The sequence below is a fragment of the Streptomyces avidinii genome, from assembly GCF_014650695.1.
GTDB classification, from domain to species: Bacteria; Actinomycetota; Actinomycetes; order Streptomycetales; family Streptomycetaceae; genus Streptomyces; species Streptomyces avidinii.
Window position 1 is genome coordinate 1 of sequence record NZ_BMVL01000003.1, and the last position, 461,373, is coordinate 461,373.

Consider the following 461,373-nt stretch of genomic DNA (forward strand, 5'->3'; position numbering starts at 1 on the left):
GGTCATCGTGAACACCGCGATCGTCGTGGTCGGCACCCTCACCACCGCCCTCTTCCTCCGCACCGAGCAGTCCCGCTGACGAAGTGCGCGTCTCCACTAAGGCAACTCCGCCTTGTGACAGCCGTGTCCCGGCCGCGAACGTTGGCCCCGGGCCCGGCGCGAGCGCCGGCTACCGATGGAAAGGAACCCCGATGGCCACACCCACCGTCGTCAGCTGGGAGCAGGTGTCCGTGCCCACCGCGTCCGGGCCCCTTCCCGCCCGCGCGTACCGGCCGGGCACCGGGTCACCGCAGGGCTGGCTGGTGTGGGCCCACGGCGGCAGCTGGCGCGCCGGATCCGCCCAGGACTGGCACGGCGCCACCGCCGAACTCGCCCAGTGCTCCGGCTTCGGCGTGCTGAGCGTGGACTACCGGCTCGCCCCCGACGTGCGCCACCCGGCCATGGTCGAGGACATCCTGTCCGCCCTGGCCTGGGCCGGGCAGCAGGAGCCGGAGCAGCACCACGACGGGTCCGCGCCCGCCCGGCCCGTCCTGGCCGTCGGCGGGGACAGTGCCGGCGGCACCCTCGCCGCCTGCGCCGCCCTCGTCTGCCGCGACCGCGGGGTGCCGCTGGCCGCGCAGGTCCTGGCCTACCCGCCGCTGGACCCCGAGTGCGCGGCGGGCTCGTACCACCGCTTCCCCGACCTGTTCCCCACTGCCTCCTACCTGGCGGCGGCCTGGCAGGACTACCGCCTTCCCGGCCGGCCGGTCGCCGCGGACGGTACGCGGCTCCACAGCACCCCCTTCGAAGCCGCCGACCTGAGCGGACTCGCACCGGCCGTCCTGGCCACCGGTGACCTCGATCCCGTCAGCGACGACGTGCACCACTACGGGCGTCTGCTGCGGGCGGCCGGCGTGGAGGTCACCCTGCGCGAGTTCCGGCAGACGGGTCACGGGGCGTTCCTCCACCCCGGCCGCGGCGGCCCGGGCGGGCAGCCGACCGTGTCGATGCGCGGCTGGCTGGGCCGGGCCTTACGCCCCTTCCTCCCTCGTTCCCCCTTCAAGGAGCTGACATGACCACCGCCGACGTCCCCCACCTCGACGCCCTGCTGCGCCACTTCGCCGATCTGCGCGACGGCATCCACGGCGGCGCCGTCTCCCGGCCCGACAAGGAGGAGCACTTCCGTACCGCCGCCCGCCTGCTGGACCCGTACGCCCGCCAGGCGCTCGGCGAGCTCAATGACGAACTCCTCCTCGGGCAGGGCGTGATCGACGCCAGCGAGGTACAACGCGCCGACGACGGAAGCCTCTTCCACGCCTGGACCCTGTGGTGGGACGAGCAGTCGGCCGCAGACATCCCGCCCGTCACGCTCTACGCGCACTACGGAGCCTCCTTCCACCACCCGCACCTGCGCGGGGCGACGGTCTCCGAATGGCCCCTGAACGTCTTCGACGACGCACAGGCCGCCGCCGAACTGCCCACCCTGCGCGCGATCGCCGCCGCGGACCTCCACAACCTGGTCTTCGAACGCGACTTCAGGATCGTGCCCGCGACCATGGCGGGCGCCACCGGTCTCCCCGCCCACCAGCACTGAAAGGCGGCCCGTCATGACCAAGCTGCGACTGTCCGTACTGGACCAGACCCCGGTCGGTGAGGACCACACCCCGGACCGGGCGCTGCGCGCTTCCGTGGACCTCGCCCGCGTCGCGGAGGGCCTCGGCTACACCCGCTACTGGGTCGCCGAACACCACGACTCTCCGGGCTTCGCGAGCAGCGCGCCGGAGATCCTCGCGGGCGCGCTGCTCGCCCGCACCTCGCGGATGCGGATCGGGACCGGCGGCGTGCTGCTGCCGCGCTACGACCCGGCGAAGGTGGCCGAGGTGTTCGGTGTACTGGCCTCCCTCCACCCGGGGCGCGTCGACCTCGGGATCGGCCGGGCCGGCGGCCCCGCCCGCGACTTCCCGCAGCGCCTCGCGGAACTGCACGCACTGCTCGCCGAGGGCGGGGTCGTGCCGCAGGCACCGGTCCCGCCGCAGATGTGGCTCCTGGGAGCGGGTCGCGAATCGGCGCGGCTGGCCGGACTGCTGGGCACGGAGTTCGCGTTCGGGCACTTCTTCTCCCCGGTCGGCGGCCGGGAGGCGTTCGAGGACTACCGCGCCCGGTTCCGTACCGCCACCGGCGGGCGGGCGGGCGGCGCGCTCGCCGTCCGCGTGGTGACCGCGGACAGCGCCGGCCGCGCCGAGGAACTGGCCCAGAGCATGCTGCTGTGGCGCGCCCGCAAGGACCTCGGCCAGGACGGCCCGCTGCCGTCGTACGAGACCACGCGCCGCCACCGCTGGACGGGCGCGGAGCTGGAGCGCGCCAAGGTGCACCGCACGGCCCTCGTCTCCGGGGCACCGGAGCAGGTCTCCGCGGTGCTGACGGCCCTGGCCGGGAGCCACGGCGTGGACGAACTGATCATCAACACCCTGACCTGCGACCCGTCCGACCGCCGACGCTCGTACGAACTCCTCGCCGAGGCCTTCGCCCTCCCGGCACGCCACCCGGAGCCCGCAACGGTGGGCAGCGCGTAACCCTCGCCCCTCCGCCCCGACCTCGGCGGTTCGGACTGGAGTTCGGCGGCCGGGGTGGGGCATGGTCGTCGCTGAAGAGTCCGATGACGAGGGGGAGAGCCGATGAAGCGGCATGTCGAGTTCGAGCGGCTGCACAACTTCCGGGACCTGGGCGGCTACCGGTCCGCCGACGGGCGGACCGTTCGGTGGGGGACGGTCTACCGCGCCGACTCGCTCGGCAAGCTGCGGGGCGCCGACTGGGAGCGGTTCCTGGGGCTGGGGATCGGGACGGTCATCGACCTGCGGTATCCGTGGGAGATCGAGGCCAAGGGGCGGGTGCCCGAGGCGGAGCGGTTCCGCTACGTCAACCTGAGCATCGAGCACCGCCCCTACGACCAGGCCGAGATCGACCCGGACCTCGACCCCTGGCGCTACCTCGCGGACCGCTTCGCCGAGGTGACCGAGGACGGGGTCGAGGAGATCCGGCAGGCGCTGGAGGCGATCGCGCACGCGCCCGGGCCCGTCGTCTTCCACTGCACCTCGGGCAAGGACCGGACCGGGCTGATCGGGGCGTTCGTACTGACCCTGATCGGGGTGGAACGGGCCGACGTGCTGGCCGACTTCGCGCTCACCGAGCTGGCCACCGAGCGGCTCGCCGCGGACTGGCGGGCGGCCAACCCGGGCCGGGTCATGAAGTGGCCGAGCTACGGCCGCGCCCCCGCCGTGGTCATGGAGCTGGTGTTCACGGATCTGGAGGCCCGGTACGGATCGGTGGAGGGCTACCTCAAGGACCGGGTCGGGCTCACCGAGTCGACCGTGGAGCGGTTGCGCGCCCGCCTGCTGACCGGCGACGGCAGCCGCGCGACGTGAAGTCGCTCTGGTGGCGCCACCGGCGCATCTCCTACCATCGGAACACGGGTGGGAGGGGGGTGCGTTCATGGCAGCGCACGTTGGACGCCTGGAACGCTTCGTCGCCTGGGTGCTGGGGAGCCGCCGGCCCTGCGCGGGACGCTGATGGGGATGGCGGACGGCTGGGCGGCGCTGACACCGGCCGGCGGGTACAAGTACGAGGGCGATGTGGCCGGTGAGTTCTGGCACGTGGTCGGCATGTCCCGGTTCACGCCGGGGGAGCTCGACGCGTGCCGGGTATCCACCGGCTGCCGCTCGGTGAGGCACTGTGACGGCGCACGAACCCGAAGCCCCGCCCGGGCGACTACGGTTGATCCGCATGACCCACACCGAAACCGGGATGACCGCGGAGCTGGTCCGGGACCTGCTGCGCGACCAGCACCCCGACCTGGCCGACCGCCCCGTGCGGCTCGGCGCGCGCGGCTGGGACAACCAACTGTGGCGGCTCGGCGACGACCTGGCCGTCCGGCTGCCCTGGGCGACGCGGTCCGCGGACGCCCTGCTGCGCAAGGAGTACGCCTGGCTGCCCGCGCTCGCCCCTGGCCCTCCGTTACCGGTTCCCGTACCGCAGCGCCTCGGTGAGCCCTCGGAACGGTTTCCGCGCCCCTGGACCGTCGCCACCTGGGTGCCGGGTGCGCCCGCCGACCGCGCTCCTCCGCACTGCGCCGCCTCGTCGCGACGGCCCGCTGAACGGCGGCACCGAACGGCGGGACCGAACGGCGGGGCGGGTCAGCCGAGGGAGGAGACGGACGGGACGACCACCCCGTAGAGATCGGCGATCGTCGCCAGCGCGCCGTGGTGGAGCTGCTCGGCGGACACGTCGGCCACCTCCGTGCGCAGCGGCCGGGTCGCGCAGGCGTCCGCGACGACCGTGGGCCGGTTGCCCCGCAGGAAGGCGCCCTCCGCGGTGAAGGTGACGCACATGTGGGTCATGAACCCGGCGACGATGACGTCCTTGTGGCCGGCGGCGTCGACGTGTTCCCCCAGGTCGGTGTCGACGAACGCGTTGGGGACCGTCTTGACGACCACCGGCTCGCCCGGGGCGGGAGCCACCCTGGGGTGGATCGCGCCTATCTCGGCCCGGATGTCGTACGGGGTCCCCGCGCCGCCGTCGTTCACCACGTGGACGACCTTCGCGCCCGCCTCGCGGGCCCGGGCCAGCAGCGCGGCGGCGGCGTCGAGCGCGGGCTCCCATCCCGTCAGCTCCATCACGCCCCGGGTGTAGGTGTTCTGGTAGTCGACGAGGATCAGCGTGGCGTCCGCCGGCGAGGCCGGGGTCCCGTCGAGGCCGCTCAGATCGCGCAAGGTCGTCCTGGACATGGAAATGCCCTCCTGGGGGTGTCGTGTCGCGGTGCCGGCCGCGGAGCGGCGGCCGTGTTCAGAACGCTATGACCCACTCCTTCATGTCGGCAATGTCATCCAACCCGCAGAAACCGACATACGGTGGGCCGTGAGACGGCCACTGCCACCGCCACGGCCCCGGCCGCTGCCGCCACCGAACGGAGAGACCCTGTGAGCACCGTCGAACGGTTCGTCGTCGTCGTCCTCTTCGACGGCGTCGACCTGCTGGACGTCACCGGACCGCCCGAGGTGTTCGCCCTGCTCCGGCGCGAGGTGGGCGACGCGACGGGCTACCGCGTGGCCCTGGCCGCCGAGACCATGGATCCCGTCACCACCTCCGCCGGGGTCCGGATCCTGCCCGACCTCACCTTCGGGGAAGTGGCGGGGCGGAGCATCGACACCCTGCTGGTGCCCGGCTCGGTCGAGGTCGACGGGCGGGGTCGCGTCCGCGCCCTCGCCGACCCCGTCGTGGTCGACCGGGTGCGGACCCTCGCCGCAACGACCCGGCGGGTGACGTCCGTCTGCGTGGGCGCGCACATCCTCGCGGACGCAGGGCTGCTGGACGGCAAGCGGGCCACCACCCACTGGTCGACCGCGCAGCAACTCGCAGACGAGCACCCCTCGATCGAGGTCGACGCGGATCCGATCTTCATCCGGGACCAGGAGGTGTGGACCGGCGCCGGCATCAGCGCGTGCCTCGACCTCTCGCTCGCCCTCGTCGCCGACGACTTCGGCGAGGCCGTCGCCCTGCGCGTCGCCCGGCAGCTGGTGATGTACCTGAAACGACCCAGCGGGCAGAGCCAGTTCAGCGTCCCGCTCGAACCCCTCTCGACCACGCGGCGCATCGAGGACCTGCGCCACTACATCACGCGGAACATCGCCGAGCAGCTGACCGTCGCCGACCTGGCCGAGCAGGCCCATGTCGGCGAACGGCAGCTCACCCGGATCTTCAAGACGGAGCTGGGCATGACCCCGGCCGCCTACATCGAATCGGCCCGCGTCGAAGTGGCGCGCAACCGGCTGGAGTCCACGGACGACACACTCGAACGCGTCGCCACCGTATGCGGCTTCAACACGACCGACACCCTCGTCCGCGCCTTCCGGCGCAAGCTCGACACGACGCCGACGGAGTACCGCAGCCGCTTCCGTTCGACCTCCCTCCGAACGGCCTGACGGCCTGACGACCCGACGGCCCGGCGACCTGACGGTTCGCCGGGCTCAGGCCGTGGGGAAGGCCAGCAGCGCCACCGGCGTCGAGGTCGGCCGCGGCGAGCCGCCGGCCGGTTCGACGGTGATGCCCATCCCCGACGCCGCGTCGACCGGCCCGTGCATCAGGGTGGCCGCCGCCGGGGTGCCGCTGTCCATCAGGCCCGCCGAACGCATCCTGCCGCCGCCGTCGTTGTACCAGAGCTGGTACACCTTCCCGCTGGGCGGCGCCGGCATGCCGGAGGCCGCGAAGACGGCCTGGTTGCGGGAGGGCGAGACGACCACCGTGCCCACGGCGCCGCCCCGCAGGGGCGCGGTGGACACCCGGGCGTCGGCCGACGCGAGGACCGCGCCGACCGCATCGTTCGCGATACGGGCCTGCAACGCCTGCTCCCGGGCCTCCCGGGCCTGCTCGTACTGAGACACCGCGACGCCGCCGAGTGCCACGGCCGCCGCGAAACAGGCCGCCAGGGCCCAGTTCGGCGCCCACCGCCAGCGGGGCCGTACGTGCCCGCCGCGGGCGGACCGTACCGTCGTCGGCGCCTCCTGGCGGACCGTGCCGATCCGACGCATCACCTCGTCCCGCAGCGCCGGGCCGGGCTGCGCGGCGACGGCGAGGCCGAGGCGCGTGACGGTCTCGGAGAGCTCCCGGACCTCCTGCGCGCAGGAGGCACAGTCGGCGAGGTGCCGCTCGACGGCGGCCCGTTCGGCCGGCTCCAGGGCGTCGAGCACGTACGCGCCCGTCAACGTGTGCAGATCCACGGAGTTCACACGCCCACCCCCAGGCAGTCACGGAGCCGGATGAGGCCGTCGCGCAGCCGTGTCTTGACGGTACCCAACGGCATGGCCAGCAACTCCGCGACCTCCCGGTAGGTCAGGCCGCGGTAGTACGCCAGAGTGATCGCCTGGCGCTGCAGTTCGGTGAGACCGCCCAGACAGCGCCGCACCTGTTCGCGCTCCAGCCGGCTCTCCACCTGCTCCACCACCTCGTCGTAGGCCGTGGTGTGTTCCAGCAGGGCCGCCCGCTTCTCGCGGTTGGACGCCGCCTGCGCGGAGCGCACCCGGTCGACGGCCCGCCGGTGGGCGAGCGTCAGGACCCAGTTCATCACCGAGCCCCGCGAGGGCTGGTAGCGGGCGGCGGTCCGCCAGAGCTCGACCAGTACTTCCTGGGCGACCTCCTCCGACTGGGCGGGGTCGCGCAGCACGGAGCGTACGAGGCCGAGGACGGGGCCGGACACGGCCTCGAAGACGGCCGTGAACGCCTGCTGATCACCGCGGGCCACCCGGCCCATCAGCTCCGGCAGGTCAGGAGCGGTCGACGGGTGTCGACCGATGCGCACGTTCTCTCTCACCGGGGAGGTCCTCCAGGAGTTCTCGGTTGCACAGCTCATTCGGAGCCGCGGACCGGCCGGATTGGTCGCGGCGGACATTGATTTTCGGCAGCCGCAGGCAGCGGCCCGGAGGCGTGTTCGAGTCGACATCCGTTCGGGTGAGCCGGCCATCCGGACGGCGGCGGGCGCCGAACAGACGGCGTGCTTCACCAAAGGGTGAGCCCCGCAGACTCAGGAGAGACCATGAGCATTCACACCTTCCGTCGTGCCACCCTCGCCGTGACCGCCGCCGTACTGCTTCCACTGGCACTGTCCGCCTGTTCGGAGGAGAGTACGAGCAAGCAGGGGGCCGGCGCTCCCGATGCCGTTTCCTCGCCCCGGCCGGTCGGCGACACCGGGGCTGCCGCGGGCGGCCCGTTCGGCCCGGCGTGCGCCTCGGTCCCCAAGACCGGAGCGGGCTCCTTCGACGGCATGGCCCAGGACCCGGTGGCCACCGCCGCCTCGAACAACCCGGCGCTGTCCACCCTGGTCGCGGCCGTGAAGAAGGCCGGCCTGGTGGACACGTTGAACAACGCCCAGGACATCACCGTGTTCGCGCCGACCAATGACGCCTTCGCGAAGATCCCGAAGGCCGACCTGGACAAGGTCCTGGCCGACAAGGAGACCCTGACCAAGATCCTCACGTACCACGTGGTCGGCGAGCGGCTCACCCCCGACCAGCTGGGGAGCGGTTCCTTCCAGACCCTCCAGAAGGGCATGGTCACCAGCACGGGAGCGGGCACGGACTACAAGGTCAACAACTCCTCCAAGGTGGTCTGCGGCAACGTTCCCACCGCCAATGCCACCGTCTACATCGTCGACGCGGTCCTCATGCCGAAGTAGCCACGGTCCCGCACGATCGACTCGTGGGCGACGGTCCGTGCATCCGGCCGGACCGCGCCCCCGGAAGTGTTCCGGGGGAAACACCCGTGACGGCGGATCGGAGCGACTCCATGACGGACGCACAAGGACCCTCGGCCCCCGGCACGCGCTGCCTGGTGACCGGGGCCACCGGCTACATCGGCGGCCGGCTCGTCCCCGAGCTCATTGCCGCGGGCCACCGGGTGCGCTGCCTCGCGCGCACCCCGGAGAAGCTGCGCGACCACCCCTGGGCCGGTCAGGCGGAGATCGTCCGCGGCGACGTGACCGACGCCGCCTCGCTCGCCCCCGCCCTGCGGGACGTCGACGTCGCCTATTACCTCGTACACGCCCTGGGTACCGGCCGCGACTTCGAGCGCACCGACCGGCAGGCCGCGCGGAACTTCGCCGAGCAGGCCCACGCCGCCGGCGTCCGCCGCATCGTCTACCTGGGCGGGCTCACCCCGCGCGGCGTCCCCGACCAGGACCTCTCACCGCATCTGCGTTCCCGCGCCGAGGTCGGGCGCATCCTCCTGGACTCCGGTGTCCCCACCACCGTGCTCCGCGCCGCCGTGATCATCGGCTCCGGCTCGGCCTCCTTCGAGATGCTCCGCTACCTGACCGAGCGGCTGCCCGTGATGGTCACCCCGAGCTGGGTGCGCACCCGTATCCAGCCCATCGCCGTCCGCGACGTACTGCGCTACCTGGTCGGCAGCGCCCGCATGCCCGCCACCGTCAGCCGAGCCTTCGACATCGGCGGTCCCGACGTCCTCACCTACCTCGACATGATGCGCCGCTACGCCGAAGTCGACGGGCTGCCCCGACGGCTCATCCTCCCCGTGCCGGTCCTCACCCCGAGGCTCTCCAGCCACTGGGTGGGCCTGGTCACCCCGGTGCCCCGCTCCATCGCCCGGCCCCTCGCGGAATCCCTCAAGTACGAGGTCGTCTGCGACGAGCACGACATCGCCACCTGGGTGCCCGACCCGCCCGGCACCCCCCTCCCCTTCGACACGGCCCTCGCCTACGCCCTCCAGAAGGTCCGCGACGCCCAGGTCATCACCCGCTGGTCCTCGGCCTCCGTACCCGGCGCGCCGAGCGACCCGCTGCCCACCGACCCCGACTGGGCCGGCGGCAGCCTGTACTCCGACGTGCGCGAGCGGACCGTCGAAGCCTCGCCGCAGGCCCTGTGGCGGGTGGTGGAGGGGATCGGCGGGGAGAACGGCTGGTACTCCTTCCCGCTCGCCTGGGCCGTCCGCGGCTGGCTCGACCGGCTCGTCGGGGGCGTCGGACTGCGCCGCGGCCGCCGGGACGCCGCACACCTGCGGGTCGGGGACTCCCTCGACTTCTGGCGGGTCGAGGAGATCGAACGCGGCCGGCTGCTCCGGCTCCGCGCCGAGATGCGGCTGCCCGGCCTCGCCTGGCTGGAGATGTACGCGGAGCGCGACGACGAGGGGCGCACCCACTACCGGCAGCGGGCGCTCTTCCACCCGCGCGGCCTGTCCGGCCACCTCTATTGGTGGAGCGTCTCCCCGTTCCACGCACTGGTCTTCGGCGGCATGGCCCGCAAGATCGCCCGCACGGCGGAGGCGGACGGCGAGCGCAGCCCGGCTGCATCCGCCGCGGCCGTCCGCGCCGAATGACGGGCAAGGCCAGCCCAGCGACCACCGCGCGGCGCATCGAGAGCCCGTCCGGTGGCCCGATGCCAGGAGCAGCACCATGAACGTCTCGGTCGTCCTGTTCACCTCGGACCTCCGCGTCCACGACCATCCGCCGCTGCGCGCCGCGCTGGGCCCGGGCAACGAGACCGTTCCGCTCTTCGTCCGGGACCCTGCCGTGGACCGCGCGGGCTTCGCGGCGCCCAACCGTCTCGCCTTCCTCGCGGACTGCCTGGCCGGTCTCGACTCCGGGCTGCGCGAGCGCGGCGGCCGGCTCGTGGTGCGCTCGGGCGACCCCGTCGCCGAGGTGTGCGCCGTCGTACGGGAGGCCGACGCCGACGAGGTGCACATGGCGGCCGGCTGCAGCGCCTTCGCCCTGCACCGCGAGCAGCGGCTGCGCAGCGCGCTGGAGGCCGACGGGCGGCGCCTGTACGTCCACGACGCCGTCGTCACCGCCCTGCCGGCCGGAGCCGTGACACCGAGCGGATCCGACCACTTCGCCGTCTTCACTCCGTACTTCAGACGCTGGTCGGGGGAGCGGCTGCGCGAGCCGCTGGCCCCGCCGCGGGAGGTCCGCGTGCCCGGGGCGATCCGCTCCGATCCCCTCCCCTCGCGGAAAGCCGTGGCCTCCGTCTCCGAGGGCCTGGCCACCGGCGGCGAGCGGGAGGGCCGGCAGCGGCTCGCGGACTGGCTGAAGGAGGACGCCGACGGGTACGAGGAGGGGCACGACGACCTACCGGGCGACGCCACGTCCCGGCTCTCCCCGTACATCCACTTCGGCGCGGTCTCGGCGGCCGAGGCGGTGCACCGGGCGCGGTCGCGGGGCGGAGCCGGCGCCGAGGCCTTCGTACGGCAGCTGTGCTGGCGCGACTTCCAGTACCAGCTCCTCGCCGCCCGCCCCGGCGCCGCGGTCGAGGACTACCGGCCCCGCTCCGACCGGTGGCGGCGCGGCAAGGCGGCCCAGGCGGACCTGCTGGCCTGGAAAGAGGGCCGCACCGGATATCCCGTCGTGGACGCGGCCATGCGGCAACTCGCCCACGAGGGCTGGATGCCGGGCCGGGGCCGGCTGCTCGCCGCGTCCTTCCTGACCAAGACGCTGTACATCGACTGGCGCGCCGGAGCCCGCCACTTCCTCGACCTGCTGGTCGACGGCGACGTGGCCAACAACCAGCTCAACTGGCAGTGGGTGGCCGGGACCGGCACGGACAGCCGGCCCAACCGGGTGCTCAACCCGGTGATCCAGGGCAGACGGTACGACCCCGACGGCGCGTACGTACGGCGCTGGGTGCCCGAACTCGCCGAACTGCCGGGCCCCTCGGTCCACGAGCCGTGGAAACTGCCCGGCCTGGAACGGGCCCGGTACGACTATCCGGACCCCCTGGTCGGCCTCCCGGAGGGATTGGCCCGCTTCCGGCGGGCCCGCGGAAAGGACGCGCCGTGACACCATCCGCCGTCGCCGGTCACCACCGGGTGCCAGACTGGACAAGTGTTCGCAAGAAGCCCGGTCCGGGCCCGTCGCGTGTCCGCCGCGGCCGTCACCCTCGCCGTGTCGCTCGCCCTGCTCGCGGGGGCGGGGCGGGCGGAGGCCTCGGACGGCGGCGACTCCGGCCGCCTGGTGGACGTCGGCGGCGGTCGCCGCGTGCTGCTGGACTGCCGCGGGTCGGGGTCCCCCACGGTCGTGCTCGTGTCCGGGACCGGCGGTGCGTCGGACGAGTGGACGCACGTCGCGGACGCCGCACGTCCCGGGGCCGGCCTGAAGCCGGACCCGTCGGCGGTGCTGACGACGCTCGCCCGGTCCACCCGGGTGTGCGCCTACGACCGCCCCGGCACGACCCGCCTCGACGGCAGGCCGAACCGCTCGACACCGGTCCACCGACCGACCACGGCCACCGCGGGCGCCGAGGACCTGCGGGCGGTGCTCGCCGCCGCCGGTGAGCGCCCGCCGTACGTGCTGGTCGGCGCCTCCTGGGGGGCGATGATCGCCTCGCTGTTCGCGCGGACCGAACCGGCGCTGACCGCCGGGATCGTGACCGTGGACGGCGCCTCACCGTTCCTCAAGGAGACCCTCACCCCCGCCCAGTGGTCGGCGTGGACGGACCGGATCCGGGCCATGGACCAGGGGCAGGGCCTCGAAGCGCCGGACTACCCCGCCGCGGTGCGGGAGGTCCGCGCCGCCCCGGCCCTGCCGGCCGGCCTGCCCGCCGTCGTGCTCACCTCCGACCACCCGTGGGATCTCGGGCTGGGCGGCCGATCGACCTGGCCGGCCTGGCTGGCCGCCCAGCAGCGCCTGGCCGAGGACCTGCACGCCCGGCACGTCACCGACACCGACAGCGGCCACGGCATCGCCGTCGAACAGCCGCGGCGCGTCGTGGACGCCGTGCGCGACGTGGTCGAGCGGTCCCGCGCCGGTCAGGAGCGCTGAGCGGGCGCTCCCGCTGCCGCCGCGGCGCTCTCGCACAGCCCGCGAAGCAGGGCGAGGGCTTCCCGGAGGCCGCCGGGGCGCAGCATGCCCGGGGCGGGTGCGGGTCCCGCCCAGCCGGGTCCCGCCAGCAGGACCGTGGTGCGGGCCCGCGCGCCCTTGACCCCCCAGGCGGTGTCCGCGATGTGCCGGGCCAGTGCGTGGTGCGCGGTGGAGCGGGCCTGGGCCCACAGCACGACCGCCGACGGGCCGGTCCGGCGTACGGCCTGGACGAGCGCCTCGGGCGGCACGGCAGCGCCGAACATCCGGGCGGGCAGGCCCAGTTCGGCGAGCCCCGCGGCGAGTGCCTCCAGCGGGAGCGTGTGCTGCTCGCCGGGAACGCATGCGAGCAGGATCGCGGGGGCGTTCGCCCGGGACGCGGACCCCGCCCCGATGCCCACACGGCGCAGCGCGGTCGAGACGTGCCAGGACAGCAGGTGCTCCACCTCGACGTACTGGTCGCCCGAGGTCTCCCACTTGCGCCCCACGGCGTGCAGGGTCGGCACCATCACCTCCTCCCAGGTGGTGACCAGGCCGTACTCGCTGATCAGGGAGCCCAGCATCTCGTCCATGGTGGGCGAGTCGAGGCGGACGGCCGCCCGGCCCAGCCCCCGGCACTCCTGGCGCACATCTCCGAACGGCAGGCCGTTGCCCGAACCCGGCTGACGGGCCGGCGCGGTGGGGACGACCGGCGCGACCGGCGCCGTGGGCGCCGCGGGCCCTGATCCGGCGCGGGCGGCGCGCGCCGCCTCCGCGGGCGGGACCCCCGATGAGGTCAGCCGGCACATCTCCTGCAGGACGGCGATGTCCCCGGGGGTCCACCGCCGGTGCCTGCCGTCCTCGCGGGCGGCCGGCCCGATCCCGTACCGCCGGTCCCAGGAGCGCAGGGTCGTGGGAGCGACCCCCAGCCTGCGGGCGACGGCCCCGGTGGTGATGCCGTGCACGGCTTCGGCGGGCTGCTCTGCGGACTCGTCCATGGATCCATCATGCGACGCACAACCGACGCGAGTGGAATCGATGCACGGGCGGGCCGGAATCTGGACGCGTACCGGTCCCGCCCCGAGGAGCAGTGGTCATGACCGCACAGAGCGTCACCGTCCGGCCGTCGCCCGCGGCCGGGGAGCAGCTGCCCGACCGCGAGCTGGCCGAGGGTTTCGTCCGCGGCGACGAACGGTGCCTGAGCGCCGCCTACCGCCGGTGGGGCGGGCTCGTCCACACCCTGGCGGCCCGCACCCTCGGCGACTCCCGGGAGGCCGAGGACATCCGCCAGCAGGTCTTCCTGGCCGCCTGGGTGGGTCGCGCCGGATACCGGCCGGAGCGCGGCCCCTTCCCCGGCTGGCTGGTCGGAATCACCCGGCGGAAGATCGCCGACGCGCTCACGGCCCGGACTCGGCGGCTCGACCTGGTTGCCGCGGCCGGCGCCGCCCTGCCTCCCGCCGGCGAGCCGTCGGCCGGCCCCGAAACCGTCTTGGACCGGCTGCTCGTCACCGGCGAGCTGGCGAAACTGCCCCGCGCACAGCGGGAGGTCCTGGCCATGGCCTTCTACGCGGACCTCACCCAGGCCCAGATCGCCGAGCGCACCGGCCTGCCGCTCGGCACGGTCAAGAGCCACGCCCGCCGGGGACTGCACCGGATGCGCCACTGCCTCGGCGGCGGGACGGCCGGCGAACAAGATTCCCATCCGCGGGCCGTCCGGCACCGAAGTACCCGTGAAACGCCCGGCACCGGCCGTGCGGGGCAGCCGAGCGCGAGGGGTTGAGCGACGTGGACCGGCAGAGAATCGCTGTGGTGGGCGGGGGAGTGGCGGGACTGACGGCCGCCCATGTGCTGCAACGCGCTTACGACGTGGTGCTGTACGAGGCGGACGACCGCCTGGGCGGCCACGCCCACACCCATGAACTGCCCACCGGGGACGCGGGCACCGTCCACGTGGACAGCGGGTTCATCGTGCACAACGAGCGCACCTACCCGCACCTGCTGCGGCTCTTCCGCGAACTCGGCGTCACCACCCAGGAATCCGAGATGAGCATGTCCGTCCGGTGCGACGGCTGCGGACTGGAGTACGCGGGCGCCCGCGGCGCGGCCGGCCTGATCGGCGGCGGCAACCTGCTGCGCGGCCGCCACCTGCGCATGCTGGCCGACGTGCCGCGCTTCCACCGCGCCGCCCGGCGCCTGCTCGACTCCGAGGACGACGGGCAGACCCTGGGGGAGTTCCTCGACCGGCACCGCTTCTCCCCGTACTTCGTCGGCCACTTCGCCATCCCGCTCGTCGCGGCCGTGTGGTCCTGCGCCCCGGACACGGCCCTCCAGTACCCCGCCCGCTACCTCTTCCGCTTCCTAGCCCACCACGGGCTGCTGACCGTCAAGGGGTCCCCCACGTGGCGTACCGTCACGGGCGGTTCGGCGAGCTACGTGGCCCGGGTGGCCAAGAACCTCACCTCCGTCCGCACCGGCACCCCGGTCCGTGCCGTCACGCGCGCCGCCGACCACGCGCGCGTGCTCACCCCCGACGGCGACTCGACCCCGTACGCGGCCGTGGTCATCGCCGTCCACCCCGACCAGGCACTGCGACTGCTGGCCGATCCGACCGAGGACGAGGTCCGGATCCTCGGATCGTTCACCTACTCCCGCAACCCCACCGTGCTGCACCGCGACGCCTCGCTGCTGCCGCGCTCACCGCACGCCCGCGCCTCGTGGAACTACTGGCTCCCGTCCTGCTCGTCCCGGCCCGAGAGCGTCCAGGTCAGCTACGACATGAACCGGCTCCAGCGGCTGCCGACCGCCGAGCCGCACATCGTCACCCTCAACGCCCGCGGCCGCGTCGACCCCTTCGACGTGATCGCCCGCATGGTGTACGAACACCCCGTCTACACACCGCGGTCCGTCGCCGCGCAGCAGGAACTGCCCCGGCTCAACACGTCCGTGACCGCCTTCGCCGGCGCCTACCACGGCTGGGGCTTCCACGAGGACGGCTGCCGCTCCGGCGTCGCCGCCGCCGAGGCCCTGGGGGTGCACTGGTGAACGACACCCCCGCGGGGCCGGCCCTGCCCCGTGTACCGGCCCTGTACGAGTGCACGGTGGCCCACGCCCGCACCTCGCCGGTCCGCCACGCCTTCCGCCAGCGCACCTACCTGTGGCTCATCGACATCGACGACCCTCCGCGCATACCCCGGGCGCTGCGCCCGCTGGCCCGGTTCGACCCCCGCGACCACTTCGGAGGCCGGGCACCCACCCTGCGCGCGGGCCTGCAGGCCCAGCTGTCCGCCCACGGCGTGGAGAACGCGGACGGACGGGTCCTGATGCTCGCCCACGCCCGGGTTCTCGGGCACGTCTTCAACCCGCTGACCCTCTACTGGTGCCACGACCGCGCCGGTACCCCGGTCTGTGTCGTCGCCGAGGTCCACAACACCTACGGAGAGCGCCACTGCTACCTGCTGCGCCCCGGCACCGACGGACTGGCGGACGTCCCCAAGGACTTCTACGTCTCGCCCTTCTTCGCGGTCGAGGGCTTCTACCGGATGCGGCTGCCCGTCCCCGGCGACCGCCTCGACCTGACCGTGCAGCTGTGCCTCGACGACGGGACCCGCCCCTTCACCGCGACCGTACGGGGCCGCCACCGTCCGGCCGCCGCCCGCGCCCTGCTCGGCGCCGCCCTGCGTCACCCCTGGTCCACCGCCCGGGTCTCCGCGGGCATCCGGTTCCACGGCGTCCGCCTCTACCTCCGCGGACTCCCGGTCCGCCCCCGTCCCCTCCACCCCCCGCAGGAAGGCACCCTGTGACCGTCTCGTCCCCCCCGGCCCGCGAGGACCTGCTCGCACCCGTCGACCCGGCCCGCTGGCCCGACGTGGCCCGGCCGCCCCGCGCCTCGGCGCTGCGTACCGCCGTCGCCGAGCGGATCATCGGCCGCGCGCTGGCCCGGCTCCCGCTGCGGGTACGGCACGGGAGCGGGGAGCGGCCCGTGCACGGGGTGCCCCGGCAGGCCGGAGCGCTGCCCACCCTGATCCTCCACGACCCCGAGTCCTTCCACCGCCGCATCGGCGCGGACGGCCTGATCGGCTTCGGGGAGTCGTACATGGCCGGGGAATGGGACAGCGACGACCTGGTCGGCGCCCTGACCGTACTCGCCGCCCACGTCGACGACCTGGTACCGGCGCCGCTGCGCCGGCTGCGCGACGCGTGGGTGCACAGGCGACCCGAGCAGCAGCGCAACACCCCCGAGGGCGCCCGCGAGAACATCCACCGCCACTACGATCTGTCCAACGAGCTCTTCACGCTCTTCCTGGACCGGAGCATGAGCTACTCCTCGGCGGTCTTCGCCGCCTTCCCCGCCTCGCCGGCGACCTTCACCGCCGCCCAGCACCGCAAGATCGACCGGCTCCTCGACCTCGCGGACGTCGGACCGGGCACCCGGCTGCTGGAGATCGGCACCGGCTGGGGCGAGCTGGCGATCCGGGCCGCCTCCCGGGGCGCCCGGGTGCTGACCGTCACGCTCTCCGCCGAGCAGCGCGACCTGGCCCGGGAGCGCATCGCGGCGGCCGGCCTCGGCGACCGCGTCACCGTCGAACTGCGCGACTACCGGCAGGTCGAGGGCTCCTTCGACGCCGTCGTCAGCGTGGAGATGATCGAAGCGGTCGGCGCCGAGTACTGGTCCGTCTACTTCGCCGCGCTGCGCCGGCTCCTCGCACCCGGTGGCCGCATCGCCCTCCAGGCCATCACCATGCCGCACGAGCGGATGCTCCTTACCGCCCGCACCCACACCTGGATCAGCAAGTACGTCTTCCCCGGCGGGCTCATCCCCTCCCGCGAGGCGATCGCCCGCGAGAGCGCCGCCGCCGGACTGCGCACCGAGTCGGACACCGGCTTCGGCGACCACTACGCGGAAACGCTGCGGCTGTGGCGCGAGGAGTTCGACCGCCGGTCCGACTCGGTCGAGTCCCTCGGCTTCGACCGCACCTTCCGGCGCATGTGGGAGCTCTACCTCGGCTACTCCGAGGCCGGATTCCGCTCGCACTACCTGGACGTACGCCAACTGCTGCTCACCGCCGACCACGAGCCGCGGGAGCCCCGATGACCCTCGACGGGAGTGCGCTGTCCCTCAACCTGGCCGTCGCGGCCGGCGCCGCGCTCGCCGTCATGCTGGTCACCTTCGCCGTCGCCGCGGTCCGGGGCCTGCACCGGATCGTCGACATCGCCTGGGGCGTCGCCTTCGCCGCGGTGGCGCTCACCAGCTGGCTGCTCTCGGCGGGGTACGGCGACGACGGCCGGCGGCTCGCGGTCGCCGCCGCGACGGTCGTGTGGGGGCTGCGCCTCGCCCTCCACATCGCCGCCCGCGGCCGGGGCCACGGCGAGGACCCGCGCTACGCCCGCATGCTCGCCCGGGCGCCCGGCAGCCCCCGGCTCTACGCCCTGCGCAAGGTCTACCTCCTCCAGGGCGCGTTGGTCTGGCTCGTCTCCCTGCCTGTGCAGGTCGCCTCGTACGTGTCCGTGCCGCTCGGGCCGCTCGCCGCGGCGGGCCTGCTGCTGTGGGCCACCGGACTGCTCTTCGAGGCGGTCGGCGACCTCCAGCTCGCCCGCTTCAGGGAACGCCCCGAGCACCGGGGCACGATCATGGACCGCGGTCTGTGGAGCTGGACGCGGCACCCCAACTACTTCGGTGACTTCCTCGTCTGGTGGGGTCTGTACCTGCTGGCCTGCGCCACCTGGCAGACTGCGGCACTCACGCTGGTCTCACCGCTGGTGATGAGCGCGCTGCTGATCTGGGGCAGCGGCAAGAGACTGTTGGAGGCCCACATGGCGGACCGTCCCGGGTACGCCGCCTACGCGGCCCGCACCAGCGGGTTCTTCCCGCGCCCACCGCGCCGTACGCCCGGGGAGGCGCGGTGACGGCCGGCACGGAGCGCGGCGCGGCGAGAGCCGGCGAGGGCCCGGAGCTGGTGGTCCGTACGGCCCCGGAGATACCCACCGCCGCGGTCCTGCTGCTGCACGGGGGCCGCGAGGACGGGCCGGAGCCGCCTCCCCGGCTGAACCTGCCCGCACTGCGGATGCGTCCCTTCGCGGCCGCCGTCGCCCGCGCCACCCGAGGACGCGGCGTCCTGGTGGCCGAGGTGCGCTACCGCCATCGCGGGTGGAACGGCCCCCGCTGCGACGCGGCGCGCGACGCGGAGGCCGCGCTCGACCGGCTGCGCGGGATCGCCGGGGACGTGCCGGTGGTCCTCGTCGGCCACTCGATGGGCGGCCGGGCCGCGCTGCGTGCCGCTGGCGCACCCCTCGTCCACGGCGTGGTGGCACTGGCCCCCTGGTGTCCGCCGGACGAGCCGGTGGGCCACCTCGCGGGCCGCAGGCTCTACCTGCTGCACGACGAGCAGGACCGGGTCACCTCGGCCGCCGGATCCTGGGAGTTCGTCCGCCGCTCCCGGCTCGCGGGCGCCGACGCCACCGCCATCCCGATGCCCACGGGCGGCCACGCGATGCTCCGGGGCGCGGGCGCCTGGCACCGGCGCACCGCGGCACTCGTCACCGGCCTGGTCACGCGGGACTGACCGCCCGACGGCTGCGTCGCGGTCCGGCGTCGCGGTCGCCTCCCGGGCGGCGACGGCCGCGGCAGGACACCGACACCTTTCCGGCCGACCTGTGGTGCTACGTCGGCCAAGCCGCGACCAGGCCGATACGCGCCTATTTGACGTGCACCTGCTAGGGCAAAATGGCAGATGTCACGGGCAAAACGGTGCGGGAAGGTGTGGTCTTGGCGTTGCTGTCCTTACCGGTACGGCGCATACGGGCACTACGGGGGACGAGCGGGGTCGGATCGGGCCTGCAACGCGCCCAGTCCTTCATGGTCGTGGCCACCCTGCTGTACCGGGCGAGCCATCTGACGGTGGGCGCCCTCGCCGTCGCCCAACGCCGCTCGGAACTCCCCCTCCAATACGCGGGATTCGCGGTGGCCCTGGGGCTGAGCGCACTGACCTACGGCACCGCCCTGCGGCGCGGCTGGTTCGACCGGCGGCACATCTGGGCGGACGCCCTGGTCATCGGCTGCGTGCTTCCCCTGGCCCTCTGCGCCTGGGGCGGCGTGCGCGAACCGCCCGCGATCGCCTGGGCCATGCTGCTCGGAGGGTCGGCGAGCGCCGTCGCCGCCATCTCCCTCGAACGACTCCACGCCCTCACCGTCATCGCCCTGCTCCTGGTCACGCACTTCATCGGCTACCAGGCGGTCGGCGCGAGCCCCGCCGTGATTCTCGGCCATCTCAACTCCATCGTCTCCTCCGCCGTGATGACCTGGCTGTTCCGGTGGTACCTGCTCCGCCAGGGCCGCCTCCTCGACGAGGCCAACGCCCGCGCCGTCGCCGCCGAGGCCCACAAGGCGCGCTACGCCGAGCGGCTGGAACACCACCGCGCGCTGCACGACACCGTCCTCGCCACCCTGACCACCCTGGCGTCGGGGGCCGTCGACGCCAACGCCCCCGAGGTGCGCCGGCGCTGCGCGCGCGAAGCCGCGTACCTGCGCAGACTGATCCAGCAGACCGCCGCAGAGGTCCACCACCGGGAGATCGGCGCGGCCCTGGAGGACGCGGTCGGCTCCGTCGAGAGCCTCCAACTGCGCGTCACCGCCCAGTACCACGACCTGCCGCAGGTGCCGCCCGAGGTCGCCGCCGCGCTCGGCGACGCCGTACGCGAGGCCCTGAACAACGTACGGCGCCACGCGGGCACCGGACACGCCTACCTCACCGCCACCAGGGACCCGGACGCACGCGGCGGCGCCCTCGTCACCGTGGTCGACCGGGGGCCCGGCTTCGACCCCGAGCGGTGCGTGCCCGGCCTCGGCCTGCGCGGCTCGGTCCACGGCCGGATGGCGGAGGTGGGAGGCCGGGCGACCGTGGACACCGCTCCCGGCGAGGGCGTACGGGTGGAGCTGAGATGGCCCGGGTGATCACCGTCTCGGTGGTCGACGACGACCGGATGCTCCTCGACGGACTGCGGACCTGGCTGGCCGGCGTGCCGGAACTGCGGCTGGTGGCGACCGCGGCCACCGTCGGGGAACTCCTCGGCGCACCGGAAGCCCAACTCCCCTACGGCTTCGGCCGGGCCGGGTACGCCCCTCCCGACATCGTCCTCCTCGACCTCGTCCTGCGCGACGGCTCCGCCCCCACCGACAACATCCGCCGCCTGCTGCGCACCGGGAGCCGCGTCCTGATGATCAGCACCGTGCCGGACCGCTCCCGGATCATCGAGGCCGTCCGGGCCGGCGCCGACGGCTACCTGACCAAGGACCACGACCTGCCGACCCTGGTCGCCGCCATCAAGGACCTGGCATCGGGCCGCGGTGCCCTCTCCACGGAGCTCGCCTTCGCCTGCGCCCACGACGACAGCCCCGCCCGCCCCCGGCTCTCGCCCCGGGAACGGCAGATCCTGCTCGACTACGCCTCCGGACTCACCCTGAAGTCCGCCGCCCGGCGCGCCGGCATCACGGTCCACACCGCCAAGGACTACCTGGACCGGGTCAAGGCCAAGTACCAGCAGGCGGGCCGCCCCACCCACACCAAGCTCGATCTGGCCAGGCGAGTACGGGAGGACAGTCTCGACGCGGGCTGACCCCCCGCACAAGCCCCCCAAACGGACGGCTACAAGGGGCACGCGCACCGCGCCTACTGTCACCCCCGGCGGCGCCTCGGACGGCCCGCCGGAAAGGGGACGAGCCGGTGTCCATTTTCTGGCCGGCGCTGCCGGAGGACTGTACTGCCGCGGGTCCGAACGGCAGTCCGCACCCCAGACGGGGCGAACTCATCGGGCGCGGACCGGAGATGGGGCAGATCATGATCGCGCTGGCCGCCGCCCGGTCCGGCCGCGGCGCCGCGCTCTTCGTCACCGGCGAGCCCGGGGTCGGCAAGACCCGGCTCGCCGCCGAGGCCCTCGCCATGGCCGCCGAGACGGGCATGGTCACGGTACGGGGCCGGGCCAGCGCGGTCGGCCCGCCCGTCCCCTACCGGCCACTGGTCGAGGCCCTGCTCCTGCTCTCCCGCGCCGGCCTGCTGCCCGAGCCGGACGAACTCGGCCGCTACGGACCGGTCCTGGCCCGGCTGCTCGGCGGCGCCCGGGCCGCCGACGCCGACGCGGCCTCGCACCTCATGGTCGCCGAGACGATGCTGCGCCTGCTCGACGTCGTCGGGGAACACCGCGGCTGCCTGCTCGTCCTCGACGACCTGCACGACGCCGACCCCGGAACCCTGGCGGTCGTCGAGTACCTCCTCGACAACCTCGCGCAGCAACCGGCCGTCCTGCTCCTCGTCACCGGGCGTGCACCCTGCGAGGCGGCCGAGCTGACCACCCGGGCCCGCTTGCGCGGAGCCGCCGCCGTGCTCGAACTCGGCCCCCTCAGCCGCCCCGACGTGCACCTGCTCATCGCCGCCGAACTGCGCGTCCCCCCGGCCGAGGTCTGCCCCGACCTGGTCCACCGGGCGGTGGACGGCTGTGCCGGAATCCCCTTCGTCGTCAAGGAACTCGTGCACGACCTCGGCGGCCGCCCCGCCCACCACGGGTCGCGGCCCCCCTCCGTACCGCCCACCGTCGCGGACGACGTCCGACGCCGCACCGAGCGGCTCGGCCCGCTCGGTGTGGAACTGCTGGGCATGGCAGCCCTGTTCGGGCCCCGCTTCCCGCTGCCCGTGCTGGAGCGCGCGATCGGCCGTGACCACGCCGAGCTGTCCGCGGTGCTCCGGGCCGCGGTCGCCTCGTACCTGATCACGCCGGAGGGGCCCGGTACGCAGTGGTACGCCTTCCGCCACCGGCTGGCGGCCGAAGCCCTGCTGGACGATCTCGGACCGGGGGAGCGGGCCGGGTACCTGCGGCGGGCGGCGCGCGCGCTCACCGACCTCCACCCCGCACTGCCCGGAGCCTGGTGCGAGCACGCCGCCCTGCTGCACGAGCACGCCGGCGACACCCCGGAGGCCATCCGCCTGTACTGCGAGGCGGCCGGGCGCGCAACCGGCGAGGGCACCGCGGACCGGGCGGTGGAACTGCTCACCCGGGCCCACCTGCTCGTCGAACCCGGCACCGCGCCCGAACTGCACGCCACGGTGCTGGAGCGGCTGCTCGACGCCGTCGCCCGCTCGGCGCGGTTCGACCGGCTGCCCGCGCCCGCCGCCCTCCTGGACACCCTCGGCGGCGACGGCGGCGAACATGACATCCCCGCCCAACGGAGGGCCGCACTGCACGCCCGGCTGAGCGACATCGCCACCCTGACGGGCCGCCCCGCGGAAGCCCTGTGGCACCTCGACATCGCCCGCTCGCTGCTCGGCAGCCACCCCGCCGACCAGTACGCCACCCTCGTGGACCTCTGCGCCGTGCAGGTGGAACTCAGCCGGCTCGCCCCCGACCGGCTGCGCACCGCCACCCGCTACGCCCACCGGGCACTGGAGGCCGCCCAGCGCGTCGACCTGCCCGACGCGGCGTGCCGGGCGCTGCTGCTGCTCGGCCGGCTGGCCGCGGAAGAGGACGAGCCGACGGCCGCGGCCCACTTCCGGCGGGCCCGCGCCATCGCCCTCGCACGCCGGCTCCCCGTACCGCGGATGGCCGCCGACGTCCACCTGGCCATGGTGGCGGCGAGCCACGACGGCCACCCCACCCGGATCGAACAGGCCCGGCAGGAGGCCCTGCGCATGGGCCTGCTGCCGCTGGCCCACGAGACGGGCTTCGTCCTCGCACTGGACCGCATCCAGCACGGCCGGTTCGACGAGGCCCGCGACCGGATCCGCGAGGCCGCGGCCGACGCCTCACGGCTGGGCCTCGGCCGCCCACTGGCCATGCTGAGGCTCGCCGACGCCGTACGGTACGCGCACCAGGGCCGCCGCGCCGAGATGCGCGGGGCGCTGGAGCGACTGGCCCCGCTGCTGGACGCCGCGCCGGGCGTGCGCGCGATGTCGTACGGGCTGGCCCGGGCCATCTGCTCGCTGCTGGAGGAGCGGCACGAGGCGGCCGGGCAGGAGTTCGCGCAGGCACTCGCCTACGACGCGGAGAACCCCGCGATCGGCGGGTTCGGCAAGCACGGCATCATCCTGCTGCTCGGCGTGCTCGACGGACGCATGGGGCGGCGCCACCACACCGAGGTCGCGCGGGCGAGCGCAAGCGGGACCCGCTGGAACCACCAGTTCACCGGCCTCGCGGACGCCGTGCTGCTCGGCCGCGAGGGCCGCCCGGACGAGGCGACGGCCGCCGCGGGCAAGGCACTGGAGGCGGCCGGACTCTTCCCGGTGGCACGCCGGCTGTCCCTGCGCCTGATCGCGCAGTCGGCGTACGAGGACGGCTGGGGCACACCCGTCGAATGGCTGCGCGAGGCGGAGGAGTACTTCCACGACGCAGGCCTCCAGGCGGTCGCCGGAGCCAGCCGGGCCCTGCTGCGCGGCATGGGCGCGTCGGTCCGGCAACGCCGTACGGGCACCGAGCGGGTCCCGCCGGACCTGCGCCGGTGCGGGATCACCGTCCGGGAGTTCGAGGTGGCCCGGCTGGTCGCCGAACGGATCAGCAACAAGGACATCGCCGGCCGGCTGCACATCTCGCTGCGCACCGTCGAGAAGCACGTGGCGAACCTCCTGCAGAAGACCGGCCACCCGAACCGGACGGCCTTCGCCACCGCCGCCCGCGACCTGGTCGCATGACGGCCGGCCCGGCCGGCGGGGCACCCCTACGAGAGACGGGCCAGCGGGTGCCGGGCCGCCAGGGTCACCACCCGGTCGAAGCGGCCGTCGAGGTCCTCGTCCCCGTGGTGCACCACCAGCAGGGCGCGCCCCGCGGTCCGCTCGCGCAGCAGCCCGAACACCAGCTCCCTGCCGCGGTCGTCGAGGTTCGCGAAGGGCTCGTCGGCGAGGTAGGCGTCGGCGTCCTCGCACAGGAGGGCAGCCACTGCGACGCGCTGGCGCTGGCCGGAGGACAGCTCCGAGGGCAGCTGGCCGGACTGCGCCGCCAGGCCCAGCACCGCGCGCAGCCCCTCGTCGGGGACGAGGTCGCGCACCAGCAGCGGAGGCAGGTCCACCGGGGCGGTCAGGCTCGCCACCCGGGGCGGCAGGGTGACCGAGCCGGCGTCGGGGGCGAGCGTCCCGGAGATGATGTGCAGCAGGGTCGTCTTCCCGCAGCCGTTGGGGCCGCGCAGCAACACGTGCTCGCCGGCGCGCAGCTCGAACGCCTCGATCGACACCCCGGCCACATCGCTCCCACCGGACCCGGTCTCCGCCCCGGCCGGCCCGGTCGCCCCGCCGTACACGACGCGGGCCCCGTGGACCCGTACCAGGGCCCCTTCGTCGTGGTAGGGGGTCTCCCGGGACTTCCGCAGGGACTCGATCCGTTCGAGGACGGCGGTGCTCCGGCGGGCCTGCGGAATCATGTTGATGAGGTCGAACATCCCGTTCACCGCCCGCCACAGCGAGTTGACGAAGGCGAGGAAACTGCCGAAGGACATCCGGCCCGAGAAGACGAAGAAGGCCCCGACGATCATCGAAGCGGTGTCCGACAGGTTCATCACCAGGTCGCTGAGGGTCCGCTGGCGCTGTGCCAGCCGGAAGTTGACGAAGGTGAGGCCGAGGAAGGCGCTCAGGGCGTCCCGGTTCGCGGCGCGGGTGCCCGGCAGCAGCGACGGCAGACCGCGCAGGGCGGAGAACGCCTCCAGCGTGCGGGTCAGCGTGTTGACGTACCGGGCCTCCGCCTCGCGTTCGGGGCCGGTGTTCGCCTCGATCCGCCTGCCGAGCCGGTTGCTGACGAACACCAGCGGCGGCACGATCACCAGCAGGATCAGGCTCGCCTGCCAGGACAGGTACAGCAGCACCCCGAGGAAGACGGCCGAGGTGACCGCCTGCCGCGCGATGCGCAGGGCCACGTCGACGGCCGGCAGGACCCCCTGCGCGACGTCGTTGTGGATGCGGCTGACGAAGGAGGCGTTGCCCTCCCGCGACACCTTCCGGCCGTCCAGGCCGAGCGCGCGGCCCAGCAGCTCCGTCTCCAGCACCAGTGTGAACGCGTTCTCGAACCGCTTGCGCCGGCACGCGATCCAGTACCCCGTCGTGTTGAGGGTCAGCCCGAGGGCGAGGTAGGTGAGGCCGAGGACCAGGAAGCGCCGCAGGTCCGCGGTCAGGATCGCCTCGTCGAACAGGGCCTTCAGCAGCAGCGGGTGCAGCAGGGCCTCCAGCCCGCTCGTGGTGACCTCGGCGGCGAGGATCACCACGAACGGGAGCCGGTGCCCCCGCAGCGTGCGCCAGAGCTGCCTCACCGCCCGACCTCGTCCAGCAGGAAGTCGGCCGGACCGCCCCGGTTCACCCGGTGGAGCACCCGCAGCACGCCCGCCGAGCCGGTCAGGTAGTCGGTGGAGCAGCGCAGCAGTCCGTCACCGGGGAGGGCCAGCAGGGGCGGCCGGTCGTCGGTGCGCGGCAGCCCGAAGCGTTCGGCGGGCTCGAAGAGGAAGACCCTCCGGACGAAGTCGAGCTGGCGCAGCGCCGTATCGCGGTACGACCGGTGGCCGGTGAACCGTGCCGCGTCCAGCAGCGCGTCGGCGACCCCGGCCATGCCGAAGGCGTACCCCGGCATCACCGAGTACCGGACGTCCAGCCCGCGCAGGACGGTGCGGGCCGCGTCCAGGTCCCCGTAGCGCAGCAGCACCTTCAGCACGCCCGCGGAACCGACCTCGACGTACGGCTCCATGGTTCCCTCGTGCTCGAACATGACCGGGCCGCCGTCGTCGTCGATCGGCCGGGCGTGGGCCATCTCCCAGGCGAGGGCCTCCCGACCGAGCCGCAGGTACCGGGCCTCTCCCGTCACCTGGTGCATGCGCAGCAGGAACATCGCGACACCGGCCTGCCCGAAGCCCAGCCCGGTCAGCGGCCCCTTCGTGGAGAATTCGTTCAGCCAGTGGGCGCGCCCGCCGTCGCGCTGCACCGTCTCGCACAGGGCCTGCGCGCACTCCTGCGCCGCGGCGAGGTCGCGGGGGTCGTGGCTGCGCAGGAAGAAGCGCAGGTTCGTCATGCCGACCCCGGAGAGGCCGTAGTAGAAGGTGTGGTCGCCCTTCTCCACCGCGCGCCGGTTGGCCTGCGCCAGCAGCTCCCGCGCCTGGATGCCGAGCCCGAGGGTGTCGGCCGCCCAGGCGATGCCGGACAGGCCGTTCATCAGGCCGTCCGGGTACCGGGCCGGATCGATGCCCGCCAGCTTGCGGCTCAGCCAGGCGCGCCATTCGGGCCGGACCGGGATACCGCTCGCATTCAGGGCCCACAGCACCCCGGTGGCCCCGAAGCCCAGGCTCAGCGGGTTGGTGACGTGGGCGAAGGGGTCCACGGGGAAGAGGGTGGCGCGGCCGGTGTCGGCGGTGGCCAGGACGAACGAGCCCACTGCCGCCTCCGCCTCCGCCAGGGCGAGGCGTTCCTCGACGACGGGGCGCTCGGGCGCGGTCTCGACCCGGTCGAGCAGGTCGGCCTCGTCCTCCAGGGCCTTCAGTACGCCGTCGAGGTCGATCCGGTCTCGGGCCAGGTCGGTGATCAGCTCGTGGACCCGCGCCGGCCAGCCGAGTCCCTCGGTGATGAAGATGCGGTACAGGTCGAGGACGTCCTCGCGCAGGTACGACATGGCGGCGATCGGGAAGACGAAGTACGCCATGGTGGAGGCGAGGGCGTACCGGTCGCCCTCCGGCCCGTACGCCTTGAAGCGGTTGCGGGAGAGGCTGAAGCCCGGGGTGTAGAGCTCGACCGGCTTCTCCAGCGCGGCTTCGGCCCCCTCGCCGGGGCTCCTGCCGCCGCTCCGCCCGCTCTCGCCGGCGGACCCGGCCAGCCGGCAGGCCTCCAGGTCGACGATGGTCACCTCGTGGGTGTCCGGGTCGATGAGCAGGTTCGCGGCGGTGAAGTCGGCCAGGATCACGCCGCGTTCGTGGGCCGCCCGGATCGCGTGCGCCAGCCCGCGGAAGACGGCGAGGAAGATCCGCAGGTACTCCCGCGACTGCTCGATGTCGAACCCCGGTCGCGCGAGCGGATTGCGTTCGAGCAGCACGGAGCGCATGTCGGAGCTGTCGACGAACTCCTCGGCGATGTAGTGGTGTTCCCAGTGCCGGAACCGCGCGATCGGCGCCGGGTACGCACCGACGTCGGCCAGCCGGTTCAGGAACATCCACTCGCGGCCCAGGATGTCGACGGCGTCGTGGTCCTGACGGGGGTTGACGTTGGTGTGCGGGCGGGCCTCCTTGAGCACCACCGGGCGGTCGTCGTCCTCGGTGTCCTCGGCCGTGTACACGCCGCCGCTGTTGGAGAACTGGATCGCGCCGGTCACCCGGAAGCGGCCCCCGAGGAGGCCGTCGTCCCCCTCCTCCTCGCCGGCGGGCTGCCAGTCGTCGAACGGCCAGGGCACCCAGGAGGGCTGCGCATGGCCCGGGCGCCGGTCGTCGGGGACGGGTCCGTCCGGACCGAGGATCCGCGGCAGCCTGCGGCCGAGGACGTCGACGGCGTGGGTGTCGAGGAACTGGCCGTAGCGGAAGTAGAGGGCCTTGCTGTCCCGGTACCGCAGGTCCGACAGGACGTAGGCACCCTCGATGCCCTTCAGGAGCCGGGCCAGGTCGGCCAGGCACGTCCGGAACTCGTCGTCGTCGCGCGGGTAGACGGTGACGAGCTTGCCGCCGCTGCCCCGGGAGATGGCCTTGGAGTTGAGCATCTCGAAGACATTGAGGTCGAGAGCGATCTTGAAATCGATCTCGCGTTCCGTCAGGTGGCCGATCACCGAGGTGGCGACCTCGCGTACGTGGCGGTGGCTCGACGAGATGTGGATCTTCCAGCCCTGCGCCGGCAGGTTCTGGTTGTGCCGGTGGCTCCACCAGATGCCGCTGCGGACGAACCGGGCCCGCACCCGCTCGTCGAACGCGGCGAGGAAGTGGTCCGCGTTCGGTTCGTAGGAGACGTCGAGCGGGTCGAAGAACAGTGTGTCGTTCCACGCGAAGAGGAAGCGGTAGACCCAGCGTTCGTTGCGCATGTCAGCCTCTGTGATCGTCCGGGGGCCGCCGGCAGCAGCGGCTGCGGCAGCGGCCGTCGGGAACGGTGGGTCCGTGCGGGGGCGCGCCGAGCCCACGCACGGACCGCCGGGTCAGTTCGGGTCGTGCGGCTGGTGCGGGGACTTGCAGCAGTCGCTGCTGCTGCTCGTCAGGCTGACGGTGGCGGCGGCACTCTGCGTGGTGCGGGCCTCCATGTTCTGGAGCTTGAGGACGCTCATCCGGATCACCTCCTCGAAGGTCGAGTGCGCGGGTCGCGCGCTGTTGTCGATTCCTTGCCGGCCGATCGGCAGTTCCGACTCAACGCCATCCGCTCCACCCGCACATGGGCGGTGGCCCCGCATAATCTCCGCCCGCGCCCCCCACCGGAGGGCCGTCCCGCACCGGGCACAATGGTGGTGGTCCGCACGCTCCGGCCGGCGGCCGCGGTGTGGTAGCGACGGGCGTTGTCAGACCGGGTGGCTAGCCTCGGCGGTATGTCTGAGACCTCCGCGGGTGCGCCCGACGACGTGAACGCCCCGCTGCCCGACCAGCGGTGGACGGTGCAGTGGGCCGACGGGCCCGTGCCGGACCACCGGCGGCTGCGCTCCCTGGGCGGCCACACCGGTCCGGTCCGGTCGGTGGCCACGGCGATCGTCGACGGCAGACCGGTCGTGGTCTCGGGCAGCCGGGACAACACGGTGCGCGTCTGGGACCTGGCGACGGGCGAGCAGCTCCACGATCCGGTGACCGGCCGCACCGACCCGGTGTCCTCGGTGACGGCCGAGGTCCTGTCCGTGGCCACGGCGGAGGCCGACGGGAGGCCGGTGGCGCTCACCCTGCACGGCGACGACTCGGTCCTCGTGTGGGACCTCGCCACGGGCCGTGCGGCAGGGGAATTCGTCAGGCTGGTGGAGAGCACCGTCCTGGACGGGCGCCGGGTACTGCTCACCCTCGGGGCCGACGGGACCCTGGGTGCGTGGGACCTGCTCACGGGCGGCCGCGTCGGCGCCTTCCCGTCGGCGGCCGGCCTCGCGGTGCTGGAGGGCCGCCGTGTCGTCCTCACGGTCGACGACATCGACGTGGACCGGAAGGTACGGGTGTGGGACCTGGGCACCGGCGAGCAGCTGGCCCGGTCGCTGACGGTGGAGCGGACCGTCACCCTCGACGGGCGGGTGCTCGCCGCCACCGCCGGGGAGGCAGGGGAGGAGCGCCGGCTGTGGGACCTGGCCACGGGAGAGCCGGCCCCGACCCCCTCGGCCGCCGCGGCCCTGTCCGACGGGACGGAGGTCCCCGGAGTGACCACCGTGACGGTGGTGCACGGACGCGTCGTCGCCGTCGGGTCGGATGTCGAGGAGCCCGGGTTCATCGGCCCGCTGGCGCTGGCCCGCCAGAACGGCGCTCTGGTACGGCACCGGGCCCGGGAGACCGCGCTGCTGGACGGACGTACGGTCGCCCTCACCACCGACTCGGCCGCGGGCGGGACCCTGCGCATCTGGGACCTGACGGACGACCGGCAGCGCGTGAACGGCATGCGCGTGATGCGGAGCACCGGTGCGGGCGAGGCGGTCCCCGCCTTCCCGCCCGGTCAGGAGCAGGCCGCAGACCTGTGGCACCGCGTCTCCGGCCGAGGGACCGGCAACGGCAACGGCAACGTCAATGTCAGCGTCAACGGTCCCGTCGGCGGCGGCAGCGGCGATCGGATCGCCCTCACCGTGGAGCAGGACGGCACGGTGGCGGTACGGGACCGCGCCACCGGGAAGCCCGTCGGCCCGCCCCTGACCGGCCACACCGGCACGGTCCACGACGTGGCCACCACGGTGCTGGACGGCAGGCCGGTGGCCGTCACCGCGGGCGCCGACCACACGCTCCGGACCTGGGACCTCACCCATGTCCACGGCGACGGCCCGCCCCGCACCGGGCACACCGGAACGGTCTGCGCGATCACCACGGCCGTCCTCGACGGGAGTCCGGTGGCCGTCACAGCAGGCGCCGACCGCGCCGTGCGGGTCTGGGACCTGGCCACCGGGCAGCAGGTCACGGCCCCCGTGACGGGCCTGGAGGGCCAGGTGACCGCCATGGTCACGACGGTGGTCGACGGGCGGCTGCTGGTCGCCACCGCAGGTTCCGGCGACGCGCTGCACCTGCTGGATCCGGTGGGCGGGGGACACCCGCACGAGACAGTCACCACCCATCACGGCCGGGTGCTGGCCCTGGCCACCGCGGTCCTGGCCGGCCGGCCGGTCCTCGTCACCGCGGGTGCCGACCGCACCGTCGGCGTCTGGGACCCCGCCACTCGCCGGGCGGTCGGCGAGCCGCTCACCGGCCACTCCAGCCGGGTGACCGCCGTCGCGACCGCGGAGCTGGCGGGGCGGCCCGTCGCGGTCACCGGCAGCTGGGACAAGACCGTACGGGTGTGGGACCTCGGCACCGGCCGGCAGATCGGTGAACCCCTGACCGGCCACACCGACTGGGTGACCTCGGTGGCCACCGTGCTGGTGGACGGGCGGCCCGCCGCGGTCAGCCGGAGCCGGGACAAGACGGTGTGCCTGTGGGACCTGGCGGCCATGCGGCAGATCGGCGGGGTGCGGACCGGTCACGCGGATCCGAACGGGCCGATGGCCGTCACCGGCGGGGGCGCCGGGGCCGCCGGTGACGCCCGGCGGCCCGTGGTGGCCATCGGTCAGGGACAGACCGTGCGGAGCTGGGACCTGGTCACGGGGAGCGAAGCCGGGAACGAGTACGTGCTGCCGCTCGCCGTGGGTGCGCTGGCGGCCGCCCCGGGCGGCCGGCTCATGGCCGGCTTCGGCCCGGAGGTGGCGCTGCTGCGTCCGGCGGCAGGTTGACTCAATCGGACCGTACCCCTCCGGTCGGTCGGGAGAATCTCAGGAGCAACAGGCGGTGATCCAACGCGCGGCGGGCGGCGAGTGAATTCGCGCCCGTCGTACGGCGGTTCACCGATCCCCCCAGCACGTGAGAGGTTCCACGATGACCACACACCGCGTCAGGCGCCATGCGGCCCGCGCGTTGACCATGACGGTGGCGGCCTGCGCCGTCGCGGCGGCGACCGCCCTTCCGGCGTCCGCCTCCGACCAGCCGACACGACAGCTGCTCATGGCCGACTGCGCCTCGGGCGAAGGCAAGTGCACGTTCAACTCGCCCCGGCTCGGGGAGGCGTACCTGGGTGAGCTCCGCCAGGTGTCGAACTCGCTGTTCAACTGCAGCACGTCCGACTCCACCCAGTCGATGACGTGGGACGACACGGTGGGCTCCACCGACTCCCTGGGAGTCTCCGTCACGGCGGGAGGCAAGATAGCGGGCATCGTCGACCTGAGCGTAACGGCGAGTTACAGCCACAGTTGGTCGAGCAGTCACTCCGAGAGCAGCTCGCTCAATATGACGGTGAAGCCGGGCGAGGTGGGCTGGATCTCGCGCGCCCAGGTGATGCAGCGGGTCTCCGGCACCTGGCAGACCCACTACGACAGCCCCAAGTGGGGTCACTACTACTGGTTCTTCCAGGACACGATCACCAGCCCGGCCAAGAACGGCACGGACGGCAAGAGCAACGCGGTGGTGGTGAAGACCCGCAAGATGACCGCCGCGGAGAAGCGATCCTGCACCGCCGCGGCCCACCAGGGCCGCACCTTCGTCCAACCCCGCTGACCCACCCGCCCCCGCCCCCGCCCCCGCCCGCGCCCCTGCCCGTACCCAGGGCCGGGGCCGGTTCGGGGGCGGACCGGCGGGCCCGGCGGCCGGGGCTTCGCCGCCCTGCTCGCCCAGGTCCCGCTGCTCCGCTGCGAGGCGCTGTCGAAGCCGGCGCTCACCACGACCCGCGAGCCGGTGGCCCTGTACCGCAGGCCCGCCCGCGCGAACCCTCCCACCGCGCGCCGCTCGGCAGCGCCCTCATCCCGCTCGGCGTGGTGCTGTCCCGGCCGGGACCGCGCGCCGAGGCCCTGAAGGTGACCGAGGAGTCCGTCGCGCTGCTGCGCCCGGCGGCACCGGCGCCACCGCCGGCAGCCGTCGGCCTCCTGAATGGTCGCGGCCGAGATCCCCCGGCTGTACGCCCCGGGCCTCGCGCAGGCCCGCGCCCCGGAGGCCCGGTCCCGGAGGCTCGCGCCCTGGAGGGCCGGCTGCGCTGATGACGCCGCCGGGCGCTTTTAGTCGGTGTTTATGAGCGTGTCAAGCCCCGAGATTCCGGAACATGACCCGGATGTGGCCCCCGGGGCTTACTTGTGGTGCGGGCCTCACCGGAAACAAAACGAGGCAGACGGAAGAGACCGAAATCCTCCCCGAGGATCACTTCTCTCCTTCATATCCGCACCGCCCCGGAAATCCGGGACGGTCACATATCCCCCTTCATTCGGTAGGAGAAAGTCATGAACCGCAAGATGCACACCAACAGCACTGTCCGTCCGACCCGTCGCGGCTTCCGCATTGCGACCCTGGCCGCCGCGGCTGCTGTCGTCACCGGTGGTGTCCTGCTCCCGGCGTCCATGGCCTCCGCGGCCCCCGTGGCCTCCCACGTGGCAACGGTCCTCCCGAACGCCGGAGGCGCCGGAGGTGACGGTGGCAAGGGCGGTACCGGCGGGCTCGTCGGTGGCGCCGGTGGCGCAGGTGGCTCCGGTGGCGGCAGCGTCACGGGCACCGGCGGCAAGGGCGGTAACGGCGGTACCGGTGGGGACGGCTTCCTGCTCGGCGGCGCCGGTGGCGGCGGCGGCGGTGGCGGCGAGGGCCGCATCGGTGGAGCCGGTGGTAACGGCGGCAACGGCGGCTTCGGCGTCCTCCAGGGCGGCAACGCCGGTGGCGGCGGCGGGGGCGGCGACGGCTTCCTCAAGGGCGGTAAGGGCGGTAACGGCGGTAACGGCGGCTTCGGCATCTTCAACGGCGGCAACGGTGGCAAGGCCGGAGACGGCGGCCTCGGTGGCCTGATCGGTGGCCTGGGCGGCAACGGTGGCGCCGGTGGCGGAAGCATCTTCTAAACCGCACACACCGCACACACCGCACACACCGCACACACCGCAGTACCCGGCTCAACGGGTGGAGGCCTTCGGGCCTCCACCCTCCCCACCCCCCCCTCTCACCCTGTCTGATCCCCCCACCTCGGTATTTGCGGAAACGGAGAACCACGCCATGTTCACGAAGTCCTGGCAGCGTCCGATCATCCTGGTCACGGCCTCTCTGGCCCTCGTCACCGGTACGGCGTGCGCCGCGCAGGCGTCGCAGCAGTCCCACACCCCCACCGGCCTCAGCGCCTCGGCCCCGGCCGACCAGCCCGAGCACTGCATCGGTTTCGGCGCCGGCGGCAAGGGCGGCAAGGGCGGCGAGGGCGGCAAGGGCGGCCGGGGCGGCGAGCCCGGTCAGCCGGGTGAGCCCGGCCAGCCCGGCGGAGTGGGCTGCCTCAAGTTCGAGGACCTGCCCGACAAGTCGAAGGCGGACCTGACCGTGGTGGACAAGGTGCGCATCGCACTCATCGTGCTGGCGGCCGACGAGCCGGACGAGATGACGAAGAAGATCGCCGACAAGTACAAGATCTCGGACAAGCAGATCGACACCTGGAAGAAGTACTACGTCGAGGGCGACTGGTTCGCGCTCATGGCGGACAGCCGCCCCTGACGAAGAACGCAGGCGCACCGCCGCGGCGCCCCGGCCTGCAGAAGGCCGGGGCGCCGACGAATCTCGGGGAACAGCCGGCCGGACAGGGATCGGGCCACTCGATACGGAAAGCAATTCTTAGGCAAGGGAGAATCTCATGCGTATGCGGTCCACGAAGTTTCGTCTCGGTCTCGTCATTTCGGCCACGCTGATCGGTGCGGGTGCCATGGCACCGGTCGCCACGGCAGCGCCGGCGGCGACAACCGGTCAGGTGGCTCCCGCGTTCGCCGCCGGTGACTCCCATCCCGGCGGGGGCCGGTTCGACGGCAGGGCGGTGCTCGACAGCATCAAGGTGGACAAGGGCAGCGTCCGCGTCGGCGACCGGATCTGTGCGGGCAAGTGCAACGGAACGGTGAACGGCTCCACGAGTGGCAAGGGCGGCATCTGCGCCGGGCTCTGCAACGGGAGCGCCAACGGCGGCACCGGCTCCACCGGCGTGCCGGGCGGCACGGGCGGTACCGGCGGGAAGGGCGGCATCTGCGCCGGCTCCTGCAAGGGGAGCGCCAACGGCGGGACCGGTGGCACCGGCGGGAACGCGCTGCCCGGCGGTGACGGCGGCAAGGGTGGCACCGGCGGCGAGGGCGGCCTCTGCCTCGGCATCGGCTGCGGGGTCACCGGCGGCTTCGGCGGGGCCGGCGGCGCCGGCGGCTTCGACGAGGACTGACCCGAGCGGCCACCACGACGACCACGACCGACCGCATCGCGCACGGTGACCGGCCCCGACGGGGCCGGTCACCGTGCGCGATGCGTATGTGCGGGGGATGCGCCCGGGATGCGTGTGCCGATCCGGTCGGACCGGGCATTCGCGTGGACCCATCGATAGACTTCCAGATAGGAAGAGCGGCCCGCCGCGTCCGGCGGCGTCGTACGGCCAGGTGAGTGGGGCGTCCGATGAGCGAGGTCTCCAACCTCAGCGTGTACGCGGGTCGCGCCTCGGGTCTCATCGGGAAGCGGATCGCGGGCTACCGGGTGGAGCGCATGATCGGCCGCGGCGGCATGGCCGTCGTCTACTGCGCGAAGGACCTGCGCCTGGACCGTACGGTCGCGCTCAAGCTCATCGCCCCGGAACGCGCCCGCGACGAGACCTTCCGACGCCGCTTCACCCACGAATCGCGGGTGGCCGCGTCGATCGACCACCCGCACATCGTGCCCATCTTCGAAGCCGGTGAGACCGACGGCGTGCTCTACATCGCCATGCGCTACGTCTCCGGCCTGGACCTGCGCGCACTGCTGGACCGGGAGGGTCCGCTGCCCGTCGCGACCGCGCTGCGCATCGCCGCCCAGGTGGCGTCCGCGCTCGACGCGGCCCACGACCACGACCTGGTGCACCGGGACGTCAAACCCGGCAACATCCTGGTGGCCGCGGGCACCGACAGCGAGCACCCCGAGCACATCTACCTCACGGACTTCGGGCTGACGAAGAAGTCGCTGGCGCTCACCGGGTTCACCACGGACGGGGAGTTCGTCGGCACGCTCGACTACATGGCGCCGGAACAGATCTCCGGCAGGCCGGTGGACGGCAGGTGCGACCTCTACAGCCTGGCGTGCGTCGTCTACGAGACCCTCGCCGGCGGGCCGCCCTTCCAGCGCGAGGAGGACGCGGCGCTGCTGTGGGCGCACCAGTACGACCCCCCGCCCCCGATCACGGAAAGGCGGCCGGGAATCGCTCCCGCCGCCGCCGACGTGCTGACCAAGGCCCTGTCGAAGATCCCCGAGGACCGCTACGGGTCCTGTCTCGAATTCGTGGCCGCGTTGCGCGTCGCCACGGGAGGCGGCACCGGCCGTACGGCCGATCCGCCTGCGCGGGAGAATTCCCGTACCCCCGGTGCTCCGGGGAACTCCGCGCCCCCGAAGGAGCCCCCGGTCTGGGCCCGGCCCGTCTTCTACGGCCTGCCCGGCGGCCGGTAGGCCGCCCCGCCCGCTACGGGCGCTTCGTTGCCTGCGTGCGTCACAGCCCCATGGAGATGGCCAGACGGGTCATCTCGGCCGTGGTGTTGATGTTCAGCTTGGCGCGGATGCGGCGCAGGTACGCGTCGACCGTGTGCTTCGAGAGCCCCATCTGACGGGCGGCCTGCAGGTAGGTGCAGCCGGCGGCGATGTGTCGCAGGGCCTCCTGCTCGCGCGGGGCGAGCGTGGGGACGGTGGCCTCGGTCTGCGTCTCGGTCTGCGGGGCGGTGAGGGTGAGAGTCATGATTTCCTCCGACAGGTCGGTCTGGTCATCACTGCTCACGTCCTCGGAAGCAGGGGACTCGTACCTGAATGTCGGTGTTTGTCCCTGTTAAAGAGCTTGTGGGCGCGACTTCATGGAGGTGTCCGTCAACTGTCACAGGCGCGTCACAGGGAACATTTCAGTGCATACCGCCCCGCCCTGTACGCGTCCTCAGAACCCGGTGAGGGACTGCTCGGCCCAGATGGTCTTGCCGATGGCCGCGTGCCGGGTGCCCCAGCGCTGGGCGAGCTGGGCCACCAGCAGCAGACCCCGCCCGCCCTCGTCGAAGGTCCGGGCCCGTCGCATGTGCGGGGCGGTACTGCTCGCGTCCGAGACCTCGCAGATCAGGGTGCTGTTCTTCTCGTGGATCAGCCGCAGCTGGATGGGCGGCTGGCCGTACCGGATGGCATTGGTGACCAGCTCACTCACCAGGAGCTCGGTGACGAAGGCGGCCTCGTCCAGTCCCCAGGCCGTCAGCTGGTCGGTGGCCCGGCGCCGGGCCGTGGCGACGACGGAAGGGTCGGAGGGCAGGTCCCAGACGACGACCTGGTCGGCGTGCAGGCCCCGGGTCCGGGCCACGAGCAGGGCCACGTCGTCGTCCGGGCGGTGCGTCAGCATGGTCGTCAGTACCCGGTCGCAGACCGCCTCCAGGGTGTCCGCCGGCCGCACGAGGGCCGCGAACATGCTGTCCAGCGCCTCGTCGATGTCGTGGTCGCGGGGCTGTAGCAGACCGTCCGTGTACAGGGCGAGGATGCTGCCCTCGGGCAGCTCGACCTCGATCGTCTCGAAGGGCAGGCCGCCCAGGCCCAGCGGCGGACCGGCCGGGACGTCGAGCAGGTACACGGAGCCCTCCGGGGAGACCACCGCGGGCGGCGGGTGCCCGGCCCGGGCCACCGTGCACCGGCGGATGACCGGGTCGTAGACCACGTAGAGGCAGGTGGTGCCGATGCCCCCGGCCGTCTCCCCGCCGGTCTCCTGGTCGCCCTCGTCGGCGGACAGGTGGATGACGAGGTCGTCGAGGTGGGTGAGCAACTCGTCGGGGCCCAGGTCCACGTCTGCGAGGGTGCGTACCGCGGTGCGCAGCCGGCCCATGGTGGCGGTGGCCCGGATGCCGTGGCCCACGACATCACCCACGACCAGCGCCACCCGGGCACCGGACAGCGGGATCACGTCGAACCAGTCGCCGCCCACCCCGGCCTCGCCGCCGGCGGGCAGGTAGCGCGAGGCGATCTCCAGCGCTGCCTGATCGGGCAGCGTGTGCGGCAGCAGGCTGCGCTGCAGGGTCATGGTGGTGGTGTGCTCGCGGCCGGACCGGTACGCGTTGCGGATGCCGGCGGCCGCCCGGGCCGTGAGCTCCCCGGCCACCCGCAGGTCCTCCGGCCGGAAGGGCTCCCGCCGCCGGTGGCGGCTGAAGACGGCCACACCGAGCGAGCCCCCTCCGGCCCGCATCGGCACCACCATGAGCGAGTGGGCCCCGTACTCGCCGATCCAGGCGGCCCCGGGGTCCTCGGCGGCCCACCGGGCGAGGGCCGGGTCCGCCGCCCCGTACACGGCGCCGCGGCCCGCGATCAGCGCCTCGACGGGCGGGGACAGCGGCGGATAGCTCGTCGTGTCCCCGACGGCGACCTGGGACTCCGGGGTTCCGTCGAGGACCGACCGTGCCGCGGCGCGGCACACGGTGACCGGCCCGTCCACCGGGACCGAGGACGGCTCGTCGCCGCGCGGAAGGGGTTCCAGCAGGTCGACGACCGCGAAGTCGGCGAACCGGGGGACGGCGGCGTCGGCCAGTTCGTGTGCGGTGCGCACGCTGTCCAGGGTGGTCCCGATGGGCGCGGCCTCGCTGTCGATCTCGTCCGTCAGGAGCATCTGGTGCTGGACGCTCTCCACCCCGCTCCGGTCGTGCGCGGCCAGGCACACGGCGTGCACCCGGCCGTCCGGATCCCGCAACGGCGCCACCGAGGTCGCCCAGCCGTGATCCGCGCCGCCGCCCGTCGGATGGACGAAGGACTCCATGTACTGCGGCTCACCGGATTCCAGGGCCAGGCGCATCCTGCGCTCGGTCTCGTCGCTCACCGGATCCGGCGCGATCTCCGGCAGCCGCAGCCCGCGCATCTCTGCCTCCGTGAGGGAGAGGGTGCGCTCCATGCCGGAATTCGCCCGTACCAGCCGCAGATCGGCATCGAAGATCGCCAGGAAGCAGGGTGACTGGGTGAAGGCCCATTCCTTCAGCGGCTCCTCCCAGGGCGAGGGGCCCGTGCCGCCGACGGCGGACACCACGAACCACTTGGTGATCCCACCGCTGGACATCCAGCGGTGCGCGAGCAACGCCACCTCGATCCGGTGGCCGTCCCGGTGCCGCAACGCCACCGTGCCGCTCCACCGCTCCTGCCCGGACGGAACCCGGCTCGCCGCGTCACTGAGGACATCGGCGAGCCGGTGGGCGGCGGGCAGCCCCACGACCTCGGACGGCACGTAGCCGAGCAGACGGGTGGCTCCCTCGCTCCACTCGGTGACGATGCCCTCCTCGTTGATCGTGGCCGCGGCCGTGTACGCCGACTCGAAGGCGCCCGTCTCCTCGGGCCGCTCACCAGGAGAGGTGGGAACTCGCTCCATCGCCACTCATCTCGCCCTCGCTCGTTCCGCTGCCGCCGTCCCACGGGACCCGCACGGCCAGGCGCTCCTGTGACCAGGATGATCCAGCGGGGCAAGGAGCACCAACGCAGGACACGGCCTGTGCGGACGGCCGGAGGACGGTGTGCACGGCGGTGGTCACGCGGCCGTGGCCGTGTCGAGGAGCAGCAGCTCGCGTGCCAGCGCGGCGACGGCCTCCCTGATCCGGCCGGGCGTGTGGTCGTACGTGACGAAGAAGCGCAGCCGGGCCAGTTCCTCCGGTACCGCCGGATGGAGGATGGGGTTGACGCTGATGCCCTTCTGGAACAGGGCCTCCGCGAGGCGCAGGGTCTTCAGCGAGTCCCCCACGATGCACGGGACGACCGGCGTGCGGTGGCTGTCGCCGGTGTCGATGCCCGCCTCGCGCGCGAGGTGGACGAACAGCGCCGCGTTCTCCGCGAGACGCGCCACGCGCTCCGGCTCGGTACGCAGCATGCGCAGGGCGCTCAGGGACGCCGCGGTGTCGGCCGGGGTCATTCCGGCGCTGTAGACGAAGCCGGGGACGGTGTAGCGAAGGTACTCCACGACCGGGCGGCTCCCCGCGACGTAGCCGCCGCAGCTCGCCAGGGCCTTGGACAGGGTGCCCGACCACAGGTCGACGGCCGTGCGGTCGATGTCGAAGTGCTCGCCGATGCCGCGCCCCGTCCGGCCGATGGTCCCGATGCTGTGCGCCTCGTCGATCATCAGCAGGCAGCCGTGCCGGTGCTTGACCTCGACCAGGGCGGGCAGGTCGGCGATGTCCCCGTCCATGCTGTACACGCCCTCGACGACGACGAGGACCCGTCGGTACTCGCCGCGGACCTGCGTCAGCAGGGCGTCGAGGGCGGCCGCGTCGTTGTGGGGGAAGGGCCGCCGGGTCGCGCCGGAGAGCCTGCACCCCTGCAGGATGCTGTCGTGGGCGAGGGCGTCGTGGACGACGAGGTCCCCGGGTCCGACGAGGTGCCCGATCACGGTGACGTTGGTGGCGTGACCGTTGGCCAGGGTGATCGCCGCCTCGCATCCGAGCAGGTCGGCGAGCTCGTTCTCCAGTTCCAGGTGGAGCGGGCGGCTGCCGGACAGGAGCCGGCTGGCCGACACCGAGGTCCCGAAGCGCTCCGTTGCCTCCCGGGCCGCCGCGCTCACCTGCGGGTGGGTCGCCAGGCCCAGGTAGTTGTAGCTGGAGAAGGAGAGGAGCTCCCGGCCGTCGACGACGGTCGTGTCCGTCATGCCGCCCTGGTGGACGAGGAAGTACGGATTGGGCAGCCCCAGCCCGGACAGGGCGGCGATGCGCTCGCTGTGGGCGACGACCTCGGGGAAGCACTCGATCCGCGTGTGCTCCTCGGGCGGCGCGGTGGCTGCCGGAGCCGGAGCCGGAGCCGGAGCCGGAGCCGGCGCCCGATCCGGATCCGGATCCGGCGCCCGGTCCGGGGCGGGTTCGTGGGCAGGATCGGGCGCCTGGCCCTCGCCGTCTCCGGAGCGCTGCTCGGGGAGGGCAGTCGGTACGGCGTCCGGGCATCCGGCCGCGATCATCGCGGCGATCGCTCCGACGGTCGGCCGGTCGGTGACCGTCTCGTCGTAGGTCCACTGCGGCCACTGCTGTCCGAGGGTGGTGAACAGGTCGGTCAGCATCAGCGAGTCGAAGCCGAGGTCGTCGACCAGCAGCTGGTCGTCGTGCAGATGAGCCACCGGGAAGGCACTGACCCGGGCCACGTGTGCGAGCACGGTCTCCCTGATCCCGGTGAGCTCCCCGGGCGGTGCCGGATCCTCGTCCACGGGAACGTCAAGAGGAACGCCGACGGGAGCGGCGGACGGGGGTGCGGCCGGAGCGGCCGCCGGCGCGGCGGGGCTCCGCTCCGGGAGCGCGCCGGCGAGGCGGGCCAGCAGCGCCGTCTGCTGTTGCACCAGCCGCAGCAGTTCGTCCATCGGGCGGTGCGTCGACTCGTCCGTCTTCCGGGAGCGCCCGCGAGGCACCCAGTAGGACCGGGTGGCGAGCCTCGCCACCGGCAGGTCGAGCAGGCGGCGCTCCTCCCGGGGAACCAGGGCGCGCGGGTCGACGGCCACGCCCAGGACCGCGAGCCGGGCGAGGGCCCGTACGAGGCTGCGGGCGCCGTCCGGAGCCTCCCCGGTGACGGCGACGACGTGTGTGTCGCCGCGGTCGGCGAGGCTGCGCCGCACCGAGGTCAGCAATGAGTTGCCGCCGGTCACCTGGAGGAATATCCGGCCCCCCTGGCGGTAGGCGGTACGCACGGCATCGTCGAACCGGACCGGCGCGGACGCGTGGCGGGCCCACAGCTCGCGCAGCCGCCCGGGATCGGTGCACAGGTCTGCGCTCACGGACGACACGAACGGCAGGACCGGGCTGCTCACGGGGCGGCCGGCGAGGTCCGCGCGCATCCTCTCGTCGGCGGCGGCGAGCCGCGGCGAGTGGAAGGCGTTCGACACGTCGAGCGCCACCGTGACGACGCCCGCCTCGGCGCAGGCCTGCCGCATCGCGGCGAGCCCGTGCGGCGTACCGCTGACGACGACCTGCCGCGGCTGGTTGAAGCAGGCGAGCCACACGTCGTCGATGCCGGTCACCAGCCGGCGGCAGGTCTCCTTGTTGGTCTGCACGGCGAGCATCCCGCCGCGCAGCCCGCTCTCGGTCTCCCGCAGGGTCGCACCCCGGTGGACCAGCAGTCGCACGGTGTCCTCCGCGGTGAGGGCGCCGGCCGCCGCGGCCGCCGCGAACTCCCCGACGCTGTGGCCGAGGACCAGGTCGGGCCGGACTCCGAGGTCGGCGAGGAGCCGGGTGGCGGCGATCTGGACGGTACCGAGCAGCGGCTGGCACACCTCGGTCGAGGCGAGGCGGTGCCCGAGCTCCCCGTCCCCGGCGCCGACCACGGCCGCAGCCCCGCTCCCGCCCCCGCCCCCGCCCCCGGCTCCGGACACGGCCTCGGACCCGGTGTCGCCGTCGGTGCCGGGCGTCCCGCCGTACAACAGGTCGACCAGGTCGAAGCCGCTGTCCCGGCGGGCCGCGGCGCCGAGGGCGTCGACGGTCGCCCGGAAGCCCGGGAACCTCTCGTAGAGGTCCCGCATCATGTTCGGCCGCTGGCTGCCCTGGCCGGGGAAGAGGAGGGCGAGGCGGCGCCGGTCGGCCGGCAGTGGAGCGTCGGCGGCGAAGGCGCCGTCGCCGAGGTCGCCGCGGTCCCCGGCGGCGAGCTGCCGGCGCGCGCGGCGCAGCCGCCGGACGAACGCCTCCGTGTCGTCGGCCACGATCGCGAGCCGGGCCGTCAGCGGCCGGCGGGAGCCGAGGGTGTGGGCCACGGCCGCCAGCGGGGCGGAGTCCGCCGTGTCGAGTGCGTCGAGAACGTCGCCGATGTGCTGGTCCAGCAGCCCGGGGTCGCCGGCCGAGAGCAGGACGAGCTGCGGTCCGGCGGCCCCGCCGGGTTCCGCAGGGCCGTCGGGGGCGGGGGCGGGGGCGGTGGCTCGGGCGGGGGCGGGCCGCTCCTCCAGAACCACGTGGACGTTCGTCCCGCCGAATCCGAACGAACTGACGGCGGCCCGGCGCGGAGCGCCGGAGGTCGGAAAGGGCCGAGGGCCGTCGGCGAGGCGCAGGCCCGAGGTGTCGATGTCCAGGTCCGGACGGGCGACGGTCCTCGGCTGCGGAACGATCGTGCGGTGGTGGACCACCAGGGCCGTCTTGATCAGCCCGGCGATGCCGGCCGCGGACAGGGAGTGCCCGATGAGGGCCTTGCCGGCGCCGAGGTAGCACAGCGAGGGGTCGTCGTCGGGGTACTCGGTGCGCAGCCGGCGCAGCGCCTCCACCTCCACGAGGTCGCCGGTGACGGTACCGGTGCCGTGGGCCTCCAGGAAGCCCACGGTGGACGGGGCGAGGCCGGCGTCTTCGTAGGCCCGGCGCATGGCACGCAGCTGGCCCTCGGGAGCGGGTGCGAGCGGTCCGGGGGACGCGCCGTCATTGGCGGAGCCGATGCCCCTGATCACCGCGTAGACCCGGTCGCCCGCGGCGAGCGCGTCGTCGAGCGGCCGTACGACGACGGCGCCGGCGCCCTCGCCGAGGACGAATCCGTCGGCACCCTCGTCGAAGGGGCGGCAGACCCCGGTGGCGGACAGCGCCCGGAGCGTGGAGAAACCGATCAGGCCGTCGGGCGTGAGGTTGAGGTACACGCCGCCGACGACGGCGATCCGGCAGCCGCCCTGGCGCAGTTGCGCCACGGCCTGGTCCAGGGCGACCAGCGAGCCGGAACAGGCGGCGTCGACGGCGAAGCTGGGCCCGCCGAGGTCGAAGTGCCGGCTGACGGTGCCGGGAGCCATGTTGAGCAGGCTGCCCGGCAGGCTGAACGCCTGGACGCTGCCGAGTGCCTCCGCGTGCTCCCGGACGGCGTCGAGGACACCGCGGTGCTCCGCCGTCGCCTGCCCTGCGTCGTCGGCCAGGGCGATGGCCCGGATGGGGGCCGACATGAGGTCCTTGTAGTCGGACACCGACAGTCCGCAGAAGACCCCGGTGTTCTCCCGGTCGAAGTCGCCCCGGCCCAGCCCCGCGTCGTCCAGGGCCTCGCGGGTGACGTCGAGCAGCAGGCGGTGCTGCGGGTCCATGGCCCGGGCGCGCGCGGGCGGTACGCCGTAGTGCGACGCGTCGAAGCGGTCCACGTCGTCGAGGAAGGCGACCTGGTCGGTGTACGCGGCGTGGGGGGCCGAAGGATCGCCGGGTTCGTGGAAGGCCTCGTGGTTCCAGCGCTCCTTCGGGACGGCGGCGAACTGACGTTCCCCGCTCAGCAGGAGCTTCCAGTAGGCGCTGATGTCGGGTGCGCCGGGGAAGCGGCAGCCGAGTCCGGTGATGGCGATGTCGGTCATGGGAGGTCTTCCTTGTCGTGAGGCGGGGAGCGGGGCGGGGGGCGCGCCGCTGGTCAGTGGCGCGCGCGGGCGGGGTTGCGGAGGGCGGGCCGGGCCGTGGGACACCTCCGGACGGGGGCCGGGGGAGGACGGGGCGCCGGGCTCGGTCCCGCGGGCCGCAGGGGAGGTGGGGCCCACCAGTTCAGGCCGCCCGCCAGGCGCATGAGCGCCGGGACGGGGACGCCCCGGACGAGCGTGGCGTCGAGGAGGACGCCGAGGCCCGCACCGATCCCGAAGAACTGCAGGAGGAAGACCTGCGAGGTGCCGAAGCTCAGGAGGGTGAAGGCGAGCAGGGCGCCCGCGGTGGTCACGATGCCGCCCGTGCGGGCCATGCCCGAGACGATCGAGCGGGCGTTGTCCTGCCCGGCGTCGTGCGCCTCCTTGATGCGGGCGAGGACGAACACCTCGTAGTCCACCGAGAGCCCGAACACGATGCAGAACAGCAGGACCGGCATGGTCGTGCTGAGGGGTCCCGGGGTGAAGCCGAGCAGTTCGTGCAGGTGACCCGACTGGAAGACCCACACCATGGCGCCGAGGACGGCCGCGAGGCTCAGCCCGTTCAGTGCGATGGCCTTCAGCGGCAGGAGCAGGCTGCGCGTGAAGCCGAGCAGCAGCGCGAAGGTGGTGACGGTGATCAGGGCGAGTGCCAGCGGGAACCGGTCGCCCACGGTGGCCTTGGCGTCGACCAGGACCGCGCTCGGTCCGCCGACCAGGGCCTCGGTGCCCGCCGGGGCGGCGATCGCGCGGATCTCGCGGACGAGCTGCTGGGCGGCGTGCGACCGGGGGTCGACCCGCGGCACCACGGAGAGCTGGACCGGGCCGTCACCGGCGGGCGGCCGGGCCTGCGATCCGGCGGGGCCGGGGACCACTGCCCGCGCTCCGCCGCGGAACACGCCGTCGGGGCCCGTGACCTGGGCGACCTGCGGGAGGGCGGACAGCCTGCGGGCGTGGTCCTCGCGCGCCTGCGGGGAGGCGTCGGCGGTGGTGACGACCGTCAGCGCACTGGAGCCCGCCATGTCGAACCGGTCGCGCACCAGGTCACCGGTCTGGCGACTCGACGCGCTCACGGGCAGCGCCCGGTCGTCGGGGGTGGCGAAGTCGGCTGCGCGAAGGGCGCCGCGAGCAGCACCAGCAGGCCCGTCACGGGCAGCGCCGCGATCAGCGGGCGGCGTACGACGATCCGCGCCAGCTCCTCCCAGAAGCCGGACCGGGACCCGGAGCGGACCCGGCGGCGCCACGGCACGGCCCAGGCGTTGACCCGCTTGCCGAGCAGCGCGAGCAGGGCGGGCAGGGCGGGCAGGACGGTCACGGCGCTCACCGCCGCGATCACCACCACGGCGATGCCCGCGTAGGCGAAGGAGCGCAGGAAGTACGGCGGGAACACCAGCAGTGTGGCGAGTGCGACCGCCGCGCGGCTGGATCCGGAGCGCGGATCGTCGTAGCCCTGGGTCTTCAGCCGGCCGGTGGCGTCCGTACCGAACAGGACGGACACGACGAGGAACAGGAGCGCGGCGGCGAGGACGAGTCGGGGGCTACGGGTCACGAAAGCCCCTGCGCGGCGGAACATGGATGCCTCCGATGGCGGACGCGATGCGTTCCTGCTCTCGCGCAGGAAGGTCGCTATCCACCGTGCCCGCGGGCGGGACGGGGCCGTAGCCCCGGCCATACGTGCCTTGACAGGAGCGGGGGCTGCGGTGTCCGGGACCGCCCGCCGACACGCAGGGTGACAAGCCGTGCCGACGGGTCACTCGATGTGGTGGGTCCGCGACGGGAGTGGCGGCGCCGGGGTGCGTCCGGTGCGTCCGCCGCCGACTATGGCGGCGTACCACCCCCACTGCCGTTGTCAGGAGCTCACCATGCTGGAGCGCAAGCTGCGCAAGGACCGCACCGAGGTCACCTTCATCCTGCCCGTGGACACCCCGCCGGGGCCGGTCAGCGTGGTGGGCGACTTCAACGACTGGCAGCCCGGTGTCCACACCCTGGCCCGCCGGAAGGACGGCAAGCGCGCCGTGACCGTCGAACTGCCCAGCAGGAGCACGCACTCGTTCCGGTATCTGGCCGCCGGGGACTACTGGTTCAACGACGAGAGCGCCGGGGACCAGGACGGCCCCAACAGCCGTCTGCACACCTGAGGGCCTTCACTCCCCGAGGGCCGGGCGCGCCCCGGTCGTCGACCCCGCAGCCGGGGCGGCGGCCGGGGCGCGCTGCTGCCGTGCCCCGGGTGACGCATGCGCCGCAACGTCAAGGTAAGGTTAGGCTAAGCTAATCGTTCAGCAGTGCATATTTGGGGGCGAGTTGACGGCCTCCGGCTCCTGACTGCCCGATTTGTCTATCGACAGCCCGCCATGGAATCAGCTTAGCTTTGCCTAAGTTACGGCCCGCTGACACCATGCTTCGCCCCGGCGGCTCGAAGGGATGACGTAGAGCAACATGGGCACGATCGCAGTGGAACGCCCCGTGCCCAGGGGCGTAACGGAGGCCCGTCGGCGGCGGGTTGCCGGTTCGGTCATCCTGGTTCTGGTCCTCCTGGTCGCCATGGTGCTCTCGCTGGCCGTCGGCGCGCGTGCGCTGACCCCCGGCGAGGTGTGGCGCGGGCTGGTGGCACCGCCGGATCCCGATCAGCGGCTGACCGAGATACGGCTCATCGTGCGTACCGTACGGGTGCCCCGCACGGTGCTCGCGGTCGTGGCGGGCACGGCCCTGGGGGTCGGCGGGGCGCTGATCCAGGGGTACACGCGCAACCCGATCGCCGACACCGGCCTGCTGGGGGTCAACTCCGGCGCCTCGTTCGCCGTGGTGCTGGTGATCGCCCTCTTCGGCTTCGCCGACCCCTTCCAGTACGTCTGGTTCGCCTTCCTGGGCGCCGCGGTCGCCGGTGTCATCGTCTTCGGGCTGGCGAGCATCGGCCGGGGCGCCGGCAATCCGTTGACCCTCGCACTGGCCGGGCAGGGGGTCACGGTGTTCCTGGCCGCGATGACGACGGCGGTCGCGCTGTCGGACAAGGCCTCCCTGAACGCCCTGCGCTTCTGGAACGCGGGCTCCGTGGCCGGCGTCGGATTCGGCATCATCCGGCCGGTGGCCGCCTTCGTCGCCGTCGGTCTGGTGCTGGCCCTGATCACGCTGCCGGCCCTGAACCTGCTCAACCTCGGCGACGACGTCGCACGGGGGCTGGGGGTGAACATCGCACTGAGCCGGACCGTCGGCATCGTCGCCATCACCCTGCTGGCGGGGGCGGCGACGGCGGCGTGCGGCCCCATCGCCTTCCTCGGCCTGATGGTGGCCCACCTGGCCCGGTACCTGACCGGGCCGGACTACCGGTGGCTGGTGCCCTGCGCGGGTCTCCTCGGCGCCATCGTCCTGTTGGTGTGCGACATGGCGGGGAGGCTGCTGGTGCGACCGGGGGAACTGGACGCGGGTGTGGTCGTGGCCCTCCTCGGAGCCCCGTTCTTCGCGGTTCTGGTGTGGCGCGGAAAGTTCAAGAGCGCATGACCGGGACCGACGTGAAGGCCTCGGTGACGCCGGGCGTGCGGCTCGGCCGGGTCTCTTTCGTGTGGCGGCCGTGGGTGCTGTGCGTGACGCTGTTGCTCGCGGCGGCCGCCTTCCTCGTGTTCTGCCTGTCCATCGGCGTCGGGGACTTCCCCATCGGCCTGTCCCGGGTGATCGCCACGATCCTCGGCGGGGGTGAACAGGTCGACAAATTCGTGATCATGGACCTGCGGATGCCGCGCGCCCTGGCCGGGCTGGTCGTGGGGGTGGCGCTGGGGGTGTCCGGAGCGATCACCCAGTCCATCGCGCGCAACCCGCTGGCCAGCCCGGACATCCTGGGGGTCACCGGGGGCGCCGGCGCGGTCGCGGTGTTCCTGGTGACGGTGTCGGGCGGAACCGCCGCGGCGGTCGTCAGCTCCGTGGGCCTGTCCGGGGCGGCGCTCGCGGGCGGCCTCGGCACGGGCCTCCTCGTGTACTTCCTGGCGTGGCGGCGCGGGATCGACGGTTTCCGGCTCATCCTCATCGGCATCTCGGTGAGCGCCGTCATGGAGGCCATTACGACCTGGCTGCTGGTCACGGCCGACATCAGGGACGTGGCCCGGGCCCAGGCCTGGCTGATCGGCTCGCTGGACAACCGGTCGTGGGACGACGTGGGCGTCGCGCTGTGGGGCACCCTGGCCCTGCTGGTCGTCGTGACGGGCGTCGCCTTCCAGTTCAAGCCGCTGCACCTCGGCGACGACGTGGCGGCGGGCCTCGGCGTCCGCTGCACGAGGGTGCGGGCGGTGCTGCTGCTGTGCGCTGTCCTGCTGGCCGGCGTGGCGGTGAGCGCGGCCGGCCCGGTCCCGTTCGTCGCGCTGGTGGCGCCGCAGGTGGCGATGCGCCTGGCGAAGTGCCCGACGCCACCGATGGCCGCCTCCGGGTTGGTGGGAGCCCTGCTGCTGATCGGCGCGGACCTGATCGCCCGTACGGCACTGCCGATCACCCTCCCGGTGGGCGTGGTGACGGCCGCGATCGGCGGCCCCTTCCTCATCCATCTGCTGGTGCGGGCCAACCTCCGCTAGCCGATACCTCTCAATGCCTCTCGATACCTCTTCAGACATGCCTACTTCAGGGGGAGTTGTGGCCGTACAGCAGATCGCCGGGATCGAGTCCGGGGGAGCGGGGACCTCGCGGCTGGCGGCCAGAGGGGTCACGGTCGGGTACGGCGGCAGGGCCGTCATCGACGATCTCCACGTGTCGATCCCGCCGCGGGTGATCACGACGATCATCGGCTCCAACGGATGCGGGAAGTCGACGCTCCTGCGGACCCTGTCGCGGCTGCTCAGGCCGACCAGCGGAACGGTCGTACTGGACGGCGAGGACATCGGCAGGCTCAGGACCCGCGAGGTGGCGAAGAAGCTCGGCCTGCTGCCGCAGGCGCCGGTCGCTCCGGAAGGGCTCACGGTGGCCGACCTCGTCGCCAGGGGCCGCCATCCGCACCAGAGTTGGCTGCGCCAGTGGTCCTCGGACGACGCCGACGTCGTGGCACGCGCCCTGGCGATGACCGGGGTCTCCGATCTGGCCGACCGCCCCGTCGACGCGCTGTCCGGCGGGCAGCGCCAGCGCGTCTGGATCTCGATGACGCTGGCTCAGGGCACGGACCTGCTGCTGCTGGACGAGCCGACCACCTATCTGGACCTGGCGCACGCGATCGACGTACTCGACCTGGTGGACGACCTGCACGAGTCGGGCTGCACCGTGGTGCTGGTGCTGCACGACCTCAATCTGGCCACGCGCTACAGCGACAACCTCATCGTGATGAAGGCCGGTTCGATCCTCGCGCAGGGGCATCCCCGTGACGTGATCACCGCCGAGCTGTTGTACGAGGCGTTCGGGCTGCGCGCCAAGGTGATCGACGACCCGGTGGGGGACCGGCCCCTCATCGTTCCCATCGGGCGCACCCATGTGCGGCTCGATGAACAGAGCACCCTCTAGATCAAACAAAGTTACGGCGCAAGTAAGGCTAGGCTAGCCTCACTTGAGCGCGGTAGGGTTTGGCTGCCCTCGGGGGCGGGACCGCAACGGACGGCACGAAAGCAAGGGATTCGGATGCTTCTCAAGCCAACAACACGTACGAGGCCCTGGCGGAGGTGGGCGGCGGTACTGTCCACCGCGACCCTCGGCGTGGGACTCCTTGCCGGATGCGGTTCGGACTCCGCGGACAAGGCGGACAAGAAGAGCGACAACGCGCCCGCCGCCGGCGGCACGTTCCCGGTCACCGTGGAGCACGCGTTCGGATCCACGAAGGTCGAGAAGGCCCAGCGGGTCGTCTCGGTCGGATACACCGACGACCAGGCCATCCTGGCGCTCGGCATCAAGCCGGTCGGCATGGTCGACCAGTACCCGAACCCGCCGGGCACGTCCCCCGACATCAACACCCAGTGGCCCTGGGTGAAGGACAAGTGGGGCGACACCCGCCCCGAGGTCATCATGAACAACGGTGACACCGGGCCGAACTACGAGAAGATCGCGGCCCTGCGGCCGGACCTGATCATCGCGGTGTACTCCGAGATCGACCAGGCGGGTTACGACAAGCTCTCCAAGATCGCACCCACGGTGGGCCGCACCAAGGCCGAGAAGGAGCCGTTCAGCGCTCCCTGGCAGGACAACGCCGTCCACATCGCCAAGGCGCTCGGCCAGGAGACCCGGGGCACCGAGCTGGTGAAGGGCATTCAGGACAAGCTCGACGCGGCCAAGAAGGCCCACCCCGAGTTCGCGAACCAGACGGCCGTCCCGCTGTCCTGGTACAAGGACTCCGTGGCCCCGTTCACCACCACCGACGTGCGCGGACGGCTGGTGACCGGCATCGGCTACAAGGGCCAGACCGAAATCGACAAGATCGCGGACGGCAAGTTCTACACGACGCTCTCCCCCGAGCGCATGGACCTCGTCGACGTCGACCGCCTCTTCGTCATCGCCGACAAGGCGGACCAGGAAGCACTGAAGAAGTTCCAGCTGTTCACCAACCTGAACGCGGTCAAGAACGGCAAGGTCTCCTACCTCCTCGACAGCGAGGGCCCGGCCGTCGGCGCGGCCATGTCCCAGGGCACCCTGCTCTCCCTGCCGTACGCGATCGACGAACTCGTCAAGTCGGTCGGTCAGATGTGAGCACCACCGCCACGCGCGTCGCCCCGTCGACCCTGCGCACGACGACCGGACGCGAGGCCACCCGCTGGGTCGTGACGCACTGTCGCGAGGTGCCGTGGCTGACCTTCGCCACCGTGTTCACCACGGTGGCCGGGGCGGCGCTCCAGGTGCTCCCGCTGCTCCTGCTCGGCCGGGTCGTCGACGGGGTGGTCGCCGGCGGACCGCGCTCGATCCTGGCGACGACCGGGGTGTTGATGGTGGCCGCCGCGCTCCTCGGCGCGGCGGCCACCGCCCTGTCGACGTACCTCATCGGGCGCCTCGGCGCGGACCTGCTCGCCCGGCTGCGCGAAGGCGCCGTCCGGGCGGTGCTCGGCATGCCGAGCGCACGGATCGAGCAGGTGGGCCGGGGAGACGTGCTCTCGCGGGTCGGTGACGACGTGGCCGTCCTGTCCAAGGGCATCAGAACGGCCGTGCCCACCGTGTTCTCGGCGGGCGTGCTGGTCGTCATCGCCACGCTCGGCATGTTCGGCCTCGACTGGCGGCTCGGACTGGCCGGCGCCTGCGCCCTGCCCGCGTACGGGCTGGCCCTGCGCTGGTACCTGCCCCGCTCCGCCCCCCTCTACCGGAAGCAGCGGGCGGCTCAGGCCGACCGTGCACAGGCCCTGATCAGCGGACTGAACGGGATCGACACGGTCCGGGCCTACCGCCTCGAAGGTGCCGTCCGCGAGAAGGTCACCCGGGAGTCGTGGCGGGTGCGCGAGCTCGGCATCGAGGTGTTCCGGCTCTTCGGCCGCTTCGTCGGCCGGGAGAACCGCGCCGAGTTCATCGGGCTGACCCTCATCATCGTGGTGGGCTACGCCCTGCTGGAGGCCGACGCCGCGACCCTCGGCGAGGTGTCCGCGGCCCCGCTGCTGTTCCACCGGCTCTTCACCCCGCTCGGCTCCATCATGTTCACCTTCGACGAGGCCCAGAAGTCCGGCGCGAGCCTGACCCGCCTCGTCGGAGTGCTGGAGGAGGACGCGGAGGACCGGCTGGTGGGCGCACTGGCCGCGGCACGGGCCGCGGACCTGCCGGACCCGGTGCCCGTGACGGTGCGCGGGCTGACGTTCCGCTATCCCGACTCCGAGGAGCCGGTCGTACGGGACGTCGACCTCACGATCCCGGCGGGCGGTTCGCTCGCGCTGGTCGGGGCGACGGGCGCGGGCAAGTCGACCCTGGCGGCCCTGATCGCGGGCATCGGCACTCCGCTGACCGGGTCGGTGCGCATAGGGTCCACCGACCTCGCCGGTCTGGACGAGGCCGGGGCACGGGCCCTGGTGAGCATCCTGACGCAGGAGACGCACGTGTTCTCCGGCCCGCTCGCGGACGACCTGCGGCTGGCCGCTCCGGAGGCGAGCGATGCCGAGCTGCGGCACGCCCTGCGGACGGTCGGGGCCGACGGATGGGTCGACGCGCTGCCCGAAGGGGTGAACACCCTAGTCGGCGAGGGCGGTGAACGCCTCGACGTCACCAAGGTCGCGCACGTCGCGCTGGCCCGGCTGGTGCTGGGCCGGACACCGGTGGTGGTACTCGACGAGTCCACGGCGGAGGCGGGCAGCGAGGGCGCGGCCGAGCTGGAGCGGGCCGTCCTGGCCGCCTGTGCGGGCCGGACCACGCTGTTCGTGGCACACCGGCTCACCCAGGCGATGGCGGCGGACCGGATCGCCGTACTGGACGCGGGGCGCGTCGTGGAGCAGGGCACGCACGAGGAGCTGGTGGCCCTCGGCGGCCGCTACGCACGACTGTGGCGGGCCTGGCGGGAAGGCAGCTAGCCGGCCGGCTCTTTTCGGTTGGATCAACTTATCGATCTGGAAGGGACGTTGAGCCTTCGATGACGGAATCGACCGCTCGCCTCGTGCTGCTTTCTCCCGCCCGCCTGGCCGACGTGCGCCGGCGCTCCGGCGACTACTGCGACACGACCGTCGCCCGGGCGTGCGCGATCGGGCTGGCGTACTGGGCGACGGGCCGCAGCCCCGACGGCCTGGAACTCACCCCGGGCACGCTGTTCGCGGACGTCCTCGGCTGGGCGGACAGCGGCGGCGCCGGGCCGGCCGGCTGGGAGGTCGGCGTGGACCCCACGGGCGGCCGGAGCATCACCGTCCCGGAAGGCGTCCTACTCGCCGACGCCCGGCTCGCACTGGACGACCTGGCCGACTTTCCGGACCGGCCCGTCTCCACCATCGGCCCCTCCAGCATCGAGGCGAGGCTCGCGACCCTCGCCCGGTGGAACGACACCGGGGCGGACCGGGTCCGCCCGACCATCATGGAGATGTTCCGCGAGCAGGCACGCCTGCGGCCGGACGCCGTCGCCGTCGTCGACGAGCACCGCTCGCTGACCTACCGTCAAGCCGCCGAACTCTCCGGCCAGCTGGCACACCACCTGCTCGAACGCGGCGTCACCGCCGAACAGGTCGTCGCCATCTCGCTGGACCGCTCCGCCGCCATGGTCATCGGCCTGCTCGGCGTGCTCCGGGCGGGAGCCGCGTTCGTACCGCTCGACCCCGGCTGGCCGGCCGCGCGCCGGTCCGCCGTCATCGACGACGCCCGCGTCGTCCTGCAGCTGGCCGCCTCGGGCGAGCACGCCCCGGACGAGCCGGAAGCCGTGCCCGTCGACCTCGGGGACTGGCAGTTCGGGGCGTACCCCGGTCAGGACACCGGCGTGACCGTCGCCGGCGACGCCCTCGCCTATGTGATCTTCACGTCCGGCTCGACCGGCCGGCCCAAGGGCGCGATGATCCGGCACGAGGCGATCAGCGAGCGCCTGCTCTGGCAGGTCGACGAGATCCTGGGCTTCGGCCAGGACGACGCCTCGCTCTTCAAGGCTCCGCTGTCGTTCGACATCTCCATCAACGAGATCTTCCTGCCACTGGTGTGCGGAGGCCGGCTGGTCGTCCTGCGGCCCGGCGGCGAACGCGACCCGCACCACCTGCTCAGTGTGATCGCCGAGCAGCGCGTCACCTTCACCTACCTGGTGTCGTCCATGCTGGACGTGCTGCTGGAGATCGCCGGCGACTCCGGACGACTGGACAGCCTGCGCCACGTCTGGTGCGGCGGCGAGGTACTGACCCCGGAGCTGTACGAACGCTTCCGCAACTGGCTCGACATACCCATGTACCACGGCTACGGCCCCGCCGAAACGACGATCGGCGTCTCGCACGTCGTCTACCGCGGCGCCGCCGAACGCCTGTCGACCTCGATCGGCAGGCCCAACCCCAACACCCAGCTGTACGTGCTGGACGACGAACTGCGCCCGGTCCCGGTCGGGGTCGGCGGCGAGCTGTACGTGGGAGGGTTCCTGCTCGGCCGCGGGTACGTGGGCGCACCCGGCCTGACGGCCGCCCGGTTCGTCGCGAACCCCTTCGCCGCGGACGGGTCCCGGCTGTACCGGACCGGTGACCTCGCTCGTTTCGCCCCGGACGGTTCGCTGGACTTCCTCGGGCGCGCCGACAACCAGATCAAGATCCGCGGCATGCGGCTGGAGATCGAGGACGTCGAGGTCGGCCTCGCCGAGCACCCCGCAGTACGGCACACCTGCGTCGTCGCGAAGAAGAACACGGCCGGCGGCACCTACCTCGTGGGGTACGTGATCCCGGCCGCCGGAAGCGAGGACCTGCGCGCGGACGAGGTCAGGCAATGGGCCACCGGGCACATGGTCGAGTACATGGTGCCCGCCCACATCGTCGTGATGAAGGAGTTCCCGCTCACCGCGAACGGCAAGCTCGACCGGGGCGCGCTGCCCGAGCCGGAGACCGGAGCAGGCGTGCTCGCCCCGCCCGTCACCGAGAACGAGCGGACGGTGTGCGCCGCGGTCGCGGCGGTCCTGCGACGCGACGCGGTCGGTGTCGACCAGGACTTCTTCCGGCTCGGCGGGGACAGCATCCTGGCGATCTCGCTGCTGAGCGCCCTGCGCGAAGCGGGCCTCCACGTCACGGCCCGCCAGATCTTCACCCACAGCGTCCTCGGCGCGCTGGCTGCGGTCGCGGACCGCGAGGCCGCGGCCGCGGACCACTGCGACGTCGCCACCGGCACCGTTGTCGGCCCGCCCATCGTGCAGTGGCTCGGCGAGACCACCGACGCCGTCGACGGCTTCGTCCAGTCGGTGGTCCTGAACACCCCGGCGGACCTGACGGCCGAGGGCCTCGACGCGGTCCTCACCGCCGTGGTCGCACGGCACGACATGCTGCGCGCCGAACTGGTGCGCGGCGAGCGCTGGGGCTTCGAGATACCGGAGGCGGACCGGACGGCCGCGGCGCGATGGCAGGAGAACGACCTGCCGCTCGACGAGTGCGTCGCACTCGCCACCGACGCACTGGACCCGGACGGCGGCGTGATGCTGCGCGCCGTCTGGCGCCGCGAGGCGCGCCAGCTGGTCCTGGTCGCGCACCACGTGGTCATCGACGGCGTGTCCTGGCGGATCCTGATGGAGGACCTCTCCACGGCGTGGCGCTGGTTCGTCTCGGGCGCACCGATCGACCTGCCGCCGGTGGGCACATCGTTCCGCCGCTGGACCCAGCTGCTGGCGCGCGCGGGCTTCGACGCCGACCGCGAGTACTTCCGCCGCCCCCTGCCCGGGCCGGACGAGCCGCTCGGCCGGCGCGCGCTGTCCGCGGCCGACACCGTCGCCCGGGAGCGGACGACGACCCTCTCGGTCGGCCCCGACACCACGGCCGCGCTGCTGGGCGAGATCCCCGCCAGGTTCCACGCGGGCGTCAACGACGTGCTGCTGACCGCGCTCGCCGTCACGCTCGCCCGGTGGCGCCGCGACCTCGGCCAGGACCAGACGTTCGCGCACATCGAGCTGGAGGGCCACGGCCGCGAAGGCCGGTACGTGGCGGAGTCCGCCGGCTTCGAGCCGGAACTGTCACGGACCGTGGGCTGGTTCACCACCCTGTACCCGGTGACCGTCGACCCCGGCGCGGCCGCCGATCCCACCGATCCCGGATACCTGGCCGCCGCCCTCAAGGCGGTCAAGGAGGACCTGGCCCGGGTACCGAGCAACGGCGTCTCCTACGGCGCCCTGCGCCACCTGGCCGACACCCGCTTCGAGGCCCCCGCCCCGCAGGTGCTGTTCAACTACCTGGGACGCTTCGACGCGGGCTCGTCCGGCGACTGGGAACTCGCGCACACCACCGGCCAGTTGGGTGAGAAGCGCGACCCGAGGATGCGCCTGCCCCGCGTCCTGGAGTTCAACGCCATCGCCGAACCCGCCCCGGCCGGCGGCGGGTACGAACTGGTCACCACCCTCTCCTGGCCCGACGGGCTGCTCACCGACGGGGACGTCGAGGCCATCGGCCGGTACTTCCGGGAGGCCCTGACCGGGCTGGCCGGGCTGACCGCGCTCGACACCGGCGGCCACTCGCCCAGCGACTTCGCCCTCTCGGCGCTCACCCAGGCCGACGTCGACGAACTGGACGGCCCGGCGCTGCGGGACGTCCTGCCGCTGACCCCGCTCCAGGAAGGCCTGTACTTCCACTCGGTCTTCGACGACGACTCCGCGGGCAGCTACGTCGAACAGCAGCTGCTGACCCTGGAGGGGGAGGTGGACGCCGACCGGCTCGCCGCGGCGGCCACCCGGCTGCTCACCCTGTTCCCCAACCTGGCCGCGCGGTTCGTGGCCCTCGCCGACGGCCGGGTGGTCTCCGTACTGGAGGCCGGGGTGGCGGCCCCGTTCACCGTCCTGGAGCGGCCCGGCATCTCCGACGAGGAGATCGGCGAGCACGCCGAGCGGGACCGCCGCGCCGGGTTCGACCTGGCCACCGGTCCGCTGATGCGGTACACCCTCTTGCGTACGGGCTCCGGCCGCAGCGTCCTGGTGCAGACCGTGCACCACATCATCGCCGACGGCTGGTCCGTACCGCCGATGCTCCGCGCGCTGCTGGCCGAGTACCACGCACCCGGGACCGTGCACCCGCTCGGCGGCTTCACCGACTACGTGCGCCGGCTCGCCGAGCGGGACGAGGACGAGAGCGACCGGGTCTGGCACGAGGAACTGGCCGGACTCCCCGGCCCTTCGCTGGTCGCCGAGGGGCACACCCCGTCCGACCGGTTCGACGACACCTCCGCACCACCGGAGGGCGACATCGACGCGGCCGCCCGGTCCGCCGGCGTACCGCTCAGCGTGGCCGTGCACAGCGCCTGGGCGGTGACCCTGGGCGGCCTCCTGCCCTCCCGGGACGTCGTCTTCGGCTCCACGGTCTCCGGGCGCGACGCGGACGTCCCCGGCATCGGGGACATGGTGGGTCTGTTCATCAACACCATCCCCGTGCGCGCCCGGTGGGCCGCCACCACCACCGCACGCGAACTGCTCGGTTCGGTGCGCGAACACCAGAGCGCGGTGCTGGCGCACCAGCACGTCTCCCTGGCACGCATCAGCCGCCGAAGCGGCGCCGGCCCCCTCTTCGACACCCTGGTGGTGTTCGACGTGGCGACCGACGTGGCAGGTCTGCGCCGGCCCGAGGACACGCTCGCCATCACCGACATCGTGAACGAGGGCGCCCCGCACTACCCGCTGACCCTCGTGGTGGAGCGCGCGCCCGACGGCCGCCCGCGCTTCAACCTGATCCACGACGGCGCGCTGCTGCGCGAGACGACCGCCCGGCGGATCCTGCACACCTTCACCCGCACCCTGGACGGCCTGCTGACCCGGCCCGACGCCCTCGTCGACGACCTCGCGCCGACCGGCACCCGGCCCCCCGCGCAGACCGCCCCGACGACCCTGGGCGCACTCTTCGACGCCGCCGCCCGCCGCGATCCGGCCGCCACCGCCGTTACCCAGTGCGCCCTCGACGGCAGCGCCCGTTCCCTGACCTACGGCGAGTTGGCCGCCGCGAAGGACGAGCTGGCCTCCACCCTGCGCACCGCCGGAGTCCGGCCGGGCGAACGGGTCGCCGTCGCCGTCCCGCGCTCCCTCGAACAGGTCGTCGCCCTCGTCGCGATCGTCACCGCGGGCGGGGCCTACGTACCCCTGGACCCGGCCTACCCGGACGGACGGCTGGAATACGTCCTCGCCGACGCGGCCCCGCAGGTCGTACTCGTGGACCGGGAGCACCGGGACCGCTTCACGCGGCTGCTGGCCCGGGCGGGCGTACCGGCCCGGGTGCTCGTACAGGGCGAGGAGACGGCGCCGCACGAGGCCCGTGACGCCGCCCCGCCCGAGGCGGGCCCGCACGATCCCGCGTACGTGATCTACACGTCGGGCTCGACCGGCCGGCCCAAGGGCGTCGTGGTCCCGCACTCCAGCGTCGTGACCCTGCTCGTGAACACCCGGCCCGACATGGAGTTCGGCCCCCACGACGTGTGGGTCCAGTTCCACTCCTACTCCTTCGACTTCGCCGTGTGGGAACTGTGGGGCGCCCTCGCGCACGGCGGCGAACTGCTCGTCCCCGAGTACGGCCTGACCCGCTCCCCGGTCGACTTCCACCGCCTGGTGCGCGAGCGCGGGGTGACCGTCCTCAACCAGACCCCGTCGGCCTTCTACCGGTTCATCGAGGCCGACCGGCACGCGGGCGAGCCGGTGACCGCCCTGCGCCGCGTCATCTTCGGCGGCGAGCCGCTGGACCTCGGGCGGCTGCGCGCCTGGGTCGAGCGGTACGGCGCCGCCTCGCCCGAGCTGGTCAACATGTACGGGATCACCGAGACCACCGTGCACGTCACCCACCGGATCCTGACCGAGGAGGACTTCCGCCACGGAGCCGACGTCAGCCCGATCGGAGGCCCGATCCCCGGCCTGGTCACCCACCTGCTCGACGACCGGCTCCGCCCCGTCCCGCCCGGCCGGGTCGGCGCCATCTACGTCGCCGGGGACCAGGTCTCCCTCGGCTACCTGGGCCGGCCGGCCCTCACCGCGGGCCGCTTCGTCGCGGACCCGTTCGCGGGCGACGGCTCCCGCATGTACCACACGGGCGACCTGGCCCGCCGGACGCTCGACGGCGAGCTGGAGTTCACCGGCCGCGCCGACGACCAGGTGCAGCTCAAGGGCTTCCGCATCGAGCCCGGCGAGGTGGAGTCCGCGATCAGAGAACTCGACGGCGTGGTCGACGCGGCCGTCACCGTGGCCGCGAGCGGCGACCACCTCGTCGCGCACGTCGTCGGGCGGGTGCCCGCCGACCTCGCCGGCCTGCTCGCCCCGAAGCTGCCCGTGCACATGGTCCCCGGTCTGGTCCTGCCGATCGACGCCCTGCCGCTGACCGTCAACGGCAAACTGGACCGCAAGGCCCTCACCGAGCGCGCCGCATCCCACGACGCACCGCTCGACACGCCCCAGGCTCCACCGGCCGCCCCGGCCGGATCCGCAATCACCGCACTGGTCGGCATCTTCACCCAGACCCTCCCCGGCACCGCCGTGGACGCCGACAGCGACTTCTTCAGGGCCGGCGGCGACAGCATCCTCGCCATCGCCGTCGTCAACCGGGCCCGGGCGCTGGGCCTCGCGATCGCCCCGCGGGACGTGTTCCTGCTCAGGACACCGCGCGCGCTCGCCGCGCACCTGGCGACCGGCACCCCACAGGCCGCGGCGCCCGCCGCACCCGCACTCGAACCCGCCGAGGACGGCCCCCTGACGCCGACCCCGATCATCCTGCGCCAGCGCGAACTCGGCGGCTCGCTGGCCCGGTTCGCCCAGGCCAGGGCCCTGGTCACGGCCGAGGGCACCCGCTTCGCGGACGCCGCGCGCGCCGCGGAGGCCGTCGTCGCCGCGCACCCGGCCCTGCGACTGCGCCTGCTCGTCGAGCACGGGGTATGGGCCCTTCGCACCGAACCCGCCCGCCCCGTCACCGTCGTACGGAGCGAGGCGCCCGACGCGGGGACCGCCGCCGACGAGGCCGCCGGCCGGCTCGACCCCGAGGCCGGCGACGTCATCGCCTTCTCCTGGCTGGAAGCGAGCCGGACCCTCGTGGTCACCGTGCACCACCTCGCCGTCGACGCCGTGTCCTGGCTGGTCCTGCTGGACGACATCACCGCCGCCCTGCGCGGGGCACCGCTCCCGCCGCCCACCACCTCCTACGCCGCATACGCGCAGGCACTGGCCCACCAATCTGCCCACGGGATCGACGGCCTCGGCCACTGGATCACCACCCTCCAGGCACCCCCGCTGCTGCCCGCGGCCCAGGAGCCGAGGGACATCACGGTCGTGCTCCCGCCCGCGGTCAGCGACCAGGTGACGCGCACCGCGCCCGTCGCACTCGGCGTCGGCCTCACCGAGCTGCTGTGCGGCGCCCTGCGCACCGCGCTGACCCACGTCCAGACCTCGCCCACCGACCTCGCGATCGAGCTGGAGCGGCACGGCCGGGTCCCGGCGCTGCCCCACCACGACTACACCCGCACGGTCGGCTGGTTCACCTCCATCGCCCCCGTGCGGCTCACGGCGCACACCGACCCTGTCGCGGCGGCCCGCGAGGTCGCCGAACGCCAGCCCGACGAGCACGCGCACATCGCGTACGGCCGGCTCCGCCACCTCAACCCGCAGACGGCCCCGCTGCTCACCGCCCGGCCCCAGGTGCTGTTCAACTACCTGGGCCGGGGCGGCGAGTCACAGGCGCTGCACGTCTCCGGCGCCGACCGGAGCAGCCCGTACGCCGTCGAGGTCAACGCGTGGACGGACGCCGCCACCGGAAGCCTGCACGCGGTCTTCACCCTCGCCGAGGACATACCCGACGAGATCACCGCGCACTGGCGCGCCGCACTGCAACACATCGCGGACGCCGCCGCCACGGCCGAGCGCACGGCGCCCGTCACCCCGCTCCAGCGCGGCCTGTTCTTCCAGGCGCAACTGGCGGGCCCGGCCGGACACTACGTCGCGCAGAGCTGGTTCACCTTCGACCGGCGCCTGGACACCGACGCGCTCGCCGAGGCGATGGCCTGGGTGATCGCCCGCCACCCGGTCGTCGGCGCCGGCTTCACCACCGACGACGACGGCAGGGCCGTCCAGGTCCTCGGCGCGGGCCGGCGGGTCGGCGTCCGGACGATCGACCTCGCGACGGACGAGGAGGTCGACGACCTGCTCGCCCGGGACCGCGACACCGGATTCGACCCGGGTGAGCCGCCGCTGATCCGCCTGACCGTGGTGCGGCTGCCCGACGGCCGCGACGGCCTGCTGCTGAGCTACCACCTGCTGCTGTGGGACGGCTGGTCCCGCGAAATCGTGCTCCGGGACCTGTTCGACGCCTACGAGGCCGCCGTCGCGGGCACGCTGACACCCCCGGCCCCGGCCACGCCGAGCTTCGAGGACCACGCCCGGGCACTCGACGCCAGGGACCCGGCCGTCTCGGAACGCTTCTGGGCGCAGCACCTGACCGGCCTCCCCGGCCCCACACTGCTCGCCGGGCCGACCCCGGCCCTGGTCGACGGCCTGCCGCGGACGCTCGTGCACCGGCTCTCCGCCGAACACTCCGAGCGCCTGCGGGAGGTGGCCCGGGCCCACGGCGTCACCCTGAACTCGGTACTGACCGGCGCGTTCGGCCTGCTGCTGGGTGCGCACACGGGCCGCTCCGACGCCGTCTTCGGCGTCACCGTCTCCGGCCGCGAGGGCGCGGACCTCGCCGAAGTCGTCGGCGTGCTGCTCAACACGGTGCCGATGTGGACGCGGGCCCGGCCGTACGACACGGTCCGGGACTACCTGACGGCCGTACAGACGGCCCGCGTCGAGGCGATGGAGCACGAGCACCTCGGGCTCGGCGAGATCCAGCGGGCCGGCGGACACGACACCCTCTTCGACAACCTGTTCGTGCTCCAGAACTTCCTGGACATGGACGCGTTCGCCGAGATGAACGCCCGGCACGGCATCACCGCCGTACGGGCCGACGACTCCACGCACTACCCGTTCACCTGGGTCGTCACCCCCGGCGACCGGCTCACCGTCAAGCTGGAGTACCGCGACCACGACACCGCGGCCGCCCGGCGACTGCTCGACGGCTACCTGACCGTGCTCGGGGACCTGACCACGTGGACCGGGCCGGTGGGCGCACTGCCGGGCCCGGGGCCGGAGCCCGAGGCCGGCGCCCGCACGGACATCGGGACGGACACCGTCGTCGACCGGTTCGACCGGGCGGCCGACCGGGACCCGCAGCGGGTCGCGCTCGTCGCCCACGGCCGGACCATGACCTTCGGCCGGCTCCGGGACCGCAGCCGGGCGCTGGCGGGCGTGCTCGCCGCGCGCGGCGTCGGACCCGGGGCGACGGTGGCCCTCGCGATCCCGCGCTCCCTCGACTCGATCGTCGCGCTGTTCGCCGTACTGCGTGCGGGCGCCGCGTACGTACCGCTGGAGCTGGACCACCCCGACGACCGGATCGCCGCCATCGTGGCCGACGCCCGCCCGGACGTGACCCTCACCGTCAGCGCGGTGTCGCCCCGGCTGACCGGCGACCTGATCGAGCTGGACCGGCCCCTGCCCGAGGCCGAACCGTACGTGACCTTCGCCCCCGACGACCCGCACCGCCTGCGCCACCCCGCGTACACGATCTACACCTCCGGATCGACCGGGCGGCCGAAGGGCGTGGTGACCGAATACGCCGGGCTCACCAACATGCTCGTCAACCACCAACGCCGGATCTTCGAGCCGGTGCTGGCCGAGCACGACCACCGGGTCTTCCGCATCGCCCACACCGTGTCCTTCGCCTTCGACATGTCGTGGGAGGAACTGCTCTGGCTCGCCGACGGCCACGAGGTGCACATCTGCGACGAGGAACTGCGCCGCGACGCACCCCGGTTGGTCGAGTACTGCCTGGAGCACGGCATCGACGTCATCAACGTGACGCCGACCTACGCCCAGCAGCTGGTGGCGGAGGGCCTGCTCGACGATCCCGGGCGGCGGCCGGCGCTGGTCCTGCTGGGCGGCGAGGCGGTCACCCCGACCCTGTGGCAGCGGCTCGCCGAGACCGAGGGGACCGTCGGCTACAACCTGTACGGACCCACCGAGTACACCATCAACACCCTGGGCGTCGGCACCTTCGAATGCCAGGACCCGGTGGTCGGCGTGGCCATCGACAACACGGACGTGTACGTCCTGGACCCATGGCTGCGGCCCCTGCCGGACGGGGTCCCCGGCGAGCTCTACGTGGCGGGCATCGGCATCGCGCGCGGCTACCTCGGGCAGCCCGCCCAGACCGCGGACCGGTTCGTGGCCTGCCCGTTCGGCGCACCCGGCGCACGCATGTACCGGACCGGGGACCTGGTGGTCCGGCGGCCCGACGGGAACCTCATGTACCTGGGCCGCACCGACCAGCAGGTCAAGATCCGCGGACACCGCGTCGAACTCGGCGAGGTCGAGGCCTCGTTCGCCGCGCACCCGGCGGTCCGGTTCGCCGCCGCGGTCGCCCAGCCCGACCCGCAGGTCGACGGCGCCCACCGGCTCGCCGCCTACCTCGTCGTGGACGGCTCCGACCTCGCGACGGTCGCCGCCGAGGTGGGCGCCGCCCTGCCGGACTTCCTGCGCCCCACGCACTACGCGCGGGTCGACCGGATTCCGCTGACCGTCAACGGGAAGGCGGACACCAAGGCGTTGCCGGAGGCCCGGCCGCTCGGCACCCTGACCACGGCGGGGGAGCGCGGACCGCGGACCGGGACCGAGAGCGTGGTGTGCGAGTTCTTCGCCGAAGCACTCGACCTGGACGAGGACGAGGTGAGCGCGTTGAGCGATTTCGTGTCCCTCGGAGGGCACTCCATGCTGGCGGTGCGGCTGATCGGCCTGCTCCGCCGCGAGTACGGTCCTGTGATCACGGTCCGTGACCTGTTCACCCTGCGAACCCCGGAAATGATTGCCCGCCACCTCGATGAAAACTCCTGACGCGCAGCGGCCCCGACCGGGGTCCGACATCCTGAAGACCGCCCTGCGCCGCAACATCGGCGCCATGGCCCGGGGCACCGTCCTCATGGGCCTGTACCAGGCCGGTGAGACCGCCTTCCCGATCGCGCTCGGCCTGATCGTCGAGCACACGATGCAGGACCGCAGCCCCGGTGCGCTCGCCCTCTCGATCGGCGTACTGGCCGTGATCATCACGACCGTGTCCCTGTCGTGGCGGTTCGGCATGCGCATCCTGCAGAAGGCCAACACGACCGAGGCGCACCGCTGGCGGGTGCGGGTCGCGGACTGCGGGCTCCAGCCCGTCGCCCGGGACGCCGGCCTCAAGTCCGGCGAGGTGCTGACCATCGCCACCGAGGACGCCGACCAGACGGCCGACATCATCGAGGTGGTGCCCCTGCTGATCAGCTCACTGGTCGCGGTGCTGGTCGCGGCGGTCGCCCTGGGGCTGGCCGACATCCGGCTCGGCCTGCTCGTGATCGTGGGTACCGCCCTGATCCTGTCCGTCCTGAGCGTGATGTCCAAGCGGATCGGATCCAGCACCCGCGAACAGCAGGCCCGGGTGGCCCGGGCGGGTGCCAAGGTCGCCGACCTGATCACCGGCCTGCGCCCGCTGCACGGCTTCGGCGGGAACCACGCCGCCTTCCGGTCCTACCGGAAGGTCAGCACGGAGGCCAAGCACCAGGCGATCACCGTGGCCGGGGTGAACGGCGCGTACGCGGGCACCGCGATGGCCCTGAACGCGGCCCTCGCCGCCGGTGTGACCCTGACCGCCGGCTGGCTGGCCTTCGAGGGCCGGATCACCGTCGGGGAGCTCGTCATGGCCGTGGGGCTCGCGCAGTTCATCATGGAACCGCTGAAGCTGTTCTCGGACATGCCCAAGTACGTGATGATGGCGCGCGCGTCGGCCGAGCGGATGGCACTCGTGCTGACCGCGCCACCGGTGGCGACGCCCGGGGCAGAGCGCCCGGCGGCCGGTGGGGACCTGGAGATCGACTGCGTCCGGTACGGGTCCCTGCGCGACCTGAAGTTCCAGGTGCCCGCGGGCGAGTTCGTGGCGATCGCCGTCTACCAGCCGCGCGCCGCGGCCGACCTCGCCGCGATCCTGTCCGTGCGCGTGCCGCCGCACGCCTACGAGGGAGCGGTGCGGATCAGCGGGGAGGAACTCGCCGCGCTGTCGATCGAGGCGGTCCGCGAGCACATGCTGGTGAACCCGTACGACGGGGAGATCTTCGCGGGCACCCTCCGTACGAACATCGACCCGTCGGGCACCAGCCGGACGGTCGACGCAGCCGTCGAGGCCTCCATGCTGACCGACGTCGTCGCCCTCCACCGCGAGGGCCTCGACCACGGCGTCCGCGACCGCGGTGCGAACCTCTCCGGCGGACAGCGCCAGCGGCTGTCTCTGGCGCGGGCCCTGGCCGCGGACACGGACATCCTCGTCCTGCACGATCCGACCACCGCCGTGGACGCGGTCACCGAGCAGATCGTCGCGCGCAACATCGCCGAGCTGCGGCGGGGCCGCACCACCGTCGTGATCACCAGCAGCCCGGCCCTGCTGGACGCCGCCGACCGGGTGCTGGTCCTGGACGACGGCGTGATCACAGCGGAGGACACCCACCGCAACCTCCTCGCCGGCGACGAGAACTACTGCCTGGCGGTGGCCCGTTGAATGCGCTCGAAGAGACGGCCTAGGCGAGCGCCCAGCCCACGTCCCGGAGCAGGGCATGGCGCCAGCCCGCGCGGTCGTGCCCCGACGGCGACCGGGAGACCCGCACGGTTGCGCCCGCCTGCTCGGCCAGGGTCTCGACCAGTGCGCAGTGCGGCAGCATCCGGGTCTCGTGCTCGCCCACGTCGAAGGCGATCCGCAGGCCGGACAGGTCGGGCCGGTCCCGCAGCCGTGCGGCGATCGCGCCGCCGACCGGGCCGCCGAGCGGGTCCGCCGACTTCGCGGCGCCGGGTGTCCACCACAGCGACCCCGACTGGCAGGCGACCCGGGACACCAGATCGGGGAACTCCAGGGCCGCGTACACCGCGCTCAGCCCGCCGAGGCTCTGCCCGGCGACCACCAGGCGGTCCACGTCCGCGGGCACGCCGGAGTCCGCGACCAGCGGCAGCAGTTCGTCCCGCACCGCCTGCCACAGCTCCGGCCGGCACCCGAACTCGGCCTCCCGGTCCCTGGTCGGCAGGAAGACCAGGGTGACGGGGGGCAGCTCGCCGCCGGCGACGGCGGAGTCGAAGGCGGTCATGGCCGGGTGCAGGTACAGCCAGTCGTCCCCGTCGAGCAGCAGCACCACCGGTCCGCCGCCGCCCGCCGGGTGGACCCGTACGGTCCGGCGCCCGCCGAGCCGATCGCCGGCCCAGCGGACCCTGGTCCGGGGGACGGGCAGCACGTCGTCGGAGCCGAAGAGCGGCCAGTGCGGCTGGGCCGGGGCGTCCGGGGTGGCGGCGACGGACCGGTCGCCGCCCGCGCCGACCGGGTTGAACGGGTCGGCGTACGCCGTGCCGTCCACGAGGAACTGGTACGTCACCCGCAGCCGCGCGGGCATCCGTACTTCGGCGTACCAGCAGTCCGTGTCGTGCCAGCGGCGCAGCGGCACGTCGTCCGACCAGCTCTCGAAGGCGAGGCCGGCCGCGGAGCCGCGCCACAGGAACAGGGTCGTCCAGCCGCCGCCCCCGGCAGGCACCGACCCGGGCCCTGCGGCCGCCGCCCAGAACTCCGCGGACCCCGGCTCGCCGGGCAGTCCGTATGCGGCGAAGTCGGTCTCCAGGGGCATGAAGTCTCCCAGTGGCGGCGGTAGTTAGGTGAGCCTTAGTTTAGAGCGTTCCGGGGGGGTCCGGGGGAGGATGGCCTCGGAAGGGGTTCCCGCCGGTGGATCGTGCTGACGGGGCTCCGTGGCGGGCGGACCGGCCATCTGGCAGGCGCAGTTCACCCCGGAGGAGCTGAGCGGCGGAGGCGCGGAGCTTCGGGTTGCCGGTGGCCGCGCACGCCCACGGGACCGAGGGCATCGCGGCCGCCGTTGCTGCCGGCGTGGACACCATCGAGCACTGCACGTGGATGGGGCGCGCGGGCTCCGACGTACGGGCGGACCTGGTCGACGCCATCGCGGCGCGCGGCGTACGCCTGCTGCCCGGAACCGACGCGGGCGTCCCGCACGCCGTCTTCGACGGGTTCGTCTCCAGCCTGGAGTTCTTCGCGCACATCGGGCTGGCCCCGGCCGAGATCGTGGACCTGGCCACCTCGGGCGCGGCGCGGGCCCTGGGGATCGGCGGGGACACCGGTCGGCTGGTGGCCGGGCTCCGGGCCGACCTGCTCGTCGTGGACGGCGATCCGCTCGCCGATGTCGCCGCGTTGCGTGCGGTCCGGCTGGTCGTGGCGGGTGGCCGACGGGCGGGTGGCTAGACCCGTCTCTTTCGGATCTTGCCGGGTCCGCGACATCTTGCCGCGCCCCGCGACGCCCCGCACCGCACCCGGCCGCGTTGTCAGGTGGTCGGCGCCCTCGTCGGCGCCCTCGTCGGCGGCCTCGTGGGCCGGGCTGCCGGCACCGTCGTCGTCCGGGGCCTGCAGGCGGCCCTCGTCATCGCCCGCGGCACCCGGTGCACCGGGACGCGCACCCTCGAACGCGACTCCTCGCCGCTTCACTGACCGCCGAACTACCGGCCACCGCGAAACGCCGGTGACGGCGATTCTCACTCTGTGCGACGGTTCGTCGCAGTCGTAGTTCCGGCCCGGAAGGGCGGCCTTCGGGTGGCACTCGACGCGCCCGCGTCCCCTTGCCGCTCAGCGCTGCCCGGCCGTACACCCCTCCGTTCCTTATGTCCTTATTTGGGCTGCCTTGGTGAGTGAAGCAGGCCACTCTCCGCAATGCATTGCGCATGGATCCCGGGAGTCGGGGCAGGCGGCCGGATCAAGTCGGTCTGACCGACAGGGGGACCCAAAGGAACGAAAGGCAATACGCAACGTGACGGCAGCACAGCAGACCATCCACGTGGGCGGAGAGTGGCGCGAAGCCCTGTCCGGGGCCACGCGCGAGATCATCGACCCCGTCGACGCGAGCCCGTTCGCGGTCGTGGCGGAGGGCGGCGTGCAGGACACCGACGACGCGGTCGCCGCGGCGCGGGCCGCCTTCGACGCCGGTGCCTGGCCGCGCACGCCTGTCGCCGAGCGGGCCGCCCTGCTGCGGCGGGTCGCCGACCTGCTGGAGCGCGACCGCGAGCGGATCGGCGCCCTGGAGAGCCAGGACGCGGGCAAGACGCTGGAAGAGGGCCGCGTCGACGTCGACTGCGTCCGCGACGCCTTCCTCTACTTCGCCGACCTCGTGGAGAAGGAGGACGGCGGGCGGATCGTCGACGCCGGTTCGGACGAGATCCGCAGCGTCGTCGTGCATGAGCCGGTCGGGGTCTGCGCCCTGATCACGCCGTGGAACTACCCGCTGCTCCAGGCCAGCTGGAAGATCGCGCCCGCCCTCGCCGCCGGCAACACCTTCGTGATCAAACCCAGTGAGCTCACCCCGCTGACCACCGTCGTGCTGATCGAGTTGCTGCTGGAGGCCGGACTCCCGCTCGGTGCGGCCAACATCGTGACCGGTCCCGGCGACACGGTCGGCGCCCGGCTCGCCGAGCACCCGCACGTCGACCTCGTCTCGTTCACGGGCGGCCTCGTCAGCGGTACCAAGGTCGCCAGGGCGGCCGTCGACAGCGTCAAGAAGGTCGCCCTCGAACTGGGCGGCAAGAACCCCAACGTCGTGTTCGACGACGCGTGTTCGACGCCCGAGGGCTTCGACACCGCCGTCGACCAGGCACTCAACGCCGCCTTCATCCACAGCGGTCAGGTCTGCTCCGCCGGCTCCCGCCTCATCATCGAGGAACCGCTGCGCGATCGTTTCGTCGCCGAGCTCGCCCGCCGGGCCGAACTGATCCGGCTGGGACGCGGCACCGACGAGGGCGTCGAGTGCGGCCCGCTCGTCTCCGCGGCACAGCTGGCGCGGACCGAGGCGTACGTGGCCTCCGCCCTCGCCGAGGGCGCACAGCTGCGTGCGGGCGGCGGGAAGCCCGCCGGTCCCGGCTACTTCTTCCGGCCCACGGTCCTGGACCGGTGCCACCGCGGCATGCGGGTCGTCCGCGAGGAGGTCTTCGGTCCCGTCCTCACCGTGGAGACCTTCCGCACCGAGGAGGAGGCCGTCGCCCTCGCCAACGACACCGAGTACGGCCTCGCCGGAGCGGTGTGGACCTCCGACGAACACCGCGCCCGGCGGGTCGCCGCCCTGATGCGCCACGGCACCGTCTGGATCAACGACTTCCACCCCTACCTGCCGCAGGCGGAATGGGGCGGCTTCGGGAAGTCCGGCATCGGCCGCGAACTGGGCCCCGGCGGTCTCGCCGAATACCGCGAGGCCAAGCACATCTACCAGAACCTCGCCCCGCGCCCCGTGCGCTGGTTCGCGGGCGCGACGGCGAAGGGCCAGGCATGAACGACCGGAACGACCGGAACGACCAGAACGCCGGGAACGACCGGCACGTGTACGACTACGTCGTCGTCGGCGGCGGCACCGCGGGTTCCGTGATCGCCTCCCGGCTGACCGAGGACCCCGACGTCAGCGTCGCCGTCATCGAGGGCGGCCCCAGCGACGTCGGCCGCGACGATGTCCTCACCCTGCGCCGCTGGATGGGCCTCCTCGGCGGCGAGCTGGACTACGACTACCCCACCACCGAGCAGCCCCGGGGCAACTCGCACATCCGCCACAGCCGTGCGCGGGTGCTCGGCGGCTGTTCCTCGCACAACACCCTCATCGCGTTCAAGCCGCTCCCCTCCGACTGGGACGAGTGGGCGCAGGCCGGCGCCGAGGGGTGGGACGCGGCAGCGATGGACCCCTACTTCGCCCGGCTGCGCAACAACGTCGTCCCCGTCGGTGAGGCGGACCGGAACGCCATCGCCCGGGACTTCGTCGACGCGGCACAGAGCGCGCTCGGTGTGCCGCACGTCGAGGGCTTCAACAAGGCCCCCTTCCACGAGGGCGCCGGCTTCTTCGACCTCGCCTACCACCCGGAGACCAACAAGCGGTCGTCCGCCTCGGTCGCCTACCTGCACCCGTTCCTGGACCGGCCGAACCTGCACATCGCCCTGGAGACCTGGGCGTTCCGGCTGGAGCTGGAGGGCACCCGCGCCACCGGCGTACACATCCGTACCAAGGAGGGCGCGGAGCACGTCGTACGCGCCCGGCGCGAGGTCCTGGTGTGCGCCGGTGCAGTGGACACCCCGCGCCTGCTGCTGCACTCGGGCATCGGGCCGCGCGCCGACCTGGAGAAGCTCGGCATCCCCGTCGTGCACGACCTGCCGGGCGTCGGGGAGAACCTGCTCGACCACCCCGAGTCGGTCATCGTGTGGGAGACGCACGGTCCGATCCCGGAGAACTCCGCGATGGACTCCGACGCCGGCCTGTTCGTCCGCAGGGACCCGGCGGCCGAGGGCCCGGACCTGATGTTCCACTTCTACCAGATCCCCTTCACCGACAATCCGGAGCGCCTGGGGTACGAACGCCCCGCGCACGGCGTGTCGATGACACCGAACATCCCCAAGCCGCGCAGCCGTGGCCGGCTCTACCTGACGAGCGCCGACCCCGAGGTCAAGCCCGCGCTCGACTTCCGCTACTTCACCGACGAGGACGACTACGACGGCCGGACCCTCGTGGACGGCATCCGCATCGCCCGGCAGATCGCGTCGAGCGAACCGCTGGCCGGATGGCTCAAGCGCGAGGTGTGCCCCGGGCCCGAGCTGACCTCCGACGAGGAACTCAGCGCGTACGCCCGCCAGGTCGCCCACACCGTCTACCACCCGGCCGGCACCTGCCGGATGGGAGCCGTCGACGACGAACTCGCGGTCGTCGCACCCGATCTGACGATCCGGGGCCTGACCGGCATCCGGATCGCCGACGCGTCCGTTTTCCCCACCATGACCGCCGTGAACCCCATGATCGGCGTGCTCATGGTCGGCGAGAAATGCGCCGACCTGCTGGGAGGTACCACCCGATGAACACCCCGCCGCACACCGCGAGCCCGCACACCGCGACCCCGCCGCAGGCATCCGGGGAGTCCGTCTTCTCCGTGCGCGACCTGTGGAAGGTCTTCGGCCCGAAGGCCGACCGCGTGCCCGCCGACCAGGAACTCGCCGCCCTCGACGCCGCCGAGCTGCGCGAGCGCACCGGCTGCACCGCCGCCGTCCGCGACGTCTCCTTCGACGTCCGCAAGGGCGAGGTCTTCGTCGTCATGGGCCTGTCCGGCTCGGGCAAGTCGACGCTCGTGCGCTGCCTCACCCGGCTCATCGAACCGACCTCGGGCACGATCTCCATCGACGGCGAGGACGTGCTGTCCATGGACACCGGCCGGCTCCGCGAGCTGCGCCGGCACCGGGCGGCGATGGTCTTCCAGCACTTCGGCCTGCTGCCGCACCGGACGGTGCTCGACAACATCGCCTACGGGCTGGAGATCCAGGGCGTGGGACGCGGAGAACGCCGGGACCGGGCGGCCGAGTTCGTCACCAAGGTCGGCCTGGACGGCATGGAGCACCGCAGGCCGAGCCAGTTGTCCGGCGGCCAGCAGCAGCGCGTGGGCCTTGCCCGCGCACTCGCCGTGGACCCCGAAGTCCTTCTCTTCGACGAGCCGTTCAGCGCGCTGGACCCGCTCATCCGGCGCGACATGCAGGAGGAGGTCGTACGCCTCCACCGGGAGGAGGGCCGCACGATGGTCTTCATCACGCACGACCTGAACGAGGCGCTGAAGCTCGGCGACCGCATCGCGCTGATGCGCGACGGCCGGATCGTGCAGCTCGGCACGCCGGAGGAGATCGTCGGCGCCCCCGCCGACGACTACGTCAGGGACTTCGTCCGCGACGTGCCGCGCGAGCAGGTGCTGACCGTGCGCTCGGCCATGCGCCCCGCTCTCATCGGCGAGTCCGAGGCCGGCCCCGCGCTCGCCCCGAGCGCCACCGTCCACGAGGCCATCGAGGCCGTCGCCCGGACGGGCGAGAACGCGCGGGTCGTCGAGGACGGCCGGTGCCTCGGTGTGGTCGACCACGCGGGACTGCTCGGTGTCGTCGCCGGGGTCCCGGCCGCGACGGGGAAGGCGGTGGCCTGATGTACGACCATACGACCTGGCCGCCGCCGTGCGGCACGATCGGCGCCGGCGCCGGGCGGTGGGGCCGATGACCGCCACCGTCACCCCTGTTCCCCCGGAGTCCACGGGCTCCGATGCCTCCAAGACGCCCGTGAACTCCAAGACCCCTGCGGACTCCGCGACTTCCGTGACCTCCGCGAGCGCCGGGGCCGCTACGACCACCACGCCCGCCCCGGCCTCCACCGACGCCGGACCCGGTGCGCTGCGCGCGCTCGCGCGTCACCGCGGCCGGCTGATCGGTGTCTGTACGGCCCTCGCCCTCGTCCTCGGCGCCGTACTCCTGGGCGGCGGAGGCTGGCCGACGTCGCTCGCCGTCGACCTGTCGGGACCGCTCGACCGGACCAGCGACTGGATCATCGACAACCGCGACAGCCACCCGCTGTTCCTCTACTTCCTCGGGCACGTCAGCAACATCGTGGTCGTATCCGTCCGCGCCGTGTACCTGGTGCTGCTCGCCCTCGGCTGGGCCGGCGTCACCGCCGCCGCCGGCCTGCTGGCCTGGCGCGTCGCGGGAGTCCGGCTCGCGCTGACCTCCGTCGCCGCCTTCGCCGCGTGCGGACTGCTCGGCATGTGGGTGCCCACCATGCAGACGCTCGCCCTGATGGTGGTCGCCGTCGCCGCGTCCGTACTGCTCGGAGGCCTCCTCGGACTCGCCGCCGGCCTGTCGGACCGGATGCACCGGATCCTGCGTCCGGTGCTGGACACCATGCAGGTGCTGCCGGCCTTCGCGTACCTGCTGCCCGTCGTCCTCGTCTTCGGCATCGGCGTGCCCGCGGCCGTCCTCGCGACCGTCGTCTACGCGGCTCCCCCCATGGCCCGCCTCACCGCGCTCGGCCTGCGCGACGCGGACGCCGGCGTCGTGGAGGCCGCCACCTCCCTCGGCGCCACCGGCCGGCAGCGGCTGCTGACCGCCCGGCTGCCGCTGGCCCGCAAGGAACTGCTGCTCGGCGTCAACCAGTCGATCATGATGGCGCTGGGGATGGCCGTGATCGCCTCCGTCATCGGTGCGGGCGGCCTCGGCGACCGCGTCTACCAGGCACTGGCCTCCGTCGACGTCGGCGCCGCGCTCGCCGCCGGAGTACCGATCGTGCTGCTGGCCGTCGTCCTCGACCGGGTCACCGCTGCGGCAGGTGAGCGCATCGGCGCCCCTGCGGCCCACCGGAGCGCGCTCGTCCGGAACGTCGCCGCCCTGCTGACCGCCGCGGTCGTCGTCGGCGGCCGCCTGGTCGACGGGCTCTCCTGGCCCGCCGGGTGGACCCTGGACATCGCCGAGCCCGTCAACCGTGCGGTCGACTGGATGACCGCGCACCTGTACTCCGGCGTACCGCTCGTCGGCGGCACCGCCGACTGGGCCGGCCACTTCACCACATGGGTCCTCGGCCCCCTGCGCGACGGCCTCCAATGGCTGCCCTGGTGGACGGTCCTGCTGGCCGTCGGCGCCCTCGCCCTGCTCATCGGCACCTGGCGCACCGCCGCCACCGCCGTCCTCGCGATGGCCGCGATCGGAGTCCTCGGAGTCTGGGACCCGGCGCTCGACACGCTGTCCCAGGTCCTGGCCGCCGTCGCCGTGACCCTGCTGATCGGCTTCGCCCTCGGCGTCGCCGCGGCCCGCAGCAGCCGCCTGGGACGCGCCCTGCGCCCGGTCCTCGACGTCTTCCAGACGATGCCGCAGTTCGTGTACCTCATCCCGGTCGTGGCGCTCTTCGGCGTGGGCCGCGCCCCGGCCGCCGCGGCCGCCGTGGTCTACGCGCTGCCCGCGGTCGTACGGATCACGGCCCAGGGCGTGCGCGCCGTGGACCCCGCTGCCCTGGAGTCCGCGCGCTCGCTGGGCGCCACCGGGCGCCAGCAGCTCTTCCAGGTCCAGCTGCCGCTGGCCCGGCCCTCGCTGCTGCTGGCCGTCAACCAGGGCGTGGTGCTGGTCCTCGCCGTGGTCGTCATCGGCGGCCTCGTGGGCGGCGGCGCGCTCGGCTACGACGCGGTCTTCGGACTCGCCCAGGGCGACCTCGCGACCGGTCTGGTGGCCGGCGCCGCGATCGTCTGCCTCGGCCTGATGCTCGACCGCGTCACCCAGCCCACACAGCGCCGCGACCCCGCCGGAAAGGGGGCCTGACATGGCTCGCACCACACGCTCCGCCGCACTCGCGGCGGCCGCGGCCCTCGCCCTGACGGCAATCACGGGCTGCGGCGCCGCCGACATGACCCGCCAGGCCTCCCCGTACGCCGACGCGAAGGGCTCGCGCACGGTGACGCTTTCCGTGCAGTCGTGGGTGGGCGCGCAGGCCAACGTCGCCGTCGCCCAGTACCTGCTGGAGCACGAGCTCGGCTACCGGGTGGACACCGTCCAGATCGACGAGGTCCCCGCCTGGGACGCGCTCAGCCAGGGCCGGGTGGACGCGATCCTGGAGGACTGGGGCCACCGGGAGCAGGAGAAGCGGTACATCGACGGCAAGGGGACCATCGAGAGGGGCGGCGACCTCGGGGTGACCGGCCACATCGGCTGGTTCGTGCCGACGTACTTCGCCGAGGAACACCCGGACGTCACCGACTGGAAGAACCTGAACAAGTACGCCGACCAGTTCCGCACCGCGGAGAGCGGCGGCAAGGGCCAGCTGCTGGACGGCTCCCCGTCCTACGTGACGAACGACAAGGCCCTCGTGAACAACCTGGACCTGGACTACCAGGTCGTGTTCGCGGGCTCCGAGGCGGCGCAGATCACGCAGATCAGGCAGTTCGCCAAGGAGAAGAAGCCGTTCCTGAGCTACTGGTACAAGCCCCAGTGGCTCTTCGAGAAGGTTCCGATGACGGAGGTGAAGCTGCCCGAATACAAGGAGGGCTGCGACGCCGACCCGCAGAAGGTGGCCTGCGCCTACCCGCACACCCCGCTGCAGAAGTTCCTCAACACCCGCTTCGCGGACGGCGGGGGCGACGCCGCCGCCTTCCTCAAGAAGTTCCGGTGGACGACCGAGATGCAGAACGACGTCGCCCTGATGATTGCGGACCAGAAGCTGTCCCCCCAGGAGGCCGCGGGCCGCTGGGTGAAGGAGAACGAGACCACCTGGCGGTCGTGGCTCCCGTCCTGACGCGGGAGCCGCCCGGCCACGCCGGGTGAGGGTGCCCGGAGGGACGACCCCCTCCGGGCACCGGCCTTCGGGCATCGGCCTCCGGCGGGCACGTGCCTCCGGGCACCGGCCTCCGGCGGGCAGGTACCTCCGCTCCGCGTGCGCGCGTACGCTCCGCCGAGTAGCGTCGAGAGCGAGCGTTCCGTCCACACCGTTGCGGCAGGGCCCGGCGGGGCCGCCGCCGATATCGGCGGAGGCACGAGACCCCATGCCACAGCACAGATCCCACGCGGTGACCGCCGCGGCCGCTCTGGTATGCCTGGCAGCCATCGCCACCGCACCGAGCAGCGCCGCCGCTCCACCCACCCGGCCCGCCGGTCAGCCGGGTACGCCGGCGCCGTCCCGGTTCGTGCCCGGTCCCTGCCCGCAAACGCCCGAGCCGATCGAAGCACTGAGCACCGCCCGCTGCGGCGTCCTCGAAGTCCCGGAGAACCGCTCCCGCCCCGGCAGCCGGACCATCGAGCTGGCCGTGGCGGTCATCCCTGCCGCCCATCCGGCGAAGCCGGCACAGGACCCCCTGGTGTTCATGGCGGGCGGCCCCGGTGGCGACACGTTCGACGACATCCCCTTCCTCGTCGAGTCCGGCCTGAACAAGGACCGCGAACTGATCGTCATGGCCCAGCGCGGCAACCTCTACGACCGGCCGAACCTCGCCTGCCCGGAGATCGACCGCTTCAACGAGCAGGCCGTCGGCCTGGGCTACGACGCCGAGCAGGCGGAGCAGCTCATGCTGAAGGCGGTCAAGGAGTGCCGGGACCGGCTGACGGCCGACGGCGTCGACCTCGGCGCCTACAACACCACGGAGAACGCCGCCGACTTCGCCGACCTGCGCAGCGCGCTGAAGATCCCCCGGTGGAACGTCTACGGCTACTCCTACGGCAGCGACCTGGCCCTCACCTACCTGCGCCTGCATCCCGAGGGAATCCGCGCCGTGGCGCTCGACTCGGTCACCCCTCCCCAGAGCGCGACCCTGCCGTGGGGGTGGCGGAGCGCCGCCGAGGGGATCGACAACATCTTCGACGCGTGCGCCGCACAGCCCGCCTGCAAGAGCCGGTACCCGGCCCTCCGCCGCACGCTGACGGAGCAGGTGCGCAAACTGGAGGCACAGCCACTGACGTTGAACGTCCCGCCGCCGGGCGGCGGGAAGCCGGTCAGGACCGTCCTCGACGGGGGTGCGCTGCTCAACCTGATCGTCGCCTTCACCCCCCGGCCCAAGGACCTCCCGGCGGCGCTCGACGAACTCGGCCGGGGAAACCCGCAACGCTTCGCACAGGCCCGCGCGGCCGGTTCGGTCCAGCCCGTGGGCGAGTTCGCGCACGGCCTGACGAACTCGGTGGCGTGCAGCGAGTGGGCGCCGGGATATTCGGAGGCCGACGTGCTGCAGGCGGGACGCAGGGCCTTCCCCGGCTGGCCGGACACGGTCCTGGCCCAGGTGCCGCAACTTCCCTTCCAGTACCCGGTGTGCCGGGTCTGGAACGTCCCCGACCGTGCGGCCGTCCAGCGGTGTCCGGCCACGGTCGGCTCGGTACCGGCGCTGCTCATCTCCGGCACGTTCGACGTGAAGACGGGGGCCAGCTGGGCGAAGGACGTGGCCCGCGACCTGTCCCGTTCGACCGCCGTGCAGATCCCCGGAATCGGTCACTGGGTGGTCCCGCAGTCGCCGTGCGCGCAGCACGTACTGGCCTCGTTCCTCGCCACCCCGACCGCACCCGACACCGCATGCGTGGACGGCCTCGAACCCGGACCGTTCACGATCATCCCGAAATGACCGGGAGGCCAGATGACACGCAGGCAACCGACCCGTCGCCGCCCCCGCCCCGTGCGAAGGCTGCGGGCCACGTCGGCCGGCCTGGCGACCGGCCTCCTCGTCACGGGGCTGCTCGCCGCGCCCGCCGGGGCACAGTCCCGCACCGACACCGGTCCCAGCCCCGAAGCACCGACCGGCACGGTCGCGCGGACGGTGGGCGACGCCCGCTTCGAACCGGGCCCCTGCCCGAGGACGCCGGAACCGATCGAGGCGCTCAAGGACGCCCGCTGCGGAACGCTCACCGTCCCCGAGAACCGCGCCGGACCGAACAACCGGACGATCAGACTCGGTGTCGCGATCGTGCCCGCCGCGACCGACAAGCCGAAGTCCGACCCCATCGTGTGGCTCGCGGGCGGCCCCGGTGACGACGCGGTCGGCGAGGCGCAGATGGCGATCGACGGCGGCCTGAACCGCGACCGGGACGTGATCTTCCTGTCCCAGCGCGGCACGTACTCGGCCGCCCCGAACCTCCTGTGCCCGAACATCGACGAGTTCAATGCACGCTCGGTCGGCCTCGTCTACGACGCCCCGTCCACCGAACGCCTGCACGTCGAGGCCACGAAGGCCTGCCGCGACGGGTTGGCGGCCCGCGGGATCGACCTCGGCGCGTACAACGACATCGAGAGCGCCGCCGACTACGAGGGCCTGCGCGCCGCCCTGGGCATCAAGCAGTGGAACCTGTTCGGGATCTCCTACGGCACCCACCTCGCACTGGCCTACATGCGCCTGCACCCCGAGGGGCTGCGCGCGGTGGGCATCGACGGCATCCTGCCGCCGTCCAGGGCCGGGTCGGCCGCGACCTGGAGCAGCGCCCGGCAGGGCTTCGACGGCCTGTTCAAGGCCTGCGCGCAGCAGCCGGCATGCAACAAGCGCTATCCGAATCTGCCCGCCACCTTCGACAAGCTCGTCCGTGACCTCGAAGCCAAGCCGGTCACCACCACCGTCACCCTCCCCGGCAGCGACAAACCGGTCAAGGTCGTGCTGGACGGCGGGGCCCTGGTGAACTGGATGACCTCGGCCACCCACGTCGCACCGCAGGTACCCCTCGCCCTCGACGAGCTGGCCCACGGCAAGCCGCAGCGGATCGCGCAGCAGTGGGCGGGCGGCAAACTCAGCCCGCAGGCCATCGGAAGGGTCGCGCACGGTCTCGCCTACGGAGTCTTCTGCAGCGAGTGGACCCCGTACGAAACCCAGGCGCAGGCGCTCAAGGGCGGCCAGGAAGCCTTCCCGACCTTCCCCCGCTCGGTCCAGGCCCAGGCACCGCAGCTGACCTTCCTCCGCCCGGACTGCGACGCCTGGAACATCCCCGCGGCCGACCCCTCCATCCGGGACGTCACCCGCGGCGACATCCCCACCCTCGCCCTGTCGGGCGGCTTCGACTCCCAGACCGGCGCGGACAACGGACCGTACGTCGCCAGTACGCTGAGCAGGGCCAAGGCCGTCACGGTCCCGTACGAGCCGCACGTGGTCTTCGCCACCTCGAAGTGCGCCCAGGACATCACGGCTTCGTTCTTCGACACCCCGACCGCCCCGAACACCGAATGCCTGAAGACCCTCGAGGCACCCGAATTTGAGATCGGCCCGTAAGGCCCTCCGGGAACCCGCGCCGTACATGGCTTTGCGAAACGTTGACCTGAAGTCTAGAGGGATGCCGCGCAGCCCTGACAGATCCTCCCGGGCCAATGGTTCGCAACTCCCGCTCGCCGCAGTGCCGTTGGGCCCCGCCGAAGAACATCGCCGGCTCCGCTCGGTCCACCCGGCCTCCGCCGTGGTAACGCGTTGGCACGAAATGACGTTTCGTCAGGCGTGCCTGCTGTTGCTGCTGCCGTCGGTCGCGGACCGCCCCGGCGTCGGTCCGGTGAAGGGCCGCGCGGCCCAAGTGCGGCCGCTGCCCGGCACGATGCGCAGCGCCAGGCGGTCGAGGGTCTGCACCCCGTGACCACCTGGCGCTGCGCGTCACGCGAACGGCCGGGAGCGGCACCCGCTCCCGCCGACGATCAGATCAGTGCGGTGCGCCGGCCGGTTCCTTTTCCTTGTGCTTGTTCGGGGCCGGGTGGAAGTTGCTGTTCGTCACGCAGCCGAGGTTCTGGTAGATCCTTTCGTTCGTCTGCGGGTCGCGGCCGACGAAGTGGTACTGGCAGGCCCCCTCGATGAACCTGCCTTCGATGCCGCCGGGGAAGTCGATCTCCTTGTTCCACAGGTACTGCGACTGGATGCCGGTCTGCCGCGCGGTGGCGTTGACGTCGATCCCGCCGGGGGCCTGGATCGCGTAGACCCAGCCGTCGTTACCGCCCCCCGTGGCGAACTCCTGCGCCACCCACCGCTCGCAACTGGTGCTCACGTGTGCGGCGTTCTGCTGCCCGGCGCCCCCGATGATCCACTGCGCCAGCGGGGTGAGGTCCGTGCCCCGCGGGGCGAAGCCGCTGGCGAAGATCGTTTGGGGGTCCCGCGTGTCGCCCCGCCACAGCGTGTTCACGTCGTGCCGCCAGTACCAGGCCTCCCGTACCGCGGCGAGGTCCACCTCCGGTTGGATCCCGGGGTCGGTGGTGGTCTGCGTCCACTCCGACGCGCGGTAGGCGCCGGTCGGGCCGCAGGGGCCGGTGTCACGGATCTGCTGCGGGGTACCTGGGTACGGATCCGCCGCGGCGCCGGCCGGTGAGCCGAATCCCAGTGAGACGGTGGCCAGGACGGTGGCGGAGGCGATCCGAAGTGCAGTCTTCAACACGGTTGGTACAACCTCTTCACTCGGTGCACAGGACTCGGTGTTATTAGCCGAATTTCGGACGCAATCGACCCTTGTCCGCAACCATCACCCGCTGGCATTGCGAGTCCCACCCACTCGGCGCAGGATGCCGGCCCGACGGGCAACCCGCTTCAAGGCCGGGCGGCCGTCGTGCGACCGCATGAGCCATGGAGGGATCGGGGCACGCGGGGTGGGAGGGTCGGGCCCGCGCCGCCGAGGCCCTGCGGGCCCGGCTGGAGCACGCCCGTGCTCACGGGTGGTCTCGGTGCCGGGCGACACCGACCGGGAGAACACGGCCTCGCAGCACGTCATGACGGCCGCCGGCATGCGCCCGGTCTGCGGGCGAGCCGATCGGACGGCCTGCGCGACCGGCTGACCGTCGATGCGCTTCCCTGACCTAGGTCATCGGGAGCTGCGTGGTGCTGTGCTGTCGCGCGGCTGTGCGCAGCGCTGCGACGACGGCCGCGGTCGTCGGGTTCGCGGTCTCGGTGCGGCGGGTCGCGGCGAACAGGAGGCGCAGGATCGGGTCGCCCTCGAGGGGCGACGTGCGGATTCCGGGTGCGGTGGGATCGATGGCCGTACGGGGGACGAGCGCGGTGGCGAGACCGGCCCGCGCGAGGGTGAGTTGGGCGGCGATGTCGGCGGTGACGTAGCGCGTTGTGGGTGCGAAGCCGGCTTGATGGCAGGCATGCAGGATGGCCTGGCCGCACTCCGTGGTTGCCGGCGGCGCGGCCAGGGTGTGCGTGGCCAGTTCCCGCAGGGCGACGGGCCGTCCGACGGCCCGGTCGGCCGCCGTGACGACGAGCAGTGGATCGTCGAGCAGCGGTGAGACCTCGACGCCGCGGGGCGTTGCTTCGGGCAGGTGGTGATAGCGCTGTCCCAGCACCACATCGACGGTGCCGAGCGTGAGTTCCCGTAGCTGCGCCCGGTCGGTGACCAGACAGGTCATGGTGAGCTGCGGGTGGTGTGCGTCCAGAGCGGTCAGCGCGGGAGCCACGATCCTGGCGACGGTCGACGGCAACGCGGCGAGCGTGGCGTTGGCGCCGACCGTGCCCCTGACCGCTGCGATGGCGCTCTCGGCTTCCTCCATGGCGGCGAGGATCCGGTCGGCGTGTTCGAGGAGGACGCGGCCCTCCTCCGTGAGGGCGACGGTTCGTCCGTCGGGGCGCAGCAGATCGACTCCCACGTCCTGCCGCAGTGCGGACAGCTGCTGGGAAACGGCTCCCGCGGACAGTCCCAGTGACTGGGCGGCCGCGGTGATGGAGCCGCGGGCGGCGACGGTCCGGAGCATGTGCAGACGGCGGATATCCAGCATGACTCGATAGATTACCTAAAGGGTCCCGTCAGGAATCATCTTCTTGACCTATTGAGTCGTGGTGAGCGACCGTCAGTGCATGGAAATCCTCGACTGCATCACCGCGGTTGCCCGGCCCATCCACGATTTCGGCGACGAGTTCATGTCCGACGAAGCGACCGCCGCCATCGGTCTGCGCGCCGGGTTCGCCCCGGGGCGCGGCTTCTACTGTCGCGGACGGTTCGGCGTGCTCGGCGAGGCACCGGCCCCGGTGGTCCAAGCGGCACAGGGCTTCCTCGGCCCCCGTCTGGTCACGACGGGCTGGCTGGCGGGCCGGGCCGTGATGCCGGCGGAAGAAGCTGCCGCCTGCTACGCACAAGCCGTCCGGACATGGGGAGGCGCCCACATTCCCACCGACGTGGACGTGGAGCACTTCAACCACCTGGCGCAGCAGCTGATCGACGCGGCCGACGCGGACGCGCTGCCTCTGTTCGCCGGCTGGCGCGCGCAACCCTGTCCCGAAGACGACCCGGTCGGCGCGGCCATGCAACGCGTACACGTCCTGCGGGAACACCGTGGCGCCTGCCATCTGGCGGCGGTGCGCCTGTGTGGGCTGAGCGCTCGAGAGGCCATGGTCATCAACCTCGGCGTCGAACGGGCAATCCACTACGGGTGGCAAGAGCCGCATCCCGTCGCCGCGACACAGGTCCCCCGGCGGCAGCGTGCCGAGCGGCTCACGGACGAGATGCAGGCGCCGCTCTACGCCGCACTGACCGACCGGCAACGCACCGAGTTCGCCCGCCTCATCAACGCGTTGACGGCCTCCTGCTCCCGTTGACCGAGCGGAAGCGGGGGCATGGCACGGGCCGGCAGCTGCGGCCGGTCTCGTTCGGCTGCTTGGTTCGGTTTCTCCTGCTCAGCGCAGTTGCTCGGCCAGTCCGACGATGATGCCGTCCGGGCCGCGGAGGTAGCAGAGCAGATAGCTGTCCTCGAACCGGGCGATCTCGCCGACGAGTTCGGCGCCGTGAGGGCGCAGGCGGGCAACGGTGTCCTCGATGTCGTCGACGGCGAACATGACGCGGTGCGTGCCCAGAATGTTGTGCGGCCGGTTGCGCGGCCCGTCGCTGATCACCGCGGGACTGCGGTACTTCGCCAGCTCGAGCCGGCTGTGACCGTCCGGGGTCCGGAGCATCGCGATGTCACAGCGGACGCCGTCGAGTCCGGTGCACCGGTCGGCGACGAGGCCCTCGACCCCCGCCCTGCCCTCCAGCTCCATACCGAGTTCCACGAAGAACGCGACGGCGGCATCCAAGTCCTCGACGACGATGCCGACGTTGTCCATCCGCTGAATCGCCATGCTGATTTCTCCTTCTTCCTCGTGCGGCCGGTGCCGACCGCTGATGTCCCCGGGACGGAGCCGGTGGCACGTTCTCGACATCTTCGGACCGCCGAAATCCGAAGAATCCGGATCGCGCTCAGCATGGCAACACCAGACCCCGAGAGCCGGGCGCCACGACCGGGGGGAGTGCGGCGCCGGTCCTGGGCGGCCACGACCGGCACCGGGCACGGCACCCGGTGATGCGATCAAGGCGGTGCGGAGGTGTGATGGAACAGCCCCCGCAGGCCGTCGCGCGGCCTGCGGTCTCCCGGAGAGCGCCGGTGATCCCCGTGAACGTACGCGCCCTGGCCACCGCCGTCGTCAGCGGTGCGGCCTGCGTCGCCTTCACCCTCGCCCCCGCCGCCACTCCCGCGCAGACCGTCGTCCCCGTCCCGGCCGAGCCGTGCACGTCCGGCTGGGTGTGCGGCTGGACGGGTCCCGACTACACGGGCGTGGCGAGTTTCGTCTCGCAGGACATGCCGCGATATCCGGAGACGACCGCGTACGTGGGATTCAACGGCGGTGAGTCGGTGTGGAACAGTGCCAGGACGTGGAGCCGGAACGGCCGGCTCTGGGGCCGGTGCGTCACCGTGTACAACAGCGCCGAGTACCGGGGCCGGAGTCGGACGATCCGCCCGGACCAGGGCATCGCCCGGATCCCCGCGTCGTTCGGGAACATCCATTCCAACCGGTTCCACACATGCCGGCTGACCTGACCGTCCCGAACAGGTGCTGCGACGTTCCCGACTGACGGTGCGAAATGCACGGCGCACGCGCCCACGCCGCAGGATCGCCCACTCCCACTCCCGCTCCCCGCTCGGCCCGGCCCGCTTCCAACCCGGCCACGTCCGCCTTCGCCGGGATCGCAGCGACCGTGATCCACTGCCGCAGGCTGACCTCGGGAGGGGATGCTCACTAGCATCCCATCCCATGATCACAGCAGTCGTCACCATCGCCCTGGCGTTCGTCGGCTATGGAGCCACCTACCTGAACGGCTTGCGCCTGGCGCAGCGCCAAGAACGCCTCGCTCGCTTGAACCGGCAGCTCGGCGATTTCTACGGACCGCTGTTCGCCCTCACGGAAGCCAACGGCCGCATCTTCGGCGCTTTCATGGAGCGCAACGCCCGTCCTGACGGCAGGTCGCCCTTCGTGCACGAGATACCGCCCTCCGACGAGGAGCTCGCCGAGTGGCGGTTGTGGGTCAGGGCCGTCTTCCTCCCGAACATCCAGGCGATGCGCGACCTCGTCATCAAGCACGCCGACCTCTTGAGCGAACCGGAGATGCCGCCGATTCTGCTTCAGCTGTGCGCCCACGTCTCCGGCTACGAGGTCACGGCCGCCCGGTGGGAGCAGGGGAGCTATGACCAGCACCTGTCCGTGGTGCCCTTCCCCAGCGAGGAGATCGCCGCATACGCGCGGCACGGGTTCACGGGCCTGAAGCAGGAGCAGGGCCGTTTGCTCGGGCGCCGCCAGGACGGCTGACCAGGGGAAGCGATGCCGTACGGCCCGTAATGGCGTGGCGGACCGCGGATCCGGTCGGCAGGGTGGGTGCATGAGCCATCCATCCGACCGGATCACCACCCCCCTCACTCCGGACCTCCTGCGCGGCGCCCAGGACCTGGAGCGCACCGAGCACGGGCTGCTGCCGCACCGGCTGCCCGCCCGTGCCCGGGCCCAGTGCTCCGACGGGCAGCTGGCCATGGCCGAGTCCCAGCCCTCCGGCGTGCGGCTGGCGTTCCGTACCAGGGCCACAGTCATCGAGCTGGACGCACTCCGCACGAAGATGGCCTACGACGGCGCCCCGCCCCGCCCCGACGGCCTGTACGACCTGCTGATCGACGGCCTGCCGGCCGGGCAGGCCGCCGTCGGCGGTGGCAACGTCATCCAGGTGGACATGACCACCGGCACCACGACGAACCGGCCCGGTCCGCCCGGCACCGTATGCTTCAGCGGCCTGCCCGGCCGTTCCAAGGACGTCGAGATCTGGCTGCCGCACAACGAGGTGACCCAGCTGGTCGCCCTGCGCACCGACGCCCCCGTCGAACCGCTGCCGGACGCGGGCCGCCGCAGGTGGCTGCACCACGGCAGCTCGATCAGCCAGGGCTCCGACGCCGCGAGCCCCAGCACCACCTGGCCCGCCCTGGCGGCCCGCCTCGGCGGCGTGGAGCTGACCAATATGGGCCTCAGCGGCAGCGCGCTGCTCGACCCGTTCACGGCCCGCGCGCTGCGCGACACCCCCGCCGACCTGATCAGCCTCAAGATCGGCATCAACCTCGTCAACCTCGACCTGATGCGCCTGCGGGCCTTCGGCCCCGCGGTGCACGGCTTCCTCGACACCGTGCGCGAGGGCCACCCCGCCGCCCCGCTGCTCGTCGTCTCGCCCGTCCTGTGCCCCATCCACGAGGACACCCCCGGCCCCAGCGCGCCGGATTTCAGCACGCTCGGCGAGGGGCGGCTGCGGTTCCGGGCGGAGGGCGACCCCGCCGAACGGGCCTTCGGCAAGCTGACCCTGGGCGTCATCCGCGAGGAGCTGGCCCGGATCGTGCGGCAGCGCGCGGCCGACGACCCGAACCTGCACCTCCTCGACGGCCGCGCCCTCTACGGCGAGCGGGACGCGGCGGAGCTGCCGCTGCCCGACGCCCTCCACCCGGACGCGGCCACGCACCGCCGTATGGGCGAACGCTTCGCGGCCCACGCCTTCGCCGCGGACGGCCCGTTCGCCGCGAGCCCGGCCTGATCCGGGAACGTGACCGCCCCGCCCGGCCCCTCGGGGCCGGGCGGGGCCCTTCCTCCTCCTGCGTGGGCAGCGGACGTCTCCCGCACCGCACCGTGCCTCCGCGGCCCGGTGGGGAGCCGCGACGTCCGAGCAGCCCGTGGGACGGGGTGTTCTCAGAGGTTGCCGAGGTCCGAACTCACCCACCGCTGCGGGCGCATGTGGATCACGACCTGCTCCCCGTGCTCCTTCCAGGCGAAGTCGACGTAGCCCTCGACCTTCTCCGCCGGCAGGTATCGGGCGGAGAGCTCCACCAGCTGCTCGCGCGTGGCGGGCACGGTGGAGATGACCGGTCCCTCGACCGACACGTACCGGATCGTGGGCTCCAGACGGTCCACCATCAGGGTGAACCGGCCTGCTGCCCGGATCAGATCGGCCTTGCGGGAGTCCCGTCCGGTCATGATCCAGATGCCGCCGCCGGGTGCGTACTGGTACCAGATGGGGACCGCGAGCGGCGCACGGTCACCTTCCGCTCCCGCGTTCACCGCGAACGCGGCGACGTGGGGCTCGGCGAGGAACTGCTCACGTTCGGTACGGGACAGGGCCACGGCACACTCCTTCGTCAGGCGAATCCCCCTGAAGGGATCCCTTCCCCCAAGAACCCTGTCCCGCTCACGCACTCACTCCCCGCCCGGCCCGGAATCGCTCGGCAAAGCCGGCCGGGTCAGCCCGGGCTCCGGCAGCAGGCGGAGCGACCTCGTTGGTGGGATGGGACACGGGGCGTTCGGCGCAGCCGTGGCCGCCGCCGAACAGCCCATGGAGCGGCGTGGGCACGCCTTCGTGCAGGCCACCCTGAGCCTGTGGGAGGACCCCATTCCGGCCGAGATCCTGCGCTCCATCGTCCTCACCGCCGCCCAGGAACCGGTCGCCCTGCAACGCTTGCGGCAGTTGTTCTCCGAACTCGTACTGTCCGGCGTCTCCCACAGCCTGCCCGACACCGAACGCAACCTGCGGGCCAGCCTCATCGCCACCCAGATCGTCGGCATGGTCATGAACCGCTACATCTGGCAGGTGGGCATCATCACCACGCTCCCCGCCGACGCCGTCGCCGACCTCCTCGCCCCCACCCTCCGGCACTACCTCTCCGACCCCCTGCCCACCAGCCTCGGCGCCGGGCGGCCCCTCAGGCCCGCGGACCAGGAGCGTGCCTTCAAGCACGGGTGACCGGAAGTCGGCCGAGACCGTGGCGACCCGGGACCTCGAACCCCTCCAAGCATCGAGCATCCGTCCGCCGTCCGGGCGAATCTGTCAGGAACGGGCCCCATCCATCGTCGTGGGCGAGACCCTGGTGACCGTCCTCGGCAACCTGGTCGACGACCCCGACCCCCGGGTTCACCCCGAGGCGCCGAAGTCACCGCGTTCCCCGTCGCATCCATCCCGCGCACGACCCATGGGCCCCGCACGACAACTCACAGGTGCCATTCCAGCACCTCACCATGGCCGCATGCGTGAGCAGTACCTCGACCCCGGACAAGGAGTCCTGCCCCTGTGACCCGCACACCCGACGTCGACACCCCCGACGTTGTGACCCTCGCTTCCCTCGACACGCACCGTCTGATCGTCACCCTTCCGAACCAGGGCCCCGCCGACGTCCGCTCGAACCTCCCGCGCGCCACCGCCGCCACCATGCTGCGCCGCCTCGCCGACGAGCTCGACGCCGAGGAGGTCCTCGCCGCCCTGCCCGGGGAAGCGTTCGCCACCCTCGCCCAGCAGCTCACCCGCCGCCACCGCCCCGCCGAGGCCGCCCGGCACGCTGCCGACGCCCTCGCCCACCACACCCGCGAACTCGCCGACATGCTCGCCGCCGCGCTCGACCGAGGCATCCCCGCCGAAGCCCCGTCGGCCGGCCGGTACCTGGTTTCGTTGCTGCGTACACACGCCGTCAACCTCGGCAGCCCGCCCCGGACCGCCCTCCACGACGTGCTCGACCTCGCCGCCGCCCGCCGCGCCCGCCTCACCCGCCGGACGCAGCGATGAGCAGCGACACCACCGCTACCGCTACCGCGACCGCCGTCGCCGCGCCCCCTGCCCGTGCGGGCCGCTCGCCGGCGACTCCTGAGGGTCAGGACCGGTCGGGTCCGAGAAGGCGTTCCGGGGGTCCGGCGAAGGAGAGGAACAGGCTCGACCCCTCCGGCGAGCCGCAGCCCCACCCCGCCGACGACGCGCTCGCGCGTCTCTACCGCCTGGCGGTGCACGGCTGACCGAGTCCGGCTCCTGGCAGCGGCGAAAGCCTCTTTTCGTCCTCTTGACGATATGGGTGCAGCTCGTTATCGTCGCATTGACGAAATGAAGGGGGTTCCGCCATGGCCGACATCACCCGGCGCTTCGGCTGGCGTCATCTGCGCTCCGCGCCCACCGCCCACATCCGCCACCACAACCGCGGCCGACTCGTTCACGACGGTCGGGGGCTCAGTTTCTGGTACCGGTCGCTGTCGGCGGCGCTCTCCGAAGTGCCGGTCGACGACCGGGAGCTGGCCATGGCGTTCCACGCCCGTACGTCCGACTTCCAGGACGTCGCCGTGCAGGCCACCGTCACCTACCGGATCAGCAACCCGGCCGAAGCCGCCGACCGACTCGACTTCTCCGTCGACCCGGACACCGGGAGCTGGCGCGGCGCCCCCCTCGAACAGATCGCCACTCTCCTCACCGAGACCGCACAGCAGCACACCCTGGACGTCCTGGCCCGGACTCCGCTGGCCGTCGCCCTGGTGGACGGCGTCGCCTCCGTGCGGGGGAGCGTCGCCGCCGGTCTCGCCGCCGAACCCAGGCTCCCGGCCACCGGCATCGATGTGGTGACCGTGCGGGTCGTGGCGATCCGCCCCGAGGCCGAGGTGGAGCGCGCCCTGCGCACCCCGGCCCGCGAGCAGATCCAGCAGGAGGCGGACCGTGCCACCTACGAACGGCGGGCCGTCGCCGTCGAGCGTGAGCGTGCCATCGCCGAGAACGAGCTGGCCAGTCAGATCGAACTGGCCAGGCGCGAGGAGCAGCTGATCGACCAGCGCGGTACCAACGCCCGCCGCGAGGCCGAGGAGAAGGCGGCGGCGGACGGCATACGGACCGAGACCGAGGCGGCCCGCAAGGTCCGCCTGGCCCGCGCCGACGCCGAGGCGGCGCGCGAGACGGGCGCGGCGCGCGCCGAGGTCCAGGCCGCCTGGCTGCGCGTGCACGACGAAGCCGCCCCGGGCACACTGCACGCCCTGGCGGCGACCCGGCTGGCGGAGAACCTGCCGCGGATCGAGAGCGTCACTCTCTCTCCCGACGTCCTTACCGGGCTCCTCACCAGGCTCGGACGTCCGGAAGGAGGCGCGGGCGCGTGAGCCTGGCCCCGCGGGCCGTGCTCGTGCACCGCAGGACCGAGTACGAAGAACTGCTCGCCCGGCACGGGACGCACGGGCAGGCCGCGTTCTTCCTCTCCAGCCGGGGCCGGTCGATCGACGAGGTGGTCCGCCGCCACGACCGCACGCGGCAGGCGCTGCGGGAGGTGGCGGCGGCGGTGCCGCTCACCTGGCGCAGCTCCCGGGTGGAGCGGGCGGACCTGGACCGCTTCCTGTTCGCCCCGGAGGACGTGGTGGTCGTGGTCGGCCAGGACGGCCTGGTCGCCAACACCGCGAAGTATCTGAGCGGACAGCCGGTGGTGGGCATCGACACCGATCCGGGGCGCAACCCGGGGGTCCTGGTCCGTCACCGCTGCGCCGACACGGCCGCCCTGCTGCGTGCGGCGACCGCCGCGGGGGGCCGGGCGGAGGAGCTGACCATGGTCGAGGCCGTCGCCGACGACACCCAGCGCCTTCTCGCGCTGAACGAGATCTACTTGGGCTCGCCCGGTCACCAGACCGCCCGCTACCGCCTGGGTTCCGACGGCGAGGAGGGCCCGGGCGAGGCCCAGGCATCCTCCGGGGTGCTGGTGGGCACCGGCACGGGCGCCACCGGCTGGCTGCGTTCCGTGTGGCTGGAGCGCGGCAGCCGCGCGGGGCTCCCCGCACCCTGCGACCGGCGGCTCGTGTGGTTCGTGCGCGAGGCCTGGCCCTCGCCCACGACCGGCACGACGAAGGTCGCCGGTGAGCTGGGAAGGGGGCAGAGGCTGCAGCTGACCGTGGAGTCGGACCGGATCGTGGTCTTCGGCGACGGAATGGAGAGCGACGCCCTGGAGCTGACCTGGGGCCAGAGCGTACGGCTGGGCATCGCGGGAACCTCGCTGCACCTGGTGACGTGAGCGCCGGGCCCCGCGTGCGGGTGCGGTCGGCGCGGGTAGCCGAGTACCCGACCGTCGGGAGCATGCTCGACGACCGGCGGCCGCTGCACGAGGGCGGTGCCGAAGCGGAAGTCAAGCCGCCCGGCCGGGGCCCCCGCGGCGGGTGGGCGCACGCGGGCGGGCGGAGGGCAGACGGCGCCGCCGCCGGAGTTCCCGGCCGCCGACACGCTCCCGCCGTGGGCCTGGACGAGCCTGCGGACGCAGCAGGGTCTCCTGCGGATGGTGCTGAGCGGGGTGCGCAGCTCGCGCGCGACTTCCACGACACCGAGGTCGACGTGGGCCGGGATCCGCCCCAGGAGCTCTGGGCATGGACTGCCCAGGTCACCCCCGCCGACGCAACCGCATCTGCTGCGCCGGACACCGAAGGTGAAAACGGCACGCCAGGGGGTCCGATCGAAGCCTCGCAGGGCAGTACTGTCGCGTAGCACGCCTGGCCGGACCGCAGCGCGGACAGCCTCGATCACCATCCGCGGTGCCTCACCCTCGGGGCCGACCGGCTCAGCCCTCCCCTACGCGCCGGGTCAGGTCGAGAACTCACCAGCCATGGGGGCTTGGTCGCCGAGCGGGGCCGTTAAGCGCGGCCGCCAGCCGTCCTCCGTCAGCACGACGAGCTGGACCGCGGCCGCGCGGGTGCGCAGAGGCAGCAGGCGGCCGACCGCCGTGCGGACGTGGGCAGAGACTGTCGGGTCGTCCGCACCTCGTCCTGACCCGTCAGCGCCGATTCCGGCACGAACGGGTAGAGGAGCGAAACGTGCGCCGGTACCCCATGGCGCACCAGGGCCGGGTCGATACGCCATGCCGCATCGAGGAGCGGGGCAGCATCAGGCAGAAACAATGACGACGGCAGTGGTCCCTGGCTCTGGCACACCGTCATCATCGCAGGCCGGGCACAGGACCCGACACCGTCGGACCGGGGTCGCGGGGCGGATGGGGGGACTGGCTCAGGCTCCGTGGGGTGGAGGTGGCGGGGAAGCCCTGTGCCTGCGTCAGAGCGACTGGAGCCAGGTGAGCAGCCAGGTGATCAGGGTGGCGCCCGCGGCACCGGCGGCGCCCAGCAGCGCATGGAGCAGCAGTCGGTGCAAAAGCCGGTTGAACCGTTGCCGTCGGTGCGGGCGGTTCCGTGAGACGGGTTGTGGTGCCTTTCGCTCCCCGGCGCCGTCGTCGAGCAGTTCCATGTGTCTGTGTCTCCTGCCTGGGTAGTGCTTCGAGCCGCTCGTCTCATCTTGGGTGAGCCAGGACTTCGGACGGCGGGGTCGGCTGTTGCCGCTGCAGATGGCACCGCTTCGCCAGGGGCCGGGTGTTGCCGTCTGCGGCGGCAACACGTGCAGCGGCCGCGCTCGGGTCCCAGCCGGGATACTGGACGTTCGATCAGATCGGCAGCATCTGTGGCGAGGTTGTTGAAACATGGAGCGCACGGCACAAACCGCTCGTCTGTCACCTCTGAAGGAAGGCCTTCCGCCTGAGAAGCGGGTCTTTGCCGAGGACCTCCGCGGCGTGTTCCTCGCGCTGGGTGTCAGCGTCCGCCGCTATGCGGCACGCCGGCACATGGACCCCAGCACGGTTACCCGCTATCTGGGCGGAGAGCGCGTTCCCCCGTGGGACTTCGTTGCCGGGGTGCTTGCCGACCTGCGCGAGGCGGACTCGCCGGTCACGTTCGAAGCCGAGACGGGTCTGCGCTCCCTGCACCGGGAGGCGCTGAAGTGTCACCGGAGCGACAGCGAGAAGCAGACTCTGCAGGATCGGCTGGCCGAGGCGGATGAAGAGACCCGCCGCATACGCACCCGCCAGCGTGCCTTGGAAGAAGCGCTGATGGACCGCACCCAGCGCCTGGCCGAGGCCCACGGGCGCTGTCGACAGCTCCAAGTGGACCTTGAAGGCCAGCGGATCGCCCGCCGGAGTGACCTCCAGCTGTGGCAGGGAGAGTTCGACGAGCTCGAGAACGAGTGTCGCGACCTCGAGCAGCAGGTGGGCTACCTCCGGGAGGCACTGGCCGTCGCCCGCGCGGAATTGATCGCGGCCGAGGAGCAGTGCCATCACCTGGAGGCCCAGCTGGAGCAGGCACAGGATCTGGAGACGGCGCCCGTCGGCCGGATCTCGTTGATGGCCGTACTGGAAGAGACCGACCGCAGCGCCTCGGTAGCAGAGTTGATCACGGTCGTCGCCGATCTCGAGTCACGGACCCAGCGGGCGATGGCGAGCGAACTGGTGGCCTCGGTCAGCCGTTCCCGGGAGGTCCAGGAGGTCGCCGTGCTACTGGCGGGCCTGCAGAACGCAGGCTTGCACGCACATGCCGAGGCTGCCTTGCCCGCGCTGGTCATGACGCGTTCGGTGGAGGAGACCTGCGCGCTGATCGTGAACCTGTACCACGCGGGCCTGGACGAACACCTGGTCCAGTTACTTCGTGCCTCGGTGCAGCTGCACACCCCGCGCGACATAGCCGTACTTGTCCGTAGCCTGCACGCGAGCGGCTTGCGCGAGCAGGCCGTGACGCTCCTCGGCGCCGCCTGTGCGACCCGGCCGCTACCGGACGTGGTGCCCATGCTCACCTGGCTGGCCGGCACAGGGCTGGACGGGACGGTCGCCTCGGCCATAGACGCGGTCGCCGTTGAACGCACGGTGCACGACATCGTGACCCTGAGCTGCTCCCTGACCGAGGCGGGTATGCACCCCGTCAAGAGTGCGCTGCACACTGCGGCGGCGACTCGTCGGTCCGCGTACGACGTCGCCGCACTGGCTGAGGCCCTCTCACGTGCAGGGTTGCACCGCGATGCCGAGAGTGTGTTCAGCGCGACGCAGAACCAGACGATCGAGCATCTGCTGGCTCTCGTCTCGGCCCTGCAGGCCATGGACAAACATCACGTTGCGACCGCCGTCGTCAACCATGCCATCGTCTCCCGCCCAACAGCCGACACCCAGGTGCTGATCACGGACATGCACGCCATGGGCCGTCACCAGCAGGCTTCGGAAGCACTGATCACCGCCTTGCAGAGCGCGCCTCCCGCGGACCTCTCGCAGCTCTTGGACGGCTTGGACCGCGCCCACCCCGGCGCGACGGTCCTCCTGGAAAGGGCAGCCCGGACCGCCGGCTACAAGGAAGCCGCAGCAGTGGTCGCCGGTCTGGAGAGGAACGGGCTGGCGGAGCACGCACGGACTGTCTTCACGTGCACCGTGCGTGGCAGGCCCACCGGCCATGCAGCCTGGTTCCTGATCCACCTGAACCAGGCCGGGTCCGCGTTCACCGGCAGCCCCTTCCTCGTGGCGCAGGCGCAGAGCGGTGCGCCCGCAGGAATGGCGCCGCTTCTGCTCGCCCTCGGAGCTGCAGGGCTGCACGAGGAGCTGACCTGTCTGCTGCAGGCGCTGGCGTACCGGGACGCGGAGGAGATCGTGCTTCTCCTGAAGCAGCTGGAACGGCTCGGTGGCGCCACCGGCGCGGAGCGCGAGGCAGTGGGCAACCACATCATGACCACGACTGCGGCGGCCAGGGAGGTGCCATATCAGGTTGTACTGGTGTTGGCGCTGGAGGCGGCCGGCCTCTCCGGCAATGCGGCCGCGCTGGTTTCGGCAGCCACCGCAAGTAAGGGCCGGAGCTTCACCGATGCCTTGCGCAAGGAACGCTTCAAGCATCACCAGAGAGTGTTCTCCCGAGCGTTCTGGCAGCGTACGGAGCCCCACGTCGAATGAACGAGCGGGTCCGTGCAGCACACCGCGCAGGCGGCGACTGCTTCATGGCCGGGCGCACCCGTTCGGACGCCGTCGGGTGCCGGTGAGGAGGGAGGGCCAAAGAACGCCGATGCTCCGGGAACGCAACCTGCGGCCGTTCCTGGATGTGTCGCATTACGTGGGCCACCGTCATCAAGGGCAGCACCGTTATTCCGGGAGCACGGACCCCCAGCTCGGATATCGTGCCGGTCGAGGATCACCTGGGGGGCAGATGCAGGCATCGCGACACGAGCTGACGGACCGGATCGTGGCAGCCGTATCCGCCAAGGACGCCGACACGGTCAAGGCTCTGCTCGAAGAAGGCGCCGACCCGGACACCCGGGGTCCCGACGGTCTCCCGTTGCTCTGCGCCGCTGTGGCCGGGTTCGACCACGAGACCGCCGAAGTCCTGACGGCCGCCGGCGCCGACCCCGACCGCGAGCTGCAGGACGGCACGACCCCGCTCCTGCGCGCCGTCGACCTCGGCTCGGACGCGCTGGTCGACGCCGTGATCGGCAACGATCCTCAGCAGCGGCTGGCCGAGGGCGCCCGGAAACGGCTGCTCGAACTCGCGCGGTACTGGTTCGAGACGGGCGAGGAGGAGGAACTGCGCCGACGAACGGGCGCAGTGGGCCCGGCCGTCCGCCGCCCCGTCGACGACGACCGGTACACGCGCGTCGAGGAGGTCTCGCTCGGAGGGCTCACCGTCCGGGCAGGCCACGCCGCCATCCTCACCTCGCTCGAAGGGCGGTTCGGCATCCTGCCGCCGGTGGCGGAGCTGGTGGCACGTGCCGTCCCGTACTGGATCCCGGACGAGACCCATGTCAACTGGTCGACGGCCGGATACGTCCTCGCCCAGCGGCTGAGCCCGCAGGACTGGTCGGACCTGAAGGCCCTGCAGCACCATCCCGACACCGTCCACCGCAGGCTCCTGGCCGACGTGGTGTGGAGCCGGAACGCCATGACGTGGACGCATCAACTTCAAGCCACCGCGCAGGAGGCCGAGCTCCTCGCCGCGTGGGCTGTCGACGAACCGGACCCCATGGTGCTCGCCCGGGTCCTGGAGGTCTACGCCGACGTGGAGCACGCCGACCAGGAGCTGATCGGTCTCGGATACGCCGACCATCCTGACCCGCGCGTACGCAGCCAGGTCTCCGGCCTGATTCTGCGAGGAGATCCGCCCACCGAGACTGCCGCCACCACCCTGCTCGCCCTGTCACGCGACCCCGACCCCGGCGTTCGGCGTTCCACCGTCACGGACTTGGCCGCCCACTCCACTCCCGGGTTCCGAGAAGCTCTGCTGACCCTCCTCCGGGATTCCGACTGCGACGTCCGGGCTGAGGCGGCCATCAGGCTGGGCGCCACGGAGGACCGGACGGCTGCCGTCACGGACGCCCTCGTTTCCCTGTTGGACGAGGCCGACCAGCTCCTCTGTCTGGAGATCGTGTACGCCCTTGCCCGCCGCGACGATCCCCGCACCGAGCAGGCCTGGAGACACGTCGGCGAGCTCCCCCCGGCCTTCGGCAGGATCGGCCCGCAGCAAGAGGACCACCGCATTCTCGCCTACTGGAGTTACCAGTGGCGCAACCGCCCGACCGAATCCGACAGTCCAACCGCCTGAGAACCCCGGTACTACACCGGGTCGGCAGTCCACGGCCACGTGGCGTGGCGGCCGGCCTCGATGAGACCGACCATCCGGAACGCGGCGTCCGTGAGCCCGCCGAAGGTGTGCCGGTGGGGGCCTGCGGAAATGTGGGCGGGCTGGTACCCCGCCAAGTTCCAGGTGTACACGGGGATCCCGGACGGTACCGGTTCGGCCGGCCGGCCGGGGCCGTGGTGCGCGGCCTGCTCGTCGGTGACGATCAGTACGCGGTCGTGCTCCCGGTAGTGGGCGAGCAGCGCCGCCGTGGTCCGGGTGCCCCCGAGACTGTGGAACCGTTTCAGCACCTCGAGTACCGGTTCCTCCTTCGCGTACGGCACCGGAGCGCTGGACCAGCCGAACTCGACCAGGTCGGCCTGCTGGGCGCGCATCGCCAAAGCGGTCCCGAACACGGCCGCCGCATCCGCGCGGTTGAGCGTGGACCGCTCGGAGACGGTGTCCCAGAACATGGAATCGGACCGGTCCACCAGGATCAGCGTCCGGCCGGGAAGGGCCGGTACGTTGGCCAGGGAGTGGCTCAGTGCCCGTTCAAGCGGTTCTGCCCAGCGCGGCGACGGCGCGTGCCGGTGTGCGGCCAGGTACCGGAAGGGGAACTGCCGGGACCGGGCGACCTCGGCGGCATCCGAGATGCGTGTCGCGACCCGGGCCGCCGCCTCGTCCGAGACCCCCGCTCCGTCGAAGTTCCGCAGGTTCCGCAGGAGTGCCATCGGGCCCATCGAAGGAATCACGGCCTCCCAGACAGCGGCGTCCAACGGCCCTTGGAGCCAGCCCGCCAGGGCCTCCCAGGTCATGCCCGCCGCAGCCAGCCTCTCGGCGCCGTCCGGCCCGGTCACCACGGCCCGCCGCTCGTCCGGCGGCAGCTCCATCAGGGCCCGGTGCGCGGTCAGCAGCCGATCGGTGGCCGGCACGGATGCCTGATCCGGGTGGTGACGGCGGTCCAGGGCGTGCCGGAAGAGGGCACCCTGCCAGGGCTTGCCCGGGTCGGGGCCCGCGTGCACCAGGTTGAGCACATCCCCGAAGCGGAAGGCCTTGGAGGCGGTGTCGTACTTCAGCAGGGACCGAGAGGAGTACAGCCGACGCACGGCGTCGGCGATGCCCCGCTTCACGGGCTGCGGCACGTTCCGCCCGTACCGCGAAGTCCAGTGAGCGAGCAATTCTCCGGGCTCGTCGGCGCGTTGGAGCACCGAGTCGATCACAGACCTGTTGGACGGCCCGCCGGTCGCCCCGGCCCCGAGGCGAGCCCGCACATACGCGGCGGCGCCCACCAAGGACGCGGTGCGCATGTTGCCCTCGCTGCGCAGCCAGCGCAGCAGACCTGCCGTCCATACGGGGTCCTCGACGGCGAGTCGACCCACGAGGCGGGCGTAGCGGTCGTCGCGCTCCTGGCCGCTCTCGTAGAAGGTCTGCTGGGAGACGAAGTTGCCGACGGCCAGGAGGAAGAGCTCCTCCCGGGGCTCCCGGACGAAGCCCGGCCCGCCTTCGTGGGTGCGCATGGCCTGCCCGGCGCGCCAGTGATGGACTGCGGGTGCGTGCGCGGTGCGGGCGGCGGCCGCCGAGACATGCGGGGCCACGAGCATCTCGGACCAGATCTTGGAAACGCGCTGGGTGTAGCGAGGCAGTGAATCCCCCCGGATCCGAAGAGCGGACGGCCCGGCCGAGAAGGCTGACGGGCGAGGTCGGCCGCGCCACCCGAGATCAAAAGGGGCGGCGGCGTCACTTGGTTGTCAGAAGGAAGTAGCCGCCGCCGGGCGCATCGGGGGCGCGGCCGCGATGACACTCAAGCAGGCCGACTGCCCTCACACCAGCGAATAAACGGCGCGAGGATCCGCCCCGCCCTCCTCCGGACCGGCGCTCTACGGCCGTCCCGCCGGACCGGGTGGGGAGGGGACCGCGCGCATGCCCGTGCGGGCCCGGTGGACGAGGTCTTCGGCGGTCAGCGTGGCGAGGGCTGCGCGTGACTGCGCCAACAGGTGCTCGGCGGCTGCCAGCACGTCGTTGTCACCCAGCGGGCGGGCGGGCAGATCGGTCTCGGCGAGCAGCGCTGCCAGGGCGGCCCGCAGATGGGCGCCGCCCGCCTCGCGGACGGTGAACGACAGGTGCGCGCACACCCCGGAGTCCGCGGCGACCGCGCTGTGTGCCTGCCCGCGCGGGACGTAGAGCACCTGCCCCGGTTCCAGTCGTGTGGTGAACTCCGGACGGCCGGGGAGGTCGACGGCACCGGGACCCCACCGGCCGTCGCCCGGGGCGTCGTAGAGGTGCCACGTCTTGGTACCGGCGGTCTGGACGACGAACACATCGGCGTCGTCGCGGTGTACCGGCCTGCCCGGGGTCCCGGGCGGGAGCTACGCATCGCCCTCACCGACGGGGTGAAGGACACCGGCAGCTGGCGGACCCGCCCCGCGGAGGACTTCGACCTCTCCGCCCGCCAGGAAGGTGGCTTCCTCGTCTACCGGTGGACCCTCAAACCCGGCAGGACCGTCCCGTCCGGCGAGCACGTCTTCGCCGGCCAGTACGACCACGCTGCCGGCGGACGCGATGCCAAGGACGACAGGTACCGGATCGACGCCGCTGCCGGCGCCACGCAGAGCGCAGCCGCGGTGTGGGGCGGGTTCGCGTAGTACCCGTCCACGCCCGGCCGTTCCCGGACGACGCCGAGCGTCGGAGGGGGAGGCGGGGCCAGGGTCACCGGGCCTTGCTCCACCCGGCCGTGCTGGAGAACGAGTCGAGCAGGTCCACCACGAAGACCAGGGTCGAGCCTGCCGGGATCAACGGCGAGGGCGACTGATTTCCGTAGCCGAGGCGTGGGGGAACGATGATCTCGCGCCGACCGCCGACCTTCATCCCTCTCACCCCCCGGTCCCAGCCCTTGATGACCTTCCCGCTGCCCAGGGCGAACTTGAACGGCTCGCCCCGGTCCCAGGAGGCATCGAATTCCTTCCCGGACTCGAAGGTCACCCCGACATAGTGGACCCTGACCACCATGCCCGGCTTCACCTCGGCCCCGTCCCCGACGACCAGGTCCCGGATGGTCAGCTCGGTAGGAGCATCGCCCTCCGGAACGTCCACCTCGGGCTTCGTCAGTTCGCTCATTGCAGCCTCGTCACTCTCCGTCGAACGCCCCTGCACGGACCAGCCGGACACATGGGCACTGCATGCAGTCAGGGGCCAAGTTACCGAGAATGCCGATCCCCGGAGCACACGGAATCCCAGCGCCGGTGTCATGGCTGCTCGCCCGGGACACCCCCGGCTGCCCCGGGAGCCCCTGGAAGGACCATCTAAGATGTCGGCCGCGCGTTGATGTCACATGCGGTTGACGTCACGCCGGGTCGTGCCTCACGTGCAGTCTTGCGTCCGTGAGCCGTCCGACCGGATACGTCCGGGCAGCTGTTCCTACGGGGGAGAACTTCGGTGTTCGGAATCATCAGACCATGCCGTCATCGCCTGGGCGAGGGCTTGCGTACCGAGTGGATGGCGCATCTGTGCGGGCTGTGCCTGGCTTTGCGCAGCGAGTACGGGCAGTTCGCGAGGGTGGCCACCAACTACGACGGCCTGATCGTCTCGGTGCTGACCGAAGCGCAGTCGGAGCGTACCGGGGACTGGCGGCGGGGTGCCGGTCCGTGCCCGCTGCGCGGGATGCGGTCGGCGGACGTGGTGCAGGGTGAGGGTGCGCGGCTGGCGGCGACGGTGTCGCTGGTGCTGGCCGCAGCGAAGATGCGTGACCATGTGGCGGATGGCGACGGCCTGGTGGGGCGCCGCCCGGTGGCGCTGGCCGCACGCCGGATCGCCCACAATTGGGACCGTGCGGGTGTTGCAGGGGGCGAACGGCTCGGCTTCGACACCGCGCTGCTGCTCGCGGCGGTCGAGCGACAGCCGGACGTCGAGCGGTCGACCGGCCCCGGTGGCTCGCTGCTGACGGTCACGGAGCCCGCGGAGACGGCGACCGCAGCCGCCTTCGCGTACACCGCAGTGCTCACAGACCGCCCGGGCAACGCCGAACCGCTGGCGGAAGCCGGCCGTCTGTTCGGTCGGCTGGCGCATCTGCTGGACGCGGTGGAGGACCTGGACGCGGACGAGGCGTCCGGCGCGTGGAATCCGATCGCCGTGACCGGCGCGGACCGTGCCGAGGTGCGCCGGCTCTGCGACGACGCCGTGCATGGAATCCGGCTCGCCCTGTCCGAAGTCGTGTTCGTCGACCGGCGACTGGTGCAGGTGCTTCTGGGCGCCGAGTTGGAGCGTGCCGTCGACCGAGTCTTCGACCCTCGGCATCGTCACCATCAGCCCCGCGGCCACGTGCGGGGCCTGCGCATGCTGCCCTGGCTGGGACGCCGTGCGGAGGCGGAAGCGCCCCCGGTGACCGGCACGGGCCCCGCCTGCGGCGTAGGGGAGCTCGCGGGCGCGGCCCCGGAGGGCGGGGTGATGGCGTCGGGCCGGCCGTCGGAGGGACAGTGCCGGCGATGTCGCGAGTGGCGCCGGTTGTGCGTCGATTGCAGGTTGTGCTCCACATGCTGCCGTTGCAACGACGACGCCGGCCAGGACGACGGAGAGCCCTTTCAGTTCGGCGACGGCAACCGCAACGCGGGCTCGAACCGGGATGGTTCCGGCAGGGACGGTTCCGGGAGTGACGGCTGGTTCGGCGGCCAGGGCGGCGGCAGCTCGGGTGGCTCCTCCGGCGGTTCGGGCGGCGGTCATGAGTCCGGTGGCCCCGGTGGCCCCGGTGGCCCCGGTGGTTCCGGCGGAGGCTCGGGTGACGGCTGCGGCGGCGGTGGCTGCTGCAATCCGTGCAAGTGCTGCTGCGACTGCTGCGACTGAACGACGGATGAGCGTGGTTCCCCGCCCGGCGGGGAACCAGGTGCCGAACTTCTCGTCGCTGTGCGTCGACGACGGCGCACGCCCCCGGCCGTACCGCCTGCAGCCGTGCGCCTCGGTCCCGATGAAGCCTTCAGCGGTTGGTGGTGACCAGTCCGGGCAGGGCAGAAGACGCCGGGAAGGAGGAGCCGCCATTCGTCCTGGAGCTCGGCGCCGGCCTCTGCTGCAGAAGCCATGTCTTGGCCGTTCCGGATCGGACAAATGGTTTGAGTCCGGGCGGCGGCACCGGCAGGATCGGGGAAGACCGATGAGTTCTTCACGCCGCCGCGGTCTGTCAGTGTGACCTGCCACGTACGGAGGACGCTCACATGACGGAAGGCACCATGCCCGCACCACACGCCACGCCCACCCTCTCGCCCGCCCGCGTCACCGCCGTGCTGCGGATTCTCGTGCTGTCCACGTTCGTCGTCCTCCTCAACGAGACGATCATGGTCAACGCGATCCCGCGGCTCATGCGCGATTTCGAGGTCACCGCAGCCGCCGCCGGGTGGCTGTCCACGGCCTTCATGCTCACCATGGCCGTCGTCATCCCGGTGACGGGGTGGTTCCTCCAACGCGTGACGACCCGAACCGCCTTCGGCCTCGCCATGGCACTGTTCCTCGCCGGCACGGCTCTGGCCGCGGCCGCGCCCGCCTTCCCCGTACTGCTGGCAGCCCGCGTCATCCAGGCCAGCGGCACCGCCGTCATGATGCCCCTGCTCATGACGACGCTGATGACCCTCGTGCCCCCGCACGACCGCGGCCGGGTCATGGGCAACATCACCCTCGTCATCTCCGTCGCACCTGCCTTCGGCCCCGCCGTCTCGGGTGTGCTGCTGCAGCTGGGGTCATGGCGCCTGCTGTTCCTGGCCGTGCTTCCCATCGCCGGAGCCATGGCCGTGTTCGGTCGGCGCAAGCTGGTGAACATCGGCGAGCCGCAGGCCGCCCCCCTCGACTGGATGTCCGTCCCCCTGGCGGCAGCGGGCTTCGGCGCCCTGGTCTACGGCCTGAGCGGGCTCGGTGCCGAGAACGCGGCCCAGGCCCCCGTGCCCCCGGAGGCCATCACCCTGACCGGAGCCGTTCTCGTAGGGCTGTTCGTATGGCGGCAATTGGCACTCCAGCGCTCCTCCACGCCGCTGCTGGACCTGCGTACCCTGACGTTTCGTCACTTCTCCGTGGCACTCGGCCTGATGTGCCTGTCGTTCATGGCCCTCATGGGTACGTTCATCCTGCTGCCGATCTACCTGCAGGAGGTGTGCGGCCTGACCTCACTGCAGACCGGGCTGCTCCTCATCCCCGGCGGCCTGACCATGGGCCTGCTCGGACCGCAGGTCGGCAAGCTCTACGACCGGTTCGGCGCCCCACGCCTGGTCGTACCCGGAGCCGTACTCACAGCGCTCTGCCTCGCGCTGTTCGCCCTCACGGGCGAACACACCTCGCCGTGGCTGGTGCTCACCCTTCACGTGGCCCTGAGCACGGGCATGGCGTTCGTCTTCACCCCCGTCTTCACCTGCGGTCTGTCCGTACTGCCGCCGCACCTCTACCCCCACGGCTCCGCCATCCTGGGCTCGCTGCAACAGGTCGCGGCCGCCGCCGGCACCGCCCTGGTCATCAGTGTCATGTCGGGACACGCCGCCACGGCAGCAGCCGAGGGCGCCGACCCCACCGGCGCACTCGCCACGGGCATCCGGTGGGGCTTCGGCATCGGCGCCGTGCTCGGCGCCCTGGCCGTGCTGGTCGCGTTGCTGATCCGCACCCCGCCCGCTCCGCAACAGCGTGCCGCGTCGGAGGCCCAGGACGAAGACGGCACCACGACGAACAAGACCGCCCGCACCTCCATCTGACACCCTGATGATCGGCCCGGTGCTCGCCGCACCGAAGGGGGCTCGGTTCGACTGCGGCCGGTTCCTCCGGCCGACCCGAGCCCGGAGCCCAGACCCTGTCTACGGTGCTGCCGTCTCCCCAGGACCGGCCGGCAGCCGCGCGCCATCAGGAGGAGGGGGCGGCGCAAGTGGGGCGGGACCCGCCGGGCCTGCCGCAGCAGCCAGCCTCACCGTCCGCCGACGAGCCCGCCCGCGCACACCGGGCCGAAGAACTGCCGCGGAACGCGGAACGGACCGGGGCGCCCCATACGTTGAGCAGGGCGGGGCCGCGCCGTGCGCACCCGACGAGCACCGAAGGGATGGGGGGACGCGTGCCGCAACAGAGCCGCTCCGCGCGCCTGGCCGCGTCCGCACTGACCCTCGTCGTCACCGTCCTCGCGCTGTTCGTCCCGGTGGCCGGGGCGCAGGGCATGCCCATGCCCGCCGACAGGCCGCTCGCCCACCACACGGTGGCGGGGCACGCCGGACAAGGTGCAGAACCGGACGACGTCCCGGCGCGGCATGTCGCGGTCACGCACCGACCTGACGCCCACATCCCGGGCCCGCAGCCTGCGGGCCCCGCGCGTACGGCCGTCGACACGGCCCCGCGCCGCGCCCTGGGCGGGCCCGACACGGGCCCCGCCACCGCACTCGCGCCGCCGCGCAGGCCGGCCGAGTCCGCCGCCCCGCGCGGCCCGCCCCACCGATGAGCACGCTGACCGTCATCGACGCCTGACCCTTCTGACCCGGCGCACACCGCGCGGGGCCGGTCACGCGTCCCTCCGTCCTGCCCTCATCGTGGAGTACGCATGTCTCGCGCACCCTTGTCCCGCCCACCCTTGTGGAGGGCGATCGTCGCGCTGGCAGCCGTCGCGCTGTCCCTCTACATCGCCCTCACCCAATCCGCCCGCCTCGGCCTCGATCTGCGCGGCGGTACCCAGATCGTCCTGGAGACCCGGGACTCATCCACCGTCAAGGCCGACGCCGCATCCACCGACCGCGCTCTGGAGGTCCTCAGGCAGCGCGTCGACGCCCTCGGCGTCTCCGAACCCGGCATCGCCCGCTCCGGCGAGAAACGGATCATCGTCGAACTGCCCGGAGTGCAGGACCCACGCAAGGCCGCCGAGGTCATCGGCCGCACCGCACAGCTCACGGTCCACCCGGTGACGGGGGCGACGGCCGACCAGGGCTCGGCGCAGCCCGAGGCCGACGGATCGCGCACCCTGCCCGACCCGGACCGGCCGGGCAACCACCTGAAGCTGGGCCCCACCGCCCTCACCGGCGAGGGGGTCGAGGACGCCGAGGCGGTCCTGGACCAGCAGTCGCTCAGCGGCTGGACGGTCTCCCTCGACTTCCGCAAGGGCGCGGGCGACACCTGGGCGAAGATCACCTCGGACGCGGCCTGCGCGCCTCAGGGCGCTCCGGAACGGCGCGTCGTCATCACCCTCGACAACAAGATCATCTCGGCGCCCGGCGTCACCGCGGACGTGGTGTGCGGGACCGGTATCACCGGCGGCTCCACGCAGATCAGCGGCGGCTTCGGCCGGGCCGAGGCGCGGGAGCTGGCGGCGCTCGTGAAGGGCGGCGCGCTGCCGGTGCCCCTCGACGTCGTGGAGCAGCGCACGGTCGGCCCGACGCTCGGCGCCGACGCAATCGAGGCCAGCACCAGGGCCGCGCTCATCGGCATCGCCCTGACCGCACTGTTCATCACCGTCGTCTACCGGCTCCTTGGCGCGCTCGCCGCCTTGGCCCTCGCGCTGTACGGCCTCATCTCGTACGCCGCTCTGGTGGTGCTCGGCGCGACGCTCACGCTGCCGGGGCTCGCCGGGTTCGTCCTGGCGATCGGCATGGCGGTGGACGCGAACGTCCTGGTCTTCGAACGGGCCAGGGAGGAGTACCAGGGCGTCCGTTCCAAGGACTTGGCGAAGCCGGTGAAGACCGGCTTCGCGAAGGCGTGGAGCGCGGTGATCGACTCGAACGTGACGACGCTGCTCGCCGCGGGATTGCTGTTCTTCTTCGCCACGGGCCCGGTCAAGGGCTTCGGGGTCACCCTGTGCATCGGCGTCCTGGCATCGATGCTCACGGCGCTCGTGATCACCCGCGCGCTCGCGGACTTCGCCGTCGCCCGCAGCTTCGTACGCAAGCGCCCCGGTCTGACGGGCATCGCCTCGACGGGCCGGGTCCGCACATGGCTGTCCCGCCGCAACCCGAACCTGGTCCGCCACCGTCGCCGCTGGCTCGGCGCGAGCGCACTCCTGGTGGCGGTGGCCGTCGCAGGAATCCTCATCCGCGGTCTGGACTTCGGCGTGGAGTTCACCGGCGGCCGCCTCGTCGAGTACAGCACCAGCAGGTCCGTCGACGCGGACACGGCCCGGAACGCCGTGTCCGACGCGGGGTTCCCGCGCGCGGTGGTGCAGGAGTCCGGCGACGGCGACATCACCGTACGCACGGAGAAGCTCACCGACGCCGAACAGCAGCGCGTCAAGGCGGCCTTGGAGGAGCCCGGCGGAACCGTCACGGTGGAGCGTGACGAACAGATCGGCCCGAGCCTCGGCAGCGAACTGCGCCACAAGGCGCTCCTGGCCCTGGGCATCGCGGTGGCCGCCCAGCTGATCTACCTCAGCGTGCGGTTCCGCTGGACCCTGGCGGCAGCGGCAGTCTCTGCGATGGTCCACGACGTCCTCCTCGTGGTGGGCCTGTTCGCCTGGCTGGGCAGGCCGGTGGACAGCGTCTTCCTGGCGGCGCTGCTCACGGTGATCGGCTACTCCGTGAACGACACGGTGGTCGTCTTCGACCGCGTCCGCGAAGCGCGCCGCCGAGACCCCCGAGGCGACCTGGAGGAAACGGCCAACCACGCGGTGGTCCAGACACTCCCGCGCACGGTGAACACGGGTATGGGAGCCCTGTTCATCCTGACCGCACTGGCGGTACTGGGCGGCGACTCGCTGGCGGACTTCTCCGTGGCGCTGATCGCGGGCGTCCTGGTCGGCATCGCCTCGACCATCTTCACCGCGGTCCCGATCGCGATCGCCCTGGAACACCGCAACCCGACACCCCCACCGGCACGGGACCGTCGCGCCGCGAAGGAAGTCCCTGACGGGCACAGCCCGTTGGAGGCGCGGAGCAAGAAGGAGAGGGGGACGGGGGCGGTCGTCTGAGCCCGCGAGGACGGTCCTGAGGCCGAGGGCAGCCTCCATCACACGCCGACCGGGCCTCCATGGAGCTCCACATGGGGTACCACCGTGCCTCGCCTCAGGCGCCTTCTCGTGGGCCTGGAAGAAGCCGAGCTTCTTCGGGGAGCAGCTGACCGGCATGTTCTTGGTCTGCTGATCACCGGCCAGTACGCCGCTGCCGAAGTGACCACAGGCGCACCCGGCACCGTCGACCACACCATCGACACCGGCCTCTACATCAACCGACTCTGACCAGGAGAAGAGCAAGGGGCGGTGGGCACCCGGCCGGGACGGGAGCCGGCACCCTGCCGGGGTGCCGGCCTCCACCGCCCTCTTCTCCCGCCTGAACGCCTCCGAGCTCCATTGCCCTCGCCCCGTGAGTTACGGCCGGGACCTGGTCCGGCGGCGGGTCGAAAACGGCTCTTGGAGGGCAACTGCCCTTCCAGGAGCGCAACGTGAGGATCTAGAAGCTCACCGGAAGGCCTTTCGTCTTTTGGCCGTACAGCAGTTGCGCCCACGCTGAGCAGCAATAACGACAGTTGGCACTGCTCTTTGGCGGGGCCTGGTCCGGAACGGGCGACGCCCGTCGCGCTGGGGCAGACGCCTCTGCGGGCAGCGCGCTGCCGTCGGGAGCCAGGTGCTGGACCGGCATGTCGTGGGAGGCGCGTGCGAGCAGTTGCTCGGCGACGAGGTGGGGTACGAAGCGCGTGCCCACGCCCGCAGAGCGCGTTCCAGAGCCTGGGCCGTCCCGCTGAGCCGTGCCACCACGCGGGTCAGAGGGTTGTCGCCCGCCTCGCCCCCGGGACGGGGGCCTGGTCCGTGACTGGTCCGGGAGGCGCGACTGAGTGGCTCCTTTCCATACTGAGTGTGATGGTCTGTGTCGATGGGCGACGTTTCGGAATTGCCTCCGGGAGGACAATTTCCCTTACAGGAACTCGACTTGGCGCTCTAGAAGAAGCCCAACTTCTTGGGGGAGTAGCTGCAGAGAATGTTCTTCGAGTGCTGGTGGTACACGCGCCGCATCGCTCCTGACCAGGCAAAATGAAGGTATCTGCCTTCGGCGGGCCGGTGCTGGCCCGCAACTGGCCCGGATCTTGGTCGTGGGGGAGTGAGGTCGCCCTGTTGTTCCGGGCCAGGGCCCCAAAGGATGGGCGTCGATGGAGGGCCTCAGAGCTTGGGGTGCGCCGACGACGCGCTTGCGAGCAGCGGCAGGTCGATGCCAGCCCAGCGCTGGCGGTGGTGGCGAACGTACCGGGAGTCGATGAAGTGCCACCGGTGGAGCTCGATCCTTTTCCCGGGCTGGCCCGTCACGGTGTCGACGATCGTGAGGTCGTCGGTCAGGACACGTGCCCCCGCGTCGAAGAGGATGTGGCAGGTCGGGCAGAGGCGCAGCAGGTTCTCGACGATGTCGGGTCCGTTGTCCTCTCTGGCCCGGATGTGGGCCGCTTCGCTGTAGCGATGGCGTGGTGAGGGCAGGACCAGAACCTCGGCGCGCATCTGGCAACGTTCCTGGTGCCAGCGCCTGAGCTTGCGTACAGCACCGCACCAGAGCCTGGCGGCAGTTGCGAGCCCGCGAGGCCATGCACGATGCGGGCCCCGCTCGATAGCAGTCCCCACCCTTGGCCGCGGTTCGAGTGCCGTGAGTGCGGTGGGGCCTGGTACTGCGGTGACACACCTTTCGGCCCGCGCAAGCGGTCGGACAGCCGGTACTGCTCGCCGAGGTGCAGGGTGAGGGCGTGGCGCCGCCGGTCACGTTCAGGGGCCGTCGCAATGTGACGCCTGCCCTGCTGCCGGAAGGCGCGATACGAGATGGGGCCGTATCTGGTGCCGTGCCTGTGCCCGATCGGAAGGGGAAGCACGCGCCCGGCGTGGCCGGCACGTCGCTGCTAGCTCGGCGAGCTGGCCCTCGGGCGAGGTGGGTGAAGGTATGCACGGCCTCGCCGGAGAGTGTCAGGCAGAACGGTTCCTCGAGCGGCCCATGCTTACGAACCCGGTAGTTGGCGGGCCGTCAAGGTTGCTGCGATGAGCGGGTGGTCACTGAGCTCAACCCCTGCTCGGCCCTGCTCGTGGCTGGCACCGCGCAGGTAATCGACGATGGTGTAGTACGCCAGCCCGACATTTCTGTTATGCGCGTTGTCGATGACCGTCTCCGGAATTCCCCATTCACGCATCGCCCGACGGGTGTCTCCCAGGCGCGCGTGCAGGGCGCCCACAGACAGCGGGCTATGGACCAGAGCCGCCGCGAGTTCCTCACTGGGCTGGCTCAGCAGTCGGTCCAAGCGAGATGACTCTGTCAGATCCATCCCACCCGACATGACCACCTCAGCGGCGGGGAGCCCCGTCCAGTTGAATCCGTACGGACTTTCGCCGAAGTCTGCCGCCTTCTCCGTGGCCACCATCAGGCTGCGCGTCAGCGCTTCGAGACCCACTCGCTCCGAGTCGATCCGCTTGCGGAAGCTCTGGTCACGTCGGCCTATAGCGCTCTCATGCTTGCGGATCCGGTCGTCGCCCAGGAGCAAGTCGATGAGGCTGCTGGCCCGATCCCGCGCGGGCAGATGGGTTCGGCCGCGCCGGATCATCAGGGCGTCCTCCAGTGACTGAACTGCCAGCATCGCGATGACCGATGCCACCAGAGCGTAGAACTCCCCGGCGTCGTCCAACCATTGCTCCCGCACGTACCGGTCGGGAGTAATGGATGTCTTTACATCACTGGCATAGGCGAGGGCTCCGGCCTGGAGTGCCAAGAGGTCGGCTTGGGTCTCCTGCTCTGGTGAATGCGCGCATTCGGTCTGGTGGCCGAGGACGTGGTGTGCCATCTCGTGGCCGAGGAAGAAGCGGATTGCCGGCATCAGATGGAGGTCGCTGAAGTCCTGGTGCGAGAGGGAGTCCCGATCACGGACGTCGCGCCGGGTGGCGACCGCGGTAGCCATGCCGTGTGCCCGCCTGTTGATGTGGTGGTGGCGCAGCAGCACCGCCAGGCGTGCGGGATCACCCCCCATGGTGCCCTTCATCTGGGCAATGATCATTCTGAGCCCGAGTTTCACAAACGACGTGGTATTGGAGATGTCGAACGTTGCTTGTCCGAGCTGTCGGCAGTAGATGCTGCAGAGGGTAAACAGCGAGTCGGACAGCACCACGAGGCCGGTGTTGTCGGACTTGGGCTCGTAGTGGGCTGAAACCTCATGGCTCCGTGTAGGAAAGACCACCAACTGAGGGAGGCGGTCTGCTTTTCCCAGTGCCGTGAAGGCGACGGTGAGTTCAGCTGCTGCTTTGCCGACCACCAGCGGTAGAGAGCGGCCGAAGAGCTCGGGGAACGCTTGCCGCCACCTTCGGCCGTTGCTCCCCGCCCCTTCAGCCGCGTTCCTGTTCAGGTCCTCGACATAGTCTTCGTCGCCGACAGGGAGATAGCCACGCGTGGCGGCTTGCGCCATGGATTCACCCGTCATGCTGGGAGGTGTACCCGCTGCACAACGTACCGACGCCGATCCGAGCGGCCAAGACGGCGATCAGTGCGGTGTTGGCTGGGTTGCCTCCGAAGTCGCCCAGGATCTCGAAGAGCAGGTGGGCGTCGATCGCCCGGTCCGAGACGCTGGTGCCAGCCACTCCCTTGAGGCGCTCGTGTCCGCAGATCCTGGTGCGCAGAGCTCCCAGCTGACCGTTAAACCATTCCCGGCCGAACCGACGTGGGCGATCGGGATCGCTGGGCGCGGCGCCAATGGTTTCGCCGAGCAGTGAAGAGCCCAGGAGCGCATACAGTTCACTGTCGGTCTTCTGCAGGAACTCGTCGACCAGCACGTACTCTCCCCCGTCCCAAGGCCCCGAAGCCTTGTGGAGTCAGTCTCCCAGCCGATGCCGGCGGATGGCCAGATGCAGGAAATCGAACAGAATTCGGGTGGCTTCCTGTATCGCGACTGACTGTTGTTCCAGCCGACGGAAACCCGGCCGCGTCGTCGACGATCTGACGTTCGGCGTCGACGCCGAGCCGCCGCACGTGTGGCAAAGCCAGCCCTGCCCGCCTTGGCTAGAGCCTGCTCCAGCGGGCAGTACACCCATCGCAAGCCCGGTCCAGGCGAAGTCGCCCCTGGCAGAGTGGCCTCGCTTGCCCACGGCGCGGGGTGGGAGGCGACCGGGGGAGTGGGCGGGTGCTGGCCCTGGAGCGATGGGCGTGACGGCCGGAACGGTCTGTTGGCCAGGGCATGGATGGATGCTCGTGTAGCGGTGAAGACTTTCCGCATGCCTGAGGATCCGGACGAGCTCGTGGATGCGATCGCCGTCGCCGTGCGGGCGGCCCACCCACCACAAACAACCAGCAGCAGACTTAGCCGTGAGATTTCTGGCGCATCACACTAGTGATCTGGTTTTGAGGTCTGGGCTCGCCCCATGAGGTGTGTTCTGTTTCAGATCTTGGGTTCTGCCTGACGGGGCCCGGATCGGTCCGGTGTCCTGGTGGGATGGGCGATAACAGGCTCCCGCCAGTGGTGCTGTCGGAGGCTGAACGACTGACGCTGGAGAGCTGGGCCAAGCGGCGTTCAACGGCGCAGGGTCTGGCCCAGCGCGCGCGGATCGTGTTGGCGTGCGCGCGTGGGTGGAACAACACGATGGTCGCTGCGCGGCTGGACACGGAGCGCAAGACGGTGGCCAGATGGCGGACCCGGTTCCTGCGGGACCGGCTGGAGGGCCTGGCAGACGAACCGCGGCCCGGGGTGCCGAGGACCATCACCGACGCCCAGGTGGAAGAGGTGGTGGTCCGCACCCTTGAGGAGACACCTGCGGGTGGGACGCACTGGTCGAAGCGGGAGCTGGCCAAGGTCGTGGGGATCTCGCCTGCGAGTGTGCTGAGGATCTGGCATGCGTTCGGTCTGCAGCCATGGCGGACCGAGACGTTCAAGATCTCCCCGGACCCCTTCCTGATCGACAAGGTCCGTGACGTCGTGGGCCTCTACCTGGTGCCGCCGGCGAACGCCGTCGTGTTCGCGGTGGATGAGAAACCGCAGATCGTGTGCCACGAACGCTGAAGGAGGCGTTGATGTAACTGCTTCTGGAAGCGGTGCTGTGCAGGAGATGGAGGTAGGTCCTCCGGAGTCGCCCTGCAGGGGGAGGCTCCAAACCACCGCAGGCTGCGTCGGTTAAGTGCCGGTCGTGGTGAGCGCTGCGGAAAAGGCGCGGCAGTGATCGCGTCAGGTATGGGTCAGGAAGGCGAGCGTGAGCGAACCGCTGATGACGTGTCGTAACTTTCTTCAATGGCGTCGAAACCGGGGCATGATCTGGGCTCCGGGACAAGTCCGGGGGGAGCCTGCCGACTGCCCGGACGGCGTCCGGCATGGAGGCGGCGCGAGCCTGACCCGGGCTCTTGCACGGAACGTGGGAACCTGTCGCCCCGATACTGTCGCCGCCCGATCGGGGCGGCGGCGAGAGGGAGCGCTCCAAGCGGACAAAACCGCGAGGGGCCGAGTACCGAAGCGGGGCACGGGGGCGGACCGTCTCGTAGTAGCGACGAGGCCCGGTAATGCGGGCGGAGCGAAGGGGACGGATCGTCCGGGTCTGCTTGGTGGCCAACCGGAGTGCCCGGGATGAACCAGACGAGCGGATCGAAGTCGTTTCAGATCTCGAAACACCTAGTGTTCGAGGCGTACTTGAGGGTCACGGCCAACAAGGGCGCGGCGGGCGTCGACGGCGAGTCGATCGAGCAGTTCGAGGCGGACCTGAAGGGCAACCTCTACAAGCTGTGGAATCGCATGTCGTCGGGCTGCTACTTCCCGCCGCCGGTCAAGATGGTGGAGATCGACAAGCCGGGAGGACGCGGGGTCAGGATCCTCGGCGTGCCCACGGTCGCGGACAGAATCGCACAGACGGTGGTGGCCATGGTGCTGGAGCCACTGGTGGAGCCTGTGTTCCACCCGGACTCCTACGGCTACCGGCCCCGCCGCAGTGCGCTGGACGCGGTCGCAGCATGCCGGGAGAGGTGCTGGAAGACAGACTGGGTGATCGATATGGACATCCGGGGCTTCTTCGACAACCTCGATCATGATCTCGTCCTCAAGGCGGTCGCGCACCACACCGACCAGCGGTGGGTCTGGCTGTATGTGGAGCGGTGGCTCAAGGCCCCGCTCCAGCGGCCGGACGGCAGCCTGCAAGCCCGGGACCGCGGCAGCCCGCAGGGCTCGGCGGTCTCACCCGTGTTGTCCAACCTGTTCATGCACTACGCGTTCGACGCCTGGATGGCCCGGGAGTACCCCGGCATCCAGTTCGAGCGGTACTGCGACGACGTGGTGGTCCACTGCCGCAACGAGGTTCAGGCACATCAGGTGCGTGGGGCCATCGCCGGGCGGCTGGCCGAGTGCGGGGGTCTGGAGTTGCATCCCCAGAAGACCCGCATTGTGTATTGCCGGGACAGGAACAGGCGTGGCTCGGCCGAGCACACCTCGTTCACGTTCCTGGGGTACGGGTTTCGTGTGCGGAAACTCCGAACGAAGCGCGGAGACTTCTTCTTCGGCTTCAACCCGGCTGTCAGCGACGAGGCCGCTAAGCAGATCCGGGTGCAGGTCCGCCGGTGGCGGCTGCACTTGCGCAGTGACACGACCCTGGAGGAGCTCGCCCGGGAGATCAACCCGGTCGTGCGGGGCTGGATCAACTACTTCGGACGGTTTCACCCGTCGGCGTTGCTCTCCACCCTCAACCGCATCAACGACTATCTGGTGCGGTGGCTCGTCCGCAAGTACAAGCGGTTCAAACGGAAGCGAGCACGGGCGCGAGAGGCCCTGAACCGTCACGCCAGACGGTTCCCAGGGCTCTTCGCTCACTGGAAGTTCGTCAAGCCGTGACCGGGAATGACTGGACGATGGGAGCCGTGTAAGCCGAGAGGTTTACGCACGGTTCTGAGAGCGGCGGCGGGTGAAACTCCCGCCGCCGACTCACCCAGGCCCTGGAGCGGACCACGCCGGTGCTGCCGATGCTGCCCGGGGTGCCCGAGCGGCGGAGTTTCGACTACGTCCGCCACGGCACCGTCGACCTGTTCGCCGCGTTGAACACCGCGACCGGCAAGGTGATCACGAAACTGTCCGCGCAGCACCGGGCCGTGGACTTCCGGGACTTCCTCGACGAGATCGACCGCCAGACCGACAAGGGCCTGGCGGTCCACGTGATCTGCGACAACCTCTCCGCCCACAAAGCACCGGTCGTGCGCAAGTGGCTGCTGGCGCATCCCCGGTTCCAGCTCCACTTCACTCCCACGTATTCGTCGTGGATCAACCAGGTCGAGCGGTGGTTCGCCGAGCTGGAACGACGCTGCCTCGAACGCGGTGTGTTCTGCTCACTCGACGACCTCAAAGCCGCGCTCGAAGACTGGATCAAGGTCTGGAACGATGAGGCCCGGCCCTTCAAATGGACCAAGACCGCCGACCAGATCCTCGACCGCATCTGCCGCTACTGCGACAGGATCTCCAAACCAGGACACTAGGGCCTGTATTGAGTTGTGATCGGTTTGTCGGATCTGCCTTCGCTGTGAGGCGGATCCGGTAGTCCGGTACACATGACGTGTGAGCAACTGACTGACGACGAGTGGGGGTTCGTCGAGCCGTATCTGCCGGTTGGTGAATACGGCCCGTATCCAGAGCGGCTGCGGCAGCAGTTCGAGGGTGTGATCTGGAAGTTCCGTACGGGAGCGCAGTGGCGGGAGATGCCGGACCGGTTCGGCGCCTGGTCCACCGTGCACAACAGGTTCAGGCAGTGGCGGGACGCCGGAGTTTTCGAGGCACTGCTGGAGGGGCTGATGGCCGAGGCGGCCGGGCGGGACAGGGTGGGACATGTCGCTGGTAAGTGTGGACTCCACGACGGTCCGTGCCCATCACGACGCGGCCGGCATGCGCCTGGAGGAGGACGTTTTGGACGCTCTGGAAAAGGCCGCCATCGAGGCGGAGGCGGCCCGGCAAAAGGGGGCGGCGCGGCGGAACAAGACGGACACGGCGACGTCGGTGATCCCGGCCGGGCCGCACGGCGGCGCGTCCGGCGACGGCGCAAGCTCCGCTTGAAAGCAGCTCTGCTCGGGCGCTCACGAGGCGGACAGACCAGCAAGATCTACCTGGCTGCCGACCGTAGGTGCCGGCCCCTGGCCGTGATCCTGACCGCAGGGCAGGTCGCGGACAGCCCGCAGGTCATCCCCGTGCTCAAGAAGGTACGGGTCCGCGGGCCCGTTGGCCGTCCCCGCACCCGGCCCGGCGCAGTCGCCGGGGACAAGGCCTACTCGTCGCGCGGCAACCGCGCCTACCTGCGCAAACGCCACATCAAGGCAGTCATCCCGGAGAAGAAGGACCAGGCCGCCAACCGGGTGGAATCGACGCAGCGCGGAGGTTGCGGACTGATCCCGAATCTGGCCCGTGTATGGCCCGGGACAGCTGGTCAGGGGTGGGATACGGGTGGGAGGAACTGGGAGGAGCAGTACATTTCCAGCGCTGCCGTGGACGGTGCGCTCTAGGGATCGAAGAAGGCGCCTGCCGGGCAAAAGCCCAGGTCAGGCGCCTTCTTTTATGGGCTTAGAAGAAGCCCAGCTTCTTCGGTGAGTAGGACACCAGGAGATTCTTCGTCTGCTGGTAGTGCTCCAGCATCATCTTGTGGGTCTCACGGCCGATGCCCGACTGCTTGTAGCCGCCGAAGGCGGCGTGGGCCGGGTAGGCGTGGTAGCAGTTCGTCCAGACCCGGCCCGCCTGGATCGCGCGGCCCGCGCGGTACGCGGTGTTGATGTCCCGGGTCCAGACGCCCGCCCCCAGGCCGTACGCCGTGTCGTTCGCGATCCGGACGGCGTCCTCGAAGTCCTGGAAGGAGGTCACGGACACCACCGGGCCGAAGATCTCCTCCTGGAAGATCCGCATCCGGTTGTCGCCCTCGAAGATGGTCGGCTGGACGTAGAAGCCGCCCGCGAGGTCGCCCTCCAGTTCCTGGCGCTCGCCGCCCGTGAGCACCTTCGCGCCCTCCCGCCGGCCGATCTCCACGTAAGCCAGGACCTTCTTCAGCTGCTCCTCGGAAGCCTGCGCCCCGATCATGGTGTCCGTGTCCAACGGGTGCCCCGGGACGATCAGTTCGGTGCGGGCCACGGCCGCGTCGAGGAAGTCCCCGTAGCGGCCCCGCTCGATCAGGGCGCGCGACGGGCTCGTGCACACCTCGCCCTGGTTGAGGGCGAACATCGTGAAGCCCTCCAGCGCCTTGTCGCGCAGGTCGTCGTCCGTGGCCCAGATGTCGTCGAAGAAGAGGTTCGGGCTCTTGCCGCCGAGTTCCAGGGTGACCGGCTTCAGGTGCTCGGCCGCGTACTGCATGATCAGTCGGCCGGTTGCGGTCTCCCCGGTGAAGGCGATCTTCGCCACCCGCGGGCTGGACGCGAGCGGCTTGCCCGCCTCCTCCCCGAAGCCGTTGACGATGTTGACCACGCCGGGCGGAAGCAGGTCCGCCACCAGGCTCAGCCAGTAGTGCACCGACACCGGGGTCTGCTCGGCGGGCTTCAGCACCACCGTGTTACCGGCCGCCAGCGCCGGGGCGAGCTTCCACACCGCCATCAGGATCGGGAAGTTCCAGGGGATGATCTGCCCGATCACGCCCAGCGGTTCGTGGAAGTGGTACGCGACGGTGTCGTCGTCGAGCTGGCTCAGTGTGCCCTCCTGCGCGCGCAGCGCCCCCGCGAAGTACCGGAACTGGTCGATGGCCAGAGGCAGATCGGCCGCCAGGGTCTCCCGTACCGGCTTGCCGTTCTCCCAGGTCTCCGCGACGGCGAGGGCCTCCAGGTTCTGCTCCATGCGGTCCGCGATGCGCAGCAGGACCGACGACCGCTCGGTGACCGAGGTACGCCCCCATGCGGGCGCCGCCGCGTGGGCCGCGTCCAGCGCCCGCTCCACGTCCTCGGCGGTGCCCCGCGCGACCTCCGTGAAGACCCGGCCGTCGACGGGCGAGGGGTTCTCGAAGTACCGGCCGCGGGCGGGCGGGGCGTACGCGCCGCCGATGAAGTGGTCGTAGCGGGGCGCGTACGACATGAGCGCCCCCTCGGTACCGGGCGCAGCGTATCGGGCCATGGAGTCCTCCCCTTGCCGGGCGCCGGCCGCCGTCGGACAGCGCTCGGGTGGAGGCTAGGAGCGGGCAGGTTGCGGATACGTTGCACGCCGCCGACTGCGGGGCTCCGGACGCGCGCCGAGTTCACGGTCCAGAGCGCGTACGCGGGCCAGCGCGGCCGGCCTGCGCTCCGGCGGCAGCGCCGCCGCCAGCGCCCGCCACGCCTCCGGGTCGTCCGCGCCCCACGGGCTGCACACCCACTCGGTCAGCAGTCCGGCATCGGCCCGCGCGATCACGGCCGCCCGCGCCTGGTCCTCGATCCGGCGCCGCAACCGGACGATGCCGGGCGCGGTGGAGGCCGGCAGCAGCGGGCCGGGGTAGCGGCGGAGGGCGGCGGACACGGCCCCGGTGGCCAACTGCCGGGTCAGGGCCGTGAAATCGGCGTCCAGCGGAGCGGCCGTGCGGTACGGGCGGGAGAGCGGCGCCGACGGTCCCAGCAGGGTGCGCAGCCGCGAGATCTCGGCGCGCAGCGTCACCGGTGACACCGACTCGTCCTCGTACAGGGCGACCGCCAGCTCCTCGCCCGAGAGCCCCTCGGCGTGGTGCGCGAGCAGCGCCATGATCTCGCTGTGCCGACGCCCCAGCCGGACCGTACGACCGGTGGTGACCAGCAGTGCCTCGTCCCGGCCGAGCGCGGCCAGGGTGTCCCCGGCGGTCGGCGGCTCGGGTGCGAGGAGCGCCAACCGGTCCTCCGCCGCCCGCGCCACCGCCTGCACGAAGGCGAGGGATTGGGGGTGTGCGAGGCCGTCGCCGCCGGTGAGGTCCACCGCACCCAGTACCCTGCCGGTCCGCGGATCCCGCACGGGAGCCGCCGCGCAGGTCCACGGGTGAACCCGGCGGCTGAAGTGCTCGGCCCCGAACACCTGCACCGGTTCGCCCGTCGCGACCGCGGTGCCGGGGGCGTTGGTGCCCATCGCCGTCTCCGCCCAGCGCGCACCCGGGACGAAGCCGAGGCCCTCGGCCCGCCGTAGGGTGCCCGGTTCGCCCTCCACCCACAGCAGGCTGCCCCGCGCGTCGCACACCGCCAGCAGGTGCGCCCCGTGCGCGGCGAACGCCCCGACCAGATCCCGGAACAGCGGCATCACCCGGGACAGCGGATGCTCCTCGCGGTACGAGCGCAGCTCCGCCTCCGCAAGCTCCACCCGGGGCGCGCACTCCGGGCTCAGCCGGGCCCGCGCGCACCGGCGCCAGGACCGCGCGATCACCGCCCGGACCGGGTCCTCGACCCGCCCGTCCCGGGTGAAAGCGGCATGGGCCCGCCGTAGTTCGCGCGTGCGCGCGGCCGGATCGGCCCCGCCCGGCAGCGCCACCGACGGATCGCCCATGTCACCCTCCCGTGGTGCCGCGGTACCGGAGCGTCCCCATCGTCGTCCCGGCACCGGGTCCCGGCAAGCGGTACGTCGGCCAGGACGCGGGCGCTACGTCGGCCAGGCCGCCGGCGGCATGTCGGCCCGCGCGGGCCGAAACCGCACAGGTCGCCTCACCGGGCGGGATCGGCCTCCAGAGCCGATCCCGGGTCCGGGGCGGAGGGGCCCGACGGGATCCACCGCCCGGCTTCGCGGTGGTACGGCCACCAGCGTCCCTCCCGGCCCAGCCGGAGCTGGCGGTCGGTGCCCGCCTCCGTCCAGCGGGCGCGGACCCGGCGGAGCACCGGCGCCTCCCCGTCCGCCCACGCCTCGACCAGGGCCGCACGGGCGCGGGCCAGTGTGCTCCGGTCCGGCGTCCAGTCGTCCTCCAGCGCCGCGAGGCCCGGGCCCGCGCCGAAGCCCCAGGCGCGTACGGCCAGTTCCATATCAGCCCGGCTGCGCCCGGTAGCCGCCGCCAGGCGGGACCTGACCCGGAAGCCACCGGCCTCGGCTGTGAGTCGTACGGCGTCTTCAAAGAGCGTGAGCGGGGCCGCCGGGGCACGATCGGCGTGGCCCGGAGCCAGTGCCTCCGCGAGCCGCCGATGGGCTTCGGTCGCGGCCGCCTGCGCCAGGAACTCCACCGCGTCCACGTCGAGGTCCGGTTCCGGTTCGCCCTCGGTGTCCAGCGTCGGCGGCTGGCCCGGCACCGCCGGCAGCCCCGGGAGCGGCGGCAGCGCGGGCCGGACACCCCCCGCCGCGAAGGCCTCCGCCGCCGGGATCCCTTCGTCGGCGGGTGACTGCGGGGCCTGCGCTTCAGCCGTGCTCCGCTCCTCCAGCTCGTCCACCAGCTCCCGCTCGCCGCGGCCCCGCAGCAGGAGCAGCACGAAGGGGTCCTGGTCCAGCAGGCGGGCCACCTGGTAGCAGAGCGCGGCCGTGTGCGGGCAGTGGTCCCACTCGCCGCAGTCGCAGCGCGGATCGAGGTCCCCGATGCCCGGCAGCAGCTCCACCCCGGCGGCCGCCGCGTCCTCGGCCAGCTCCGGCGGCACCTCCCGGTCCAGGAGCGCCGCGATGTACCCCGCCTCGGCGGCCGCCAGGCCCAGCAGCCGGTCCCACTGCGCCTCCGTGAACTCCTGCACCAGCACGTCCGTCCGGTGCGCCGTCCCGTCCGGGTCGCGCACCACCGCGGTGAGCCCGCCGGGGCGTACCGAGACCGCGCCGACCGCGCCGGAGCGCGCGTACCGGCGACCCTGCTTGACCTGCGTCCCGTCGAGCGCGCTGTCCTCCAGGGCGCGCAGCCAGGCATGGCCCCACCAGGTGCGGGCGAAGCCGCGGCCGCCGGGGGCCGGCGGCAGGGCGGGGAAGGTCTTCTCGTACGGGTCTCGGTCCCGGTCCCGGGTGTTCATCGCTGACTCCCCGCGCGCGTCGGGCGCAATGCCACGAGCTCGGCCAGTTCGGCATCGGTCAGTTCGGTCAATGCGCTCTCGCCGCCTGCGAGGACGGCGTCGGCGAGGGCGCGCTTGCGCTCCAGCATCTGGGCGATGCGGTCCTCGACGGTGCCCTCGGCGATGATCCGGTGGACCTGAACGGGCTGGGTCTGGCCGATGCGGTAGGCGCGGTCGGTGGCCTGTTCCTCGACGGCCGGGTTCCACCAGCGGTCGAAGTGGATGACGTGTCCGGCCCGGGTGAGGTTCAGCCCGGTGCCCGCCGCCTTCAGGGACAGCAGGAACACGGGGACCTCGCCCGCCTGGAAGCGGTCGACCAGCTCCTCCCGGCGCGGCACCGGCGTCCCGCCGTGCAGCAGCTGCGAAGCGATCCCGCGCCCGGCGAGGTGCTTCTCCAGGATCCTGGCCATCGCCACGTACTGGGTGAACACGAGGGCGGAGCCGCCTTCCGCCAGGATCGTGTCCAGGAGTTCGTCGAGAAGCTCCAGCTTTCCGGAGCGGGCGGCGCCGCCGCCACTGCTTCCGGCGTCCTTGGCGCCGCGTTCCGACGGGCCGTGTTCCCGCAGGTAGTGGGCCGGGTGGTTGCAGATCTGTTTGAGGGAGGTCAGCAGCTTGACCACCAGACCGCGCCGCTCCATCCCGTCCGCCTCCGAGATCTCGGCGAGGGTCTCGCGTACGACGGCCTCGTAGAGGGAGGTCTGTTCGGGGCTGAGGGCGACCGCGTGGTCGGTCTCGGTCTTGGGTGGCAGCTCGGGCGCGATCCCCGGGTCGGACTTCTTGCGCCGCAGCAGGAACGGCCGTACGAGTGCGGACAGTCGGGCGGCGGCCTGCGGGTCGCGGCCGCTCTCGACCGGGTCGGCGAAGCGGGAGCGGAAGGTGCCGAGGCGGCCCAGGATCCCGGGTGTGGTCCAGTCGAGAACGGCCCACAGTTCGGAGAGGTCGTTCTCGACGGGTGTGCCGGTCAGGGCCACGCGGGCCGGGGCCGGGATGGTGCGCAGGGCCTTGGCGGTGGAGGAACGCGGGTTCTTGACGTGCTGGGCCTCGTCGGCCACGACCATGCCCCAGCGGACGGCGGCGAGTTCGGGCGCGTCCAGGCGCATGGTGCCGTAGGTGGTGAGGACGAACCCTCCGGTGAGGCCGGCGAGGCTGCGGCCCGGACCGTGGAAGCGGCGTACGGGCGTGCCCGGCGCGAACCTCTCGATCTCCCGCTGCCAGTTGCCCAGCAGCGAGGCCGGGCACACCACCAGGGTGGGCCCGGCGGTGTCGGGATCGGTGCTGGTGTCAGCTTCGGCTTCGGCTTCGGCTTCGGCTTCGGCTTCGGGATCGGTGCCTGTGCCTGTGCCTGTGCCTTCCGGTCGGTTGCGGTGCAGGTGGAGTGCGATGAGGGTGACGGTCTTGCCGAGTCCCATGTCGTCGGCGAGGCAGGCGCCGAGGCCGAGCGAGGTCATCCGGGCCAGCCAGCGCAGGCCGCGCAGCTGGTAGTCGCGCAGGGTGGCGTGCAGTTCCGGCGGCGCGCCGAGGGCGTCGGCCTCGTCCTGCGGGTCGGCGGCCAGGCGGGCACGCAGTCCTTCCAGCGGACCGGTGGCCTCCACGTCGACCCGCTTGCCGTCGATCTCCGCCGACCCGGTGAGTACGGCGGCCAGCGCGTCCGCGGCCGCGATCCTACGGTCCTGGCGGGCCCGGGCCCGGCGGGCCTCGGCCGGATCGACCAGGACCCACCGGTCTCGCAACCGGACCAGGGGGCGCTTGGCCTCGGCGAGGCGGTCGAGCTCGGCGCGGGTCAGATCGCCCTGGTCGCCGAGGGCGTGGCGCCAGCTGAAGGAGAGCAGGGCGCCGGGGGACAGCAGGCCGGAGGGCCGGGCGCTCGCGGCGGTGACGTCGGGGGAGCCGAGGACGGCGCGGGCGCTCAGGTCGCGCAGGAGGCCGCGCGGCCAATGCACCTGGACGCCGTCGGCGGCCAGGGCGGCGGCGGCTTCATCGAGCAGCTCCGTGACCTCCTCGTCGGCGAGCTCGACGGAGTCCGGGACGGCCGCGCCCAGCAGCGGGGCGAGCGGGGACCACAGCCGGGCGGCACGGCGCAGTGCGCGGAGGGCGTCCATCCGGGCGCCGGGCGGGAAAGCGGCCGCGGCGGCTCCGGATCCGGCCCACACATCGGCGGCGTCGGCGACGAGGGCGGCGTCGGCCGGGCTGTGCATCTGGAGGACGGCCCGGAAGGCGGGAGCGGGCTCGGGGTCGGCCCCGGCCCCGCGGTCGCAGTCGGCTCCGGGCTCGTTATCGGGGTCCCGGTCGAGCTCGATCCGCACGGAGATCCGTACGCCGGCGTCATGGCCGGCGGCCACCTCCGCGGCCCATCCGCGCAGCTCGGGGTGGAGGCGCGGGGGGCGGGCGGCGTAGGCCGGCCCGCCGGCGGCCGCGGGAGCGGCGGGGGAGCGCGGGAGGGTGTCGGCGACGGCGTCGAGGAAGGCCCGCAGCAGCGGCTCCGGTGCGGGCAGCCGGGCCGGCCCGTCGGGGGCCAGCGGTACGCAGTGCGCGGCGGGCGGCATCGCGGCGGCCAGTTCCCGGACCTCGGCGAGGTCGGAGCCCTCCAGCGGGCCGATCCGCCAGGCGTCGTGCCCGGCGGGGCTCAGCCCGGGCAGGAGCTGCCCGCGGGCGGCGAAGCGCAGGGCGAGCAGTGCGGCGGCGCCCCAGAACGCCGTGCCGCTGCCACCGCTGGCCTCGTTTCCGGCGCCGGATCCGGCCGCGGCCTCGGCGTCCGCCTCGGCGGAGCGGGCGCGGGTGAGCAGGGGCAGGGCCTCGTCCACGGAGAGCACGAGCGCGACCACGGTGGCCCGGCGCAGGTCGGGGGTGATGATCGTGAGCTCTTCGTAACGGCCTTTTCCGACAGGCGATTTGGGGTCCACGGCGTCGGTGCCGGTACCGGTACCGGCACCGACGCCGGTACCGGTGTCGGTGCGGGCTGCCTTGCCGTCTGACTGCCACAGGGCGATCCGGCCGCTGCGGGCCGGGTCGGCGGGAAGAAAGACGGCGCCGTGGTGGATGAGGCCGGAGATCTCGGAGAGCACGCATTCCTCAAACTTGACTACCGGGTACGGGCGGCCGAGAGTACCCCACCGAGGGCGCCCGACGGCGAGGGCGCGGCCGTGACCCGGGTCACTTTCAAGACCGTTCGGGCGCCGGGGAACGCGCGGTCTCGGCGGCGCGTTGAGGGGATAGTGGTCGACGGCAGGAGGAGGTGTCCGCAGATGTCCACGAGCGGAAAAGTCGCGGTTGCCGGAGTCGTGGCAGCCATCGTGTTGTTCTGGGCGGTGGGGTTCTGGGCGGGGCTGCTGGTCCTGATCGGCGTGCCGGCCGCTGCCTACCTCCTGCTGGACTCCTCCCAGCGGCGTCGCCTGCGGGGTATGTCCAGGAAGCAGATCGGCCGCTGACCGCGGCCCGGGCGTAGATCCTGTCCGGGCTCCGGCTTCGATGCGGAGCCCGGCAGGCATGGCCGCGAGGCAGGTCGGGCGCGGCCGCCGGCTGGCGGTGGCACCGCGGGAGTGCGGGCCCGCCCGGGCGGCCGGGTCAGGCGGCGCCGCTCACGACGGCCGGGGACAGGTCGGGGGCGAGGTCCGGTTCCAGCAGCATCTGGGACGCGTGCTCCACGAGGTGCCGGAGCACCGGCAAGTAGGTCTCGTCGCCCCCCAGTTCGTCCAGGATGCGGTACCCCTCGGCACGGAACGCGTCGATCTCCGCCCGGTACCGGTCGAGGGCGGTGGGCGTCCGCAGCAGGCCCGCGAGTTCCGATCTGGCGTGATGTGATCGCCCTGCGGCGGTGCACAGACTCAGGATGTGCTCCCTGGAAGCGGGCGATGCGTCCTCGATCACCGAGGCCAGAAGGTACGTGACAGTGCCGTTGAGCAGGTCCTCGTCGCGGCCGGACAGAATGTCTTCCTGGTCGTTGAAGATCTGCCACAGGATGCCGAAGACGAAGCCGAATTCACGCCACAGCTCCACCTTCTCGGCCGTCGTGCCCGAGAATATCGCGGCCATTGCGGTGATCATTCCGAAGGGCGCGCCGGATTTGCCGCGATAGGTCTCGATCACCGATTTCCGCGAAGCGCTGCGGACGTCTCCGCGCATGTCGTCGATCTGGCCGTCGACGCCGATGATCCAGCCGTTCAGGATCTCGGTAATGAGCGCGCTGCGTGCCTGCGACGGGAGATCCTGCTCCAGGAGGATCTGAATGGGGAGTGCGTTTCCCGTGATGACGGATGCGAGCAGTGCTTCGTTCTCGGTGAGCTCACCGGAGATGGAGGCGCCGTTGGCGTCCGCCAGGTCGTCGAGGTAGCAGGCCGAGGTCCACCACAGCAGGTGGACGGCGGAAAGCGGAATGGCCGGCCTTGGGTTTCCGGTCTCTATGGCGTGGGCGAGCAGCGGCAGTACTGAGAGGGGATGTCTCAGTTTGCGGTGGTCCAAAAGTTTGGCCACCGAGCTCCGGGTCGTACGCGCCAGGGGGCCGAGCCGCTCCAGCGCGGTTTCGATCTCCGCGTCGATGTCCTGCGCAACTTCCCGGTGCAGGTCCAGGTAGGACATGGAATTCAAGAATGGCCTCCGTCGTGGAATGGGCCGCCGGGGCGAGGTGCGCACCTTTGAGCCGCGTGACTGGCCGATTCGATCATTCCGGAGGAAGGGGATCCAGAGCGATTTCCAGCCTGATGGGCCGGTTCTTTTCGTTCATGAGGGTCGGCACCGCACGGCGCCCGGAGACCGGGCGCCGTCGGACCGATCAGTAGTAGTCGCGCATCAGGGCCGTCGCCCACTCCGGCTGCCGCCGTTCGCCCCGAGGTCCGAACTCGTCCATGTACGGCTTCAGATCGAGCACCGGCGTGCCGTCGACGGCGTCGAGGCCCTCCACGTGCACGTCCAGGCCGTCCACCTTGACCACCCGGCAGCGGGAGACGCCCAGCCGGTTGGGCCGGTTCTTGCCGCGCTGGGCGAAGATGCCGACCAGCGGCCAGTCCGGGTTGCCGCGGGGCCGCCGCGCGCCCGTCTCGACCTTCTCCACCGGCACCCGGTCGAAGTGGTAGACGACCTCGACGTGCGAGAAGTCCTCCAGCCCGAACAGCGCCTCCGGGCCGAACAGGCGGTCGTCGAGCCGGATCACCGCCGTCTCCCGCCCCCAGTCGTCATCGGCCACTTCGGTGCGGCCTCCCACGACCACGCCCACCGGCTCGCACTCCACCACTGCATCCCCCTTCGTCGCGACCGCACTCACGACGGACGGACCGCGATGCGGTCCAGTTCCGCCAGCAGGTGCGGCAGGTCCGGATCCCCCTCATGGGGGACCGTGAGCACCTCGCCCGGTTCCTCGTCCAGCAGTACGAAGGCGGCCTCGCCGGTCCGGGCCACCAGCGACCAGCCTGGACCGTCCACCCGAAGCGTCCGGGCCCCCTCGCCGGCGAACGAGGACCGTACCCGGCCCGGCGGCGGCGGGGTCTTCGTGTACCCCACGGCCTCCTCCAGTGCCCGCGCGAGCCCGGGGTGCGCGGCGGCCGCCGCTCCACCGTCCGTGGCCTCGCGCTCGCGCCAGTCGGCCCACTCCCGTGCGATCTGGTCCGCACCCATCCGCCGCTGCACCGGGCCCCACGCCTCCGCCGAGGGCGGGGCGAGCGGGACGCGCCCCGTCCCGTCGGCGCCCTGCTCGGGATCGTGCGGCTCGGGGATCCCGGACGCGGCGACGGACAGCTCCAGCGGCCAGCCCGCCAGCGAGACCACGATGGTCCGCTCGTCGGGGGACAGGTCGTACTCCATCCCGCAGTCCCAGGAGGCGATGGCAGCGGCGACGAGCGAGACGTCGTCCACGACGACCGTCCAGCGCGCGCCCTCCTCGTCCTGGCCGAGCACCAGCCCGTAGCCCTCCCCGCCCGGAGCCACTCCCAGCAGGGAGCAGGCCTCGGGGAAGTCGTCACCCAGGATGCTGGGGAACTGTGCCGGGGTCAGCAGCACAGCGGTCAGCACATACAGCGAGCCGCCACCCTCGTCGTCGGACACCTGGCCTCCTGGTAGCTCTCTCGTCGGCGCACCTTAACCAGCGGGTAACCCGCACGTCGAGAGCTGGCGGGGGACGATTTCCAAGGCTGCTACCTGCACGTAGAGTTGGGAACCCGCCACAGAAAGGGACACCCGGTGCAGCGTTACGACCGGCTGAGGGAGATCCTCCGTCTCGACCCCGACAAGGATTTCCTCGCCATCTACCGGCTCACCGCCACCTACGAGTTCCCCTGGGACTTCACCCGGGCCCTGGAACTCGCCCTGTTCCGGACCTATGCCGTCCCGAGCATCGGTGGCCTGCTGGCCGAGACGGCCGAGTTCACCGACCGGGCCCAGAAGCGCTACGACGACACGGCGCTGCTCCTGGACGCGGTCGTCGAGCACGGCTTCGAGAACGACACCGCACGCACCGCGATCCGCCGCGTCAACCAGATGCACCGCAGCTACGACATCTCGAACGAGGACATGCGCTACGTGCTGTGCACGTTCGTGGTGATTCCGGCACGCTGGCTGGATGCCTACGGCTGGCGTCCGCTGACCCACCACGAGCGCCGGGCCTGCGCGAACTACTACGCCACCCTCGGCCGCCACCTGGGCATCACGGACATCCCGGGCTCCTACGAGGAGTTCGAAACCGCGATGAACGCCTACGAGGAGGCCCAATTCGGTTGGCACGAGGGTGCGCGCAGGGTCGCCGACTCCACCCTCGACCTCATGGCCTCCTGGTACCCGGCGCCCGTCGCCCCCGCCGTGCGGCGCGCGAGTCTCGCCCTCCTCGACGAATCGCTGCTGAGCACCTTCCGGTACGAGCCCCCGCGGGCGCCGGTCCGCAGGCTGGTCCAGGGCGCCCTGTGGCTGCGCGGTCGCGCGGTACGGCTCCTGCCGCCGCGCCGGGCCCCGCACTACGCCCGGCAGAACCCGGAGATCAAGGGCTACCCCCGTGGCTACGACGTGGGTGAGCTCGGCACGTTCCCGGTGCCCGGCTCGGGCGGCTGCCCCGTTCCGCATCCGCGCCGGCCCGCCGGAGCCGAGGCCCAGCCTCCGACCTGATCCCGGGCGCCTCCGCGGACCCCGGGCGCGGGGCCGACGTACAGGCGTGTGTCACGGATGGCGGGGGCGTTCGGCCAGCGCCAGGAAACGGTCGTCCTGGTCGGCGTACGAGGTCATGTGCCAGCCCGAACCGGACAGCAGCGGGCCGAGGTTGTGCTCGGCCCGCATGTCGTCCGCTGTCAGCTCACGTCCGTGGCGGGCGGCGAGGGCCGCTCGCCCGATCGGGTGGAACAGCGCGAGCCGGCCGCCGGGGCGGACGACCCGGGCGAGTTCGCGCAGGTTCGCTCCGGGGTCGGGCAGGTGGGCGATGAGCCCGGCGGCGAACACCGCGTCGAGCACCTCGTCGCGCAGCGGCAGCCGGGCCACGTCGGTGAGCAGCAGGGCGCCCTCGGCGTCCCGCCCGGCCCGCCGGGCGGCGGTCAGCATCTGAGGGGTGAGGTCCGCGCCGAGTACCGTCCCGGTCGGTCCGACGGCTGCCCGCAGTGCGGTCATGGCACGTCCGGTGCCGCAGCCCGCGTCGAGCACGCGGTCCCCGGGCCGCAGTCCGAACTCGGCCACGGCGGTGGCGAAGGCGGGACCGTCCCCGGGGAACTTGCGGTCCCAGTCCGCCGCGCGCGCCCCGAAGAACTCCTGCACGTGTGTCTGGTCTTCGCTCATGCGCCCATGATCCCCCACGGGCGGCCTGCGGTGTGGCTGCGGACGGTGCGCAACCTGGTGCGTGGTGTGATCGGAGATGAACGTAGCTCTGTCATATTCCAGCAGTTCCAGCTGCTTTCGAAATGCGCCCCCTGTTCGCGCCCTCACCCGGACTAGCGTCCCGTGGCCATGGGACACCTGGGACATCTGGACCACGCCGCCTATGGGTGGCTGACACCCGCGCTGTCATACGTGATGGCATCGATCGGCGCCGCCCTCGGGCTGCGCTGCACCGTCCGCGCCCTCGCCGCGACCGGAGCCTCCCGCCGCAACTGGCTCCTCGCCGCGGCCTCCACCATCGGCACCGGCATCTGGACCATGCACTTCGTCGCGATGCTCGGCTTCGAGGTCACGGGCACCGAGATCCACTACAACGTGCCGCTCACGATCCTCAGCCTGCTCGTCGCCGTGCTGGTCGTCGGCGCCGGAGTCTTCGCCGTCGGCTACGGCAAGGACCGCAGGCGGTCCCTCGTACTGGGCGGCCTCACCACCGGGCTCGGCGTCGCCAGCATGCACTACCTGGGGATGGCGGCCCTGCGGTTGCACGGCGAGATCTCCTACGATCCGCTCGCCGTCGCTCTCTCCGTGGCGATCGCCGTGATCGCGGCGACCGCCGCCCTGTGGGCCGCGCTCAACATCAAGTCGCCGGTGGCGGTCGCCGTGGCCTCGCTCGTCATGGGGGCTGCCGTCAGCAGCATGCACTACACGGGGATGATGGCCGTCGCCGTCAGCGTCAGTCCCGCGGACACGGCCCTCCCCGGCGCCACGGCCATGCAGTTCATCTTCCCGCTCGCCGTCGGGCTGGGCTCCTACCTCTTCATCACCGCCGCCTTCGTCGCGCTCTCCCCGACGGTCGGCGAGCGCGAGGCCTCCGACTCTGCCCGGCACCTGCGGGAGCCCACCGCGACCGCCCACTGAGCGGGCCGGTCCGCGGCGCCGCACCGCCGCGCCCCCGCCTCCGTGCCCCCCGCCTCCGCGCCCCCGCTTCCACGCACCCCCCGCCCAGCCCCCAGCGCCCCCGCACCACCGCCCCCACATCACCGCCGTATACCGCACCCGTAGGCACCGCCCCGGAACGAGGAGCCCATGCGAACACCCCGCAGAAAACCGGAAGCAGCGGCGCCGCGGCAGCCCGCGCCCCCGGCCCGCGGCCGCCGGGCCCACGCCGGGCCGCCGGCCGAGGAACCGGCGGAACTCCGGTCCCACCAGCCCCAGCCGGCCGCCGCGCGCGAGAGCGGGCGCCGGGTACGACTGCGGCTGCGCCCCGCCACCGTCCGCGCCAAGATCGTCTCGCTGCTGATGGTCCCGGTCGTCTCGCTCCTCGCCCTCTGGGCCTTCGCCACCGTCAACACCGCCCAGGACATGGCCCGGCTCAGCCGTGTCCAGCAGGTCGATGCCGAGATACGCACCCCCGTCGCCGCCGCCGTAACCGAGTTGCAGGCCGAACGGCGTACCGCCGTCCGCCTTCTGGCCGACCCCGCGGCAGACCCGGCCGCCCTGGACCAGCAGGCCCGCCGCACCGACGCCGCCGTCCAGCGGCTGCGGCTCGGCGACCGCCACACCGTCGCCGACTCCGGCGACTACCGCTCCGACATCGTGGTCCGGCTGGAGGAGTTCGTCGTCGCCGCCGAAGGACTGGGATCCTCGCGCAAGGACATCACCGACCGCCGCGCCACCCCCGAGGCGGCCTACGCGATCTACACGCGCGTCGTCGACTCCGCCTTCGCCGTCGGCGGCGCCCTGACCGGCGGGGAGGACGCCGAACTCGGCCCCGACGCCCGCGTGCTGCTCGAATTCTCCCGCGCCACGGAACTGCTGTCCCGCGAGGACGCGCTGCTCGCCTCCCCGGGCCCGCGTACGGCCGAAACGCTTCGGCAGCTGACCGGCGCCGTCGAGTCCCGCCGCGCGCTCACCGACGCCGCGGCCCGTGACCTTCCCGCAGCCCAGCAGGCCGCCTGGGAGTCCGCCGCCAAGAGCGCCGCCTACGCCGACCTCACCGGCGCCGAGGACCGGGCGCTGGCCGCCGGCACCTCCAAGGAGAGCCGCGGGGCGCCCGCCGGATGGGAGGGCGCCCACAACGCCATCGCCTCCTCGATGCGCGAGATCGAGGAGACCGCGCACGCCGCGGCCGCCGACCGGGGCGACCCGTTCGCCGAGGGCGCGCTCACCCCGGCGGGGGCCGCGGTACTGCTGGGTCTGGTGGCCGTCGCCGCCTCCCTCGTCATCTCGGTGCGGATCGGCCGGGTCCTGGTCGTCGAACTCGTCTCGCTGCGCAACACCGCCCTGGAGATCGCCCACCGCAAACTGCCGCAGGCGATGGAACGGCTGCGTGCGGGCCAGGAGATCGACGTCGCCGCCGAGACCCCGCCCGGGCCGCCGGCCGAGGACGAGATCACCCAGGTCGGCGAGGCGCTCGGCACCGTCCACCGGGCCGCGCTCAGCGCCGCCGTCGAGCGCGCGGAGCTCGCCAGCGGGATCTCCGGCGTCTTCGTCAACCTCGCCCGCCGCAGCCAGGTCCTCGTGCACAAGCAGCTCACCCTGCTCGACTCGATGGAACGGCGCGCCGACGACCCGAACGAGCTCGGCGACCTCTTCCGCCTCGACCACCTGACCACGCGCATGCGCCGGCACGCGGAAAGCCTGATCATCCTGTCGGGCGCCACTCCCGGTCGGGCCTGGCGGATGCCGGTCCCGCTCACGAACGTCGTGCGGGCCGCGGTCTCCGAGATCGAGGACTACCCGCGGATCGAGGTCCGCCAGCTCGCCGAGGGCGCCGTGGTCGGGGGCGCCGTGGCCGACCTCACCCACCTGCTTGCCGAACTCATCGAAAACGCGGCGCAGTTCTCCCCGCCGCACACCAAGGTCCGGGTCAGCGGCGAACCCGTCGGGACCGGTTACGTCCTGGAGGTCGAGGACCGCGGACTCGGCATGGGCCGCGAATCCCTGAGCGAGGCCAACCGGCGCATCGAGCAGTCCGAGTCCCTCGACCTCTTCGACAGCGACCGGCTCGGGCTCTTCGTGGTCAGCCGGCTCTCTGCCCGCCACGGGGTGAAGGTGCACCTGCGCACCTCGCCCTACGGAGGCACCACCGCGGTGGTGCTCCTGCCGAACTCCGTGCTCCAGGGCGCGATCACGGCCGGCGCCGCCCCCGGGCGGTCCGCCCACGCCGCCCCGGGGTCCGGGTCCGCCCGAGCCGCCGCCTCCGCGACCGCTTGCGAACCCGGGGCGGCACCCGTGCCGGAGACGCCCGTCGCGGCCCCGGCCGCAGCACCGAAGGCGGCCCCGAAGGCAGCACCGAAGGCAGCACCGAAGGTGGTCATCATGGCCGAACAGCCACCGGCCATGACCGTCGTACGGGAGGACGCGCACGCCCCCGTACCGACCGCGACCCAGGCACCGGACCCCGTACGCGAGGAGCCGCGCCCGGCCCCGGTGGCCCCGCTGCGGCCGCGTGCCGCCGGTGGTGCGGCGGGTCGTCCCCAGGCCGCTGCGGCGCCCCCGGCGTCGGTGACGGAACTGCCGCGCCGGGTGCGTCAGGCCAGCCTCGTCCCGCAGCTCCGGGAGGCGCCCGCCGGCAAGGACCCGGCCACTTCCCGCCTCCCCGAGGAGCCGCCGGGCCGCAGCCCGGAGCAGGCCCGGGACCGGATGGCGGCCTACCGCGCCGGCTGGGTCCGCGGCGCGCAGGAGAACTCCCCTCACGCAGGCAGCGAAGGAGAAGTGTGATGATCGAACACCAGAGAATCGACCTCGACGGCGGCCGCAGGTCCGGTGAACTGGACTGGCTGCTCGACGACCTGGTGCACCGGGTCCGCGAGGTCCGGCACGCCGTGGTGCTCTCCAACGACGGCCTGGCGGTGGGCGCCTCCAGCGCGCTCAGCCGGGAGGACGCCGAGCACCTGGCGGCGGTGGCCTCGGGCTTCCACAGCCTGGCCAAGGGCGCGGGCCGGCACTTCCACGCCGGGGGCGTGCGCCAGACGATGGTCGAGATGGACGAGGGCTTCCTCTTCGTCGCGGCCGCCGGCGACGGCTCCTGTCTGGCCGTGCTCAGCGCCGCCAGCGCCGACATCGGCCTGATCGCCTACGAGATGGCCCGGCTGGTGAAGCGGGTCGGCGAGCACCTCTACACCCCGCCCCGGTTCGCGGCGCGGCCGCCGGCTGCTGGCTGAGCGCGGCGGTCCGGCACATGAATGGCCAGTGGTACGACGCCGACGCGGGCCCGCTCGTCCGGCCGTACGCCGTGACCGGCGGCCGTACGAAGCCGGGACCCCACGGGGTCCGCTTCGACCTGATCGCGCTGGTCGCGGTCGACCCGGAGGGCGCGGACGCGGCGGCCGAGTCCCTGATGGGCCCCGAGCACCGGGCCCTGCTCGGGCTCTGCCGGTCCGAGACCCAGTCGGTGGCCGAACTCGCCGCGGACGCCGACCTGCCCGTGGGGGTCGTGCGGGTGCTGCTCGGCGACCTGCTGGAGGGCGGACACGTGATGGTCAGCCGGCCCGTACCGCCCGCACAACTGCCGGACGTGCGGATTCTGCGTGAAGTCATCGAGGGATTGCGAGCGCTTTGATGGGACAGCATGACGACCGAACTGCCGGAGCTGCGCCGGATGTGGATCCCGGTCCCGGGGAGGACCCCGAACTGGCCGCGCTCGCGCTGAAGATCCTGGTGGCGGGCGGGTTCGGGGTGGGCAAGACCACGCTGGTGGGCGCGGTCAGCGAGATCCGGCCGCTGCGGACGGAGGAGGCGCTGAGCGAGGCCGGCGAACTGGTCGACGACACGGGCGGCGTGGACCAGAAGACGACCACCACCGTGGCCATGGACTTCGGCCGGATCACCATCCGGTCCGGTCTGTCGCTGTACCTGTTCGGCACCCCGGGGCAGGACCGGTTCTGGTTCCTGTGGGACGAGCTGTCGCAGGGCGCGCTGGGCGCGGTGGTGCTCGCCGACACACGGCGGCTGGAGGACTGCTTTCCGGCGGTGGACTACTTCGAGCACCGGCGCATCCCGTTCGTCGTGGCCGTCAACTGCTTCACGGACGCGCGGCGGTACGGGGCGCACGACGTGTCGCGGGCACTGGACCTGGAGCAGGGGACACCCGTGGTGCTGTGTGACGCGAGGGACCGGGACTCGGGGAAGGAAGTGCTCATCAGACTGGTCGAGTACGCCGGGCGGGTGCACACCGCCCGGCTCTTGGACTCGGTGGAGCCGCAGGCCGATTCCGTGTGAACCGGCCCGGTGCGGCGGGGGTGGGTGTCAGTCGGCGAGGTCGGCGAGCGCGATCACCTTGTCGATCGGGACCCTGACGAGGAGCTCGGTCGGGACGGCGTTGCGGCGGCCGAAGGCTTCGCCGTGCTCCTCGCCCATGTAGCGGGTGCCGATCCGGGTGGCCCAGGTGAGCATTTCGTCCGCGTCGTCGCTGTACCCGCTGATCTCGGCGCGGCCCTGGAGGACGACGAAGGAGAAGGGCGGCCGGTCGTCGTCCACGCAGAGTGCGACCCGGCCGTCGCGGGCGAGGTTGCGCCCCTTGACGGTGTCCTTTCCGGTGTTGAAAACGAAGGAATCGCCATCGAGCAGGAACCAGACGGGAGCGATGTGCGGGCTCCCGTCCGCGGACACGGTGGAGAGCTTTCCGGTGCGGGTGAAGTGGGAGACGAAAGCCCGCCATTCCTCTTGAGTCATCTTCTTCGCCATGGGGACATCCTCCTTGCCCGAAAGGCGCTGGTGGGGAAGGCTTGCGGCACGAGTACGCGGGGTGGGGCGCGATGGCCGACCGGCCGGCGTCAACGGGGAGGGGCTGGGAATGGCACTGGACAAGCAACTGGACTGGCTGCTGGACGACCTGACGCGCAGGGTCCAGCAGGTGCGGCACGCGGTGGTGCTGTCCAACGACGGCCTGGTCACGGGGGCGAGCGCGGGGCTGGCGCGGGAGGACGCGGAACACCTGGCGGCCGTCGCGGCCGGCCTGCAGAGCCTCGCGAAGGGTTCGGGCCGGCACTTCAGGGCCGGTGAGGTGCGCCAGACGATGGTCGAGTACGACGAGGGAGTGCTGTTCGTCATGGCGGCGGGCGCGGGCAGCAGCCTGTGCGTCCTGAGCGCCGCCGAGGCGGACATCGGTCAGGTTGCGTACGAGATGACGCTGCTGGTCAACCGGGTGGGCGAGCACCTGGGAGTGGCGGAGCGCCGCATCACCGGCGGCTGATCCGGGCGACGTTCCGGCGAGGTTGTCCACAGGCCTCGCGAGGTGTCGTCGCGCACGGTTACGGTCTTCACACAGAGTAATTGCTGCTCGTGGGGGAGGACCGTGATGACGATGCAGACGGGGACCGTGCTGCGGGACGGTGTGGCCGAGGCGGCTGCGGACGTGCTGGTGGGCGGCGTGCAGGCCGCTGGTGAACTGGGTCTGAGTCGAAGCGAGTTCGCCAGGGCCGTCCAACTGGGGATCGTGCGGGCCGGTCCGCGGGCACTCGGCGGGGCCGCGCGCTACGAACGGGCCGAGCTGGACCGCGTCAGGTCGGCGGCGGGTCCGCCGGAGGCGTTGCGCGAGCGGGTCGAGACGGTGGCCGGGGCGCAGGCCGCGGCCGAGGTGGTGGGGGTCGGCCCGAGCCGCTTCACACGGCTCGCGCGCTGCGGCCACGTGACGCCGGTCGGCTACCGGATCAACCGGTACCGGGCGGTGGTGTGGCTCTATCTGACCGCGGAGCTACGGGGCTTCGCCGCGCGGGAGCCGGGGATGCTGCGCGGGGTCGCGCCCCCGGAGGACCGCGAGCTGATGGCGGCCGGGGCGGACCTGCGCCCGCGCAAGTGGCGCGGGCGGCACGTCGGGCTGCTGCTGAGACGAACGGCAGACCCCTGGGAGCGCGCCGCCGTACTGGCCTCCGTGCTTCCCGAGGACGAGCTGCGCGAGGCCGTGCCCGACCCGGCCGAGCGGATCGTGCTGGCCGCCCTCGCCCCGCCCCCGCCGTACGGGCATCCGCAGGTTCCGGCGGCCGCGGCGGTGGCACTGCGGCTGCTGGAGGCCGGGCCCCCGGACGAGATCCACTGGTACCGCACCAGCCTGGACTTCGCCCTCACGGGGGCGCGGGATCAGTCGAAGTCGACGGGGGAGAGGGGGCCGACGTAGACCCAGGCCCCGGCCTCGCGGGAGAAGCTGCTGTGCTCCTGCAGCGAGCCGGTGTGCCGACCCTCGCGGTAGTGGGCGCGGAACTCCACCGAGCCCTCGGTCTCGAACATGCCGCCGCGCTCGGTGGTGAGGATCTCCAGCCGCTCCCAGCGCTGTTCGGGATCCAGATCGAGGCGGGCCGGACGGGTGGAGGAGTGCCAGGAGCGCAGCAGGTAGGCGGTGTCGCCCACGGCGAACGCGCTGAACCGGGAGCGCATCAGCAGCTCGGCGGTGGGGGCCGACCCGGCACCGGAGTGGAAGCGGCCGCAGCAGTCCGGGTAGGCGGCGGGCAGCCCGCAGGGGCAGGGGAGGGCAGGGGTGGGCATGGGTGTGCTCAGTTCTCCGGAGTGGGCTCGGACTGCCGGGCCGGCTGGGCCGACCGGGACGGCTTGGCGGGGTACGGACGGAAGAGCCCCTCCTGGACCACGGACACCAGCAGCCTGCCCTCCACGTCGTAGATACGGCCCCGGGCCAGCCCCCGGCCGCCGTGCGCGATGGGCGACTCCTGGTCGTACAGGAACCACTCGTCCGCCCGGAAGGGCCGGTGGAACCACATGGCGTGGTCCAGCGAGGCCATGTCGAAACCGCGCATGCCCCACAGGGGTTCCACCGGGATGCGCACGGCGTCGAGGAGGGTCATGTCACTGGCGTAGGTGAGGGCGCAGGTGTGGATGAGCGGGTCGTCGCCCAGCGGGCCGACGGCACGCATCCACACCGCGCTGCGGGGATCGGATCCCTTGAGCTCCTCGGGAGTCCAGCGGAGCCGGTTGACGTACCGGATGTCGAAGGGCTGGCGGCGGGCCATCCGCTCCAGTGCCTCCGGCAGCGCCCCGAGGTGCTCGCGGATCTCGTCCGCGAGCTTGGGGAGCGTGTCCGGGTGAGGGACGTGGTGAGGAGGCAGCTGGTGCTCGATGCCGCCCTCCTCCGGATGATGGAAGGAGGCGGTGAGATTGAAGATCGTCTTGCCCTGCTGGACCGCGGTGACCCGGCGCGTGGTGAAGGACCGCCCGTCGCGCACCCGCTCCACCTGGTACACGATCGGCACCCCGGGGATGCCGGGGCGCAGGAAGTACGCGTGCAGCGAGTGGACCGGGCGGTCGCTCTCGACGGTGCGCCCCGCGGCCACCAGCGCCTGGCCGGCGACCTGGCCGCCGAAGACGCGCTGGAGGGACTCCTGCGGGCTGGCACCACGGAAGATGTTGACCTCGATCTGCTCCAGATCGAGCAGATCGACCAGTCTCTCGGCGGGGTTCGTCATCAGAGGATCTCCACTGTCGGGTCCGGCGGGTCGGGCGGGTCCGGCGATTCGGGCAGGGCGGGGGGCGGGTACGGCGGGCGGCGGCAGCTGGTCAGAGCGCCCCGAGCTCGCCGACCGAGGTGACGCGGATGACCGCCCGGCCCTCCTCGTCGGAGGCGGCCAGGTCCACCTCGGCGCTGATGCCCCAGCCATGGTCCCCGTTGGGGTCGGCGAAGGTCTGCCGGACGCGCCACAGGCCGTGCGCCGGGTCCTCCTCGATCTGCAGCAGCTTGGGGCCGCGCGCGTCGGGGCCCGTGCCCAGGTCGTCGTACTCGTCCCAGTACCCGTCCATGGCCTCGCCCCAGGCGTCCGCGTCCCAGCCGGACTCGGAGTCCAGCTCGCCCAGCACGTTGACGTGGTCCAGGGCGGCCAGCTCGACCCGGCGGAACATGGCGTTGCGGACCAGGACCCGGAAGGCGCGGGCGTTCGCGGTGACCGGCTTGACCTGGTCGGCCTTCTCCTGGGCCTGCTCCGCCGTCTCCACCTCCGGGTTCGCCAGCTGCTCCCACTCGTCGAGCAGGCTGGAGTCGACCTGGCGGACCAGTTCGCCGAGCCAGGCGATCAGGTCCTGGAGGTCCTCGGACTTGAGGTCGTCGGGGATGGTGTGGTCCAGCGCCTTGAACGCGCCGGCCAGGTAGCGCAGCACGATGCCCTCGGTACGGGCCAGCTCGTAGAAGGAGGTGAACTCGGTGAAGGTCATCGCGCGTTCGTACATGTCGCGGATGATCGACTTCGGGGAGACCGGGTGGTCGCGCACCCACGGGTGGCTCTTGGCGTACACGTCGTAGGCGTGGAAGAGCAGCTCTTCGAGCGGCTTGGGATAGGTGACGTCCTGGAGCCGCTCCATCCGCTCCTCGTACTCGATCCCGTCGGCCTTCATCTGGCCGACCTGGATACCGCGTTCCTTGTTCTGCTGGGCGGCCAGGATCTGGCGCGGGTCGTCGAGCGTGGACTCCACGACGGACACCATGTCCAGCGCGTAGGAGGGGGACTCCGGGTCCAGCAGGTCGAAGGAGGCCAGGGCGAAGGTGGAGAGCGGCTGGTTGAGCGCGAAGTCCTGCTGGAGGTCGACGGTGAGCCGGATGGTGCGGCCCTCCGCGTCCGGGGTGTCGAGCTTCTCGACCACACCGCCGTCCAGCAGCGAGCGGTAGATCGCGATGGCCCGGCGGATGTGCCGCAGCTGGGCCTTGCGGGGCTCGTGGTTGTCCTCCAGGAGGTGGCGCATCGCCTTGAAGGCGTCGCCCGGCCGGGCGATCACCGACAGCAGCATGATGTTGGTGACCTTGAAGCGCGAGGTCAGCGCCTCCGGGTCGGCGGCGATGAGCTTCTCGAAGGTGGTGTCCGACCAGGCCACGAAGCCCTCGGGGGCCTTCTTGCGCACCACCTTGCGGCGCTTCTTCGGGTCGTCGCCCGCCTTCGCGAGGGCCTTCTCGTTCTCGATGACGTGCTCGGGTGCCTGCGCGACCACGTACCCCGCGGTGTCGAAGCCGGCCCGGCCGGCGCGTCCGGCGATCTGGTGGAACTCGCGGGCGCGCAGCGTGCGCACCCGGTTGCCGTCGTACTTGGTGAGGGCGGTGAACAGCACCGTGCGGATCGGGACGTTGACGCCGACCCCGAGGGTGTCCGTACCGCAGATGACCTTCAGCAGGCCGGCCTGCGCGAGCTTCTCGACCAGGCGGCGGTACTTGGGCAGCATGCCGGCGTGGTGCACACCGATGCCGTGCCGGACGTAGCGGGAGAGGTTCTGGCCGAACTTGGTGGTGAAGCGGAAGTTGCCGATGAGGTCGGCGATCTTGTCCTTCTCCTCGCGCGTGCACATGTTGATGCTCATCAGCGACTGTGCCCGCTCGACCGCCTGGGCCTGCGTGAAGTGCACGATGTAGACGGGGGCCTGCCGGGTCTCAAGCAGCTCGGTGATCGTGTCGGTGATCGGCGTCGTGACGTACTCGTACGAGAGCGGGACGGGCCGGGTCGCGGAACGGACCACCGAGGTGGGCCGCCCGGTGCGCCGGGTCAGGTCCTCCTCGAACCGCTTCATGTCGCCGAGGGTCGCCGACATCAGGATGAACTGTGCCTGCGGCAGCTCCAGCAGCGGGATCTGCCAGGCCCAGCCGCGGTCCGGCTCGGCATAGAAGTGGAACTCGTCCATCACGACCTGGCCGATGTCGGCGTGCCTGCCGTCGCGCAGGGCGATGGAGGCCAGCACCTCGGCGGTGCAGCAGATCACCGGGGCGTCCGCGTTCACGGAGGCGTCACCGGTCAGCATCCCGACGTTCTCGGTGCCGAAGAGCTTGCACAGGTCGAAGAACTTCTCCGACACCAGCGCCTTGATCGGGGCGGTGTAGAAGGTGACCTTGTCCTGGGCCAGGGCGGTGAAGTGCGCGCCGGCCGCGACCAGGCTCTTGCCGGAGCCGGTCGGGGTGGAAAGGATCACGTTCGCCCCGGAGACGACCTCGATCAGCGCCTCCTCCTGAGCCGGGTACAGGGTGATGCCCTGGTCCTCCGCCCACGAGGAGAAAGCCTCGAAGAGGGCGTCGGGGTCGGCGTTCGGCGGGAGCTGATCAATGAGGGTCACACCCCCCATCTTGCCTGGCTTCCCCCCGGATCAGGGAACCGGCGGACGGAATGAAGATCACCGACGGTACGCTGTGCCGTCGATGCGGCCCGAACGAAACAGTCGACCGGGCCCGAACACACACCAGCGGGGCGGGAAACGACCATGATGGGTCCGGCGCACTCACTGTCCGGGGCAACGGCCTGGCTGGGGGTGGGCGCGGCCACCGCGGCCGCCGGACACCCCATGCCCTGGCCCGTCCTCGTCGTCGGCGCGCTGATCTGCGCCGGGGCGGCCCTCGCCCCCGACCTGGACCACAAGTCGGCGACGATCTCCCGCGCCTTCGGCCCCCTCTCCAAGGGGCTGTGCGAGGTGGTCGACAAGATCTCCTACGCCGTATACAAGGGGACCCGCTCCAAGAAGGACGCCCGCCGTACCGGCGGCCACCGCACCCTGACGCACACCTGGCTCTGGGCCGTCCTGATCGGCGGCGGCGCCTCCGTGCTCGCCGTCACCGCCGAGCGCTGGGGCGTGCTCGCGCTGCTCTTCGTGCACCTGGTGCTGGCGGTGGAGGGCCTGCTGTGGCGGGCGGCCCGGATGTCCAGCGACGTCCTGGTCTGGCTGCTCGGCGCGACCAGCGCGTGGATCCTGGCCGGGGTGCTGGACCAGCCCGGCAACGGTGCGAACTGGCTGTTCACCGGAGCGGGCCAGGAATACCTCTGGCTCGGCCTGCCGATCGTGCTCGGGGCCCTGGTCCACGACATCGGCGACGCCCTCACCGTATCCGGCTGCCCGGTCCTGTGGCCGCTGCCGATCGCCGGCAAGCGCTGGTACCCGATCGGCCCGCCGAAGGCGATGCGTTTCCGCGCCGGCAGCTGGGTGGAGCTCAAGGTCCTGATGCCGGTCTTCATCCTGCTGGGAGGCTTCGGGGGCGCCTCGGCCCTCGGCTTCATCTGAGACACAGCCGGGTCGCCCCCTGCCACCGGGGCACCTGGGCACCCGGGCGCCGCGCAGGACGCGGCGGGCGGGACCAGGTCCCACCCGCCGCCCTTCGCTCGGCGCTCTCCGATCACGCGCGCCCGGCTCAGCCGTGCCAGGACCGCCACAGGGCCGCGTACGCCCCGTCGGCCGCGACCAGCTCGTCGTGCGAGCCGAGTTCGCTGATCCGGCCGCCCTCGACCACCGCGATCACATCCGCGTCGTGCGCGGTGTGCAGACGGTGGGCGATGGCGATGACGGTACGGCCGTCCAGCACCCGGGCCAGCGAGCGCTCCAGGTGGCGAGCCGCGCGCGGGTCCAGCAGCGAGGTGGCCTCGTCGAGCACCAGCGTGTGCGGGTCCGCCAGCACCAGCCGGGCCAGCGCGATCTGCTGGGCCTGCGCCGGGGTCAGGGCCGTGCCGCCGGAACCGACCTCCGTGTCCAGCCCGGCACCCATGGCCCGGGCCCAGCCGTCGGCGTCCACCGCGCCCAGCGCCGCCCACAGCTCGGCGTCGCCGGCGCCCGTCCGCGCGAGGCGGAGGTTGTCCCGCAGCGTGCCCACGAAAACGTGGTGCTCCTGGTTGACCAGGGCCACGTGTTCGCGCACCCGCTCCGCGGGCATCCGCGACAGCCGCGCCCCACCGAGGGTGACCTCGCCGGTCCGCGGGGCGTAGATCCCCGCGAGCAGCCGTCCCAGGGTGGACTTGCCCGCCCCCGAAGGCCCGACCAGAGCCATCCGGGTGCCCGGCGGCACGGACATCGACACCTGGTGCAGGACGTCCACGCCCTCCCGGTAGCCGAAGTGGACCTCCTGCGCCCGCACGTCCCGACCCTCGGGCGCCACCTTCGCGTCCCCCGCGTCCGGTTCGATTTCCCGCACGCCCACCAGGCGCCCCAGCGAGACCTGGGCGACCTGCAGTTCGTCGTACCAGCGCAGGATCAGACCGATCGGGTCGACCAGCATCTGAGCCAGCAGCGCACCCGTGGTCAGCTGCCCGACCGACATCCAGTCCTGCAGCACGCAGAAGCCGCCGATGAGCAGCACCGAGCCGAGGATCGTCACGAAGGTGACGTTGATGACGGGGAAGAGCACCGTCCGCAGGAAGAGCGTGTACCGCTCCCACGCGACCCACTGCGAGATGCGCCGCTCCGACAGCGCGATCCGCTCCGGCCCGAGGCGGTGCGCCTCGACCGTGCGTCCCGCGTCCACCGTCTCGGTGAGCACGGCCGCGACCGCCGCATAGCCGGCCGCCTCCGAGCGGTACGCCGACGGCGCCCGCCGGAAGTACCAGCGGCAGCCGATCACCAGTACCGGCAGCGCCACCAGCGCGGCCAGCGCCAGCGGCGGCGCGGTCACCGCGAGCGCCCCGAACAGCAGGCCCGCCCACACCACGCCGATGGCCAGCTGCGGCACGGCCTGGCGCATGGCGTTCGCCAGCCGGTCGATGTCGGTGGTGATCCGCGACAGCAGATCACCGGTACCGGCCCGCTCCAGCACGCCCGGCGGCAGGCCGACCGACCGCACCAGGAAGTCCTCGCGCAGATCGGCCAGCATCTCCTCGCCCAGCATCGCCCCGCGCAGCCGGACCAGCCGGACGAAGAACGTCTGGACGGCCAGCGCCAGCGCGAAGAGCAGTGCCACGCGCCCCAAATGCAGCTCGCGCGCCCCCGCCGAGAGATCGTCCACGATCCGGCCCAGCAGGTAGGGGCCGACCATGGAGGCGATCACCGCGGCCGCGTTCACACTCACCAGCACCACGAAGGCCCGCCGGTGGCGCCGGAACAGGCCGCGCACATAGCCCCGTACGGTCGCCGACGTGCCCACGGGCAGGGTCGCGGCCGACTCGGGGGCCGCCGGATCGTATTTCGGCGGCGCCACGCCGATCATGCGGATTCCTCGATCTCTGTGAGTGCTTCTGCCAGCTCTGTCAGTTCCAGCCCGCCGAGCCGCTGCTCCTCGTCGGTCTCGCGGGTGACCACGGCCCGGTAGCGCGGTTCGCCGTGGAGCAGCTCCCGGTGGGTACCGACCGCCGCCACTGTGTCCCCGTCGATGAGCACGACCCGGTCCGCCCGGTCCAGCAGCAGCGGCGAGGACGCCAGTACCACCGTGGTCCGTCCGGCACGCAGGGCCGCGATGCCGTCCGCGATCCGTGCCTCGGTGTGCGAGTCGACCGCGGAGGTCGGTTCGTCGAGCACCAGCACCTCCGGGTCGGTGACCAGCGACCGGGCCAGCGCCAGACGCTGGCGCTGGCCGCCCGACAGGGACCGGCCGCGTTCGGTGATCCGGGCGTCCATCGGGTCCTCGGTCCCGTCCGGCGCCGACTGCAGCAGCGCGTCCAGAACGTCCGCGCACTGAGCTGCGCCCAACGCGGCGGTCGGGTCGACCGCTGCGGAGGCCGGTACGTCGAACAGCTCCCGCAGGGTCCCGGACAGCAGGACCGGATCCTTGTCCTGTACGAGCACCAGGGTGCGCGCGGTGTCCAGTTCGAGCTCGTCCAGTGCGACCCCGCCGAGGAGCACGGACGGGGCCGGAGCCGGGTCGGACCCCGCTCCCGCCGCAGCTCCCGCCGCCGCTTCCGCCTCGGCTCCGGCTTCGTCCCCCGTCCCGGCGTCCCCCGTCCCGGCGTCCGCCGCCGGGGCCACGTCCATCGGGTGGCCGCCGAGTCGTTCGGCGAGCCGCCCCGCCAGGTCCGGGTCCCCGCACACGACGGCGGTGAACCGGCCCGCGGGGGCCAGCAGTCCGGTCTGCGGGTCGTACAGGTCCCCGCCCGGGGCCGGTGCCTTCACCGGTTCGCACCGCGCAGGATGCTCGGCGGCGTCCGTCCGGGTCAGCGACAGCACCCGGGCGGCGCGCTTGGCGGAGGGCCGAGAGAAGGAGTACGCCATGGCGATCTCCTCGAAGTGCCGTAGGGGATAGAGCAGGGTGGCCACCGCGCTGAACGCGGCGACGAGTTCACCCACCGCGATGCGTCCCTCGGAGACGAGCGTGGCGCCGTACCAGACCACCGTGATCATCAGCGCGCCCGGGAGCACCACCTGGATCGCTGAGATCAGCGCCCACATCCGCGCGCTGCGCACGGCAGCTTTGCGGACCTCCTGCGAAGCCTCGCGGTAGCGCCCGAGGAACAGCTCCTCACCGCCGATGCCGCGCAGCACGCGCAGGCCCGCGACGGTGTCGGAGGCCAGCTCCGTGGCTTTGCCCGCCTTCTCCCGCTGAATGTCGGCGCGCTTGGTCGCACGCGGCAGCAGCGGCAGCGAGGCCAGAGCGATCAGCGGGACGCCGACGGCCACGACCACCCCGAGGTCGGGGGCGAAGAACAGCAGGCCCACGCAGACCAGGACGACGGAGAACACGGCCGCGAGGAAACGCGAAACCGCCTCGACGAACCATCCGATCTTCTCCACGTCTCCCGTGGACACCGCGACCACTTCGCCCGCCGCGACCCGCCGGGTGAGCGCGGAGCCCAGCTCCGCCGTCTTGCGCGCGAGGAGCTGCTGCACGCGCGCCGCGGCGGTGATCCAGTTGGTGACGGCCGTGCGGTGGAGCATGGCGTCGCCGACCGAGATGGCGACGCCGATGACCAGGAGCAGTGCGCCGACGAGCAGCAGCCGGTTCGGCTCGCGGTCGACGACCGCGTCGACCCCGAGGCCCACGGCGTAGGGCAGTCCGGCGATGCCGGAGAAGTGCAGCATCCCCCAGCACAGGCTCTTGAGCTGTCCGCCGAGTTGACCGCGCCCCAGCCACAGCAGGAACCGGGGGCCGGAACGAGCGTCGGGTACCCCTGGATCCGGATACGGAAGATCGCTGATCTGCATGACGCCCCATGACTGGTCGAGTGGTCCAAACCGTGCAAGGTTCGCCTTCCGGACCCGTGCCGGGCAATCGATTTTCCGGGGACCGAGTATTGCGGCCAGCAGGTTTGCGGCGCGGTGCGACAACGTGGTCCCAGGTCGCGGGGGTTGCACGCCCCGGCGCTCACGGACGGGTGGCGTGCTCCAGTTCGAGCAGGGCCGAATAGTAACTGCGGCCCGTCGCCCGGTCCATGCCGACCTCGCACATCCGGTTCGCCGACAGGTGCGCGTCGAAGGGCCGCGCGGTCACCTCCGCAGCCTCGCGCTCCGTCGCCGAGGCCGTCAGCTCCGGGTGCAGCATCCCCCGGTCGCCCGCGAAGGCGCAGCAGCCCGCGTCCTCGGGGACCACCACCTCATCGGCGCACGCCTCGGCGACCGCGCGCAGCCGGTCCTCGTCGCCCAGGTGCCGCATCGAACAGGTGGGGTGGAGCACGGCCGACCCCACCGTTCGCCGGACCTCCAGGTGCGGCAGCAGCTCCTCGGCGGCCCACACGATCGAGTCGAGGACCCGCAGCTCCCCGTGGAGGGCCCGGTTCTCCGCGGTCAGGTACGGGACGACCTCGCGCGCGATGCCCAGCGTGCAGGAGGAGGCGTCGACGACCAGCGGCAGCCGCCCGCCGGCCGTCCAGCCCCAGGCCGCCTCGACGATCCGGTTGGCCATCACCCGGGCGCCGGCCTCGTAGCCCTTGGAGTGCCAGATCGTCGCGCAGCAGGTGCCGCCGAGGTCGCCGGGGATCCAGACGGGCCGCCCGGCCCGCTCCGACACGGCCACCACGGCCTCCGGCAGGGAGGGCCCGGACCGGCCCTCGGGACCGCCGAAGATCCGGTTGACGCAGGCCGGGTAGTAGACGGCCGCGGCGCCCACCCTCCGGGTCGCCGGCAGGTGCCGCGCGGCGGCGCCCGGGAGGCGCGCCGGCCACTGCGGAACCAGGTCGGGACGTACGGCCCTGCGCGCGGCCCCGGTCACCGCCGCCAGCAGCCGGTCGCCGACCCGGAACGGGATCCGGTCGGCGGCGGCCACGGCGAGGCGGGCGGCGGACGCGGCGGCCCCGAACCGCCGCGCGGCCAGCGCGGCGGCGGCCTCCTCGCGCGGGCCGTGCCGACGGTGGCGGAAGTCCTCCATCAGCGCCCCGGTGTCGATGCCGACGGGGCAGGCGAGCCGGCAGGTGGAGTCGGCCGCGCAGGTGTCCACCGCGTCGTAGCCGTAGGCGGCGAGCAGTCCGTCCAGTACGGCGGATCCGGGCTGCTGACGCAGCATCTCGCGGCGCAGCACGATCCGCTGGCGCGGAGTGGTCGTCAGGTCCTCACTGGGGCAGGTCGGTTCGCAGAAGCCGCACTCGATGCAGGGGTCGACCACCGCCTCCACCTGGGGAATCGTCTTCAGCCCGCGCAGATGGGCCCGTGGGTCGCGGTCGAGGAGCACACGCGGGGCGAGTACCCCCTCCGGGTCGACGAGCCGCTTGGTCCGCCACATCAGCCCGGTGGCGACGGGCCCCCATTCCAGTTCCAGGAAGGGGGCCATGTTCCGGCCCGTGGAGTGCTCGGCCTTCAGGGAGCCGTCGAACCGCTCCACGGTGAGCCGGCAGAAGGCCTCCATGAAGGCCCCGTACCGCTCGACGTCGGCCGGGTCTGCGGCGTCGAAGGCGAGCATGAAATGCAGGTTGCCGTGGGCCGCGTGACCGGCGACGGCCGCGTCGAAGCCGTGCTCCGCCTGGAGTGCGAGGAGCGCCTCGCAGGCCTCGGCCAGCCGGGACGGCGGCACTGCGAAGTCCTCGGTGATCAGGGTGGTGCCCCGGGCGCGGGCGCCGCCGACGGCGGTGACGAAGGCCTTGCGGGCCCGCCAGTATCCCCCGACGGTCCTCGGGTCGCTGGTGAAGGCGTTGGTGACCGAAGGCACCGGGGCGACCAGGTCGAGCCCGCCGAGGACCCGGGCGGCCCGTTCCGCGCAGGCGTCCCGGCCGGCCGGGTCCGGCGCCCGGAACTCCACGAGCAGGGCCGTGGTCGGCCGGGGCAGGTCCGCCCAGTCGGCGGGCACCCCCGGGACGCTGACCGAGGCGCGCAGGGTGTTGCCGTCCATCAGCTCGACGGCGACGGCTCCCGCCGCGTTGAACAGGGGCACCGCGGCGGCCGCCGCGGGCAGCGAGGGGAAGAACAGCAGGGCGGTGCAGAGTTCGCGGTCCAGCGCAAGGGTGTCGAAGACGACCTCGGAGATGAAGCCGAGGGTGCCTTCCGAGCCGACCATGAGCCCCCGCAGGATCTCGACGGGGGTGTTGCCGTCCAGGTAGGCGTCGAGGCGGTAGCCGGTGGTGTTCTTGATCTCGTACTTGGCCCGGATCCGGGCGACCAGCGCCGGATCCGCCTCGATCTCCCGCTTGATCTCCATCAGCCCGTGGCACAGGGCCGGTTCGGCGCGCGCCAGCTCCTCGTCGGCGAGCGGGTCGGCGGTGTCCACGACGGTGCCGCCGGGCAGCACGAAGGTGAGGGAGGAGAGCGTGCGGTAGGAGTTCCGGGTGGTGCCGGCCGTCATCCCGGACGCGTTGTTGGCGACGACCCCGCCGAGCGTGCAGGCGAGGGCGCTCGCCGGGTCGGGGCCGAGGATCCGGCCGTGGCGGGCGAGGGCGGCATTGGCCCGGGCCACGGTGGTACCGGGCCTGATCCGGGCCCGCCGGCCCTCCTCCAGCACCTCGATCCCGGCCCAGTGGCGGCGTACGTCGACCAGGATGTCCTCGCCCTGGGCCTGGCCGTTGAGGGAGGTCCCGGCGGCCCGGAAGACGACCTCGCGCTGTCGGCCGTGGGCGTACGAGAGCACCGCGGAGACGTCGTCGAGGTCCTCGGCGATCACCACGACCTGGGGCACGAAGCGGTAGGGGGAGGCGTCGGAGGCGTAGCGGACCAGGTCGGAGACCTTCCACAGCACCTTCTGGGGGCCGAGCAGCTCGGCCAGCTCGGTGCGCAGCGGCTCCGGCGTGCCGGCGGCCCGGTGCCCCGGGACCCGGTCGGGGGCGGGGCCGCCGATGGTGCGGGGGCGCAGGGCGCCCGGCTCCGGTTCCAGCAGCGGCATGTGCGGCCCCTCGCGTCGTCCCGGCCCACGGGCGGACCGTTTCAGCAGGCGTGCTCCGCCGGGGCGTCCGACAGGGCGTTCAGCAGACCGCCGAGCACCTCGCGCTGGTCGGGGGTCAACGGAGCCAGGATCTCCTCCGCGGCGTCGGTCCGCGCGTTGCGCAGACGGCGCAGCGTGGCGCGGCCGGTGTCGGTGAGCTCGATCCGGATCACGCGGCGGTTCGCGGGGTCGGGCGCGCGCCGTACGCACCCGGCCGCCTCCAGGCCGTCCACGAGGGTGGTCACTGCCCGGGGGACGACTTCGAGGCGGGTGGCCAGATCCGCCATCCGGGGTGCCTGCTCGCCCTCGTAGTGCGAGACGAGGCGCAGCAAACGACTCTGGGCGGGAGTGATTCCGAGCGGCACCATGTGGCGCTTCTGGATCCGGTGGAGCCTGCGCGTCAGGCGCAGAAGCTGTTCGGCGAGGAGGCGATCGCTGTCGGAGGCGGAGCTCATGCGGGAACAATATCAGGATGCGGTTCATTGTGAGCATAGGTAACAATGACCTATGCTCCAATGGCCCCGCCTTGCCGAAGGGGACCTCAGTGCAGACACAGGCCGACCAGATGCCCGACCTCCGACGACTGATACCTGACCTCTGACTCCCGACCCCCGAGAGGGTGCCCATGCGCGACGAACCGAAGTGGATCCCATCGAAAGACCCCCTCGACCCCACCCGCCCCGCCCCGGCCGAGCAGCCGCGGGAGCTGCGCCGCATCGTGGGGCTCTTCCGGCCCTACCGCGGCAGGCTCGCCGTCGTCGGACTGCTGGTCGGCGCCTCCTCGCTGGTCGGCGTCGCCTCGCCGTTCATGCTCCGCGAGATACTCGACGTCGCGATCCCGCAGGGTCGCACCGGGCTGCTCAGCCTGCTGGCGCTCGGCATGATCCTGACCGCCGTCGTCACCAGCGTCTTCGGCGTGCTCCAGACCTTCATCTCCACCACCGTCGGCCAGCGCGTCATGCACGACCTGCGCACCGCCGTCTACGCGCAGCTCCAGCGGATGCCGCTGGCCTTCTTCACCCGGACCCGCACCGGAGAGGTGCAGTCCCGCATCGCCAATGACATCGGCGGCATGCAGGCCACCGTCACCTCCACCGCGACCTCGCTCGTCTCGAACCTGACGGCCGTCATCGCCTCCGTGGTCGCCATGCTCGCGCTCGACTGGCGGCTCACCCTGGTCTCGCTGCTGCTGCTCCCCGTCTTCGTGTGGATCAGTCGGCGGGTCGGCCGCGAGCGCAAGAGGATCACCACGAAGCGGCAGAAGCAGATGGCCGCCATGGCCGCGACGGTCACCGAGTCGCTCTCGGTGAGCGGCATCCTGCTCGGCCGAACCATGGGCCGATCCGAGTCCCTGACCTCGGCCTTCTCCGCGGAGTCGGAGAAGCTCGTCGGCCTTGAGGTGCGCTCCAACATGGCCGGGCGCTGGCGGATGTCCACCATCGGCATCGTCATGGCAGCGATGCCCGCCCTCATCTACTGGGCGGCCGGCATAGCCCTCCAGACGGGCAATCCCTCACTCTCCGTCGGCACCCTCGTCGCGTTCGTCACCCTCCAGCAGGGCCTCTTCCGGCCCGCCGTGAGCCTGCTGTCGACCGGGGTGCAGATACAGACCTCGCTCGCCCTGTTCGCCCGCATCTTCGAGTACCTCGACCTGCCGGTGGACATCACCGAGCGCGCGGACCCGGTGCGGCTGGACCGGGCCAAGGGCGAGGTCGCCCTGGAGGACGTGCACTTCACCTACGACGCGAAGAACGGTCCGACTCTCTCCGGGATCGACATCACCGTTCCGGCCGGCGGCTCCCTCGCCGTGGTCGGTCCGACCGGGTCGGGCAAGAGCACGCTCAGCTATCTGGTGCCCCGGCTCTACGACGTCACCGGCGGCCGGGTCGCCCTCGACGGGGTGGACGTGCGCGACCTCGACTTCGACTCGCTGGCCCGCTCGATCGGCGTGGTGTCCCAGGAGACCTACCTCTTCCACGCCTCGGTCGCCGACAACCTGCGCTTCGCCAAGCCGGACGCCACCGACGAAGAGATCGCCGAGGCGGCCCGGGCGGCCCAGATCCACGACCACATCGTCTCCCTGCCCGACGGGTACGACACCCTCGTCGGCGAGCGCGGCTACCGGTTCTCCGGGGGCGAGAAGCAGCGCCTGGCCATCGCCCGCACCATCCTGCGGGACCCGCCGGTGCTGATCCTGGACGAGGCCACCAGTGCCCTGGACACGCGCACCGAGCACGCCGTCCAGCAGGCCATCGACAACCTCTCGGCGGGCCGCACCACCATCACCATCGCGCACCGCCTCTCCACCGTCCGCGACGCCGACCAGATAGTGGTCCTGGACGCCGGGCGCATCGCCGAACGCGGCACCCATGAGGAGCTGCTGAAGGCGGACGGCCGGTATGCGGCCCTGGTCCGCCGGGACCGCGACGCCGCGCTGGCGCCCGAGCCGCCCGAGGGGCTCCAGCTGGCTCCGGTGAATGTGTGACCGTATGACCGGCGCACGGGTGGGATGCCGGAAATGTGGCGTATCGCGGGTTAGCGTTCCCGCATGCGTCATGAGTATCTGCCGCCGCAGCGCCGATCCCGGCTGACCCGCCGGGGCCGGCTGGCGCTCTTCCTCGGCACGCTGCTGGCGATCGGTGCGGCCGTCCTGATCCCCATACTGCGCGGTGGCGAAGTGCCGGAAACGCCACGCCGGCTGCTGATCCCCGAGGGATGGCGGGCCCCGCAGGTGTACGCCGCGGTCGACCGCGAGCTGAAGCTCCCGCCGGGCTCCACGAAGGCGGCGGTGGCCACCGCCGGGCTGGCCCTTCCCGCGGAGGCCAAGGGGAACCCGGAGGGGTACCTCTTCCCGGCGACGTACCCGGTGACCTCGAAGTCCACCCCGGCCGCGCTCCTGACGCACATGGTGCGGACGGCGAACGAGAAGCTGGCCACCAGGGCAGTCGCCGACGGCGGCAAGGCCCACGGGATGACCCCGTACCAGACGGCCACTCTGGCCAGCGTCATCGAGGCGGAGGCGGAGGACCGCGCCGACATGGGCAAGGTCGCCCGGGTCGTGCACAACCGGCTGGCGAAGTCGATGCCCCTCCAGATGGACTCCACGATCAACTACGCGCTGAACCGCAGCACTGTGGACACCAAGCTGAGCGACACGCGGATCGACAGCCCCTTCAACACCTATGAACGCCAGGGTCTGCCGCCCACACCGATCGACAGTCCCGGGCTCGAGGCGATGGCGGCCGCGGTCGCTCCCACCCCCGGGGACTGGCTGTACTTCGTCACCGTGAAGCCGGGAGACACCCGGTTCTCGGCGACCTATGAGGAGCACAAGCGGCACGTCGCCGAGTTCAACCGGCTCCGCGCGAGCGCGGGCGCCCGGACGGGGCAGGCGGGTCCGGCGGCGAAATGAGCGGCGGCGGCCGGCCGTCTCGCGTCGGGGTGCTGCTCCGCACTCCGCAAGGCCCCCGAACAGGACCTCGCGACGGGCCGGGTCCCTTGCGATCAGCAGGGGTTCGGGAATCCGGCCAGCCCCGGTGCCGGCGCAGAACCGCATCTGACCTGCTCATTTCGCGGCGCGCTGGATCCCTGCTCCCGTCCGTGGCGCCAAATGGCTCGCAATGGCGCCATGTATGCGCCATCATGGCGCCATGAGTGACGCGCTCGTCGGCCTCGCAGGCCGTGGGGCGCGTTGCGCGGGGTGGGTCATCAAGGGGGTCGGACCATGGAGACAGCAGTGCGGAGCCGGCGGCAGGCGGCGCCCGGCACGTTCACGGCCTTCGCCCGGTTCGTGTTCTGCGGCGGAGGGGTGGGGCTCGCCGCCGGCTTCGCCGTGGCCGCCCTCGCCTCCTGGGTTCCCTGGGTCCTGGCCAATGCCCTGATCACCGCGGTCTCCACGCTCCTCGCCACCGAGCTGCACGCCCGTTTCACCTTCGGTGCGGGTGGGCGCGCGACCCGGCGCCAGCACGTGCAGTCGGCCGGGTCCGCGGTGGCGGCGTACGGGGTGACCTGCGTGGCGATGCTCGTCCTCCAGCAACTGGTGGCGGCGCCCGGGGCGGCGCTCACTCAGGTCGTCTACCTGTCGGCCTCCGCACTCGCCGGTGTCGCACGGTTCGCGGTGCTCCGCCTCGTCGTCTTCGCCCGCGGCCGTGCACAGGCGGCGGCCGGCGTCCGCACCACCCGGCCCGTCCCCACGACCGCGGTCCGTCCCGCGGAGCTCTGCCGAGCCGCCTGACTGCTCCGGCCGGGAGGTCGGCCCGAGCGGTCAGGGCATTTCGTCCGGGTCGCACGTCGCGCGGCGCAGGCCGATCGTGCGCAGAGCCCGCATCAGCCCCTCCTCGTCGCCCGCGCGGACGAGGTGCACGGCCCCGTCGACGGCGACGACATCGAGGTCGCCGGGGGCCCGTTCGGCCCTCGTGCGGAGCACCACTCCGCTCGGCGGATCGAGCGCGCGTACCCCCTGGAACACGCCCAGCGCGGCCGGATCGTCGCCGAAGCTGCCGGACAGGGTGAGCACCGTGATGTCGGGAAGCAGGATCCGGGCGTGCGCCAGGGCGATGCCGGGCGTGTGGGCGTGGGAGATGACGCGGAAGTGCGGGTTGCGCTGAATCCGCGACCGCAGGAGCTCCAGCTCCGCGCCCTCCGGTACGCCGACCACCAGCACCGTCATCACAGTGCCCCATTCTCCGTGGTGGCCGTGCGCCCGTCGAGCGGGGCACCGGGACGCGCGCCGGGCCGAATCTTCGGGCCGTGTTGCGATGAGTACGGGCCGCGTGGCCGGTCTACCCTGCAGACCCATTGCCCGGGAGGAACGGCAGATGACCGATATGAGAACTTTCGACCTGGGGCCCCAGACCCGGATCGTCGCCCGTTTGGCGGCGGCCGTCCCGGACGCCGCGCTCGCAGACCGGACGCCCTGCCCGGCGTACACGGTCGGCGACCTCCTGGGTCACCTCACGGGACTCGCCGTCGCCTTCCGCGACGCCGCCCGCAAGGACCTGGGCTCCACGACGGACACGGACCCCGGCTCGGCTGCTCCCGCACTGCCCGTGCACTGGCGCGAGGAACTGCCCGCCGTCCTCGGCGAACTGGCCGAGGCATGGACGGATCCGGCCGCCTGGACCGGTATGACCCGCGCCGGCGGCGTGGACCTGCCCGGTGACGTCGCGGGCGCGGTGGCCGCCGACGAACTGGTGGTGCACGGATGGGACCTGGCCCGGGCCACCGGCCAGGAGTACGCCCCCGACCCGGCCGCGCTGACCGCCTCGCACGCGTTCCTGCTGGCTGCCGCCGCGGAGAACGACCGCGGCGGGGGCATCTTCGGCCCCGTCGTGCCCGTCCCGGACGACGCCCCGCTGCTGGATCGGGCCGTCGGGCTGAGCGGACGTGACCCGGGCTGGAAGCCGCCGGCGTCCCCGTGACGTGGGCGGGCCCGCCCGGGCCCCGCGGATCCCGGCTCTCAGGTCTGGCACTGCTTCGTTGCCGCGGGGGACCAGCCGCTCCAGGCGGCGCCGTCGGCCCGGGCGTGGACCCGGATCTCCACCTTCACGGGGCCGCAGACCCGGGTGGTGCTGCCCACCTCGAGCGGGCCGACGGTCTGGCCGGCCCCGACGTAGGTGCGCCCGCTGCCGATCTTCTCCCAGTGACCGCCGTCGACCACGCGGAAGAACGCCTCGTAGGAGACGTTGAGTCCCTTGGTCCCGGTGTTGCGCGCCCTGATGTGCGCGGTGATGTCCCGCGTGGGGAACCTGCCCGCCGATCCCCGCTGGGCACTGATGCAGCCGTTGACGGCCACCCGGCCCGTCGACGTGCCCCCGCCGCACGCGACCGCCGCGGCGTGCGCCGGGGCCGGGATCGCCAGCAGGGTCAGCGCGGCTGCGCCCAGGACCGTTCCGGTACGCCTCAGGTGCACGGTCTCATTCCTTTTCGTCGAGCCGTCAGGCCGTCGAGCACTCTCTCCGGAGAGACCATGGCCCGAGCCGAGGCGCGATGAGCAGGCTTTCAGTGGCTTTTTCCCTCAAATGGGTGCAGGTGACCCACCGGGTCGCCGGGGAACCAGGCCGCAGATCACCGCGCTGCCGGCATCGCCGCCCCCTCGCGGGCCAGGAACCGGCGGATCTCGCGGACCGCCGCGCCGCCCGCGCGGTTGGCGCCGATGGTCGACGCCGACGGACCGTACCCCACCAGGTGGATCCGTTCGTCGCGGACGGCCCGGGTCCCCTCGACCCGGATGCCGCCGCCCGGTTCGCGCAGGTGCAGCGGGGCGAGGTGGTCGACGGCCGCGCGGAATCCGGTGGCCCACAGGATGACGTCCGCGTCGACCCGGGTCCCGTCCGCCCAGGCGACACCGGTGGCGGTGATCCGGTCGAAGACGGGCCGCCGGGCGAGGACGCCCGAGTCCAGGCCGGCCCGGACGGCTTCGTTCAGCGGGAGCCCGGTCACGCTCACCACGCTCTGCGGCGGCAGACCCCGGCGTACCCGTTCGTCCACCAGGGCCACCGCGGCCCGGCCCTCGGCCTCGCCGAAGCTTCCGTCGCGGAAGACCGGCGGCCGCCGGGTCACCCATGTGGTCCCCGCCGCGACCTCGGCGATCTCCAGCAGGTGCTGCACCGCCGAGGTGCCACCGCCCACGACGATCACCCTGGCTCCGGCGAACTCCTGCGGCCCCGGATAGTTCGCGGTGTGCAGCTGGCGGCCGCGGAAGGTCTCCTGACCCGGGTAGCGCGGCCAGAACGGGCGGTCCCAGGTTCCCGTGGCGTTGATCAGGGCGCGCGGCGACCAGACCCCGGCCGAGGTCTCCACCCGGAGCCGCCCCGCGTCCCCCTCGCGTACGGCGGACACGTCCACGGGGCGGCGTACGCGCAGGTCGAAGCGGTCCTCGTAGGCGGCGAAGTACTCCCCGATCACCTCGGACGACGGCCGCAGCGGGTCGGCGTCCGTCAGCTCCATGCCGGGCAGTGCGTGCATGCCGTGGACCTTGCCGTAGGTGAGCGAGGGCCAGCGGAACTGCCAGGCGCCGCCCGGCCGGGGCGCGTGGTCCAGGACCACGTGGTCGATGCCCGCCCGCGCCAGGTGGTGGGCGCCGGACAGCCCGGCCTGCCCGGCGCCGATGACCACCACGTCGACAGCCCCGGATCGGACCGCTTCCGCCGGTTCTCCCGGCTCCGCCGCGTACCGCACCATTTCGTTCACGGTTCTACCAACTTGCGGCGGGCGCCGGATCTTCCCGGGCTACGGCGCGAGCAGCCCGCGGGCCGCCAGCTCCGGGGTCACCCCCTCGCCGAACCAGTAGGCCTCCTCCAGATGCGGATGGCCCGACAGGACGAAGTTCTCGATCCCGAGCGCGTGGTACTCCTCGATCCGGTCCGCCACGTCCCCGTGGCTGCCGACCAGGGCCGTCCCGGCGCCGCCGCGGACCAGGCCGACGCCCGCCCACAGGTTCGGCGAGATCTCCAGCCCGTCCCGGGAGCCGCCGTGCAGGGCCAGCATGCGCTGCTGCCCCACCGACTCGCTCGCGCCCAGCAGGGACTGCGCGCGGGTGATGTCCGCGTCGGACAGGTCCCCGAGCAGTCGGTCCGCCGCGCCCCAGGCCTCCTTCGCCGAGTCGCGGGAGATGGTGTGCAGCCGGATGCCGAACCGGACCGTCCGCCCCCGCTCCTCGGCCAGCGAGCGGATCCAGTTCGCGTCAACCGGTGCCGGTGCCGGTCTCAATGTCGGTACCGCTGCGGCGCAGCGTCGCCAGGACCGGACCGGTCGGCTGCAGGGTGAGCCCCGGGAAGACCCCGACCCGTTCGCTTCCGCTGTCCAGGTGGAACCGCTGCGCCAGCACGGCCAGTACGAGCGCGGCCTCCACCAGCGCGAACCGCGCTCCCAGGCAGGCCCGCGGGCCGCCGCCGAAGGGAAACCAGGCGTGTTCGGGCACCGGATGCGGAGCGTCCGCGTCCCACCGCTCCGGAAGGAAGGCCTCCGGGTCCGGGAACCATCGGGCGTCCCGGTGCACCGACCAGGGGCTGGTCCACACCGAGGTCCCGGCCGGCACCGCGCGCCCGCCGAGGGTGGCCCCCTCCGTGGCCACCGCCGAGATCAGCCAGATCGGCGGATAGATCCGCAGGGCCTCCTTGACCACCTGCTGGGTCCAGGGCAGCCGCGCGTAGTCGTCGTAGGTCGGCAGCCGTCCGCCGAGCACCCGGTGCAGCTCCTCCGTCAGCCGGGCCCGCGCCCGGGGCGCCCCCGACAGGAGCTGCCAGGCCCAGGTCAGGGTGGTCGAGGTGGTTTCGTGGCCGCCGATGTAGAGGGTGATCGACTCGTCCCGCAGCTCCGTGCGGGAGAGCGGTCCGCCGTGTTCGTCGCGGGCCGCGAGCAGTCGGCTCAGCAGGTCGTCCCGCTCCGCGCCGGCGTTCGATGCCGCCTCGTGCTCCCGTATGACGTGCTCGATCTCCCGGTCGAGCACCGCCACGGCCTCCCGCATCCGGCGTCGCCCGGGCGTGCGCACCCACGGCGGCAGGAACAGCGTCAGCCCCCGGAACTCGGCCCCCAGTTCGCGCTGCGCCGTGGCCATGGCCGCGCTGATGGGCGCCTCCCGGCCGGCGGCGTCGCTCCCGAACAGCGTGCGCACCGCGATCCGCTGGGTGAGTCCGGCCATCTCCCGGTGTACGTCTATCCGTTCGCCCGCTCGCCAGCCGCTCGCCAGGGCGTCCGCGCACTCCACCATCGTGGCGGCGTACGAGCGCACCTGGCGGGGCCGGACGGCGGGCTGCACCAGGGCCCGCTTGCGCCGCCAGTCGTCCCCGGTGGCGACGACCACCCCGTTGCCGAGCAACTGGCGAAAGGCCCAGCCCAGTTCGGTCGGGCGGAAGGTGGACTCGACTGCTCCGAGCAGTTCGCCGGCGTGCTCGGGCCGGGAGACGAGGATGTTGCGCTGCGGGCCGAGCGCCCAGGGCACCCAGTCCCCGTAGCCGTCGCGCAGAGACTCGAAGAAGGCCAGCGGATCGCGGGCGAATGCGGGCAGGTTGCCGAGCAGCGGCCATCGGCGCGGTCCGCCGCTGCGGGCGCCCGGGGTCAAGGTCGCGGTCACGCAGGCATGGTGACAGCCGCCCCCCGCAGGGCGCCAGAGAGCGGACCGGGTCTCCTCGGCGGGTCTCTGCATCGTTGACAGATAGTCGGCGCGCAGATAATCTCCGGGCAGATCGTCTACTCAGGGAGACCCGCCATGTGGGAGTACGAGCACAGCATCGAGACCGGCGCCACCCCCGAGGCGATCTGGCGGCTCTGGGCGGACGTGGAGAACTGGGGTGCCTGGAACGCCGAGATCCAGAAGATCGAGATCAGCGGCCCGTTCACGGCCGGAGCGCGGATCACGATGACACCGCCGGGGGACGACCCGATCGTGCTGCGCATCGCCGAGGCGGTCGAAGGGGAACTGTTCGTCGACGAGGCGCGCTTCGACGGCCTGCTGCTGCGGACCATCCACCGGATCGACCGGATCGACCCGGACCGGATCCGGGTGGTGTACCGGATGGAGATCACCGGCAACGGCGCCGACGAGGTCGGCCCGCAGATCGGCCCGGGCATCACCGCCGACTGGCCCGACACGATGGCCGCGCTGGCCGGGCTGGCGCTTCGCTGATGCCCCTGAGCCCCGGCGAAAGCCCCGGATTCCTGCTGTGGCACGCCACCCTGCGCTGGCAGCGCGACATCGCCGCGGCCTTGGCCCCGCTCGATCTCACCCATGTGCAGTTCGTGCTGCTCGCCTGCACCTGGTGGCTCAACGGCCAGGGTGAGCAGCCCAATCAGCAGGCACTCGCCCGCCAGGCCGGCACCGACGTCAAGATGACCTCCCAGGTCCTGCGCACCCTGGAACACAAGGGGCTCGTCGAGCGTGAGGTCGACCCGGCCGACACCCGCGCCAAACGGCTGCGCGTCACCGGCGCCGGCGCCGACCTGGCGCCACGGGCGATCGCCGCCGTCGAGCGCGTCGACGCGGAGTTCTTCCGGCCGGTGCCCGTGGGTGACGCGGTGGCCCTGCTCGGCCGCTTGGCCCGTCCCGAGGCCTGACGCCCCGGTCGCGAACGCGCCCGGGTGTCACCGGGGGGTGGAGAACTCGACCGGGCTCAGCCGCCGTGGCGCGCGGTCAGCCAGCCGTACGCCGCGTCCGCGGTGAACTCCGGCTGCCCGCCCGGGAAGAGGAGCCCGGCGGACGCGAAGGCGGGGTCATCCGCGATGTCCGGCGCGTACGGGACCGCCATGCAGGCCATGCCCGCGGCCCGGGCGGCCCGCACCCCGGGCGCCGCGTCCTCGACGACCACGCAGTCGGCGGGCTCGGCGCCCAGCCTGCGGGCCGCTTCCAGGAACACGTCCGGAGCGGGCTTGCCGTGCGCGACCTCCTCGGCGGAGACCACCGTGGTCAGCAGTGCGTCCAGCCCGGTGCCGGCCAGGACGGCGTCGATCGCCTCGAGGGAGGAGCCGGAGGCCACCGCCATCGGCACGCCCTCCGTGCGCAGCCGCTCGACGAGCCCCCGCATCTGCGGGAAGACCTCGGTCCGGGTGCGGGCCAGCTCCAGGTAGGCGGCGTTCTGCTCGGCGAGCAGCCGGTCGACCGGCGCCGGGATCCCGTACCGCTCCCGCAGGATCTCCAGGGTCTCCCTCGTGCCGATGCCGATGAAGCGGGAGTGCTGCTCCCACGTGAAATCGGGGACCCCGTGCCGCTCCAGGGTGCGGCGGCCGGACTCGTAGTAGTTCGGCTCGCTGTCCACGAGGGTGCCGTCGAGATCGAATATGACGGAAATCATCCGTTGCGCCCGCCCTGACTGTTGCGTCCTGTCGGCCCATCCTGTCAGCTTTTGCCGGCACTCCTGCCGACGGATTCGACCAGCGGCAGCAGCCGGTGCGCCACCCGCTCGCGCAGGGCCACCTCCGTCCGGGTGCGGACCACGCCCGGGAGCTGGATCAGCTGCTGGATCACATCCTCCAGGTGCCCGTTGTCCCGGGCCGCGACGCGGGTCAGCAGGTCCCCGCCGCCGGTGATCGAGAAGGCCTCGATGATCTCCGGCACGGCGGCCAGCGCGTCACCCACGTCGTCCAGATGGCCCTGGGTGACCTCGATGTGCACGAACGCCAGCACCGGGTGGCCCAGCGCCGCGGGGGAGAGCACCGGTCCGGTGCCGGTGATCACGCCCGTGCGCTCCAGCCGGTCCAGCCGCGCCTGCAGGGTGCCGCGCGCGACGCCGAGGATGCGGGCGTACTCGCGGACGCTGGTGCGCGGCTGCTCGATCAGCAGGCGCAGGATTCTGGTGTCGAGCTCGTCCACCGCCACGCCCCGACTGTACCAATGGCCCCGTTCACCCCGGTCGTTCCCGGCCAGGGGCCGACGGCGGCAGCGTGTGCAGGGCGACATGCCCCAGATACGCCGTCAGGCCCACCGCCACCACGATCACGGCAGGTGGCAGCAGCAGCCATCCCACGGTCCAGCCGGCCCCCACCAGCAGGGCCCCGACCAGGCCGCCGAGGAACATCGCCACGATGGAGAGACCGCGCCGCACCCAGGTGGCCGATCCGTACGCGGCGTCGCCCGGCCCCAGGGTGGAGCCGCCGAGGAAGGCCGTCATCGACCGGGTGACGAGGGTGGTCGGCACCCCCGGGACCTTCGATCGCATGATGGTGAGGGTCCGCATCCCCATCGCCAGCGAGAGGACCGCCGTGACGATCAAATGCCGGTGGGTCGGGGACCCGTAGTGCGGTGCGAGACCCCATCCGAGGCCCGCCGCGAGCAGGATCAGCCCGGCTTCCACGGCGAGGCCGTAGACGAACCACCGCCGCCCGCGGACCTCCTCCGTCAGCTCCATCCGGGCCCCGCACGCCACCCCCACGACGAAGGCGACCAGCGAGACCGCGGACGGCAGGGCCGGCAGCTCGCCCGCCCGTGCGGTCCCGAAGGCCAGGAACAGCACATTTCCCGTCTGCATCGCCGTGAACACGGGCCCGAGCGCGAGCAGGCTCACGGCCTCCACCAGCCCGGTCACCACCGTCAGTACGAGCATCAGCGTCGGCAACGCCGGCCCGGCCCGGCGCGCACCCCCCGCGGCCCCGGTTTCACGGCTCTCGTCCATGACGCCCGACAGTGACACGCCCACCCGGGTCCCCCCGCGCCGACATGCCGGAACGCATAGGGTCCGGAGGATGAGTGACCTGTTGCTGGTGAGGCACGGCGAGACCGCCTGGAGCGCGAACGGGCGGCACACGGGACGCACCGACATCCCGCTGACCGCGCGCGGAGTCGAGGAGGCCATCTCACTGGCCCCCTTCTTCCGGGACCGGCAGCCCGCACTGGTGCTGACCAGCCCGCTGCGGCGGGCCGTCGCCACCGCGCAGCTCGCGGGGCTCACCGGCGGCGAGCCCGACCCCGACCTGTACGAGTGGGACTACGGCGGCTACGAGGGGATCACCACCGCGGAGATCCGGCGGACGACCCCGGACTGGTCCCTGTGGACCCACGGCGTTCCGCCCGGTGACGCCGAGCACCCCGGCGAGAGCGCCGCCCAGGTGGGGGCCCGGGCCGACCGCGCCCTGGCCCGCGTCGCCCCCGTGCTCGGCGCGGACGGCGGCGACGTGGTCCTGGTGGCCCACGGCCACTTCCTGCGCGTCCTCACCGCCCGCTACCTGCGCCTGGAGCCCGAGCACGGCCGGCTCTTCCTGCTGCGCACCGGAACCGTCAGCGTGCTCTCCACGGAGCACGCCCTCCCGGTGATCGCGGGCTGGAACACCCGCCCCTGACCCCGTTCGCCTCGCCTCGCGCGGCGGTGCCGTCTGCGTGACCATTCGTACATGGGTCACGACTCGTACATGGACCGGGGCGGTGCGGGTGCCGGGCCGGAGCAGGAGGGCCGGCAGGAACCGGGGCTCAAGGCCAACGCGATCGGATTCCTCGACGCGCTCGTCATCGGCCTGAACTCGACCTCGCCCGCCTACTCCCTGGCGGCCGTCCTCGGCCCGATCGTGGCGCTGGTGGGGATCTACGCACCGGGTGTGATGCTGGCCTCCTTCGTCCCGATGCTGCTCATCGCCGCGGCCTTCTACTACCTCAACAAGGTCGACCAGGACTGCGGGACGACCTTCTCGTGGGTCACCCGGGCCATGGGCCCCTGGGCGGGCTGGCTCGGCGGCTGGGCCATCGCCATGACCGGTGTCCTGGTCATCGGCTCGCTCGCGGACGTCGCGGTGCACTTCGGCCTGCTCGCCGTCGGACTCGACAGCTGGGCCGCGAACGCATGGATCCGGCAGATCCTCACCGTCGTGGTGATCCTGGTCATGACCGGGATCTGCGTCATCGGCACCGAGCTCTCGGCCCACCTCCAGGACATCCTCATCCTCGCCCAGGTCTTCTTCCTGCTGGCCTTCGCCGTGGTCGCCATCTACCGCGTCTACGCCGGCACCAGCACCCTGGAGGAGATCGAGCCCTCCCTCTCCTGGCTCAACCCCTTCGGCGCCGGCGGCGCCGCCCTCACCGGAGGGCTGCTGCTCGGCGTGTTCATCTACTGGGGATGGGAATCCGCGGTCAACCTCACCGAGGAGGTCGAGAACTCCGCCACCGCGCCCGGCAAGGCAGGCATCTGGTCGACGGTGATCCTCCTGGTCACCTACCTGTCCGTGGGCTTCGCGGTCGTCGCCTACGCCGGAACCGCCTACCTCGCCGAGAACGCGGGCGAGGAGGAGGCGATCTTCGCGGTGCTCGCCCACGAGGTCATGGGCGGCTGGGACTGGGTGGTGCTCCTCGCGGTCTCCACGTCCGCGCTCGCCTCCACCCAGACCACGATCATCCCCGCTTCCCGTACCGCCCTGTCCATGGCCCGCCGGCACGCGCTGCCGCACGGGCTGGCGCAGATCCACCCGCGGTTCCGGACCCCGGACGTGAGCACGTGGTGGGTGGCCGGCATCGCCATCGGCTGGTACCTGGTCGTCAACCAGATCAGCGAGAACGCGCTCCTGGACTCGCTCACCGCGCTCTCCCTGCTCATCGCCTTCTACTACGCACTCACCGGCCTGGCCTGCGCCATCTACTACCGCCGCCACCTGCTGGAGAACGTGCACAACTTCCTGCTGATCGGAGTCGGTCCGGTGCTCGGCGCCGGCCTGCTGGCCTGGCTGCTGGTGGAGTCGATCGGCGACATGTCCAACCCGGAGAACTCGGCCAGTGGCGCCTCCTGGTTCGGGCTCGGCCCGCCCCTGGTCATCGGCATCGCCATCGCGCTCGTGGGCGTGGCCGTCATGTGCTTCTGGCGGGTACAGGACGGCAGGTTCTGGCAGGAGCGGCGCTCGGTCGTCGACCCGGCCCTCGTCCACGCCGGGAAGGGCGAGGGGGTTTCCTGATGTCCGTGGTCCTCGGGTACGACGAGTCACCGGGCGCCGAACGGGCCCTGCAGGTGGCCCTGGAGGTGGCCACAGCCTTCGGCGAGCCCCTCGTCCTCGTGTACGGCGCGGCCGCTCCGGGGCCCACGGGCGAGGAGTACCGGGCCCACCGCGAGGCCGTACGCCAGGCCGGCCGCAGCGCTCTGGCGCACGCCGTCGAGGAGGCCGACGCGGCCGGCGTGCCGACGGCGGTCGAAGTGGCCGACGCAAAGCCCGCCCAGGCGCTGCTGGACGCCGCCGAGCGCCACCGCGCCCGGGTCATCATCGTCGGCAGCTGGGGCGACAGCCCGATGCGCGGAGCCCTGCTCGGCTCCACCCCGCACAAGCTCCTGCACCTGTCGCCGATCCCGGTCCTGTGCGTACCGACCGGGCCGGAGGGCGCCTGAACGTCCGAACAGCCGTGGTGCGGCCGCGTCGGACGACGCCCCCGGCCCGGTACCGGTCGTCGGCCGCCCGTCAGGGACCGGAGAGGGCGTTCTCGGGCTCGGCCTTCACCGGGGCCCCGCGGTCCACCTCCTTCCCCGCGCGCAGCCGGGTCAGGGCCGGGCTGGTGATCGCCGTCGTCACCAGGGCCATCAGCACCAGCATGGTGAACAGCTGCGGCCCGATGACACCGAGTTCCAGCCCGACGTTGAGCACCACCAGCTCGGTCAGCCCCCGGCAGTTCATGAGGGCGCCGATCGACAGGGCCTCGCGCCACGGTCTTCCACAGGCGCGCGCCGCACCCGTCGCGCCGCCCCATTTGCCGAGGAAGGCGACGAAGAGGATGGCGGCCGTCCACAGCCACAGTTCCGGCGAGGACGTCAGGCCCCCGATGTCCGTACGCAGCCCCGTGTGCACGAAGAACAGGGGCAGCAGCACGGGCACCGTGAACGCGCGCAGCCGGGCCGCCGAGGCCTCGATGCGCTGCCCGGTACGCGGGGTGATCACCCCGAACAGGAACGCCCCGAACAGCGCGTGCACGCCGATCAGGTCCGTGGCCAGCGCGGACAGGCTCAGCCCGCTGAAGATCGCCACGAGGACCGCCGCGTCCCCGCCGCGGTCCACGCGGCCCGCCCAGCGGGCCAGGAGCGGTCGCACCGCGTACAGCATCACCAGGGTGAAGGCCACGGCGAGCCCGGCCGTGGTGGCCGCCTCCATCGGGGACCCGGCCGTCGAGAGCGCCACCACCAGCGCCAGCAGGCACCACGCGACGACATCGTCCACGGCCGCGCAGGCCATGGCGAGGGCGCCGAGCGGGGTCCCGTACAGGCCCCGGTCGATGAGGATCCGGGCGAGCACCGGGAACGCGGTGATGCTCATGGCCACCGCCATGAACAGGGTGAACGGCATCCGGCCCACCCCCTCGGGGGCGAACCCGTCGTACAGCGCGAGGGCGAGCAGCGCGCCCAGGACCAGCGGCAGCAGCATGCCCGCCTGGCTCACCGCCACCGCGACCCGGGTGTGACCGCGCAGGCTCCCCAGGTCCAGCTCCAGCCCGACCAGGAACATGAAGGCGAGCAGCCCGAGCTGCCCGAGCACCGAGGTGTACGGCAGTACGGACGGCGGGAAGAGCGCGTGCTGGGCCTGCGGCCAGAGCCAGCCCAGCAGCGAGGGGCCCAGCAGGATGCCGGTGGCGATCTCGCCCACCACCGGGGGCTGTCCGAACCGGCGGCAGACGGCGGCCCCCACCTGGCTCGCCAGGATCACCACCGGAACGGCGACCAGCAGGGCGGGCAGCGGGTCAACGGACGACACGGGTACCTCCTTCGGGCGCGGCGGGTCGCAGGGCGGTCGGCAGGTCGCGGTGCGGGGCCGGCTGCGCCGCCGGCTGGGGAGCCGTGGCCGCCGCGGACCAGGGGGCGTAGCGGCGCAGCCCGTAGAGCAGCGGCTGGCGGTCGTCGCGCACGGTCACCCGCCCGACCTCGGCGAAGACGGCCGTGTGGTCCCCGAAGCCGACGGTTCTGACCACGGCGCAGTCCGCGACGGCGTGGGCGGCCGCCGTCAGGTGCGGTCCGCCCGCCCCCAGCGGAAGCCGCCACTCGACGCGGTCGAAGCGGTCCGGCGCCCCGGAGGCGAACAGGTCCGAGGTGCCGCGGGCCCGCTCGTGCAGCAGGTTGAGCGCGAAGTGCCCCTCGGCGAGCAGCACCGCGAGGGTCGGGCTCGCGGCCCGTATGCACACCACGAGCGTCGCCGGTTCGAGGGCGACGCTCGCGAGGGAGGTGCAGGTCAGGCCGTGCGGCACGGAATCGGAATCGAGGGTGGTGACGACGGACACCCCGGTCGGGAAGGCGGCCATGAAGGGACGGAGGTCCGCAGGCCGGCCCCCGGCCGACTCGTCCGGTGCGGCGGGGTGGGGCACGGAGCGATGGGGCATGTCTGACTCCCTGAGGTGGCTGAAGCAACTGCGGCCCGGCAGCCGGCGAAAGTGCCGTGCTGCCGGGCCGCCCGAGCGGTGGGCCTTACGCGCCGTGCAGTTGGCGCAGGTAGTCGTAGGCACTGGGCAGGGTCTCCAGCAGATTCTGCTGCTGGCGCTTGACCGTGTCGAAGAGGGGTTCGGCACCGGCCACCGAGTCCGGGCGGTGCGCCAGGGAGGGCAGCGGGGCGTCCGGCTCCAGGCCGAGGCCCGCGAAGATGCAGTAGTAGCTGCCGTTGGTCCAGAAGTTGCGGAACTCGGCCTCGAAGTTGCCGTAGTACGTCGACTCGTCGGTGATCGGCGAGTTGATGGGCAGGCCGGCCTTGTAGGCGGAGATCTTCTGCTGGATGTTGTCGGGGAGGGTCAGCTTCTTGTTGGCCTGCCAGAACGGCGTGTCGTTGCGCGGCGCGTAGAAGAAGTGCGCCTGGATGAAGTCGCGGGTGTCGTCGAACATCACCTCGATCTCGCGGTTGAAGCTGTTGACCAGGCCCTCGTTGAAGGTCTTGTCCGGGAAGTGCTTGGCCAGCTGGTAGATGGCGGCGGTGATGAAGTAGATGCCAGTCGACTCCAGCGGCTCCAGGAAGCAGGAGGACAGGCCGATGCTCACGACATTCTTCACCCACGCCCGGCGGTTGCGGCCCACGCGGAAGCGAATGTGGTTGAACTTCGTCTCCTCCACGTCCAGGCCCCACATGTCCGCGAACTCGCGGGTGGCGGTGTCCTGGTCGGTGAACTTGCTGGAGTACACGTAGCCGGTGCCGAAGCGCCCCAGCATGGGGATCTTCCACGCCCAGCCGGACGACATGGCGATCGCCGAGGTGTACGGCTCCACACCGTTCGCCTCGTCGTCGTGCGGGACCGCCGTCGCCACCGCGCTGTCGCACAGCAGGTGGTCGCTCATGTCGATGAAGGGCTCCTCCATCGCCTGGTTGATCAGCAGGCCGCGGAAGCCCGAGCAGTCCACGAACAGATCGGCGTCCAGGGCCAGTCCGCCCTTGGTGTGCAGCGTGGTCACGTAGCCGCGGTCGTCCTGCTCGACGCGCACCATCTCGTCCTGAACGTGGTTCACGCCCTGCTTCTCGGTGCTGAACCGGCGCAGGAAGTCGGCGACCAACTGGGCGTCGAAGTGCCAGGCGTACCGGGTGGCCGGACGGCCGTCGAGCCAGCGCGGGGCCTTCATGGCGTCCATCACGGGGGGCTCGCGGAAGCAGGCGTAGTCGAACGGCTCGGTGGTGCGGCCCTCGTACTTGCGCTTGAACCAGTAGTGCGACAGCGGGGTCTGGTCGTAGTCGGGGAGCAGCCCGAAGGGGTGGTAGAAGTGGTCGGGGCCGCCACCCGGCAGCTCGCGCGCCGTCGACTCGCCCTGCCCGTCGGTCCTCCAGTTGACGAAGCGCACGGCCATCTTGAAGCTCGCGTTGCACTCCCGCATCCACTCGTCCTCGGCGATGCCCAGGTAGTCGAAGAAGGAGCGCTGCAGATTGGGCACGGTGGCCTCGCCGACACCGATGCGCGGGATCGACGGCGCTTCGAGCACGGTGATGTCGACCGTTCCCTGCAGCGCCTTTCCGAGGTATGCGGCCGTCATCCAGCCGGCCGTGCCGCCGCCCAGGATGACGACCTTCTGAAGCCGGGTGTCGCTGCTGGTCATGAAACAGCCCTCATTTCGGATTCGGCGGTTCGGGTGGTCGTGCTCATCAGTGTCGAAAGCCGCCCTATCACCGCTCTACACCGATGCGATCCGGCCGTTGTAGGGCCGTCGTAGACCCCCCGGACACACTCCTCGCAGGCAGAGCGGCAGGCTGAAAACCACCGGGAGGACGCGATGACCACCGCAGCGAACGGGACGGCGGGGCCGGCGGTACGGGTCCGCTTCCTGGGCGACTTCGAGCTGACCGTCAACGGCACCCCCGTCCAGCGCTGGCGGGCCGGCAAGGCCCGTGGCCTGTTCCAGTACCTCGTCGTCCACCGCGGCCAGATGCTCACCCGCGACCGGCTCTACGCCTCCCTGTGGCCCGGCGCCGACGCCGCCGCGGGCAGCTCCCTCAAGGTGGCCGCCCACGCACTGCGCCGGGTGCTCGACGCCCACCCCGACCGCCCCGGCGACTCCGGGATCCGGCTGGTCTACCGAGACTTCGGCTACGTCCTGCACATCACCGGGCTCTGGTCCGACCTCGACCGCTTCCAGGAACTGGTGCACACCGGGCTGCGGGCCGCCGCGGCCGGCGACGCCCCGCTCGCCCGCACCCGGCTGCGCGCGGCGCTCGCCCTCTACGGCGGCGAGTTCCTGCGCGGCGAGAGCGCCGACTGGGTCGTCGAACAGCGCGAGTACCTCAGGGCGCTCGCCCTGCGGGCCCTGGGTGCGCTGCGCGCCGACGCCGAGGCCCGCGAGGACTTCGTCGAGCTCATCGAGGTCTGCAGGCGCACGCTGGAGATCGACCGCCACCACGAGGAGACCTACCGCGCACTGATGGCCGCGCACGGCCGACGCGGTGAACTCGCCTGCGTACGCCGTTGGTACGAGCTCTGCGCCCGCCGGATGCGCGACGAGCTCGCCGTAGCCCCCGAACCGGAGACCCAGCGCCTGCTCGCCACCCTGCTCCCGGCCGCCGCCGCCCGCGCCGCCGCTCCCACCGGCTCCGCCGTGACCGGAGCCGCGCCCGCCACCGTCCGTGCGCTGCGGCCCGCGGCCCGCCGGGCCGGGACCCCCGCCTGGATCCCGGACGCCCGTACGACCGTCCTGGCACGCCCCGTACGGCGGGCCAGGCCCGACAACCGGGCCGCGGCCGCCCTGGCCCGCGCGGCCGACCAGGCGACCGCGTGACACCGACCCAGCTGTTCAGCGAGCCCGTGATTCCGTGACCGAGTGAGGACCCCATCGTGACCGTGCTGACCGTGCCGACCGAGCCACAGGACTCCAGACCGACCGGGGTCGAGCCCGATGCGGCGGCCCTGCCGCCCCGTTACACCGACCAGTGGATCGGCGGCGCCTGGGTCGCCTCCGACGCCGACGGCCGCCTGGTCGTCACCGACCCCGCCACCGAGCGCGCCCTGGCCACCGTGCCCGCGGGCACCGCCCGGGACGCCGACCTCGCCGCGCGCGCCGCCGCCGCCGCGTTCCCGCGCTGGGCCGCCACCCCGCTGCGCGAGCGCACCGCACTGCTGCGCCGGGTCGTCGAGGCCATGGAGGTCCGGGCCGACCGTTTCGCCGCGATCATCACCGCCGAGGTCGGGGCACCCGCCGGGATGGCCCGCCAGACCCATGTGGGGCTCTCCCTCGGCATGGCGGCGCACTGCGTCGAGACAGCCGCCTCCCACACCTTCGAGGAGCGCGTCGGCCATTCGCTCGTCGTGCGCGAGGCCGCCGGAGTGGCCGCGTGCATCACCCCGTGGAACACCCCCCTGCTGCTCACCGTGCAGAAGATCCTCCCCGCGCTCGCCGCCGGCTGCACCGTCGTGCACAAGCCGAGCGAGATCACCCCGCTGCACGCCCGGTTGCTCGCCGAGGCCGTCGCCGAGGCCGATCTGCCGCCCGGCGTCTTCAACATGGTGGTCGGCACCGGCGCCGCCGTCGGCACGGCGCTCGTCACCCACCCACTGGTCGACGTGGTCTCCCTGACCGGTTCCACCCGGGCCGGCCGGGAGGTCTCCGCACTCGGCGCGGACGGGGTCAAGCGCGTCCACCTCGAACTCGGCGGGAAGAACGCCAGCCTCGTCCTCGACGACGCCGACCTCGCCGCGTCCGTGGCCGCCACCGTCGACCAGATGCTCTTCAACACCGGCCAGACCTGCCTGCAGTGGAGCCGTCTGCTGGTGCCCCGGGACCGGCAGGACGAGGCCGTGCGGCTCGCCGACGAGGCCATGTCCGGGTACGTGACGGGGGACCCGCGCGACCCCGCCACCGACCTCGGCCCGCTGGTGTCCGCCGCCGCGCACGCCCGCGTCACCGGCCACATCCGGCGCGGCATCGACGAGGGCGCCGGCCGGCTGGTCCGCGGCGGCCCCGACCGGCCGGCCGGCCTGGACACCGGCTACTACGTCCAGCCGACGATCTTCGCCGACGTGGACCCGCTGAGCACGATCGGCCAGGAGGAGATCTTCGGCCCGGTGCTCTCCGTCATCCCCTACGACGACGAGGACCAGGCGGTCCGGATCGTCAACGGCACCCGCTACGGGCTGCACGGCGCGGTCTGGTCCGGCGACGGCGCCCGCGCGGAGCGGGTCGCCCGGCGCTTCCGCTCCGGCCTGGTGGACGTGAACGGCGGCCAGTTCAACCCGGCCGCCCCCTTCGGCGGGTTCAAGCAGTCCGGGATCGGCCGCGAGTGCGGCGCCGCCGGACTGGAGGCCTTCCTGGAGACCAAGTCGATGCAGCTCCCGCAGGGCGCGGGGGGCCAGGTGGTCGGCCCGCGGCTGCGGGCCACCGCGGCCGCCCGCCCCGCGGACACCGAGAGGAACGACGGATGACCGACCGGCACGCCGAGTCCGCCGGGGCCACCGCCCCGCGCGTACCGGCCGACGACGCACCGCCCCGCGCGGCCCGGGCGGAACCCGCCCCCGCCGGCCCGGCGGACGGCGCACTCCCGCCGCTGTTCGCCCGCCTGGAACGGTGGACCCGCGAACAGCCGAACGAGACCGCAGTCAAGGCCCTCGACGGCACCCTCACCTACGCGGCGCTCACCGCCCGCACCGCCCGGTACGCCACCGCACTCGCCGGAGCCGGAGTCGGCCCCGAGACCTCCGTCGGGCTGCTGCTCGGCCGGTCCCGGGAGAGCGTGCCCGCCCTGCTCGCCGTCTGGAGCCTCGGCGCGACCGCCGTCCCCCTGGACCCCGCGCACCCCGTCGAGCGCCTCGGCCGCGTCCTGCGCGACGCCGGGACCGCCGTCCTGGTCGCCCCCGCAGTGCCCACCGGGCTGGAACCCGGCGGGATCACCCTGCTGGCCCCCGCCGACATCCGCCGCAGCGCCCCCGGCGCGCTCGCGGTGTCCGTACCCGCCCCCGACAGCTGTGCGTACCTCATCTACACCTCCGGAACCACCGGCCGCCCCAAGGGGGTCGAGGTCACCTACCGGGGCCTGGACACCTTCGTCGACGCCCTCGGCGGTCTCGGCCTGCCACCCGGCGGGCTCGGCCTCAACGCCGTCTCTCCCGCCTTCGACGGCTGGCTCTGGTGCACCCTGCTCTACCTGACGCACGGCCAGGGCGTGGCCCTCGCCGACCTCTCCCTGGACGGGCTGCGCCAGGCCGCCGCCGAGGGCCGCGAGCTCCTGCCCGCCGGCCTGCGCACCGTGTCCCTCACCCCCTCGCTGCTCGCGGCCCACGGCGGCGGCATCGACACCGCCGAGGTGGTCGTGGTCGCCGGGGAGGCGTGCCCGGCCGCACTCGCCGAACGGTTCTCCCGTGGCCGCCGGCTGCTCAACGTCTACGGGCCGACCGAGGTGACCATCGCCGCGACCTGGGCCGACAGCCGACGAGGGGACGACGTGACCACCATCGGACGACCGCTGCCCGGCTACCGGGCCTATGTGCTGGACGAGGAGCTCCGCCCGGTGCCCGCCGGTGCCGAGGGCGAGCTCTACCTCGGCGGCCCCGCCGTCGCCCGCGGCTACCGGGGCCGTCCCGGACTCACCGCGAGCCGCTTCCTGCCCGATCCGTTCCAGGGCGGCGGCACGCGCATGTACCGCACCGGAGACGTGGTCGTCCGACGCCCGAGCGGCGAACTGGAGTACCGGGGCCGCCGCGATGATCAGGTGAAGATCCGCGGCCACCGCATCGAACTGGGGGAGGTGGAGCGGATCGCCGCCGAACTCCCCGAGGTCGTCGCCGCGGCCTGCTGCCCGCTCGCCTCCGGGCAGACCCTCGGCCTCGCCGTGGTCGCGGCCCCCGGTGCCGACCCGGCGGGCCTTGCCGCCCGGGTCGTGGAACGCTGCCGCAAGCAGCTGCCCGCGGCCGCCGTGCCCGGTACGGTCCGGGTGCTCGACCGGATCCCGACCCTGAGCACCGGAAAGGCCGACCGCGAGGCGCTGGCCAAGGCCCTGGCGGCGCCCGAAACGGCCCCCACCCCGCAGGCGGTGGCCCCGGGCGCCGGGGCGACCACCAGCGAGCGCATCGTGATGGCCGTCTGGGCCGATGTGCTCGCCACCGAGATCCCCGGACCCGACGCGGACTTCTTCGACCTCGGCGGCCACTCCCTGGCCGCGGCCCGCGCGGTGTCGGAGCTGCGCCGCGTCACCGGCCTGCGCGTCGGCCTCGGCGCACTGCTCGCCGAGCCGACGGCCGCGCACGTCGCCGCCGAACTCGACCGGCTCGCCGCCGAGCGGGAGGCGTCCGCCGCCGACCCGGCCGAAGACGCCGCCGAAGGGGCCTGAGCCATGGGCGCCTGGATCTCCACCTGGACGAACGACCCCGCGGAACGGGCCCTGCCCGTCCTGCTCTGCCTGCCGCCCGCCGGGGCCGGCTGCCAGCAGTTCCGCTCCTGGCAGCCCGCGCTGGCGGGCACCGCCCAGGTGTACGGCGTACAGCTGCCGGGCCGCGAGAACCGCTGGCGGGAGCCGATGCCGGAGACCTTCGACGAGGCCGTCGAAGCCATCGCCGCGCAGCTGCGGGAGATCGTCGCCGACGGCCGGCCGCTGATCGTCTTCGGCCACAGCTTCGGCGGCCTCCTCGGCTACGAGGTCTCCCGCCGGGTCCCCCCGCGGGCCCTGGTGGTCAGCGGCTGCCGGGCCCCCGGCCACTGGGACGGCGCCGGCCGCGGCATCGTCGACAACGGCGAGGAACTGGACAAGCTCTTCGACACGGCCGACCTCGACCCCCGGCTCCTCGACGAGGACACCCGCGCCCTGATGGTCGCGATGCTCCGCAAGGACGCCCAACTGTCCCTGAGCTACGTCCACAAGCCGGGCGTCCGCCTCGGCATGCCCGTCCACGCCTGGGGGGCCGACGGCGACGAGACCGTCAGCTCCCGGGAACTGGACGGCTGGGCCGCGGTCACCACCGCCGCCTTCACCCGGCACACCACCACGGGCGGCCACCACGCCGTACTGCGCCGCCCGCAGCCCGTACTGGACCAGCTGACCGCCCTGCTGCGGGTTGCGGGCGCGGATTCCCCCGCAGCTCCCGACCCCACCACGACCGGCGCCTGACCGCCCGACCGCCTGACCGCCCGACCGCCTGACCGCCTGACCGCCCGACGACCCGACCGCCCGTCCCGCCGCCCGTCCGACCGCCCACACCCGCCCGAGTCCGGAGGACACCGTGCCCACCACCCACCAGGTTCTCGTGAACCACGAGGGGCAGTACGCGCTGTACCCCGCCACACGCGAGACCCCCGACGGCTGGACGCCGGCCGGGTTCGACGGCACCGAGGACGAGTGCGCCGGCTTCGTGGACGCCCAATGGCCCGACACCCGCCCGCTCAGCCTGCGAGGAGCCTGAGATGGAGATCGACCTGCTCGACCCGGGCCCCTTCGGTCGCAACGACTTCTGGCCCACCTTCACCTGGCTGCGCGCCAACGCGCCCGTCCACTGGCACCCCGAGCCCGGCAGCGACGACGGCGGCTTCTGGGTGCTGAGCCGGCACCACGACATCAAAGAGGTCTACGCCGACAGCGACACCTTCAGCTCGGCCCGCGGGATGCGCCTCGGCAGCGACCCGGCGGCTGTCGCAGCCGTCGCCCAGCGCATGCTCATCGTCTCCGACGTCCCCCACCACACCCGCCTCAAGCGAGCCCTCCACCAGGCCTTCGGACCGCAGCAGATGCCGCGGCTGGAGGCGATGGTCGAGAAGGTGGTCGGCGAGCTGGTGACCGAGGCCGCCGAAGACGACGAACTGGACTTCATCGACCTCGCCAAGCAGCTCCCCAACCGGGTCGTCTGCGCCATGATGGGCATCCCGCGCGCCGACTGGGCCTGGATCGGGGCCCTGACCACCGACGCCTTCGACTCCCCGGACGACGAGGTACGCACCAACGCGCACTCGGAGATCTTCCTCTACTTCATCGAGCTGCTCGCCGAGCGCCGGGCCCGCCCCGGCGACGACCTGGTCAGCCAGATCGCCCACGACACCCTCGTGGACGAGGGCGACGGCGTCGAACGGCCGCTCAGCGACCACGAGATCGTCTTCAACCTCAACGGGGTGCTCTCCGGGGCCAACGAGACCACCCGCTACTCGGCGGCCGGCGCGGTCCACATGTTCGCCGAACACCCCGACCAGTGGCGGCTGCTGCGCGGCCTCGGCCCGGACGGCATCGCCCCGGCGGTTGAGGAGATCCTGCGCTGGACCACCCCCGGGGTGCACGCCCTGCGCACCGCCGTCCGCGACACCGAGATCAACGGGATCCCGGTGGCCCAGGGCGCCCGGGTGACCCTGTGGAACGTCTCGGCCAACCGCGACGAGGACGTCTTCGCAGACCCGCACTCCTTCCGGGTCGACCGCCGCCCCAACCGGCACGTCGCCTTCGGGCACGGCCGCCACCTGTGCCTCGGCGCGCGTCTGGCCCGGTTCGAACTGGGCGCCCTGCTCACCGAGATGCTCGGCGTGCTCGACGGCTTCGAACTGACCGGACCCGTCACCTTCAACTCCTCCAACTTCACCTGGGGGATCAACAGTCTCCCCGTGCGGCTGCTGCGCAGCCGAGCCTTCGCGAAGTAAGAAAGGGCCCGCACTGTGACCACCGCACTCGTCGACTTCAACCGTTCGGACGCCGCGTTTCCCGCCACGGGGTATCCGGAGCTCCTCGCCGAACAGGCCGCCCGCACCCCCCGGGCCACCGCCCTCGCACAGGGCGACCGCAGCTGGACCTACGCCGAACTGGAGGCCGCCACCAACCGGCTGGCGCACGCGCTGATCGCCCGCGGAGCCGCCGCCGGCACCCGCGTGGGCCTCTGCTACCCGCGCAGCGCCGAATACGTCATCGGCTCCCTCGCCGTCCTCAAGACGGGCGCCGCGATCGTCGCCCTCGACCCGGTCAACCCCGACGACCGGCTCGCGGCGATGATCGCCGACGCCGCCCCGCTGCTCGTCCTCACCCCCGCCGACCTCGGCCGCCGGATACCCGAGGACGTCCCCCGGGCCGAGGTCGCCACGGCCGGGCAGGGGCAGCCGGACACCGCGCCCGCGACCGTCACCGGACCCGACACCGTCAGCCACCTCATCTACACCTCCGGCTCCACCGGTACCCCCAAGGCCGTACTGGAGCGGCACGGCGCGCTCACCAACCTCGTGCACTGGACCACCCGTGCCTACGGGGTCCGGCCCGGCGACCGCGCCTCCTGGATGTCCACCCCCGGCTTCGCCGTCCAGATCATGGAGTGGCTCGCCTATCTGCCCGCCGGGGCCGCGATCCACATCCCCGAGGCCGGACAGGCGCAGACCCCGGAGCAGATCCGCGACTGGCTGGTCGGCGAGGGCATCACCCACACCATGCTGGTGGCGGCCCTGGCCGAGCCCGCGTGGGGCCTGGACTGGCCCGCGGACACCGCGCTGCGGATCCTGGTGACCACGGCCGAGCGCGTCCACAGCTGGCCGCCCGTCGACACCCCGTTCCGCGTCGTGATGACCTACGGCACCACCGAGACCACCAACGTCCTGTCCTGCCTCGACCTCGGCGCCGGCATCGACTTCACCAGCCAGGCCACCTCCGACGAGGTCCGCGCCACCCGCCAGGTCCCGGTCGGTGTGCCCATCGCCAACCTGCGCGTCCACCTCCTGGACGAGGACGGCAGCCCGGTGCCCGAGGGCGAGGTGGGCCGGCTGCACGTCTCCGGCGCCGGTGTCGCGGCCGGCTACCACGGCCGCCCCGAGCTCACTGCCGCGAAGTTCCACCCCAACTTCGTCGCCGACGACCCGCACCCGGTGCTCTACGACACCGGCGACCTCGCCCGCCGCCGCGAGGACGGCGCCGTGGAACTCCTCGGCCGCTCCGACTCCCAGGTGAAGATCCGCGGCTTCCGCGTGGAGCTCGGCGAGGTGGAGACCCACATCGCACGGCTCGACGACATCGCCGAGGCCGTCGTCGTCACCCAGGAGCGCGGCCCGGGCGACAAGCGGCTCATCGCCTACGTGTCGCCGGCCGGCGCGGCCGAACCGGACTCCGCCGCGGTACGCGCCGACGTGGCCCGCACCCTGCCCTACTACATGGTCCCCGCCACCGTCGTCGTGCTGCCCGTGCTCCCGCGGCTGCCCAACGGCAAGGTCGACCGGCGCAGCCTGCCCGAGCCCCCCGAGGGCCGCGACGCGGTCGGCGCCGGCTACGAGGCCCCCCGCAACGAGGTCGAGGACGGCCTGAGCCGGCTGTGGGCCGAGGCGTTCCGCACCGACGGCGTCGGCATCCACGACAACTTCTTCGAGCTGGGCGGGCATTCGCTGCTGGCCTTCCAGCTGATCGACGAGATCCGCCGCCGCTACAGCGTCGAGCTCAGCCTGTCCGACCTCTCCACCTGCCCCACGGTCGCCGAACTCGCCACCCTCGTCACCACCGAACGCACCGGCGGCCGCGGCTCCTTCGGCGGTCTCCCCGCGATCGTGCCCGACCCCGCCGCCCGGTTCGAGCCCTTCCCGCTCACCGAGAGCCAGCAGGCGCTGTGGATCGGCCGCGGCGGGCTCGTCGAACTCGGCAACGTCGGCTGCCACGGCTACTTCGAGTGGGAGAGCGAGCAGCTCGACGTGGCCCGCTTCGAGGGCGCCTGGCGCCGGCTCGTCGAACGCCACGACGCGCTGCGCACCCGCGTGCTGCCCGACGGCACGCAGCAGGTGTTCGAGGAGATCCCGGCCTACGAGATCCCCGTCACCGACTTCGGCGGCCTCGACGAGGAGACCCGGGCGACCGAGCTGGCCGCGCTGCGCGAGCGGCTGTCCCACCAGGTCCTCGACGCCGACAGCTGGCCGCTGTTCGACGTACGGATCAGCCTCCTCGGCGGCGGCCGGGCCAGGATCCACCTCTGCCTGGACTTCCTCGTCGCCGACGCCTGGAGCTACTTCCAGGTCCTCATCCCGGACCTGGTCACCTACTACGTGGAACCCGGCGCGGAACTCGCCCCGCTGGAGCTGACCTTCCGCGACTACGTCCTCGCCGTCGGGAACTCGCTGCGCGACAGCGAGCTCTACCGCCGCTCCGAGTGGTACTGGCGCGACCGCCTGGCCACCCTCCCGCCCGCCCCCGAGCTGCCGGAGCGCCCGGCCGACGCCCCCGAGCTTCCGGTCCGCTTCGAGCGCCGCAGCCACGTCGTCGCCCCGGAGCTGTGGACCCGGATCCAGGAGCGGGCGCACGCCCGCGAGGTCACCCCGTCCGGGGTGCTGGCCGCCGCCTACGCCGAGGTCCTCGGCAGGGCCGCCGGACAGGCCCGGTTCACCATCAACTTCCCGCTGTTCAACCGCCTTCCGCTGCACCCGCAGGTCAACGCCCTGCTCGCGGACACCACGACCACCCTGCTGCTCGCCGTCGAACAGACGGACAGCACCTTCGCGGGCCGGGCCCAGGCCGTCCAGCGCCGGCTCTGGGCCGACCTGGAGCACCGCTACTTCAGCGGTGTGCAGGTGCTGCGCGAGCTGACCAAGCTGCGCGGCTCCCTCGCCCCGGCCATGCCCGTGGTGATGACCAGCCTGGCCGGCCACCCGCCGCAGTACGAGGAGACCGAACTGGGCGCGCCCGTCTACGGCATCTCCCAGACCCCGCAGGTCTCCCTCGACTTCCAGGTCTTCGAGAAGCCCGACGGCCTCACCTTCAACTGGGACTTCCTGCCCGCCGTCTACCCCGACGGGCTCATCGACGCCATGTTCGAGGAGTTCACCGGCCTGCTGGAGGCCCTCGGCGAGGACGAGGTCTGGGAGCGCCACTCCCCGCCGCCCGGCGAAGAGAGCGCCGCCCCCGGAAAGGCGGAGGAGCGCGACACCGGTGACGCCTGGGAGCGGTACTGGGCCGGGATCCGGCGCACGGGCCGTGGCGGCGACGTCATCTGGGACGCCGACAGCGGCGAGGAGTTCCACTGGCTCCTGGGCCAGGCGCAGCGCCACTTCCGCAGCGGCCTGCCGGTCATCGACCTGGGCTGCGGCAACGGCCGCTACAGCCGCGAACTCGCCCCGCACTACCCCTCGGTCGTGGGCGTCGACGTATCGGCCAGCGCCATCGAGCACGCCAGGCGCGAGGCCGAGGGCGTGCCGAACGTGGACTACCTGGCCATCGACATGACCGACGCCGAGCAGGCCGCCGTCCTGGGGGAGGGGCCGTACAACATCTTCGTCCGCGGTGTCTTCCACGTCCTGGACAGCGAGGCCCGGGCCCGACTCGCCGCCGTCGCGGACCGCCTGCTCGGCAGCGAGGGCACGCTGATCGTCCACGAGCCCGACTACTCCAGCAACTCCTTCGGCTACCTCGGCTTCGTCGGCGGCAAGCGCGGCCGCGCCGAGGACCTCGTGGGCCCGCTGGAGGCGGCCGGTGTCCGGCACTCGCACCGCTTCACCCGGCCCGAACTGGCCGAGGCGTTCGGCGCGGACGACTGGGAGGTCGTGGAGGACGAGGCGATAGAACTGCACGCGATCGACCCCCAGTCGGACTCCGACGCCCTGCGGCTGCCCGGCTACTACGCGGTGCTGCGCCGCAGGCGCTGATGGCGGGTACCGCACCGGCCGGTCTCGCGCTGGCCGGGCCGACCGGAGCGGTGCTGGCCGAGGCCGGGGACGTACGGGAGCTGCTGACCCGTACCGAACTGGACCGGGCCGGCGCCCTCCGGTCGGCCGGCGACCGGGACGACTTCCTGGCCGCGCACGCACTGGTCCGGCTCTGCGCCGGGCGGCTCCTGGGCCGCCCGGCGCAGAGCCTCACCGTCGTTCAGAGCTGTGGGAGCTGCGACCGGCCGCACGGCAGGCCGCGGCTCGTCGAGGCGCCCGGTACCGGCGTCAGCCTCGCCCACGCCCGGGGCTGGGTCGCAGCCGCCGCGGCCCACGGCCCCGTCGGCGTGGATGTGGAGACGCTCGACGGCCACCCGCTGGACCAGCGGGTGGCCGAGGCCGTCTGCAGCGAGAAGGAACTGGCCGCCCTACGGGCGGACGACGACCCGCAGCGCGCCTTCCTGCGCCAGTGGGTACGAAAGGAGTCCCTGGTCAAGGTCGGGGCGGCCACGCTCGACGCGGCGGCCGGCCTCGACCTTCCTGTGTACGGGCAGGAGCCGCCCCGCTGGCGCGGCTGGCGACTGCTGGACTGGGGCGGTGAGCGGGCCGTCGGATGCGTGGCGGCCCGCGAGGAGATGCGGCTGCGGCTGCTCGGCTGAAAGACTGGACACGTGGAACGACGTACGACCGACCGACTGCTCAGGGCGCGCGCACAGGCGATCGGGGGCGAGGTCCGGGAGGAATCGGTCGCCGCCGTCCTCGACCGGGTGCTGGCCGTGCAGGCCCAGGACCTGCCCGCGGCGGAGCTCGGACTCCGGGCGCGGGCCCGCGGACTGACCCAGGACGCGGTGCGCCGGGCCACCGACATCGAACGCACCGCCGTGCGCGGCTGGTTCATGCGCGGCACCCTCCAGCTGGTGCCGGCCGCCGACGCCCGGTGGCTGCTCGCCCTCTTCGGCCCGGTCTACCTCGCGCTCGCCGCCCGGCGGCTGCGCGAACTAGGCCTCGATGCATCCCTGTGCACGCGTTCCGAGCGGCTCATCACCGAAGCGATCGACGGTGAGGGGCCGTTGACGCGCGGCCAGCTCACCGACCGGCTCACCACCCTCGGGGTGGAACCCAAGGGGCAGTCCGCCTTCCACCTGATCCGCCGCGCCGCACTGGCCGGCCGCATCTGCCACGGACCGCAGCGGGGCGGCGATGCCACCTTCGTCCTCCTCGACGACTGGCTGCCCGCCACCGGCCCGGTGCCCTTCGCCGGAGCCGCCGCCGAACGCGAACTCGCGCGCCGCTACCGCACCGCGTACGGCCCCTCCGACGCCCTGGACTTCGTCCACTGGTCGGGGCTGAAGGCCACCACGGGCAAGAACGCGTGGGCCGCCGTACGGGACACCGGGCCCGAGCCGGTGCCCAGCCCCGCGGAACCCGACGTACGCCTGCTGCCGGCCTACGACAACTACCTCGTCGGCTACCGCAGCCGGGACCTGTCCGTGCCCGCCGAACACGAACGCCGGGTGTGGCCCGGCGGCGGGCAGATCCGGGCCACCGTGCTGGTCGACGGCCTGGCCGTCGGCACCTGGTCGGGCGGCCGCCGCGGGACGCCGGTGACGGTCGAGCCCTTCCCCGGGACCGAGCCCCACAGCCCCGCCGTGGCCGCCGGAATCGCCCGCGAGAGCGCCGACATCGCACGGTTCTCCAGTGGAACTCATCGCCTGTCTACAAGCGGTCTATAGTCCCGGAATTCATAACCGGCCCCTAACTCCGGGTCCCTAGCTTGAGTGCCGTCCGACAATTCCGTACCCAATCAGAAAAGGGCGTCGACATGGCACTCGGTCGGCATTCCGATTTCAATCGCCTGTGGTTCGGGCAGACCGTCAGCAACTTCGGCGACAAGATCTCCCTTCTCGCACTGCCGACCCTCGCGGTCGTGGTGCTGGACGGCGGAGCCTTGGAGGTCGGCGTGCTCGGCGCGCTGCGCTTCCTCCCGTTCCTGCTGCTCGCCCCGTTCGCGGGGCTCGTGGCCGACCGGGTCTCGCGGCGCACCGTCATGATCGTCGCCGACCTGGGCCGCTTCCTGGCCCTCGGCACGATTCCGCTGGCATTCGCCCTCGATTCCGTCAGCATGACCCACGTCTACATCGTGGCCGCCCTCACCGGTATCCTCACCACCTTCTTCGAGGTCTCCTACCAGTCCTGGCTGCCCCAGCTCATCGGCACCGAGAACCTCATCGAAGGCAATACGAAACTCCAGATCAGCCGCAGTGTTGCGGAGGCAGTCGGGGCCGGCGCCGGTGGCGCACTCATCCAGCTCCTCGGCGCCGCCCGTGCCATCACCGCCGACGCATTCACCTTCCTCATCTCGCTGCTCGCCCTCCTCGTCATCCGTCACCGGGACGTGCGCGAGCGGACCGAGGAGCGGAAGGCCTCCGCCAAGGCGGAGATGAAGGAGGGCATGAAGACCCTCTTCGGCAACCCGGTCCTGCGCGGCCTGTTCACCGCCAACGTCGTGGTCAACCTCGGTGCCGCGATGGGTGACGCCCTCCTGATCGTCTACGCCTACAAGGTGCTGGACCTCAGCCCCGGCCAGGTCGGCATCGCCTTCGCCGTCATGTCGGTCTTCGTCATCGTCGGCGCCGTGCTCTCCGAGGTGGTCTCCAAGAGCCTCTCCGTGGGCCGCCTCCTGGTGATCACCGCGGTCGTCCTCGGCGCCGGCTACATCCTGATCCCGACGGGCGGCGCGGTCGGCGGCTTCGTCGGACTGATCGTGGTCCAGGCCGTCATCGGCTTCGTCTCGCCGATGTTCGACATCCACGTCCTCAGCCTCGTCCAGGGGGTCACCCCGAACGAGCAGATGGGCCGCGTCAGCGGCACCGCGCTCTCCGCGGTCTACGGCGCCCTGTCCCTCGGCTACTTCGCCGGCGGGGCGCTCGGCGAGGGCATCGGTCTGACCGGCGGCCTCGCGGTGGCCGGCGCCGTCACCATCGTCGGCGGCCTGACCCTGCTGGGCGGCCCGGTGTCCAAGATCAAGGAAATGCCCGTCGGCGACAGCGCCGGCGACCAGGCCCCGGCCGCGGACGAGGCCAGGATCACTGCCTGACCGGCACACCAGGGGGAGCGGGAGTGGGTGCCTGCGAACGGCGCCCACTCCGCACCGCGCCCCGCGCCCCCACCCCGTACGTCCGCACCCGCACCCGCACCCGCATCCGGGTGCGCAGCCGTACCCGCACGCGCTCCCGTACCACCCGAACGCCCAGCGCCGCGCACCCCGCGGCGCCACCTCGCCGTATCCCTCTCCCGACTCCCGAAGACGCACGGAGGCTCAAGGTGAGCGAGTCCCTCGCCGAACGCATAGCCGCACTGCCGAAATCCCGCCGGGCACTGTTCCAGGCCCTGACCGGCCGGGGCGGCGGGCGCGCCGCCGTACGGGAGGACCCCGAGCCGGCACCCCGTGACCCCGCCGACCCGCCCGTGCTCTCCTTCGCACAGCGCCGGCTCTGGTTCATCGACCAGCTGCAGCCCGGCAGCCCCGCCTACAACGTGCCCGTGGCCACCCGCATCCGCGGCCCGCTCGACGTCCCCGCCCTGCACGCGGCCCTCCAGGACATCGTGGACCGCCACGAGGTGCTGCGGACCGTCTACACCTACCAGGAGGGCGCCACCGAGGCCGTGCCCCGCGTGGTGGACGGCTACCGGCTGCCCCTGCCGCTGACCGAACTCCCCGACGAGGCGGCGGCCCGGCCGTTCTACGACGCCGACGCGGGCGCCCCCTTCGACCTGGCCGGCGCCGTCCCGCTGCGGGCCCGGCTCGGCCGGATCGGCGCCGAGGACCACGTCCTCGTCCTCAACCTGCACCACATCGTCACCGACGGCTGGTCCATGCGCGTCCTCTACACCGAACTGGAGCGCGCCTACGCCGCCCGCACCGGTGCACCCGACGGGGCGGCGCCCCCGCTCGCCCTCCAGTACGCCGACTTCGCCACCTGGCAGCGCCGCCGCGTCAGCGGGGACCGGCTGGAGAGCCTCACCGCCTTCTGGCAGGAGGAGCTGGGCGGCGCCACCCCCGTGGACCTGCCCACCGACCGGCCCAGACCACCCGTCTTCGGCCACGCGGGCGCCTCCCGCTACATCGACCTCCCGCCCCGGCTCATCGCCCGGCTGCGGGAGTTCGGCAAGTCCGAGGGCGCCACCCTCTACATGACGATGCTGGCCGGCTTCGCCGCCACCCTGCGCCGCTGGACCGGCCAGGAGGACATCGTCGTCGGCACCTCGGTCTCCGGCCGCGACCACCCGGCCTTCAGCGAGCTCATCGGCTTCTTCGTCAACACCCTGCCGCTGCGCATCAGAACCGGCGGCGACCCCGGCTTCGCCGAACTGGTCCGCGCCACGCGCCACACGACGCTCCAGGCGTACGCGCACCAGGAACTGCCCTTCGACCTGATCGTCGACGCCCTCGGACTGCCCCGCGACCCCAGCCGGCCGCCGCTCACCTCCGTGATGTTCCTCCTCGACGAGACCCCGGACACCGCACCGGGCCTCGCGGGCCTCGCCACCGAGCCCATCGACTTCTCCTCGCACGCCACCAAGTACGACCTGATGATCAGCGTCCACGACACCGGCACCGCGGTCCGCGCCCTCGTGGAGTACCCCACCGCCCTGTTCGACGCCGCGACCGTGGACCGGCTCCTCGGCCACTTCCTCACCACCCTGGAAGGGGCCGTCGACCGCCCGGACGCCCCGCTGTCCGCCCTGCCGCTGCTCACCGAGGGCGAGCGCCGGGCCGCCCTGGACCACTGGAACGCCACCCGCGCACCCTTCCCCCAGGACGCCTGCCTGCACGAACTGTTCGAGCAGCACGCCGACCGGCGCCCCGACGCGCCCGCCGTGATCCTGGGCGGACTCGGCGGCTGGAACATCACCTACCGGGAGCTGGAGGAGCGCGCCAACCGGCTCGCGCACCGACTCGCCCTGGCCGGCGCCGGCCCCGACCGGACCGTGGCCCTGTGCCTGCGCCGGGGTCCCGCACTGGTCACCGCGATCCTCGCCGTCCTCAAGGCCGGCGGGGCCTACGTCCCCCTCGACCCGGACTACCCGGCCGAGCGCCTGGCGGTGCTGCTGCGGGACTCCGCGCCGCCCATCGTCGTCTCCGACGCGGAGCTGATCGGCCGGCTGCCCGTCCCCGCCGGCACCGACCGGGTGCTCCTGGACACCGACCGGGCGGCGCTCGCCGAACTGCCCGCGACCCGGCCGGCCGTCCCCGTCACCTCCCGGGACCTGGCCTACGTCATCTTCACCTCGGGCTCCACCGGCACCCCCAAGGGCATCGCCCTGGAACACCGCGGCGTGGTCAACAACATCCTCGACCTCAACCGCTCCTACGGCATCGGGCCCGGCGACTCGGTCCTCGCCCTGTCCTCGCCCAGCTTCGACATGAGCGTCTACGAAACCCTCGGCATCCTGGCCGCGGGCGGCACGCTCGTCCTGCCCGACCCGGCCGCCGCCAAGGACCCGGCCCACTGGGCCGACCTGGTCGACCGGCACGGCGTCACCGTATGGAACTCCGCCCCCGCCCTCCTCGGCCTCCTCGCCGACCAGCTCGAACACGCCGGCGGGCCCCGACTGCCCAAGCTGCGCACCGCGTTCCTCGGCGGCGACTGGATCCCCGTCACCCAGCCCGACCGGATCCGCGCCTTCGCGCCCGGCCTGTCCTTCGTCGCGCTCGGTGGGGCGACCGAGGCCTCCATCCACTCGGTGGAGTTCCCCGTGGGCCGGGTCGATCCGCGGTGGACGAAGCTCCCGTACGGGCGGCCCATGGCCAACCAGTTCACCTACATCCTCGACCCGAACGACCGCCTCGTCCCCGTCGGCGTACCCGGCGAACTCCACCTCGGCGGCGTCGGACTCGCCCGCGGCTACCTGAACCGGCCCGAGCTCACCGAGGAGAGGTTCGTCCACGTCGAACTGGAGCCCGGCCGAACCGAACGCCTCTACCGCACCGGCGACCTGGCCCGCTACGGCGTCGACGGCACCATCGAACTCCTCGGCCGCACCGACTTCCGGATCAAGCTCAACGGCCTCCGCATCGAGCCCGGCGAGGTCGAGAGCGCGCTCCGCGAGCGCCCCGGGGTCCGCGAGGCCGTCGTCGCCGCCCGCCGCACCGCAGGCTCCGACCGGCTCGTCGGCTACGTGGTGCCCGAGGAGGGCGCCGGCCTCGACCCCGCGGCCCTGCGCACCGCCCTCGCCACCGTCCTGCCACCGCACTGCGTCCCCGCCGAACTGGTCCTGCTGGAGCGGCTGCCGCTGAGCCCCAACGGCAAGGTGGACCGGGGCGCCCTGCCCGACCCGCGCCCCACCGCCCCCGCACCCGCGCCCCACCGGACCACCGCCGCGCCCGAAGCCGGGGACCCCGTCGCCCTGCGGATCGCCGCCGTCTGGGCCGAGGTGCTCGGCGCGGCGGACGTCGCGCCCGACGACGACTTCTTCGCCCTCGGCGGGGACTCCTTCGCCGCCGTGCGCGCGGTCCGCGCCGTCGCCACCGCCCTCCCGGACGGCGCAGCCGCCGCCCTGCGCGTCGTCGACCTCTTCAGCAACCCGACCCCGGCCGGGCTGGCCGCCCGGACCGCCGAACTCGCGGGAACGGGAACGGGAGGAACGGGCGAGGGGGCGCAGCCCCACGGGCTGCTGCACCGGCTCACCCCCGAACGCCCCGCCGGCACCACCTCGCTGACCCTCGTCTGCTTCCCGCACGGCGGCGGCGACGCCATCGCCTACCAGCCGCTCGCGGCCCAGCTCCCGCCGCACATCGAGCTCCTCGCCGTCTCCCCGCCCGGACACGACCCGCTGCGCCCCGGCCCGATGCTGCCGGTGCCCGAGTTCGCGGAACTCGCGGCCGAGGAGATCGCCCGCACCGTGCGGGGACCGTACGCGGTCTACGGCCACTGCGCCGGAGTCGTCACCGCGCTGGAGACCACCCACGTACTGGAACGGCTGGGGCAGCGCCCGATCGCCCTGGACCTGGCCGCGGCCCTCCCGGAGGAGGACCCCGAGTACGCCCTGGAGATGGAACGCGTCTCCGGCGACGACGACCTCGTCGCGTACCTGACCACCATGGACGGCTTCGACGGCGTCCTCGACGACAGCGACCTCACCGCGGTCCTGCGGATGGTCCGCCACGACATGACCGAGGCCGCCCGCTTCTTCGCCCGTACCCCGGGCGGCTACGACCGGCCCCTGACCACCCCCCTCACCTGCATCATCGGCGACGCCGACGACGCGACCGAGGGCTACGAGAACGGCTACCGCGCCTGGGGCCGGTACGCGGCCGACGTGCGCCTCGCCGTGATCCCCGGTGGCCGCCACTACTTCGCCAAGCACCTGCCCGACCGGCTCGCCGCTCTCCTCGCCGACCTGCACCGCAACGGAGGAACCCATGTCTGATCTCGCCGAACGGCTCGGCCGTCTGCCCCAGGGACAGCGCTCCCGGCTGCTGGGGCGGATGCGCAACCAGATGACGGCCGGCGTGGGCCGCCGCATCGAGCTCACGCGCGCCGACCACGGACCGCGCTCCCGCTCCTCCTTCCAGCAGGAGCAGATGTGGTTCGTCGACAAGCTCGGCGCCGGCAAGGCCCGCAACAACATAGCCCTGGCCATAGGCCTGGGCGGCCCCCTCGACCGGGCCGCCCTGCACGAGGCGCTCAACGCCGTCGTCGCCCGCCACCAGGTGCTGCACAGCAAACTCGTCGAGATCGACGGAGTCCCCTGGCAGGAGCCCGTCCCCTCCTTCGTGCTCGGCGTCCAGAGCACCGACCTGTCCGGCAGCGAGGACGCGGACCGCGAGCTCGCGGAGCTCACCGCCACCTGCGCCGCCGCCCCCTTCGACCTGGCCGCCGCCCCGCCCGTCCGCGCCCACCTGGTACGGCTCGCCGCCGACCGGCACGTCCTGCTCTGGGTCGTCCACCACATCGCCTGGGACCCCGGCTCGACCCGGATCTTCACCGAGGAGCTGACCTCCAGCTACGCGGCGGCCGCCGCGGGCAAGCGCCCCGAGGCCTCCCGGCTCGCCGTCGAGTACGCCGACTTCGCGGCCTGGCAGCGCGCCAAGCTGGAGAACGACGAGCACGGCCGGGCGCTGGCGACCAAGTGGCGCCAGATCCTGGCCGGCGCCGTGGCCACCGAAGTGCTGCCCGACCACCCGCGCGGCCCGGAGACCCGCGGAGACGGCCGCGGTCTGAAACTGACCCTCGACCAGAAACTCCTCGACCGCCTCACCGAACTCGCCGACGCCAACAACACCACCGTCTTCACCACCCTGCTCGCCGCCTTCAACGCGCTGCTGCGGCACTGGACCCGTACCGAGGACGTCGTCGTCGGCACGGCCAGTGCCTCCCGGCCGCACCCCGACCTGGAGCAGGTCATCGGCTGCTTCGTCCAGATGATCACCCTGCGGACCGAGGTCACCGACCGGCTCACCTTCCGCGAGCTGGTCAGCCGTACCGCTGCCTCCGTCATGGACTCCTTCACCAACAGCGAGCTGCCCTTCGAGCAGGTGGTCGAGGCCGTCCGCCCGGTGCGCGACCCCCTGCGCCACCCGCTCTTCCAGATCGAGTTCACCTCGCTCGGCCGCTGGGGCACCCACCGGGCACAGGCCGCGGACGTCGAGTTCACCATGGACCAGCTGCACGACGGCGCCGCGAAGTTCGACATGAGCTTCCTCGTCGGTGAGAACGACGGCCTGGAACTCTCCCTCGAGTACAACACCTCCCTCTACCGCCACGGCACGGCCAGCGCCCTGCTCGCCGCCTTCCGCCAGGTGCTGGAGCAGGTCGCCGAGAACCCAGACCTCCAGGTCGGCGACATCAGCCTCGTCGAGGAGCCGGCCGCCTCCCGGCACGCCCGCGAGCTGTCCCGCGGCGGCCCGGTCGACGAGGCCGCCTGGACCACCACCCTGGACCGCGCGTTCCGCGAGCGGGCCACGATCCACCCCGACGCCGTTGCCGTCCACCACGGCGCCACCCGCCTGGACTACGCCGCGCTCGACCGCTGGTCCGAGGCGATCGCCCACCGGCTGCGCGACCGCGGGGTGCGGCACGGCGATCCCGTCGCCGTGTGCGTGTCCCGCGGCCCGGCCGCGGTCGCCGGGGTCCTCGGCGTGCTCAAGGCGGGTGCCCACTACATCCCGGTCGACCCGGCCGCCCCGGCCGAGCGGACCCGTACGGTCCTGTCCGACGCCAGGGTCAGGCACGCCCTCGTCGACGAATCCGCGCAGCTGCCCGTCCCGCTGGAGCTGGTGACCACCGGAACCGCGGCCCCCGTCCGGGAGGTCCCCTCCCTCGCGCCGACCTCCCACCCCGGCGACCTGGCCTACGTGCTCTACACCTCGGGCAGCAGCGGAACCCCCAAGGGGGTCATGATCGAGCACCGCTCGGTCACCCACTTCTCCCGCACCATCGCCAAGGCCTACGAGATCACGGCCGGGGACCGGGTCCTGCAGTTCGCCCCGCTCACCTTCGACGTCTCCGTCTTCGAGGTCTTCACCACGCTGCTCGCCGGCGGCTCGCTCGTCATCGCCACCGACGACGAGCGCCGTGACCCGGCCCTGCTCCAGGCCCGGATGCGCGAGGACGCGGTCACCGTCGCGGAACTCCCGCCCGCGCTCCTGCCGTTGCTCGACCAGGCCGCCCTGCCCGACCTGCGGCTGGTCTCGGTGGGCGGCGAGGCCTTCCCCGGCCGGCTCGTCGCGGAATGGACCGCGGGAGAGCGCAGGTTCGTCAACGGGTACGGCCCCACCGAGGCGACGGTCGCCGTCACCCTGATGGACTGCACCGGCAGCTACGACCGCAACCCGCCGATCGGCCGCCCCATGCCCGGCCACCAGGCCTTCGTCCTCGACGAGCGGCTGCGCCCGGTCCCGCCCGGCGTGCCCGGTGAACTGTGCGTCGCCGGACCCGGCGTGGCCCGCGGCTACCTCGGACGCCCCGACCTCACCGCCGAGCGCTTCGCCGACAACCCCTACGCGGACGGCCCCGAGACCGAGCGCCTGTACCGCACCGGCGACCTGGTCCGCTGGCTGCCCGGCGGCAACCTGGACTTCCTCGGCCGCACCGACCGCCAGCTCAAGGTGCGCGGCCACCGCATCGAGCCCGGCGAGGTCGAGTCCGTGCTCACCGGCCACCCGTCGGTGCAGCAGGCCGTGGTGGTGGCCCAGCCCGCCGCGGGCGGCGAGCGCATGCTGGCCGCCTACGTCACCGTCGAGCAGGTGGGCTCGTACGCCTCCGAGGTCGCCGACGCCGAGGGCCTGCGCGCCTACGCGGCCGGCCGGTTGCCCGGCTACATGGTGCCGGTCGTCGTCGTCCTGGACGAGCTGCCCCTCACCCCGCACGGCAAGGTCGACACCGCCGCACTGCCCCGGCCCACCGAGCTGTCGGCCGAGGGCGGCACCGCGCCCCGCGACGCCATCGAGGAGCAGATCTGCCGGGACATCCTCACCCCGCTGCTGGAATGGCAGAACCCGGACGTGGAGGGCGACTTCTTCGCCCTCGGCGGCAGCTCCCTGCAGGCCACCATCGTGGTCTCCCGGGTCCGCGCCCTCTTCGGCATCGACATCGCCCTCGCCGACTTCTTCGGCCGCCCGACCGTCTCCGGACTCGCCGAACTGGTCCGCACCGCCAAGGCCGAGGCCGCCGGCGAACAGGACCGGCTGCTCGCGGTCTTCGAGCAGATCGAGAACATGAGCGACGACGAGGCCGCCGCGCTCCTCGGCTCCCTCCAGCGCCCGGACGGTCCCTGATGGCCGACCCGGCCGGGTTCGAGGGGGCGCTCGCCGCGCTCCCCGAGGCGAAGCGCGAACTCGCCCGCCTGATGCTGGCCGCCCGGCAGCCCGTACCCGCCCACCCGGCCCCGCGCTCCGGCGCGGGGCCGGTCCCGCCCACCGCGCTCCAGTGCCGGCTGTGGCGCCGGGAGCGCACCCACCCGGCCGTCGCCACCGGTTCGCACGCCCTGCGGCTGACCGGCCCGCTCGACCCGCAGCGGCTCGTGGCGGCCCTCACCGGGGTGCTGCGCCGCCACGAGGCGCTGCGCACCCGGCTCACCGTCTCCACCAGTGGCCAGCCGCGTCTGCACGTGGACGAGGAACCGGTTCTGCGGCTCACCCGGGCCGACCTCTCGGGCTTCACCCCGCAGGCCGCGGCCGAACGCGTGGCCGTGCAGAGCACCGAGAGCGCCTCCACCGTCCTCGACCTGGAGAGCGGCCGCACCAGCGCGTTCCGGCTGCTGCGGCTCGCCCCCGACGAGCACGTCCTGATCCTCGCCTCCCACCTCGCGGTCTTCGACGGCTGGTCCTCCGGGGTCTTCCTCACGGACCTGGCCGCCGGCTACCGCGAGGGCCCGACGGGTCCCGGCGGATCGGCCGCGGACCCGCCCGAACTGCAATTCCCCGACTACGCCGACTGGCAGCACCGGTGGCTCGCCGGGCCCGACGGATCCGCCGAACTCGCGCGCCGGCGAGCCGTGTTCGCCGCCGACCCACCCGCGCCCCGGGCGCCCGGCGGGTTCGAACGCGGCCACGTGCCCGTACGGCTGGCCCGCGGGCCGGTCGACGCCGGGCTGGAGCTGGGCGCGGCCGAGGGGGCCACCCCCTTCATGACGCTGCTGACCGCGCTGGCCGTCGTACTGGCCCGCAGGCAGGGCCGTACCTCCCTGGTGATCGGCACCCCGGCGGCCGGCCGCTTCGCCGGCCCCCTCGAAGGCGCCGTCGGACAGTTCACCACGGTGGTGCCGATCCGGCTCGACCTGGCGGGCGGCCCGACCTTCCGGGAGCTGCTGCACCGCACCCGGGCCGCGGTGGCCGACGCGCTGGCCCACCAGCGGCTGCCCGTCGACGTCCTGTTCGGGGAGGGGACGCCCCCGCCGTACAACGTCCTGTTCGCCCTCCACAACTACCCGGCGGTCCCCCTGGACCTCCCGGGCATCGAGGTCGGCCAGCTGCCCGGGCCGCCCGCCCGGCACCTGGAGCTCTACAGCCCCGACCCGGCCGCCGCCCTCGCCTGCATCGGCCTCGTGGAACGGGACGGCGAGATCGGCGGCACCGCCGAGTACAACCGCCACGCGGCCACGCCCGAGGACGTGCGAGGGCTGCTCACCGGAATCGAGGACGTGCTGGACCGGGCCACCGCCGCGCCCGCATCCCCGCTCACCACCTAGGGAGTTGCCCGTGCTCACCACCGAGTTCTACCGTGCGCCCGCGGACTGCGGGCTCGTACGGAGCGGAGCCGACGTGCCCCGCACCCCCATGCGGGCCCTGCGCGAGGACATCCACGACATCCTGGTCTCCGCCCCCGTCGCCGAGGCCCGGCGCACCCGCGATCCCCGCCCCATCCACCGGGCCCTGGGCGAACAGGGCCTGCTGGCGCCCCAGTGGCCCGAGGAGTACGGAGGGCGCGGCATCAGCCAGGTCGCGGCTGCCGTCCTGGTCGAGGAACTGGCCATGCACGACGTGCCCGACCTGCTGCACACCCTCACCGTGCAGATCGTCGGATCCACCCTGCTCAATGTCGCGAGCCCGGCGATGAAGGCCCGGCACCTGCCGGGCTTCGCGGCCGGCACGGCCTTCGGCTGCGTCCTGTTCAGCGAACCCCAGGCCGGCTCCGACCTCAACATCCTCTCCACCCGCGCCGTTTCCGACGGCAAGGGCGGCTACAAGCTGTACGGCACCAAGGTCCACTCCCTCTTCGCCCGGCTCGCCGACTACGGGCTGTGCCTGGCCCGCGGCGAGGACGATGCCTTCAGCCTGTTCCTCGTCCCCCTGGCCCAGCCGGGCGTCACCATCCGGCAGATCCCGGGCATGGGCGACGACGCCTTCCACGAGGTCACCCTCGACGGAGTGGCCGTGACCGCCGAGGACGTGGTCGGCGAGACCGGCCAGGGCTGGGCGATCGTCGTCAAGACCCTCGCCTTCGAGCGCACCGGACTCGACTACTACGTCAAGGCGCTGCGCTGGTACCGGGCGGCCGTGGAACGGCTGGAGGTCCACACCGACCGGCTGGAGGCGGGCCAGCACGACCAGATCGGCCTGGCCAAGCTCAACGCCCGGCTGCTCGCGGCCGGCACGCTGGTCCGCCGCGTCCTCACCCGCCTCGACCGGGGCGAACTCAACGAGGACGAGGCGGCCGCCGCGAAGTGGTACACCACCGAGCTCGCCGCCGAGGTGGCCTGGTGGGCCGCGGAACTCGACGGCGACCGCAGCATGACCCTCGACGACCCCGAGGTCGACGGGGTGGCACACCCACTGGATGCGGCGTTGCGCGAAGCCCCGGGGATGCGGATATCGGGCGGCACCGCCGAAATGATGCTGGAGACGCTGGCCCGGCTGCGTCTCGACTCAGGTGCGGAGGTACGGCCGTGACATCACAGGCGGTCAACGAGAACGGCACGGGTGGCCGGAGCGCCCCGGCGGTGCCCGAGCGGTGGCGGGAGCGGGAGGACGAGGACTCGCTGTTCCGGCAGCTCCGGCTCACCGTCCGCCAGGGCCTGGAGGTCGACGGGGACACCCCCGCCGGCTCCTGGGAGGCGCTGACCCAGGTGGGCGCCTGGGAGTTCGCCCTCCCCATCGGCAAGGACGGCCTCGACCTCGGCCAGGCCGTCATCGCCATGGTCTGCGAGGAGGCGGGCAACGCCATGCAGCCCGTCCCGCTCACCGACACCCTCCTCGCCCTGGACCTGGTCTCCGGCCTCGGTCCCCTCGCCGCCGAGTCCACCGACCACCTCCTGGACCGGGTACGGACCGGGGAGCTGGAGATCGCCGTGCCGGGCCGTCTGCCCGATCCGCGCGGCACCGTACCGCCCGGCATCACCTGGAAACCGGACGGGGACACCGGCGCGGTCGTCCTCACCGGCACCGGCGGCCCCTTCGCCGCCGGCATCGGGCCGGGCGCCCTGCTGGTCCTGGCCGGCGGACCCGACGGCCCGTGCGTGGCACTCGTGGGTCTGCCCACGGAGGGAGTGGAGGTACGCCCGCTGCGCGACCACGGCGGCGGAGCCGTCGCCGGCGCCGTCTTCGACGAGGTGCGGCTGCCGGCCGAGGCGGTGCTGCTGCGCGGCCTCGCCGCCGAACGGGCCCTCGCCCGGGTGGGGCTGCGCGCCGCTGTCCACCAGGCCTCGCTGCTGGCCGGGATCACGGCGGCCGCCCTGACCGCGGTCGTCTCCCGGATCCGCGGCCGTCAGCAGTTCGGCCAGGCCCTGGTCAAACACCAGGGCCCCCGGCTGCGCGTGGCCGGCCTGCTGGCCCGCCTCGACGCCGTGCGCTGGGCGGTGGGCGATGCCGCCCGGGACCTCGACGAGGACCGGCTCACCGTGGGGGAGGCCGCCGGACTGATCGCCCTCACGGCGGAGACCACCCTCGACGTGACACGTGACGCGGTCCATCTGCACGGCGCCTCGGGTCTGGTCCGGGACGCCCTGGTGGCGGGCTGCTACCGGCGCGCGGCCTGGGAGGCCATGCGCTGCGGGCGTCCGGCCCAGCTGTGGGACACCGCGGCGCACACGCCCTGACCGGCGCCGCACGAGGGAAGGGGCTCCCGCACCGCGGGAGCCCCTTCTGTGTTCCGGCCGGGACCGTCAGACCAGGTCGCGGCGCATGACCCAGCGGTGGCGCTTGTCGCTCTTGGCCTCGGTGCGGTGGACCCGGCGGAAGCCGGCCCGCTCGAACATGTCCATCGTCCCGACATAGGCGAGCGTCGGGTTGACCCGGCCGCCCTCCGGGTCCACCGGATACCCCTCGACGGCGGGCGCACCGTGGGACCGCGCGTGCTCGACGGCCCCCTCCAGCAGGCCCGAGGCGACCCCCTTGCCGCGGTACTCCTTGCGCACGACGAAACAGGTCACCGACCACACGGGCAGATCGTCCACCGGTGTGATCGTCTTCGAGGAGGTGAGCCGGTCGAGCTGGCGGCGCGGCGCCACGTTGCACCAGCCCGCCACCTCGCCGTCCAGGAAGCCGAGGACCCCGGGCGGCGGATCGGCCTTCTCCATGAGGCCGCGCAGGTGCTCGCCGCGCTCGTCGGCAGTGAGCCGCCCGTAGTCGCCCGTGGACAGCCGCCACGCCATGCACCAGCACGTGTGCGCACTCTTCCTGGGCTGGAGCACCTGCTGGATGTCGTCCCAAAGATCCGCCGTGGCGGGCCGTACTTCTAAGCTCATGCTGCTACTTCGCTCTCTTCCGCTGCTTACAGGTGTCCCGCGGGCGCGGTGTTCCGCACCCCGGTGACGACATCGGTCATCACGGCGGCCAGCACGTCGAGGGCGCGCCGGCACGCCTTCTGCCCTGCGTCCAGATGAGTGACCAGCCGGACCGTCTCCGGACCCGGCGCGGTCACCAGTACTCCTTCCTGCACGGCCCGTGCGACGACCTCGTCCGCGCGGGCGACCTCGACGATGACGATGTTGGTCTCCGGCGGGCGCACGGTGAAACCCGCGTCCGTGAGGCCCGCCGCCAGCATTTCGGCATGGGCGTGGTCCTCGGCGATCCGCTCCACGTGGTGGTCCAGCGCGTACAGTCCCGCAGCCGCCAGAATGCCCGACTGCCGCATGCCGCCGCCCAGGCCGTGCCGCAACTTCCGGGCCCGCGAGAGCTGTTCGACCGGCAGCAGGAGCACCGACCCGACGGGCGCGCCCAGCCCCTTCGACAGGCACACGGACAGCGAGTCGGCCGTCTCCCCGTACTCCCGCGCCGATGTTCCCGTCGCGGCCATCGCGTTCCAGATCCGGGCGCCGTCCATGTGTACGGCCAGTCCCGCGCCGGCCGTCAGCTCCCGTACGGCGCGCAGCGTCTCGAGGGGGTGGACCGTACCGCCGGCCCTGGTGTGGGTCTGCTCCACCTCCACCGCACGGGTGCCGAGCGTGTACGGGTTCCCCCGCCGGACCACCCCGGCCAGCAGCTCCGCGGTGATCACCCCCCGCTCGGCCGACACCGTGCGCGTCTGGATCCCGCCGTAGCGGGCCGGCGAGGCCTCCTCGTGCGCCAGCACGTGCGCCTCGGCATCGCACACCAGCTCCTCGCCGGGGCCGACGAGGAGCTGGAGGGCGATCTGGTTGGCCATCACCCCGGACGGGGTGAACAGGGCGCCGGAGAAGCCGAAGAGCCCGGCGAGCCGGTCCTCCAGCGCGCGGACGGTCGGATCCTCCCCGAACAGGTCGTCACCGACCTCCGCCGCGGCCATCGCCGCCCGCATCCCGGGACCCGGCCGGGTCACCGTGTCGCTGCGCAGGTCGGCGGTCTCGAAATTCCCGATGGTCATGACGGTAGGTCAACTCCTCGCTCGCGGGGCTGTGGGGTGAGTGCGCGGGCCGCCATCCAGTCCAGCAGGGGGCGTACCGACTGCCAGGTCTCCCGCACCAGTTCCCCGGCGCGCGCCGTGTGCAGGCCCGCGTCCGGCCCGTAGCGGCGACCCGCGTCGATCTTGCGGTGACGCAGCAGCCCCAGCCGCGGGTGGTCCGCCGGGACCCCCCGCGGCCGGGACCGGAGCCGGTCGCCGCCCAGGACGAACCCCTGCTCCTCCAGCCGGCCCGCGATCGCGGCCAGCTCCGCGCCGTCGTCCTCCTGCCCGACGGCGGCGCGGTACCGGGCGACTTCCGCCCCGGCGTACGGGTACCAGCGGCCGGAGGCGTACAGCCCGTGCCGGTCCAGGTGCACCCACAGGCCCAGGCAGGGCAGCAGATCCAGATAGGCGCCCTGATAGGTCTTGTAGGGCGACTTGTCGTGCGACATCCGGGTGTCCCGGACCGGGCCGAGCACCTGCACCTCTCCCGATCCGGTCGACTCCCGGAAGTACGCGCTCAGTTCAGCGGCCAGCTCGTCCATCGGCGCACGTACGTCACGCTCGTACCGCTCGCGGTGGCGCAGTCGCCACGCCTCCTTGCTGTTGTCGGCCGCGAGGTCCTCGTACAGGCGCAGCGCCGAGGGCGGGAAGCCGCTGAAGGTCACGGCAGGTACCCCGGCAGGGGGTGGGCGGCGCACAGTTCGGAGACCCGGGTGCGCACCCGGTCGCGCAGCGCGTCCGGCAGTACGCCGCCCTGCGCGCGCAGCGCCATGAGGACGTCGGCGACCAGGTCGGCGCACTCGGCGGCCACCGCGTGGTCCATCCCGCGCGCGGCCAGCGTGTTGGTGCCGAGCCGCAGCCCGCCCGTCACCCGGACCGGCGTGGTGTCGCCCGGGACCCGGTTGCGGTTGACGACGATCCCGCAGGACTCCAGGGCCTGCTCCGCGACGTCCCCGGTGACACCGGTGCCGCGCAGGTCGAGCAGCACCATGTGGGTGTCCGTACCGCCGGTGACCAGCCGGAAGCCCCGGTCGGAAAGGCGCTCGGCGATCGCCTGCGCGCCGTCGGCGAGCCGCTTGGCGAGCTCGGCGAAGTCGGGGCTGGCCACGAAGTCCAGGGCGCGCGCCTTGGCCGCCACCGATGCCAGATCGGGGGTGCCCTGGGTGAAGGGGAACACGGCGCGGCGCAGGGTCGCGGCCAGGGTGCCGCGCTCCGGTCCGGCCCTGCGGGCCTCGCGGCCGAGCAGGATCAGCCCGCCGCGCGGGCCGTACAGCTGCTTGTAGGTGCTGGTGGTGGTCACGTGGGCGTGGTCGACGGGGCTCTGGTGGAGGCCGGCCGCGACCAGCCCCGCGATGTGCGAGATGTCCGCCAGCAGGTAGGCGTTGGCCTCGTCCGCGATCTCCCGGAAGCGGGCGAAGTCGATGCTGCGGGGGTAGGCGCTCGCCCCGCAGACGATCAGCTTCGGCCGGTGCTCCAGGGCCAGCTCGCGGATCTGGTCGTAGTCGAGCAGCCCCTCCGGAGTCACCCGGTAGCCGTGGGCGCGGTAGTACCGGCCGGTCACCGAGGCGGGGGAGCCGTGGGTGAGGTGGCCGCCGCAGTCCAGGTCCAGCCCGAGCAGGCTGTCGCCCGGGCTCAGCAGTGCCGTGATCACGGCGAGGTTCGCCGAGGACCCGGAGTGCGGCTGCACGATCGCGTCCACGGCCCCGAACGCCGCGCACGCCCGGTCGATCGCAAGGCGTTCGATCTCGTCGGCGACCCCGCAGCCCGCGTGGTAGCGGTTCCCGGGGAAGCCCTCGGCGGTCAGGTTGCCGAGCGTGCTGCCCTCGCAGGCCAGCACGGAGGGGTCCGCGACGCTGGACGCCGCGACCATCATCAGGGTGTCGCGCTGGCGCGCCGACTCCCGGGCGAGCAACGAGTACAGGGCGCCGTCGCGCTCTCTGAGCCGCGTGGCGGCGTGCCCGGCGAAATCGACCAGGTCGGGGTCGGGCGCGGGACCGGTGCCGGGTGCCGCGGGCAGCTCCGGCTCGGTGACGGGCGCGGGCAGGGTGAGACTCATGACTGTCCCCTCTCGGAATCGTCCGTGCTGACCTTGCTGCTGAGCACCGCCTCGGCGTCCGGCGCGCCCGGCTCCTGCGTCCCGTCGGCCTCCAGCTCGCCGAAGGCCTCCGCGGCGGCGACCGCCTCCGCGCCGTGCTGCTCGTCCGCGGCGATCTTGTCGGCCAGCTCGGAGAGCAGCGGGTTCTGGAACACGGTCTTGACGGGTACCGGCACTCCCAGCAGCTCCTTGAGCAGGCCGGCCAGCCGGGTGCCGCTGAGCGAATCGCCGCCCAGGCTGAAGAAGTTGTCGCCGGGCGCCACCGCGTCCAGTCCGAGGATGTCGGCGACCGCCGCGCACAGCACCAGCTCCAGAGCGCTGCCCGGCCCCTCCCCGGCGTCCCGCACGGCCTCCTCGTCGGCGGACTGCTGGCGTCCCGCGGAGGAGGCCAGCAGCAGCCGGTCGACCTTGCCGTTGCGGGTCAACGGGAGCTCCTCCAGCACGGTCAGCGCGGCCGGCACCATGTAGCCGGGGAGCTGCGCGGCGAGCCGCTCCAGGACCGGCCCGGCCGCGTCGGCGGCGGCCACGACGAAGGCGTGCAGCCGGCGCACCCCGTGGGCACTGGCCGGGGCCACCACCACGGCCGCCTCGACCTCGGCGTCCTGGCGCAGCACGGCCTCGATCTCGCCCAGCTCGATCCGGTGGCCCTGGATCTTCACCTGGAAGTCGTCCCGGCCGAGGATCTCGATGCTGCCGTCGGGCAGGTACCGCCCCAGGTCACCGGTCAGATAGGCGCGTTCGCCGTTCTCCGGGAGGTGCACGAAGCGGTTCGCGGTGCGCTCCGGGTCGTTCCAGTACCCCAGGGCGAGCCCGACGTCGCTGGCCACGGCCATCTCGCCGACCACCCCGAGCGGGCGCTCGTAGCCGGCCGGGTCGACGATGTAGTAGCGCTGGTTGGTGATCGGCTTGCCGTACGGGATGCTCGTCCAGGACGGATCGACCTCGCCGATCGGCTGGAACAGCGACCAGCAGATCGTCTCGGTCGGACCGCCCGAACCCACCACCTGGATCCGCGGGCTCTGCGCCCGCAGCCGGTCCGGCAGCGTCAGCGGGATCCAGTCGCCGGAGAGCACGGACAACCGCAGGGACTCCAACGGTCGGCCGCCGCCGCGGCGCTCGCGCACCTCGGCCTCGCCGACGAGCAGTTCCATCAGGACGGGCACGGAGTTCCACAGGGTGACCTGCTCCGCCTGCACCAGATCGGCCCACACATCGGGCTCGGCGTGCGCGAAGGGCGGCGGCAGCACCACGGTCCCGCCCTGCGTCAGCACCCCGAACACGTCGTAGATCGAGGCGTCGAAGTGCAGCCCGGAGATGGCCAGCAGCCGGTCCCGGGCGCCGACCTCGAAACGCTCGGCGACGTCACGGATCAGGTTGACCACACCGATGTGGTCGACCATCACGCCCTTCGGCTCACCCGTCGAACCCGAAGTGAAGATCGTGTACGCGAGGTCCGCGGGGGTCTGCGCGGTGTCGGGCCGCGTGTCGGGGCCGGACTCGAAGTCCTTGTCCACCCGGTAGCGGCGGGCCGTGGGGGGCCAGCTGATCCGCGGGTCCAGCCAGGACTGGGTGAGGATCCGGTCCACCTTGGCCTCGGTGAGCAGCCGGCGCAGCCGCTCCGCCGGCACGGACGGGTCCAGCGGCAGGTACGCGGCGCCGGAGGCGAGGATCCCGTACACCGCGGCGTACTGCTCCCAGCCCTTCTCCATCACGACGGCTACCAGCTCACCCGGAGCCGCCCCGTGGTCCCGCAGCGTGTGGCCGATCCGCCAGGCGTACGAGGCCAGTTCGGCGTAGCTCAGGCGCCGCCCGGCGGCGTCCACCACGGCCTCGGCGTCGGGCGTGGCCTCGGCCTGCCGGGCGAACAGCTCGTGCAGGGTGGTGTAGGGGATCTGCCCGGCGGTGTCGTTGACCTTGCGGCGCAGCGTCCGCTCGGCCGCCGGGACCAGGTCGAAGCGCCGGGTGTGCAGGGACTCCGGGTCCCGCGTGAGCCGCTCCAGCAGGTCCACGTACACGCCGAAGGCGGCGTCGACGAAGCCGGGCGCGAACGCCCCGTCGACGAAGTCCCAGATGACGCGCAGCTCACCGGCCAGCTCGCGCAACTGCACGTCGAGCGAGACCTGCGGGGTCTGCGAGATCGAGTACACCTCCCGGCCCAGGTCGGTGACGGGCCGGCGCACCGGGTAGTCGAGCAGGCTGGTGACGACGACCGGCATGCCGGCCTGAGCGCCCACGCCGTGCAGCCGGGTCAACTCGCGCAGCACCCGCACGCCGTTGAAGGCGCCGTGCTCCGCGTCGCGGGCGAGCTGGTCGCGCAGGGCGTGTGCCCGGTCCAGGAAGGTCGCGCCCGAACCGTCGGCGGCGAGCATCACGGCGTTGGTGAAGTCACCGAGCACACCGGTGATGTCCGGGTGCACCGCCGGACGCTGGAAGATCGGGTAGTTGATGGTGAAGTCCGACTCCTCCGCCCAGCACCTGACCACCTCGGCGAAGGCGGCGGTGAGCAGCACCGACGGCGTCAGCCCCGCTTCGTGCGCCCGGGCCGAGAAGAGCTGCCAGTCCGCGGGGGCCAGGCGGTGCTCCCGCCGGTCGAAGCGCACCTCGCGCCCGCCGTCGCCGGAGCCGCCCGTGGGCAGCGAAGGGGCCGGCGGCAGGGTGGGCACCCGCTCGACCCAGTAGTCGCGGGCGGTGCGGAAGGCCTCGGTGTGCGGCAGGGCGTCGGCGCGCCAGTGGGCGTACTCGGCGAAGCTGATGCCGGGCTCCGGGAGTTCGGCGTCCGGGTTCTCGTAGAGGTCGACCAGCTCGGGGAAGAGCACCTGGAAGGCACTGGAGGCGTCCAGCACCTGGAGGTCGATCCCGAGGTGGACCCGGCCGATGTCCTGCGGACCGCCCAGCCGCAGGATCCGCAGGTCGAACAGCGGCCAGCTGCCCACCGGGAAGACCACGTGGCTCATCTCGTCCCGCAGCGCGGCGAGCCGCTCCCGCGCGGCGTCCTCGGACAGGCCGCGCAGGTCCTCGACCGGTATCGAGAAGGGCAGCGGGTCGGCGGGCACCCACTGGGTGCCGTCCGTACGGCCGATCGCGCGGAGCATGTCGTGACGGGCGACCACCTTGCGCCAGGCGGCGGCGAAACGTTCGGGGTCGAGGCCGGCGCGCTCCCATTCGAAGTATCCGTAGCAGCCGATGCCGCCCAGTTCGACTGCTTCACCTCGCCCGATCATCAGTGCCTGCTGCGTCTCGGTCATCGGGAAGGACGCGGCACTGTCCGCGCGAGCGGGCAGGAGCTCGGTCATGGTCCAACTCCATTCGGTGTTACGGGCCGTTGGCGTGTGCTTGCCCGGGGTCGATACGGGCCGGAGCGCCCTGCTGCGGGGCAGGGCGAGGCTAGGGGCGGTGAGTTAGCCGCCGGTTACGTTCCGTCCGGGCGGGGGGTCCGCAGTCGGGTGCGGCCCCCTCGGCCAGGGAGAGCGCGAAGAGCCGTACGAGCGGGTGGAACAGGTAGCAGGGCTGGCCCCATTCGTCCGCGCCGCTGACCTCCAGCAGGGCCGCGTCGGCCAGCGCCTCCAGCAGTCGCTCCGCCTCGGCCTCCGGCAGGCTCAGCGACATCGCCGCGTCCGCCGCCGGGAACGGCTGCGGGCCGAGCGCGGCCAGCGCCGGGAACACCGCCCGCACTTCGGGGTCGAGCGCCCGCCAGGACGGCAGCAGCGAGGTGTGCACGTCCAGGTCCCCCGAGTGCAGCTCCCGCAGCCGGGTGAGGGGATCGGCCAGTCTTCGGGCGAGCCGGTCCGGGGTGGAGTGCGGCCGGGCGGCGATCCGGGTCCCGACGATCCGCAGGGCCAGCGGCAGACCGGCACAGTGCTCGACGATCGCCGACGCCGCACCGGGCGCCGCGGCCACCCGGGCGGGACCGGCCGCGGCCGAGAGCAGCTCCAGCGAGTCCCGGGGCGCGAGGGGTGCGAGGGCCACGGTGTGCGCCCCCGCCACGGTGGGCAGCGCCGTCCGCCCGGTGACCAGGACCGCCGGCTCCGGGGTGTTGGGCAGCAGCGGACCCAGTTGGGCGGCCCCGGAGGCGTTGTCCAGCACGATCAGCAGCTGCCGGCCCCGGGTCCGCTCCCGGTAGAGCCGCACCAGCTGGTCCTGGTCCTCGGTGGCCGGTACCTCGTCCGCCGGTCCGAGCGCGCGCAGCAGCCGGCGCAGCACGCGGGTGGGGTGCCGGGGAGTTCCGTCGGGAGCGCGCAGGTCGGCGTACAACTGCCCGTCGGGGAAGTGGCGCTGGCAGCGGTGGGCGGCGTGCACGGCGAGGGCCGTCTTGCCGAGCCCGGCCATTCCGGTGACCAGGACCCGGCGGGGCCGCCCGGAGCCCTGCCCGTCGGGAGCCAGCGCACGGCACAGCAGCTCCAGTTCGGGCTCCCGGCCGGTGAAGTCCACCGTGTCGGGCGGCAGCATGGCCGGGGCGCCGGTCGCCCGGTCCGGGGCCTCCCGCCGGGTGCCGGCCACCACGGCGGCGGTGCGCGGCTGCCGGTCGAGCGTGCCCTCCAGCAGTGCCCGGTAGGTGGCCTGGAGCTCCTCGCCGGGGTTCACGCCCAGCTCGTCGGCGAGCACCGCACGGCCGTGGTGGTAGAGGTGGATGGCGTCCGCCTGCCGCCCGGACCGGCACAGGGCGGTCATCAGCTGGCACCGGATCCGCTCGCGCAGCGGGAACTCGGCGACGAGGCCCGTGAGTTCACCGGTGAGCTGCTCGTGCCGGCCCAGAGCGAGGTCCGCGGCGATGCGGTGCTCCAGGGTGACCGCACGGGCCTCGGTCAGCCGTGGTGCCTCGGCGTCGGCGAGGTATTCCGTGGCGTTGGCGAAGGGCAGCCCGTTCCATCGGGCCAGGGCGCCGCGCAGCAGCTCACCGGCCTTTTCGAAGTCCTCCGCGATCAATGCCTCACGGCCGCTGAGCGCCAGCTTCTCGAATTCCGTCAGGTCGAGGGTCGCATTACCGATGCTCATGGCATATCCGGGCGGCCGGCGATCGATCAGAACATCGTCGCCGAGAATCTTGCGCAAGCGGGAAACATAGGTGTAGAGCTGTGCGCTGACGGTGGCCGGCGGAGCCCAGCCCCACAGCAGCCGGCACAGCCGTTCGTCGGAGATCACCTCTTCACGTGCCACGAGGAGCGCCGCGAGCACGGTGTGCAGCTTCGCCCCGGAGAACGCGACCCGGCGGCCGTCCCGCCGTACCTCGACTGGCCCGAGCACTCGGAATTCCATGTACCGCCCCATCCGTGATTCATGGAGAAGAATCTCTGAACGAAGCTAGTGGAGTGCGTTGTCTCCTCGATATCGTGGCGATTTCGAGGGCGGCCGGGGTCACGAAATCGATGGAACACAGAAGAAAAAGGAGGCGTCCCTACTGTTCCATTCATGCCGCAGCGAGCGGCAGTGATGATCCACCGAGAGGGGATTCCCAGATGCGCAGCACGCGGACGGCGAAGACGGCGAACACGAAGACGGCGGCGGCCTGCCTGGTCGTTCTTGCCGGAGTGTTCGTGGGTACGGGGGGAACGTCGGCCGTGATGACGGACACGAGGGTGACCACGCAGGCGGACGACATGCCCTGGGGCATCGTCACGCCGGTGGTCCCCCCGCACCCCGGCACCGCAGGTACGAACGGTGACATGCCCTGGGGCTGACCCTCCCGGCTACCGCCCGACGCGGCGCGCCCCAGGGGTGCCCGGCCCGGCCTAGTCCTCCGGACGCGTCAGCAGCACGGTCAACTCCGCCGCGGTGAAGGAACGATGCGGCGGCTCACCGGAGCCCGCGGCGACCGGCCTGCCCCCGCCACCCGGCTCGCCCGCCGCGTTCTGGACCGCGGCCAGCAGCCTGGCCGCCTGTGCCCGCCAGGGTTGCGCGCCGACCTCCCCGAATGCGGCCCGCGCCCGCCGGAACCTCTCCGCCGCCTGCGTCAGGCCGCCGCCGATCGCCTCCACACATCCGAGATCGGTCTCCACGCGGGCGTACAGGAAACGATCCGCCAGCTCCTCCGTGATCTCCAGGGCCTGCTGCAGCGTTCCCCCCGCCGCTGACAGCAGGCCCTGGCTCCACTGCGTCTGGCCCAGTCCCCGCAGCGCGTGCGCCTCCCCGACCCGGTCGCCCTCGCCCCGGGTCAGCCTGAGCACCGCGTCGAAGGCCTCCGCGGCCTCGCCCAGGTCCCCCGCCCGCAGCCGCACCTCGGCGAGCCGGTACACGCTCTGCGCCTCGGCCCGGACCGATCCGGTACGCCGGCTCAGCGCCACCGCCTCCTCCGCGAGGGGCAGCGCGCCGCCCATGTTGCCCCGGTCCAGCTCGATCTGCGCCTGGAAGCCCAGCAGATGGGCTTCGTTTCCGATGTCCCCCGACGCGTGGAACCCGGCGAGCGCCGCCTCGCAGAACTCCAGGGCCCGCTCCCAGTCGCCCTGGAACCGCGCGCACATGGCCAGGTTCCGCTGCGCGAGCGCCGCCCCGCCCAGGTCACCGGTGTTGCGCAGCAGCCGCAGCGCGGCCATGTTCCAGCCCTCGGCCTGCTCGTACCGCCGCTGGTAGATCGCCAGCGAGCCCAGCAGTCGCAGCATCGTCGCCTCGCCCGGCTGGTCGCCGGTGCGCCGGGCCGAGGCCAGCGCCAGCTCGGCGCAGCGCTGCCAGTCCTCCAGGTAGTTCTTCGTCTCGAAGTGCGGGACCGCGCTCTCGGTCAGCGTCCACGCGTACCGGGCCCGCCCCGTCTCCGCCGCGTGGCTGACCAGGTCCGCCACGGCCGTGCGCTCCGACTCGAACCAGTCCATCGGCACGGCCAGCAGCTCGTCGGCCAGCTCCGGCAGGAAACGGGGAGCGGGTTCGGGCGTCCGGCCCACCGGGAACTCCCGCCCGTCGATCCGCCGGTGCGCCTCCTCGGCCAGCCAGAGCCAGGCCGCGAAGGCCCGGCCCAGCGCCGCGTCCGCCTCCCCCTCCGGCTCGTCCGACTCCGCCCGTTCGCGAGCGAACAGCCGCAGCAGGTCCTGGAACCGGTAGCGGGCGGCTCGCCCCGGCTCCGCGTCGGCGACCTCCAGCAGCTGCGCGTCGACCAGCTGGTCGATCAGCTCCTCCGCGTGCCACACGTCGGTGTCCAGTACGGCCGCCCCCGCCCAGGCGGCGAAGTCCGCCGTGCGCAGCAGCCCGAGCCTGCGGTACATCCGGGCCGCCTCGGGGGCCAGGTCCCGATAGGTGAGGCGGAACCCGGCCCGCACCCCGCCCTCGCCCGGGCTCAGCACATCGAGCCGGGACCGGTGGTCGCGCAGCCGCGCCACCAGGCTCCGTACGCTCAGCCCCGGTTTGGCCGCCAGCCGCGCACCGGCGATCCGCAGCGCGAGCGGCAGGCAGTCGCACAGCGCGCCGAGCTGTTCCACGGCCACCGGGTCGCTGCCGAACCGGTCCGCCCCGGCGAGCTTGATGAGCAGGGCCGTCGCCTCGGTCGGCTCCAGCATCCGCAGCCGGATGGTCAGGGCCGTGTAGTCCCCGGTCAGGTCGCCCAGGCTCTCCCGGCTGGTGGCCAACACCACGCTGCGCCCGCCACCCGGGAGCAGGGGTCTGAGCTGGTGGAAGGAGCGTACGTTGTCCAGGACGATCAGTGTCTTGCGGGTACTGAGCAGGCTCCGGAACAGCGAGGCCCGCTCGTCGGCGTCCGGCGGGATCTGGGGCGCGCCGATGCCGAGCGCGCGCAGGAACCGGTCGAGCACGGCGGCGGGGGACACCGGCGCGTGCTCCTCGTCGTATCCGCGCAGGTCGGCGAAGAGCTGGCCGTCCGGGAACTGGTCGGCGACCTGGCTCGCCCAGTGCACCGCGAGGGCGGTCTTGCCCACGCCGCCCACGCCGACGATGGTGGCCAGCGCCGGGGTGTGGGGGTTGTAGGGCTCCTTCAGGAGCCGGTCCAGGGAGGTCATCTCCCGCTGCCGGCCGGTGAACGCCATGACATCGGCGGGCAGTTGCGCCGGGATGGTGTTCAGGGCCGCGGGCGCGGGGGCCGCCACGGCGGGGGGCCGGGTCAGTTCGGGGGAGTCGCGCAGGATCAGGTCGTGCAGCTGCCGCAGGCCGGGACCCGGTTCGATCCCGAGCTGCTCGGTGAGTAACCGGCGGCCCTGCAGGAAGACTTCGAGGGCCTCGGCCCGCTGCCCCGACCGGTACAGGGCCAGCATGAGGTGTTCGCGGCACTGCTCGCGCAGCGGGTGCCGGGCCACCAGCTCGGCGAGTTCACCGGTGAGCGCGCGGTGCCGGCCCAACTGGAGCATCAGCCCGGCGCGTTCCTCCATCAGGGCCAGCCGCATCTGCTCCAGCCGGGTGGTCTCCGCCTCCAGCCGGGAGCCGGACGGCTCGTCCAGAGCGGAGCCCCGCCAGATGCTCAGCGCCTCCTCGAAGTGCGTGCACGCCTCTTCGGTCCGTCCGTGCCGGGCGGCGTCCCGCCCCTGCTCGGCCCGCTCCATGAATTCCTGGACGTCGATCCGGTGCTCGCCCTTGGCCAGCAGATAGCCCGGGGGAGAGGTGATCAACAGATCGGTCACCCCGGCCTGCTTGAAGGTCTTGCGCAGGGTGGCCACGCAGATGGCGATCTGGTTGCGCGCCGTCGCCGGGGGAGATTCCGGCCAGACGGCGTCCACCAGGGTGTCGACCGAAACGATCCGGTCGGCGTAGAGGACCAGCATCGAGAGGACCGTGGCCTGGCGTCGGCCGTTGATACGCAGCGGACCGTCATCGGTCTGGACGACCAGCGGCCCCAGCACTCTGAAGACAAACCGATTCAAAAGGTCCCCCGGCCTTGAAACCCCGCGTCAGGCGCGAACGGTACCGCAAACAGCATTCCTCGGTGCAGTCAACTCTTGGGAAAAACACGGTCAGTTTCAGGCCAGCTTGTCCGTATAGCGGCGGACACGTGCAAGGGCCTCACACAGAGTTGTCGGATCCGATCGACGACAACGCGCCGGACAGGCCCCGCAGCACCTCGGCCGTGCGGTGCACCTCGTCCTCGCCGCCGAGGCGCTCGCACAGCTGCCGGGCCAGCGCGGCGAGACAGGAGTCGATCTCCCGTTTCGCGGCGATGCCCTGCTCGGTGGCGGTGAGCAGCTTCGCCCGCCGGTGCGCCGGATTGTCCAGGTAGACCGCGAGTCCCTGCCGCACCAGGAGGTCCGCTATGCGCTGCACGCTCTGCCGGGTGGTCCCCACCCGCCGGGCCACCTCCGACACGGAAAGTGACTCCCCGGTCACCGTGCTCAGTATCTGCCATCGAGCGGCGCTGAGGCCGAACGCGAGCGCGAGCCGGTCGAGGGTCGCGGTGAACCGCCCGTTCAGCCGGAAGACCGCCACGGCCGCGCGGCTGAAGGACTCGGCCTCCCCGGACTCCCCCTTGCGCGTCAACGTCGGTCCCCTTCCGTACGCTCCGCGAGTCGCTGCACGATAACAGCGCGTGGTCACGTCGACGAGAGTCGGCCGGGGCGGCGCCACCCGGTCGAACCCGGTCGGTGCGCCGCTCCCGACAACGGTGGTCCGTTGGTCGGCTCGTGGCCGAGATGTCCGCCCCGGCGCTGGGCCAATGGCACAGTGCGAAAGGGTCCGGTTGAGCCACCGGGCCCCCAGGTGGTTATCTGTGGCGTATCCATGTACTTACGGCGCCGCGCAGCGCCGGACGGCAACGAGGCCGGTTCCGGAGCGCGGCGCCTTCGCCGTGCCCGTCCGCCGCCCACCACCCCCGGGCGGAGCCGGGCCGGCGCGCAGCACTGCAAGGGGGGCGGCACACCGCCGTGAAGAGGATGTTCGTGGCTCCGGATCCGGGGCGTATGAGACTCAGGAACTCGGCCCGCGCCGTGGTCGGCGTCGTCGCCGCCGTGGCCCTGGCCGAGGTGTGCGGTCTCTCCCTGACCGCCTCCATCACCGGGGGACTGGCAGCCCTGCTCGCCCTCTTCACCGTGCTCGACGGACACGTCCGCGCCCAGCGTCTGACCACCGCCCTGCTGCCCGTCGCCGGATTCCCCGTCCTGGCCCTCGCCACCACCCTGCACGGGATCCCGCTCGCCCGCGACGCCGCCTTCCTCGCCGTCGTGTTCGCCGGGGTGTACGCCCGCCGCTTCGGCCCGCGCGGACACGCCCTCGGGATCTTCGGCTTCATGATGTTCTTCGTCACCCAGTTCCTGCACGCCGTGCCCGGGCAACTGCCCGAGCTGTACGCCGCGGTCGGGCTCGCGCTCGTCGCCTCCGGAGCCGTGCGCTTCCTGCTGTGGCCGATCGAGCGGCGCACCCCGCCCCCCGCCGCCCCGCCCGGCCTGCCCGGAACCGGGCTCGCCCGGCCCACCACCCGGCAGGCCTTCCAGGCCACCGCCGCCTGCGCCTTCGCGCTCGGCATCGGCCAGGCGCTCTCCGACGACCGCTGGTACTGGGCCGTCGGCACCTCCTGGTGGATCTTCGTGAACACCGCCTCCCGGGGCGAGACCCTCGTACGGGGCTTCCGCCGCGTCCTCGGCACCGTCGTCGGCATCGCCGCCGGCCTGCTGATCGCCGTACCGCTGCACGGAGCGCCGGTGCCCACCGCCGCACTGGTCGCCGTATGCGTCTTCGGGATCTTCTACACGGCCGCACCCTCGTACTCGTGGATGATGTTCTTCGTCACCGTCATGGCCGGTCTGCTCTACGGCCTGCTCGGCGTCCTGCACCCCGGCCTGCTGCTCCTGCGCTTCCAGGAGACCGCGATCGGCGCGCTCGGCGCCGCCCTCGCCGTCGTGCTCATCCTCCCGGTCACCACCCACGCCGCCAACGACGCCTGGATCCAGCGCGCCCTGCACTGCGTACGGGCCTCCACCGCGGCCGCCCTGGACCGCCTCGCCGGCGACCCCGACGCCGACCCCGCCCCGCACGCCGCCGAACTGGAGCTGCTGCTGGGCCGGGTCCGGATGGCCCTCGCACCGCTCGTCCACCCCCTGAGCCCGCTGCGCGCCCGCAAGGCCCGCGCCCGGCAGGTGCTCGCCCTGCTCGACGACTGCGCCCGGGACGTGCGCGGGCTGGTCGTCGTCGCCGCCGACCCGCAGGCCTCCCACGACGCCCGGCTGGCCGCCGCCTGCTGGCGCGTGGAGGCCGCGGTGGAGGCCCTGACCGCCCCGCACGGCACTCCCGGACCCGCCACCGTGGCGCACCCCCGGCCCGCCGCCGCGGAACCGGCCCTCGCCCACCTCCACGGCCTGGAGCACACCCTGGTGGCCCTCGCCACGCCGCTGCGCAGCGACCCCCGGGCGCCGCTCGTCATCAGCGCCTGAGCAGCCCGCCCCGGGCGTCCGCCAGCCCCGCCGGCAGCCGGCCGACGGTGTGCACGACGCCGAGGGTCTGGGTGGCCCTCGTCAGCGCCACGTACAGGTCGCTCGGCCGCAGCTCCTCCGGTTCCACCACGATCACCGTGTCGAACTCCAGCCCCTTGGCCTGGCGCGGGTCCAGCAGGACCACCTCCCGCGTCAGGTCCGGCTCCGCACCCTCCCGGACCCCCGGCAGTACGGCGGCCAGGGCCGCGTGCCGCGCCCGCGGCGCGATGACCGCGAGCCGCCCCTCGGCCGGCAGCTCCCGCTCCACGGCCTCCCGGGTCGCCCCCGTCGGATCGTCGGTCGCCAGGGCCCACGGCCGCACCCCGGTGGACCGTACCGAGCGCGGCGGCTCGAAGCCGGGATCGCGCATCCGCAGCACGGCCGCCGCCACCTCCATGATCTCGGCCGGGGTGCGGTAGTTGACCCCCAGCCGGACCAGCTCCCAGCGCTCGCCCACATACGGCGCGAGGACGCCTTCCCACGAGCCGCAGCCCGCCTCGTCGGCCGTCTGCGCCGGATCGCCGACCAGCGTCATCGACCGGGTCGGGCAGCGCCGCATCAGCAGCCGCCAGGCCATCGCCGACAGCTCCTGCGCCTCGTCCACGATGACGTGGCCGAAGGCCCAGGTGCGGTCGGCCGCGGCCCGCTCGGCGGTGCTGCGGTGGTCGGCCTCCTCGTGGCGCTCGGCCATCCGCTCCGCGTCGATGATGTCGTGGGCCGCGAGGAACTCGTTCTCCTCGTCCTCGAACTCGTACGACTGCGAGCCCTCGGACAGGTCCAGCACGCCCTGCGCGTAGGCGATGCGCCGCTGCCGGTCCCGCTCCTCGGCGGCTCGCCGGGCACTGTCGTCCTCACCCAGCAGCTCGGCCGCCTCGTCGAGCAGCGGCACGTCGGCCGGGGTCCAGTCCGGCCGGGCCGAGGGCGCCCGGCGGATCAGGGCGGCCTCGTGCGCGGGCAGGTGCGTCGGGTCCGCCAGGAAGTCGGCGACCAGCTGCTCGGGGGTGAGGGAGGGCCACAGCGAGTCGATCGCCGCGTGCACGGCGGCGCTCGTCGCGATCTCCTTGCCGAGCTGGGCGATGTCGTCCGAGCCCAGCAGGTTCGGACCCCCGTACGGATCGGCGCCCAGCCGGTCGGCGAGCTGCGCGGTGAGCGCGTCGATGATCGGGAAGGCGAAGGAGGGACGCGCCTGGTTGTGCGGCAGGCCGGTGGCCCGGGCCCGGTCCCGCGCCTCGTGGGCCATCGTGCGGTCCAGCAGCAGGGTCCCGTACTCCTCGTGGTCGATCTCCAGTGCGGGCTCGGGCACCGTGTCGTACTCCTCGCCGGTGTCCGCCGGTACGGACTCCGGCAGGCACTGGCGGTCCGCCACCACCCGGGCGAGGACCTCCGCCATCGAGGCCCGGCCCTTCACCGCGGCGGCCCCGGGGCGGTCGGTGCCGGTGGCCTGCACCCCGGGGAAGAGCTCCCCCGGGGTGGCCAGCAGCACGCCCGTCTCGCCGAGGGCCGGGAGCACCCCGCCGATGTAGCCGAGGAAGGCCGGGCCCGGTCCGACGATCAGCACCCCGCGCTTGGCCAGCAGCTCCCGGTGGGCGTACAGCAGGTAGGCGGCGCGGTGCAGCGCGACGGCGGTCTTGCCGGTACCGGGACCGCCCTCGACGACCAGCACCCCGCGGTGCGTGGAGCGGATGATCCGGTCCTGCTCGGCCTGGATTGTCCGCACGATGTCGTGCATCCGGCCGGTCCGGGCGGCGTCGAGCGCGGCGAGCAGCACGGCGTCCGCGTCCGCGCCCTCGTGTCCGGTGCGCTCCGCGTCGGTCAGGTCGAGGATCTCGTCGTGCAGGGCGGTGACCAGGCGCCCGCGGCTGCTGATGTGCCGACGGCGGCGCAGCCCCATGGGGGTGTGGCCGGTGGCGAGGTAGAAGGGGCGGGCCACCTCGGCGCGCCAGTCCAGGACCAGCGGCGTGCGGTCCGCGTCGTCGGCCCGGATTCCGAGCCGGCCGATGTGGTGGTCGCGGCCGTCGGAGAACTCCAGACGGCCGAAACAGAGACCGTTCTCGCCCGCATTCAGAGCGGAAAGCAGGCCGGATTGCTCGGCGACCAGGACATCCCGCTCCAGCCGGGCCTGAAACCCGGTCCCGACATCGCGCAGCGCACCTTCGACCGCACGTTCGGCCTGGTCACGCAGGTCGTCCAGGCGCGTATAGAGGTCGGTGACGAATTGCTGCTCTTTCCGGAATTCCTCGGTTGACAATTGCACTCCTGCCGCGGTACAGTGTCCTCGTAAGCTTCTTTACGGCTCCGTTTTCGGCGAAGTCGCGAATCATTGAATATACGCTCTCTCGTCCCTCGGTAGCCAATTCGGCCGGGGGATTTTTTGCGTACGGTGGATCTCATGACCACCGCACACGGCCCGGCCCGCGCCGACGGAATCGTCTACCGCCCCGCCCGTCCCCAGGACGCGGCTGCCATCGAGGCCCTGGACAGCTCCTTCACCACTGCCACCGTCTTCGAGGTGAGCGACCCCGGCCCGGACGCCGGCGCCGGCTTCGGCTTCCTGCTGCGCGAGGTCCCGGTGGACCCGCCCATGCACAAGGCGTTCCCGCCGGAGGAGCACGACGAGCAGGTCTTCGGCGGCGGGAAGGACTCCGAGGCCGACGCGCGGACCTTCGTCGCCCTCGACGGCGACCTGCTGTGCGGGTTCGCCGCCGTCGGGTACGCCGCGTGGAACCGGCGACTGACCATCGAGGACATCGAGGTCGCACCCGGTCACCGGGGTCGGGGCATCGGCCGCGCGCTGATGGAGTGTGCGGACCGGTTCGCCCGTGAACGGGGCGCGGAGCACCTGTGGTTGGAGGTCAGCTCGGTCAACGCCCCGGCGGTGCACGCCTATCGGCGCATGGGGTTCACCTTCTGCGGCCTCGACACCGCGCTGTACGGCGGCACGCCCGCGGCGGGCGAACGGGCGCTCTACATGAGCCGCCCCTGCCACTGACCCGGCGCACGGCCAACTCCCGGATCGCGCCGGATCGTACGCCCTCGCGGGGCCTGCCGCAGCCCGAACCGTGAGAGATCACCCGGAGGAGTGCTCCGTCACCGCCGGCCACCCCATCCTGACCTGCGACATGTACAACGGGTAATTGTTTATTGCACATTCATGCGGCATGTACAGGGTGGATCTGCTCGGACAGGGGGTACCGGCCCGGAATGGAAATTCTTCAACAGCGCTCCACCACCGCTCAGGTGTGGGAAGCGGCCGAGGAGTTCATCCGACTCTTCCACAGGGAGAACGCGGACGCCGGAGATCCGCGCGCCCGGCTCGCCGCCGTGCGCGCCGAGCTCGCCGACACCGGCAGCTATGTGCACACCCCCGCGGAGCTGGTCCACGGGGCCCGGGTGGCCTGGCGCAACAGCAACCGCTGCATAGGCCGCCTCTACTGGAACTCGTTGCGGGTCCGCGACCGCCGCGGACTCACCGACGCCGACGACATCGCCGCCGAGTGCTTCGAGCACCTGCGCGAGGCGACGAACGGAGGCAGGGTCAGGCCCACGATCACGGTCTTCGCCCCGGACACCCCGGACCGTCCCGGCCCGCTGATCTGGAGCGAGCAGCTCATCCGGTACGCGGGATACGGCGACCACCCCTCCATAACCGTCGGGGACGCCCGCAACGCCCCGCTCACCGAAGCCCTGCTCCAGCTCGGCTGGTCCGGTGGCGCTGGCACCCCCTTCGACCTCCTGCCGCTTGTGGTGCAGGGCGTCGACGACAAACCCCGCTGGTTCGACACGCCCGCGGACGCCGTACTGGAAGTGCCGATCGACCATCCCGAGGGCGACGGCTGGGCGGACTGGGGACTGCGCTGGCACGCCGTACCCGCCATCTCCAACATGTGCCTGGAGATCGGCGGCATCCACTACCCGGCCGCGCCGTTCAACGGTTGGTACATGGGCACCGAGATCGGCGCGCGCAACCTCGCCGACACCGACCGGTACAACCTCCTGCCCGCCGTCGCCCGCCGCCTCGGTCTGGACACCTCCAGCGACCGCTCGCTCTGGAAGGACCGCGCCCTCGTCGAACTGAACCGGGCCGTTCTGCACTCCTTCGACCGCGCCGGGGTCACCATCGCCGACCACCACACCGAGTCCCGGCGCTTCCTGTCCCACATGGAACGGGAGGAGCGCAAAGGGCGCGAGGTGGGCGCGGACTGGTCCTGGATCGTGCCGCCGATCTCCGGCTCCGCGACCCCGGTCTTCCACCGCACCTACGAGGACCGCAGCAGCAGTACCGCCTACGTCCACCACCTCGGCGCGCAGGAGCGGGCCCAGGGGCGGGATTTGGTCTAGACCTTCTGTTACCGTCGGCTCCGGACGGATCCGACGGCAGCGAGAGGGGCTTCCAGTGAGCGGCGCGGACAGCACGGACCGGAGCGGCGAACGCCGGGCCTACATCGGCTCGTTCACCGCGGCGGGAGGCCGCGGTGTCACCACCGCGGCCGTCGATCCGAAGACCGGAGCGCTCACCCCGCTCTCGGTCACCGCCACCGAGGACCCCTCCTACCTCGCCCTCGCCCCGTCGACCGGCGTGCTCTACGCGGTGAACGAGACGGAGCGGGGCACGGTCGCCGCCTTCCGGACCACCACCGGGGGCCTCGCCCCCCTCGGCCCGCCCGTCCGCGTCGGGGGCTCCGGCCCCACCCACCTCAGCCTGGCCGGGCGAAGGCTGCTCACCGCCAACTACACCTCCGGCAGTGTGAGCAGCCTCCCGCTCGCCGCCGACGGCACCCCGGACGGGTCCTCCCGCGTCCTGTCGCACCGGGGCTCCGGCCCCGACACCGCCCGGCAGGAGGGCCCGCACGCCCACCAGGTGCTGCCCGACCCGACCGGCCGCTGGGTGCTCAGCGTGGACCTCGGCACCGACTCGGTACGGGTCTGCGCGCACGACCCGGCCACCGGGGCGCTGTCGGTGCACACCGAGATGGAGCTGCGCGCCGGGACCGGTCCCCGCCACCTCGCCTTCCATCCGGAGGGCGCGGTGGCGTACGTACTGCATGAGCTGGAGCCGCAGGTGACCGTCTGCCGCTGGAACGGGGCGTCCGGGCAACTGGAACCGGTCGGGGAGGTTCCGGTGGCCTCCGCGGGTGCCTCAGGGCCCGTACGGGCCTACCCCTCGGCGATCGTCGCCTCGCCCGACGGGCGGTTCGTCTGGGCGGCCGTCCGCGGGGCCGACGCGATCGTCACGCTCTCCCTCGCCGACGGGCCCGGCGCTCCGCGGCTCACAGGAACGGTGGCCTGCGGCGGCGCCTGGCCGCGCGACCTCGCCTTCGACCCCTCGGGGAGCCGGCTGTACGCGGCCAACGAACGCTCGGGGGACGTCACATGGTTCGACGTGGACCCGCTGACCGGGCAGCCGCACCGGGCCGGCTCGTTGGCCGTGCCCGCGGCCACCTGCGTCGTGCTCGGCTGACGCGCCTGCGCACCGGGCACGGAAAGGGCCCCCGCCGGTCACGGGAGCCCGTGACCGGCGGGGGCCCTTTCCGTCGTACGGGCGGGTCAGTGTGCGGCGGCGTCCTGGCTGATCCCCAGCGCGGCGGCGTACTGCGCGACGGCCAGCTTGCCGAGCGCGCCGTAGGCACCGAGCACCTCGGCGGTGGCGCAGTCGGCCTCCTTGCAGGCGGTGTCGAGCAGTCCGTCGGCGGCCTCCGGGCCGATCAGGTACGGGGCGAGCGCGAGGAGCGTGGAGCCCTCGCGGCGCAGCTGCTCGGCGACCGCGGCCACCGAGCCCTCCTGGTCGAGGGCGGCGGCCTTGACGGGCACGGCGAGCCGGGCGGCCAGCAGCATGCCGGTGATCCCGGCGGCCTGCACGGCCTCCTCGCCACCGGTGGTGGCCAGCACGATGCCGTCGGCGGCAGTGGTCACGGTGAAGAGCCGGGCGCGGTCGGCGCGGGCCAGGCCCGCCTCGGACAGGCGCACGTGCAGGCCCTCGGCGAGCAGCGGGTGCGGGCCGAGTACGTCGGCCAGCTCGGCGGCGGCGGAGGAGTCCATCAGGGCCTGGCGGATCCGGCGGAGCAGATCGGCGTCCGGGCCCGCCAGCAGCGGTACCACCACGGCGTCCGGGCCGGTCGGCGCGGGCACCTCGTGGCCGGCCGCGCGGGCGAACTCCGCGCGCGCGACACGCTCGCCCGCGACGGCGCTCAGCACGCCGGACAGGGACGGGAACGCGGAGGCGTCGTCACCCTCGAGGAAGCCGATCCGGGCGTCGAGGCCCGGCAGCTCGGAGCGGCCGATGCTGATGATCTCTTCCGCGAGCCCACGCGAGGCGGCCGAGGGGGCACCGGGCACGGCGAGCACCAGCGCGGGCGCGCCCTCGGGCGCCACCGCGGGCTCGGGCCGGCGGTGCCGTCCGGTCTGGCGGGGTCGCGGCATTCGTACGGGCAGGCCATTTGCGGGCCCAGTGGGGGAGCTCATGGCGCCGCATGCTACTGGCTTATCGGAACAAGGTGTTCGGGCAGGGCCTTCTCGCGAGGCATCTGTCCGTATTTATCCGGTGAATATCAGATACGTTCAACTGACGGACGGCAAGCGCCAGTCCACAGGCTGTGAACCCTGGCCCACCAGCAGCTCGTTCGTCCGGCTGAACGGCCGGGAGCCGAAGAAGCCGTAGTCGGCGGACTTGGGGGAGGGGTGCGAGGACTCCACGACGGGCAGTTCACCGAGCAGCGGCCGCAGGTTGCGGGCGGCCCGCCCCCAGAGGATGGACACCAGCGGTTTGCCGCGCGCGGCCAGGGCCCGGATGGCCTGGTCGGTGACGGCCTCCCAGCCCTTGCCCTGGTGCGCGTTGGAGCGCCGGGGCGCGGTCGTGAGCGACCTGTTGAGCAGCAGGACGCCCTGCCGGGTCCACGGGGTGAGGTCGCCGCTCGCCGGGCGGCCGGTGCCGATGTCCCGGTGCATCTCCAGGAAGATGTTGTCGAGGCTCGGCGGTACCGGCCGTACGTCGGGGGCGACCGAGAAGGACAGGCCGACCGCGTGCCCCGGCGTGGGGTAGGGGTCCTGTCCGACGATCAGTACCTTGACCTCGTCGAAGGGCTGTTGGAAGGCGCGCAGCACATTGGCCCCGGCCGGTACGTACGTCCTCCCCGCCGCGATCTCGGCGCGCAGGAAGTCGCCCATCGCGGCGATCTGCCCCGCCACCGGCTCAAGAGCCCGGGCCCAGCCCGGCTCGACGATCTCGTTCAACGGTCGTGCTGCCACGGTGGATCACTCTACTGGCCGAACGTGGCCGCCCGTACACACATCACGTCCGGCAGGTGCTCGGCGAGCAGTTGCCAGCTCTCGCCGTCGTCGTGGCTCGCGTACACCTCGCCGTTGCGGTTGCCGAAGTAGATGCCCGCAGGGTCCGCGTCGTCCGTGCACAGGGCGTCCCGGAGCACCGTGCCGTAGTGGTCCCCGGCCGGCAGGCCGCGGGTCAGCGGCTCCCAGGTGGCGCCCGCGTCCCGGGTGCGGAAGACCCGGCACCGGTGCTCGGCCGGGACCCGGTCGGAGTCGGCGTTGAGCGGGAAGACGTAGGCGGTGTCCGGCCGGTGCGGATGGGCCGCGACCGCGAAGCCGAAGTCGGAGGGCAGCCCGCCGCCGATGTCGGTCCACCGGCCGCCCGCGTCGTCGCTCCGGTAGACGCCCCAGTGGTTCTGCAGGTAGAGCCGGTCCGTGTCCCCGGCATCCTGGGCGATCTTGTGCACGCACTGGCCGAACTCGGGGTTCGGGTCCGGCAGGAACACCGCCGAGACCCCCTGGTTGGAGGGGGTCCAGCTGGCCCCGCCGTCCCTGGTCCGGAAGACCCCCGCGGTGGACACGGCGACGGTCACCGCGTCCGCGTCGCGAGGATCGGTGATCACCGTGTGCAGCCCCTCGCCGCCACCGCCCGGCACCCACTTGCCGCGGCTCGGGTGCTCCCACAGCGGGCGGACCAGCTCGAAGGACTCGCCGCGGTCGGTGGAGCGGAAGAGCGCCGCCGGCTCCGTCCCGGCGTACACCACGCCGGGCGCCTCGGGGCCGGCCGGATGCAGCTGCCAGACCCGCTCCAGGGAGGCGCCGGTGTCCTTGGGGAACTTCACCGCGGGCGCGGTGGGCTCCCGCCAGGTCGCCCCGAGGTCGTCGGAGGTGAAGACGGACGGCCCCCAGTGCGAGCTGTCCCCGCCGACCAGCAGCCGGGGCACCGGCCCGCGCCGGTCGACGGCGACCGCGTAGACCGCCTGGGCGTTGAAATGGGGCCCGTCGAACTCCCACGGCCCGTCGCCCCGGCGACGTCCGATGAAGAGTCCCTTGCGGGTTCCCACGAGCAGTACCGCGTCGGCCATGGCCGGCACCTCCGGACCTCGTCGTCCTGGGCGGGCGTTCCTTGTGGAGCGTCTTCGCGGACCAGTCTGCACCCGCCCGGTGACAGTGGCCCGGCGGGCGACACGGAGCCCCTGAGTACCAGATCAATACCGATCATTTACCGCGCGGAAATGATTGCTGCTTGCATGTGGGTGTCCGTAATGGATTGACTTCAGGTCACTGCCGCCGCACGCGAGAGGACGTATGTGGCCACCGAGCACCTGTCTCCGCTCGACCTCGCCTTCTGGCGGATCGAATCCGCCGACCACCCCATGCACCTGGGCGCGCTCGCCGTCTTCCGCGCCGCCGGCCCCGGCGCCGCCGAGCGGGCCGCCGAGCTGCTGACCGTCCGCTGCACCGCCGTCCCGCGCCTGCGCCGCCGGATCCGCGACGTGCTCCTTCCGGTCGGTGCGGCCGCCTGGTCGCCGGACCCCGGCTTCGACCCGGCGCGGCACGTCTTCCTCGTCCGTACCGACGAGGAAGTGCCGCACGCCGCCGCCGGGCCCCTGATGGCCCGGCCGCTGGACCGGGCACTGCCGCCCTGGGAGGCGCACGTCCTGGCCGGGCCCGACCCGGACTCCTTCGCGGTGCTCTTCAAATTCCACCACGCCCTCGCCGACGGGCTGGGCGCCCTCGCCCTCGCGGCCACCCTGTTCGACGAGGGGACGGCCCCGCGGCCGCCCGTGCGGCCGGTCCCCGAGCAGCGGGCCGGCTCCCTCCTGCGCCGGCTCCCCGGTGCGCTGGCGGCACGGGTCCAGGACGTCGGCCAGGCCCTGGAGATCGGCGCCGCCGTGGCCCGAGCCGGGCTGCCGCTCGGCGTACCGACGGCGCTCACCGCGGACTCCACCGGAGCCGGTGCCCGTGAGGTCGCCTGCCTCGCGCTCGACCTGGACGAGGTCAACCTGGTCCGCAAGGGTGCCGGCGGCACCGTCAACGACGTGCTGATCGCCCTGGTCGCCGGCGCGCTGCGGCGCTGGCTGGCGGAGCGGGGCGACCCGGAACCCTGGGGCGCCGGACCGCGCGCCCTGATCCCCGTGTCCCGTCGCCGCGGGCCCGGCGGGGCCGGGGGCGCCGGAAACCGGCTCTCCGGCTACCTGCTCCGGTTGCCGCTCGCCGAGGCCGACCCGCTGTGCCGGCTGAACCGGGTGCGCGCGGCCATGGACCGCAACAAGGACGCCGGACCCGCCCGCGGCGCGGGGGCCGTCGCCCTGCTCGCCGACCACGTCCACCCGCTCGGCCACCGACTCGGCGGGCCGCTGGTGGCCCAGGCGGCCCGGCTGCTCTTCGACATCCTGGTCACCAGCGTCCCGCTGCCGGGCTTCAGCTTCACCCTCGGCGGCAGCCCGGTCCGCGAGGTCTATCCGCTCGCCCCGCTGGCCCGCGGCCAGTCACTGGCCGTCGCGGTCTCCACGTACCGGGGGACCGTCCACTACGGACTGGTGGCCGACGCGGCGGCCGTCCCGGACCTGGCGGCTCTCGCCGGGGCGCTGCGCGCGGAACTCGACACGCTTGTACGAGAGGTCTCGTAGTACGAGGAAATTCGTAGTACGGTGACTCTCGTACTTGGTCGATCCCCGGCATGTCCGGTCGTATCTGGAGAGCCTGATGAGTGCTGCACCCGCCGCTTTCGCCGCCCTGTTCGCGCCCTGGACGCTTCGCTCCGTCACCATCCCCAATCGCGTGTGGATGGCCCCGATGTGCCAGTACAGCGCCGAGGCGTTCGGGCCGAACGCGGGCGTGGCCGACGACTGGCACTTCGCCCACTACGCCGCACGTGCCACCGGCGGTACCGGCCTGATCATCCAGGAGGCCACCGCAGTCTCCCCGGAAGGCCGGATCTCCCCCTACGACCTCGGCATCTGGAACGACACCCAGGTCGAGGCGCTGCGCCGGATCACCTCCTTCCTCAAGGCCCGGGGCACCGTTCCCGGCATCCAGATCGCGCACGCCGGCCGCAAGGCCTCCACCGACCGCACCTGGAAGGGCGGGGGGCCGGTCGGGCCCGAGGCGCACGGCTGGCAGCCGCTCGCCCCGAGCTCCCTGGCCTTCTCCGAGGGCCACCCGGTGCCGCACGAGCTGACGGTCGACGGGATCCACGAGATCGCCGGGCAGTTCGCGGCCGCCGCCGAGCGCGCGCTGGCCGCGGGCTACGAGGTCGTCGAGATCCACGGCGCCCACGGCTACCTCATCGGCGAGTTCCTCTCCCCGCACAGCAACCGGCGCACCGACGCGTACGGCGGCTCCTTCGCGAATCGCACCCGCTTCGCCCTCGAAGTCGTGGACGCCGTAAGGGCGGTGTGGCCCGAGGAGCTCCCGCTGTTCTTCCGGATCTCCGCCACCGACTGGCTGGAGGAGGACGGCTGGACCGCCGACGAAACGGTCCGGTTCGCGCAGTTGCTGTCGGCGCACGGGGTGGACCTGCTCGACGTCTCGACCGGCGGGCTCGCCCCCCACGTGACGATCCCCGTCGGCCCCGGCTACCAGGTCCCCTTCGCGGCCCGGGTCAAGGCCGAGACCGCGCTGCCGGTGGCCGCCGTCGGTCTGATCACCGAACCGGAGCAGGCCGAGAAGATCCTCGCCAACGGGGAGGCCGACGCCGTCCTGCTGGGCCGGGAGCTGCTGCGCGACCCGTACTGGGCCCGCCGTGCGGCGGCCGAGCTGGGCGCGGAGATCCCTGCACCCGCCCCGTACCACCGGTCCTGGTGACGTGGACGGCTCCGGTGCCCCCGGGGTGGCGCCGGAGCCGTTCCACTGCTTTCCGCCGATTTCCGTGAGATGCCCGCCTTCTTCGACGGCTCTCGTACGATGGGGGCCCGCAGGAACCGGAATGCAGCGAACCGAGTGAGTGGAGCAGGGACATGACGGAACGGGACACCTCCCGCATCCTTGCCCACCCCGAGGCGGGCGAGATCCGACTCGAAGGCGTGCTGCACGCGCTCTCCGACCCGGTCCGGCTGTCCATCGTCCTGGACCTGGCCGCCTCGGCCGAGGACCTGGCCTGCTCGTACTTCGTCCTGCCCGTCACCAAATCCACGACCACCCACCACTTCCGCGTCCTGCGCGAGAGCGGTGTCGTACGCCAGACCTACCGCGGCACCACCAAGCTCAACGCCCTGCGCCGGGACGAACTGGAGGAGCTGTTCCCCGGCCTCCTCGACAGCGTCCTCAAGGCTGCCGCGGCCGAGGAAGCGCGCCTGGGTTCCTGAGGACCGCGCTCAGAGCGGTCCGGCCGCGCCCAACAGGCCCTGCCAGTCGGGGATCTTCACCGAGCGGCGGCCCAGGGAACGCCCCAGATCGGCCTCGGCGGCCTCGATGGCCAGCCAGCCGGGCCACCGGACCGGCCGCAGGCCCGCCGCCCGCAGGGCGTCCAGCGGGTCCCCGGGGAGGTCCCGGCGGGCCAGTGCCCCCGCGTCCTGGAGCAGTGAGGACACGGTCTCCTTGGCGCAGGGCCGGTTCGTGCCGATCACCCCGGTCGGGCCGCGCTTGATCCAGCCCGCCACGTACTCGCCGACCGAGGCCCGGCCGGCGCGCAGCACCCGGCCCGCCGCGTGCGGAACCGTGCCCCTCCCGGAGTCGAAGGGCAGCCCGGCGAGCGGAACACCCCGGTACCCCACGGAGCGCAGCACCAACTGCGCGTCGATGTCCTCGTGAACGCCGGTCCCGGTCACCCCGCCGCTGCCGTCCGGGGCGGTGCGCTCGAAACGCATCCCGGTGACCCGGCCGTCCGGCCCGCCCAGGATCTCCATCGGGCGCAGGTAGAACCGCAGCGCGATCCGGCGTGGTGCGTCGCCCGGGCCCGGCCCGGCCCAGCCGCGCAGCACCTCCAGGTTCCGCCGGGCCACCGCCGGCAGGGCGGCGGCCGCCACCGGGTCGGCGTACACGGGGTCGAGGGCCAGCTCGGCCGGGTCCGTACCGACGTCCACACCCGGCAGCGTGCCCAGTTCCCGCAGCTCCTTGGTGGTGAACCTGCCCTGCGAGGGTCCGCGCCGGGCCACCATCGCCACCCGTCGCACCCCGCTGTCGGCGAGCGCGCCGAGCGCCGGCTGCGGCATGTCCGTCGGCGCCAGTTCGGCCGTGCCCCGGGCCAGGATCCGCGTCACGTCCACCGCGACGTTGCCTGCTCCGACCACGACGGCGCTGTCCACCCCGGGCAGGTCGAACACCTCGGCGGCGGCATCCGGATGCCCGCTGTACCAGGACACGAAGGCCGTGGCGGAGTGCACCCCGATCAGTTCTTCGCCGGGGATCCCCAGCATCCGGTCACGGGCCGCGCCCACGCAGTACACCACCGCGTGGTAGAGCTCCAGCAGCCGGCCCGTGGACAGCCGCTCCCCGCCGACCTCGACGTTCCCGAGGAAGCGGATCCGCTCGTCCTCCAGTACGGTGCGCAGGCTGCCCTGGAGCGATTTGATCTTCTCGTGGTCCGGGGCCACCCCGTACCGGACGAGCCCGTAGGGGGCGGGGAGCCGGTCCAGCACGTCCACCCGGACCCCGGGCACCTCGCGCTGCTGCACCAGCGTCTGGGCCGCGTACACCCCGCTGGGGCCCGATCCGACGACGGCGACACGAAGCACGGCGGAGCTCCTCCCGCAGGTGGTCCCAGCATGACACCGGCCCCCCGCGGAGTCAGCCCATCGCGCGCATCCGGTGGATCTCGGCGCTCTGCGTAGCCACCACCTCGGTGGCCATCTCCTCCACCGCCACGTTGTTCCCGCCGGCCAGCGCCTCGCCGGCCATCTTCACGGCGCCCTCGTGGTGGGCGGTCATCAGGGTGAGGAAGAGCCGGTCGAAGTCGGCTCCGCCGGCCTCGGTCAGTTCCTTGATCTGCGGCTCCGTGGCCATGCCGGGCATCGCGCCGTGGTCGTGCCCCTGCGCGTGTCCGCCGGAGCCCGTCGACGGGGCCGGCGCCGGGGCCGGGTGGCGCGCCAACCACTTCTCCATCGCGCCGATTTCGGGTTTCTGGGCCGCCGTGATCCGCTCCGCCAGCCGCTTGACCCCGTCCGTCGCGGCCCGCTCCGGGGCCAGCGCGCTCATCGTCAGCGCCTGCCGGTGGTGTTCGATCATGCGGGACACATAGGCGTGGTCCGCGGCGTTCGGGGTGTCGTCGGGCTTCGCCTTCGCGGCCTGCTCGGGGGTCAGGTGACGGGCCTTCTCGCCGGGCTTCCCCGGGGCGACGATCGTGGCCCGGTCGTCGTCGGCCCGGTCCGATCCGTCGTCCCCCTGGCAGCCGGAGAGCGTGAGCAGGAGGCCGGCGGCCACCGCCGCCAGCGAGAATCGGCCGAAGCGCGCTTGTAAGACGGTCCGGCCCCTGAGGGCTTTTGCCATGTCCATGAAAGGGAAGATACTGCCGGGGTCCTGGTTCCGTTCCCGTGTGGGCGGAACCTCTCGGGCTTCCATGGGAGGCACAGTGACCTCGCTACACACCAGGCGGGTGCGAAACAGGAGGGTGGGGGTGGCCGTCGCCGCGGCCGGGCTCCTCACCACGCTCCTGGCAGCCGGACCGGCGGCCGCCACCCCCGACCCGGGTGACTTAACACCCGGCAGCGCGAACCGGCAGAGCACGGGCCTCGCCGAGGGCAGGGAGCTCGCCCCGGGCGACATCCCCGGCCAGGACGAGATCGTGCACAGCCGGAACATCAAGCCCCTGGCCAACATCCCCAGCACCGATCCCACGGTGATCAACTCCGACCTGGCCTTCCAGGGCAGGTACGCCTACGCGGGCAACTACAACGGCTTCACCATTTACGACATCGCCAACCCGAAGGCCCCGAAAACCGTCAGCCAGGTGCTCTGCCCCGGCGGCCAGAACGACATCTCGGTCCACGGCGACCTGCTCTTCCTCTCCACCGACTCCTCGCGCAGCGACGACTCCTGCAACAGCGTCTCGCAGCCGGCCACCGAGAAGTCCTCGTGGGAGGGCATCAAGATCTTCGACATCAAGGACAAGAAGAACCCCAGGTACATCAAGTCCGTCGAGACCGCCTGCGGTTCACACACCCACACCCTGGTGCCGGGCGACCGCGACCTCTACCTCTACGTCGCCTCGTACTCCCCGAACGAGGCCTTCCCCGACTGCAAGCCGCCGCACGACGGCATCTCGATCGTGAAGGTCCCGAAGAAGGCGCCGACCGAGGCCGCCGTCGTCGGCTTCCCGGTCCTCTTCCCGGACGGCGGCAACCCGGGCGCGCCCACCAACCCCGGCGTCTCCAAGACCACCGGCTGCCACGACATCACCGTGCTCCCGTCGAAGAACCTGGCCGCCGGCGCCTGCATGGGCGACGGCATCCTCTTCGACATCAGCAGGCCCGAGCAGCCGCGGGTCATCGACCGGGTCCAGGACAACGTGAACTTCGCGTTCTGGCACTCGGCCACCTTCAACGAGCGGGCGAACAAGGTGGTGTTCACCGACGAGCTGGGCGGCGGTGGCGGCGCCACCTGCAACGAGGCCACCGGTCCGAACCGGGGCGCCGACGGGATCTACGAGATCACCGGTCGCGGGGACCAGCGCAAGCTCGCCTTCCGCAGCTACTTCAAGATCCCGCGCCACCAGGCGGACACCGAGAACTGCGTGGCCCACAACGGCTCGCTGGTCCCGGTCGGCGGCGGCCGCGACATCATGGTCCAGGCCTGGTACCAGGGCGGCGTCTCCGTATGGGACTTCACCGACTCGGCCCGGCCCAAGGAGATCGCCTACTTCGAGCGCGGACCGCTGACGACGGATCAGCTCGGGCTCGGCGGATCCTGGTCGGCGTACTACTACAACGGGCACATCTACTCGAACGACATCACCAAGGGCCTCGACGTGCTGCGGCTCGACGACTGGCGCACCGAGAGCGCCAAGTGGGTGTGGACGGACCGGCTCAACGTGCAGACCCAGCCCGAGTACCACTGACCTCAGGGGTGCGACGGAGATGAAGGAATCGTTCCGCCGGGCGGCCCGCCGTCCGGCGGAACGCCGAGCTCCCAGTCCAGCCCGTAGCGCTGGAAGAGCTCGGCCCGCAGTCGGCTTGCCGGCATCGGGGCGCCGGGCAGCAGGATCGCCACCGCCGCGCCCATCAAATGGGCCCGCAGCAGCGGGTAGTCCGCGTTCGGGTCCGCCGAGCCGTACCGGACCAGCGCGTCCCGCAGCAGTTCCGCCAGCCGCTGCTGCTCGGGGCACTGCACGAAGCCCTCGGCGGTGAGTATGCCCGCCATGTGGGTGCGCATCAGCAGCGGTTCGTCCCGGAGGAGCCCCAGGATCGCGTCGATCGCGCGCGCCAGCCTCTCGCGTCCGCAGTCGCTGCGGGGCTCCCGCTCCAGCGCGGCGTACAGGGTGAGGTACATCAGCCGGTGCACCGCCGACTGCAGCAACTGCCGTTTGCCCGGGAAGTAGTACGAGACCAGGCCGCGTGCCGCGCCCGCCCGGTCGGCGATGTCGCCGAGGGTCGTGGCCTCGTAGCCGCGCTCGGCGACGAGTTCGACCGCGGACTGCAGCAGCCGCTCCCGGGAACGTCTGCGCAATTCTTCATTGACCGATGCGCTGCGCGGGGACATGCTTACTCCTGCGTTGACTGGCTGTGAGCCAATATACTCAGCGCACGGGGTCGCCTGCTCTGGGTGACACGGGGGATCATCCAGGGCAGGCACGCCGTACCCTCACCGCTCCACCGGGTCGCAGCCGCGTGCGCGCACCGGCACGGACGTCGCGAGAGCCACCAGGGCCACTCCCAGGAGCCAGCCCGCCAGCACGTCCGACGGCCAGTGCACCCCGAGGTACATGCGGGTGAAACCGACCCCGAGCACCGAGACCGCGGCCACCGCCCAGGCGGTCACCGCCCATGCGACCGGCGTCCCCACGACCGGCGCCCCCACGACCGGCGCCCGCGTGGCCGCCGACCGCGCCGGGCCCGGGCGGGGGAGCAGCCACAGGAGCAGTCCGCACACCACCGTCGCCGTCATGGCGTGTCCGGACGGGTAGGCCGCGTACTGCGCCGAGTCCACCGGATCCGACCAGACCGGCCGCTCCCGCCCCACCAAAAACTTCAGTCCCTGCTGCACCACCGAGGCCGCCAGCGTCACCAGGGCCACCAGCAGCGCACGACCCCGGTCGCCCCGCCACCACAACAGGACGCAGGCGACGGCCGCCAGCGCCCGCATCGTCCAGGGGTCCCACACCCAGTCGCTGAGCACCCGCATGAACTGCGTGACCGCGGGATGGGTCACGGCGTGGGCGTGCAGATCCCGCGCTACCCGTTCGTCGTACGCGAGCAGCGGTTGCCACCCCGCCACCACCAGTGCCGTCAGGACCGCCGCGAGCAGCGCACAGCCGATGCCCGTCCACCACAAGGGATCTTTGCGCATGCGGAGATCCTCGCACCGCGGACCGCCGGGCGGCGGTGCGACAGCGCCGGGCGCGCCCGTACTACGCGAGGGCGCTCAGCCCCGGTACGAAGGCCACGACCAGGGGGATCGCCGGGACCAGCGTGGCCAGCGCGGTCAGCCGCAGCCGCCGCCCGGGGGACAACCGGGGCGTCGCCGACAGCAGCCTGCGCACCCGCTGAGGGACGTGCGCGTGCTCGGTCGAGGAGGCTCCGAACACCCCCCGGTCCTCGTTGAGTCCGACCAGCGCCAGCGCGATCGTCAGCCGTCCGAACCGTCGCGAGGCCACGTCGTCGGCGGCCATCTCCACCAGCCGGTGCATCTCCGCCTCGAACGCAGCGAAGACCGGCACCTGCGGGAACCCCCGGGCCAGGGCCCGCGAACAGTGCAGCAGCCAGTCGTGCCTGGCTGCCGCGTGCCCCTGCTCGTGCGCCAGTACGGCATCCAGCTGGCTGCCCTTCAGCCGGCCCAGCGCCGCCGTCGTGACCACCAGCTGCGGGGCCGCGCCCGGCAGCCACCAGGCATCCGGCCGGGTCCCCTCCAGTACGACGAGCCGCGCGCCGGCCGGGTCCTCCCCGGGCAGCAGCGGGGCCCGTTCCAGCAACTCGCTGCCCTGGGCGCGCCGCCGGGCCCGCGCCCGCAGCACCTCACCGATCAGCATCGCCCCGGTCCACAGCCCGCCGCCCGCCAGAGCGAGGGCGGTGACGGCCGCCCAGGGCCCGCCGGAAGCGCCCAGCGCGTAGGCGTCGACCACCCCGTGCGGGGCGGCGGCGAAGAGCCGGCCCCGGACCGCCTGCCAGGCCGCTGCCGCGCTCAGCAGCATCGACAGCCCGAAGCACAGGAGCACCGCGCCGACCACGCACTGCCACACCCACAGGGCGACGACCGGCTCACGCTCGGGCCATCGGGCCCGGGCCAGCAGGCGGGGAGCGAGCACCGCGGTCAGGGCGCCGAGCAGCAGGAGGGCGGCGGGGACCATCATGGTCGCCAGCCTATGAGCGCGGGACTACCTGCGGGTACGTCCCCGGGGCTTTGGTGACGCAGGACACGTCCGCCGAAGCCGTCACATCGCGAGCAGCATGGCCAACATCCCCATTCCCATGGCGAGTCGGCACGCTCGGATCAGTTCGGTGGGTCCGCCCCGCCCTGCGTCCGACGGTGCGGCCGCCCCGCCGCCCGCGGTGATCAGCCTGGTTCCGCCGAGCACCACGTACCCGGCGAAATAGAGGAGCAGCGCCCCGGTCAGCAGCGGCGGCCCGGCCCCGGCCGCGTGTCCCGGCCCGTGTCCCTGACCACCCCCGGCTCCGGTCGCCGCCGTCAGGGTCATGTAGACCATCGTCAGCGATCCCACCAGATGGTGGGCGTGGTGCGCCCCGCCCCGCAGCAGCCACAGGGCGTGCAGGGAGGCGCCGCAGAAGACCACGGCCAGGACGGGGATCCGCCACCCGTCACCGTCTCCGAGGGGCAGCGCCATCAGGGCCATCCCGAAGCCCATCACGGCCTCCCCGGCGGCCCCGCCCGAACCGCGCACCTGCCGCAGGCAGTACGCACCGCTCACCGCGCACAGCAGCACCAGCAGCCAGGAGGAGACGGAGGTGGCGAGGGAAGAGGTGGAACCGTGCACGGCGGAACCTCCCGGTTCGTCGGCGTCACGGGGAGAGATGCCCCTCTCACATCGCCCTCACGCGGCTCCGGGATACGCTCTCCCTGCCTTCCCGGCATGTCATATGCCGCCGCACTGAACGGAGCGCCCGATGACTACCGCCCAGCCCGCCGCCCTCAGTTTCCGCAGCGCCGTCGAGACGGACGTACCGGAACTGGTGGAACTCGTCGAGTCCGCCTACCGCGGGGACGCGAGCCGGGCCGGCTGGACCACCGAGGCCGACTACCTGGACGGGCAGCGCACGGACCCGGACGGGGTCCGCGCCGTCATCGCAGCCCCGGACGGGGTCCTGCTCGTCGTCGAGCGCGCGGGCGAGCTCGTCGCCTGCTGCCAGCTCGAACACCGGGACGACCACGTCTACTTCGGGATGTTCGCCGTCCGCCCCGGGCTCCAGGGCGGCGGCCTCGGCAAGGAGATCCTCGCCGAGGCCGAGCGCCGCGCCCGCGAGGCCTGGGGTGCCAAGGAGATGCGGATGACGGTGGTGAACGTACGGGAGGAGCTCATCGAGTACTACGTGCGCCGCGGCTACCGGCGCACCGGCGAGCTGAGCCCCTTCCCCTACGGTGACGAGCGCTTCGGCGTCCCGCTCCGCGACGACCTCGCCTTCGAGCTGCTGGTCAAGTCGCTCTGAGCGCAGGCCGCCCCGGGTCGGAGCCCGGACGCCGTCAGGCGGTGAAGCGGCCGGTGCTGCGGATCTCCGGGAAGTCCGTGGCGGCGCCGTCCAGTCCCAGTGCCCGCGCGAGCCGCAGCAGGTCCAGGGTGTTGACCGCCCGCCCCGTCACGCGCAGGCCCGCCGCGTGCGCGGACTCGACCGCCTCCAGACTGAGCCGGTGGATGTCCACGGCGATCGTCGCGGCACCCGCGGCCAGCGCCCGGTCCACCAGGGACCCGGCCTCCGCGGCGGGGGAGTCCGAGCACAGGACGGTCCGCACGCCCGGCACCAGCCGGGCCGTCTCGACGAGCACCGCCTCCCGGTCGGAGGCCACCTCCACCCGGGAGGTCAGGTCGCGGCGCAGGAACAGCTCCGCGAGCACCGGGGCGGCGGCGAGGTCGCCGACGAAGGCCTGGAGCGGTACCCGGACCGCATCCAGGACCTCTTCGAGGACCGGAACGTGCTCGCCCCGGCCGGCGTCCAGCTCGCGCAGTTCGGCCAGGGTCAGATCGGCGACGGCCCCCGAGCCGTCGGTGGTCCGGTCCACCTCGGGGTCGTGCACGGCGACGAGCGCTCCGTCCTTGCTGAGGCGCAGATCCAGAGCGATGACGTCCATGCCGCAACGTTCCGCTCGGAGGTACGACCGCAGGGTGTTCTCCGGTTCGACACCCATGACCCCGCGGTGACCGATGGTGAGGAAAGTCAAGGTTCTCTCGCTTCCGTCGACGGCGGCTCCCCGCGCGGCTGCGGTGTCCCGACCGGCCGCGCGCGATGAGGACGCATGCTAGTGCGCCGCGGGTCCGAAGGGACCGGGCGTGCACGGCCCCGCAGGAGCGTGCGGGCCGCTTCCCGCCAGGGTCGTGCGCCCCGCCGGCGCCGGCGGCGGGCCTGCCGCGTCACCCGGGCGTGGGCGCGTCCCCATCGGCTTGACGACCGGGGCTCTGCCGGTTCTGCGCGAGCCCGTCCAGGTCGGTGAGCAGGGCTTCGGCGAGCTCCAGTTCGGCCAGGTGCTGCCGCTCGCTCCAGCGCAGCGCGAGGGTGGGGAAGCTCCATTGAGGTACGCCGTCCGCGTGCTCCACGGCCTCCCGTACGGCGGCCAGTTCGCCCCGGGTGCGTTCCAGGTGCTCGCCGACCATCGCGCGCAGTCGCTCCGGCTCGGCCAGGTGGCCGAGCCAGATCCGCAGCAGCAGTCCGTGCTTGAGTACGGGCGGCCCGGCCTCGGCGGTGTCGGCGGCCCAGCCGGCCAGCGCCTCGCGCCCGGCGTCGGTGATCGCGTAGCGCCGCTTGGCCCGCGTCTCCTCGGGTCCCGAGCGCGCGGAGGCCGCGTAGCCGAGTTCCTCCAGACGGCGCAGCTCCGCGTAGATCTGGCTGATGGCCGGCGACCAGTAGAAGAAGCGCAGGGAGGAGTCCGCCCACTTCTTCAGCTCGTAGCCGGTCCGCTCGCCGGGGAAGGAGAGCAGACCCAGCACGGCCCACGCGGTCGGCGGAAGTTCTTGCTTCTTCGAGTTCTGACTACTAGTCATATTCCGAATTGAAGTGAGACCGGGTACGCGACGCAACCCTGGAGGCACAGTGAAATTCTCCGTGATCTTCGAAGCCCAACTTGCCGACCCGACGGTGGAGCGGGAGCACCAGGTCATCCGCGACTGCGTCGAGCAGGCCGTACTGGCCGAACGCATGGGATTCGACCGGATCTGGGCGGTCGAGCACCACTCCCTGAAGTGGTACGCGCACATGTCCGCCCCGGAGGTCTTCCTGACCTGGGTCGCCGCCAGGACCAGCACCATACGCATCGGGCACGGCGTCGTGTGCATGCCCTTGAACTTCAACCACCCGGTGCGGGTCGCCGAGCGGGCCGCCATGCTCGACCTGCTCTCGGGCGGGCGCCTCGACCTCGGGGCCGGGCGCGGGGGCACGGAGCAGGAGACCTCGCTGTGCGGGGTGGACCGGGACCGCACCACCGCCGAGGTGGAGGAGGCCCTGCGGATCATCGGCCGGGCCTGGCAGGAGGAGGAGCTGGAGTACCACGGCGCGCTGATGGACATCGATCCGCACCCGATCCTGCCGCGGCCGCGGCAGACCCCGCACCCGCCGCTGTTCCTGGCGTGCAGCCGGGGCGAGACGCTGGTCCAGGCGGCCGAGCTGGGGATCGGGGCGCTGGTGATGGGCTTCGCCGGCCCGGAGTCCATCGCGCAGATGCGGTCCGTCTACGACGCCGCCATCGCCGGGCGCGACGGGAGCCGCTTCGTGTCCACCGTGGTCAACGACCACTTCTCCGTGCTCTGCCCGACCATCGTGCTCGACGACCGGGCCCGGGCGCGCCGCATCGGCACCCGCGGCCAGCGGTTCTTCGCCCAGTCCATCGGCCACTGGTACGGCGGGGCGGGCATCCCGGACGAGGCCGTGGTCGCGGGCGCCGACGAGGCCGCGGAGATGCGCCGGGCCGCCGAGCAGGTGGTGGCCCGGCTGCACGAGCTGGACATCCCGGTCCGGCCGACCTCGACGGCCACCTTCAACGCCGACCACGCCTACGGGACCGCCGACGACGCCATCGCGTACGTGGAGCGGCTGCGGGAGGCCGGCGCCGACGAGGTCATGTGCCTGATCCAGATGGGCACGGTGGAGCAGGAGGCATGCCTGGAGACCCTGCACCAATGGGGCGAGAAGGTTATTCCGTACTTCCGGAGCGTGTGATGTGCGCCTCTGTCGCCCCCGGCGCCCCGCCCGCCCCGATCCGGCCGCGGTGGCGGCCGCCGGCCGGGGAGGCCATGGCGCGATTGGGCGGAGTGGTCGATTCCGCGCCGACGAACGGGAAGACTTCCGGTGAAGGAGGGGGTGACGCAGGATAATTTCCCGACTCTCCTCTTGAGCGGAAGAGCCTCGCGCGCATACGCTGCCCATACGTGAGGTTCTCCTGTGGAGGAAGTGACATGACGGAAACTCTTGTGCCCGGAACCGGCGGCGCCGTGATAACCGCCGGAGCGCGGGTGGTCGACCACCCCGCATGGCCCGAGCTCAAGGCCGCCGTGGAGGAGATCCGGCCCTGGCAGGCCAAGGACGGCTCCATCGACTTCGAGGTCGAGGGCGCTCACGGGCGTGCCACCGTCCTCGCCGCCGTGGACCGCGTGATCGAGGCCGTCCAGACGCTGTCCCCGCTGCTCCCGCACGGAGCCGCGTACCACCGCGCGCTCATCGCCGACCTGCGCAAGTGGGCCGCGGACGACTTCAAGGTCCCGGACTTCCTCGACTCCCTGCTGGCCTTCCACCCGGCCGCCGAGCGCGCCGACGGGCTCCAGCACCTCGTCGTCTTCCCCATGTACACCCAGAACGGCAACCTGGACCGCAACCTGGAAGCCGTCGTGCTCAAGATGGTGTGGCCCGAGTGGCTCGCCGAGCTGGAGCGCACCCGGTACGACAACCCGCTCTTCCTCGGCATCACCTTCGAGGACTTCACGCCGGGCTACGACACCCACTCCGCCGTGCTCTTCCCGGAGACCATCGCCGTGCGCGAGGCCCCCGAGCGCTTCACCTGGGGCGGCATCTTCTGCGACCGCGAGGCCGCCCGCTACCGCAAGGTGACCGAGGCCGCCGTCGACATCCTGGGCATCGACCTGCCCGAGGACATCGCCCGCATGGTCGAGGACCAGGAGCGCTGCGAGAAGGCCTTCGTCCTGTGGGACATGGTCCACGACCGCACCCACAGCCACGGCGACCTGCCGTTCGACCCCTTCATGATCAAGCAGCGCCAGCCCTTCTGGATGTACGGACTGGAGGAGCTGCGCTGTGACCTCACCGCCTTCAAGGAGGCCGTGAAGCTGGAGTCCGAGGGCAACGAGCACGGCCGCGACGTGCAGTACGCCGTCCTCTTCGACCGGATGTTCCGCTTCCCGGTCTCCGGCGACCGCAACCGCAACTACGACGGCCTCGGCGGCCAGCTGCTCTTCGCCTACCTCCACAAGCACGACGTCGTGCGCTGGACGGACAACAAGCTGAAGATCGACTGGATGCGCGCCCCGCAGGTCACCAACCAGCTGTGCGCCGAGATCGAGGACCTCTACCGGGCCGGCATCGACCGCCCGAAGCTCGTCCACTGGTTCAAGGCGTACGAGCTGGTCTCCACCTACCTCGCCCCGCACCCGGGCTCCAAGTGGGCCAAGGGTCCCGACGCCCTGGACATGACGCAGCCCCCGCGCAAGCTCGTCGACGACGTGCTTCCGGACGAGTTTCCGCTCAGCATGTTCTTTGAGGCGCTCGCCAAGAAGCTCAAGGGAGTGATCGCCTCCACGAAGGGCATCACCGCCCTGAATGCCGAGCAGGCCGAGCGAGTCGCCGCGTGAGCGCTCGCCCACAGGAGGCTGGACAGATGAACGGCTCCGGGAACGGCAACGGAAAGCTGCACGGAGCGGTGGTGGCGGTGGCCGGGGCCGGCGGCCCCGCCGGCCGTGCCACCCTGCTCCGCCTCGCCGAGGCGGGAGCGGTGGTCGTCGCGTCCGACGCCGATCCGGCGCGGCTCGCGGAGGCCGTGGACTCGGCCCGCTACGCCCACGGTGGCGCCACCATCACCGGTGACACCGTGGACCTGCTCGACCTGGGTGCCACCAAGGCCTGGGCGGAGCAGACCGAGAAGGAGTTCGGCCGGATCGACGGCCTGGTTCACCTCGTCGGCGGCTGGCGCGGCAGCAAAACCTTCACCGACGCCGACCTCGCGGACTGGACCTTCCTGGAGAAGCTCCTGATCCGCACCGTCCAGCACACCTCGCTCGCCTTCCACGACGGGCTGCTGCGCAGCGACCGCGGCCGCTACGTGCTGATCAGTCAGTCCGGAGCGCACAAGCCGGTCGCCAACAACGCCGCGTACAACGCGGGCAAGGCGGCCGCCGAGGCCTGGACCCTGGCGATGGCGGACTCCTTCCGCAAGGCGGGGGGTGACGAGGGCCCCGGCGCGGCAGCTGCGATCCTGGTCATCAAGGCACTGGTGCACGACGCGATGCGCGCCGAGCGTCCCAATGCGAAGTTCGCGGGCTTCACCGACGTGCAGGAGCTGGCCGAGGCCATCGCCGGCGTCTGGGAGCGGCCCGCCATCGATGTGAACGGACAGCGTCTGTGGCTCACTCCGCAACCGTGAGAACCGAGGCAGGCAAGACCGACGCCCGGCGCCACCACGACCCGGCGGTGCGAGGTTTCGCGAGCGACAACTACGCGGGGGTGCACCCGGAGGTCCTGGCTGCCATCGCGCTCGCCAACGGCGGCCACCAGGTCGCCTACGGCGAGGACGACTACACCGAGCACCTGCAGAAGGTGATACGCAGCCACTTCGGGCCGTACGCGGAGGCCTTCCCGGTCTTCAACGGCACCGGCGCGAACGTCACCGCCCTCCAGGCGATGACGGACCGCTGGGGTGCGGTGATCTGCGCCAAGAGCGCCCACATCAACGTGGACGAGGGCGGCGCGCCGGAGCGGATGGCGGGCCTCAAGCTGCTCGCCGTCCCGACCCCGGACGGCAAGCTCACCCCCGAGCTCATCGACCAGGAGGCCTGGGGCTTCGAGGACGAGCACCGGGCGATGCCGCAGGTCGTGTCGATCACCCAGAACACCGAGCTGGGCACGGTCTACATGCCGGACGAGATCCGGGCGATCTGCGAGCACGCCCACCGGCTCGGCATGAAGGTCCACCTGGACGGTGCCCGGATAGCCAACGCCGCGGCCTCGCTCGACGTGCCGATGCGCGCCTTCACGAACGCGGTCGGCGTGGACGTGCTGTCCTACGGCGGCACCAAGAACGGCATGATGTTCGGCGAGGCGGTGGTGGTGCTCAACCCGGACGCGGTCCGGCAGATGAAGCACATCCGCAAGATGTCGATGCAGCTCGCGTCCAAGATGCGGTTCGTGTCGGTGCAGCTGGAGGCCCTGCTGGCCAAGGACCTGTGGCTGCGCAACGCCCGGCACGCCAACGCGATGGCGCAGCGGCTCGCCGCCGGCGTGCGCGAGACGGACGGCGTGGAGATCCTCTACCCGGTGCAGGCGAACGCGGTGTTCGCACGGCTGCCCCATGAGGTCTCCCGGCGGCTGCAGAAGCGTTTCCGCTTCTACTTCTGGGACGAGGCTGCGGGCGACGTCCGCTGGATGTGCGGCTTCGACACCCAGGAGGAGGACGTGGACGGCTTCCTCCAGGCGCTGAAGGAGGAGCTGGCCCGCTAGCGGGTGGAGCAGCACCGCATAGATCTGCATAGTTATACCTCCGACCGGAAATCTATGGATTTTCGGTCGGAGGTATAACTATGCTCCGGTCATGCAGCTGACCCAGCAGAACCCCGATATTCACGCGTACTTGGTGTCCGACGAGGCGATCGACCATTGGCATCCGCTCGTGCAGGAGACCGCCGACGCCCTCTGGTCCACCACCGGCGACGCATACTCATACGCCGAGGCTGCCTTCGAGTTCGTCCGCGATACCATCCCGCACTCGGCCGATTCCGGCGACCTCCGCGTCGCCTGGCGTGCGTCCGACGTGCTCGCGACGCGCAACGGCATCTGTCACGCCAAGTCCCACGCCCTCATCGCCCTGCTGCGCGCCCAGGGCATCCCGGCCGCCCTGTGCTACCAGCGCCTCACCGAGGACGACGGGACGGTCCCCCTCGTGCACGGGCTGATCGCCCTGCGCCTGCCCGGCGGTGCGCGCTGGTCCCGCCTCGACCCGCGGGGCAACAAACCCGGCGTGGACGCCCGCTTCGACCTCGACCGCGAGCGGCTGGCCTTCCCCGTGCGCCCGGAACTCGGCGAGATCGACTACCCGGAGCTCCACGCCCACCCGCACCCGGCCGTGCTCAAGGCCCTTCGGGAGTCCGCCGACCGGCCGCAGTTGTGGCAGAACCTTCCGACGGCCCTGTAGGTCCTGCAGGTCCTGCGGGCGCGGTGGATCCGGTGCGGGCGGCGGGACGTCCGGGCCCGCGTGGCACCGCCAGGGCGTGCAGCAGTGCCGCCGCGAGCAGCAGTGCGGCGATCCCGGTGAGCAGCGCCGCCGCCGGAGCCTCGGCCGCGATGCCCACCAGGGCGGCCCCGGCCGACGCGGCCGTCAGCTTCAGACCCGCCCCCAGGGTGAACACCTGCGTCCGCACCCCGTCCGGTGCGTACTCCGAGCGGATCCGCAGCGTGGCCGTGAGCAGCGGCCCGTCGCACACCCCGGCCACCGCGAAGAGCGCCGCCGTCGCGGCCAGGGAGGGGGCGAGGACGGCCGCCGCGAGGGCCGCCCCGGTCCCGGCGAGCGCCCACCGCACCAGCCGGCCGGGATCGACGGACGTGATCCGCCCCAGCGTCAGCGAGCCGCCGAGCGCGCCCACAGCGAAGGCCGTCATCAGCACGCCCCCGCCTCCCGGGCTGCCGAGCTCGGCCGCCAGCAGCACCGAGACGGTGGTGAGCGAGCCGATACCGACGAAGGCCAGCGTCGTGGCCGAGGTGACGGCCCGCAGTTCGCGGACCCGCCACAGGGCCGCGAGCCCCGCCCCCAGACCGGCCCGGGGAGCGTCCGGGGCCGGGCCCGCGCCCTGGTCCCCGTACGGGAGGGTGGCCGCCAGCACCGCGGCGAGCGCTCCGGACGCCGCTAGGACGGCCATCGCGGGCCCGGCCGAGCCCAGAGCCGCCACCAGACCGACGGCCGCTGGAGCGGTGACCGCGGCGGCGTTGTAGGTCGCGGCGTCCCAGCCGTACGCCCGGTCGCGCCCGGGTCCGGCCGGGACGAGGCCGGTGACCAGGCTGGACAGCCCGCCCGTCACCATCGGCCCGCAGGAGCCACCGAGCACCGCCACCGCCAGCACCAGCGGTACGGGGGCCCGCCCGAGCAGGGCGGTCAGCCCCGCCACCGCCGCCGCGAAGCCCGCCAGGGTGCAGACGTGGAACAGTCGCGGCCGGCGGCTGCGGGCCGCCGCGGCGCCCGCGAGCGGAGCCGCCAGGACATGCGGGGCCAGCCAGGCCGTCAGCACGAACGCCCCGTACGCCGCGCTCCCGGTGCGCTCCAGCGCGAGCAGCACCACGGCCATGCCCATGCCCTCCGAGGCGATCCGTGCGGCCAGCGCCGCGGCCAGGTACCGCCCGAAACCGCCCATGCGACCCCTCCCCTGATTCCCCGTTAGGATGTAACGCGATAGTCGCCCAAGACGTTACGTCATCCGGGTGTACGGCGAAAGGACATGAGGATGGGGGATCTCCGAGGCGGCTTCTCGGCGGCCCGGCGGCTGGTCGACGTTGCCGAGGCGGTCCGCGCGACCCCGGACCTGCCGCGCGCGGAGCTGGCGGAACTGCTCGCCGGGCACGGGGAGCGCCCCGGCGACCTCACCGAGGAGGCGTTTCCCGAGGCGGGCGCCGCCGAACTGCGCACCGCGGCACGGCGGATGGCGGCCGTACTGGGGGAGGTCGACGAGGACCGTGCCGCCGAGGCCCTCAACGCGCTGTTCGAGGAGTGCGGCACCCGGCCCCGGCTGACCCGGCACGACGGCCACCCCTGGCACCTGCACGTGGACCGGGGCGAGGGGGCCGGCTGGGGCGACTGGTTCCTGGCCTCGGGCGCCCTCGCGCTCGCCCAGCTGCTCACCGCATACGGGCGGATCGCCTGGGGGGCCTGCGCCGCCGCGGGCTGCGGGCGGTTCTTCCTCGCCACCGGGCCGGGGAGCGTGCGTCGTTACTGCTCCGGCGGTTGTGCCACGCGGGCCCGGGTCGCCGCCCACCGCCGCCGGAAACGGGAGGGGGAGCAGTAGGGAGGGGGGAGGGGCGAGGAGGAGGGCGGGTCGCAGCCCGCATACCCGCCGTGCTCGTCCATCGACACCCGCGCCGAGCTGGTCGACTACTGGCACGGCCAGAGCACCTTCGTGGACGGACTCGCGCAGGAGACCTGCCGCGACTTCGGCCACACCGGCATGGGGATCGCCGCGGCCATGCACCTCGCCGAGACCTCACGGATCCAGGGCCGGGACCTCTGCCCGCAGTTCACGGACCGGTTCCGGCACGCACTGGGCTTCCACGCCCGGTACGAACTCGGCGAGACCGTGCCCTCCTGGCTGTGCGGCGGGAAGCTGACCAAGGGCCTCGGCCCGGCCACCGAGGTCGGCTACAACGCCCTGCACACACGGCTGGGCGTCACCCTGGAGAACACCCGCCGGCTCACCGAGGGCCGCCGCCCGGCGGGCACCGAGAACCACTTCGAGGCCTGGGAGACCCTCATCCACGCCGACAACCCGAACTGAGGTCAGCGGCCCCGCGATCCGTCAAGCCCCGAGATGCAGGGGCGTGACGCGTCGCGCGGGGCGGGGCGTACTGGAGGGACCGTTCCGTCCTTCCACCACGAGGAGAAGCGCCATGACCCGCCCCTTCCGGACCCGACGCATCACTCTGTTCGCCGTCTCGACCGCGATAGCCGCGGGAGGCGTGCTCATCCCCACGACCGCCTTCGCCGCCACCCCGGCGACGCCCCACACGGTCGTGGCGGACGTCACCGACGATGGGGTGCGCGTCCCGGACGGTGGGCAGCAGTGGCAGTGTTTCGCCGCCCCGTGCGACCCGCCCGGCGGCGCCGCCGACAAGGGGGACCACGACAGGTGGGGCCACGACAAGCGGGACCATGACAAGTGGGACCGTCCCGGCAAGTGGGGCGAGCACCCGCCCGGCAGGATCCGGGACGGGAAGCCGCAGTGGGTGTGCGTCGTCGCTCCGTGCGAGCCCCCCGGCGGTGCCCGGCACTGAGCGCCGAGTACCCGGAGGCTGCGACCTCGGCCTACCGGACCCCGACAGGGTCCGGGAGGCCTACGTCATGAGCGGAGGGATCAGCCGGCCTCGCGGACCTCGGCCGCCGTCGGCGCGGTGCCGCCCAGGTGGGCCGGCAGCCACCACGAGTCGTCGGCGCCCTTCGGCTTGTCCGGGTAGGCGCGCTGCGCGGCGTCCAGCAGCTCCTGCACGCGCTCGCGCAGCCGGCGGGTGATCGCGCCGGCGTACTGGTCGGCCGGGGCCTCCACGGGCTCGCCCACGCGCATCGTCACCGGGACGTGGCTGCGCTTGAGGTTCTTCGGGCGGCCCTTGGTCCACAGCCGCTGGGTGCCCCACAGCGCCACCGGGATCAGCGGGACCCCGGCCTCCTGCGCCATGCGCGCCGCACCCGACTTGAAGCTCTTGAGCGTGAAGGACTGGGAGATCGTCGCCTCCGGGAAGACGCCGATGATCTCGCCGGCCCGCAGCGAGTCCAGGGCGTGCTGGTAGGCGGACTCACCCTGTGTGCGGTCGACGGGGATGTGCTTCATCGCGCGCATCAGCGGACCGGACACCTTGTGCCGGAACACCGACTCCTTCGCCATGAAACGGACCAGGCGCTTCTGCGGCCGCGCCGTCAGGCCGGCGAAGATGAAGTCGAGGTATCCGATGTGGTTCGACACCAGGACCGCACCGCCCTTGCGGGGGATGTTCTCGGTGCCCTTCATGTCGATACGGATGTCCAGCGCGCGGAAGAGTCCGTGCGCGGCGCCGATCACGGGAGGGTAGACGAGCTCAGCCATGGTGGGGAGACCCCGCTTTCTGCCTGGGGAGGTGCTCCCGGCCGGAAGTTACGGAAGCGTAGGTACGCGACCATGGGGATCGTGCCCCATACGCGGGCCGCTGGCCAGTCCAGAAGACCCTACCCGGCGAGATTCTCGTCACGCCGGGAATGTCGCGGGCCTTCGGGGTGCTGCGATCCACGGACGAGCGTACGAGGACGACGTACGCACACGAATACGGCGACGGGAGCGCGGGTGCTCGGGCAGGAAGAGGCGCGGACCCGGCTGGGCGCGGCCGAACTGGGCGCGGAACCGGGCGCGCGGGCCAGCCTGGTGCAGTTCTCCAGCGCGTTCTGCCAGCCCTGCCGGGCCACGCGGCGGATCCTCGCCGAGGTCGCGGCGATGGTCGACGGGGTGGCGCACATCGAGATCGACGCCGAGGAGCGGCTCGACCTGGTGCGGACCCTCGGGATCGAGAAGACCCCGACGGTGCTGGTCCTGGACGCGGCGGGCCGGATCGTGCGGAGGGCGGCCGGGATGCCGCGCAAGGTGGACGTGATCGCCGCCCTCGGGGCCGCCGTATGACGGGCGGCCCGGCCGGGAGGCGGACCCGGGGAGCGGGGCCGGGAGCGCCGGTGCGCACGCCCGCACGCAGCGTGACGCGCCTGACATCTGCCCGATCCCGCTTGACTGTGTCCACGGGAGATCGCCAGGCTGGCGGCATGCGGTATGAACTCCTGCTCTATGGACGGGTCCATGTGGACCTCGTCCGCCACGCGAGCGCGCGCTGTTGGGATCACTGAAAGCCCAGGCCCCCGATCCCCGACAGTGCCCGCGTGTTCCGCGGCAGAAGGCAGAACCCTGATGACTGCTCCCACAGTCCCTACCGTCCCGACGTTCTCCAAGGCTCCGTCCCCCCGCGCCCACCTCTCCGGCGCGGGCGCAGGCGCGGGTGCGGGCACCGAAACAGCCCGTCCCGGCTCGCCCGACCTACTGCGGTCGGTCTTCCGGCAGCACGCGGCCGGGGTCGCCGTGATCACCGCCCAGGACGGCGGCCGCCCGGTGGGTTTCACCGCCACCTCGCTCAACTCCGTGTCCGCCGACCCGCCGCTGCTGTCCTTCACGATCGGCACCGGGGCCTCCACCTGGCCCGCGGTGCGCGACAGCGAGTACCTCGGTGTCCACATACTCGGCGAGCACCAACGGGAGCTCGCAGGGCTGTTCGCCCGGAGCGGGGCCGACCGCTTCGGCTCGTCGACCGGCTGGGCCGCCGGCCCGCACGGGGTGCCGGTACTGGACGGCGTACTGGCGTGGCTCGTCTGCCGGGTGGTCGCGCGCGTGCCCGCCGGCGAGCATCGTGTGATCATCGCTGAGGCGGTCGTGGGGGATCCCGCCGGGGAAGGCCGCCCCCTGCTCTACCACCAGGGGCGCTTCAACGCGTTGCGCGACTGAATCGTCCCTGCTCGGCCGGGTCGGACGGCGTTGGGCAGATCACAGCTCGGCAGCCTTGCGACTTGGTGGGACCCACGATGTACTGACGAGTAACATTCCCATCGGAGCGCGGGCCGCCCCGACCGGGATCCGCCCGACAAGGCGCCTATGCTGCCTGCATAAGGCGGTACCAGAAAAGACGATGCGGTAGGAGAGCCGGCGTGAGCCTGAGGATCGTTGTCTGTGTGAAGTACGTGCCCGACGCCACGGGCGACCGGCAGTTCACCGAGGACTTGACCGTCAACCGTGACGACGTCGACGGCCTGCTGTCGGAACTCGACGAGTACGCCGTCGAGCAGGCGCTGCAGATCGCCGACGAGGCCGACGATGCCGAGATCACCGTCCTGACGGTGGGCCCCGAGGACGCCAAGGACGCGCTGCGCAAGGCGCTGTCGATGGGTGCCGACAAGGCCATCCACGTCGAGGACGACGACCTGCACGGCAGCGATGTCATGGGCACGTCGCTGGTGCTCGCCAAGGCGATCGAGAAGGCCGGCTACGACCTGGTCATCACGGGTATGGCGTCGACCGACGGCACCATGGGTGTGCTGCCGGCGATCCTGGCCGAGCGCCTGGGCGTCCCGCAGGTCACCCTGCTTTCCGAGGTCAAGGTCGAGGACGGCACCGTGACCGGCCGCCGTGACGGCGACACCGCGAGCGAGCAGCTGGAGGCCTCCCTCCCCGCGCTCGTCTCGGTGACGGACCAGTCGGGCGAGGCCCGCTACCCGTCCTTCAAGGGCATCATGGCCGCCAAGAAGAAGCCGGTGGAGTCCTGGGACCTGTCCGACCTGGACCTGGAGTCCGACGAGGTCGGCCTCGAGGGCTCCTGGACCGCGGTCGACTCCGCGGCGCAGCGCCCGGCCCGTACCGCCGGCACGATCGTCAAGGACGAGGGCGAGGGCGGCAAGCAGCTGGCCGAGTTCCTGGCCGGCCAGAAGTTCATCTAAGAACCTCGGCCACCCCTCTCAGACCCCAGACACTTCGCAATCGCAGGAGAGCAGTCCCATGGCTGAAGTTCTCGTCTACGTCGACCACGTGGACGGCGCCGTCCGCAAGCCCACCCTCGAGCTGCTGACGCTGGCCCGCCGCATCGGCGAGCCCGTCGCCGTCGCCCTGGGCGCCGGTGCCGACGCCACCGCCGCCGTGCTCGCCGAGCACGGTGCGGTCAAGGTGCTCACCGCCGACGCCCCCGAGTTCACCGAGTACCTCGTCGTACCGAAGGTGGACGCGCTCCAGGCCGCCTACGAGGCCGTCTCCCCGGCCGCCGTGCTCGTCCCGTCCTCCGCCGAGGGCAAGGAGATCGCCGCGCGCCTGGCCGTCCGCATCGGCTCGGGCATCATCACCGACGCCATCGACCTGGAGGCGGGTGACGAGGGTCCGGTCGCGACGCAGTCCGCCTTCGCCGCGTCGTTCACCACCAAGTCCCGCGTCTCCAAGGGCACTCCGGTCATCACCGTGAAGCCGAACTCGGCCCCGGTCGAGGCCGCTCCGGCCGCCGGCGCCGTCGAGGCGCTCGCCGTCACCTTCGGCGCCCTGGCCACCGGCACCAAGGTCACCGCTCGCACCCCGCGCGAGTCGACCGGCCGCCCCGAGCTGACCGAGGCCGCGATCGTGGTCTCCGGCGGCCGCGGCGTCAACGGTGCCGAGAACTTCCACATCATCGAGGAGCTCGCGGACTCCCTCGGTGCGGCCGTCGGCGCCTCGCGCGCCGCCGTCGACGCCGGCTGGTACCCGCACTCCAACCAGGTCGGCCAGACCGGCAAGTCGGTCTCCCCGCAGCTGTACATCGCCTCCGGCATCTCGGGCGCGATCCAGCACCGGGCCGGCATGCAGACCTCGAAGACCATCGTGGCCATCAACAAGGACGCCGAGGCCCCGATCTTCGACCTGGTCGACTACGGCGTGGTCGGCGACCTCTTCGCGGTCGTCCCGCAGCTGACCGGCGAGATCAAGGCGCGCAAGGGCTAGTCGCCCCGACCCCGGGACGGCGACCAGACGCGTACCGGGTGCACGAACGAGTGAGGGCCTTCCGGGGCCGGTGCGGACGGCGACGTCCTCACCGGACCCGGGAGGCCCTCGTCGTGTGCGGCCCCCGTCCGGTGCGGCGCGTCGTCCCCGGGGCCGGCCGCTCCTCGAACCCCTCTCGTGCTGTTGCGGGAGGGGCGTAGGCTGCGCTCAGCCCGGGGAGGGCACGAGAACGGGGAAGGAGTTCTTCCGATGCGGGGCGCGTTACTGGAGGGGCGATACCGGCTGGAGCGCAGGCTCGGGGCGGGTGGCATGGGCGAGGTGTGGCAGGCCCGGGACCTGCGACTCGACCGGGAGGTCGCGGTCAAGGTGATCTCCAGGGGCGTGGCCGGTGACCACCTCCTCGAGGAGCGGTTCCGTAAGGAGGCCCGCATGGCCGCAGGCCTGACCCACCCTCGGATCGTGACCGTTCACGACCACGGCGAGGTCGAGGTCAACGGCAGCCCGGTGCTCTTCCTCGTGATGGAGCTGGTGCGGGGGCGGCCCCTGACCGCCGTGCTGCACGACCACCGCTCGGGCGCGGACCCGGGCACCGTGGTCCGGTGGGCGGTTCAGATCTGCGAGGGCCTGGCCGCCGCACATCGGGCCGGTGTGGTGCACCGGGACATCAAGCCGGCCAACATCATGGTCCACGGGCCCGCCGAGGCCGACGTCACCATCTGCGACTTCGGTATCGCCCGCCTCGCCGAGGAGACCGGGACCGGTCTGACGGCCACCGGTGCGGCCATCGGTACGCCGACCTACATGTCCCCGGAACAGGCGCGCGGCGACCGTCGCATCGACGGCCGCAGCGATCTGTACTCCCTCGGCTGCATGCTGTACGAGCTGCTGTCCGGCAGGCCGCCGTTCACCGGCTCCGGGCTGTCGGTGCTCTCGCAGCACCTCACCAGTGAACCCGCTCCGATCAGGGACCTGCGGCCCGCGGTACCCGAGGAGCTGGAACGGCTGGTGCTGGAGCTGCTGGCCAAGGAGCCCGCGGCGCGACCGGCCGACGCGCAACAGGTGATCGACCGACTGCGCAAGGGCGCGGCGCGTGCCGGACTCCGTTCCGCGGCCGCGGCCGATCCGACGGCGGGACGCGAGAGCGCGACCGTCCTGGAGGCCGACGCGCTCGCGCCGGCACCCGACGTCCGCACCGGGTCCCGCCACCCGGTGCCGGCCTCGTCGGTACCCGGCACCCGGCCCCGTCTCCTGTGGGGCTCCCTGCTCGGTGCCGCCGGGGTGTACACCCAGCTCGTCGTACTGGGCGGATGGGGTTCGCTGGCCCTCGGAACGCTCGGTGCCGCACTGCTCGCCTGCGTCGTGGCGTTCCTCGTCTCCAGGAATTCCGCCGACGTGACCGAAGAGTCCGGCCGGGGGGCCGCCGCGACGCTCACGGCCGGTGTCCTCATCGGCGTCCTGCTGCTGTTCTGGCCGCCCGCCCCGTGGTGGGTGGGGTCGCTGGTCCTGATCCCGTCGGGGTTCGCGCTGCTGTTCCTGTCCCACTTCGTCCAGGGGCTGGTGGGCGCGGTGGCCCGGAGGGACCCCTGGGTGGCCTGGCTCGGCACCGAGGCCGGGCTGTTCAACGGGGTGGTGTTCGCCGGCATCCTGGCGGCCGACGGCCGGGCCGTCTTCGCGGCGGTGGGCTGGGGGCTGGCGATGTGGCCGGCCGCTGCCGTCGTCACGGCCCTCTGTGTTCCCCGCATGCGGGAGGCGAACGCCCCGGCCTGATCCGGTCCCGGCGCTGCTGACCTGCGTACTCTCGAATCCGGGGCCGTGTGGTGATTGTCACCGCGCGGCCCCGAGTCGTTTGTCCAGGAGGGCCGGGGGACCATTGACGGAGCGGAACCCCGTGACTAAATTCTGCCATGCGGATCTAAGCTTCCGTGAAGCGGAAAAGAGGAGAGTGCACGATGGGTCAGCAGGAGAAGGTGGCGACGAGCCTCGCAGGCGCGGTCAGCGAGGGCATCAGCGCTTCCCTCGCGCCGGTGGACGCGGAGCTCGCGCGCCACTACCCGGGCGACCCCGGCACCCGGCAGCCCATCCACACCGTCTACGTCCCCGGTGACGTCTTCGCCGCGGACACCGTCCGCTCCTGGGGCGACCAGGCCCTCGCGGCCCTCGACGAGCACGCCCCGGACGCCGCCACCTTCGCCAAGGTGCTCGGCATCTCCGACGAGCTGGCCGTACCCGTCTACGACCGGGTGCGCGCCAAGCTGGCGAGCGAGCCGATCGAGGACCTCCGCGTCGACTTCGAGGACGGCTTCGGCGTCCGCTCCGACGAGGAGGAGGACCAGGCCGCGGCCCGCGCCGCCCGGCTGATCTCCGAGGCGTACTCCAACGGCACCAATGCCCCCTACATGGGCATCCGCATGAAGTGCATGGAGTCCAACGTCCGCGACCGCGGCATCCGCACCACGGACATCTTCCTCTCCGGCCTGCTCGCGCACGGAGGCCTGCCGGAGAACCTGGTCCTGACCCTCCCCAAGGTCACCTACGCCGAGCAGGTCACCGCCTTCGTCAAGCTGCTGGAAGCCTTCGAGACCGCCCGCGGCCTGCGACCGGGCCGCATCGGCTTCGAGATCCAGATCGAGACGAGCCAGTCGATCCTGGCCTCCGACGGCACCGCGACCGTCGCCCGGATGATCGAGGCCTCCCAGGGCCGCGCCACCGGCCTGCACTACGGCACCTTCGACTACAGCGCCTGCGTCGGCGTGTCCGCCGCGTACCAGTCGAGCGACCACCCCGCCGCGGACCACGCGAAGGCGATCATGCAGGTCGCGGCCGCCGGCACCGGCGTACGCGTCTCCGACGGCTCGACCAACGTGCTGCCGATCGGCACCACCGAGCACGTCCACGAGGCCTGGAAGCTCCACTACGGCCTGACCCGCCGCGCCCTGGCCCGTGCCTACTACCAGGGCTGGGACATGCACCCGGCACACCTGCCGACCCGCTACGCGGCCGTCTTCACCTTCTACCGCGAGGGCCTGGAGACCGCCGCCGCGCGCCTGAAGGCGTACGTGGCCAAGATCGAGGGCGACGTGATGGACGAGCCGGCCACCGCCAAGGCCCTGGCCGGCTACCTGGTCCGCGGCCTCGACTGCGGCGCGGTCGGCGCCGACGAGGTCACCGCCCTCACCGGCCTGACCCGCGCGGAACTGGACGCCTTCGCGATCCCCCGCCGCTCGGCCACCCTGACGGCCACCAACTGACCACGGCCGACGGCCCACCGAGGCCCGTCCGGGGTTGCCCCGGACGGGCCTCGCGGTCTCTCGTCCTCAGTCGAGGACGAACCTGGTTTCGTCCGCCACTTCGGTCAGGATGTCCGCCACGGCCTTCAGGAAGCTGTTCTTGTCGGGGGAGGGTGCGACGGTCGGGACGGGGGCGCCGCGGCCGAACACATCGGCGTCGATGATGCGGGCCCGGGCGAAGGTCGACTTCGCTCCGCGCTGCCGGTAGGCGTCGAGCCACGCGTTCTGGACGTCGTCCTTGAGACACCGCTCGGTCAGCGTGTACAGCCTCCCGGTCACGGCGCTGGAAATCTCGTTGATCACCGCCCGTTGTTCCTCCTCGGTCGGCTCGCCCCCCTCCCAGCGGACCGGGCGCTGGAGCATGAGGAAGATCTGCACCTGGAGTTCCGTGCGCAGGTCGGCGACCGGCTTCAGGGAGTCGTACTCGTCGCTCCAGCCCTCGCCCAGCCTGCGCGCGAGCGCCTTCACCCGCGTCCAGTGCTGCTTGGGTGCGTCCGGGTTGTACTCCAGGCCCAGCAGACCGCGCCACCGGGCGTGGAAGCTGCGGGCGGCCTCGCTGACCGCGAGGGGGAGGGCCATGCGATCGAAGACCGGCCGGGCCGGGCCGGTGTCCGGTGCCGCCTCGTCGGTGGAGAGGTCAGCACTGAGGCGGCGCATGTGATCGGCTGTCCGCTTCCCCTCCTTCCCGCCGGCACTCAGCGACTTGTGCATTCCGCCGACGAAGTAGCAGTGCCGTTCGAGCCGGGTGCGGACAGCGCGCTCGCCGACGGGGCCGAGTTCCTTCCCCATGGCGTTCAGGACGTTCTCGACCGAGGCCAGGACGTGGCGCTCGCGGTCCGAGAAGCGCGGAAGGTTGTCGGCCTTCATATGGTCGAAGTGCGTGAAGAGGAAGTGCAGTTTCCCGGAGTTGCCCGACACCGCAACGGCCTTGAGCGCGGCGACCGGCGCCGCCTGCATGGGCGCGGTCGCGTTGTCGACGACGAGGATCGCGTCCACCTCGTCGATCCGCTTCGCCAGGTCCGTGGAGACGGAGGCCGCCGACTTCGGGGTGTGACCGAGGCCTTCGACGTCGATCAGGACGAGGCGGTCGCTCGCTTCGGCCCAGGTCGGCACGAACGGGCCGGCGACCCGGATCCCGTTCACCAGCGGTGTCAGCAACCGGCCGAAGAGGGGCGCGTAGTTGCTGGAGAACCGCATCACGGTCTTGAGGAACACGGCACGGTCCTCGGTCTCCAGCGTCCAGCTGAGCGGCCAGCCCTGCCGGGTACGACGCAGCTCGCCCTCCCCCAGCAGGGAGAACCTGAGCTCGATCTCGTGCAGCAGGCCGTCGACGACGGCGTGGAACTCCTCCAGCGAGCGAAGGTCGGTGTCGAGGGTCTCCTCCACGATCTCCTCGACGACGCGGGCGTCATCGTCCGTGGCCCGCAGCTCCTCGCGCGCCTCGACGGCGTACTTCTCGACCATGGAGCGCAGCCGGGGCACGGTCTGGACGAGCATGGCCACCGTGGCGGACGGGTCGATGACGTCCAGGTCGGCGAGGCCGAGCACGTCCTCGGCGGCGCCTTCCTTCTCCTCGTCGTCGTCCTCGTCCTCGTCGTCGAGGTCGTCGTCCGCCGGGAGCTCAGGCCGCCCCAGGACGTAGCTGAAGCGGAAACGCTGGTTCACGTGATCCACGAGACGCCGTAGGGCGTCCTCTTCGGACTTGCCCTGGAACAGGGCGAGTGCGGCGGCCGAGACGTTCTCCGCGAGGTGGTCCATGACTTCGTCGCGGCCGGCGAAGGTCACGGCAGCCCGGTACGGCCCGGCCTCGGTCAGAACGATCTCGGTGTCGGCCACGGTGGTCTTGGCGGTCGACGTGGACGGGAACCGTTCGGTCTCCGGGTCCGTGCCGAGCAGCTGCCGTACCACCGTCGTCTTGCCGGCGCCGGTCGTGCCGACCAGGAGGACGTGCTTGTAGCCCTCGGCGGCGCCGGGCAGCGCGAGGAGGTCGTCCCGGATCTTCCGGAAGTCGGTCCTGGCGGCCTCGAGGTCCTCGTAGAACACGTCCACGATGCGACCGTCGAAGAGCCCCGCGGCCTGTTGACGGGAGTGCGGATCCCAGAGGGACTGCGTGCGCAGGATTTCATTGAGCTGCTCGACCAGTACGTCCGCCTCGGCGTCCACCGACGTGCCCAGTCCGCGCCGCACCCGTCTGCCCGGCCGGCCCGTGGAGGGGTCCAGCCGCACCGGGTGGCGGAAGATGACGGACCACCCCTCACGCCCTTGGTTCCGGCTCTTCTGGGCGGTGTACTGCGGGCTCATCGGTGCCTCCGGTTGTTCCCCGTTGTTCCCGGGGTCGCGAGGCTGGCAGAGCCCTGGCGGAGCGTCAAATCCCTTGCCGGGCAAGGCGAACGGGTGATCGATCCGCGTACTCCGTCCCGGCCGGTCCGGCGCGGGTTGCCATGGTGCGAACGTGCTGCGTGCGTGTGGTGCGCGGCCGGTCCGTGCCCCGGAGGCGCCTCTCGCCGTGGCCGAATATCAGTTCGCAGGGGGGATCTCGCCCGAGCCGCGGGGGATCAGGCGGGTCGGGAGTTCGATGCGCGACGGGGTCAGGTCGGCTCCCGCGAGGCGCTGGAAGAGGCGGTCCGTGGCCACCCTGCCCAGGGCCGCCGGGTCCTGGGCGACCACCGTCACGCCGGGGCGGAGCAGATCGGCCAGCTCGAAGTCGTCGAAGCCGACCAGCGCCACCGGCCGCTCGTGCGCCGCGAGGATCCGCACGACGGTGACCGTCACCCGGTTGTTCCCGGCGAAGACGGCGGTCACCGGCTCCGGGCCCGTGAGCATCGCCCGGGCCGCCGCGGCGACCCGTTCGGGGGTCGTGGATCCGAGGGAGACCCAGGATTCGGCCACCGGCAGACCCGCGTCCGCCATCGCCTCGCGGTAGCCGCGCAGCCGCTCCGCCACCGTGTGGATGTGTGGCTGGTCGCCGATGAAACCGATCCGGCGGTGCCCGCCCGCGATCAGGTGGGCCACCCCGCCCCGGGCACCGCCGAAGCTGTCCGAGAGGACGACGTCGGCCTCGATCCGGCCCGCCGGGCGGTCCACGAACACCGTGGACACGCCGGCCCGCATCTCCGGCTCCAGATAGCGGTGGTCGTCCCCGGCCGGGATCACGATCAGCCCGTCCACCCGGCGGGCGCACAGCGCGAGCGCCAACTCCCGCTCCCGGTCCGGGTCCTCGGCGCTGGAGCCGTTGATGAGCAGCGCCCCGTGCGCGCGGGCCACCTCCTCCACCGCCCGGTTCAGCGGGCCGTAGAAGGGGTCGGCGAGATCCTCCAGGACCAGGCCAACGGTGGCGGTGCGGCCCTTGCGCAGCACGCGGGCGCTGTCGTTGCGGCGGAAACCGAGGGCCTCGATGGCCTCCTGCACCCGTCTCTCGGTCTCGGGGGTGACCCCGGGCTCGCCGTTGACCACGCGCGACACCGTTTTCAGGCCGACGCCCGCCTGGGACGCCACGTCCTTCATGGTCGGCCGGTTGCCGTAGCGGGGCTCGGACGGGTGGCGGTTGTGGGGCACGGTGGCAAATCCTCCGGGGCTCACGAGCAGGGCTGTGACCTTGAGGATAAGCACTCGGCCGATAGTGAGGTTTCCGTGGCAGGGTGGTGCGGGCAAGCCACTGGGGGCTCCGGACGAGCCATGGGGAGAGGGGTAGACGTGATTGTCTGGATCAACGGCACATTCAGCGCCGGAAAGACCAGCACGGCCCGCGAACTGACCGGAATCCTGCCGGACAGCACCCTGTTCGACCCGGAGTTCGTCGCAGACGCGCTGCGCGTGCTGCTGCCGCCCAAACGACTGGCCGAGGTGAGCGACTACCAGGACCTGCCGAGCTGGCGGCGGTTGGTCGTGGACACGGCCGCGGCGATGCTCGCCGAGCTGGGCGGGGTGCTCGTCGTACCGATGACCCTGCTGCGCCAGGAGTACCGGGACGAGATCTTCGGCGGGCTCGCAGCGCGGCGGATCGCGGTGCGCCATGTGCTGCTCGCTCCTGCGGAAACGATCCTGCGGGAGCGCATCGCCACCCGGAAGGAGCCCGGCGAGCCCGCGGAGGTGGACCTGCGGGTCCGGCAGTGGGCGTACGACCACATCCCCGTCTACCAGCAGGCCCTCGACTGGCTGACGGGCGACGCGCACGTCATCGACAACGGGGTGCTGACCCCGCGCGAGACCGCCGAGCGCATCGCCGAGGCCGTCCGCTCGGAGACGGCCCCGGTCTGCGACATCGTGCAGACCCCGGAGCCCACCCGCGAGACGGTGGCGGCCGGGGTGCTGCTCTTCGACGAGCAGGACCGGGTGCTGCTGGTGGATCCCACGTACAAGGCGGGCTGGGAGTTCCCGGGCGGCGTCGTCGAAGCGGGCGAGGCGCCCGCGTGCGCCGGCGTACGGGAGGTCGCGGAGGAACTGGGCGTCGTACTCGACCGGGTGCCCGGCCTGCTGGTGGTCGACTGGGAGCCGCCCCAGCCGCCCGGGTACGGCGGTCTGCGCCTGCTCTTCGACGGCGGCCGCCTCTCGGCGGAGGCGACGGCCCGGCTCCGGCTCCCCGGCCCGGAACTGCGGGCCTGGCGCTTCGTGACGGAGGCCGAGGCCGCCGGCCTGCTCCCGCAGCACCGCTACGAACGCCTGCGCTGGGCCCTGCGCGCCCGGGAACGCGGTCGCCCCCTCTACCTGGAGGCGGGCGTCCCGACCGGCTGATCGCCCCGCCCCACCGGGAGCCGGCCCTCAGCCGGAAGCGGCCGCCTCGTGCGCCGCCTTCGCGAGGGCCTCCGCCGTGTTCTCCGTCAGGGAGGCACCGTGGCCGAAGCACGCGATCGACGGGGCGAGGGCGGCCAGGCGCCGGAAGGCGGTGATCGCCCGGACGCGGTCGACGTTGAAGACGCCCAGCATCACCGGGCCGACGGCCGCCACGCAGTCGCCGGCGAACAGCACGCCGTGGCGCGGGAGGTGGATACCGATGCTGCCGTCCGTGTGGCCCGGGGCGTGCACGACGTACGCCCCGTCCCCGAAGCCCAGCGCGTCCCCGTCCTCCAGCTCGCGGTCGACCCGGGTGGGCGGTGCCTCCGGCACGGTCAGGCCCTGCTCGTACAGCGGAACCTCCCAGTCCAGCAGCACCGGCTCGGACACGGGCAGCTCGCCCCGGATCACCGGCGCGTCCAGGCGGTGCGCCAGGACCTGCGCGCCCCAGCGGGCGGCGAGTTCGGCGGCCGCGCCGACGTGGTCGCGGTGGCAGTGGGTGAGGACGATCCGCTCCAGCCGCTCGGGCGCCGCCCCGAGGGAACGTATCGCCCGTTCGATCTCGGCGGCGGACCCGGCATGGCCCGCGTCGATCAGTGTGAGGGCTGGCCCGTCCTGCCAGAGGTAGGCCTGGCCGATGGGGAAGCGGAGCATGTGGAGCCGGTTCGGGAGTACTTCGACGAGATCCATACGGTCAACGTACGGACGGCCGGGCCGCGCGCGCCGCCGGGTTCACCGGGAGCGCAGTACGCCCAGGGCGCACTGCGCCCTGGGCGTACACGATGCGGGCCGCCACCCTCGCGGGGGTCAGGCGCGCTTGGACTCCGCGTAGTTGACGAGGAAGAGGGCCTCCGCCACCGACAGGCGCTCCAGCTCCTGCGGCGACACGCTCTCGTTGACCGCGTGGATCTGCGCCTCCGGCTCGCTCAGACCGATCAGCAGCATCTCCGCCTCCGGGTAGAGGGACGTCAGCGTGTTGCACAGCGGGATCGACCCGCCCATGCCGCTGATCTGCATCTCCTGGCCGGGGTAGGCGGCCTCCAGGGCCGTGCGCATCGACGCGTACGCCGGGCTGTCGGTGTCCGCCTGGAACGGCTGGCCCTGGCCCACGACCTCGAGTTCGAGGCGCGCCTGCCACGGGGTATGTGCCTCCAGGTGGGCCTGCAGCAGCTTGATCGCCTCGGCGGTGTCCACACCCGGCGGCACCCGCAGGCTGATCAGCGCGCCGGCGCTCGCGTGCACCGACGGCGTCGCTCCGACCACCGGCGGGCAGTCGATGCCGAGCACCGTGACCGCCGGACGGGCCCACAGCCGGTCGGCGATCGTGCCCTCACCGATGAGCCCGACACCGTCCAGGACCTTCGCGTCGGCGCGGAAGTCCGCCTCCGGGTACTGGAGCCCCTCCCACACCGCGTCCGAGGCCAGCCCGTCCACGGTCGTCGAACCGTCCGCCGCGCGCAGTGAGTCGAGTACGCGGATCAGCGCGGCCAGCGCATCGGGCGCGGCGCCGCCGAACATGCCCGAGTGCAGGTTGCCGCCCAGCGTGTCGATCTTCACCTTGAGCAGGCACATGCCGCGCAGGGTGGCCGTCACCGTCGGCAGGCCGAGCCGGAAGTTCCCCGCGTCACCGATGACGATGGTGTCGGCGGTCAGCAGCTGCGGGTGCGCCTCGGCGTACTGCTGGAGGCCGCCGGTGCCCTGCTCCTCCGAGCCCTCGACGATCACCTTGACGCTCACCGGGACGCCGCCGTTGGCCTTCAGCGCGCGCAGCGCCAGCAGGTGCATGATGAACCCGCCCTTGCAGTCGGCCGAGCCGCGCCCGTACCAGCGGCCGTCGCGCTCGGTCAGCTCGAAGGCGGGGGAGATCCAGGCGGCGTCGTCGAGCGGCGGCTGGACGTCGTAGTGCGCGTAGAGCAGTACGGTCGGCGCGCCCTCGGGGCCGGGCAGGAAGCCGTAGACCGACTGCGTGCCGTCGGGGGTGTCGAGCAGCGCCACGTCCTGGAAACCCTCGACGCGCAGGGCGTCGGCCACCCAGTTGGCGGCGGCCTCGCTCTCGCTCTTGGGGAACTGCGCCCAGTCCGCCACCGACTGGAAGGCCACCAGCTCGGTCAGCTCCTGCTTGGCGCGGGGCATCAGCGAGGCGATGGTCTCGGCGATCGGATTCTGGGACATGGGCACGCTCCTTTTGGGTGCGACGTTGTTCTCCGTGTACGCCGCCCGCATCCGCGGGGTGTGCGTATGCCGGGCGTGGCGAAAGACAGCCTTGATCCTCGCACAGCGGGTCGGGGCGGTGTATCGCCGTAGGATTTCCCCGGCATCGGAGCAACCGGGTGATCAGGAGCAGCAACACATCGTGAGCAGCGACGACGACGTACGCGACGCAGGTGCAGACGCGGGTGCAGACGCAGGCGTGGAGGCAGGCGTGGACGCAGAGGCGGACGCAGACGCGGACGCAGGTGTGGGCACGGGCACGGGGCAGGACGCGCAGGGGGCGGGCGACGAGGTGGCCGGGGAGACCGGCGAAGTGTGGGACGTGGTCGTGGTCGGAGCCGGACCGGCCGGGTCCTCGGCCGCATACGCGGCGGCGACGGCAGGGCGGCGCGTCCTGCTGCTGGAGAAGGCCGAACTGCCCCGCTACAAGACCTGCGGCGGCGGCATCATCGGCCCCTCGCGCGACGCCCTGCCCCCGGGCTTCGTGCTGCCCCTCAAGGACCGCATTCACGCGGTCACCTTTTCGATGGACGGGAAGCTGACCCGCACCCGGCGCTCGAAGCACATGCTCTTCGGGCTCATCAACCGCCCGGAGTTCGACGCCGGCCTGGTCGCCGAGGCGGAGAAGGCCGGCGCGACCGTCCGCACGGGTACGGCCGTGACCCGCGTCGAACAGCACGGGGCGGCCGTGCCCGACCGGCGCACCGTCGCCGTGGTGCTCGCCGACGGGGAGACCGTGCTGGCCCGCGCGGTGGTCGGCGCCGACGGCAGCGCGAGCCGGATCGGCGCACACGTCGGGGTGGAGATGGACCAGGTGGACCTCGGCCTGGAGGCGGAGATCCCCGTTCCCGAGACGGTCGCGGAGGACTGGAAGGGACGGGTCCTGATCGACTGGGGTCCGCTGCCCGGCAGTTACGGCTGGGTCTTCCCCAAGGGGGACACGCTCACCGTCGGGGTCATCTCGGCCAAGGGCGAGGGCGCGGCGACCAAGCGCTACCTGGACGACTTCATTGCCCGGCTGGGGCTCGCCGGCTTCGAGCCGGCCGTCTCCTCCGGGCACCTGACCCGCTGCCGCAAGCCCGATTCGCCGCTCTCGCGCGGCCGGGTGCTGGTGGCGGGCGACGCGGCCGGACTGCTGGAGCCGTGGACCCGGGAGGGCATCTCCTTCGCGCTGCGCTCGGGGCGGCTGGCGGGGGAGTGGGCGGTGAAGGTGTCCGAGGCGCAGGACGCCGTGGACGCGCGCCGCCAGGCGCTCAACTACGCCTTCGCGGTGAAGGCCGGGGTGGGCGTGGAGATGGGGGTCGGCAAGCGGATGCTGACCCTCTTCGAGGCCCGGCCGCGGATGCTGCACGCGGTGATCACCGGCTTCGGTCCGGCGTGGCGGGCGTTCGCCCGGATCACGCGGGGCTCGACGACGCTGGCGGACCTGGTACGGACGAACCCGCTGGCCCGCAGGGCGCTGCACATCCTGGACGCCAGGCAGGCGGCGGCCCGCGACGGCGGGCGGAGCTAGGCGGTCTCCTTCGGATCGTCCCGGGCCCGCGGCGAACGGCCGCGGGCCCGGCTGCCATGGCCGCTCGGTCGGCCAGGTCGGCCCGGTCGCCCGGTCGCCCCGGTCGGCCCGGTCGACCGGTGGTCGCCGGAAGACCCGGGGTCAGCGGGAGACCGCGATCCGGAAGACCGGGTGGTCGCCGGCGGCCGCCCGGAGCTCGGCGTCGGAGGACCTGGCCGTGACCCCCTGGAAGAACCGGTTGACCTCCCAGCCCCACTTCTCCAGGTAGGCGCGCAGGATCCGGGCCTTCTGCTCGGGGTCGGTGATCTCGGTGACCGTGAACGCGCGCACCTTGCGCCCCACGCGCAGCTCGCCGCCGCCCGCCACGCGCATGTTGCGCACCCACTGGGAGTGGCCGCGGGCCGAGACCAGGTACTGGGCGCCCTCGAAGGTGTGCGGGTTGACCGGGATCCGCTGCATCTCACCGGACTTGCGGCCGCGGACCGACAGCTCGGCGGTGCCCGCCAGGCTGATGCCGAAGCGGGCCAGCTTGCCGAAGAGCGCGTTGAAGCGGGTCGCGAAGGGGCTGGCCTGGACGTAGTACGGGGTGGGCGCGTTCATGGTGACCTCCAGGCCGCCTTCTGCACTGAGAGAGCGCTGCTCTCGTTTGAGATGAGTGTGCACGGATCGGTGCGCCAAAGCAAGAGCACTGCTCTCGAAACAGAGCGGTAGTCCACTTCCCGGGCAGTGCTCCGATCGCGTGGCAGACTGGCCCGCATGAACACCGTGCGAGGGGCCAGGGAGCGGGCCCGCATCGAGGTCACCGCCGCCATCAAGGACGAAGCGCGCCGCATGCTCGCCGCCGAGGGCGCCGCCAAGCTCTCCCTGCGTGCCGTCGCCCGCGAGCTGGGCATGGTGTCCTCCGCCCTCTACCGGTACTTCCCCAGTCGGGACGACCTGCTGACCGCCCTCATCATCGACGCGTACGACAGCGTCGGCGCGGCGGCCGAGGAGGCCGACGCCCACGCCCGCGCCGCCGGGGCCTCGCCCCGCGCCCGTTGGACCGCGGTCTGCGAGGCCGTCCGTGCCTGGGCGCTGGAGCACCCGCACGAGTACGCCCTCATCTACGGGTCCCCGGTTCCCGGCTACATCGCCCCCATCGACACCGTGGGTCCCGCCTCCCGCGTCGGCAACGCCTTCATCGGCATCCTCCGCGCCGCCTACGAGGGCCCCGGTCTCGCCCTCCCGCCGCTGCCGCCCGCCCTGCGCGCCGAGGCCGACCGGATGACCGCCGACTTCGCCGAGGGTCTGCCCCCGGCGGTCACGGCGGCCCTGGTCGCCGCCTGGGCCCAGTTGGTCGGACTGGTCTCCGCCGAGTTGTTCGGCCAGTTCAACCGGGTCGTCGAGGACCGCGCCGCCTTCTTCGCGCACGCCGCCGACCAACTGGCGCACGGGGTCGGACTGCCCGCGGTATGACGGCAGTGCGCCGGCCATCTGCGGACCGGACGGGGGTGCCGATCCTCCGGGGGATCCGGAAGATTCACATGATGAGGCGACGGCTCGCTCTTCTGTTCCTCATACGAATGCGGGCCGTTCAGCCTTGAACGACGGGCCGCCCGTCTAGTGTTCCTCGGGTCGCCCCCTCGCCGCCGCCGGAGGAACGTTCATGCCCCGCGCCGTGAAGGCCTTGTACGCCGCCCTGGTCACCGCCTTACTGGTCGCGTCGGCGCCGGCCATCATCGCCGCGGCGCGTGACGCGCCCCCGGCGGCCGCCCCGGAGCCCACCCCGCCGCCGACCCCCCGGCTGCCGGGCGTACGGGGCCTGGAGATCGGCGTCCCCGCGTACGTCTGGGCGAACGACCCCATGCTGACCGACCTCACCGCCACGGCCCCGGCGCCCTCGGTGGTCGTGCTGAACCCGGGGAACGGCGACTCCCCGTTCGACGGCCCCTGGCGGTCCCGCGCCGACGCGCTGCGCGCCCGCACCACCTCCACCGGTGAGAAGACCCGGGTGCTGGGCTACGTCCACACCGACCACGGCAACCGCGACATCGCCGCGGCCAAGGCCTCCGTCGACAACTACCTCAAGACCCCCGACGGCCGCCTCCACGTCGACGGCATCTTCTTCGACGTCGTCAGCCGCGACTGCGGCCCCGCCAACACCACCCGCGACTACTACGCGGAGCTGCGCCGCTATGTCCAGGAGCTCATGGACGACATCGACCCGGCCGCCCCCGACCTCGTCGTGAACAACCCCGGCACCGCCATAGCCGACTGCTACCTGGAGCCGGGCCACCGCACCGCGGACATCTTCGTCACGTTCGAGGACACCTACGCCGCGTACACCGGCAGCGGCTGGCTCGGAGGCAACGTCTTCGACCACCTCTCCGGCTACCGCGCCGGCACCGAACTCGACCCGAGCGGTACCGCGTTCTGGCACCTGGTGCACGACGTCCCCGATGCCGGAGCGATGCGCGCCACCCTGCGCACGGCCTTCGGCCGCGGCGCGGGTTACGCGTACGCGACCAGCACGGTCATGCCCAACCCCTGGAACGCGGGCCCGACATGGAAGTACCGCACCCAGACCACGTACGCGGCCACCCTCGGCTGAGGCGCAGGCGCAGGCGCAGGCGCAGGCGCAGGTGCAGGCGCAGGCCGAGGCCCGAGCCCGAGCCCGAGCTGAGGTCGGGTCCGGTCAACCGAACTGCCCCGGCCGGTAGTTCCCCGCGGGCTGCCGGACGATCACGTTCATCCGGTTGAAGGTGTTGATGAGGGCGATCAGGGACACCAGCGCGCCGAGCTGCTCCTCGTCGTAGTGCACGGCGGCGTTCGCCCAGGCCTCGTCCGTGACCCCGCCCGCCGCGTCCGCGATGCGGGTGCCCTGCTCCGTCAGTTCCAGCGCGGCACGCTCGGCATCGGTGAAGACCGTGGCCTCCCGCCACCCGGCGACCAGGTGGAGGCGCACCGAGGACTCCCCGGCGGCCTCGGCGTCCTTGGTGTGCATGTCGATGCAGAAGCCGCACCCGTTGATCTGGCTCGCGCGGATCTTGACCAGTTCCTGGGTCGTGGGCGGCAGCGTCGAGCCGGCGAGCCCGTGGTTCGCCGAGACGAGGTGCTTCAGGAACCTGCCTGCGGTCGCGTTGCCGAAGGTGTCCAGTCGTGCGGTCATGGTCCGCTCCTCCGTCGTTGTCGGTGGTTACACAGACAGGACAGAACGGCGCGGCCGGATGTGACAGGAGCGGGTGTGACCCGCATCCGCACTGTGGGCCCCCGGTCCCGGGGGTCCGGGTCCGGGTCAGCGGTAGTCGTCGGGGTGACCCTGCATCCACGTGTTGATCCCGTCGCGGGTGTCGATCAGCAGGGCCTTGTGCTTCTCCAGGTTCGGGGTGCTGCGGTCGCCGCCCAGTTCCTTGTCGAGCTTCGCGATCAGGGCGATCGGCTCGGGGAAGTGGCCCGGACCCTTCGGGTCGGCCTTCATCGCGCGGTCCATGCGGTGGAGCTCTGTGTCGAGCCGGCCGAGGACGTAGGCGCAGTTGCCCGGCGTGCAGGAGTCGTCGAGCGTCGCCTGGAGCCCCGCGAAGGCGTCCCGGACCAGTTCGGGCCGGGCGTCGGGGAGCGTCGGCGCACCGGTCGGCGAGGGCCCCGACGGGCTCGGATCCGACGGGCCCAGCGCGCCGCGGTCCGCCGGGGCGGACGCGGCGGGCGGCGCAGCCGGCTCCGCGTCGCAGGAAACCGCGAACCCCGCAAGCGCCAGCGCGAGGGCCGTCGCGCCGCGCACCGTGGAACCGAACAACATCATCCACCCCTGTGATCGCCAAGGATCGACCCTACGCCGTGGCGGCCGTTCCTCGCCATGCTCATGGTCACCTGCCGTCGTTCTCCGGGCGCCGGGCGAACCCGAGCAGCACGTGGACGACCCGGAGCAGGAACACCACCGCTGCCAGGACACCGCCCGCCACGGCCAGGATCCGCCCCGTCGACGGGGACAGGGAGAACGCGAGCACGGGCCCGTACACCGCGCCGAAGGCGAGGGCGGCCGCGAAACAGGCGCTGACGAAGGCGTAGCCGATCTCGATGGTGATCGCGTCCCGGTCCGCCTGCGTACGTCGCTCCATGCGTGCAGTGTCACAGCGCGCACTGTCCGTCACAAGAGCCCTGCCGCACCCGCCCGCACCCGGACCTGCCTGCCTCCGGAGCTGCCCGCCCGCACCCGCACCTGCCCGCCCGCCCCCGCACCTGCCCGCCCCCGCCCCCGCACCTGCCCGCACCCGGACCCGCCCGCACCGGCACCCGGACCCGCCCAGGCCGGTCCCCGCCCCGATCAGATTCCGGCCGTCTCCGTCCACAGCCGCGCCAGCGCCTGGTCGCCGGTCACCCCCGGACCGGCCAGCGGAACCCGGTTCCACAGGGCCTCGTACAGCCAGGCCGCCTCGCCGGTCAGCTCGCAGTCCGCCGGCTCGCCCGTGTCGCCCTGCACCGTACGGGCCGGCGCCGCCGACAGGTGGACGGTCCACACCGCGCCCGTGTCGGCGGCCCGCACCCGCACCACCTTCGGCTCGGGGGTCCGCACCCGGCTCCGCGGCCGGGCGTGGAAGCCGGTCAGCAGCTCGTCCACCCCGTCCTCCGCGAACTCCGGCTCCACCGGAGAGAACACCACGCCGAGCGCGGACTCCGCGTCCATCCGGTGCACCGCGGTCTCATGGGCCTGTCGCCGGGCCCAGAACGCCACCGGCGAGGGCGGGGCCGTCGGAAGGAAGGTCCAGCACTGCACGTCGGCCGGGGCCTCGGTCAGGGTGCGCACCAGGTCGGCGTGGCCCTCCCGGAACCATTCCAGCAGTTCGCCGTCGACCAGTTCGGGCGCGTCCGGGAAGCCCACCGGCTCCAGCCGCCGCTCCGCGACGTACGCGGTCGCCCAGCGGTGCACCGAGCCGGTGTGCCGCAACAGATCGGTGACGCGCCAGCCCGGACAGGTGGGAACAGCGGCGTCCGTACCGGCGCGTTCGGCGACCTCGGCGAGCAGTTCGCCTTCGCGCGCGAGTGCCTTCACAAGTTCGGTGATCTCCATACCGTGAGTCTTATCAGCCGGCCCGCGACAATGGAGAGCATGGACGGGGAACTCTTCCCGCGCGAGCGGGCCGTGATCGCCCCCGGCGCCGTGCACGTGCCCGACTGGCTCGGGGCCGCCCGGCAGCGCGAGTTGCTGGCGGCCTGCCGCGCGTGGGCTCGCCCGCCCGCCGGCCTGCGCACCGTACGCACCCCGGGCGGTGGGGTGATGACCGCCCGCCAGGTGTGCCTCGGACTGCACTGGTACGCGTACGGGTACGCGCGCACCGCAGTCGACGGCGACGGGGAGCCGGTCAAGCCGATGCCGCCGTGGCTCGCCGAACTCGGGCGGGAGGCGGTGGCCGCCGCTTACGGCGCCCCGCCGGAGCCCGGACCGGATACGGCCTACGACATCGCGCTGATCAACTTCTACGACGGCGACTCCCGCATGGGCATGCACCGCGATGCCGAGGAGCGGTCCACCGCGCCGGTGGTCTCGCTCAGTCTCGGCGACACCTGCGTGTTCCGCTTCGGGAACACGGCCTCGCGCGGACGTCCGTACCAAGACGTAGAGCTGTGCAGCGGCGACCTCTTCGTCTTCGGGGGGCCGAGCCGGCCGGCCTACCACGGCGTACCGAAGGTCCTGCCGGGCACGGGCCCGCGCGAGCTCGGGCTGACCGGCCGGTTGAACATCACACTCCGGGTGGGCGGGCTGGGCTGAAGGGCGGCGTCCGGCGTGCCCCGATCATGCGAGGATCGATGCCATGAACGGCAACGGGGCCCCGCCGCGGGTGGGGGATGTGACCACGACATCCGCGTCCGGTGCGGCTGCGCGGACCAGGCTGGAGCGGGGGCGCGGAGCGCTCGGGCCGGCGCTGGAGCTCGTGCACACCGGCCGGGCCCCGACCCGCGCGGTCCTGACGGCCGAGCTCGGGGTCACCCGCGCCACCGCCGGAGCGGTCGCCGCGGAGCTGGAGGCGCTCGGTCTGATCCGCGTCGATTCCCGCCCCGGCGGTGCCGGAGGGACCGGAGGTGCCCAGGGCCGGCCCTCGCACCGGCTCTCGGTGGCCGAGGACGGCCCGGTGGCGCTGGCCGCCCAGGTGCACTCGGACGGCTTCCGCGCCGCCCTGGTCGGCCTCGGCGGCCGGATCGTGGCCACCGCTCCCGGCAAGGTCACCGTCTCCGCCGACCCGGCACAGGTGCTCGGCGCGGTGGTGGAGGCGGGCGCGGCGCTGCTCGAACAGAGCGGCCGCCTCTGCGTCGGCGCGGGGCTCGCGGTCCCCTCGGCGGTCGCCGAACCGGACGGTACGGCGCTGAACCCGCTGCACCTGGCATGGCCGGCCGGCTCCCCGGTACGGGCGATCTTCGCCGAGTGCGTGAAGGCGGCCGGGATCGACGGTCCTGCCCTCACCGGCAACGACGTCAACCTCGCGGCCCTGGCCGAGCACCGGCACGGCGCGGGGCGCAGCGCCCAGCACCTGCTGTGCGTGGCCACCGGACACCGCGGGGTCGGCGGCGCGCTGGTGCTGGACGGCCGCCTGCACAGCGGGAGTTCGGGCCTGGCGCTGGAGGTCGGCCACCTCACCGTGAACCCCGAGGGGCGGGCCTGCCATTGCGGCAGCCGGGGCTGCCTGGACGTGGAGGCCGACCCGCTGGCCTTCCTCACCGCGGCGGGCCGCAGCCCCGGCCCCGAGGTGTCGCTGCTCCAGCAGGCCCGTGACCTGCTGCGCGACGAACCCGCGGAACCGGCGGTACGGGCGGCCACTCAGGAGCTGATCGACCGGCTCGGCCTCGGCCTCGCGGGCCTCGTGAACATCCTCAACCCGGACCGGATCATCCTGGGCGGGCTGCACCGGGAGCTGCTGCACGCCGATCCGGAGCGGCTGCGCGCGGTGGTCGCGGACCGCAGCCTGTGGGGGCGCAGCGGCGGGGTGCCCATCCTGCCGTGCACCCTCGACCACAACAGCCTGGTCGGTGCGGCGGAGCTGGCGTGGCAGCCGGTGCTCGACGACCCGCTGGGAGCCCTGGCCTAGACCGCCTCGTCCGGAACCGGCCGGACCGGACGGGTCGGACCAGACCGCACCACCGGACCGCACCGCACCGCACCGCACCGGAGCGGATCGCACCGGAGCGGATCGCACCGGATCGCACCGGAGCGGATCGCACCGGATCGCACCGGAGCGGATCGCACCGGACCGCACCGGATCGCACCGGAGCGGCCCGGACCGGTCAGGCCGGGCCCGGTGGGCAGGCGGTCGGTCATCCGGGCCGGGCACCGACCGGCGATGCCACCGGGAGACCTGCTGCCGCGGGCCCCGGGTCGACGGCCAGGAGCACCGCACGCGCGGGTTCTCGTACGGGGGTGGTCCTGATCGGGACCGGCCGGGCCGGTTCCGCCGGGGCCGCGGTCGTCGTGAGCGAGAACCACACCGCCTTGCCGGGCCCGTCGGGCCGCTCGCGTGCCCCCCAGGCCTCGCTGAGCGCCTCCACGAGGGCGAGCCCGCGCCCGCAGGTCTCCAGCGCCTCCGCCCGCGTCTCGTGGACGACCGGCAGCCGTGGATCGCTGTCGATGACCGAGACCGTCAGTCGCCCGAGCCGGAGTTCGATCTCCACGGTGCAGGTCTTGTCCGGCTGCGCGTGGCGGTGGACGTTGCTGAGCAGTTCCGTCACGCCGAGCGCGGCCCGGTCTATGAGCGGGTCGAGCTCCCAGTGGCGCAGTTGTGCAGAAACGATTCTGCGGATTTGGCCGATCCGCGACGGCAAGGCCTGCAGTTCGACGACGCAGTGCCTGCGGGAATGAGTTATCACGGCTGCGACTCCCCGACATGAGTGTTACGGGTGCTGCACCCTCGGTAATGCTCCACCAGGGTCACCCACGGTGCCGCACAGTGCAACCGAACGCGATCGAAAGGGATTCGCATGGATCCCCAAAGCGAACGTTTGTGCAGGTGGGAGAGGTACATTGCGAAGAAGGGGGGCGAAGTTCACCCACGAAGGAGCGCGGCACATGAGCACCACCGGCACTACCAGAACCACCGGTACCACCGGTACGACTGCCACGACCGTCGACGTCGATCGCAGCGACGGGGACTACCGCGCCTGGCTGAAGGAGGCCGTCCGCAAGGTCCAGGCCGATGCCAACCGCTCCGCCGACACCCACCTGCTGCGCTTCCCGCTCCCCGAGGAGTGGGGGATCGACCTGTACCTCAAGGACGAGTCCACGCACCCGACGGGCTCCCTCAAGCACCGCCTCGCGCGCTCGCTCTTCCTGTACGCGCTCTGCAACGGCTGGATCCGTCCCGGCCGCCCGGTCATCGAGGCCTCCTCCGGCTCCACCGCCGTCTCGGAGGCGTACTTCGCCAAGCTGATCGGCGTCCCCTTCATCGCCGTCATGCCGCGCACGACCAGCCCGGAGAAGTGCCGCCTCATCGAATTCCACGGCGGGGAATGCCACTTCGTGGACGACTCGATGAAGATGTACGAGGAGTCCGCCGAGCTCGCCGCCCGGACGGGCGGGCACTACATGGACCAGTTCACGTACGCGGAGCGCGCCACCGACTGGCGCGGCAACAACAACATCGCCGAATCGATGTACCAGCAGCTGCGCCTGGAGCGGTACCCCGAGCCCGCCTGGATCGTGGCGACCGCCGGCACCGGCGGCACCTCGGCGACCATCGCGCGTTACGTGCACTACATGCAGCACGACACCCGCATCTGCGTCCCGGACCCGGAGAACTCCTGTTTCTTCGACGGCTGGACCAACAACGACCCCGGGGCGAGCAGCGATTGCGGCTCCCGCATCGAGGGCATCGGCCGGCCGCGGATGGAGCCGAGCTTCGTGCCCGGGGCCATCGACCGGATGATGAAGGTTCCGGACGCGGCGAGCGTCGCCGCCTGCCGCGCCCTGGAGACGGCGATAGGGCGCAAGGCGGGCGGCTCGACCGGCACCGGCGTGTGGAGCGCCCTGAAGATCATCTCGGAGATGGTGGCGCAGGGCCGCACGGGCAGCGTCGTCACCCTGCTGTGCGACCCGGGCGACCGCTACCTGGACAAGTACTACTCCGACGAGTGGCTGGCGGCGCAGCGGCTCGACATCGCCCCCTACACGAAGACCCTCGACACGCTGCTGACGACGGGTGTCTGGCGCGAGCCCACCGCCTGACACCCCGTCGCGGCGGCAGGCCCGCCCGGGGCGGGGTCCGCATGTCGCGCCGCCGTGCCGGGCCCGTGACGAAAGCGCCCTGGTGGCACGGGGGTTGCCTGGCTACGCTCGGCGAAATCGGATCACGGGCGGCCGGGGGGAAGCATGGCGGGCATCGAGTACAGCAGACCTGAGCGGGACGCGCGTGCACGGGCCCGGACGACCGGCCCGGACGACCGGCCCGCGGGCGAGAGCAGGGCCGAGATCAGGATCGAAAGCCCGGCCGACAGCAGGGCCGAGGGCCGGGCCGACAGCGGGGGATCCCGTCTGGAGTGCCCGAGCTGCCGCCGCTCCGACGAGGTCCGCGCCGTCCCGGCCGTCCGTCTCGGCGGGCAGCGCCGGTTCCACGAGGAGACCGGCGACGGAGAACGGCGCACCGACGTCCGCGAGATCGTCCCGCGGCTGGCCGACGCGCTGGCTCCGGCCCCGCCGCCGCCGGAGACTTCGGGGCGCACCGCGCTGGGCGTGCTGCTCGTCCTGGTGTCGATCGGTACGTTCATCGGCGGTTCGCTGGGCGGGAAGTGGTTCGCCGACGCGCCCGGGGGCGAGCAGGCCGAGTGGTCGGCCGGGACCTGGGGAGCCGGCACCGCGCCCGGCCCGTCGGCCCCCGGGGCCGAACTCCTGTTCCTGGGCTGGATCTCGGCGTTCGCCCTGCTGGGGGCGGTCCTGCTGATCGTGACGGCCGCCCGGACGCAGCGGGCGTTCCGGGCCCGGGTGGCGGCCGGCCGGATCGCTGCCGAGGACGTTTGGTCCCGTGGCTGGTGCTGCGCGCGCTGCGCGGTGGTCCACTTCGCCGCCGGGCCGGGGATGACGCTGCAGGAATTCCGCAGGGCCGTCTGGAGTGCGGGCGGCTACGGAGAACTGGCCGAGGTGTACCGGGTGTCCGGGGCGACGGTGGACCCGGCTACTGACCGGCCCCGCGCCGGGCGGTGAGCTGCCGGTCCAGCGCTCGGACCGCCGTGCGGAAGGAGTGGCCCAGGCCCGGGCGGGCGGCGGCGAGGCCGAGGCGGAACGCGGTCGGCCCGTCCGCGGCGAAGGTCCAGCGCACGTGCGTCCCGGAACCGGCCGGCGTCAGCCGCCACTCCTCCAACAGGGCCCGCACGCCAGGGGCGTTGGTGGTGTCGACCCGGTACGCGTACCGCTGATCGGGATCGGCCGCCATGACGGTCTCCTCGAAGCGCACCCCGCCCCGCAGCCTGATCTCGCGGCCCGCGCCCCCCTGCGTGGGGCGGGCCAGGGTCACCGCACCGAACCAGGCGGGCCAGCCCGTCACCTCCTCGGCGAGCGCGTGGTACACGGCCTCGGGAGGCGCCGCGGTCCCGGTGTCGAAGACCAGCCGTACCGGCGCGTCCTCGATGAAGTCCAGTCCCACCGGACGGAGTCGGCGAGCCATGGCAGTACCCCCTGGGACGGTGATCTGAACGCGTGTGCGCGCCACCATAGCCCCGCGTCGGCCAGAAGTCCGTAGCGATCTCCTTCCGAATCGCCGCCGGTCCTGACCGATTCCGGGGTGCCCCCGGCCGTTCGGTGTCGATCTCTGATGATCTCTGTCGATCCCCGCGCGGGGCCTGGGCAGCGGCCCCGTCCCGCGGGATGCTGGAGCCGCGCCCGTCCCGCCCCGCGAGCGGAGGCAGCCGTGCCCGACCGCGCCCAGCCCGACGCTTCTCGGCCCGACACCCCCCGGCCCGAGACCCCACTCGCCCTCGAACTCCTGGTCCACGGAGTCGCCGGCGCCGCCCCCGCCGAGCTGCTCGGCGATCCGCGGACCGTCCGCGTCACCGGCGACTCCACCGCCGCCGTCTTCCGCCGCACCGAGGACGCCGACGCCGAGGCCCACCCCGAGCGGTACGCCGGGCGGCCCGTCCCCGAGGCCTACTGCTGGTCCCGGCTCACCTCCGGCAACGGCGCCCGCGCCCTGTGGCTGCTGCTCCTGCCCTTCATGGTGGCCAACCTCGCCCACTGGGCCCGGCCCGCCACGTCCACCGCCGACCCCGACCCGCGCGCCGTGCGCACGTACGGGGTCCTCGTACGGGTCCTCGCCCTCAGCCTGACCGTGCTGCTCATCGCCGCCTCCTGCGAGGTCGCCCTCGACCTCCTCGCCTGGCAGTGCGCGGGCTCCGGGACCTGCGCCGGCTCCCGCTCCTGGCTCGGATTCCTCGGGCCCGGCGGCGGCTGGTGGGCCCAGCCCGGCCGGCGCCTCGCCCTCGGTGCGCTGGTCCCCACCGCATTGACCGGGCTGCTCTGGTACCTGTCGAACCGCACCTGGAGCGCCTACGAGTCCCAGCCGCCCCCCGCGGGCGCCGCCGACCCGGACACCGCCTCGGACACCGCGCCCGCGCTCGGGCGCCCCGGATTCTGGTACGGCCGCCGGCTCGTGGCCCGGCTGCGCGCCGCGCACACCGCCGCCGGGCTGCTCACCGTGGCGGTGGCCGTCTCCGTACCGACCGCCCGCCACGACCGCCGGGCCGGGGCTCCCGTCCTCGCGGCCCTCGGCACGGTGACGCAGGTCCTGCTCGCCGCCGGGGCCGTCACCGTGGCCTGGGTCGTGTGCCGGCGCGGCCGCACCGAGGCCCGGCCCGACCACCGGCTCGACCGGGCGGCCGTCACCCTGCTGCCCGGGGCCGCCCTCGCCCTGCTCGCCGCCGTTGTGCTGCACGCCTGTTGGCCGCGCCCCGGCTGGACCGCCACCGGACGGCTCCCCGGTGACCTGACCTTCGGTGTGCTCATGCTGGGCCAGGGGCTCTGCGTGCTGGCCCTCGCCGCCGTCGCCCGCTACCTGTACCGCAGGGCCCCCGACCCGGCCACCGCCCTGCACGGCCTCGGCGGGCCCGCCGTCGCCATGCTCGGCTGCGCGCTCGGCGGGGTGATGTCCGGTGGCGTCGCGCAGCGCGTCGCCGACTGGCTGGACGGGGGAGCCACCCCCGGGATGCCGGGCGCCGCGCTGCCCGGGCCGCCCGTACTGCTGTCCTGGCAGGCCGCGGTACTGCCCCCGCTGCTCCTCGTACTGGCGCTGCTCGCGGGCTGGTTCGCGGTGCGCGGAGCGCGCGAACGGAGCCGCCTCGCCGCCACCGTGGCCGCCGAGTACCCGGGCGAGACACCGGACCGCGCCCGCAGCCGCCGGATCGCCGGGGCAAGGACCGCGGCGGCGCTCACCGACTCCGCGCCCTGGTTCGTGGCGGCCGTCTCCGGGATCACCCTGGTGCTCGGCGCGGGCGCGCTGGCCGGGGCCTGGCTCAGCGGAGAGGTTCCGGGCGAGGCCGCCCGCGGGACCGCGCCGCTGCTCGAAGCCGCCGCCCGCGCCGCCCAGGACGCCGGGTCCTGGCTCATCGGCATCGGCATCGCCGCCTTCGTCGCCTGGGGCCGGCGCGCCTACCGGGATCCCGCCGCCCGCCGGACCATAGGGATTCTGTGGGACGTCGGTACCTTCTGGCCGCGCGCCGCGCACCCCTTCGCACCGCCCTGCTACGCCGAGCGGGCCGTCCCCGACCTGACCTGGCGGATGGCCGGCTGGACCGGCCGCACGGGCGGCCGCCTCGTCATCTCCGGCCACTCCCAGGGGAGCGTGCTCGCCGCCGCGGCCGTGTGGCAACTGCCGCCGGCCGCCCGCCGCCGGGTCGCCCTGCTCACCTACGGATCCCCGCTCGCCCGCCTCTACGGACGCTGGTTCCCCGCCTACTTCGGCCCCGGACCGCTCACCGCCCTGCACCGCGAGGTCGACTGCTGGCGCAACCTCTGGCGGGCCACCGACCCCATCGGCGGGCCGGCACTGCCCGGCGCGGGCCAGGACGTCGACCGTGGCCCGCTCGCCGACCCGATCGCCTACGGCCGCAGCGCCCGCCACCCGCTGCCCGCCCCGCTGCTGGGCCACTCCGACTACCAGGCCGACCCGACCTTCGCCACCGAACGCGACGCCCTGCTCACCCGGTTGGACACCGCCGCACGCGCCGACGTCCCGGGACAGCGGGTTGTCGTGGTCAGCAAGGAGCGGGCAGCGCCGGCAGCGTCGGCAGATCCGCCGGGAACAGCAGGGTGAGCTCGTCCGTACTGGGCTCCGAGAGCTGGGCCACCCGTCCCGCGTGCCGCTCCACCATCGACTCGAAGGTCTGGCGGGCCGTACGGCCGTTACCGAAGGCCGGGCCCTTGGGCAGCTTGGTGAAGTACGTCAGCAACGCCTGCGAGGTACCCTCCCCGAGCCGGTACTCGTGCTCCTCGGCCTGCTGCTCCACGATCCGCAGCAGCTCCTCGGGCCCGTAGTCGCCGAAGGTGATGGTCCGGGAGAACCGCGAGGCCACCCCAGGATTCACGGTCAGGAAGCGCTCCATCTCCGCCGTGTACCCGGCGACGATCACCACCACCGCGTCCCGGTGGTCCTCCATCAGCTTCACCAGTGTGTCGATCGCCTCGCGCCCGAAGTCCCGGCCCGAGTCCTCCGGGGCCAGCGCGTACGCCTCGTCGATGAACAGAACCCCGCCGCGCGCCCGGTCGAAGGCCTCCTGCGTACGGATCGCCGTGGAGCCGATGTGCTCACCGACCAGATCCACCCGGGACACCTCGACCAGGTGCCCGCGCTCCAGCACCCCGAGCGAGGCCAGGATCTCCCCGTACAGCCGGGCCACCGTGGTCTTGCCGGTGCCGGGGGAGCCGGTGAAGACCAGGTGCCGGCGCACCGAGGCGGCCTTGAGGCCCGCCAGCTGCCGGCGGCGGCCCACCTCGATCATGTCGGTGAGTGCCCGAACCTCACGCTTGACGCTGTCCAGACCCACCAGCGCGTCGAGCTGGCCCAGCATCTCGCCGGACTCCCGCGGGGCGGTGCCCGGGGCGGCCTGCGACCCGTCCGCGGGCCGCGGCACGGACGGTGGCGGCGGCTGCTGCGCCGCAGGCACCGCGGGGCTCTGCACTCCGGTGACCGTACGGATGCCCGACCGTTCGCCCCCGGCGGGAACCCCGCCCGCGCCGGACCGGGCCGCCGCCCGCGTGCCGGACGCGTCGCCGGTGCAGTCCTGCGCGGTCGGCCCGTCCTCCGCGAACTCGTAGCCCCCGCGGGCGCAGCGCTCGGTGTGGCAGCGCGTCAGCGTGGTGCGGCAGCCGTCCATGACGTGGAAGCCGAAGCCGGAACTGTCCGACACCCGGCAGGCCGTGAAAGTGCCCCGGCCGCCTGCCGACACATAGAAACCGGCCTCGGCCGCGGAGGTGACGGTGCACCGCTCCAGGGCAGGGTCGGCCCCCTTGGTGACGATGACACCGGTCTGTACGGCGTCGATGGTGCAACCGGCGAGCGTGCCGCCACTGCCGTGGTCGCGGAACCAGGCCCCGGTCGCCGCCTCACGGATCCGGCAGTCGTCGAGCTGGGCGGTGGCCCCGTCGCTCACCGAGACGGCGGTGTTGCGCACCTGGGACAGATCGCTGTCGACCACGTCGACGCGCGACCCGCGGTCCAGGACGAACAGGGCGTCCGGCACGTCGTGCACCCGGCAGGAGTCGAGGGAGACGGTGGCCCCGTCACTGATCCACACCGCCGGATAGTCGCCCGTACTGTCGTGGATCTCGCAGGACTCGGCGTCCACCCGGGTGCCCGGGTCCCACACGGACAGCCCGTTGCGGCCGAACCGGCGCACCGTGGTGCGACTGAGGGTGAGCACCGAACGGGACCGCAGATCGACCGCGTTCTCCGGGATGTCGTGGATGTCGCAGCCGGCCAGGGTGAGCACCGCGTCGGTGTCGAGCGTGACCCCGTCGGCCGAGGTGCGGTGCACCGAGCAGTCGGTGAGCCGTGCCGTGGCGCGCGCGGCGATCTGCACCCCGGCGCCCTTGACCTCGTACACCTCGCAGCCCAGTGCCTCCAGCCCGGACCCTTCCCCGGTGACCCCGATGCCCGCGCCCGTGGCGTGGTGGATCCGGCAGCGCTCCAGCCGGGGGCGGCCCCCGCCGCGCACCGAGACGCCGTTCTGCCCGGCGGCCACGACCTCGCACTCCTCGAACACCCCGCCGCCGCCGTCCAGTACGGCGATGCCGACGCCGGCCGGATTCTCCACCGTGCAGCGCCGCACCAGGGGCCGGGCCCCGGCGCCGCGCACCTCGATGCCCGCGGCGGAGTGGGTGCTCACGCGCAGGTCGGTCAGTTCGGGGCAGCCGTCCTCCACCAGCAGGGCGGGCGCCGCCCGGTCCTGGCCCTCCAGGTACAGGTCCTGGATCACGGCCGAGGCCCGCACGGTCAGCGCGACCCCGTCGAGCGGGGCGATCCGTACCGATCCGGCCCCGCCCTCGGGTCCGCGGAGGGTGACGGCATGGTGCAGCACCAGGTTCTCGCGGTAGGTGCCGGGGGCGATGGACAGTACGTCCCCGTCGCCCGCCACGGCGAGCGCGGCGGTCAGTGTCGGATACTCACCGGAGCGGCGCCGCCACCGCGAAGACCCGCCGTGCGTCACCTGGACCGTGCCCTGAACCATGGTGCTGTCGTGCCCCCACCCTCGTGCTCGCGCTGCCGATACGACCGAAGCCACTGAAGTCTGAAGTCACCGAAGTAACTGGAGAGACCGATCCGGCGGCTCCACCGTAGCGCGCGCGGAGCCGATGAGCCGCCAGGTCAACTGCCCGCACCCGCTCGACCCCAGTCCGGTCCGGTGGCGGCCCAGGCCCGGTCCAGACGTATGTACCGCCGATGCATGAGCCGTCGTACGACCAGCCGCCTGACCGTCTCGCCCAGCGCGGCCACGCAGATCGCGGCGGCCAGGCCCGCCATCCCCGCGTGGAACACGGCCGAGGACGGGTCGAGCGGCTGCCCCACGAGCCGGCCGCGCGCATCGGTCCAGATCCGGAACCGGTCGCCGGGGTGCGACGGTTCCTCCGCGGCCGGCACCGTGCCCTGGTGGCTGCTGCCGTCCGGTGCGGTCCACACGGCCACGATCTGCGTACGGTGCGGGGCCGTCCGCTGCGCCGACGGGTCGGCGGCCGAACCCGAGGCCTGCTCCGACTCCGCGGCCGGCCGGACCACCACCGCCGGTACGAGGTGACGCTCCTGCTGCTGCTCGTGCGCGGCCTGCTGCAGCGTGCCGTCCACCTGCCGGCCGGCGACCCAGCCGACGGCCGGAGCCACCAGCAGGACACACACCAGCGCGGCGAACGCCACCCACGCCTCGAAGAGATCGGTCGGCCGGCGCAGCGGATTGCGCCGCCAACGCCACACGCCCATTGCTGTCCGCACGGTCCGGCTCCCCCAACCTGTGCCAGTGTCCGCCTGTCTGCGCCCCTGTCCTGACTGATCCAACGGCCTGGTCATGCCGGTTGGTTCCAGCCCGGGCGCCGAGCCCCTCGAAGGTGTCAATCCGGTCGGCCGGTCGCCGGTCCGCGACCGCCCGCCCCGTACACCCGTTCCGCCCGGACCGGGGCGATCCCGGTCGCGTCATACGAGGACGCGGACCTCGTCGCCGACCCGCACCGTACCCAGCCGCACCGGCACCAGGAGCCGCCCGAAGGCGAGCGACCGGCCGATCCGCCGGTGCCGGGCCAGGGTCTTCAGCGGTTCCTTGCCGCGCTCCGCCGTCGCCTGGTCGGTGGTGGTGACGACACACCGCCCGCATTCCCGTACCCCGCGGAAGACGGCGTCGCCGATCGCGATGCGCTGCCAGCCGTCCTCCGCCCAGGCCTCGGCCCCGGAAACCACCACATTGGGGCGGAAACGGTTCATCGGCAGCGGGCCCTCCTCGGGGTGGTCCCCCTGCGAGATCAGCGAGTTGAGGGCGTCCAGCGAGGCGAGCGTGGTGATCAGCAGGGGATAGCCGTCCGCCAGACTCACCGTCTCGCCCGGCAGTGCGTAGTCCGGATCCACAGGACGGCGTACGGCGGGATCATCCATGTGCACCAGGCGTACCGGCTCCCCGAGGTACGCGCTGAACCAGTCGGCCGCTGCGCTCGCCGCGACCACGGTCTCGACCTTCTTCCCGAACAGCACGGCCGGCTCCAGCGGACCCGGCTCGGGCACCTCCACGAACAGCTCCGCCATACCGGGCGCGGTCACGGCGATCGGGCCGCCGCCCGTGGGACGGGCCGCGGCCAGGGCGAGGCGCGGATGCCGGCGCTGGGTGATGACCGTGCCCTCGGGATCGATCAGTGCCCAACGCCGGTCCTCGGACAGACCCCAGGGCTCCACGGCCACCTCGTCGGGAGCGGTCCCCGCTACCGATTTGACGGGATGGACATGGAGCGCCTGCACGTGCAAGTTCGACATGGGGGCATCCTGCCAGCCCCTCCGCTGCCCCGCGTCTCAGAGGCCCGTCAGTAGCCGCGTCCCTGGTAGGGGCGGCCGTACGGATCCTCGTACGAGGCGGCCGGCACCGGTGCGGGCACCTGCATCGGACGCGGTGCGGCCGGGCGCATGGCCTCGTACCCGGTGGCCATGGCGGCCGGGCGGGGCTGCTGCGGCTGGGGCTGCGGCATGTACCCGCCGCGGGCCGCCATCGGCTGCTGCTGCGGGATGTACGGGGCCGGCGCCTGCTGCAGCGGCATCGGCTGGGGGGCCGACTGCTGCTGGTACGGGTATCCGTACCCCGAAGTCTGCTGCTGGGGCTGGGCCGGGGGCAGCGCGGGCAACGACGAGGCGAGGGCCGGCAGGTAACCGCCGCTCGAGTATCCGGCACTCGGGGACTCGTAGGCGGCCGGGACGCGGATCGGGGCGATCTGCGGGGTGCCGCGTTCGGCGACGAGGGAGTCGTAGATGGGGGTGTCCGGGAAGGAGGGCGCGGAGTAGTAACCGCCGCCATAAGTGGAGCGGGGGGAGGTCATGGGACCTAAGTTAAGCCCACGACTTCACCGGGTCCATAGCGAGGTGTCGTCAACACCGCCCTGACCTGCATATTCGCAGGTCAGGGCCTCACCTTTCACTTGACGTTCACGTGCACGATTCGCCACTTCCATCCCACCTTGTTCCTACTCGTACTCACCGGTTGGGTGTTGCACCGACTTCGCGCTGACGCGGTGTCACAACGCGGTGACCTCGGATGATGTTGTGCGTGGCAGTGGTTTGCCGTTTCAGGCGTCGCTGGGACGGGCATAGGTGCGGCCCTTCCAGGATGCCCCGCGGCCCCGGTAGTGCTGCACGGCCGAGTCGACGGTCATCAGGAGGTACAGCAGCGCGGTGAACGGAAGCAGCGGCGCGAGCGCGGCGGGCTGGCGGTAGTACCGGAGCATCGGCAGGTAGGTGCCCGCCATCAGCAGCCACGCCAGGCCGCCCGGCCAGGCCAGGGCCGGATGCCCGGTCGCGAGACCGGTCAGCAGGGCGGCCGGGGGCACGAGGTAGACGAGCGCCAGCCCGGCGACCGTGCCGGCCAGCAGAAGGGGCTGGTGGCGCAGTTGGGCGTAGGCGCTGCGCGCGACCATCCGCCACAGGTCCGCGAGTGCGGGGTACGGACGCACGCTGTCGACCCGCTCCGCCAGCCCCAGCCAGATCCGCCCGCCGGAGCGCTGCACCGCGCGGGCGAGCGATACGTCGTCGATGACCGCCTGGCGGATGGAGTCGGGGACGCCGGCCCGCACGGCGGTGTCGGTGCGCAGCAGGACGCAGCCGCCGGCGGCCGCCGCGGTCCGTGCGGAGGGCCGGTTGATCCGGCGGAAGGGGTAGAGCTGGGCGAAGAAGTACACGAAGGCCGGTACGACGAGCCGCTCCCAGAGACCGGCCACCCGCAGGCGGGCCATCTGGGAGACGAGGTCGAGGTCGGCGGAGGTCGCGGCGGCGACCAATTCGCGCAGACTGTCGGGTTCGTGTGCGATGTCGGCATCGGTGAGGAGGAGGAACTCGGGCTCGGCGGCGTGCGCGGTACGGGCGATCGCGATGCCGTGCCGGAGCGCCCACAGCTTGCCGGTCCAGCCGGGGGCGGGGTCGCCGGGGGAGGCGACGGTGAGGGGGAGTCCGGGGTGCTCCGCGGCGAGCCGGCGTGCGAGCTCGCCGGTGCCGTCCGTGCTCCCGTCGTCGACGAGGACTACCTCGGCCTCGCCGGGATAGTCCTGGGCGATCAGCGAGGGCAGGCTCCGCGGCAGCACCTCGGCCTCGTCCCTGGCGGGGACGATGATCGCGACGGACGGCCAGCGGGTGGGTGCGGTGCGGTGCGGGAGGCGGACGTCGGTCCGCCAGAACATGCCCTGGGCGAGGGTGAGCCAGAGCCAGGCGGCGAGGGAGGCGTATGCCGCGCAGGCGGCGGTGAGGAGGCCCATGGCGGCAGTGTCCCGCGCCCGACCGGGCCTGTCCCGCACCCGCCCACCCCGGGCGCGGTGGGCCTCCCGGCCGGGGCCGCGACGACCTCCCGGCCCCGCGTGGTGTCCTCGCCGGCCGGTGCCGTGACCTCGCGGCCGGGCGGGCTGGGCTGCGCGGCCGATCCGTGGTGCGGCCACAGGAGCGGTCCCGGCCCGGGCGTGGTGGCGTCCTGATCCCTGGTGCGGCCGCGCCCGGTCCGGTGTGGGCGGCCCCCCTCGGCTCCGGGCGTGGTTTGCATCGCGGCGGGGGATCGTCGGGTGGGGGTCCGGGTTGCGGGGTTGGGGCCGCGGCGGGGTGGGTGTCGACTAAGGTGGCCGGGTGAAGATCGCGCTCATGGACTCCGGAATCGGCCTCCTCGCGGCGGCCGCGGCGGTGCGGCGGCTGCGGCCGGACGCCGACCTGGTCGTGTCCTCCGACCCGGACGGAATGCCCTGGGGTCCGCGGACCCCCGCCGACCTCACCGAGCGGGCGCTCGCCGTCGCCCGGGCCGCCGCCGCGCACCGCCCGGACGCGCTGATCGTCGCCTGCAACACCGCGAGCGTGCACGCCCTGGACACCTTGCGGGCGGAGTTGGAGCCGGCGATCCCGGTCATCGGGACCGTGCCGGCGATCAAGCCCGCCGCGGCTGCCGGCGGCCGGGTGGCCATCTGGGCCACCCCCGCCACCACCGGCAGTACCTATCAGCGCGGGCTCATCCGCGACTTCGCCGCCGGGGCCCGGGTCACCGAGGTGCCCTGCCCCGGGCTCGCCGACGCGGTGGAAGCGGCCGACGACGCCGCCGTGACGGCCGCCGTGGCCGCGGCCGCCGCGCTGACTCCGGCCGACGTCACCGACGTGGTGCTCGGCTGCACGCACTACGAGCTCGTCGACGGCGCCATCCGGGCCGCCCTCGCCGCGCGGACCCGCGGAACGGAGCTCGTCTACCACGGTTCCGCCGAGCCCGTCGCGGTCCAGGCGCTGCGCCGTCTGGGCCTGCGGCCCGAGCCCGAACTGCCGCGCACGGGCAGCCTGACCGTGCTGCGCAGCGGGCGCGTGGGGACCTTGCCCGCAGCCGCGCTCGCGTACGCCGAGGGTCGACTGCTCGCGGGCCAGGGCGCGCCCGTCGGCTGACCGCGCCCGACGCGCGGCGCCCGACCACTCCTCCCGCGAGACGAATCGTCTTGCCCCCGATCCGGACCTGCACTACGGTTGACAACAAAACGAGACGGTACGGTTCGTCTCGGCGTGTCGCTCACCCCTGGAAGGAACCGCCCTTGCGCGCTCCACTCGCCACCACCCGGATCGTCCTGTCCGAGGTCACCAAGAGCTACGACACCCGCGTCGTCCTGGAGCGCGTCAGCTGTACGGTCCGGCCCGGCGAGCGGGTCGGCGTCGTCGGCGACAACGGCTCCGGCAAGTCCACTCTCCTCGGGCTCCTCGCCGGACGGGAGCGACCCGACCACGGCGAGGTCACCGTCACCGCCCCCGGCGGACTCGGACACCTCGCGCAGACCCTCGACCTCCCACCCACCGCGCGCGTCGGCGAGGCGATCGACCTCGCCCTCGCGGACCTGCGCGCCCTGGAGTGCCGGATCCGCGCCGCCGAAACCCGGCTCCACCGGGCCGGCCCCGAGGAACTCGTCGCCTACGGAGACCTCCTGGCCGCCTACGATGCCCGTGGCGGCGGCGATGCCGAACGGCGCGTCAGGACCACCCTGTACCGCCTCGGCGAACGCGGCGCTCCCGACCCGGACCGCCGACTCGGAACGCTGTCCGGTGGCCAGCGCTCCCGGCTCGCGCTCGCCGTGGTCCTGGCCGCCGAGCCGGAGCTGCTGCTGCTCGACGAACCCACCAACGACCTCGACGACGAGGCGGTCGCCTGGCTGGAGGAGCACCTGCTCGCCCACCGCGGCACCGTCGTCGCCGTCACCCACGACCGGCTGTTCCTCGACCGCGTCACCACCGCCATCCTCGAGGTCGACCAGGACCGCCGGACGGTGCACCGGTACGGCAACGGCTACGCGGGCCACCGCACGGCCCGCGCCGCCGAACGGGCCCGCCGGGAGCGGGAGTACGAGCAGTGGCGGGAGGAGGTCCACAGCGCCGAGCGGCTCGCCGACACCAACATCGGGCGGTTCGCCGCGATCCCGCGCAAGCTGCCGCGCGGCTTCAGCGGGGCCGGCGCCTTCCGCGCCCGGTCGCGCACCCACGGCGCCGCGAGCCGCATCCGCACCGCCCGCGAACGACTGCACCGGCTGACCGAGCACCCGGTCCCGCCGCCCCCGCGCCCGCTCGTCTTCACCGGCCGGTTCACCGAGGGCGCGGCGGGGGCCGTGGAGATCGCGGGGGCGGCCCTGCCGGGCCGGCTCCCGCCCGTCTCGCTCACCCTGGCGCCGGGGGAGCGGCTCCTGGTGACCGGAGCCAACGGCGCCGGGAAGTCCACCCTGTTGCACCTGCTCGCGGGTGAACTGAAGCCCGCGCAGGGCAGCGTACGCACCCCTGCGCGGGTGGGGCTGCTCCGGCAGGACGACCCGTGGCAACGCGAACTCCGCTCCGTCGTCGAGGTGTTCGGACCGGAGTACGCCGACCGGGTGGCCGGGTACGGCCTGCTCGCACCGGCGGACCTCGCCCGGCCGGTGCGCGAGCTCTCGGCCGGTCAGCGCCGCAAGCTGGAGCTGGCCCGGCTGGTGGAGCGGCCGCTCGACCTGCTCCTGCTGGACGAGCCCACGAACCACCTGGCCCCGGCCGTGGTGGAGGAACTGGAGGCGGCCCTCGCGCATTTCGGCGGCACCCTGATCCTGGTCACGCACGACCGGCGGCTGCGCGCGGCCTTCCCGGGGCGGCGTCTGGAGCTTCAGCGCGAGCCGGCCGCCGCGAGCCGCTGAGCCAGCGCGGCGAGGTCGTCCGCGTCCAGGACCCGGCCACCGAAGCCCGGCAGCGGCACGTGGAGCGTCGCCGTCCAGTGCTCCGGGACCGCCTGCCGGCCGTACCGGGCCCCGGCCAGGGCTCCGGTCACCGCGGCCACCGTGTCGGTGTCCCCGCCCAGGTCCACGGCGGCCCGTACCGCCCCCGCGAAGGTGGTGGTGGTCCGCAGCGCCCACACCGCCGAGCCCAGGCAGGGCCACACCGCCCCGTTGAACTCGGTGGCCCGATCCGGATGCCAGTCCGGGGCGAGTACGCGTCCGTACCGCTCGCGGTGGTCCGGGTGCACCGCGGCGAGCGCTGCGGGGAGGGCGGCCAGTGGATCGGCCCCCTGCAGGGCGACGCGGACGAGCTCGTGCAGGATCGCGGTCCCCTCCCAGGCGGCCCGGTCGCCGTGCGTCAGCGCCGCGATCTGCCGGGCGGCGTCCATGGTCGCCCGCTGTCCGGCGGGAGCGAAGTAGACCGCCGAGGTGGCGGCCCGCATCAGGGAACCGTTGCCCGCGGCCCGCGCGTTGACCTGGAAGTGCAGGGCCGCGGCGAGCTCCCAGGGCTCGCCGTTGGTCAGCACGTCCTCGGTCTGCAGCCCGATGTCCTTGGGCTGCCCCGCCGCCCAGCGGCGGAACCGGCCGAAGATGTCGGGGAGTTCGAGACCGCCGCACTCCAGCAGGGATTCGGCGACCAGGACGGCCATCTGCGTGTCGTCCGTCGCCTCGCCCGGGTCCCAACCGCCGCCCCCGGCCATCTCCGCGCCACGCGCGGTCAGTTCCCCCGCGGGGCCGAACTCGTAGGGCGCGCCCAGCGCGTCGCCCGCCGCCGAGCCGACGACGGCTCCCACGGCCCGGTCCAGTGAGGTGATCACCGGTTCGCCTCCGCGCACACGTTCGCCAGCAGGTCGCGCGCGAAACGGTCCAGGTCGTCCAGGCCCGCCGCCGCCAGGGTGGCCGGCGCGCCGGTCAGCAGGTGGGGGATCGCGCCGTGCAGGGCGAGGGTCAGGGTGCTGGCCCGTCCGGGCCCGGCGGGCAGTCCGGCCGCGCCCAGCAGATGCGCGTATGCCGCGAAGTCGGACTCCGCGACCGGGTCCAGCAGTGCGGCCAGCCAGGGCCGCCGCGCCGCCTCGGCCCGGAGCTCCAGATAGGCCAGCACGCGGGGGCGTCCGGGCCCGGCCACATCGCGCAGCAGCCCTGCGAGCAGGGCCGCGAGCTGCGCCGCGTCGGCGGGACCCGGTGCCGCCCCGGCGAGGGCCGCGGCCAGCGCCCGGTACTGCTCCGCGCAGCGTTCGGCGGCACCCCTGAGCAGGGCGTCGCGGGTCGGGAAGTAGTTCTTGGCGGTGCCCGTCGGCACCGCGGCGGCCGCGTCGACGGCCCGGTGCGTCAGCCCGCGCCCGCCCGTTTCCGCCAGTACGGCGACGGCCGCGTCCCGCAGCCGGTCCCTCCGGTCCTGGTTCACCTTGTCAGCATAACCACAGCCGTGGTACTACGGATGGAGTACCACGGCTGTGGTGGTCATGGTCGGGTGTCGCGGTACGTCGGGTGTCGCGGTACGAGGAAGGGGACGGCCATGAGCGAAACCGGAACCGAATCCGAAGGCCAAACCGGAACCGAATCCGAAGGCGGAAACGGAGCACGGACCGGGCAGGGGCGCGGGGCCGGCACGGCCGTGGTCGTCGGCGCGGGAGTCGGCGGACTCGCCACCGCCGTCGGCCTGCGCCGCGCCGGCTGGGAGGTGACCGTCCTCGAACGGCGGACCGCGCCCGAACGGTACGGAACCGCCTTCGGCATCCACCCCTCCGCCCAGGGCGCGCTCGACCGGCTCGGCCTCGGCGACGCGCTGCGGGCACGGGCGGTCCCGTACCGGGGGGCCCGGATCCGCCGCCCCGACGGCAGGGTGCTGGCCGCCCTTCCCCTCGAACGGATCGAGCGCCGGGCCGGCCGCCCGGAACTGCTCGTCTCCCGGCCCCACCTGATCGACGCGCTGCTCGCCGGGCTCGACCGGCTCGGCGGCGTGCGGATCGCCTACGGGCAGCAGCTCGCCGACCCGGCCGCACTCGACGCCGACCTGGTCGTCGGCGCCGACGGCATCAACAGCGTGGTGCGCGGCGCACGCTTCGGCGGCGAGAGCGGTCCGCGCCCGATCGGTACGGTCGCCTGGATCGGCATCGCCGGATTCGAGACCGGCCTGTACGGCGAGACCTGGGGCGCGGGCCGCTTCTTCGGCATGACCCCGGTCGAGGCCGGCCGCACCAACTGGTACGCCACCGTCCCCGAGGCCACCACCGCCCAAGAGGTACGGGAGGCCTTCGCGAACTGGCACGACCCCATCCCGCGCGTGCTGGCCGAGACCGACCCCGCGACCTGGATCCGGTACGAGATGCGCCACCTGTACCCCGCGCTCCCCACCTTCGTCGCCGACGGCCGGATCGCCCTCGTCGGGGACGCCGCCCACGCCATGACGCCCAACCTCGGCCAGGGCGCCTGCACCGCCCTCCTGGACGCCGAAGCCCTGACCCGGGCCGTTTCCGCGGCCGGCTCGGCCGGCTCGGCCGGGCTGCCGGGCGCCCTGCGCGCGTACGACACCGAGCGCCGCCGCAGCGCCCAGCGCGTCGCCTTCGGCTCCCGGAACCTGCACCGCTTCATGACCGGCCGCCGCCCCGCCCTGCGGGACGCGCTCGTCCGCCTGCTGCCGAAGAACTAGGCCGGGCCGGAGGCAGGGCTCCACGGCGGGCGGAACGGCGGGCGGGACGGCGAGCCGCAGGGGGGCGCCGAACCGGTTGGGCGCGAGACAGTGGCGGGCAAGCGGAACGTGAGTACGCTGCTACACATGACGGGTCACCCTCCGGGTCCGCTCTGGGCGGGCCGCGCCTCCAACCGTGCGCAGTGGCTGCTCGCAGCCGTCGGTGCGGCCTGTCTGGCGCTCGGCATCGAACTGGCCGTCGACTACGCCTGGACCGCCGGCATCGTCCCCCTCCTCATGTCCGTCATCGGCTGCCTCGCCGTCGGGCTGCTCATCCTCTACGGCACCCTGGCCTTCGTGCACGTCGCCGTCACCGTCGACGCCGAGGCCATGGAGGTGCGCTGCGGCCACATAGGGGTGCCGCGCCGCAGGATCCGGCTCACCGAGGTCACCTCCGCCGAGTTCGTCCCCAGCATCACGCCGCAGCAGTGGGGAGGCTGGGGCCACCGCTGGCGCCCCGAGAAGGGCACCGCGATCATCGTGCGGCGCGGCGAGGGCGTGGCCCTCACCCTGGGCGACGGCAAGCGCTTCACCGTCACCGTCGACGACGCCGAGAACGCCGTCCGCGTCATCCGTACCCACCTGCGCGCCCTCGCGCGCTAGACGGCCCGCCGGCCGTCCATCCGCCATCCGTCCGGCCGTCCGGCCGTGCGCTCCGTGGGTCGGGCCGGGGCCTTACCGGCCCGCGAGGCTCGGGGACGTACACTCCGCCAGATGAGCAGCAGTGTCACCCGCGCCACCGGGAACGAGCCCCCGCAGTCCGCCGACGGGCCCCGGGCCGAGGCGGCCGATTCCCCCGCCACCACCGCGCCCGCCGCGCAGCGGAGGGGATATGGGCTGCTGCGCGCGGGGCTCGCCGCCCTCTCCGGCGTGCTGCTCTACCTCAGCTTCCCACCCCGCCCCCTGTGGTGGCTGGCGCCCTTCGCCCTGGCCCTGCTCGCCGGCTGCCTGCACGGCCGCCGCGCCCGGGCGGGCTTCGGCCTCGGGCTCCTCTCCGGTCTCGGCTTCCTTCTGCCGCTCCTCTCCTGGACCGGCGAGGAGGTCGGCCCGGTGCCCTGGCTGGCGCTGAGCACCCTCGAAGCGGTCCTCATCGGCCTCACCGGCCTCGGTATCGCCCTCGTCAGCCGGCTCCCGGCCTGGCCGCTGTTCGCGGCCGCCGTCTGGGTGGCCGGGGAGGCACTGCGGGCCCGGGCGCCCTTCGGCGGCTTCCCCTGGGGCAAGCTCGCCTTCGGACAGGCCGACGGCGTCTTCACCCCGCTCGTCGCCCTCGGCGGCACGCCGCTGCTCTCCTTCGGCGTCGCCCTCTGCGGATTCGGCCTCTACGAAGCCCTGCGCATCGCCCGCAACCACCCCGGCCGCACCACCGCCGCGCTGACCGCCCTCACCATCGCCGCCCCGATCGGCGCGGGCCTCGCCGCCCGCCCGCTGGTCTCCGACGCGGCCGAGGACGGCACCGTAGTGGCCGCCGTCATCCAGGGCAACGTGCCCCGCCTCGGCCTCGACTTCAACTCCCAGCGCCGGGCCGTCCTCGACAACCACGCCAAGCGCACCGTGCAGCTCGCCGAGGACGTCAGGGCCGGGCGCGCCCCGAAGCCCGACTTCGTCGTCTGGCCGGAGAACTCCTCCGACCTCGACCCCTACGCCGAGCCCGACGCCCACGACGTCATCGACCGGGCGGTCAAGGCCATCGGCGTGCCGGTCGCCATCGGCGCGGTGGTGGCCCCGGAGACGGGCCCGCTGCGCAACACGATGATCCTGTGGGACCCGGTCAAGGGCCCCACCGTCACCTACGACAAGCGCAAGATCCAGCCCTTCGGCGAGCGCATCCCGATGCGCTCCGTCGTGCGGCTCTTCAGCTCCGACGTGGACCGGGTGCGCCGCGACTTCGGTCCCGGCAAGGACCCCGGCGTCTTCGACATGGCCGGCAGCGGCGTCGGCATGGTCACCTGCTTCGAGGCCGCCTTCGACGACGCCGTCCGCTCCACCGTCCAGGACGGCGCGCAGGTGATCGCCGTACCGAGCAACAACGCCACCTTCGGCCGGACCCAGATGACCTACCAGCAGCTGGCCATGGACCGGATCCGTGCCGTCGAGCACAGCCGGACCGTGCTCGTCCCCGTGACCAGCGGGGTCAGCGCCGTCATCCGCCCCGACGGCAGGGTGGTCTCGCAGACGAAGATGTTCACCGCGGACGCGCTGGTCGCCGAGATCCCGCTGCGCTCCGGCCACACCCCGGCCACGGTCCTCGGACCGCTGCCGGAGTACGCGCTGCTGCTGCTCGCGGCCGGTGGCTTCGGCCGGCTCCTGGCCCGCCGGATCGGTTCGCGCCGCGCCGCCTGAAGCGGGACCGGGGGGCGCGGCCTCGTAGGGTCGGGTCATGACCACACCCGAATTCATCCGCAAGATCCGCGCCTCCGCCGGACACCAGCTGCTCCTGCTGCCCGGGGTGACGGCCATCGTCTTCGACGACCTCGGCCGGGTGCTGCTCGGCCGGCGCTCGGACACGGGGCATTGGGCAGTGGTCGGTGGAATCGCCGAGCCGGGGGAGCAGCCCGCCGAGACCGCGGTGCGCGAGGTGTACGAGGAGACGGCGGTGCGCTGCGTCGTCGAGCGCGTGGTGCTCGTCCAGATGACGGAGCGGATGACCTACCCCAACGGTGACATCTGCCAGTTCCAGGACATCACCTTCCGCTGCCGTGCGACGGGCGGCGAGGCGCGGGCCAACGATCACGAGTCCCTCGAGGTGGCGTGGTTCGAGGTGGACGCACTGCCGCCGCTGGATCCCTTCGGCCTGGACCGGATCCAGCGGGCCCTGCGCGAGGAGCCGACCTGGTTCGAGGCCCCTGCCGATCAGCGGCTGTGAGCTGCTCGTACGTGCGCTGTAGGGTGCCGCTGACCCAGGGCGGTCATCGGACAGTCGGACATTCAGGGAGGGCGGTCGGAGCATGATCTCGCGCGGTTCGGCCGGAGAGTCCCAGGCATGCAGCCCTGGCCGCCCGCTTGCCGGGGCGGCCCCCGGCGGGCGCCTGGCGGTCCTCGACGGGGTACGCGTCCTTGCCGCACTCGGCGTGCTCTTCTACCACTACTTCGCCCTCCCGAGCGCCTGGGACGAGCCCCCGGAGAGCATCTTTCCGACCGCCCACCGGTTCGCCGTCTACGGCTGGCTCGGCGTCGAGATCTTCTTCATGGTCAGTGGGTTCGTCATATGCATGAGCGCCTGGGGACGCACCGTGGGCGATTTCGCGGTGTCCCGGGTCTCCCGGCTCTTCCCCGCCTACTGGGCCGCCGTGGTCTTCACCTCCCTCGTGCTGTTCGCCTCGCCCGAGATCAGGCAGCTCAAGGCGTTCAGCGACGTCGTGGTGAACCTGTCCATGCTCCAGGGCGGCATCGGGGTCCCGAACGTCGACGACGCCTACTGGACCCTGTTCGTCGAGCTCAAGTTCTACGTGCTGTTCGCGCTCGTGGTCATGCGCGGCGTGACCTACCGCAACTGCGTCCTGTTCTGTGCCGCCTGGACCCTCGCCGGCGTCGTCGCCCCCACCTCCGACAGCGGCGTACTGTCCTTCTTCGCGGCCCCGGCCTCCTCCCCGTACTTCATCGCCGGGATCGGCTTCTACCTGATGCGCCGCTTCCGGCCGAACGCCGTCCTGTGGGCCGTCGTCGGCGTCCAGTTCCTCCTCGCGCAGCACCACGTGCACGCCCGCATGATCTCCAGCCTGGGCCGGGAGGCCACCCGGCAGACGCCCGCCTGGCCCGCCCACGTGATCATCGTGCTGGGTTTCGCCCTGATGGCGGCCCTGGCCCTCGGAGCCCTGGACGGCGTCCAGTGGCGCTGGCTCCCGCACGCCGGAGCGATCACGTACCCGCTCTACCTGATCCACATGATGGCCGGGCTGACCCTCATCCACCGCTTCCGCCGGGACGTGGCGCCCGTGCCCCTGGTCCTCGGGGTGACCGCCACGATGCTGCTGCTCGCCTGGCTCATCCACCGGCTCGTGGAGCGTCCCCTCGGCCGGCTGCTGCGGGACCGCCTGCGCCGCGGGGTGCAGGACATCCGCTCGGCCACCCCGCGGGGAGCCGGGGCGGACCGGCCTCCCGCACCGGCCCCGGCGCCCGACGCGCAACACGTCCCGGCCGGCAGGCAGGGCGCGTCCCTACACTGACGGGCATGGCATGCCGAATCAGTGAGCTGGTCATCGACTGCGCCGACCCCGAGCGGCTCGCCGCGTTCTGGAGCGAGGTGCTCGGCTACGCGGAACTGGGCAGGGACGACGACGGAAGCATCGAGATCGGGCCGCCCGACGCCGGGTTCGGCGGGCCGCAGCCCACCCTCGTCCTCAGTCCCAGCAGCGTCCCCCGGTCCGGGAAGCTCCGGCTCCACATCGACGTCAACGCCACCGACCGTGACCAGGACGCCGAGCTGGAGCGGCTGCTCGCGCTCGGCGCCAGGCCCGCCGACGTCGGGCAGACCGGCGCCGAGGGCTGGCACGTCCTGGCCGATCCGGAGGGCAACGAGTTCTGCCTCCTGCGCAGGCGGCTCCCGCCCCTGTGACCCGCTCGGGCGGACCTCAGGACCGGGCCTGCCGGTACAGCTCGACCGCCTCGTCGCCCAGCACCGCGCTGTAGGAGACCTCCGGCACGCTCCCGCCGCCCTCGTACCCGCCGAGCACCCCCGCCAGCGCGCCGCCCACCAGCCAGGGGCTGCCGCTGGTGCCGCCGGTGAGGTCCGGGCAGTCGATGCGGCGCTGCGTCCCGGTGAGCAGAGTGGTGGTGTTCGCGCAGCGCAGCGGGGTCTCCTGGGTGCGCGGGTAGCCGATGACCGTCACCCTGGCGTCGTCCGGCTGCTCGACGGCGACCGGGAAGCCGCCGACCAGGTCCTCCACGGCCCCGCCCGGCGCGCCGTCCGCCGGGGCGACCGTCGCGAAGGCGATGTCGTCGTCCGGGTCCCGGCCGTCCGTCCAGCCCGCCGCGATGTACACGCCGGTGAGCTTCCAGACCCCGTACGGGGCTTCGCCGTCGCGGTAGCCCGGTGCGAAGACGGTGGTGTCCGGGTCCTCCAGACAGTGCGCGGCGGTGGCGATCACATCGCGGCCCTCGCTGTGCACCACGGCGGCGGTGCAGAAGTGCCCGCCGTCGAGTCCGCCCGCGAAGAGCGCGCCCACCCGGTCCGCCGTGGCGCCGGGCCGTGCCTGCGCGGTGACGCCGAGCGGCGATGCGGCCGCCGCGTCGGGCAGGTCGACGCCGAGCAGCGCGGGCATCGCGGCCAGCGCGAGCAGGATCCGGGACGCCCGCCGCGCACGGGTGCGCCGGGCCGTTCGGGGGAGCGTGGACTGGATCATGTTTCCACCCTGCCCGCCGAACCTATGTCCGGAGGCTGGTGTTCCGTATGAATCCGCTGTGAATCTCGTGAACCCGCTGTGAAAGCCGGGGCATGCCCGGACAGGCCCCTCTTTGTCGGCTTTCGGCAGCCCCCCGTCCGCCGGACATTGCTGCACGCCTCGGGGGCTCCCACCACCGACCGACGCAGCCAACCGGGGGGTGGCGGCGCGCGCCGCAGACCGGTGTGCCGCTCGGGCTGCTACTGCTGGGACCGGCCGGGCGCCGCCCGCCCCCGCCGTCCCAGCGCACACCAGGAGCCACGCACATGCCGACCCGTGTCCGCGCCCGCCGAGGCCGCCTCCGCACCGGACTGTTCGCCACCGTTCTGACCGCCGCCGCGCTCGGAGGGCTGCTGCAGCCCGCGCAGGCGGCCGGCGACCCGGGCCCGGGCGACGGCCGCCCGCACCACGACAAGGTTCTCCAGCGGCAGCTCGACGGGCTCGTCGCCCAGGACGACGGCCCGCCCGGGGTCATCGCCGTGCTCACCCGGGGCGACCGTACGCAGGTGTACACGGCCGGTGTCGGCGACATCGCGACCGGCCGCCCACCGCACCCCGACGACCACATGCGCATCGCCAGCATCGCCAAGGCGTTCAGCGGGGCCGTGGCCCTCCGGCTCGTCGACCAGGGCCTGCTCTCCCTCGACGACACCATCGGCGAGCGCCTGCCCGACCAGCCCGAGGCCTGGCACGCGGTGACGCTGCGCCAGCTCCTCCAGCACACGAGCGGCCTGCCGGACTACACGACCGCCCCCGGGTTCGTGGAGATTCTCCGGGCGGACCCGCGCCACGTGTTCGACCCGCGCACCCTCCTCGACTTCGTGGCCGACGAGCCGCTGCTCTTCGCCCCCGGCTCCCTGTACGAGTACTCCAACTCGGACAACATCGCCGTCGCGCTCATGGCCGAGGCCGTCACCGACCGCCGCTACGAGGACCTCCTCAAGGAGCTCGTGTACCGCCCGCTGGGGCTGCGCCGCACCAGCCTGCCCCTGGGCTACCGGCTCCCGCAGCCGTACCTGCACGGCTACGACGTCGAGCCGCCGGCCGAACCGGAGGACATCAGCGAGGCACTGGGCGCTTCCGGCGTCTGGGCCTCCGGCGGCATCGTCTCCACCCCCAGGGAACTGGGCACCTTCATCCGCGCCTACGGCGGCCCCGCCCTGCTGTCGGCGCAGACCCGCAAGGAGCAGCTGACCTTCCGCCCCGGCGACTCCTCCGAGCCGGCCGGACCCGGCACCAACGCCGCCGGGCTGGCGATCTTCCAGTACACCACCCGCTGCGGAGTGCTCTACGGCCACACCGGCAACTTCCCCGGCTACACCCAGCTCGCCGCCACCACACCCGACGGCACCCGGTCGCTGACCTTCTCGATCAACACCCAGACCAGCAAGAGCAACAAGCCCGCGCTGCTGGCCCGACTGCGCACCGTGCAGGAGGACTTCGTCTGCGCCCTGCTCAAGGAGCACTGAGCCACCGCCGCGGCTCATCCGGCGGCGTGACGGCGTGACGGCGTGACGGCGTGGCCGGTGTGGCGGTGTGGCGGTGTGGCGCGAAAACGATCATGCTCGCCCGCGCCGCCACCCGCGCTCCCTATGCTGACGCCATGCTCGACATACCTCTTTCAGCGCTGGAAGTCGCGATGGTGCAAACGGGCACCCGAGCCGCGGACACCCTGCGGGACACCGCGGCCTTCGCCCAAGGACTGGAACACCTCGGCTACCACCGCATCTGGTACGCGGAGCACCACCATTCCCCGGCGATCGGCGCGTTCCCACCGGTCGTACTGACGGCGCACGCGGCCGCCTCGACCTCGGCCATCCGCCTCGGTTCGGGTGGGGTACTGGCCCCCAACCACGCCCCCATCACGCTCGCGGAGCAGTTCGGCACGCTGGCCGCCCTGCACGAGGACCGCATCGACCTGGGCATCGGCCGCGGTCCCGGCACGTTCGACGAGGCCACCGCGCGGGCGCTGCGCCGCGGCGCCGGCCCGGCGACGGACGCCGAGTACCGGGAGGACGTGGCCGCGATCCTGTCGTTCCTGGTGGACGAGGTCGCCCTGGGTCCGCTGCCGGAGCCGTGGCTGCTGGCCTCCAGCCCCGCGGGGGGCGCGCTCGCCGCGAAACTCGGCCTGCCGGTCGCCGTCGCGCACCACATCCGGCCGGACAGCACCCGTGCGGTGCTGGAGCGATACCGGTCGGCCTTCACTCCGTCCCGCTGGTGCGAGCGGCCCCGCGTACTGCTGTGCGTGGAGGCGGTGTGCGCGCAGACGGAGGAGGAAGCCGTCCGGCGTGCGGGGCCGATGAACGTCGTCAAGGCCGGTCTGCTGAAGGGAGAGAGCCGGATTCCCTTTCCCACCCCTGCGCAGGCGGCCGCCCACCCCTTCACGGAGCAGGAACGCCGGGCGCTGGCGGGCTTCCGCGCCCAGCAGGCCGTCGGCACGCCCGGGACGGTCGTGCAGCGGCTCGCGCAACTGGTCGCCGAGACCGGCGCGGACGAGCTGATGCTGACCACGCCCGTCCACGACCTCGGCGACCGCATCGCCTCGTACGCGCTCATCAGGAAGCACTGGGGGCGGTGACGGCGCCTTGGGCCGGGGCCCCATCGGAGCCGCTCGCGTGCCGTGCGGCCGTGACACTGCTCACACGCGTCGGGGCAGCCCGGATCCACCACAGCCGTTGGCATTTCGGCGTTGTGGGCACCGGGCCGGAGCCTCGCGTGTACCGAACCACACAAAACGGGCCATTCGGCCGAGGAGGGGCTCCGGACGGATGACCTAGCCTGGACCGATCACGCGAGATCCGGGGGCCGAGGGCAAGGGAAGAGCACGTCCATGCGCATCACCACCACTTCCGCACGTCGTCGACGGGCGGGATCCGCCCTTGCGGCCGCCGCCCTCGGCCTCCTGGCGGCAGTCGGCACTCCTGCGTACGCGGCCACGGACGGCTCGGTGGACCGCGCCCAGGACGCGCCCCCCGCCGGCCGTTCCGTGCCGGGCGGAACCGTAGGCTCCGCCCAGGGCGCCGCCTCCAAGGTCCCGCTGGAGATCTCCCGGCTGGCGCAGGGTGCGGGCCGCCACGTCGCGATCACCATCGACGACGGCCCGGACCCCCGCTGGACGCCCCAGGTCCTTCAGACGCTGCGGGAGAACCACGTCAAGGCCACCTTCTGCATGATCGGCACCAAGGCGCAGAAGTACCCGGAGCTGGTGCGCGCGGTCGCCGCCGACGGACACCAGCTGTGCGACCACTCCGTCGACCACGACGTCACGATGGACCACAAGCCCGTCGCCTACCAGCGGCAGCAGATACTCGACGGCAAGGCCATGATCGAGAAGGCCGTGCCCGGGGTTGCCGTCACCTACTACCGCGCGCCGGGCGGGGCCTTCACTCCCGACAGCCGCGCCATCGCCGCCGAGAGCGGCATGCGGCCGCTGGGCTGGAGCGTCGACCCCAAGGACTGGAGCCGCCCGGGCCTGGAGGCCATCCTCTCGACCGTGCAGGGCAAGCTCCCCCAGCAGCCGACGGTCCTCTTCCATGACGGTGGCGGCGACCGCAGCGAGACGGTCGCGGCGCTGAAGAAGTACCTGCCGTGGCTCGCCCAGCAGGGCTACCGCTTCGCCTTCCCGGCCCGCACCACCCCGTAGCGCGGGGTCCCGCTCCCCGGGCCCTGACGCGAGGGGAGGCGGAAGCCGTTGAAGAGGTCGTCCATGCCGCGCAGGGCCAGACGGGCCGGGGCGGCGCGGACCGCGAGGTCGCGGACGGCCGCGACGACCGGATTGCGCAGGGCGCCGATCCGACCGACGCGGCGGGCACGCAGGCGCACGGCGTCCGTGCGGTCCCGCCGGGCGGCGGTGTAGGCGGCGAGGGCGTCCGCGACGGCCGGGTCGGCCGGGTCGGCCGGGTCGGCCGCGTTCCTGCCGTACCCGCCCTCCCCGGCGGGAAGCAGATGAGCGAGGACCACGGCGTCCTCGACGGCCTGGCAGCCGCCCTGGCCGAGGTTGGGGGCCATGGCATGGGCCGCGTCGCCCAGCCAGGCGATCCGGCCGTGGTGCAGGCGCGGCAGCGGGGCGGCGAGGTCGTAGAGGTCGTTGCGCAGGACATCGGCCGGGTCGAGGCGCGCGACGCGGTCCAGCAGGGCGGGAATGGGTTCGTGCCAGGTGCCGAAGCGCTGCCGCAGTTCGGTGCGCGGGTCGGCGAAGCGGGTGCCCGGCGGGACGACCGCGGTGGCGTAGAGGTAGTAGCGGCCGTCCGCGAGCGGGGTCACCCCGAACCGTTCCCCCCGCCCCCACGTCTCGCTCATGGCCGGTATCCGGAGGTCCGGGGCGTCCACCAGGGCCCGCCAGGCCGTCTCGCCGATGTAGTGCAGTCCGGGGTGGGCGGGGAAGTACGCACGGCGCAGCGGACTGTGGATCCCGTCGGCGGCGACGACCAGATCGCAAAGAAGGTCCGGACCCGCCGCCGTACGGACGGTCGCACGGCCCTCGGCATCGTCCACGCCGGCCACCTCCGTGCCGTAGCGAAGGGCCGCCGGCGGCAGAGCGGCAGCCAGCGTGGCCGTCAGAGCCGGGCGCGGGACGGCGAGGGGCGCCACGCCGTAGCGGGTCGCCATGTGCGCGGTACCGACCCGGGTGAGCCACCGGCCGTCGGGGCGGCGCACGCCCATCGTCGCGGGTACGGCGCTGCCGACCGCGCGGGCGACATCGATGCCGATGGCGTCGAGCGCGTGCAGGGCATTGGGGGCGAGGCCGATGCCGGCGCCGGTGGCAGGAGGTTCCGGAGCGCGTTCGCAGACGGTGACGTGCCAGCCCCGGCGGTGCAGTGCGACGGCCGCCGTGAGACCGCCGATCCCGGCTCCGACCACCACGGCGTGACGGTTCGTCATGGCCCACCCCTCCGTTCGGTGCCCTCACTCTAGAACGGCGGGGTGCGGCCCCACGCGCGCGCCCGAGTGCGCCCGGGACACGGGCGCCCCTGTGCCTCGCCGGGCACGGCACCGGACGCCGCGGGCCCGACCGACAAGATCCGAAGGAGACGACCTAGGCGCGGCGCTCGTACACCGTCACCCGGCGCCCCCGCACCTGCCGGTCCTCCACCACCTCGAAGTGCTCGCGCAGGACCGCCGCCTTGGCCTTGTCCCGTTCCGCCGACGGAGCCTTCGCCACCTTCGCCGCGTCCGTCACCAGCAGTACCCGCTGCTGCCCGAGGAGCGCCTCCCGGATCCGCGCCGGCTCCGCCTCCTCGCCCTTCAGGGTGGCCGAGGCGACCGGGGACGCGGCCAGCGCCACGTCGGCCAGGCCGCCGAAGGCGCTCGGCGACACCAGTGCCGTGTCCCGCCGCGCGGCCGGGACGAACAGCACCGCGTCCCCGTCCCGCTTCAGCACGGCCACCTCACCGGCCACCGCCAGGACGTCGTCGACCCGGCTCGCCGGGGCCCGCTTGCCCAGCTCCACCGGCAGCAGGGCCAGCACCGAGACCCCGACCACGCCCGGCACCACCAGACGCGCCGCCCTCGGGTGCCGGGGCGCGCAGGACCGTACCGCGGTGGCCAGGGCGGCGCCGATCAGCAGCGCCAGCCCCACCATGCTGAACAGCACGTACCGGTCCTGGAACAGCGGCTGCACCAGGGACAGTCCGATCAGCCCGAGCTGCGGCAGAGCCAGCAGCGGGAGGCCGACCGCGGCCACCGAGAGCGCCCTGCGGTCCGCCCGGTCCGCCCACGCCCCCAGGCCGCCGATCGCCAGCAGGATCCCCGGCCCGATCAGCATGTGCCAGGTCAGCGGCGGTATCCACGACACCTGGTCGGACTGGCCCCGGCTGAACAGGATCAACGGCAGCGCCCCCGCCACCGCCACCGAGCCGAACGCCGCCCAGCGCAGCCACACCGCCCGCCCGGCCCGGACCCACCCCAGGGTCGCCGCGTGCGCCGGGAGGGCCAGCAGGGACAGCCAGTTCAGCAGGGCGCACACCAGCACGGCGGTCCCGTACGCCGCCCAGCGCGGCCAGGTCCGCCGCCCGGGACCGCTCTCCAGGAGCGAGACCAGCAGCAGGGTGGAGAGCCCGGCTCCCGCCGCCACCAGCGCGTAGGGCCGGCCCTCCTGGAGGTAGAACTGGACCGACGGCAGCAGTCCGAGGGCCAGCCCGCCCCCGAGCCCCGCCCAGAAGCCGGCCAGGCGCCGCCCGATCAGTGCCACGCACGCCGCGGCGGCCGAGACGGCCAGCACGGACGGCAGTCGCAGGGTCGCCGTGCTCGCCCCGAAGACCTCGAAGAGGCCGTGCATCAGCAGGTAGTAGAGGCCGTGCACGGCGTCGACGTTCGCGAGCATCGCCCATATCTCACCCGCCGACCGCCCGGCCACCTGCCAGGTCGCCGCCTCGTCCCGCCACACGCTGTCCTGCCGCGAGAGCCCCCACAGCCCCAGCCCCAGCGTCCACAGGAAGGGGACCAGCCACACGAGTACGCGTCGGCGCCGGGAATCGGACGGGGCGGAGGCATCGGACGCGGCCGGTATGCCGGCGGGTATGTCGGAAGGCATGAAGGTGCGCGGATCCTCGGTGCGGGGCGTCGGCGGAAAGCACCAGTCTATGGACGCCACGGACGGTTTCCGGACCGGCTGTTGTGCACCACGGAGCGTGAGCGTCCGGCCCACCGGCCCCTAGCCTCGCCGCAGGAGCACGAACGAGGGGCGGTACCCGGTGAACTGGCTCATCCACGACTACCGCGAGAGCGATCTCGCAGCGGTGGTCCATCTGATCGACACCACGGCCGAACTCGGTCAGGAGTCCGTCTTCTCGCTCGCCGAGTGCATCGGCGCGCTGACCGACCGCCAGCCCTGTGTGGTCGCCGTCCACCAGGGCGTCCCGATCGGCGCGGCGCTCGCGTGCGTCACCGGGGAACGGGCCTGGGTCATGCGCATCGCGATCGCCGCCGGCTGGCGCGGCCGCGGCCTGGCCAGCGCGCTGCTCGTCGAGCTGGAGCGCCGGCTGATCGCGGCACGCGTCGGCCGTATCGCGTACGTCCTGCCCGAGGAGGACCTGCTCGGCGAGGGTCTCCTCAACGCCGGGTACACCCGGCAGCCGGCCGTCGCCTACTTCGAGAAGACCGAGCCGCTGCACGGACCGGCCGCGGGGCTCCTCGACGACCTCGGCGGCCGCTTCCTGCCCAATGACCTGTGGACCAAGGTCGCCGGCATGGAGAAGGAGAAGGACCTCATCGAGCGGCGCGTGGTGCTGCCGCTCGCCGAGCCGGAGCGGGCCGCCTCGCACGGAGTGCGGCCGCCGCGCGCCATCACCCTCTTCGGCCCGCCCGGCACCGGAAAGACCACCTTCGCGCGGGCCATCGCCTCCCGGCTCGGCTGGCCCTTCGTGGAACTGCTGCCCTCCCGCCTCGCCGACGAGGGCAACCTTGCGGCCGCACTGCGCGACGCCTTCGCCCGGATCGCGGAGCTGGAGCGCGTCCTCGTCTTCATCGACGAGGTCGAGGAGATCGCGCCGGTGCGCACCGAGCCCGCGCAGCCCGGCGGGATCCACGGCGTGACGAACGAGCTGCTGAAGCTGATACCCGGATTCCGGGAGGGCGACGAGCGGCTGCTGGTCTGCGCCACCAACTCCATCCGGTCTCTCGACCCGGCCTTCCTGCGGCCCGGCCGCTTCGACTACCTCATCCCGATCGGCACCCCGGACGCCGGCGCCCGCGCCGCGATCTGGTCCCGCTACACGGCGGGACGCGTGGACGTGGACGTGAGCGCCCTGGTGGCGGCCACCGAGCTGTTCACGCCGGCCGACATCGAGCACGCGGCGCGGATCGCGGCGCAGGTGTCCTTCGAGCGTGACCTGGAGGCGGTGGGCGCGCGCGGCGCGGCGGCCGCGCAGCTGGGCGCGACCACGGAGGACTACCTGGCGGCGGTCCGGCAGTGCCGGCCGACGGTGACCCCTGCGATGACGGGAGAGTTCGAGGCGGACATCACCGCGCACGCCCGCTTCTGACCCTGGCGGGGCCCCTGACGCCCGGCTTCGGCCGGACGGCCGGATTCCGTCGGATCCACCTCGGCCGAACGGCCGAGGGCCTCAGTCGGCTACCGTCGGCCCATGGGCTTCGTCATCTTCATGACCCTCCCCGGTCTGGCTCTGGTGCTCACCGCCGTGGCCTTCCTCGACCTGGCACTGGTCCGCGCCGGACGGGCCGGGCTGCTGCCCTGGCGATGGAACGGCCGGCAGGGGCAGATATCGGCCACCGGATTCGAGCAGCTGCACGCCAGTTTCTCGCCGGGCAAGCAGAACGAGCTCAAGGAGCGGCAGAGCGCCCTCGTCATGCGCGACGACGAGGAGGACGGCGCGCCGCCGCGCACCCGGGTCGATCTCGACGGCGGGCTCGCCGTCGTCCGGCTGCCCGGCGCCGCGTCCGCTAGGCGGAACAGCGGTACGTGAAGTCCACCGAGGCCGTGCGCTGTCCGGGCGACACCAACCGGAGCTCCGCCCTCGCCGGGTAGTTCCCCGTGCCCCGGAAGGTCCACAGCAGGTGCAGCCGCGCCTCCCGCTGCCCGCGCGGCACCCGCTCGGTCAGCTGCTCGGACTGCGTGCCGTCGCTACGCACCCACCGGTAGGTGAGGGTGCCCGGGCGCCCGTTGGTCGCCACGACGGCCACCACATCGGCCGCCGCATCACAGGCCGGGCCCTTGGGATCGGTGCTCACGGCCACGTCCCGGACCTCGATGCCGGGCCCGAGCCGCTGCCACCCGAGGTACACGAGGACCGCGGCCAGCACGACCGCCGCGAGGGTGTACCGCCGCAGCCCGGCCCACCGGCGCCGCCGGGGCGGCTGCGCGCCGACCACCGCCGCCTCGACGGGGAACGGCGCGGGCATGGCCGCGGTGACCCCGGGCCCGAACCGGAGCACGGAGCCCTCGACCCGGTCGGGAGCCACCGGCTCGGGAGGCATCCTCTTGGTCGTGGCCGGGGGGCCGCTGAACCAGTGGCTGCCGAGGACGGTGGCGCTGTAGTCGTCGCCCTCGGGGGCGCCGGAACCGCTCATCGGGGAACCTCCTGGCAGCGCAGCAGGTACTGCGAGGCCGACGCGGACTTGTTTCCGGCCGTGGGCTTGGTGGTGACCCGGACACCGCCGTAGCAGCCGCGGTCGCGGGTGTAGGTGTGCGACCTGACCACCGGGGCGGTCGAGCCGGCCTGCACCACGAACGAGTCGGTGCCGTCGGGGACGGAGTAGGAGCCCTGCGCACCGCCCAGGAACCACTCCACCACCACGGTCACCGATCCGGTGCCCTGGCTGGTGACCGAGATCGTCGCGTCGCCGCGGTAGACCCCCGTCCTGAGCGACACGGCGACGTTCGAGACCTTCGGTGTCGGCGTCGGTGTGGGCGTCGGTGTCGGAGTCGGGGTGGGAGGCCGGCTCCCCGTCGGCGTCGGTGTGGGGCTCGTCGACCACGACGGTGACGCGGACGGTGACGTCGATCCGGACGGGGAGGGGCTCGGGGACGCCGAAGGGCTCGGACTCGGCGAAGGGGAGGCGGAGTCCGTCGGGTTCGGGTTCGGGCTCGGGGAGGCCGAGCCGGGAGGCGCCGCGCTCGTCGTGGCCAAGGCGCTCAGCGCCGAGGCCCCGCCCGGGGACGCGCCGATCGCGTCCGTCGTCAGGACCAGTACGGCCCCGGTCACCAGCGCCACGCCCGCCGCGAGCCAGCCCCGGCGGCCCGGAGCCCACCCCGAACCGCTCGGCACCGTGGTCGTGGCCACCGCCGTGGTACCCGCCGCCGCGCCGCCCGCCGAGGGGAACAGCAGCGGCAGCAGGGCGGCCAGCGCCGCCAGCTTGCGCTGCCCGCGCTCCTCCCATTCGGGCCCGTACGCCGCCAGCGCCACGCCCTCCAGCTCCGCGACGAACGCCTCGGCGTTCTCCGGCCGCTGCTCCGGTGCCTTCGCGAGGCCGCGCCGGATCAGCGGACGTACGGGCTCCGGTGCCTCGGTCTCCGGCACCGGCGCCTCGATGTGCTGGACGGCGAGCTCCGCGAAGTTCTCCCCGTCGTACGGCTTGCGCCCGGTGAGGCACTCGAAGAAGGTCGCCGTCGCCGCGTACACGTCGGCCGCGGGCGAGGCCGGCCGGCCCTGCCACTGCTCGGGAGCCATGTAGGCGGGGGTCCCGGCCACGCCGGGCGTGCTGCCCCGGTTCGCCGCGATCCCGAAGTCCACCAGCTTCGACGAGCCGTCCGGTGCGACCAGCACGTTCTCCGGCTTGTAGTCCCGGTGGACCACGCCCGCCCGGTGCGCCGCCGCCAGCCCGAGCAGGGACCCCTTGAGGACCACCAGCGCGGCCTCGGCGTCGGCCCGCCCGGACTGCTTCAGCAGCGCGCGCAGGGAGATGCCGTCCACCAGCTCCATGACGATGGCCGCGCCGCCGGACGCCTCGACGTACTCGTACAGCCTGACCACGTACGGGGTCTCCAGCCCGCCCAGGAGGCGGGCCTCGGCCCGGAACTCGCCGACGAACGCCGGGTCCTGGCGCAGCCGGTCGCTGAGGTACTTCACCGCGACCGGCGTGCCCGTCCCGTCGTGGACGGCGAGCACCACGCGGCCGCTGCCGCCCGAACCGAGCTCCCGGACCTCGGTGTAGCCGGGGACCGACCATGCCGCCCGCGTGTCGTTCATCGTTCCTGCCCCCTGCCTGCCGTGTGGCGCCGCCGCTCCGCTCGGACGACCGGTCCGGGACCGGCCGTCCACCGGCCCTCCCCGGACCGGACGCCACATGGGACGTGGTTTCCGCCGTGGCCGGTTCCCGACCACGGAGGCTGTCTCAGGCCGCGGCCGACATCGCGCCGATCATGGTGTGCAGCCGGTCGGCCGCCGCCCGCCCGAATGCCGGATCGTTGATGTGCGTGTCGTAGTCGTAGAGCCGGGCGGCGCTGCCCCGCAACCCTTCGCGCAGTGCCGCGAACAGGGCCCGGTCCGCGCCGGGGTCATGGTACGGGCCACCCGGCGCGCCCAGCGTGGACAGTCCACGGAGCGGGACGCAGACGGCCGTGGGGCCGTTCGCGGCGCGCAGTTTCGCGGCGACCCGGCGGCCGAGCTCCGCGCACTCGGCCACGGTCGTCCGGGTCACGGTGATGGACGGGTTGTGGACGTGGACCCCCCGGTCGCGGATCTGCCGGGGAAGGCTCTCCAGCGGGCCGAATTTCACCATGTCCAGCGCCCCCAGGCTCACCACCTGCGGGATTCCCGCCCGCCCGGCCGCGCTGAGCCGGTCGGGGCCGGCGGTGAGGATGCCCCCGCACAGCTCGTCGGCGAGCTCGCTCAGGGTGAGGTCGAGGACGCCCGCGAAGACCCCCTGCCCGGCCAGCGTCTCCAGGGTGCGGCCGCCGGTGCCGCTGACGTGGAAGACCAACACCTCGTAGCCGAGTTCGGTGAGCCGTTCGCGGGCCGCGTCCACACCGGCCGTGGTCACGCCCGCCATGCTCGCCGCGACCAGCGGGCGGCCGCCGGCGCCCAGCCGGGGCGGGCGGCCCCGGGGGGAGGTGCGTCCGTAGGCCCGGGCCATCCCGGCGATCGCCTCCACGGCGTTCGCCAGGACCGGTGCGGAGATGCTGTTGATCCCCGCGATGTCCACCACGCTGTACATCATCGTGATGTCCGAGGAGCCCACGTAGGGGCGGACGTCTCCGGACGCCATGGACGAGACCATCAGTTTCGGTACGCCCAGCGGCAGGGCGCGCATCGCCCGGGTGGCGATGGAGGTGCCGCCGCTGCCGCCGATGGCCAGCACCCCGTGCAGCCGGCCCTCGGCGTGCAGGCGCAACAGGGTCGCCTCCGCGCCCCGTGCCATGGTGGTCACGGCCGCACCCCGGTCGGCGGCCGTGCGCAGCCGGGACAGTTCCGTTCCCGCGGCCCGGGCCACCTCGTCCCGCGGGACATCGGCGGGCACCCGGGGCTCGCCCATGATTCCTGTGTCGACCAGTACCACTTCGACGCCGGCGCGCAGCAGCCTCTCGCGCAGCCAGCCGTACTCCACACCCTTGGTGTCCAAGGTCCCCACCAGCACGACGTTCGTCATGTGTGCAATGTCCATGCAGGTAAGGGTGTTGGCAAGTGCAAGTGTGGGTCAAACCTTCAGGAGCACCAACAGCCTCTCCAGGAATGGGAGTTGGGAAGGAATCAGCATGTTTTCCGCCAGCGGTGGAGCAAACCAGGCCACCCGGTCCAGCTCCGGGAACTCCTGGACGTTCCCGGAATGCGGCGGCCACTCCATCGTGAAGGTCCCGGGAACCATCAGCGCGGGGTCGAGATCCGCCTCCACCGCCCAGATGGTCACCAGCTTTCCGCTGGTCAGCCGTACCTCGCCCAGCGGCAGGTACTCGCCCTCCGGCGGCGGCAGGCCGATCTCCTCGGTGAACTCCCGGCGGGCCGCGTCCCGCGGAGTCTCCTCCGGCCCGTATTCACCCTTGGGGATGGCCCATCCCCCCGCTTCCTTGCCGGACCAGATCGGGCCACCCATGTGGCCGAGCAGGACCTCGACACCGGGCGCCGGGTCCGGGCCGGTCCGCCGGAACAGGAGCAGTCCGGCACTGCGTTTGTGCGTCATGGGTACATCCATGCCCCGTACGGACCCGGGCCAGTGATCCGCGGTGCACGTGCGGCGCGTCAGTGGTCGTGCGGGCCCTGCCGGTGGACCGGACCGTGCGCGTCCGCGCAGTGCGCGTCGGGCGGGCTCCCGCCCGCGCGGCCGACCGTGAGGAGGGATTCCTGCGCATGGTCCACCTGGAGGGTGGTGTGGGTGATCCCGTACTCCTTCTCGAGCAGCCGCTCCAGGTCCCGGCGTACGGCGTGGCAGTCGCCCGCCGGCTCCACCAGGACGTGTGCGGAGAGCGCGGCCTGGCCCGAGGTGATCGTCCAGATGTGCAGGTCGTGCACCTCGGTGACGGGCGGGTGCCCGACGAGGCGGTCGCCGACCGCGTCCGGGTCCACATGGGCGGGCGCGGCCTCCAGGAGTATCCGGCCGGACTCGCGGATCAGGCCGTAGCCCGCCTTGAGCATCAGCACCACCACGACCAGCGTGGCGATCGCGTCCGCCTGCCGGAAACCGGTGGTCAGTACGATCACGCCGGCGACGGCGGTCCCGATGAAGGCGAAGAGGTCGTTCAGGATGTGCTGGTAGGCGCCCTCGACGACGAGCGCGGAACGGTTGGCCCGGGAGATGCACCAGGCCGCGGCCACGTTGACGGCGATGCCGGCGAGCGCCGTCACCACCACCAGACCGCCCTCCACCGGCGGCGGGTCCATCAGCCGCCGCACCGCCTCGTACGCCAGCCACAGCCCCAGCAGGATCAGCGTCAGGCCGTTGGCCTGGGCGGAGAGTATCTCCGCCCGCTTGAGGCCGTACGTGAAGCCGCCGCGGGCGGGCCGCGCTGCCAGCCGCATGGCGATCAGCGCCAGGACGATCGAGACGGCGTCGGTCAGCATGTGGGCCGCGTCCGAGATCAGGGCCAGTGAGTTGGCCATGACGCCGACGACGACCTCGACGGCCATGAACCCGCCGATCAGGGCGAGCGCGATCGCCAGCCAGCGGCGGTCGGCGTCGGCGGACACGCCGTGGCTGTGCCCTCCGGGTCCGTGCCCGTGCCCGTCGCCCCCGTGCCCGTCGTGCGCGTGGTCGTGCCCACTCATGGCGTCCCCCGTCTCGTCGCGGCAGTCGTGCGTTCGGTGCCGTCGCGTGAAGTGAAGCGCACCCCGGCGAGATCGGCAAAGGCTGCAACGGGGACCGTTGTCATTACCCATAAGAGGCCTCTGACCTGCGGTGATGTCCGACCGGTGCCGGACCTTCCCGATCGTGGGAAAATCTGGTCATGGTCCAGCGCCCCGGAGTGCCGACCGCGCCCCAGCTCGTCCTGGTGACCGACTGGGGCGCCACTGAGATGGCCCCCGACCGGATCTACCACGTCGGTCGGGACCCCCTCTGCGAAATCTGTTTCGAAGATGCCCGCGTGTCCTGGCACCACGCGATCCTGCGGCCCGACGGCGACCACTGGACGCTGGAGGACGAGGGCAGCACCAACGGCACCTGGGCCGACGGCCACCGCGTCCACGAGTGGAGCGTCGGCGTCGGCACCGAACTGCGGTTCGGCAGCGTCGACGACGGACCGCGCGCCGCGGTCGTCGGCCCCACGCCGCCCGCACCGCCCCCCGAACCGGACGGCGGCCGCCCGTCGCGGATCTCGAACGCGGCGATGACCGGCACCTTCCGGCAGCCCACGACCGTACGCCCGCTGCCCGTCCGCACCGCCGTCCGCATCGGCCGGTCCCCCGACAGCGACCTCGTCGTCGACGACCTCACCGTCTCCCGCCGGCACGCGGAACTGCATGCTCTCGCCGACGGCAGCTACCGGATCGTCGACCTCGGCAGCCACAACGGCACCTACCTCAACGGCACCGCCGTGCGCGGGGCCGCACCCGTCACCGAGGGCGACATCGTCGGCATCGGCCACTCGGTCTTCTGCCTCGTCGGGGACCAGCTCCAGGAGTTCGTCGACACGGGAGAGGTCTCCCTCGACGTCCAGGACCTCACCGTCACCGTCGACAAGGGGCGCAAGACCCTCCTCGACGGGATCTCCTTCCCGGTCGGCGTGAAATGCCTGCTCGCCGTCGTGGGCCCCAGCGGAGCCGGCAAATCGACCCTGCTCGGCGCACTGACCGGCCTGCGCCCCGCCGACCGGGGCACCGTCCTGTACGACGGGCGCGACCTCTACCGCGACTACGCCGAACTGCGCAGCCGCATCGGGCTCGTCCCCCAGGACGACATCCTGCACACCCAGCTCACCGTCCGGCGGGCCCTCACCTACGCCGCCGAACTGCGCTTCCCGCAGGACACCGCCGATGCCGAACGCCAGGCCCGGGTCGACGAGGTGATCGGTGAACTGGGCCTCGAACAACGCGCCGACCAGCCCATCCACAGCCTCTCCGGCGGACAGCGCAAACGCGTTTCCGTCGCCCTGGAGCTGCTCACCAAGCCCTCCCTGCTCTTCCTGGACGAGCCCACCTCCGGCCTCGACCCCGGCATGGACCGCTCGGTGATGAACATGCTGCGCGACCTCGCCGACGACGGCCGGACGGTCATCGTCGTCACCCACAGCGTGCTCAACCTCGAAGGATGCGACCGCCTCCTGGTCCTCGCGCCCGGCGGGCGCATCGCCTACTACGGCGCTCCCGGGGAGGCCCTCGCGTTCTTCGGCTTCGAGCAGTGGCCCGAAGCCTTCGAAGCCTTCGAGAACGACCGCGCACGCGACTGGGCCGGGGAGTACCGGGACTCACCCCTGTACCGCCGCAACGTCGAGGTCACCGCAGGCCGGCCGCCTCTCACGGCGCAGGCCGAGCGGGCCGCCGACGTGCCGCCGCAGCCGGCCCACAAGGCCCAGAGCTGGGGCTCCCAGCTCTCCACGCTGATCCGCCGCTACGCCGCCGTGCTCAGATCCGACCGGACCTTCCTGGTCATCATGATCGGGCTGCCCTTCGTGATGGGAGTCATGACCCGGGCGCTGTCCGGCAGCGCCCTCACCCTCGACACCGCGCTGAACGCCCTGTTCATCCTGTGCGTGGGCGGAGTCCTGATGGGCGCCGCGAACGCGGTGCGCGAACTCGTCAAGGAACGCGTCATCTACCAGCGCGAGAGATCCGTGGGCCTGTCCCGCTCGGCCTACCTGATGTCCAAGGTGGTGGTCCTCGGCGTGGTCACCGTCGTGCAGGCCGTGGTCCTCACCGTGGTCGGCCTCGCCGGCGTCAAGACCAACGCCCCCAACGGCCGGGGCCTCTTCATGCCGCCCCTGATCGAGATCACCCTCGCCGTCGCCCTGCTGTCCCTCACCGCGATGCTGCTCGGCCTGCTGATCTCCGCCCTGGTGACCAAGGAGGAGGTCACCATGCCGCTGCTGGTCCTCCTCACCATCGTCCAGGTGGTCTTCTGCGGCTCCCTGCTGAAACTCACCGGCGTTCCCGTCATCGAGCAGCTGGCCTGGTTCGTGCCGGCCCGGTGGGCCATGGCCGCGATGGCGGCCACCATCGACCTCGGCGCGATCATGCCCGGCACCATCACGGAGGACCCGCTGTTCAATCACGAGGCCCACCTGTGGCTGATCGAGATGGGCCTGCTCGTCGCCCTGGCCGTGCTGTTCGGTCTGCTGGTCTCCCGGCTGCTGCGCCGCCACGAGCCGACCATCATGCGGAAGTAGACTTCATGAGCAGCTCGATGGGACGCCCAGGAGGCGAGGTGCAGGACTTCACACCCACCCACGTGGTGCCGCAGGAGGGCCTGTCCGCCTGGGAGGGGCCCGACGTCAGCCGGCCGACGGTGCCCCTCGACGCCTTCCTGCCCGTGCAGCTGCTGTCCCGCCGCGGGGAGTGGGGGGAGGTCCTGTGCGCCAACGGCTGGTCCGCGTGGGTGGACGGGCGGCTGCTGGTCGCCGTGCCACGCCCACCACCGACGGCCGGGGGAAAGCCCCCGGTCCGCGCCGAGGACCCGAGGCCGCTGCTCACGCGCGGTGCCGAGACCCTGGAACGCTACCGGCAGGCCGTGGACGAGCTCGCCTCGGGACGGATCGACATCGATGCCTTCCGCCGTTCGGTACGCGGCCTGCGGGCCGGCGTGGTCATCGACGGCGAGTCGGTGTGGCTCTACGACGAGAAGTCGGGCCGGTGGCTCTACGACGACGGGGACCGGATGTCGACCTTCGCGGTCGTCGCCGGGCCGGGCAGCCCCGCGGCACCCGCAGCCGCACCGGCACCACCGCCGCCCGCGGACACGGATCCGGCCGGCCGGGCCCCCGTACGCAGGGAGCCGACACCGACCGACGCGGTCGGGATCCCGCGCGAGGGGGCGCGGGACAGGTCCGACCGGGCGGCGGCCCATGACCCGACGCGGATCGTCGACACCCGCGACCCCGGAGGCGGCTGACGGTGGCCGGGGAGCGGGCGGAGCCCGCCGACGGGTCCCCCACCGACCTGCGCGGGAAGCAGATCGCCGGGTACCTGGTGGAGAGCGAGATCGGGCGCGGCGGGATGGCCGTCGTCTACGAGGCGCGGGACCTGCGGCTGGACCGCAGGGTGGCGCTGAAGCTGCTGGCCCCCGAACTGGCCCGGAACGACACCTTCAGGCAGCGGTTCGCCCATGAGTCGAAGGTGGCCGCGACCATCGAGCACCCGCACATCGTGCCCGTGTTCGAGGCGGGGGAGGCGGACGGGCTCCTCTACATCGCCATGCGCCTCGTCGAGGGGCCGGACCTGCGGGTGATGCTGGACCGGACGGGCCCGCTGCCCGTGGAGACCGTCGCACGGATCGCCGGCCAGGTGGCGTCCGCGCTGGACGCGGCGCACGCCCACGACCTGGTCCACCGGGACGTGAAACCGGGCAACATCCTGATCGCCGCGGGCACGGACCGGGACCACCCGGAACACGCCTACCTCACGGACTTCGGCCTGACGAAGAAGTCGCTGTCACTGACCGGGTTCACGACCGACGGGCAGTTCGTCGGGACCGTGACCTACGTGGCGCCGGAACAGATCTCGGGCAAGCCCGTGGACGGCCGGTGCGACGTCTACAGCCTCGGGTGCGTGGTCTACGAGGCCCTCGTGGGGGAACCGCCGTTCCAGCGGGACGACGACATCGCACTGCTCTGGGCCCACCAGTACGACCCGCCGCCGGCTCCGAGCGCGCGGCGGCCCGAGCTGCCGCAGGCCGTGGACGAGGTCCTCGCGAAGGCGCTGGCCAAGTCGCCGGACGACCGGTGGAACAGCTGTCTGGAGTTCACCGGCGCCCTGCGGCGGGCGGGCGCGGGAGCCGGGCCGGGGGCGGGCGCCGAACCACCGGTGAAGGGGTCGGCCGAAGAGGATGCACGGGCGGCCGGGGACGCACGGGACGCGTTGCCCGCCCCGCCGCCGGTGCCGCGATGGGCGCTTCCGGTGTTCAGGTTGCCGGGCACCGGGCTCCCGGGGTGGGGCGGGGCGGCGGGCTGAGCAGCCTGCCCGTGCTGAGCAGCCTGCCCGTGCCGAGGAGCCCGCTCGTACCCCTACTGCTCGGGGTCGGTGCGGGTCGCCGCGGCCGGCTCGGGCTCGTCGACGCGGCCGCGCCGGTGCAGCGGACGGGCCAGGAGGGCGCCCAGGAAGCCCGCCGCCGCGCCCCACAGCAGGCCGAGCCCGACGTTGCGCCACATTACGGGCTCCAGTCGGACCTGGCCGCCGAGTCCGTCGACCTCGCCGATGCCGAGCAGGGAGAGCCCGAACTGAGCCTGGATCCGGCCCAGCAGGCAAACCGTCAGCGTCGCCAGGGCCAGGGCCACGCCCAGGTGGAGCGCGTGCTGCCAGGCGCGGACATGGGCGGGGGAGCGTACGGCGGCCAGCACGCCCGTGCCGAGCAGCAGCACGGCGGCCACCACCACCAGCCACCACGCCCGGGAGTCCTGTTCGGCGAGCGAGGCCACATCGAACCGGGACGGGTCGGAGCCGCGCAGGACCCCGTCCAGAAGCTGTGGCATCGGCAGTCCGAAGGGCCCCTCGACGTTGCCCTCCCAGGCGCCGCCGAAGCCGAGGGTGAGCGCGAGCCAGACCAGGTTCGGCAGCCCGAGCAGGATCACGGCGAAGGTCCGGCCGGCGTGGCCCTGGGTGGCGGCCACGACCACGCCGACCCCGATGCCGAGGACGACGTAGGCGAGCAGCAGCAGCATCGTGGCGAAGGCGGCCGGGCGCAGAGCAGAGTGGAAGCGGACCAGCCGGGCCGGGAGCGGGGCGCGGCGCGAGACCAGCAGGGCGATGAGCAACAGGCCCAGGATCCACGGCAGCCCGTACAGGAGGGTGCCGGGCAGATCGGCCCGGAAGCCCACCGTCGGCGCGGAGTCCAGGAGTTCGGTGATCGTCCCGATGGGGGAGTCCTCGGTGGAGAGGCCGAAGGTCGCGCGGGCCAGGAAGGTGACACCCGTGAGCGCGAGGAGCCACAACAGGACCAACGGGACCGCCCGGCCGATGAGTTCGCGGGGCCGGGCCACCGCCCGGTTGTGCAGGGGCCGCAGGAAGAGGTAGCCGGTCGTCAGGGCGCCGGCCAGGCTCACCGAGAGGGGGACCACCGACAGGCTCGCTTCGGCCCCCGCCAGCGAACCGGCGCCGCCCGACACCTCCAGCACGCCGCCGGACGCCATCACCACGACCGCCGCGACCACGTGCGGGAACGCGCCTCCCGGTAGATCGCCCGCGCCGGCGCACAGCAGCCCGGCGGCGGCGACCACTGCCATGACCACGAAGCCCGCGACGACGGCGACGAGGGCGTCCCGCCATGCCCTCGCGGAGCCCCCCGACGATGACGTAACCGGCGTCTGACTCACCCTGCCACCGTGACACCCTCGGCTTGCGGCCACCACCCGGACGGCGCACACAATGGTCCCCAGGGAACTCCGTCCTCCTGGGAAGAAGAGCCCGTGACCACACAACCATCCGGCCGCCCGCCGTCTTCGGAACGCCCCACCGGACCGCCTTCCGGCCCGCTCTCGGGCGGGCAGCAGGGCCCCCCGCCTCCTCCGCCGCCCGCGCCTCCGGGTGGGCCCGGAGGCCAGGGCCAGGGCCAGGGCCCGGCCAAGGGGCCCTGGTGGCGATCGGTGCCACGGCTCGTCACCGCGCTCGTCGCGGTGGTGGCGGTCGTGGCCCTGGCCGTGGTCCTCACCCGCCCCACCGGGACGTCCAACAACGCCGGCGGCGAGGTGTTCCTCCAGCCGGTGGCCGCTTCCGGCCCCGACCCCTTCACCGATTCCGTGGCAGTGAAGGAGACGCCGCCGCCCCAGAGCCCGACGCCGGAGAGCCGGCCGCCCTCTCCCCAGGGCACCGGGACCGCGCAGGTCAGCCCGAGCGTCAGCCCGACCGCGCAGGTGGGCACCAAGAGCGTCAGCGGCTCCGCGCCGGGCGTGTACACGGGCACCAGGGACACGGTCAGCTGCGACGTCGAGAAGCTGATCGGATCGCTGAACGCGGACCCCGCCAAGAACGCGGCCTTCGGCTCGGCCTTCGGCCTCCAGCCGGCCGCGGTTCCCGGCTACCTCCGCTCGCTCACGTCCGTGCAGCTGCGGATGGACACCCGGGTGACCAACCACAGCTACCGTGACGGCAAGCTCGTGCCCTATCAGGCCGTGCTCCAGGCCGGGACGGCCGTGCTGGTGGACGACCGGGGCGTACCGCGCGTGCGCTGTGCGTGCGGCAACCCGCTGGGTCCGCCGGTGCCGCTGAAGGCCAACCCGAAGCGGTTCGGCCAGACGTGGCCCTCCTACCAGCCGGCGAAGGTGGTGGCCGTCGCTCCGTCGGTGACCGTCATCAACAAGATCGTGATCTACGACCCCCACAACGACAGCTGGTACGAGCGCCCGAAGGGCGGCCACCAGGGCAAGCCGCGGCCCGACAAGCCGATACCGCCGCCGCCGCTCCCGACGCCGCCGTTCACGCCGACCCCGTCCGTGACGACCCCGAGGCCGTCCGGCACCTCGCCGAAGCCTTCCGGCACGTCCCCGACCCCGAGGCCGTCCGGCACCTCGCCGAAGCCTTCGGGTACCTCTCCCACCCCGACGCCGTCCGGCACCTCGCCGAAGCCTTCCGGCACCTCTCCGACCCCCACGCCGTCCGGCACGTCCCCGAAGCCCTCGGGCACGTCCCCGACTCCGTCGGTCACGACGCCGACCCCCTCGCCGACGACCCCGAAGCCGTCCGAGACGCCGTCGAAGTCGCCTTCCGAGACGCCCTCGGAGTCACCGAAGAAGTCACCCTCCGCGTCACCGACCCCGTCGGCGTCGGCGTCACCGAACCCGTCACCGTCGGCGCCGAAGTCCGCGTCACCGTCGAAGGCGCCCTCCGCGTCACCCTCCGACAACAAGTCGCCCGCGCAGACTCCTTCGAAGGCTCCGGCCGAGACGCCGGCACAGTCACCGGCGCCGAAGAGCGTGTCTCCGCCGCCCGCGTCTGCGGTGCCTCCGCCGCCGGTCCGGACGACCCCGGCCGCTCCCCAGCCGCCGTCGCCTCCGCCGCCGGTCGCGCCGGAACCGGCCCAGACGGCCCCGGCTCCTGAGGAGCCCGAGGCCCCCGACGCGAGCTGACCGCTCCCGTCCATGACCGAGCTCCCTCCCCCTGCCGGGGAGGGAGCTCGGCCGGCGTGGGTCAGACCCGGCCGTGGCGGGAGAGCGCGTCGCCCGCCACGGCCACCACGAGGCCGAGGGCGGTCATCACGACGTAGCTGTAGACCTCGTAGCCGTCAGGGGCGAGGAAGCGGACGAAGCCCATGAAGTGGATCCAGCCGAGCCACTCGTGCAGCAGGCCGCTCGCGCCGCCGACGACGAGCACGAAGGAGAGCACACCCGCGAGGGTGGCCACCGGGGGTTTTTGATTGCTGGAGGTCATGCTCCGACGCTAGGCGGCGGGCCGAGGGCCCGGGATCGGCCGTAGGGCGTCCGGCTGTCGTACTTAAGTATGCGGAGCGAGGCGCGGATCCCCGGGCCCCGGCGGGCCCGCGTAGATTCCCGGGACATGCGCCGTATCCACCGCACCCGCCGGGACTGGGCCGCAGACCTGGGCCTGTTCCTCTTCGCCGCGTGCTTCGCCGCCGTCAGTTCGCAGTCCATCCCGGTGCCGGAGAGCCTGGGTGCGGGGTGGCGGGCCGCCGACCGGCTGGTCGGCGGGCTGGGGTGCGCGGCGGTGCTGCTGCGACGGCGCTGGCCGGTCCAGCTGGCCGTGGTGCTGCTCCTGGCCGGCAGCGTGGCCCACTATCTGACCGGACCCGCGATGGTGGCGGTGTTCACCGTGGCCGCGACCCGGCCGTGGAAGGCGACGGCATGGGTCGCGGCGCTGGCCTTCGCCCCGCTGCCCGTCTTCCTGTGGCAGTTGCCGGAGATGTCCGAGGAGCGGGCCGGTCCGGCGGTGACGTACTTCGCCCTGATCGCCGGGTCCATCGGCTGGGGGCTGTTCCGACGGTCCCGGCAGCAGCTGATCGCCTCGTTGCGCGAGCGTGCCGAGCTGGCCGAGGCGGACGCCGAGTCGCGGGCCGAGCGCGCCCGGATGGAGGCCCGGGAGGAGATCGCCCGAGAGATGCACGACGTGCTCGGCCACCGGCTGTCCCTGCTCAGCGTGCACGCGGGCGCCCTGGAGTTCAATCCGGGTGCCCCGCGGGCGGAGATCGAGCGGGCCGCCGGTGTCATGCGGGAGAGCGCCCACCTGGCACTGCACGACCTGCGCGCGGTGATCGGCGTACTGCGGACGGGGTCGGGCGACGGGCCCGCGGACGGCGAGCGCCCGCAGCCGGAACTGGCGGACCTGCCCCGGCTGGTGGCCGAGGCGAGGGCGGCCGGCGGCCGGATCGAGCTGGCCGGACCACCCGCGGGGGCCGCGCCGCCGCCTCTGGTGGGACGTACGGCGTACCGGATCGTGCAGGAGGCGCTGACCAACGTACGCAAGCACGCGCCCGGCGCGGATGTCGACGTACGGGTGACCGGGGGCCCGGGGGACGGGCTGACGGTCGAAGTGCGCAACACCGGGCCGGCCCAACCGGATCCGGCCCGCCCGACGGTCCCGGAACCGGCCGGGGGCGGCGGCGGGCAGGGGCTGATCGGGCTCGCCGAACGTGCCCGGCTGGCGGGCGGGGAGCTGACGGCCCTCCCCGCCGGCGGCGGCTTCCGGGTGCACGCCTGGCTACCCTGGCAGAGCTGAGCCGGCCGAGGGGGCAAGGGAAGCGGGATGAGGGGAGAGGCGCAGGTGATCCGGGTACTGCTGGTCGACGACGACGCGATCGTCCGGGCCGGGCTGCGCCTGATGCTGGGCGGCGCCCCGGACATCGAGCTGGTCGCGGAGGCCGCGGACGGGGCCGAGGTCCCCGAGCTGGTCGCCGCGCACGGGCCCGACCTGGTGCTGATGGACATCCGGATGCCCGGAGTCGACGGGCTGGCCGCCACCGAGCGGCTGCGGGAGCGGCCGGACGCCCCGGAGGTGCTGGTCCTGACCACCTTCCACACCGACGCCCATGTCCTGCGGGCGCTGCGCGCCGGAGCGGCCGGTTTCCTCCTCAAGGACACCCCGCCGCAGGAGATCGTGGCGGCCATCCGGACGGTGACCGCGGGGGACCCGGTGCTGTCCCCGGCCGTCACCCGCCGGCTCATCGACCGGGTGGCGGGCGACACGGGACAGGAGGCCCGCCGGGCCGCGGCCCGTGCGCGCCTCGCGCTGCTGGCCGGACGCGAGCGGGACGTGGCCCTGGCGGTCGGGCGGGGCCTGTCCAATGCGGAGATCGGACGGGAGCTCCACCTGGCCCTGCCCACGGTGAAGACCCACGTGTCCCGGATCCTGACCCGGCTCGACCTCAACAACCGGGTCCAGATCGCCCTGTTGGTCCACGACGCGAGCCTCCCGGAGAACGGAACGGCATAGTCCCCCTATGCGCGCAGGTCCGGCGCCCGCGCGTGCGGGGACGAGCGAAGAGCAGGCCGGCCGGGCGTGGCCGCGGCGGGCGCAGGCGTCCGGCCCGACGGCCGGCCGGGTGACGGGGCGCGTCGTGGGCGGGCCGCCGGGGGCGCTCCGCAGGGACACCGGCGGGGGAGAGTGAGACCCTGTCTGCATGGGCCGTAGGGCGGAGGACCCCGCCGTCGACTGGCCGGCGCGGCCGGACACCAGCCTCGCGCTCAACCGCATGGGCACATTCGACTGGGACCTCGACAACGGGCGGATGTATCTCGATCCCACCGCCCTGGAGGTCCTGGACCTGCCCCCGGACGAGTTCGACGGCACGCCCTCCGGGCTCCGGCGATGCTTCGTGCCCGGTGAGGAGGCACGGCTCGACACCCGGGTCGCGCAGGCGATCAAGGACGGCCGGAGCCACTACGGGGCCTACGTCCGCAGCCGCCGGCGCGACGGCTCGGCAGCCTGGACCCACATCCAGGGGCACATCCTGCGGGACCCGGGCGGTCGCCCGTACCGCGTGATCGGGATCCTCCGCGACGCCGCCCACGACCCCGGCGAGCCCGGCGCCGCCGGGGAGCAGATCGAGGGGCGCCGCCGGATGACCAACGTCGTCGAGCGGACCACCGCCATCCTCGCCCACGCCCGCACCGTGAACGACGTGACCGACATCCTCAAGGACCCGCAGGCCCTCGGGCACCTCGGCGCGGTCAGCGTGATGCTGGGCGTCGTCGACGGCGGGCGCATCCACCTGGTCGCGGAGGGGCAGCTGGGCTCGTACGTGCCGGAGATCGAGTACACCCGGATCGATGCGCGACTGCCCATGAGCGAGGCCGTACGCACCATGCAGCCGGTCTTCCTCGTGTCGCGCGGGGAGTTCCAGCGGCGCTACCCGGAGCTGTGGCCGTACATCGAGCCCCTGTCCGTCCGCAGCGGCGTCTACCTGCCGCTGATCGCCCAGGGGCGGCCCGTCGGGGCGCTCGGGCTCCTCTACACGCGGGACGGCGATTTCACCGCCGAGGAGCGGAACCTGCTGATGGCACTCGGCAGCGGTGTCGCGCAGAGCCTCCAGCGCGCCATGCTCTTCGAACAGGAGCACGACCTTGCCGAGGGACTCCAGCGGGCCATGCTGCCCCGCAGGATCCCGGAGGTGCCGGGGGCCCTGATCGCCGTGCGGTACCGCTCCGCCCGGATGGGGCGGGACATCGGCGGCGACTGGTACGACGTGGTCCCGCTCGGCGACGGCCGGGTCGGGGTGATGATCGGCGACGTCGAGGGCCACGACACGGACGCGGCGGCCGTCATGGGGCAGCTGCGCATCGTGATGCGTGCCTACATCGTGGAGGGCCACACCCCCGGGGCGGCGATGGCACGGGCCTCCGCCTTCCTGCGCGAACTGGAGACGGAACGGTTCGCCACCTGCACCTACGCCGAGGTGGACCTGACCACCGGGATGGCCCGGATGGTCCGCGCCGGGCATCTCGACCCGGTCGTGCGGCGCGGTGACGGCAGCGTCCACCGGGTCCAGGTGGCCGGCGGGCTGCCGCTCGGCCTGCCGCCCCGTGAACAGGCCGGCACCGGCTCCGGCTATCCCGTCACCAGCCTCGAACTGCACCCCGGGGACACCCTGCTGCTGTGCACCGACGGCCTGATCGAACGCCCCGGTGCGGAACGGGACTCCGGCATGCGGGAACTCATGGCGGCGGTCCACAGCGGCCCGATCGACGTGGAGGAACTCGCCGACGTGCTGTGCGACCTGGTCGGGGACTCGGGCGGCGGGGACGACATGGCCCTGCTCGTACTGCGCCGCCGCGGCACACCCGTCGCGCGCGGTGGCGGCCCGCTGAACCATCGCCTGGAACCGGGCGACGCCACGGCCCCGGCGCTGGCCCGGCACCTGATCCGGGCGGCCGTCTCCGCCTGGGGGGCGCGGCACCGGGCCGACGAGATCGAACTGGCGGCGGACGAGCTGATGACCAACGCCCTGGTCCACACGGAAGGCGGTGGACACGTCCGCATGAGGCTCACGGCGCAGGGGCGGATCCGGGTCGAGGTCGAGGACACCAGCAGTGCCCTGCCGAGGCGGCGCGAGGCCGGTGACTGGGCGGTGTCGGGGCGCGGGCTGATGCTGGTGGAGCGGCTCTCGGACGAGTGGGGCGTGGAGCCCCGGGGCGGCGGGAAGTGCGTGTGGTGCGAGTTCGTCCTGGCCGCTCCGGAGGGCGACGGCTGAGGACCGGCCGGCCGGAGCGGCCCGGGGGCCCGGGACCCGGTCTCCCGGCCCCCGGCCCCCGGGCCGCTCAGAGGCGTACGAGGGTGACCTCGGTGGCCTTCACGCTCGTCCACACCCGGGCGCCGTCCACGATGCCCAGCTCGGCCGCGGCCTCGGGGGTGATCTCGGCGACCAGGTCGGGGGCCTCGTCCGAGGCGATCAGTACGCGCAGCCGGCTGCCGACCGCGGTGATCTCCCGCACGGTGCCGGGCCAGACGTTGCGGGGGCTGCCCCCCGGGCGGTCCCGGTGCACCGACACCGCCTCCGGAGCGATGATCGCCAGTGCCGGCGCCCCCTCGGGCAGGGCCTCGGCGGCCACCAGCCGGCCTCCGGTCGAGAGGGCGAGCCCGTCGGCGGACGCGATGCCCGGCCAGGCGTTGCGTCCCAGCATGCGGGCCACCCACGGGGAACGCGGATGCCGGGTCACCTCGGCGGGCGGCGCGTCCTGCAGGGCGCGCCCGTCGGCCAGTACGAGGACCCGGTCGGCCAGTGACACGGCCTCGACGGGGTCGTGGGTGACGATCAGGCACACTCCGCCGAAGCCGGCCAGGTGCGTGCGCAGGGTGTGGCGGACCCGGGCCCGGGTGGTCTGGTCGAGCGCGGCCAGCGGCTCGTCCAGCAGCAGCAGGCGGGGGCGGGCGGCCAGCGCCCGGGCGAGGGCCACCCGCTGGGCCTGGCCACCGGAGAGCTGGGCGGGTCGGCGGCCGGCGAGGTGCAGCACGCCGAGCCGGTTCAGCCAGGCCCGGGCCTCGCGGCGGGCCTCGCCGCGCGGCACCCCGCGGGCGCGCAGCCCGTACGCGGTGTTGGCGACGGCGGTCAGGTGCGGGAACAGCGCCCCGTCCTGCGGGACCCAGGCCACCTGCCGCTTGTGCGGGGGCAGGGCGGTGACGTCGATATCGCCGAGCCGCAGTTCGGCGTGGGCGCGCGGGGTGAGGCCGAGGAGGGCGCGCAGCAGGGTGGTCTTGCCGGCGCCGTTCTCGCCGACGACGGCGATGGTGGTGCCGGGTGCGGCGTCGAGGGTGAGCTCGTTGAAGCCGGTGACGACGGCGTGCAGGGGCCAGTGGCCGCCGCCCTCCGGCCGGGCGGTGCCGTCGGCGCCGGCGGCAGGGCCGGGATCCGGGGCGGTCGGCTCCTCCGGGACCGGCGGCGCCACCGAGGCCTCCCGGACCACCGGCGTGCCCGTCCAGCGTCCGCGCAGGGCGATCAGTACGCCCATGGCGATCGCCAGGAGCAGCAGCGAGACGGAGGTGGCGGCCTCGGGCTTGTCCTGGAGCAGCAGGTACACCTGGAGCGGCAGGGTCTGGGTGGTGCCGGGCAGGTTCCCGGCGAAGGTGATGGTCGCGCCGAACTCGCCCAGCGCGCGGGCCCAGGTCAGCGCCGCACCGGCGACCAGGCCGGGGGCCACCATGGGCAGGGTCACGGTGAAGAACACCCGGACGGGCGAGGCGCCGAGCGAGGCGGCGGTCTCCTCGTAGCTCTGCCTGAGCCCGCCGAGGGCGCCTTCGAGGCTGATCACCAGGAACGGCATGGCGACGAACGTGGCTGCGACGACCGCGCCCGAGGTGTGGAACGGCAGGGTGATCCCGAAGGTGGCCTCCAGCCAGGGCCCGAGCAGTCCGCGCCGGCCGAAGCCGAGCAGCAGGGCGACACCGCCGACGGTCGGCGGCAGCACCATCGGGAGCAGGACGAGCGAGCGGACCAGGGCCTTGCCCTTGAACTCGACGCGGGCCAGCAGCCAGGCGAGCGGTACGCCGAGGAGCAGGGAGAGCACGAGGGCCCACAGGGAGACGAACAGCGAGAGCTTCAGGGCCTCGACCACGCCGGGGCTGCTGAGGTGGGCGCCGAGTTCGCCCCACTGGGTGCGGACGAGGATGCCGATGAGGGGCAGCAGCAGGAACGCGACGGCGAGCAGCGCGGGGAGCGCCAGGGCCAGCGGGGGTTGGGTGCTGGTGCCGGTGCCGGGGCGCGTGCGCGTGCGCTTGCCGGGCCGGGTGCGGAGTGTGCTCATGAGGTTCCTGGCTGGGGGTGTCGGCTGCGGGGAAGCGTATGCGGCGGTCGCAGGATCCGGGTGCGCGTGCGCGAAAACGCGCGGAGGGGCTGCCTGTCCCCCCGGTTCAGGCAGCCCCGAGCGCGTCCGGCCGCGGCCGGTGGTGGCGGTTACGCCTTCTGGAAGCCCGCGTACTGGAGGATCTTCTGCGCCTCGGGGGTGCTCAGCCAGGTGACGAACGCGGCCGCGGCCTCGGCGTTCTTGGACGCCTTCAGGGTGGCCGCCGGGTAGGAGGCCACGGCGTTCTGGTCGTCCGGGATGTCCACCGTGACGACCTTGTCGCCGGACTTGGCGGAGTCGGTCTTGTAGACGAGGCCGGCGTCGGCCTCGCCCAGCTCGACCTTGCTCAGCACGGCACGGACGTTGGGCTCCTGGGAGACCGGCTTCACCTCGATCTTCTGGGCGTCGAGGATCTGCTTGCTGTAGCGGCCGACCGGGACCTCGGGCGCGGCGAGCACGACCTTGATCTCGGTGTCGGCGAGGTCCTTGAGCTCGTCGATCTTGAACGGGTTGGCCTTGCCGGCCGCGATGACCAGGCGGTTCTTGGCGATGACCGTGGCGTCGCCGGTCTCGGCCTTCAGTCCGTCCATCGTCTTGGTGTCCGCGGTGACCAGCGCGTCGGCCGGGGCGCCCTGCTTGACCTGGGCCGCCAGCTCCTGCGACCCGGCGAAGGAGAAGGTGATCTTCGTGCCGGGGTGCGTCTTCTCGTACTCCGCACCCGCGGTCTTGAAGACGTCGGTGAGGGAGGAGGCCGCGAGGACCGTGAGGTTCACGGCCTTCGGGGTGGGAGCGGCGTCGGCGGCGGGCTTGTCGTCGCCCTTGCCGCAGGCGGCCAGCGGCACGAGCAGGGCGGTCAGCGCGACGGTGGCGGTACGGCGACGGATCCTGGTCGCAGACATGAGCAGGTGCTCCTCGGTCGGGTCGGCGGCCGGGCTGGTGCCGGACGCGTGGTGGTGACCCGCGCCGGTGACGGGCGGAGCGGGTGGGGACGTTCGGTGACGCTGAGCGGGGTGGTGCGGGGACCGCGGGGACGGCGGGCCGCGCCGTCCGGATCAGGTGCGGTCGATGTGCACGCCGGTGGACTTCACGTGGGCGGTGGCCTGCATGCCGACCTCCAGCCCGAGCTCCTCGACGGCCTCACGGGTGAGGAGGGAGACCAGGCGGTGGGGACCTGCCTGGATCTCGACCTGGGCGGCCACGTCGCCCAGCTTGACGGCGGTGACGATGCCGGGGAAGGCATTGCGTGCCGAGGTGCAGGGCTCCCCGTCCTCGAGGTGGGCGCCCTGGCCCACTTCGACGGAGAAGACGGCCAGGTCGCGTCCGTTGATCAGGCGTCGGCCGCCTTCGTCGCGATGGGTCACGACCCGGCCGGCGTCGGCCCAGCGGCGCGCCGTGTCCGGGCTGACGCCCAGCAGACGCGCTGCCTGTCCGATGGTGTAGGACTGCATGGGCGACAACGTAGGGCCAGAAGTGGCGCATTTGCAATTCTCTTGGGCTGATCTCCATGGCAGATGCCGCATCCCTTGGTGCATCTGCCAAAACTCGTTCCGCTCCCGGGTGACCGCCTCGATAGAGTCGGGGCATGGCTGAAGAGGTAACGGAAACGGGCACCGTGCGGGTGGACGCATGGATGTGGTCCGTGCGCCTGACCAAGACCCGCTCGATCGCGGCGACCGCCTGCCGGGCGGGTCACGTGAAGGTCAACGGGGAGCGCGCCAAGCCCGCGCAGGCGGTGCGCGCGGGCGACGAGGTACGGCTCTTCCACGCGGGGCGCGAGCGGATCGTCGTCGTCAAGCGGCCCGTGTCCAAGCGGGTGGGCGCCCCCGTGGCCGCCGAATGCCTGATCGACAACAGCCCGCCGCCGCCGACCCCCGTGGAGGCTGCCGTCGTCGGCATCCGCGACCGGGGCGCGGGCCGCCCGACGAAGCGCGAACGCCGCGAGATCGAATCCCTCCGCGGCCGCCCGTAGGCGGCGCTGCGGCCCCGCAGGGCTGCGGCCCCGCAGGGCTGCGGCCCCGCAGGGCTGCGGCCCCGCAGGGCTGCGGCCCCGCGGGGTCAGGCCTTGCGGTAGGCGTACGCCTCGGCGGCGGCCGCCGCGACCGCCGCCAGGGGGGCTCCCGCGGAGGCGGTCACCACCGCCGCCACCGCGCCCTCGACGAACGGTGCGTCCAGCAGCGCGGATCCCGGCGGGAGTTCGTCCTCCATCAGCAGGGCCTTCACCGTCAGCACCGAGCTCCCCAGGTCGGCCAGCAGGGCCACTCCGGCGCCCCGGTCCACCTCCCTGGCGGCCGCGACGATCCGCTCCGAGCTGGTGCCGAGCCCGCCGAGGGCCGTACCGCCCGCCGCGGCCACCGGGGCCACGGGTCCGCCGGCCGCCAGCTCGCGGGCCAGCTCGGCCACCGACTCCGCGACCGGCGCGCTGTGCGACACCAGCACGATGCCCACCAGGGCGTTGCCGGAGTCGGGGCCCTCCTGTCCGGCCGTCATCGCGCGCCCTCCGGCTCCGCCACGTCCGCCAGCGCGCCCAGCAACAGCGCCGACGAGGTCGCCCCCGGATCCTGGTGGCCGATGCTCCGTTCGCCCAGATAGCTGGCCCGTCCCTTGCGGGCCCGCATCGGCACCGTCGCGAGCGCCCCGTTCTCCGCCGCGACACGGGCCGCCCGGTACGAGGTACCCAGGGCGGCCACCCCCGGCTCCAGCGCGTCCAGCATCGTCTTGTCCCCCGGCGCCGCGCCGCCCAGTTGCGCCACCGCGTCGACCCCCGCGGCCAGCGCCGCGCGCAACTCCGCGTCGGATACCTCATCGGACTCGCCGAGCGCCTTGCCCGTGCGCCGCAGCAGTGTCCCGTACAGCGGACCCGACGCCCCGCCGACCGTGGAGATCAGCGTCCTCCCGGCCAGCTGGAGCACCTCGCCCGGGGCCGCCGTCGGGGGCTGAGCCCCCAGGGCGGCGACCACGGCCGTGAAGCCGCGCAGCAGATTGCTCCCGTGGTCGGCGTCCCCGATGGGCGAGTCGAGCTCGGTCAGCCGGTCCGCCTCGCGCTCCACCGAGGCCGCGACGGCCGCCATCCAGTGTCGGAAGAAGTCTGCGTCACGCACTGGTTCTCCTCGCCTCGCACCTGTCCGGACGGTCCCACCGACACCATACGTTCAGCGGCCCCAGCGCAGCGCCGCAGTCTGCACGGGCGCGTCCCACAGCCGCAGCAATTCCTCGTCCGCCCGACACAGCGTCACCGAACAACCGGCCATGTCCAGCGATGTGACGTAGTTTCCGACGAGCGTCCGCGCCACCGGCACACCGCGTTCGGCCAGGATCCGCGCCACCTCCGCGTGGAACCCGTACAGCTCCAGCAGCGGCGTCGCCCCCATCCCGTTGACCAGCGCCAGCACCGGCCCGTCGGCCGGACCGATCTGCGCCAGCTCCTCCAGTACGGCCCCCACCGCGACCTCGGCGATCTCCCGCGCCGACATCATCGGCCGCCTCTCCCGGCCCGGTTCGCCGTGGATGCCGATGCCCAACTCCAGTTCCCCGTCGGGCAGGTCGAAGGTCGGACTGCCCTTCGCAGGCGTGGTGCACGCGCTCAGCGCGACCCCGAAGCTCCGCGAGGACTCGTTGACCTGCCGGGCGAGCGAGGCGACCCGATCCAGCGGAGCCCCTTCCTCGGCGGCCGCCCCGGCGATCTTCTCGACGAAGAGGGTGGCCCCCGTGCCGCGCCGCCCTGCGGTGTACAGGCTGTCGGTCACCGCGACGTCGTCGTCCACGAGGACGCACTCGATGCGCAGGCCGTCCTCCTCGGCGAGCTCGGCCGCCATCTCGAAGTTCAGCACGTCCCCGGTGTAGTTCTTGACGACGAACAGCACCCCCTGGCCGGCGTCCACGGCTCCGGCCGCCCGCACCATCTGGTCGGGCACCGGCGAAGTGAACACCTCACCCGGGCAGGCGGCCGACAGCATCCCGTACCCGACGAACCCGGCGTGCAGCGGCTCGTGCCCGGACCCGCCCCCGGACACCACCCCGACCCGCCCGCCGTCCCGCGCGTCCCGCCGTACGACGACGCGCCGCTCCACGTCGACGTCCAGGTCGGGATGGGCGGCCGCCATCCCCCGCAGGGCGTCGGCAACCACGCTCTGCGCACTGTTGATCAGCATCCTCATGCCACTCCATCCGGTCGTTCGACGGGCGTTCGGCTCGGGCTGGACCACAGACGCACCCTCGCGGCGGTCCGGTCGCCACGATACGAGCCCGGGCGACCCGTGCGGAGGAGGCGGAGCAAGCCGTGGCCGTGGCCGCAGCCGCGCCTGCACGCCGGTCACCCGGGCTCGTCGGTGAGCAGCAGCGTCCAGGACGCTCCGCACCCGACCCGTCCCTCCGGGCGCCCCGGATGCGCGTCCTCGCAGGTGCAGTGCATCGGTTCGGCGCGCTCACCGGCCGGGGGAGCCGCCGGCATGAGCCGGACGGCATCCGGGAAGGAGCGCAGGCGCAGGCCCCGCAGCGCGTCCCCGGCCGTGCGGACCACCAGGACCGCCCCGCATCTCGGGCAGCTGCCGCGCAGCACCGTCCCGTCCGGTCCGCCCTCCTCCAGGGTGAAGAGCGCGGCCGCGAGCGCCGTGTACTCGGGGGCGGTGATCTCCTCGTAGGGCAACTCGACGGGTTTCTCACCCGGTTGCTGACCGGGTCGGGGCACGTCGACCATGGGGCTCCTCGGTTTCCGATGATCCAGCCCCCACCGCATCGCTCCCTCGCTGCCCGCGGGACCTGTCAGCGTAGCGGCGACGCGGCTCGCTCAGCCCTCGCCGCCCAGGGGCCAGGCCTGGATGTCGCGGTAGTGGATGGGCCCGGGGCCGCGGCCGGTGTTGCTCCCGACCAGGTGGAGACGCCGGGTCTGCCACGGGCGGCCGGTGAAGGCCGCGAGTCCGGCGGCCGCCTCCACCGCGCTGGTGGTGTCGTGGCGGCGGGAGCGCGCCAGCGTCAGATGGGGGCGCAGCGGCCGGCCGTGGAAGGGGATGCCGCAGTCGGTGACGGCGGCGCGCACGTCGGCGGCGAGGAGGTGCAGTCCTTCGAGGTCTCCGTCGATCCCCGTCCACAGGACCCGCTCGTCGAAGTGCCCGCCGCCGCGCAGTGCGAGCCGCAGCGGCCGCCGGGTCACGGCCAGCTCCGCGAGCGGCGGTCGCAGGAGGTCGACGGCGGTGACCGGGAGCTCGCCGAGGAAGGCCAGGGTGATGTGCCAGTCCTCGATGCGGTTCCAGCGCATGCGCGGGTACGCGGCGTAGGCAGGCTGCAGCCGCTCCTCCAGCTCTTCCTTCGCGTCGTCGGGTGGGGCCAGCGCTATGAACACGCGGACGGTCGCCGCCTGGGTCTTTTCACTCACGAGGGTCTTCGTATCCTGTCGGGGCACCTTCCGTCACCTTCCGCTCCGCGGGCCCCGCGCCTACGGGTCACCGGGCGCCGGAGCCGATGGTCACCACGCGGGCCCACGCCGGAGGCGAGTCCGGCACGTAGTCGGGATCGTTCTCGCTCCACCGCCCCGACCCCCGGCGGGGGAAGAGGCCCACCACCGTCCGGCACGGCGGTCGCACGGCCGGCCATGCCGTCTGGCCGTCGGTCAGGACCACGATCACGTCCGGCCGGGGCCCCGTGCCCAGGGCCTTCGCGAACCCCGTGCGCAGGTCCGTCCCCCCGCCGCCCAGCAGCGGGATGCCCTCGCCGCTGCACAGCGGGTGCACGATCCGGGCCGCCGCGTCGCACGGCACCACGCTGACCATGTCGCTGCGTCCGCCCACGGCGCGGGCGATCGCGGCGACCTCCAGCAGCGCAGCGCCCAGTTCGGCGTCGCTGACCGAACCGGAGGTGTCGATGACCACACAGACCCGCGGCGGCCTGCGCCGAAGGCTCGGCAGGACGGCGCCGGGCACCGCGGCCGAGCGCCGCGAGGGCCGGGCGTAGCTGTAGTCCTCGCCCGCACCCGCGCCGGACGCCGCCGACCGGACCGCCGCTCCCAGCAACTCCCGCCAGGGCTGCGGTGGGTGGAAGGCCTCCTCCGCCCAGCGCCGCCACCCGGCCGGTGCGCTGCCGGGACGGCCGTTGATCCCCCGGGCGACCCGGAACCGCACCGCGTCCTGTTCCTGCGCGCTCAGGCCGTGCGCGCCGTCCGGCCCGAGGTCCCACTCGCGTTCCAGTCCGTCGGAGCCGCTGCCGCAGTCCAGCCAGACCAGTTCCTGAGTGAGCGGTCCGAGCCGGAACTGCCGCAGGTAGTCCTCCATGAGTTCGCCGGGGTCCAGTCCCAGCGACTGCGGCGTCAGTACCCCTTCGGGCGCCACCAGTCCCTCGCCGTACACGTCGTCGTTGATCTCGCAGTCCGCCGCGATGTTCATCCGCAGCCGTTCCCCCGGACCGGTCAGCCCGCGCGCACGGGCCACCCGGTCACCGCGTCCGTGGTGGTCGCGCAGCAGGTGGGACACCTCGTGGACCCAGACCCCGGCGAGCTCCTCCACCGGTGTGCGGTCCACGAACCCGGGCGAGACGTAGCACCGCCAGTGCCGGTCGACGGCCATGGTCGGAACGCGCCGCGATTCCACGGTGTGCAGGGCGAACAGCGCGGTCGCCAGATAGGGCCGGACCCGGGCGGCGTGCAGCCGGGCCGCGAAGAGCTTGTCGAGGTCGAGTTCCGACGTCCCGGGCGTCCCGGCCGCCCCCGCGTTCATCGGCCGGCTCCGACGGGGTCCCCGGTCCGGGCCGCCGCCCGCGCCACCGACCGGTCCGCCCGCCGGGACAGGGTCACCACTCCGGCGAGCCGCTCGATCGACTCCGGAACGTCCCAGTCCTCCTGGCGCAGCGCGGCGAGCGTGGTCGCGGGAACGACGACCAGGTCCGGGGCTCCGGTCTCCAGCGCCCGGACCAGGAGTGCCCACGCCGCGTCCCAGCGGGCCCTGTCCGGGCGCTTGCGGACCGCCGCCACGACACCGTCGAGCGCGGCCTGGCGCCGGTCTCCCCGCTCGGGCAGGTCGGCGTTGGTCGGGTCGGCGAGCAGGTCTTCGGGGTCCGGGAGGTCCATCCGGTCCAGGACGGCCAGCAGTTCCAGCCCCGGACCGTCCCCGACCGTGCCCCTGACCAGCATGGAGAGCACCTCCCGGGAGGAGCCGGCCGCGTGTGCGAAGGCGAGCAGACGCACCGCCATGTCCCAGCTGCGGGGCGACGGCCACGCGCCTCCCCGGCGGGCCTCGCTGCTGGGCAGGCGGTGGACGAGCGCCGGGCGGGTGGTGAGGAGTCCGCACACGGCGCGGCGGGCGTGCTCCACCGCCGTCGGCAGCTTCGCGGCGTCCAGGTGCGGCAGTGTGGCCCGGGGCCAGGTCCCGCCGAGCCCGCGGACCACGACGTCGTGGTCGTGGGTCCACTGGAGGTGGACGAACCGGTTGGCCAGGGGCGGGCTCAGCTCCCACCCGTCGGCCGCCGATCCCCGCGGGTTGGCGGCGGCCACGATCCGCACCCCGGGCGGCAGTTGCAGGGAACCGATCCGCCGTTCCAGTACGAGCCTGAGCAGGGCGGCCTGGACGGCCGGCGGCGCGGTGGAGAGCTCGTCCAGGAACAGCAGTCCCCGCCCGGCGCGTACGAGTCGCACCGCCCAGTCCGGCGGGGCCATCGGGACGCCCTGTTCGGCGGGGTCGTCCCCGACGACGGGCAGACCGGAGAAGTCGGACGGCTCGTGCACGCTGGCGATCACCGTGGTCAGGGGCAGGTCCAGGGCTTCGGCGAGCTGGGTCAGGGCCGCGGTCTTGCCGATGCCGGGCTCACCCCACAGGAGCACGGGCAGGTCGGCGGCCACGGACAGGGTGAGGGCCTCCAACTGGTCGTCGGGGCGCAGTTCGGTGGTGGTGTCGCGCAGCAGCGTCAGCAGGGCGTCGGCGACGGCGAGCCGGGAGGGACGGCCGTGCACCTGCTCGGTCCGGGTGCCGGTACGGGTGTCGGTGGTGGTGGCGGGCGGGGTGTACGAGGGCATGTGGCATCACCTGTGGGTTCGTGAGGAAGTCGGCCGGCGGGCCGGGGGCAGGGAACGGGCGGGGCAGGGGCGGGGCGGGCCCGGGGGACAGGGGTCCCCCGGGTCAGCGGGCGTGTGCCTGGCGCGGGTGGGGGCGGTGGCCCCGGGGGCGGAGTTCTCCCGGCCGGATCCGGCCGGGTCCGGGCCCGGCCAGGCCCGACCGGAAGAGCCCGTAGGTGATCCGCCGCTGTGCGGCGGCTTCCAGTTCGTCCCGCAGCGCCCCGGCGCGGAGCAGGGCGCCGGGGCCGAGCAGTCCTTCGACCACGGCCAGCGCACCGGCGATGTCGCCGTGGTCCAGGCGTTCGCGGACCCCCGTGAGGCAGTCCGGCCGGCGGTGCGCCGTGTCGATGGCCTGCAGGCAGGGCAGCGGCGTACCGGTCAGCGCGGCGAGCAGTTCCTCCCGGCGGATCTCGGCCGGATCGTGGTCCAGTGCGGCCAGCACCCCGTCCACGAGGCCGATGCGGTGCCGCGCGCCCCGGCACTCGACGAGGCGGGGTTCTCCCGCGCGGTCCGCGGTCCCTGGCGGGCCTCCCGGCGCCCGGTCGGGCGCCCGGCCCGTCGCCAACGCCGAGGCGACCAGCGGGTGGAGGCGCTCGACCTCGATCGATCCGGTGCGGACCAGTTCCAGGTCGGGCAGGGTCCACACCGCTGCGTCGGGCAGGACCGGCAGTGCGGCGGCGCGGCCGGCGGGCGCGGCTGCGGCCCGCAGGACGGGCGGCCCCGGTCCGTCCGCCACCAGGTCCAGCAGCAGCCGCCGCCCGGCTCCCGGCCGTACGGTGACGGTGCCGCTGGCCCGGCCCTCGGCGCGGAGCAGGATCGCGGTCTCGGCGGCCCACCGGTCGACGGCGCACCGGTGCCCCTGCGGGAGCGCCGCGAGGGGCTCGGGGTCCGGCGCGGGAGAGCAGTCGGCGGGCCGTCGGCCGGCCCCGGAACGGACCCCGAGTTCGCCGGCCCGGCGGGCGTCCCACAGGTGGCGGTGCAGGTCGAGGCGGAACTGCCGGTCGGGACGGGCCCCGCGACGCGGATCACCCCAGGAGCCGTCCGCGGGGCGGGAGCCGTCCCACAGGGCGAGGCTGATCCGCTGACCGCCGTCCGCCCATGCGGGTGGGGTCCGGGCCACGAGGTACACGGGGCGGGTGCGCGGGTCGTCCCGCACGGCAGTGCCGTCCCGCACGTCCGCGTCGTAGGGCTCGCCCGTGTCGTACCGGGCCAGGGGGACGGTCAGTCCGGGGCGCAGCAGTCCGTCGGGAGCGATGCGCGGCATGTGCCAGCGCAACAGGTCGGGCGCGAGATGGCGGAGGTCGGCCCGGATCCGGGCCGTGAGGTCATGGCCGCGCGAGCGCGCCAGGAATCGCAGATCGAAATCGACGTCGACGCCCGCTGCGGCGCAGGCCCCGGCCCAGTCCCCGGCGGAGCGGCGGACGGTGGCGGTCTCGATCATGGACGGAGGCACGGCGTACCGGCGTACGCGGAGCCAGAGGGAAAGGCGGGAATCCTCGTGCACGGTTCGAGTGAGCATCAGCACTCACCTTGCGTGGACGGGACCCCCGATCTGTGAGCAGGAGAAGTCGTCATCGTGGTGATCGTATCGACCCTCACGCCGACCGGCCAGGGGTTTTTCGGGGCCACCGGTGGTGGTGCCGGTCGATGACGTAGTGGTGCCCGTGCTGCCGGCCGCCGGTGGCCGGGTGGGCGTCGGCGAGGTGCGGGTGACCGGGCGGCAGGTCCGGATGCAGGTGCTCCAGCCGGTACGGGTCACGGGCCGGCCAGATCATCGCAGCGGCCGTGGCGGCCCCCAGGGCGACGGCCCCCAGGACCATGACGGTCGGAGTCGTCCCCATCCCCGCCGCGAGCCATCCGGCCAGTGGGTAGGTGAGCAGCCAGCAGCCGTGGGAGAGGGAGAACCGGGCGGCGAACGCCGCGGGCAGGTCCGCCTCGGCGGTGGAGCGCCGGATCACCCGGCCTCCCGGGGTCAGGGCCGCGGAGCAGGCGGCCCCGATGGCGGCCCAGAGCGCCAGGAGCGCGGGCCAGGACCATGCGCGCGGGCCGGTCGCGGTGAGCGCCGCCCCGGCCGCCAGGGCCACGGGCAGCGCGAAGCCGGCGCGGAGCATCACCGCCCGGTCGGTGGAGCGTTGCAGGAGGCGGGGCAGGAGGAGCGCGGTCAGCATGGATCCGGCGCCGTACGCACCGAGGGCGAGCGGGACGGCGCCGCCCGGGCGGTCGAGGTGGTCGCGTACCAGGGAGACGGTGTTGACGAAGACGACGGCTCCGGCCGCGGCGACCGCGAGGTCGAGCGCGAGCAGGGCGCGCAGCCGGGGCGTGGCCCACAGGAGGCGGGTGCCGAAGGCGGCCCTGGTGCGGAGCCCGCCTGTCCGCTCGACCGGGGCGGGCGCGGGCAGCGCCGTGGCGACGACGAGCGCTGCGGAGGCGAGGAAGCCGGCGGTGGTGCCGGCGAACAGCCAGTCGTGGGAGACCAGGCTGAGCAGCGCGGCGGCCAGGACCGGGCTGAACAGGCTCTCCAGGTCGTAGGCGAGCCGGGTCATCGACAGGGCCCGGGTGTAGTCGCGTTCGGCGGGCAGGATCGCGGGGACGGTGGCCTGGAAGGTCGGGGTGAAGGCCGCCGACGCTGCTTGGAGCAGGAAGACCATGACGTGGATCTGCCAGATCTCGGTGACGAAGGGCAGGACCGCGGCCGCACCGGCGCGGGTGAGGTCCATGGCCGTCATGAGGCTGCGGCGGGGAATCCGGTCGGCCAGCGCACCGATCACCGGGGCGATGGTGACATAGGCGATCATCTTGATCGCGAGGGCGGTGCCCAGTACCGCGGAGGCGTCGTCGCCCGCGAGGTCGTAGGCGAGCAGGCTCAGCGCGACGGTGGCGAGGCCGGTCCCGACGAGGGCGACGACCTGGGCGGTGAACAGACGGCGATAGGTGCCGTTGCGCAGTACGGACAGCACGGTCCCCGTCCCGGTCGGCGGATCGATGACAGCATGTCGGATTCAGCGTAGTCAACATGTGCGTACCTGTGCACCTTTTAGGGGTGAGGCGGGGTCAGGAGTCGTGCCCGTCCCATGCATCGAGGTCGAGCCCGGCCGGGAAGACGGTCGCCGCGGCCGTGCGACCGGTGCGGCCGGACGGCGTACGCGACGCGGGCCGGGGCGTCGGTCACCCCGACGGTCACGACGCCGGCGAGCCGGGGCGCGGAGGCGGACGGCAGCATGGCGACGCCGGGCCCGGACCCACGAGCCGGGCGATGGCGGCCGGCCCGGCCGCACGCCCGGCTCGGCCCGTCGGCGTCAGTCGTGCGGCGGGAGGGAACGGAGCTCGTGGTCGGCGACGTTGAGGGCCTCGTCCACCAGCCGCCGCAAATGCCCGTGCCCCAGGGCGTAGACGACCCGGCGGCCGTCCTTGCGGGTGGTGACCAGCCCGGCCAGGCGGAGCTTGGCGAGGTGCTGGCTGACCGAGGGGCGGGCGGCTCCGCAGGCCTCGGTGAGGGTGGTGACATCGGCCTCGCCCCGGCCGAGGCGTTCCACGAGCGACAGGCGGGTGCGGTCGGCGAGCAGGGCGAGTACGGACGCAGCGACCTCCAGCCGGTCGCCCCGGCCGCTCCGGTCCCCCCGGTGCTGCTCCGCCCGCGCACCCTGTGCACCTGCCGGGTGCGTGCCTGCACTCATGCCCACATCGTAAGGCGGGTCGCAGTCCGCGCCGGACGCCCTCCGCACGCCCGTGCTCGCACATGCGAGGGCCCCGCCGTCCCACAGGGGGTCGGCGGGGCCCTCGCACCGGCGTGGCGGTCGGCGTCAGCCGAGCGCGGGTGCCTCCTGCTGAGCCGGAGCCGTAGCCTCCGCGCCCTCGGTGCGCGCGGCCAGGAGCCGCTGGGCGAGGACACCGAAGACGATGGCGAACACCGTCCACAGCACCAGCTGGACGGCCAGCGAGGCGACCCGGAACTCCCACAGCAGGGCGGCGGGGAAACCGGGCTGGACCGCGTCGCTGTTGTCCGGCAGGAACACGAATGCCAGGGCAGCGGCGACGACGAAGCCGCCGCCCGCGGCCAGCGTCGCGTTCCAGTTGCCCAGGCGCGGTGCCAGCCGTCGCCCGAGGATGATCGCGCCCACGCCGAGCAGCACGCTGAGCAGGATCATCAGGAAGAACAGCGTGGTGCGCTGCCCGATCGTGTCCGGGTTGCCGACCGCCGGCGGGGTGGCCGGGTACTTCAGGAACGGCACCAGGTAGACCGTGGCGAAGGCGCCCGCCGCGGTGAGCGCCGCAGTGGCCCGCGGGCTGAACCCGCCCACCCGTCCGAGGGCGAAGGAGAACGCCAGCGAGGCGATGCCGCCCAGCGCGACCCCGTAGACGAGGACGCCGGTGGCCAACCCGGCCGTCGACTGAACCGGTCGGCTGACCAGCTCTTCCTCCTCCTCGGCTGCACCCGACGCGGCGTCACCGCCGTGCCCGGCGTGAGCGCTCGGGGCGCTCGCGGCGTCCTTGGCGGCCTGCGCCTCCTCCACGGCGATGGAACCCCGTACCGGCGGCTCACCCACCACATAGGCGACGGCGAAGGCGAACAGCCCGGCTATCAGGCCCGCGAGCATGCCGCGGACCAGCAGTCCTCTGACAGTAGAGGCGTACATGTGCGTGGCCTCTCAGTGGCAGGGGAAGCCGAGCAGGTGACGACCGTCGTGCACCCACTCGTGCACGCCCTCACCGGCGAACACGGCCGTGGCGCCCTGCTCGGCGCCGACGAAGTACAGGGCGACGAGCATCAGAAGGCCGACGAAGAGCGCCCAGGGCAGCACCGCGCGCACGGGCAGCGGAGCCGACAGGGAGCCGGCGGGGGTGGATACGGCAGCGGAAGCGAGAGCCTCGGCCATGATGGAACCTCCTCGGGGAACAACGCGTCCCATACGGTGGTGCAGGACGACGGTCCTCGGGTCTGACTCGCCGCGCCGCCACCCCAGGGGTGTCGCCGCAGCACACAGTGGCGCGACCATGCCGGATTCACACCGGGCTTCCGTCTCGCCGTCGTCGCTATGTGGAAATGTCGCCGTGACGCTACCGTGCGCCGGGCCTGCGGCCAAGACCGTGAGTCTCTGATCACACGCCTACGCTGCGGTAATACGCATTCCGTGGGATCCGGTGGACCCGAAGTGTCCACCAACTGGACGGCAGCGCTGCTAGAATGACCGCGTTGGCCTTCGGCGTGCGTGCCCCGTGCATGTGTCCGGAGGCTTTTTTCATGCCTTCACACCGGTTCGCCACCCCCGCCACACCTCCCGTCATGCCCCCCGCTCCGGCCACCACCGGCTACCGAGACCTGCTCCGCAACAGGGAGTTCAGCGGTCTGTACATCAGCTTCACCCTCACCACCGCGGCGGGCACTTCGTCCGGCTTCGCACTCGGCACACTGGTCAACGAGCAGACCCGTTCCCCGTTCCTGACGGCCGTGAGCATGTACGGCGCCACCTTCGCGACGGTGCTCGGCGCGCTGACGCTGATGTCGGTCGCCGACGGGAAGCGGCCCCGCCGGACCCTGGTTCTGCTCCAACTCGCCTCGCTGGCCGGTGTCGCCGCCCAGGCGATCCCCACGCTGCCGCTCGCGGTCCGGTTCGCCCTGCTGCTGACGCTCGGCTTCTTCCAGTCCCTCGGCACCGGCACCCGGCTCGAGCTGCTCGCCGAGGTCGTACCCACCTCCGCCTACGCGCCCGCCCGTTCGCTGATGAACATCACCTCGGGCGGCACGGCGATCGTCGGCTACGCCCTCGGCGCCGTACTGCTGCGCCACCTGAGTCCACAGGGGGTCTTCGTCACGGCGGCGGCGCTGACCGGCCTCGGGGTGGCCGTGGTGGCGGCCACCGTGCGCGAGCACTCGATCCGGCTCACCCGCCGCCCCGGACTGCGCCGGACCTGGGCCACGAACGCCGAACTGTTCTCCCACCCGGGCCGCCGGACGCTGCTGCTGAACCTGTGGGTGCCCAACGGTCTGATCGTCGGCTGCGAGGCCCTCTTCCTCTCCTACGACCCCGGCCACGCGGGCACCTTCCTGGCCGCCGGATCGGCGGGCATGCTCCTGGGGGACCTGATCGTCGGCCGGCTGCTCACCGCCGACCGGCGCCGCCGTTACGCCTTCGCCCTGCGGCTGCTGTTGGCTGCCCCCTTCCTGCTGTTCGCCCTCCATCCGCCCGTCCCGGTCCTGGCGGTCGCGGTGTTCCTCGCCGGCGCCGGCTTCGCGGCCACGCTGCCCCTGCAGGAGCAGCTCCTCGAACAGACCCCCGCCCCGATCCGCGGCCAGGTCCAGGGAGTCGAGTCGGCCGGCCGGATGACCTGGCAGGGCCTCGGTGCCGCGCTCGTCGGCGGTCTGGCCCAGTACCTCGCCCCGGGCGCCGCGATCGCCGTCGCCGCCGGGGTGTCCGTGGCCGTCACCCTGCTCTGCGGGCCCTCCCGCCGTACGGAGCCGGGCGCGGCGGGCCCCCGAACGGGTCCGCGCGCCTCCCTGTAATTCGTGCACATGTTCGGTTATTGGGGTTAGGCTGGGGGTATGCACGCAGTCCAGGGCCTTCAGGGTTCCCTCTTCGATCAGGGCGACGAGATCCGGCTGGGCCCCCTCGGTGGCCTGCGGCGCACCCGGCTCGGCGCCGGGGCCTGGGTCGACCACCTGCCCGGCTGGCTGAGCGGCGCCGACGCGCTGTTCGAGCGGCTGGCCGCCGACGTGCCCTGGCGCGCCGAGCGGCGTCAGATGTACGAGCGCGAGGTGGAGGTGCCCCGGTTGCTCGCCTTCTACGGCGAGGGCGAGCCCCTGCCCCACGACTCGCTCACGGCCGCCCGCGAGGCGCTGAGCGGTCACTACGCCGCCGAGCTCGGTGAGTCGTTCACCACCGCCGGCCTGTGCCTGTACCGCGACGGCCGGGACAGCGTCGCCTGGCACGGGGACCGGACCGGCCGCTCGTCGACCGAGGACACCATGGTGGCCATCGTCTCGGTCGGCGATCCTCGGGATCTCGCCCTCCGCCCCCGCGACGGCGGGGCCACCCTGCTGCGGCTGCCCCTGGGGCACGGCGACCTCGTCGTCATGGGCGGCTCCTGCCAGCGGACCATGGAGCACGCCGTGCCCAAGTCGACCAGGGCGGTCGGCCCCCGCATCAGCATCCAGTTCCGGCCCCGCGGCGTCCGCTGACCTCGGCCTCCCGCGGTCGCGGTTGCGGCGCCGCCCGGAGGCGCCCAGGCTGGTGCGCATGGATCTCGGCGCCTTCTCCGTGAGCCTCACCGTGCGCGACCTCGCCGCCTCCCGGGCGTTCTACGAGAAGCTCGGGTTCGCCGCCTTCGGAGGGAACCCCGAGCAGGGCTGGCTGATCCTCAAGAACGCCGACGTCGTCATCGGGCTGTTCGTCGGCATGTTCGACAGGAACATGCTGACCTTCAATCCGGGGTGGGACAGCAGTGCGGCCGCCCTCGACACGTTCACCGACATCCGTGACGTGCAGCGGCAGCTGAAAGCGCGGGGCGTGGAGTTCCTGACGGAGGTCGACGAATCGGGAGCGGGCCCGGGCAGCTTCCTCGTCGTCGACCCGGACGGCAACCCGGTCCTTTTCGACCAGCACCTCTGACCCGGCCGGTCGCTCAGACGGTGGCGCCGGGTCCCTTCGTGGGGCGGACGGCCCCGGCCGCCGAGTGCAGCGCGCGCAGCGCCACCAGCAGGACGCCGATGTCGTCCAGGTACACCGGGTCCGGAATCAGGTCCACCGGCGAGACGGTGTAGGCGACTGCGACCCAGAACAGCGCCTTGTCCTGCAGCGGGATTCCCGCGTCGAGCAGCAGTCGCCGGGCCGCGAAGACCCGTGCGAGCAGCACGGCCGCGGTGATCGCGAGCCCTACCGCGATGATCACGCCCAGGGTGAGCCAGACCTTTCCGTCCATGGCGGCCCTATACCCCGATTTCGGGCCGCGTTACCCGGTTCGCGCCCGGATCCCTTCAGGCGCCCTCTCCGCGCAGCCGGCGGCCGACCTCGCCCAGCCCGTCGGCGAGCGCGTCGAGCTGCCCGGGGGTCAGGACGTCGACGAGGATCTCCCGCACCGTCGCCACGTGCCCGGGCGCGGCCTCCTCCAGCTTGGCGCTGCCGGCGTCGGTGAGGACGGCGAACACGCCGCGGACGTCGGAGGGGCAGCTGCGGCGACGGACCAGCCCGGCCTTCTCCATCTGTGTGACCTGGTAGGTCAGCCCGCTCTTGGAGTTGATCAGGCCATTGGCCAGCTCGGTCATGCGCAGCTCGCGCCCGGGCGCCGCGGCGAGCCGTACGAGGATCTCGTACTGGGGGTGGGAGAGCCCGGCATCGTCCTTGAGCTGCTGGTCGAGGCGGCGGTTCACCAGGGCCGAAGCGGCGAGGAATCCGTTCCAGGCCCGCATCTCGCGGTCGTCCAGCCATCTCGGTTCAGCCATGGCGTCAGACTACATGAGTTGTTCCAATTTGAATCAATGGTTAGGGTCGGGGTCGGCGGTTCGAATTTGAACAACTCCCTGCCCCCCACGGGCCGCCCGACCGGAAGGACCACCGATGACCAGCCCCTCCGTCACCGCGACGAAGCCGCAGGCCGCCGCCCCGGCCGCACGCCCCCGGCCCGCCACCCTCTCCACCCCGGGCCACGACACCGGCCTGCTGCTCCTGCGTCTCGTCCTCGGTCCGACCATGGCCGCGCACGGCTCGCAGAAGCTCTTCGGCTGGTTCGGGGGCGGCGGCATCAGCGGCACCGGCCAGTTCTTCACCGCCAGCGGCTACCCCGCGGGGGACGCCATGGCCGTCCTCGCCGGCCTCACCGAGACCCTCGGCGGGCTCGGCCTCGTCCTCGGGCTGCTCACCCCGCTCGCCGGCGCCGCCATCGTCGGCACCCTGATCAACGCGATCGCCGTCCACGGAGCCGGAGCCTTCTTCGCCCCGAAGGGCATCGAGTACGAGCTGCTGCTGACCGCGGGCGCCGCCGCCCTCGCCCTCACCGGCCCCGGACGGTACGCCGTCGACCGCTTCCTGCCCGTGGTGCGCAGCCACCGCCTCGCGCACGGCGCCCTCGCCGTCGCCCTCGGCGTGATCCTCGCCGCGGTGCTGCTCCTCGTCCGCGACTAGCCGGAGTCTTCTCATGGAGGAGGGGGAGCGGCGGGGGCGCCGGTGGGCGGAACGCCGGGCGGGGCCGGCGGCTCAGGCGACGACGCGCAGGCGCGTCACGCCCAGGTCGAGTGCGCCGCGGACATGGCCGTTCGGCGCGGCCGCGGTCCGCCGAAGGAACCGGACGGCCTCGGCGGTGATGACTTCACCCGGCAGAACGTTGGGGATACCCGGTGGGTACGCCGCCAGGGTGTCCGCGGAGATCCGCCCGACGGCCTCCCGCGCGGACACGACCAGGGCCGGGCTCAGGAACGCCTCGCGGGCGGTGAGCTACGCGGCGCCGGGAGCGGGCAGCCGCAGCATGACGCCGCCACCGCCTGCGGCCGAGCCGGTGGTGAGTGGGGAAGGCAGGGCGTGCAGGGCCTCGACGAACCGGTCGGTGTCGGGGACGGACCCCGCGCCGATCGCGGCGACGACCGCCGCGTCGGTCGCCACTTCGACCATGACCCGGTGGTCCAGGAAGAGCCGACGTCGTGCCTCGTGGCCCGGGATGCCGCCGGCGCGGGTGTCGATCGCGATGCGCAGCGGATCGGCCCGGACGATGTCGGGGAAGGCCCGGAACCCGTCGCTCACCACCGTGAAGCGGCCCAGGGCGCGGACGGCGCCGCGTACCGGGTCCGCGGCCTCGACCGAACGGCCCGTCGCATCGGCGTCGGTGACCAGACCCCTACGGGCGAGATCGAGCGACGCGGTCAGCAGCGCACTCGCGCTGGTGGACTGCACGAGCCGGAACGCCCGGTCCACGAGGGGCTCGAGCCGGTCCGCGAAGGGGCCCTCCGCCAGGTGGAGCATCGCCGACTGCGTCAGGCTGCCCGCCAGCTTGTGCGTGCTGGAGGTCACCAGGTCCGCGCCCTCGGAGAGGGCATTCGCGGGAAGGCCGGGGTGGAAGCCGAAGTGCGACCCCCACGCCTCGTCGACGATCAGCGGCACTCCCGCGGCGTGAGCGGTGTCCGCGATGGCGCGTACGTCGGCCACCGCGCCGAAGTAGCTCGGGGACACGATGTACACCGCGGCCGCGTCCGGTGTCCGGTCGAGCGCCGCCGCCACGTCCGCGGCGGTCACACCGTGGGCGATGCCCTGCCCCGGGTCGACGGACGGCTGGACGAAGACGGCGTCCAGGCCCGACAGCACCAGCCCGTCGATCACGCTGGAGTGCACGCTTCGCTGCACGACGAGTGTGCGTCCCAGCGCGGGAGCGACCATCGAGGCGATCTGATTGCCCTGCGAAGCGCCGTTCGTCAGGAACCACGTGCGCCGTGCGCCCCAGGCCTCGGCCGCCAGCGCCAGCGCCGTGTCCAACGGGGTGTCCGGTCCGAGGTCGATGCCGTCGAGCAGCGGCGGGAAGTCGAGGGCGTGATCCGCGAGCCGAAGAAGCGGGCGAGATCCGATCCGGGGGCCGCGGCATGGCCGGGGACGTTGAGCCGAAGCCAGTCGCGTCCCGCATGGCTCAGCACCGCCTCGGCGTACGGGGCACGCAGCTGGCCGATCCCGGGACGCGAGGGCGAGGGCGTGGGCGAGGGCGTGGGCGAGGGGGCGCGGTGACCGGTCGTTCTGATGTTCACCCCCGGAGCGTGACAGCCATCGGGTCATCGAGGAATGGCGACTCGTCCAGCGCGGACCGCGCGGCGCCGCGCTGACCGAGCTCGGCGAAGCCCTGCTGCCGCACGCCGAGGCCATACTGGAGCGCCTGCGCCACGCCGAGCTGGAGGTGCGCGAGCTCGCCGAGCGCGGCACCCGCACCCTCCACATCGGTACGTTTCCCACCGCGGGGCGCCCTACTGCTGGCACCCGCGGTCAAGCGGCTCCACCAGCAAGGGGTGCACATCTCGCTCACCGAGGGCGAACTGCCGCTGCCGCTGCGCGGGTTGCGGGCCAGGGAGCTCGACGCCGCCCTCGTCTTCTCGCAGCCGGGCGACAGCCTCGACCTCGACGAGGACTTCGAGGTCCATCCGCTGCTGTCCGATCCGCTGCTGCTGGTCATGCCGGAGGACCACCCCTGCGCATCGCTGGACCAGGTCTCCCTCGGCGACCTGCGGGACACGGCATGGGTGGGCGCCGCCGACCCGCACGATCCCTGCGACCGCCTGCTGGCACGGGCGTGCGGCCAGGAGGGGTACGAGCTTCTGCACGTGATGCGCACGGACGACTACGCGGTCGTCCAGGGCCTGGTGGCCGCGGGGACGGGCGTGGCCCTCGTCCCGCGGCTCGCCCTCGGCCCGCACCGCTCCGACCTGGCGGTACGCCCCCCGACCAGAACCGACCTCGCCCGGGAGATCAGCGTCGCCGTACTCCGGTCCACCTCGGCCGGCGCGGCCCAGGAACTGATCGAGGCACTCAGGGAGCAGGCCGCGCTGATCGCGGACCGCTGGGCGGCGGCGTCGGCATAGCCGGACCGGCCATGCGGATTTGCGCCAACTCTTTTTGATTTCAGGTGAGTTGTTATGGCGCTGACCTATGTTCTACGGGGCACATCAGCCCGCCCCGGGAGGTCAGATTGCAGTCCAGGCGCTTCCTCGCCCTGCACCGCGCGTTACGCCGTTCCCACCTGCTCATAGCCTTCGGCCTCGGTTCGCTGCTGATCGGCCTGATCCCGTGGCTCGGGGTCACGAGCACGGCGGCGGCCGGCCGCGCGCCGGCGCCCCGACCCGCACCCGCACCCGTACCCGTCGACCAGCAGACGGCGACCCAGTCGCCGCACCACGGCATCGCCCCGGCGAACGCGATGGAGCCGACGGCTCCGGTCCTCGACCGGACCGGGTGGACGGCCAGTGCGAGCGACGAGGAGACCTCCGGCGAGAACGGCCGCGCGGCCAACGTGCTCGACGGCAACGTCAACACCCTCTGGCACAGCAAGTGGACCGGCACTCCCGCCCCGCTGCCGCACGTGATCACCGTCGACATGCACCGCACGGCGGTCGTCTCGGCGCTCGTCTACCGGCCCCGTACCAACAGCCCCAACGGGCGCGTGGGTGAGTACGGCATCAGCCTCAGCACCGACGGGCAGAACTGGGCGAGCCCGGTGGCCACCGGCACGCTCGCCGACGACGCGGGCGCCAAGACCCTCGGCTTCGCCCCGCAGGGGGCCCGGTTCGTCCGGCTGACCGCACTCACCGAGGCCGGCGGCCGCGGACCCTGGTCCTCCGCCGCCGAGATCGACCTGCTGGGCGACCCCGGCACCCCGGCGGCCACCGTCGACCTGTCCCGGACCGGATGGACGGCCACGGCGAGCGACGAGGAGACCGGCAGCGAGAACGGCCGCGCGGCCAACGTGCTCGACGGCAACGACAACACCCTCTGGCACAGCAAGTGGGCCCCGGCCCCCACCCCGCTGCCGCACAGCATCACCATCGACATGCACCGCACCGCGGCCGTCTCCGCCCTCGTCTACCACCCCCGCCCCGACGGGCCCAACGGGCGCGCGGGCGCCTACTCCATCGCCACCAGCACCGACGGCTCCACCTTCGGGGCGCCGGTGGCCGCAGGCACCTGGCGGGACGACGACTCCGTCAAGACCGCCACCTTCCTGCGCACCGAGAACGCCCGCTACATACGGCTGACCGTGACGAGCGAGGCCGGCGGCCGCGGCCCCTGGACCTCGGCCGGCGAAATACGCCTGAGCGGGCCGGCCAGCCCGGCCGTGCACGGTTCCTGGGGCCGGGTCACCGGCTTCCCGCTGGTGCCGGTGGCCACCGCCGCCCTGCCCGGTGACAAGCTGCTGGCCTGGTCCGCGTACGCCGTCGACCGCTTCGGCGGCAGCAACGGCTACACCCAGACCGCGATCCTGGACCTGAAGACGGGCAAGGTCACCCAGCGCCGCATCGACAACACCGGGCACGACATGTTCTGCCCGGGCATCGCCATGCTCGCCGACGGCCGGGTGCTGGTCACCGGCGGCAGCAACGCGGAGAAGGCGAGCATCTACGACCCCGCCACCGACGTCTGGTCCGCCACCACGAGCATGAACATCGCCCGCGGCTACCAGGCCATGACCCTGCTCTCCACCGGCGAGGCCTTCGTCCTGGGCGGATCCTGGAGCGGAACCGCGGGCACCGACAAGGCCGGCGAGGTCTGGTCGCCGGACACGCGCACCTGGCGCAGCCTGCCCGGCGTCCTTGCCGCCCCGGCGCTGACGGCCGACCCGGCCGGACCCTACCGCGCCGACAACCACATGTGGCTGCACGCCACTTCGGGCGGCAAGGTGCTGCAGCTGGGCCCGAGCAAGCAGATGAACTGGATCACCACCAGCGGCCGCGGAAGCATCACCTCCGCCGGCGCCCGGGCCGACAGTCAGGACGCGATGACCGGCAACGCCGTCGCCTACGACATCGGCAAGCTGCTCACCCTGGGCGGCTCTCCCGCCTACGAGAAGACCCCCGCCACCCAGCGCGCCTACACGGTGGGTATCGAGGGCAGCCAGGTCCGGGCCGCCCGGACGGGCGACATGGAGCACGCCCGCGCCTTCAGCAACAGCGTGGTCCTGCCCGACGGCAAGGTGGCCGTCTTCGGTGGCCAGGCCTATCCGGTGCCGTTCAGCGACGCCACCTCCGTCCTGACCCCCGAGCTCTGGGACCCCGCGACCGGCAGCTTCACCCCGCTCGCCAGCATGGCCGTTCCGCGCAACTACCACAGCGTGGCCAACCTGCTGCCCGACGGGCGGATCTTCTCCGGCGGCGGCGGACTGTGCGGCGACTGCGCGACCAACCACGCCGACGGGGCGATCTTCACCCCGCCGTACCTGCTCAACGCGGACGGATCGCCGAAGCCGCGTCCCGCCATCACCGCGGGCGTGCCCCCCAGGGCCGCCCCCGGCACCTCGCTCACGGTCAGCACCGACCGTCCGGTGGCTTCCTTCGTCCTGATGCGGTCCGCCGCAGCGACCCACTCCACCGACAACGACCAGCGCCGCGTACCCCTGGTCTCCACGGCGGCGGGAAGCGGCTCGTACACGGTGTCCGTACCGGCCGACACCGGCGTGGTCCTGCCGGGGACCTACCTGCTCTTCGCCCTCGACGCCCAGGAGGTGCCGAGCATCGGCCGGTTCGTCACCATCTCCTGACCCCTTGAGCGATGTCCGGGGCCTGAGCTGATTGGCCCCGGACAATCAGGGGAATAGCGCACAAATGACACAACCCATCGAAGACTACGCACTCATCGGCGACCTGATGACCAGCGCGCTGGTCGGCCGCGACGGGTCCATCGACTGGCTGTGCCTGCCGCGATTCGACTCGGCGGCCTGCTTCGCCAAGCTCCTCGGCGACGAGGAGAACGGCCACTGGCGCATCGCACCCCTCGACGCAGCCCCCGGCGAACCCTGCACCCGCCGCGCCTACGTCGACGGCTCACTGATCCTGGAATCGTACTGGGAGACCGAAACCGGCACCGTCAGGGTCACCGACTTCATGCCCCAGCGCGAGGGCGCCGCCCCCGACGTCATCCGCATCCTCGAGGGCATCAGCGGCACGGTCAGGATGCGCAGCACCCTGCGCCTGCGCTTCGACTACGGCCACGTCGTCCCCTGGGTGCGCCGCAGCAACGGCGACCGGGTGGCCATCGCCGGACCCGACTCCGCCTGGTTCCGCAGCGAACCCCCCGTCCGCACCTGGGGCGAGGAGAACAGCACCCTCTCCCAGTTCCCGGTCACCGCCGGCCGACGCGTCGCCTTCGTCCTGACCTGGCACCCCTCGCACCGGCCGCGCCCCGAACCCTGCGACCCCTTCTCCGCGCTGGAGCAGAGCCTCGCCGACTGGCGGGAGTGGACCTCCCAATGCCGCTACGAAGGCCCGTACGAGGAAGCGGTCACCCGCTCCCTGATCACCCTCAAGGCGCTCACCTACGCCCCGACCGGCGGCATCGTCGCCGCGGCGACCACCTCCCTGCCCGAGGAACTCGGCGGAATCCGCAACTGGGACTACCGATACTGCTGGCTGCGGGACGCCACCCTCACCCTCGGCTCGCTCCTGTCCACCGGCTTCCTCGACGAGGCCCGGGCCTGGCGCGAATGGCTGCTGCGCGCGGTCGCGGGCGACCCCGCCGACCTCCAGATCATGTACGGGATCGCCGGCGAGCGGCGGATCCCCGAGGTCGAACTGCCGTGGCTGCACGGCTATGCCGCCTCCGCCCCCGTCCGCGTCGGGAACGCCGCCGTCGACCAGCTCCAGTTGGACGTCTACGGGGAGGTCATCGACTCCCTCCACCTGGCCAGGTCCGCCGGGCTGCCCGCCGAGCGCCACGCCTGGCGGATCCAGCTCGCGCTCCTCGACTTCCTGGAACGCAACTGGCGCCGACCCGACGAGGGGCTGTGGGAGGTCCGCGGCCCCCGCCGCCACTTCGTCCACTCCAAGGTGATGGCCTGGGTCGCGGCCGACCGCGCCGTACGGACCCTGGAGAGCGACCCCTCCATCCCCGGTGAGCTCGACCGCTGGCGCGCCATGCGCGACGAGGTCCACCGCGAGGTGTGCGCCAAGGGCTACGACCCCGAGCGGGGCACCTTCACCCAGTACTACGGCTCCGAGGAGCTCGACGCGGCGACGCTGCTCATCCCGCGGGTCGGCTTCCTGCCGCCCGACGACCCGCGGGTCATCGGCACGGTCGACGCGGTGCGCGCCGAGCTCGGCAGCAGCGGCCTGGTCCGCCGCTACAGCACCGCGGTCTCCACCGTCGACGGCCTGCCCGGCGACGAAGGCGCCTTCCTGGCCTGCTCGTTCTGGCTGACCGACGCCCTGCACATGACGGGCCGGCGGGAGGAGGCCCGCGCCCTGTTCGAGCGACTGCTGGCGGTACGCAACGACGTGGGCCTGCTCGCCGAGGAGTACGACCCCCTCGCCGGACGCCAACTCGGCAACTTCCCGCAGGCGTTCAGCCACGTCGGCCTGGTGAACACCGCGCTCACCCTGGCCGGCTCCGACGCCGACGCCGACGCCGACGCCGACGCCGACACCGGCGCCGACGCCGGCCGGGCCTAGTCCGTACGGGAGGCCAGCAGCAGGGCGATGTCGTCCGGCCGGTCCGCGGCGTTGCCCGCCTCGCTGATCAGCCGGTCGGCGGTCTCGGCCAGCGGGGCGGGCCGGGCCGCGGCCAGGGCCGCCCGCAACCGCTCCACCCCGACGTCGATGTCGGTGCCCGGCTTCTCCACCAGCCCGTCCGTGTAGAGGGCGAGCACCGAGTCCGTCGTCAGCCGCAGCTCCGTGACCGGGTACGAGGCCTCCGGGTCGATGCCGAGCACCACCCCGCCGGCCAGGTCCAGCACCTCGGTCCGGCCGTCGGGGTGGCGCAGCAGCGGCTGCGGGTGCCCGGCCCGGGCGGCCATGACGGAGCCCGACTCCGGGTCGAGCAACATGTAGCAGCAGCTGGCGAACTGGCCCGGATCCAGGTCGATGAGCAGCTGGTTGGTGCCGCTGACCACCTGCTCCGGCGTGCTGCCGCTGAGTGCGAAGGCCCGTACCGCGCTGCGCAGTTGACCCATGGTCGCCGCGGCCGCCACTCCGTGGCCCTGGACGTCCCCGATGACCAGGGCCAGCAGGCCGGTGCCCGTCTCGACGACGTCGTACCAGTCGCCGCCGACTTCCATGCCCTGGGTGCCGGGGAGGTAGCGGCCGACCGTGGCCACGTGCTCGCGCACCGGCAGCCGGTGCGGCAGCAGGGCCGACTGCAGACCGCGGGCGAGCGCCGCCTCGCTGTCGTACCGCCGGGCCCGCGCCAGGGCCTGTGCGATCAGCCCGGCGAGCGCGGTGAGCGCCGTACGCTCCTCGGCGCTGAAGCCGCGGGGCGCGTCGAAGCCGAGGATGCACGAGCCGACCGGCCGGCCGGAGGCGATCAGCGGAAGGAAGGCACGGGCGCCAACATCGGCGTCCAGCGGAATGCCCGGATAGGCGGCGGCCAGGTGCTGCATCGACTCGAAGAACATCGGGCGGCCGGTGGTCAGCGTCTCGACCCCCGGCAGCCGGACGTCGAGCGAGACCCCGTCGAACCGGTTGAGGAAGCCCATCGGGAAACCGGTCTCCCAGGCCAGATACAGGTGCCGCTCGTCCAGCAGGTAGATCGCCAGTTGGCGGCCGCCGAAGGCCGGCAGCAGCTCCTCGGTGACCACCGCCGACACCTGCCGGGCCGTGACGGCCTCCGTCAGTGCGATGGCGAGGGCCACCGGCCGGTACAGCGCCGAGGCCTCGTCCGCGGACGCGTCGAGGTCCACGTCCGCATCCACGTCCACGTCCGCATCCGCGGCCACGGCCGGGTCGGCGTCCGGGTCCCGGCCGGCCCGGGACGTCGGCGCGTAGGCGGGTTTCGCGGAGGTGCCCAGGGTCAGGGTCACCCCGTCGACCGACGGGTACAGGTCCACCGACAGCCACTGCCCGGGGGGGTGCCGACCGCGCCGGGCGGCGAAGTGCACCGGCTCCCCGGACATGAAGCCGGCCCGGAAGTGGTCCTCGTAGGCCGGATGCCCGAGCCACGGCAGCGCCTGCCACAGCAGCTTCCCCTGCAGCTGCGGCCCGCCGATGCCGAGCAGGTGCTCGGCCGCCGTGTTCACGTAGCCGATCCGGCCCTGCCGGTCCAGGGAGAGGACCGCCTGCGCGAGGCGGTCGGCGGCCCTGCGCGCCCCCTCGGCCCCGGCCTCGGGCGGCGGCGCAGGCCCGCCCACCGGGTCGCCCTCCCACACCACACGCGCCCCCGCCGCCGTGAGTGCGGCGAGTTCGGCGGCCAGCCGCTCCGCGGCCAGTCGGAGCCGCTCACGGTCCGCGGTTCCCACCGGGATGCCCGGGGTCGCCTCGCGCAGCACCACCAGCACGCCGAACCGTTCGGTCCCGTCGGTCACCGGCTCGTACAGCGACGCGAAGGGGAACGGCAGCCCGGCCATCAGCTGCGGGAAGCGGCTCATGGTGGACTCGGCGTCGGGCAGCAGCACCGCCTGCCCGGAGCGGTAGGCCTCGGCGACCGGGAACGGACGGTTGACCTGCATCCGCCACCAGGGCCGGAACAGCTGGAGCGGCAGCCCGGTGAACACGGCCATCAGGAGCAGCCCGGTGGTGGGGGAGCGCAGGTAGACGCCGGCCGCGTACCCACCGACGGCCTCCATCGCGTTCACGGCGGCCCGTGCGAGCACCCGGGCCGTCGCATCAGGGGCATCCGTGGTGTCGGGCGCGGCGCCGGCGCTGTCCGCTCTCGCCATCACACAGCCAGGATGCGCCCTCGGCGGCGACCCCTGCATCCCGGCCGGTCCCGCGGTATCCGGCCCCGGTCCCGGCCGATCGGCCGACCGTTTCCCTCATCCGGGGGACGCACGGGTGTGCGGACCGCCCCCCGGACGCGCCCCGGGGCACGATACGCAGGCGTCCCACCCCCGGCAGGCCCCCGGAAGGCAGAACATGCGGTTCCAGTACGACACCATCGGCGAGCGCTACGCGGAGTCGACCAGCACGGCGGCCTTCTCCGCGGCCGACACCTACACCCTGCACGGAGCCCTCGACGCCCTCGGCGGCGTGCGCGGACTCGACGCCCTCGACCTGGCCTGCGGATACGGATACAACACCCGGCTACTGGCCCGCGGCGGGGCCCGGCGGACCGTCGGCGTCGACGTCTCGGAAGAGATGATCCGCCTGGCCCGCGAGCACGAGGCGACGAAGGACCGGCCGGACGTCGAGTACCACGTCGCCGACGCCACCGGCCTGCCCCACCTCGGCCCCTTCGACCTCGCGACCGCCGCGTACGTCTTCAGTTACGCGCCCGACCGCAGGTCCCTGCACGCGATGTTCCGGTCCGTCCGCGCCAACCTGCGCGCGGGCGGGCGGCTGCTCGCCATCGTGCCCAACGCGGGGGCGTTCCCGCGCGTGGACTGGTCCCCCTACGGGGTGCGGATCCTCGACCGGGTCCCGGACGGCGACGCGCCGCTGCTCAAGGCGCACTTCCTGACCGAGCCGCCGGTGCCCTTCGAGATCCGCGAATGGGCTCACGCAGACCTCGCCGAGGCCGCCGTCGACGCGGGCTTCGTCACCGTCGGCTGGCAGCCCAACCGGACACCGCCCGCCGACGCCGTACGGGACGAGGCGTACTGGACGGCGTACCGTGCCTGGCCGATCAGCTCCCTGATGACCTGCACGGCATAGCCGCCCCCGCGGTCACCGCCGTGCCCTCACAGCGCCGCCGTCGACCTGATCAGCTCGACGATCCGCTCGCGCGCCGCCCGCCCCTCCGGCAGGGGCAGCAGCGGGTACCCGTGCGGCAACCCCGCCTCCTCGTGGAACTCCACCTCGGCCCCGTCCGCGCGGGCCCGGAGCAGCAGCTCCCGGCTGTCCGTGGACAGCACGTCCCGGGTCCCGGTGAACACCGTCATCGGAGCCAGCCCGGCGAATCCCCCGTGCAGCGGGCTCACCCGGGGGTCGTCGGCGGCCAGGGTCCCGGCGTACAGCCGTCCGGCCTCCAGCAGCCCCGGGCGCGCCAGCAGCGGATCGTCCGCCTCGATGGCCGCCTGGTCCGGATGGCTCATGGTCACGTCCAGCCAGGGCGAGATCAGCACGATCCGGGACGGCTGGTCCCCCGTGCGGTCGCGCAGCCGCTGGGCGGCCGCCAACGCCAGCCCGGCCCCCGCCGAGTCCCCGATGAGCACCGTTCCGGCGGAGCCGCCGCTCGCGATCAGACCGCTCAGCAGGTCGGCGGCGACCGGGACGGTCCGGTCGGCGGTACCGCGCGGAGCGAGGATGTACGCGGGTACGACGACCCGCGCCCGGGCGCGGGTGACCAGGGTCCGGATCAGCGCCCAGTGCGGGCGCACCAGCTCGTGGATGTAGCCGCCGCCGTGCACGTACAGCACGTGGGCCGCGGGCTCCGCCCCGAGCGGGGAGACGTCGTACACGGGCCAGGCCCCGACGAAGGTCCGCGAGATGTCGGCCACCCGCCCCAGCGACCTCGGCGGCAGATGGGAGGCCGGCCGGCGGGCGGATTCCGCCACCCGGGCCCGGACCGCCTCCGCGCTCGCGAACCGTCTTCGCCGTCCCGCCGCGATCAGCGCCGCCGACAGCGCCCTGCTGCGCAGACTCGGCACGCCCCTCACCTCCCCTTTTGCCCCGCGCCGTCGCCGGCGCGAGCCCCTTCCGCATTACGGGAGGAGCATAGGCGTGAAGCTGCGCTGTCGACCCGCTTAAGAAAGTCTCGATGGACTGATCACCGCGCCGATCGGCAGATTGGTGCACGTCACCGCCGCCGTTCGGGTCCATCCGCCCACGGCGTCCCCTTCCGCATGCCTGGAGCCACCCCATGAAGGCACTCGTCAAGCACAAGGCAGAACCCGGCCTGTGGCTCATGGACGTCCCCGAGCCCGAGTACGGCCCCGGCGACGTGCTGATCAAGGTGCTGCGCACCGGCATCTGCGGGACCGATCTGCACATCCGGGCCTGGGACGGCTGGGCGCAGGGCGCGGTCAGGACCCCCCTCGTCCTCGGCCACGAGTTCGTCGGCGAGGTCGCGGCGCTGGGCGCGGACGTCCAGGACATCGAGATCGGCGCGCTGGTCAGCGGCGAGGGCCACCTGGTGTGCGGCAAGTGCCGCAACTGCCTGGCCGGCCGCCGCCACCTGTGCCGCAGCACGATCGGCCTCGGGGTCGGCCGCGACGGCGCCTTCGCCGAGTACGTGGTCCTGCCGGCCCAGAACGTGTGGGTGCACCGGACCGCCGTCGACCTGGACGTCGCCGCGATCTTCGACCCCTTCGGCAACGCCGTGCACACGGCCCTGTCCTTCCCGATGGTCGGCGAGGACGTGCTGATCACCGGCGCCGGCCCGATCGGGATCATGGCGGCGGCCGTGGCCAAGCACGCCGGCGCGCGCAACGTGGTCATCACCGACGTCAGCCCCGAGCGGCTGGAGATCGCCCGCAAGGCGGGCGCCACCCTCGCCGTCAACGTCGCCGAGTCCTCGATCGCCGAGGCGCAGACCAAGCTCGGCCTGCGCGAGGGCTTCGACGTCGGCCTGGAGATGTCCGGCCGCGCCGAGGCCATGCGCGACATGATCGACAACATGACGCACGGCGGCCGCATCGCCATGCTGGGCCTGCCCGCCCAGGAGTTCCCGGTGGACTGGGCGAAGGTCGTCACCTCGATGATCACGATCAAGGGCATCTACGGCCGCGAGATGTTCGAGACCTGGTACGCGATGACCGTGCTGCTGGAGGGCGGGCTCGACCTCAGCCCGGTCATCACCGGCCGCTACTCGCACCGCGACTTCGAGGCCGCCTTCGACGAGGCGTCGACCGCCCGCAGCGGCAAGATCATCCTGGACTGGACGGCGTAACCGCCGCTCCCGCCACCCACCGAACCATCTCCCTCCGGGCCGGGCCCCGCACACCCTCCCCCCTCCGCGGGGCCCGGCCCCCTCCCTCGTCGCCCTCCGCCGCCGCACAAGGAGAACCGCACATGTTCGACACCGTCCGCGAGGACCTGCGCTCCACCCTCGACGAGATCCGCGCCGCCGGCCTGCACAAGCCCGAGCGCGTCATCGGCACCCCGCAGAACGCGGCCGTCGCCGTCACCTCGGGCGGCGCGGCCGGTGAGGTGCTCAACTTCTGCGCGAACAACTACCTGGGCCTGGCCGACCACCCCGAGGTCGTCGCCGCCGCGAAGGAAGCCCTGGACCGCTGGGGCTACGGAATGGCCTCCGTCCGCTTCATCTGCGGTACCCAGGAGGTGCACAAGGAGCTGGAGGCACGCCTCTCCGCCTTCCTCGGCCAGGAGGACACGATCCTCTACTCCTCCTGCTTCGACGCCAACGGCGGTGTCTTCGAGACCCTGCTCGGCGCCGAGGACGCGGTCATCTCCGACGCCCTCAACCACGCCTCGATCATCGACGGCATCCGCCTCTCCAAGGCCCGCCGCTTCCGCTACGCCAACCGCGACCTGGCCGAGCTCGAAGCCCGCCTGAAGGAAGCCACCGAGGGCGGCGCCCGCCGCAAGCTGATCGTCACCGACGGTGTCTTCTCCATGGACGGCTACGTCGCCCCGCTCGCGGAGATCTGCGACCTCGCCGACCGCTACGACGCCATGGTCATGGTCGACGACTCCCACGCGGTCGGCTTCGTCGGCCCCGGCGGCCGCGGCACCCCCGAGCTGCACGGCGTCATGGACCGCGTCGACATCATCACCGGTACCCTCGGCAAGGCCCTCGGCGGCGCCTCCGGCGGCTACGTCGCCGCCCGCGCCGAGATCGTGGAACTGCTGCGCCAGCGCTCGCGCCCGTACCTCTTCTCCAACTCCCTCGCCCCGGTCATCGCGGCGGCCTCCCTCAAGGTCCTCGACCTGCTGGAGTCGGCCGGTGACCTGCGTGAACACCTCGCCGACAACACCGCGCTCTTCCGCACGAAGATGACCGAGGCCGGCTTCGAGGTCCTGCCCGGCGACCACGCCATCGCCCCGGTCATGATCGGTGACGCTGCGGAGGCGGCCAGGATGGCGGAGCTGCTCCTGGAGCGCGGCGTGTACGTCATCGGCTTCTCCTACCCGGTCGTCCCGATGGGCGCGGCGCGCATTCGCGTCCAGCTCTCCGCGGCCCACTCGACGGCCGACGTCGAGCGCGCGGTGGCCGCCTTCATCGACGCCCGTGCCGCCCTTGAGGCCTCCGGGGTCTGAGGGGGCCGAGAGGTCTGAGGGACCTGTGCGCCCTGAGACAATGGTGGGGTGATCGACCCCCGCCGGCTGCGCATCCTGCGGGCCGTGGCGGACCACCGTACGGTGACCGCCGCGGCCGCAGCCCTGTACCTCACCCCGTCCGCCGTCTCCCAGCAGCTCGCGGCGCTGGAACAGGAGACGGGCCACGTGCTGCTCACCCGCAGCGGGCGCGGCGTACGACTCACCGCGGCCGGTGAGATCCTGCTCGGCCACGCCCACGAGGTGCTCGCGCAGCTGGAGCGGGCGGAGGCGGAACTCGCCGCGTACGCGGGCGGTTCGGCGGGCGAGGTCACCGTCGCCGCCTTCGCCACGGGCATCGCGGAGGTACTGGCCCCGGCCATCGCCCGGCTCGCGCTCGAACAGCCGGGGATCCGGCTGCGGGTACGGGACGCGGAGGGCGACCAGAGCCTGCCGCTGCTGCTCGACGGCGAGGCGGACCTCGCGCTGGCGGTCGAGTACCGGGGCGGCCCGGGCGCCGACGATGCACGGCTCTCCGTGCTCCCCCTGTACGCGGAACCCTTCGACGCGGTCCTGCCCTCGGGGCATCCGCTGGCCGACCTGCCCGCCGTGGCGCTGGCGAACCTCTCCGACGCGGACTGGGTGGGCCAGTACCCGGGCAACCCGTGCCACGACGTGACCCTGCTCGCCTGCGAACTGGCGGGCTTCGCACCCCGGTTCGTGCACTCCTCGGACGACTTCCGTGCGGTGACGGCCCTGGTGGGCGCGGGGGCCGGAGTGGCCCTCGTACCGCGCTCGGCCCTGCGGGGCATGGACCTCAAGGAGGTCCAGGTCCGCCCGGTCACGGGCCCGGCGGCAACCCGGCGCGTCTTCGCGGCCACCCGCCGAGGCGCCGAGACCCACCCGCTCATCGCCCCGGTCCTGGCCGCCCTGGTCCGAGAGTCGGAGCGCCTGCCCGCGCACTGAGGCGGCGGACCCCGTACTGCTCACCCGCGCCGACCCGCGCCGCGCGGCCATCGTCCGACCGCGGGGCCGATCGAGGCTCCCGCCACGGCCCGCGGGCCCCGAGGGCCCTCACACCCGTAGCACCTCCACCCCCCGGGCCCCGAACGCCCCGGCCACCGCCGGGGTCAGGCCCGTGTCCGTCACCAGGACGTCCACCTGTGAGGTCGCGCAGATACGGGCGAAGGCGCGGACGCCCAGTTTGCTGGAGTCGGCCGCGATGACGACCCGGCGGGCGCGTTCGCACAGCAGGCGGTTGACCGAGGCCTCGTCCTCGTGGCGGGTGGCCGCGCCGTCCGCGGGGTCGAAGCCGTCCACGCCCAGGACCGCCGTGTCCACCGCGAGCTGCCCGAGGACCTGTTCGGCGAGCGGTCCCGTCAGCTCGTAGGACTGGGGGCGGGCCACGCCGCCGGTCAGGACGATCTTGAACTGCGGGCGGATCACCAGCTCGCCCGCGATGTTGAGGGCATTGGTCACCACGGTGAGCGCCGGGGAGCCCTGGGCCAGGTCGGGGCGTCCCGCCAGGGCCCGCGCCACCTCGGTGGTCGTCGTCCCGCCCGTCAGGCCGATCACCTCGCCCGGCGCGATCAGGGCCGCCACCGCCTCGCTGATCCGGCGCTTCTCGGCGGCGCGGCGCGACGTGCGGTAACGCAGCGGGAGTTCGTACGAGACCCCGTGCAGCACCGCTCCGCCGCGCGTGCGGACCAGCAGCTGCTGTTCGGCGAGCTGGTCGAGGTCGCGGCGGATGGTCGCGGCGGACACGCCGAGGGCCTCGGCAGCCGGTTCCACCTCCAGCTCGCCCCGCTCCACGAGCAGGTCCAGCAGTGCCTGCCAGCGCTCCTTGCGGGTCATCGGCCGCCCCCTTCGGTGTTCTGCGACATTCGTTCCACGGCGTTTTCGACGGCCGCCATCGGCCCACCCGGCGACACTAACTCAGCCGATCGACCCGTTGATGCTTGAAGTTGCGTGAAACAGCCCGATATCTTGCAGGAAAACGCATTCTTACGGTCACGCAGTCACGCAGTCACGCAGTCACGTATTCACCATCCAGACCCGTCTGTCGCACGAGGGAGCCTGTATGAGTCACGTCGCGTACGAGTTGGGCACGCAGCCCGCATGCTGGGAGCGGGCCGCCGAACTGGCCCCGGCCCGGCGGGCGGTGCTCCCGCAGCCGGGGGAGCGTACCGCGATCGTCGGGTGCGGGACCTCGTACTACATGGCCCGCGCGGCCGCCGTGCTGCGCGAGGAGGCCGGGCAGGGCGAGACCGACGCCTTCCCCGCCTCGGAGTTCCCGCGCCACCGGCGCTACGACCGGGTCGTGGCCCTGACCCGGTCCGGTACCACCACCGAGGTACTGGACCTGCTGGCCGGGCTCCGGGACGCGGGCGTGCCCACGACCGCCGTCGTCGGCGATCCGGCGACCCCGGTGATGACGGCCGCGGACGAGCTCGTCGTCCTCGACTTCGCCGACGAACAGTCCGTCGTGCAGACCCGGTTCGCGACCACCGCCCTCACCCTGCTGCGCGCCCACGTCGGGCTGCACACCGCCACCGTCGTCGCCGACGCCCGCAGCGCCCTCGTCGAGCCGCTCCCCGACGGGATCGCCGGCCGCGGGCAGTTCACCTTCCTCGGCCGCGGCTGGAGCGTCGGGCTCGCCGACGAGGCCGCGCTGAAGATGCGCGAGGCCGCGCTGTCCTGGGCCGAGTCCTACCCGGCGATGGAGTACCGGCACGGGCCGATCAGCGTCTCCGGACCCGGCACCGTCACCTGGTCGCTCGACGAGGATCCCGACGGGCTCGCCGAACAGGTGCGCGCCACCGGCGCCCAGTGGGTGCCCGGGCGGCTCGACCCGCTCGCCGAGCTGGTCCGCGTCCACCGCCTCGCCCTCGCCGTCGCCGCCCACCGGCAGCTGGATCCGGACGCGCCGCGCCACCTCACCCGGTCGGTGATCCTCACCACCGGCGAGGAGGCGGTCCGATGAGCCTCGTCGCCGCGGGCGACCTCGTCCTGGAGGCGGCCACGGCCGGCCGGGCCGTCGCCGCCTTCAACATCATCACCCTGGAGCACGCCGAAGCCGTGGTCGCCGGGGCCGAAGCGGCCGGCCTGCCGGTCATCCTCCAACTCAGCGAGAACGCCGTGAAGTTCCGCGGCGGTCAGCTGCTGCCCATCTCCCGGGCCGCCGCCGCCTGCGCGGAGGCCGCCGCGGTCCCCGTCGGCCTGCACCTCGACCACGTCAAGAGCCCCGAACTGCTCCGGCGGGCGTGCGACGCGGGGTACAGCTCGGTGATGTACGACGCCGCGCAGCTCCCGTACGCCGAGAACCTGGAGGCCACCCGGTCCGCCGCCGACTGGGCGCACGCCAACGGGCTGTGGATCGAGGCCGAGCTGGGAGAGGTCGGCGGCAAGAACGGCGCCGCACCGCTGGACCCGCACGCGCCCGGTGCCCGTACCGACCCCGACGAGGCCCGGCGGTTCGTCGCCGACTCCGGGGTCGACGCCCTCGCCGTCGCCATCGGCAGCAGCCACGCGATGACCAGCCGGACCGCGGCCCTGGACCACGTGCTGCTGGCCCGGCTGGCCAAGACCGTGGACGTGCCGCTCGTCCTGCACGGCTCCTCCGGACTGCCGGACGCCGAACTCGCGGCGGCCGTCGCGGGCGGCATCCGCAAGGTCAACATCGGCACCGCGCTCAATGTGGCCATGACCGAAGCCATCCGCACCCACCTGACCCCGGCGGACCCCCGGCCGTACCTGACGGCCGCCCGTACGGCGATGACGGTGACGGCCACGGCTATGATCGGCGCGCTGAACTGACGGACCACGGAAGGCGGCGATCATGAGCGTGCAGCCGGAACACCAGCGGGGCCACACGGACCGCCGCCGGTTCCTGCTGATCGCCGGCCTCCCGCTGCTGACGGCGGGCGCGGGCCTGACGTACCTCCTGTGGCCGGGGCCGACCCGGCCGTCCGGGCCCGAGGTCCGTACCGACACGGAGCCGCTGAACCGGCGGCTCCTGCTGTTCCTCGGCGAGTTGACCGACGCGCACTGGATGGGCTACGACATCGACGAGTCAGGCGGCGGTGACCGGAGCATCCCGGGCCCCGACTCCCGGGTCCGCCTGGTCGGCGTCGCCCACCTGTCGGCCGGCGGTGCGGCCGCGATCACCGGCAGGCCCGAGCACGCCTTCGCCCCCGCCACGCCGTCCGAGCTGCCCGACCCGTTGAAGCAGTACGTTCCCGCCGCGGCCTGGCAGCACAGCCCGGGCTTCGACGCCTACGCGAACGAAACGGGAGCGGAGGGCAATCCCTCGGGCCGGTACCTCTTCGACACGGCCGGCGACCTCGTCCAGTTCGACATCATGTACCTCTACACCTGACGGCGGGCGTCGCCGGGGGATCAGCGCGGTGTGAGGCGGGCCCGGTGGCACTGGATCCCGTGCCACTCGGCCCGGCCCGGGCGGGCGCCCCGGTCCAGGGTCCGGGTGCCCTCGGCGAGCGCCAGGGCGCCGTCGGTGGACAGCACGAGGACGACGAACCAGGTGGTCCGCTCGGGTTCGACGGTCTCGTCGTAGTACCAGTCGGCGGTGACGCGGGCGTCCCCACCGAGGAAGGGGCGCTGCAGGAAGTCCTGTACGGCCGGCGGGAAATGGCCGAGGACGCCCTGCGCCTCCGGGACGAGGTCCAGCCGCAGCACCGGAGCTCCCGGCAACCCCGGGGCGGTGGCCCGGCCGTCCGGCGCGGGCCGCCCGTCGAAGGTCCGGCTGTGCAGCGAACCGGGCTCGACGCGGGCCCGCTGCCCGCGGAACTCGGCCACCTCGCCCTGCTGCACCTGGCCGACCCGGCACAGCCCGCGGTCCCCGACGACCACTGCGGAGGGGCGCCCGTCGGAATTCGGCCCGGCCCACCAGGTCAGGCACCGGCCGGCCTTCTCCAGCAGCCGTGCCCGTACGTCCCCCGGAAGCAGCTCCCAGTACGCGTGCCGGGCCGGGACCCCGGAGTCGACGGGAAGCCCGCCCGGCTCGTGGATCTGCGTCACCGCCCGCGTGAACTCGGGGTCCTCGCGGCGCCATGCGTCGATGTCCATGTCCGCCCATTGTGCGGCAGGAAGTCCAACCGCACCGACGTTTGCGGGAGTTGAGGGGCGGGGCGGTCTCAGATGCCGATGGCCCCGTCGATGCGTTCGCGCAACAGGTCGGCGTGCCCGTTGTGCCGCGCGTACTCCTCGACCATGTGGATCAAAACCCAGCGCAGCGACACCGTCCCGCGCCAGGCGTCGACGGCCTCGACCTCCAGGTCGGGCGCCTCGGCGACGAAACGTTCGGCGAAGGCCACCTCGGTGCGCCACGCCTCCCAGGCCGCCCCGACCGCTGCGGGATCGGTGGACAGCGCTCCGTCGAAGTCCCCGTCGGGATCGTCCGCCGAGGAGAACAGCGGCGGCGCGTCCTCGCCCGCCAGGACCTGCCGGAACCAGCGGCGCTCGACGTCGGCCAGCATCCGCCGTTCGTCCCCGGTCGCGGGGCCGCTGAAGCGGCCGTCCCGCTCGGGTTCGACGAAGAATTCCGCTCTGCTGCGTGGGCTCGTCATGGTCGAGAGTATGAACGGCGTGCCCGAACAGCCGACTCGCGGGTCCTTCCGAATTCTTGTAACAGGTTCTAGTCTGACCGCCGCCACCACAGCGACCGGCTGGACCGCGAGACTCCCGGAGGGGCCGTGCACCTCGAATACACGCCTGAGCAGCAGCAGTTGCGCACCGAGCTGCGCGCCTACTTCGCCGAGCTCGTGCCGCAGGACGTCTACGCCCGCTACGAGGACCCGGCCGCCCAGAAGCGCTTCTACCGCGACACCATCCGCCGGCTCGGCGCGGACGGTTGGCTCGGGGTGGGCTGGCCCAAGGAGTACGGCGGTCGCGGGATGACGCCGATGGACCAGTTCATCTTCTTCGACGAAGCCGCACAGGCCGTCGTACCGCTGCCCCTGATGGCGCTCAACACGGTCGGGCCGACCATCATGCAGTTCGGCACCGACGAGCAGAAGGCCTACTTCCTGCCGAAGATCCTCGCCGGGGAGATCGACTTCGCCATCGGGTACAGCGAGCCCGACGCCGGTACCGACCTCGCCGCGCTCCGCTGCAAGGCCGTCCGCGAGGGCGACGAGGAGACCGGCACCTACGTCGTCAACGGGCAGAAGATCTGGACCACCAACGGGGACACCGCCGACTGGGTCTGGCTCGCCGTGCGCACCGACCCGGACGCCCCCGCCCACAAGGGCATCACCATGCTCCTCGTCCCGACCTCGGACCCCGGCTACTCCTGCACCCTCATCAACACCCTCGCCTCGCACGACACCACGGCCAGCTACTACGAGAACATCCGTGTCCCGGCGAACCGCCGCGTCGGCCAGGAGAACAAGGGCTGGCGCCTGATCACCAACCAGCTCAACCATGAACGGGTCACCCTGGCCGCACACGGCACCATGGCCATCCGGGCCCTCCACGACGTCCAGCGCTGGGCGGCGGCGACGAAACTCGCCGACGGGCGCCGGGTCATCGACCTCTCCTGGGTCCGCGGCCGCCTCGCGCGCACCCACGCCCGGCTCGACGCGATGAAACTTCTCAACTGGCAGATGGTGGGCGCCGTCCAGGCCGGCACCCTCACCCCGCAGGATGCCTCGGCGGTCAAGGTGTACGGCTCGGAGGCGCGCCGCGACGCCTACGCCTGGCTGATGGAGATCGTCGGCGCGGCGGGCTCCCTCAAGGACGGCTCCGCGGGCGCGGTCCTCCACGGCGAACTCGAACGCGGCTACCGCAGCGCCGTGATCTTCACCTTCGGCGGGGGCAACAACGAGATCCAGCGCGAGATCATCTCCTGGATCGGCCTGGGCATGCCCCGCGTGCGCCGCTGAGGGTGCCCCCGGGCCCCGAGTTCGTCCAGCACCGCTCGTGTTCGGGGGCGGCCATCAGCTCGTCGTAGATGACTCGGTCGGGGCCGCCTTTGACCATGCCGTTCTCGTACGGCCAGGTGATGACGACAGGCGGCGCGTATCGCATCGTTGGACGTCCAGGGCCGTGTGGTGGAGGCCGGCTCGGCTGTCCGCAGGAGGGGGGCTCCGGGAGACCCGGGTTGATCCGGCCCTGGCCGGCCCGACGACTGGTGGCGAAGCTGTGGTCATGACCGACAGCAACAGTGATGTGACCGGCTTCCACGACCGTGTCGTCCTGATCACCGGCGGAACCAGCGGAATGGGCCTGGCAACCGCGCGTCTGCTCCTTGAAGCCGGCGCCCATATCGTCATCACCGGCCGCGACGATGCCCGCCTCGACCGTGCAGCCGAACAATTGGACAAGGCGTCCGACCAGGGTGCCCGTCTGTTCACGGTCCGGGCAGACTCCGCCAGCCTCACCGATCTCGACCGCCTGGCCGCCCTGATCCGTGAACGACACGGACGTCTGGACGGGGTGTTCGCCAATGCCGGGGTCGGCGTGTTCCAGCGCAGTGGCGAGGTCACCGAGCGGGACTTCGATCTCAGCGTCGACGTCAACTTCAAGGGGGTGTTCTTCACCGTCCAGAAGGTGCTGCCGCTGCTCGAGGCGGCGGGCGGCGGATCGATCGTGCTCAACGCCTCGTGGACCCTGCACCGGGGCCTGGCCGTCGCACCGGTGTATGCGGCCACGAAGGCCGCCGTCCACAATCTGGCCCGCACACTGGGCAGTGATCTCGCCGGGCGCGGCATCCGGGTCAACTCGATCAGCCCGGGCTACATCGTCACCGAGATGTTCGATGCCGCCAACCCGGACCCTGCCTCGCACGATGCCATCCGCGCCCAGGTGCCGCTGAGGCGGCTCGGCCAGGCCCAGGACATCGCCGAGACCGTCGCCTTCCTCCTTTCCCCGCGGTCGTCCTACATCACCGCCCAGGACACTCGCCGGAGTGAGCGTCGACTACTACACCCGGATGGAACAGGGCCGCGTGCCCAACCCCTCGGGCGCGGTACTCGACGCCCTCGCCCGCGCCCTGCGGCTGGACGGGGATGCCACCCGGCACTTGCACCGCCTCGTCCGACCGCAGCCCGCCGCCCGGCACGTTCCCCAGAGCCAGGCGCGGCCGCAAGGCGTACGCCCCATGCTCCAGCGGTTGCTGGACGATCTGGTGGACATGCCAGCGATGGTGATGGGCCGACGCATGGACATACTGGCCTGGAATACGGCAGCGGTCGCCCTCTTCGGCGACTACGCGGATCTGGACCCAGCCGAACGCAACATCGCCCGCATCACCTTCCTCGACGAGACGTCCCGGGAGCTGTATGCGGACTGGGACTCCTGCGCCCGCGAGAACGTGGCCTACCTCCACATGGACGCAGGGCGGCACCCCGAGGACCCCCGTTTGGCGAGCTTGATCGGCGAACTGTCGATGAAGAGCGAGGACTTCCGCCGCTGGTGGGCCGAGCATCCAGTGCAGGACAAGACCTCGGGTACCAAGCGATTCCACCATCCGGTGGTCGGCGATCTGCAACTCGCCTACGAGACCCTGCGCCCGACGGACGACCCGGATCAGGCCTTGATCACGTATGGCGCCGAGCCGGGCAGCCCCTCGCACGACGCCCTGCGGATGCTGCTGGCCTGGGCCACCGAGGCTCCTTCCCCCATGCCGGCCGACGACCGCGCGCGCTGACCTTCCGGGCAGTCCCGGCCTCTCCGTCGGCGACCCCGCACCTGCGTCAGACGCGCCATCGGTCAATGCGCGAGCCGTCTGGATCCTGGGGGGGCATGGCGAAGGGCTCCACCCGGCGCGTACTTACGGGTGGAGCCCTTCACTGTGAGACGTGACTGCGTGGTCGGGCTACTCCTGCGCGGTGCGCCGGCGCCGCATCCACCACGTCAGGGTGACGCCGGCCGTTGCCAGTGCAGCGGCGACACCGGCGATCAGGCCCACCGGTGTGTTGGAGCCGGTGTCGGCGAGGTCGCCGTCGGGGTCCTCCGGTGTGGGTGGCGTGTTGTCACCGCCGCCGGGGTTCGTGGGGTCCGGGGCCGGGGTCGTCGGGGGGTTGGTCGGCTTGCCGGTGCCCGACGGGGTCGGTGTCGGGGTGGGGTCGTCACCGGGATCTTCGCCGCCCGGGTCCTCGCCGCTGCCGTCCGTGGCCGGGCCTGCGCCGAGGTACAGGGTGTCGAGGTCCCGGTAGGAGGCGTCATCGGACTTGCCGGAGTTGACGGTGGTGTTGTCCAGGTCACGGTTCTCGGTGTCGAACTGGGCCTTGGGGATGTTCTGCTTGGGCTGCTTGGAGAAGTCGACGCCGCCGACGCCCTGCTTGTACAGCTTGCCGCCGTACTCCAGCTCGAACCATTCGATGCCCTCCTTGATGGACTGCATGTACGTGTCCCAGACCTTTTCACGGGTCCAGTCCTCATGCGGAGCGCGGATCGGCCAGGCCGAGACGTCGTTGGAGTTGATGATGTCGTGGAAGTCCGTCGGGGACTTGGCATCCTGCTGACGGATGTACTCGGCGGCGACGCGGGCGTTGTAGACGGCGCGCAGCTCGGCGTACTTGGGGTCCTTGTTCACCCGCTCCTGGATGACCGGGACGATGTTGGCGTTGACCGACCGTTCGATGGCCTTCTTCTCGGCGTCCGAGAGGTCGGTGCATTCGGTGGAGCCGGGGACGGTGTAGTCGACGTCCAGCCACTGGGCGGAGACGTCCATCGGCGATTCGAGGATGTAGATCCCGCCGTCCTGCTCGCGGACCTTGGCCTCGTCGGGCTCGATCCAGAAGCGGGTACCGGGGAAGCAGGGGATGCCGTTGCGGCGCGGCGCGGTGTCCCAGTACAGCCTGCCCCCGGGATGCTTGTCGGGGTTCAGGGCCTCGGAGAAGTCGTGCTTCATGACCAGGTCGGCGTCGAGGAGGACGCGGCCGGCGTCGGTCTTGCCGAACTTGGCGTCCATGACCTTGTCCGGCTGGTCCGGGTTCAGGTTGACCCAGAACTTTTCGGGGGTCAGGGCGAGCCAGGTGAACAGGGCGTCGGAGGAGAGCTGCATCCTGGCTTCGCCGCCGAAGCCGGGGTTGTTGTCCGGGTCGGGCATCTGGTCGGCGCGCATGGAGTAGCTCATGCCCTTGCCCTTTTCGAGACCGCCGACGTACCGGAGTTCCATGGTGGTGAAGTCGACGCCGCCCGGGCCGCCCCGGGGGAGGGTGCCCCTCGGGTCGAGGCGGTTGGCGTCCCGCTGGTAGCGCTTCGCCTCTTCCAGGGTCTTCCCGGAGGACAGGGCCCGGTCGTTGGCGGGGCCGCGGGTGCCGCACGTGTTGGCGCCGACCGCCGAGAGCTGCGTTGTTCCGGTCTGGCAGGCGGGCGCGAACCACCGCTGATGGTCCGAATACCCCTTGATCGGGGTGGTCTTGGGCACCGGGTTGTACATGCGCTGGTTTCCGCGCACCTGCCCGGTCTTCCCGTTCCGCATGTTGCGGACGTCGCGCTCCAGGTCGTCGATGAGCTTGGCCTGGCCCTTGGTGAAGGGCTTCGCGCCGGTGAAGCGGAACTTGTGGTCGGGCAGCGACTTGGCGACGACCCGGTCATTCGCAAGCTGCTGCGCCGTCAGCTTCGAGTTCGACTTGAACTCGTTGAACTCTTTGTTCTTCTGGTTGTAGGCGTCGTACCGGCGCTCGCCGACCTTGTCGCCGTTCTTGTCGAACAGCTCGACGGTGACCTCGCACAGCCAGTCCGGGCCGATCAGCTTGTAGTCCTTGACGAGCTGCCGTTCGAAGCCCGAGCCCTTGTGGTTGTTGATCTGGTTGCGGATGTACCGCTTGTCGAACCAGTGCTTGAACCCCAGGTTCTCCTTGTTCGCGAAGTACCGGGCGTAAATCTCCATCGCCCGGTCCGCAGGCTTCCCCGACGCGTTGGCGATCTTCTTCCATGCCTCGACGTTCTTGTCCAGGTCCCCGGGGACCTTCGACAGGGCCTCGGTCTTCTGGGCAGCTGTCGGTGTCTGAAGGCCGTCGTACGCCTGTCCCGGAAGGTCGAAGTCGAAGTTCCTGGGGAGGGCAGTGTCCTTGTACAGGTTCCCGGTCGGGTTGTCGGGGAACCCGGAGTCCGGCGGTGTCGTCGGGGCGGTCGGGAGGCCGTTGCGGGTGTCGCAGCGCTTCCCGGATCCCGCCTTCATCTTCGCCGAGACCGGCGGTAACTTCGGTGGTGCGGCCTCGACGGCCTGGAGTCCGGTTGTGACGATCGCGGCCGTCAGGCCGACAGCGGCCGTGAACCTGGCCGCGAACCGCCACTTGGACGGTATGCGAATGTGTAAGTTCAAGAGCTCGTCTTTCCCTCTCCGGTGGGGCCTTGAGGGGGTGCGGGCGGCGCGTGGGCCCCCGTGACGTGTACGCGCCACCTCGACCACCATAGCCCTCACCAGTCACAAGTAAAGACGAGTTAAGGCGTGTCGACGAAGCGCCAACACCACTGTGGAGGCAGCCAGTTCACACGTCGCCCTCAGCCCCAGGGGCACCCGCCGGCTTGCGCCTAGACGAAGTACAAGCCCTCCATGTCCCTCACCGCGGCTTCGGAGTGCCGCACACGGAACGCCGTCGTCTCCATCTCCTCCCACCCCCACGGATCCGAGTGCCCGAGCGCCAGGCCCCCCAGGCCGGCCCAGTAGACCTCGTTCGCGGGCGCGTCCAGGTCGACGCCCGCGTTGTCCACCATCCACCCTCTGAGATCCAGGGACGCGATCACCGCACCCGGATCGCCCGACATGACGAACGGCTCGTCATCCGGCCATCCCGATGCGTGGAACATCGCTCCGTCCGGCAACCACACGATGTTCTCGGTGTGCTCCATCCCCCCGTGGTAGGAGACCCGTCCCACGATCCGCGCATCCGGGAACCGCTCCCGTAACTCCTTCGCGGCCGACCGGAGCGGCTCGTCGTTGCCGTCGGTCGCGAACGCGGGAGTCGCGATGCTCAACATGCCGCCCCACGCGGCAGCGTGCACGATGTCCAGATCAGACCGTGCTGCCGAGGGGAGCGGGGTCTGTGCGGAGCGCGGCCCGAGGTCCTCCAGGACGGCCTCGATGCCCTCGAAGGACTCGACGAACGCGCGTGCGCGTTCGGGGTCATTGGGGGGCAGGTTGCGGGCGTCGACATTGAATGGCGCCTCGAACGCTGTCAAGTGGCACAGACTCATCGAGCCGCGCACGATCCGGTCCGGCGCAGAGGTCCAGTAGGTGTTCTCGTTCATGCGGGCCACCGTAACGGCCGGCGATGACAGAAGTGCCGTTGCCCAGGCGGTCGGTTGAGCAGGGTGGCGTTGCGTGAGACCGCCCACGCCTTCTCGTCCAGCAGCGGAATTGATGCACCATCAGTACCTTGTCTGCGGGGCGGAGACCTGCCCCGTACGCACGATTCACCACTCGACTCAACCGCTGGTCACAGGGTGTGTCACTTGGGTCCCTGGGTCACCTCGGCACGGCCGCGGGCAGCGGTTCGCGGGCCGTGTGCCAGGCGGGCGGGAGTGCGGCGACGCCCGTGCGGGCGGCGATGACCCCGCCCGCGATGGCGCACGTGGTGTCGATGTCGCCGCGCCCGCCGACGGTGGACCACAGGCCCTCGTGCAGGTCGTCGAGGTGGCCCGCCGCGCACCAGAGGGCGTACGGGACGGTGTCGGGCCCGGACATCCGGTAGCCGGAGCCCAGGACCTCCGCGGCGTGCCGGACGGAGGTGTGCTCCGGCATGCGCGCCGCGATCCGCACCCCGGACCGGACGTCGCCGACGGGGAGCCGTTCGGCGACGGCCCGGAGGAAGGCCGGCCGCGCCGGGGCAGGGCCGCCCCGGCTGCGGGTGGCCAGCGCCGCGGCCAGGGCGACCGCCACCGCCCCGGAGACGGCCTCCGGGTGGTGGTGCGAGACCGCGCTCTGCCCGGCCGCCTGCTCGGCCACGGCATCGAGGTCGGCGGCGTGCCAGGCGCCGAGCGGGGCGACGCGCATGGCCGCGCCGTTGCCCCAGGAGCCCTGGCCGCCGAACTGTCCGGCGACCACCTCTCGCCACGGTTCGCCCGCGCCGATCCGGCGGAGCACGTCGTGCATCGAGGCACCGTAGCCGCGGTGCGCGTCCTCGGCGTAGGCCTCGGCGAGGCGCAGGGCGAGACGGTCCTGGTCCACGGCGCCGCCGCCCTCGGCGAGTTCCCGGACGAGCACGAGCGCCTGAGCGGTGTCGTCGCTCCACCGCCACAGCGGCTCCGGCGGCGGGATCCGCGCCTCCAGGGCTGCCGGGCCCTCGCGGCGCAGGATGCCGAACCAGCGGTCACCGAAGGCATCTCCGAAGGCGAGTCCGGACAGCGAGTCCAGTGCGGCGGCAGGCAGATCGATCATCGGAGCAGTATCACAAGCCGCCCGCGCCCCGGCACTGCGATTTCGGTGCGGAGGCCGGCCGGAGGTCAGCCGGAGGGCGGCAGAGCGACGAGTTCGACCTCGAAGCCGTCCTCGTTCTCCAGGTAGGCGGCGCAGTGCCGGGGGCCGCCCGCGTACGGGTGGCGGTCGGGGAACATCAGGCGCCAGCCGTGCCGGGTCGCCTCCCCGGACAGGCGCTCGACCGCGGCGGGGTCCTCGACGTGGAAGGCCAGGTGGTTCAGGCCCGGCCGGCAGCGGTCGTGCCGGTCGGCGGTGAGGGCCGGGGACTCTTCGACGACCAGGTACGTCGGTCCGAGCCGCCAGCTGCGGCCGTTCTCCCAATGCTGGAAGGGGGAGTGGCCCAGCGCCTCCAGGAGCCAGCCGAGGGAGGCGATCGCGCGGTCGAGATCCGGCACCCAGAGTTCGACGTGGTGCAGCGTGCCGCTGACCGGCCGGCTCATCCGTAGAGCTCCCGGGCGCGGTCGAGGTCCACCGGCCCGTTCTGGGGCAGCTGCAGGAAGTGGTCGAGCTGCCATGCCTGGGCACTGGCCGCCTGGCGGTTGGTGGTGGTCACCCACGGCGGGTAGACGCGGAAGGCGCGCTTTCCGCCGGAACCGTCCGTCGACACCACCCCGTGCCGCTGCAGCGCCTCCCTCGGGAGCACGAACTGCCCGGCGCGGTCTCCGTCGCGGGTGCCGATGACGAAGAGGTCCACGGGGTCCGCGGCGTCGAAGGGCTGGATGGGCCCGCCCGCGGACCGCTTCCAGACGGTGACGAACTGGCCGACCTTGGTGGGCGTCGTCCGCGCCGCGCGGAACCGGACGGAGCGGCCGTCCAGGGTGAAGGTGTGGGCGGCGTACTCCGCGCTCTCGGCCTCGGGGACCGGTTGCGAGCAGGTGAATCCGCAGGGGTCGTAGACGAGCGCCTTCGCCGCTGCGAGGTCCGCGTGGACCGCGACGGTGTCCGTCCACGGTGCGGGATGGGCAGGGGATGTCGGCGCGCGGTGCTTCGTCGTCATGCCCTCACCCTGTCACGGCCGGGACCGGACCATGACCGGGCCCGGGGACGGGGCTGCCGGCCGGCCCGGGCGGGCCTGCCGGCCGTGTGTTCAGTCGAGGTCGACGTGGACGCTGGTGGACTTCACACGGGCGACGGCCCGGACGCCGACCGCGAGCCCGAGTTCCTCGACCGCCTCGCGGGTCAGCAGGGAGACCACCCGGTGCGGGCCGGACTGGATCTCGACCTGGGCGGCGACGTCGCCGAGCCGCACCGCCGTCACGATCCCGGGCAGTGCGTTGCGGACCGAGGTGGTGGACTCGCCGTCGCCCTCGGTCGCCTCCTGGGCGAGCGCCACGCAGAAGGCCGCCAGATGCACGCCCTCGACCATCCGCCTGTTGCCGTCCCGCAGGGTCGGGAAGCGGCCCGCGTCCGCCCAGCGGCGGGCGGTGTCGGTGCTGACGCGGAGGAGTTGAGCGGCTTCGCCGATCGTGTAGAGCTGCACGCCGCAACTCTATGCCCGCCGCAGCGGCCCCGGATCGGTAGGCTGGCACCGCCGGGCGCCCGCGACGTGGAGGCACGCAGTGGAGGTACGGATGGGGAACACCGCGACCGGCCCGGCCGAGCCGACCGGCCCGATCGAGCCGACGGCCCCGCGCCCACGCGGCGGGGCCGACCCCGGACTGTACGGCCCGTCCTCCGTCACCTGGCAGTGCCACGGCGACCCGATGATGTGGATCGCGGGCATCCGGGCGCTCTACCTCCAGGCCCTCCACCCCCGCGCCGTCCGCGGGGTCATGGAGAATTCGGCCGCTTTCGACCGGCACGGCAACGGCGGGGGCGACGCCTGGGGGCGCCTGCTGCGCACCGCCGACTTCGTCGGCACCCTCACCTACGGCACCACCGAGGCCGCCGAACGCGCCGGCCTCCGCGTCCGGACGATCCACCGCAAACTGTCCGCCACCGACCCGGACACCGGCGAACGCTTCCCGGTCGACGACCCCGCGCTGCTGCTGTGGATCCACTGCGCGCAGATCGACAGCTTCCTGCACGTCCTGCGCCGATCCGGCGTCCCCCTCACCCCCGCCCAGGCCGACCGCTACGTCGACGAGAACCGGGTCAATGCCCGCCTGGTCGGACTCGACCCGGCCGACGTACCCGCCGACACCGCCGGACTCGCCGCCTACTTCGACCGGATCCGCCCCGAACTCGCGGCCGGCCCCGACGCCCTCGCCGTCGACGACTTCCTGCGCGGCCCGCCCGTGCACCCCCTCCTCGTGCGTGGCCGAAACCTGCTGTGGCCACACGTCGCGGGTCTGGCATACGGTTCCCTCCCCGGCTGGGCACACCGGCTGTACGGTCGGCCCGCACCGGACCCGCGCAGCGTCACCCGGCGCCTGCGCCTCACCGGCCTCGTGCTGCGCAGCATTCCCGCAGGTCTACGCTGGCAGCTGCCTCCAGGTCACATCTTGAAAGCGATGCGTCGCATGGGCCCCGGGAGTCGCCCCTCGCCGTACACACTGCGTACATCAGCGGCCATACTGGACCGGCCGGGGAGGGCGTAGCACGACAACGGGGGCGGCTTCAAGACATGGCGGAGTCCAGACTGATCCAGGGCCGGTACCGGTCGCTCGATCTGATCGGGCGCGGCGGGATGGGCGAGGTGTGGCGCGCCCGCGACGAATCGCTGGGCCGGCAGGTCGCCGTGAAGTGCCTCAAGCCGATCGGCGCCGAGCAGGACGCCCACTTCACGCAGGTGCTCCGCGAGCGGTTCCGGCGCGAGGCCCGCGTGGCCGCGTCCCTCCAGCACCGCGGGGTCACCGTCGTCCACGACTTCGGTGACGACAGTGCCGCGGGCGGCCCCCTCTACCTCGTCATGGAACTCCTCGAAGGCCGCAACCTCAGCCAGCTCCTGGAGGACAACGACGCCCGGCCGCTCCCCGTGGACGTCGTCGTCGACATCGCCGAGCAGATGGCCGCCGCCCTCGGCTACACCCACGACCAGGGCGTCGTCCACCGCGACCTGAAGCCCGCCAACATCATGCGGCTCACCGACGGCACCGTGAAGATCTGCGACTTCGGCATCGCCCGCCTCGCCCACGACATCGGCTTCACCGCCAAGCTCACCGGCGGCGGCATGGCCATGGGCACCCCGCACTACATGTCGCCCGAGCAGATCGCGGGCGGCGAGGTCGACCACCGCAGCGACCTCTACTCCCTCGGCTGCGTGCTCTACGAGATCGCCACCGGCGCCCCGCCCTTCGACCTCGGCGACTCCTGGTCGGTGCTGGTCGGCCACCGCGACAACACGCCCGTGCCGCTGCGCGAGCACCGCCCCGAGCTCCCCGGCTACTTCGATCAGGTGGTCCTGGACCTGCTCGCCAAGCGCCCCGAGGACCGGCCGGGCGACGCCCGCCACGTGCACCGCCGGCTCGTCGAGGCACGGGTCGGACCGGGCGGGCTGCCCGGCGCCCAGGCCCCGCTGCCGGCCTGGGCCCGCGGGATGACCGCCGGACGCAAGGCCGGGATCGACGCCCGACCCGCCAGCGGCGAATGGGCCGTGCTCACCGGTGCCTGGACGGCCGCGCGCCCCGCGGGCCGTCCCGGCGCCACCATCGTGCGCCCCGCGCCCGCCGAGGACCCCCGGCTCACCGCGGCGTACGGTTTCCCGCGCCCCGCCGGCCCCCGCGACAGCGGTCCCGACGCGCTCGCCGCCGGTCACGCCCGGGCGTACGCCCTCAGCCGCGCCGGCCGCCCCGAAGAGGCGCTCGCCGGGTACACGGCCGTGGCCGAGGGACGTGCCCGGGTACTCGGCGCGGACCACGCCGACACCCTCGCCGCGCGCCAGGAGACGGCGTACGAACTGGGCCGGCTCGGCCGTCACCAGGAGGCGCACGACGTGTACCGCGCGGTCCTCGTCGCCCGTGAGCGCACCATGGGCGCGCTCCACCCCGACACCCTGCGCTGCCGGCACAACCTGGCCTGCTCGCTGGGCGCGCTGGGCCGGTTCGCGGACGCCCATGCCACCGCCGCCGCGGTAGCCGCCGACCGGGCGGCCGTCCTGGGCGCCGAGCACGCGGACACCCTGCTGACCCGGTACGAGGCGGCGTACGCCCTCGGCCGCCTGGAGCGCTGGCAGGAGGCCCTGGCGGCCTTCCGCGAGGTCGCCGCCGTACGGGACCGGGTGCTCGGCCGCGACCACCCCGACACCCTGGCCGCCCGCTACGAGGTCGGCATCGCGCTCGGCCGCACCGGGAACAGCGCCCGGGCCCTCGACCTGTTCCGGGCCCTGGTCCGCGACCGCACCCGCGCCTACGGGGTCACCGACCCGGAGACACTCCGCGCCCGGCACGTCCTCGGCGTCAACCTGGGCCGGCTGGAGCGATGGGAGGAAGCGGTGGCCGAGGCCCGCCAGGTGGGCGCCCTGCGCGCCGAGGTGCTCGGCCCCGAGCATCCGGACACCCTGGTCAGCCGCCGGGAACTGGCCGGAGGGCTGGGCCGGCTGGGCCGCTGGGACGAGGCGCTGCCCCTCTACCGGGACCTCTCCGGCATCCGCGAACGGGCCCTCGGCGACGACCATCCCGACACGGTCCTGGCCCACGCCGACGAGGCTCACTGTCTGGAGCGGCTCGGCCAGGTGTGCTACCAAGAGCCATGACGACCTTCGGGCGGGACGTGTACGACGACGTGATCGTGGGCGGTGGGCACAACGGCCTGGTGGCCGCCGCGTACCTGGCCCGGGCGGGCCGCTCGGTGCTGGTCCTGGAGCGGCTCGCCGCCACGGGCGGGGCGGCGATCTCCAGCCGCCCCTTCGTGGGCGTCGACGCCAGACTCTCGCGCTACTCGTACCTCGTCTCCCTGCTCCCCGCGAAGATCGTGCGCGACCTCGGCCTGAAGTTCGCCGTACGCCGGCGCACGATCTCCTCGTACACGCCCACCGAGCGCGGCGGGCGGCCCGGCGGACTGCTCGTCGGCGGCGGCGAGCAGCGCACCCGGGAGTCCTTCGCGCGGCTGACCGGTTCGGAGCGGGAGTACGAGAGCTGGCGCGACTTCTACGGGACCACGGGGCGGGTCGCCGGGAAGGTCTTCCCGAGCCTGACCGAGCCCCTGCCCACCCGGGCGGAGCTGCGGGCCCGGATCGACGACGAGGCCGCGTGGCGGATGCTCTTCGAGGAACCGCTCGGGCAGGCCGTGGAGCGGTACTTCGCCGACGACCTGGTCCGCGGGGTGGTCCTCACGGACGGGCTCATCGGTACGTTCGCCGACGCGAACGACCCCTCCCTCGCGCAGAACCGATGCTTCCTCTACCACGTCATCGGCGGCGGCACCGGGGACTGGGACGTGCCGGTCGGCGGGATGGGCGCTCTGACGGACGCGCTCGCTGCCGCCGCCCGGGCGGCCGGGGCGCAGATCGCCACCGGCCACGAGGTGCTGCGGATCGACACGGACGGCACCGCCCCGGCCGAGGTGGTGTTCCGCACGGCGACGGGGGAGGGCCGCGTCGTCGGCCGGACCGTGCTGGTGAACGCCTCGCCGCGGGCCCTCGCCGAACTCCTCGGCGAGACCCCGCCCGAGGGCCCGGGTGCGGCTCCCGAGGGCGCCCAGCTCAAGGTCAACATGCTGCTGCGCCGACTGCCCCGGCTCCGGGACACCGGCGTGGACCCCCGCGAGGCCTTCGGCGGCACCTTCCACATCGCCGAGGGCTACGCCGAACTGGCCCGGGCCCACGCGGAGGCAGCCTCCGGCGAACTGCCCTCCGTACCGCCCTCGGAGATCTACTGCCACTCGCTGACCGACCCGACGATCCTCGGGCCGGAGCTGGTGGAACAGGGCTACCAGACGCTCACCCTCTTCGGACTGCACGCCCCGGCCCGGCTGTTCGGACACGACAACCAGCAGGCCCGCGAGGTCCTGCTGACGGCCACCCTCGCGCAGCTCGACGCGCATCTGGACGAACCGCTCACGGACTGCCTCGCCTTCGACGCGGACGGCCGCCCGTGCATCGAGGCGAAGACCCCCCTGGACCTGGAGCGCGAACTGCGGCTGCCGGGCGGCCACATCTTCCACCGCGACCTGTCCTGGCCGTACGCCGACGGGGGCAGTGGCCGCTGGGGCGTGGAAACCGCACACCGCAACGTCCTGCTGTGCGGGGCGGGCGCGGTCCGCGGCGGTGGAGTCAGCGGCGTCCCCGGCCACAACGCGGCGATGGCCGTTCTCGGGCACTAGGGCCGTCCCTTTCGGATCCTGCCGGGCCCGCGGCGTCCGTCGCCGCGGTGCAGCCCGGTGGGGCGGATGGCCGAAATCAGCCGGGGTGGGCCGCCCTCACGCCTAAAGTCCTACTCGGGAGTAACTTGAGTGGTGGCAGCGAAATGAGTGACAGGGTGCGCGCCGTCAACCGGGTCAACTGGCGCTCGGGCGACCCCGATTTCTTCGCGGCGGCGAAGGAGGCGCTGGGCGGCGACCTGCCGGACGCCGAGGCGCGGGCGCTGCTCAACACCCTGGAGCCGGACGAGTCCGCGGCGATCGGGGCCGCCGATGCCCGCGGGCTGCCGGAGAAGTGGGGTCGGCTGCCGCGCACGTTCTTGCGCTTCACCGAGGACCGCGCCATCCGGGCGGGGAAGGGCCCTGCCCGGGTGCGGCGTCGTTCGGCCGGGCCCGGCCGGCAGGGTCTACGCGACCGGCTCGATGACGACGATCGGGATCTCGCGGTCCGTCTTCGCCTGGTACTCGTCGTACGCGGGCCAGTGCTTGACCATCACCGGCCAGTACGCGGCGCGCTCCTCGGGCGTGGCGGTACGGGCCGTGCCCTGCATGACCTTCGGGCCGACCTGGATGCGGACCGTCGGGTGCTCGGACAGGTTCCGGTACCAGAGCGGGTGCGCGGGATCACCGCCCTTGGATGCGACGACCAGGTAACTGCCGTCGGCCTCGCCGTAGATGAGCGGGGTACGGACCGGCTTGCCCGACACCCGGCCGAGGGTGGTGAGCAGGAGGGTCTGGGTTCCGTTCCAGTACTGGCCCTCGGAGCCGCCCGAACCCACGTACAGCTTCACGTGGTCCAACTGCCAGGTGCCCTCCCTGGGGTCGGTCGGGTCGTCCCAATCGATGTCGGTCGTCATGGGGATCTGCCTGCCTTTGCGTTGAAACAGTCAACGAACCTCACCAACGAGTCCCAACGCCCGCGGGCACGGTGTGCATTCCGTCCGGGAGCGCGAATCCGTCGAACAGCGCATCCATTGCCCGGTACGCGGCGCCGGCCGGCGTGGCCCGGACGGCGAGGTCGCGGACGGCCACGGCGAGGGGGTGGGTGAGAGCGGCGATCCGGCCCGCCCGGCGGGCGCGGACGCGGATGGCGTCGGTGCGTGCGCACCGGGCCGCGCTGTAGGCGGCGAGCGCGGCCGGGACGTCCGCCGGGCCGGTGTCGGCCAGCAGATGGCCGAGGACCACGGCGTCCTCGACGGCCTGGCAGCCGCCCTGCCCGAGGTTGGGGGTCATGGCGTGGGCGGCGTCGCCGAGCCAGGCCAGGCGCCCGTGGTGGAAGCGGGGGAGCGGGGCGGCCAGGTCGTACAGGTCGTGCTGGAGGACGGCCCCCGGGTCGATCCGCTCCAGCAGGGCGGGGATGGGGTCGTGCCACGTGCCGTAGCGGCGCAGGAGTTCGCTGCGGAGGTCGGCGGGGCGGTGCCCGGCGGGGGCGACGGCGGTGGCGTAGAGGTAGATCCGGCCGTCGGCGAGCGGGACGACACCGAAGCGCTCGCCGCGCCCCCAGGTCTCGGCGGTCTCCGTGCCGGCGCGGCTCGCGGGGGCGGGCAGGACCGTGCGCCAGGCGGTCTCCCCGCTGTGGCGCAGGCCCGGGTGGTCCGGGAAGTACTGACGGCGCAGCGGGCTGTGGATGCCGTCGGCGGCCACGACGAGGTCGGCGCCCGCGAGGTCGCCGGCGCCGGTGCGGACCACCGGGGAGCCGTCGGCGTCGTCCACCGAGGAGACCGCGGCGCCGTAGCGGACGGTTCCGGCGGGGAGGGCGGCGGTCAGGGCGCCGGTGAGCGCCGAGCGGTGCAGAGCGAGCGGCGGACCGCCGTAACGGGCGGCCAGTGCGGCGCCGTCGGCGCGGCTGAGCCAGCGGCCGTCCGGGCGGCGCAGGCCCATCGCGGCAGGGACGGTACGACCCGCCGCGCGGGTGGGGTCGAAGCCGATGGCGGCGAAGGCGCGCAGGGCGTTGGGGGCCAGCACGATACCGGCGCCGACGGCGGTCGGCCCGGGCGCCCGCTCGCACACGGTGACCCGCCAGCCCCGCCGGTGCAGGGCCAGGGCCGCCGTGAGTCCGCCGATCCCCGCTCCCGCCACGACCGCGTGACGCTGAACTGCCGACATGACGAGTCCTCCTCTGCCGCTTCTTCCACTGCTTCTTCCGCAGTCGAGTCGCCGGATCCTCTACATCTGTAGAGTCCGACGTTCTCACTCTACAGCTGTAGAGTGGACGGATGTCCACCACCGCGGATCGCAGAACGCTGATCGCCGACACAGCGATCGACCTCGTGGCCGCCGCCGGGCTGCGCGGGCTGACCCACCGCGCGGTCGACGGCGCGGCGGGGCTGCCGGCCGGGAGCACCTCCTACTACTTCCGTACGAGGACGGCGCTCATCGGGGCCTGCTACGCGCGCTTGGCGGAGCTGGACCTCGGTGACGTCGGCGACCTCGGAGGCGACCTCGGAGGCGACCTCGGTGGGGATCCCGGTGGGGATCCCAGTGGGGATCCCAGTGGTGCGAGTCCGCCCGTGCCCCCGGTGGCGGGCCGGGAGACCGCAGTGGCCGCGCTGGCCGGGCTCCTGCACCGCTGGCTGACGGTGGGGCGCGAGCGCCAGCTGGCCCGCTTCGAACTCAGCCTCGAAGCGGCCCGCAACCCCGAGCTGGAGGCGGACTTCCACCGCGCGGGCCACGGCGCCCGGGTCCGCGCCTCGGGCGTACTCGCCGCTATCGGGGCGCAGCGCCCCGAGGAGGCCGCCGAACTGCTGGTCGCCTGGACCGACGGACTGCTCTACGACCGGCTGGCCGGCGCCCTCGCCCGCTCCCGCCCGGCCCCGGACCTCGCCGAACTGACTTCCATCACCCGGCGGATGATCGACGCGGCCCTCGCCGAGGCCTGACCCCGCAGCGGTGGTTGTCCGGCCTCCGGCGTCGCACGGGGAACTTCCCCGGGTCGTTCGCTGTTGTTCCATATGTGGGTACGGGCGGCTTTCGCCCGCGCGTGCTCACCCGCAGACGCCCAGGCCGGCCACCCCCCCCGGTCGGCCCGGGCCCGCCCCGATCGGCCTCTCCCCCCCCTGGCCGGTCGGGGCCCGAAAACCTGGGCAGGCATCCCCCGGACGGCGCAAGACCGGCGGCGTCCGGAAGCCCGCACCGCCCCCGTCGGGGCACAGCCCGCCACCTGCCGGTTCGGGCCACGGCCGGCGCGGTGGCCCGTGCCCGGAGCGGACCGCGCGGGACGGGACGGGAGGCCGGCGCGCCGTGCCGGCGCTACGTTCCGGAGGCATGAAGCGCATATCTGGTGATCGGCACCCCGGGCCCACCCGCCGCGCCCTGCTCACCGCCGGGGCCGGCGCAGCCCTCGCGGCGGGTTGCGCGCGCGGCGGCGCCCCCGGCGCTCCGGCGGCAGCGTCCAGCGGCCCCGCCACCCCCACCGCGGCCGCCGGCGGTCTCACCCCGGGCGTGATGACGCTGTTCAAGGACCCGGCATACAACTTCAACGGACTCCTCGCGCTCGGCGCCTCGGGCGCCGGCGCCGCCGAGGTCGGCGAGGTCCTCACGGCCGTGAACGCGATCAACGGCTCCGGCCTGACCGCCCAGACGTACACGCAGACCTTCCGCACGCTCGGCGACCAGCTGCTGAAGGCACCTCCGGGTGCGCCGGCCGACGGCCAGAGCAAGCGGTTCCGGGCGCTGCGCGCCGCCCAGTACTACGGACAGGCGCTCTTCTTCGTCCTCGGCTCGGACGACCCCGGCAGCGAGGAACAGCTCTACAAGGCGGGGCGCGGGGCCTGGGACGCCTTCTGCGACCTGTGCGAGCCCGCCCCGGTGAAGGCGAACGTGCCCTACGGCACCACACCGCTGCCGGTGTGGTTCTTCCGCCCCGACGGCTCCGACACCCCTCGCCCGACGGTGATCCTGACGAACGGGAGCGACGGGCAGAACGTGGACATGTGGACCTACGGGGTTCCTGCCGCGCTGGACCGGGGCTGGAACGCGCTCGTCTACGACGGGCCGGGCCAGGGACAGCTGCTCTTCGTGGACCAGGTGGTGTTCACGCCCACCTGGGAGAAGGTCGTCACGCCCCTCGTCGACTGGCTGTCGGCTCGCCCCGACGTGGACCCCGGCAGGATCGCCCTGACGGGTCTGAGCATGGCGGGGGACCTCGCCCCGAGGGCGGCGGCCTTCGAGACCCGGATCGCCGCGCTGGTGGCCATGCCGGGCTGCCTGGAGCCGTGGCTGGGCTTCCCGCCCGAGATCCGGCAGATCCTCACCCCCGACAAGCAGGAGACGAACGACATCTGGAACAAGGAGGTCGTCCCCGAACTGCCGCCGGACGCGGCCGCCGTGATGAAGAAGCGCTTCGAGCCGTTCTCCGTCCCCGCCATGCTCGAAGCCCGGCAGGGCAAGCTGTTCACCGACTTCTACACCCCCGCCACCCGGATCCGGGCGTTGTCCATCACCGATGTCGTCGGCCGGATCAAGGCCCCCACCCTGGTGCTGGACTACGAGGGCGAGCAGTTCTACCCCGGCCAGCCGCGCCGCATGTACGACGCCCTCACCTCACCCAAGGACTACCTGAGGCTGACGGCCGCCCAGGGCGCGCAGTTGCACTGCTCCCCGATGGCCCCGCAGCTGCACTGCGAGGTCGTCTTCGACTGGCTCCGGACGACGCTCGGGGTCCGCTGACGGAAGAGCCGCCGCTGACGGACGGCCCGGGCCGCGCCGCGGTCCCGGCAGGACGCGAAATCCCTGGCCGGGGCCGCCGCGACTTCGCATGATGGGGGGAGTCGTCGCCGCCCGGCGACGACTCCGATCCTTCCGGGCGGAGCAGCACTGCCATGGCGACCATCGCGGTGACCGGCCACGTGAACCTCACGGGGGCGAGCGTCGCGCCGGTCGCGCAGGCGCTGTTCGCGCTGCTCGCCCGCCACCCGGCCGCGGAGCTCACCGGCATGTCCTGCCTCGCGCCGGGAGCCGACACGGTCTTCGCGGAGGCCTCCATACCGTCCACCGCATCTGAGTCGGCCCCCGCGCACGAGGCGCCGACTTCCGGCGGGGCGGCCGCCGTGGACGATCCGAGGAATCGGCGTACGTCGACGGTGCCGGACCGCGGGGTGGGCGGCGGTCAGTCCGCCGACCGGGTCCAGCCGACCGCCTCCACGCGGTCGGCGTCGACGGGGCGGTCCTCGGCGAAGAGCAGCCGGCCCGGTTCCGCGACGCGTACGACGTCCACGTAGACCCCGCGGCCCACGTAGCGGCCGGTCGCGGCGTGGCGCAGCCGCAGCCGTACCTCGCGGCCCGTCCACGCGGACGTGAGGGGGGCTTCGAGGCGGTGCCAGACACGGCCCGACCAGCCGCTCACGGAGCCCCGCGGCCACTGCTCGGGGGCGCCGCCGGTGGACCGCACCGTGCTGAAGGGCAGCGGCTCCCAGTGCTCCCCGTCGGCCGAGGCCTCCAGGTGCAGGGCGCCCTCGCCGGGCACGGTGTCCCACCACACGGCGCAGCGCAGCCGGGCGGCGGCCGTGGCCGGGCGGAGCGGCGGCAACGTGAGGGTGCCCGAGGCGCCCGGCCGGATGCCGGAGAACCAGGCCGCGCCGCCGTGCCGGGTGCGGACCGGGACGGCGCGGGCGAACAGGTTGCCGACGGCGACCCGTGGCGCGCTGCCGGCCCGCCAGGTGCGCACGGGGTGGACGGAGTTGCCCAGCAGGATCAGGAACGAGTCGGTGGAGGGGTCGAGGACGAGGGAGGTGCCGGTGAAGCCGGTGTGCCCGGCGGAGTGCGGGGTGGCCATGGCCCCCATGTACCAGTGCTGGTAGAGCTCGAAGCCGAGGCCGTGGTCGTCACCGGGGAACGCCGTGTTGTAGTCGGTGAAGAGCAGCTCGACGGAGGCGGGGCGCAGGATGCGGCGGCCCGCGTAGACCCCGCCGTCGAGGAGGGCGCGGGCGAGGACGGCCAGGTCCCAGGCGGTGCCGAAGACCCCTGCATGGCCCGCGACACCGCCGAGCGCGTACGCGTTCTCGTCGTGGACCTCACCCCACACCAGTCCGCGGTCCAGACCGGACCAGGGCGGGCGCTGCACCTCGGTGGCGGCGGTGACGCGGCGCCAGGAGAACGGTGGGTTGTACCGAGTGCGGTGCATCCCGAGCGGAGCGGTGATCTCGTCGCGGAGCAGGGCATCCAGAGTGCGACCGGTGATCCGTTCCAGGAGCAGCTGCAGCGAGATGAGGTTGAGATCGGAATACCGGTAGACGGTCCCGGGGGTCTCCTGCGGCCGTACCGACCACAGCAGCCTCAGCTGCCCCTCGCGCGTGGACTCCTGGTAGAAGGGCGCCCAGGAACGCAAACCCGAGGTGTGCGTGAGCAGCTGACGGACCGTGATGATCTCCTTGCCGCCCCCGGTGAACTCCGGCATGTACCGGCACACCGGGGCCTCCAGTTCCATGCGCCCGCGCTCGATCTGCTGCACGGCGAGGATGGAGGTGAACAGCTTGGTCAGCGAGGCCAGGTCGAAGACGGTGTCCTCGGCCATCGCGATCCGCTCGGCCTCCGGGAACTCCCGGACCCGGTCGGTCCGCCCGTCGTAGTCCGCGTACCGGACCGCGTGGCCCATGGCGCGGTGCAGGGCGATGGTGCGGCCCCGGCCGGCGAGGACCACCGCCCCGGCGTAGTAGGGGTGTTCGGGGGAGGGGCCCAGGAAGCGCCGGGCCTCGTCCGCGACCCCCTCCAGGTGTTTCTCCAGCAGGCCGGCCTGGCGCGCCGACCCGTACCGCAGCCGCAGCCCCTGGAGGGCGCGCCGCTCGGCCGGGCTGCCCGCGGCGCCGGCGGCGCCTGCGGAACCGGGGAGCGCCGCGTGCAGGACGAGGACCCCGCCGAGCGCGAGCAGCCGCGCCCCGAGCCGTCGCCGCGTCAACCCGCCACCGGCTGCCGCGGGCCCGCCGCTGGTCTGCTCGCGCCCGTCGCCGGTCTGCTCGGGCCCGCCCGTTGCGGCCCGTGCGGGCCGCGCTTCTCCGCTCGCCGCGCCGAAAGCCCCCGTGCGTACTGTCATGTCCGCCCTCCTGTCCGCTGTCCACCTGCGGCGTCGTCTCCCGGGGCTCCGCCCCGAACCCCGCGCCTCAACCGCCGGCGGTGCCTTCTCCCGGCGCTCCGCCCCGGGTCCGCGCCTCACGCGCCGCCGGGCTGGACCGCCCCGCCGACCGCCCGTGGGCGTCACCGCCCGGGGCGCGGCCCGGGGGCCGTCAGGGCCCCGGATCCGCCGAGCGCGCCGCAGGCGCCACCGCACGCTAGTGGGTATCTGCCCGCCCGTCGGGTACCGTCCGCACCGACCGGCCCGTAAAGAATCTGACACTGCATCAGAAAATCTCTTCCCTCGACTGCCGGGCTGCGGCATCCTGCCGCCCATGGAGACGGAGCTGAGCAAGAAACTGGGAGTCGAGCACGCCATCTTCGGCTTCACGCCCTTCCCGGCGGTCGCCGCTGCCATCACCCGCGCCGGCGGTTTCGGCGTACTCGGCGCGGTCCGCTACACCGCCCCCGAGGAGCTGGCTCGCGACCTCGACTGGATGCAGGCGCACACCGACGGCAAGCCTTACGGCCTCGACGTCGTCATGCCCGCCAAGAAGGCCGTCGACGGCATCGGCGAAGCCGACATCGAGGCGATGATCCCGGCCGGGCACCGCGACTTCGTCCGCGACACCCTCGCCAAGCACCACGTGCCCGAGCTCGCCGAGGGCGAGGCATCCGGCTGGCGGATCACCGGCTGGATGGAGCAGGTCGCCCGGCGCCAGCTCGACGTCGCCTTCGACTACCCCATCAAACTCCTGGCGAACGCCCTCGGTTCCCCGCCCGCCGACGTCATCGCACGTGCCCACGACCACGACGTCCTCGTCGCCGCCCTCGCCGGTAGTGCCAAACACGCCCGCCGGCACGCCGAAGCCGGCATCGACATCGTCGTCGCCCAGGGCTACGAGGCCGGCGGCCACACCGGCGACATCGCCACCATGGTCCTGGTCCCCGAGATCGTCGAGGCCGTCGCCCCCCTCCCGGTCCTCGCCGCCGGCGGCATCGGCAGCGGCGAGCAGATCGCCGCCGGCCTCGCCCTCGGCGCCGAGGGCGCCTGGCTCGGCTCCCTCTGGCTCACCACCACCGAGGCCGACCTCCACTCGCGCGCCCTCACCGAGAAACTGCTCGCCGCGGGATCCGGCGACACGGTCCGCTCGCGCGCCCTCACCGGCAAGCCCGCCCGCCAGCTGCGCACCGAGTGGACCGACGCCTGGGACGACCCCGAGGGGCCGGGCGCGCTGCCCATGCCGCTCCAGGGCCTGCTCGTCGCCGAGGCCGTCTCCCGGATCCAGAAGTACGAGATCCAGCCCCTGCTCGGCACCCCCGTCGGGCAGATCGTCGGCCGGATGACGGAGGAACGCAGCGTCCAGGCCGTCTTCGACGACCTCACCGGCGGGTTCGAGAGGGCGATCGACCGCATCAACCGCATCGCCGGCCGAGTCCGAGAGGCGTGACCGACATGACCGCCACGACGTCCACGACCCCCGCCACCGATCAGCAGCCGCCCAACGGCTTCTGGGCGCAGGCCGCCGCCGACCCCGGGCGCACCGTGCTGGTGACCCCCGAGGGAGAGGAATGGAGCGCCGGCCGACTGCACACCGACGTCAACCGCCTCGTCCACGGCCTGCGCGCCGCCGGACTGGAGAAGGGCGACGTCTTCGCCGTGGTCCTCCCCAACGGGGTCGAGTTCCTCACCGCGTACCTGGCAGCCTCCCAGGCGGGCTTCTACCTCGTGCCCGTCAACCACCACCTCGTCGGCCCCGAGATCGCCTGGATCGTCTCCGACTGCGGGGCCAAGGTCCTCATCGCCCACGAGCGCTTCGCCGACGCAGCCACCGCCGCGGCCGACGAGGCGGCCCTGCCCGCGAGCCACCGCTACGCCGTCGGACCGGTCGCGGGCTTCCGGCCGTACGCGGAGCTCCTCGACGGACAGCCCGCGACCGCCCCCGAGGACCGCACCCTGGGCTGGGTCATGAACTACACCTCCGGCACCACCGGACGGCCGCGCGGCATCCGCCGCCCCCTGCCCGGCAAGCTCCCGGAGGAGACGTACCTGGGCGGCTTCCTCGGCATCTTCGGCATCCGGCCGTTCGACGGAAACGTCCACCTGGTCTGCTCGCCGCTCTACCACACGGCCGTCCTCCAATTCGCGGGCTCCGCCCTGCACATCGGGCACCCGCTCGTCCTGATGGACAAGTGGACCCCGCAGGAGATGCTGCGCCTGATCGACGGCCACGCCTGCACACACACCCACATGGTGCCGACCCAGTTCCACAGGCTCCTCGCCCTCCCGCAGGAGACGAAGGACGCGTACGACGTCTCCTCGATGCGGCACGCCATCCACGGGGCCGCGCCGTGCCCCGACCACGTCAAACGGGCCATGATCGAGTGGTGGGGCCGCTGTGTGGAGGAGTACTACGCGGCCAGCGAGGGCGGCGGCGCCTTCGCGACGGCCGAGGACTGGCTGAAGAAGCCGGGAACCGTCGGCAGGGCCTGGCCGATCAGCGAACTCGCCATCTTCGACTACGACGGCAACCGGCTGCCCGCCGGGGAACTGGGCACCGTCTACCTGAAGATGAACACCGGCGGCTTCAGCTACCACAAGGACGAGGGCAAGACGAAGAAGAACCGGATCGGCGACTTCTTCACCGTCGGCGACCTGGGGCTGATGGACGAGGAGGGCTATCTCTTCCTCCGCGACCGCAAGATCGACATGATCATCTCGGGCGGGGTGAACATCTACCCGGCCGAGATCGAGTCCGCCCTGCTCACCCACCCGGCCGTCGCGGACGCCGCCGCCTTCGGCATTCCGCACGCCGACTGGGGCGAGGAGGTCAAGGCGGTCGTCGAACCGGCCGAGGGCTTCGCCGCGGGCGACGCCCTGGCCGCGGAGATCCTGCACCACTGCGAGCGGCAGCTCGCCGGGTACAAGCGCCCCAAGACGGTCGACTTCATCGAGACCATGCCGCGCGACCCGAACGGCAAGCTCTACAAGCGCCGGCTGCGCGACCCCTACTGGGAGGGCCGCGACCGGCCGCTCTGACGCCGGCCGCGGACGCGGCGGCGGGTCGTGTTCCGCCGCCGCGTGCACGGGACCGCTGCCCGCCACGCCGGGCGATGCCGTGAGAAGAGCCACGTCAGGGCCCCGGAGGCGCGCCTTCCGCCGCACGGGCGGGATACTTCTGGCAACTTGGCTGATATGAGTACGACTGCGCGCAAGTCTCCCCTGACCGACTGGACCGTGGTGGTCCCCGTGGTGGCGCTGGTCGCGCTCGTCCTCAGCTGGGGGCGCGACCTACCCGGCTTCGCGGTGGCGCTCGTCGCCCTCTGCCTGGCGGGCGCGGTCCTCGCCGCCGTCCACCACGCCGAGGTCGTCGCGCACCGGGTCGGTGAACCCTTCGGCTCCCTCGTCCTCGCCGTGGCGGTCACCGTGATCGAGGTGGCGCTCATCGTCACCCTGATGGCCGACGGCGGTGACAAGACGGCCTCGCTGGCGCGGGACACGGTCTTCGCCGCCGTCATGATCACGTGCAACGGCATCGTCGGCCTGTCCCTGCTAGTCGGCGCCCTGCGCAACCGGGTCGCCGTGTTCAACCCCGAAGGATCCGGTGCGGCCCTCGCCACCGTCGCGACCCTGGCCACCCTCAGCCTGGTGCTGCCGACCTTCACCACCAGCAAGCCGGGCCCGGAGTTCTCCACCGCGCAGCTCACCTTCGCCGCCGTCGCCTCGCTCGCCCTGTACGGGCTCTTCGTCGCCGTCCAGACGGTCCGTCACCGCAGCTACTTCCTGCCCGTGGACACCGAGCAGGGTCCCGGCGGAGGCGAGGACCATGCGGAGCCCCCCACCGCCCGCGCCGCCCTCATCAGCCTCGGCCTGCTGCTGATCGCGCTCGTCGCCGTGGTCGGCGACGCCAAGGCCGTCTCCCCGACCATCGAGCGGGCCGTCGCGGCCGCCGGCCTGCCCCAGGCGGTCGTCGGTGTGATCATCGCGCTGCTCGTCCTGGCGCCCGAGACCCTCGCCGCCGTTCGTGCCGCCCGCCGCGACCGCGTGCAGACCAGCCTCAACCTCGCCTACGGATCCGCCATCGCCAGCATCGGCCTGACCATCCCGGCGATCGCCCTCGCCTCGATCTGGCTCTCCGGCCCGCTCCTGCTCGGCCTCGGCCCGATCCACATGGTGCTGCTCACCCTCACCGTCATGGTCAGCGCCCTCACCATCGTCCCGGGGCGGGCCACGCTGCTCCAGGGCGGCGTGCACATCGTGCTGCTGGCCGCGTACCTCTTCCTGGCCGTCAGCCCGTGAGGGGCCGGGGCCGGGAAGAGGAACGCGGGGAAGTGATCACCGCCGTTCGCGCACCGGCACCACCTTCAACTTCGGCGAGGTGAGGATGTCCCGCTCGCAGAAGCGTGCCGTGACCCAGCGCTCCTCGGAGTACAGCCGGGTCTGGTCGGCGTAGTACGGCGAGAGCGGGTTCGAGGACTGGCTGTACGTCAGCAGGGTGCGCGCCACCGGACAGCGGCCGCCGTCCCAGCCGACCGCCTGGATGTGGCTGGATCCGTGCACGACCTCCGGGTAACCGCCTGCCGCCGCGTTCCAGGGCGCCTCGATCTTGTTCCAGACGCCGAGTGCCTCGGTGCCGCCGCCCACCGGCAGCTTGCGGCCGCCCCTGGCCACGAACTGGTGCTCACCCAGCGGGGCGTCCAGCGCGATGCCGGCCGCCTTCAGCTCCGCCACCGCGTCCGCGAGCGCCCGCCCGATGCCGGGCGCCGCCGGGTTGAGCGTACGGGGGGTGCGTACGGGATCGGCCGCCGAGAACGGCACCAGCCACAGGTCCCTGGCCGGGGTCGACGCCGTCAGCCTGCGCCAGAACCGGTCGAAGAGCAGCGCGCCGCGGCTGGCGCTGTCCGTCGTGCGGTCCCAGCCCGCCAGCACCCCGCAGGCCGCCGAGACGTCCACCGCACCGCCGTCGCTCGCCGTCGCCGTGCCGCCGGGCAGGGCGGCACAGACCTTCGCCGCGTCCGCGGCAGCCAGATCACCGGCCGGAGCCCGGTTCGCGAACTGCTGCTTCTGCAGGTCCGCCACGGTCAGCCGGCCCTTCGCGGCCATCGCGGACACGTCCTCGACCGCGCCACGGGTCCGCAGCGAGCGCGGGGTGGCGACCGTGCCCCAGATCCGCTCGTAGCCGGTCAGCGGCCGGTCGGCATTGGCCAGCCAGGCGCTGTCGTTGGAGTTCTCGGCGTACGGGGCGCCCTGCAGAGCCGGTGCCTTCCCCGGGCCGAAGACCCCCGGCTGCACCGCGTCCGGATCCGAGCCGATCGCGCAGTCGCCGCGCGAACCGTCCAGCACCGCCAGTCCCGAGGCCGGGTAGGTGGCCCGGCCCAGCGGCGTGGAGCAGCGGCCCGCCAGCTCGTCGGTGATGCGGGGGAGCACCTGGGTCTGGGTGAAGAGGGTGCCGCCGGCGGAGTCGGCGGCCACGGTGTTCACCCACGGCAGGCCCTGGGTGCGCTTCAGCGCCTCCTGGATCCCGGCCACCGAACGCGCCCTGCCCATCGCGAGGGCGGTGTCCGAGCCGCGCAGATTCGCCGCGTTCGGGTCGTTCAGCGCGTACGCCGTCTGCGCGGTCCAGGGCAGGGGCAGGCCCGCGCCGAGGTCGGAGACCACCGGCCCGAAGCGGGTCCACCACTGGGTGCGGGTGACCGGGTCGCCGCCCGCCACCGGGACGGTGACGGTCCGCCGGGTCATCCTCTCCGGCTTGCCGTCGACCAGGTAGGCGGTCGGATCGGCCGGGTCCAGGACGAGCTGGTGCAGGTTGAGCGGGGTGCCGGTGGCCACCGTGTGGCTCCAGGCCACCTTCTCGTTGAAGCCGATGTTGACCACGGCGGTGCCGAGGAGGGAGGCGCCCGAGACGTTCAGCTCGCCCGGGATGGTCTGCTGGAACTGCCAGAAACGGCGTCCGCCCTGCCACGGGTAGTGCGGATTGCCGAGCAGCAGGCCGCGGCCGCTCGCCGTGGTGGAGCCGGCGAAGGCCACCGCGTTGGAGCCCATGTCGTACCGGCCGGTGTCGAAGAACTCGCGCGCGGCCTCGGCGGCGGTCGCCGGATCGGCGCCCTCGGGGACGGCGGTAGCGCTCTCCGCGCCGGGCGCACCCGCCGCGCCCGGGGGCCGGGCGGCCGTGATGCCGTCGACGCCGCGGCCCTGGCCGCCGAGGACGGAGACCGCGAACCCGCGGGCGGCCACATCGGCCGTGGTGACCGGGCGGACCCAGCCGGCGCCCTTGCACGCCGGATCGGTGACCGTGTTCTGGGCCAGCCAGGCGTTGTACCCGGCGGCCCAGCCGCGCATCAGTTCCTTGAGGTCCTTGGTCGGCCCGGCCGGGGCGGGGGTCGCCAGCAGCTTCTCCACCGTGCCGGATTCCCGAACCCCCTTGAAGTAGAGGTCGCTGGAGAGGTTCTTCGTGGCAGAGGAGAGCGAGAAGTCGGGCGCCGCGTCGGCGCCGAACCAGCGCGAACGCTCACCGGCGACGGTCAGGAACCCGTCCGCGAGGACACAGACCTGGTCGGCGGCCTGGGCCCAGCCGGTGCCGAAGCCGAGCTGCGCGTAGTCGCGGGCGAGGATGTGCGGGATGCCGTTCTCGGTGTACCGGATGACGGCGGACAGTCCGCCGCCGCCGACCGGTATCCGGTCGTCGGCCGCAGCCGCAGCCGCGGCCTGCGGCATCGCGGCCGTCGCAGCGAGCAGAGCGGCGCCGGCGAGGGCGGCGCGGCGGAGTATCGGACGAGTGCTGAGGTGCAACAGTCCTCCCAAGTGACCTGTGGGTGGGCGTGGTTGCCCGTTGGACAGGCGGTGCGTCCGTGCCCTCACACTCATGCAGGCGGTCCGATGATCTGTCAACATTCCGTTTGGTATCCGGTTATTGACCTTGGGCATGCGGGAGGACGAGGATCGCGCCATGACGGCAGACCGGGCGGTGCGGGCAGTGCGAGCGGTGCGGGACAACACGGTCGACGGACTGGTGCACGACAGCGCGCGGCGGGTGCCCGACCGCCCCGCCGTCCGCTACCGCGAGCGGACCTGGACGTACGCGGAGCTCGACGCGGCCGTCAGCACCGGCGCCGCCGTGCTGGGCGAGAGGTACGGGCTGGCCGTCGGGGACCGGGTCGCCACCTTCGCCCACAACAGCGACGCCTACCTCATCGCCTACCTCGCCTGCGCCCGGGCCGGGCTCACCCACGTCCCGGTCAATCAGAACCTCACCGGCGAGGACCTCGCGTACATCCTGGACAACTCCGCGAGCGCCCTGGTCCTCGCCGACCCGGACCTGGCCGGGCGGATCCCCGACCGGTACCGCGTACGGGCCCTGCGCGACGCCCCGGGCTCCTTCCTGGCGGAGCTGGCCGAGCCACTGCCCTTTGAGGCCGGCCGGGACCCGGGCGCGCTGGCGCAGCTCCTCTACACCTCGGGGACCACCGCCCTGCCCAAGGGCGCGATGATGACCCATCGGGCGCTCGTGCACGAGTACGAGAGCGCGATCGAGGCCCTGGACCTGGACGGGGGCGACCGGCCCGTGCACTCGCTGCCGCTGTACCACTCGGCGCAGATGCACGTCTTCCTGCTGCCGTACCTGGCGGTGGGAGCGCGGAACACCATCGTGGACGCGCCGGTCGCGGAGCGGATCTTCGACCTCGTCGAGGCCGGGGAGGCCAACAGCGTCTTCGCCCCGCCGACGGTGTGGATCGGCCTGGCCAATCACCCGGAGTTCGCGACGCGTGAGCTGGACGGGCTGCGGAAGGCGTACTACGGGGCCTCGATCATGCCGGTGCCGGTCCTGGAAAGGCTGCGCGAACGGCTGCCGGGGCTCGGCTTCTACAACTGCTTCGGCCAGAGCGAGATCGGCCCGCTCGCCACGGTGCTGGGGCCGCTGGAGCACGAGGGGCGGATGGACTCCTGCGGGCGGCCGGTGCGCCACGTCGAGGCGAAGGTCGTCGACGAGGACGGCAAGGACGTGCCGGACGGAACGGCGGGCGAGGTGGTCTACCGCTCGCCGCAGCTCTGCCTGGGGTACTGGGACGACCCGGTGGCCACCGAGAAGGCCTTCCGGGACGGCTGGTTCCGCTCGGGGGACCTGGCGGTGCGCGATGCGCAGGGGTACTTCACGGTCGTGGACCGGGTGAAGGACGTCATCAACTCGGGTGGGGTGCTGGTGGCCTCACGGCAGGTGGAGGACGTGCTGTACACCCACCCGGGCGTGGCCGAGGCAGCAGTGGTGGGGCTGCCCGACGAGCGCTGGATCGAGGCGGTCACGGCGGTGGTGGTACCGCGCGGGGAGGTGACGGAGGCGGAGCTGATGGTCCATGCGCGGGAGAAGCTCGCCCACTTCAAGGCCCCGAAGCGGGTGCTCTTCGTGGACTCCCTCCCGCGCAACGCCAGTGGCAAGATCCTCAAGCGGGAACTCCGCGACCGCTTCGCGCCGCCCGGCCGCTGAGTTCCGGCGCCGCCGTCCGGCCGGGGAGCCGCCGGCCGGTGGCGTGCCTCGCCGGCCGGTCACGGGTGGTGGGCGGCGGGGTCCTCGGGAGGGTAGACCCCACTGAGCCGAAGCCGCCGCAGGGTGAGGTGCTCGTGCACGAGCCGGCCGACGAGCGCGCCGCCGTAGACCACGAAGCCGACGCCGACCAGCCAGGACTGGACGACGAGCAGGGTGCCGAAGGGGCCGTAGATCACCGCGTTGGACGCGATGAGCGGGGAGAACACCAGCTGCGAGAAGATCCGCAGCCCCAGCAGCCCGAGGCTGGTCGCCACGGCTCCCGGTACCAGGGCACGCCAGCGGACCCGGCCGCCGAGCAGCAGGCGCTGCGAGCCGACGAAGAACAGGCAGGTGCCGACGAGGTCGCCCAGCGCGCCGAGGACCGTGCCGATGGCGCTGTGCGAGGGCGTGGGGATCCCCACGAGCAGGCCGAGGTAGCAGACCAGCAGGGCGAGCCAGACGACGTGCCGCCACATGGTGTGCCAGCGCATCGTCGGCAGGTCCCAGACCTTCTCGTACCCGGTCTGGACGGCCGACCCGAAGGTCAGGCCGAACACCGCGAGGGCGGCCAGACCGAAGGCGGTGGTCCGCTCCAGCGCCAGGTCCGCCGCACCGAACAGCATCTCGACCCGGACCCGCGAGGCCTCCGTCACCCCGAGGGCCTGGCCCAGCCACCGGCCGAAGCCCGAGCCGCTCCCGGGCGCTGCTGCCGCGACCACCACCAGCAGCGGCACCAGGGTGAGGAACCCGAGGGCCGCGAAGCCCATCGCCCGGTGCATGAGCTCCATCTCCCGGCCACGGCTCCAGGCCAGCCCCGCCTGGGAGCCCTGGAGCCGGTCGTGGAGCTGCCGAAGGGTGGAGATCACACCCCATGCCCTACCCGCGAGCGCCGATACGCTCCCGGCAGCCACCCCGAAATAGGCCCGAAGGGGTGGTTTCGGCCGCCCGGACAGGGCCTACCCGGTGCCGCGGAGGTCGACCAGTCTCTTGATCTTCCCCACCGAGCGCTCCAGCGTCTCGGGGTCGACCACCTCGACCCGGACGGAGACCCCGATCCCCTCCTTGACGGCGCGGACCACGGCGGCGGCCGCGGCCTGCCGCCGGCCGGCGTCGGCCTCCCGGCGCGCCTCCACCCGTACCGTCAGGGAGTCCATCCGCCCCTCCCGGGTCAGCCGCAGCTGGAAGTGGGGCGCCAGGCCGGGCGTCCGCAGCAGGATCTCCTCGATCTGGGTCGGATACATGTTCACCCCACGCAGGATGATCATGTCGTCGCTGCGGCCCGTGATCTTCTCCATCCGGCGGAAGGCCGGCCGGGCCGTACCGGGCAGCAGCCGCGTCAGATCCCGCGTGCGGTAGCGGATGACGGGCATGGCCTCCTTGGTGAGGGAGGTGAACACCAGCTCGCCGGGCTCGCCGTCCGGGAGCACCGCGCCGGTCAGCGGATCGACCACCTCGGGATAGAAGTGGTCCTCCCAGATGTGCAGGCCGTCCTTGGTCTCGGCGAACTCCTGCGCCACCCCCGGCCCGATGACCTCGGACAGGCCGTAAATGTCCACCGCGTCGATGTCGAGCCGCTCCTCGATCTCCCGGCGCATCTCCTCGGTCCACGGCTCCGCGCCGAAGATCCCCGTCCGCAGCGAGGTGGCGCGCGGGTCGATGCCCTGGCGCTCCATCTCGTCCAGCAGGGTCAGCATGTAGGAGGGGGTCACCATGATGACCTCCGGCCGGAAGTCCTCGATGAGCCGGACCTGGCGGTCCGTCATCCCGCCCGAGGCGGGCACGACCGTACAGCCCAGGCGCTCGGCGCCGTAGTGCGCGCCCAGGCCGCCCGTGAACAGCCCGTACCCGTAGGCGATGTGGATGATCTGGCCGGGACGTCCGCCCGCCGCGCGTATCGACCGGGCGACGACATCCGCCCACGTGGCGAGGTCCCCGTCGGTGTACCCGACGACGGTCGGTCGCCCGGTGGTGCCGCTGGAGGCGTGGATGCGGCGCACCTGCGAGCGCGGCACGGCGAACATCCCGAAGGGGTACTGGTCGCGCAGGTCGGCCTTGGTGGTCAGGGGGAACAGGGAGAGGTCGGCGAGCGACCGGCAGTCGTCGGGATGCACCCCCGCCTTGTCGAAGGCCTGCCGGTAGAAGGGCACCTTCTCGTAGGCGCGGTGCAGGGTGGCGCGCAGCCGGGTGAGCTGGAGGGCCGCCAGCTCGTCACGGCCCAGCCGCTCGCCCTCGTCGTGGAGATCCGTGTACGCCGCCATTGCCGTCACCTCACCATGAGAACCGACCGATCATTCGGTAGATTGCCAGGAATCGGCAGGTGAAAGCAATGACTCGAACGAGTGATCGCCCTTTGTGTCGGCCGGTGGATCGTCAAGATCAGCGGGATGGCAGACTGCCGGCCGTACCGCGAACCGGGAGGACCGACATCATCGTGCGACGGAGACGGGCGCGCACAGCCCTGGCGTCCTTGGCCCTGACCGCATTGACGGCTACGACGGCGACCGCCTGCGCGTTTCCCTTGCAGGACCTCGGCCCGCTGCCCCCGCGGTTCTCGGGTCCCCCGCTGCCTGCCGACACGGTGGTGGCGGAGGTGACATCGGTTCTGGCGGCAGAGGGCATCACCGTGGAGAGGGAGCCCTCCGGGGTTCTGGGCAAGTGCTGGGAACGCCTCTCGGGACGTCATGCGCCGGAGACGGTGGAAGCCGCCCTGAAGGCGGCCGTCGCGCGGGCCCGTTCCGAGCACGGCTGGCAGACCGGCCCCGATACGGGCTTTGAGCGGCTGACCCTGACGAAGGGCAACTGGACGGTCAGTGCGGGCTTCGCAGCTGACGTGCCACCGGGTGGGCAGGCGCCGGTCATCGTGTCGCTGACGTGCGTGGACGGCGGCGACACCACCACCGCCCCCACGGCGCCCTCTGCCCCGACCGCGGTACCCGCGCCGGCGTCGACCTGAGCGAGCGCCGGGGCACGCGAACATCGCCCGGACGGAGCCCGGCTAAGCCGTGTCCGCCTCCGTCGCCACCGCCTTCGCCCAGCGGTAGTCCGCCTTGCCGCTCGGGGAGCGCTGGATCTCGGGCGCGATCACCAGCTGGCGCGGGATCTTGTACCCCGCGAGCCTGGTGCGGCAGTGGCTCTGGATCTGGTCCAGGGACGGCGCCGGGGCGCCCTCCCGGACCTGCACCACCGCGGCCACGTGGCTGCCCCAGGTCGGGTCCGCGACTCCCGCGACCAGGGCGTCGTACACGTCGGGGTGGGACTTCAGCGCCTGCTCCACCTCTTCCGGGTACACCTTCTCGCCGCCCGTGTTGATGCACTGCGAGCCGCGTCCGAGCACCGTGACGATGCCCTGCTCGTCCACGGTCGCCATGTCGCCGAGGAGCACCCAGCGCTCCGTGCCCTTCTGGAAGAAGGTCTCGGCGGTCTTCGCCGCGTCGTTGTAGTAGCCGAGCGGTACGTGCCCGCGCTGGGCGAGGCGTCCCGGTACTCCCACCCCCACCGGCTCGTGCGTCACCGGATCCACCACCTGCGTACGGTCGTTGACCTCCAGCCGGAAGCCCTTCTCCGGGCCGGAGTCGTCCGTGGCGCGCCCGTTGGACCCGGACTCGGACGATCCGAAGTTGTTCAGGAGCAGCACGTTCGGCACCAGCCGCTGGAACTCCGCGCGCACCGTCTCCGACATGATCGCCCCGGATGAGGAGACGCTGAACAGCGAAGACAGGTCCGCGCCCTTGAGCGGCCCGTTCAGGGCGTCGATCAGCGGCCGCAGCATCGCGTCGCCGACCAGCGACACGCTGGAGACCTTCTCCTTCTCGATGGTGCGGAGTACCTCCTCGGGCGCGTACTTGCGGTGGATGACCACCCGCTGGCCGTAGTTGAAGGCGATGAACGAGGTGAGTGTCGACGTGCCGTGCATCAGCGGCGGGGCCGGGAAGAAGGTGAGCCCGGCGCCGCGCGCCCGGACCCGCTCGGCCAGCTCCTCCGGCCGCTTCACCGGCTCGCCCGACGGTTCGCCGCCGAAGAGCCCGGCGAAGAAGAGGTCCTCGGCCCGCCACATCACGCCCTTGGGCATGCCCGTCGTGCCACCGGTGTAGATGATGAACAGGTCGTCGGGGCTGCGCAGCGGGAACCCGCGGTCGGGTGAGCCGGCCGCCTCGGCCTCCGCGTACGGGACCGGCGCGATCGCCGGCTCCGGGGCGCCCTCGGGGGCCCGGCCGACCCGGATCAGGTGCCGGAGCCCCGTCGTCTGCGGCAGCGCGGCCGCGACCCGTTCGGTGAACTCGCCCTCGAAGACCAGGGCGGCGAGATCGGCGTCGTTGTAGAGGTAGACCAGCTCCTCCTCCACATAACGGTAGTTGACGTTCACCGGGACCAGTCGGGCTTTCAGGCAGGCCAATACGGTCTGCAGGTACTCGATCCCGTTGTAGAGGTGGAGGCCCAGGTGCTCTCCGGCCTTCAGCCCGCTGTCCAGCAGGTGGTGCGCAATCCGGTTCGCCGCCGTGTCGAGCTCCGCGTACGTCAGGCGGCGCTCGGCGCCGGTCCCGGGGTGGTCCACGTACACCAGGGCCTCGCGGTCCGGGACCACGTCCACGACCGACTCGAACAGGTCGGCAAGGTTGTACTCCACCGTTCCTCCTGACCCCGTGACTGGTCTGCTCCGGCGGTCATTAGAGCGTCGGAGACGGCAACTGGGAAGGGCACCGCTCAAGAAATCTGACTGGGTGTCAGAAAACTATTGAACTGCACCCTCCCCTACTGCAACCTGTTCTAGGTCTTGAGACGGGAGGACGGCAATGGGTGGGACAGAACACCTGACCGTGGATCGGCACGGCGCCACGCTGGTGCTCACCATGAACAGGCCCGAGGCGAAGAACGCGCTCTCGCTGCCGCTGCTGGTGGGGCTGTACGACGGCTGGCTGGAGGCGGACGCCGACGACGGGATCCGTTCCATCGTCCTGACCGGCGCCGGCGGGGACTTCTGCGCCGGAATGGACCTCAAGGCCCTGGCCGGCAAGGGAATGGGGGGCGACCAGTACCGGGACCGCCTGAAGGCCGACCCCGACCTGCACTGGAAGGCGATGCTGCGCCACCACCGCCCGCGCAAGCCGGTCATCGCGGCGGTGGAGGGGTACTGCGTGGCGGGCGGTACGGAGATCCTCCAGGGCACGGACATCCGGGTCGCCGCCGAGGGCGCCACCTTCGGGCTGTTCGAGGTCAAGCGCGGGCTCTTCCCGATCGGCGGCTCCACGGTGCGGCTGCCGCGGCAGATCCCGCGGACGCACGCCCTGGAGATGCTGCTGACCGGACGTCCCTACTCCGCGGCGGAGGCCGAACGGATCGGGCTGGTCGGGCGGGTGGTGCCGGACGGTACGGCGCTGGCGGCCGCCCTGGAGGTCGCGGAGCGGATCAACGCGTGCGGGCCGCTGGCGGTGGAGGCCGTCAAGGCGTCGGTCTACGAGACCGCGGAGCTGACGGAGCGGGAGGGGCTGGCGTCGGAACTCCTGCGGGGGTGGCCGATCTTCGACACGGCCGATGCGAAGGAGGGGGCGCGGGCCTTCGCGGAGAAGCGGCCCGCGGTGTATCGGCGCGAGTAGTTCGGGCCGCGCGCCTGCCCGTGCCCGTGGCTGCGCCCGTGCCCGGGTGCGGCGCCGTTGCCGGGGGCGCCGCCCCCGGACCCCCGCGCCTCAAACGCCGGCGGGGCTGAGATGGCGCCTCAAACGCCGGTGGGGCTGAGATGGTGCCGGCCCGGCTGAAAGGGCGTCGGCGGGCTGAGCGAGCGTCGGCCGGGCCGGAAGGGCGCCGCCCGGGGCTGAAAACATCGGAATCGATCGCATCGGAGAATCGCCATGACAGCTGCCTCCCCACCGGAGGTGCTCCGCGCGCCCCTCGTCGTCGAGTTCCCCTTCACCCGGTCCCTCGGGCCCGTCCAGAGCGCCTTCCTCACCGGGCTGCGCGAGGGCGTCGTCCTCGGGGTGAAGACCTCCGACGGCAAGGTGATGGTCCCGCCCGTCGAGTACGACCCCGTCACCGCAGAGGAGATCCGCGAGCTCGTCGAGGTCGGCGCCACCGGCACCGTCACCACCTGGGCGTGGAACGACCGGCCCCGCCCCCAGCAGCCCCTGGACACCCCCTTCGCCTGGGTGCTGGTCAAGCTCGACGGAGCGGACACCGCCCTCCTGCACGCCCTCGACGCACCCGGCCCCGACGCCGTCCGCACCGGCATGCGCGTACGCGTCCGCTGGGCCGCCGAACGCACCGGCGCCATCACCGACATCGCCTGCTTCGAACCGTACGGGGGGCCCGGGGGCGGGGGGCCCGTGCCGCACGACGGGGGCTTCGCCGATGCCGTCACCGGCATCGTCGCCGAGGCCCGCCTCGACTACGTCTACAGCCCCGGCCGCGCCCAGACCGCGTACATCAACGCCCTCTCCGAGCGGCGGACCGTCGGCGAGCGCTGCCCCTCCTGCCACAAGGTGTACGTCCCGCCGCGCGGTGCCTGCCCCACCTGCGGGGTCGCCACCACCGACCAGGTCGAGGTCGGCCCGGCCGGCACGGTCACCACCTACTGCATCGTCAACATCAAGGCCAAGAACCTCGACATCGAAGTGCCCTACGTCTACGCCCACATCGCCCTCGACGGCGCCGGCCTCGCCCTCCACGGCCGGATCGGCGGCATCCCCTACGACCAGGTCCGCATGGGCCTGCGCGTCGAGCCCGTCTGGACCGAGGGCGGCCGCCACCCCGACCACTACCGCCCCACCGGCGAACCGGACGCGGACTACGACGCGTACAAGGAGCTCATCTGATGGCCCGATACGCCCGCGAGGTCGCCGTGGTCGCCTTCGCGCAGAGCGACCACCTGCGCCGCACCGACGAGCTCAGCGAGGTGGAGATGGTCATGCCCGTCCTCCACCGCGTGCTGGCCGCGACCGGCCTGAAGGCCGGCGAGATCGGCTTCACCTGTTCCGGCTCCAGCGACTACCTCGCCGGACGCGCCTTCTCCTTCACCATGACCCTCGACGGGGTCGGGGCCTGGCCGCCGATCTCCGAGTCGCACGTCGAGATGGACGGCGCCTGGGCCCTCTACGAGGCCTGGGTCAAGATCCAGACGGGCGAGGCGGACACCGCGCTGGTCTACTCGTACGGGAAGTCCTCGCCCGGTTCCGTGCGCGACGTCCTCACCCGCCAGCTCGACCCGTACTACGTCGCTCCGCTCTGGCCCGACTCGGTGGCCCTGGCCGCCCTCCAGGCCCAGGCCCTGATCGACGCGGGCGAGACCGACGAGAGCGCCCTGGCCGCCGTCGGCGCGCGCAGCCGGGCCGACGCCGAGGCCAACCCGCACGCCCAGCTCCGCGGCCCCGTCCCGCAGGGCGACTACCAGGTCCGGCCGCTGCGCACCGGGGACTGCCCGCCCGTCGGCGACGGCGCCGCCGCCGTCGTCCTGGCCGCGGGCGACCTCGCGCGGCAGCTGTGCGAACGCCCCGCCTGGATCACCGGCATCGACCACCGCATCGAGGCCCACAGCCTGGGTCTGCGCGACCTCACCGACTCCCCGTCCACCCGGCTCGCCGCCGAACGCGCGGGGGTCTTCGAGGCTCCGGTGGACACGGCCGAACTGCACGCGCCCTTCTCCTCCCAGGAGGTCGTGCTCCGCAAGGCGCTCGGGATCACCGACGGCGTGGCCGTCAACCCCTCCGGGGGAGCGCTCGCCGCCAACCCGATGATGGCCGCCGGTCTGATCCGCATCGGCGAGGCGGCCGCCCGGATCCACCGCGGCGCATCACAACGGGCCGTCGCCCACGCCACGTCCGGCCCCTGCCTCCAGCAGAACCTGGTCGCTGTCCTGGAAGGGGACCCGAGGTGAGCAAAGAGCCCGTGGCCGTAGTCGGAATCGGCCAGACCAAGCACGTGGCGGCCCGCCACGACGTGTCCATCGCCGGACTGGTCCGCGAGGCGGCCGCACGCGCCCTCGCGGACGCCGAGCTGACCTGGGCGGACATCGACGCGGTCGTCATCGGCAAGGCCCCCGACTTCTTCGAGGGGGTGATGATGCCCGAGCTGTACCTGGCGGACGCCCTCGGCGCCGTCGGCAAGCCGATGCTGCGCGTGCACACGGCCGGTTCGGTCGGCGGGTCGACCGCCCTGGTCGCCTCCAACCTGGTGGCCGCCCGCGTCCACCGCACCGTCCTCACCCTCGCCTTCGAGAAGCAGTCCGAATCCAATGCCATGTGGGGCCTGTCGCTCCCCGTCCCGTTCCAGCAGCCGCTGCTCGCGGGCGCCGGCGGATTCTTCGCCCCGCACGTGCGCGCCTACATGCGGCGTACCGGTGCACCGGACACGGTGGGCTCGCTGGTGGCGTACAAGGACCGCCGCAACGCGCTGAAGAACCCGTACGCGCACCTGCACGAACACGACCTCACCCTGGAGAAGGTCCAGGCGTCGCCGATGCTGTGGGACCCGATCCGCTACTCGGAGACCTGCCCCTCCTCGGACGGCGCGTGCGCGATGATCCTCACCGACCGGGCGGGCGCCGCCCGTTCGCCGAAGCCGGCGGCCTGGGTGCACGGCGGGGCGATGCGCAGCGAGCCCACCCTCTTCGCGGGCAAGGACTTCGTCTCCCCGCAGGCCGGCAAGGACTGCGCGGCCGACGTGTACCGCCAGGCCGGCATCACCGACCCGCGCCGGGAGATCGACGCGGTGGAGATGTACGTGCCGTTCTCCTGGTACGAGCCGATGTGGCTGGAGAACCTCGGTTTCGCGGCGGAGGGCGAGGGCTGGAAGCTCACCGAGGCCGGGGTCACCGAACTCGACGGGGACCTCCCGGTCAACCCCTCGGGCGGTGTGCTGTCCACCAACCCGATCGGTGCCTCCGGCATGATCCGCTTCGCGGAGGCGGCCCTCCAGGTCCGCGGTCAGGCCGGCGAACATCAAGTTCCGGGCGCCCGCCGGGCGATGGGGCACGCGTACGGCGGCGGCTCGCAGTTCTTCGCGATGTGGCTGGTGGGGGCACAGGAGCCGACCTCCTGAACAAGGGCCCGGCCGACGACGGAGGGGCCGGCCGGGGAGCCGGACCGGCCACGGGTGACGCACCGTGGCCTGTCCGGCACCCGCTGCGGTGGTTAACCTTGCCCCCGGACGACGTACCGGGAGGAGCACGCACGTGGCCGAGAGCATGACTTCACAGCCCCTCGCTGGCTGGGGGAAGCCGGACCTCGATCTCACCGAGGCCGAGTGGCAGTCGAGCAGCCGGGGAGCGGGCGACGTCCAGATCGCCTTCGTCGAGGGTTTCATCGCGATGCGCAACAGCGAGCGCCCCGAGAGCCCTTCGCTGATCTTCTCGCCGGACGAGTGGCACAAGTTCGTACTGAACGCGCGGGGCGGTGAGTTCGACCTGACCTAGGCCGTCTCTTCCGGATCCTGCCGGGCCCGCGGCGCCCGGCACCGCACCTCGCTGCGTTGCCGGGCCCGCGCCAGTACGTCCGGTACAAGGACGACCCTCCGCCTTGCGATGTACGGCACCGGACGCCGCGGGCTCGGCCGACAGGAACCGAAAGAGACGGCCCAGGGATCCACGGGTATCCCGCACCGGGCGCACCACCGGCGCACCACCGGGCGCGGAGCCGCCGCCCCGGTGGGCCGCCGAATCCCGTTGCGCCCCAGGGGGCGCCCCGGCAGGATGGGTCCGTGACGATCAACCGCCGAAAGGGCGATGCCGCGTAGACGGCCCGGCGCGCTGCGCGCCGCACGAGGAACCCACGCCGGTCGGCGGCCACCCGCCTGGGCGCGCGAACTGCCGCCCGTGGACCGGCTGTCGACCTCCGTGAGCGCCGAGGTCCAGTGGACGGCCCCCGGCCGCCACCACCCGCTCGGGGATCTGTTGCGGCGCTACCGCGCCTTCCTGCGGAGCCCCGGCTCCGGCCTGCGGCCGACCCGCGCCGTCTGCCCGGCCCCGCTGTGCGCGCTCGACGACGTCGCCGTGGTCCGGGACGAGCTCGCCGACGCGTACCGGGCCCTGCCGCCCGAGGCCCGGTACGCACTGGGCCGCGTACTGCGGCTCCTCGACGCGGAGTTTCGCAGGCGGACCGTGTTCGACCGGGACGCCGCCACCACGGACCGGTCGGGGAGCCCGCGCCCGTGGTGGCACCGGCGGCTCTACGCGTACGAGTGACACCTGCCGGAGTTCCGGTTCGACGCCGCGCGGTACGAGGCCGAGGTCCGCCGGGCGGATCTGGACCGAGCCTGGGAGTGGCAGGCCCGGACGGTGGCGGGGCTGCTGGCGGAGCGGCTCCGGGCGGACGCGGACCGGTCGCGGCGGTGGGAGTGCGAGCCGGCCGCGGTGTGGACCGGCCGGAACGAACCGGAGCGCCTGCAACTGGTCCTGATCCACCCGGATCTGCGTGCCGACCGGGACGGTCGGCCGTGGCTGCAGCTCGGGGTGACCCTGGACGTCGGCGACGGGGACCCGGCGGCGGTGGCGGACCGCCTCGCGGCGCACCTGGCGTCCGGTGACCGACAGGAGCTCGCCGAGGTAGGGGGCCGCTCCGTGCACTACTCCGAGGACTACCCATGAACCGGAGCCCCGACCCCCACGGCCGCGGACCGGGAACAGCCGGGGCGATCGGTAGGGTGGCCGTATGAGTGGAGAGCATGACCTGCGGAAACTCCTGAGCGGGATGCGGCCCGAGCTGAATGAGGGCCGGTACGTCTTCTGTACCGTCGCCGGCAGCACCGTCCCCGCCGGGACCGCCCCCGTCGCCACCGTCCTGGAGGCCGAGGGCCTCACCCTGGTGCTGCGCCAGGAGGACGCCGACGCGGCCGGGCTCGCCTACGACTGCACCGCCGGCTGGATCACCCTGCGGATCCACTCCGCGCTCGATGCCGTCGGGCTCACCGCCGCCTTCGCCGCCGAGCTCGGCGCACACGGTCTGAGCTGCAACGTCATCGCCGGTTACCACCACGACCACCTCTTCGTGGACGCCGACCGGGCCGCCGAGGCCGTGGCCGTCCTGCAAGGCCTCGCCACCCGCTCCGCACAGGACTGACAACCCCCGGAAAAGAAGATCGGATTCTTTTCCGCAGTGGCATCCCTTGCGCCATGCGCCGGGCGTACGCTGAACCCCCGAACAGGCCTGGGGGGTACCAGCCATGACGGACCGCCGGACCCGCACACGGCGCACAATGGTCGAACGCGATGCCGAACTCGCCATCGTCGACGAGGCCCTGGACGAGCTCACCGGTCCCGCGCCGGACGCGGGCGGCGCGCTGCTCGCCTTCTCCGGCCCCGCGGGCCTCGGCAAGACCACCCTGCTCGCCGAACTGCGCCGCCGCGCCCACGCACGCAACTGCACCGTCCTCGCCGCCCGGGGCGGCGAACAGGAGCAGAGCCAGCCCTTCCACGTCGCCCGCCAGCTCATCCAGCCGCAGCTCGCCGGCACCTCCGAGCAGGAGCTGCGCGCCGCCCTCGGGGGCTGGTACTCCATCGTCGGCCCGGCCCTCGGACTCTGCGCCCCCGAACAAGGGGTCCCGCCCGACCCCCAGGGCCTGCGCGACGGACTCGATTGGGTCCTCACCCACCTCGTCGTCAAGCGCGCCCCCGTCGCCCTCGTCCTCGACGACGCCCACTGGGCCGACCCCGAGTCCCTCGGCTGGCTCGCCGCCTTCGCCCCGCGCGCCGAACACCTCCCGCTGCTCCTCGTCGTCGCCTACCGACCCGACGAACTGCCCGAGCACGCGGACGCCTTCCGCACGCTGCCCGGCCGGGCGGGACAGCGCCCGCTGCCGCTGGCACCGCTCACCCCGGCCGCCGTCGCCACCCTGGTCCGCGAAGCCGTCGGCGCCCACGCCGACGACGCCTTCTGCCAGGAGGCCTGGGCCGTCACCACCGGTAACCCCTTCGAAGCCGTCGAACTCACCGCCAAGGTCCGCGGCAAGGGCCTGACGCCGGTCGAGGCGAACGCCCCCCAACTGCGCGACCTGGCCGCCGCCCAGCGCGGCAGCGGCCTCGTCGCCCGCCTCGAACGGCTCGGTCCCTCCACCGTCCGTTTCGCCTGGGCCTGCGCCGTCCTCGGCACCGCCATCCCGCAGGGACTCGCCGCCCGGGTGGCCGCCCTCGGCGCCGAGGAGGCCGTGGACGCCACCCGCCGGCTGCGCGACGCCCGCATCCTGTCGGCCGCCACCGCCGAGGAACCCGACGCCGAAGCCGGGCTGGAGTTCGTCCACCCGCTCATCGCCACCGCCATCTACCGCGCCATCCCCGACGCGCTCCGCGTCGCCCTGCACGGCAAGGCGGCGGCGGCCGTCGTCGATGCCGGACTCGGCTCCTCCGCGGCCGCCCGGCACCTGCTGGAGACCCACCCCGAGAGCGACCCCTGGGTGGTGCGCACCCTGCGCGAGGCCGCCGGCGAGAACCTCCGGGCCGGCGCCCCCGAGGCCGCCCGCCGCCAGCTCTCCCGCGCCCTGCTGGAACCCCCGGACTTCGACGAACGCGCCGCAGTCCTCTACGAACTGGGCTGCGCCTCCCTGCTCACCGAGCCCGCCAACACCGTCAACCACCTGCGGGCCGCGCTCGCCGAGCCCTCCGACGACCCGGCCCTGCGCCAGGGCATCGTCATCCGGCTCGCCCAGGTCCTCGCGCACAGCGACCGGCTCGCCGAGGCCTCGGAATCGCTCGCGCGGGAGATCCCGTACACCCAGGACGTACGCGCCCGACTGCGCCTGCAGTCCGAGCAGTTCATGTGGGACGCCTTCAACGCCGCCGAGACCGACTCCCCGGCCCGCTCCCGGCGGCTCGCCCGCCTCGCCGACCGGCTGACCGGGCGCGACCTCACCGAGCGGTACATCATCGGGCTGCGCGCCTGGGACGCCTGCCTGCGCGGAGAGCCCGTCGACCTGGTGCTGCACCACGCCGGACGGGTCCTGGAGCAGCCTTTCAGCTGGGCCCACGAGGACCGCGGCTTCGAGGTCCCGGTCCTGGCCGCGATGGTCCACATGTACGCCGACCGGCCCGGACGTGCCGAGGAGCTGTTCGAAGCGGGCACCGCCGAGTTCGAGCGGCACGGCTGGCGCGGGGCGCACCTCTCCTTCGCCTACAGCCTGCGGGCCTACGTCCGCTACCGGCGCGGGCGGCTCGTGGAGGCCGAGGAACTGGCGCGGGCCGGGCTGCGGCTCGCCGAGCGCGTGGGCCGCCGCACCCCCGTGCACTGGTACGCCATAGCCATCCTCCTCACGACCCTGCTCGCACGGGGCCGGCCCGAGGAGGCCTGGGAACTGGCCCGGGAGCACGAGTACGGCGCCCCCTTCCCGGCGGCCGTGGTCTTCCCCGACTCCCAGACCGTGTACGCCGAACTGCTCCTGTCCCGGGGTGAGGCGCAGGCCGCGATCGTCGAACTGGAGGCGGTCGACCGGCGGCTGACCCCGCGCGGCATCCAGAATCCGGCCTGGTGCCCGTGGCAGCTGCACCTGGCCCGGGCGGTGGCCTCGGACGATCCGCAGCGGGCCCGCGCCCTGGCCGACGACGCCGTCCGGCGGGCCCGCGCCTTCGGCGCCGCCTCGGCCATCGGCCAGGCCCTGCGGGTGGCGGCGCAGGTGGCGGAACGCGAGGACCGGGCTCCGCTCCTCAGGGAGGCGGTCACCCTGCTCTCGGCCTCACCGGCGGGCTACGAACTGGCCCGCGCCCTGGCCGCGCTCGGCACCGAGCTGAGGGATCCCGACGTGCTGATGCAGGCCGTCGTGACGGCGCGGGAATGCGGTGCGGACGGGCTGGCCGCGCGGACGGCAGAGACCCTGCTGGGGCTCGGCGGCACGCTGCCGTGCGGGCTGGCCTGGGAGGACGGGCTCACGGAGGAGGAGATCCGGGCCGCCGACCTCGCCGTGCGGGCCGGGAAGGAGCCCGTCACGGAGACGGTGGTGCTGCCCTCGCCGGACTGGGCACTGTCGGCGGCCTGTCGCAAGCTGGGCACCGACCGGCCCGGGCTCAGGGACGCACTGGAGGCGTTCGCCCGTAGCTCAATGTGATCGAACCGGCCGCCCGCCGGGAAGGGTGGACCCCATGGATCACGTCGAGAGACTCGCCGCCTTCCGGACCGAGGCGACGGTGTTCGAGAAGGCGGTGCGCCGGGCGTTCGACCTCGACGAGCCGGTGCCGGCGGTCCCCGCGTGCCCCGGCTGGACGGTCACCGACCTCGTCACGCACCTGGGCGGAGTGCACCGCTACCTCGCGTACGTCCTGCGCGAGCGGCTCGCGGCCCCGCCCGACCCCGCCGGCCTCGCCCTCCCCGAGGTCCCGGACGACCCGGACGCACTGACCGACTGGTTCGCACAGGGCGCCCGCGAGCTGGCGGAGCTCTTCCACGAGCTGGGTCCGGACACTGAGCTCTGGACCTGGTCGGTGGAGCAGACCTCGGGATTCTGGCTGCGGATGCAGCTGATCGAGTTGGCCGTGCACCGCTGGGACGCCGAATCCGCGACCGGCACCCCCGGCCGCCTCGCCCCGGACGTCGCTGCGGACGCCGTGACCCAGACGATCGAGGTGATGGCCCCGGCCCGCCGCGGCTGGCGGCAGGCACCGCCGGGCGCGGGCGAGAGGTACCGCTTCCGGCGTACCGACGGTCCGGAAACGTGGACGGTCGTCCTCTCGGGTGACCGGGTCCTGCTGGAGACCGTTCCCACCGGCCCGGCCGACGTCGAGGCCGCGGGCAGCGCCTGCGACCTCGCCCTGTTCCTCTGGGGCCGCCTCCCGGCCACCGCCCTGCGCGTCACGGGCGACGCCGACCTGCTCCCGCACTGGTTCACCCTGGTCCCCCCCGGTCTGACGACCCGGGCCGGCGGGCCGGGCCCGGGCAGCTCCCCGGATGAGGGCCCCCGGGCCGGAAAACTCGCGCGGCCACGTACCATGGCGGCATGTCCTTCCTCCGCCGCCACCGCGCCGCCACACCCGCCGGCCCGGACTTCGACGTCCTGGCCATGGACCCGGGGGACTGGCCGGGCAATCTCGGGGCCGGGCTGCTGCCCGCGCCCGACGGCAGCTGCCAGGGTGTCTTCCTCCGCTACGACCTGTTCGGCGGACGCGGCCCCGCGATGATCATCGGAAACCTCCCCGAGGGCTCCCCGGCCCGGGACCTCACCGACAGCCAGATCCCCTTCGAGGTGGCCCAGCTCCTCGACGCTCTGGAGAACGACGAGGACGTCGAGGTCACCGGCGTCGAGGACTGCCCCGTCATGCAGGGCGACAACCTCCTCATCGTCCGGAAGATCAAGTTGTCGGAGTCCCGCATCTCCTGCGTCCAGTTCGACCGCAGCGACAACGTGCTGGTCACCATCGCCAGCTGGGACCGCCCGATCACCGATGACCTCTACGCCCTCCTGAAGCCGCTCCCCGCCGAGCTCTTCCAGCAGGGCTGACCGTCCTCCGTAGCTCCGGGCGCGGGCGTCACGCGTCCGCGATGGCGTTCGCCGCCACGTAGCCGAACGTCATCGCGGGGCCGATCGTCGATCCGGCGCCCGCGTAGCTGTGGCCCATCACCGCCGCGCTCGCGTTGCCCGCCGCGTACAGGCCCGGGATCACCGAGCCGTCCGGGCGCAGGGCCCGGGCCCGGGCGTCCGTGACGATGCCGCCCTTCGTACCGAGATCGCCCGGCACGATCCTGAACGCGTAGAACGGCGGGACCCAGACGGGTGCCAGGCACGAGTTCGGGTGCACGTTCGGGTCCGTGTAGTAGTGGTCGTACGCCGTGTCGCCCCGGTGGAAGTCGGCGTCGTCGCCGCTCCACGCCTGCGCGTTGAACCGGCCCAGCGTCGCCCGCAGCGCGCCCGCCGGGACCCCGATCTGGCCGGCCAGCGCGTCCCAGGTCCACGCCTTCTTCGCCGCGCCCGACTGGTACCACGCGTCCGGGAAGGGCAGCGTCGGCAGGATGTCCTTGAACAGGTACTTGTTGCGGTAGTTCTGATCGACGATCAGCCACGCCGGGATGTGCGAGCCGACCGCACCCCGGTCCTTCTCGTACATCACGTGCACCACATCGCTGTACGGCGCCGCCTCGTTGACGAACCGCGCACCGTTCGCGTTCACGATCAGCCCGCCCGGCAGGGTCCGTTCGGCCAGGCAGAAGTACGGCTCCCCGGGCAGCGGGATCGACGGCCCCCACCACGCGTCGTCCATCAGCGCCAGTGCGGCCCCGGCCCGCTGACCGGCCCGGATCCCGTCGCCGGTGTTCTCCTTCGCCCCCACCGACCACTGGGTGCCGATCGGCTGCTGCTGATACTGCGCCCGCATCTGCGCATGGTGCTCGAAACCGCCCGAGCCGATGACCACCCCGCGACGGGCCCGTACGGTGCCCCGTACGCCCTGCTTCTCCACCACCACGCCGGTGACCGCGCCGCCCTCCTGGACCAGGTCCACCAGGGGGCTGTTCAGCCACACCGGAACGCCGGCCCGCTGGAGTCCGGCGCGCAGCCCGGCGGCCAGGGCCTGGCCCATCGTCAGCGGCTTCTCGCCGCGCAGCGCCGCCTTCGTGCCGCGCGCCAGGCACTCGGTCGACACGGCGAGCCCCTTGGCGCTCACCGCCGCCAGGTTCAGCCACTTGTAATCTTGGCTGAAGACCACCATCCCGGCCGGGACCGGCAGGTACGCGGGGTTCAGCCGGGCCAGTTCGGCGCCCAGGATGTTCCCGTCGATCTGGTCCGGCTCGATGGAACGGCCGTTCGGCAGCCCGCCCGGCAGGTTGGGGTAGTAGTCGCTGTACCCCTCCATGAAGCGGAACCGCAGCGGGCTGCTGGCCATCACGAAGTCCAGCATCCGGGGCCCGTTGGCGAGGAACGCGGCCTGCCGGTCGGCCGGTACCTCGGGCCCGACCACGGCCGCGAGGTAGGTCGCCGCCTTCTGCGGGGTGTCCGGCACCCCCGCGCCCAGGATCACCGAGTTGTTGGGCAGCCAGATGCCGGCGCCCGAGCGTGCGGCCGATCCGCCGAAGGTCGGGGCCTTCTCGACCACGAGCACGCTCAGCCCCCGCTGGGCGGCGGTGAGGGCGGCGGTCATCCCGGCGGCCCCGGATCCGACCACGACGACGTCGTACTCGCCGAGCGGGGGACCGTCCTGGGCGCTGTCGGCCCGGGCCGCGGCGGGCGGCAGCACGGTGGCGCCGAGCACCCCGGCCCCGGTGCCGGCGAGGACCGTACGTCTGGACGGAAGGGCGGCGGGGGAGGTGCGTGAAGCGCTTGCGGACATGGGCAGGCTCCAGCGGAGTCGGGGAGGAGGGGAAGTGCCTCCAGCATTTCTGATGCTGAGTCAGAAAAGGTGTTCGGGGGATCATGTGATGTCAAGGCATCCGGCACCGCCGCCTCCGACGCGCCGGGGGCCGCACAGCCCCGCGCCCCGTGCCGCGCGCCCGTGTACGCGTCCCGCCCGGGCCCGGAACGGGCGAAGCCCCGTGGCGGTGGGGGCCACGGGGCTTCGCGTACGGGGGACGGTCAGCGCGTGCCGACCGCCGCGCGCACCGCTCGGCGCGCCATCCCTGCATCGTCGTGCAGGCGGCGGAGCAGCAGTCGCTGCTCCTCACCGGAGGACAGGGCGCCCACCGCCGGCGGCTGCGACGGGGCGGTCGCCAGCATCGAGCGCTGGACCGCCGTCTCGGACATCCGGATCTCCCGGGTCAGCACCAGCATCAGGTTGACCAGGAAGGCGTCCCGGGCGGCCGGACCCGCCGACTGCGCGAGCCGGCTGATCTGGGCACGGGCGGCCGGGGCGTCGCCCAGTACCGTCCACAGCGTGGCGAGGTCGTATCCCGGCAGGTACCAGCCCGCGTGCTCCCAGTCGAGCAGGACGGGACCGGCCGGCGACAGCAGCAGGTTCGACAGCAGGGCGTCCCCGTGGTTGAACTGCAGGGCCGTGCCCGACAGCTTCACACCGTGCAGCAGCTTCTGCAGGTCACCGAGGTCCCGGTCGGTCAGCAGCCCCAACTCGTAGTCGCGGGCGATCCGCCGCGCGTAGTTCATCGGGGTACCGAACAGCTCCGCCGGCGGCCGCCACTGGTTGACCCGGCACACCGCGCCCAGGGCCGCCCGGAGGTCCACCCGCGGCGGCGGCTCCACCGGGTGCCGCTGCAGCGCCGCGACCCGGCCCGCCATCCGCTCCACCACCAGCGTGCAGTTCTCGGGGTCGGCGGCGATCAGCCGCGGCACCCGGACCGGCGGGCGGTGCCGGACGAAGGCCCGGTATGCCGCTATTTCGTGCCGGTAGCGCTCACGCCATTCCGGCGAGTGGTCCAGTAATACCTTTGCGACAGCGGTCATCCGTCCGGTGGTACCCACCAGGAGGACGGAGCGGCCGCTGCGCCGGAGGACCTGCACCGGGGCGAACTCCGGACAGATCCGCTGCACCGACGCGAGCGCGGTGCGCAGCTGCGCCCCCTGCGGCCCCGAGAGATCGATTCTGCCGCTGACGGGCTGTGATCCGGTACCCGGCATCCGCCGCGCCCGGACGACGCCCTGCGCCGCAGCCGACGGGCGGCCGGGTTCCAGGTAGGGGCCGCCGCCCGCCGGAAGCGTGCGGTGCGGCCGGACCGGTGCGGACACGGAGGACGTTGCTGCGTACATGGTGATACGGATCCCTTCGTGCGCCGACGAGTTGCGTACGCCGCCCCGCCGGATCCCGTACTTCACCCTGGGGAGTTCCGCCGGTGAACCGGGTCGGGGAGGCGCATTCCTACCTGACACCCGGCGCAAGGTGGCGAACCATCGGGCGTGCCCTGGCGAAGCCTGGCGAATAGTCGCTGGGCATCTGACGGCGGGCTACTGTCAACTCAGCCGAGAACCTGGGGGCTTGACGTGAGCAAAGGTCCAAACACCCGCTTGAACGACCTGTTCGGCCTGGCCGGCTGGTCGAAGGGCGAACTGGCGAGGATGGTGAACCGGCAGGCGGCGGCCATGGGCCACCCCCAGTTGGCCACCGACACCTCGCGGGTGCGGCGCTGGATCGACATGGGGGAAGCCCCCCGCGAACCGGTGCCCACGGTACTGGCAGCACTGTTCACCGAGCGGCTCGGTCGTGTCGTGACCATCGAGGACCTCGGGTTCGTACGGCAGCGGCGCACCTCCAGACGGCAGCCGGACGGGGCTCGTGAGAACCCCGACGGGATGCCGTGGGCGCCCGAACGCACAGCCGCGGTCCTCACCGAATTCACGGGAATGGACCTCATGCTCAACCGTCGCGGTCTGATGGGCGCGGGAGCGGTGCTCACCGCCGGCTCCGCCCTCAGCAACGCCATGTACGACTGGCTGCACACCGACCCCGCCCGGGCCGAGGAGGCCCGGAACTTCGGGGAATCCTTCCAGGCCGACCCAGCGGGTTACGACCGCTACGAGGCCGCCCCGATCGGCTCCCAGGAGATCGAGGCCCTGGAGCGTTCCGTCGAGGTGTTCCGCGCCTGGGACGCCTCCCGAGGCGGCGGACTCCAACGAAAGGCCGTCGTCGGCCAGCTCAACGAGGTGGGCGGCATGCTCGCCTACCACCACCCCGACCACCTCCAGCGGCGGCTCTGGGGGGTGGCGGCCAACCTGGCGGTCCTCGCGGGCTGGATGTCCCACGACGTGGGCCTGGAACCCACGGCGCAGAAGTACTTCGTCATCGCCGCGCACGCGGCCCGCGAAGGGGGCGACCGGCCGCGCGCCGGCGAGGCGCTGTCCCGTGCGGCCCGGCAGATGGTCCACCTCGGCAAGCCGAACGAGGCCCTGGACCTGATGAAGCTCGCCCAGTCGGGCTCGGGCGAGCAGACCCTGCCGCGCACGCGCGCCATGCTGCACACCATCGAGGCCTGGGCGCAGGCCGCCATGGGCAAGGGCCAGGCCATGCGCCGCACCCTGGGCGAGGCCGAGGAACTGTTCGTCTCCGACAAGGGCGACGTGCCGCCGCCGAGTTGGATGCAGCACTTCGACGAGGCGGACCTGCACGGTATGCAGGCCCTCGCCTACCGCACCCTGGCGGACCACGACGCCGCGGCGGCGCCCGTCGCCGCGCGCCACGCCAGGGAGGCCCTGCGGCTGCGCGGCGAGGGTTACCAGCGCTCGCAGATCTTCGACTACATCTCCATGGCCTCGGCGTGCTTCATCGCCGACGAGCCGGAGCAGGCCGACCGGTACGCGCGCCTCGCCCTGGTGTCGATGAACGAGACCTCCTCGCACCGGACCTGGGACCGGCTGCGCGAGATGTACCGGCTCACCGCCCAGTACTCCGGGTACGCGCGCATCGAGGACCTGCGCCAGGAGATCAAGCTGGCCCTCCCCGACAACCCGGCGCCGCGCGCCACGGGGGTGTAGTCCCACGCCGGCTCCCGCACGGGCCCGTACGGTCCTGGCCCGAAGCCCTGTACGTCTGATACGCCTGGTACGGAGACGAGAAAGGCCGCGCCTTCCGGCGCGGCCCCGAAGCCCGTACGTCCGGCGCCCGTTACCCGCCGACCCGGGCGACGAGCACGCAGGCGTCGTCCTCCCGCTCGCTCTCGCCGAACTCCTCGATCACGATCCGCACGCAGTCCTGCGCCGAGCGCGCCGCCGCGAACCGGGGCGCCAGCGCCAGCAGCCGCTCGGTCCCGTCCGCCCGGCTGAACTCGATGCTGCGCGACGTGAGTCCGTCCGTGTGCAGGATCAGCAGGTCGCCCACTTCGAGTCGTTCCTCGGCCTGCCCGTAGGTGGCTCCGGAGGTCGCGCCCAGCAGGACGCCCTCCGGCGGCAGCAGGGAGCGGCCCGAGCCCCTGCGGAACAGCAGGGGAGCCGGGTGGCCCGCCTGCGCCCAGGACAGCACCTGGCGCGCGGGATCGTAGCGGCAGCAAACGGCCGAGCCGAGGGCGGGCTGCACCGAGGTCTCCAGGAGCTGGTTGAGCCAGCCCATCAGCGGGCCCGGCTCGATGCCCGCCATGGCCATGCCGCGCAGCGCGCCGAGCATCATCGCCATTCCGGAGGTGGCGGTCACTCCGTGTCCGGTCAGATCGCCGACCGTCAGCATGGAGCGGCCGTCGGGGAGTTCGAGGGCGTCGTACCAGTCGCCACCGATCAGCGCGCTGGTCGCGGAGGGCAGGTAGTGCGCGGCCACGTCCAGGGTGCCGGAGCTGCCGTACGGGAACCGCAGGGAGCCGCGCCACGGGGGGAGCACGGCTTCCTGCAGCTCGACCGCCAGCCGGTGCTCGGTCTGCGCGATCTCCCGCTGGCGCTGCAGCGAGTCACGGGACTCGCGCACCGCGCGCTGGCTCCGGCGCAGTTCACTCACGTCCCGCAGGACGGCCCACATCGAGGCCGTACAGCCGTCGGAGTCGAGTACCGGCTCGCCCCTCATGTGCAGGGTCCGGACCCGGCCGTCGGCCCGGACGATGCGGAACTCGCCGTCGATCGGTTTGCCGTCCACGAGGCAGTCGGTGACCCATGCGGTGAGTAACGGCTGGTCCTCGGAGAAGAGGGTCGAGCCCAGTTCGTCGAGGGGGAGCGCGCCGGACTCGGGCGAGCGGCCGAAGATCTGGAACAGCTCGTCGGACCAATTGACCTCGTCGGTCAGCAGGTTCCACTCGGCACTGCCGACGCGGGTCTGTGCCTCGGGCCCGGCCTCGGGCGCCGGCTGCGGGTACTCGACGGTCTCGGGCGCCGGCGGCAGGCCCTCCTTGAGCTGCCCGAGGTGCTCGCGGAGGTCGTCGAGGTGGTGGACGGCGAGGTCGCACAGTGCACGCTGCCAGCGGCCCTGGGCGTCGTCGTCGTCCACGACGGTGTCGCGGCGGACCGCGTCCACTTCTCCCCGCAGCCGCCGGGTCTGCGAGATCAGCGCGTCCACCGACCCTGGCTCGGGCGGTTGCGCGGGACGGTCCGCGAACAGGTGGGACGGCATGAGAACTCCGATACAGGCGCGGCACGGCCAAGTCTGAAGGAAGGACCGGTAACGACTGTTGCACAGGGCGCGACGACGTGTAAGGCGTTTGGCAACATCCGCTACGTTCTTGCTTCTGGTATATGCCGTAGGCCTGGCGGGGCGTCCGCCGCGTACGAACGAATCCGGTCAGGCACTCTCCGCGGTGACGGAGCAGCACCTCCCGGTGGCGGGGCCGGCACGGCGGCAACCGCGGCCGGAATCAGGCCATCCGGCGACCGCCGCTCGATCGTACGGCCGATGTGTACGAGCCCGCCGTTCGAGGAAAACGCGTAAGGAATGGATCAAGGCGACCCGGGGAGATACCCCCGAACGAGTGATGTCGCCCTTGGTGACACGGCGGAATCGGGGCTTCTCAGGACGCGGTCGGGCCGCTACTCTACGTGCCGGTAATAACGGGGGAGGTCTGCGCGGGCGGGCCCGCGCAGCGTTGGGGACACACGACGACATGGCCGGCCGCCACCACGCCACGAACGAGAGCACGGACCGCGCCGCGAACGACGACGCGAACGACGCCGAGGCGAACGGCGACGCCGACCGCGGCACGCCCCGCGGCACGGGACCGAGCCGGCGTTCCTTCCTCACCCACCTCGTGGCCGCGCCGACCCTGGCCCTCGTCACCCGCGCCACCGCCGACGCACTGGCCGCACAGCCCGCCCACGCCGTCGTGCCCTCCCTGCCGGCCATCGCCGACGTGATCGACCTCGGTGACCTGTTCATCCTGGCCGGCGCCCCCACCTCAGCCCTGCTGGCGCTCGCCGTCGAGACGGACGGCACCATCCGCTTCCGGCTGCCGCGCGAGGAGGTCGGCCAGGGCCTCACCACCGCGGTGGCCATGCTCGTCGCGGAGGAACTCGACGCGCCGCTGGCCCACGTACGCGTGGAGTTGGACGACGCCCGGCCCGAGCTGCTCTTCAACCAGCTCACCGGATCCTCCAACTCCGTGCGCTCCCTCTACGGACCGGTGCGCCAGTGCGCCGCCACCGCCCGGGCCCGCCTCGTCGCGGCCGCCGCCCACCGCTGGGGCGTCTCACCGACGTCACTGACCACCGCGAACGGCGCCGTCCGCGCCACGGACGGGCGCACCGCCGACTACGGCGACCTCGCCGCGGCCGCCGCCGACCCCGGCCTGGTCGTCCTCGGTGCCAGCCCCAAGAAGCGGGCCGGGCACACCCTGGTGGGGCAGCCGACCGGCCGCGTCGACGCCCGCGCCATGGTCACGGGGGCCCTGCAGTACACCCTCGACCTGGACGTGCCCGGCGCCAAGCCCTGCGTGGTGCGCCGCCCGCCCACCCTCGGCGGCACGGTCCGCACCGTGACCAACCTGGCCGCCGTCCGGGCCATGCCCGGTGTCCTGCACGTGGTGACCGTTGCGACCGGCGTCGCCGTCGTCGCCGAGACCTTCGGGCAGGCCATCGACGCCAAGTCCGCCCTCCAGGTCACCTGGGGCCCCGGCCCCGCCGACCGGCTGTCCGACACCGAGATCCGCGCCAAGCTGCGCGCCGCCACCCCGCCGCTGCTGGTGCCGCCCCTGCTGACCCCGTACGTGGACGCCGAGTTCGACTTCGCCTTCGTCAGTCACGCCCCGATGGAGACCAACTCCGCCATCGCCGACGTGCGCGAGGACCGGGCCGAGATCTGGTCCGGCCTCAAGTCCCCGATCGTGGCCCGCGAGACGATCGCCGCCGACCTCGGCCTGCCCCTGTCCAAGGTGCAGGTGCACGTGGTCCAGGCCGGCGGATCCTTCGGTCGCCGGCTCTTCTTCGACGCGGCCCTGGAGGCCGCCCGCATCTCCAAGGCCTGCCGCCGCCCCGTCCGGCTGATGTGGACCCGCGTGGACGACACCCGGCACGGCCGGATGCGCCCGGCGACCCACCACCGGATCCGCGCCACCCACCTCCTGGGCGAGGTGCTCAGCTTTGAACACCGGGTCGCCGCCGCGGAGACCGACTTCCGGCACGGCCTCGGCGAGATCATCACCGCCACCGCGGCGCACCTGCCGCTCGGCATCGGCAACGCCACCCTCGCTCAGACCCTCTTCCTGACCACGGTGAAGTCCCCGTACCACTTCGGTCTCACCACCCAGGCGCTCACCGAGGTGCCCACCGGTATCCCCACGGCCTCGTGGCGCTCGGTCTACTCCGCCAACACGCGCGGAGCCGAGGAGATCGTGGTCGACGAGCTCGCCGCCCGGACGGGCCGGGACCCGTACGCCTTCCGGCGCAGCTTCCTGAAGACCGACGCCCAGCGCGCCGTCCTCGACAAGGCCGCGAAGGAAGGGAACTGGGGGCGGCCGATGGAGGCCGGGTGCGCGCAGGGCATCGCCTTCCACGAGGAGTACAAGTCCCGCACCGCGTGCCTCGTCGAGATCGACACCCGCGACCCGGACCACGTCCGCGTCACCAGGGCCGTCATCGCCGTGGACGTGGGCCTGCCCGTCAACCCGCGCGGACTGGAGGCTCAGATGATCGGCGGTCTCACCGACGCGATCTCCACCACCCTGCGCGCCGGGCTGCACCTGGACAAGGGGCTTCCGCTGGAGGGCAGCTACAGCCAGTTCCACTGGGCCAAGCAGCGCGACACCCCGCGCGACGTGCGGGTCTTCGTCCTGCCGGCCACGGGCGACGAGCCGGGCGGTGCGGGCGAACTCGGGGTGCCCGCCGCGGTCGGCGCGATCGCCAACGCCTGGGCCAGGGCCACCGGTTCCGAGCCGCGCAGCTTTCCCCTCGACTTCGACGTCGACTTCACCCCCTACCCCCGATAGCCCGAGCCAGGAGTACCGCCGTGCCCTCGCACACCTTCACCGTCAACGGGCGCAGCGTCACCGTGGACGCGCCCGACGACCTGCCCCTGCTGTGGGTGCTTCGCGACATGCTGGGCATCCGCGGCCCCAAGTACGGCTGCGGGGTGGACGTCTGCAAGGCCTGCACCAGCCACCTGGACGGCACCGACATCCGCCCCTGCGTGGTGCCCGTCTCCGCCTGCGCCGGCAGGTCGGTCACCACCATCGAGGGCCTGGCGGACGGGGACGACCTGCACCCCGTGCAGGAGGCGTGGCTCGAACAGGACGTCGCCCAGTGCGGTTTCTGCCAGCCGGGACAGATCATGGCCGCCGTCGCCCTGCTGAAGCGGACCGCAGATCCCACGGACGAGGACATCGACGCCATCGCCAACATCTGCCGCTGCGGTACCTACTTCCGCATCCGGGAGGCCATCCGCAGCGCGGCGCGCCGGATGTGAGTGGCGGCGGGATCCCGTGGCTTCCCCCGTGTCCGATTCAATCGAAGCCGCCGGGATCCTGCCGCTCGTCTCCCAGCCTAGGTGCGGGCCGGGACATGCGCAGGGTTCGTCCTGCCCAGTGAGCGCGCGAGACGGGTATCACAGCGCACAGTGTGCGGCGGGTGGTTGAATGCGGCCGTGTCCCGGTCCGACGACATTCTCAAGGTTCACCGGCTCGCCCACGCCGGGGGATCGGCCGCACTGCTGGAATGGCTCACCTCCCACCTCGGTGGATGGGTCGGGGTGGTGGAGGCCCGAGCGGAGCACGGCCCGGCTCCCGAGGCCGCCGTGCGCGGCGCCGCCGAGCTGGCCGCCCGCGGCGTTCGGTCGGCGGTCCTGCACGGCGCCCACTCCGCGACCCTGCTGTTCGCACTGGACGGCCGGCGCGCGCTGGCCGCCGTACTGGAGCAGCCGCACCACCCCGACGCGCCCGCACTCCTCGCGGACGCGGCCGTACCGCTGGACCTCGTCCTGCGGGCCGAGGAGGCCGGCCGGCGGGAGGAACGGGTCCGGCGCGCCGAGGCGCAGGTCCGCGAGGCAGTCCTCCACCTGCTGATGAACGGCCGGCTCTCCACCGCCCACCAGATCTCCGTCACGCTGGGCCCCGCCCTGCCCGACCCGATGCGGATGTACGTCGTCGAATGCCCGATCGGACGGCGCGCCGAAGTCATGCGGCTCTGCCGGGAACTGACGGACGGCCGGGCCTGGATCGTGCGCTGCCCGGTCTACGTGCGCCACCTCATCGTGCTCGCCCCGCCGGCCACCGCCACGGGGCCGGCCACCGGCGACCCCCTGGCCGAAGCACTGGTGGAGGGGGCGCCGGACTGCGCGGTCGGTGTCAGCGGGGAGATGGGCCTGAGCGAGGCCCCGACCGCCTACACCCAGGCCTTCCACGCTCTGGCCGTCGCCCGGGGGAGCGACGATCGGCACGCCCGGTTCGGGCCCGGCCCCGAACTGGCGCTCGCCGCGCACGGGGCGGGAGCCGGCTGGGCCGAGGCCCTGCTCGCGCCCCTGCACACGTACGCGCCCCGGCGCCCCCAGGACCCCGGCGGGCAGGAGCTGCGCGCCACCGCCCACGCCTGGCTGAACTTCACCTCGCACGCCACCCGGCTGCTGAAGATCCACCGCAACACCCTGGCGGCCCGGCTGCGCCTGATCGAGGCGCTGCTCGGCCTGAACCTCGCACGCCTCGCGGACCAGTCGGCACTCTCCCTGGCACTGCGGCTGACCTCGGGAGCAGGGGCGCGAGCAGGAGCGGAGAGCGGCGGCGCCCTCGGGGCCGCAGCCCCCGATCTCGACGATGTGCTGCGCGATCCGCGCCTGACCGACTGGGCCCGTACCCATCTGAGCGGACTGAGCGGGCCGGACGCCCCACCAGGAGCCCGTGCCACGGTCCGCGCCTGGCTGGCGCACGACGCCCAACTCGTCCCGGCGGCCGCGGCGCTGGGCGTCTCCGTCCCCGGGGCGCGCAAGCGGCTGGCCCGGATCGAGGCGCTGTTGGAGCGTTCCCTGCTGCAGTCCCCCAGTGCCCGGTACGACCTGTGGCTCGCGCACCGGTCGGAGGAGCTCGCCGGGTGACACAAGCCCCAGAAGGGCTGACAGGCGACACAGATGCACGATCATGCCCGAATGAGGCGTATCAATGCGAAACGCATGCTGGTCGGCGAACCCCTCGACACGGCCCGCCTGGGGGAGACCCTGCTGCCCAAGCGGCTCGCCCTGCCGATCTTCTGCAGCGATCCGCTCTCCTCCGTGGCCTACGCCACCGAGGAGATCCTGCTGGTCCTCGCCCTCGGCGGCGTCGCACTGCTGCACCTCACCTGGTACGCGGCCGCCGCCATCGTCTTCCTGCTCATCGTCGTCGTCGCGTCCTACCGGCAGACCTGCCACGCCTATCCCGGCGGGGGCGGCGCCTACGTCGTGAGCTACGAGAACCTCGGGCAGACCGCCGCGCTCACCGCCGCCAGCGCCCTGCTCGTCGACTACGTGATGACCGTCGCAGTCTCGGTCGTCTCCGGGGTCTCGGCCATCACCTCGGCCATCCCCGCACTGAACGACCACGAAGTGGTCCTGTCCGTGGCCTTCGTGGTGCTGCTGGTCCTGATGAACCTGCGCGGCGTGCGGGAGTCGGGTCGCCTCTTCGCCATCCCCACCTACGGCTTCGTCCTCGTCATCTACCTCATGTTCGCCGTCGCCGCGGTCCGCCTCGGCACCGGCGACACCATCCGCGCCGAGTCGGCAGACCTCCCGATCACCCCGGTCGACACCTACACCGGACTGGCCCTGGTGTTCCTCACGATGCGCGCCTTCGCCTCCGGGTGCACCGCCCTGACGGGCGTCGAGGCGATCAGCAACGGCGTACCCGCCTTCCGCAAGCCCAAGGCCAGGAACGCGGCGACCACGCTCGCCGCGATGGGCGTGCTCTCCGTGACGATGTTCGTCGGCATCACCGCCCTGGCCATGTCCTACCAGGTGCACGTGGCGGCCGACCCCACCGAGCTGGGCCTGCCCCCGGGTACCCCCACCTCCACCGCCCTCGCCCAGATCGGCCGCGCCACCTTCGGCAGCTGGCACTTCCTCTTCTACCTGCTCCAGGCCGTCACCGCGGGCGTGCTGATCCTCGCCGCGAACACCGCCTTCAACGGCTTCCCGATGCTCGCCTCGATCCTGGCCAGGGACCGGTACGCGCCCCGCCAGCTCCGCAACCGCGGCGACCGGCTCGTCTACTCCAACGGCGTCGTCCTGCTCGCCCTCGCCGCCATCACCCTCATTGTGGCCTTCGACGCCGAACTGACCCGCCTCATCCAGCTCTACATCATCGGCGTCTTCGTCTCCTTCACCCTCTCCCAGGCGGGCATGGTCCGGCACTGGCGGAAGGTGCTCGCCTCACCCGCCACCCGGCGCGAGGAGCGCATCCACATCCACCGCAGGCGAGCCATCAACGCGGTCGGCGCCGCCCTGACGGCCCTGGTCCTGGTCATCGTCCTGCTCACCAAGTTCACCCACGGCGCCTGGCTGGTCGTCATCGCCATGCCGCTGCTGTTCCTCGGCATGAAGGGCGTCCGCCGCCACTACGACCAGGTCGCCCGGCAGGTCGCCGTCGCCCCCGACGCCACCGTGCGCAGACCCGCCCGCCACCACGTCCTGGTCCTGGTCGCCGCCGTGCACGCCCCGACGCTCAAGGCCATCGGTTACGCGCAGGGGCTGCGCCCCGACACCCTGACGGCCGTCACCGTCGCGGCGGACGAGGGGGAGGCGGCGCGGCTGCGCGAGGCGTGGGCCGAGCACGACACCGGCCTTCCGCTGAAGATCCTGCACTCGCCCTACCGGGAGGTGGTGGGCCCGATCCTGGCCCACGTCCAGGAACTGGCGGCAGACAGCGCCACGGACGTGCTGTCCGTGGTGATCCCCGAGTACGTGGTGGGCCATTGGTGGGAGCAACCCCTGCACAACCAGAACGCCCTGCGGCTCAAGGCGCGGCTGCTGTTCACCCCGGGCGTCGCGGTGATCGACGTGCCGTACCTCCTGGAGTCGGCGAAACCCGCTGCTCCGGTACGCCGGGACGGGTAGCCGGCTCCGCGGCGACGCGCTGCAGCACCGCCGAGTGCGCGAGCGCCAACTCCACCACGTGCCGCGGGTCGGAGAGCGAACGGCCGGTCAGCTGCTCCAGCCGGCGAAGCCGGTTGGAGACCGTGTTGCGGTGGCAGTACAGCCGCTGCGCGGCGTACGTGGTCGAACCCTGGCAGGCCAGCCAGGTGCCCAGGGTGGTCAGCAGCGTCCGCCGGTCCTCCACGGGCAGCGCGAGCACCGGACCCAGCACCACATGGCGCAGCCGCCCCGCGAGTTCGGCCTGGCCCGCGACCAGTGCGGCCGGCAGCCGTTCGTCCAGCAGTGCCGTGCGCGGGCCCTCGGACTCGGGGGCGGTGCACAGGGCGAGGGCGGCCAGCCGGTGCGCCCGGGCCAGTTCGGCCGGCGCCCCGACGACCGGGCCCACCCCCGCGCGCACCCCGAGGGGCGCGAGGAGGTCCCGTACGGACTCCAGCGGATGGTGGCCGAGTTCCACCAGGCCGATCTCTCCGTCGGCGCGGACCCGCCACAGCACCCGCGGCGCGGACGCGCTCCCGGTGGGGGCGGTGTGGCCCGCTGAGCCCTCGGAGGCCAGGACGACCACGGCGAAGCGGCCCCGCTCGGGCAACCCCAGCTGGGCGGCGGCGGCTTCCGCATCGGCAGCGGCCGAGGGCCCGTCGGCGCCGTCGAGCAGGACGTCCAGCAGGGCGGCCCGGCGCTCCCGGTCCCGGTCGCCCTGCGCGGCCCGGGTGAGGTGGTACGACTCGGTCGCGGCGTCCGTCATCTGGTCCAGTACGTCCCACAGTGCCGCCGCTCCGGGCAGCAGCCGGGGCAGGGCCGCCCGGTCGTGGGCGGCCACCGCCTCGGTCAGGCTCTGCCAGAGCAGCCGGCCGCCGCGGCGATAGGTGTGCAGCAGGGAGGCGAGGGGCAGGCCCTGTTCGGCACGGAGCGCGCCGATGGCCCTGGCCTCGGCGAGCTCCACCGGCAGGCCGCGCGAGCTGCGCATCAGACCCTCCACGGCGGCGCGGAGGTGGTGGTGGATCCGCTCGCGCAGTTCGGCCCGGCCCAGCAGGGCGGCGTAGGCGGGGTCTTCGGTCAGCGTCCGGTCGGCGAGCCGGTCCGCCGCCACGGCGATCCGGCGGGACAGGTCCTCGCGTATCTCCTCGATGATCCGCTCCATGACGCGCAGCCTGACACGGGTCGGGGGGCGGTGGGGAGGGCCCGGACCGGCCGCGTCCGCTACCGTGAGCGAAGCACTGCACTTGCAGTGCTCACCGGAACTGCCCCCTCCACCCCCAGGGACCCGCTCATGCGCCAGAACCCGCAGCGCCGCGCCGCGCTGCTCGACGCCGCCATCGAAGTCCTGGCGCGCGAGGGCTCGCGGGGGCTGACCCTGCGTGCCGTGGACGCGGAGGCGGGCGTGCCCACCGGCACCGCCTCGAACTACTTCGCCAACCGGTCCCAGCTGCTCGTCCAGATCCTGCACCGCACTCGGGAGCGGCTGGTGCCGGATCCGGCGGACCTCGCCGGCGCGCCGGACACCGAAGTCCTGCTGGCCGGGCTCCTGGAGCGGATGCGGCGGGAGCGCAGTGTGCACATCGCGATGCTGGAGCTGCGGCTGGAGGGCACCCGGCGCCCCGAACTCCAGGCGGAGCTCGCCGCCTTCCAGGGCTTGGAGCTGGAGGCCAACATCACCTGGCACCTGGACGCGGGCCTGCCCGGGGACCGGCAGGGCGTGGTCCTGATGTACCTGGCGATGCTCGGACTGATCGTGGACGACCTGACCGCCCCCGCGATGCTGGAGGCGCACTCGGTGCAGGGGCTCATTCGGACGATGGTCGAGCGCCTCCTCCCGGAGAAGCCCGCGGACTGACTATCGTGCCGGTGAACAAGCACCGGCGGGGTGGGGAAACCGTGGAGAGTGCGGATATGGCGGACATTGCGGGCATAAGGGGTATTGCGCCTGTCGTGGAAGGTGCGGCTGCCGGGATCCGGTGGCTGGCCGACTGGGACCAGTGGTTCGCCGGTCTGACCTTCGCCCGGGGCATAGACCCCGACGAACTCGCCGCGCGGCTCGGTGCGCTGCCGGGGGTGCGGCCGGGGCCGCTGGCCGCACCGGCCGCCTGGAGCATGGTCGGCGAGACCGTGGACGGTGACGGCGTGGCCCGGGTCGGCAGGTGGGGCGGCTGGTCCTTCGCCGTCGAACACGGCCTGCCGGCCGGGGCGGAACGCCTGGCCGAGGTCTCCCGGGGCGGTGTCGAGGCCGTCCACCTCGATCCCCAGCCCGACCATCCGCCCAAGCAGTTCGCGTACGCCCGGGACGGCGAACTGGTGTGCTGCTTCGGCCTGGGCGAGGAAGTCTGGCGCGGCGGCCACCGGCCGGACTTCCTGCTCCCGGAGCTGATCGCGGCCGGAATCCTCACCCCGGAGGGCGCGTGCGCCCGGCCGGCCGACGAAGCGGACGGGGACCGGGACCGGTGCACCCTCGCGGTCCTGGAACGCCGCTTCGGGCTGTCCCTGCCGCGGCATCTGATCGCGGACGCCCCGCTCCCGGCGTACGTGACCTGCACGAGCTAGGGGGCGCGCGAGGCCCGTTCACGGCCCGCCCGGGCTCCAGGATGCGGTGATCTTATGCTCAGGTTTACGCGAGTCCCGCTGGTTTTGCGCCCGGTGAGCGACTTTGATGGGTTCGCCAGGCCTCGTACCGGAGCAGGGGGACCAGCCATGGGCGCCGACCACAGTCAGAAGGACAGCACACCCACCCTGATCGGTTCCGTGCAGCGCGCGCTGCGCCTCCTGGAAGCGATGTCCGCGGAGGGCGGTGCGACGGCCAAACGGCTGGCCCGGCTCACCGGGATCCCGCTGCCCACGGTCTACCACCTGCTGCGGACCCTCAGCCACGAGGGCTATGTGCTGCGCGAGGGAGGGTCGTTCCGCCTCGCGGACGATCTTCCGCTCGCTTCGTGATCAGATTCCGACGCGTTCCGGCCAAGCTCTCACACGCTTCCTGGCATGTTCCAGCGGAAAATGCCAGAACGCCCTTTCGTACTGTGGAACTTGAGTAAGTTCCCTCCTGTCGCGCCGCACGACCGTGCACACAGCACGTCCGGCCGGGAGGGGAGCCCGCGTGCCCGGGATCGACGAATGCCTGCTCGAAGCCATGGCCCTGCCTGGTGCGCGGGGGGCCGCGCTGGTCGACTGGAGCAGCGGACTGGCCCTCGGCACCGCCGGGGAATCACCCGTGGGTGACCACGAGACCACCGCCGCCGAGACCGCCGAACTGGCCCGGGCGGCCGCCGAGTACGAGTCCTTCGCCCCCGCGGAGACCGACCCGGCACACGGAGGCGGAGCCGTACCCTCCGCCGGTTCGTCCGCCGGCTTACCGGCCGGCCCGCCCGTCGAGGATCTGATCGTCACCACCCGCACTGGATACCACGTACTGCGCTTCGTCGAGACGAGCTTCGACAGCAGCGTATTCCTGCACCTGTGGCTCGACCGCGCGGACGGCAACCTCGCCCTCGCGCGCCACAGGCTCCGCGCCCTGGCCGAGGGACTGGTGCTCAGATGACCACCCAGGTCGCGGCCGTGAACGCGAACGCGAACGCCTTCGCCGCTGTCTCCCCCCTACTCACCCGACTCGCCGCGGAGCGAGCCACCGGGGCCCTGCTCCGCGATCGCGGCACCCTCTTCCTGGAGGACGGCCGCATCGTGCACGCGGAGAGCCCGGCCACCCCCGGCCTCGACGTACTGCTCACCACCGGCGGCGGCCTCGCCCCCGAGCGGTGGCGGGAGGCGGTGGACCGGGCCGGTGCCCGCCGCCAGGTCGCCCGCTTCCTCGTGGACAGCGGCGGGCTCGCCGGCGGGGAGCTGGAGATATGCCACCTCGCCGCCATATTCGACGCCGCCTTCTTCGCGCTCTCCCCGGGCAGCGGCCCCTCCCGGTTCCGCCGGGGGGCCACCCACTGGATCGGCTCCGTCCGCTCCGTTCCAGCCGCCGCCGTCGAGCGGGAGACCCGCCGCCGCCGGGACCTGCTCGACGCGGTCTGGCCGTACCCCCTGCTCGACACCTCGCCGGTGGTACCCCGGGCGGCCGCGCCCGGTCAGACGATCACCGTCCGGCAGCGGACCCTGCTCGGCCAGGCCGACGGCCTGCGCACCCCGGCCGACCTGGCGTGGGTCCTGGGCCGGCCCGCCTTCCACACCCTGCTCGACGTACGGCGCCTCGCGGCGGCCGGACTGGTCGAGACCCCCCACACCCCGGCCCCGCCGCCGGCCGTGGCGCCCCTGCCCGACTGGATGACCGAGGCCCAATCCCCGGACGTGGCGCTGCTCCGCCGGTTACGCGACGCACTGGAGGCAAGTCTGTGAGGCTCCCGCTGCGACCGGCCCTCCGCGCCGACCGCTCCGAGCGTAGGCAGCCCGAAAGGAGAAAGGCCGACATGAGTACGGTGCCCCCCGAGACGGAGGCCGAGATACTCGCCGAGCTCCGCAGGCTGCGGGCCCGGGTACCCCAGCTCACCGGCGCCCTCGCCGCGAGCGCCGACGGCTTCGTCCTCGCCCAGGACAGTGCCGCCGCGGAGGCCGAGTCCGTCGCCGCGCTCACCGCCGCCGCCCTCGGGGTGGCCCAGCGGCTCAGCGACTGCACCGGCCAGGGTGCCTTCCGCGAACTGCTCGTGCGGGGCGAGGACGGATACGTCGCGACCTACGCGGCGGGCCTGGCGGCCGTCCTCACCCTGACTGCCGAGCCGCGCGTCAACGTCGGGCGCCTCCACCTGGAGGCCCGGCGTTCCAGTCTCCGGATAGCCGAACTGATCGACCGCGACCTCGGGCGACGGGGTCCCGGAGCCCCGCCGGGGTGATGTGCGCGCCGGTGCGCAGCAGGACCCGAGGGTCCCGCGCGTGCCACCCCTGCTACCGCCAGTCACATTCCAGTCACACCTCAATCACATCCCAGTCAAGTGAAACGAGAAAGAGGAACCTCTCATGGTCAATGTGGAGACCGCACTCAAGGAAGCCACCACCACCATCGAAGGCGCGATCGGTGCCGCCCTCGTGGACTACGGCAGCGGCATGGCCCTCGGTACGATCGGCGGCGGCAAGGACCTCGACCTCGCGGTCGCGGCGGCGGGCAACACGGACGTGGTGCGCGCCAAGGTCCGCACGATGGAGATGCTCGGCATCAAGGACGAGATCGAGGACATCCTCATCACCCTCGGCGGCCAGTACCACCTGATCCGGCTGATGAAGGGCCGCGGTTCCACGGGCTTCTTCCTCTACCTGGCCCTCGACAAGGGGCGGGCCAACCTCGCGATGGCCCGCCATCAGCTGAAGAAGATCGAGGCAGAACTGGAGGTCTGACCGGCCCTCCGGGCACGGTCGGGCCGGGTCGAACCGCGTCGTCTGAGTGGCGGACGGCTGAATTCTTTGCCGTCCGCCTCGGCGATCGGCTGCGTATGCCCCATATGGGTGGAGTTTATGACTCTGTTACAGAGTAAGATGCTGTGAGCAGCTGATCATCGATAAAGCATAAAACGCTGGAGAAACCGCCACCCATGCCCCCGCGCCTGAGCATCGTCGTCCCCGTCTACAACGTCGAGCTCTATCTCGACGAGTGCCTGGAATCGATCGCATCCCAGACCTTTGCCGACTTCGAGGTCATCCTCGTGGACGACGGGTCCACGGACACCAGCGCCGTCATTGCCAAGGCGTTCGCCGCCAGGGACAAGCGCTTCCGCGTCGTGATGCAGGACAACGCAGGCCTCGGTGCCGCCCGTAACGTGGGCGCACGCCACGCCGACAAGGACGCCGAGTACCTGGCGTTCGTCGACAGTGACGACACGATGCCCGACTACGCCTACCAGCGTCTCATCGAGGCGCTCGACGAGACGGGCTCGGACTTCGCGGGCGGCAACGTCAAGCGGTTCCGTTCCGTCGGCATGCAGCAGTCCTGGGGCCACCGGGCCGCCTTCGCCCGGACCCAGCTGAAGACCCACATCTCCAAGTTCCCGGCGCTGGTCACCGACCGCACCGCGTGGAACAAGGTCTACCGGCGCAGCTTCTGGGACAAGCACGGCTTCCAGTACCCGGAGGGCATCCTCTACGAGGACGCCCCGGTCAGCATCCCCGCGCACTACTTCGCCTCCAGCGTCGACATCATCAGCGACTGCGTCTACCACTGGCGCGTCCGCGAGACCGGCGAGCGCTCCATCACCCAGCGCTCCACCGACCCGATCTCCCTCATCGACCGCGTGAAGTCCGTGCGCCTGGTCCGTGAGTCCCTCAAGGCCAAGCAGGGCGCCAAGTACGTCCGCTACCTGCGGGACTACGACTACAACGTGCTGAGCGAGGAACTCCCCCTCATCTACAAGTACGTCGGCGAGGGCGGCCCCGACTTCCGCGCCGCGTTCGTCAAGGAGGTCGGCGGGCTCGTCCGCGAGATCGGCACCGGCCCCTGGTCCGACCTGACCGTCGCCGACCGGCTCAAGGCGTACCTGGCCGGCGAAGGCCGTGTCGAGGACTTCATCGCGCTCCAGGACCACCAGCGCGACTACAGCTACAGCGTGCCGGTCAAGGGCCTCGCCCGCCCGCAGGCCGACTACCCCTTCCTGCACGGCCGTCCGCCGGTGCCGGCCAAGATCCTCACCCTCGGTCCGCGCGAGCGCCGAGTCGTCAGCCGTCTGGAGCAGGCGAGCTGGGTCGACGGCAAGCTGCTGCTGCGCGGCTACGCCCTCCCCGGCCACCTCGGGGCGGAGAGCCGCCTCGGCTCCCGCAAGATGCTGGTCTTCCGCGAGGGCGGCAAGCGCCGCCGCTCCGTCGTCAGCGCCCGCACCGTCGCCTCCCCGATGGCCACGGTGAAGGCCCCGCACCTCGCTCTGCGGCACGCCGACTGGGCCGGTTTCACCGCAGTCGTCGACCCCTCGATCTTCCAGTCGGGCGGTAAGTGGAACCAGGGGATATGGACCACGTCCATCGCCGTCACCGGGGCCGGGGGCCTGCACCGCGCCCGCCTGCGGGGCGGGGAGCACGACACCGGTCAGAGCCCGCCGCCGTACTGGGTGGCCCCCGACGTCCGGATCGTCCCGGCCGTCTCCGGCGCGCTCACCATCCAGGTGGAGATCGCCCGCGCCCGCGCCCTGGACGTCCGCCCCGTCGGTGACGACGCCGTCGAGATCACCGGCGAACTCTCCGCCGAGGCCGTCGGAGCCACCACCCTGCGGGCCGTTCACGTCACCACCGGCACCGTTCTCACCTTCCCGCTGGACAGCGCCGCGTCCGGCGCCGGCCGCACCGCCTTCACCGCCCGGGTCCCGCTGGCCGAGCTGGCCGCCGTAGCGGACGCCCCCTGCGAGCCCGGCGAGTGGACCCCCGAGCCCTGGAGCCTCTCCGTCATCGGCCCCGACGGCACCGAGCACCGCCTCGTCCACGACGAGCGCGGCGGGTTCGACGGTCTGGTCCTGCGCCTGCCCGGCGAGGACGCGGGCCGCTCCCTCTTCGCCAAGCGCGGCAACACCGGGCACCTCACCCTCTCCGTGCAGCCTTCCCCGCCGCTGGTCGACGAGGTCTCGGCCGAGGACGGCACCCTCACCCTGCGCGGCCGCTTCGTCGCCCCGACCGACGAGCCGTACGAGTTCGTCGTGCACAACGCGCACGGCGTGGAGTACACCTACCCGGTGACCCGCGCCGGGGACAGCTTCGAGGCCACCTTCCGGCCCGTGCTCCCCGAGGCGTACGCCGGCCGCACCACGCTCCCCGAGGGCCGCTGGTGGCCCACGATGCGTCCCGTTGCCCAGGGCGGAACCACCGCCGGACTGCTCGGCGTCGACCGCGGGGCCCCCGTGCAGATGAGCCCCGGGCTCCTCTTCACCGGGCCGCACCCCTTCACCGTCCAGGGCCGCCGGATGCGGGTGGAGACCCGCTTCCACGACCGCATGGTGCTGGTCGCCGACCCGCTGATCAGCCCGCACGACCGCTCCAACTACGCCCAGCGCGTCGCCCGGTTCGAGACCTACCCGGCGCAGCGCGCCCTGCCGGTCAAGGACATCGTCGTCTACGACACCTTCCAGGGGCAGAGCTCCGGCGACTCGCCGCGCGCCATCCACGAGGAGCTGGTGCGCCGCGGGGAGAAGCTGGAGCACATCTGGCTGGTACGCGACGGCCACACCGAGGTCCCGAAGACCGCCCGCGCCGTCCAGTACAACAGCGTGGAGTCGTGGGAGGTGCTGGCCCGCGCCCGCTACTACGTGACCAACGACAACGTGCCGCGGCGTTTCCAGCGCCGCTCCGGCCAGGTCGTCGTACAGACGTGGCACGGCACGCCGATCAAGCAGATCGGCCACGACTTCGTGCACGACTACTACACGAGCCCGGACATCCTGGAGGGACTGGAGCACGACAGCGCCCAGTGGTCCCTGCTCGCCTCCCCGAGCTCCTACGCCACGCCCCTCCTCAAGCGCGCCCTCGGCTACGACGGCGAGGTCATCGAGGCGGGCAGCCCGCGCACGGACGCGCTGGTGCGACCCGACGCGCAGCGGATCGCAGAGGTCCGGCGCCGGCTCGGCCTGCCCGAGGGCAAGAAGGTCGTCCTCTACATGCCCACGTGGCGCGAGAACAACGAGGGCTGGTCGGGCGGCTACAAGCTCGACCTGCGGATCGACCTGGACCGGGCCCGCCGTGAGCTGGGCGAGGACCACGTCCTGCTGATCCGCGGCCACCACCACGTGACGGAGCAGGTCCGCGACGGCGTCCGCGACGGATTCGTCGTCGACGTGTCCCGCTGGCCCGACGCGGCCGACCTGCTGCTGGTCGCCGACGTGCTGATCTCGGACTACTCCTCCGCGATCTTCGACTTCGCGCACACCGACCGGCCGATCCTGCTCTTCACCTACGACCTGGACCACTACCGCGGCACGCTGCGCGGCTTCAACTTCGACCTGGCCGAGAAGGCCCCGGGGCCGCTGCTGGCGGACTCGGCGAGCCTGATCGAAGCCGTGCGCAACGCGGACGCGGTCGGGGCGGAGTACGCCGAGGCGCGGGCGGCGTTCCGCGCCGAGTTCTGCGACCTGGACGAGGGCAACGCCGCCGAGCGCGTCGTCGAGCGGATGCTCGCGATGGGTGCGGCTCCCGCGAAGTAGGCCGTACGGGCGAATTTCGGGCTGAATGACGGACCGGCCCCGGACCCACCGATGAATTTCGGGTCCGGGGCCGGTCTGTATGTGAGGGACGGTGCCCACCGTCCCTCACCCCGGCCCGGAGGCAGATATGAGCGGCAACGGCAATGGATTCACCACGTGTCTGTGGTTCGACGGCAACGCGGAAGCGGCCGCCGACTACTACCTGTCCGTCTTCAAGGACGGCAGGCTCGGCCGGATCGGCCGCTACACCGAGGCCGGCCCCGGTCAGGCCGACTCGGTGATGGTCGTGGAGTTCGAGATCAACGGCCAGAAGTTCATCGGCCTCAACGGCGGTCCGCAGTTCACCTTCAGCGAGGCGATCTCCTTCCAGATCCACTGCGCCGACGAGGCCGAGGCGGACTACTACTGGTCCGCGCTGACCAGGGACGGTGGCGAGGAGGGCGTCTGCGGCTGGGTCAAGGACAAGTTCGGCGTCTCCTGGCAGGTCATCCCGGCCGGCGCCATCGACCTGATCGCCGACCCGGACCCGGGGCGGGCCTCCCGGGCCACCGCCGCCATGATGCAGATGAAGAAGCTGGACGTGGCGGAGATGCGCAGGGCGGCCGATGCGGGCTAGGGGCGCCCCGGGCGCGGGACCGAGGTGGGTCAGGGCGCGGCGATCCCGGCCAGCAGGGCCGGCAGGGCGGTACCGATCGGCTCGCGGACGATCTTGTCCGCCAGGGCGTCGTACGGGGTCTCCTCCGCGTTCACGATGATCAGGCGGGCCCCGGACTCGGCGGCCATTCCGGCGAGCGACGCGGCGGGCTGCACCTGCAGGGTCGACCCGACGGCGATGAAGACCCGACACCCCTTGGCCACCGCGATCGCCTGTCCCATCACCTCGGGGTCGAGCCGCTGGCCGAACATCACCGTTGCCGACTTGAGGATCCCGCCGCACGCCAGGCAGGCGGGATCCGGCTCCCCGGCGGCCACCCGGGCCAGTGCCTCGTCCATGTCCGACCGGGCATGGCAGGCCGTGCACACCACCGAGCGGGCACTGCCGTGCAGCTCGAACACCTTGCGGTCGGGCATTCCCGCGAGCTGGTGGAGGCCGTCCACGTTCTGGGTGATCACCCGCACCGGGGTGCCGCTGCGCTCCAGTTCCGCCACGGCCAGGTGCGCGGCGTTCGGCCGTGCTCCTAGCGCGCCGATCTCGGCACGCATCAGCCAGGAGCGGCGCCGGATCTCCGGATCGGCCATGTAGTACGAGTACGTCACCAGCTTCTCGGCGTCGGGATCCCGCCGCCACAGGCCCTGCGGCCCCCGGTAGTCCGGAATCCCGGAGTCGGTGGACATTCCGGCTCCGCTGAACACTGCGACAAGTGGCTTCCCCATGCAGCGACCCTACGTACGGGTGCGGGCCGCCCGCGAGCCCATTTCCGCGCACCGGCCGGAGAGTCGTTTCTGCGGTGAATCCCTCCCCCCGCAGGAGTGAGATCCGGGCCACGCCCTCCCGATCCACCGGCCCGGGGGGTACAAGACCGGACATGATGCTCAAGCCGTACCGTCTCGGTGCCCTGCTGCTGACCCTGCTTGCGCTGCCGGTCATGCTGTCCGTCCCCGCCCTCGCCCTCACGCCGGGCGCGCCCGCCGCGCCCACCGGGAGGGGACACACCGCCGCCCAGATCGGCGATTTCCTGATCGGCTTCTACGGTGAGCACGGTCCGTCCGCGCAGGACCGGGAGACCCGCGTATCGCAGATCCTCAAGGAGAGACAGCAGGTCAATGAGGAGGTCGACGTCCTGCTCTGCGCCCACGACGAACCGCGGGACATCAGCATCGGCCCCGTCACCGTCGCGAAGACCGCCTCGGTGGGCTGGGCCACCGTGACCACGCATTGGGGTTCCGGCGACACGGACACCTTCACCGCGTACGTCCGCCTCGACTCCAACCCCATCCGGCTCGACGACGTGATCTGCGCGGGCTGAAATCCGTACGGTGATCCACGGGGCCGTTCATAGGGTGGGCGCATGGCTACGACAACCGCGACCACCACCGTCCTCTACTGCTCCGACCCGTTGCACGAGCGCCGGGCCGACGCCCATTTCGCGGCGGAGGCCCGGCAGTTGCGTGCCGCCGGGGGCACGGCCCTGCTCATCGACCACGACGCGCTGCTCGCCGGGGACGCCGGGCGGGCGGTGGCGCGCGTGCCCGAGGGCGCCGGAGCCCTCTGGTACCGGGGGTGGATGATTCCCGCGGACCGGTACGCCGAACTGGACGCGGCCCTGCGCGGCCGCGGCGGCGAGCTCGCCGTCACCCCGGAGGCCTACCGCCGGGCCCACGAACTCCCCGGCTGGTACGAGACCTTCGCGGGCCTCACCCCGGTCAGCGGCTGGCTGCCGACGGGGCAGGGGGTGGCGCCGGACCGGGAGGGTCTGGCGGCCCTCGCGGCGGGCCTGCCGCCGGGAGCCGCCGTCGTCAAGGACTACGTGAAGTCCCGCAAGCACGAGTGGGACGAGGCCTGCTACGTGCCCGACCTCGCCGACCCGGCCGCGCTGCACCGCGTCGTCGCCCGCTTCGTGGAACTGCAGGGCGAGTTCCTGACGGGCGGGGTGGTGCTGCGGGCCTTCGAGGACTTCGTCGCGGCGCAGGAGGCGGCCGCCGAGGTGCGGGTGTGGTGGCGGGACGGGACGCCCCGGATGCTCACCGCCCACCCCGACAGCCCGGTCGCCGAGGTCCCTGCACCGGACCTCGAACCGGTCCGGGCGGCCGTCGAGGCGTTGGACTGCCCCTTCGTGACCACCGACCTCGCCCTGCGCGCGGACGGGGTCTGGCGCGTCGTCGAAGTGGGGGACGGGCAGGTCAGCGACCTCCACCGGGAGGCGGATCGCGCCGCGTTCGTCGGCTTTCTGACGGCCGATCAGGCCCTGCTGTGCACACCGTCCCCGTCTGGTACAACACCGGCATGACGGGATTCGAGATCACCGGGGCGAGCGCCGCCGACATGTTGCTGATGCGTGACTGGGCGGACGAGGAGGGCTGGAACCCCGGGGACTCGGACCGGTACGCCTTCGCGGTCGCCGATCCGGCGGGGTTCCTGGTCGGACGCCTCGACGGCGAACCGGTGGCCTGCATCTCCGCCGTGCGGTACGGCGCCGGCTTCGGCTTCATCGGCTTCTACATCGCCCGGCCGGCCGTCCGTGGCCGGGGCTACGGAATCCGCCTGTGGCACGCCGGGATGGAGCGGCTCGACGGACGGCTGGTCGGCCTGGACGGGGTCGTCGACCAGCAGGACAACTACCGTAAGTCCGGCTTCCGCTCCGCCTGGAACAACTTCCGCTACGAGGGTGCGCCGCAGGGCGGGGGAGCGGAGGAAGGGGACGCGGGGTTGGAGATCGTCGACGCCGGCACGCTCCCCTTCGGCCTGCTCGCCGCCTACGACCGGCGCTTCTTCCCCGCCGCGCGGGACGCCTTCCTGTCCGCCTGGACCGGGCTGCCCGGCCGGACGGCGCTGGCCGCCGTCCGGGACGGCCGCATCGAGGGCCTCGGCGTGATCCGCCCGTCCAGCGCCGCCCACCGGATCGGTCCCCTGTACGCGGCCACCCCGGCGGTGGCGGCGGCCCTGCTGCGCCGGCTCGCCCGGCACGCAGCCGACGGGACGGTGTCCGTGGACGCACCGGACGCCAACCCGGCGGCCGCCGCACTGTTCGAGGGCCTCGGCCTGGCGCCGGCCTTCGAGACCGCCCGGATGTACACCGGTCCGACCCCGGACCTCGCCCTGACCGAACTGTTCGGCGTGACCAGCCTCGAACTGGGCTGACGGCCGGCGGGCCGGACGGCGGTCGCACGGCGCCGCCCGGCCCGCCGCATCAGGCGGGGTCAGAAGGCGAACAGCGTGCCGGTGGTGTTCCGCAGGCCGCACGGGTTGGCGAAGGTGTACGTGTAGTGGAGCCGACGGCCCTGCCACACGCCGACGGCCGTCACCGTCATCGGGTTCCATTCCCTGGTACACACGGCGTCGGCGGCCGGTGCGGCGAGCGGGTCGAGCTGCGCGCCGTTCGCGCGTAACTCGCCGCACGCGGCGGCGGGGCTCGGGTGCGTCCCGCCGGGCGTCGGCGCGCAGACGAGCGTGACCGCACGCAGCACCGTGCCCGTGTCGGCATCGGGTCCGGCCGTCACACTGAGCACCAGCGCGGACGGCGCGTACAGGCTCGCCGTACCGGCCGGCGCGGCGCCGGCCGTACCCGGCCAGGCCAGTGCGGTGAGCGCGGTGAGCGCCATGGCGGCGGAACCGAGCCCGAGACCCTTTGCGATGGACCGCATTTCGAACACTCCCTTTGAGAGTCGGTGTTTCGGATAGCGGACAGAGTCTTGCCGACCTGAGCGGTGAACGCCCGTTCGCACCCCCATTTTCCGTCACCGATCGTGTACGAATGAGTGCAGACCGCAGCCGTACCGGAGGGCTGACCTGTGGGGGAGCGGGCCGCCGAATCGGCCGAACACCACCCGGGAGACCTCCCCGAAACCTGCCGCGCCCGGCCGTGATCTGCCGGAACGGGCCCCGGACCGGGCTCCGGAACCCCTCCGGGGGTAGGGCTGGCCCTACCCCTGGGACACGGTCTGGGCCCGCTGTGCCGCGCCGCCCGCACCGGTTGGCTGGGGGCATGGAACACGACGCGATCCAACTCAGGGACGTCACCCGGGTCTTCGGCTCGGGCGACCGGGCGGTCACCGCCCTCGACCAGGTCTCCCTCGCCTTCCCGCGGGGCACCTTCACCGCGGTCATGGGCCCCTCGGGCTCCGGCAAGTCCACCTTGCTGCAGTGCGCGGCCGGGCTCGACCGGCCGACGTCCGGCAGCGTGCGCGTGGGCGGCACCGAACTCGCCGGGCTCGGCGAGACGCACCTGACCCTGCTGCGCCGGGATCGCATCGGTTTCGTGTTCCAGGCCTTCAACCTGCTGCCCGCCCTGACCGCCGAGCAGAACGTCGCCCTGCCGCTGCGGCTGGCCGGCCGCCGCCCCGCCGGGGCCGAGGTCCGCGAGGTCCTGGCCCGGATGGGCCTCGGCGACCGCGCCCGGCACCGGCCCGCGCAGCTGTCCGGCGGCCAGCAGCAGCGCGTGGCCCTGGCCCGCGCCCTGATCACCCGGCCCGAGGTGCTCTTCGGCGACGAACCCACCGGGGCGCTGGACTCGCGGACCGGCCGCGAGGTGCTCACCCTGCTCCGGTCCATGGTCGACACCGAAGGCCAGACGGTGGTCATGGTCACCCACGAGACCGGGCAGCGGACCACCGCCGACTACGTGATCACCGGTGGTGCGGGCGGGTTCGACGGGGTCGCCGTCGAACGGGTACGGGCCGTACCCGGGACGGAGGTCTCCGCCACCGCGGCGACCTCCGTCCACCGCCGCGAGGAAGGAGCGGCCCTGATCCGCTCCGAAGCCCGCGCCGCCGACCCCCGCGGGCTGGCCCGGACCACCGAACTGCCCCTCACGGCGGGCCGGGTCACCGATCTCGACGACGACTCCGTCATCGTCACCGAGGAATGGGAGCGGCACACCGTCGGATCGGCCGTCGAGGTGTGGCTGGGCGACGGCACCCGCAGGACCCTGCGGATCGCCGCCGTGATGAGCGTCGGCACGGGCAACAACGGGGCGTACGTCACCCCCGGCCAACGCCCCCGGAGCCACCGTGGACCGGATCGACGTACGCCTGCTCCCGGGCGCGGACGGCGCGGCGGTCCGTGCCGCGCTGGCCGAAGCCACCCGGGGATCGGGGGGCCGGGTCCTCACCATGGGCCGATGGCTGGCCGAGAACCACCCCGGGACCAGGCGCACCACGCGGACGGGCTTCGTGCTGGTGCTCGGCATCGCCCTGCTCTACACCGGTATCGCGCTCGCCAACACCCTCGTCATGGCCACCTCCGACCGGGCCCGCGAACTCGCGATGCTGCGCCTCGCGGGCGCCACCCGGTGGCAGGTCCTGCGGTTGGTGGCGGGAGAGTCCCTGCTCGTCGTGCTCGTCGGTGCGGTCTCCGGAACCCTCGTCGCCGCCCTGAACCTGGCCGGTGTCCGGGCGGCACTGGGGCTCCTGAACGTCAGGAGCGCCCTGGTGGTCCCGTGGGGCGCCCTCGGGGCGACGTCCGCCGCCTGCGCGGCCCTGGCGGTGCTGTCCGCGGTCGCCCCGGCCGCGGTGTGCCTGCGGCGCCGTGCGGTCGAGTCGGCGGGCGTGCGGGACTAGGCCGTCTCTTCCGGATCTTGCGGTGCTCCGAGGGCCCGGCAAGATCCGGAAGAGACGGCCCGGGCCCAGGTGTGCTGTCCCGGGGCGACACCTAGCCCGTGGCGGTCAGGCGGGGTGCGTACAGGTCCAGCAGGCGGGTGCGGGTCTGTTGGAGGCGCATCGCGAGGACGCGGCCGACCCAGTGCCCGACGGCGGAGCCGAAGGTGGGGTCGGCGTCCATCAGCATCCGGACGGTCGCGGCGTCGAACTCGTACGCCCGCACCGGTGTCATCGCCTCCGCACCCAGCTGCCACACGTACGGCGGGAACAGCCAGGACCAGCCCACCAGCTCGCCGGGGCCGAGGCTCTCCACGGGTGCGGGCCGTCGGCCGGCCACGGGGATCTCCAGGGTCACCGTGCCGGAACGCACGATCCAGAAGGAATCCGCCCTCGTGCCCTCGTCGAAGATGCGCGCACCCTCGGGGAAATTCACCTCGCGGGCCTGGGACATCAGCCGTCCACGGTGCTCGGTGGACAGGACGGCGGCGATCCGGATGGGGGAAGGTGTGCTCACGACGGCCTCCGATCACGACCCCCCACGACGCTCCTGCTCTCCCAGTGTCGCCGACACCCGGCGGATCGCGGCCCGATCGGAGGCGGTTTCTTCCGCGCCCGATGCGGGTAGCGGGCTCCGCGCCCTTGCGCCGCCCGGGCGGCCGGCTAGGGAGTGTCCTCGGCGTTCGCCTCCATGCAGGCCAGCTCCATCGCGTCCAGGACCGCTTCGTGGCTGCGCCCGCTCAGCTCGGCGACGTTCTCGATCTGGGCCGTGGCCCAGGCCGCCAGCGTCATCACCAGCACCCGCAGCCCGTCGGTGCCGTGCTCGGCCAGTACGGCGTCGGCGACGATCATGGCTTCCTCGGGGACCTGCTCGGGCGGTTCCAGGCCCGCGAGGCCGCGCAGCAGGGCGAGGGTGCGGCGGGAGATCTCCGGCGTCATTCCCGCCAGCCGCATGTCTTCTTGCTCGTCCATCCGCCCCGCCCTCCGGTGCCGTGCCCGAATCACCTCAGGGCACGGTAGAGGGGCGCAGCCGGTCGCGGGGCGGTTTCCGCAGGGTGACCGTGCGTGACCGACGCCGCCCGGGAGTCGTCCGGGTGCCGCCCGGGCGGACCGGTGCCGGCCGGACGTGCCCGAAAGCGGGCGTGCGTTCGACTTCCCTCGGAGGCGACCCGCCGGTAACCTGCGCGGCGGCAGCCGCCCGCCGGGACGGCCGGATCCTGGCAGGAGCGAGATGAAGAGCCTCTTACGCGCGGTGTTCTGCGCCCTTCTGCTGGTGGCCGGCGCGGTGTCGGCGCCGTTCGCAGGGCCCGCCCTCGCCGCCCAGGTGACCGCGCCCGCGCCCGGTGCGGGCGGCGGCGCCGAGACCTGGACCCCGCCCCTGTCCACCCGCGGCCGGTACATCGTCGACGCGCAGGGCAACCGCTTCCGCCTGAGCTCGGGGAACTGGGACGGAGCCCAGGGTTCCTGGAACGGCTCAGGGGACCGCAATGATCCCGCCACGCACCACAGCGGGCAGAACGCCCACGGCATCCCGATCGGCCTGGACCGCGTCCCCCTGCCCACCCTGGTCGCCGACTTTCGGGCCCTGGGGCTCAACAGCATCCGGCTGCCCTTCTCCAACGAGATGCTGCGCGACAGCGCCGCCGTCCCGGACGCGGCCGTCGCCGCCAATCCGGCCCTGCGCGGCCGCACCCCCCTCCAGGTGTACGACGCCGTGGTCGCCGCCCTCACGGGCGCGGGCTTCGCCGTCATCCTCAACAACCACACCGTCACCACCCGCTGGTGCTGCGGCCTCGACGGCAACGAACGCTGGAACAGCGGCCGTTCCACCGCCCAGTGGGCCGACGACTGGGTCCTCCTCGCCCGCCGCTACCGGGACAACCCGCGCGTGGTCGGCGCCGACCTCTACAACGAGGTCCGCCGCGACGTCTTCGACGACCCCAACTGGGGCCTCGGGGACAACCACGACTGGCACGCCGCCGCCCAGGAGGCCGCCGACCGCATCCTCACCGAGGCCAACCCGAACCTGCTGATCGTCGTCGAGGGCATCAACTGGTTCGGCCTGCCCGTGGACGGCTTCCCGCACGGCCGCCCCACCCTCACCCCCGTGCGCACGCTCTCCCACACGCTGGTCGCCTCGAACAAGCTGGTCTACTCCGCCCACTTCTACGGGTACACCGGCCCCCGGCACAGCGGTGCGACCGGCATCGGCGAGACCAGCGACCTCCGCTACCAGGACATGACCGCGGCGGAGCTCGAACAGACCCTCTACGACCAGGCCTTCTTCGTGTCCGCCGAGACCGGCGCACACTTCACCGCCCCCGTCTGGATCAGCGAGTTCGGCATCGGGGCCGACGAGACCGGGGCCGCCCCGCGCACCTGGTTCGACCGCCTCACCGGGTACCTGACGCGCTCCGACGCCGACTTCGCGTACTGGCCCCTCGCCGGCTGGAGCACCGACGCCCAGGGCAACCCGGGCGGCGACAGCTGGGCGCTGCTGCGCTACGACGCGGCCGGCCGCCGCTCCGGCGTCCTGGACCCGGGGGACTGGCGCACCGCCCGCTGGTCCCCGCTCGCCACCACCCCCGGCCGCACCGGTCCGGTCCCCGCCACCCCCGCCTGGTACCAGCTGACCACCGACCACCGCGATCACAACGCCTCGCTGAGCACCCGGGCCACGGGCGACTGGGACAGCGGGGCACGCAAGGCGGTCTGCCCCGACGGCGCCCGACTCGCCGGGCTCGCCCACACCGGCGGCCGCGGCCTGTGCACCACCTCCGACCTGCGGGCCCCGACGGGCGGCCACACCGTGGTCCGCGACGAGAGGTACGTCCCGGCGGGCGGCGACTGGGCCACCGGGTACACGAAGTTCCAGTGCCCGGGCGGCCAGTTCCTGATCGGCTACAGCCTGCGCGGCGAGCGGGTCTCGGCGGCGCTCTGCGCCCCGGCCCGTACGGCCCTGCCCGGGGGTGGCCGGACGCTCTGGTTCGACCGGGGCGACAACCGCCCGCCGGGCGGCCCGGGCGGCGACTTCGGTTACGGGAACTACAAGGGCCAGTGCCTGCCCACCGAGTACGCGGCGGGCATCGCCTTCACCACCCGCGCCGCCACCCGCCCTTCGCCGGCCGCCCTGCTGTGCCGTCCGCTGCCGGGGCCGGACGCCCTTCAGGACGGCGTACGAGGGTGACGGCGGCGCAGACGGCGAGCGCGGCCAGGATCAGCACCGCCGCCACCAGGAAGGTGAACCGCGCCCCGGTGGCCACGGCCGCGGCCGGCGCCGAGGCGATGTCGGTGGTCGCCGACGCGTGCGCGAACACGGCGCCCATGACGGACGCGCCGGTGACGAGTCCGAGGTTGCGCGACAGGTTGAGCATGCCGGAGACCACGCCCCGCCGGTCCGGGCCGACGTCCGCCATGACCGCGGTGTTGTTGGCCGTCTGGAACACCGCGTAGCCGGCGGTCACGACCGCGAGCGGGAGGACGTACCCGAGGACGCCGAGGGACGGCGGCGTCATGGACAGGGCGAGGGCCCCGGCCGCCATCACGAGGAGCCCGAGGAGGGTCATGCGCTGCGGGCCGAACCGGTCGGCGAGCCGGCCCGCCGGCACCCCGGTCACTGCGGCGACCAGCGGTCCGACCGACAGGACGAGTCCGACCGGGGCCTCGTCGAGACCGAGCGTGCGGGAGAGGTAGAAGGGCCCGACCACCAGCGTCGCCATCATCACCGTCGACACGAGCGCGCCCGAGACGAGGCCGGCGCCGATCACCGGATCGCGCAGCAGCGCCCGTTGGACCAGGGGCGTCGCTGCCCTCGCCTCGGCGCGCACGAAGAGGGCGGCGCCGCAGGCGGCGGCCAGCAGCAGCGCCGTGTTGAGTGCACCGAAACGGCCGCGACCGAGGGTCATGGCGAGTGCGTAGGCCGCGAGCGTCAGTGCGAGCAGCAGCGTACCCACGTGGTCGAAGCGAGCCCGGTCGGCCCCGAACCCCTGCCGGTCGGCGGGCAGGTGGCGGTGGGCGAGCAGGAACGCGATGAGCCCCAGCGGAACGTTGACGAGGAAGAGCGCCCGCCAGCCGAACCCGGCGAGCAGGGCGCCGCCGAGCGACGGACCGAGAGGGGTGCCCACCGCGGACATGGTGCCGAGCAGCCCCATGGCGCTGCCCGTGCGTTCCTTCGGGACGGTCTCACCGACGAACGCCATGGTGAGGGCCATCATGACGGCCGCGCCCAGGCCCTGGGCGGCCCGGGCGCCGATCAGCAGCCAGAGCGCCGGCGCGGCGGCGCAGAGCACCGAGGCCGCGGTGAACAGGGAGATCCCGGCCAGGAGCAGCCGCCGCCGGCCGACGAGGTCACCGAGCCGGCCGACCCCGACGACCAGGGTGGTGATGGCGAGGAGATAGGCGAGGACGACCCATTGCACCTGCTGGAAGGAGGCGGAGAAGACCTGCGTCAGGGTCGGCAGGCCGACGTGGGCGATGCCCGTGCCGAGCGAGGACAGCAGCACGGAGAGGGAGAGGCCGGCGAGCGCCCACGGGACGGTGGGCCGGTGGGCGCCTGCGCTCCCGTCGCCACCGGTGCGGCACCCTGCGTCTGCTGTCGCCTTTACGGAATCGCTGGGTGGCCGCCGTGGGCCGAGTGGGTTCATGCCGCGAGGGTGCGGTCACCCGAGCACGACCGGCAAACCTTGTTGCCGTTTCCGGGACGGCCGAGTGGAATGGCCGTATGAACGACACGCCGGCTCCGCAGCCGTCTCCCCATCGGGCGGTCCTCGACGAGGTGGCCCCCCGGCTCAGACGGCTGCGCGCCCGGCGCGGCCTCACCCTGGCCGCGCTCTCCGAGACGACCGGCATCTCGAAGAGCACCCTGTCCCGACTGGAGTCCGGGCAGCGCCGCCCCAGCCTGGAACTCCTGCTGCCGCTCGCGGCCGCCTACCAGGTTCCCCTGGACGACCTGGTGGGCGCTCCCGAGGTGGGGGACCCCCGGGTACGGCTGACCCCCCGAGCCCTGCCGAACGGCGGTACGGCCGTCCCGCTGACCCGGGGCCCGGGCCCCCTCCAGGCGTACAAGATGCTCATCGCCGACCGGGGCGGCGAGCCGGATCTGCGGACGCACGAGGGCTACGAGTGGCTGTACGTGCTGGAGGGACGGCTGCGCCTCGTCCTCGCCGAGCACGATCTGGTCCTCGGCCCGGGCGAGGTCGCCGAGTTCGACACCCGGGTGCCCCACTGGTTCTCCAGCGCGGACGGGCGGCCGGTGGAGATCCTCAGCCTTTTCGGGCGGCAGGGGGAGCGCATGCACGTCCGGGCGAAGCCCCGCGGGTGACGGCGGGGCGCGTGCGGAGCCCGGCCCGATTTTGCATCCGATGTGTCAAGTGGGATGAATCAGGCCTCGAATCGCTCTAGGGTGCGCCCGTAGGCATGGTTTACGGACTTCTGTTCGGCGATTTTCGGCCATGTCTCGTACGGCCGCACCGTACGGCCGTACCGCATACCGAACTGGGGGATTCATGCGTAGATCCCGAGGGCTGGCGGCCGCTCTCGCCCTGTCCCTGGCCGGCACCGGTGCAGGGGTGGGCCTCGGCCTCGTCCCGCAGGCGGTGGCGCTCACCCCGCCCGTCGCGTTCACCGCCGACGCGCTGGCCACCTGGCAGCCCAACGGCGTGGTCTGGGCGCTCGCCGAGGCGGGCGGCCAGGTCTTCGCCGGCGGCACCTTCTCCACGGTGCGCCCGCCGGCCGGAGGCTCCGGAAGCGAGCAGTCGGCCGTGAACTTCGTGGCGCTCGACGCCGCGACCGGCGCCCCGACCTCCTGCAAACTGTCCTTCACCGTCGGCTCCGGCACCGCCACGGTCCGCGCGCTCGCCCTCTCGCCGGACAAGGCGACCCTGTACGTCGGCGGCTACTTCGGCGCCGTCAACGGAACCGCCGTCTCCAGCCTCGCCGCCGTCGACGTGGCGAGCTGCACGGTGAAGCAGGGCTTCCGCCCCGCCTTCGCGGCCACCGTCCGCGCCCTCGCCGTCACCGGCGACACCGTCTACGCCGGTGGCGACTTCCTCAGCGTCGCCGGCCAGCCGCGCGAGCGCTTCGCCGCCGTCGGCGCGACCGACGGCGCCCTGAAGCCCTTCACCGCCGACGCCGACGAGCCCGGGCGCGCCGTCGAGGTCACTCCGGACGGCCGGAACGTCGTCCTCGGCGGCGACTTCTTCACCGTCAACGGTGCGAACACGCACGCACTGGCCGTCGTCGACGCGACGAGCGGCGCACTGACCAAGTCGTACGCGGGCTTCATCGAGACCAACTCCGTCGTCAAGGACGTCGCGACCGACGCGAGCGGCTTCTACACCGCCAACGAGGGCACCGGCGGCGGCGTCTTCGACGGCCGGATCGCGCTCAACCTGAGCGACTTCGGTCAGCGCTGGCGCGACACCTGCCTCGGCGCCACCCAGGCCGTACTGCCCTACCAGAACGTGCTCTACAGCGCCTCGCACGCCCACGACTGCTCCAGCGTCGGCGAGTTTCCCGACGGCCAGCGCCACCACCTGCTCGCTCAGCCCACCAGCGGCACCGGCAAGCTCGGCTGGGCCCCCGACACCAACGACGGAATCGGCGAGGGCATCGGGCCGCGCGTGATGACCGTCGGGTCCAAGGGCGGCGTCCAGTACCTCTGGGTCGGCGGGGAGTTCACCACCGTCAACGGCGCCGCGCAGCAGAGCCTGACGCGCTTCGCCTCCACCGGGGACACCGGCGCGCCCACCGTGCCCGTCGCGAGCGCGGTCAGTTTCAGGCCCGGCGAGGTCCAGGTCCGCTGGCGCACCGGCGTCGACCTGGACGACAGCGCGCTGACCTACCGGATCTACCGCAACGGCGCGGCCACTCCCCTCGCCACGGTCACCGCCGACTCGCTGTTCTTCAAGCGCCCGCAGGCCTCCTGGACCGACACCACCGCGGCGGCCGGCCAGTCGTACACCTACCGGGTGACGGCCACCGACGCGGCCGGCAACACCAGCGCCCTGTCCGCGACCGCGAGCGTGACCGTACCGACCCAGGTGGACGGCTATCCGAACCAGGTCCGCTCCGACGGAGCCCAGCAGTACTGGCGCTACGACGAAGCGGCCGTGCCCTTCGTCGCCGATTCCTCCGCCGGCGGCAACCAGAGCGGCGTGCACCTGAACGCCCCCGCCCTGCGCCAGAGCCCCGGCGCCGTCTCCGGAGGGAGCACGGCGATCGGCTTCAACGGCACGGACACCCAGGTGTACGGGGACACCCGGCAGACGGTCGGCAGCACCTACACCGTGGAGACGTGGTTCAGGACGAACACCACCCGGGGCGGCAAGCTCGTCGGCTTCGGAAGCAACCAGGCGCGCGGCAGCAATCAGTACGACAAGCACATCTACATGACCAATGACGGACGGCTGGTGTACGGCGTCTACACCGGCGCCACCCGCACCATCACCACCCCGGCCGCCTACAACGACAACCAGTGGCACCACGTCGTCGCGACCCAGGGCCCCGGCGGGATGACCCTCTACGTGGACGGCGCCCAGAAGGGCACCCTGAACGTCACCACCCACGAGAACTTCTCGGGCTACTGGCACGCCGGCGGCGACAGCCTCGGCGGCTGGCCCGACCGCCCGACGAGCGAGTACTGGGCGGGCCAGCTCGACGAAACCGCCGTCTATCCGACGGTCCTGAGCGCCGCGCAGGTCCAGAACCACTACGCCCTCGCCACCGCCCCGGCCGACTCGGTGGTCCTGGTGGCCGCCGCGGAGGACACCTACGCCAACGCGGGTGCGCCCGCCACCAACTACGGCACCTCGGGGTCGCTCGCGGTGCGCGGCACCTCGTTCTACGCGAGCTACCTGCGGTTCGACCTGCCCGCCGCGCCCGCGGGCACGGTGCTGAAGTCGGCCGCGCTCAGCGTGAAGACGAGCACGCAGAGCGGCGCCGGCACCACGGACACCGTCTCGGTCCTCCCGGTCACCGGCTCGTGGAGCGAGGGCGGGACCACGTACAACAGCCGCCCCGCGCTGGGTGCTCCCGCGCTCGGCTCCTTCGCCGGGATCCCGGACGGTTCGGCGGTGCACACCACCGCGCTGACCACCGCGAGCCTCGCGGCGGCGCTCGGCACCGGCTACGACCTGGCGCTGAGCAGCACCGGGACGGACGCCCTGTGGCTGTGGTCCTCGGAGGCGCAGGCGGCCGAAGGGACACCGCAGCTGACGCTCACCTTCGGCGCGCCGTGACCTGAAGGGCCCAGGAACAAGGGGCGCGGGACAGCCATCGGGCCGTCCCGCGCCCCCGTTCGTCTCAGCCGCGCGCGTCCACCACGGCGAGGAGTTTGCCGCTGGTCGGGCTGCGGTCCAGCGCCGCGCCGTCCACCGCCTCGACCGCCAGCTCCAGCAGCTTCTCCGCCACCGCCGAGCGCAGCTCCGGGTAGCCGGCCAGGAAGACGTCCCGCAGCCGCTCCGGATCCGTCGTCCCGGTCCGCTCCACCCGTACCGTCAGCCGCTCGCGCGCCTCGGTGGTGTCGAGCCGGATCTGCAACTCGCCGCGGTGGCCGCCGTTTTCCTCGGCCAGGTCCAGGAAGCGCCGGTGGTTGAAGAAATACGTCGCCACCCGCATCACGTCGCCGGTGCGCCCCCGCAGTTCGAAGCGGGGGGCGTGCCGTCCGCACGGGCAGCGGCCCGGGACCTCCCGGCCGAGGTCCCCTATCACGTACCGGCCCAGCTGCTGGCCGCGTCGCGCGTGCGTGGTGAAGACCAGCCGGCCCGTCTCGCCCGGGACCACCGGGCGGTCCTCGGCCAGGTCCAGGATCTCCATGGTGTGGAGGTCGGCGTGCAGGTGGTGCACGCCGCCGGAGCTCTCGGTGCACTGGTAGCCCAGCGGGCCGAGGTCGGTGCTTCCGTAGGTGATCGAGCGGACGACCTCGATCCCGAAGGTGTCCTTCAGGGTGCGCTGCTGTTCCTCGGTGAAGTGCTCGCCGCCGTAGAACACCTTGCGCAGGCCGCCGTAGGCGCGCAGCGCGTCCGCCTCCGCGTGCAGCAGCTGCCACAGGTAGGAGGGCATGCCGAAGAGGGTGTCGGCCCCGTGGTCCACGATGGCGCGGACCGTTGCCGCGTGGTCGGGGCCCGCGGACAGCGGCAACTGCACCCCGCCGAGCCGTTCCAGCACGGAGAAGAAGCTGATGAAGCTGCCGTACATGGCACCGCAGTAGAACAGGTTGGCGGTGCGGTCCGATGCCGGGTCGTACCCGGCTGCCAGCAGGCCACGGGCGGCGGCGTGCATCTGCGTGTCGTAGTCGTCGTAGCTGAAGACCGACAGCGCCGGTGCGCCGGTACTGCCGCCGCTGCGGAAGTACAGCTCGGCATCGGCCCGCGTCAGCCGGCGGGCCGGCTCCTGCACGTCCTCCTTGCCCTGCAGCGGGCCCGCCGGCCGCGGCAGCACCACGGGCCGGACCAGGTCGTCCAGGCAGGCGGTGGTGGCGAACCGGACCGGATCGGCCTGGACCGCGACGCGGCGGCTGTAGCGCTGCAGCGCGTAGACGCCGTCGTGCGGTTCACCCGCGTAGCTCTCCAGCATGGCGCCGACCGGTGTGACGCGGGTGACGCCCGCCGCCAGGACGGTGCGCGACAGCTCGGCGATGTCCGTCGGGCTGCCCGCCAGACCCGCCGTCTGAAGGTAGCGGCGCATCGGCCGCAGGGTGGCGATCAGCTGCTTGCGGGGCAGCGGCTTGACCCACACGCTGCGGTGCAGCGGTGAGGCGGTCAGCGGGGACCGGGTGTCGGCCATGACCCGCCACGAGCCGTCGGCAGCGGCGAACACCCGGGTCAGGCCCAGGTGTTCCTCCAGCCGGGCCACCAGCTCGGTGGTGGTCAGCTCGGCGGCCTCCGCCGGATCCGGCTCGCCCGCCGGAGCACCGGCCGCGGCCGGCGTCCGGGCCGCGAGGACCGCGGCGAAACGCTCGGCGAAAGCGAAGACCTCGTCCTCGTCCTCGGTGTCGAGGTAGACCACCTGCGGGCTGGAACACGCCTCCTGCTCGTGCAGGCAGACGTCGTCCGCCAGGGCATCGAGCGTGCCGGCGTCCGACCAGGCATCGGCCGTCAGGTACGCGAAGGAGATCCGGTGCCCCCACTCCACCAGCCGGCAGCCGGCCGGCACATGGGCCGCCACCCCCTCGACGGCGGCTTCCCCACCCCATACGGCGACGGCGTCCGCGGGCGCGCACATCAGGCGCAGCCACTCCTGCCGGGAGGAGGGGAAGCGCAGGACGACGATCCGCGCGGCCAGTGCGCCGCTCGGGTCCAGGGCCGCGAGCTCCGCCATCAGGTGCTGGGTCAGGAGCGTGTCGGCGCTGCTGGTCCGCAGGATGTTGACGTTCCCCGCCAGCAGCCCCTCGACGATGCTCAGCGGCGCGACCGTCGCGGCATTGCCCGGCGCGATGTGGGCCACCAGGCCGACGGGCACCCACGCCTCGAAGACCGTCTCGCGCGGGTCCGCCCGGTTCAGCCGGCCGGGAGCCGCGCCGCCGAGTTCCCGGCGCAGTTTGCGGGTCAGCTCCCGTCGGCCGAGGAGGCCGCCCAGCTCGGTCAGGACGGCCGGGTCCTCACCCTCGGGCAGGTGCGCGGCGAGCCGGGCGCGTACGGGGTGGCCGGGGTCGCACAGTGCGGCACCGAGGGCGTCGCACGCGGCCAGGACGGTCTCGGTCTCCAGGGTCTCCGCGAGCGCGGCCTCGACGGCGGCCGGCAGGCCGGTGAGCCGGCGACCGGCCTCCTCGTCGCCGATGAACTCGCCCTGCCAGTAGTGGTGGTGCACGCTCACGGTCACGCCATTCCCTTCATCAGTTCCGCTGCGGCCACCGCGCAGCTGCGGTTGCGGCTCACCCCGGCACGGCCGTGGACGGTGAACCAGGGGGTTTCCAGCTCGCACCCGCAGGCGTCGCCCGGCAGGAGGGAGGCGAGGTCGCCCATGACCACGCTCTGCGCCGGCACCGAGGTGATGTACGGCGACACGAGGTGCAGGTAGCCCCGCTCCCCGTACGGGAGGGGTTCGAGCGTCCGGGTGGAGCGGATCGTCACCCGCGACCAGACGGGGGCGTGCAGCCGGTGGTGGTCGCACTCGATGTACGGGATGCAGTGCTCCACCGACCCGAAGGTGTCCCGGATCCGCTCACCCGGAACGCCGAGCTGCTCGGTGACCCGGGAGTACAGCTCCTCCTTCCCGATGCGCCGGTCGGCGTGCCCCTTCCAGCCGCCGCCGAGGACGACGAGGGAGCCCTCGGGAAGGCGCAGCGGAGGCAGCCCCATGGCCCGCATCCGCTCCAGGGTGAAGAAGAGGAAGGCCGGGAAGCCGAGGATGCGGACCGGGGCGTCCTCCCGCTCGAAACGCCGCAGGGCGGCGATGCAGCCGAAGGGGTCGAACTCGTGCTCGCCGCCGGTGTTGCGCAGTGCGTACGCGACGCTGCGCGCGGGGGCGAAGTCGCACAGGTAGTTGTCCGTGAAGGCGGTCCCCAGGTTCAGGGACGGGGCCGGCTCGTAGCTGTACAGGAGGTAGTTGACCTCCTGGTCGGGGGTGATCCAGCCGTTGCGCTCGAAGATCCGGGCGACCATGCGCTGGGCGGAACGGATGGTCCAGTGGTCGAAGAACATCTGCGACTTCTGGCCGGTGGTGCCGGAGGAGGTCAGGTGCAGCTCGACGTCCTCCGGGGGGACGGAGAGCACCTCGTGCCGCTTGAAGAAGTTCGCGTGGACGAGCGGCGTGCGGTACGGCTCGGCCGGGGGAGTGGCCTCGTACAGGGAGCGGAAGAACGCGGAGCGCTCGGTGTGCCACGCGTTGCTCTCCGCCATGGCCGCGGCGAACAGTTCGTCCTGCGCGGGTCCGAAGGCGTACGGGTCGGTCAGGTCGCACAGCTCTTGTACGTGCGGCAGCAGGGCCGGGTCGGGTACGGCGACCGGCGCGAGATGGGGGTTCATGGGGCTCATGAGGCAACCTCGGATGATGTGGGCAGGTGTGTCGACGCCCAGGCCGACACGTAGCAGTCCAGATACGGCTGGAGGGGCGGTTCGACGGCGACGCCGCGGAAGTCGATCCGCTCGCCGGAACGCGACAGGACGGCGTAGTCGTGGAAGCCGTCGCCGTCCGCGCGCATGGCCGGATAGACGGCCCCGGCGACGAACCCCTGGGCGAGGAAGGCCGAGAGGGCCTCGTGGTGCGCGAGCGGTACCAGTGCCTCGACGTAGCCGGCGCCCGCACGGGCGAGGGCCCGGGTGACGGGTTCGAGGTGGGCCGCCGCGGCGGCCGGGTCGGGGTGGGCCGTCAGCAGGGAGCCGTACCCGCCGGCCCGGTTGAGGTAGGCGTAGACCTCGAACCGGCCGTCTTCGGGAGTGAGCAGCACGTTCGGCGTGTGCAGCGGATAGAACCAGCCCTCGGCGCCCGGGAACTGCTCGCGGAAGCGGCGGCGGACAAAGGCCGGTGCCTCGATGACCTCCAGCCGTTCGACCGCCGCGTGCGGTGCGGGTGCCGGCAGCGGGCGGGCGGCGGCGCCGACCCCCGGGTAGCCGATGCCGAGCGCGGATTCGGCGGTGCGCAGCAACGGCAGGAGTGCGGCCGGTACTTCGGTGACCGGGATCCGGCGGTCGAGCACCCCGGCGGCGTGACGCGCGTAGAGCGCAAGGGTCTCGCGGCTGCTGAGATCCACGGCGTTGGGCAGGATGCCCAGGGGGCGGAAGCCGTTGCGGGCCACGACGCGCTGCGGGCCGGCGCTGACGGTGCGCACGGTCGCGTACACCGAGTCCAGGCGGCCGGTGTCCAGCATCCCGGCGCACAGGGCCTCGGTGAGGGCGGCGGCCAGGCCCGCCGAGCGGTGCTCCGGGTGGACCGCGATGCCCTCCAGGCGGCCGGTCCGGCTGCCCGACTCGCCGCGGATGGCGGCGGACGCGGTCAGCGACCCGGTGTCGGGGCAGCGGGTGACCAGCCACAGGGAGTGCGGGTCCGAGATGAGCCGGGCCATCTCGGCCGGGTCGGTGCCGAGGGCCACGGGGTAGTGCGGACCGTAGACGGCGTAGTAGAGCTGGCGCAGTTCGGCGATGTCCGCGAGGACGGCCGGGGCGATCACGGGGCTCATCGCTCGCCTCCGGCGGGTTCCGCCACGGTGGGCTCGGGCGTACGGGACCCCAGCAGGGCCAGCGTGCAGGCCGCGGGAAGCAGGCCGATGCCTTGCACGAGGCAGAGCGTCTGCGGGGAGAGGAAGTCACCGGCGGAGCCGAACACCAGGGACGCCACCGGCAGGGAGGCACCGAGGACGGCCTGCATCACGGCGAAGAACCCGGGCTTGTCCGCCGTCGGCACCATCCGCTGGAACAGGGCGACGAAGCGGACGCTGACGGCCCCGGCACACCAGCCGGCCACGGCCAGGCAGCCGGCGACGACCGGGCGCTGCGCGAACAGTCCGGGCAGCGCCAGGGCGAGGGCCATCAGACCCAGGCACCAGGCACCGGCGACCGTGGGCCGACCGGGTACGCGGGTGCCGGTGAAGGCGCCGACGAGCGCACCGGTGCCCAGGGCGGCCTCCAGCAGGGCCACGGTTTCGCCTCCGCCGAAGAGGACCGAGCGGGTGTAGAGCGGGATGACGACGAACACGGCGGCGGTGAACAGGTTCGCCGCGGTGAAGCAGATCAGGATCCGCCGTACGGAGGGCATTTCGGCCAGGATGCGCAGGAGCGGGCGCCGCGGGGAGGGACCCGCCGGGCCGTCCGTCCCGTCCGCGTCGGCCGGGTCGGCGGTACGGAAACGGGCGCTCGCGACGAGGGCGGCGGCGCCGAGGTAGGCGGCCGCGCAGCCGACGGCGAGCCCGGACACGCCCGTCCGGTCGACGGTCAGGGCGCCGAGCAGGGCTCCCGCGAGGCCGGCGAGGGACTGGGTGGACAGTTCGAAGCCCGTGGCCGTCTCGATGTCGGCGTCGTCGACGAGTTCGGGAACCGAGGTGGTCAGGCAGGGATCGAAGAACGCCTGGCAGGTCGCCAGGGCGAGGGCCGCCCCGTACACGCCGGCCAGCGGCAGGCCCCCACCGTGGGCCCAGAGCGCGAGGGCGCCGGAGGCGGCCCCCGCCAGGGCGGCGGCGTTCCGCAGCACGGAGCGGTGGGCGAACCGGGCGATGGTCGCGGCCACGGCGGGCGCGAGCGCCACGGCGGGCAGCGTGCAGGCCGCGAGGAACAGCCCGGAGGCCAGCCCGGGAGCCTCGGGCACGGCGTGCGCGACGATCCACCAGGCCACGCCGACCTGGAACATGCGCACGGCGGCCTGGGTGAGGATCTGGCCGAGCCACACCGCGCCGAAGGCCCGGTTGCGCAGGACCAGGGGACGGCGCCGGGCGTCGGCACCGGCGGGGGCTCCGCTAGCCGTACCGGTCCCGGTGCTCGTTCCGGGTGCGGCGACCGGTGAGGCCGGGGGCGAGGCGGCGGATGAAGCCGCGGGGGAGGAGGTCATGCGGTCGGCCTCTCGTCGAGGACGCGGACGAGCTTGCCCGAGCGCGGGTTGACGGCGAGGTCCCGGTGACGTGCCCACTCCACGGACAGCGGGTGCACGAATCCGGCACGCACACTGTCCGGATACAGCGGCCGTACGGTCTCCAGCTGTGTGACGACGGCCTCGGCCAGCGCCTCACGACCGCCCGCGATACGGCCGCCGGTGTCGTCACCGGGGGCCGTCGCCAGCCGCAGGACGAGCCCGTCGCGGCCGTCCCAGCGGCGGACCACGAGCTGCATGCCGACCACGCGGCCTTCTGTGTCCGCCGCGGCCACGGCGTCCTGGGCGTCCTGCGTGTAGAGGGAGACGGGGCCCACGCGCACGCCTTCCTCGGCGCGCCCGAGGATCCTGAAGTGGCCGGGCCCGGTGCCGGTCCATTCGGCCCGGTCGCCGGCGGGGTAGCGGATGATCGGCATGAGGCGGCGGAAGAGGCTGGTGACGACGACCCGGCCGGGGCGCCCCGGTTCCGTGATGGGTTCGTCGCTGGAGTCGTCGAGGATCTCGACGACCGCGTACGGGGTGAAGGCCCGGTGCACCCGGGCGTCGGGGCCGGACACCGGGCGGCCGAGCAGGCCCGCGTCGACGCTGGCGTATCCGACGGAACGGACCTCGGCACGGGGGAACGCGGCGGCCAGCAGCCGCCGTTGGTCGTCGAAGAGGGCCTCGCCGCCGAAGAGGAGCAACTCCACCGCATCGAGCCGGACACCGGACGCGACGACCTGCTCGGCGAGTCGGCACAGGGTGGTGGGCGTGCCGGTCAGTACCTGGGCGGCGAGATCGCGCAGCGTGGGGATCGTCGACTCCGGCGGCGCGGCGCCGCCGACGGGCAGGCGGACGTTGTCCACGGGCGCGTGGGCGAGCGAGTCGAGGACGAAGAGGAAGCTGGCGTACAGCTCCCCGGCGTAGAAGAGGTCGGCGACGCGGTGCCCCGGGCGCAGACCGGTGTCCACGAGCCCCTGGCCGAAGGCGGTGACGAAGGTGCGCCACTCGTCGCGGGTGTAGACGGAGAACTTGGGAGATCCGGTGGTGCCGCCGGTCTTGTAGACCGTGGCCTCGCTGAGCGGGCCGGTCAGTACGCGGCTGTCGTGCAGGGCGTTGGCCGCCCAGAAGTCCTGCTGGTCGACCACCGGCAGGTCGGTGAGGCGGTCGACGTGCGGTGGCAGGGACGCGTAGAGGTCCCGGTAGTAGGGCGAGTTGTGGCGGGCGAAACGTATGAGGTCCGAGAGCTGCTGGGCGGACATGAGCCTTTGCCTGGGTGACGGGAACGGGGACGGGAGTCACGGCGGGGCGCGGCTGGAGCTGGAACTCGCCTGCGGGATCGGGCCGGTGTGAACGGGGGACCCCCCGGAGCCCCCGCCTCCCTCTGACGCACGCCGAGAACTGACGTGCAGTCACGATGATGAAACATCAGTCCACTAATCACCAAATTGGCCAAATATTCCCGGCCAATGCGCTCGTATTCAACAAGTTTTCCGGCCGAGGGGGCGCCCGTTACCCGTCCGAACCCAGGCCCAGGTCGTAGGTGAAGCGGTACTCGACGGAGGTGTCGCCGTGGCGGTAGGTGAAGCCTCCGGAGCCCGTCAGCCCGGCGAGGTCCCCCGTGCCGGAACCGGCGACCACCTCGAAGCGACAGACGGTGCCGCCAGCGTCGAAGGTGCCGCGCTCCTCCAGCACGAAGCTGCCCTTGCGGCCGTCCAGGCCGCCGGTGACCAGCTCCATGCCGCTGTAGGAGCCGAGGTTCTCCCCGATGTAGGCGATCGTGTAGTCGCAGGCGGTCCCGGGAGCCTCGATCCCTCCGGTGAAAGCGTTGGTGACATGGGCGTGGGCGAGCCGCGGGACGGCGTCCGCGGCGCCGACGGGGCTCTCCTCCCAGTCGGCGAAGGTGAAGCGGCCACCGGTCTCTACGGGCGTGGGCATGACGGTCCTCTCGGCCGGCCGGACGGATTTCCGCGTCCGGCGGTTGATCAGGTGGTGCAGCGCGGTGCTGGGCCGCGCCGCTGCGTGCCTTCAGGCTGTCACCCGTACCTGACACCTTCTGTCAGGTACGGGTGACAATGGCGCCATGCGCGCCGACCGGCTTCTCTCCCTGCTCCTGCTGCTGCAGAACCGCGGCCGGATGACCGCCCCCCGGCTCGCCGCCGAGCTGGAGGTGTCCGTGCGCACGATCCATCGCGACATCGAGGCTCTCGGCGCATCCGGCGTGCCCGTCCTCGCCGACCGCGGCCCGGCCGGCGGCTACCGGCTGGCCGAGGGCTACCGCACGCGCCTCACCGGCCTCACCGACACCCAGGCCGACTCCCTCTTCCTCGCCGGCGCCCCCGGAGCCGCGCGGGAACTCGGCCTCGGCGCCGATCTGGCCGCCGCCCAGCTCAAACTGCAGGCCGCGCTCCCGGCCGCACTCGCCGAACGCGCCCGCAGGATCCAGGACCGATTCCACCTCGACGCCCCGGCCTGGTTCCGGGAGGCCGACCCCGTCCCGCACCTCGCGCAGATCGCCCAGGCGGTCTGGGACCAGCACGTCCTGCGCACCCACTACCGCCGCTGGCGCGGCGAGGTCCGGCGCGATCTGCACCCGCTCGGCCTCGTCCTGAAGGGCGGCATCTGGTACCTCGTCGCCGCCGTCGAGGGCGCCGTACGGACCTACCGCGTCTCCCGGTTCCTCGCGGTGGACACGGCGCAGGAGCGCTTCGAACGGCCCGCCGGATTCGAACTCGCCGCCCACTGGCAGGAGTCCACCAGCCGCCTGGACGCCGTACTGCACCAGCAGACCGCCGAACTGCGCCTGTCCCCCGACGGCCAGCGGCTGCTGCCGATGCAGTTCGGGGCGGCGGGCACCCGGGCGCTCGCCGACGCCGGCCCGGCCGACGCCGACGGCTGGGTCCGGCTGCGCCTGAGCGTCGAGTCCCAGGCCGTCGCCGTCGGAGACCTGCTCCGGCTGGGCGCGGAGGCCGAGGTGCTCGGCCCGCCCGAACTGCGCCGCGCCCTCGCCGAGACGGTGACCGCGCTCGCCGCGCGCTACGCCTGAGGGCCGGGCGGGCTCACCCCGATCCGGGCACGCGCCCGCCCGGCCCGCCCGGGGGCTCCACCTCCAGGAAGCGGCGCCCCCGGGGGCCCCGGTACAACAGGCACACCCAGCCCAGCCGTTCCAGTACGGCCGCGCAGGCCGCCAGCCGCTCCTGCTCCTCACCGGCCGCGCCGCCGCCCGGCGGGCCGAGCCAGGTCACCTCGGCCCGCCCGGGCCCCGCGCCGGCCGCCACGCGGTAGCCGTTACGGGTACGCCGCCCCTGCGCGTCCAGTGCCGACGGCACGATCCCGGCCGCCTCCAGTACGAGGGCCACCGCGCGCGGCAGCTGCCGTACCTCCCAGGGCGCGGGAACCCCCGCGCCCGCCGGGCCGCCCACCACGCGGCGGATCTGCAGCAGCCCCTCGTACGCGGTGCGCAGCTCCGCCTCGCGCCGCCCGCCGGGCGCCGCGGGAGGGCCGTCGCCGGTCGCGGGCTCGAAACCCTGCCCGGGTACCGCCATCACCCACCACCGCCCCGTCCGTCTGAGTACCTCACACCCAACGGCCTGAGTATCCACCCCGATTCCCCGACGCCGCTCCGCTGCTGGAATGGGGACATGACTTCACAGGACCGGGGCAGCGCGACGACCGCCCGACCGCGCATGCAGCAGGTGACCACCGCGGGCTCCGCCCTGGCCGTGGCCCTGGTCCCGCTCGTGGTCGGCGTCCTGTTCGCCAAGGCGCTGGCCGCCGACCCGATGACCCCGGTCAACGCCCTGATCGCGGGCGGCGGCCAGCGGGCGGCACTGCCGCGGGGCGAGTGGAAGCGGCGCAGCCACAACACCGTGCGCAGGCTGCGCACCGCCCGGCGGGACACGGCCCGGCGGTGCGCCCGCGCCTGCGGACGCCGCCCCTGAGGGCTCCGGGGTCAGGAGGTGGCGGCCAACGGCTCCTGGAGCTCGGTGACCCACTGCTCCCGGTCCTGCGGGCAGGCCAGGGTCAGCTCGCGCGCGTACCCGGCCGAGCGGTGCCCGTGCGCATCGATCCAGCGCGCCAGGGCCTGCGCCGTCGGCAGGATCCCGTCCATCGACCCGCGGTGCACGACGGTTGCGGCCCGCTCCACCGCGGGCAGCGTGACGATCCGTACCGCACCCCCGAGGTCCTCGGCCCGCACCGAGGCGGCCACCGGCAGCCCGGCGTGGACGAGGACGGCACCCGCGGGCCCGGTCGCGGCCGCGTCCTCGTAGTAGGCGGTGCCGGGGCCGGTCGGGACGACCCCGGCCTCCTCGACGCGGCGGCACAGCTCGTCGTAGAGCGGCCCGATGACCGGCCCGATGTCCTGCGGTTCGTAACTCGCGGCCGTCCCGGTCAGCTCGGCGAGCCGGACGGGCGGAAGGCTCTTCACGACGATGTCGTCGGCAGGCATGGTTCCCTCGTTCTCAATGGTCCGGAGCCTCGCCTCGACCTGGACCAGCCGGGCCGCCGCGGCGGCCATGGCCGCCTCCAGCTCGGCCTGCCGCAGCCGCAGCATGCCGCGCAGTTCCTCCGCGCCCACCCGCTCGCCGAGGATCGTCCCCACCTCGTCGAGGCTGAAGCCGAGTTCCTTGAGCGCGATGACACGGTTGAGGCGGGCGAGCTGCCCGGCCTCGTAGAAGCGGTAGCCGGTGAACGGGTCGACACGCGCCGGGCGCAGCAGTCCGAGAGCGTCGTAGTGACGCAGCATGCGGACCGACACCCGGCCGTGCTTGGCGAAGTCTCCGATGGTGAACATGACGCGCTCCACTACAAGGTCTGACACAGGGAGAGGGTCAAGCGTCGCACCCGGTCCGGACCCGGTGGTCAGCGGCCGTACTGCCGCAGACACAGGTCGACGATGGACGGCGGCACCGTGCCCTCCGCGGCCGCGCACAACTGGTCCATGCGGGGCGGCGGGGCCGGCCGCCGCCGCGGGTGGGCCGGCGCCGGACCCGGCACCCGCCCCCGCCGGGGAGGCGGCGCCGCCTTCGCGGGGGCACGCCCGCGCGCGGGCTCCGGCTCCGGATCCGACCCGGTGGCCGGCTTCGGGCCCGGGGACGCGTCCGGACCGGGCGTGGCGGCCGGGGGCAGGGGCCCCAGCGGCAGGGCGAGCGGCGTCGGGGTCTCGGGCGCCTCGGCGGGCGGTACGGCCCCCCGTGCGGGCGACGAGGCCGTGTCCTGCGGTCCGACGGAGACACAGCCGGTGCTCGCGAGGAGCACGACGAGGGAGAGGGGCACGGCCCGACGTAACTGCATCCGACCACCTTGCCGTACGGCAGGGCCGGCCAGGTCCCGCTCTCATGCCTGCGGGTGACACCGGCCGGGCGGGAATGCCGGGGGCGTACGGGGAATTGGAACGACCGTACGGGTGAAGGGGGAGGCGCGACCCCCGGCTCCCCGTGCCGTGGTGTCCTGCCCGCCGATCGCCCGTACGGAGAACCGATCCATGACCTCAGCCGCCGCGTCCGGCAACAACCCCGCGCCGTCCCCCGAGTCCGGTCCGCCCGGGATGCCCGGAGAAGGGCCCGCCACGCTCACCTGACCGACAGAACGGATGGACGGGAGCGGATCGGACATCCGGCTTGACCTGGACCCTGCCGGAGGGCAAGAGTGCGCCGATCAAGGATCGCTGCTTGAGTCGCACTTCGGAGATGCACCAGATGTCCATATCCACGCCCGGCGCCCTCGCCGCCGGCGCGGCCCCGGCTCCCGCCGCCCGGCGGCGCGGAGCCTGACCGACCGGGTGGGGGCCGGCACCGCACCGCCGCGCCGGCCCCCGTCCCAGCCGGGAGACCACCATGCCCCAGGACCCTGATGAGAGCCGGCTCGTCCCCGACGACCACCTGCTCGTGCGCCCGTACGTCGCGCCCTCCGGCCGACCGCCCCGGCCGGCGGACCCCGCGCCCGCTCCCGCCTGGCCGCAGACCGGCCCCCTCGCCTTCCCCGGCCCGGCGCGCGTCCCGGCCCCCGGAGCCGCGGCCCCGGTTCCCGTTCGCGCCTCCGTTCCCCCTCCCGTGCGTGCTGCCGCCCGGAGCCGTCTCCCGTTCGCCGTGATCACCCTGCTGGCGCTCGCCGCCGCAGGCGCCCTGGTGCTCCTGCTGAGCGGCCCCGACCCGCGTCCGCCCCGGGCCGGGGTGCCCGCCGAGCTGTCCGTTCCGGTGCTCCCGGCGCGCAGCCCGGACTCCGCCGCCGATCCCCGGACACCCGCGCCGACCGCGTCCGTGCGGCCCGCCGCGCCCTCGTCGCCGCCCACGGCCACCGGCCGCACCCCGGAACCGCCGACCGCGCCGAGCACCCCGGCCTCCGGCCCGCCGGGCTCCTCCGGAACGCTGCGCATGGGGGACACCGGCCCCGAGGTGCGTTCCCTGCAGGAGCTGCTCCACGGCCAGGGGTTCACGTACGTCTCCGTCACCGGGGTCTTCGACGCCCAGACCAAGCGCGGCGTCAGCCAGCTCCAGCGCGACCGCTCCATCAAGGGCGACCCGAACGGCGTCTACGGCCCGGCCACCCGGGCGGCCATGCAGTGACCACCGGCCCGGCCCGGACGGCCGTCACGCGGACCGGTGCCGCGGGGCCTTCCGTCAGAACGGCGGGTCCTCGCTGTAGCCGCCGCCGATCGCCCAGTCGTTCTGCCAGGACGCGCGTGCGGCTCTGAGGACGGCGTACCGCTCGCGGGCCGCGATGTCGGCCTCGTTCTCCAGGTCGGTGATGTCGTGACCCCACGCCTTCAGAGCGCCCAGGACACGGTCCCGGTGGCGGCGGTCGGTGCTGGTGGCCAGCAGCCGGTGGGCGTGACCGGTCAGGTCGCTCCGGTGCGTGACGAGAGCGGGGTGTTCGACGAGGGGGACGGCGGCGACGAGCGCTGTGTTCCGTACCGCCGGGTTGTCGTGACCGAGGAAGGCACGGACAGCGGTGAAGAGCGCCGGGCGCAGCTCTCGGAACGCGCGCATCCCCTCGACGGGAGAGCCCTCGCCGCATGAGTCTTCGTCGGCGGCAACGCACGCGTCGTCGGCGTCACGGGCCGTCTCTCCGAGCCAGTCGAGCACGGCCACGAGGGTGGGGCGGCCCATCGACGTTGCATCGTCGTGGCGGGAACCGTCCACGGCGAGGGCCGGATGGTCGAGGATCGCCGCCGCGTACAGCGCCACGGGCATCGTGGCCTCGTAGATGCTGTTCTGATGGGTCACTTGGCCCAGCGCGTCCTTGACCGCGGCTTCCCTGACGAGCGGGTCGGGGTCGATGAGACGTGCCAGAGCCACCGGCAGGGATGCGCCCGTGCCGCACGGGGTGGCGAGCGATGCCCAGTCCGTGCCCTGCAGGAGCGTCTGATGGCGAGGCAGCTCGGCGGAGTACGGATCCATGGCCCGGCTGCTGCGATACGTCACCCACGGAGGCTATCGCCCCGTCGATCCGGCACGGCCGCCGGTGCGCTGTATCCCGGAGGGGAGCCCCGACGGCCGTCCGGGAGCGGCCCCGGCCGCGCTCCCGGGATCAGCGGCCGCCGGAGATGCGGAGGACGGTGCCCGTCGTGTACGAGGCGTCCGGCGAGAGGAGCCAGGCGATCGCCCCGGCGATCTCCTCCGGCCGGCCGGGGCGGCCGAGGGGGACCGAGGGCGCGACCCGGGCCGGTCGGTCGGGGTCGCCCATCGCCGCGTGCATGTCCGTCTCGATGATGCCCGGGGCCACGGCGTTGACCCGGATCCCGTCCGGGCCGAGTTCCTTCGCGAGCCCCACGGTCAGCGCGTCGGTGGCCGCCTTGGTCGCCGCGTAGTGCACGTACTCCCCGGGGCTGCCGAGGGTGGCGGCCGCCGAGGAGACGTTCACGATCGCCCCGCCCCCGCCGTCCGCCATGTCCCGGGCGGCCCGGCGGCAGCACAGCAGGTATCCGAGGAGGTTGACCTCCAGGACCCGCCTCAGATCCTCGGTCCGGGCATCGGCGAGCCGGCCCAGCGGACCGGTCACCCCGGCGTTGTTGACCAGCCCGGTCACCCGGCCGAGTTCGGCGCCGGCGATGTCGAAGAGCCGCTCGACGGCGCACTCCTGCGAGATGTCACCCCGTACGGTCACGCAGCGGGCACCGGTGGCCCGCACCTGCGCGGCCACCGCCTCGGCCGCCGTCGTGTCGCGGGTGTAACCCAGCGCCAGGTCATGTCCGTCGGCGGCCAGCCGCAGACAGGCCGCCGCACCGATACCCCTGCTGCCGCCGGTGACGACGGTGACGGGACGAGGTGACATGGGGCCTCCTGGGTGCGCGGGAGCGGGGTGGGGCGGGCGGCGCGGGGCGGAGCGAGGTGGGGCGGGCAGGCTAACACCGTGATATTCGCTGGACCAGCGGAAATGGCGGGAAGGAGAGTGGTCGTCACCGACGCGCCGCAGCACCGCGCGTCGTCGTCACGTCCCTGAACGATGCCGGAGCCGCCCCATGTCGACCCTGCGAGTCACCGCCGAAGAGCTGACCGTCCACGAGCACCCGAACGCCGACGCGCTGGAACTGGCCCAAGTGGGCCTGTACCGCGCGGTGATCGCCAAGGGCGCCTACCGCACGGGCGAGTTCGCGATCTACATACCCGAACAGGCCGTCCTGCCGGCCGATCTGATCGAGGAGCTCGGCCTCACCGGGCGCCTCGCCGGAAGCTCCGCCGACCGGGTCAAGGCGGTCCGGCTGCGGGGCGAACTCTCGCAGGGACTCGTGTGCAGGCCGCGCGCGCTCGCCGATGTCGACCTGGCCCGAGCCGCCGAGGAGGAAACGGACTTCGCCGAGCTGCTCGGCATCACCAAATGGGCCCCGCCCATCCCCACGACCATGAACGGCGACGTCGAAGCCGCCGCCGACCTGCTGCCGTGGGTCGACATCGAGAACCTCCAGCGCTACCCGCACATCTTCGAGTCCGGCGAGCCCGTCGTCCTCACCGAGAAACTGCACGGCACCGCCTGCCTGTTCACGTACGTCGCCGAGGGCGAGCGGTCCTTCGTCTCCTCCAAGGGGTTCGGCTCGAAGGGGCTGGCGCTCAAGGAGGACGAGCGCAACGTGTACTGGCGGGCCGTACGCGGCCACGACGTACCGGCCGTCGCCGCGGCCCTGGCCGAGCGCCTCGGCGCGACCCGGGTCGGGATCTTCGGCGAGGTGTTCGGCAAGGGCGTCCAGGACCTCTCCTACGGGACCGACGTGCGCACCGCCGACGCGCCACCCGGATACGCCGTCTTCGACGTGTCCGCCGAGATCGACGGGCAGGTGCGCTGGCTGGACCCGGCCGCCGTTCTGACGGACGGTGAGCTCCCGCAGGTACCGCGGCTGTACGAGGGCCCGTACGACCTCGACACGGTGCTGGAGCAGGCGAGCGGCCGCGAGACGGTCTCCGGGAAGGCCGTGCACCTGCGCGAGGGCGTCGTCATCCGGCCGTCGACCGAGCGGTACAGCCCGGTCACGGGCGGCCGGGCCATCGCCAAGGCGGTCAGCCCGGCGTACCTGACCCGCAAGGGCGGCACCGAGTACGAGTGACCACCGCACCGTGCGGTCCTGCGCGCCCTCGCACGGTCCTGCGCGGTGCCGCGCCACGCCGCGCCACGCCCGCCCCGCCTCGTGGGGCGGGCGCTTCGTGCATGGTGGGATGGGCCGGGGGCGGGTTCCACCAGCACACGGAGAGGTCGGGCACATGTCCCAGTCGGGCGGCAGCAGCCAGGTAACCATGCGGGCGATGGCGTACGAGACGTACGGCGGGACGGAGGTGCTCTCCGAGACGCGGCTGCCGATGCCCAAGGTCGGACCCGGCGAGGTCCTCGTCAGGGTCAGGTGCGCCGCAGTCAACCCCGTCGACTGGAAGATCATGGCGGGCGGGCTCGACCCCCTGATGGACGTCCTCTACCCGGTGGTGCCCGGCTGGGACGTGTCCGGCACCGTCGAGCGGGTCGGCATCGACACCCCCGAATACGCCGAGGGCGACGAGGTCATCGCGTACGCCCGCAAGGACTACGTGCACGGCGGCACCTTCGCGGAGTTCGTCACCGTGCCCGTACGCGCCCTCGCGCACAAGCCCGTCTCCCTCGACTGGGCCGAGGCCGCCGGACTCCCGCTCGCCGGACTCACCGCCTACCAGCTGCTCACCCGCCTCGGCACCGGCAAGGACGACACCGTCCTCATCCACGGTGCGGCGGGCGGCGTCGGCTCCTTCGGCGTGCAGATCGCCCGCGCCCTCGGCGCCCGGGTCATCGGCACGGCCTCCGCGCGCAACCACGACCGGGTGCGCGAACTCGGCGCCGAACCCATCGAGTACGGGGACGGGCTGGCCGAGCGCGTCCGCGCCCTCGTCCCCGACGGCCCCACGGTCGTCGCGGACTTCGTCGGTGGCGTCGGCGCCGTCACCCGGGAGGTGCTCCACGACGACGGCCGGCACGCCTCCATCGCCGACCCCAGCGTCCTCGGAGCGGGCGGCGAGTGGATGTGGGTCCGCCCGGTCGGCAGCGACCTGGCCGAACTGGGCCGGCTCGCCGACAGCGGCCGGCTGAAGGTCCCGGTCGCCCGGACCTTCCCGCTGGGCGAGCTGGCGGCCGCCTTCGAACTGAGCCAGGGCGGGCACACCGCAGGAAAGATCATCATCGAGGTCGGACCCGCGTGACGCACGAGCCCTGACGCGTCACACCAGGTCCGGAACCTCACCGCCGGCCGCCCACGCCACCTCGACCCCCGGCAGGCCCGACCGCCAGGGGCCGGTCAGCGCGGCCAGGCGCGACGCGTCCGGCGGGGCGGCGCCGAGCCCGATCGCGTAGCGGGCGAGCGCCGGGCCGGACGCGAACGGGCGGGGCCAGGCGTGCACGTCCGTCACACCGGCCTCGTCCAGCGCACCGAGCAGCGCCCGCAGCCGACCGCGCACCCGGCCCAGCACCTCCTCGAACTCCCCCTCCGCGGCCGTCCGTACGGTCACCACCGCCCAGGCGGCGTGCCGGCGGTGCAGCGGCGGACGCCCCGGGGCCGGGCGGCCCTCCGCCGGACCCGACTCCAGCAGCTCCCAGGCCGCGTACAACTCCTGGACCAGCAGGTCGCGCAGGCCCGGCCCCACCTGGGCGGTGCAACTGCGCACCGGATCCGAGGGGGTGAGGACCGTGACGGGGGCCGGTCCGTCCCCCGTCGTGCCCGGGGCGGGCGCTGCCACGGGCGCCCCCGGTGCCAGGGACACCGGCTCCCGCCAGTCCCAGGCCGCCCACCTGCCGAAGAACTCGCGCAGCAGTGCATCGGGCGGCAGCGCCCCGGCCTCCTGCACCGTACGCGCCGCGAGGACCGCCCAGGCCAGCCCGGGCAGCCCGCCGAACGGCGCCGAGTCCAGGCCCCGGGCCCGCGCCCACGCCTTCACCCCCCGCGCCAGCCCGGCGAACGCGGCCTGCCGCTCCCCGCCCACCCGTGCCCGTACGGCATCGGCGTCGGTGACCGCGCTCAGCGCCGGCGCGGCCACCTCGCCCAGCTCCGCCCGCCGGGCCACCGCCTGTGCCGGATCCAGCCCGCCGGTGGCCACCGCCACCAGATCCACCGACAGCGCACCGACGCGGAACCGCAGCCCCGGCACCCGCGCCCCCCTCACCTCGCGCAACCGCACCGCCTCGGGCAGCGCCGCCGCCACCCGGTCCCGTACGAGGGCGACATCGGCCTGGCCCGGCAGGGCCGCCACCAGGTCCAGATCGGACTCCGGCAGCGCGCAGCCCATGCGGCGGGACCCGGCCAGGTGCACCTGCGCGTCGCCGAGGGCGGCCCTGATGCGAGCGGTGACCGACTCGGCGGTCTCCTCCCGGATCGAAGGCGAAGGCGCAGGCGCAGGCACCGGTGCGAGTGCGTCCAGGTCCGCAGTCTCCGGCTTCCAGCGGATCTCGCCCGTTCCCAGCTCCACCGTCGCCCGGACCCGCATCGGCCCGTCCCCGCGCCGCGAGAGCACGGCCAGCTCCCCGACCGGTGCGGTCACCGGGCCGCCGAGCCGCGCCGCGAAGGCGGCGACCGCGCGCTGCGGGTCCCGGCTGCGCCCCAGCGTCAGATGCGGGGTGTAGCCGTCGTGTTCACCCGTACGGCCCCGGCAGCCCGGGAAGCGTTCCGCCAGCGCGCGCCGGAGCTCCTGCCACGGCGCCTCACCGGCCGCCGCCGGGTCCAGCCAGACGGTGGCGTCCTCGCGGTGCCCGAAGCTGTGCACGCCCTCCAGCCGGGCGTCGAACGGCCCGGTCCCGGCAGCCGCCTGCGCCACGAGCGGCAGGGCCTCGGCGAAGGAGGACTCCGGCACGAAGCCGAAGAGCAGGTTCACGTGCGCGGGCCAGCGCCCGGCCTGCGGGTCGTGTGCGCGGCGCAGATCCTCCACGGCCTCCGGCAGGCGCGGCGGCAGCCATGCCACGGCCGTCCGGGCCGTCGCCGGTACGTCGAGCCGCGCCCGCCCGCCGTCCCGCGCGCCGAACTCCACCGTCGCCTCCACCCCGAAGTGGTCGGAGACGAACAGCCCGTCCGCCCCCGCTGCCGGTGCGTCACCGCGCAGCGCGGCCGCGGTCACCCGCGCCGTCGCGGACCGCAGCAGGATCCGGTCCAGCCGGGCCGCCCGCCCCGACAGCGAGGCCACCGCGGCCAGGGGATTGACCACCGGGTCGAAGGTCGGCGTATCGTCCGCCGGCCCGTGCACGTCGCTCCAGGCGTCCCGCATTCCGAGGGCGGCCGCGGGTCCCTCGGCCCCGTGGCGCCGGTCGTTGAAGTCGCCGAGCAGCGCCACGGCGGCTTCGACCCCGCCGAGACCCTCCGCGAGCCGGGCCAGTTCGGCCTCCCGTCGGCCGCTCCCGTCCTGGCTGTGGTCGCTGCTCAGATGGGTCGCGGCGACGACCAGCGGTCCGGCCGCGGTGTCCACGGTCACCGCGGTCACCGCCTTGTGCGGGCGGAGCAGGTGCAGGCCCGCCTCCCGCACCGGCATCCGGCTCAGCACCAGCAGCCCGCACTCGTCGACGTCCCGGCCGTCCGGGTCCGTACCGAGGGTGTACCCGGCCCGCACCCACGGCTCCGCCAGCAGCATGCGGAGCAGCGCCGGTTCGACCTCCTGCAGTGCGATGACGTCGGCGTCGGCCGCGGCGAGATCGGCCAGCAGCATGGGCCTGCGCCGGGCGGTGGCGATGCGGGGGGCGTCGTACCGGTCCCAGAGGGTGTTCCAGGTCAGCAGCCGCACCGTGGTGGCGGCGGCCGCCGCCGGACCCGCGGGCACCGGCCCGGCAGGCCGCCAGGCACCGCCGTCCGCGGGGTCCCACGCGTACGGGGTCCGCGCGCTGAAGAACGGGGCCCGCAACAGCCGCGGATCACGGACCCGGCCCGCCGTGGAGGCATCGATGCGGTCCACGCCCGTGGCGCGGTCCCACACCAGCTCGCCGTCGGCTTCGACGAACAGCACCCGGTGCCAGGGGATGTCGCCGCCGGGCACGAACGAGGGCAGCGGGACCCGCTTCGGTGCGGCGCCGCGCTGGAGCAGTCCGAGCACGAACCGCGCCGGATCGAACCGGGAGTCCCAGCGGACCTGGTGGTAGAGCTCCTCACTGGTACGCATCAGTACCGCCCCCGTCCCTCGTCCGTGAATCCGTCCGTGAGCCCGCCCGCGGGTCCGGCCGCGAGGCCGCCGGCCGTGTCCTCGACGTGCCCGGCCGCACCGATGTACCAGGTGCGGTGCGCCTGTCCGGCGTGCGGCGGGCTGAACCGGTGCAGCTGCGAGGCCAGCACCGGCGCCGGCACCGGATGCGGGCGCACGCCGTTGCGCCGGACCAGCTCCGCCTCCTCCACCAGCACCACGCCATGGGTGACCAGCGCGTCGCGGCGCCGCGCGACCGAGCCGGCCAGCCCGCGCTGCTGGTCGGTGAGCGAGGTGGCGTCCCACACCACCGTTCCGCCGCGGACGAGCGCCGCGTCGAGGCGGTCCAGTCCCTTGCTCAGCACCTCGGCGTTGGACCGCTGGTCGGCACGGGAACCCCGGGCCTCGCGCAGTTCGTCAAGACTGATGTACGTGTCCACGCCGGGCAGTTCGCGGCCGAAGGTGCTCTTCCCGCTGCCCGAGGGCCCGCACAGCTGCACCAGCCGGGGAAACGTTCCCTCACGCCACTGCCAGGTCGCCGCCACCGCCTCCTCCACCGCGGATCCGGAGATCCTGCCCTGCCCGAACGCGCGCCGGGCCTCCGCCCAGCAGCGGTCGGCCGCGTCCGTCTCCAGCCCGGCGAGGGCCTCGCGCAGCCCGGCCCGCAGAGGCTCCAGCGGATCGGGGCCCAGCAGCCCCGCCTCCTCGGCGCACAGCGCGGACCATTCCACGCACTCCCGAGCCTCCGGGCCGTCCGCGAGCGCCCCGGCGAGCGCGTGCAGCACCCCGAGATCGACCGCCGCGGCCATCCGGACCAGCCCGACCCGCCGGTCGCCATCGGGGAACGGCCGCTGCAGGTACGGATACAGACCCACCAGGTCGGCGACCCGCCGCGCGAGACCCATCCCCACCGGGCCCGCCGCGAGCCGCGCCGCGGTCCGCGGCCGCGGCCGACGGTGCAGCAGGGCGGCCAGGACACCGGCCAGCCGGTCCTCCCCGGTCCGCCCGGACGCATCGATCCGGGCCGCGACCTCGGCGACCTCCTCCGCGGTCGAAAGCGGGGCGGCGGCATCGGGGGCCTCGGTGTCATCGGCACCGACGGCGGCGGCCAGCCCCACCGCATCGGCCTCCGCCCCCGAGCGCACCGCCCACAACGGGGCAGCAGTCCCCAGCCCGTTCGGCACGACCTGCGCGAACATCCAGTGCGTACCCGTCTGCACGTGACCGCCCCGTACCCACTTGGCCACGCACCGCGCGAACTCCTCGCGCGTGAAGCCGTCCGCCGTCCGTACGACGTACCCCTCCTGCCGCGCCGTGTCGAGCTTCAGCCTGCGCAGAGCCCGCTCGTCGAAGGTGCCGCGCCACAGTACGCGCGGGGTGGGTACCCCGAGGCCCCGCAGGAACCGTACGGTCCGGTCCCAGTCGAGGCAGTGCTCCCCGTCCCACACCGAGAACCCGTAGAACCAGCTGTCCAGATCCTCGTACGGGATCGAGTGCCGGGCGTACATGTTCTCGCCGCACACCCGCCGACCGGCCGGGATCCCGGCGCCGATCCGGCCCTGGAGGCCCTTGACCCACGCCCGTGAGGGGTGGTGCGCGGAGTCGAGCGACCGCGCGTGCAGGCCGTCCGCGTACAGGGTGGTGTTCTCCCCGTCGAGCTTCTCGGTCACCACGACCTCGCGGCCGACCAGCCCCGCCAGTCCGACGGCCCGGACGTCGTCCGCCGCCGCCCCGGGTGACCAGGGCAGGTGCGGGGTACGGGGATAGTGGATGCGCATGATCCGCTCCTGCTCGACATCGGGTGCCTCGTCACTGTAGGTAACCCGACCGGACGCATCCACCCAATAACGCCCCGAACCACTTCACGAACGACTTCGCAGGGCTTCCCGGTGACCTTCCCGGAGACCTTCCCGGACGGACGGCTTCCCGCCGCTCAGTGGGCGACGGTGAACCGTCGGCCCGCGTGCGCGTCCCGCTCGATCTCGTCGACCAGGGCGACCGCGAAGTCCTCCGTCGAGATCCGGCTGCGGCCCTCCTCGTCGACGACCAGCCCGTCGAGCCCCAGCCGGTACGTGCCCGTGCGCTCGCCCGGCGCGATCTGCGCGGCCGGGCTCAGGCAGGTCCAGCGGACCTCCTCCACCGGCACGGTCCGCAGGAAGTCCAGGGCGTCCCCGTGGGCGTGCATCAGCGCGCGCCGTCCCCGCCCAGCATGCGGTGTAGTTCCGGGTCCACCGCGTGCTCGGGCGCCCCGGGCAGCAGCCGCAGCTCCGGCAGTCCCGCGATCGCCACCCCGCCGATCTCCCGGAGCACGGCCCGCACCTCCTCCGGGACCGGCACCGCCCAGCCGTCCATGACGGAGTCGGCGCAACCCGCTTCGAGGACGATGAGGCCGGGGAACCCTGCGGCCAGCGAACGCAGTTCGGCCACCGCGCGGCGGGCGGCGTCGGCCGGCACCCGGTGGCGGCGCACCGCCCGTCCGAGGAAGTCCCCGCTGACCACGCTGCGCAGCAGCAGGGCCCGGCCGTCGCCGACGATCTGGAACTGGACCTCGCTGCTTCCGGTGTCGGCGGTGTTGTGGAAGGTGGAGAAGTACGGCTCCCAGTCCACGGCGCACGGATAGCCCGGCAGGTCGTGCAGGTCGACGAGATCGGTCAGCGAGTCGCCGCGGCCGACGAGCGCGGCGAGTGGGTCGTCGCCCCGGGCGAGTGCGGCCCGTTCGGCCAGTTCGACGGTGGCGGTGGCCGGTACGGAGAACCTCCCTCGCGGCCGGTCCGGCACCCCGTCGGCGAACCGCTCGGCGAACCCGGCCAGCCACGCGGTGAAGTCCGGGGCCTCGACGGTGACGTCCGGGTCCGCGCCCCAGGGGTTGACGGCCACGACCGGCCCCCAGCGGGCGCCGCCGACTCCGACGATCAGGGAGCCCTCGCCGAAGTCCGTTTCCCCCAGGGTCCAGCAGCCGTCCATGAACCTCTCCCGGCCGCGCGGCCCGAAGCGGTACTCGTGGTCCTCGGTCTCCAGCCCGCCGATCTCCCGCAGGACGACCCGGACCTCCTCCGGCACCGCGACGGACCAGCCGTCCAACTCCGCGTCCGTGAAGCCCTCGAACAGCTCCAGCTCGTCCGGCCGCTCCTGCGCCAGCTCCCTCAGCGCCCGCACGGCTTCCGCCGCCTGCGGCCCCGCGTCGTACATGTACGTGGCTCCCCGTCTCGTCCGCTCTGCGGCTCCGAGGGTATCCCCGGGTGACCCGTTCAGCGGCAGAGGGCGACGATCTCCGGGGACACGGTGCCCTCGGCCGCCGCGCACAGGGCGGCCATGTCGAACGAACCCTGCGGTGCGGGCCTCGGCGCGACCGCGGCCGGGGGTCGCTTGCGGGGCTTGGCCGGGGCCGCGGGCTTCACCCGTTTCGCGGGCCGGCGGGGTCGCGGCGGCTTCGCCTCGACCCGGCGCGGCCGCTCCGGCCGCTCGGCCGCCGGTACCGACGCGGGCACGGGCACGGACTCCGCCGGCGGCTCCGTCGCCATCGGCTCCGCCGGCCCGGCCGACTCCGGAAGCGTGCCCAACGGGAGCGCCAGGGGAGTCGGTTGCCGTTCCGGCGTACGGTCCGCGACGGACGCCGGCCGCGGTGCGTCCGGCGGAGCGGCCGGACGCACCGTCACACACCCGGTGGCCATCACGAACGCGGCAAGGGTCAGGGGCAGGTCCCGGCGCAGCAGCTGCATCCGCCCACCCTGCCGCACCGGCGCCGCACGGGCCGAACCGGTCACACAGATGGGTGACAGGGCGCTCTCAGGCGCGGATCCGCCCCTGCGCGGCCAGTCTGAGCACGTGTTCCACCGGCCCGCGGCGCAGCGGGCTGTGGGCCCAGATCCGCTGCCAGGCCCAGGTCAGGGCAAGTGCCGTGCAACTGAAGGCGATCCAGGCGGACCAGGACGCGGCGCCGTGCGCCGGACCGGCCAGCACCAGCGCGTGGACGACGTACGCGCTCAGAGCCATCGCCCCGAGCACCGTGAGCGGCCGCAGCAGACGGGCGCCCGTCCCGTACCGCGCGGCGAGCGCGCACAGGCCGATGAGGGCGCAGCCCACACCCGTGTTGCCCAGGGTCTCCAGCGGGGTCTGGCTGTAGGGGTCGGCCACCAGCAGCCAGTCCCAGGAGGTGCTGGGCACGGCGCCGTACTGACCCTGCAGCACCTCGCGGACGGGATCGGCCGCGGCCATGGCCTCCGGGTGGTGGACGGCGATCGCCTCCAGCAGCCGCTGCCGGGCGCCGAACACATGGCTCGCCAGCCAGGCGGAGCCGTACCCGGCGAAGGCGGCTGCCGTGCCCCACACCGCCATCCGCAGGGCCACCGCCCGTCCCCGCACGTCGCACAGCCGGGCGAGGGCCATCCCGGCCAGCACGTACGGGAAGTAGGTGGCCAGCGGGTACGCCCCGGTGAGCAGCAGTTCCAGCACCACCGCGCCCAGGCCCGGCCAGCTCGTCAGATCGCCGGCCTCGGGGACCAGTCCGCGCCCGGAGGCCTCGTACCCGAACACCGGGCCCAGCAGGAACGACAGCAGCGGGCCCGCCACCACCGAGATGCCCGCCACCGCGGTGAGGACCGGGGTGGACAGCCGGGTGAAGGGCTCGGCCGCCAGGAAGTACACGGCGAAGAAGGCCAGGATGACCAGGATCCCGGGCCACAACGAGGCCAGCCACACGCCGAGTACGGCCAGTACCGCGCAGCGGATCAGCAGGGGACGCCAGCGGCCCGCCCAGCCCTCGGGCCGTTGCGACGGGTCCTGCCCCCGCTGGGCCAGGACCAGCGAGAAGCCGGCGAGCAGGGTGAAGAGGGCCGGGGCGCGCCCGTCGGCCGCGACCAGGAGGTAGCCGGCGCCCTCGGGCTCCGGGCCGGGGCCGACGTGCACGGCGAACATGCCGAGAACGGCCAGGCCGCGTACGGCATCGACCCCGGCGAGCCGGCCGGACCCGCCGGCAGGGGCCCCCGCGGCGCCGCCCGTCACGCGCCGCACTTCACGTGGTCGCGCGGCGTGTAACGGGTCTTCATCGTCTCCCGTTTGACTTCTTTGCCGCCCTGCACGAAGACGCGGTCGACCGCCACGTCGAAGCCCTCCAGCGGGGTCTGGGGCTCGCACTTCGGTCCGCTGCCGGTGCGGGTGGCCGGCTGCTTGATGTTGGTCCGCGGACCCTGGTTCGCCCGTATCTCCTCGTACTTCTTCGTGCCGAGGAAGGTGATGGTGATGGAGGTGTCCGTGGCCTCGGCCTGGAGGTAGAGGGCCTTGCCCGAGTCGTTGACGAAGCGCAGGTCCAGGCTGCCCCAGGCCACGGTCGCCTCGCGGCCCTCGGGGTACCGCTCGATGTAGAAGGAGTGCGCGCCGTACTCGACGGGCTTGACGCCCGCGAAGAACATCGCGTTGAAGACGGTGGTCGCGACGGCCGAGACACCGCCGCCGGCGGCCTTCTCGTACTGGCCGTTGTTGATGATCAGGCCGTCGACGAAGCCGTTCTCCTTGGTGCGTTCGCCGACCGTCCGGTTGAAACTCCAGGTCTCGTCGGGGAGCACCAGCGAGCCGTTGATCAGCTCGGCGGCCCGCCCGATGTTGGTCGTGCGGTACGCGGCCGGCTCGAACCGGACCGTGAAGGAGGACACCTTCTCCTTGAGCCCGAGCTGGTCGACGGTGTCCTTGGAGAGCCGGGGAGCGGCGGCCTCGGTGGCGACCTCGCCGGTCCGGGCGGCCGGGTCCGCCCCGGTCAGCAGCGGCAGCACCGCTGCGCCCAGGGCCTGTTCGGTGACCTGCCGACCCGCCCTGCCCTCCTGGGCGACCGTGACCCGGCCCGCGGCATCGAGGCGCAGCCGTGCCTCGGCGGGGCCCGGGGCGGCCTGCCGCAGCGGGCCCGCGAGGGCCGGGTCGGCGAGCAGGGCCTTGGTGTCGAGGCCCGGGGTGAGACGACCCCCGCCGCCGTCCCCCAGCCTCAGGTGCCTGGAGAGGACGGTGGGGGAGAGGGATATGTTCCGCCCGGCGACCGCGAGGGTGACGGGGGCGGACATCGCGGGTTCGGCGAATTCCTTCAGGGCCCGGTCGGTCTCCTGCTGCCCCACCTTCGGCTCGGTCCGCCGAACGGGCAGGGCGAGCGGGTCGGTTCCGGTCCGCGGGTATCCGTCGAGCAGGGTGTCCAGCGAGGCGTCCACGTCGAGGGTGATTCCCGTGACCGGCGCGACCGCCTTGGCCCGGCCCTTCTCGAAGGAGACGGAACCCTCCTTGGCCTCGACCCCGGTCTTCCTCCCCAGGTCTTCCAGCGCGCCCCGGGCGGTCTTCTCGTCGAGGCGGACCACCGGGGCGAGCCCGGGATCGCCGGAGGCGAAGAGCCGGCCGATCACGGTGAGCGGGCCGGAGCCGGTGCGCGCGGCCCGGTCGGCGGTGGCGGCGCTGTCCACGGACAGGCCGAGCGCCCCCGGATCGGCCTGCTCGGTGCGCTCGCCGATCCGCAGCGCGACCGGGGCCGCGGCGGCCGGGCCGAGTTCCCGGTCCAGGGTCCGCCGGGCCTCGTCCCGGCTCATCCCGCCTATGGAGACGCCGCGCACCTTCGTCCCCTCGGGAACGTCCTCGCCGGCCAGGAGCAGCCCGGCGGCGTACAGCCCGCCGAAGCCGACGGCCGCGGCGCCCGCGGCCGCACCGGCGATTCCCTTCGCGGTCCACCTCCTTCCGGGGTCCGCCGGGGTACCGGTGCCCGTGGGGGAGGCGCGTCGCATGTGTGGGTCTCTCCTAGGTGCGGTCGCGTGCGGTCGGCGGTGCGTGCGGTGCGTGCGGTGCGTGGGGCGGGAAAGTGGTCGGACCGGCGGTTTTCATGCCGCCAGTCCGCATCCGGAACGTACCAGGAAGTACATAACCAAGTAATAAGGAGGTATAGGGGTGGCAAAGAAGTGGGGTGTCGGTCCGGGCGGGCGCGGCGCCGTAACCCGGGGGCCGCGCCCGCTGTTGCACAGGCCGGCGGGTCCACCCACGGTGAACGGAGTCCGATGCCGCAGCTGACCGACCAGGGCGCGATCGACGAACACGAGCGGGAGCGGCCGGGAACCTGGATGACCCCGGCGGAGTACGGGGCCTCGCGGGCCGCCGTGTGGACCGCGGCCGTCGTCCTCGTCACCGACGCCCGCGGCCGGATCCTCGTCCAGAGCGTCGACTACCGCGCCGACCGGCTGCTCCCCGGCGGGGCCGTGGACGCCGGCGAGGCGCCGTCCGCGGCGGCCGCGCGCGAGCTGCGCGAGGAACTCGGAGTCGACGGCCGCTACCCGCGCGGCCTCGTCGTGGACTGGATCCCCGCCGACACCCCCGGCTTCCCGCCCGAGATGCGCTTCCCCGGCGAGATCCTGCACGTCTACGACGGTGGCACCTGGACCCCCGACCGGATCGAGGCGGTGCGCCTCCCGCCCCAGGAGATCACCGGCATCCACTTCGCCGAACCGGCCGACCTGCCCGCCCTCATGGACCCGGGCGACGCCCGCCGCGCACTGTCCGCCCTGCGCGCCCGCATCAACGGCTGCGGCACCGCCCTGCTGGAGGACGGTCACCCCACCGCCCCCACCGCCCTCGACCGGCTGGGCGTCCTGCGCACGCGGCGGATCCCGGAGCACGAGGCCTGGCACCCGGGCCCGGTCCCGGAGCGGCTGCCCGTACGGGACCTGAGGTCCTGGCTGTTCGCCCCCGACGGCCGGGTCCTGCTCCTGGTCTCCCGGGCCACCGGAGCCGCCCACCTGCCGCCCCCGACGGCCGCCTCCGCCGACGCCGCCCCGCTCGGCTACCGGCACGCCGAGCGGGGCGCCCACGCCCGCTCAGCCGCCCGGCTCACCGCCCTGGCCCCGGCCGCCGACCCGGAGTACGCCCGCCTGCTGGCCACCCCCGAACAGGTCCGCGAGCTGAGCGACTGGGGCCCGGCGGGCCACGACGAACTCGCGGCGGTCCACACGGCCCGCACCCGCCTCGGCCTCCCCACCCCCACCCGCACCCCGCCCACGGAGCTCCCCGAGGGGGGCGCCCGCTGGTGAGGTGCCGGACGTCGCCGACCACCGCCATGATCGGGAAATCCGGCGTCCGCGGTCCGCGGTCCCGCAGCATGGGCCCATGAGCGACAGTGCGATCACCTACACCCTGTACATCCAGGCCGACCCCGACCGGGTCTGGCAGGCCCTCACCGAGCCCGCCTTCACCCGCCGGTACTGGGGCCTGAGCTTCGAGACCGACTGGGCCGTGGGCTCGCCGATGGACTGGGTCGAGCGGGGGGCCCGTACCAGCGACCCCGAGCAGGTGGTCCTCGACTGCGTCCCCGACCGCCTGCTCTCCTACACCTGGCACACCTTCACCCCGCAGTGGGCGGCCTCGGTCGGTATCGGCGAGGAGCTGCGGGCCGAACTGGCCAAGGAGCGCCGCACGAAGGTCACGTACGAGATCGAGCCCGTCGGCGACACACTGGCCCGGCTGACCATCCTGCACGAGGGCTTCGAGCCCGGCGGCACCCTGATCGGCATGTGCGGGCGGGCCTGGCCGATGCTCGCGTCGAGCCTCAAGACGCTGCTGGAGACAGGGGCTCCGCTGCCCGAGGCCGAGCCCGGGCCGGGCGAGGACTGACCCGCGGCGCGGAGAGCCGGTACGCAACCACCCGCGCCCCCGGACGGCCCGGCTCTCCGCGGTTCCCCGGGCCCACCGCGGCGCCCCAACCGCCGTGCCCCGTACCGCACCTGAGATCATGTGTATAGACCACGAATCAGGAGCGCAGACATGACACTCGAGCACCACCGCGTCGTCATCACCGCCGCCGGCCGCGACTTCGGGCGCACCCTCGCCCTGCGCTTCGCGAGCAGGGGCGCCGAGGTCCACCTCTCCGCCCGCACCCTCGAAGCCGCCGAGCGCGTCCGCGAGGAGATCCTCGCCCAGGGCCACGACGCCGACCGCGTCCACGCCCATGCCTGCGACCTCACCGATCCCGCCTCCGTACGGGAGTTCGCCGCCGCGGTGGCCGCCCGCACCGACCGCATCGACGTACTCGTCAACAACGGCTCCCGCTACCAGCACGGCACCGACCTGCTGTCCGCCTCCGACGAGGACGTGACCGACACCCTCGCCTCGGGCGCCACCGGTACGGTCCTGGTCACCAAGGCCTTCCTCCCCCTGCTCCTGAAGTCGGCCGGCCCGGACATCGTCACCATGGTCTCCGGCTGCGGGGATGCCGGCCACCATCGGTCCGACGCGCACGCGGCCTTCTACGCCGCCAAGAGCGCCCAGGCCGGTTTCACCGAGATCCTCTCCCGCAGGCTGCGCGACCAGGGCGTCCGCGTCATCTCCCTCTACCCGCCGGACTTCGACAACCACGACCCGCTGTCGGAATCCTGGGAGGGCGCCCCGCGCACCGCGAAGGACCCGCTCACCGCCCAGTCGCTGGTCGACTGCATCTTCTTCGCGATCGGCCAGCCCCGCGACTGCTTCATCAAGTCCTTTCACTTCGAGCAGGTCTGACGGTCGTGGGACGGACACTGACGGAGATCCTCGGCGCCGCGGCCGCCGGTCGGTTCCCGCCGCCCGACGGCGGCACCACCGTGGTCCCGCAGGAACACCGACGGGACGCGGGCGTCATCGCCTTCACCGCGCACTCCGTGGTGTTCACCGACGAGGACCCGGAGTGGGTGCACGCCACCCTCGCGGCCCTCGACTGCGACGCGCTCGCCGCCACCATGAACCCCCGGTTCCTGGCCGCACTGCTCGACCGCACGGGACGCGGCACCGACACGATCGACCTGCTCACCGTCGCCGGGCCGCTGCCCGGCGACCCGGCGCTGAAGCTCGTGGAGGCGACCGACGCCGACCACCCCCGGGTACGCCGGGCCCTGCGCCGCCGTGACGGCATACGGGTCTGGTCGGCGGACGGCGGAGTCCTCGTCCTCGGCCGCGGCGTCGCGGGCCGCTGGGAGGCGGCGATCGAGGTGGACGAGGGGGCCCGCCACCACGGGCTGGGCCGGGAACTGGCCCGCGCGGCCCGCCACCTCGTCCCCGGCGGGCAGCCGGTCTGGTCCCAGCAGGCCACCGGCAACGCACGCAGCATCCGCGCCTTCCAGGCCGCGGGCTACCGGCCGGTCGGTGCGGAGGCCCTGATGCTGGCTCCGGCCGGCTGAGCACGCCCGACGGCACCCTGACCACCGACCGCTCACGGCGGTCGTGTGGAATGGGTGCCATGGCGAGAGGAAACAACCAGCAGCGGCCCGCACGGGGCATACCGGCGCGGGGAGCGGTCGGGCCTGCCCGCGAAGGCGCCGTGCGCGACGGAGCGGCCCGATGAACGGCCCCGACGACGACACGCCCCCGGAGCACTGGCGCTACGCCCGCCACTTGGAGGAACTCGCCGTGGCGCCGGACCGCGGCGCCGAGGCCGAGGTGGAGGTGGTCGCCGCCGTGCTGCGCGACCCCGACCGGGTGATGGCCGAGAGCGCGGTGGTCACGCACCTCGACCGGCGCGCCGCACAACTGCTCGACGACGATCGGTTCCCCGCCTGGGCCGGGGACATGGCCGCCGCCCTCGCCGGGCGGCCCTTCCCCGAGCGCCGACTGCGGGAGTGGAGCCTGCTCACGGCCGTCACCCGCGACGAACCCTGGTCCGCCGAGGAGCTCACCGCCGCCTCCGACTGGTGCCAACGCACCGCCGTCCGGCTGCTGGCCTCGTACGAGGCGCTGAGCCTGCTCGCCACGGCCGCCCGTACCCGCCGCGTCCGCAACGCGGCCGCCGACCGCCTGCGCCGCCGCTCCGCGGTCTGACGCCCGTCCCGGCAGGTCGGGCCGTCACTGCGACGGTTCGCAACACCGTGCGGCAGAAGGGTAGTTGTGTCCGAAGATCCCGATCGCACCGGGCCGGGCCGGGGCACCTTCACGAGCGTGCCCTTGAAGACCTGCCCGAAGACGAGGCCCTGTCGGATCGTCGCCCACTCCGCGTCCGTCACCACGACGTCATCGTCCCACCCGCGCCCGGAGCGCTGCGGAGCAGGAGCGGTGTGACGAAAATGGCGTGTCGGCACCGGTGTTCACGGACGTAGCCTCGGGACGTGCTCCAACTCGTCCTTGCCGTATCCGTGGTCGTCGTGGCCGTCGCCGTGTACGGGGGTCTCGGCCTCCGGTGGTGGTGGCGGGCGCGGCTGCGGCGCGGGATCCTCGCGCGGGTCGCCGCGCTGGACCTGGAGCCGTACCACGCCGCAGCGTTGAAGCAGGAGAAGACCGAGGCCGCGGCCGCCGAGCTGATGCTCGGCGGGTACCTCGAGATCGACGGGGAAGGGGCCGCACGGCTGACCGAGGCCGGTCGGGAAGCCGGCCGGATCCCCGTCGAAGCGGCGCCCGCCGCCCTGTTGGAGGCGGTGCGCCGGCACGATCCGGAGCCGGTGTCGATCGGGTGGATCCGCCAGCCGTGGGCCTGCTGCGGCTGTGTGGGGTTCGTCCTGCTCGTGTGTTTCTGGCTCCTGGTGGCCGAGATGCTGGTGATCGTGCCCCCGCACGGCCTCCGGGAATGGTCCGCCGCCGTCGTGGCCGCGGCCGGCCTGGCGGCGCTGTGGTTCGCCCCCGCCGGCGGCCGGGCGGTCCGCGCGCGTACGGAGTGCGGGGACGCGCTGGGGGACCGGCTCCGGACTGCGGTACACGAAGCAGCCGAGACGCATCCGGCGATGGCGGCGCTGGACGAGCGGCAGCGGTTGCACGTCCTCACGAGCGCCGGTGACCGCGACCGGTGGCGCGGCGTCGACGGGTTCGTCCCCGACGAGGACGAGGGCGAGGGCGAGGATGAGAGCGAGGACGACGACGAGGACGAGGACGAGGACGAATGGTGGGGGTGGGTGGACGCCTACCACTACCGGGCCGCCGACCACGAGGACGGCCCGGACGGCTCCTAGGCCGTCCCTTCCCCATCCTGTCGGGCCCGCGGCGCCCGACAACGCAGCGAGGTGCGGTGCCGGGCGCCGCGGGCCCCGGCAAGATCCGGAACAGACGGCCTAGACGCCCCGGCGGACCCGGGCCGCGCGCCGGGCCTCGGCCTGCTGGCGGGCCTCGATCGTCTTGCGGGACTCCTTGCCCCGGCCCGGGCGGGTGCCCATGCCGCGGAACGCGAGGTCGGATCCCGAGGGCTTTCCCTTGGCGTCGGTCGGCGCGGAGCCCGCCAGCGGCACCCCGGAGGGGGCCTTCGCGCCGGTGATGCGGCTGAGCGCCGCCTCGCCGGACCGCACCTGCGTGATCGTCGGCCGGATCCGGGCGTCGGAGAGCAGCCGGACCATGTCCCGGCGCTGGTTCGGGGTGACGAGGGTGACGACCCGGCCGGACTCGCCGGCCCGGGCGGTGCGGCCGCCGCGGTGCAGGTAGTCCTTGTGGTCGGCGGGCGGGTCGACGTTGACCACGAGGTCGAGGTCGTCGATGTGGATGCCGCGCGCCGCGACGTTCGTCGCGACCAGGACGGTCACCGCCCCGCTCTTGAACTGCGCCAGGGTCCGGGTCCGCTGCGGCTGCGACTTTCCGCTGTGCAGCCCCTCCGCCCGTACGCCCATCGCCCGCAGGTGCTTCACGAACTGGTCGACCCCGTGCTTGGTGTCGAGGAACATCAGCACCCGGTTGTCCCGGGCCGCGATCTCGGTCGCCGCCGAGATCTTGTCGGCCGCGTGGATGTGCAGCACGTGGTGGTCCATCGTGGCCACCGCGCCCGCCTGCGGGTCGACGGAGTGCGAGACCGGGTCCTTCAGGTACTTCCGGACGAGCTGGTCCACGTTGCGGTCCAGGGTCGCCGAGAACAGCATCCGCTGCCCCGCGTGGTGGACCTGGTCCAGGATCTCGGTGACCTGCGGCATGAAGCCCATGTCGCACATCTGGTCGGCCTCGTCGAGCACGGTGATCCGTACGCGCTCCAGGTGTACGTCCCGGCGCCCGACCAGGTCGCTGAGCCGCCCGGGGGTGGCCACCACGACCTCGGCGCCGGTGCGCAGGGAGCTGACCTGGCGGCCGATGGACAGCCCGCCCACCACGGTGGCCATCCGCAGCTTCAGCGCCGCGGCGTACGGTTCCAGCGCCTCGGTCACCTGTTGTGCCAGCTCGCGCGTCGGTACGAGGACCAGTGCCAGCGGGCGCTTCGGGTCCGCCTGCTGCCCCGCCGTGCGGGCCAGCAGTGCCAGACCGAAGGCGAGGGTCTTGCCGGAGCCGGTCCGCCCGCGGCCGAGGACGTCCCGACCGGCCAGTGCGTTCGGGAGCGTCGCGGCCTGGATCGGGAACGGCTCGGTGACGCCCAGCGTGGCCATGGTCTGCGCCAGCTCAAGGGGCAGGTCGAGCTCGGCGAAGGACGCCACCGGCGCCAGCGCCGGCTCCTTCGGCGCGTGCATCGTGAACTCACCCTGCGGGCCGAGGGTCCGGGGAGCCTTGGCGGGGGTCCGCGTACCGCCCTTGGCACCGCCCTTCACACCGAAGCGCCCATGAGCTGACGGGTTCCTCATGCAGAACCTTTCGAAACAGGAAGAAAGAAGATGGTCAACCGCCCATGGTACCAGCGGGGGCTAATCCTCCCCGGCGGTCAGTTCCCCGGACCGCACCAGCGCGCAGTGGGCGCGGATCTCGACCGCCGCGCGGCCGAACCAGTCGGCGATCACGGCGATCTCGTCGGGGGTGTAGTCGGCGAAGAGGGTGGCCAGCCGGTCGTACATCGGCTGGTACACGGCGACCACCCGCGCGGCGGCCGTGGGGTCGGCCACCACCCTGACCCGGCGCCGGTCGGCGGGGTCGGGGACGCGGCGCGCGTACCCGGCGCGCTCGAGCCGGTTGAGAACGCCGGTGACGGCTCCGGTGGTGAGGTCCAGCAGTCCGGCGAGGTCGCCGGCGGCGAGCGGGGTCTCCCCGGCGCCCAGGATGTGGCCCAGGCAGGTCAGGTCGGTGACGTTGAGCCCGAGCAGTTGCGCCACCTCCTGCTGGCCGACGATGCCCAGGGCGACGTACTGGTCCATGCGGGAAATGGCCTCACCGGCCGTCGCCGGGGGGCGGGTCTTGCCCTGCACCCAGATACTCCTTAGAGTCTAAGTTACTTAGTCAGTGAGATGCTTACCTCGTGTAATAAGCATCCTGCTTCCGAGCCTACTGCCGTAGGTCCGACCAGGGAGAACCATGAGCGCGCACGGTCACGTAGACCTCGGCCACACGGTGGCCGGCTGGACCGGTACCACCCTGGCCCTGCTGGGCTTCGCGGGGGCGGGTGCCGCCGTGTGCGCGGCCTGGACCCCCGGGATCTGGATCGGCCTCGGGGCCGTCGCCGCGGCCGGGATCGTCACCTGGCTGCTCCACCTCGCCGGGTGGGGCAAGCCGAGCGGACCCCGGCCGGAGGCCGAGTGGGACTGGCGCAAGCGGGACACGGGGGCCCGTGCGGGGCACACGGAGTGCCTGGGCTGTCGTGCCGGCGGACCCCGGCGAGCTGTCGCGGCGGCCCCCCGGCCCCGATCCGCCGCCTCGCTGCCCGCTGCCGACGGCGGCGCGTGACCGTGCCGGTGAGGCCTTCGACGGCCTCACCGGCACGGTGTCGCTCCCTCTCTTCATGGACAAGACGGTCAGAAGTTCGAACGTGCGCCGCGCCCCGGTTGGCCGCGTTCGGCGTGTGCTCCGGGACACCCTTGGGCAGGATCGAGACGGCCGCGTGTGCGGCCCGCAGTGGAACGTTGTGAAGGATCAGCCAGATGGCAACAGGCATCGTGAAGTGGTTCAACTCGGAGAAGGGGTTCGGCTTCATCCAGCAGGACGATGGCGGCCCCGACGTGTTCGTGCACTTCTCCGCGATCGAGACCACCGGGTTCAAGTCGCTGGAGGAGAACGCGCGCGTCGAGTACTCCGTCTCCCAGGGCCCCAAGGGTCCGCAGGCTGAGAAGGTGATTCCCCTCGGCTAGTCCACTTCACGGGCCGAGCCCGTGACGAGAAGCCCCGCCGGTCCGCCCGGCGGGGCTTCGTGCGTTCCGGGATGCGATGGGCCGGGGGCGGTCGCACCCGGAGGCGCCCCGGGCGGGCCGGCCGGCCCGGCTGTCAAGTCACGGGATGCAGCGGCATGACGCGGTGGGCCCGGTCGGGCCCAATGGGGACAGGGGTCCGTGCCCGCGGGGTGGACCTCCCCAGTGTCCGCGACAGCCCCGACGGGGCTCCTGCACGAGGAGTACTCCCATGGCCCGCACCCGGATCCGGCGTCCCGTCCTTCTCGCCACCGCGACCGCCCTGGTGACCGCAGGAGTTGCGCTCTCCACCGGTGCGCTCTCCGTCGACGCGCTCTCCGCCCCGGTGGCGCCGCGCCCCGGCCTCGCTGCCGCCGCTGTCGTGTCCGACGGCGGCAGCGGCGGCGACGCTGATGGCGGCGGTGTCCTCGTCCGCAAGGACCTCCTGAGCATGCCGAGATGGGGCGTGACCCAGGTGTTCGAGGTCCGCTCCTACGTCTGACCGGGTCCGATCGCCGCGTGCAGGGCCATGAGCAGCCGCCACAGGTGGTTCGCCAGAGCCTGCGGATCCGCCGGGACCTCCCCGTGCAGCCAGTCCGCGAGGACCCCCGTGAACGCGGCGGCGACCGCCGATGCCACGAGCTCCGGTTGGGGGGCGCCCACCGCCGCGCGCTCGGCGCGGGCCCGGGCGCGCAGCTCCCGGTGGAGGCGGTCGCCGAGCGGTCCGCCGCCGCCCGCGAGGAGCAGGGTCCGGTAGAGCGGCGCCCGCTCGGCGGTCTCCGCCAGGAACGCGGCCAGTGCCGCGGGGGGCCGGGCCGGGGGCCGGGGCGAGGGGCCGGTCTGCCAGGCGTGCAGGGCATCGACCGCCGCGTGCACCACGCCCGCGCAGGCGTCCACGGCGAGCGAGGTCAGGTCCTCGTAGTGCAGGTAGAAGGTGGCGCGGCCGACGCCGGCCCGGCGGACCACCGCCGAGACGCTGACCTCGGCGAGCGGCCGGTCGGCGCATTCGGCGAGCAGGCTCTCGCGCAGCCGCCCCTTGGTCCGGGCCGTACGCGGGTCTTCCGGGCGCGGGTCCTGCGGGCTCACGCGGCCAGCAGCGCCGCGCCGAGGGCGAGGGCGCCGGGCAGGGCCTGGGCGACGAGGATCCGGCGATTGGCGGTCGCGGCGCCGTACACCCCGGCGACGATCACGCAGACGAGGAAGAAGATCTGCGTGGCGAGCGAGTCGATGACGAGCGACCAGACCAGGCCGGCGGCGAGGAAGCCGTTGTAGAGGCCCTGGTTGGCGGCGAGCGGTGCGGTGAGGCGGGCGGTGTCCGCGTCGAAGCCGGAGAGTGCGCGGCCGGGGGGCCGCTGCCACAGGAACATCTCCAGGACCATGAAGTACGCGTGCAGCGCGGCCACGAGGCCGATCAGGATCGACGCGACCGTGTGCATGGTCGCCTCCATTTCTCAGGGTCGGTGGTCGGCATCCGGGCCGACACTTCCTGGACAACTGTACAGGAAGTTGGTTGTCGGACCCCACGGCTACGCTGGCCCGATGACCGAGCAGTCACCCCGGCCGAAGCCCACCGGACTCCTCTACGAGGACTTCGGCACCGGGCGCCACCGCGAGAGCTCCCTCGTCCGGCCGGCGCCGGCCATCTCGTCCGGAACATCCCCGGGCCGGAAGCAGCAGTGCTGCTGCGCGAATCCGCCGGCCACTGGTCCCGGCTCGCGGAACTGGCGCGCGGCGCCGACCCGGACACGGACGCCCCGCAACGGCGCGCCCGCCTCGACGCGTTCGCCGCTCTGGTGGAGGGCGCCCTCGCCCTGGAGCGCCGGGCGGTCGCCCTGCTCTGAACCTCGGGTCAGAGGTGGGCGTCCAGGAACGCCCGGAACTCCTGGAGCGCCATCGGCCCGGCCTGGCTCGCGACCGCCTCGCCGTCCTTGATGAGCACGGCCGTCGGCGCGGCCGTCACTCCGTACCGCCTGGTGGGCCCGGGGCAGCGGCTCATGTCGGTGCGGACGGCGGTGAAGCGCGTCCCGTACTCCTCGGTCAGTTCGCCGACGACGGCGTCCATCGCACGGCAGGCCTCGACGGCCTTGGGCCAGGAGCCGCAGAAGTACGCGAGGACGGGCCCGGTCGTCATCGAGAGGACGAAGTCGAACTCCTGGTCCTCCAGTGGCTGGTGCACCCGACGTGCCATGCGTGTCGCTCCTCGCTCGTGCGCCTCCCGGGGATCGGGAGGGCGGCCCCCATCATCGCCGCAGCAGCGGTCCGGGGTCGCCACGGCCGTTGTCAGTGGCGGCTGTGAAGCTGATCGGTATGGACGACAGGATGCTCCGGCGCCGGGTCTACGGCGCCGACCACGAGGACCCCGACCCCGGGCCGCGCCCCGGCCGCAGCTACGGCGAGCTGGTCGGCGGGCCGCTCGACGGCCTCCTCCTGGACATCACGGGCTGGAGTGCGCACCGGCTCGCCGAAGAGGCCGGGCTCCCCACGGAGATAGGGCGCTACGGAGCGGGCGGCCGCGCCCATTACCGCCGCCGCGCGGGGGATCCCGGCCACTGGGACTGGACGGGCGACAGCCGCT

388 protein-coding genes and 10 pseudogenes (1 of these 398 only partly in view) are annotated in these 461,373 nt (G+C 73.0%); 226 read left to right on the plus strand and 172 right to left on the minus strand.

Annotated features, from left to right (window positions below):
• Positions 1–191: 191 nt before the first annotated feature.
• The 5 genes and pseudogenes from IE257_RS08190 to IE257_RS08210 form a co-directional block, all read left to right on the plus strand.
• A complete protein-coding gene (locus tag IE257_RS08190) occupies positions 192–1,055 on the plus strand; it encodes an alpha/beta hydrolase fold domain-containing protein (RefSeq protein WP_189966276.1) in 864 nt (287 codons plus the stop codon).
• Positions 1,052–1,573 carry a hypothetical protein gene (locus IE257_RS08195; protein WP_189966278.1) on the plus strand — a complete coding sequence of 174 codons (522 nt, stop codon included), beginning with the start codon at positions 1,052–1,054 and terminating at the stop codon, positions 1,571–1,573. Before IE257_RS08190 ends, IE257_RS08195 begins: the two co-directional genes overlap by 4 nt.
• 13 nt (positions 1,574–1,586) lie before the next feature.
• Positions 1,587–2,552 (plus strand): LLM class flavin-dependent oxidoreductase, encoded by a 966-nt coding sequence (locus IE257_RS08200; protein WP_189966279.1) that lies wholly within the window; start codon positions 1,587–1,589, stop codon positions 2,550–2,552.
• A 102-nt stretch (positions 2,553–2,654) separates the two neighbouring features.
• Positions 2,655–3,401 carry a tyrosine-protein phosphatase gene (locus IE257_RS08205; RefSeq protein ID WP_189966280.1) on the plus strand — a complete coding sequence of 249 codons (747 nt, stop codon included), beginning with the start codon at positions 2,655–2,657 and terminating at the stop codon, positions 3,399–3,401.
• 358 nt (positions 3,402–3,759) lie between these two features.
• Positions 3,760–4,116: pseudogene (locus IE257_RS08210) on the plus strand (phosphotransferase); the annotation flags it as partial.
• 53 nt (positions 4,117–4,169) lie between these two features.
• Here the strand turns inward: IE257_RS08210 and IE257_RS08215 are convergent.
• The gene (locus tag IE257_RS08215; protein WP_189966282.1) at positions 4,170–4,760 is read right to left on the minus strand and encodes an isochorismatase family protein; all 591 of its coding nucleotides are present in this window, start codon (positions 4,758–4,760) and stop codon (positions 4,170–4,172) included.
• A 192-nt stretch (positions 4,761–4,952) separates the two neighbouring features.
• Between IE257_RS08215 and IE257_RS08220 the strand changes: the two genes are divergently transcribed.
• Positions 4,953–5,954, plus strand: coding sequence for a GlxA family transcriptional regulator (locus IE257_RS08220; RefSeq protein ID WP_189966284.1), 1,002 nt, complete (start codon positions 4,953–4,955; stop codon positions 5,952–5,954).
• Between the two features lie 45 nt (positions 5,955–5,999).
• On the opposite strand, the gene IE257_RS08225 is transcribed toward IE257_RS08220, so the two are convergent.
• Positions 6,000–6,758, minus strand: coding sequence for an anti-sigma factor (locus IE257_RS08225; protein ID WP_189966286.1), 759 nt, complete (start codon positions 6,756–6,758; stop codon positions 6,000–6,002).
• Positions 6,755–7,339, minus strand: a complete 585-nt coding sequence (locus IE257_RS08230) for a sigma-70 family RNA polymerase sigma factor (RefSeq protein ID WP_268251387.1) — start codon at positions 7,337–7,339, stop codon at positions 6,755–6,757. Before IE257_RS08230 ends, IE257_RS08225 begins: the two co-directional genes overlap by 4 nt.
• A gap of 222 nt (positions 7,340–7,561) precedes the next feature.
• Between IE257_RS08230 and IE257_RS08235 the strand changes: the two genes are divergently transcribed.
• From IE257_RS08235 to IE257_RS08250, 4 genes are all read left to right on the plus strand, one after another.
• Positions 7,562–8,200, plus strand: a complete 639-nt coding sequence (locus IE257_RS08235; protein ID WP_189966289.1) for a fasciclin domain-containing protein — start codon at positions 7,562–7,564, stop codon at positions 8,198–8,200.
• Positions 8,201–8,310: 110 nt separating this feature from the next.
• Complete coding sequence (locus IE257_RS08240; protein ID WP_189966291.1) at positions 8,311–9,855, plus strand: SDR family oxidoreductase; 1,545 nt, start codon at positions 8,311–8,313, stop codon at positions 9,853–9,855.
• 76 nt (positions 9,856–9,931) lie between these two features.
• Positions 9,932–11,311 (plus strand): cryptochrome/photolyase family protein, encoded by a 1,380-nt coding sequence (locus tag IE257_RS08245; RefSeq protein ID WP_189966293.1) that lies wholly within the window; start codon positions 9,932–9,934, stop codon positions 11,309–11,311.
• A 45-nt stretch (positions 11,312–11,356) separates the two neighbouring features.
• Positions 11,357–12,292 carry an alpha/beta fold hydrolase gene (locus IE257_RS08250; protein WP_189966295.1) on the plus strand — a complete coding sequence of 312 codons (936 nt, stop codon included), beginning with the start codon at positions 11,357–11,359 and terminating at the stop codon, positions 12,290–12,292.
• Here the strand turns inward: IE257_RS08250 and IE257_RS08255 are convergent.
• Positions 12,280–13,305, minus strand: a complete 1,026-nt coding sequence (locus IE257_RS08255; protein WP_189966297.1) for a MerR family transcriptional regulator — start codon at positions 13,303–13,305, stop codon at positions 12,280–12,282. The two genes, IE257_RS08250 and IE257_RS08255, sit on opposite strands and share 13 nt — an antisense overlap.
• A gap of 98 nt (positions 13,306–13,403) precedes the next feature.
• Here IE257_RS08255 and IE257_RS08260 point away from each other — a divergent pair, with 98 nt between their 5' ends.
• The 9 genes from IE257_RS08260 to IE257_RS08300 all read left to right on the plus strand — a co-directional run bounded on the left by IE257_RS08260 (position 13,404) and on the right by IE257_RS08300 (position 23,976).
• Positions 13,404–14,087: a sigma-70 family RNA polymerase sigma factor gene (locus tag IE257_RS08260; protein WP_189966300.1), complete on the plus strand. Its 684-nt coding sequence runs from the start codon at positions 13,404–13,406 to the stop codon at positions 14,085–14,087.
• Positions 14,088–14,092: 5 nt separating this feature from the next.
• The gene (locus IE257_RS08265) at positions 14,093–15,349 is read left to right on the plus strand and encodes an NAD(P)/FAD-dependent oxidoreductase (RefSeq protein ID WP_189966302.1); all 1,257 of its coding nucleotides are present in this window, start codon (positions 14,093–14,095) and stop codon (positions 15,347–15,349) included.
• Positions 15,346–16,107: a DUF1365 domain-containing protein gene (locus IE257_RS08270; RefSeq protein ID WP_229920210.1), complete on the plus strand. Its 762-nt coding sequence runs from the start codon at positions 15,346–15,348 to the stop codon at positions 16,105–16,107. The genes IE257_RS08265 and IE257_RS08270 overlap by 4 nt, the downstream gene beginning before the upstream one ends.
• A complete protein-coding gene (locus IE257_RS08275) occupies positions 16,104–17,399 on the plus strand; it encodes an SAM-dependent methyltransferase (protein WP_229920211.1) in 1,296 nt (431 codons plus the stop codon). The genes IE257_RS08270 and IE257_RS08275 overlap by 4 nt, the downstream gene beginning before the upstream one ends.
• Positions 17,396–18,211, plus strand: coding sequence for a DUF1295 domain-containing protein (locus IE257_RS08280; protein WP_189966303.1), 816 nt, complete (start codon positions 17,396–17,398; stop codon positions 18,209–18,211). The genes IE257_RS08275 and IE257_RS08280 overlap by 4 nt, the downstream gene beginning before the upstream one ends.
• Positions 18,208–18,867, plus strand: a complete 660-nt coding sequence (locus IE257_RS08285) for an alpha/beta fold hydrolase (protein ID WP_189966305.1) — start codon at positions 18,208–18,210, stop codon at positions 18,865–18,867. The genes IE257_RS08280 and IE257_RS08285 overlap by 4 nt, the downstream gene beginning before the upstream one ends.
• 203 nt (positions 18,868–19,070) lie before the next feature.
• A complete protein-coding gene (locus IE257_RS08290; protein ID WP_189966307.1) occupies positions 19,071–20,255 on the plus strand; it encodes a sensor histidine kinase in 1,185 nt (394 codons plus the stop codon).
• Entirely contained in the window at positions 20,243–20,917 is a 675-nt protein-coding gene (locus IE257_RS08295) for a response regulator (RefSeq protein ID WP_189966309.1), read from the plus strand. The genes IE257_RS08290 and IE257_RS08295 overlap by 13 nt, the downstream gene beginning before the upstream one ends.
• 107 nt (positions 20,918–21,024) lie before the next feature.
• Positions 21,025–23,976, plus strand: coding sequence for a helix-turn-helix transcriptional regulator (locus tag IE257_RS08300; protein ID WP_268251388.1), 2,952 nt, complete (start codon positions 21,025–21,027; stop codon positions 23,974–23,976).
• A gap of 26 nt (positions 23,977–24,002) precedes the next feature.
• Here IE257_RS08300 and IE257_RS08305 read toward each other — a convergent pair whose 3' ends face one another.
• From IE257_RS08305 to IE257_RS08315, 3 genes are all read right to left on the minus strand, one after another.
• Positions 24,003–25,577: an ATP-binding cassette domain-containing protein gene (locus IE257_RS08305; protein WP_189966313.1), complete on the minus strand. Its 1,575-nt coding sequence runs from the start codon at positions 25,575–25,577 to the stop codon at positions 24,003–24,005.
• Positions 25,574–28,306 (minus strand): class III lanthionine synthetase LanKC, encoded by a 2,733-nt coding sequence (gene lanKC / locus IE257_RS08310; RefSeq protein WP_189966315.1) that lies wholly within the window; start codon positions 28,304–28,306, stop codon positions 25,574–25,576. Before lanKC ends, IE257_RS08305 begins: the two co-directional genes overlap by 4 nt.
• A 111-nt stretch (positions 28,307–28,417) precedes the next feature.
• Positions 28,418–28,543 carry a class III lanthipeptide gene (locus IE257_RS08315; protein WP_189966317.1) on the minus strand — a complete coding sequence of 42 codons (126 nt, stop codon included), beginning with the start codon at positions 28,541–28,543 and terminating at the stop codon, positions 28,418–28,420.
• 255 nt (positions 28,544–28,798) lie between these two features.
• On the opposite strand from IE257_RS08315, the gene IE257_RS08320 reads away from it, so the two are divergent.
• The 6 genes from IE257_RS08320 (at position 28,799) to IE257_RS08345 (ending at position 35,861) form a co-directional block, all read left to right on the plus strand.
• On the plus strand, positions 28,799–31,147 hold the full coding sequence (locus IE257_RS08320; protein WP_189966319.1) for a WD40 repeat domain-containing protein: 2,349 nt from the start codon (positions 28,799–28,801) through the stop codon (positions 31,145–31,147).
• Between the two features lie 142 nt (positions 31,148–31,289).
• Positions 31,290–31,964 (plus strand): hypothetical protein, encoded by a 675-nt coding sequence (locus IE257_RS08325; RefSeq protein ID WP_189966321.1) that lies wholly within the window; start codon positions 31,290–31,292, stop codon positions 31,962–31,964.
• A 713-nt stretch (positions 31,965–32,677) separates the two neighbouring features.
• Positions 32,678–33,280 carry a hypothetical protein gene (locus IE257_RS08330; RefSeq protein ID WP_189966322.1) on the plus strand — a complete coding sequence of 201 codons (603 nt, stop codon included), beginning with the start codon at positions 32,678–32,680 and terminating at the stop codon, positions 33,278–33,280.
• Positions 33,281–33,431: 151 nt separating this feature from the next.
• Positions 33,432–33,914, plus strand: coding sequence for a hypothetical protein (locus IE257_RS08335; protein ID WP_189966324.1), 483 nt, complete (start codon positions 33,432–33,434; stop codon positions 33,912–33,914).
• 136 nt (positions 33,915–34,050) lie between these two features.
• Positions 34,051–34,617: a hypothetical protein gene (locus IE257_RS38870; protein WP_189966326.1), complete on the plus strand. Its 567-nt coding sequence runs from the start codon at positions 34,051–34,053 to the stop codon at positions 34,615–34,617.
• Positions 34,618–34,844: 227 nt separating this feature from the next.
• Positions 34,845–35,861 (plus strand): serine/threonine-protein kinase, encoded by a 1,017-nt coding sequence (locus IE257_RS08345; RefSeq protein WP_189966328.1) that lies wholly within the window; start codon positions 34,845–34,847, stop codon positions 35,859–35,861.
• 40 nt (positions 35,862–35,901) lie between these two features.
• On the opposite strand, the gene IE257_RS08350 is transcribed toward IE257_RS08345, so the two are convergent.
• The 5 genes from IE257_RS08350 to IE257_RS08370 all read right to left on the minus strand — a co-directional run bounded on the left by IE257_RS08350 (position 35,902) and on the right by IE257_RS08370 (position 45,244).
• A complete protein-coding gene (locus tag IE257_RS08350) occupies positions 35,902–36,144 on the minus strand; it encodes a response regulator transcription factor (RefSeq protein WP_189966330.1) in 243 nt (80 codons plus the stop codon).
• A 189-nt stretch (positions 36,145–36,333) separates the two neighbouring features.
• Complete coding sequence (locus IE257_RS08355; RefSeq protein ID WP_189966332.1) at positions 36,334–38,775, minus strand: SpoIIE family protein phosphatase; 2,442 nt, start codon at positions 38,773–38,775, stop codon at positions 36,334–36,336.
• Between the two features lie 156 nt (positions 38,776–38,931).
• On the minus strand, positions 38,932–43,662 hold the full coding sequence (locus IE257_RS08360) for a type I polyketide synthase (protein ID WP_209468368.1): 4,731 nt from the start codon (positions 43,660–43,662) through the stop codon (positions 38,932–38,934).
• Between the two features lie 53 nt (positions 43,663–43,715).
• Positions 43,716–44,768, minus strand: a complete 1,053-nt coding sequence (locus IE257_RS08365; protein ID WP_189966334.1) for an MMPL family transporter — start codon at positions 44,766–44,768, stop codon at positions 43,716–43,718.
• On the minus strand, positions 44,765–45,244 hold the full coding sequence (locus IE257_RS08370) for an MMPL family transporter (RefSeq protein WP_189966335.1): 480 nt from the start codon (positions 45,242–45,244) through the stop codon (positions 44,765–44,767). The genes IE257_RS08365 and IE257_RS08370 overlap by 4 nt, the downstream gene beginning before the upstream one ends.
• A gap of 313 nt (positions 45,245–45,557) precedes the next feature.
• Here IE257_RS08370 and IE257_RS08375 point away from each other — a divergent pair, with 313 nt between their 5' ends.
• The 8 genes from IE257_RS08375 to IE257_RS08410 all read left to right on the plus strand — a co-directional run bounded on the left by IE257_RS08375 (position 45,558) and on the right by IE257_RS08410 (position 64,817).
• Positions 45,558–45,833, plus strand: a complete 276-nt coding sequence (locus IE257_RS08375) for an isoamylase early set domain-containing protein (protein WP_033225103.1) — start codon at positions 45,558–45,560, stop codon at positions 45,831–45,833.
• Between the two features lie 298 nt (positions 45,834–46,131).
• Entirely contained in the window at positions 46,132–47,190 is a 1,059-nt protein-coding gene (locus IE257_RS08380; protein WP_189966337.1) for a FecCD family ABC transporter permease, read from the plus strand.
• Positions 47,187–48,248: a FecCD family ABC transporter permease gene (locus IE257_RS08385; RefSeq protein ID WP_189966339.1), complete on the plus strand. Its 1,062-nt coding sequence runs from the start codon at positions 47,187–47,189 to the stop codon at positions 48,246–48,248. The genes IE257_RS08380 and IE257_RS08385 overlap by 4 nt, the downstream gene beginning before the upstream one ends.
• Before the next feature lie 58 nt (positions 48,249–48,306).
• Complete coding sequence (locus tag IE257_RS08390) at positions 48,307–49,161, plus strand: ABC transporter ATP-binding protein (RefSeq protein ID WP_189966341.1); 855 nt, start codon at positions 48,307–48,309, stop codon at positions 49,159–49,161.
• A 114-nt stretch (positions 49,162–49,275) separates the two neighbouring features.
• Positions 49,276–50,334: an iron-siderophore ABC transporter substrate-binding protein gene (locus IE257_RS08395; RefSeq protein WP_189966343.1), complete on the plus strand. Its 1,059-nt coding sequence runs from the start codon at positions 49,276–49,278 to the stop codon at positions 50,332–50,334.
• On the plus strand, positions 50,331–52,124 hold the full coding sequence (locus tag IE257_RS08400; RefSeq protein WP_189966345.1) for an ABC transporter ATP-binding protein: 1,794 nt from the start codon (positions 50,331–50,333) through the stop codon (positions 52,122–52,124). Before IE257_RS08395 ends, IE257_RS08400 begins: the two co-directional genes overlap by 4 nt.
• 59 nt (positions 52,125–52,183) lie before the next feature.
• Positions 52,184–63,130, plus strand: coding sequence for a non-ribosomal peptide synthetase (locus IE257_RS08405; RefSeq protein WP_189966347.1), 10,947 nt, complete (start codon positions 52,184–52,186; stop codon positions 63,128–63,130).
• Entirely contained in the window at positions 63,117–64,817 is a 1,701-nt protein-coding gene (locus IE257_RS08410) for an ABC transporter ATP-binding protein (protein ID WP_189966349.1), read from the plus strand. Before IE257_RS08405 ends, IE257_RS08410 begins: the two co-directional genes overlap by 14 nt.
• A gap of 19 nt (positions 64,818–64,836) precedes the next feature.
• Here the strand turns inward: IE257_RS08410 and IE257_RS08415 are convergent, their stop codons facing one another.
• Complete coding sequence (locus IE257_RS08415) at positions 64,837–65,922, minus strand: alpha/beta hydrolase-fold protein (RefSeq protein WP_189966351.1); 1,086 nt, start codon at positions 65,920–65,922, stop codon at positions 64,837–64,839.
• Between the two features lie 200 nt (positions 65,923–66,122).
• Between IE257_RS08415 and IE257_RS08420 the strand changes: the two genes are divergently transcribed.
• From IE257_RS08420 to IE257_RS08460, 9 genes are all read left to right on the plus strand, one after another.
• Positions 66,123–66,548, plus strand: a complete 426-nt coding sequence (locus IE257_RS08420) for an amidohydrolase family protein (protein ID WP_229920212.1) — start codon at positions 66,123–66,125, stop codon at positions 66,546–66,548.
• Between the two features lie 84 nt (positions 66,549–66,632).
• Entirely contained in the window at positions 66,633–66,791 is a 159-nt protein-coding gene (locus IE257_RS08425; protein WP_189966353.1) for a hypothetical protein, read from the plus strand.
• 316 nt (positions 66,792–67,107) lie between these two features.
• Complete coding sequence (locus IE257_RS08430) at positions 67,108–68,616, plus strand: aldehyde dehydrogenase family protein (RefSeq protein WP_189966355.1); 1,509 nt, start codon at positions 67,108–67,110, stop codon at positions 68,614–68,616.
• Complete coding sequence (locus tag IE257_RS08435; RefSeq protein ID WP_189966357.1) at positions 68,613–70,175, plus strand: GMC family oxidoreductase; 1,563 nt, start codon at positions 68,613–68,615, stop codon at positions 70,173–70,175. The genes IE257_RS08430 and IE257_RS08435 overlap by 4 nt, the downstream gene beginning before the upstream one ends.
• On the plus strand, positions 70,172–71,275 hold the full coding sequence (locus IE257_RS08440) for a quaternary amine ABC transporter ATP-binding protein (RefSeq protein ID WP_229920213.1): 1,104 nt from the start codon (positions 70,172–70,174) through the stop codon (positions 71,273–71,275). The genes IE257_RS08435 and IE257_RS08440 overlap by 4 nt, the downstream gene beginning before the upstream one ends.
• Before the next feature lie 67 nt (positions 71,276–71,342).
• The gene (locus tag IE257_RS08445; protein ID WP_229920214.1) at positions 71,343–73,424 is read left to right on the plus strand and encodes an ABC transporter permease; all 2,082 of its coding nucleotides are present in this window, start codon (positions 71,343–71,345) and stop codon (positions 73,422–73,424) included.
• Position 73,425: 1 nt separating this feature from the next.
• Complete coding sequence (locus tag IE257_RS08450; RefSeq protein WP_189966359.1) at positions 73,426–74,394, plus strand: ABC transporter substrate-binding protein; 969 nt, start codon at positions 73,426–73,428, stop codon at positions 74,392–74,394.
• Positions 74,395–74,641: 247 nt separating this feature from the next.
• Positions 74,642–76,201: an alpha/beta fold hydrolase gene (locus tag IE257_RS08455; RefSeq protein ID WP_189966361.1), complete on the plus strand. Its 1,560-nt coding sequence runs from the start codon at positions 74,642–74,644 to the stop codon at positions 76,199–76,201.
• Between the two features lie 12 nt (positions 76,202–76,213).
• Positions 76,214–77,827, plus strand: a complete 1,614-nt coding sequence (locus IE257_RS08460; RefSeq protein ID WP_189966363.1) for an alpha/beta fold hydrolase — start codon at positions 76,214–76,216, stop codon at positions 77,825–77,827.
• Between the two features lie 213 nt (positions 77,828–78,040).
• Here IE257_RS08460 and IE257_RS38875 read toward each other — a convergent pair whose 3' ends face one another.
• From IE257_RS38875 to IE257_RS08470, 3 genes are all read right to left on the minus strand, one after another.
• Positions 78,041–78,172, minus strand: coding sequence for a hypothetical protein (locus IE257_RS38875; protein WP_268251389.1), 132 nt, complete (start codon positions 78,170–78,172; stop codon positions 78,041–78,043).
• 70 nt (positions 78,173–78,242) lie between these two features.
• The gene (locus IE257_RS08465) at positions 78,243–78,965 is read right to left on the minus strand and encodes a scabin-related ADP-ribosyltransferase (protein WP_189966365.1); all 723 of its coding nucleotides are present in this window, start codon (positions 78,963–78,965) and stop codon (positions 78,243–78,245) included.
• A 415-nt stretch (positions 78,966–79,380) separates the two neighbouring features.
• A complete protein-coding gene (locus IE257_RS08470) occupies positions 79,381–80,298 on the minus strand; it encodes a LysR family transcriptional regulator (RefSeq protein WP_189966367.1) in 918 nt (305 codons plus the stop codon).
• A gap of 79 nt (positions 80,299–80,377) precedes the next feature.
• On the opposite strand from IE257_RS08470, the gene IE257_RS08475 reads away from it, so the two are divergent.
• The gene (locus IE257_RS08475; RefSeq protein ID WP_189966369.1) at positions 80,378–81,115 is read left to right on the plus strand and encodes an SCO6745 family protein; all 738 of its coding nucleotides are present in this window, start codon (positions 80,378–80,380) and stop codon (positions 81,113–81,115) included.
• A gap of 78 nt (positions 81,116–81,193) precedes the next feature.
• On the opposite strand, the gene IE257_RS08480 is transcribed toward IE257_RS08475, so the two are convergent.
• Positions 81,194–81,634 carry a VOC family protein gene (locus IE257_RS08480; RefSeq protein WP_189966371.1) on the minus strand — a complete coding sequence of 147 codons (441 nt, stop codon included), beginning with the start codon at positions 81,632–81,634 and terminating at the stop codon, positions 81,194–81,196.
• A 311-nt stretch (positions 81,635–81,945) separates the two neighbouring features.
• Here IE257_RS08480 and IE257_RS08485 point away from each other — a divergent pair, with 311 nt between their 5' ends.
• From IE257_RS08485 to IE257_RS08495, 3 genes are all read left to right on the plus strand, one after another.
• Positions 81,946–82,371, plus strand: coding sequence for a peptidase inhibitor family I36 protein (locus IE257_RS08485; protein ID WP_189966373.1), 426 nt, complete (start codon positions 81,946–81,948; stop codon positions 82,369–82,371).
• A gap of 214 nt (positions 82,372–82,585) precedes the next feature.
• Entirely contained in the window at positions 82,586–83,137 is a 552-nt protein-coding gene (locus tag IE257_RS08490; RefSeq protein WP_189966375.1) for a hypothetical protein, read from the plus strand.
• A 70-nt stretch (positions 83,138–83,207) separates the two neighbouring features.
• On the plus strand, positions 83,208–84,392 hold the full coding sequence (locus tag IE257_RS08495) for a GDSL-type esterase/lipase family protein (protein WP_189966377.1): 1,185 nt from the start codon (positions 83,208–83,210) through the stop codon (positions 84,390–84,392).
• 152 nt (positions 84,393–84,544) lie between these two features.
• On the opposite strand, the gene IE257_RS08500 is transcribed toward IE257_RS08495, so the two are convergent.
• On the minus strand, positions 84,545–84,976 hold the full coding sequence (locus IE257_RS08500; protein ID WP_189966378.1) for a pyridoxamine 5'-phosphate oxidase family protein: 432 nt from the start codon (positions 84,974–84,976) through the stop codon (positions 84,545–84,547).
• 160 nt (positions 84,977–85,136) lie between these two features.
• Here IE257_RS08500 and IE257_RS08505 point away from each other — a divergent pair, with 160 nt between their 5' ends.
• The 4 genes from IE257_RS08505 (at position 85,137) to IE257_RS08520 (ending at position 88,641) form a co-directional block, all read left to right on the plus strand.
• Positions 85,137–85,592, plus strand: coding sequence for a TetR/AcrR family transcriptional regulator (locus IE257_RS08505; protein ID WP_189966380.1), 456 nt, complete (start codon positions 85,137–85,139; stop codon positions 85,590–85,592).
• A gap of 324 nt (positions 85,593–85,916) precedes the next feature.
• On the plus strand, positions 85,917–86,405 hold the full coding sequence (locus tag IE257_RS08510) for a hypothetical protein (protein ID WP_189966381.1): 489 nt from the start codon (positions 85,917–85,919) through the stop codon (positions 86,403–86,405).
• A gap of 326 nt (positions 86,406–86,731) precedes the next feature.
• Positions 86,732–87,745, plus strand: coding sequence for an SPFH domain-containing protein (locus IE257_RS08515; RefSeq protein ID WP_189966383.1), 1,014 nt, complete (start codon positions 86,732–86,734; stop codon positions 87,743–87,745).
• Positions 87,742–88,641 carry a hypothetical protein gene (locus IE257_RS08520; RefSeq protein ID WP_189966385.1) on the plus strand — a complete coding sequence of 300 codons (900 nt, stop codon included), beginning with the start codon at positions 87,742–87,744 and terminating at the stop codon, positions 88,639–88,641. The genes IE257_RS08515 and IE257_RS08520 overlap by 4 nt, the downstream gene beginning before the upstream one ends.
• A gap of 1,025 nt (positions 88,642–89,666) precedes the next feature.
• Here IE257_RS08520 and IE257_RS08525 read toward each other — a convergent pair.
• Positions 89,667–89,855 (minus strand): hypothetical protein, encoded by a 189-nt coding sequence (locus IE257_RS08525; RefSeq protein WP_189966387.1) that lies wholly within the window; start codon positions 89,853–89,855, stop codon positions 89,667–89,669.
• Positions 89,856–90,084: 229 nt separating this feature from the next.
• On the opposite strand from IE257_RS08525, the gene IE257_RS08530 reads away from it, so the two are divergent.
• Both IE257_RS08530 and IE257_RS08535 read left to right on the plus strand, forming a co-directional pair.
• A complete protein-coding gene (locus IE257_RS08530; RefSeq protein ID WP_189966389.1) occupies positions 90,085–92,361 on the plus strand; it encodes a coiled-coil domain-containing protein in 2,277 nt (758 codons plus the stop codon).
• Between the two features lie 250 nt (positions 92,362–92,611).
• Positions 92,612–94,000 (plus strand): ankyrin and HEAT repeat domain-containing protein, encoded by a 1,389-nt coding sequence (locus tag IE257_RS08535; protein ID WP_189966391.1) that lies wholly within the window; start codon positions 92,612–92,614, stop codon positions 93,998–94,000.
• Between the two features lie 11 nt (positions 94,001–94,011).
• Here the strand turns inward: IE257_RS08535 and IE257_RS08540 are convergent, their stop codons facing one another.
• Together IE257_RS08540 and IE257_RS08545 are read right to left on the minus strand one after the other, a co-directional pair.
• Positions 94,012–95,616, minus strand: coding sequence for a TROVE domain-containing protein (locus tag IE257_RS08540; RefSeq protein ID WP_189966393.1), 1,605 nt, complete (start codon positions 95,614–95,616; stop codon positions 94,012–94,014).
• Between the two features lie 276 nt (positions 95,617–95,892).
• Positions 95,893–96,333 (minus strand): JmjC domain-containing protein, encoded by a 441-nt coding sequence (locus IE257_RS08545; RefSeq protein WP_189967286.1) that lies wholly within the window; start codon positions 96,331–96,333, stop codon positions 95,893–95,895.
• Between IE257_RS08545 and IE257_RS08550 the strand changes: the two genes are divergently transcribed.
• Complete coding sequence (locus tag IE257_RS08550) at positions 96,295–96,657, plus strand: hypothetical protein (RefSeq protein WP_372453049.1); 363 nt, start codon at positions 96,295–96,297, stop codon at positions 96,655–96,657. The two genes, IE257_RS08545 and IE257_RS08550, sit on opposite strands and share 39 nt — an antisense overlap.
• 64 nt (positions 96,658–96,721) lie before the next feature.
• Here the strand turns inward: IE257_RS08550 and IE257_RS08555 are convergent, their stop codons facing one another.
• Positions 96,722–97,129: an FKBP-type peptidyl-prolyl cis-trans isomerase gene (locus tag IE257_RS08555; protein ID WP_189966395.1), complete on the minus strand. Its 408-nt coding sequence runs from the start codon at positions 97,127–97,129 to the stop codon at positions 96,722–96,724.
• A 318-nt stretch (positions 97,130–97,447) separates the two neighbouring features.
• On the opposite strand from IE257_RS08555, the gene IE257_RS08560 reads away from it, so the two are divergent.
• The 5 genes from IE257_RS08560 (at position 97,448) to IE257_RS08580 (ending at position 104,171) form a co-directional block, all read left to right on the plus strand.
• The gene (locus IE257_RS08560; RefSeq protein WP_189966397.1) at positions 97,448–98,848 is read left to right on the plus strand and encodes a DUF5685 family protein; all 1,401 of its coding nucleotides are present in this window, start codon (positions 97,448–97,450) and stop codon (positions 98,846–98,848) included.
• A gap of 365 nt (positions 98,849–99,213) precedes the next feature.
• On the plus strand, positions 99,214–100,728 hold the full coding sequence (locus IE257_RS08565; RefSeq protein ID WP_229920215.1) for a DHA2 family efflux MFS transporter permease subunit: 1,515 nt from the start codon (positions 99,214–99,216) through the stop codon (positions 100,726–100,728).
• Positions 100,729–101,078: 350 nt separating this feature from the next.
• Positions 101,079–101,456, plus strand: a complete 378-nt coding sequence (locus tag IE257_RS08570; RefSeq protein WP_189966399.1) for a hypothetical protein — start codon at positions 101,079–101,081, stop codon at positions 101,454–101,456.
• Positions 101,457–101,555: 99 nt separating this feature from the next.
• On the plus strand, positions 101,556–103,904 hold the full coding sequence (secD, locus tag IE257_RS08575; RefSeq protein WP_189966400.1) for a protein translocase subunit SecD: 2,349 nt from the start codon (positions 101,556–101,558) through the stop codon (positions 103,902–103,904).
• A gap of 108 nt (positions 103,905–104,012) precedes the next feature.
• Entirely contained in the window at positions 104,013–104,171 is a 159-nt protein-coding gene (locus tag IE257_RS08580; RefSeq protein WP_189966402.1) for a hypothetical protein, read from the plus strand.
• Between the two features lie 915 nt (positions 104,172–105,086).
• Here the strand turns inward: IE257_RS08580 and IE257_RS08585 are convergent.
• The 3 genes from IE257_RS08585 to IE257_RS08595 form a co-directional block, all read right to left on the minus strand.
• Positions 105,087–105,416 carry an HNH endonuclease gene (locus IE257_RS08585; protein ID WP_189966404.1) on the minus strand — a complete coding sequence of 110 codons (330 nt, stop codon included), beginning with the start codon at positions 105,414–105,416 and terminating at the stop codon, positions 105,087–105,089.
• Between the two features lie 485 nt (positions 105,417–105,901).
• Positions 105,902–107,365 (minus strand): phage exclusion protein Lit family protein, encoded by a 1,464-nt coding sequence (locus IE257_RS08590; RefSeq protein ID WP_189966406.1) that lies wholly within the window; start codon positions 107,363–107,365, stop codon positions 105,902–105,904.
• The gene (locus IE257_RS08595; protein WP_189966408.1) at positions 107,355–107,714 is read right to left on the minus strand and encodes a hypothetical protein; all 360 of its coding nucleotides are present in this window, start codon (positions 107,712–107,714) and stop codon (positions 107,355–107,357) included. Before IE257_RS08595 ends, IE257_RS08590 begins: the two co-directional genes overlap by 11 nt.
• 680 nt (positions 107,715–108,394) lie before the next feature.
• Here IE257_RS08595 and IE257_RS08600 point away from each other — a divergent pair.
• From IE257_RS08600 to IE257_RS08615, 4 genes and pseudogenes are all read left to right on the plus strand, one after another.
• The gene (locus IE257_RS08600) at positions 108,395–108,934 is read left to right on the plus strand and encodes an IS630 family transposase (RefSeq protein WP_229920216.1); all 540 of its coding nucleotides are present in this window, start codon (positions 108,395–108,397) and stop codon (positions 108,932–108,934) included.
• A 555-nt stretch (positions 108,935–109,489) separates the two neighbouring features.
• Positions 109,490–110,740, plus strand: coding sequence for a group II intron reverse transcriptase/maturase (gene ltrA / locus IE257_RS08605; RefSeq protein ID WP_189966410.1), 1,251 nt, complete (start codon positions 109,490–109,492; stop codon positions 110,738–110,740).
• Between the two features lie 101 nt (positions 110,741–110,841).
• The gene (locus tag IE257_RS08610) at positions 110,842–111,375 is read left to right on the plus strand and encodes an IS630 family transposase (protein ID WP_268251393.1); all 534 of its coding nucleotides are present in this window, start codon (positions 110,842–110,844) and stop codon (positions 111,373–111,375) included.
• Between the two features lie 72 nt (positions 111,376–111,447).
• Positions 111,448–112,266 (plus strand): annotated as a pseudogene (locus tag IE257_RS08615) (transposase); the annotation flags it as partial.
• 181 nt (positions 112,267–112,447) lie between these two features.
• On the opposite strand, the gene exaC reads toward IE257_RS08615, so the two are convergent.
• The 4 genes from exaC to IE257_RS08635 form a co-directional block, all read right to left on the minus strand.
• Entirely contained in the window at positions 112,448–113,971 is a 1,524-nt protein-coding gene (gene exaC / locus IE257_RS08620; protein WP_189966412.1) for an acetaldehyde dehydrogenase ExaC, read from the minus strand.
• Between the two features lie 54 nt (positions 113,972–114,025).
• Entirely contained in the window at positions 114,026–115,333 is a 1,308-nt protein-coding gene (locus IE257_RS08625; protein ID WP_189966414.1) for a GAF domain-containing protein, read from the minus strand.
• A gap of 155 nt (positions 115,334–115,488) precedes the next feature.
• Positions 115,489–116,757, minus strand: coding sequence for an SWIM zinc finger family protein (locus IE257_RS08630; RefSeq protein WP_189966416.1), 1,269 nt, complete (start codon positions 116,755–116,757; stop codon positions 115,489–115,491).
• A complete protein-coding gene (locus IE257_RS08635) occupies positions 116,754–119,858 on the minus strand; it encodes a DEAD/DEAH box helicase (protein ID WP_229920217.1) in 3,105 nt (1,034 codons plus the stop codon). Before IE257_RS08635 ends, IE257_RS08630 begins: the two co-directional genes overlap by 4 nt.
• Before the next feature lie 180 nt (positions 119,859–120,038).
• Between IE257_RS08635 and IE257_RS08640 the strand changes: the two genes are divergently transcribed.
• Positions 120,039–120,221: a tail-anchor membrane protein gene (locus tag IE257_RS08640; RefSeq protein WP_189967292.1), complete on the plus strand. Its 183-nt coding sequence runs from the start codon at positions 120,039–120,041 to the stop codon at positions 120,219–120,221.
• Between the two features lie 136 nt (positions 120,222–120,357).
• Here IE257_RS08640 and IE257_RS08645 read toward each other — a convergent pair whose 3' ends face one another.
• The 3 genes from IE257_RS08645 to IE257_RS08655 form a co-directional block, all read right to left on the minus strand.
• A complete protein-coding gene (locus tag IE257_RS08645) occupies positions 120,358–121,368 on the minus strand; it encodes a polyprenyl synthetase family protein (protein ID WP_189966417.1) in 1,011 nt (336 codons plus the stop codon).
• A gap of 193 nt (positions 121,369–121,561) precedes the next feature.
• Positions 121,562–122,017, minus strand: a complete 456-nt coding sequence (locus IE257_RS08650; protein WP_189967294.1) for an SAM-dependent methyltransferase — start codon at positions 122,015–122,017, stop codon at positions 121,562–121,564.
• Between the two features lie 29 nt (positions 122,018–122,046).
• Positions 122,047–122,826 (minus strand): hypothetical protein, encoded by a 780-nt coding sequence (locus tag IE257_RS08655; RefSeq protein ID WP_189966419.1) that lies wholly within the window; start codon positions 122,824–122,826, stop codon positions 122,047–122,049.
• A 135-nt stretch (positions 122,827–122,961) separates the two neighbouring features.
• Between IE257_RS08655 and IE257_RS08660 the strand changes: the two genes are divergently transcribed.
• Positions 122,962–123,876, plus strand: coding sequence for an oxygenase MpaB family protein (locus IE257_RS08660; RefSeq protein ID WP_189966420.1), 915 nt, complete (start codon positions 122,962–122,964; stop codon positions 123,874–123,876).
• A gap of 51 nt (positions 123,877–123,927) precedes the next feature.
• On the opposite strand, the gene IE257_RS08665 is transcribed toward IE257_RS08660, so the two are convergent.
• On the minus strand, positions 123,928–124,533 hold the full coding sequence (locus tag IE257_RS08665) for a class I SAM-dependent methyltransferase (protein WP_189966422.1): 606 nt from the start codon (positions 124,531–124,533) through the stop codon (positions 123,928–123,930).
• Between the two features lie 177 nt (positions 124,534–124,710).
• Here IE257_RS08665 and IE257_RS08670 point away from each other — a divergent pair, with 177 nt between their 5' ends.
• The 5 genes from IE257_RS08670 (at position 124,711) to IE257_RS08690 (ending at position 129,795) form a co-directional block, all read left to right on the plus strand.
• The gene (locus tag IE257_RS08670) at positions 124,711–125,490 is read left to right on the plus strand and encodes an MHYT domain-containing protein (RefSeq protein WP_189967296.1); all 780 of its coding nucleotides are present in this window, start codon (positions 124,711–124,713) and stop codon (positions 125,488–125,490) included.
• Between the two features lie 168 nt (positions 125,491–125,658).
• Positions 125,659–128,295, plus strand: a complete 2,637-nt coding sequence (locus IE257_RS08675) for a sensor histidine kinase (RefSeq protein WP_189966424.1) — start codon at positions 125,659–125,661, stop codon at positions 128,293–128,295.
• Entirely contained in the window at positions 128,295–128,738 is a 444-nt protein-coding gene (locus IE257_RS08680) for a roadblock/LC7 domain-containing protein (protein WP_189966426.1), read from the plus strand. The genes IE257_RS08675 and IE257_RS08680 overlap by 1 nt, the downstream gene beginning before the upstream one ends.
• A 17-nt stretch (positions 128,739–128,755) precedes the next feature.
• Positions 128,756–129,136: a DUF742 domain-containing protein gene (locus IE257_RS08685; RefSeq protein WP_189966428.1), complete on the plus strand. Its 381-nt coding sequence runs from the start codon at positions 128,756–128,758 to the stop codon at positions 129,134–129,136.
• Complete coding sequence (locus IE257_RS08690) at positions 129,133–129,795, plus strand: GTP-binding protein (RefSeq protein ID WP_372453050.1); 663 nt, start codon at positions 129,133–129,135, stop codon at positions 129,793–129,795. The genes IE257_RS08685 and IE257_RS08690 overlap by 4 nt, the downstream gene beginning before the upstream one ends.
• A gap of 27 nt (positions 129,796–129,822) precedes the next feature.
• Here the strand turns inward: IE257_RS08690 and IE257_RS08695 are convergent, their stop codons facing one another.
• A complete protein-coding gene (locus IE257_RS08695; protein ID WP_189966433.1) occupies positions 129,823–130,260 on the minus strand; it encodes a PPOX class F420-dependent oxidoreductase in 438 nt (145 codons plus the stop codon).
• Positions 130,261–130,369: 109 nt separating this feature from the next.
• Between IE257_RS08695 and IE257_RS08700 the strand changes: the two genes are divergently transcribed.
• Together IE257_RS08700 and IE257_RS08705 are read left to right on the plus strand one after the other, a co-directional pair.
• Entirely contained in the window at positions 130,370–130,768 is a 399-nt protein-coding gene (locus IE257_RS08700) for a roadblock/LC7 domain-containing protein (protein ID WP_030384197.1), read from the plus strand.
• 105 nt (positions 130,769–130,873) lie between these two features.
• Complete coding sequence (locus IE257_RS08705) at positions 130,874–131,689, plus strand: DUF6397 family protein (protein WP_189966435.1); 816 nt, start codon at positions 130,874–130,876, stop codon at positions 131,687–131,689.
• On the opposite strand, the gene IE257_RS08710 is transcribed toward IE257_RS08705, so the two are convergent.
• From IE257_RS08710 to IE257_RS08720, 3 genes are all read right to left on the minus strand, one after another.
• The gene (locus IE257_RS08710) at positions 131,653–132,054 is read right to left on the minus strand and encodes a YchJ family protein (protein WP_189966436.1); all 402 of its coding nucleotides are present in this window, start codon (positions 132,052–132,054) and stop codon (positions 131,653–131,655) included. The genes IE257_RS08705 and IE257_RS08710 overlap by 37 nt on opposite strands.
• 8 nt (positions 132,055–132,062) lie before the next feature.
• Complete coding sequence (locus tag IE257_RS08715; protein WP_189966438.1) at positions 132,063–132,986, minus strand: acyl-CoA thioesterase; 924 nt, start codon at positions 132,984–132,986, stop codon at positions 132,063–132,065.
• Between the two features lie 91 nt (positions 132,987–133,077).
• A complete protein-coding gene (locus IE257_RS08720) occupies positions 133,078–135,600 on the minus strand; it encodes a DEAD/DEAH box helicase (RefSeq protein ID WP_189966440.1) in 2,523 nt (840 codons plus the stop codon).
• Positions 135,601–135,744: 144 nt separating this feature from the next.
• Here IE257_RS08720 and IE257_RS08725 point away from each other — a divergent pair, with 144 nt between their 5' ends.
• Complete coding sequence (locus IE257_RS08725; RefSeq protein WP_189966442.1) at positions 135,745–136,536, plus strand: metal-dependent hydrolase; 792 nt, start codon at positions 135,745–135,747, stop codon at positions 136,534–136,536.
• A 127-nt stretch (positions 136,537–136,663) separates the two neighbouring features.
• Here IE257_RS08725 and IE257_RS08730 read toward each other — a convergent pair whose 3' ends face one another.
• The 4 genes from IE257_RS08730 to IE257_RS08745 all read right to left on the minus strand — a co-directional run bounded on the left by IE257_RS08730 (position 136,664) and on the right by IE257_RS08745 (position 143,964).
• Positions 136,664–138,445: an ABC transporter ATP-binding protein gene (locus IE257_RS08730; protein WP_189966444.1), complete on the minus strand. Its 1,782-nt coding sequence runs from the start codon at positions 138,443–138,445 to the stop codon at positions 136,664–136,666.
• The gene (locus IE257_RS08735; protein WP_189966446.1) at positions 138,442–140,373 is read right to left on the minus strand and encodes an ABC transporter ATP-binding protein; all 1,932 of its coding nucleotides are present in this window, start codon (positions 140,371–140,373) and stop codon (positions 138,442–138,444) included. The genes IE257_RS08730 and IE257_RS08735 overlap by 4 nt, the downstream gene beginning before the upstream one ends.
• Before the next feature lie 160 nt (positions 140,374–140,533).
• Positions 140,534–143,470 carry an FAD-binding and (Fe-S)-binding domain-containing protein gene (locus IE257_RS08740; protein ID WP_189966447.1) on the minus strand — a complete coding sequence of 979 codons (2,937 nt, stop codon included), beginning with the start codon at positions 143,468–143,470 and terminating at the stop codon, positions 140,534–140,536.
• A gap of 41 nt (positions 143,471–143,511) precedes the next feature.
• Positions 143,512–143,964 (minus strand): MarR family winged helix-turn-helix transcriptional regulator, encoded by a 453-nt coding sequence (locus IE257_RS08745; protein WP_189966449.1) that lies wholly within the window; start codon positions 143,962–143,964, stop codon positions 143,512–143,514.
• Positions 143,965–144,134: 170 nt separating this feature from the next.
• Here IE257_RS08745 and IE257_RS08750 point away from each other — a divergent pair, with 170 nt between their 5' ends.
• The 3 genes from IE257_RS08750 to IE257_RS08760 all read left to right on the plus strand — a co-directional run bounded on the left by IE257_RS08750 (position 144,135) and on the right by IE257_RS08760 (position 147,743).
• Positions 144,135–145,994 carry an ABC transporter ATP-binding protein gene (locus tag IE257_RS08750; protein ID WP_189966451.1) on the plus strand — a complete coding sequence of 620 codons (1,860 nt, stop codon included), beginning with the start codon at positions 144,135–144,137 and terminating at the stop codon, positions 145,992–145,994.
• 63 nt (positions 145,995–146,057) lie between these two features.
• Entirely contained in the window at positions 146,058–146,921 is an 864-nt protein-coding gene (gene mltG, locus IE257_RS08755) for an endolytic transglycosylase MltG (RefSeq protein WP_189966453.1), read from the plus strand.
• Between the two features lie 312 nt (positions 146,922–147,233).
• Positions 147,234–147,743, plus strand: coding sequence for a GtrA domain-containing protein (locus tag IE257_RS08760; RefSeq protein ID WP_189966454.1), 510 nt, complete (start codon positions 147,234–147,236; stop codon positions 147,741–147,743).
• Positions 147,744–147,773: 30 nt separating this feature from the next.
• Here IE257_RS08760 and IE257_RS08765 read toward each other — a convergent pair whose 3' ends face one another.
• Positions 147,774–148,178, minus strand: a complete 405-nt coding sequence (locus tag IE257_RS08765; protein WP_189966456.1) for a hypothetical protein — start codon at positions 148,176–148,178, stop codon at positions 147,774–147,776.
• Between the two features lie 148 nt (positions 148,179–148,326).
• Here IE257_RS08765 and IE257_RS08770 point away from each other — a divergent pair, with 148 nt between their 5' ends.
• A complete protein-coding gene (locus tag IE257_RS08770; RefSeq protein ID WP_189966458.1) occupies positions 148,327–148,929 on the plus strand; it encodes a TIGR03086 family metal-binding protein in 603 nt (200 codons plus the stop codon).
• Positions 148,930–148,967: 38 nt separating this feature from the next.
• Here the strand turns inward: IE257_RS08770 and IE257_RS08775 are convergent, their stop codons facing one another.
• The 4 genes and pseudogenes from IE257_RS08775 to IE257_RS08790 all read right to left on the minus strand — a co-directional run bounded on the left by IE257_RS08775 (position 148,968) and on the right by IE257_RS08790 (position 152,582).
• The gene (locus IE257_RS08775) at positions 148,968–149,420 is read right to left on the minus strand and encodes a hypothetical protein (protein WP_229920218.1); all 453 of its coding nucleotides are present in this window, start codon (positions 149,418–149,420) and stop codon (positions 148,968–148,970) included.
• A gap of 155 nt (positions 149,421–149,575) precedes the next feature.
• The gene (locus IE257_RS08780; RefSeq protein WP_189967300.1) at positions 149,576–150,691 is read right to left on the minus strand and encodes an NAD(P)-binding domain-containing protein; all 1,116 of its coding nucleotides are present in this window, start codon (positions 150,689–150,691) and stop codon (positions 149,576–149,578) included.
• A 48-nt stretch (positions 150,692–150,739) separates the two neighbouring features.
• Positions 150,740–151,189 (minus strand): annotated as a pseudogene (locus IE257_RS08785) (LLM class flavin-dependent oxidoreductase); the annotation flags it as partial.
• A 4-nt stretch (positions 151,190–151,193) separates the two neighbouring features.
• A complete protein-coding gene (locus tag IE257_RS08790) occupies positions 151,194–152,582 on the minus strand; it encodes a cytochrome P450 (protein ID WP_229920219.1) in 1,389 nt (462 codons plus the stop codon).
• A gap of 135 nt (positions 152,583–152,717) precedes the next feature.
• On the opposite strand from IE257_RS08790, the gene IE257_RS08795 reads away from it, so the two are divergent.
• Together IE257_RS08795 and IE257_RS08800 are read left to right on the plus strand one after the other, a co-directional pair.
• A complete protein-coding gene (locus IE257_RS08795; RefSeq protein ID WP_189966462.1) occupies positions 152,718–153,134 on the plus strand; it encodes an SRPBCC family protein in 417 nt (138 codons plus the stop codon).
• Complete coding sequence (locus IE257_RS08800; protein WP_189966464.1) at positions 153,134–153,562, plus strand: MarR family winged helix-turn-helix transcriptional regulator; 429 nt, start codon at positions 153,134–153,136, stop codon at positions 153,560–153,562. The genes IE257_RS08795 and IE257_RS08800 overlap by 1 nt, the downstream gene beginning before the upstream one ends.
• Positions 153,563–153,618: 56 nt before the next feature.
• Here IE257_RS08800 and IE257_RS08805 read toward each other — a convergent pair whose 3' ends face one another.
• The 3 genes from IE257_RS08805 to IE257_RS08815 are packed head-to-tail and all read right to left on the minus strand — an operon-like array spanning position 153,619 to position 155,613.
• On the minus strand, positions 153,619–154,296 hold the full coding sequence (locus IE257_RS08805; RefSeq protein WP_189966465.1) for an HAD family hydrolase: 678 nt from the start codon (positions 154,294–154,296) through the stop codon (positions 153,619–153,621).
• Positions 154,297–154,340: 44 nt separating this feature from the next.
• Complete coding sequence (locus IE257_RS08810; RefSeq protein ID WP_189966468.1) at positions 154,341–154,820, minus strand: Lrp/AsnC family transcriptional regulator; 480 nt, start codon at positions 154,818–154,820, stop codon at positions 154,341–154,343.
• Positions 154,821–154,845: 25 nt separating this feature from the next.
• Positions 154,846–155,613: a YoaK family protein gene (locus IE257_RS08815; RefSeq protein WP_189966470.1), complete on the minus strand. Its 768-nt coding sequence runs from the start codon at positions 155,611–155,613 to the stop codon at positions 154,846–154,848.
• 70 nt (positions 155,614–155,683) lie between these two features.
• Here IE257_RS08815 and IE257_RS08820 point away from each other — a divergent pair, with 70 nt between their 5' ends.
• The 3 genes from IE257_RS08820 to IE257_RS08830 are packed head-to-tail and all read left to right on the plus strand — an operon-like array spanning position 155,684 to position 158,295.
• Entirely contained in the window at positions 155,684–156,277 is a 594-nt protein-coding gene (locus tag IE257_RS08820) for a histidine phosphatase family protein (RefSeq protein WP_189966472.1), read from the plus strand.
• Positions 156,278–156,328: 51 nt separating this feature from the next.
• Positions 156,329–157,870 carry an APC family permease gene (locus IE257_RS08825; protein WP_372453051.1) on the plus strand — a complete coding sequence of 514 codons (1,542 nt, stop codon included), beginning with the start codon at positions 156,329–156,331 and terminating at the stop codon, positions 157,868–157,870.
• On the plus strand, positions 157,870–158,295 hold the full coding sequence (locus tag IE257_RS08830; RefSeq protein ID WP_189966474.1) for a universal stress protein: 426 nt from the start codon (positions 157,870–157,872) through the stop codon (positions 158,293–158,295). Before IE257_RS08825 ends, IE257_RS08830 begins: the two co-directional genes overlap by 1 nt.
• Positions 158,296–158,365: 70 nt before the next feature.
• Here the strand turns inward: IE257_RS08830 and IE257_RS08835 are convergent, their stop codons facing one another.
• The 3 genes from IE257_RS08835 to IE257_RS08845 form a co-directional block, all read right to left on the minus strand.
• The gene (locus IE257_RS08835) at positions 158,366–159,646 is read right to left on the minus strand and encodes a cation:proton antiporter (RefSeq protein ID WP_189966476.1); all 1,281 of its coding nucleotides are present in this window, start codon (positions 159,644–159,646) and stop codon (positions 158,366–158,368) included.
• Complete coding sequence (locus tag IE257_RS08840) at positions 159,633–160,265, minus strand: flavin reductase family protein (protein ID WP_189966478.1); 633 nt, start codon at positions 160,263–160,265, stop codon at positions 159,633–159,635. The genes IE257_RS08835 and IE257_RS08840 overlap by 14 nt, the downstream gene beginning before the upstream one ends.
• Before the next feature lie 85 nt (positions 160,266–160,350).
• Positions 160,351–161,952 carry a tryptophan halogenase family protein gene (locus IE257_RS08845; RefSeq protein ID WP_189966480.1) on the minus strand — a complete coding sequence of 534 codons (1,602 nt, stop codon included), beginning with the start codon at positions 161,950–161,952 and terminating at the stop codon, positions 160,351–160,353.
• A 174-nt stretch (positions 161,953–162,126) separates the two neighbouring features.
• On the opposite strand from IE257_RS08845, the gene IE257_RS08850 reads away from it, so the two are divergent.
• From IE257_RS08850 to IE257_RS08920, 15 genes and pseudogenes are all read left to right on the plus strand, one after another.
• Complete coding sequence (locus IE257_RS08850) at positions 162,127–163,125, plus strand: AfsR/SARP family transcriptional regulator (protein ID WP_209468369.1); 999 nt, start codon at positions 162,127–162,129, stop codon at positions 163,123–163,125.
• Between the two features lie 128 nt (positions 163,126–163,253).
• Positions 163,254–164,765, plus strand: a complete 1,512-nt coding sequence (locus tag IE257_RS08855) for an aldehyde dehydrogenase family protein (RefSeq protein WP_189967306.1) — start codon at positions 163,254–163,256, stop codon at positions 164,763–164,765.
• A complete protein-coding gene (locus tag IE257_RS08860; protein ID WP_189966483.1) occupies positions 164,762–166,666 on the plus strand; it encodes a non-ribosomal peptide synthetase in 1,905 nt (634 codons plus the stop codon). The genes IE257_RS08855 and IE257_RS08860 overlap by 4 nt, the downstream gene beginning before the upstream one ends.
• 3 nt (positions 166,667–166,669) lie before the next feature.
• The gene (locus IE257_RS08865) at positions 166,670–167,440 is read left to right on the plus strand and encodes a thioesterase II family protein (RefSeq protein ID WP_189966486.1); all 771 of its coding nucleotides are present in this window, start codon (positions 166,670–166,672) and stop codon (positions 167,438–167,440) included.
• Positions 167,441–167,549: 109 nt separating this feature from the next.
• Positions 167,550–167,732 (plus strand): annotated as a pseudogene (locus IE257_RS08870) (MbtH family protein); the annotation flags it as partial.
• Position 167,733: 1 nt separating this feature from the next.
• Positions 167,734–168,948 carry a cytochrome P450 gene (locus tag IE257_RS08875; protein ID WP_189966488.1) on the plus strand — a complete coding sequence of 405 codons (1,215 nt, stop codon included), beginning with the start codon at positions 167,734–167,736 and terminating at the stop codon, positions 168,946–168,948.
• Between the two features lie 15 nt (positions 168,949–168,963).
• Positions 168,964–172,902, plus strand: coding sequence for a non-ribosomal peptide synthetase (locus tag IE257_RS08880; protein ID WP_189966489.1), 3,939 nt, complete (start codon positions 168,964–168,966; stop codon positions 172,900–172,902).
• Positions 172,902–173,561: a 4'-phosphopantetheinyl transferase family protein gene (locus IE257_RS08885; RefSeq protein ID WP_189966491.1), complete on the plus strand. Its 660-nt coding sequence runs from the start codon at positions 172,902–172,904 to the stop codon at positions 173,559–173,561. The genes IE257_RS08880 and IE257_RS08885 overlap by 1 nt, the downstream gene beginning before the upstream one ends.
• Positions 173,562–173,573: 12 nt before the next feature.
• Positions 173,574–174,635 carry a winged helix DNA-binding domain-containing protein gene (locus tag IE257_RS08890; RefSeq protein ID WP_189966493.1) on the plus strand — a complete coding sequence of 354 codons (1,062 nt, stop codon included), beginning with the start codon at positions 173,574–173,576 and terminating at the stop codon, positions 174,633–174,635.
• 89 nt (positions 174,636–174,724) lie between these two features.
• Positions 174,725–175,999, plus strand: a complete 1,275-nt coding sequence (locus IE257_RS08895; protein WP_189966494.1) for an MFS transporter — start codon at positions 174,725–174,727, stop codon at positions 175,997–175,999.
• A gap of 227 nt (positions 176,000–176,226) precedes the next feature.
• Entirely contained in the window at positions 176,227–180,336 is a 4,110-nt protein-coding gene (locus IE257_RS08900; RefSeq protein WP_189966496.1) for a non-ribosomal peptide synthetase, read from the plus strand.
• Positions 180,329–183,685, plus strand: coding sequence for a non-ribosomal peptide synthetase (locus IE257_RS08905; RefSeq protein ID WP_189966498.1), 3,357 nt, complete (start codon positions 180,329–180,331; stop codon positions 183,683–183,685). Before IE257_RS08900 ends, IE257_RS08905 begins: the two co-directional genes overlap by 8 nt.
• On the plus strand, positions 183,685–185,097 hold the full coding sequence (locus IE257_RS08910; protein WP_189966500.1) for a condensation domain-containing protein: 1,413 nt from the start codon (positions 183,685–183,687) through the stop codon (positions 185,095–185,097). Before IE257_RS08905 ends, IE257_RS08910 begins: the two co-directional genes overlap by 1 nt.
• 10 nt (positions 185,098–185,107) lie before the next feature.
• Positions 185,108–186,298 (plus strand): acyl-CoA dehydrogenase family protein, encoded by a 1,191-nt coding sequence (locus IE257_RS08915; protein WP_189966501.1) that lies wholly within the window; start codon positions 185,108–185,110, stop codon positions 186,296–186,298.
• Entirely contained in the window at positions 186,295–187,443 is a 1,149-nt protein-coding gene (locus IE257_RS08920) for an acyl-CoA dehydrogenase family protein (RefSeq protein WP_189966503.1), read from the plus strand. The genes IE257_RS08915 and IE257_RS08920 overlap by 4 nt, the downstream gene beginning before the upstream one ends.
• A 66-nt stretch (positions 187,444–187,509) precedes the next feature.
• Here IE257_RS08920 and IE257_RS08925 read toward each other — a convergent pair whose 3' ends face one another.
• The 6 genes from IE257_RS08925 to IE257_RS08950 all read right to left on the minus strand — a co-directional run bounded on the left by IE257_RS08925 (position 187,510) and on the right by IE257_RS08950 (position 196,545).
• Positions 187,510–188,091 (minus strand): GNAT family N-acetyltransferase, encoded by a 582-nt coding sequence (locus IE257_RS08925; protein ID WP_189966505.1) that lies wholly within the window; start codon positions 188,089–188,091, stop codon positions 187,510–187,512.
• A gap of 26 nt (positions 188,092–188,117) precedes the next feature.
• A complete protein-coding gene (locus IE257_RS08930; RefSeq protein ID WP_189966507.1) occupies positions 188,118–189,188 on the minus strand; it encodes a threonine aldolase family protein in 1,071 nt (356 codons plus the stop codon).
• Positions 189,185–189,874 (minus strand): DUF2461 domain-containing protein, encoded by a 690-nt coding sequence (locus tag IE257_RS08935; protein ID WP_189966509.1) that lies wholly within the window; start codon positions 189,872–189,874, stop codon positions 189,185–189,187. The genes IE257_RS08930 and IE257_RS08935 overlap by 4 nt, the downstream gene beginning before the upstream one ends.
• Positions 189,871–191,265, minus strand: a complete 1,395-nt coding sequence (gene glyA / locus IE257_RS08940; protein ID WP_189966512.1) for a serine hydroxymethyltransferase — start codon at positions 191,263–191,265, stop codon at positions 189,871–189,873. Before glyA ends, IE257_RS08935 begins: the two co-directional genes overlap by 4 nt.
• The gene (locus IE257_RS08945) at positions 191,262–194,597 is read right to left on the minus strand and encodes a non-ribosomal peptide synthetase (protein ID WP_189966514.1); all 3,336 of its coding nucleotides are present in this window, start codon (positions 194,595–194,597) and stop codon (positions 191,262–191,264) included. The genes glyA and IE257_RS08945 overlap by 4 nt, the downstream gene beginning before the upstream one ends.
• 91 nt (positions 194,598–194,688) lie before the next feature.
• A complete protein-coding gene (locus tag IE257_RS08950) occupies positions 194,689–196,545 on the minus strand; it encodes an AfsR/SARP family transcriptional regulator (protein ID WP_229920220.1) in 1,857 nt (618 codons plus the stop codon).
• A gap of 212 nt (positions 196,546–196,757) precedes the next feature.
• Between IE257_RS08950 and IE257_RS08955 the strand changes: the two genes are divergently transcribed.
• Complete coding sequence (locus tag IE257_RS08955) at positions 196,758–196,979, plus strand: hypothetical protein (protein WP_189966518.1); 222 nt, start codon at positions 196,758–196,760, stop codon at positions 196,977–196,979.
• A gap of 51 nt (positions 196,980–197,030) precedes the next feature.
• On the opposite strand, the gene IE257_RS08960 is transcribed toward IE257_RS08955, so the two are convergent.
• The gene (locus tag IE257_RS08960; protein ID WP_229920221.1) at positions 197,031–200,072 is read right to left on the minus strand and encodes an AfsR/SARP family transcriptional regulator; all 3,042 of its coding nucleotides are present in this window, start codon (positions 200,070–200,072) and stop codon (positions 197,031–197,033) included.
• A gap of 160 nt (positions 200,073–200,232) precedes the next feature.
• Positions 200,233–200,703, minus strand: a complete 471-nt coding sequence (locus IE257_RS08965; RefSeq protein WP_189966522.1) for a MarR family winged helix-turn-helix transcriptional regulator — start codon at positions 200,701–200,703, stop codon at positions 200,233–200,235.
• Between the two features lie 392 nt (positions 200,704–201,095).
• On the opposite strand from IE257_RS08965, the gene IE257_RS08970 reads away from it, so the two are divergent.
• Positions 201,096–202,589, plus strand: coding sequence for an FUSC family protein (locus IE257_RS08970; RefSeq protein ID WP_189967308.1), 1,494 nt, complete (start codon positions 201,096–201,098; stop codon positions 202,587–202,589).
• On the opposite strand, the gene IE257_RS08975 is transcribed toward IE257_RS08970, so the two are convergent.
• Entirely contained in the window at positions 202,579–204,876 is a 2,298-nt protein-coding gene (locus tag IE257_RS08975) for a HelD family protein (protein ID WP_189966524.1), read from the minus strand. The genes IE257_RS08970 and IE257_RS08975 overlap by 11 nt on opposite strands.
• A 141-nt stretch (positions 204,877–205,017) precedes the next feature.
• On the opposite strand from IE257_RS08975, the gene IE257_RS08980 reads away from it, so the two are divergent.
• From IE257_RS08980 to IE257_RS08990, 3 genes are all read left to right on the plus strand, one after another.
• Positions 205,018–205,617, plus strand: a complete 600-nt coding sequence (locus IE257_RS08980) for a GNAT family N-acetyltransferase (protein ID WP_189966526.1) — start codon at positions 205,018–205,020, stop codon at positions 205,615–205,617.
• A gap of 212 nt (positions 205,618–205,829) precedes the next feature.
• Positions 205,830–206,966, plus strand: coding sequence for a nitric oxide synthase oxygenase (locus IE257_RS08985; protein WP_189966527.1), 1,137 nt, complete (start codon positions 205,830–205,832; stop codon positions 206,964–206,966).
• A 55-nt stretch (positions 206,967–207,021) separates the two neighbouring features.
• Positions 207,022–208,086, plus strand: a complete 1,065-nt coding sequence (locus IE257_RS08990) for a lactonase family protein (protein WP_189966529.1) — start codon at positions 207,022–207,024, stop codon at positions 208,084–208,086.
• Between the two features lie 86 nt (positions 208,087–208,172).
• Here IE257_RS08990 and IE257_RS08995 read toward each other — a convergent pair whose 3' ends face one another.
• From IE257_RS08995 to IE257_RS09005, 3 genes are all read right to left on the minus strand, one after another.
• Positions 208,173–209,087 (minus strand): sirohydrochlorin chelatase, encoded by a 915-nt coding sequence (locus IE257_RS08995; RefSeq protein ID WP_189966531.1) that lies wholly within the window; start codon positions 209,085–209,087, stop codon positions 208,173–208,175.
• A 96-nt stretch (positions 209,088–209,183) separates the two neighbouring features.
• Positions 209,184–209,870 (minus strand): uracil-DNA glycosylase, encoded by a 687-nt coding sequence (locus IE257_RS09000; RefSeq protein ID WP_189966533.1) that lies wholly within the window; start codon positions 209,868–209,870, stop codon positions 209,184–209,186.
• Between the two features lie 11 nt (positions 209,871–209,881).
• Positions 209,882–210,973: a WD40/YVTN/BNR-like repeat-containing protein gene (locus IE257_RS09005; RefSeq protein ID WP_189966535.1), complete on the minus strand. Its 1,092-nt coding sequence runs from the start codon at positions 210,971–210,973 to the stop codon at positions 209,882–209,884.
• A 225-nt stretch (positions 210,974–211,198) separates the two neighbouring features.
• Between IE257_RS09005 and IE257_RS09010 the strand changes: the two genes are divergently transcribed.
• The 3 genes from IE257_RS09010 to IE257_RS09020 all read left to right on the plus strand — a co-directional run bounded on the left by IE257_RS09010 (position 211,199) and on the right by IE257_RS09020 (position 214,198).
• Positions 211,199–212,521, plus strand: coding sequence for a wax ester/triacylglycerol synthase family O-acyltransferase (locus tag IE257_RS09010; RefSeq protein ID WP_189966537.1), 1,323 nt, complete (start codon positions 211,199–211,201; stop codon positions 212,519–212,521).
• 76 nt (positions 212,522–212,597) lie between these two features.
• Entirely contained in the window at positions 212,598–213,698 is a 1,101-nt protein-coding gene (locus tag IE257_RS09015; RefSeq protein ID WP_189966539.1) for an NADH:flavin oxidoreductase/NADH oxidase, read from the plus strand.
• A 152-nt stretch (positions 213,699–213,850) separates the two neighbouring features.
• Positions 213,851–214,198: an ArsR/SmtB family transcription factor gene (locus IE257_RS09020; protein ID WP_189966541.1), complete on the plus strand. Its 348-nt coding sequence runs from the start codon at positions 213,851–213,853 to the stop codon at positions 214,196–214,198.
• Positions 214,199–214,207: 9 nt separating this feature from the next.
• Here the strand turns inward: IE257_RS09020 and IE257_RS09025 are convergent, their stop codons facing one another.
• Both IE257_RS09025 and IE257_RS09030 read right to left on the minus strand, forming a co-directional pair.
• Positions 214,208–215,566: an FAD-dependent oxidoreductase gene (locus IE257_RS09025; protein ID WP_189966543.1), complete on the minus strand. Its 1,359-nt coding sequence runs from the start codon at positions 215,564–215,566 to the stop codon at positions 214,208–214,210.
• 52 nt (positions 215,567–215,618) lie between these two features.
• Positions 215,619–216,323: a DUF305 domain-containing protein gene (locus tag IE257_RS09030; protein WP_372453052.1), complete on the minus strand. Its 705-nt coding sequence runs from the start codon at positions 216,321–216,323 to the stop codon at positions 215,619–215,621.
• Positions 216,324–216,399: 76 nt separating this feature from the next.
• Here IE257_RS09030 and IE257_RS09035 point away from each other — a divergent pair, with 76 nt between their 5' ends.
• The gene (locus tag IE257_RS09035; protein ID WP_189966545.1) at positions 216,400–217,884 is read left to right on the plus strand and encodes an LVIVD repeat-containing protein; all 1,485 of its coding nucleotides are present in this window, start codon (positions 216,400–216,402) and stop codon (positions 217,882–217,884) included.
• Positions 217,885–217,886: 2 nt separating this feature from the next.
• Here IE257_RS09035 and IE257_RS09040 read toward each other — a convergent pair whose 3' ends face one another.
• The 4 genes from IE257_RS09040 to IE257_RS09055 all read right to left on the minus strand — a co-directional run bounded on the left by IE257_RS09040 (position 217,887) and on the right by IE257_RS09055 (position 220,974).
• Positions 217,887–218,525: a TetR/AcrR family transcriptional regulator gene (locus IE257_RS09040; RefSeq protein ID WP_189966547.1), complete on the minus strand. Its 639-nt coding sequence runs from the start codon at positions 218,523–218,525 to the stop codon at positions 217,887–217,889.
• Positions 218,526–218,627: 102 nt separating this feature from the next.
• Complete coding sequence (locus IE257_RS09045) at positions 218,628–219,332, minus strand: phosphatase PAP2 family protein (RefSeq protein ID WP_189966549.1); 705 nt, start codon at positions 219,330–219,332, stop codon at positions 218,628–218,630.
• Positions 219,333–219,393: 61 nt separating this feature from the next.
• Positions 219,394–220,332, minus strand: a complete 939-nt coding sequence (locus tag IE257_RS09050) for a M56 family metallopeptidase (protein ID WP_189966551.1) — start codon at positions 220,330–220,332, stop codon at positions 219,394–219,396.
• Between the two features lie 81 nt (positions 220,333–220,413).
• Positions 220,414–220,974 (minus strand): DUF5134 domain-containing protein, encoded by a 561-nt coding sequence (locus tag IE257_RS09055; protein ID WP_189966553.1) that lies wholly within the window; start codon positions 220,972–220,974, stop codon positions 220,414–220,416.
• 130 nt (positions 220,975–221,104) lie between these two features.
• Between IE257_RS09055 and IE257_RS09060 the strand changes: the two genes are divergently transcribed.
• A complete protein-coding gene (locus IE257_RS09060) occupies positions 221,105–221,644 on the plus strand; it encodes a GNAT family N-acetyltransferase (protein ID WP_189966555.1) in 540 nt (179 codons plus the stop codon).
• Between the two features lie 34 nt (positions 221,645–221,678).
• Here IE257_RS09060 and IE257_RS09065 read toward each other — a convergent pair whose 3' ends face one another.
• Positions 221,679–222,371 carry a glycerophosphodiester phosphodiesterase gene (locus IE257_RS09065; protein ID WP_189966557.1) on the minus strand — a complete coding sequence of 231 codons (693 nt, stop codon included), beginning with the start codon at positions 222,369–222,371 and terminating at the stop codon, positions 221,679–221,681.
• A 190-nt stretch (positions 222,372–222,561) separates the two neighbouring features.
• Complete coding sequence (locus IE257_RS09070; RefSeq protein WP_189966559.1) at positions 222,562–223,188, minus strand: PadR family transcriptional regulator; 627 nt, start codon at positions 223,186–223,188, stop codon at positions 222,562–222,564.
• Between the two features lie 49 nt (positions 223,189–223,237).
• Here IE257_RS09070 and IE257_RS09075 point away from each other — a divergent pair, with 49 nt between their 5' ends.
• From IE257_RS09075 to IE257_RS09095, 5 genes are all read left to right on the plus strand, one after another.
• Entirely contained in the window at positions 223,238–224,359 is a 1,122-nt protein-coding gene (locus tag IE257_RS09075) for an LLM class flavin-dependent oxidoreductase (RefSeq protein WP_189966560.1), read from the plus strand.
• A gap of 236 nt (positions 224,360–224,595) precedes the next feature.
• A complete protein-coding gene (locus IE257_RS09080) occupies positions 224,596–226,002 on the plus strand; it encodes a DUF6421 family protein (RefSeq protein ID WP_189966563.1) in 1,407 nt (468 codons plus the stop codon).
• A 26-nt stretch (positions 226,003–226,028) separates the two neighbouring features.
• Positions 226,029–226,790, plus strand: coding sequence for an SDR family NAD(P)-dependent oxidoreductase (locus tag IE257_RS09085; RefSeq protein ID WP_189966565.1), 762 nt, complete (start codon positions 226,029–226,031; stop codon positions 226,788–226,790).
• Positions 226,769–227,863, plus strand: a complete 1,095-nt coding sequence (locus IE257_RS09090) for a threonine aldolase family protein (RefSeq protein ID WP_372453053.1) — start codon at positions 226,769–226,771, stop codon at positions 227,861–227,863. Before IE257_RS09085 ends, IE257_RS09090 begins: the two co-directional genes overlap by 22 nt.
• A gap of 91 nt (positions 227,864–227,954) precedes the next feature.
• On the plus strand, positions 227,955–228,554 hold the full coding sequence (locus IE257_RS09095; protein ID WP_189966569.1) for a transglutaminase-like domain-containing protein: 600 nt from the start codon (positions 227,955–227,957) through the stop codon (positions 228,552–228,554).
• Here the strand turns inward: IE257_RS09095 and IE257_RS09100 are convergent.
• Complete coding sequence (locus IE257_RS09100) at positions 228,490–229,764, minus strand: MFS transporter (protein ID WP_189966571.1); 1,275 nt, start codon at positions 229,762–229,764, stop codon at positions 228,490–228,492. The two genes, IE257_RS09095 and IE257_RS09100, sit on opposite strands and share 65 nt — an antisense overlap.
• Positions 229,765–229,854: 90 nt before the next feature.
• Between IE257_RS09100 and IE257_RS09105 the strand changes: the two genes are divergently transcribed.
• The 3 genes and pseudogenes from IE257_RS09105 to IE257_RS09115 all read left to right on the plus strand — a co-directional run bounded on the left by IE257_RS09105 (position 229,855) and on the right by IE257_RS09115 (position 231,394).
• Entirely contained in the window at positions 229,855–230,412 is a 558-nt protein-coding gene (locus IE257_RS09105) for a CGNR zinc finger domain-containing protein (RefSeq protein ID WP_189966573.1), read from the plus strand.
• Between the two features lie 27 nt (positions 230,413–230,439).
• Positions 230,440–230,898 (plus strand): annotated as a pseudogene (locus IE257_RS09110) (alginate lyase family protein); the annotation flags it as partial.
• A 112-nt stretch (positions 230,899–231,010) separates the two neighbouring features.
• Entirely contained in the window at positions 231,011–231,394 is a 384-nt protein-coding gene (locus tag IE257_RS09115; RefSeq protein ID WP_189966577.1) for a hypothetical protein, read from the plus strand.
• Between the two features lie 80 nt (positions 231,395–231,474).
• Here the strand turns inward: IE257_RS09115 and IE257_RS09120 are convergent, their stop codons facing one another.
• Entirely contained in the window at positions 231,475–232,197 is a 723-nt protein-coding gene (locus IE257_RS09120; RefSeq protein ID WP_189966579.1) for a lysophospholipid acyltransferase family protein, read from the minus strand.
• 234 nt (positions 232,198–232,431) lie between these two features.
• Between IE257_RS09120 and IE257_RS09125 the strand changes: the two genes are divergently transcribed.
• The 6 genes from IE257_RS09125 (at position 232,432) to IE257_RS09150 (ending at position 238,883) form a co-directional block, all read left to right on the plus strand.
• On the plus strand, positions 232,432–232,761 hold the full coding sequence (locus tag IE257_RS09125) for a thioredoxin family protein (RefSeq protein ID WP_229920223.1): 330 nt from the start codon (positions 232,432–232,434) through the stop codon (positions 232,759–232,761).
• Between the two features lie 279 nt (positions 232,762–233,040).
• Positions 233,041–233,628, plus strand: coding sequence for a flavin reductase family protein (locus tag IE257_RS09130; RefSeq protein ID WP_189966583.1), 588 nt, complete (start codon positions 233,041–233,043; stop codon positions 233,626–233,628).
• A 200-nt stretch (positions 233,629–233,828) separates the two neighbouring features.
• The gene (locus IE257_RS09135) at positions 233,829–234,614 is read left to right on the plus strand and encodes an electron transfer flavoprotein subunit beta/FixA family protein (RefSeq protein WP_030012969.1); all 786 of its coding nucleotides are present in this window, start codon (positions 233,829–233,831) and stop codon (positions 234,612–234,614) included.
• Positions 234,615–234,672: 58 nt separating this feature from the next.
• Positions 234,673–235,635: an electron transfer flavoprotein subunit alpha/FixB family protein gene (locus tag IE257_RS09140; RefSeq protein WP_189966584.1), complete on the plus strand. Its 963-nt coding sequence runs from the start codon at positions 234,673–234,675 to the stop codon at positions 235,633–235,635.
• Between the two features lie 249 nt (positions 235,636–235,884).
• Positions 235,885–237,402 (plus strand): serine/threonine-protein kinase, encoded by a 1,518-nt coding sequence (locus IE257_RS09145; RefSeq protein ID WP_189966586.1) that lies wholly within the window; start codon positions 235,885–235,887, stop codon positions 237,400–237,402.
• Between the two features lie 182 nt (positions 237,403–237,584).
• Entirely contained in the window at positions 237,585–238,883 is a 1,299-nt protein-coding gene (locus IE257_RS09150; RefSeq protein ID WP_189966589.1) for a DUF6986 family protein, read from the plus strand.
• A gap of 66 nt (positions 238,884–238,949) precedes the next feature.
• On the opposite strand, the gene IE257_RS09155 is transcribed toward IE257_RS09150, so the two are convergent.
• Positions 238,950–241,223: a P-loop NTPase family protein gene (locus IE257_RS09155; RefSeq protein WP_189966591.1), complete on the minus strand. Its 2,274-nt coding sequence runs from the start codon at positions 241,221–241,223 to the stop codon at positions 238,950–238,952.
• Between the two features lie 216 nt (positions 241,224–241,439).
• Positions 241,440–242,426, minus strand: coding sequence for a LacI family DNA-binding transcriptional regulator (locus tag IE257_RS09160; protein ID WP_229920262.1), 987 nt, complete (start codon positions 242,424–242,426; stop codon positions 241,440–241,442).
• 189 nt (positions 242,427–242,615) lie between these two features.
• On the opposite strand from IE257_RS09160, the gene IE257_RS09165 reads away from it, so the two are divergent.
• Positions 242,616–243,653, plus strand: coding sequence for an NUDIX hydrolase (locus IE257_RS09165; RefSeq protein ID WP_189966595.1), 1,038 nt, complete (start codon positions 242,616–242,618; stop codon positions 243,651–243,653).
• A gap of 27 nt (positions 243,654–243,680) precedes the next feature.
• Here the strand turns inward: IE257_RS09165 and IE257_RS09170 are convergent, their stop codons facing one another.
• Together IE257_RS09170 and IE257_RS09175 are read right to left on the minus strand one after the other, a co-directional pair.
• A complete protein-coding gene (locus IE257_RS09170) occupies positions 243,681–244,382 on the minus strand; it encodes an MBL fold metallo-hydrolase (RefSeq protein ID WP_189966597.1) in 702 nt (233 codons plus the stop codon).
• Positions 244,383–244,499: 117 nt separating this feature from the next.
• Positions 244,500–245,864: a dipeptidase gene (locus IE257_RS09175; RefSeq protein ID WP_189966599.1), complete on the minus strand. Its 1,365-nt coding sequence runs from the start codon at positions 245,862–245,864 to the stop codon at positions 244,500–244,502.
• A 352-nt stretch (positions 245,865–246,216) separates the two neighbouring features.
• On the opposite strand from IE257_RS09175, the gene IE257_RS09180 reads away from it, so the two are divergent.
• Positions 246,217–247,416 (plus strand): geranylgeranyl reductase family protein, encoded by a 1,200-nt coding sequence (locus IE257_RS09180; protein ID WP_189967312.1) that lies wholly within the window; start codon positions 246,217–246,219, stop codon positions 247,414–247,416.
• 141 nt (positions 247,417–247,557) lie between these two features.
• Here the strand turns inward: IE257_RS09180 and IE257_RS09185 are convergent, their stop codons facing one another.
• The gene (locus IE257_RS09185; protein WP_189966601.1) at positions 247,558–248,016 is read right to left on the minus strand and encodes a nitroreductase/quinone reductase family protein; all 459 of its coding nucleotides are present in this window, start codon (positions 248,014–248,016) and stop codon (positions 247,558–247,560) included.
• A 156-nt stretch (positions 248,017–248,172) separates the two neighbouring features.
• On the opposite strand from IE257_RS09185, the gene IE257_RS09190 reads away from it, so the two are divergent.
• Together IE257_RS09190 and IE257_RS09195 are read left to right on the plus strand one after the other, a co-directional pair.
• Positions 248,173–248,871: a TetR/AcrR family transcriptional regulator gene (locus tag IE257_RS09190; protein WP_189966603.1), complete on the plus strand. Its 699-nt coding sequence runs from the start codon at positions 248,173–248,175 to the stop codon at positions 248,869–248,871.
• 190 nt (positions 248,872–249,061) lie between these two features.
• Positions 249,062–250,006 (plus strand): spherulation-specific family 4 protein, encoded by a 945-nt coding sequence (locus tag IE257_RS09195; RefSeq protein ID WP_189966605.1) that lies wholly within the window; start codon positions 249,062–249,064, stop codon positions 250,004–250,006.
• An 84-nt stretch (positions 250,007–250,090) separates the two neighbouring features.
• Here the strand turns inward: IE257_RS09195 and IE257_RS09200 are convergent, their stop codons facing one another.
• From IE257_RS09200 to IE257_RS09215, 4 genes are all read right to left on the minus strand, one after another.
• Complete coding sequence (locus IE257_RS09200; protein ID WP_189966607.1) at positions 250,091–250,564, minus strand: carboxymuconolactone decarboxylase family protein; 474 nt, start codon at positions 250,562–250,564, stop codon at positions 250,091–250,093.
• A 126-nt stretch (positions 250,565–250,690) separates the two neighbouring features.
• Positions 250,691–251,191 (minus strand): hypothetical protein, encoded by a 501-nt coding sequence (locus IE257_RS09205; RefSeq protein WP_372453054.1) that lies wholly within the window; start codon positions 251,189–251,191, stop codon positions 250,691–250,693.
• 67 nt (positions 251,192–251,258) lie between these two features.
• Entirely contained in the window at positions 251,259–251,510 is a 252-nt protein-coding gene (locus IE257_RS09210; RefSeq protein WP_189966609.1) for a DUF6332 family protein, read from the minus strand.
• Between the two features lie 206 nt (positions 251,511–251,716).
• Positions 251,717–252,460, minus strand: a complete 744-nt coding sequence (locus tag IE257_RS09215) for a maleylpyruvate isomerase family mycothiol-dependent enzyme (RefSeq protein WP_189966611.1) — start codon at positions 252,458–252,460, stop codon at positions 251,717–251,719.
• 39 nt (positions 252,461–252,499) lie between these two features.
• Here IE257_RS09215 and IE257_RS09220 point away from each other — a divergent pair, with 39 nt between their 5' ends.
• Positions 252,500–253,159, plus strand: coding sequence for an alpha-ketoglutarate-dependent dioxygenase AlkB family protein (locus IE257_RS09220; protein WP_189966613.1), 660 nt, complete (start codon positions 252,500–252,502; stop codon positions 253,157–253,159).
• A gap of 43 nt (positions 253,160–253,202) precedes the next feature.
• Complete coding sequence (locus IE257_RS09225) at positions 253,203–254,471, plus strand: ROK family protein (RefSeq protein ID WP_229920224.1); 1,269 nt, start codon at positions 253,203–253,205, stop codon at positions 254,469–254,471.
• A gap of 226 nt (positions 254,472–254,697) precedes the next feature.
• On the opposite strand, the gene IE257_RS09230 is transcribed toward IE257_RS09225, so the two are convergent.
• Positions 254,698–255,246, minus strand: coding sequence for an ATP-binding protein (locus IE257_RS09230; RefSeq protein ID WP_189966615.1), 549 nt, complete (start codon positions 255,244–255,246; stop codon positions 254,698–254,700).
• A 199-nt stretch (positions 255,247–255,445) separates the two neighbouring features.
• On the opposite strand from IE257_RS09230, the gene cds1 reads away from it, so the two are divergent.
• Entirely contained in the window at positions 255,446–256,600 is a 1,155-nt protein-coding gene (gene cds1 / locus IE257_RS09235; RefSeq protein WP_189966616.1) for an L-cysteine desulfhydrase Cds1, read from the plus strand.
• Between the two features lie 144 nt (positions 256,601–256,744).
• On the plus strand, positions 256,745–257,572 hold the full coding sequence (locus IE257_RS09240; protein WP_189966618.1) for a hypothetical protein: 828 nt from the start codon (positions 256,745–256,747) through the stop codon (positions 257,570–257,572).
• Here the strand turns inward: IE257_RS09240 and IE257_RS09245 are convergent.
• Entirely contained in the window at positions 257,544–258,032 is a 489-nt protein-coding gene (locus tag IE257_RS09245; protein ID WP_189966620.1) for an SRPBCC family protein, read from the minus strand. The two genes, IE257_RS09240 and IE257_RS09245, sit on opposite strands and share 29 nt — an antisense overlap.
• Positions 258,033–258,275: 243 nt before the next feature.
• On the opposite strand from IE257_RS09245, the gene IE257_RS09250 reads away from it, so the two are divergent.
• Positions 258,276–260,672 carry a hypothetical protein gene (locus IE257_RS09250; protein ID WP_189966622.1) on the plus strand — a complete coding sequence of 799 codons (2,397 nt, stop codon included), beginning with the start codon at positions 258,276–258,278 and terminating at the stop codon, positions 260,670–260,672.
• On the opposite strand, the gene IE257_RS09255 is transcribed toward IE257_RS09250, so the two are convergent.
• The 5 genes from IE257_RS09255 to IE257_RS09275 form a co-directional block, all read right to left on the minus strand.
• Positions 260,614–263,085: a right-handed parallel beta-helix repeat-containing protein gene (locus IE257_RS09255; protein WP_189966624.1), complete on the minus strand. Its 2,472-nt coding sequence runs from the start codon at positions 263,083–263,085 to the stop codon at positions 260,614–260,616. The genes IE257_RS09250 and IE257_RS09255 overlap by 59 nt on opposite strands.
• A gap of 137 nt (positions 263,086–263,222) precedes the next feature.
• On the minus strand, positions 263,223–263,840 hold the full coding sequence (locus IE257_RS09260; RefSeq protein ID WP_189966626.1) for an Rv1733c family protein: 618 nt from the start codon (positions 263,838–263,840) through the stop codon (positions 263,223–263,225).
• A 198-nt stretch (positions 263,841–264,038) separates the two neighbouring features.
• On the minus strand, positions 264,039–264,863 hold the full coding sequence (locus tag IE257_RS09265; RefSeq protein WP_189966628.1) for an MOSC domain-containing protein: 825 nt from the start codon (positions 264,861–264,863) through the stop codon (positions 264,039–264,041).
• Between the two features lie 47 nt (positions 264,864–264,910).
• A complete protein-coding gene (locus tag IE257_RS09270; protein WP_189966630.1) occupies positions 264,911–265,417 on the minus strand; it encodes a DUF6643 family protein in 507 nt (168 codons plus the stop codon).
• Between the two features lie 246 nt (positions 265,418–265,663).
• Entirely contained in the window at positions 265,664–266,842 is a 1,179-nt protein-coding gene (locus IE257_RS09275) for a glycosyltransferase (RefSeq protein WP_189966632.1), read from the minus strand.
• Positions 266,843–267,200: 358 nt separating this feature from the next.
• On the opposite strand from IE257_RS09275, the gene IE257_RS09280 reads away from it, so the two are divergent.
• Both IE257_RS09280 and IE257_RS09285 read left to right on the plus strand, forming a co-directional pair.
• Positions 267,201–267,992, plus strand: coding sequence for a glutamate racemase (locus tag IE257_RS09280; RefSeq protein ID WP_189966634.1), 792 nt, complete (start codon positions 267,201–267,203; stop codon positions 267,990–267,992).
• 143 nt (positions 267,993–268,135) lie between these two features.
• Positions 268,136–269,746 carry an ABC-F family ATP-binding cassette domain-containing protein gene (locus tag IE257_RS09285; RefSeq protein WP_189966636.1) on the plus strand — a complete coding sequence of 537 codons (1,611 nt, stop codon included), beginning with the start codon at positions 268,136–268,138 and terminating at the stop codon, positions 269,744–269,746.
• Here the strand turns inward: IE257_RS09285 and IE257_RS09290 are convergent.
• The gene (locus IE257_RS09290) at positions 269,716–270,639 is read right to left on the minus strand and encodes an ADP-ribosylglycohydrolase family protein (protein ID WP_189967319.1); all 924 of its coding nucleotides are present in this window, start codon (positions 270,637–270,639) and stop codon (positions 269,716–269,718) included. The genes IE257_RS09285 and IE257_RS09290 overlap by 31 nt on opposite strands.
• Entirely contained in the window at positions 270,639–271,229 is a 591-nt protein-coding gene (locus IE257_RS09295) for a TetR/AcrR family transcriptional regulator (protein WP_189966638.1), read from the minus strand. Before IE257_RS09295 ends, IE257_RS09290 begins: the two co-directional genes overlap by 1 nt.
• A 111-nt stretch (positions 271,230–271,340) precedes the next feature.
• Here IE257_RS09295 and IE257_RS09300 point away from each other — a divergent pair, with 111 nt between their 5' ends.
• From IE257_RS09300 to IE257_RS09325, 6 genes are all read left to right on the plus strand, one after another.
• Complete coding sequence (locus IE257_RS09300; protein ID WP_189966640.1) at positions 271,341–272,474, plus strand: FAD-dependent oxidoreductase; 1,134 nt, start codon at positions 271,341–271,343, stop codon at positions 272,472–272,474.
• Positions 272,475–272,600: 126 nt separating this feature from the next.
• Positions 272,601–273,116 carry a hypothetical protein gene (locus tag IE257_RS09305; RefSeq protein WP_189966643.1) on the plus strand — a complete coding sequence of 172 codons (516 nt, stop codon included), beginning with the start codon at positions 272,601–272,603 and terminating at the stop codon, positions 273,114–273,116.
• 111 nt (positions 273,117–273,227) lie between these two features.
• Positions 273,228–274,853 carry an apolipoprotein N-acyltransferase gene (lnt, locus tag IE257_RS09310; protein WP_189966645.1) on the plus strand — a complete coding sequence of 542 codons (1,626 nt, stop codon included), beginning with the start codon at positions 273,228–273,230 and terminating at the stop codon, positions 274,851–274,853.
• Between the two features lie 37 nt (positions 274,854–274,890).
• A complete protein-coding gene (locus IE257_RS09315) occupies positions 274,891–275,376 on the plus strand; it encodes an NUDIX hydrolase (RefSeq protein WP_189966647.1) in 486 nt (161 codons plus the stop codon).
• A gap of 82 nt (positions 275,377–275,458) precedes the next feature.
• A complete protein-coding gene (locus IE257_RS09320; protein WP_189966649.1) occupies positions 275,459–276,676 on the plus strand; it encodes an acyltransferase family protein in 1,218 nt (405 codons plus the stop codon).
• Between the two features lie 5 nt (positions 276,677–276,681).
• Positions 276,682–277,065, plus strand: a complete 384-nt coding sequence (locus IE257_RS09325; RefSeq protein ID WP_189966651.1) for a VOC family protein — start codon at positions 276,682–276,684, stop codon at positions 277,063–277,065.
• A 16-nt stretch (positions 277,066–277,081) separates the two neighbouring features.
• Here the strand turns inward: IE257_RS09325 and IE257_RS09330 are convergent, their stop codons facing one another.
• Complete coding sequence (locus tag IE257_RS09330; protein ID WP_189966653.1) at positions 277,082–277,852, minus strand: trypsin-like serine peptidase; 771 nt, start codon at positions 277,850–277,852, stop codon at positions 277,082–277,084.
• Positions 277,853–278,157: 305 nt separating this feature from the next.
• On the opposite strand from IE257_RS09330, the gene IE257_RS09335 reads away from it, so the two are divergent.
• From IE257_RS09335 to IE257_RS09345, 3 genes are all read left to right on the plus strand, one after another.
• A complete protein-coding gene (locus IE257_RS09335; RefSeq protein ID WP_189966655.1) occupies positions 278,158–279,360 on the plus strand; it encodes a serine hydrolase domain-containing protein in 1,203 nt (400 codons plus the stop codon).
• Positions 279,361–279,494: 134 nt separating this feature from the next.
• A complete protein-coding gene (locus IE257_RS09340) occupies positions 279,495–280,469 on the plus strand; it encodes an LLM class flavin-dependent oxidoreductase (protein ID WP_189966657.1) in 975 nt (324 codons plus the stop codon).
• A 252-nt stretch (positions 280,470–280,721) separates the two neighbouring features.
• Complete coding sequence (locus IE257_RS09345; protein ID WP_189966659.1) at positions 280,722–281,534, plus strand: polysaccharide deacetylase family protein; 813 nt, start codon at positions 280,722–280,724, stop codon at positions 281,532–281,534.
• Here the strand turns inward: IE257_RS09345 and IE257_RS09350 are convergent.
• Both IE257_RS09350 and IE257_RS09355 read right to left on the minus strand, forming a co-directional pair.
• Positions 281,498–282,772: an FAD-dependent oxidoreductase gene (locus IE257_RS09350; protein WP_189966660.1), complete on the minus strand. Its 1,275-nt coding sequence runs from the start codon at positions 282,770–282,772 to the stop codon at positions 281,498–281,500. The two genes, IE257_RS09345 and IE257_RS09350, sit on opposite strands and share 37 nt — an antisense overlap.
• A gap of 154 nt (positions 282,773–282,926) precedes the next feature.
• Complete coding sequence (locus tag IE257_RS09355; RefSeq protein ID WP_189966662.1) at positions 282,927–284,423, minus strand: glycosyltransferase family protein; 1,497 nt, start codon at positions 284,421–284,423, stop codon at positions 282,927–282,929.
• Between the two features lie 160 nt (positions 284,424–284,583).
• On the opposite strand from IE257_RS09355, the gene IE257_RS09360 reads away from it, so the two are divergent.
• Together IE257_RS09360 and IE257_RS09365 are read left to right on the plus strand one after the other, a co-directional pair.
• Positions 284,584–285,873 (plus strand): ATP-binding protein, encoded by a 1,290-nt coding sequence (locus tag IE257_RS09360; protein ID WP_189966664.1) that lies wholly within the window; start codon positions 284,584–284,586, stop codon positions 285,871–285,873.
• A gap of 102 nt (positions 285,874–285,975) precedes the next feature.
• The gene (locus tag IE257_RS09365) at positions 285,976–286,314 is read left to right on the plus strand and encodes a DUF6191 domain-containing protein (RefSeq protein ID WP_189966666.1); all 339 of its coding nucleotides are present in this window, start codon (positions 285,976–285,978) and stop codon (positions 286,312–286,314) included.
• Here the strand turns inward: IE257_RS09365 and IE257_RS09370 are convergent.
• From IE257_RS09370 to IE257_RS09390, 5 genes are all read right to left on the minus strand, one after another.
• Positions 286,292–286,918, minus strand: coding sequence for a hypothetical protein (locus IE257_RS09370; RefSeq protein ID WP_189966668.1), 627 nt, complete (start codon positions 286,916–286,918; stop codon positions 286,292–286,294). The genes IE257_RS09365 and IE257_RS09370 overlap by 23 nt on opposite strands.
• Positions 286,915–288,537, minus strand: coding sequence for a serine/threonine-protein kinase (locus IE257_RS09375; RefSeq protein ID WP_189966669.1), 1,623 nt, complete (start codon positions 288,535–288,537; stop codon positions 286,915–286,917). The genes IE257_RS09370 and IE257_RS09375 overlap by 4 nt, the downstream gene beginning before the upstream one ends.
• A 145-nt stretch (positions 288,538–288,682) precedes the next feature.
• On the minus strand, positions 288,683–289,936 hold the full coding sequence (locus tag IE257_RS09380) for a Tm-1-like ATP-binding domain-containing protein (RefSeq protein ID WP_189967321.1): 1,254 nt from the start codon (positions 289,934–289,936) through the stop codon (positions 288,683–288,685).
• 48 nt (positions 289,937–289,984) lie between these two features.
• Entirely contained in the window at positions 289,985–290,464 is a 480-nt protein-coding gene (locus IE257_RS09385) for an NUDIX hydrolase (protein WP_189966671.1), read from the minus strand.
• 59 nt (positions 290,465–290,523) lie between these two features.
• Positions 290,524–291,546, minus strand: a complete 1,023-nt coding sequence (locus tag IE257_RS09390) for a cation diffusion facilitator family transporter (RefSeq protein ID WP_189966673.1) — start codon at positions 291,544–291,546, stop codon at positions 290,524–290,526.
• A 179-nt stretch (positions 291,547–291,725) separates the two neighbouring features.
• Between IE257_RS09390 and IE257_RS09395 the strand changes: the two genes are divergently transcribed.
• From IE257_RS09395 to IE257_RS09405, 3 genes are read left to right on the plus strand one after another with little or no spacing between them, the layout of a single operon-like run.
• Positions 291,726–294,101: an ABC transporter ATP-binding protein/permease gene (locus tag IE257_RS09395; RefSeq protein WP_189966675.1), complete on the plus strand. Its 2,376-nt coding sequence runs from the start codon at positions 291,726–291,728 to the stop codon at positions 294,099–294,101.
• 5 nt (positions 294,102–294,106) lie between these two features.
• Positions 294,107–294,823, plus strand: a complete 717-nt coding sequence (locus IE257_RS09400) for a hypothetical protein (protein WP_229920225.1) — start codon at positions 294,107–294,109, stop codon at positions 294,821–294,823.
• A 2-nt stretch (positions 294,824–294,825) separates the two neighbouring features.
• Positions 294,826–295,881 carry a serine/threonine-protein kinase gene (locus tag IE257_RS09405; protein WP_229920226.1) on the plus strand — a complete coding sequence of 352 codons (1,056 nt, stop codon included), beginning with the start codon at positions 294,826–294,828 and terminating at the stop codon, positions 295,879–295,881.
• Positions 295,882–295,934: 53 nt separating this feature from the next.
• Here the strand turns inward: IE257_RS09405 and IE257_RS09410 are convergent, their stop codons facing one another.
• Entirely contained in the window at positions 295,935–297,239 is a 1,305-nt protein-coding gene (locus tag IE257_RS09410) for a streptophobe family protein (RefSeq protein WP_189966677.1), read from the minus strand.
• A gap of 93 nt (positions 297,240–297,332) precedes the next feature.
• Here IE257_RS09410 and IE257_RS39365 point away from each other — a divergent pair.
• Positions 297,333–298,634, plus strand: a pseudogene (locus IE257_RS39365) (DUF6777 domain-containing protein); the annotation flags it as partial.
• Between the two features lie 415 nt (positions 298,635–299,049).
• Here IE257_RS39365 and IE257_RS09420 read toward each other — a convergent pair.
• Entirely contained in the window at positions 299,050–299,289 is a 240-nt protein-coding gene (locus IE257_RS09420; protein WP_189966681.1) for a hypothetical protein, read from the minus strand.
• 126 nt (positions 299,290–299,415) lie between these two features.
• Here IE257_RS09420 and IE257_RS09425 point away from each other — a divergent pair, with 126 nt between their 5' ends.
• From IE257_RS09425 to IE257_RS09435, 3 genes are all read left to right on the plus strand, one after another.
• On the plus strand, positions 299,416–300,591 hold the full coding sequence (locus tag IE257_RS09425; RefSeq protein ID WP_189966683.1) for a sensor histidine kinase: 1,176 nt from the start codon (positions 299,416–299,418) through the stop codon (positions 300,589–300,591).
• Positions 300,592–300,618: 27 nt separating this feature from the next.
• Entirely contained in the window at positions 300,619–301,305 is a 687-nt protein-coding gene (locus IE257_RS09430) for a response regulator transcription factor (protein WP_189966685.1), read from the plus strand.
• A 187-nt stretch (positions 301,306–301,492) separates the two neighbouring features.
• A complete protein-coding gene (locus tag IE257_RS09435) occupies positions 301,493–303,562 on the plus strand; it encodes a SpoIIE family protein phosphatase (RefSeq protein ID WP_189966687.1) in 2,070 nt (689 codons plus the stop codon).
• Between the two features lie 67 nt (positions 303,563–303,629).
• Here IE257_RS09435 and IE257_RS09440 read toward each other — a convergent pair whose 3' ends face one another.
• The 3 genes from IE257_RS09440 to IE257_RS09450 all read right to left on the minus strand — a co-directional run bounded on the left by IE257_RS09440 (position 303,630) and on the right by IE257_RS09450 (position 307,096).
• Complete coding sequence (locus tag IE257_RS09440; RefSeq protein WP_189966690.1) at positions 303,630–305,609, minus strand: ABC transporter permease; 1,980 nt, start codon at positions 305,607–305,609, stop codon at positions 303,630–303,632.
• Between the two features lie 149 nt (positions 305,610–305,758).
• The gene (gene modA, locus IE257_RS09445) at positions 305,759–306,547 is read right to left on the minus strand and encodes a molybdate ABC transporter substrate-binding protein (RefSeq protein ID WP_189966692.1); all 789 of its coding nucleotides are present in this window, start codon (positions 306,545–306,547) and stop codon (positions 305,759–305,761) included.
• Positions 306,548–306,700: 153 nt separating this feature from the next.
• Positions 306,701–307,096 carry a TOBE domain-containing protein gene (locus IE257_RS09450; RefSeq protein ID WP_189966694.1) on the minus strand — a complete coding sequence of 132 codons (396 nt, stop codon included), beginning with the start codon at positions 307,094–307,096 and terminating at the stop codon, positions 306,701–306,703.
• A 134-nt stretch (positions 307,097–307,230) separates the two neighbouring features.
• Here IE257_RS09450 and IE257_RS09455 point away from each other — a divergent pair, with 134 nt between their 5' ends.
• Positions 307,231–307,617, plus strand: coding sequence for an RNA-binding S4 domain-containing protein (locus tag IE257_RS09455; protein WP_189966695.1), 387 nt, complete (start codon positions 307,231–307,233; stop codon positions 307,615–307,617).
• 86 nt (positions 307,618–307,703) lie between these two features.
• Here the strand turns inward: IE257_RS09455 and IE257_RS09460 are convergent, their stop codons facing one another.
• From IE257_RS09460 to IE257_RS09515, 12 genes are all read right to left on the minus strand, one after another.
• On the minus strand, positions 307,704–308,135 hold the full coding sequence (locus IE257_RS09460) for a PTS-dependent dihydroxyacetone kinase phosphotransferase subunit DhaM (protein WP_189966697.1): 432 nt from the start codon (positions 308,133–308,135) through the stop codon (positions 307,704–307,706).
• A complete protein-coding gene (dhaL, locus tag IE257_RS09465; protein WP_189966699.1) occupies positions 308,132–308,746 on the minus strand; it encodes a dihydroxyacetone kinase subunit DhaL in 615 nt (204 codons plus the stop codon). Before dhaL ends, IE257_RS09460 begins: the two co-directional genes overlap by 4 nt.
• A 51-nt stretch (positions 308,747–308,797) precedes the next feature.
• Positions 308,798–309,802 (minus strand): dihydroxyacetone kinase subunit DhaK, encoded by a 1,005-nt coding sequence (gene dhaK / locus IE257_RS09470; RefSeq protein ID WP_189966719.1) that lies wholly within the window; start codon positions 309,800–309,802, stop codon positions 308,798–308,800.
• A 155-nt stretch (positions 309,803–309,957) separates the two neighbouring features.
• On the minus strand, positions 309,958–310,341 hold the full coding sequence (locus tag IE257_RS09475; RefSeq protein WP_189966721.1) for a hypothetical protein: 384 nt from the start codon (positions 310,339–310,341) through the stop codon (positions 309,958–309,960).
• A gap of 90 nt (positions 310,342–310,431) precedes the next feature.
• Positions 310,432–311,016, minus strand: a complete 585-nt coding sequence (gene thpR, locus IE257_RS09480; RefSeq protein WP_189966723.1) for an RNA 2',3'-cyclic phosphodiesterase — start codon at positions 311,014–311,016, stop codon at positions 310,432–310,434.
• A gap of 67 nt (positions 311,017–311,083) precedes the next feature.
• A complete protein-coding gene (locus IE257_RS09485; RefSeq protein ID WP_189966725.1) occupies positions 311,084–312,349 on the minus strand; it encodes a vWA domain-containing protein in 1,266 nt (421 codons plus the stop codon).
• Complete coding sequence (locus IE257_RS09490; RefSeq protein WP_189966727.1) at positions 312,346–313,641, minus strand: AAA family ATPase; 1,296 nt, start codon at positions 313,639–313,641, stop codon at positions 312,346–312,348. The genes IE257_RS09485 and IE257_RS09490 overlap by 4 nt, the downstream gene beginning before the upstream one ends.
• Before the next feature lie 103 nt (positions 313,642–313,744).
• Positions 313,745–315,199, minus strand: coding sequence for a hypothetical protein (locus IE257_RS09495; RefSeq protein ID WP_189966729.1), 1,455 nt, complete (start codon positions 315,197–315,199; stop codon positions 313,745–313,747).
• A 76-nt stretch (positions 315,200–315,275) separates the two neighbouring features.
• Entirely contained in the window at positions 315,276–316,637 is a 1,362-nt protein-coding gene (locus IE257_RS09500) for an MFS transporter (RefSeq protein WP_189966731.1), read from the minus strand.
• 339 nt (positions 316,638–316,976) lie between these two features.
• Entirely contained in the window at positions 316,977–317,354 is a 378-nt protein-coding gene (locus IE257_RS09505; protein WP_189966732.1) for an ArsR/SmtB family transcription factor, read from the minus strand.
• Positions 317,355–317,480: 126 nt separating this feature from the next.
• Positions 317,481–318,314, minus strand: coding sequence for a CbtA family protein (locus tag IE257_RS09510; protein ID WP_189966734.1), 834 nt, complete (start codon positions 318,312–318,314; stop codon positions 317,481–317,483).
• Between the two features lie 12 nt (positions 318,315–318,326).
• Positions 318,327–318,554, minus strand: coding sequence for a CbtB domain-containing protein (locus tag IE257_RS09515; protein ID WP_189733983.1), 228 nt, complete (start codon positions 318,552–318,554; stop codon positions 318,327–318,329).
• Between the two features lie 365 nt (positions 318,555–318,919).
• Here IE257_RS09515 and IE257_RS09520 point away from each other — a divergent pair, with 365 nt between their 5' ends.
• From IE257_RS09520 to IE257_RS09530, 3 genes are read left to right on the plus strand one after another with little or no spacing between them, the layout of a single operon-like run.
• Positions 318,920–320,179 (plus strand): MFS transporter, encoded by a 1,260-nt coding sequence (locus tag IE257_RS09520; RefSeq protein WP_372453055.1) that lies wholly within the window; start codon positions 318,920–318,922, stop codon positions 320,177–320,179.
• A 39-nt stretch (positions 320,180–320,218) separates the two neighbouring features.
• A complete protein-coding gene (locus tag IE257_RS09525) occupies positions 320,219–320,854 on the plus strand; it encodes an alpha-ketoglutarate-dependent dioxygenase AlkB (protein WP_189966736.1) in 636 nt (211 codons plus the stop codon).
• Between the two features lie 58 nt (positions 320,855–320,912).
• Positions 320,913–321,284 (plus strand): VOC family protein, encoded by a 372-nt coding sequence (locus tag IE257_RS09530; RefSeq protein WP_189966738.1) that lies wholly within the window; start codon positions 320,913–320,915, stop codon positions 321,282–321,284.
• 13 nt (positions 321,285–321,297) lie between these two features.
• Here the strand turns inward: IE257_RS09530 and IE257_RS09535 are convergent, their stop codons facing one another.
• Both IE257_RS09535 and IE257_RS09540 read right to left on the minus strand, forming a co-directional pair.
• The gene (locus IE257_RS09535) at positions 321,298–321,594 is read right to left on the minus strand and encodes a YkvA family protein (RefSeq protein ID WP_189966740.1); all 297 of its coding nucleotides are present in this window, start codon (positions 321,592–321,594) and stop codon (positions 321,298–321,300) included.
• 55 nt (positions 321,595–321,649) lie between these two features.
• A complete protein-coding gene (locus IE257_RS09540) occupies positions 321,650–322,114 on the minus strand; it encodes a MarR family winged helix-turn-helix transcriptional regulator (protein WP_189966742.1) in 465 nt (154 codons plus the stop codon).
• A gap of 115 nt (positions 322,115–322,229) precedes the next feature.
• Between IE257_RS09540 and IE257_RS09545 the strand changes: the two genes are divergently transcribed.
• Complete coding sequence (locus tag IE257_RS09545; RefSeq protein ID WP_189966744.1) at positions 322,230–322,793, plus strand: DoxX family protein; 564 nt, start codon at positions 322,230–322,232, stop codon at positions 322,791–322,793.
• 72 nt (positions 322,794–322,865) lie between these two features.
• Here IE257_RS09545 and IE257_RS38050 read toward each other — a convergent pair whose 3' ends face one another.
• From IE257_RS38050 to IE257_RS38055, 3 genes are all read right to left on the minus strand, one after another.
• Entirely contained in the window at positions 322,866–323,063 is a 198-nt protein-coding gene (locus IE257_RS38050; RefSeq protein ID WP_229920227.1) for an Orn/Lys/Arg family decarboxylase, read from the minus strand.
• Positions 323,064–323,102: 39 nt separating this feature from the next.
• Complete coding sequence (locus tag IE257_RS09550; RefSeq protein ID WP_229920228.1) at positions 323,103–324,131, minus strand: aminotransferase class I/II-fold pyridoxal phosphate-dependent enzyme; 1,029 nt, start codon at positions 324,129–324,131, stop codon at positions 323,103–323,105.
• Between the two features lie 259 nt (positions 324,132–324,390).
• On the minus strand, positions 324,391–324,579 hold the full coding sequence (locus tag IE257_RS38055; protein ID WP_229920229.1) for a hypothetical protein: 189 nt from the start codon (positions 324,577–324,579) through the stop codon (positions 324,391–324,393).
• Positions 324,580–324,649: 70 nt separating this feature from the next.
• On the opposite strand from IE257_RS38055, the gene IE257_RS09555 reads away from it, so the two are divergent.
• From IE257_RS09555 to IE257_RS09565, 3 genes are all read left to right on the plus strand, one after another.
• Entirely contained in the window at positions 324,650–325,219 is a 570-nt protein-coding gene (locus tag IE257_RS09555) for a LysR substrate-binding domain-containing protein (protein ID WP_229920230.1), read from the plus strand.
• A gap of 107 nt (positions 325,220–325,326) precedes the next feature.
• On the plus strand, positions 325,327–327,888 hold the full coding sequence (locus tag IE257_RS09560) for a galactose oxidase family protein (RefSeq protein WP_229920231.1): 2,562 nt from the start codon (positions 325,327–325,329) through the stop codon (positions 327,886–327,888).
• 64 nt (positions 327,889–327,952) lie between these two features.
• A complete protein-coding gene (locus IE257_RS09565; RefSeq protein ID WP_189966746.1) occupies positions 327,953–329,794 on the plus strand; it encodes a glycoside hydrolase family 15 protein in 1,842 nt (613 codons plus the stop codon).
• Here the strand turns inward: IE257_RS09565 and IE257_RS09570 are convergent.
• The gene (locus tag IE257_RS09570) at positions 329,791–331,902 is read right to left on the minus strand and encodes a PP2C family protein-serine/threonine phosphatase (protein WP_229920266.1); all 2,112 of its coding nucleotides are present in this window, start codon (positions 331,900–331,902) and stop codon (positions 329,791–329,793) included. The two genes, IE257_RS09565 and IE257_RS09570, sit on opposite strands and share 4 nt — an antisense overlap.
• A gap of 289 nt (positions 331,903–332,191) precedes the next feature.
• On the opposite strand from IE257_RS09570, the gene IE257_RS09575 reads away from it, so the two are divergent.
• Complete coding sequence (locus IE257_RS09575) at positions 332,192–332,929, plus strand: class I SAM-dependent methyltransferase (RefSeq protein WP_189966748.1); 738 nt, start codon at positions 332,192–332,194, stop codon at positions 332,927–332,929.
• A 26-nt stretch (positions 332,930–332,955) separates the two neighbouring features.
• Here IE257_RS09575 and IE257_RS09580 read toward each other — a convergent pair whose 3' ends face one another.
• Positions 332,956–333,864 (minus strand): alpha/beta hydrolase fold domain-containing protein, encoded by a 909-nt coding sequence (locus IE257_RS09580; protein WP_189966750.1) that lies wholly within the window; start codon positions 333,862–333,864, stop codon positions 332,956–332,958.
• Positions 333,865–334,076: 212 nt separating this feature from the next.
• Here IE257_RS09580 and tdh point away from each other — a divergent pair, with 212 nt between their 5' ends.
• The 3 genes from tdh (at position 334,077) to IE257_RS09595 (ending at position 337,399) form a co-directional block, all read left to right on the plus strand.
• A complete protein-coding gene (tdh, locus tag IE257_RS09585) occupies positions 334,077–335,105 on the plus strand; it encodes an L-threonine 3-dehydrogenase (RefSeq protein WP_189966752.1) in 1,029 nt (342 codons plus the stop codon).
• Between the two features lie 122 nt (positions 335,106–335,227).
• Positions 335,228–336,436 (plus strand): glycine C-acetyltransferase, encoded by a 1,209-nt coding sequence (locus tag IE257_RS09590; protein ID WP_189966753.1) that lies wholly within the window; start codon positions 335,228–335,230, stop codon positions 336,434–336,436.
• Between the two features lie 48 nt (positions 336,437–336,484).
• Positions 336,485–337,399, plus strand: coding sequence for a LysR family transcriptional regulator (locus IE257_RS09595; RefSeq protein WP_030384372.1), 915 nt, complete (start codon positions 336,485–336,487; stop codon positions 337,397–337,399).
• A gap of 108 nt (positions 337,400–337,507) precedes the next feature.
• On the opposite strand, the gene IE257_RS09600 is transcribed toward IE257_RS09595, so the two are convergent.
• Positions 337,508–338,287 (minus strand): DeoR/GlpR family DNA-binding transcription regulator, encoded by a 780-nt coding sequence (locus IE257_RS09600; RefSeq protein ID WP_189966756.1) that lies wholly within the window; start codon positions 338,285–338,287, stop codon positions 337,508–337,510.
• Positions 338,288–338,513: 226 nt separating this feature from the next.
• Between IE257_RS09600 and IE257_RS09605 the strand changes: the two genes are divergently transcribed.
• The 3 genes from IE257_RS09605 to IE257_RS09615 are packed head-to-tail and all read left to right on the plus strand — an operon-like array spanning position 338,514 to position 340,811.
• Complete coding sequence (locus IE257_RS09605) at positions 338,514–339,416, plus strand: SIS domain-containing protein (protein WP_189966758.1); 903 nt, start codon at positions 338,514–338,516, stop codon at positions 339,414–339,416.
• Positions 339,413–340,249, plus strand: coding sequence for a class II fructose-bisphosphate aldolase (locus IE257_RS09610; protein ID WP_189966760.1), 837 nt, complete (start codon positions 339,413–339,415; stop codon positions 340,247–340,249). The genes IE257_RS09605 and IE257_RS09610 overlap by 4 nt, the downstream gene beginning before the upstream one ends.
• A gap of 22 nt (positions 340,250–340,271) precedes the next feature.
• Positions 340,272–340,811 carry a hypothetical protein gene (locus tag IE257_RS09615; protein ID WP_189966762.1) on the plus strand — a complete coding sequence of 180 codons (540 nt, stop codon included), beginning with the start codon at positions 340,272–340,274 and terminating at the stop codon, positions 340,809–340,811.
• Between the two features lie 20 nt (positions 340,812–340,831).
• Here the strand turns inward: IE257_RS09615 and IE257_RS09620 are convergent, their stop codons facing one another.
• Together IE257_RS09620 and IE257_RS09625 are read right to left on the minus strand one after the other, a co-directional pair.
• Positions 340,832–341,518 (minus strand): hypothetical protein, encoded by a 687-nt coding sequence (locus IE257_RS09620; RefSeq protein WP_189966764.1) that lies wholly within the window; start codon positions 341,516–341,518, stop codon positions 340,832–340,834.
• A gap of 68 nt (positions 341,519–341,586) precedes the next feature.
• A complete protein-coding gene (locus IE257_RS09625; RefSeq protein WP_189966766.1) occupies positions 341,587–342,018 on the minus strand; it encodes a mycothiol transferase in 432 nt (143 codons plus the stop codon).
• Between the two features lie 126 nt (positions 342,019–342,144).
• On the opposite strand from IE257_RS09625, the gene IE257_RS09630 reads away from it, so the two are divergent.
• The 3 genes and pseudogenes from IE257_RS09630 (at position 342,145) to IE257_RS09640 (ending at position 345,101) form a co-directional block, all read left to right on the plus strand.
• On the plus strand, positions 342,145–343,335 hold the full coding sequence (locus IE257_RS09630; protein ID WP_052871286.1) for an acyl-CoA dehydrogenase family protein: 1,191 nt from the start codon (positions 342,145–342,147) through the stop codon (positions 343,333–343,335).
• A 337-nt stretch (positions 343,336–343,672) separates the two neighbouring features.
• Positions 343,673–344,290: pseudogene (locus IE257_RS09635) on the plus strand (SDR family NAD(P)-dependent oxidoreductase); the annotation flags it as partial.
• Positions 344,291–344,360: 70 nt separating this feature from the next.
• Positions 344,361–345,101: a helix-turn-helix transcriptional regulator gene (locus IE257_RS09640; protein WP_189966768.1), complete on the plus strand. Its 741-nt coding sequence runs from the start codon at positions 344,361–344,363 to the stop codon at positions 345,099–345,101.
• Between the two features lie 168 nt (positions 345,102–345,269).
• Here IE257_RS09640 and IE257_RS09645 read toward each other — a convergent pair whose 3' ends face one another.
• The 6 genes from IE257_RS09645 to IE257_RS09670 form a co-directional block, all read right to left on the minus strand.
• Positions 345,270–347,726, minus strand: a complete 2,457-nt coding sequence (locus tag IE257_RS09645) for a hypothetical protein (RefSeq protein ID WP_189966770.1) — start codon at positions 347,724–347,726, stop codon at positions 345,270–345,272.
• Between the two features lie 209 nt (positions 347,727–347,935).
• Positions 347,936–348,652, minus strand: a complete 717-nt coding sequence (locus tag IE257_RS09650; RefSeq protein ID WP_229920232.1) for a DUF6333 family protein — start codon at positions 348,650–348,652, stop codon at positions 347,936–347,938.
• 217 nt (positions 348,653–348,869) lie between these two features.
• Complete coding sequence (locus IE257_RS09655; RefSeq protein WP_189966773.1) at positions 348,870–349,781, minus strand: ADP-ribosylglycohydrolase family protein; 912 nt, start codon at positions 349,779–349,781, stop codon at positions 348,870–348,872.
• Positions 349,782–349,846: 65 nt separating this feature from the next.
• Positions 349,847–350,260: a VOC family protein gene (locus tag IE257_RS09660; RefSeq protein WP_189966775.1), complete on the minus strand. Its 414-nt coding sequence runs from the start codon at positions 350,258–350,260 to the stop codon at positions 349,847–349,849.
• On the minus strand, positions 350,257–350,817 hold the full coding sequence (locus IE257_RS09665) for a MepB family protein (protein WP_189966777.1): 561 nt from the start codon (positions 350,815–350,817) through the stop codon (positions 350,257–350,259). The genes IE257_RS09660 and IE257_RS09665 overlap by 4 nt, the downstream gene beginning before the upstream one ends.
• Positions 350,818–350,907: 90 nt before the next feature.
• Positions 350,908–351,300 (minus strand): TOBE domain-containing protein, encoded by a 393-nt coding sequence (locus tag IE257_RS09670; protein WP_189966779.1) that lies wholly within the window; start codon positions 351,298–351,300, stop codon positions 350,908–350,910.
• A gap of 91 nt (positions 351,301–351,391) precedes the next feature.
• On the opposite strand from IE257_RS09670, the gene IE257_RS09675 reads away from it, so the two are divergent.
• The 3 genes from IE257_RS09675 to IE257_RS09685 are packed head-to-tail and all read left to right on the plus strand — an operon-like array spanning position 351,392 to position 356,021.
• A complete protein-coding gene (locus tag IE257_RS09675; RefSeq protein WP_189966781.1) occupies positions 351,392–352,360 on the plus strand; it encodes an oxygenase MpaB family protein in 969 nt (322 codons plus the stop codon).
• Between the two features lie 26 nt (positions 352,361–352,386).
• Entirely contained in the window at positions 352,387–354,453 is a 2,067-nt protein-coding gene (locus tag IE257_RS09680) for a serine/threonine-protein kinase (protein ID WP_189966783.1), read from the plus strand.
• Entirely contained in the window at positions 354,450–356,021 is a 1,572-nt protein-coding gene (locus tag IE257_RS09685) for a phytoene desaturase family protein (protein ID WP_189966785.1), read from the plus strand. The genes IE257_RS09680 and IE257_RS09685 overlap by 4 nt, the downstream gene beginning before the upstream one ends.
• A gap of 443 nt (positions 356,022–356,464) precedes the next feature.
• Here IE257_RS09685 and IE257_RS09690 read toward each other — a convergent pair whose 3' ends face one another.
• Together IE257_RS09690 and IE257_RS09695 are read right to left on the minus strand one after the other, a co-directional pair.
• Positions 356,465–356,914, minus strand: coding sequence for a nitroreductase family deazaflavin-dependent oxidoreductase (locus tag IE257_RS09690; protein WP_189966787.1), 450 nt, complete (start codon positions 356,912–356,914; stop codon positions 356,465–356,467).
• 40 nt (positions 356,915–356,954) lie between these two features.
• A complete protein-coding gene (locus tag IE257_RS09695; protein ID WP_189966789.1) occupies positions 356,955–358,163 on the minus strand; it encodes an FAD-dependent monooxygenase in 1,209 nt (402 codons plus the stop codon).
• Positions 358,164–358,273: 110 nt separating this feature from the next.
• Between IE257_RS09695 and IE257_RS09700 the strand changes: the two genes are divergently transcribed.
• Both IE257_RS09700 and IE257_RS09705 read left to right on the plus strand, forming a co-directional pair.
• Complete coding sequence (locus IE257_RS09700) at positions 358,274–358,936, plus strand: TetR/AcrR family transcriptional regulator (protein WP_189966790.1); 663 nt, start codon at positions 358,274–358,276, stop codon at positions 358,934–358,936.
• A 385-nt stretch (positions 358,937–359,321) separates the two neighbouring features.
• Positions 359,322–360,725: an alpha/beta hydrolase family protein gene (locus IE257_RS09705; RefSeq protein ID WP_189966792.1), complete on the plus strand. Its 1,404-nt coding sequence runs from the start codon at positions 359,322–359,324 to the stop codon at positions 360,723–360,725.
• A 439-nt stretch (positions 360,726–361,164) separates the two neighbouring features.
• On the opposite strand, the gene IE257_RS09710 is transcribed toward IE257_RS09705, so the two are convergent.
• On the minus strand, positions 361,165–363,084 hold the full coding sequence (locus IE257_RS09710) for a serine hydrolase domain-containing protein (RefSeq protein ID WP_189966794.1): 1,920 nt from the start codon (positions 363,082–363,084) through the stop codon (positions 361,165–361,167).
• A 352-nt stretch (positions 363,085–363,436) separates the two neighbouring features.
• On the opposite strand from IE257_RS09710, the gene IE257_RS09715 reads away from it, so the two are divergent.
• The 3 genes from IE257_RS09715 (at position 363,437) to IE257_RS09725 (ending at position 367,401) form a co-directional block, all read left to right on the plus strand.
• Positions 363,437–364,552, plus strand: coding sequence for an NAD(P)H-dependent flavin oxidoreductase (locus IE257_RS09715; protein ID WP_189966796.1), 1,116 nt, complete (start codon positions 363,437–363,439; stop codon positions 364,550–364,552).
• A 5-nt stretch (positions 364,553–364,557) separates the two neighbouring features.
• The gene (locus tag IE257_RS09720) at positions 364,558–366,141 is read left to right on the plus strand and encodes an acyl-CoA synthetase (protein WP_189966798.1); all 1,584 of its coding nucleotides are present in this window, start codon (positions 364,558–364,560) and stop codon (positions 366,139–366,141) included.
• Between the two features lie 156 nt (positions 366,142–366,297).
• The gene (locus tag IE257_RS09725; RefSeq protein WP_189966800.1) at positions 366,298–367,401 is read left to right on the plus strand and encodes a calcium:cation antiporter; all 1,104 of its coding nucleotides are present in this window, start codon (positions 366,298–366,300) and stop codon (positions 367,399–367,401) included.
• 36 nt (positions 367,402–367,437) lie between these two features.
• On the opposite strand, the gene IE257_RS09730 is transcribed toward IE257_RS09725, so the two are convergent.
• Positions 367,438–369,891, minus strand: coding sequence for a penicillin acylase family protein (locus tag IE257_RS09730; protein WP_308278173.1), 2,454 nt, complete (start codon positions 369,889–369,891; stop codon positions 367,438–367,440).
• 157 nt (positions 369,892–370,048) lie between these two features.
• Here IE257_RS09730 and IE257_RS09735 point away from each other — a divergent pair, with 157 nt between their 5' ends.
• Entirely contained in the window at positions 370,049–371,581 is a 1,533-nt protein-coding gene (locus tag IE257_RS09735) for a fatty acyl-CoA synthetase (protein WP_245385035.1), read from the plus strand.
• A 59-nt stretch (positions 371,582–371,640) separates the two neighbouring features.
• On the opposite strand, the gene IE257_RS09740 is transcribed toward IE257_RS09735, so the two are convergent.
• Together IE257_RS09740 and paaK are read right to left on the minus strand one after the other, a co-directional pair.
• Positions 371,641–372,486, minus strand: a complete 846-nt coding sequence (locus tag IE257_RS09740; protein WP_189966804.1) for a YhjD/YihY/BrkB family envelope integrity protein — start codon at positions 372,484–372,486, stop codon at positions 371,641–371,643.
• 90 nt (positions 372,487–372,576) lie between these two features.
• Entirely contained in the window at positions 372,577–373,878 is a 1,302-nt protein-coding gene (gene paaK, locus IE257_RS09745; protein ID WP_189966806.1) for a phenylacetate--CoA ligase PaaK, read from the minus strand.
• A 209-nt stretch (positions 373,879–374,087) separates the two neighbouring features.
• Between paaK and IE257_RS09750 the strand changes: the two genes are divergently transcribed.
• Entirely contained in the window at positions 374,088–374,573 is a 486-nt protein-coding gene (locus IE257_RS09750) for a hypothetical protein (protein ID WP_229920233.1), read from the plus strand.
• A gap of 42 nt (positions 374,574–374,615) precedes the next feature.
• Here IE257_RS09750 and IE257_RS09755 read toward each other — a convergent pair whose 3' ends face one another.
• Entirely contained in the window at positions 374,616–376,244 is a 1,629-nt protein-coding gene (locus tag IE257_RS09755; protein ID WP_189966808.1) for an acyl-CoA synthetase, read from the minus strand.
• A gap of 166 nt (positions 376,245–376,410) precedes the next feature.
• Between IE257_RS09755 and IE257_RS09760 the strand changes: the two genes are divergently transcribed.
• The 11 genes and pseudogenes from IE257_RS09760 to IE257_RS09810 all read left to right on the plus strand — a co-directional run bounded on the left by IE257_RS09760 (position 376,411) and on the right by IE257_RS09810 (position 387,016).
• Complete coding sequence (locus tag IE257_RS09760) at positions 376,411–377,211, plus strand: crotonase/enoyl-CoA hydratase family protein (RefSeq protein WP_189966810.1); 801 nt, start codon at positions 376,411–376,413, stop codon at positions 377,209–377,211.
• A gap of 252 nt (positions 377,212–377,463) precedes the next feature.
• On the plus strand, positions 377,464–378,423 hold the full coding sequence (locus IE257_RS09765) for a Zn-ribbon domain-containing OB-fold protein (protein WP_189966812.1): 960 nt from the start codon (positions 377,464–377,466) through the stop codon (positions 378,421–378,423).
• A complete protein-coding gene (locus tag IE257_RS09770) occupies positions 378,423–379,481 on the plus strand; it encodes a thiolase family protein (protein WP_189966814.1) in 1,059 nt (352 codons plus the stop codon). The genes IE257_RS09765 and IE257_RS09770 overlap by 1 nt, the downstream gene beginning before the upstream one ends.
• Positions 379,478–380,644, plus strand: a complete 1,167-nt coding sequence (locus IE257_RS09775; RefSeq protein ID WP_052873334.1) for a thiolase family protein — start codon at positions 379,478–379,480, stop codon at positions 380,642–380,644. The genes IE257_RS09770 and IE257_RS09775 overlap by 4 nt, the downstream gene beginning before the upstream one ends.
• A gap of 145 nt (positions 380,645–380,789) precedes the next feature.
• Positions 380,790–381,017: a DUF397 domain-containing protein gene (locus tag IE257_RS09780; RefSeq protein ID WP_245385090.1), complete on the plus strand. Its 228-nt coding sequence runs from the start codon at positions 380,790–380,792 to the stop codon at positions 381,015–381,017.
• Positions 381,018–381,326: 309 nt separating this feature from the next.
• Positions 381,327–381,785, plus strand: a complete 459-nt coding sequence (locus IE257_RS09785; RefSeq protein WP_189966818.1) for a hypothetical protein — start codon at positions 381,327–381,329, stop codon at positions 381,783–381,785.
• Positions 381,786–381,878: 93 nt separating this feature from the next.
• The gene (locus IE257_RS09790) at positions 381,879–382,187 is read left to right on the plus strand and encodes a hypothetical protein (protein WP_189966820.1); all 309 of its coding nucleotides are present in this window, start codon (positions 381,879–381,881) and stop codon (positions 382,185–382,187) included.
• Between the two features lie 64 nt (positions 382,188–382,251).
• Complete coding sequence (locus tag IE257_RS09795) at positions 382,252–382,659, plus strand: ACT domain-containing protein (RefSeq protein WP_189966822.1); 408 nt, start codon at positions 382,252–382,254, stop codon at positions 382,657–382,659.
• A 136-nt stretch (positions 382,660–382,795) separates the two neighbouring features.
• Positions 382,796–385,630, plus strand: a complete 2,835-nt coding sequence (locus IE257_RS09800) for an ATP-binding protein (RefSeq protein ID WP_229920234.1) — start codon at positions 382,796–382,798, stop codon at positions 385,628–385,630.
• Positions 385,631–385,664: 34 nt separating this feature from the next.
• Positions 385,665–386,384, plus strand: a pseudogene (locus IE257_RS09805) (maleylpyruvate isomerase family mycothiol-dependent enzyme); the annotation flags it as partial.
• Positions 386,385–386,515: 131 nt separating this feature from the next.
• A complete protein-coding gene (locus IE257_RS09810; protein WP_030384415.1) occupies positions 386,516–387,016 on the plus strand; it encodes a hypothetical protein in 501 nt (166 codons plus the stop codon).
• Positions 387,017–387,044: 28 nt separating this feature from the next.
• Here the strand turns inward: IE257_RS09810 and kstD are convergent, their stop codons facing one another.
• Both kstD and IE257_RS09820 read right to left on the minus strand, forming a co-directional pair.
• Entirely contained in the window at positions 387,045–388,838 is a 1,794-nt protein-coding gene (gene kstD / locus IE257_RS09815) for a 3-oxosteroid 1-dehydrogenase (RefSeq protein ID WP_189966826.1), read from the minus strand.
• Between the two features lie 242 nt (positions 388,839–389,080).
• On the minus strand, positions 389,081–390,205 hold the full coding sequence (locus IE257_RS09820; RefSeq protein WP_189966828.1) for an aminoglycoside phosphotransferase family protein: 1,125 nt from the start codon (positions 390,203–390,205) through the stop codon (positions 389,081–389,083).
• A gap of 231 nt (positions 390,206–390,436) precedes the next feature.
• Between IE257_RS09820 and IE257_RS09825 the strand changes: the two genes are divergently transcribed.
• Positions 390,437–391,924, plus strand: a complete 1,488-nt coding sequence (locus IE257_RS09825) for a DNA-binding protein NsdB (RefSeq protein WP_189966830.1) — start codon at positions 390,437–390,439, stop codon at positions 391,922–391,924.
• A gap of 130 nt (positions 391,925–392,054) precedes the next feature.
• Here IE257_RS09825 and IE257_RS09830 read toward each other — a convergent pair whose 3' ends face one another.
• Positions 392,055–393,476 carry a PP2C family protein-serine/threonine phosphatase gene (locus tag IE257_RS09830; protein ID WP_189966832.1) on the minus strand — a complete coding sequence of 474 codons (1,422 nt, stop codon included), beginning with the start codon at positions 393,474–393,476 and terminating at the stop codon, positions 392,055–392,057.
• Between the two features lie 487 nt (positions 393,477–393,963).
• On the opposite strand from IE257_RS09830, the gene IE257_RS09835 reads away from it, so the two are divergent.
• The 4 genes from IE257_RS09835 (at position 393,964) to IE257_RS09850 (ending at position 400,364) form a co-directional block, all read left to right on the plus strand.
• A complete protein-coding gene (locus IE257_RS09835; protein WP_229920235.1) occupies positions 393,964–396,279 on the plus strand; it encodes a xanthine dehydrogenase family protein molybdopterin-binding subunit in 2,316 nt (771 codons plus the stop codon).
• Positions 396,280–396,299: 20 nt separating this feature from the next.
• The gene (locus IE257_RS09840; protein ID WP_189966835.1) at positions 396,300–396,755 is read left to right on the plus strand and encodes a (2Fe-2S)-binding protein; all 456 of its coding nucleotides are present in this window, start codon (positions 396,300–396,302) and stop codon (positions 396,753–396,755) included.
• A 177-nt stretch (positions 396,756–396,932) separates the two neighbouring features.
• Positions 396,933–398,372, plus strand: coding sequence for a helix-turn-helix domain-containing protein (locus IE257_RS09845; RefSeq protein WP_189966837.1), 1,440 nt, complete (start codon positions 396,933–396,935; stop codon positions 398,370–398,372).
• 51 nt (positions 398,373–398,423) lie between these two features.
• A complete protein-coding gene (locus IE257_RS09850) occupies positions 398,424–400,364 on the plus strand; it encodes an APC family permease (RefSeq protein ID WP_229920236.1) in 1,941 nt (646 codons plus the stop codon).
• Here the strand turns inward: IE257_RS09850 and IE257_RS09855 are convergent.
• Positions 400,282–401,541: a helix-turn-helix domain-containing protein gene (locus IE257_RS09855; RefSeq protein ID WP_189966841.1), complete on the minus strand. Its 1,260-nt coding sequence runs from the start codon at positions 401,539–401,541 to the stop codon at positions 400,282–400,284. The two genes, IE257_RS09850 and IE257_RS09855, sit on opposite strands and share 83 nt — an antisense overlap.
• Positions 401,542–401,670: 129 nt before the next feature.
• On the opposite strand from IE257_RS09855, the gene IE257_RS09860 reads away from it, so the two are divergent.
• The 9 genes and pseudogenes from IE257_RS09860 (at position 401,671) to IE257_RS09900 (ending at position 410,108) form a co-directional block, all read left to right on the plus strand.
• The gene (locus tag IE257_RS09860) at positions 401,671–402,234 is read left to right on the plus strand and encodes a TetR/AcrR family transcriptional regulator (RefSeq protein WP_189966843.1); all 564 of its coding nucleotides are present in this window, start codon (positions 401,671–401,673) and stop codon (positions 402,232–402,234) included.
• A gap of 95 nt (positions 402,235–402,329) precedes the next feature.
• Complete coding sequence (locus IE257_RS09865; protein ID WP_229920237.1) at positions 402,330–402,938, plus strand: DUF6461 domain-containing protein; 609 nt, start codon at positions 402,330–402,332, stop codon at positions 402,936–402,938.
• Positions 402,939–403,085: 147 nt separating this feature from the next.
• A pseudogene (locus IE257_RS09870) lies at positions 403,086–403,301 on the plus strand (helix-turn-helix domain-containing protein); the annotation flags it as partial.
• A gap of 187 nt (positions 403,302–403,488) precedes the next feature.
• The gene (locus tag IE257_RS09875) at positions 403,489–403,929 is read left to right on the plus strand and encodes a hypothetical protein (RefSeq protein WP_189966848.1); all 441 of its coding nucleotides are present in this window, start codon (positions 403,489–403,491) and stop codon (positions 403,927–403,929) included.
• Entirely contained in the window at positions 403,926–404,729 is an 804-nt protein-coding gene (locus tag IE257_RS09880; protein ID WP_189966850.1) for a transcriptional regulator, read from the plus strand. Before IE257_RS09875 ends, IE257_RS09880 begins: the two co-directional genes overlap by 4 nt.
• A 71-nt stretch (positions 404,730–404,800) precedes the next feature.
• Positions 404,801–405,220 carry a roadblock/LC7 domain-containing protein gene (locus IE257_RS09885; RefSeq protein WP_189966852.1) on the plus strand — a complete coding sequence of 140 codons (420 nt, stop codon included), beginning with the start codon at positions 404,801–404,803 and terminating at the stop codon, positions 405,218–405,220.
• Between the two features lie 124 nt (positions 405,221–405,344).
• A complete protein-coding gene (locus IE257_RS09890; RefSeq protein WP_189966854.1) occupies positions 405,345–405,719 on the plus strand; it encodes a hypothetical protein in 375 nt (124 codons plus the stop codon).
• Positions 405,720–405,913: 194 nt separating this feature from the next.
• The gene (locus IE257_RS09895; RefSeq protein ID WP_189966856.1) at positions 405,914–409,492 is read left to right on the plus strand and encodes a bifunctional glycosyltransferase/CDP-glycerol:glycerophosphate glycerophosphotransferase; all 3,579 of its coding nucleotides are present in this window, start codon (positions 405,914–405,916) and stop codon (positions 409,490–409,492) included.
• 127 nt (positions 409,493–409,619) lie between these two features.
• Positions 409,620–410,108, plus strand: a complete 489-nt coding sequence (locus tag IE257_RS09900) for a VOC family protein (RefSeq protein ID WP_189966858.1) — start codon at positions 409,620–409,622, stop codon at positions 410,106–410,108.
• A gap of 29 nt (positions 410,109–410,137) precedes the next feature.
• On the opposite strand, the gene IE257_RS09905 is transcribed toward IE257_RS09900, so the two are convergent.
• Positions 410,138–410,866, minus strand: coding sequence for an SIR2 family NAD-dependent protein deacylase (locus IE257_RS09905; RefSeq protein WP_189966860.1), 729 nt, complete (start codon positions 410,864–410,866; stop codon positions 410,138–410,140).
• 152 nt (positions 410,867–411,018) lie between these two features.
• Between IE257_RS09905 and IE257_RS09910 the strand changes: the two genes are divergently transcribed.
• The 3 genes from IE257_RS09910 to IE257_RS09920 are packed head-to-tail and all read left to right on the plus strand — an operon-like array spanning position 411,019 to position 413,291.
• Positions 411,019–411,459 carry a hypothetical protein gene (locus tag IE257_RS09910; protein WP_229920238.1) on the plus strand — a complete coding sequence of 147 codons (441 nt, stop codon included), beginning with the start codon at positions 411,019–411,021 and terminating at the stop codon, positions 411,457–411,459.
• 42 nt (positions 411,460–411,501) lie between these two features.
• Entirely contained in the window at positions 411,502–412,440 is a 939-nt protein-coding gene (locus IE257_RS09915; RefSeq protein WP_189966862.1) for an ATP-grasp domain-containing protein, read from the plus strand.
• Entirely contained in the window at positions 412,437–413,291 is an 855-nt protein-coding gene (locus IE257_RS09920; protein WP_189966864.1) for a GNAT family N-acetyltransferase, read from the plus strand. The genes IE257_RS09915 and IE257_RS09920 overlap by 4 nt, the downstream gene beginning before the upstream one ends.
• A 59-nt stretch (positions 413,292–413,350) precedes the next feature.
• Here the strand turns inward: IE257_RS09920 and IE257_RS09925 are convergent, their stop codons facing one another.
• The gene (locus tag IE257_RS09925) at positions 413,351–413,794 is read right to left on the minus strand and encodes a subtilase-type protease inhibitor (RefSeq protein WP_189966866.1); all 444 of its coding nucleotides are present in this window, start codon (positions 413,792–413,794) and stop codon (positions 413,351–413,353) included.
• A gap of 341 nt (positions 413,795–414,135) precedes the next feature.
• Here IE257_RS09925 and IE257_RS09930 point away from each other — a divergent pair.
• Positions 414,136–414,745, plus strand: a pseudogene (locus IE257_RS09930) (ABC transporter ATP-binding protein); the annotation flags it as partial.
• A 414-nt stretch (positions 414,746–415,159) separates the two neighbouring features.
• Entirely contained in the window at positions 415,160–415,708 is a 549-nt protein-coding gene (locus tag IE257_RS39115; protein WP_189967395.1) for an FtsX-like permease family protein, read from the plus strand.
• 91 nt (positions 415,709–415,799) lie between these two features.
• On the opposite strand, the gene IE257_RS09940 is transcribed toward IE257_RS39115, so the two are convergent.
• Together IE257_RS09940 and IE257_RS09945 are read right to left on the minus strand one after the other, a co-directional pair.
• Positions 415,800–416,261 carry a Crp/Fnr family transcriptional regulator gene (locus IE257_RS09940; protein ID WP_189966868.1) on the minus strand — a complete coding sequence of 154 codons (462 nt, stop codon included), beginning with the start codon at positions 416,259–416,261 and terminating at the stop codon, positions 415,800–415,802.
• 146 nt (positions 416,262–416,407) lie between these two features.
• Positions 416,408–416,716, minus strand: coding sequence for a hypothetical protein (locus tag IE257_RS09945; RefSeq protein WP_189966870.1), 309 nt, complete (start codon positions 416,714–416,716; stop codon positions 416,408–416,410).
• Between the two features lie 259 nt (positions 416,717–416,975).
• On the opposite strand from IE257_RS09945, the gene IE257_RS09950 reads away from it, so the two are divergent.
• Positions 416,976–418,931, plus strand: a complete 1,956-nt coding sequence (locus IE257_RS09950) for a glycoside hydrolase family 5 protein (RefSeq protein WP_189966872.1) — start codon at positions 416,976–416,978, stop codon at positions 418,929–418,931.
• Here IE257_RS09950 and IE257_RS09955 read toward each other — a convergent pair.
• Complete coding sequence (locus IE257_RS09955) at positions 418,837–420,387, minus strand: MFS transporter (protein WP_189966874.1); 1,551 nt, start codon at positions 420,385–420,387, stop codon at positions 418,837–418,839. The genes IE257_RS09950 and IE257_RS09955 overlap by 95 nt on opposite strands.
• Before the next feature lie 77 nt (positions 420,388–420,464).
• Here IE257_RS09955 and IE257_RS09960 point away from each other — a divergent pair, with 77 nt between their 5' ends.
• Positions 420,465–421,064 (plus strand): helix-turn-helix domain-containing protein, encoded by a 600-nt coding sequence (locus IE257_RS09960; protein ID WP_189966876.1) that lies wholly within the window; start codon positions 420,465–420,467, stop codon positions 421,062–421,064.
• Positions 421,065–421,248: 184 nt separating this feature from the next.
• Entirely contained in the window at positions 421,249–423,981 is a 2,733-nt protein-coding gene (locus IE257_RS09965; RefSeq protein ID WP_189966878.1) for a DNRLRE domain-containing protein, read from the plus strand.
• Between the two features lie 64 nt (positions 423,982–424,045).
• Here the strand turns inward: IE257_RS09965 and IE257_RS09970 are convergent, their stop codons facing one another.
• From IE257_RS09970 to IE257_RS09995, 6 genes are all read right to left on the minus strand, one after another.
• Positions 424,046–426,562 (minus strand): acyl-CoA reductase, encoded by a 2,517-nt coding sequence (locus IE257_RS09970; RefSeq protein ID WP_229920239.1) that lies wholly within the window; start codon positions 426,560–426,562, stop codon positions 424,046–424,048.
• Positions 426,559–427,707, minus strand: a complete 1,149-nt coding sequence (locus IE257_RS09975; RefSeq protein WP_189967343.1) for a LuxE/PaaK family acyltransferase — start codon at positions 427,705–427,707, stop codon at positions 426,559–426,561. The genes IE257_RS09970 and IE257_RS09975 overlap by 4 nt, the downstream gene beginning before the upstream one ends.
• Positions 427,708–427,712: 5 nt before the next feature.
• Positions 427,713–428,858, minus strand: coding sequence for a GNAT family N-acetyltransferase (locus tag IE257_RS09980; protein WP_189966880.1), 1,146 nt, complete (start codon positions 428,856–428,858; stop codon positions 427,713–427,715).
• Positions 428,855–430,219 carry an MFS transporter gene (locus IE257_RS09985; protein WP_189966882.1) on the minus strand — a complete coding sequence of 455 codons (1,365 nt, stop codon included), beginning with the start codon at positions 430,217–430,219 and terminating at the stop codon, positions 428,855–428,857. Before IE257_RS09985 ends, IE257_RS09980 begins: the two co-directional genes overlap by 4 nt.
• Positions 430,216–431,499: a phenylacetate--CoA ligase family protein gene (locus IE257_RS09990; RefSeq protein WP_189966884.1), complete on the minus strand. Its 1,284-nt coding sequence runs from the start codon at positions 431,497–431,499 to the stop codon at positions 430,216–430,218. The genes IE257_RS09985 and IE257_RS09990 overlap by 4 nt, the downstream gene beginning before the upstream one ends.
• Before the next feature lie 250 nt (positions 431,500–431,749).
• Positions 431,750–432,175 (minus strand): DUF3224 domain-containing protein, encoded by a 426-nt coding sequence (locus tag IE257_RS09995; RefSeq protein ID WP_189966886.1) that lies wholly within the window; start codon positions 432,173–432,175, stop codon positions 431,750–431,752.
• 145 nt (positions 432,176–432,320) lie between these two features.
• On the opposite strand from IE257_RS09995, the gene IE257_RS10000 reads away from it, so the two are divergent.
• Entirely contained in the window at positions 432,321–433,283 is a 963-nt protein-coding gene (locus IE257_RS10000; protein ID WP_189966888.1) for a helix-turn-helix transcriptional regulator, read from the plus strand.
• A gap of 13 nt (positions 433,284–433,296) precedes the next feature.
• On the opposite strand, the gene IE257_RS10005 is transcribed toward IE257_RS10000, so the two are convergent.
• Positions 433,297–433,782, minus strand: a complete 486-nt coding sequence (locus tag IE257_RS10005; protein ID WP_189966890.1) for a hypothetical protein — start codon at positions 433,780–433,782, stop codon at positions 433,297–433,299.
• A 96-nt stretch (positions 433,783–433,878) separates the two neighbouring features.
• On the opposite strand from IE257_RS10005, the gene IE257_RS10010 reads away from it, so the two are divergent.
• Complete coding sequence (locus IE257_RS10010; protein ID WP_189966892.1) at positions 433,879–434,178, plus strand: hypothetical protein; 300 nt, start codon at positions 433,879–433,881, stop codon at positions 434,176–434,178.
• A gap of 11 nt (positions 434,179–434,189) precedes the next feature.
• On the opposite strand, the gene IE257_RS10015 is transcribed toward IE257_RS10010, so the two are convergent.
• Both IE257_RS10015 and IE257_RS10020 read right to left on the minus strand, forming a co-directional pair.
• Positions 434,190–435,032 carry a MerR family transcriptional regulator gene (locus tag IE257_RS10015; RefSeq protein ID WP_189966894.1) on the minus strand — a complete coding sequence of 281 codons (843 nt, stop codon included), beginning with the start codon at positions 435,030–435,032 and terminating at the stop codon, positions 434,190–434,192.
• Positions 435,033–435,100: 68 nt separating this feature from the next.
• Positions 435,101–435,532 (minus strand): hypothetical protein, encoded by a 432-nt coding sequence (locus IE257_RS10020; RefSeq protein WP_189966896.1) that lies wholly within the window; start codon positions 435,530–435,532, stop codon positions 435,101–435,103.
• Between the two features lie 542 nt (positions 435,533–436,074).
• On the opposite strand from IE257_RS10020, the gene IE257_RS10025 reads away from it, so the two are divergent.
• The gene (locus IE257_RS10025; protein ID WP_189966898.1) at positions 436,075–436,803 is read left to right on the plus strand and encodes a peptidoglycan-binding domain-containing protein; all 729 of its coding nucleotides are present in this window, start codon (positions 436,075–436,077) and stop codon (positions 436,801–436,803) included.
• 54 nt (positions 436,804–436,857) lie between these two features.
• Here IE257_RS10025 and IE257_RS10030 read toward each other — a convergent pair whose 3' ends face one another.
• On the minus strand, positions 436,858–437,661 hold the full coding sequence (locus IE257_RS10030; RefSeq protein WP_229920240.1) for a hypothetical protein: 804 nt from the start codon (positions 437,659–437,661) through the stop codon (positions 436,858–436,860).
• Positions 437,662–437,767: 106 nt separating this feature from the next.
• Positions 437,768–438,511: an SDR family NAD(P)-dependent oxidoreductase gene (locus IE257_RS10035; RefSeq protein ID WP_189966900.1), complete on the minus strand. Its 744-nt coding sequence runs from the start codon at positions 438,509–438,511 to the stop codon at positions 437,768–437,770.
• Positions 438,512–438,698: 187 nt separating this feature from the next.
• Between IE257_RS10035 and IE257_RS10040 the strand changes: the two genes are divergently transcribed.
• The gene (locus IE257_RS10040; protein ID WP_189966902.1) at positions 438,699–439,775 is read left to right on the plus strand and encodes an RNA ligase (ATP); all 1,077 of its coding nucleotides are present in this window, start codon (positions 438,699–438,701) and stop codon (positions 439,773–439,775) included.
• A gap of 187 nt (positions 439,776–439,962) precedes the next feature.
• Positions 439,963–440,889 carry an NADP-dependent oxidoreductase gene (locus IE257_RS10045; RefSeq protein WP_189967347.1) on the plus strand — a complete coding sequence of 309 codons (927 nt, stop codon included), beginning with the start codon at positions 439,963–439,965 and terminating at the stop codon, positions 440,887–440,889.
• 18 nt (positions 440,890–440,907) lie between these two features.
• On the opposite strand, the gene IE257_RS10050 is transcribed toward IE257_RS10045, so the two are convergent.
• The 7 genes from IE257_RS10050 to IE257_RS10080 form a co-directional block, all read right to left on the minus strand.
• A complete protein-coding gene (locus IE257_RS10050) occupies positions 440,908–443,820 on the minus strand; it encodes a poly(A) polymerase (protein ID WP_189966904.1) in 2,913 nt (970 codons plus the stop codon).
• Entirely contained in the window at positions 443,820–445,616 is a 1,797-nt protein-coding gene (locus IE257_RS10055) for an RNA ligase family protein (RefSeq protein WP_189966906.1), read from the minus strand. The genes IE257_RS10050 and IE257_RS10055 overlap by 1 nt, the downstream gene beginning before the upstream one ends.
• A gap of 155 nt (positions 445,617–445,771) precedes the next feature.
• Positions 445,772–446,023 (minus strand): NAD(P)-dependent oxidoreductase, encoded by a 252-nt coding sequence (locus IE257_RS10060; RefSeq protein WP_229920241.1) that lies wholly within the window; start codon positions 446,021–446,023, stop codon positions 445,772–445,774.
• Positions 446,023–447,027 carry a hypothetical protein gene (locus tag IE257_RS10065; RefSeq protein WP_189966908.1) on the minus strand — a complete coding sequence of 335 codons (1,005 nt, stop codon included), beginning with the start codon at positions 447,025–447,027 and terminating at the stop codon, positions 446,023–446,025. The genes IE257_RS10060 and IE257_RS10065 overlap by 1 nt, the downstream gene beginning before the upstream one ends.
• A gap of 59 nt (positions 447,028–447,086) precedes the next feature.
• Positions 447,087–447,557: a hypothetical protein gene (locus IE257_RS10070; protein WP_189966910.1), complete on the minus strand. Its 471-nt coding sequence runs from the start codon at positions 447,555–447,557 to the stop codon at positions 447,087–447,089.
• 67 nt (positions 447,558–447,624) lie between these two features.
• A complete protein-coding gene (locus IE257_RS10075) occupies positions 447,625–448,839 on the minus strand; it encodes a DUF418 domain-containing protein (protein ID WP_189966912.1) in 1,215 nt (404 codons plus the stop codon).
• Positions 448,836–450,587, minus strand: coding sequence for a VanW family protein (locus IE257_RS10080; RefSeq protein ID WP_189966914.1), 1,752 nt, complete (start codon positions 450,585–450,587; stop codon positions 448,836–448,838). Before IE257_RS10080 ends, IE257_RS10075 begins: the two co-directional genes overlap by 4 nt.
• A 267-nt stretch (positions 450,588–450,854) precedes the next feature.
• On the opposite strand from IE257_RS10080, the gene IE257_RS10085 reads away from it, so the two are divergent.
• The 6 genes from IE257_RS10085 (at position 450,855) to IE257_RS10110 (ending at position 455,753) form a co-directional block, all read left to right on the plus strand.
• On the plus strand, positions 450,855–451,880 hold the full coding sequence (locus tag IE257_RS10085; protein WP_189966916.1) for an NUDIX domain-containing protein: 1,026 nt from the start codon (positions 450,855–450,857) through the stop codon (positions 451,878–451,880).
• A gap of 76 nt (positions 451,881–451,956) precedes the next feature.
• Positions 451,957–452,460, plus strand: a complete 504-nt coding sequence (locus tag IE257_RS10090) for an SRPBCC family protein (protein ID WP_189966918.1) — start codon at positions 451,957–451,959, stop codon at positions 452,458–452,460.
• 150 nt (positions 452,461–452,610) lie between these two features.
• Positions 452,611–453,345, plus strand: a complete 735-nt coding sequence (locus tag IE257_RS10095) for an SDR family oxidoreductase (RefSeq protein ID WP_189966920.1) — start codon at positions 452,611–452,613, stop codon at positions 453,343–453,345.
• Between the two features lie 5 nt (positions 453,346–453,350).
• On the plus strand, positions 453,351–453,998 hold the full coding sequence (locus IE257_RS10100) for a GNAT family N-acetyltransferase (RefSeq protein ID WP_189966922.1): 648 nt from the start codon (positions 453,351–453,353) through the stop codon (positions 453,996–453,998).
• Between the two features lie 160 nt (positions 453,999–454,158).
• Positions 454,159–454,635 carry a hypothetical protein gene (locus tag IE257_RS10105; RefSeq protein ID WP_189966924.1) on the plus strand — a complete coding sequence of 159 codons (477 nt, stop codon included), beginning with the start codon at positions 454,159–454,161 and terminating at the stop codon, positions 454,633–454,635.
• Between the two features lie 284 nt (positions 454,636–454,919).
• Positions 454,920–455,753, plus strand: coding sequence for a hypothetical protein (locus IE257_RS10110; protein ID WP_189966925.1), 834 nt, complete (start codon positions 454,920–454,922; stop codon positions 455,751–455,753).
• A 99-nt stretch (positions 455,754–455,852) separates the two neighbouring features.
• Here the strand turns inward: IE257_RS10110 and IE257_RS10115 are convergent, their stop codons facing one another.
• Entirely contained in the window at positions 455,853–457,331 is a 1,479-nt protein-coding gene (locus IE257_RS10115; RefSeq protein WP_189966927.1) for a DEAD/DEAH box helicase, read from the minus strand.
• A gap of 60 nt (positions 457,332–457,391) precedes the next feature.
• A complete protein-coding gene (locus IE257_RS10120; RefSeq protein ID WP_189966929.1) occupies positions 457,392–457,886 on the minus strand; it encodes a MarR family winged helix-turn-helix transcriptional regulator in 495 nt (164 codons plus the stop codon).
• A gap of 106 nt (positions 457,887–457,992) precedes the next feature.
• On the opposite strand from IE257_RS10120, the gene IE257_RS10125 reads away from it, so the two are divergent.
• The 3 genes from IE257_RS10125 to IE257_RS10135 all read left to right on the plus strand — a co-directional run bounded on the left by IE257_RS10125 (position 457,993) and on the right by IE257_RS10135 (position 459,300).
• The gene (locus IE257_RS10125) at positions 457,993–458,361 is read left to right on the plus strand and encodes an HGxxPAAW family protein (protein ID WP_189966931.1); all 369 of its coding nucleotides are present in this window, start codon (positions 457,993–457,995) and stop codon (positions 458,359–458,361) included.
• Positions 458,362–458,555: 194 nt separating this feature from the next.
• Entirely contained in the window at positions 458,556–458,762 is a 207-nt protein-coding gene (locus IE257_RS10130) for a cold-shock protein (protein WP_189966932.1), read from the plus strand.
• 268 nt (positions 458,763–459,030) lie between these two features.
• Positions 459,031–459,300 carry a hypothetical protein gene (locus tag IE257_RS10135; protein ID WP_189966934.1) on the plus strand — a complete coding sequence of 90 codons (270 nt, stop codon included), beginning with the start codon at positions 459,031–459,033 and terminating at the stop codon, positions 459,298–459,300.
• Here the strand turns inward: IE257_RS10135 and IE257_RS10140 are convergent.
• Both IE257_RS10140 and IE257_RS10145 read right to left on the minus strand, forming a co-directional pair.
• On the minus strand, positions 459,291–459,884 hold the full coding sequence (locus IE257_RS10140) for a TetR/AcrR family transcriptional regulator (RefSeq protein WP_189966936.1): 594 nt from the start codon (positions 459,882–459,884) through the stop codon (positions 459,291–459,293). The two genes, IE257_RS10135 and IE257_RS10140, sit on opposite strands and share 10 nt — an antisense overlap.
• Positions 459,881–460,234, minus strand: coding sequence for a DUF1304 domain-containing protein (locus IE257_RS10145; protein ID WP_189966938.1), 354 nt, complete (start codon positions 460,232–460,234; stop codon positions 459,881–459,883). The genes IE257_RS10140 and IE257_RS10145 overlap by 4 nt, the downstream gene beginning before the upstream one ends.
• A gap of 240 nt (positions 460,235–460,474) precedes the next feature.
• Between IE257_RS10145 and IE257_RS10150 the strand changes: the two genes are divergently transcribed.
• Entirely contained in the window at positions 460,475–460,639 is a 165-nt protein-coding gene (locus tag IE257_RS10150; RefSeq protein WP_189966940.1) for a hypothetical protein, read from the plus strand.
• An 8-nt stretch (positions 460,640–460,647) separates the two neighbouring features.
• Here the strand turns inward: IE257_RS10150 and IE257_RS10155 are convergent, their stop codons facing one another.
• Positions 460,648–460,986 (minus strand): thioredoxin family protein, encoded by a 339-nt coding sequence (locus tag IE257_RS10155; protein WP_189966942.1) that lies wholly within the window; start codon positions 460,984–460,986, stop codon positions 460,648–460,650.
• Positions 460,987–461,105: 119 nt separating this feature from the next.
• Here IE257_RS10155 and IE257_RS10160 point away from each other — a divergent pair, with 119 nt between their 5' ends.
• A protein-coding gene (locus tag IE257_RS10160; RefSeq protein WP_189966944.1) for a hypothetical protein crosses the window boundary here: on the plus strand, positions 461,106–461,373 show its 5' portion. Its footprint extends 2 nt past the window's final position; the window shows 268 of its 270 coding nt (coding positions 1–268); its start codon is at positions 461,106–461,108; its stop codon straddles the right edge of the window (only 1 of its three bases is visible, at position 461,373).

Excerpts from the sequence above, each read along its gene's own strand:
- IE257_RS08190 (WP_189966276.1), top strand. The coding sequence starts at position 192 with ATGGCCACACCCACCGTCGTCAGCTGGGAGCAGGTGTCCGTGCCCACC.
- IE257_RS08195 (WP_189966278.1), top strand. The coding sequence starts at position 1,052 with ATGACCACCGCCGACGTCCCCCACCTCGACGCCCTGCTGCGCCACTTC.
- IE257_RS08200 (WP_189966279.1), top strand. The coding sequence starts at position 1,587 with ATGACCAAGCTGCGACTGTCCGTACTGGACCAGACCCCGGTCGGTGAG.
- IE257_RS08205 (WP_189966280.1), top strand. The coding sequence starts at position 2,655 with ATGAAGCGGCATGTCGAGTTCGAGCGGCTGCACAACTTCCGGGACCTG.
- IE257_RS08215 (WP_189966282.1), bottom strand. The coding sequence starts at position 4,760 with ATGTCCAGGACGACCTTGCGCGATCTGAGCGGCCTCGACGGGACCCCG.
- IE257_RS08235 (WP_189966289.1), top strand. The coding sequence starts at position 7,562 with ATGAGCATTCACACCTTCCGTCGTGCCACCCTCGCCGTGACCGCCGCC.
- IE257_RS08240 (WP_189966291.1), top strand. The coding sequence starts at position 8,311 with ATGACGGACGCACAAGGACCCTCGGCCCCCGGCACGCGCTGCCTGGTG.
- IE257_RS08245 (WP_189966293.1), top strand. The coding sequence starts at position 9,932 with ATGAACGTCTCGGTCGTCCTGTTCACCTCGGACCTCCGCGTCCACGAC.
- IE257_RS08255 (WP_189966297.1), bottom strand. The coding sequence starts at position 13,305 with ATGGACGAGTCCGCAGAGCAGCCCGCCGAAGCCGTGCACGGCATCACC.
- IE257_RS08260 (WP_189966300.1), top strand. The coding sequence starts at position 13,404 with ATGACCGCACAGAGCGTCACCGTCCGGCCGTCGCCCGCGGCCGGGGAG.
- IE257_RS08280 (WP_189966303.1), top strand. The coding sequence starts at position 17,396 with ATGACCCTCGACGGGAGTGCGCTGTCCCTCAACCTGGCCGTCGCGGCC.
- IE257_RS08295 (WP_189966309.1), top strand. The coding sequence starts at position 20,243 with ATGGCCCGGGTGATCACCGTCTCGGTGGTCGACGACGACCGGATGCTC.
- lanKC (WP_189966315.1), bottom strand. The coding sequence starts at position 28,306 with ATGCGCAACGAACGCTGGGTCTACCGCTTCCTCTTCGCGTGGAACGAC.
- IE257_RS08315 (WP_189966317.1), bottom strand. The coding sequence starts at position 28,543 with ATGAGCGTCCTCAAGCTCCAGAACATGGAGGCCCGCACCACGCAGAGT.
- IE257_RS08320 (WP_189966319.1), top strand. The coding sequence starts at position 28,799 with ATGTCTGAGACCTCCGCGGGTGCGCCCGACGACGTGAACGCCCCGCTG.
- IE257_RS08325 (WP_189966321.1), top strand. The coding sequence starts at position 31,290 with ATGACCACACACCGCGTCAGGCGCCATGCGGCCCGCGCGTTGACCATG.
- IE257_RS08330 (WP_189966322.1), top strand. The coding sequence starts at position 32,678 with ATGAACCGCAAGATGCACACCAACAGCACTGTCCGTCCGACCCGTCGC.
- IE257_RS08335 (WP_189966324.1), top strand. The coding sequence starts at position 33,432 with ATGTTCACGAAGTCCTGGCAGCGTCCGATCATCCTGGTCACGGCCTCT.
- IE257_RS38870 (WP_189966326.1), top strand. The coding sequence starts at position 34,051 with ATGCGTATGCGGTCCACGAAGTTTCGTCTCGGTCTCGTCATTTCGGCC.
- IE257_RS08345 (WP_189966328.1), top strand. The coding sequence starts at position 34,845 with ATGAGCGAGGTCTCCAACCTCAGCGTGTACGCGGGTCGCGCCTCGGGT.
- IE257_RS08350 (WP_189966330.1), bottom strand. The coding sequence starts at position 36,144 with ATGACTCTCACCCTCACCGCCCCGCAGACCGAGACGCAGACCGAGGCC.
- IE257_RS08355 (WP_189966332.1), bottom strand. The coding sequence starts at position 38,775 with ATGGAGCGAGTTCCCACCTCTCCTGGTGAGCGGCCCGAGGAGACGGGC.
- IE257_RS08360 (WP_209468368.1), bottom strand. The coding sequence starts at position 43,662 with ATGACCGACATCGCCATCACCGGACTCGGCTGCCGCTTCCCCGGCGCA.
- IE257_RS08375 (WP_033225103.1), top strand. The coding sequence starts at position 45,558 with ATGCTGGAGCGCAAGCTGCGCAAGGACCGCACCGAGGTCACCTTCATC.
- IE257_RS08380 (WP_189966337.1), top strand. The coding sequence starts at position 46,132 with ATGGGCACGATCGCAGTGGAACGCCCCGTGCCCAGGGGCGTAACGGAG.
- IE257_RS08385 (WP_189966339.1), top strand. The coding sequence starts at position 47,187 with ATGACCGGGACCGACGTGAAGGCCTCGGTGACGCCGGGCGTGCGGCTC.
- IE257_RS08395 (WP_189966343.1), top strand. The coding sequence starts at position 49,276 with ATGCTTCTCAAGCCAACAACACGTACGAGGCCCTGGCGGAGGTGGGCG.
- IE257_RS08405 (WP_189966347.1), top strand. The coding sequence starts at position 52,184 with ATGACGGAATCGACCGCTCGCCTCGTGCTGCTTTCTCCCGCCCGCCTG.
- IE257_RS08410 (WP_189966349.1), top strand. The coding sequence starts at position 63,117 with ATGAAAACTCCTGACGCGCAGCGGCCCCGACCGGGGTCCGACATCCTG.
- IE257_RS08415 (WP_189966351.1), bottom strand. The coding sequence starts at position 65,922 with ATGCCCCTGGAGACCGACTTCGCCGCATACGGACTGCCCGGCGAGCCG.
- IE257_RS08435 (WP_189966357.1), top strand. The coding sequence starts at position 68,613 with ATGAACGACCGGAACGACCGGAACGACCAGAACGCCGGGAACGACCGG.
- IE257_RS08440 (WP_229920213.1), top strand. The coding sequence starts at position 70,172 with ATGAACACCCCGCCGCACACCGCGAGCCCGCACACCGCGACCCCGCCG.
- IE257_RS08445 (WP_229920214.1), top strand. The coding sequence starts at position 71,343 with ATGACCGCCACCGTCACCCCTGTTCCCCCGGAGTCCACGGGCTCCGAT.
- IE257_RS08450 (WP_189966359.1), top strand. The coding sequence starts at position 73,426 with ATGGCTCGCACCACACGCTCCGCCGCACTCGCGGCGGCCGCGGCCCTC.
- IE257_RS08455 (WP_189966361.1), top strand. The coding sequence starts at position 74,642 with ATGCCACAGCACAGATCCCACGCGGTGACCGCCGCGGCCGCTCTGGTA.
- IE257_RS08460 (WP_189966363.1), top strand. The coding sequence starts at position 76,214 with ATGACACGCAGGCAACCGACCCGTCGCCGCCCCCGCCCCGTGCGAAGG.
- IE257_RS08470 (WP_189966367.1), bottom strand. The coding sequence starts at position 80,298 with ATGCTGGATATCCGCCGTCTGCACATGCTCCGGACCGTCGCCGCCCGC.
- IE257_RS08475 (WP_189966369.1), top strand. The coding sequence starts at position 80,378 with ATGGAAATCCTCGACTGCATCACCGCGGTTGCCCGGCCCATCCACGAT.
- IE257_RS08480 (WP_189966371.1), bottom strand. The coding sequence starts at position 81,634 with ATGGCGATTCAGCGGATGGACAACGTCGGCATCGTCGTCGAGGACTTG.
- IE257_RS08490 (WP_189966375.1), top strand. The coding sequence starts at position 82,586 with ATGATCACAGCAGTCGTCACCATCGCCCTGGCGTTCGTCGGCTATGGA.
- IE257_RS08495 (WP_189966377.1), top strand. The coding sequence starts at position 83,208 with ATGAGCCATCCATCCGACCGGATCACCACCCCCCTCACTCCGGACCTC.
- IE257_RS08505 (WP_189966380.1), top strand. The coding sequence starts at position 85,137 with ATGGGACACGGGGCGTTCGGCGCAGCCGTGGCCGCCGCCGAACAGCCC.
- IE257_RS08515 (WP_189966383.1), top strand. The coding sequence starts at position 86,732 with ATGGCCGACATCACCCGGCGCTTCGGCTGGCGTCATCTGCGCTCCGCG.
- IE257_RS08525 (WP_189966387.1), bottom strand. The coding sequence starts at position 89,855 with ATGGAACTGCTCGACGACGGCGCCGGGGAGCGAAAGGCACCACAACCC.
- IE257_RS08530 (WP_189966389.1), top strand. The coding sequence starts at position 90,085 with ATGGAGCGCACGGCACAAACCGCTCGTCTGTCACCTCTGAAGGAAGGC.
- IE257_RS08535 (WP_189966391.1), top strand. The coding sequence starts at position 92,612 with ATGCAGGCATCGCGACACGAGCTGACGGACCGGATCGTGGCAGCCGTA.
- IE257_RS08540 (WP_189966393.1), bottom strand. The coding sequence starts at position 95,616 with ATGCTCGTGGCCCCGCATGTCTCGGCGGCCGCCGCCCGCACCGCGCAC.
- IE257_RS08555 (WP_189966395.1), bottom strand. The coding sequence starts at position 97,129 with ATGAGCGAACTGACGAAGCCCGAGGTGGACGTTCCGGAGGGCGATGCT.
- IE257_RS08565 (WP_229920215.1), top strand. The coding sequence starts at position 99,214 with ATGACGGAAGGCACCATGCCCGCACCACACGCCACGCCCACCCTCTCG.
- secD (WP_189966400.1), top strand. The coding sequence starts at position 101,556 with ATGTCTCGCGCACCCTTGTCCCGCCCACCCTTGTGGAGGGCGATCGTC.
- IE257_RS08585 (WP_189966404.1), bottom strand. The coding sequence starts at position 105,416 with ATGCGCGCCGAGGTTCTGGTCCTGCCCTCACCACGCCATCGCTACAGC.
- IE257_RS08590 (WP_189966406.1), bottom strand. The coding sequence starts at position 107,365 with ATGACGGGTGAATCCATGGCGCAAGCCGCCACGCGTGGCTATCTCCCT.
- ltrA (WP_189966410.1), top strand. The coding sequence starts at position 109,490 with ATGAACCAGACGAGCGGATCGAAGTCGTTTCAGATCTCGAAACACCTA.
- exaC (WP_189966412.1), bottom strand. The coding sequence starts at position 113,971 with ATGGCCCGATACGCTGCGCCCGGTACCGAGGGGGCGCTCATGTCGTAC.
- IE257_RS08625 (WP_189966414.1), bottom strand. The coding sequence starts at position 115,333 with ATGGGCGATCCGTCGGTGGCGCTGCCGGGCGGGGCCGATCCGGCCGCG.
- IE257_RS08630 (WP_189966416.1), bottom strand. The coding sequence starts at position 116,757 with ATGAACACCCGGGACCGGGACCGAGACCCGTACGAGAAGACCTTCCCC.
- IE257_RS08640 (WP_189967292.1), top strand. The coding sequence starts at position 120,039 with ATGTCCACGAGCGGAAAAGTCGCGGTTGCCGGAGTCGTGGCAGCCATC.
- IE257_RS08645 (WP_189966417.1), bottom strand. The coding sequence starts at position 121,368 with ATGTCCTACCTGGACCTGCACCGGGAAGTTGCGCAGGACATCGACGCG.
- IE257_RS08665 (WP_189966422.1), bottom strand. The coding sequence starts at position 124,533 with ATGAGCGAAGACCAGACACACGTGCAGGAGTTCTTCGGGGCGCGCGCG.
- IE257_RS08675 (WP_189966424.1), top strand. The coding sequence starts at position 125,659 with ATGCGAACACCCCGCAGAAAACCGGAAGCAGCGGCGCCGCGGCAGCCC.
- IE257_RS08680 (WP_189966426.1), top strand. The coding sequence starts at position 128,295 with ATGATCGAACACCAGAGAATCGACCTCGACGGCGGCCGCAGGTCCGGT.
- IE257_RS08685 (WP_189966428.1), top strand. The coding sequence starts at position 128,756 with ATGAATGGCCAGTGGTACGACGCCGACGCGGGCCCGCTCGTCCGGCCG.
- IE257_RS08695 (WP_189966433.1), bottom strand. The coding sequence starts at position 130,260 with ATGGCGAAGAAGATGACTCAAGAGGAATGGCGGGCTTTCGTCTCCCAC.
- IE257_RS08700 (WP_030384197.1), top strand. The coding sequence starts at position 130,370 with ATGGCACTGGACAAGCAACTGGACTGGCTGCTGGACGACCTGACGCGC.
- IE257_RS08705 (WP_189966435.1), top strand. The coding sequence starts at position 130,874 with ATGACGATGCAGACGGGGACCGTGCTGCGGGACGGTGTGGCCGAGGCG.
- IE257_RS08710 (WP_189966436.1), bottom strand. The coding sequence starts at position 132,054 with ATGCCCACCCCTGCCCTCCCCTGCCCCTGCGGGCTGCCCGCCGCCTAC.
- IE257_RS08715 (WP_189966438.1), bottom strand. The coding sequence starts at position 132,986 with ATGACGAACCCCGCCGAGAGACTGGTCGATCTGCTCGATCTGGAGCAG.
- IE257_RS08725 (WP_189966442.1), top strand. The coding sequence starts at position 135,745 with ATGATGGGTCCGGCGCACTCACTGTCCGGGGCAACGGCCTGGCTGGGG.
- IE257_RS08730 (WP_189966444.1), bottom strand. The coding sequence starts at position 138,445 with ATGATCGGCGTGGCGCCGCCGAAATACGATCCGGCGGCCCCCGAGTCG.
- IE257_RS08735 (WP_189966446.1), bottom strand. The coding sequence starts at position 140,373 with ATGCAGATCAGCGATCTTCCGTATCCGGATCCAGGGGTACCCGACGCT.
- IE257_RS08740 (WP_189966447.1), bottom strand. The coding sequence starts at position 143,470 with ATGCCGCTGCTGGAACCGGAGCCGGGCGCCCTGCGCCCCCGCACCATC.
- IE257_RS08745 (WP_189966449.1), bottom strand. The coding sequence starts at position 143,964 with ATGAGCTCCGCCTCCGACAGCGATCGCCTCCTCGCCGAACAGCTTCTG.
- IE257_RS08750 (WP_189966451.1), top strand. The coding sequence starts at position 144,135 with ATGCGCGACGAACCGAAGTGGATCCCATCGAAAGACCCCCTCGACCCC.
- mltG (WP_189966453.1), top strand. The coding sequence starts at position 146,058 with ATGCGTCATGAGTATCTGCCGCCGCAGCGCCGATCCCGGCTGACCCGC.
- IE257_RS08760 (WP_189966454.1), top strand. The coding sequence starts at position 147,234 with ATGGAGACAGCAGTGCGGAGCCGGCGGCAGGCGGCGCCCGGCACGTTC.
- IE257_RS08765 (WP_189966456.1), bottom strand. The coding sequence starts at position 148,178 with ATGACGGTGCTGGTGGTCGGCGTACCGGAGGGCGCGGAGCTGGAGCTC.
- IE257_RS08770 (WP_189966458.1), top strand. The coding sequence starts at position 148,327 with ATGACCGATATGAGAACTTTCGACCTGGGGCCCCAGACCCGGATCGTC.
- IE257_RS08780 (WP_189967300.1), bottom strand. The coding sequence starts at position 150,691 with ATGGTGCGGTACGCGGCGGAGCCGGGAGAACCGGCGGAAGCGGTCCGA.
- IE257_RS08795 (WP_189966462.1), top strand. The coding sequence starts at position 152,718 with ATGTGGGAGTACGAGCACAGCATCGAGACCGGCGCCACCCCCGAGGCG.
- IE257_RS08800 (WP_189966464.1), top strand. The coding sequence starts at position 153,134 with ATGCCCCTGAGCCCCGGCGAAAGCCCCGGATTCCTGCTGTGGCACGCC.
- IE257_RS08805 (WP_189966465.1), bottom strand. The coding sequence starts at position 154,296 with ATGATTTCCGTCATATTCGATCTCGACGGCACCCTCGTGGACAGCGAG.
- IE257_RS08815 (WP_189966470.1), bottom strand. The coding sequence starts at position 155,613 with ATGGACGAGAGCCGTGAAACCGGGGCCGCGGGGGGTGCGCGCCGGGCC.
- IE257_RS08820 (WP_189966472.1), top strand. The coding sequence starts at position 155,684 with ATGAGTGACCTGTTGCTGGTGAGGCACGGCGAGACCGCCTGGAGCGCG.
- IE257_RS08825 (WP_372453051.1), top strand. The coding sequence starts at position 156,329 with ATGGGTCACGACTCGTACATGGACCGGGGCGGTGCGGGTGCCGGGCCG.
- IE257_RS08830 (WP_189966474.1), top strand. The coding sequence starts at position 157,870 with ATGTCCGTGGTCCTCGGGTACGACGAGTCACCGGGCGCCGAACGGGCC.
- IE257_RS08840 (WP_189966478.1), bottom strand. The coding sequence starts at position 160,265 with ATGCCCCATCGCTCCGTGCCCCACCCCGCCGCACCGGACGAGTCGGCC.
- IE257_RS08845 (WP_189966480.1), bottom strand. The coding sequence starts at position 161,952 with ATGACCAGCAGCGACACCCGGCTTCAGAAGGTCGTCATCCTGGGCGGC.
- IE257_RS08850 (WP_209468369.1), top strand. The coding sequence starts at position 162,127 with ATGACCACCGCAGCGAACGGGACGGCGGGGCCGGCGGTACGGGTCCGC.
- IE257_RS08860 (WP_189966483.1), top strand. The coding sequence starts at position 164,762 with ATGACCGACCGGCACGCCGAGTCCGCCGGGGCCACCGCCCCGCGCGTA.
- IE257_RS08865 (WP_189966486.1), top strand. The coding sequence starts at position 166,670 with ATGGGCGCCTGGATCTCCACCTGGACGAACGACCCCGCGGAACGGGCC.
- IE257_RS08875 (WP_189966488.1), top strand. The coding sequence starts at position 167,734 with ATGGAGATCGACCTGCTCGACCCGGGCCCCTTCGGTCGCAACGACTTC.
- IE257_RS08885 (WP_189966491.1), top strand. The coding sequence starts at position 172,902 with ATGGCGGGTACCGCACCGGCCGGTCTCGCGCTGGCCGGGCCGACCGGA.
- IE257_RS08895 (WP_189966494.1), top strand. The coding sequence starts at position 174,725 with ATGGCACTCGGTCGGCATTCCGATTTCAATCGCCTGTGGTTCGGGCAG.
- IE257_RS08905 (WP_189966498.1), top strand. The coding sequence starts at position 180,329 with ATGTCTGATCTCGCCGAACGGCTCGGCCGTCTGCCCCAGGGACAGCGC.
- IE257_RS08910 (WP_189966500.1), top strand. The coding sequence starts at position 183,685 with ATGGCCGACCCGGCCGGGTTCGAGGGGGCGCTCGCCGCGCTCCCCGAG.
- IE257_RS08925 (WP_189966505.1), bottom strand. The coding sequence starts at position 188,091 with ATGAGCTTAGAAGTACGGCCCGCCACGGCGGATCTTTGGGACGACATC.
- IE257_RS08930 (WP_189966507.1), bottom strand. The coding sequence starts at position 189,188 with ATGACCATCGGGAATTTCGAGACCGCCGACCTGCGCAGCGACACGGTG.
- glyA (WP_189966512.1), bottom strand. The coding sequence starts at position 191,265 with ATGAGTCTCACCCTGCCCGCGCCCGTCACCGAGCCGGAGCTGCCCGCG.
- IE257_RS08945 (WP_189966514.1), bottom strand. The coding sequence starts at position 194,597 with ATGACCGAGCTCCTGCCCGCTCGCGCGGACAGTGCCGCGTCCTTCCCG.
- IE257_RS08955 (WP_189966518.1), top strand. The coding sequence starts at position 196,758 with ATGCGCAGCACGCGGACGGCGAAGACGGCGAACACGAAGACGGCGGCG.
- IE257_RS08970 (WP_189967308.1), top strand. The coding sequence starts at position 201,096 with ATGTTCGTGGCTCCGGATCCGGGGCGTATGAGACTCAGGAACTCGGCC.
- IE257_RS08980 (WP_189966526.1), top strand. The coding sequence starts at position 205,018 with ATGACCACCGCACACGGCCCGGCCCGCGCCGACGGAATCGTCTACCGC.
- IE257_RS08985 (WP_189966527.1), top strand. The coding sequence starts at position 205,830 with ATGGAAATTCTTCAACAGCGCTCCACCACCGCTCAGGTGTGGGAAGCG.
- IE257_RS08995 (WP_189966531.1), bottom strand. The coding sequence starts at position 209,087 with ATGAGCTCCCCCACTGGGCCCGCAAATGGCCTGCCCGTACGAATGCCG.
- IE257_RS09005 (WP_189966535.1), bottom strand. The coding sequence starts at position 210,973 with ATGGCCGACGCGGTACTGCTCGTGGGAACCCGCAAGGGACTCTTCATC.
- IE257_RS09015 (WP_189966539.1), top strand. The coding sequence starts at position 212,598 with ATGAGTGCTGCACCCGCCGCTTTCGCCGCCCTGTTCGCGCCCTGGACG.
- IE257_RS09020 (WP_189966541.1), top strand. The coding sequence starts at position 213,851 with ATGACGGAACGGGACACCTCCCGCATCCTTGCCCACCCCGAGGCGGGC.
- IE257_RS09030 (WP_372453052.1), bottom strand. The coding sequence starts at position 216,323 with ATGGACATGGCAAAAGCCCTCAGGGGCCGGACCGTCTTACAAGCGCGC.
- IE257_RS09040 (WP_189966547.1), bottom strand. The coding sequence starts at position 218,525 with ATGTCCCCGCGCAGCGCATCGGTCAATGAAGAATTGCGCAGACGTTCC.
- IE257_RS09045 (WP_189966549.1), bottom strand. The coding sequence starts at position 219,332 with ATGCGCAAAGATCCCTTGTGGTGGACGGGCATCGGCTGTGCGCTGCTC.
- IE257_RS09050 (WP_189966551.1), bottom strand. The coding sequence starts at position 220,332 with ATGATGGTCCCCGCCGCCCTCCTGCTGCTCGGCGCCCTGACCGCGGTG.
- IE257_RS09060 (WP_189966555.1), top strand. The coding sequence starts at position 221,105 with ATGACTACCGCCCAGCCCGCCGCCCTCAGTTTCCGCAGCGCCGTCGAG.
- IE257_RS09070 (WP_189966559.1), bottom strand. The coding sequence starts at position 223,188 with ATGACTAGTAGTCAGAACTCGAAGAAGCAAGAACTTCCGCCGACCGCG.
- IE257_RS09080 (WP_189966563.1), top strand. The coding sequence starts at position 224,596 with ATGACGGAAACTCTTGTGCCCGGAACCGGCGGCGCCGTGATAACCGCC.
- IE257_RS09085 (WP_189966565.1), top strand. The coding sequence starts at position 226,029 with ATGAACGGCTCCGGGAACGGCAACGGAAAGCTGCACGGAGCGGTGGTG.
- IE257_RS09095 (WP_189966569.1), top strand. The coding sequence starts at position 227,955 with ATGCAGCTGACCCAGCAGAACCCCGATATTCACGCGTACTTGGTGTCC.
- IE257_RS09100 (WP_189966571.1), bottom strand. The coding sequence starts at position 229,764 with ATGGGCGGTTTCGGGCGGTACCTGGCCGCGGCGCTGGCCGCACGGATC.
- IE257_RS09105 (WP_189966573.1), top strand. The coding sequence starts at position 229,855 with ATGGGGGATCTCCGAGGCGGCTTCTCGGCGGCCCGGCGGCTGGTCGAC.
- IE257_RS09115 (WP_189966577.1), top strand. The coding sequence starts at position 231,011 with ATGACCCGCCCCTTCCGGACCCGACGCATCACTCTGTTCGCCGTCTCG.
- IE257_RS09120 (WP_189966579.1), bottom strand. The coding sequence starts at position 232,197 with ATGGCTGAGCTCGTCTACCCTCCCGTGATCGGCGCCGCGCACGGACTC.
- IE257_RS09130 (WP_189966583.1), top strand. The coding sequence starts at position 233,041 with ATGACTGCTCCCACAGTCCCTACCGTCCCGACGTTCTCCAAGGCTCCG.
- IE257_RS09140 (WP_189966584.1), top strand. The coding sequence starts at position 234,673 with ATGGCTGAAGTTCTCGTCTACGTCGACCACGTGGACGGCGCCGTCCGC.
- IE257_RS09145 (WP_189966586.1), top strand. The coding sequence starts at position 235,885 with ATGCGGGGCGCGTTACTGGAGGGGCGATACCGGCTGGAGCGCAGGCTC.
- IE257_RS09150 (WP_189966589.1), top strand. The coding sequence starts at position 237,585 with ATGGGTCAGCAGGAGAAGGTGGCGACGAGCCTCGCAGGCGCGGTCAGC.
- IE257_RS09155 (WP_189966591.1), bottom strand. The coding sequence starts at position 241,223 with ATGAGCCCGCAGTACACCGCCCAGAAGAGCCGGAACCAAGGGCGTGAG.
- IE257_RS09160 (WP_229920262.1), bottom strand. The coding sequence starts at position 242,426 with ATGAAGGACGTGGCGTCCCAGGCGGGCGTCGGCCTGAAAACGGTGTCG.
- IE257_RS09170 (WP_189966597.1), bottom strand. The coding sequence starts at position 244,382 with ATGGATCTCGTCGAAGTACTCCCGAACCGGCTCCACATGCTCCGCTTC.
- IE257_RS09175 (WP_189966599.1), bottom strand. The coding sequence starts at position 245,864 with ATGTCCCAGAATCCGATCGCCGAGACCATCGCCTCGCTGATGCCCCGC.
- IE257_RS09185 (WP_189966601.1), bottom strand. The coding sequence starts at position 248,016 with ATGAACGCGCCCACCCCGTACTACGTCCAGGCCAGCCCCTTCGCGACC.
- IE257_RS09190 (WP_189966603.1), top strand. The coding sequence starts at position 248,173 with ATGAACACCGTGCGAGGGGCCAGGGAGCGGGCCCGCATCGAGGTCACC.
- IE257_RS09195 (WP_189966605.1), top strand. The coding sequence starts at position 249,062 with ATGCCCCGCGCCGTGAAGGCCTTGTACGCCGCCCTGGTCACCGCCTTA.
- IE257_RS09200 (WP_189966607.1), bottom strand. The coding sequence starts at position 250,564 with ATGACCGCACGACTGGACACCTTCGGCAACGCGACCGCAGGCAGGTTC.
- IE257_RS09205 (WP_372453054.1), bottom strand. The coding sequence starts at position 251,191 with ATGTTGTTCGGTTCCACGGTGCGCGGCGCGACGGCCCTCGCGCTGGCG.
- IE257_RS09210 (WP_189966609.1), bottom strand. The coding sequence starts at position 251,510 with ATGGAGCGACGTACGCAGGCGGACCGGGACGCGATCACCATCGAGATC.
- IE257_RS09215 (WP_189966611.1), bottom strand. The coding sequence starts at position 252,460 with ATGGAGATCACCGAACTTGTGAAGGCACTCGCGCGCGAAGGCGAACTG.
- IE257_RS09220 (WP_189966613.1), top strand. The coding sequence starts at position 252,500 with ATGGACGGGGAACTCTTCCCGCGCGAGCGGGCCGTGATCGCCCCCGGC.
- IE257_RS09225 (WP_229920224.1), top strand. The coding sequence starts at position 253,203 with ATGAACGGCAACGGGGCCCCGCCGCGGGTGGGGGATGTGACCACGACA.
- cds1 (WP_189966616.1), top strand. The coding sequence starts at position 255,446 with ATGAGCACCACCGGCACTACCAGAACCACCGGTACCACCGGTACGACT.
- IE257_RS09240 (WP_189966618.1), top strand. The coding sequence starts at position 256,745 with ATGGCGGGCATCGAGTACAGCAGACCTGAGCGGGACGCGCGTGCACGG.
- IE257_RS09245 (WP_189966620.1), bottom strand. The coding sequence starts at position 258,032 with ATGGCTCGCCGACTCCGTCCGGTGGGACTGGACTTCATCGAGGACGCG.
- IE257_RS09255 (WP_189966624.1), bottom strand. The coding sequence starts at position 263,085 with ATGGTTCAGGGCACGGTCCAGGTGACGCACGGCGGGTCTTCGCGGTGG.
- IE257_RS09265 (WP_189966628.1), bottom strand. The coding sequence starts at position 264,863 with ATGTCGAACTTGCACGTGCAGGCGCTCCATGTCCATCCCGTCAAATCG.
- IE257_RS09270 (WP_189966630.1), bottom strand. The coding sequence starts at position 265,417 with ATGACCTCCCCCCGCTCCACTTATGGCGGCGGTTACTACTCCGCGCCC.
- IE257_RS09275 (WP_189966632.1), bottom strand. The coding sequence starts at position 266,842 with ATGGGCCTCCTCACCGCCGCCTGCGCGGCATACGCCTCCCTCGCCGCC.
- IE257_RS09300 (WP_189966640.1), top strand. The coding sequence starts at position 271,341 with ATGAGCGAAACCGGAACCGAATCCGAAGGCCAAACCGGAACCGAATCC.
- IE257_RS09305 (WP_189966643.1), top strand. The coding sequence starts at position 272,601 with ATGACGGGTCACCCTCCGGGTCCGCTCTGGGCGGGCCGCGCCTCCAAC.
- lnt (WP_189966645.1), top strand. The coding sequence starts at position 273,228 with ATGAGCAGCAGTGTCACCCGCGCCACCGGGAACGAGCCCCCGCAGTCC.
- IE257_RS09315 (WP_189966647.1), top strand. The coding sequence starts at position 274,891 with ATGACCACACCCGAATTCATCCGCAAGATCCGCGCCTCCGCCGGACAC.
- IE257_RS09320 (WP_189966649.1), top strand. The coding sequence starts at position 275,459 with ATGATCTCGCGCGGTTCGGCCGGAGAGTCCCAGGCATGCAGCCCTGGC.
- IE257_RS09325 (WP_189966651.1), top strand. The coding sequence starts at position 276,682 with ATGGCATGCCGAATCAGTGAGCTGGTCATCGACTGCGCCGACCCCGAG.
- IE257_RS09330 (WP_189966653.1), bottom strand. The coding sequence starts at position 277,852 with ATGATCCAGTCCACGCTCCCCCGAACGGCCCGGCGCACCCGTGCGCGG.
- IE257_RS09335 (WP_189966655.1), top strand. The coding sequence starts at position 278,158 with ATGCCGACCCGTGTCCGCGCCCGCCGAGGCCGCCTCCGCACCGGACTG.
- IE257_RS09340 (WP_189966657.1), top strand. The coding sequence starts at position 279,495 with ATGCTCGACATACCTCTTTCAGCGCTGGAAGTCGCGATGGTGCAAACG.
- IE257_RS09345 (WP_189966659.1), top strand. The coding sequence starts at position 280,722 with ATGCGCATCACCACCACTTCCGCACGTCGTCGACGGGCGGGATCCGCC.
- IE257_RS09350 (WP_189966660.1), bottom strand. The coding sequence starts at position 282,772 with ATGACGAACCGTCACGCCGTGGTGGTCGGAGCCGGGATCGGCGGTCTC.
- IE257_RS09355 (WP_189966662.1), bottom strand. The coding sequence starts at position 284,423 with ATGCCTTCCGACATACCCGCCGGCATACCGGCCGCGTCCGATGCCTCC.
- IE257_RS09365 (WP_189966666.1), top strand. The coding sequence starts at position 285,976 with ATGGGCTTCGTCATCTTCATGACCCTCCCCGGTCTGGCTCTGGTGCTC.
- IE257_RS09370 (WP_189966668.1), bottom strand. The coding sequence starts at position 286,918 with ATGAGCGGTTCCGGCGCCCCCGAGGGCGACGACTACAGCGCCACCGTC.
- IE257_RS09375 (WP_189966669.1), bottom strand. The coding sequence starts at position 288,537 with ATGAACGACACGCGGGCGGCATGGTCGGTCCCCGGCTACACCGAGGTC.
- IE257_RS09380 (WP_189967321.1), bottom strand. The coding sequence starts at position 289,936 with ATGACGAACGTCGTGCTGGTGGGGACCTTGGACACCAAGGGTGTGGAG.
- IE257_RS09385 (WP_189966671.1), bottom strand. The coding sequence starts at position 290,464 with ATGACGCACAAACGCAGTGCCGGACTGCTCCTGTTCCGGCGGACCGGC.
- IE257_RS09390 (WP_189966673.1), bottom strand. The coding sequence starts at position 291,546 with ATGAGTGGGCACGACCACGCGCACGACGGGCACGGGGGCGACGGGCAC.
- IE257_RS09395 (WP_189966675.1), top strand. The coding sequence starts at position 291,726 with ATGGTCCAGCGCCCCGGAGTGCCGACCGCGCCCCAGCTCGTCCTGGTG.
- IE257_RS09400 (WP_229920225.1), top strand. The coding sequence starts at position 294,107 with ATGAGCAGCTCGATGGGACGCCCAGGAGGCGAGGTGCAGGACTTCACA.
- IE257_RS09420 (WP_189966681.1), bottom strand. The coding sequence starts at position 299,289 with ATGACCTCCAGCAATCAAAAACCCCCGGTGGCCACCCTCGCGGGTGTG.
- IE257_RS09425 (WP_189966683.1), top strand. The coding sequence starts at position 299,416 with ATGCGCCGTATCCACCGCACCCGCCGGGACTGGGCCGCAGACCTGGGC.
- IE257_RS09430 (WP_189966685.1), top strand. The coding sequence starts at position 300,619 with ATGAGGGGAGAGGCGCAGGTGATCCGGGTACTGCTGGTCGACGACGAC.
- IE257_RS09435 (WP_189966687.1), top strand. The coding sequence starts at position 301,493 with ATGGGCCGTAGGGCGGAGGACCCCGCCGTCGACTGGCCGGCGCGGCCG.
- IE257_RS09440 (WP_189966690.1), bottom strand. The coding sequence starts at position 305,609 with ATGAGCACACTCCGCACCCGGCCCGGCAAGCGCACGCGCACGCGCCCC.
- modA (WP_189966692.1), bottom strand. The coding sequence starts at position 306,547 with ATGTCTGCGACCAGGATCCGTCGCCGTACCGCCACCGTCGCGCTGACC.
- IE257_RS09450 (WP_189966694.1), bottom strand. The coding sequence starts at position 307,096 with ATGCAGTCCTACACCATCGGACAGGCAGCGCGTCTGCTGGGCGTCAGC.
- IE257_RS09455 (WP_189966695.1), top strand. The coding sequence starts at position 307,231 with ATGGCTGAAGAGGTAACGGAAACGGGCACCGTGCGGGTGGACGCATGG.
- IE257_RS09460 (WP_189966697.1), bottom strand. The coding sequence starts at position 308,135 with ATGACGGCCGGACAGGAGGGCCCCGACTCCGGCAACGCCCTGGTGGGC.
- dhaK (WP_189966719.1), bottom strand. The coding sequence starts at position 309,802 with ATGAGGATGCTGATCAACAGTGCGCAGAGCGTGGTTGCCGACGCCCTG.
- IE257_RS09475 (WP_189966721.1), bottom strand. The coding sequence starts at position 310,341 with ATGGTCGACGTGCCCCGACCCGGTCAGCAACCGGGTGAGAAACCCGTC.
- IE257_RS09485 (WP_189966725.1), bottom strand. The coding sequence starts at position 312,349 with ATGAACGCGGGGGCGGCCGGGACGCCCGGGACGTCGGAACTCGACCTC.
- IE257_RS09490 (WP_189966727.1), bottom strand. The coding sequence starts at position 313,641 with ATGCCCTCGTACACCCCGCCCGCCACCACCACCGACACCCGTACCGGC.
- IE257_RS09495 (WP_189966729.1), bottom strand. The coding sequence starts at position 315,199 with ATGCTCACTCGAACCGTGCACGAGGATTCCCGCCTTTCCCTCTGGCTC.
- IE257_RS09505 (WP_189966732.1), bottom strand. The coding sequence starts at position 317,354 with ATGAGTGCAGGCACGCACCCGGCAGGTGCACAGGGTGCGCGGGCGGAG.
- IE257_RS09510 (WP_189966734.1), bottom strand. The coding sequence starts at position 318,314 with ATGTACGCCTCTACTGTCAGAGGACTGCTGGTCCGCGGCATGCTCGCG.
- IE257_RS09515 (WP_189733983.1), bottom strand. The coding sequence starts at position 318,554 with ATGGCCGAGGCTCTCGCTTCCGCTGCCGTATCCACCCCCGCCGGCTCC.
- IE257_RS09520 (WP_372453055.1), top strand. The coding sequence starts at position 318,920 with ATGCCTTCACACCGGTTCGCCACCCCCGCCACACCTCCCGTCATGCCC.
- IE257_RS09525 (WP_189966736.1), top strand. The coding sequence starts at position 320,219 with ATGCACGCAGTCCAGGGCCTTCAGGGTTCCCTCTTCGATCAGGGCGAC.
- IE257_RS09530 (WP_189966738.1), top strand. The coding sequence starts at position 320,913 with ATGGATCTCGGCGCCTTCTCCGTGAGCCTCACCGTGCGCGACCTCGCC.
- IE257_RS09535 (WP_189966740.1), bottom strand. The coding sequence starts at position 321,594 with ATGGACGGAAAGGTCTGGCTCACCCTGGGCGTGATCATCGCGGTAGGG.
- IE257_RS09540 (WP_189966742.1), bottom strand. The coding sequence starts at position 322,114 with ATGGCTGAACCGAGATGGCTGGACGACCGCGAGATGCGGGCCTGGAAC.
- IE257_RS09545 (WP_189966744.1), top strand. The coding sequence starts at position 322,230 with ATGACCAGCCCCTCCGTCACCGCGACGAAGCCGCAGGCCGCCGCCCCG.
- IE257_RS09565 (WP_189966746.1), top strand. The coding sequence starts at position 327,953 with ATGACACAACCCATCGAAGACTACGCACTCATCGGCGACCTGATGACC.
- IE257_RS09570 (WP_229920266.1), bottom strand. The coding sequence starts at position 331,902 with ATGGAGGCCGTCGGTGGGTACGCGGCCGGCGTCTACCTGCGCTCCCCC.
- IE257_RS09575 (WP_189966748.1), top strand. The coding sequence starts at position 332,192 with ATGCGGTTCCAGTACGACACCATCGGCGAGCGCTACGCGGAGTCGACC.
- tdh (WP_189966752.1), top strand. The coding sequence starts at position 334,077 with ATGAAGGCACTCGTCAAGCACAAGGCAGAACCCGGCCTGTGGCTCATG.
- IE257_RS09590 (WP_189966753.1), top strand. The coding sequence starts at position 335,228 with ATGTTCGACACCGTCCGCGAGGACCTGCGCTCCACCCTCGACGAGATC.
- IE257_RS09600 (WP_189966756.1), bottom strand. The coding sequence starts at position 338,287 with ATGACCCGCAAGGAGCGCTGGCAGGCACTGCTGGACCTGCTCGTGGAG.
- IE257_RS09605 (WP_189966758.1), top strand. The coding sequence starts at position 338,514 with ATGAGTCACGTCGCGTACGAGTTGGGCACGCAGCCCGCATGCTGGGAG.
- IE257_RS09610 (WP_189966760.1), top strand. The coding sequence starts at position 339,413 with ATGAGCCTCGTCGCCGCGGGCGACCTCGTCCTGGAGGCGGCCACGGCC.
- IE257_RS09615 (WP_189966762.1), top strand. The coding sequence starts at position 340,272 with ATGAGCGTGCAGCCGGAACACCAGCGGGGCCACACGGACCGCCGCCGG.
- IE257_RS09620 (WP_189966764.1), bottom strand. The coding sequence starts at position 341,518 with ATGGACATCGACGCATGGCGCCGCGAGGACCCCGAGTTCACGCGGGCG.
- IE257_RS09625 (WP_189966766.1), bottom strand. The coding sequence starts at position 342,018 with ATGACGAGCCCACGCAGCAGAGCGGAATTCTTCGTCGAACCCGAGCGG.
- IE257_RS09650 (WP_229920232.1), bottom strand. The coding sequence starts at position 348,652 with ATGAACGAGAACACCTACTGGACCTCTGCGCCGGACCGGATCGTGCGC.
- IE257_RS09655 (WP_189966773.1), bottom strand. The coding sequence starts at position 349,781 with ATGATCGATCTGCCTGCCGCCGCACTGGACTCGCTGTCCGGACTCGCC.
- IE257_RS09660 (WP_189966775.1), bottom strand. The coding sequence starts at position 350,260 with ATGAGCCGGCCGGTCAGCGGCACGCTGCACCACGTCGAACTCTGGGTG.
- IE257_RS09665 (WP_189966777.1), bottom strand. The coding sequence starts at position 350,817 with ATGACGACGAAGCACCGCGCGCCGACATCCCCTGCCCATCCCGCACCG.
- IE257_RS09675 (WP_189966781.1), top strand. The coding sequence starts at position 351,392 with ATGGGGAACACCGCGACCGGCCCGGCCGAGCCGACCGGCCCGATCGAG.
- IE257_RS09680 (WP_189966783.1), top strand. The coding sequence starts at position 352,387 with ATGGCGGAGTCCAGACTGATCCAGGGCCGGTACCGGTCGCTCGATCTG.
- IE257_RS09685 (WP_189966785.1), top strand. The coding sequence starts at position 354,450 with ATGACGACCTTCGGGCGGGACGTGTACGACGACGTGATCGTGGGCGGT.
- IE257_RS09690 (WP_189966787.1), bottom strand. The coding sequence starts at position 356,914 with ATGACGACCGACATCGATTGGGACGACCCGACCGACCCCAGGGAGGGC.
- IE257_RS09695 (WP_189966789.1), bottom strand. The coding sequence starts at position 358,163 with ATGTCGGCAGTTCAGCGTCACGCGGTCGTGGCGGGAGCGGGGATCGGC.
- IE257_RS09700 (WP_189966790.1), top strand. The coding sequence starts at position 358,274 with ATGTCCACCACCGCGGATCGCAGAACGCTGATCGCCGACACAGCGATC.
- IE257_RS09705 (WP_189966792.1), top strand. The coding sequence starts at position 359,322 with ATGAAGCGCATATCTGGTGATCGGCACCCCGGGCCCACCCGCCGCGCC.
- IE257_RS09710 (WP_189966794.1), bottom strand. The coding sequence starts at position 363,084 with ATGACAGTACGCACGGGGGCTTTCGGCGCGGCGAGCGGAGAAGCGCGG.
- IE257_RS09715 (WP_189966796.1), top strand. The coding sequence starts at position 363,437 with ATGGAGACGGAGCTGAGCAAGAAACTGGGAGTCGAGCACGCCATCTTC.
- IE257_RS09720 (WP_189966798.1), top strand. The coding sequence starts at position 364,558 with ATGACCGCCACGACGTCCACGACCCCCGCCACCGATCAGCAGCCGCCC.
- IE257_RS09725 (WP_189966800.1), top strand. The coding sequence starts at position 366,298 with ATGAGTACGACTGCGCGCAAGTCTCCCCTGACCGACTGGACCGTGGTG.
- IE257_RS09735 (WP_245385035.1), top strand. The coding sequence starts at position 370,049 with ATGACGGCAGACCGGGCGGTGCGGGCAGTGCGAGCGGTGCGGGACAAC.
- paaK (WP_189966806.1), bottom strand. The coding sequence starts at position 373,878 with ATGGCGGCGTACACGGATCTCCACGACGAGGGCGAGCGGCTGGGCCGT.
- IE257_RS09760 (WP_189966810.1), top strand. The coding sequence starts at position 376,411 with ATGGGTGGGACAGAACACCTGACCGTGGATCGGCACGGCGCCACGCTG.
- IE257_RS09765 (WP_189966812.1), top strand. The coding sequence starts at position 377,464 with ATGACAGCTGCCTCCCCACCGGAGGTGCTCCGCGCGCCCCTCGTCGTC.
- IE257_RS09770 (WP_189966814.1), top strand. The coding sequence starts at position 378,423 with ATGGCCCGATACGCCCGCGAGGTCGCCGTGGTCGCCTTCGCGCAGAGC.
- IE257_RS09780 (WP_245385090.1), top strand. The coding sequence starts at position 380,790 with ATGACTTCACAGCCCCTCGCTGGCTGGGGGAAGCCGGACCTCGATCTC.
- IE257_RS09785 (WP_189966818.1), top strand. The coding sequence starts at position 381,327 with ATGCCGCGTAGACGGCCCGGCGCGCTGCGCGCCGCACGAGGAACCCAC.
- IE257_RS09795 (WP_189966822.1), top strand. The coding sequence starts at position 382,252 with ATGAGTGGAGAGCATGACCTGCGGAAACTCCTGAGCGGGATGCGGCCC.
- IE257_RS09800 (WP_229920234.1), top strand. The coding sequence starts at position 382,796 with ATGGTCGAACGCGATGCCGAACTCGCCATCGTCGACGAGGCCCTGGAC.
- IE257_RS09810 (WP_030384415.1), top strand. The coding sequence starts at position 386,516 with ATGTCCTTCCTCCGCCGCCACCGCGCCGCCACACCCGCCGGCCCGGAC.
- kstD (WP_189966826.1), bottom strand. The coding sequence starts at position 388,838 with ATGTCCGCAAGCGCTTCACGCACCTCCCCCGCCGCCCTTCCGTCCAGA.
- IE257_RS09820 (WP_189966828.1), bottom strand. The coding sequence starts at position 390,205 with ATGTACGCAGCAACGTCCTCCGTGTCCGCACCGGTCCGGCCGCACCGC.
- IE257_RS09830 (WP_189966832.1), bottom strand. The coding sequence starts at position 393,476 with ATGCCGTCCCACCTGTTCGCGGACCGTCCCGCGCAACCGCCCGAGCCA.
- IE257_RS09835 (WP_229920235.1), top strand. The coding sequence starts at position 393,964 with ATGGCCGGCCGCCACCACGCCACGAACGAGAGCACGGACCGCGCCGCG.
- IE257_RS09850 (WP_229920236.1), top strand. The coding sequence starts at position 398,424 with ATGAGGCGTATCAATGCGAAACGCATGCTGGTCGGCGAACCCCTCGAC.
- IE257_RS09855 (WP_189966841.1), bottom strand. The coding sequence starts at position 401,541 with ATGGAGCGGATCATCGAGGAGATACGCGAGGACCTGTCCCGCCGGATC.
- IE257_RS09860 (WP_189966843.1), top strand. The coding sequence starts at position 401,671 with ATGCGCCAGAACCCGCAGCGCCGCGCCGCGCTGCTCGACGCCGCCATC.
- IE257_RS09880 (WP_189966850.1), top strand. The coding sequence starts at position 403,926 with ATGACCACCCAGGTCGCGGCCGTGAACGCGAACGCGAACGCCTTCGCC.
- IE257_RS09885 (WP_189966852.1), top strand. The coding sequence starts at position 404,801 with ATGAGTACGGTGCCCCCCGAGACGGAGGCCGAGATACTCGCCGAGCTC.
- IE257_RS09890 (WP_189966854.1), top strand. The coding sequence starts at position 405,345 with ATGGTCAATGTGGAGACCGCACTCAAGGAAGCCACCACCACCATCGAA.
- IE257_RS09895 (WP_189966856.1), top strand. The coding sequence starts at position 405,914 with ATGCCCCCGCGCCTGAGCATCGTCGTCCCCGTCTACAACGTCGAGCTC.
- IE257_RS09900 (WP_189966858.1), top strand. The coding sequence starts at position 409,620 with ATGAGCGGCAACGGCAATGGATTCACCACGTGTCTGTGGTTCGACGGC.
- IE257_RS09905 (WP_189966860.1), bottom strand. The coding sequence starts at position 410,866 with ATGGGGAAGCCACTTGTCGCAGTGTTCAGCGGAGCCGGAATGTCCACC.
- IE257_RS09910 (WP_229920238.1), top strand. The coding sequence starts at position 411,019 with ATGATGCTCAAGCCGTACCGTCTCGGTGCCCTGCTGCTGACCCTGCTT.
- IE257_RS09915 (WP_189966862.1), top strand. The coding sequence starts at position 411,502 with ATGGCTACGACAACCGCGACCACCACCGTCCTCTACTGCTCCGACCCG.
- IE257_RS09920 (WP_189966864.1), top strand. The coding sequence starts at position 412,437 with ATGACGGGATTCGAGATCACCGGGGCGAGCGCCGCCGACATGTTGCTG.
- IE257_RS09925 (WP_189966866.1), bottom strand. The coding sequence starts at position 413,794 with ATGCGGTCCATCGCAAAGGGTCTCGGGCTCGGTTCCGCCGCCATGGCG.
- IE257_RS09945 (WP_189966870.1), bottom strand. The coding sequence starts at position 416,716 with ATGGACGAGCAAGAAGACATGCGGCTGGCGGGAATGACGCCGGAGATC.
- IE257_RS09950 (WP_189966872.1), top strand. The coding sequence starts at position 416,976 with ATGAAGAGCCTCTTACGCGCGGTGTTCTGCGCCCTTCTGCTGGTGGCC.
- IE257_RS09955 (WP_189966874.1), bottom strand. The coding sequence starts at position 420,387 with ATGAACCCACTCGGCCCACGGCGGCCACCCAGCGATTCCGTAAAGGCG.
- IE257_RS09960 (WP_189966876.1), top strand. The coding sequence starts at position 420,465 with ATGAACGACACGCCGGCTCCGCAGCCGTCTCCCCATCGGGCGGTCCTC.
- IE257_RS09965 (WP_189966878.1), top strand. The coding sequence starts at position 421,249 with ATGCGTAGATCCCGAGGGCTGGCGGCCGCTCTCGCCCTGTCCCTGGCC.
- IE257_RS09975 (WP_189967343.1), bottom strand. The coding sequence starts at position 427,707 with ATGAACCCCCATCTCGCGCCGGTCGCCGTACCCGACCCGGCCCTGCTG.
- IE257_RS09980 (WP_189966880.1), bottom strand. The coding sequence starts at position 428,858 with ATGAGCCCCGTGATCGCCCCGGCCGTCCTCGCGGACATCGCCGAACTG.
- IE257_RS09985 (WP_189966882.1), bottom strand. The coding sequence starts at position 430,219 with ATGACCTCCTCCCCCGCGGCTTCATCCGCCGCCTCGCCCCCGGCCTCA.
- IE257_RS09990 (WP_189966884.1), bottom strand. The coding sequence starts at position 431,499 with ATGTCCGCCCAGCAGCTCTCGGACCTCATACGTTTCGCCCGCCACAAC.
- IE257_RS09995 (WP_189966886.1), bottom strand. The coding sequence starts at position 432,175 with ATGCCCACGCCCGTAGAGACCGGTGGCCGCTTCACCTTCGCCGACTGG.
- IE257_RS10000 (WP_189966888.1), top strand. The coding sequence starts at position 432,321 with ATGCGCGCCGACCGGCTTCTCTCCCTGCTCCTGCTGCTGCAGAACCGC.
- IE257_RS10005 (WP_189966890.1), bottom strand. The coding sequence starts at position 433,782 with ATGGCGGTACCCGGGCAGGGTTTCGAGCCCGCGACCGGCGACGGCCCT.
- IE257_RS10010 (WP_189966892.1), top strand. The coding sequence starts at position 433,879 with ATGACTTCACAGGACCGGGGCAGCGCGACGACCGCCCGACCGCGCATG.
- IE257_RS10015 (WP_189966894.1), bottom strand. The coding sequence starts at position 435,032 with ATGTTCACCATCGGAGACTTCGCCAAGCACGGCCGGGTGTCGGTCCGC.
- IE257_RS10020 (WP_189966896.1), bottom strand. The coding sequence starts at position 435,532 with ATGCAGTTACGTCGGGCCGTGCCCCTCTCCCTCGTCGTGCTCCTCGCG.
- IE257_RS10025 (WP_189966898.1), top strand. The coding sequence starts at position 436,075 with ATGCCCCAGGACCCTGATGAGAGCCGGCTCGTCCCCGACGACCACCTG.
- IE257_RS10035 (WP_189966900.1), bottom strand. The coding sequence starts at position 438,511 with ATGTCACCTCGTCCCGTCACCGTCGTCACCGGCGGCAGCAGGGGTATC.
- IE257_RS10040 (WP_189966902.1), top strand. The coding sequence starts at position 438,699 with ATGTCGACCCTGCGAGTCACCGCCGAAGAGCTGACCGTCCACGAGCAC.
- IE257_RS10045 (WP_189967347.1), top strand. The coding sequence starts at position 439,963 with ATGCGGGCGATGGCGTACGAGACGTACGGCGGGACGGAGGTGCTCTCC.
- IE257_RS10050 (WP_189966904.1), bottom strand. The coding sequence starts at position 443,820 with ATGCGTACCAGTGAGGAGCTCTACCACCAGGTCCGCTGGGACTCCCGG.
- IE257_RS10055 (WP_189966906.1), bottom strand. The coding sequence starts at position 445,616 with ATGCGCATCCACTATCCCCGTACCCCGCACCTGCCCTGGTCACCCGGG.
- IE257_RS10060 (WP_229920241.1), bottom strand. The coding sequence starts at position 446,023 with ATGCACGCCCACGGGGACGCCCTGGACTTCCTGCGGACCGTGCCGGTG.
- IE257_RS10065 (WP_189966908.1), bottom strand. The coding sequence starts at position 447,027 with ATGTACGACGCGGGGCCGCAGGCGGCGGAAGCCGTGCGGGCGCTGAGG.
- IE257_RS10070 (WP_189966910.1), bottom strand. The coding sequence starts at position 447,557 with ATGCAGCTGCTGCGCCGGGACCTGCCCCTGACCCTTGCCGCGTTCGTG.
- IE257_RS10080 (WP_189966914.1), bottom strand. The coding sequence starts at position 450,587 with ATGCGACGCGCCTCCCCCACGGGCACCGGTACCCCGGCGGACCCCGGA.
- IE257_RS10085 (WP_189966916.1), top strand. The coding sequence starts at position 450,855 with ATGCCGCAGCTGACCGACCAGGGCGCGATCGACGAACACGAGCGGGAG.
- IE257_RS10090 (WP_189966918.1), top strand. The coding sequence starts at position 451,957 with ATGAGCGACAGTGCGATCACCTACACCCTGTACATCCAGGCCGACCCC.
- IE257_RS10095 (WP_189966920.1), top strand. The coding sequence starts at position 452,611 with ATGACACTCGAGCACCACCGCGTCGTCATCACCGCCGCCGGCCGCGAC.
- IE257_RS10105 (WP_189966924.1), top strand. The coding sequence starts at position 454,159 with ATGAACGGCCCCGACGACGACACGCCCCCGGAGCACTGGCGCTACGCC.
- IE257_RS10115 (WP_189966927.1), bottom strand. The coding sequence starts at position 457,331 with ATGAGGAACCCGTCAGCTCATGGGCGCTTCGGTGTGAAGGGCGGTGCC.
- IE257_RS10125 (WP_189966931.1), top strand. The coding sequence starts at position 457,993 with ATGAGCGCGCACGGTCACGTAGACCTCGGCCACACGGTGGCCGGCTGG.
- IE257_RS10130 (WP_189966932.1), top strand. The coding sequence starts at position 458,556 with ATGGCAACAGGCATCGTGAAGTGGTTCAACTCGGAGAAGGGGTTCGGC.
- IE257_RS10135 (WP_189966934.1), top strand. The coding sequence starts at position 459,031 with ATGGCCCGCACCCGGATCCGGCGTCCCGTCCTTCTCGCCACCGCGACC.
- IE257_RS10145 (WP_189966938.1), bottom strand. The coding sequence starts at position 460,234 with ATGCACACGGTCGCGTCGATCCTGATCGGCCTCGTGGCCGCGCTGCAC.
- IE257_RS10155 (WP_189966942.1), bottom strand. The coding sequence starts at position 460,986 with ATGGCACGTCGGGTGCACCAGCCACTGGAGGACCAGGAGTTCGACTTC.